358 protein-coding genes, 5 tRNA genes, 6 pseudogenes and 1 other annotated feature (1 of these 370 only partly in view) are annotated in these 413,725 nt (G+C 51.6%); of the genes and pseudogenes, 142 read left to right on the top strand and 227 right to left on the bottom strand.

Going from position 1 to position 413,725, the window contains the following annotated elements:
• The 16 genes from ETV65_RS10395 to flgB all read right to left on the bottom strand — a co-directional run.
• A partial coding sequence (locus ETV65_RS10395) for an Ig-like domain-containing protein (protein ID WP_205951574.1) occupies nt 1-5,461 on the bottom strand: 5,461 nt, incomplete at its 3' end.
• A gap of 16 nt (nt 5,462-5,477) precedes the next feature.
• The gene (locus ETV65_RS10390) at nt 5,478-6,752 is read right to left on the bottom strand and encodes an HlyD family type I secretion periplasmic adaptor subunit (protein ID WP_129952770.1); all 1,275 of its coding nucleotides are present in this window, start codon (nt 6,750-6,752) and stop codon (nt 5,478-5,480) included.
• Nucleotides 6,749-8,092 carry a TolC family protein gene (locus tag ETV65_RS10385; protein ID WP_129952769.1) on the bottom strand — a complete coding sequence of 448 codons (1,344 nt, stop codon included), beginning with the start codon at nt 8,090-8,092 and terminating at the stop codon, nt 6,749-6,751. The genes ETV65_RS10390 and ETV65_RS10385 overlap by 4 nt, the downstream gene beginning before the upstream one ends.
• Complete coding sequence (locus ETV65_RS10380) at nt 8,089-9,507, bottom strand: MotA/TolQ/ExbB proton channel family protein (protein WP_129952768.1); 1,419 nt, start codon at nt 9,505-9,507, stop codon at nt 8,089-8,091. The genes ETV65_RS10385 and ETV65_RS10380 overlap by 4 nt, the downstream gene beginning before the upstream one ends.
• A 4-nt stretch (nt 9,508-9,511) precedes the next feature.
• Entirely contained in the window at nt 9,512-10,222 is a 711-nt protein-coding gene (locus ETV65_RS10375) for a hypothetical protein (RefSeq protein WP_129952767.1), read from the bottom strand.
• Nucleotides 10,223-10,718: 496 nt separating this feature from the next.
• Nucleotides 10,719-11,681: a flagellar hook-associated protein FlgL gene (flgL, locus tag ETV65_RS10370; protein WP_129952766.1), complete on the bottom strand. Its 963-nt coding sequence runs from the start codon at nt 11,679-11,681 to the stop codon at nt 10,719-10,721.
• Between the two features lie 27 nt (nt 11,682-11,708).
• Entirely contained in the window at nt 11,709-13,361 is a 1,653-nt protein-coding gene (gene flgK, locus ETV65_RS10365) for a flagellar hook-associated protein FlgK (RefSeq protein ID WP_129952765.1), read from the bottom strand.
• 140 nt (nt 13,362-13,501) lie between these two features.
• On the bottom strand, nt 13,502-14,452 hold the full coding sequence (flgJ, locus tag ETV65_RS10360; protein ID WP_129952764.1) for a flagellar assembly peptidoglycan hydrolase FlgJ: 951 nt from the start codon (nt 14,450-14,452) through the stop codon (nt 13,502-13,504).
• Nucleotides 14,452-15,558 carry a flagellar basal body P-ring protein FlgI gene (locus ETV65_RS10355; RefSeq protein WP_129952763.1) on the bottom strand — a complete coding sequence of 369 codons (1,107 nt, stop codon included), beginning with the start codon at nt 15,556-15,558 and terminating at the stop codon, nt 14,452-14,454. The genes flgJ and ETV65_RS10355 overlap by 1 nt, the downstream gene beginning before the upstream one ends.
• A gap of 10 nt (nt 15,559-15,568) precedes the next feature.
• The gene (locus ETV65_RS10350; RefSeq protein WP_129952801.1) at nt 15,569-16,273 is read right to left on the bottom strand and encodes a flagellar basal body L-ring protein FlgH; all 705 of its coding nucleotides are present in this window, start codon (nt 16,271-16,273) and stop codon (nt 15,569-15,571) included.
• A gap of 127 nt (nt 16,274-16,400) precedes the next feature.
• Complete coding sequence (gene flgG / locus ETV65_RS10345; RefSeq protein ID WP_013575168.1) at nt 16,401-17,183, bottom strand: flagellar basal-body rod protein FlgG; 783 nt, start codon at nt 17,181-17,183, stop codon at nt 16,401-16,403.
• Between the two features lie 21 nt (nt 17,184-17,204).
• Complete coding sequence (locus tag ETV65_RS10340) at nt 17,205-17,960, bottom strand: flagellar basal body rod protein FlgF (RefSeq protein ID WP_129952762.1); 756 nt, start codon at nt 17,958-17,960, stop codon at nt 17,205-17,207.
• A 34-nt stretch (nt 17,961-17,994) separates the two neighbouring features.
• Nucleotides 17,995-19,239: a flagellar hook protein FlgE gene (gene flgE, locus ETV65_RS10335; RefSeq protein ID WP_129952761.1), complete on the bottom strand. Its 1,245-nt coding sequence runs from the start codon at nt 19,237-19,239 to the stop codon at nt 17,995-17,997.
• 77 nt (nt 19,240-19,316) lie between these two features.
• Nucleotides 19,317-20,021: a flagellar hook assembly protein FlgD gene (flgD, locus tag ETV65_RS10330; RefSeq protein WP_129952760.1), complete on the bottom strand. Its 705-nt coding sequence runs from the start codon at nt 20,019-20,021 to the stop codon at nt 19,317-19,319.
• Nucleotides 20,022-20,032: 11 nt separating this feature from the next.
• Nucleotides 20,033-20,437, bottom strand: coding sequence for a flagellar basal body rod protein FlgC (flgC, locus tag ETV65_RS10325; protein WP_013575164.1), 405 nt, complete (start codon nt 20,435-20,437; stop codon nt 20,033-20,035).
• Between the two features lie 6 nt (nt 20,438-20,443).
• Nucleotides 20,444-20,854, bottom strand: coding sequence for a flagellar basal body rod protein FlgB (gene flgB, locus ETV65_RS10320; protein ID WP_129952759.1), 411 nt, complete (start codon nt 20,852-20,854; stop codon nt 20,444-20,446).
• A 113-nt stretch (nt 20,855-20,967) separates the two neighbouring features.
• Here flgB and flgA point away from each other — a divergent pair, with 113 nt between their 5' ends.
• The 3 genes from flgA (at nt 20,968) to flgN (ending at nt 22,693) form a co-directional block, all read left to right on the top strand.
• The gene (gene flgA, locus ETV65_RS10315; RefSeq protein ID WP_129952758.1) at nt 20,968-21,744 is read left to right on the top strand and encodes a flagellar basal body P-ring formation chaperone FlgA; all 777 of its coding nucleotides are present in this window, start codon (nt 20,968-20,970) and stop codon (nt 21,742-21,744) included.
• A 159-nt stretch (nt 21,745-21,903) separates the two neighbouring features.
• On the top strand, nt 21,904-22,206 hold the full coding sequence (gene flgM / locus ETV65_RS10310; RefSeq protein ID WP_129952757.1) for a flagellar biosynthesis anti-sigma factor FlgM: 303 nt from the start codon (nt 21,904-21,906) through the stop codon (nt 22,204-22,206).
• A 49-nt stretch (nt 22,207-22,255) separates the two neighbouring features.
• Nucleotides 22,256-22,693 (top strand): flagellar export chaperone FlgN, encoded by a 438-nt coding sequence (gene flgN, locus ETV65_RS10305; RefSeq protein WP_129952756.1) that lies wholly within the window; start codon nt 22,256-22,258, stop codon nt 22,691-22,693.
• Nucleotides 22,694-23,640: 947 nt separating this feature from the next.
• Here the strand turns inward: flgN and ETV65_RS10295 are convergent.
• The 12 genes and pseudogenes from ETV65_RS10295 to ETV65_RS10240 form a co-directional block, all read right to left on the bottom strand.
• Nucleotides 23,641-24,057: a flagellar protein FlhE gene (locus ETV65_RS10295; RefSeq protein ID WP_129952755.1), complete on the bottom strand. Its 417-nt coding sequence runs from the start codon at nt 24,055-24,057 to the stop codon at nt 23,641-23,643.
• Nucleotide 24,058: 1 nt separating this feature from the next.
• Nucleotides 24,059-26,143 carry a flagellar biosynthesis protein FlhA gene (gene flhA / locus ETV65_RS10290; RefSeq protein WP_129952754.1) on the bottom strand — a complete coding sequence of 695 codons (2,085 nt, stop codon included), beginning with the start codon at nt 26,141-26,143 and terminating at the stop codon, nt 24,059-24,061.
• Complete coding sequence (gene flhB / locus ETV65_RS10285) at nt 26,136-27,290, bottom strand: flagellar biosynthesis protein FlhB (RefSeq protein WP_129952753.1); 1,155 nt, start codon at nt 27,288-27,290, stop codon at nt 26,136-26,138. The genes flhA and flhB overlap by 8 nt, the downstream gene beginning before the upstream one ends.
• A 218-nt stretch (nt 27,291-27,508) precedes the next feature.
• A complete protein-coding gene (gene cheZ, locus ETV65_RS10280) occupies nt 27,509-28,153 on the bottom strand; it encodes a protein phosphatase CheZ (RefSeq protein ID WP_129952752.1) in 645 nt (214 codons plus the stop codon).
• 10 nt (nt 28,154-28,163) lie between these two features.
• Nucleotides 28,164-28,553, bottom strand: a complete 390-nt coding sequence (cheY, locus tag ETV65_RS10275) for a chemotaxis response regulator CheY (protein ID WP_095922326.1) — start codon at nt 28,551-28,553, stop codon at nt 28,164-28,166.
• A 46-nt stretch (nt 28,554-28,599) separates the two neighbouring features.
• A complete protein-coding gene (locus tag ETV65_RS10270) occupies nt 28,600-29,649 on the bottom strand; it encodes a chemotaxis response regulator protein-glutamate methylesterase (protein ID WP_129952751.1) in 1,050 nt (349 codons plus the stop codon).
• Entirely contained in the window at nt 29,649-30,521 is an 873-nt protein-coding gene (cheR, locus tag ETV65_RS10265; protein ID WP_129952750.1) for a protein-glutamate O-methyltransferase CheR, read from the bottom strand. Before cheR ends, ETV65_RS10270 begins: the two co-directional genes overlap by 1 nt.
• A 62-nt stretch (nt 30,522-30,583) precedes the next feature.
• Nucleotides 30,584-32,251, bottom strand: coding sequence for a methyl-accepting chemotaxis protein (locus ETV65_RS10260; protein WP_129952749.1), 1,668 nt, complete (start codon nt 32,249-32,251; stop codon nt 30,584-30,586).
• Nucleotides 32,252-32,513: 262 nt separating this feature from the next.
• Nucleotides 32,514-34,067 (bottom strand): annotated as a pseudogene (locus tag ETV65_RS10255) (methyl-accepting chemotaxis protein); the annotation flags it as partial.
• Between the two features lie 100 nt (nt 34,068-34,167).
• Nucleotides 34,168-34,761, bottom strand: coding sequence for a hypothetical protein (locus ETV65_RS10250; RefSeq protein ID WP_129952747.1), 594 nt, complete (start codon nt 34,759-34,761; stop codon nt 34,168-34,170).
• 8 nt (nt 34,762-34,769) lie between these two features.
• The gene (locus ETV65_RS10245) at nt 34,770-35,066 is read right to left on the bottom strand and encodes a hypothetical protein (RefSeq protein WP_037034842.1); all 297 of its coding nucleotides are present in this window, start codon (nt 35,064-35,066) and stop codon (nt 34,770-34,772) included.
• 198 nt (nt 35,067-35,264) lie between these two features.
• Nucleotides 35,265-36,740 (bottom strand): MFS transporter, encoded by a 1,476-nt coding sequence (locus ETV65_RS10240; protein ID WP_129952746.1) that lies wholly within the window; start codon nt 36,738-36,740, stop codon nt 35,265-35,267.
• A 114-nt stretch (nt 36,741-36,854) separates the two neighbouring features.
• Between ETV65_RS10240 and ETV65_RS10235 the strand changes: the two genes are divergently transcribed.
• Nucleotides 36,855-37,868: a helix-turn-helix domain-containing protein gene (locus ETV65_RS10235; protein ID WP_129952745.1), complete on the top strand. Its 1,014-nt coding sequence runs from the start codon at nt 36,855-36,857 to the stop codon at nt 37,866-37,868.
• Nucleotides 37,869-37,909: 41 nt separating this feature from the next.
• Here ETV65_RS10235 and cas6f read toward each other — a convergent pair whose 3' ends face one another.
• From cas6f to cas1f, 6 genes are all read right to left on the bottom strand, one after another.
• Nucleotides 37,910-38,464 carry a type I-F CRISPR-associated endoribonuclease Cas6/Csy4 gene (cas6f, locus tag ETV65_RS10230; protein ID WP_129952744.1) on the bottom strand — a complete coding sequence of 185 codons (555 nt, stop codon included), beginning with the start codon at nt 38,462-38,464 and terminating at the stop codon, nt 37,910-37,912.
• An 8-nt stretch (nt 38,465-38,472) separates the two neighbouring features.
• Complete coding sequence (csy3, locus tag ETV65_RS10225) at nt 38,473-39,492, bottom strand: type I-F CRISPR-associated protein Csy3 (protein WP_129952743.1); 1,020 nt, start codon at nt 39,490-39,492, stop codon at nt 38,473-38,475.
• Between the two features lie 22 nt (nt 39,493-39,514).
• Complete coding sequence (gene csy2, locus ETV65_RS10220) at nt 39,515-40,468, bottom strand: type I-F CRISPR-associated protein Csy2 (protein ID WP_129952742.1); 954 nt, start codon at nt 40,466-40,468, stop codon at nt 39,515-39,517.
• Complete coding sequence (gene csy1, locus ETV65_RS10215) at nt 40,465-41,802, bottom strand: type I-F CRISPR-associated protein Csy1 (RefSeq protein WP_129952741.1); 1,338 nt, start codon at nt 41,800-41,802, stop codon at nt 40,465-40,467. The genes csy2 and csy1 overlap by 4 nt, the downstream gene beginning before the upstream one ends.
• A gap of 541 nt (nt 41,803-42,343) precedes the next feature.
• Nucleotides 42,344-45,592 carry a type I-F CRISPR-associated helicase Cas3f gene (gene cas3f / locus ETV65_RS10210; RefSeq protein ID WP_129952740.1) on the bottom strand — a complete coding sequence of 1,083 codons (3,249 nt, stop codon included), beginning with the start codon at nt 45,590-45,592 and terminating at the stop codon, nt 42,344-42,346.
• Nucleotides 45,592-46,566, bottom strand: a complete 975-nt coding sequence (gene cas1f / locus ETV65_RS10205) for a type I-F CRISPR-associated endonuclease Cas1f (protein WP_129952739.1) — start codon at nt 46,564-46,566, stop codon at nt 45,592-45,594. The genes cas3f and cas1f overlap by 1 nt, the downstream gene beginning before the upstream one ends.
• A gap of 844 nt (nt 46,567-47,410) precedes the next feature.
• Here cas1f and ETV65_RS10200 point away from each other — a divergent pair.
• The 3 genes and pseudogenes from ETV65_RS10200 to ETV65_RS10190 all read left to right on the top strand — a co-directional run bounded on the left by ETV65_RS10200 (nt 47,411) and on the right by ETV65_RS10190 (nt 49,552).
• Complete coding sequence (locus ETV65_RS10200; protein WP_129952738.1) at nt 47,411-47,638, top strand: DinI-like family protein; 228 nt, start codon at nt 47,411-47,413, stop codon at nt 47,636-47,638.
• 9 nt (nt 47,639-47,647) lie between these two features.
• Nucleotides 47,648-47,876, top strand: a pseudogene (locus ETV65_RS10195) (DinI-like family protein).
• 671 nt (nt 47,877-48,547) lie between these two features.
• Nucleotides 48,548-49,552: a serine protease gene (locus ETV65_RS10190; RefSeq protein WP_129952737.1), complete on the top strand. Its 1,005-nt coding sequence runs from the start codon at nt 48,548-48,550 to the stop codon at nt 49,550-49,552.
• 769 nt (nt 49,553-50,321) lie between these two features.
• Here the strand turns inward: ETV65_RS10190 and ETV65_RS10185 are convergent.
• The 39 genes from ETV65_RS10185 to ETV65_RS09995 all read right to left on the bottom strand — a co-directional run bounded on the left by ETV65_RS10185 (nt 50,322) and on the right by ETV65_RS09995 (nt 81,653).
• A complete protein-coding gene (locus ETV65_RS10185; RefSeq protein WP_240782820.1) occupies nt 50,322-51,836 on the bottom strand; it encodes a pyocin knob domain-containing S74 family peptidase in 1,515 nt (504 codons plus the stop codon).
• Nucleotides 51,837-51,893: 57 nt separating this feature from the next.
• The gene (locus ETV65_RS10180; protein WP_129952736.1) at nt 51,894-52,181 is read right to left on the bottom strand and encodes a TonB family protein; all 288 of its coding nucleotides are present in this window, start codon (nt 52,179-52,181) and stop codon (nt 51,894-51,896) included.
• Between the two features lie 82 nt (nt 52,182-52,263).
• Entirely contained in the window at nt 52,264-52,911 is a 648-nt protein-coding gene (locus ETV65_RS10175) for a hypothetical protein (RefSeq protein WP_129952735.1), read from the bottom strand.
• A gap of 316 nt (nt 52,912-53,227) precedes the next feature.
• Entirely contained in the window at nt 53,228-56,410 is a 3,183-nt protein-coding gene (locus ETV65_RS10170) for a host specificity protein J (RefSeq protein ID WP_129952734.1), read from the bottom strand.
• A 53-nt stretch (nt 56,411-56,463) separates the two neighbouring features.
• Entirely contained in the window at nt 56,464-57,102 is a 639-nt protein-coding gene (locus ETV65_RS10165; protein ID WP_129952733.1) for a tail assembly protein, read from the bottom strand.
• Nucleotides 57,095-57,814 (bottom strand): C40 family peptidase, encoded by a 720-nt coding sequence (locus ETV65_RS10160; protein WP_129952732.1) that lies wholly within the window; start codon nt 57,812-57,814, stop codon nt 57,095-57,097. The genes ETV65_RS10165 and ETV65_RS10160 overlap by 8 nt, the downstream gene beginning before the upstream one ends.
• A 2-nt stretch (nt 57,815-57,816) precedes the next feature.
• Nucleotides 57,817-58,554, bottom strand: coding sequence for a phage minor tail protein L (locus tag ETV65_RS10155; RefSeq protein ID WP_129952731.1), 738 nt, complete (start codon nt 58,552-58,554; stop codon nt 57,817-57,819).
• Between the two features lie 57 nt (nt 58,555-58,611).
• A complete protein-coding gene (locus tag ETV65_RS10150; RefSeq protein ID WP_129952730.1) occupies nt 58,612-58,953 on the bottom strand; it encodes a phage tail protein in 342 nt (113 codons plus the stop codon).
• A gap of 35 nt (nt 58,954-58,988) precedes the next feature.
• Nucleotides 58,989-61,322, bottom strand: coding sequence for a phage tail tape measure protein (locus ETV65_RS10145; protein ID WP_129952729.1), 2,334 nt, complete (start codon nt 61,320-61,322; stop codon nt 58,989-58,991).
• Nucleotides 61,303-61,617, bottom strand: coding sequence for a phage tail assembly protein T (locus ETV65_RS10140; RefSeq protein WP_129952728.1), 315 nt, complete (start codon nt 61,615-61,617; stop codon nt 61,303-61,305). Before ETV65_RS10140 ends, ETV65_RS10145 begins: the two co-directional genes overlap by 20 nt.
• Nucleotides 61,618-61,637: 20 nt before the next feature.
• Entirely contained in the window at nt 61,638-62,045 is a 408-nt protein-coding gene (locus ETV65_RS10135; RefSeq protein WP_129952727.1) for a phage minor tail protein G, read from the bottom strand.
• A 10-nt stretch (nt 62,046-62,055) separates the two neighbouring features.
• Nucleotides 62,056-62,793 carry a phage tail protein gene (locus ETV65_RS10130; RefSeq protein ID WP_129952726.1) on the bottom strand — a complete coding sequence of 246 codons (738 nt, stop codon included), beginning with the start codon at nt 62,791-62,793 and terminating at the stop codon, nt 62,056-62,058.
• A 7-nt stretch (nt 62,794-62,800) separates the two neighbouring features.
• A complete protein-coding gene (locus tag ETV65_RS10125) occupies nt 62,801-63,205 on the bottom strand; it encodes a phage minor tail U family protein (protein WP_129952725.1) in 405 nt (134 codons plus the stop codon).
• On the bottom strand, nt 63,202-63,756 hold the full coding sequence (locus ETV65_RS10120; RefSeq protein ID WP_129952724.1) for a phage tail protein: 555 nt from the start codon (nt 63,754-63,756) through the stop codon (nt 63,202-63,204). The genes ETV65_RS10125 and ETV65_RS10120 overlap by 4 nt, the downstream gene beginning before the upstream one ends.
• Nucleotides 63,757-63,767: 11 nt before the next feature.
• On the bottom strand, nt 63,768-64,043 hold the full coding sequence (locus ETV65_RS10115) for a DNA breaking-rejoining protein (RefSeq protein WP_129952723.1): 276 nt from the start codon (nt 64,041-64,043) through the stop codon (nt 63,768-63,770).
• Complete coding sequence (locus tag ETV65_RS10110) at nt 64,036-64,362, bottom strand: capsid cement protein (protein ID WP_129952722.1); 327 nt, start codon at nt 64,360-64,362, stop codon at nt 64,036-64,038. Before ETV65_RS10110 ends, ETV65_RS10115 begins: the two co-directional genes overlap by 8 nt.
• Before the next feature lie 85 nt (nt 64,363-64,447).
• Nucleotides 64,448-66,448, bottom strand: a complete 2,001-nt coding sequence (locus tag ETV65_RS10105) for a ClpP-like prohead protease/major capsid protein fusion protein (protein ID WP_205951581.1) — start codon at nt 66,446-66,448, stop codon at nt 64,448-64,450.
• Nucleotides 66,449-66,455: 7 nt separating this feature from the next.
• On the bottom strand, nt 66,456-67,934 hold the full coding sequence (locus tag ETV65_RS10100; RefSeq protein WP_129952721.1) for a phage portal protein: 1,479 nt from the start codon (nt 67,932-67,934) through the stop codon (nt 66,456-66,458).
• The gene (locus ETV65_RS10095) at nt 67,931-68,149 is read right to left on the bottom strand and encodes a hypothetical protein (RefSeq protein ID WP_129952720.1); all 219 of its coding nucleotides are present in this window, start codon (nt 68,147-68,149) and stop codon (nt 67,931-67,933) included. Before ETV65_RS10095 ends, ETV65_RS10100 begins: the two co-directional genes overlap by 4 nt.
• Nucleotides 68,146-70,248, bottom strand: a complete 2,103-nt coding sequence (locus ETV65_RS10090; protein ID WP_129952719.1) for a phage terminase large subunit family protein — start codon at nt 70,246-70,248, stop codon at nt 68,146-68,148. The genes ETV65_RS10095 and ETV65_RS10090 overlap by 4 nt, the downstream gene beginning before the upstream one ends.
• The gene (locus ETV65_RS10085; RefSeq protein WP_013577788.1) at nt 70,248-70,736 is read right to left on the bottom strand and encodes a DUF1441 family protein; all 489 of its coding nucleotides are present in this window, start codon (nt 70,734-70,736) and stop codon (nt 70,248-70,250) included. The genes ETV65_RS10090 and ETV65_RS10085 overlap by 1 nt, the downstream gene beginning before the upstream one ends.
• A gap of 383 nt (nt 70,737-71,119) precedes the next feature.
• A complete protein-coding gene (locus ETV65_RS10080; protein WP_119822328.1) occupies nt 71,120-71,542 on the bottom strand; it encodes a hypothetical protein in 423 nt (140 codons plus the stop codon).
• A 338-nt stretch (nt 71,543-71,880) separates the two neighbouring features.
• Nucleotides 71,881-72,432, bottom strand: coding sequence for a hypothetical protein (locus ETV65_RS10075; RefSeq protein ID WP_129952718.1), 552 nt, complete (start codon nt 72,430-72,432; stop codon nt 71,881-71,883).
• Between the two features lie 99 nt (nt 72,433-72,531).
• The gene (locus ETV65_RS10070) at nt 72,532-73,071 is read right to left on the bottom strand and encodes a lysozyme (RefSeq protein WP_129952799.1); all 540 of its coding nucleotides are present in this window, start codon (nt 73,069-73,071) and stop codon (nt 72,532-72,534) included.
• Nucleotides 73,071-73,274: a class II holin family protein gene (locus tag ETV65_RS10065; protein ID WP_013577792.1), complete on the bottom strand. Its 204-nt coding sequence runs from the start codon at nt 73,272-73,274 to the stop codon at nt 73,071-73,073. Before ETV65_RS10065 ends, ETV65_RS10070 begins: the two co-directional genes overlap by 1 nt.
• 1,035 nt (nt 73,275-74,309) lie before the next feature.
• Complete coding sequence (locus tag ETV65_RS10055; RefSeq protein WP_129952716.1) at nt 74,310-74,744, bottom strand: hypothetical protein; 435 nt, start codon at nt 74,742-74,744, stop codon at nt 74,310-74,312.
• A gap of 273 nt (nt 74,745-75,017) precedes the next feature.
• Complete coding sequence (locus ETV65_RS25365) at nt 75,018-75,179, bottom strand: transmembrane anchored protein (RefSeq protein ID WP_071882958.1); 162 nt, start codon at nt 75,177-75,179, stop codon at nt 75,018-75,020.
• Between the two features lie 133 nt (nt 75,180-75,312).
• Nucleotides 75,313-75,510, bottom strand: coding sequence for a type II toxin-antitoxin system HicA family toxin (locus ETV65_RS10045; protein WP_129952715.1), 198 nt, complete (start codon nt 75,508-75,510; stop codon nt 75,313-75,315).
• 3 nt (nt 75,511-75,513) lie between these two features.
• A complete protein-coding gene (locus ETV65_RS10040) occupies nt 75,514-75,738 on the bottom strand; it encodes a DUF1902 domain-containing protein (protein WP_129952714.1) in 225 nt (74 codons plus the stop codon).
• 214 nt (nt 75,739-75,952) lie between these two features.
• Nucleotides 75,953-76,774: an antitermination protein gene (locus ETV65_RS10035; protein ID WP_129952713.1), complete on the bottom strand. Its 822-nt coding sequence runs from the start codon at nt 76,772-76,774 to the stop codon at nt 75,953-75,955.
• A gap of 13 nt (nt 76,775-76,787) precedes the next feature.
• Entirely contained in the window at nt 76,788-77,801 is a 1,014-nt protein-coding gene (locus ETV65_RS10030; protein WP_129952712.1) for a DUF968 domain-containing protein, read from the bottom strand.
• Nucleotides 77,798-77,956, bottom strand: a complete 159-nt coding sequence (locus tag ETV65_RS24910; RefSeq protein ID WP_165383716.1) for a hypothetical protein — start codon at nt 77,954-77,956, stop codon at nt 77,798-77,800. The genes ETV65_RS10030 and ETV65_RS24910 overlap by 4 nt, the downstream gene beginning before the upstream one ends.
• Entirely contained in the window at nt 77,953-78,708 is a 756-nt protein-coding gene (locus tag ETV65_RS10025; RefSeq protein ID WP_129952711.1) for an MT-A70 family methyltransferase, read from the bottom strand. Before ETV65_RS10025 ends, ETV65_RS24910 begins: the two co-directional genes overlap by 4 nt.
• A complete protein-coding gene (locus ETV65_RS25145; protein WP_238483517.1) occupies nt 78,705-79,211 on the bottom strand; it encodes a hypothetical protein in 507 nt (168 codons plus the stop codon). Before ETV65_RS25145 ends, ETV65_RS10025 begins: the two co-directional genes overlap by 4 nt.
• Nucleotides 79,204-79,551 carry a hypothetical protein gene (locus ETV65_RS10015; RefSeq protein WP_129952710.1) on the bottom strand — a complete coding sequence of 116 codons (348 nt, stop codon included), beginning with the start codon at nt 79,549-79,551 and terminating at the stop codon, nt 79,204-79,206. Before ETV65_RS10015 ends, ETV65_RS25145 begins: the two co-directional genes overlap by 8 nt.
• Nucleotides 79,548-80,555, bottom strand: coding sequence for a conserved phage C-terminal domain-containing protein (locus ETV65_RS10010; RefSeq protein WP_129952709.1), 1,008 nt, complete (start codon nt 80,553-80,555; stop codon nt 79,548-79,550). The genes ETV65_RS10015 and ETV65_RS10010 overlap by 4 nt, the downstream gene beginning before the upstream one ends.
• The gene (locus ETV65_RS10005; RefSeq protein ID WP_129952797.1) at nt 80,552-80,728 is read right to left on the bottom strand and encodes a DUF4222 domain-containing protein; all 177 of its coding nucleotides are present in this window, start codon (nt 80,726-80,728) and stop codon (nt 80,552-80,554) included. The genes ETV65_RS10010 and ETV65_RS10005 overlap by 4 nt, the downstream gene beginning before the upstream one ends.
• 183 nt (nt 80,729-80,911) lie before the next feature.
• On the bottom strand, nt 80,912-81,418 hold the full coding sequence (locus ETV65_RS10000) for a YmfL family putative regulatory protein (protein ID WP_129952708.1): 507 nt from the start codon (nt 81,416-81,418) through the stop codon (nt 80,912-80,914).
• A gap of 19 nt (nt 81,419-81,437) precedes the next feature.
• The gene (locus ETV65_RS09995) at nt 81,438-81,653 is read right to left on the bottom strand and encodes a Cro/CI family transcriptional regulator (protein ID WP_129952707.1); all 216 of its coding nucleotides are present in this window, start codon (nt 81,651-81,653) and stop codon (nt 81,438-81,440) included.
• 97 nt (nt 81,654-81,750) lie between these two features.
• Between ETV65_RS09995 and ETV65_RS09990 the strand changes: the two genes are divergently transcribed.
• Nucleotides 81,751-82,395 (top strand): S24 family peptidase, encoded by a 645-nt coding sequence (locus tag ETV65_RS09990; RefSeq protein ID WP_129952706.1) that lies wholly within the window; start codon nt 81,751-81,753, stop codon nt 82,393-82,395.
• Nucleotides 82,396-82,689: 294 nt separating this feature from the next.
• Here ETV65_RS09990 and ETV65_RS09985 read toward each other — a convergent pair whose 3' ends face one another.
• Complete coding sequence (locus ETV65_RS09985; protein ID WP_129952705.1) at nt 82,690-82,983, bottom strand: hypothetical protein; 294 nt, start codon at nt 82,981-82,983, stop codon at nt 82,690-82,692.
• 838 nt (nt 82,984-83,821) lie between these two features.
• On the opposite strand from ETV65_RS09985, the gene ETV65_RS09980 reads away from it, so the two are divergent.
• From ETV65_RS09980 to ETV65_RS09965, 4 genes are all read left to right on the top strand, one after another.
• On the top strand, nt 83,822-84,193 hold the full coding sequence (locus tag ETV65_RS09980; protein WP_129952704.1) for a hypothetical protein: 372 nt from the start codon (nt 83,822-83,824) through the stop codon (nt 84,191-84,193).
• A 34-nt stretch (nt 84,194-84,227) separates the two neighbouring features.
• Nucleotides 84,228-85,055, top strand: coding sequence for a DUF2303 family protein (locus ETV65_RS09975; RefSeq protein ID WP_129952703.1), 828 nt, complete (start codon nt 84,228-84,230; stop codon nt 85,053-85,055).
• A gap of 390 nt (nt 85,056-85,445) precedes the next feature.
• Entirely contained in the window at nt 85,446-85,703 is a 258-nt protein-coding gene (locus ETV65_RS09970; RefSeq protein ID WP_129952702.1) for an excisionase, read from the top strand.
• Nucleotides 85,684-86,829 (top strand): phage integrase Arm DNA-binding domain-containing protein, encoded by a 1,146-nt coding sequence (locus ETV65_RS09965; RefSeq protein WP_129952701.1) that lies wholly within the window; start codon nt 85,684-85,686, stop codon nt 86,827-86,829. The genes ETV65_RS09970 and ETV65_RS09965 overlap by 20 nt, the downstream gene beginning before the upstream one ends.
• Before the next feature lie 417 nt (nt 86,830-87,246).
• On the opposite strand, the gene ETV65_RS09960 is transcribed toward ETV65_RS09965, so the two are convergent.
• From ETV65_RS09960 to ETV65_RS09920, 9 genes are all read right to left on the bottom strand, one after another.
• On the bottom strand, nt 87,247-87,465 hold the full coding sequence (locus ETV65_RS09960) for a helix-turn-helix transcriptional regulator (RefSeq protein WP_129952700.1): 219 nt from the start codon (nt 87,463-87,465) through the stop codon (nt 87,247-87,249).
• The gene (locus ETV65_RS09955; protein ID WP_129952699.1) at nt 87,462-87,851 is read right to left on the bottom strand and encodes a hypothetical protein; all 390 of its coding nucleotides are present in this window, start codon (nt 87,849-87,851) and stop codon (nt 87,462-87,464) included. Before ETV65_RS09955 ends, ETV65_RS09960 begins: the two co-directional genes overlap by 4 nt.
• Nucleotides 87,852-88,560: 709 nt before the next feature.
• Nucleotides 88,561-89,058 carry a chemotaxis protein CheW gene (gene cheW / locus ETV65_RS09950; protein ID WP_129952698.1) on the bottom strand — a complete coding sequence of 166 codons (498 nt, stop codon included), beginning with the start codon at nt 89,056-89,058 and terminating at the stop codon, nt 88,561-88,563.
• Between the two features lie 83 nt (nt 89,059-89,141).
• A complete protein-coding gene (gene cheA / locus ETV65_RS09945; protein WP_129952697.1) occupies nt 89,142-91,175 on the bottom strand; it encodes a chemotaxis protein CheA in 2,034 nt (677 codons plus the stop codon).
• Between the two features lie 30 nt (nt 91,176-91,205).
• Nucleotides 91,206-92,309 carry a flagellar motor protein MotB gene (gene motB / locus ETV65_RS09940; RefSeq protein WP_129952696.1) on the bottom strand — a complete coding sequence of 368 codons (1,104 nt, stop codon included), beginning with the start codon at nt 92,307-92,309 and terminating at the stop codon, nt 91,206-91,208.
• A complete protein-coding gene (motA, locus tag ETV65_RS09935; RefSeq protein WP_047609299.1) occupies nt 92,306-93,196 on the bottom strand; it encodes a flagellar motor stator protein MotA in 891 nt (296 codons plus the stop codon). Before motA ends, motB begins: the two co-directional genes overlap by 4 nt.
• Nucleotides 93,197-93,371: 175 nt before the next feature.
• A complete protein-coding gene (flhC, locus tag ETV65_RS09930) occupies nt 93,372-93,980 on the bottom strand; it encodes a flagellar transcriptional regulator FlhC (protein WP_101078668.1) in 609 nt (202 codons plus the stop codon).
• A gap of 2 nt (nt 93,981-93,982) precedes the next feature.
• On the bottom strand, nt 93,983-94,327 hold the full coding sequence (flhD, locus tag ETV65_RS09925; protein ID WP_129952695.1) for a flagellar transcriptional regulator FlhD: 345 nt from the start codon (nt 94,325-94,327) through the stop codon (nt 93,983-93,985).
• Nucleotides 94,328-95,590: 1,263 nt separating this feature from the next.
• Entirely contained in the window at nt 95,591-96,415 is an 825-nt protein-coding gene (locus tag ETV65_RS09920) for an SDR family oxidoreductase (RefSeq protein ID WP_129952694.1), read from the bottom strand.
• A gap of 329 nt (nt 96,416-96,744) precedes the next feature.
• Nucleotides 96,745-96,866: a sequence feature (His leader region), on the top strand.
• Between the two features lie 73 nt (nt 96,867-96,939).
• Here ETV65_RS09920 and hisG point away from each other — a divergent pair.
• Genes hisG through hisIE form a run of 8 tightly spaced genes read left to right on the top strand, consistent with a single transcriptional unit; the run spans nt 96,940 to nt 104,093 of the window.
• A complete protein-coding gene (gene hisG / locus ETV65_RS09915; protein WP_129952693.1) occupies nt 96,940-97,839 on the top strand; it encodes an ATP phosphoribosyltransferase in 900 nt (299 codons plus the stop codon).
• A gap of 3 nt (nt 97,840-97,842) precedes the next feature.
• Nucleotides 97,843-99,165, top strand: a complete 1,323-nt coding sequence (gene hisD / locus ETV65_RS09910) for a histidinol dehydrogenase (protein WP_129952692.1) — start codon at nt 97,843-97,845, stop codon at nt 99,163-99,165.
• On the top strand, nt 99,155-100,288 hold the full coding sequence (gene hisC, locus ETV65_RS09905; RefSeq protein ID WP_129952691.1) for a histidinol-phosphate transaminase: 1,134 nt from the start codon (nt 99,155-99,157) through the stop codon (nt 100,286-100,288). Before hisD ends, hisC begins: the two co-directional genes overlap by 11 nt.
• Nucleotides 100,285-101,367 carry a bifunctional histidinol-phosphatase/imidazoleglycerol-phosphate dehydratase HisB gene (gene hisB, locus ETV65_RS09900; RefSeq protein ID WP_129952690.1) on the top strand — a complete coding sequence of 361 codons (1,083 nt, stop codon included), beginning with the start codon at nt 100,285-100,287 and terminating at the stop codon, nt 101,365-101,367. Before hisC ends, hisB begins: the two co-directional genes overlap by 4 nt.
• A complete protein-coding gene (gene hisH, locus ETV65_RS09895) occupies nt 101,367-101,957 on the top strand; it encodes an imidazole glycerol phosphate synthase subunit HisH (RefSeq protein ID WP_129952689.1) in 591 nt (196 codons plus the stop codon). The genes hisB and hisH overlap by 1 nt, the downstream gene beginning before the upstream one ends.
• Before the next feature lie 5 nt (nt 101,958-101,962).
• Entirely contained in the window at nt 101,963-102,700 is a 738-nt protein-coding gene (gene hisA / locus ETV65_RS09890; protein WP_129952688.1) for a 1-(5-phosphoribosyl)-5-[(5-phosphoribosylamino)methylideneamino]imidazole-4-carboxamide isomerase, read from the top strand.
• Nucleotides 102,682-103,455, top strand: coding sequence for an imidazole glycerol phosphate synthase subunit HisF (gene hisF / locus ETV65_RS09885; RefSeq protein ID WP_129952687.1), 774 nt, complete (start codon nt 102,682-102,684; stop codon nt 103,453-103,455). Before hisA ends, hisF begins: the two co-directional genes overlap by 19 nt.
• Nucleotides 103,456-103,478: 23 nt before the next feature.
• Nucleotides 103,479-104,093, top strand: coding sequence for a bifunctional phosphoribosyl-AMP cyclohydrolase/phosphoribosyl-ATP diphosphatase HisIE (gene hisIE / locus ETV65_RS09880; protein WP_129952796.1), 615 nt, complete (start codon nt 103,479-103,481; stop codon nt 104,091-104,093).
• A gap of 118 nt (nt 104,094-104,211) precedes the next feature.
• On the opposite strand, the gene gndA is transcribed toward hisIE, so the two are convergent.
• The 12 genes from gndA to galU all read right to left on the bottom strand — a co-directional run bounded on the left by gndA (nt 104,212) and on the right by galU (nt 118,552).
• Entirely contained in the window at nt 104,212-105,621 is a 1,410-nt protein-coding gene (gndA, locus tag ETV65_RS09875) for an NADP-dependent phosphogluconate dehydrogenase (RefSeq protein WP_129952686.1), read from the bottom strand.
• 263 nt (nt 105,622-105,884) lie between these two features.
• Nucleotides 105,885-107,129, bottom strand: coding sequence for a polysaccharide pyruvyl transferase family protein (locus tag ETV65_RS09870; RefSeq protein ID WP_129952685.1), 1,245 nt, complete (start codon nt 107,127-107,129; stop codon nt 105,885-105,887).
• A gap of 19 nt (nt 107,130-107,148) precedes the next feature.
• Entirely contained in the window at nt 107,149-108,291 is a 1,143-nt protein-coding gene (locus ETV65_RS09865) for a glycosyltransferase family 4 protein (protein WP_129952684.1), read from the bottom strand.
• A gap of 13 nt (nt 108,292-108,304) precedes the next feature.
• On the bottom strand, nt 108,305-109,198 hold the full coding sequence (locus ETV65_RS09860) for a glycosyltransferase (RefSeq protein WP_129952683.1): 894 nt from the start codon (nt 109,196-109,198) through the stop codon (nt 108,305-108,307).
• Nucleotides 109,195-110,349: a UDP-galactopyranose mutase gene (glf, locus tag ETV65_RS09855; RefSeq protein WP_129952682.1), complete on the bottom strand. Its 1,155-nt coding sequence runs from the start codon at nt 110,347-110,349 to the stop codon at nt 109,195-109,197. Before glf ends, ETV65_RS09860 begins: the two co-directional genes overlap by 4 nt.
• Before the next feature lie 13 nt (nt 110,350-110,362).
• Complete coding sequence (locus tag ETV65_RS09850; RefSeq protein ID WP_129952681.1) at nt 110,363-112,255, bottom strand: DUF4422 domain-containing protein; 1,893 nt, start codon at nt 112,253-112,255, stop codon at nt 110,363-110,365.
• A 34-nt stretch (nt 112,256-112,289) separates the two neighbouring features.
• Entirely contained in the window at nt 112,290-113,030 is a 741-nt protein-coding gene (locus ETV65_RS09845; protein ID WP_129952680.1) for an ABC transporter ATP-binding protein, read from the bottom strand.
• Complete coding sequence (locus ETV65_RS09840) at nt 113,030-113,797, bottom strand: ABC transporter permease (RefSeq protein WP_129952679.1); 768 nt, start codon at nt 113,795-113,797, stop codon at nt 113,030-113,032. Before ETV65_RS09840 ends, ETV65_RS09845 begins: the two co-directional genes overlap by 1 nt.
• 105 nt (nt 113,798-113,902) lie before the next feature.
• Nucleotides 113,903-114,829, bottom strand: a complete 927-nt coding sequence (locus ETV65_RS09835; RefSeq protein WP_129952678.1) for an NAD-dependent epimerase/dehydratase family protein — start codon at nt 114,827-114,829, stop codon at nt 113,903-113,905.
• 405 nt (nt 114,830-115,234) lie between these two features.
• Nucleotides 115,235-116,104, bottom strand: coding sequence for a glucose-1-phosphate thymidylyltransferase RfbA (rfbA, locus tag ETV65_RS09830; protein WP_129952677.1), 870 nt, complete (start codon nt 116,102-116,104; stop codon nt 115,235-115,237).
• Nucleotides 116,105-116,124: 20 nt separating this feature from the next.
• A complete protein-coding gene (gene rfbB, locus ETV65_RS09825) occupies nt 116,125-117,192 on the bottom strand; it encodes a dTDP-glucose 4,6-dehydratase (RefSeq protein ID WP_129952795.1) in 1,068 nt (355 codons plus the stop codon).
• 472 nt (nt 117,193-117,664) lie between these two features.
• Entirely contained in the window at nt 117,665-118,552 is an 888-nt protein-coding gene (gene galU / locus ETV65_RS09820) for a UTP--glucose-1-phosphate uridylyltransferase GalU (RefSeq protein WP_129952676.1), read from the bottom strand.
• A 461-nt stretch (nt 118,553-119,013) separates the two neighbouring features.
• Here galU and ETV65_RS09815 point away from each other — a divergent pair, with 461 nt between their 5' ends.
• The gene (locus tag ETV65_RS09815; RefSeq protein ID WP_129952675.1) at nt 119,014-120,603 is read left to right on the top strand and encodes a TerC family protein; all 1,590 of its coding nucleotides are present in this window, start codon (nt 119,014-119,016) and stop codon (nt 120,601-120,603) included.
• Between the two features lie 78 nt (nt 120,604-120,681).
• Here the strand turns inward: ETV65_RS09815 and asmA are convergent, their stop codons facing one another.
• The 4 genes from asmA to apbC form a co-directional block, all read right to left on the bottom strand.
• Entirely contained in the window at nt 120,682-122,532 is a 1,851-nt protein-coding gene (asmA, locus tag ETV65_RS09810; protein WP_129952674.1) for an outer membrane assembly protein AsmA, read from the bottom strand.
• A gap of 43 nt (nt 122,533-122,575) precedes the next feature.
• On the bottom strand, nt 122,576-123,157 hold the full coding sequence (gene dcd / locus ETV65_RS09805; protein ID WP_120133513.1) for a dCTP deaminase: 582 nt from the start codon (nt 123,155-123,157) through the stop codon (nt 122,576-122,578).
• Nucleotides 123,158-123,194: 37 nt separating this feature from the next.
• Complete coding sequence (udk, locus tag ETV65_RS09800; RefSeq protein ID WP_013575064.1) at nt 123,195-123,836, bottom strand: uridine kinase; 642 nt, start codon at nt 123,834-123,836, stop codon at nt 123,195-123,197.
• Nucleotides 123,837-123,982: 146 nt separating this feature from the next.
• Nucleotides 123,983-125,095, bottom strand: coding sequence for an iron-sulfur cluster carrier protein ApbC (gene apbC / locus ETV65_RS09795; RefSeq protein ID WP_129952673.1), 1,113 nt, complete (start codon nt 125,093-125,095; stop codon nt 123,983-123,985).
• Between the two features lie 109 nt (nt 125,096-125,204).
• Here apbC and metG point away from each other — a divergent pair, with 109 nt between their 5' ends.
• Nucleotides 125,205-127,277, top strand: a complete 2,073-nt coding sequence (gene metG, locus ETV65_RS09790) for a methionine--tRNA ligase (protein WP_255466766.1) — start codon at nt 125,205-125,207, stop codon at nt 127,275-127,277.
• 41 nt (nt 127,278-127,318) lie between these two features.
• Here metG and ETV65_RS09785 read toward each other — a convergent pair whose 3' ends face one another.
• Nucleotides 127,319-127,591 (bottom strand): DUF1127 domain-containing protein, encoded by a 273-nt coding sequence (locus ETV65_RS09785; protein ID WP_129952671.1) that lies wholly within the window; start codon nt 127,589-127,591, stop codon nt 127,319-127,321.
• A gap of 168 nt (nt 127,592-127,759) precedes the next feature.
• Between ETV65_RS09785 and ETV65_RS09780 the strand changes: the two genes are divergently transcribed.
• Together ETV65_RS09780 and ETV65_RS09775 are read left to right on the top strand one after the other, a co-directional pair.
• Entirely contained in the window at nt 127,760-129,178 is a 1,419-nt protein-coding gene (locus ETV65_RS09780) for a PLP-dependent aminotransferase family protein (protein WP_129952670.1), read from the top strand.
• A 24-nt stretch (nt 129,179-129,202) separates the two neighbouring features.
• Nucleotides 129,203-130,093: a LysR substrate-binding domain-containing protein gene (locus ETV65_RS09775; protein WP_129952669.1), complete on the top strand. Its 891-nt coding sequence runs from the start codon at nt 129,203-129,205 to the stop codon at nt 130,091-130,093.
• A gap of 60 nt (nt 130,094-130,153) precedes the next feature.
• Here ETV65_RS09775 and ETV65_RS09770 read toward each other — a convergent pair whose 3' ends face one another.
• On the bottom strand, nt 130,154-130,429 hold the full coding sequence (locus ETV65_RS09770) for a hypothetical protein (protein ID WP_015696885.1): 276 nt from the start codon (nt 130,427-130,429) through the stop codon (nt 130,154-130,156).
• A gap of 217 nt (nt 130,430-130,646) precedes the next feature.
• On the opposite strand from ETV65_RS09770, the gene ETV65_RS09765 reads away from it, so the two are divergent.
• The 5 genes from ETV65_RS09765 to ETV65_RS09745 are packed head-to-tail and all read left to right on the top strand — an operon-like array spanning nt 130,647 to nt 137,680.
• Nucleotides 130,647-132,230 (top strand): ABC transporter substrate-binding protein, encoded by a 1,584-nt coding sequence (locus ETV65_RS09765; RefSeq protein ID WP_129952668.1) that lies wholly within the window; start codon nt 130,647-130,649, stop codon nt 132,228-132,230.
• Nucleotides 132,230-133,177: an ABC transporter permease gene (locus ETV65_RS09760; RefSeq protein ID WP_129952794.1), complete on the top strand. Its 948-nt coding sequence runs from the start codon at nt 132,230-132,232 to the stop codon at nt 133,175-133,177. The genes ETV65_RS09765 and ETV65_RS09760 overlap by 1 nt, the downstream gene beginning before the upstream one ends.
• Before the next feature lie 11 nt (nt 133,178-133,188).
• Entirely contained in the window at nt 133,189-134,016 is an 828-nt protein-coding gene (locus tag ETV65_RS09755) for an ABC transporter permease (RefSeq protein WP_129952667.1), read from the top strand.
• Nucleotides 134,013-135,656 carry an ABC transporter ATP-binding protein gene (locus ETV65_RS09750; protein WP_129952666.1) on the top strand — a complete coding sequence of 548 codons (1,644 nt, stop codon included), beginning with the start codon at nt 134,013-134,015 and terminating at the stop codon, nt 135,654-135,656. The genes ETV65_RS09755 and ETV65_RS09750 overlap by 4 nt, the downstream gene beginning before the upstream one ends.
• Nucleotides 135,653-137,680, top strand: a complete 2,028-nt coding sequence (locus tag ETV65_RS09745) for a CocE/NonD family hydrolase (RefSeq protein ID WP_129952665.1) — start codon at nt 135,653-135,655, stop codon at nt 137,678-137,680. The genes ETV65_RS09750 and ETV65_RS09745 overlap by 4 nt, the downstream gene beginning before the upstream one ends.
• 102 nt (nt 137,681-137,782) lie before the next feature.
• Here ETV65_RS09745 and ETV65_RS09740 read toward each other — a convergent pair whose 3' ends face one another.
• Entirely contained in the window at nt 137,783-138,229 is a 447-nt protein-coding gene (locus ETV65_RS09740; RefSeq protein WP_129952664.1) for a helix-turn-helix domain-containing protein, read from the bottom strand.
• A 112-nt stretch (nt 138,230-138,341) separates the two neighbouring features.
• On the opposite strand from ETV65_RS09740, the gene ETV65_RS09735 reads away from it, so the two are divergent.
• On the top strand, nt 138,342-139,136 hold the full coding sequence (locus ETV65_RS09735) for an SDR family oxidoreductase (protein ID WP_129952663.1): 795 nt from the start codon (nt 138,342-138,344) through the stop codon (nt 139,134-139,136).
• Between the two features lie 92 nt (nt 139,137-139,228).
• Entirely contained in the window at nt 139,229-139,918 is a 690-nt protein-coding gene (locus ETV65_RS09730; RefSeq protein WP_129952662.1) for a fumarylacetoacetate hydrolase family protein, read from the top strand.
• A gap of 20 nt (nt 139,919-139,938) precedes the next feature.
• Here the strand turns inward: ETV65_RS09730 and ETV65_RS09725 are convergent, their stop codons facing one another.
• From ETV65_RS09725 to ETV65_RS09690, 8 genes are all read right to left on the bottom strand, one after another.
• Nucleotides 139,939-140,745 (bottom strand): hypothetical protein, encoded by an 807-nt coding sequence (locus ETV65_RS09725; RefSeq protein WP_129952661.1) that lies wholly within the window; start codon nt 140,743-140,745, stop codon nt 139,939-139,941.
• A complete protein-coding gene (locus ETV65_RS09720; protein WP_129952660.1) occupies nt 140,745-140,942 on the bottom strand; it encodes a hypothetical protein in 198 nt (65 codons plus the stop codon). The genes ETV65_RS09725 and ETV65_RS09720 overlap by 1 nt, the downstream gene beginning before the upstream one ends.
• 136 nt (nt 140,943-141,078) lie before the next feature.
• Nucleotides 141,079-142,560 (bottom strand): L-asparagine permease, encoded by a 1,482-nt coding sequence (gene ansP, locus ETV65_RS09715; RefSeq protein ID WP_129952659.1) that lies wholly within the window; start codon nt 142,558-142,560, stop codon nt 141,079-141,081.
• A gap of 239 nt (nt 142,561-142,799) precedes the next feature.
• The gene (gene bglG, locus ETV65_RS09710) at nt 142,800-143,639 is read right to left on the bottom strand and encodes a transcriptional antiterminator BglG (protein ID WP_129952658.1); all 840 of its coding nucleotides are present in this window, start codon (nt 143,637-143,639) and stop codon (nt 142,800-142,802) included.
• Between the two features lie 124 nt (nt 143,640-143,763).
• Nucleotides 143,764-144,999, bottom strand: coding sequence for a carbohydrate porin (locus ETV65_RS09705; protein WP_235174257.1), 1,236 nt, complete (start codon nt 144,997-144,999; stop codon nt 143,764-143,766).
• Nucleotides 145,000-145,292: 293 nt separating this feature from the next.
• Nucleotides 145,293-146,690: a 6-phospho-beta-glucosidase gene (gene ascB / locus ETV65_RS09700; protein ID WP_129952657.1), complete on the bottom strand. Its 1,398-nt coding sequence runs from the start codon at nt 146,688-146,690 to the stop codon at nt 145,293-145,295.
• 22 nt (nt 146,691-146,712) lie between these two features.
• A complete protein-coding gene (gene bglF, locus ETV65_RS09695) occupies nt 146,713-148,587 on the bottom strand; it encodes a PTS beta-glucoside transporter subunit IIABC (protein ID WP_129952656.1) in 1,875 nt (624 codons plus the stop codon).
• 305 nt (nt 148,588-148,892) lie between these two features.
• Nucleotides 148,893-149,666, bottom strand: a complete 774-nt coding sequence (locus ETV65_RS09690; RefSeq protein WP_129952655.1) for a glucose 1-dehydrogenase — start codon at nt 149,664-149,666, stop codon at nt 148,893-148,895.
• Nucleotides 149,667-149,784: 118 nt separating this feature from the next.
• Here ETV65_RS09690 and ETV65_RS09685 point away from each other — a divergent pair, with 118 nt between their 5' ends.
• The 3 genes from ETV65_RS09685 to ETV65_RS09675 all read left to right on the top strand — a co-directional run bounded on the left by ETV65_RS09685 (nt 149,785) and on the right by ETV65_RS09675 (nt 154,782).
• Nucleotides 149,785-150,687, top strand: a complete 903-nt coding sequence (locus ETV65_RS09685; RefSeq protein ID WP_129952654.1) for a LysR family transcriptional regulator — start codon at nt 149,785-149,787, stop codon at nt 150,685-150,687.
• 307 nt (nt 150,688-150,994) lie between these two features.
• Nucleotides 150,995-152,407 (top strand): MFS transporter, encoded by a 1,413-nt coding sequence (locus ETV65_RS09680; RefSeq protein WP_129952653.1) that lies wholly within the window; start codon nt 150,995-150,997, stop codon nt 152,405-152,407.
• Complete coding sequence (locus ETV65_RS09675) at nt 152,404-154,782, top strand: glycoside hydrolase family 3 N-terminal domain-containing protein (protein ID WP_129952652.1); 2,379 nt, start codon at nt 152,404-152,406, stop codon at nt 154,780-154,782. Before ETV65_RS09680 ends, ETV65_RS09675 begins: the two co-directional genes overlap by 4 nt.
• Nucleotides 154,783-154,846: 64 nt before the next feature.
• Here the strand turns inward: ETV65_RS09675 and ruvB are convergent, their stop codons facing one another.
• The 6 genes from ruvB to aspS all read right to left on the bottom strand — a co-directional run bounded on the left by ruvB (nt 154,847) and on the right by aspS (nt 160,206).
• Nucleotides 154,847-155,854 carry a Holliday junction branch migration DNA helicase RuvB gene (ruvB, locus tag ETV65_RS09670; RefSeq protein WP_129952651.1) on the bottom strand — a complete coding sequence of 336 codons (1,008 nt, stop codon included), beginning with the start codon at nt 155,852-155,854 and terminating at the stop codon, nt 154,847-154,849.
• Nucleotides 155,855-155,862: 8 nt separating this feature from the next.
• Entirely contained in the window at nt 155,863-156,477 is a 615-nt protein-coding gene (gene ruvA, locus ETV65_RS09665) for a Holliday junction branch migration protein RuvA (RefSeq protein WP_129952650.1), read from the bottom strand.
• 87 nt (nt 156,478-156,564) lie between these two features.
• Nucleotides 156,565-157,086, bottom strand: coding sequence for a crossover junction endodeoxyribonuclease RuvC (gene ruvC, locus ETV65_RS09660; RefSeq protein WP_120133488.1), 522 nt, complete (start codon nt 157,084-157,086; stop codon nt 156,565-156,567).
• A gap of 108 nt (nt 157,087-157,194) precedes the next feature.
• Nucleotides 157,195-157,938: a YebC/PmpR family DNA-binding transcriptional regulator gene (locus tag ETV65_RS09655; protein ID WP_013575035.1), complete on the bottom strand. Its 744-nt coding sequence runs from the start codon at nt 157,936-157,938 to the stop codon at nt 157,195-157,197.
• Nucleotides 157,939-157,963: 25 nt separating this feature from the next.
• Nucleotides 157,964-158,410, bottom strand: a complete 447-nt coding sequence (gene nudB / locus ETV65_RS09650; protein WP_129952649.1) for a dihydroneopterin triphosphate diphosphatase — start codon at nt 158,408-158,410, stop codon at nt 157,964-157,966.
• Nucleotides 158,410-160,206, bottom strand: coding sequence for an aspartate--tRNA ligase (aspS, locus tag ETV65_RS09645; protein ID WP_129952648.1), 1,797 nt, complete (start codon nt 160,204-160,206; stop codon nt 158,410-158,412). The genes nudB and aspS overlap by 1 nt, the downstream gene beginning before the upstream one ends.
• Before the next feature lie 335 nt (nt 160,207-160,541).
• Between aspS and ETV65_RS09640 the strand changes: the two genes are divergently transcribed.
• The 6 genes from ETV65_RS09640 (at nt 160,542) to ETV65_RS09615 (ending at nt 164,749) form a co-directional block, all read left to right on the top strand.
• Nucleotides 160,542-161,117 carry a hydrolase gene (locus ETV65_RS09640; RefSeq protein WP_129952647.1) on the top strand — a complete coding sequence of 192 codons (576 nt, stop codon included), beginning with the start codon at nt 160,542-160,544 and terminating at the stop codon, nt 161,115-161,117.
• An 84-nt stretch (nt 161,118-161,201) separates the two neighbouring features.
• Complete coding sequence (locus ETV65_RS09635) at nt 161,202-162,020, top strand: DUF72 domain-containing protein (RefSeq protein ID WP_129952646.1); 819 nt, start codon at nt 161,202-161,204, stop codon at nt 162,018-162,020.
• Between the two features lie 111 nt (nt 162,021-162,131).
• Nucleotides 162,132-162,527: an MAPEG family protein gene (locus ETV65_RS09630; protein ID WP_095922388.1), complete on the top strand. Its 396-nt coding sequence runs from the start codon at nt 162,132-162,134 to the stop codon at nt 162,525-162,527.
• A gap of 136 nt (nt 162,528-162,663) precedes the next feature.
• Nucleotides 162,664-163,407, top strand: a complete 744-nt coding sequence (gene cmoA / locus ETV65_RS09625) for a carboxy-S-adenosyl-L-methionine synthase CmoA (RefSeq protein WP_129952645.1) — start codon at nt 162,664-162,666, stop codon at nt 163,405-163,407.
• The gene (gene cmoB / locus ETV65_RS09620; protein ID WP_129952644.1) at nt 163,404-164,375 is read left to right on the top strand and encodes a tRNA 5-methoxyuridine(34)/uridine 5-oxyacetic acid(34) synthase CmoB; all 972 of its coding nucleotides are present in this window, start codon (nt 163,404-163,406) and stop codon (nt 164,373-164,375) included. Before cmoA ends, cmoB begins: the two co-directional genes overlap by 4 nt.
• Before the next feature lie 170 nt (nt 164,376-164,545).
• The gene (locus ETV65_RS09615; RefSeq protein ID WP_129952643.1) at nt 164,546-164,749 is read left to right on the top strand and encodes a hypothetical protein; all 204 of its coding nucleotides are present in this window, start codon (nt 164,546-164,548) and stop codon (nt 164,747-164,749) included.
• Between the two features lie 388 nt (nt 164,750-165,137).
• Here the strand turns inward: ETV65_RS09615 and cutC are convergent, their stop codons facing one another.
• Nucleotides 165,138-165,896 (bottom strand): copper homeostasis protein CutC, encoded by a 759-nt coding sequence (cutC, locus tag ETV65_RS09610; RefSeq protein WP_129952642.1) that lies wholly within the window; start codon nt 165,894-165,896, stop codon nt 165,138-165,140.
• 113 nt (nt 165,897-166,009) lie between these two features.
• Between cutC and ETV65_RS09605 the strand changes: the two genes are divergently transcribed.
• The gene (locus ETV65_RS09605) at nt 166,010-167,158 is read left to right on the top strand and encodes a PatB family C-S lyase (RefSeq protein ID WP_129952641.1); all 1,149 of its coding nucleotides are present in this window, start codon (nt 166,010-166,012) and stop codon (nt 167,156-167,158) included.
• Here the strand turns inward: ETV65_RS09605 and ETV65_RS09600 are convergent.
• Entirely contained in the window at nt 167,155-167,724 is a 570-nt protein-coding gene (locus tag ETV65_RS09600) for a VOC family protein (RefSeq protein ID WP_165383724.1), read from the bottom strand. The genes ETV65_RS09605 and ETV65_RS09600 overlap by 4 nt on opposite strands.
• A 217-nt stretch (nt 167,725-167,941) precedes the next feature.
• Here ETV65_RS09600 and argS point away from each other — a divergent pair, with 217 nt between their 5' ends.
• On the top strand, nt 167,942-169,675 hold the full coding sequence (gene argS / locus ETV65_RS09595; RefSeq protein WP_129952640.1) for an arginine--tRNA ligase: 1,734 nt from the start codon (nt 167,942-167,944) through the stop codon (nt 169,673-169,675).
• 66 nt (nt 169,676-169,741) lie between these two features.
• On the opposite strand, the gene murJ is transcribed toward argS, so the two are convergent.
• The 4 genes from murJ to rimJ all read right to left on the bottom strand — a co-directional run bounded on the left by murJ (nt 169,742) and on the right by rimJ (nt 173,661).
• Complete coding sequence (gene murJ / locus ETV65_RS09590) at nt 169,742-171,277, bottom strand: murein biosynthesis integral membrane protein MurJ (RefSeq protein ID WP_129952639.1); 1,536 nt, start codon at nt 171,275-171,277, stop codon at nt 169,742-169,744.
• A 204-nt stretch (nt 171,278-171,481) separates the two neighbouring features.
• Nucleotides 171,482-172,393: a Gfo/Idh/MocA family oxidoreductase gene (locus ETV65_RS09585; RefSeq protein WP_129952638.1), complete on the bottom strand. Its 912-nt coding sequence runs from the start codon at nt 172,391-172,393 to the stop codon at nt 171,482-171,484.
• Between the two features lie 16 nt (nt 172,394-172,409).
• Nucleotides 172,410-173,063 (bottom strand): YceH family protein, encoded by a 654-nt coding sequence (locus ETV65_RS09580; protein ID WP_129952637.1) that lies wholly within the window; start codon nt 173,061-173,063, stop codon nt 172,410-172,412.
• 10 nt (nt 173,064-173,073) lie between these two features.
• Nucleotides 173,074-173,661 (bottom strand): ribosomal protein S5-alanine N-acetyltransferase, encoded by a 588-nt coding sequence (rimJ, locus tag ETV65_RS09575; RefSeq protein WP_129952636.1) that lies wholly within the window; start codon nt 173,659-173,661, stop codon nt 173,074-173,076.
• Between the two features lie 212 nt (nt 173,662-173,873).
• Between rimJ and mdtH the strand changes: the two genes are divergently transcribed.
• The 3 genes from mdtH (at nt 173,874) to ETV65_RS09560 (ending at nt 176,599) form a co-directional block, all read left to right on the top strand.
• Nucleotides 173,874-175,079, top strand: coding sequence for a multidrug efflux MFS transporter MdtH (mdtH, locus tag ETV65_RS09570; protein WP_129952635.1), 1,206 nt, complete (start codon nt 173,874-173,876; stop codon nt 175,077-175,079).
• A gap of 165 nt (nt 175,080-175,244) precedes the next feature.
• Nucleotides 175,245-175,892 (top strand): glutaredoxin 2, encoded by a 648-nt coding sequence (gene grxB, locus ETV65_RS09565; RefSeq protein ID WP_129952634.1) that lies wholly within the window; start codon nt 175,245-175,247, stop codon nt 175,890-175,892.
• Nucleotides 175,893-176,035: 143 nt separating this feature from the next.
• A complete protein-coding gene (locus tag ETV65_RS09560; RefSeq protein WP_129952633.1) occupies nt 176,036-176,599 on the top strand; it encodes a lipoprotein in 564 nt (187 codons plus the stop codon).
• 75 nt (nt 176,600-176,674) lie between these two features.
• On the opposite strand, the gene ETV65_RS09555 is transcribed toward ETV65_RS09560, so the two are convergent.
• The 4 genes from ETV65_RS09555 to ETV65_RS09540 all read right to left on the bottom strand — a co-directional run bounded on the left by ETV65_RS09555 (nt 176,675) and on the right by ETV65_RS09540 (nt 180,678).
• Nucleotides 176,675-177,259, bottom strand: coding sequence for a molecular chaperone (locus tag ETV65_RS09555; RefSeq protein WP_129952632.1), 585 nt, complete (start codon nt 177,257-177,259; stop codon nt 176,675-176,677).
• Nucleotides 177,260-177,319: 60 nt separating this feature from the next.
• Nucleotides 177,320-178,060, bottom strand: coding sequence for a phosphatase (locus tag ETV65_RS09550; protein ID WP_129952631.1), 741 nt, complete (start codon nt 178,058-178,060; stop codon nt 177,320-177,322).
• A gap of 69 nt (nt 178,061-178,129) precedes the next feature.
• On the bottom strand, nt 178,130-179,071 hold the full coding sequence (gene ghrA, locus ETV65_RS09545) for a glyoxylate/hydroxypyruvate reductase GhrA (RefSeq protein WP_129952630.1): 942 nt from the start codon (nt 179,069-179,071) through the stop codon (nt 178,130-178,132).
• Nucleotides 179,072-179,196: 125 nt separating this feature from the next.
• A complete protein-coding gene (locus ETV65_RS09540; RefSeq protein ID WP_129952629.1) occupies nt 179,197-180,678 on the bottom strand; it encodes an oligopeptide:H+ symporter in 1,482 nt (493 codons plus the stop codon).
• Between the two features lie 396 nt (nt 180,679-181,074).
• Between ETV65_RS09540 and ETV65_RS09535 the strand changes: the two genes are divergently transcribed.
• Nucleotides 181,075-181,164 (top strand) — tRNA-Ser (locus tag ETV65_RS09535).
• A gap of 195 nt (nt 181,165-181,359) precedes the next feature.
• Nucleotides 181,360-181,449: transfer RNA gene (locus ETV65_RS09530), tRNA-Ser, on the top strand.
• A 294-nt stretch (nt 181,450-181,743) separates the two neighbouring features.
• Here ETV65_RS09530 and astE read toward each other — a convergent pair.
• From astE to ETV65_RS09505, 5 genes are read right to left on the bottom strand one after another with little or no spacing between them, the layout of a single operon-like run.
• Nucleotides 181,744-182,724 carry a succinylglutamate desuccinylase gene (gene astE / locus ETV65_RS09525; protein ID WP_129952628.1) on the bottom strand — a complete coding sequence of 327 codons (981 nt, stop codon included), beginning with the start codon at nt 182,722-182,724 and terminating at the stop codon, nt 181,744-181,746.
• Nucleotides 182,725-182,744: 20 nt separating this feature from the next.
• Entirely contained in the window at nt 182,745-184,088 is a 1,344-nt protein-coding gene (gene astB / locus ETV65_RS09520; RefSeq protein WP_129952627.1) for an N-succinylarginine dihydrolase, read from the bottom strand.
• Nucleotides 184,089-184,098: 10 nt separating this feature from the next.
• Complete coding sequence (gene astD / locus ETV65_RS09515; RefSeq protein ID WP_129952626.1) at nt 184,099-185,577, bottom strand: succinylglutamate-semialdehyde dehydrogenase; 1,479 nt, start codon at nt 185,575-185,577, stop codon at nt 184,099-184,101.
• On the bottom strand, nt 185,574-186,647 hold the full coding sequence (astA, locus tag ETV65_RS09510) for an arginine N-succinyltransferase (protein WP_129952625.1): 1,074 nt from the start codon (nt 186,645-186,647) through the stop codon (nt 185,574-185,576). The genes astD and astA overlap by 4 nt, the downstream gene beginning before the upstream one ends.
• A 28-nt stretch (nt 186,648-186,675) precedes the next feature.
• Nucleotides 186,676-187,896: an aspartate aminotransferase family protein gene (locus ETV65_RS09505; protein ID WP_129952624.1), complete on the bottom strand. Its 1,221-nt coding sequence runs from the start codon at nt 187,894-187,896 to the stop codon at nt 186,676-186,678.
• Between the two features lie 818 nt (nt 187,897-188,714).
• Between ETV65_RS09505 and ETV65_RS09500 the strand changes: the two genes are divergently transcribed.
• From ETV65_RS09500 to ETV65_RS09475, 6 genes are all read left to right on the top strand, one after another.
• A complete protein-coding gene (locus ETV65_RS09500) occupies nt 188,715-189,701 on the top strand; it encodes an autoinducer 2 ABC transporter substrate-binding protein (protein WP_129952623.1) in 987 nt (328 codons plus the stop codon).
• A gap of 266 nt (nt 189,702-189,967) precedes the next feature.
• Nucleotides 189,968-191,488, top strand: coding sequence for a sugar ABC transporter ATP-binding protein (locus ETV65_RS09495; RefSeq protein WP_129952622.1), 1,521 nt, complete (start codon nt 189,968-189,970; stop codon nt 191,486-191,488).
• Nucleotides 191,481-192,470: an ABC transporter permease gene (locus tag ETV65_RS09490; RefSeq protein WP_129952621.1), complete on the top strand. Its 990-nt coding sequence runs from the start codon at nt 191,481-191,483 to the stop codon at nt 192,468-192,470. The genes ETV65_RS09495 and ETV65_RS09490 overlap by 8 nt, the downstream gene beginning before the upstream one ends.
• Nucleotide 192,471: 1 nt before the next feature.
• Nucleotides 192,472-193,425, top strand: a complete 954-nt coding sequence (locus ETV65_RS09485; RefSeq protein ID WP_129952620.1) for an ABC transporter permease — start codon at nt 192,472-192,474, stop codon at nt 193,423-193,425.
• Nucleotides 193,426-193,454: 29 nt separating this feature from the next.
• Nucleotides 193,455-195,095 carry an FGGY-family carbohydrate kinase gene (locus tag ETV65_RS09480; RefSeq protein ID WP_129952619.1) on the top strand — a complete coding sequence of 547 codons (1,641 nt, stop codon included), beginning with the start codon at nt 193,455-193,457 and terminating at the stop codon, nt 195,093-195,095.
• Nucleotides 195,092-195,700 (top strand): SIS domain-containing protein, encoded by a 609-nt coding sequence (locus ETV65_RS09475; RefSeq protein WP_129952618.1) that lies wholly within the window; start codon nt 195,092-195,094, stop codon nt 195,698-195,700. The genes ETV65_RS09480 and ETV65_RS09475 overlap by 4 nt, the downstream gene beginning before the upstream one ends.
• 8 nt (nt 195,701-195,708) lie before the next feature.
• Here the strand turns inward: ETV65_RS09475 and ETV65_RS09470 are convergent, their stop codons facing one another.
• Nucleotides 195,709-197,142, bottom strand: a complete 1,434-nt coding sequence (locus ETV65_RS09470) for a PLP-dependent aminotransferase family protein (RefSeq protein ID WP_129952617.1) — start codon at nt 197,140-197,142, stop codon at nt 195,709-195,711.
• A gap of 368 nt (nt 197,143-197,510) precedes the next feature.
• Here ETV65_RS09470 and spy point away from each other — a divergent pair, with 368 nt between their 5' ends.
• The 3 genes from spy to ETV65_RS09455 all read left to right on the top strand — a co-directional run bounded on the left by spy (nt 197,511) and on the right by ETV65_RS09455 (nt 200,674).
• Nucleotides 197,511-198,020: an ATP-independent periplasmic protein-refolding chaperone Spy gene (gene spy / locus ETV65_RS09465; protein WP_129952616.1), complete on the top strand. Its 510-nt coding sequence runs from the start codon at nt 197,511-197,513 to the stop codon at nt 198,018-198,020.
• A 289-nt stretch (nt 198,021-198,309) separates the two neighbouring features.
• Nucleotides 198,310-200,376, top strand: coding sequence for a carbon starvation CstA family protein (locus ETV65_RS09460; protein ID WP_129952615.1), 2,067 nt, complete (start codon nt 198,310-198,312; stop codon nt 200,374-200,376).
• A complete protein-coding gene (locus tag ETV65_RS09455; protein WP_129952614.1) occupies nt 200,369-200,674 on the top strand; it encodes a CstA-like transporter-associated (seleno)protein in 306 nt (101 codons plus the stop codon). Before ETV65_RS09460 ends, ETV65_RS09455 begins: the two co-directional genes overlap by 8 nt.
• A gap of 113 nt (nt 200,675-200,787) precedes the next feature.
• Here ETV65_RS09455 and nac read toward each other — a convergent pair whose 3' ends face one another.
• The 3 genes and pseudogenes from nac to ETV65_RS09440 form a co-directional block, all read right to left on the bottom strand.
• The gene (nac, locus tag ETV65_RS09450; protein ID WP_129952613.1) at nt 200,788-201,714 is read right to left on the bottom strand and encodes a nitrogen assimilation transcriptional regulator NAC; all 927 of its coding nucleotides are present in this window, start codon (nt 201,712-201,714) and stop codon (nt 200,788-200,790) included.
• A 336-nt stretch (nt 201,715-202,050) separates the two neighbouring features.
• A pseudogene (locus ETV65_RS09445) lies at nt 202,051-202,161 on the bottom strand (SDR family oxidoreductase); the annotation flags it as partial.
• A 47-nt stretch (nt 202,162-202,208) separates the two neighbouring features.
• Entirely contained in the window at nt 202,209-203,108 is a 900-nt protein-coding gene (locus ETV65_RS09440; protein ID WP_129952612.1) for a GntR family transcriptional regulator, read from the bottom strand.
• 192 nt (nt 203,109-203,300) lie between these two features.
• Between ETV65_RS09440 and ETV65_RS09435 the strand changes: the two genes are divergently transcribed.
• From ETV65_RS09435 to ETV65_RS09405, 7 genes are all read left to right on the top strand, one after another.
• Nucleotides 203,301-204,119 (top strand): ABC transporter substrate-binding protein, encoded by an 819-nt coding sequence (locus ETV65_RS09435; RefSeq protein WP_129952611.1) that lies wholly within the window; start codon nt 203,301-203,303, stop codon nt 204,117-204,119.
• 46 nt (nt 204,120-204,165) lie between these two features.
• Nucleotides 204,166-204,879, top strand: coding sequence for an amino acid ABC transporter permease (locus ETV65_RS09430; RefSeq protein WP_129952610.1), 714 nt, complete (start codon nt 204,166-204,168; stop codon nt 204,877-204,879).
• A gap of 10 nt (nt 204,880-204,889) precedes the next feature.
• Nucleotides 204,890-205,633, top strand: a complete 744-nt coding sequence (locus ETV65_RS09425) for an amino acid ABC transporter ATP-binding protein (RefSeq protein WP_129952609.1) — start codon at nt 204,890-204,892, stop codon at nt 205,631-205,633.
• An 84-nt stretch (nt 205,634-205,717) separates the two neighbouring features.
• Nucleotides 205,718-206,881: a M20 family metallopeptidase gene (locus ETV65_RS09420; protein WP_129952608.1), complete on the top strand. Its 1,164-nt coding sequence runs from the start codon at nt 205,718-205,720 to the stop codon at nt 206,879-206,881.
• A 10-nt stretch (nt 206,882-206,891) separates the two neighbouring features.
• The gene (locus ETV65_RS09415) at nt 206,892-207,989 is read left to right on the top strand and encodes a mandelate racemase/muconate lactonizing enzyme family protein (protein ID WP_129952607.1); all 1,098 of its coding nucleotides are present in this window, start codon (nt 206,892-206,894) and stop codon (nt 207,987-207,989) included.
• Nucleotides 207,986-209,170, top strand: coding sequence for a Xaa-Pro peptidase family protein (locus tag ETV65_RS09410; RefSeq protein ID WP_129952606.1), 1,185 nt, complete (start codon nt 207,986-207,988; stop codon nt 209,168-209,170). The genes ETV65_RS09415 and ETV65_RS09410 overlap by 4 nt, the downstream gene beginning before the upstream one ends.
• 34 nt (nt 209,171-209,204) lie before the next feature.
• A complete protein-coding gene (locus ETV65_RS09405; RefSeq protein WP_129952605.1) occupies nt 209,205-210,125 on the top strand; it encodes a dihydrodipicolinate synthase family protein in 921 nt (306 codons plus the stop codon).
• A gap of 59 nt (nt 210,126-210,184) precedes the next feature.
• On the opposite strand, the gene ETV65_RS09400 is transcribed toward ETV65_RS09405, so the two are convergent.
• Nucleotides 210,185-211,387, bottom strand: a complete 1,203-nt coding sequence (locus tag ETV65_RS09400; RefSeq protein WP_129952604.1) for a gamma-glutamyl-gamma-aminobutyrate hydrolase family protein — start codon at nt 211,385-211,387, stop codon at nt 210,185-210,187.
• A 204-nt stretch (nt 211,388-211,591) separates the two neighbouring features.
• Between ETV65_RS09400 and ETV65_RS09395 the strand changes: the two genes are divergently transcribed.
• Nucleotides 211,592-212,800: a pyridoxal phosphate-dependent aminotransferase gene (locus ETV65_RS09395; RefSeq protein ID WP_129952603.1), complete on the top strand. Its 1,209-nt coding sequence runs from the start codon at nt 211,592-211,594 to the stop codon at nt 212,798-212,800.
• Nucleotides 212,801-212,951: 151 nt separating this feature from the next.
• Nucleotides 212,952-213,027, top strand: a tRNA-Asn gene (locus ETV65_RS09390).
• A gap of 392 nt (nt 213,028-213,419) precedes the next feature.
• Here ETV65_RS09390 and ETV65_RS09385 read toward each other — a convergent pair.
• On the bottom strand, nt 213,420-213,770 hold the full coding sequence (locus ETV65_RS09385) for a hypothetical protein (RefSeq protein WP_129952602.1): 351 nt from the start codon (nt 213,768-213,770) through the stop codon (nt 213,420-213,422).
• Between the two features lie 755 nt (nt 213,771-214,525).
• On the opposite strand from ETV65_RS09385, the gene ETV65_RS09380 reads away from it, so the two are divergent.
• The 3 genes and pseudogenes from ETV65_RS09380 to ETV65_RS09370 all read left to right on the top strand — a co-directional run bounded on the left by ETV65_RS09380 (nt 214,526) and on the right by ETV65_RS09370 (nt 218,237).
• A complete protein-coding gene (locus tag ETV65_RS09380; protein WP_129952601.1) occupies nt 214,526-215,800 on the top strand; it encodes an HlyD family secretion protein in 1,275 nt (424 codons plus the stop codon).
• Nucleotides 215,793-217,231: pseudogene (locus tag ETV65_RS09375) on the top strand (ABC transporter transmembrane domain-containing protein). Before ETV65_RS09380 ends, ETV65_RS09375 begins: the two are co-directional and overlap by 8 nt.
• Nucleotides 217,232-217,568: 337 nt before the next feature.
• The gene (locus ETV65_RS09370) at nt 217,569-218,237 is read left to right on the top strand and encodes an ATP-dependent Clp protease proteolytic subunit (protein ID WP_129952600.1); all 669 of its coding nucleotides are present in this window, start codon (nt 217,569-217,571) and stop codon (nt 218,235-218,237) included.
• 75 nt (nt 218,238-218,312) lie between these two features.
• On the opposite strand, the pseudogene ETV65_RS09365 reads toward ETV65_RS09370, so the two are convergent.
• Both ETV65_RS09365 and ETV65_RS09360 read right to left on the bottom strand, forming a co-directional pair.
• Nucleotides 218,313-219,481, bottom strand: a pseudogene (locus tag ETV65_RS09365) (IS3 family transposase).
• Nucleotides 219,482-219,620: 139 nt separating this feature from the next.
• Entirely contained in the window at nt 219,621-220,022 is a 402-nt protein-coding gene (locus ETV65_RS09360) for a helix-turn-helix domain-containing protein (protein WP_129952599.1), read from the bottom strand.
• A gap of 85 nt (nt 220,023-220,107) precedes the next feature.
• On the opposite strand from ETV65_RS09360, the gene ETV65_RS09355 reads away from it, so the two are divergent.
• Nucleotides 220,108-221,043 carry an aromatic alcohol reductase gene (locus ETV65_RS09355; RefSeq protein WP_129952598.1) on the top strand — a complete coding sequence of 312 codons (936 nt, stop codon included), beginning with the start codon at nt 220,108-220,110 and terminating at the stop codon, nt 221,041-221,043.
• 330 nt (nt 221,044-221,373) lie between these two features.
• Here ETV65_RS09355 and ETV65_RS09350 read toward each other — a convergent pair whose 3' ends face one another.
• Nucleotides 221,374-222,333 (bottom strand): zinc-binding alcohol dehydrogenase family protein, encoded by a 960-nt coding sequence (locus ETV65_RS09350; protein WP_129952597.1) that lies wholly within the window; start codon nt 222,331-222,333, stop codon nt 221,374-221,376.
• A gap of 149 nt (nt 222,334-222,482) precedes the next feature.
• Nucleotides 222,483-222,872, bottom strand: a complete 390-nt coding sequence (locus tag ETV65_RS09345; protein WP_015697037.1) for a RidA family protein — start codon at nt 222,870-222,872, stop codon at nt 222,483-222,485.
• A 141-nt stretch (nt 222,873-223,013) separates the two neighbouring features.
• Here ETV65_RS09345 and ETV65_RS09340 point away from each other — a divergent pair, with 141 nt between their 5' ends.
• Nucleotides 223,014-223,934: a LysR family transcriptional regulator gene (locus tag ETV65_RS09340; protein WP_129952596.1), complete on the top strand. Its 921-nt coding sequence runs from the start codon at nt 223,014-223,016 to the stop codon at nt 223,932-223,934.
• Between the two features lie 281 nt (nt 223,935-224,215).
• On the opposite strand, the pseudogene ETV65_RS25140 reads toward ETV65_RS09340, so the two are convergent.
• The 9 genes and pseudogenes from ETV65_RS25140 to ETV65_RS09295 form a co-directional block, all read right to left on the bottom strand.
• Nucleotides 224,216-224,317: pseudogene (locus ETV65_RS25140) on the bottom strand (type VI secretion system tube protein Hcp); the annotation flags it as partial.
• Nucleotides 224,318-224,481: 164 nt separating this feature from the next.
• The gene (locus ETV65_RS09330; RefSeq protein ID WP_165383714.1) at nt 224,482-225,795 is read right to left on the bottom strand and encodes an MFS transporter; all 1,314 of its coding nucleotides are present in this window, start codon (nt 225,793-225,795) and stop codon (nt 224,482-224,484) included.
• 15 nt (nt 225,796-225,810) lie between these two features.
• Entirely contained in the window at nt 225,811-226,308 is a 498-nt protein-coding gene (locus ETV65_RS09325) for a YhcH/YjgK/YiaL family protein (RefSeq protein ID WP_129952595.1), read from the bottom strand.
• 170 nt (nt 226,309-226,478) lie between these two features.
• Nucleotides 226,479-227,408 carry a dihydrodipicolinate synthase family protein gene (locus ETV65_RS09320; protein WP_129952594.1) on the bottom strand — a complete coding sequence of 310 codons (930 nt, stop codon included), beginning with the start codon at nt 227,406-227,408 and terminating at the stop codon, nt 226,479-226,481.
• A 94-nt stretch (nt 227,409-227,502) separates the two neighbouring features.
• On the bottom strand, nt 227,503-228,717 hold the full coding sequence (gene rbsK / locus ETV65_RS09315; protein WP_129952593.1) for a ribokinase: 1,215 nt from the start codon (nt 228,715-228,717) through the stop codon (nt 227,503-227,505).
• Nucleotides 228,718-229,198: 481 nt separating this feature from the next.
• A complete protein-coding gene (locus ETV65_RS09310; RefSeq protein ID WP_129952592.1) occupies nt 229,199-230,221 on the bottom strand; it encodes an NADP-dependent oxidoreductase in 1,023 nt (340 codons plus the stop codon).
• Between the two features lie 99 nt (nt 230,222-230,320).
• The gene (locus ETV65_RS09305; RefSeq protein ID WP_129952591.1) at nt 230,321-231,139 is read right to left on the bottom strand and encodes an oxidoreductase; all 819 of its coding nucleotides are present in this window, start codon (nt 231,137-231,139) and stop codon (nt 230,321-230,323) included.
• 132 nt (nt 231,140-231,271) lie between these two features.
• Complete coding sequence (locus ETV65_RS09300) at nt 231,272-232,054, bottom strand: SDR family oxidoreductase (protein WP_129952590.1); 783 nt, start codon at nt 232,052-232,054, stop codon at nt 231,272-231,274.
• A gap of 60 nt (nt 232,055-232,114) precedes the next feature.
• Nucleotides 232,115-233,206: an alkene reductase gene (locus ETV65_RS09295; RefSeq protein WP_129952589.1), complete on the bottom strand. Its 1,092-nt coding sequence runs from the start codon at nt 233,204-233,206 to the stop codon at nt 232,115-232,117.
• 133 nt (nt 233,207-233,339) lie between these two features.
• Between ETV65_RS09295 and ETV65_RS09290 the strand changes: the two genes are divergently transcribed.
• Nucleotides 233,340-233,888: a TetR/AcrR family transcriptional regulator gene (locus ETV65_RS09290; RefSeq protein ID WP_129952588.1), complete on the top strand. Its 549-nt coding sequence runs from the start codon at nt 233,340-233,342 to the stop codon at nt 233,886-233,888.
• A gap of 248 nt (nt 233,889-234,136) precedes the next feature.
• Here the strand turns inward: ETV65_RS09290 and ETV65_RS09285 are convergent, their stop codons facing one another.
• Nucleotides 234,137-235,882 (bottom strand): ROK family transcriptional regulator, encoded by a 1,746-nt coding sequence (locus ETV65_RS09285; protein ID WP_129952587.1) that lies wholly within the window; start codon nt 235,880-235,882, stop codon nt 234,137-234,139.
• Between ETV65_RS09285 and ETV65_RS09280 the strand changes: the two genes are divergently transcribed.
• The 5 genes from ETV65_RS09280 (at nt 235,874) to shiA (ending at nt 242,070) form a co-directional block, all read left to right on the top strand.
• Nucleotides 235,874-237,262 carry a hypothetical protein gene (locus ETV65_RS09280; protein WP_129952586.1) on the top strand — a complete coding sequence of 463 codons (1,389 nt, stop codon included), beginning with the start codon at nt 235,874-235,876 and terminating at the stop codon, nt 237,260-237,262. The genes ETV65_RS09285 and ETV65_RS09280 overlap by 9 nt on opposite strands.
• Nucleotides 237,259-238,194 (top strand): BadF/BadG/BcrA/BcrD ATPase family protein, encoded by a 936-nt coding sequence (locus tag ETV65_RS09275; RefSeq protein ID WP_129952585.1) that lies wholly within the window; start codon nt 237,259-237,261, stop codon nt 238,192-238,194. The genes ETV65_RS09280 and ETV65_RS09275 overlap by 4 nt, the downstream gene beginning before the upstream one ends.
• Nucleotides 238,191-239,702 carry a YfcC family protein gene (locus tag ETV65_RS09270; RefSeq protein ID WP_238483564.1) on the top strand — a complete coding sequence of 504 codons (1,512 nt, stop codon included), beginning with the start codon at nt 238,191-238,193 and terminating at the stop codon, nt 239,700-239,702. The genes ETV65_RS09275 and ETV65_RS09270 overlap by 4 nt, the downstream gene beginning before the upstream one ends.
• A gap of 130 nt (nt 239,703-239,832) precedes the next feature.
• Nucleotides 239,833-240,531: an RluA family pseudouridine synthase gene (locus ETV65_RS09265; protein ID WP_129952584.1), complete on the top strand. Its 699-nt coding sequence runs from the start codon at nt 239,833-239,835 to the stop codon at nt 240,529-240,531.
• A 219-nt stretch (nt 240,532-240,750) separates the two neighbouring features.
• Nucleotides 240,751-242,070 (top strand): shikimate transporter, encoded by a 1,320-nt coding sequence (shiA, locus tag ETV65_RS09260; protein WP_129952583.1) that lies wholly within the window; start codon nt 240,751-240,753, stop codon nt 242,068-242,070.
• 65 nt (nt 242,071-242,135) lie between these two features.
• Here shiA and ETV65_RS09255 read toward each other — a convergent pair whose 3' ends face one another.
• The gene (locus tag ETV65_RS09255) at nt 242,136-242,777 is read right to left on the bottom strand and encodes a glutathione S-transferase family protein (RefSeq protein ID WP_129952582.1); all 642 of its coding nucleotides are present in this window, start codon (nt 242,775-242,777) and stop codon (nt 242,136-242,138) included.
• 127 nt (nt 242,778-242,904) lie between these two features.
• Here ETV65_RS09255 and ETV65_RS09250 point away from each other — a divergent pair, with 127 nt between their 5' ends.
• Entirely contained in the window at nt 242,905-244,353 is a 1,449-nt protein-coding gene (locus ETV65_RS09250; RefSeq protein ID WP_129952581.1) for an AMP nucleosidase, read from the top strand.
• Nucleotides 244,354-244,583: 230 nt separating this feature from the next.
• Nucleotides 244,584-246,014 (top strand): EmmdR/YeeO family multidrug/toxin efflux MATE transporter, encoded by a 1,431-nt coding sequence (locus tag ETV65_RS09245; RefSeq protein ID WP_129952580.1) that lies wholly within the window; start codon nt 244,584-244,586, stop codon nt 246,012-246,014.
• Nucleotides 246,015-246,024: 10 nt separating this feature from the next.
• Here the strand turns inward: ETV65_RS09245 and ETV65_RS09240 are convergent, their stop codons facing one another.
• Together ETV65_RS09240 and ETV65_RS09235 are read right to left on the bottom strand one after the other, a co-directional pair.
• A complete protein-coding gene (locus ETV65_RS09240; RefSeq protein WP_165383722.1) occupies nt 246,025-246,711 on the bottom strand; it encodes a response regulator in 687 nt (228 codons plus the stop codon).
• The gene (locus ETV65_RS09235; RefSeq protein WP_129952578.1) at nt 246,711-248,369 is read right to left on the bottom strand and encodes a sensor histidine kinase; all 1,659 of its coding nucleotides are present in this window, start codon (nt 248,367-248,369) and stop codon (nt 246,711-246,713) included. Before ETV65_RS09235 ends, ETV65_RS09240 begins: the two co-directional genes overlap by 1 nt.
• 370 nt (nt 248,370-248,739) lie before the next feature.
• Here ETV65_RS09235 and ETV65_RS09230 point away from each other — a divergent pair, with 370 nt between their 5' ends.
• The 9 genes from ETV65_RS09230 (at nt 248,740) to ETV65_RS09190 (ending at nt 256,846) form a co-directional block, all read left to right on the top strand.
• Complete coding sequence (locus ETV65_RS09230) at nt 248,740-250,104, top strand: 2-hydroxycarboxylate transporter family protein (RefSeq protein ID WP_129952577.1); 1,365 nt, start codon at nt 248,740-248,742, stop codon at nt 250,102-250,104.
• A gap of 36 nt (nt 250,105-250,140) precedes the next feature.
• Complete coding sequence (locus tag ETV65_RS09225; protein WP_129952576.1) at nt 250,141-251,028, top strand: fumarylacetoacetate hydrolase family protein; 888 nt, start codon at nt 250,141-250,143, stop codon at nt 251,026-251,028.
• Nucleotides 251,029-251,114: 86 nt separating this feature from the next.
• Nucleotides 251,115-252,209: a [citrate (pro-3S)-lyase] ligase gene (citC, locus tag ETV65_RS09220; protein WP_129952575.1), complete on the top strand. Its 1,095-nt coding sequence runs from the start codon at nt 251,115-251,117 to the stop codon at nt 252,207-252,209.
• Between the two features lie 15 nt (nt 252,210-252,224).
• On the top strand, nt 252,225-252,515 hold the full coding sequence (gene citD, locus ETV65_RS09215; protein ID WP_129952574.1) for a citrate lyase acyl carrier protein: 291 nt from the start codon (nt 252,225-252,227) through the stop codon (nt 252,513-252,515).
• On the top strand, nt 252,512-253,387 hold the full coding sequence (citE, locus tag ETV65_RS09210) for a citrate (pro-3S)-lyase subunit beta (RefSeq protein ID WP_129952573.1): 876 nt from the start codon (nt 252,512-252,514) through the stop codon (nt 253,385-253,387). Before citD ends, citE begins: the two co-directional genes overlap by 4 nt.
• Nucleotides 253,388-253,417: 30 nt before the next feature.
• Entirely contained in the window at nt 253,418-254,944 is a 1,527-nt protein-coding gene (citF, locus tag ETV65_RS09205; protein ID WP_129952572.1) for a citrate lyase subunit alpha, read from the top strand.
• Nucleotides 254,945-255,484 (top strand): citrate lyase holo-[acyl-carrier protein] synthase, encoded by a 540-nt coding sequence (gene citX, locus ETV65_RS09200; RefSeq protein WP_129952571.1) that lies wholly within the window; start codon nt 254,945-254,947, stop codon nt 255,482-255,484.
• Nucleotides 255,462-256,301 carry a triphosphoribosyl-dephospho-CoA synthase CitG gene (citG, locus tag ETV65_RS09195; RefSeq protein WP_129952570.1) on the top strand — a complete coding sequence of 280 codons (840 nt, stop codon included), beginning with the start codon at nt 255,462-255,464 and terminating at the stop codon, nt 256,299-256,301. Before citX ends, citG begins: the two co-directional genes overlap by 23 nt.
• Complete coding sequence (locus tag ETV65_RS09190; protein WP_129952569.1) at nt 256,298-256,846, top strand: alpha/beta hydrolase; 549 nt, start codon at nt 256,298-256,300, stop codon at nt 256,844-256,846. The genes citG and ETV65_RS09190 overlap by 4 nt, the downstream gene beginning before the upstream one ends.
• 27 nt (nt 256,847-256,873) lie before the next feature.
• On the opposite strand, the gene ETV65_RS09185 is transcribed toward ETV65_RS09190, so the two are convergent.
• On the bottom strand, nt 256,874-257,350 hold the full coding sequence (locus tag ETV65_RS09185) for a DUF805 domain-containing protein (RefSeq protein WP_129952568.1): 477 nt from the start codon (nt 257,348-257,350) through the stop codon (nt 256,874-256,876).
• Between the two features lie 74 nt (nt 257,351-257,424).
• Nucleotides 257,425-258,495, bottom strand: coding sequence for a LacI family DNA-binding transcriptional regulator (locus tag ETV65_RS09180; RefSeq protein ID WP_129952567.1), 1,071 nt, complete (start codon nt 258,493-258,495; stop codon nt 257,425-257,427).
• 277 nt (nt 258,496-258,772) lie between these two features.
• On the opposite strand from ETV65_RS09180, the gene ETV65_RS09175 reads away from it, so the two are divergent.
• Entirely contained in the window at nt 258,773-260,029 is a 1,257-nt protein-coding gene (locus ETV65_RS09175; RefSeq protein WP_129952566.1) for a maltoporin, read from the top strand.
• Nucleotides 260,030-260,345: 316 nt separating this feature from the next.
• Here the strand turns inward: ETV65_RS09175 and ETV65_RS09170 are convergent, their stop codons facing one another.
• From ETV65_RS09170 to ETV65_RS09145, 6 genes are all read right to left on the bottom strand, one after another.
• On the bottom strand, nt 260,346-260,663 hold the full coding sequence (locus ETV65_RS09170; protein WP_129952565.1) for a glucose PTS transporter subunit EIIB: 318 nt from the start codon (nt 260,661-260,663) through the stop codon (nt 260,346-260,348).
• A gap of 79 nt (nt 260,664-260,742) precedes the next feature.
• On the bottom strand, nt 260,743-262,812 hold the full coding sequence (locus ETV65_RS09165; RefSeq protein ID WP_129952564.1) for a beta-galactosidase: 2,070 nt from the start codon (nt 262,810-262,812) through the stop codon (nt 260,743-260,745).
• Between the two features lie 65 nt (nt 262,813-262,877).
• Complete coding sequence (locus ETV65_RS09160; RefSeq protein WP_238483162.1) at nt 262,878-264,029, bottom strand: arabinogalactan endo-beta-1,4-galactanase; 1,152 nt, start codon at nt 264,027-264,029, stop codon at nt 262,878-262,880.
• 64 nt (nt 264,030-264,093) lie between these two features.
• Nucleotides 264,094-264,945 carry a sugar ABC transporter permease gene (locus ETV65_RS09155; RefSeq protein ID WP_129952562.1) on the bottom strand — a complete coding sequence of 284 codons (852 nt, stop codon included), beginning with the start codon at nt 264,943-264,945 and terminating at the stop codon, nt 264,094-264,096.
• Between the two features lie 14 nt (nt 264,946-264,959).
• Entirely contained in the window at nt 264,960-266,261 is a 1,302-nt protein-coding gene (locus tag ETV65_RS09150; RefSeq protein WP_129952789.1) for a sugar ABC transporter permease, read from the bottom strand.
• 85 nt (nt 266,262-266,346) lie between these two features.
• A complete protein-coding gene (locus ETV65_RS09145; RefSeq protein WP_129952561.1) occupies nt 266,347-267,573 on the bottom strand; it encodes an extracellular solute-binding protein in 1,227 nt (408 codons plus the stop codon).
• 276 nt (nt 267,574-267,849) lie between these two features.
• Between ETV65_RS09145 and ugpC the strand changes: the two genes are divergently transcribed.
• Nucleotides 267,850-268,953, top strand: a complete 1,104-nt coding sequence (ugpC, locus tag ETV65_RS09140; protein WP_129952560.1) for a sn-glycerol-3-phosphate ABC transporter ATP-binding protein UgpC — start codon at nt 267,850-267,852, stop codon at nt 268,951-268,953.
• 93 nt (nt 268,954-269,046) lie between these two features.
• Nucleotides 269,047-270,006, top strand: coding sequence for a D-2-hydroxyacid dehydrogenase family protein (locus tag ETV65_RS09135; protein WP_129952559.1), 960 nt, complete (start codon nt 269,047-269,049; stop codon nt 270,004-270,006).
• Between the two features lie 56 nt (nt 270,007-270,062).
• Here the strand turns inward: ETV65_RS09135 and ETV65_RS09130 are convergent, their stop codons facing one another.
• On the bottom strand, nt 270,063-270,395 hold the full coding sequence (locus ETV65_RS09130; protein WP_013574907.1) for a DUF496 family protein: 333 nt from the start codon (nt 270,393-270,395) through the stop codon (nt 270,063-270,065).
• Nucleotides 270,396-270,562: 167 nt separating this feature from the next.
• On the bottom strand, nt 270,563-271,660 hold the full coding sequence (locus ETV65_RS09125; RefSeq protein WP_129952558.1) for an FUSC family protein: 1,098 nt from the start codon (nt 271,658-271,660) through the stop codon (nt 270,563-270,565).
• Between the two features lie 684 nt (nt 271,661-272,344).
• Here ETV65_RS09125 and ETV65_RS09120 point away from each other — a divergent pair.
• The 4 genes from ETV65_RS09120 (at nt 272,345) to sbcB (ending at nt 277,611) form a co-directional block, all read left to right on the top strand.
• The gene (locus tag ETV65_RS09120; protein ID WP_129952788.1) at nt 272,345-272,683 is read left to right on the top strand and encodes a GtrA family protein; all 339 of its coding nucleotides are present in this window, start codon (nt 272,345-272,347) and stop codon (nt 272,681-272,683) included.
• Nucleotides 272,680-273,672 carry a glycosyltransferase family 2 protein gene (locus ETV65_RS09115; RefSeq protein WP_129952557.1) on the top strand — a complete coding sequence of 331 codons (993 nt, stop codon included), beginning with the start codon at nt 272,680-272,682 and terminating at the stop codon, nt 273,670-273,672. Before ETV65_RS09120 ends, ETV65_RS09115 begins: the two co-directional genes overlap by 4 nt.
• On the top strand, nt 273,653-275,683 hold the full coding sequence (locus ETV65_RS09110; RefSeq protein WP_129952556.1) for a hypothetical protein: 2,031 nt from the start codon (nt 273,653-273,655) through the stop codon (nt 275,681-275,683). Before ETV65_RS09115 ends, ETV65_RS09110 begins: the two co-directional genes overlap by 20 nt.
• 500 nt (nt 275,684-276,183) lie before the next feature.
• Nucleotides 276,184-277,611, top strand: coding sequence for an exodeoxyribonuclease I (gene sbcB / locus ETV65_RS09105; protein ID WP_129952555.1), 1,428 nt, complete (start codon nt 276,184-276,186; stop codon nt 277,609-277,611).
• Nucleotides 277,612-278,349: 738 nt separating this feature from the next.
• Here sbcB and ETV65_RS09100 read toward each other — a convergent pair.
• Both ETV65_RS09100 and ETV65_RS09090 read right to left on the bottom strand, forming a co-directional pair.
• Nucleotides 278,350-279,726: an APC family permease gene (locus ETV65_RS09100; RefSeq protein WP_129952554.1), complete on the bottom strand. Its 1,377-nt coding sequence runs from the start codon at nt 279,724-279,726 to the stop codon at nt 278,350-278,352.
• 516 nt (nt 279,727-280,242) lie between these two features.
• Complete coding sequence (locus ETV65_RS09090) at nt 280,243-281,667, bottom strand: glutamine synthetase family protein (RefSeq protein ID WP_129952787.1); 1,425 nt, start codon at nt 281,665-281,667, stop codon at nt 280,243-280,245.
• Between the two features lie 359 nt (nt 281,668-282,026).
• Between ETV65_RS09090 and puuD the strand changes: the two genes are divergently transcribed.
• The 3 genes from puuD to ETV65_RS09075 are packed head-to-tail and all read left to right on the top strand — an operon-like array spanning nt 282,027 to nt 284,756.
• On the top strand, nt 282,027-282,830 hold the full coding sequence (gene puuD, locus ETV65_RS09085; protein ID WP_129952552.1) for a gamma-glutamyl-gamma-aminobutyrate hydrolase: 804 nt from the start codon (nt 282,027-282,029) through the stop codon (nt 282,828-282,830).
• 4 nt (nt 282,831-282,834) lie between these two features.
• Nucleotides 282,835-283,392 carry an HTH-type transcriptional regulator PuuR gene (puuR, locus tag ETV65_RS09080; RefSeq protein WP_129952551.1) on the top strand — a complete coding sequence of 186 codons (558 nt, stop codon included), beginning with the start codon at nt 282,835-282,837 and terminating at the stop codon, nt 283,390-283,392.
• A 50-nt stretch (nt 283,393-283,442) separates the two neighbouring features.
• The gene (locus ETV65_RS09075; RefSeq protein WP_129952550.1) at nt 283,443-284,756 is read left to right on the top strand and encodes an FAD-binding oxidoreductase; all 1,314 of its coding nucleotides are present in this window, start codon (nt 283,443-283,445) and stop codon (nt 284,754-284,756) included.
• A 62-nt stretch (nt 284,757-284,818) separates the two neighbouring features.
• Here the strand turns inward: ETV65_RS09075 and ETV65_RS09070 are convergent, their stop codons facing one another.
• On the bottom strand, nt 284,819-285,013 hold the full coding sequence (locus ETV65_RS09070; RefSeq protein WP_165383713.1) for a hypothetical protein: 195 nt from the start codon (nt 285,011-285,013) through the stop codon (nt 284,819-284,821).
• A gap of 193 nt (nt 285,014-285,206) precedes the next feature.
• Here ETV65_RS09070 and ETV65_RS09065 point away from each other — a divergent pair, with 193 nt between their 5' ends.
• A complete protein-coding gene (locus ETV65_RS09065) occupies nt 285,207-286,934 on the top strand; it encodes a potassium/proton antiporter (protein ID WP_129952548.1) in 1,728 nt (575 codons plus the stop codon).
• Nucleotides 286,935-287,002: 68 nt separating this feature from the next.
• On the opposite strand, the gene ETV65_RS09060 is transcribed toward ETV65_RS09065, so the two are convergent.
• Nucleotides 287,003-287,494 (bottom strand): hypothetical protein, encoded by a 492-nt coding sequence (locus ETV65_RS09060; RefSeq protein ID WP_129952547.1) that lies wholly within the window; start codon nt 287,492-287,494, stop codon nt 287,003-287,005.
• Nucleotides 287,495-287,507: 13 nt separating this feature from the next.
• The gene (locus ETV65_RS09055) at nt 287,508-288,179 is read right to left on the bottom strand and encodes a PTS transporter subunit EIIC (protein ID WP_129952546.1); all 672 of its coding nucleotides are present in this window, start codon (nt 288,177-288,179) and stop codon (nt 287,508-287,510) included.
• A 270-nt stretch (nt 288,180-288,449) separates the two neighbouring features.
• On the opposite strand from ETV65_RS09055, the gene ETV65_RS09050 reads away from it, so the two are divergent.
• Complete coding sequence (locus ETV65_RS09050; RefSeq protein ID WP_129952545.1) at nt 288,450-288,902, top strand: hypothetical protein; 453 nt, start codon at nt 288,450-288,452, stop codon at nt 288,900-288,902.
• 54 nt (nt 288,903-288,956) lie between these two features.
• On the opposite strand, the gene osmE is transcribed toward ETV65_RS09050, so the two are convergent.
• Complete coding sequence (gene osmE, locus ETV65_RS09045; protein WP_129952544.1) at nt 288,957-289,289, bottom strand: osmotically-inducible lipoprotein OsmE; 333 nt, start codon at nt 289,287-289,289, stop codon at nt 288,957-288,959.
• Between the two features lie 241 nt (nt 289,290-289,530).
• On the opposite strand from osmE, the gene ETV65_RS09040 reads away from it, so the two are divergent.
• Nucleotides 289,531-290,130 (top strand): cupin, encoded by a 600-nt coding sequence (locus tag ETV65_RS09040; protein ID WP_129952543.1) that lies wholly within the window; start codon nt 289,531-289,533, stop codon nt 290,128-290,130.
• Nucleotides 290,131-290,137: 7 nt separating this feature from the next.
• Here ETV65_RS09040 and ETV65_RS09035 read toward each other — a convergent pair whose 3' ends face one another.
• The 5 genes from ETV65_RS09035 to ETV65_RS09015 all read right to left on the bottom strand — a co-directional run bounded on the left by ETV65_RS09035 (nt 290,138) and on the right by ETV65_RS09015 (nt 297,075).
• Entirely contained in the window at nt 290,138-291,763 is a 1,626-nt protein-coding gene (locus ETV65_RS09035) for a methyl-accepting chemotaxis protein (protein WP_129952542.1), read from the bottom strand.
• A 212-nt stretch (nt 291,764-291,975) separates the two neighbouring features.
• Nucleotides 291,976-293,043: an ABC transporter ATP-binding protein gene (locus ETV65_RS09030; RefSeq protein WP_129952541.1), complete on the bottom strand. Its 1,068-nt coding sequence runs from the start codon at nt 293,041-293,043 to the stop codon at nt 291,976-291,978.
• Nucleotides 293,036-294,805, bottom strand: a complete 1,770-nt coding sequence (locus ETV65_RS09025) for an iron ABC transporter permease (protein ID WP_129952540.1) — start codon at nt 294,803-294,805, stop codon at nt 293,036-293,038. The genes ETV65_RS09030 and ETV65_RS09025 overlap by 8 nt, the downstream gene beginning before the upstream one ends.
• An 87-nt stretch (nt 294,806-294,892) precedes the next feature.
• Entirely contained in the window at nt 294,893-295,981 is a 1,089-nt protein-coding gene (locus ETV65_RS09020) for an ABC transporter substrate-binding protein (RefSeq protein WP_129952539.1), read from the bottom strand.
• 197 nt (nt 295,982-296,178) lie between these two features.
• On the bottom strand, nt 296,179-297,075 hold the full coding sequence (locus ETV65_RS09015; protein WP_129952538.1) for an SDR family oxidoreductase: 897 nt from the start codon (nt 297,073-297,075) through the stop codon (nt 296,179-296,181).
• Between the two features lie 136 nt (nt 297,076-297,211).
• Between ETV65_RS09015 and ETV65_RS09010 the strand changes: the two genes are divergently transcribed.
• Complete coding sequence (locus ETV65_RS09010) at nt 297,212-298,129, top strand: AraC family transcriptional regulator (RefSeq protein WP_129952537.1); 918 nt, start codon at nt 297,212-297,214, stop codon at nt 298,127-298,129.
• An 83-nt stretch (nt 298,130-298,212) separates the two neighbouring features.
• On the opposite strand, the gene ETV65_RS09005 is transcribed toward ETV65_RS09010, so the two are convergent.
• Nucleotides 298,213-298,300, bottom strand: a tRNA-Ser gene (locus ETV65_RS09005).
• Nucleotides 298,301-298,499: 199 nt separating this feature from the next.
• Nucleotides 298,500-298,587 (bottom strand) — tRNA-Ser (locus ETV65_RS09000).
• Nucleotides 298,588-298,856: 269 nt separating this feature from the next.
• Here ETV65_RS09000 and yccA point away from each other — a divergent pair.
• Nucleotides 298,857-299,519: an FtsH protease modulator YccA gene (gene yccA, locus ETV65_RS08995; RefSeq protein ID WP_129952786.1), complete on the top strand. Its 663-nt coding sequence runs from the start codon at nt 298,857-298,859 to the stop codon at nt 299,517-299,519.
• 105 nt (nt 299,520-299,624) lie between these two features.
• A complete protein-coding gene (gene tusE / locus ETV65_RS08990; protein ID WP_129952536.1) occupies nt 299,625-299,954 on the top strand; it encodes a sulfurtransferase TusE in 330 nt (109 codons plus the stop codon).
• A 6-nt stretch (nt 299,955-299,960) separates the two neighbouring features.
• On the opposite strand, the gene yccX is transcribed toward tusE, so the two are convergent.
• Nucleotides 299,961-300,239, bottom strand: a complete 279-nt coding sequence (yccX, locus tag ETV65_RS08985) for an acylphosphatase (protein ID WP_129952535.1) — start codon at nt 300,237-300,239, stop codon at nt 299,961-299,963.
• Between the two features lie 98 nt (nt 300,240-300,337).
• Here yccX and rlmI point away from each other — a divergent pair, with 98 nt between their 5' ends.
• Nucleotides 300,338-301,531, top strand: a complete 1,194-nt coding sequence (gene rlmI, locus ETV65_RS08980) for a 23S rRNA (cytosine(1962)-C(5))-methyltransferase RlmI (RefSeq protein WP_129952534.1) — start codon at nt 300,338-300,340, stop codon at nt 301,529-301,531.
• A 126-nt stretch (nt 301,532-301,657) separates the two neighbouring features.
• The gene (gene hspQ, locus ETV65_RS08975; RefSeq protein WP_129952533.1) at nt 301,658-301,975 is read left to right on the top strand and encodes a heat shock protein HspQ; all 318 of its coding nucleotides are present in this window, start codon (nt 301,658-301,660) and stop codon (nt 301,973-301,975) included.
• A gap of 82 nt (nt 301,976-302,057) precedes the next feature.
• On the opposite strand, the gene ETV65_RS08970 is transcribed toward hspQ, so the two are convergent.
• Nucleotides 302,058-302,471 carry a CoA-binding protein gene (locus tag ETV65_RS08970; RefSeq protein WP_129952532.1) on the bottom strand — a complete coding sequence of 138 codons (414 nt, stop codon included), beginning with the start codon at nt 302,469-302,471 and terminating at the stop codon, nt 302,058-302,060.
• A gap of 189 nt (nt 302,472-302,660) precedes the next feature.
• Between ETV65_RS08970 and ETV65_RS08965 the strand changes: the two genes are divergently transcribed.
• A complete protein-coding gene (locus ETV65_RS08965; RefSeq protein WP_129952531.1) occupies nt 302,661-303,320 on the top strand; it encodes a DUF2057 family protein in 660 nt (219 codons plus the stop codon).
• A 119-nt stretch (nt 303,321-303,439) separates the two neighbouring features.
• Nucleotides 303,440-303,901, top strand: a complete 462-nt coding sequence (locus ETV65_RS08960; protein ID WP_129952530.1) for a methylglyoxal synthase — start codon at nt 303,440-303,442, stop codon at nt 303,899-303,901.
• Nucleotides 303,902-303,966: 65 nt separating this feature from the next.
• Here the strand turns inward: ETV65_RS08960 and helD are convergent, their stop codons facing one another.
• Nucleotides 303,967-306,021 (bottom strand): DNA helicase IV, encoded by a 2,055-nt coding sequence (gene helD, locus ETV65_RS08955; RefSeq protein WP_129952529.1) that lies wholly within the window; start codon nt 306,019-306,021, stop codon nt 303,967-303,969.
• Nucleotides 306,022-306,198: 177 nt separating this feature from the next.
• On the opposite strand from helD, the gene ETV65_RS08950 reads away from it, so the two are divergent.
• Both ETV65_RS08950 and yccS read left to right on the top strand, forming a co-directional pair.
• A complete protein-coding gene (locus ETV65_RS08950; RefSeq protein ID WP_129952528.1) occupies nt 306,199-306,660 on the top strand; it encodes a YccF domain-containing protein in 462 nt (153 codons plus the stop codon).
• Between the two features lie 44 nt (nt 306,661-306,704).
• Complete coding sequence (gene yccS / locus ETV65_RS08945) at nt 306,705-308,846, top strand: YccS family putative transporter (protein WP_129952527.1); 2,142 nt, start codon at nt 306,705-306,707, stop codon at nt 308,844-308,846.
• 21 nt (nt 308,847-308,867) lie between these two features.
• Here the strand turns inward: yccS and ETV65_RS08940 are convergent, their stop codons facing one another.
• Nucleotides 308,868-309,500, bottom strand: coding sequence for a TfoX/Sxy family protein (locus tag ETV65_RS08940; RefSeq protein ID WP_129952526.1), 633 nt, complete (start codon nt 309,498-309,500; stop codon nt 308,868-308,870).
• A gap of 216 nt (nt 309,501-309,716) precedes the next feature.
• Between ETV65_RS08940 and sulA the strand changes: the two genes are divergently transcribed.
• Together sulA and ompA are read left to right on the top strand one after the other, a co-directional pair.
• Nucleotides 309,717-310,223, top strand: a complete 507-nt coding sequence (gene sulA / locus ETV65_RS08935) for an SOS-induced cell division inhibitor SulA (RefSeq protein ID WP_129952525.1) — start codon at nt 309,717-309,719, stop codon at nt 310,221-310,223.
• Nucleotides 310,224-310,580: 357 nt separating this feature from the next.
• On the top strand, nt 310,581-311,657 hold the full coding sequence (ompA, locus tag ETV65_RS08930) for a porin OmpA (RefSeq protein ID WP_129952524.1): 1,077 nt from the start codon (nt 310,581-310,583) through the stop codon (nt 311,655-311,657).
• Between the two features lie 107 nt (nt 311,658-311,764).
• On the opposite strand, the gene matP is transcribed toward ompA, so the two are convergent.
• Complete coding sequence (gene matP, locus ETV65_RS08925) at nt 311,765-312,226, bottom strand: macrodomain Ter protein MatP (RefSeq protein ID WP_129952523.1); 462 nt, start codon at nt 312,224-312,226, stop codon at nt 311,765-311,767.
• A gap of 210 nt (nt 312,227-312,436) precedes the next feature.
• Between matP and ETV65_RS08920 the strand changes: the two genes are divergently transcribed.
• Nucleotides 312,437-314,203, top strand: coding sequence for a Lon protease family protein (locus ETV65_RS08920; protein ID WP_129952522.1), 1,767 nt, complete (start codon nt 312,437-312,439; stop codon nt 314,201-314,203).
• 68 nt (nt 314,204-314,271) lie between these two features.
• Nucleotides 314,272-314,790: a bifunctional 3-hydroxydecanoyl-ACP dehydratase/trans-2-decenoyl-ACP isomerase gene (gene fabA / locus ETV65_RS08915; RefSeq protein ID WP_013574872.1), complete on the top strand. Its 519-nt coding sequence runs from the start codon at nt 314,272-314,274 to the stop codon at nt 314,788-314,790.
• A 149-nt stretch (nt 314,791-314,939) separates the two neighbouring features.
• Here fabA and rmf read toward each other — a convergent pair whose 3' ends face one another.
• From rmf to rlmKL, 6 genes are all read right to left on the bottom strand, one after another.
• On the bottom strand, nt 314,940-315,107 hold the full coding sequence (rmf, locus tag ETV65_RS08910) for a ribosome modulation factor (protein ID WP_013574871.1): 168 nt from the start codon (nt 315,105-315,107) through the stop codon (nt 314,940-314,942).
• 275 nt (nt 315,108-315,382) lie between these two features.
• Nucleotides 315,383-315,949, bottom strand: coding sequence for a membrane integrity-associated transporter subunit PqiC (gene pqiC, locus ETV65_RS08900; RefSeq protein WP_129952521.1), 567 nt, complete (start codon nt 315,947-315,949; stop codon nt 315,383-315,385).
• A complete protein-coding gene (pqiB, locus tag ETV65_RS08895) occupies nt 315,949-317,586 on the bottom strand; it encodes an intermembrane transport protein PqiB (RefSeq protein ID WP_165383721.1) in 1,638 nt (545 codons plus the stop codon). The genes pqiC and pqiB overlap by 1 nt, the downstream gene beginning before the upstream one ends.
• A 1-nt stretch (nt 317,587) precedes the next feature.
• Nucleotides 317,588-318,859: a membrane integrity-associated transporter subunit PqiA gene (gene pqiA, locus ETV65_RS08890; RefSeq protein WP_129952519.1), complete on the bottom strand. Its 1,272-nt coding sequence runs from the start codon at nt 318,857-318,859 to the stop codon at nt 317,588-317,590.
• Between the two features lie 81 nt (nt 318,860-318,940).
• Complete coding sequence (locus tag ETV65_RS08885; RefSeq protein WP_129952518.1) at nt 318,941-320,845, bottom strand: ABC transporter ATP-binding protein; 1,905 nt, start codon at nt 320,843-320,845, stop codon at nt 318,941-318,943.
• A gap of 5 nt (nt 320,846-320,850) precedes the next feature.
• A complete protein-coding gene (rlmKL, locus tag ETV65_RS08880; RefSeq protein ID WP_129952517.1) occupies nt 320,851-322,971 on the bottom strand; it encodes a bifunctional 23S rRNA (guanine(2069)-N(7))-methyltransferase RlmK/23S rRNA (guanine(2445)-N(2))-methyltransferase RlmL in 2,121 nt (706 codons plus the stop codon).
• 110 nt (nt 322,972-323,081) lie between these two features.
• Between rlmKL and ETV65_RS08875 the strand changes: the two genes are divergently transcribed.
• Nucleotides 323,082-324,185 (top strand): YcbX family protein, encoded by a 1,104-nt coding sequence (locus ETV65_RS08875; RefSeq protein WP_129952516.1) that lies wholly within the window; start codon nt 323,082-323,084, stop codon nt 324,183-324,185.
• Nucleotides 324,186-324,324: 139 nt separating this feature from the next.
• Here ETV65_RS08875 and ETV65_RS08870 read toward each other — a convergent pair whose 3' ends face one another.
• Both ETV65_RS08870 and pyrD read right to left on the bottom strand, forming a co-directional pair.
• Entirely contained in the window at nt 324,325-324,870 is a 546-nt protein-coding gene (locus tag ETV65_RS08870; protein ID WP_129952515.1) for a cell division protein ZapC, read from the bottom strand.
• Between the two features lie 184 nt (nt 324,871-325,054).
• Nucleotides 325,055-326,065 carry a quinone-dependent dihydroorotate dehydrogenase gene (gene pyrD / locus ETV65_RS08865; RefSeq protein ID WP_129952514.1) on the bottom strand — a complete coding sequence of 337 codons (1,011 nt, stop codon included), beginning with the start codon at nt 326,063-326,065 and terminating at the stop codon, nt 325,055-325,057.
• Between the two features lie 315 nt (nt 326,066-326,380).
• Between pyrD and ssuE the strand changes: the two genes are divergently transcribed.
• Genes ssuE through ssuB form a run of 5 tightly spaced genes read left to right on the top strand, consistent with a single transcriptional unit; the run spans nt 326,381 to nt 330,751 of the window.
• A complete protein-coding gene (gene ssuE / locus ETV65_RS08860; protein WP_129952513.1) occupies nt 326,381-326,962 on the top strand; it encodes an NADPH-dependent FMN reductase in 582 nt (193 codons plus the stop codon).
• A gap of 18 nt (nt 326,963-326,980) precedes the next feature.
• A complete protein-coding gene (locus ETV65_RS08855; RefSeq protein WP_129952512.1) occupies nt 326,981-327,955 on the top strand; it encodes a sulfonate ABC transporter substrate-binding protein in 975 nt (324 codons plus the stop codon).
• Between the two features lie 59 nt (nt 327,956-328,014).
• On the top strand, nt 328,015-329,169 hold the full coding sequence (gene ssuD, locus ETV65_RS08850) for an FMNH2-dependent alkanesulfonate monooxygenase (RefSeq protein ID WP_129952511.1): 1,155 nt from the start codon (nt 328,015-328,017) through the stop codon (nt 329,167-329,169).
• A gap of 11 nt (nt 329,170-329,180) precedes the next feature.
• Entirely contained in the window at nt 329,181-329,972 is a 792-nt protein-coding gene (gene ssuC / locus ETV65_RS08845; protein WP_129952510.1) for an aliphatic sulfonate ABC transporter permease SsuC, read from the top strand.
• Nucleotides 329,969-330,751, top strand: a complete 783-nt coding sequence (gene ssuB / locus ETV65_RS08840) for an aliphatic sulfonates ABC transporter ATP-binding protein (RefSeq protein ID WP_129952509.1) — start codon at nt 329,969-329,971, stop codon at nt 330,749-330,751. The genes ssuC and ssuB overlap by 4 nt, the downstream gene beginning before the upstream one ends.
• Before the next feature lie 99 nt (nt 330,752-330,850).
• Here ssuB and pepN read toward each other — a convergent pair whose 3' ends face one another.
• A complete protein-coding gene (pepN, locus tag ETV65_RS08835; protein WP_129952508.1) occupies nt 330,851-333,466 on the bottom strand; it encodes an aminopeptidase N in 2,616 nt (871 codons plus the stop codon).
• A 696-nt stretch (nt 333,467-334,162) separates the two neighbouring features.
• On the opposite strand from pepN, the gene pncB reads away from it, so the two are divergent.
• From pncB to ETV65_RS08815, 4 genes are all read left to right on the top strand, one after another.
• Nucleotides 334,163-335,368 (top strand): nicotinate phosphoribosyltransferase, encoded by a 1,206-nt coding sequence (pncB, locus tag ETV65_RS08830; protein ID WP_129952507.1) that lies wholly within the window; start codon nt 334,163-334,165, stop codon nt 335,366-335,368.
• A gap of 257 nt (nt 335,369-335,625) precedes the next feature.
• The gene (asnS, locus tag ETV65_RS08825; RefSeq protein ID WP_129952506.1) at nt 335,626-337,026 is read left to right on the top strand and encodes an asparagine--tRNA ligase; all 1,401 of its coding nucleotides are present in this window, start codon (nt 335,626-335,628) and stop codon (nt 337,024-337,026) included.
• Between the two features lie 300 nt (nt 337,027-337,326).
• The gene (gene ompC / locus ETV65_RS08820; protein WP_269154561.1) at nt 337,327-338,475 is read left to right on the top strand and encodes a porin OmpC; all 1,149 of its coding nucleotides are present in this window, start codon (nt 337,327-337,329) and stop codon (nt 338,473-338,475) included.
• A gap of 242 nt (nt 338,476-338,717) precedes the next feature.
• Nucleotides 338,718-339,908: an amino acid aminotransferase gene (locus ETV65_RS08815; protein ID WP_129952505.1), complete on the top strand. Its 1,191-nt coding sequence runs from the start codon at nt 338,718-338,720 to the stop codon at nt 339,906-339,908.
• An 84-nt stretch (nt 339,909-339,992) separates the two neighbouring features.
• Here the strand turns inward: ETV65_RS08815 and ETV65_RS08810 are convergent, their stop codons facing one another.
• From ETV65_RS08810 to cmoM, 7 genes are all read right to left on the bottom strand, one after another.
• Nucleotides 339,993-340,640: an MBL fold metallo-hydrolase gene (locus ETV65_RS08810; RefSeq protein WP_129952504.1), complete on the bottom strand. Its 648-nt coding sequence runs from the start codon at nt 340,638-340,640 to the stop codon at nt 339,993-339,995.
• Between the two features lie 51 nt (nt 340,641-340,691).
• Nucleotides 340,692-341,243 carry a YcbK family protein gene (locus ETV65_RS08805; RefSeq protein ID WP_129952503.1) on the bottom strand — a complete coding sequence of 184 codons (552 nt, stop codon included), beginning with the start codon at nt 341,241-341,243 and terminating at the stop codon, nt 340,692-340,694.
• A gap of 179 nt (nt 341,244-341,422) precedes the next feature.
• A complete protein-coding gene (gene ldtD, locus ETV65_RS08800; protein ID WP_129952502.1) occupies nt 341,423-343,273 on the bottom strand; it encodes a L,D-transpeptidase in 1,851 nt (616 codons plus the stop codon).
• A 362-nt stretch (nt 343,274-343,635) separates the two neighbouring features.
• Complete coding sequence (mukB, locus tag ETV65_RS08795; RefSeq protein ID WP_129952501.1) at nt 343,636-348,084, bottom strand: chromosome partition protein MukB; 4,449 nt, start codon at nt 348,082-348,084, stop codon at nt 343,636-343,638.
• Nucleotides 348,081-348,812, bottom strand: coding sequence for a chromosome partition protein MukE (gene mukE / locus ETV65_RS08790; RefSeq protein WP_129952500.1), 732 nt, complete (start codon nt 348,810-348,812; stop codon nt 348,081-348,083). The genes mukB and mukE overlap by 4 nt, the downstream gene beginning before the upstream one ends.
• Entirely contained in the window at nt 348,793-350,115 is a 1,323-nt protein-coding gene (gene mukF, locus ETV65_RS08785; RefSeq protein ID WP_129952499.1) for a chromosome partition protein MukF, read from the bottom strand. Before mukF ends, mukE begins: the two co-directional genes overlap by 20 nt.
• Entirely contained in the window at nt 350,112-350,897 is a 786-nt protein-coding gene (gene cmoM, locus ETV65_RS08780; RefSeq protein ID WP_129952498.1) for a tRNA uridine 5-oxyacetic acid(34) methyltransferase CmoM, read from the bottom strand. Before cmoM ends, mukF begins: the two co-directional genes overlap by 4 nt.
• Nucleotides 350,898-351,053: 156 nt before the next feature.
• Between cmoM and elyC the strand changes: the two genes are divergently transcribed.
• Nucleotides 351,054-351,842 carry an envelope biogenesis factor ElyC gene (gene elyC / locus ETV65_RS08775; RefSeq protein ID WP_129952497.1) on the top strand — a complete coding sequence of 263 codons (789 nt, stop codon included), beginning with the start codon at nt 351,054-351,056 and terminating at the stop codon, nt 351,840-351,842.
• Here the strand turns inward: elyC and ETV65_RS08770 are convergent.
• From ETV65_RS08770 to serC, 14 genes are all read right to left on the bottom strand, one after another.
• Nucleotides 351,835-352,728, bottom strand: coding sequence for a YcbJ family phosphotransferase (locus tag ETV65_RS08770; RefSeq protein ID WP_129952496.1), 894 nt, complete (start codon nt 352,726-352,728; stop codon nt 351,835-351,837). The two genes, elyC and ETV65_RS08770, sit on opposite strands and share 8 nt — an antisense overlap.
• 195 nt (nt 352,729-352,923) lie before the next feature.
• Complete coding sequence (kdsB, locus tag ETV65_RS08765; protein WP_129952495.1) at nt 352,924-353,682, bottom strand: 3-deoxy-manno-octulosonate cytidylyltransferase; 759 nt, start codon at nt 353,680-353,682, stop codon at nt 352,924-352,926.
• Nucleotides 353,679-353,861 carry a Trm112 family protein gene (locus tag ETV65_RS08760; RefSeq protein ID WP_013574842.1) on the bottom strand — a complete coding sequence of 61 codons (183 nt, stop codon included), beginning with the start codon at nt 353,859-353,861 and terminating at the stop codon, nt 353,679-353,681. The genes kdsB and ETV65_RS08760 overlap by 4 nt, the downstream gene beginning before the upstream one ends.
• Before the next feature lie 378 nt (nt 353,862-354,239).
• Complete coding sequence (locus ETV65_RS08755; RefSeq protein ID WP_129952494.1) at nt 354,240-355,463, bottom strand: winged helix-turn-helix domain-containing protein; 1,224 nt, start codon at nt 355,461-355,463, stop codon at nt 354,240-354,242.
• A gap of 95 nt (nt 355,464-355,558) precedes the next feature.
• Nucleotides 355,559-355,771, bottom strand: coding sequence for a cold-shock protein (locus ETV65_RS08750; RefSeq protein ID WP_095922608.1), 213 nt, complete (start codon nt 355,769-355,771; stop codon nt 355,559-355,561).
• Nucleotides 355,772-356,032: 261 nt separating this feature from the next.
• Nucleotides 356,033-356,242, bottom strand: a complete 210-nt coding sequence (locus tag ETV65_RS08745; RefSeq protein ID WP_129952493.1) for a cold shock domain-containing protein — start codon at nt 356,240-356,242, stop codon at nt 356,033-356,035.
• A gap of 351 nt (nt 356,243-356,593) precedes the next feature.
• Nucleotides 356,594-357,583, bottom strand: coding sequence for a tetraacyldisaccharide 4'-kinase (gene lpxK, locus ETV65_RS08740; protein ID WP_129952492.1), 990 nt, complete (start codon nt 357,581-357,583; stop codon nt 356,594-356,596).
• The gene (gene msbA, locus ETV65_RS08735; protein ID WP_129952491.1) at nt 357,580-359,328 is read right to left on the bottom strand and encodes a lipid A ABC transporter ATP-binding protein/permease MsbA; all 1,749 of its coding nucleotides are present in this window, start codon (nt 359,326-359,328) and stop codon (nt 357,580-357,582) included. Before msbA ends, lpxK begins: the two co-directional genes overlap by 4 nt.
• 38 nt (nt 359,329-359,366) lie before the next feature.
• Nucleotides 359,367-361,646 (bottom strand): ComEC family protein, encoded by a 2,280-nt coding sequence (locus ETV65_RS08730; protein ID WP_276320335.1) that lies wholly within the window; start codon nt 361,644-361,646, stop codon nt 359,367-359,369.
• 239 nt (nt 361,647-361,885) lie between these two features.
• A complete protein-coding gene (gene ihfB, locus ETV65_RS08725; RefSeq protein ID WP_013574835.1) occupies nt 361,886-362,170 on the bottom strand; it encodes an integration host factor subunit beta in 285 nt (94 codons plus the stop codon).
• A gap of 60 nt (nt 362,171-362,230) precedes the next feature.
• Complete coding sequence (gene rpsA / locus ETV65_RS08720; protein WP_095925166.1) at nt 362,231-363,904, bottom strand: 30S ribosomal protein S1; 1,674 nt, start codon at nt 363,902-363,904, stop codon at nt 362,231-362,233.
• A 156-nt stretch (nt 363,905-364,060) separates the two neighbouring features.
• Complete coding sequence (gene cmk, locus ETV65_RS08715; protein WP_129952489.1) at nt 364,061-364,759, bottom strand: (d)CMP kinase; 699 nt, start codon at nt 364,757-364,759, stop codon at nt 364,061-364,063.
• 197 nt (nt 364,760-364,956) lie between these two features.
• Nucleotides 364,957-366,240, bottom strand: coding sequence for a 3-phosphoshikimate 1-carboxyvinyltransferase (gene aroA, locus ETV65_RS08710; RefSeq protein WP_129952784.1), 1,284 nt, complete (start codon nt 366,238-366,240; stop codon nt 364,957-364,959).
• A 104-nt stretch (nt 366,241-366,344) separates the two neighbouring features.
• Nucleotides 366,345-367,430 (bottom strand): 3-phosphoserine/phosphohydroxythreonine transaminase, encoded by a 1,086-nt coding sequence (serC, locus tag ETV65_RS08705; protein WP_129952488.1) that lies wholly within the window; start codon nt 367,428-367,430, stop codon nt 366,345-366,347.
• A gap of 498 nt (nt 367,431-367,928) precedes the next feature.
• Between serC and ycaO the strand changes: the two genes are divergently transcribed.
• The 4 genes from ycaO to pflA all read left to right on the top strand — a co-directional run bounded on the left by ycaO (nt 367,929) and on the right by pflA (nt 374,418).
• Nucleotides 367,929-369,692: a 30S ribosomal protein S12 methylthiotransferase accessory factor YcaO gene (gene ycaO / locus ETV65_RS08695; protein WP_129952487.1), complete on the top strand. Its 1,764-nt coding sequence runs from the start codon at nt 367,929-367,931 to the stop codon at nt 369,690-369,692.
• A 498-nt stretch (nt 369,693-370,190) separates the two neighbouring features.
• Complete coding sequence (focA, locus tag ETV65_RS08690) at nt 370,191-371,048, top strand: formate transporter FocA (RefSeq protein ID WP_129952486.1); 858 nt, start codon at nt 370,191-370,193, stop codon at nt 371,046-371,048.
• 75 nt (nt 371,049-371,123) lie between these two features.
• Entirely contained in the window at nt 371,124-373,406 is a 2,283-nt protein-coding gene (pflB, locus tag ETV65_RS08685; protein WP_129952485.1) for a formate C-acetyltransferase, read from the top strand.
• A gap of 271 nt (nt 373,407-373,677) precedes the next feature.
• Nucleotides 373,678-374,418: a pyruvate formate lyase 1-activating protein gene (pflA, locus tag ETV65_RS08680; RefSeq protein ID WP_015689580.1), complete on the top strand. Its 741-nt coding sequence runs from the start codon at nt 373,678-373,680 to the stop codon at nt 374,416-374,418.
• A gap of 202 nt (nt 374,419-374,620) precedes the next feature.
• Here pflA and ETV65_RS08675 read toward each other — a convergent pair whose 3' ends face one another.
• The 12 genes from ETV65_RS08675 to lrp all read right to left on the bottom strand — a co-directional run bounded on the left by ETV65_RS08675 (nt 374,621) and on the right by lrp (nt 391,466).
• Nucleotides 374,621-375,766: an MFS transporter gene (locus tag ETV65_RS08675; protein ID WP_129952484.1), complete on the bottom strand. Its 1,146-nt coding sequence runs from the start codon at nt 375,764-375,766 to the stop codon at nt 374,621-374,623.
• Nucleotides 375,767-375,899: 133 nt separating this feature from the next.
• Complete coding sequence (gene napF, locus ETV65_RS08670; RefSeq protein ID WP_129952483.1) at nt 375,900-376,472, bottom strand: ferredoxin-type protein NapF; 573 nt, start codon at nt 376,470-376,472, stop codon at nt 375,900-375,902.
• Nucleotides 376,472-377,080: a Tat proofreading chaperone DmsD gene (gene dmsD / locus ETV65_RS08665; RefSeq protein ID WP_129952482.1), complete on the bottom strand. Its 609-nt coding sequence runs from the start codon at nt 377,078-377,080 to the stop codon at nt 376,472-376,474. The genes napF and dmsD overlap by 1 nt, the downstream gene beginning before the upstream one ends.
• 70 nt (nt 377,081-377,150) lie before the next feature.
• Entirely contained in the window at nt 377,151-378,008 is an 858-nt protein-coding gene (locus tag ETV65_RS08660) for a dimethyl sulfoxide reductase anchor subunit family protein (RefSeq protein ID WP_129952481.1), read from the bottom strand.
• 1 nt (nt 378,009) lies between these two features.
• Nucleotides 378,010-378,627, bottom strand: a complete 618-nt coding sequence (locus ETV65_RS08655; protein WP_129952480.1) for a DMSO/selenate family reductase complex B subunit — start codon at nt 378,625-378,627, stop codon at nt 378,010-378,012.
• Nucleotides 378,628-378,638: 11 nt separating this feature from the next.
• Nucleotides 378,639-381,086 carry a dimethylsulfoxide reductase subunit A gene (gene dmsA, locus ETV65_RS08650; protein ID WP_129952479.1) on the bottom strand — a complete coding sequence of 816 codons (2,448 nt, stop codon included), beginning with the start codon at nt 381,084-381,086 and terminating at the stop codon, nt 378,639-378,641.
• Between the two features lie 82 nt (nt 381,087-381,168).
• Complete coding sequence (ynfE, locus tag ETV65_RS08645; RefSeq protein WP_129952478.1) at nt 381,169-383,616, bottom strand: selenate/tellurate reductase subunit YnfE; 2,448 nt, start codon at nt 383,614-383,616, stop codon at nt 381,169-381,171.
• Between the two features lie 199 nt (nt 383,617-383,815).
• Nucleotides 383,816-385,108 (bottom strand): serine--tRNA ligase, encoded by a 1,293-nt coding sequence (gene serS / locus ETV65_RS08640; protein ID WP_015696611.1) that lies wholly within the window; start codon nt 385,106-385,108, stop codon nt 383,816-383,818.
• Between the two features lie 107 nt (nt 385,109-385,215).
• Entirely contained in the window at nt 385,216-386,559 is a 1,344-nt protein-coding gene (locus ETV65_RS08635; protein ID WP_129952477.1) for a replication-associated recombination protein A, read from the bottom strand.
• Between the two features lie 7 nt (nt 386,560-386,566).
• A complete protein-coding gene (lolA, locus tag ETV65_RS08630; RefSeq protein ID WP_129952476.1) occupies nt 386,567-387,178 on the bottom strand; it encodes an outer membrane lipoprotein chaperone LolA in 612 nt (203 codons plus the stop codon).
• Between the two features lie 196 nt (nt 387,179-387,374).
• Nucleotides 387,375-390,851 (bottom strand): DNA translocase FtsK 4TM domain-containing protein, encoded by a 3,477-nt coding sequence (locus ETV65_RS08625; RefSeq protein ID WP_129952475.1) that lies wholly within the window; start codon nt 390,849-390,851, stop codon nt 387,375-387,377.
• A gap of 120 nt (nt 390,852-390,971) precedes the next feature.
• The gene (gene lrp / locus ETV65_RS08620) at nt 390,972-391,466 is read right to left on the bottom strand and encodes a leucine-responsive transcriptional regulator Lrp (protein ID WP_013574775.1); all 495 of its coding nucleotides are present in this window, start codon (nt 391,464-391,466) and stop codon (nt 390,972-390,974) included.
• A gap of 733 nt (nt 391,467-392,199) precedes the next feature.
• Here lrp and trxB point away from each other — a divergent pair.
• The 5 genes from trxB to infA all read left to right on the top strand — a co-directional run bounded on the left by trxB (nt 392,200) and on the right by infA (nt 397,904).
• Nucleotides 392,200-393,168 carry a thioredoxin-disulfide reductase gene (trxB, locus tag ETV65_RS08615; protein WP_120161190.1) on the top strand — a complete coding sequence of 323 codons (969 nt, stop codon included), beginning with the start codon at nt 392,200-392,202 and terminating at the stop codon, nt 393,166-393,168.
• 148 nt (nt 393,169-393,316) lie between these two features.
• Nucleotides 393,317-395,083, top strand: coding sequence for a cysteine/glutathione ABC transporter permease/ATP-binding protein CydD (gene cydD / locus ETV65_RS08610; protein WP_129952474.1), 1,767 nt, complete (start codon nt 393,317-393,319; stop codon nt 395,081-395,083).
• Between the two features lie 2 nt (nt 395,084-395,085).
• On the top strand, nt 395,086-396,807 hold the full coding sequence (gene cydC, locus ETV65_RS08605) for a cysteine/glutathione ABC transporter ATP-binding protein/permease CydC (protein WP_129952473.1): 1,722 nt from the start codon (nt 395,086-395,088) through the stop codon (nt 396,805-396,807).
• Between the two features lie 50 nt (nt 396,808-396,857).
• Nucleotides 396,858-397,592: a leucyl/phenylalanyl-tRNA--protein transferase gene (gene aat / locus ETV65_RS08600; RefSeq protein WP_129952472.1), complete on the top strand. Its 735-nt coding sequence runs from the start codon at nt 396,858-396,860 to the stop codon at nt 397,590-397,592.
• Nucleotides 397,593-397,685: 93 nt separating this feature from the next.
• Nucleotides 397,686-397,904, top strand: coding sequence for a translation initiation factor IF-1 (gene infA, locus ETV65_RS08595; RefSeq protein ID WP_002211347.1), 219 nt, complete (start codon nt 397,686-397,688; stop codon nt 397,902-397,904).
• Between the two features lie 221 nt (nt 397,905-398,125).
• Here infA and clpA read toward each other — a convergent pair whose 3' ends face one another.
• A complete protein-coding gene (gene clpA, locus ETV65_RS08590; RefSeq protein WP_120506948.1) occupies nt 398,126-400,408 on the bottom strand; it encodes an ATP-dependent Clp protease ATP-binding subunit ClpA in 2,283 nt (760 codons plus the stop codon).
• A 27-nt stretch (nt 400,409-400,435) separates the two neighbouring features.
• Entirely contained in the window at nt 400,436-400,756 is a 321-nt protein-coding gene (clpS, locus tag ETV65_RS08585; RefSeq protein ID WP_013574769.1) for an ATP-dependent Clp protease adapter ClpS, read from the bottom strand.
• Nucleotides 400,757-401,149: 393 nt separating this feature from the next.
• Between clpS and cspD the strand changes: the two genes are divergently transcribed.
• Together cspD and ETV65_RS08575 are read left to right on the top strand one after the other, a co-directional pair.
• Nucleotides 401,150-401,371, top strand: coding sequence for a cold shock-like protein CspD (gene cspD, locus ETV65_RS08580; protein ID WP_015696601.1), 222 nt, complete (start codon nt 401,150-401,152; stop codon nt 401,369-401,371).
• Between the two features lie 292 nt (nt 401,372-401,663).
• Complete coding sequence (locus ETV65_RS08575; protein WP_129952471.1) at nt 401,664-402,653, top strand: VirK/YbjX family protein; 990 nt, start codon at nt 401,664-401,666, stop codon at nt 402,651-402,653.
• Here the strand turns inward: ETV65_RS08575 and ETV65_RS08570 are convergent.
• Complete coding sequence (locus ETV65_RS08570) at nt 402,650-404,383, bottom strand: ATP-dependent endonuclease (protein WP_129952470.1); 1,734 nt, start codon at nt 404,381-404,383, stop codon at nt 402,650-402,652. The two genes, ETV65_RS08575 and ETV65_RS08570, sit on opposite strands and share 4 nt — an antisense overlap.
• Before the next feature lie 189 nt (nt 404,384-404,572).
• Here ETV65_RS08570 and ETV65_RS08565 point away from each other — a divergent pair, with 189 nt between their 5' ends.
• From ETV65_RS08565 to ETV65_RS08535, 7 genes are all read left to right on the top strand, one after another.
• The gene (locus ETV65_RS08565; protein ID WP_129952469.1) at nt 404,573-405,472 is read left to right on the top strand and encodes a lysine exporter LysO family protein; all 900 of its coding nucleotides are present in this window, start codon (nt 404,573-404,575) and stop codon (nt 405,470-405,472) included.
• A 165-nt stretch (nt 405,473-405,637) separates the two neighbouring features.
• Complete coding sequence (gene hcp, locus ETV65_RS08560) at nt 405,638-407,290, top strand: hydroxylamine reductase (protein ID WP_129952468.1); 1,653 nt, start codon at nt 405,638-405,640, stop codon at nt 407,288-407,290.
• A 6-nt stretch (nt 407,291-407,296) separates the two neighbouring features.
• A complete protein-coding gene (gene hcr, locus ETV65_RS08555; RefSeq protein WP_129952467.1) occupies nt 407,297-408,310 on the top strand; it encodes an NADH oxidoreductase in 1,014 nt (337 codons plus the stop codon).
• A gap of 179 nt (nt 408,311-408,489) precedes the next feature.
• Nucleotides 408,490-410,211, top strand: coding sequence for a ubiquinone-dependent pyruvate dehydrogenase (gene poxB / locus ETV65_RS08550; RefSeq protein WP_129952466.1), 1,722 nt, complete (start codon nt 408,490-408,492; stop codon nt 410,209-410,211).
• A gap of 75 nt (nt 410,212-410,286) precedes the next feature.
• On the top strand, nt 410,287-411,300 hold the full coding sequence (ltaE, locus tag ETV65_RS08545) for a low-specificity L-threonine aldolase (RefSeq protein ID WP_129952465.1): 1,014 nt from the start codon (nt 410,287-410,289) through the stop codon (nt 411,298-411,300).
• A gap of 84 nt (nt 411,301-411,384) precedes the next feature.
• Nucleotides 411,385-412,839, top strand: a complete 1,455-nt coding sequence (locus tag ETV65_RS08540) for a DUF2867 domain-containing protein (RefSeq protein ID WP_129952783.1) — start codon at nt 411,385-411,387, stop codon at nt 412,837-412,839.
• 157 nt (nt 412,840-412,996) lie between these two features.
• On the top strand, nt 412,997-413,725 hold the 5' portion of the coding sequence (locus ETV65_RS08535) for an NAD(P)-dependent oxidoreductase (RefSeq protein WP_129952464.1). The gene runs 306 nt beyond the window's last position; 729 of the gene's 1,035 nt are visible here — the first part of the coding sequence; the start codon lies at nt 412,997-412,999; its stop codon lies off the right edge, out of view.

The raw sequence follows: 413,725 nt of genomic DNA, 5'->3' as shown, positions 1-413,725 counted from the left end.
TGCTCGCACCGGTATCTGAACCGTCGGTCAGATCGATAACCGGCACGCTCAGCGTGGTGTCCACGGTAAAGGCGAATGCCTCCCCGGACGTGCTGTTACCGGCAGTATCCGTGACCGTCACCACCAGGTTATGTTCGCCGTCAGCGAGGGCCGACGGTACAGTAAAGTGCCACTGCCCGGCCGCGTCCTGTACCGCCGCCTGCGCTGCGCCGCCGTCAATGCTGACCAGCACCGTCACCACATCACTGTCGGTCGCGATCGCAAAGCCCGGCGTGGTGTCATTGGTCTGGTTGTCGCCCGCCACGCCGGTGTCGTCGCTCAGGGTGACTACTGGCGCAGAAATCGCGGTATCCACCGTCATGTTAAGCGCCCCGGAAATGGCCACGTTGCCCGCGTCGTCGGTGACCCGCACCTGCACGCTGTAGTCACCGTCCGTCAGTTCCGGCGCGGTAAAGCCCCAGATCCCGCCGGTCTGCGTGGCCGGATACACGGTGCCGTTGATCAGCACCTCGACCCTCACCGCGTCGGCGTCAACGTTGCTCAGGGTAAAGGCCGGGGTGGCGTTATTGGTGATGTTATCGGTCATATCCGCGCCGCTGTCGGACGCATCGGTCAGGTCGATAACCGGCAGGCTCAGCGTGGTGTCCACGGTAAAGGCGAATGCCTCGCCGGACGTGCTGTTACCGGCAGTATCCGTCACCGTCACCACCAGGTTATGTTCGCCGTCAGCGAGGGCCGACGGTACAGTAAAGTGCCACTGTCCGGCGCTGTCCTGTACCGCCGCCTGCGCCGCGCCGCCGTCCACGCTGACCGTGACCGTCACCACATCACTGTCGGTCGCGATCGCAAAGCCCGGCGTGGTGTCATTGGTCTGGTTGTCGCCCGCCACGCCGGTGTCGTCGCTCAGGGTGACTCCCGGCGCAGAAATCGCGGTATCCACCGTCATGTTAAGCGCCCCGGAAATGGCCACGTTGCCCGCGTCGTCGGTCACCCGCACCTGCACGCTGTAGTCACCGTCGGCGAGTTCCGGGGCGGTAAAGCTCCAGATCCCGCCGGTCTGCGTGGCCGGATACACGGTGCCGTTGATCAGCACCTCGACCGTCACCGCGTCCGCGTCAATCTGGCTCAGCGCAAAGGCCGGAGTAGTGTTATTGGTGATGTTGTCGGTCATATCCGCGCCGCTGTCGGACGCATCGGTCAGGTCGATAACCGGCACGCTCAGCGTGGTGTCCACGGTAAAGGCGAATGCCTCCCCGGAAATGCTGTTACCGGCTGTATCCGTGACCGTCACCACCAGGTTGTGTTCGCCGTCAGCGAGGGCGGCAGGCACCGCAAAGTGCCACTGCCCGGCCACGTCCTGCACCGCCGCCATGTCCGCGCCGCCGTCCACGCTGACCGTGACCGTCACCACGTCACTGTCGGTCACGATCGCAAAGCCCGGCGTGGTGTCGTTGGTCTGGTTGTCGCCCGCCACGCCGGTGTCGTCGCTCAGGGTGACTACTGGCGCGGATATGGCGGTGTCCACCGTCACGTCAAGCGCCCCGGAAGTGGCCACGTTGCCCGCGTCGTCGGTGACCCGCACCTGCACGCTGTAGTCACCGTCCGTCAGTTCCGGCGCGGTAAAGCTCCAGACGTCACCCTCTTTTGTCGCCGGGTAGGCGGTGCCGTTGATCAGTACCTCGACCGTCACCGCGTCGGCGTCAATCTGGCTCAGCGCAAAGGCTGGAGTAATGTTGTTGGTAATGTTGTCCGTGGCGAGTGCACCGGTATCTGAACCGTCGGTCAGATCGATAACCGGCAGGCTCAGCGTGGTGTCCACGGTAAAGGCGAAGGCCTCGCCGGAAATGCTGTTACCGGCAGTATCCGTCACCGTCACCACCAGATTGTGTTCGCCGTCAGCGAGGGCCGACGGTACAGTAAAGTGCCACTGCCCTTCGCTGTCCCGCACCGCCGCCTGCGCTGCGCCGCCGTCCACGCTGACCGTGACCGTCACCACATCACTGTCGGTCGCGATCGCAAAGCCCGGCGTGGTGTCGTTGGTCTGGTTATCGCCCGCCACGCCGGTGTCGTCGCTCAGGGTGACTACTGGCGCAGAAATCGCGGTGTCCACCGTCACGTCCAGCGTGCCCGAGGTCGCACTATTACCCGCAAGATCGGTAACAGTGGCAGTAATGGTATGAATGCCATCCGCAAGCTCAACAGGGCAAACGAGTGACCAGACGCCATTATTCAGACTTGCCGGGTAGTCAGTGCCATCAATGTTAATCAGAACATGTGTGACATCACTATCAACACTATTGAGTACGAAAATAGGACTTTTAGTATTCGTAATATTATCTGTGGCTGAAGCTCCGGAATCGGATTCATTCAGCAGGTCTACAGAAGGTATATTCAGGGATGTATCGATAGTGACATGGATTCTTTCGGAGGTAGCAATATTGCCTGCAACATCAACGACACTCACATGAAAGGCATAGCTGCCTTCCGGCAGAGATTGTGGATAGGTAAATTGCCATTGGCCTTTTGCATCAGCACTGGCTTTACCCGCTATGTTGCCGTCGCAGTATAATGTGATACTGGCAAAAGGTTCCGCCGTACCCGCGAATGACGGTAAATTAACGCTGGTAATATGGTCATCCGGATTGTCACCACTGTCACTTAATAAATCGATAGTAGGAATATCAGTATGTAAGTCGATAATAAGCGGGATAGAAACCGAGTTCGCGCTATTACCTGCAATATCGACTGCCGTAACCATGACGTTATATTCGCCTTCGGCTAAGGTTTTATCTGCCGGGATACGGAAACTCCAGTTACCATTTTTATCCGCAATAGCACTGCCATAATAGGTGCCATTTATCATCAGGCTGATTTCAGCTCCGGCTTCCGCTACACCTTTGAATAATGGCTGCGGGTCTTTAGTAATCCCATCTGTATGTGTAATACCGGTATCAGAATCAGCATCCAGCATGATAGTGGGTGTTGAAGTGACGGTATCAATAATAAGTTCATACGTTGAACTGGAAATATTGCCGACTTCATCCATGGCGATGATCTCAACACTATAATTATCATCGGCCAGGCCAGGGTTGGGATTTATTTCGAAAGACCAGTGCCCCTCTTCATCAGCGGTCGTTTTCCCCATTTCCTTGCCATCAAGCATGAGGGTAATTGTGACGTATTTTTCAGCGACCCCTGTTACCAGTAAATTATCATTATGGTTGGTAATCCAGTCATTTTGGCTGGATCCTGTATCATCATCGGTATCCAATGCAGCAACAGGCTTTTGAGTCATGGTATCGACAGAGAATATGTATTCCTCTGAAGGAAGCGAGACGTTACCCGCGATATCCTGAGCCTCCACCACTATTTTGTGTTCACCCTCTTTCAACCCCGGGGCGACATCAACTGACCACGTTCCTTCAGCAGTGACCGCCACAGTGGCGTATTTTTTGCCATCAATATAAACGCTGACATGACTCCCCGCCTCGCCAGTTCCCACTAAAAGAGGTGTCGTATCATTTGTCAGGGTGGCACCAGATTGTGAGATAACATAATCGTCAAGGGCAATAGTTGGCGTTACAGGTGCGATGGTATCTATCGTGTAGCTAAAATCATAATCCTGCGCATTACCCGCAAGATCCACAACGGTGATAATAAGCTGATTTACCCCTTCTGCGGATTCGCCAGAGAATCTGAAGGTATAATTTCCGCTTTGAGAAGCGTCGGTTTCAAGGGTTTCCCCCGTGGTCGTATTGGTAATGCTGATATGGCTGAATGAGTCTGTTTTACCCGTAAATATCGGGCTGGCAACATTCGTATAATTATCGGCAGCATTGCCACTGTCACTGCCCGCTTCGATCTGAATAGAAAATGCATCGATATTGGTGTCAATTTCAATATCAATCGCATTCGATGCTGTATTCCCGGCACGGTCCGAGGCAATGACCTGAACGTTATAGGTGCCGTCCATAAAAATAACGTTACTGTCGAGGGTATAACTCCAGTCACCTTTGCTATCAGCGGTAACATCAGCGATTTTATATCCGTTAACATACAACTCTACAATAGAGTCCGGTCCGGCTTTACCGCGAAAACCAGGCGTGACATCATTTGTTATTTTGTCATCAGAATAGAGGCCGGTATCACTGTTTTCATCAAGAATAATGGTGGGCGTTTCAGGGGGAATGGTATCAAGCGTAATAATACCTGTTGTACTGGCACTATTATCCGCTTTATCAGTCGCCACTACCGTAATATCATTAATGCCTTCCTGAAGTTCATTTCCGCTAAACTGATATGACCAGTTACCTTCAGCGTCCGTTTTTACGGTCGTCAGTAAAATATCATTGATATAAATATCAATGTTCACACCGGCTTCAGCAGTACCTATAATTTTGGCATTGGTAAAGCGCGTTAAGTTTTCATCAGGGATCTGATCTTCTACTGGAATAGAATATTGTGAACTCAGTTCAAAGGTAGGAATTTCTGTCACGGTATCGATGGTAACCAGAATTTTAGCACTACCGCTTCCACCCTGACCATCCTCAACATCGGCCTGGATCGTATGCTGACCATCCGGGAGTTCTGAGGCAACATCAGCAACAAAATTCCCCATGTTGTCTGATTGCACAACCGCCACAACAATCCCGTCAATTTTTAAGATAATGTTTGCATTAGGCGCGGTCGAACCGATAAATGAAGGGGATGCGATATTGGTGATATTGTCATTTTTTGTACCGCTGTCGCTTTTGTCATCAAGCTTTAAAGAAATATCAACCGGCTTAACAATAACTTCATCGCCCGTCTTTTCAGACGTTTTGCTACTTGAAGAAGAAGATGAGGAATTATTATCTTCCAGTTTAAGCCGCTCTGACTCTGCAACGCCTTCTTCATCATATTTTTTCTTTTTGAAGGATGCGGCCTCCTGTTCTTCGCCGGATTCATTAGAAACGCCGCTGCCATTGGTGGAAACTTTATTTTTAGCTTTATTATCCAGGAATTCCTGCAATTGTTGTTCAACTTCATTGGCCGCTTTTCGGGCTTCTTCCGCTTCTGCGCGTAAACCTTCTGCTTCTTTCCTGAGTTTATCCGCCTCTTTGTTCACCTCTTCGAGACGGTTTGCCTCATCTTCTGTTTTCGTATCGGCATTTTCTTTGATGACGCGCGCCTGCCGGTCTTCCGATAATGATGAATCAAGTCGTTCCAGCTCTAAATTACTCAGATCAATGGATTTAAGGAGATTTTGCCCGGAAATATCACCATCAGTAAAAGAAAACACCACTTTACTGTGTTCAAGACTCGAATATAAAGCACCGTTGACAATATTTACGGTTGTACCATCGGAAAAAATAAACTTTAAATCGGTACCGCTAATGATGAAATGCGCCTGTTCTTTATTGCCAAACTGTTTTAAATCGACAACTGAGCTGTCATTGATGAATATTGTTTTGTTAGCCATTTTGTAATCCTTTCAATTATAATTCAGGCGCATTACGTTGTGCAGGGGATAAAGGTTCAGAAAACATTTGTCTCATCCCTTTAGTCAGTGGTGACATGAGATATTTCATAATGCTGTGCCGGCCGGTAATAATATTTGCGTCCACCGTCATACCGGGCATTATTTTAATTAAGTCCTGAGGGGGTATTTCAAATTTTACAATGACTTTGTAGTATCGGATCATAGAACCGTTGACAGACTCCTCATAGGAATCAGGACTGATCTGTTCAATAGTCCCTTTATAGGGTTTGGTGCCCGACATCATGAAGGACAGGACATTGATATTGACCTTGCCCCCGATGAACACCTGATCACGATCTTTAGGCATCACTTTGACTTCTGCCTGCATCAGGGTTGAAAAAGGTTTTATTTCGAACAAAGAATCCGCCGGCTGTATGACGCCGCCTTTCGTAGATGCGCTTTTATTGATCTGATAGATGACGCCATCAATCGGAGATTTAACATTCGTCTCCTGTAACTGACGTGATAATATTTTAATCGTCGACTCACACATCGCCAGTTCTTTCTGAGCTTCGGCAAGATCTTTCGAAAGTGAATTACGCAGTTCATAGTCTGCGTTATTCATTTCACTGTTAATGAAATCAACTTCATCTTTTTTTGATGAAATCTGGTTATCCAGGTCAATCAGCTCAGAATTCAGCCGCACTGCGGACTGTTTTTTATCTAAAAGGTTGGTGTAGGAGCTGATGCCTTTTTTGACCAGAGGAGACAGAATATTAATTTCTTCCTGCAGCAACCCCAGTTCACTCTTCTTACTGATTTTTGACACATTCAGTCCATTGATATCTGAAGACAGTCCGGTAATTTTGACTTCCTTAGTTCTGATCTGGCTCTTCACCATCTGAATATTACTGATAATGTCTTTATTGATCAGATCACTTACGTTAAGCGCAGTGATTTTATTTTCACTGGATAAAACGCTGGTGAGTTCTTCAATACTTTTTTTCAAATATTCAGATTGGGTAAAGTAGCGGTCATATTCTTTCTGCACATCCAGGTTTGAGACCCTGGCGAGAATCTGGCCTTTTTTAATGACATCACGTTCGGAGACAAAAATCTCTTCTATTGTCCCACCTTTAGAAAGGGAAACGATTTGAGTATTATCTTTCGTGGCAATAATACCCTGCCCATGTACAACGGAGTTTACTTTTACCAAACTGAAAAGAATAATGATCAGGAACGTCATGATCATTATGACCATCATCAGATGGTCACTTTGTTTTCTGTTCATCGCAAAAGAGACCTTGATCCCGGTTTTATGACATCATCTTGCAGTTGCAATACTTTGAGCAAAGTCGAAATCTGCGACATCTGTTCAAGCTTGGACTGGTAGATACCGTACGTCGATTCAATCATGGATATGTGAGCCTGGAAAAGTTCATTGCGACTGGAAATAACATCCAGCAATGATTTTTGCCCAAGGTTGAATTCTTCTTTGTATAACTCCGTCATTTTACCGGCGTTATCATAGGAGCGCTTTGCAATATCAAGGGCTTCCAGATTGGATCGATATTTCGACAATGACACATCAATACTATTACGACTTTTTAAAATAAAATCATCTGATTCCAGTTTTGACTGACCATAGCGAGCAGCAAACTTGCTTTCTTCTGACTGATTTTTGAAACCATTGAAGATATTGAATCCTATTTTCACGCCAACTCTAACTTCATCTCGATAATCTTCCGGCTCAGCATCTCCGGAAGGATTATTGTCGGTATAGTTGATGTTCGCATCTATAGTCGGATAGTTGGCAGCTTTAGCTGCTTTAATATCAGAATATGCCGCATCAGTATTTTTTTGCAGAGACTTCCAGGTCGGATTATCCCGCATTACCTGTTTAATCACGCTTTTACTGTCAGTATCAAATTTGTAACTGTCAAAAACATCAGGTAAACGGGAAATATTTTCCAACGTGACTGCATCACCTGTCATATTACGGATTTTAGCCAGTTCGGTGTCTGCCTGCGAACGATACGTTAATTCCTGCGTGCTTAACGCATCGATGGATGCCTGGACTTTACGTAAGTCTGACTGCATCGCCACCCCTGAATTGATGAGTTCAGAAAAATCATTCAACATTTTTTTGTAGAAAATCTTTTCTTCATCAATACTTGCCAGGATATTTTTTAGTTTTTCAATATTGAGAAAAGCATCTGTCGTTTCTTTCGCAGTCGTGTTCATGCTTTGCAAGAAATCACTGGCACTGCTTTCTTCAATACTTTCAGATTTCTCAATATTGTTACTCCTCACACCAAAATCGGCGATCCGATAGGCAAGACTGATTTTATTTTCGATATTATTCTCGTCTCCGTCGCTTTTATTTTTTTGCGAAGTTTCCGATGTTGCATCTAATGTCGGATAAAGGGAAGATTTGCTCATATTCGTTTCCTGATGCCGACGTTCGATATCAAGAAAAGAAATAGCCACAGAAGGCTGAGCTTCCAGCGCGTGTTTTACCAGGACCGTAAGAGGATAGGCTCCGCTGTCCTGAACCGCGCGCTGTGAAGCGAAAGCCGGCACAGACAATACGGAAATACCGATCATTAATGAGATTATCGAGATTTTCACGGGTTTTTCTTATCCTTCAATACCAGCACATCTTTTTGCAAAGAACATTGCATATCGGCAATTTGGGAGAACAGAGGTGCGAACGTTTTCAGATGTCCCTGGATATGGCTCTGAGTTTCACTGTGCAGGTCGGTATTTTTCAATTCATGAAGAACAATGTGTTCATCCATTTTGTTCAGCTGCAGATGATTCTTTTCATGAATGATTTGTGTGGTGGCATGCAGGTCGGTGAGCGAGTTTTGTAAACTGCTTGTCTCTTGCAAAAGCGTTTCCTGACTGCGCCCGATGTCTTGCTGAGAAAGGTTTAACGCTTTTAGCTGACCTTCCTGAGCATCAAGCTGTTCATGCTGACTGACCAGAAGAGCATGCTGACCGGAAACCTGCTGCTGTGTGGCAGTGATGGCTGTGTGCTGATCGGTTAATTGCAGATTTGCTTTCATGACACCCTGATGGATTTCATTTAACTGGCCCGCGCCCCTTTCGCAGACGGTCAATAATGACGTTTCAAATTGTGCGCGCTGTGCATGGCTGATGTTGTCCTGCTCGACCATGCTGTGCAGGGTATTATTCGAGTCTGCGCACATATTCAGTAAACGATCCTGGAAGCTGAGCAGCGTATCTTTAATGTCACTGACCATTTCATCCAGCGATGAAACAATGCGCAGAGTGCGGGTCTTTGCGGGTTGATGTTTGCGCTTCATTTCACGAATGAATTCGAGCTTAGTATCGCGCAGCGTCACGTTGAGACGGACGAACGCATTGCGAACCAGCGAGCTCATGACGTTCAGAAGAATGGCGCTGACCACACCATAAATTGAAGAAACAAACGCCGTATTCATACCCCGGAGAGGTTCAGACAAAGAAGAGACAACGTTCACGATGATCTTCAGAGTATCCGCATCATTCCCTCCCCCTATTTGTGATTTATCAAGCAAGGAGATAACCGACGCAATGGTCAGCGAGAGACCCGCAAACGTGCCCAGCAGACCGATCATGGTGGAAATATTGGCGCAACTTAAAATCGCAGACATGCGTTGGTTGTGTTTACGGTTCACACTTTCATCAATGTTTTCATACACTGACAGTAATGTGTCATCGTCAAGACCGTGCTCTTTTTTAAAGACAATTTTATTCGCATCCCCTAACAGGTGAGCTGTTTTTTTATCGTCTTTTGTTTTTAATACAGTGTCGCATCTGTTTATTTCAATAAATGATGATAATACGATCACACAACCGATGGCATACACAATGATGACGACAGTATTATAAAATGCTGCGACGGCATAAGTGCCGATAATATAACTTCGGACACCAGGAACGATCATGAGTATCAAAGGGATTAAGGCAATAAATAAAGCCCCCAAAAAACCCATTTTATTCTTCAGGAAAATACCACTTTGTTTAATGTAATTCATTATGTTACTCAGTTTTTGTAATGACAGCGCTGTTATTCATAACAGCAGCATCGTTGATCACTGAAATAGCGACGTCCTGATTAGCTTCCGTCTCTTTCACAATTTTTAAAAGAATAATTCCCCGCTGATAAGCAAGTCGCATAGCATCGGAGACGGAAATAGATTTTTCGACATTGGTATATACCTTGACAGAAGCAGCTTTATTATCAGCCTTTAACCATTCATTCAATTTATCTATAATTTCAGGGGAATAACCCTGCTCCATTTTTTTAAAATGAATAATAAATTGATTACCTTTTATCTCATATGCCGGATTTTCTTTTTGCACATCAAACTTGCCATTAGCGCTTTGCACCGGCGTGCCTCCTTGTTGTGCCAGCGTTATGACTGTCTGGTTTTCCTTTTGCTCTTCAGTTTGAGCCGGAGATTGTTTTCCCCCGGTTGCTGCTACGTCGGTGGAATTATTTTCCGGGACATTTTCAGCAGATTGACTCATATTTTTTTGCGACTCTACGGGCTTGGGTAATGCCGTTTGTTCAGGTAATCCTTTTGCGGTATATGTCGCCGAGGGGGTTTCAGGAACATAATGTTTTTTAGCGCTTTCATACATCGTCAACATGCTGTTGAGAACAAATACCAACATCAGAAAAATAAATATGCATAAAACCGTTGAGAAGGCGTCCACAAAAGTGGGCCAGGGGTTACTTTCTTCCATATATCATCCAGACAGTGAAACGATTAAATAATCTATTCAGAAATTGTATATTTCCCAGGCCAGGATATCCTCTTACTTAAGTATTAAGCATTGCTAAATATCTTGTATCCTGTTGAAAATATAGAATTATCCGTCCCATCACCGGATGATATTTCAGTAAACCGAAAGCGTAAGTGACAGGGGTTATAAACCAAAACACATATCGAAAGTTGTAGATTACGGATGGCTGACACGTCAGCTTCCGCTCAGCTATTGATCTGATGATTTAAAGACAATAAGCCTGTGGGAAAATATATTTTCAGAGGGAATATTTGGAAGAAAATAGGATCAGAGGGAGTGAAAAAGAGTATGTCGCCAAACCTTAGAAAGACGACATACAAAGCTGAAAGTACCCGGTTTAAGTACAGTCAGAAAAATGTCTGCATACCTGCGGTAAAGGCAGGCAGCGATAATGAAGAGTGAAGGTTTGGCGCGTAAATTTACGCGCCGGAGAGTATTACGAATTCATCTGGAACAGGGACATCCCCTGCATGGCGCTGTATGTCTTATACGATGCCTGAAGCGCGACCTGCTGCAATGTATAGGTTGAAATGGCGGAGGTCCACTCTGTATCTACCAGGTTACTGAGTTTGGTGGAGTTCGCCACGTCACGGTTGTCGCCCAGCGTATCGAGATTGTCCAGTTCATCCATCTGCGTACCCAGCTCTGAACGCACGGAAAGTACGTTATTGAGTGAGTTACTCAGGCCACGGTTGGCTTTATCAATGGCATCGGTGTATTGCGTATCGGTGGTGTAATCAGCCGAAGGCGTTTTCAGCGCGGTCAGTGCACCGTCGATGGTTTTGAACACATCTGTCTCGCTCGGCGAGCCGTCCGGTTCGGCTTTCGCATCACCGGTTAATGAATCAAAAATCTGGTTACCGGTATGGTTGATGGTCATCGTCCGGCTGGCATCAACCTGCTGCGTAATGGACGTCGTGCCCCCGGAATAGGTCACCGCACCCGTTGTGGCGTCCTGCGTATACGGCGCGGTATCACTTTTGTAGCCGGCGAAAATGAAACGGCCGTTACCGTCAGTGCTGTTCGCGAGGTTCAGTAACTGCGATTTCAGGCTTTCCAGTTTGGTCGCCAGAGAAGAACGGTCATCATCGCTCAAAGAACCGTTACCGGCCTGAACGATCAGCGTATGCGCATCCTGAATGGTCGAGGTCACGCTGCTTAAAATCGACTCTTCCTGACTCATGCTCTGGTTAGCAAAGGTACGGGCTACGGAAAACTGACTGTTCTCCGATTGCGCCTGACGCACCAGCACCGCCTGCGACGCCGCCAGCGGATCATCCGAAGGTTTGCTTACTTTGCTGCCGGTGGACAGCTGTAAACCTGTCGCCTGAAAGCGGTTCTGACCATCCAGCACCGCATTCATGTTTTGGTCGTAAATCATATTGGTACTAAGGCGCATGGCATCAGTTCCTTATCAGTTCTGGGATCAGCGAATGTTTATGATCGCATCGAATATTGTCGAAGCCGTCTGCACGACCTGCGCGTTCGCCAGGTAATATTGCTGGTAACGTTGCAGATCGCCGTATTCTTCATCGAGGTTGACCCCGGAGATAGACTGCTGCTGGCTGGTGAGCTGCGTGACAATATTGGCCTGCGAAGTACTGGTAGTTGTCAGGGTGGCAACCTGGTTGCCCACGTTACTTACCATGCTGGCGTAAGCGCCTGACAGGGTGGATTTACCTTCTACCAGTTTTGCCGTTTGCAGATTCAGCAATTTCTGCGCGTTGGTGTTGTCACTCACACCGCTGTTTGCCGCGCCCGCAGCGGCGATCAATGAAGAATCACTGATGGCCACATTCATGCTGCCTGCCACGTTACTGACCGTTTTGATGGTCACGCTGTCATTGGTGTCCGGCGTACCGCTGACGGAAACCGACAACCCGTCGAAATTCATCGTCGGATTACCGCTGCTGTCGGTGCCTGCTGTCGGGGTGATTTTTGCTCCGTCGGAGACGCGTGTCACATCCCAACTGCTGCCATTGTAAGCCATGGTGTAATCGCTGGCCTTCACTGCTGCCGTGTCGGTATACGCCACGCTCACTTGTGCACTGCCGGTGTTTTTGGTGTTGCCTACGGTAGTGGCACCGGTGAATGAGAAGAAGTTCGTTCCCGCATCACCGTTGAGATCAAAACCGGCTTTGTTGGTGGTGTTGAAGCTGTCAGACAATGCCAGCGCCAGTTGCCCGAGCTGGTTGATGGCCGGGGCCAGGTTGTCTTTTCGGAAAGCCAGCGTACCGCCAAGCGTACCGGTGGTCAGACGGCTTTCCTGAATTTCAGAAACGGAACCGTCCGGCTGGGTCATACCGACCGTCAGTTTAGAAGGATCCGCACTCGAAGCCATGGCAACAACCGTTTTAGCATTGCCGCCACTCACCAGCGGCGTGCCATTGGCGAAGGAAATATTGTAGGTGTCGCCGTCCTGCTGCGTCACGGTTACACCGGTGATGTTGTTCAGCTGACTGACCAGTTGGTCACGCTGATCAAGCAAGGCGTTAGGTTCCTGTCCGGTACTGCCACGCGTTGCAGTGATCTGATTATTCAGTTTGGCAATCTGCGTCGCAAAAGTGTTGATCTGGTCAACATTCTGCGAGACCTGCTGGTTCACGGCGGTATTCATGTCGTTCAGGTATTTAGCTGAACTGTTGAACTGCGCGGTTAAACCCTGCGCTTCCCCCAGCACTGCCTGACGTGCCGAACTGTCACTGGCATTGCTGGTGAGCGTTTGCAGGCCTTTAAAGAAAGTCGACATGGTGGCATCGATACCGGTGGAGCTGTCGCCAAGCAGGTCATCAATAGAACTGGCCTGATCAAGCTGCGTTGACAGTGCGCTGCCGGTTGCGCTGGCACCCAGAAGCTGCTTGACCACAAAAGAGTTGTACTCACGATTCACACCCGTCACCGTCACACCGTTACCGATATAACCGGCAGGCGTCGAGGTACCATTACTTTGCGTAATAATGGCGGTCTGGCGGTTATAACCGGCCACACTGACGTTAGCGATGTTGTTCCCGGTGGTACTGAGCGCCGCCTGCGCTGCATTCAGTCCGCTCATTGCGGTATTAATTAAGCTACTGGACATGAGTGACCTTTTGGCTGCCGGTGACTTTTACCACCGTGTAATTAAGGGAACTGAAACGGGGGTTATCCCCTTTTCCCATTCTGATCGTATTATCGGCCTGCACCGCTAAAACTTGAGAAAAAAAACGAGGATTTGCAGGACTAGAAGATATCTTTTAAATCATGGCCATAGGCCTTCACGGCCTGCTCGCCCGCGCCTTTAATTTTCTGGATCACACTCACCAGTTTGTCGGCGTAATTCGGGTCAGTTGCATAACCGGCACGTTGCAGCGCATGTGCGGCTTGTTCAGGGGTGTTAGCTGAGGCCACCTGCGCGTAACGCGGATTATTGGTCAGTAATTTGATGTAGTCACTGATGGCTTCCACATAAGAGCCGTACACACGGAAACTGGCCTGCACTTTTTTCGCCACACCGTTGGTGTATTCCGTGGTGGTAATATTCGTGGTCGGACCGTCCCAGTTGCTGCCCGCTTTGATACCAAACAGATTGAAGCTGCGTTTACCATCTGCGGTCGGGATTTCACGCTGGCCCCATCCGGATTCCAGTGCAGCCTGCGCCATGATCAGCTGATGCGAAATCCCGCTGTCTTTACTGGCGACCTGTGCCGGAATGGTCAGGCTTGACACGAACTGGCCGCTGTCGGCTGGCAACGGTGCGCCGCCGGTGGTGCGGTCCGGCGCAGTCGGAATAGCTTTACGCAGATACTGCTCCATCGCCTGAACCGGCAGAGTTTTCAGCACTTCACCGTCCAGCGCCATCGGCACCGTTCCCGCCAGTTCGGACGGTTGCTTGCTGCCACCGGTCAGTTGTTCAACCATCATATCGGCCATGCCCAACCCCTTGTCGGACATGTCCTGGGCAATTTGCTGATCGTACATCGATGTATAAAGTTTGGTGGATTCGTTATCCAGAATGCCACCCTGCGGCAGAGCCTGACGCATGCTTTTCAGCATCATCTGCACAAACACGCCTTCAAACTGCTTCGCCACTTCTTTGATATGCGCCTGAGGATCCTGCGCCACATCCCGCTTCAGTTTGTTAAGGGACTGCGTGTCATACGCCGCCCCTGACATCGACATCAGATCGCTCATCAGATAATTTCCAAATCAGCACGCAGGCATCCGGCGGTTTTCATCGCCTGCAGAATGGACATCAGATCGATAGGCGTTGCGCCTAACGCGTTCAGGGTGCGGACAACATTGTTCAGGCTGGCACTGGAGCGTACCTGCTGAATCGACCCGCCGGACTGGCGGACGGAAATATTAGTGTTCGGCGTGACTACCGTCTGACCGCCGCCAAACGGCGTGTTCGGCTGGCTGACATCGTTCTGGCGATCGACCACCACGGACAGATTGCCCTGGGCAACCGCACAGTTATCCAGCGTCACATCGCGGTTCATGACCACGGAACCGGTACGGGAGTTGATGATCACTTTCGCGTCCATCGGCCCGACATTCACTTCGATATTTTGGATCTGCGCCAGAATGCGCACCTGAGACGTGTTGCCACGCGGTACGACCACCTGAATATTGCGGGAATCCAGGGCAGAGGCCATGCCCATCCCCTGACGGTTGATCGCGTCGCTGATCTGCTGCGCCAGGTTAAAATCTTCATCATTGAGTTGCAGATTGATCACGCCTTCGGTACCGAAAGTGCTCGGTAATTCACGCTCAATCGTCGCCCCGCCGGTGATACGCCCGCCCGAAACCTGGTTAACCGTCACGCTGCTGCCACCGGCAGACGCGCCCGCTCCGCCGACCAGCACGTTACCCTGCGCCAGTGCGTAAACCTGATTATCCACCCCTTTCATCGGCGTCATCAGCAAAGTACCGCCGCGAATACTTTTGGCGTTACCCATAGAAGAAACCACGACGTCAATCGCCTGTCCGGCGCGGGAAAACGGGGGCATTTTTGCCGTGACCATGACGGCGGCGACGTTTTTCAACTGCATGTTGGTGCCCGCCGGTACGGTAATACCCAACTGGGACAACATATTGGTCAGCGTCTGGGTGGTAAAAGGCGTTTGTGTGGTCTGGTCACCGGTGCCGTCAAGGCCCACCACCAGACCATAGCCGATCAGGGCGTTATCACGCACACCTTGTACCGTCGTCAGATCACGAATACGGTCGGCGGATGCGGGCAGTACCACCAGGGCGGACATCGCCAGACAGATAATACCGGAAAGTAGTTTTCGCATGATTGCCTCGTTATAACGGCGATAAGTTTAAGAAGAACCGCTGCAACCAGCCCATGTTCTGCGCTTCATTGATGTAGCCATTCCCGACGTACTCGATGCGTGCATCAGCCACCTGGGTGGAGATCACGGCGTTCGCACCGCTGATGGTGCGCGGGTTGACCACACCGGAGAACCGGATGAACTCAGTTCCCTGATTAATTTCAATTTGTTTCTCACCGACAACTTTCAGGTTGCCGTTGGCCAGCACTTCCGACACCGTCACGGTCAGGGTGCCGCTGAAGGTGTTATTGGCCGCTGCGCCGCCTTTACCGGCAAAGGTATTGGCACCGGACATATCCAGATCGGCACGGGCATTGCCGAACAGGCCTTCCAGATAACGTGGCGCTGTCGCAGCACCAAAGGTGGTTGCGCCGTTACGACTGGCGTTCGCCGAGGAGCTTTTGCTCGCACTGACATTCTCCTGCAAGACAATGGTCAGCGTGTCACCCACGTTACGTGGACGGCGGTCTTCAAACAGAGGCTGATAACCGTAGTTCATCGGCTGAACTGACTGGAAAATCGAACCGTTAGGAACCGGCGGTGCCGCTGGCGCAGGGTTCGCTGTGGTTGCTCCGGGTACCAGCGGGGTATGCGGCATATACGCGCAACCATTCGCCAGTAACGTGATTAACAGCGGCAGTACCAGCTTGCCTGGTCGGTCTTTAGAAAAAGTCATTACCGACGTTATTTTTTTGGTCACCACAGTTATCGCCTTTAAAAAATCGACCTGGTAGGGATCTGAACCGGTTCAGGACAGAAGCGTTTCCGCCCCTGTCCTCTTGTTTTCAATCAACCGCTAAACGTTACAGCTGGGAAAGTTTCTGTAGCATTTCGTCCGACGTGGACACGGCTTTACTGTTAATTTCGTAAGCACGCTGGGTCTGGATCATGTTGACCAGCTCTTCCGCCACGTTGACGTTAGACGTTTCCACATAACCCTGATACAGCAGACCCGCGCCGTTCAGGCCCGGAGTGCTTTCGGTTGGCGCACCGGAGCTCTGGGTTTCCTGATACAGGTTTTCACCCAACGATTCCAGACCGCTGTTGTTGATGAAGGTGCTCAGCGTCAGCTGCCCCACCTGCTGGGCGGCAGTCTGACCTTGTGTGGTCACACTGACGATACCGTCACGCCCGACGGTCATGCTCAGGGCATTGGCCGGGACAGTGATAGCAGGAATCACCTGATAACCGCTTGAGGTCACCAGCTGACCGTTCTGGTCAACCTGGAAAGAACCATCACGGGTATAGGCCGTCGTGCCATCCGGCAACTGAACCTGGAAGAAACCTTCCCCTTTAACGGCGATATCTTTGCTGTTGCTGGTCTGCGACAGGTTGCCCTGCGAGAATAAACGTTCCGTAGAAACCGGACGCACACCGGTACCAATCTGTAAACCGGATGGCAGATTGGTTTGCTCAGAAGACTGCGCACCAGGCTGACGGACTGTCTGATAAAGCAGGTCTTCAAATACTGCACGCTGGCGTTTAAAGCCGTTGGTGCTGACGTTCGCCAAGTTGTTGGCGATTACATCCATATTGGTCTGCTGGGCATCCAGACCGGTTTTCGCAATATACAGCGATGGGATCATGTCATTACTCCTCTGCCATCATCAGCTCATTGACAGCAGATTGTTGGCACTCTGTTCATTTTCATCGACACTGTGGATGACTTTCATCTGCATCTCAAAGCGGCGGGCGTTAGCTATCATGTCAACCATGGTGGAGACCGGATCCGCGTTACTGCCCTCAAGCGTTCCGGGCATAACGTGAATGGTCGGGTCAGCCTGTAAAGCAGCACCCCGCGCCTGAACGGTCGCCGGCGTTGGCCGGAACATACCGTCATCGCCACGGGTGACTTCATTGTTGGCCGCTTTCACCAGCTTGAGCTTACCGAGCTGACCCATCGTGTTAGGATCAGCACCGGCTTCAAGCACGGCAATCGTCCCGTCCGCAGAGACCGTAAGCTGAGAGTTCGGCGGAACTTCTATCGGGCCGTTATCCCCCATAACCGGATGACCCTGAACGGTCAGTTGGTTAGTCGGTGACACTTGCATGTCACCGTTACGGGTATACGCTTCAGAGCCGTCAGGCATCTGCACCGCAAGGAAACCGTCCTGCTGTAAAGCCACATCCAGCGGACGCCCGGTGTAGTTCAGTTTTCCCTGCGTCATATCTGCGCCCGGCGTGGACGCCGTGACCAGCGTGCGGGTTTGCAGGCTTTCACCGTCCACCGGCACTGCGCGCATCGCTAAAAGCTGCGAACGGAATCCCGGTGTATTGGCGTTAGCCAGGTTACTCGACGTCACCGACTGCTGAACCAGCGTCTGGCTGGCTGCGCCGCCTGCGGTGTAGATAGCGTGATCCATAATGCTGCCCTGTTTTCAGGTGATAGAACGCGTATTAACGCAGGTTAACCAGCGTGTTCAGGATGGAGTCCTGAGTTTTGATGGTCTGCGCATTCGACTGGTAGTTACGCTGCGCAACAATCATGTTGACCAGTTCCGCACTCAGATCGACGTTGGAAGATTCCAGCGCACCGCTGGTCATTGACGCTAAACCGCCCTGACCTGCAATGCCGGTCACAGCCTGACCGGAAGAAGACGTCGCCGTCCACACGTTGTCACCTTCAGATTTCAGGCCTTCCGGGTTAGAGAAGTTACTCAGCACAATCTGACCCAGCAGTTGGGTTTTGTTGTTGGAGTAAGTGCCGGCAATCGTGCCGTCGTCATTGATGGTATAACCGGTCATCTGACCCGCTGCATAACCATCCTGATTCTGGGAACCGATGCTGTCACTGCCGGTGCTCTGCTGGATACTGCCGGTGAAATCAAGAGACACCGTTTGCGGCGTTACGGTACCGTTAGTGGCGGTGTTCATTGGCAACGTCAGTGCCAGACCGGCATTGGCCGTGCCTGCCGCATTGGTTGTGCCGACCAGCGCACCACTGGTATCAAACTGCATAGCCCCAATTTTGGCGGCCGCTGAACCGGCCACGCTGCCGTCCTGTGCATAAACATCCCAGTTGTTGGCAGAAGTTTTCACGAAGTAGACGTTGTTATCGTGGGCATTACCCTGTGAGTCATAGGTGGTGATGCTGTTGACGTAGTTGTAGCTGGTGTCATCACTGCTGCTGAACGTTTTGGTGGCCGGAATAGCCTTGTCCGTTGAGTTCAGGTTAGCCACCATCGTGGCAGAAGTAGACGCTTTCGCGCTCATCATGGTGGTCGGGATGTTCAGGGCAACCGGCTGCGCACCCGCCGCAATAGTTGGCGGCGTACCTGTCGCCGGATAACCGGTGACGCTCAAACCTTGCATGTTCACCAGGTTACGGTTGGCATCCAGTGAAAACTGACCGTTACGTGAGTAATAAATGGCACCGCTGCTGTCGGACAACCGGAAGAATCCGTTGCCGCTCAGCGCGACATCCAGACCGCGGGAGGTGTTGGTGGTGGTACCGTCATTGAAGTTCTGAGTAACAGCGGCGACTTTAACGCCCATACCGGTTTGGGAACCGGCGAACATATCGGCAAAAGAGGCGGTCGCTGTTTTAAAACCGACGGTCGCGGAGTTGGCAATGTTGTTACCAATCACATCGAGGTTAGTCGATGCCGCGCTCAGGCCGCTGACTGCTTGGGAAAAGCTCATATTAGCTCCATTTTACTGTGGGTAGTGTTTACAGCTCCTCCCCCTTCGCAGGGGAGGGAGCGGTCTGAGTTGCTCGCTTACAAAATCTGGCGTACAGAATCAACTTTCGCGGTTCCACGCACGCCCAGATCCAACGCGGTATTCCCGGATGAATCTGTCGTCACACCATTGACCAGCGCATAATTCAGCGGTGTTGCCACCATTTGCTGATTATTTTTCAGGGCATTGATGCTAAAGCTGTAACTGCCATTCGGTGCTTTGGTGCCATCGTCCTGTGTACCGTCCCAGGTATAGCTGTGCACGCCGGCAGTCTGTGCACCCAGCGTAATGGTTTTCACCACTTTACCGGTGGAATCACTGACCGTGGCGGTGGTGGTATCAGAGGCCGTTTCCAGCTCAAATCCGAATGGCGTGGTGCTGACCGTGCCGTCAGTGTCGCTGCCGACCAGAATTGCGCTGCCGGACACCATCACGCCGTGGCCGATCAACGAACTGGCCTGAACCGATGAACCACTGGTGATTTGCCCGGAAATGCTGCCCAGCGTGGTATTGAGTTTTTCAATCCCGCTGACCGTGCTGATTTGTGCCAGCTGACTGGTCAGCTGACTGTTATCCATCGGATTGGTGGGATCCTGGTTTTTCAGCTGGGCGACCAGCAGGGTCAGGAAACTGCTGGACAGATCATCCGCTGAACTGGTTCCCTTCGTAGACGAGCCGCCGGAGCTGGTACTGCTGATCGTCGTGTTATCAGTGGTGTCATTAATTGACGTGGTAATTGCCATGATTCGCTCCGCTATTGCCCCAGAGTCAGGGTTTTCATCATTAACGACTTAGTGGTGTTAAGCACTTCGACGTTAGCCTGATAACTGCGGGAAGCGGAGATGGTGTTCACCATTTCGCTGACCACATCTACGTTTGGCATCTGCACATAGCCTTTTGCATCCGCCATCGGATTACCCGGCTCATACACCATGCGCATCGGTGCCGGGTCATCCACCACCTGCGCCACTTTCACGCCGCCGGTTTCCTGACCCGGTGCAGCATCCACCTGGAAAACAACTTGCTTTGCTTTATATGGCTTACCATCCGGGCCGGTGACACTGTCGGCGTTGGCCATGTTACTGGCACTGACGTTCAGACGCTGAGACTGCGCGGCCAGCGCAGAACCGGCGATATCAAAAATACCAAGCATTGACATGGGCTATTATCCTTGCAGCACCGACATCATCCCTTTGATCTGGCCGCCGAGAACGGTCAAATCGGTCTGATAGCGCACGCTGTTATCCGCAAAATTGGTACGTTCACGATCCATATCGACCGTGTTGCCATCTGCCGATGGCTGGTCCGGGATCCGGTACATCAGATCCATATCAGCAGGTTGAACGTTGGACGCCGCGATATGGCGGTCAGACGTCAGAGACAAAGAAATGCCGCTGCCACTCGCACGCCCCTGCTCCATCACCTTTTGTAACTGACTGGCAAAATCGATATCGCGAGCCTGATACCCCGGGGTATCGGCGTTTGCGATATTGGCTGAAAGAATTTCTTGCCGCTGGGCGCGCAGGTTGAGCGCTTCCTGTTGGAACTGTAGTGCGGCGTTCAGTTTGTCGAGCATGCGCCCTCCGCAAAGTGAGATTTTGGAGTCGACAGCATAAATGCGAGTGTCAACTGGCTATCGTCTGAATAAGCATGAAATCGGGCGCTATTTGTCCCTTTAGGAATATCAAAGTGAGCGTAGACTTGTCGGCAGTAGTAGGCTGGCACAAAGGTAAAACGCGAATGAATATGCTGAAAATCCGTCGTTCAGACATTACGCTGGGTTGCATCCTGATAGGTGTAATGTCTGGTGCGATGAGCTATGCCCAGCCTTTGCCCGTCAAAAGCGTGCCGGCCTCATCCAATAGCGATACACTGTTGTCCTCGCAAATTCAGCAGTTCTTCCGGCAGCAATATGCCGACAGCGGGATGCAGGTGACCGTTGTCGTAAACACCCCGGCTGCGCGCCAGCCACAATGTTTATCACCACAATTTATGCTTTCACCGAACAGTCGCACCTGGGGCAATGTCTCCGTGGCGGTGAACTGCAACGGTCAGAAAAGTTACGTACAAACTAAAGTGCAGGTCAGCGGCACTTACTGGATCGCGGCAAAGAACGTACCGGCAGGCTCTCACCTGGCACAAACAGATATGCAACAAAAAACCGGGCGACTGGATCTGTTGCCGCCGAAGGTCATTCTCGACAGTCAGCAGGCTGTGAATGGCATCACGCTGCGCAATATCAGCATCGGGCAACCGTTGACGTTATCGATGTTGCGCCGGCCGTGGATGGTTCACGCGGGGCAGGAAGTTCAGGTTCAGGCCACAGGCAGTGGTTTTAATGTGTCAAGCGCCGGTAAGGCGATGAACAATGCTGCAGCGAATGAATCAGTGCGGATCAGAATGCCGTCAGGTGCAATTGTGAACGGGACGGTAGGCTCAGATGGGTCTGTGACAGTGACGATATAATCCTAAATGCAGCCGTAGCTCTACAAAAAGCTGCAATAAAGGTTAAAGTTATTGCGCCACATGTCGATAACAAACGTATCAGAGTCGTCCCGTGACGGCATTTTTAGGGTTTTCATGAGATTTTCTAAACCCTGAGTCCTCATACTGGAGAAGAAATTTATGGCTATCGATCGTACTCAAGGTGTCTCACCTTTAACCCCGATCCAGCAGCGCGAGCCGTCTGAAGCGTCAGTACAGAACGCGCGTAAAGAACAGTCTGTTTCTGGCACCACCACCAGCGGTACGGCGGTGACACTGAGTTCAGCGCAAGCGTCTCTGACGCAGTCAAGTGCACAGGACATCAACACGGCACGTGTCGACGAACTGAAACAAGCTATCCGCGACGGTAAACTGACGATGGATACCGGCAAAATTGCTGATGCTTTGTTACAGGACACGCAGGATTATCTCAAAGGTCTTTAAGCTGAAAATATCAGTGTAAAGACAAAAAGTTGGAAGGTAATAAGGCCCGATGAAGAATTTTATCAAGACCATGACTACCTTGGTTGAAACGTTGCAAGCGCTGGATCAGGTGATTAATCACGAACAGACGATACTGTGCTCAGGACGCGTGAATGGTGCAGCCTTGCAGCATATAACCGAGCAGAAAAGTTCATTGTTAGCCACGGTAGACTATCTTGATAAACAGCGTCGTCAGCATGACGAGCGCCTCAGGCAAACAGCCCCCTATTCCCGACAGCCGGAAATCTCCGCGATGTGGAAAGATGTGGTGCAACTGACCACTAAACTGAGTCAGATTAACCGTCACAACGGCATGTTACTGGGCAAGCAGATTGCCTATAACACCGAAGCGCTGGCGATCCTTAACGCCAGTCAGACGCAGAAATTCTACGGGCCGAACGGGCAGGAAACCGTTTCGGGGCAAACCGTACGCAAGATCTCGGTTTAAACCGAAACGGGGGCGGTTTTCAAACCTTGCCATGTTTGATGCTGGCTATGTTTCAGATGCCACCGTGAAAGGCGCGGAATCTTGCCGCTCCGCGGTTCCCTCATTTCGGTGTTCGAGCCTTACGTCTCGAAACTCTCACTCGGCAAGCTTTCTGAAAGCGCCCGCAGCATCTTGAACCCCTACTGCCAATGCGTTGCAAATCCCGGTTGTGGATTTTGCCGCAGCGGGGAAATATCAACTGTGTATCCATACCGATAAAATGAGCAAACATTGAGAATGGGAGACGGCTTCCGGAAGGTTTTTAGGGGTTGCATTAAAAAACCGCACATGGCGGTTTGTTATTATCTGAGGTTTTATCTCTGTATTTCAAATGTCACCTGATCTACACCACTCGCCATATTTGTGAATCGCCCGCTGTAATTAACTGTTACGCGATTTTTATCATCAATATGAATATCATTTCATAGTCCCATGGGCCACCATTTCTAACCTTTTGATAAAACCAATAATACGTCCAGGCTGTCGCCATATTGCGAGACATTCCATGTTGTCGGGCTTCCCTCATATGATCACTGACAATATTGGAACCCGGGTTTGATAGTGGTACAGACGCCATAAAGTCAATCTCCCTGTTAAGCATTTTTCTCTTCCTGCAAACAGGGAAATATTTTACACGTTTACCGGCTCCCTTTTGTTAACTCCGTAACGCTGCCGGAAAATATCAGCACTATAGAAATATGCAGATGTGTCTTTAAAAATGCCCACTGGCATGCTCAAAAATGGCACCAAATCAAGGGTGCGAGACCCGAGGCTCGCAGGCTGAAATTCGGGAATCGCGGAGCGATGACATTTTACGCCACCCATAGCGGTAACAGAGCATGTCCGTCGAACCGGCGACAGCGCGGAGTAGAATAGCGTGGGGGATGCAAGGGAGGAAAACCGGCGATTTAGCGATAGTTCACGATCACCTGATTACTCATCACCCGCAGCGGCGTATTCATCGCGCCACCGCCGGGAACAAAGTAAACAAACCTTAATGGCGAAGTGGCGGTCTGGCCGTAAAATGATTTTGTCACCCCGCCTTCGGCTTCCAGACTCACGCAGTGATTCAGGGTGTTGCAGAGTTTTACCTGCAGACCGGCGGGTCTTGCGCCAAGCACTTCGTATTTCCAGCTTAGCGTTGTGATGGTGGCGGAGCCTGAACTGCGCACGGGCGCGGAGGCCGGCGGGGCTAATGCACCCGATGACATCATCACGCCACGGTTTTGCAATACCACACCGCGCTGCGTATCTGACCATGTGCCGGACGCGGCAAGCGCTGGCAGGCTCAGTGCGGTCAGTAACCACAGTGCGGCGCGGTACATCTTATTCACCGCCGATGGTGGCCGTCATGCGAATCTGGCGGCTGTCGGTCATTTCCAGATTCGACATCACGACGATATTTGGCAGTGAACGGCGCAGGAAACGGGACAGCAGCGGACGCAGCGCGTGATTCACCAGCAGAACCGGCGGCGCGCTGAGCATATCCTGACGCTGTAATGCGGCCTCGGACTGGGTCAGCAGGCGGTCAGCCAGACCGGGTTCCAGACCACCACCGCTTTGCAGCGCCTGTAATAACAGGCGTTCCAGGGAGGTATCCAGCCCGATAACCTGCACTTCGCCATTGCCCGGGAACCATTGCTGCGTGATAGCCCTGCCGAGCGCAACACGCACCACGGAGGTCAGTTCGTTAGGATCCGGCTGGTTCGGCGCGTATTCCGCCAGTGTTTCAACGATGGTGCGCATATCGCGGATCGAAACGCGTTCAGATAACAGGTTCTGCAACACTTTGTGCATGTTGGTCAGCGAAATGATGCCCGGAATGAAATCATCCGTCAGCTTCGGCATTTCTTTGGTGACGCGCTCCATCAGCTCCTGCGTTTCCTGACGGCCAAACAGTTCTTTGGCGTGCAAACTGATCAGGTGGTTCAGGTGTGTGGCGACGACGGTACTGGCTTCCACCACGGTATAGCCCTGAATTTGTGCCTGCTCGCGCATAGCCGGTTCAATCCAGAACGCCGCCAGCCCGAATGCCGGATCAACCGTCGGTTCGCCCGGCAGTTCGCCTATCGCGCTGCCCGGGTTGATCGCCATCCAGCGGCCGGGATGCGCCGTACCGGTGCCGATTTCCACACCTTTCATCAGAATACGGTAGCCCGCCGGCGGCAGTTCAAGGTTATCGCGGATATGAATTACCGGCGGCAGATAGCCCATCTCCTGCGCGAATTTTTTGCGGATGCTGCGGATACGCCCCAGCAGCTCGCCGTTTTGGGCAAAGTCCACCATCGGGATCAGACGGTAGCCCACTTCCATACCCAGCGGATCTTCAAGCTGAACGTCCTGCCAGCTGGCTTCTACCATTTGTTTACCGCTGTCTGCCACGGCCGGTGCGGCCTCTGCAGTGGATGGTTTTTTCTGCTCCTGACCGCGAGTCCACCATGCCAGCGCCAACAACCCGGCTGTGAACATCAGGAAAACGAAGTTTGGCATGCCGGGCACCATACCGAGCAAACCCAGAACACCGGCACTCAGCATCATGACGCGCGGATTGCGGAACAGCTGGGTAACCATCTGCTCGCCCACGTCTTCGTTGGTGCCGACGCGGGTGACGATAACACCGGCCGCCGTGGAGATAACCAGCGCGGGGATCTGCGCGACCAGGCCGTCACCGATGGTCAGCAGGGTATAACTTTCAGCCGCATGGCCAAGATCCATCCCGTGTTGCAATACACCGACCAGCAGGCCGCCGACGACGTTGATGATCATGATCATCAGACCGGCAACCGCGTCACCTCGCACAAATTTACTCGCACCGTCCATTGAACCGTAGAAGTCGGCTTCCTGCGTCACTTCGCTGCGGCGTTTTTTCGCTTCATCTTCGCCAATCAGACCGGCGTTCAGATCCGCGTCAATCGCCATCTGTTTACCGGGCATACCGTCGAGCACGAAACGCGCACCGACTTCAGCAATACGCCCGGCACCTTTGGTAATAACCATAAAGTTGATCAGCACCAGGATGATAAACACCACAATACCGATGGCGAAGTTACCGCCGACCAGGAAGTGGCCGAAGGCTTCAATCACCCGGCCCGCTGCCGCGCCGCCGGTGTGCCCTTCCAGCAGGATCACACGGGTTGAGGCAACGTTCAGCGACAGACGTAATAACGTTGAAAACAGCAAAATGGTGGGAAATGCCGCGAAATCCAGCGTGCGCTGGGTAAACATCGCCACCAGCAACACCATGATGGACAGCGCAATGTTAAAGGTGAACAGCAGATCAAGGATGAATGGCGGCAACGGCAGCACCATCATCGACAGGATGATCAGGATAAGAATGGGTCCTGCCAGTACCTGCCATTGTCCGGACTTAAAGTTGGCGGGTAAACGCAGTATCTCGGCCAGATTAGCCATGGGTATCACTCTCTCCTGCTGCAAAATCCAGCCCCTCAGGGACCGGCAAATGTTGAGGTTTTTTCGGGATCAGTCCGCCTTCACGCTTCCAGCGTTTCAGCTGATACACCCAGGCCAGAACTTCAGCCACGGCGGCATAGAGCGTCGCCGGAATTTGCTGACCAATTTCACTGTGCCGGTAAAGCGCACGCGCCAGAGGCGGTGCCTCCAGCATCGGAATTTTATGTTCGGCACCGAGTTCCCTGATGCGCAGTGCCACTTCCCCTGCGCCTTTCGCCAGGACTTTCGGTGCACTCATTTTATTTTCACTGTATTGCAGTGCCACAGCGTAATGTGTCGGGTTGGTGACGATGACATCCGCTTTTGGCACATCGGCCATCATACGACGCTTGGCCATCGCACGTTGCTGCTGGCGGATACGTCCTTTGACATGCGGGTCACCTTCCTGACTTTTATGCTCGTCGCGGATATCCTGCTTGCTCATGCGCAGCTTTTTCAGGTTGCTCCAGATCTGCCAGAACACGTCAAAACCGACCATCGGCGTTAATCCAAGCACCACCATCAGGCCGCAAAACACCACCATATTCAGCGCTTCACCGAGTGCCGGAATGGTCGGTTGTGCCATCAGCCTCATCATGTCCGGCCATTTATGCCACAGATAAATCCCGGCGACGGTACCGACCAGCAACGCCTTCAGGATAGCTTTCAGCAACTCCGCCAGTACCTGAGCGGAAAATAAACGCTTAAATCCGGCAATCGGATCCATACGGCTGAACTTGGGCGCAAAAGATTTGCCGCTGAACATCAGGCCGCCGAGTAACAGCGGCGCAGCGAGTGCGATCAAAATCAGGCCGCCGATCACCGGCAGTAACGCCCAGACCGCGCGCCCCAGCAGCGTCGCCATCTGCTGTAACACCTGCCGGTCATCGCTGACCATGCCGTGATCAAACTTGAGACCTTGCGAAATCATCACGCCAAGTTGCCGTGCCATAGACTCACCGGACATCCACAACAGCGTTAAGCCGCCCCCCAGCATCAAAATGGAGGTCAGTTCGCGCGAGCGCGGTATCTGCCCTTCTTCACGCGCTTTTTCAAGCCGGTGCGATGTGGGAGCTTCTGTTTTTTCGAGATCGCTTTCTTCAGCCACCGGCGGTTCCTGTCAGGGTTTACCCGGCATGTAAAACACCACGGGCACAGATTCAATGACGCAGGGATAGCATGACAAAAGCGGCGCAGTCTGATGGGTGAATTAGAGAGGAAAAATGGCGGCTATTCAGCAGATGAATTTATGTAAAAAAATTCCAGATAAGGAAAACACCCCTCAGTGCGATACGGAAGGGTGTTTATGGCGGACTGGCAGACACATTAAAAACCTAATGAGTCCAGCAGATCGTCTACCTGTTCTTGTGAGGCCACCACACCGACACCGTTGGAATCAAGTTGCGGGCCGTTCAGCAGGCTATCGTTTTCACGTTTCGCTTTAACCTGTTGTTCAGGAATATTTTCCATCAGCACCATTAACAGCTGATTTTCGATTTCCTGTACCACGGTCATCATACGTTTGATCACCTGACCGGTCAGATCCTGGAAGTCCTGCGCCATCATGATTTCCATCAGCTGAGCATTGGTGAAACTGGTGTGCTCAGGGATTTCTTTCAGATAGCTGCGGGTGTCAGTGACCAGCTCGCGGGCATCCGAGAGTTCAATCGGATTTTCAAACCATTCATCCCAACGCTTATCGAGTTTCTTCGCGGCAGATTCAAGTTTATTCTGGCGCGGCTGCGCGGCCTCCACACAGTTCAGGGCACGTTCAGCCGCCTGAGCGGTCATGGTGACCACATAATCGAGACGATCGCGGGCATCCGGGATCGCTTCGGCTGCCTGAGCAATGGCCTGATCCAGGCCAAGTTCACGCATGCTGTCACGCAACATACGGGTCAGTTGCCCAATGCGGGCGATAATATCGCCCGCGGTTGCTGCATCATTTGCAGGCATTGGTATCTCTGCCATATACGGACTCCTACATGCCCAGTTTTTCGAAGATTTTGCCCAGTTTTTCTTCCAGCGTGGCGGCGGTAAAGGGTTTAACCACATAACCACTGGCCCCGGCCTGTGCGGCGGCAACGATGTTTTCTTTCTTCGCTTCTGCGGTCACCATCAGCACCGGCAGTTTGGACAGCGCACCGTCAGCACGGATGGTTTTCAGCAAATCCAGACCGTCCATGTTGGGCATGTTCCAGTCGGATACCACAAAGTCAAAACCCCCGGCGCGCAGTTTGTTCAGTGCATCAACACCGTCTTCCGCTTCTTCAACATTGTTGAAGCCCAGCTCTTTTAGCAGGTTGCGCACGATACGACGCATGGTAGAGAAATCGTCTACTACCAGAAATCTCAGATTTGGATCGGCCATGTTTTATCTACTCCTAAGGTTTGCTACCCAGCACAAGGCTGAAAAATTAAATACGTAATGCCTGACCGGCTGATATTTGCGCCAGCATCCGCTGGCTGATTTGGCTCAGATCCACCACTTCGTTTACGCCACCCGTGGCGATAGCCTCACGAGGCATACCAAATACCACACAACTGGCTTCGTTTTGTGCAAGGGTGTAAGCCCCGGCGCGGTGCATCTCAAGCATGCCGGCGGCGCCGTCATTGCCCATTCCCGTCAGGATCACCCCGACGGCATTGCGTCCGGCAAACTGCGCCACCGAACGGAATAAAACGTCGACCGACGGACGATGGCGGTTCACCGCCGGACCGTCGTTCAACTTAACCTGATAGTTAGCGCCACTGCGCGCCAGTTCCATGTGTCTGTCACCGGGTGCGATATAGGCATGGCCCGGCAGAACACGTTCACCGTCTTCGGCTTCTTTCACCGTAATCTGACATAACTTGTTCAGACGATCGGCGAAAGAACGGGTGAAACCCGGTGGCATATGCTGAGTGATCATCAGCGCCGGACAGGTCGGCGGCAGCGGCTGCAGCACGTGACGGATAGCTTCTGTACCGCCCGTCGATGAGCCGATGGCAATCAGCTTTTCACTGCTCAGCAGCGGTGTATGGCTGAGAATGCGCGGCTGATCAAGATTGACGCTTTTGTTCAGACGCGCTTTGGAGGCGGTACGGATTTTATCGGCAATCATCTCGCTGTAGGCCAGCATGCCTTCGCGGATCCCCAGTTGCGGTTTGGTCACAAAGTCAATCGCGCCAAGTTCCAGTGCACGCAAGGTAATTTCCGAGCCTTTACCGGTCAGTGAAGACACCATCACCACCGGCATCGGGCGCAGACGCATCAGCTTTTCCAGGAAATCCAGGCCGTCCATGCGCGGCATTTCAACATCCAGCGTCAGCACGTCCGGGTTGAATTTTTTAATGAGATCACGCGCCACCAGCGGATCGGGGGCGGTCGCCACCATTTCCATATCCGGATGGCTGTTGATGATTTCAGTCATCAGCTGACGCATTAACGCCGAGTCATCGACGCTCAACACTCTGATTTTATTCATTACCTCTCCTTGGCGAGGCCATAGACAGTCTGACCGCGCAAATAAAATTCCCGGCTGATTTGGCTGAAGTTTTCGGAGTGTCCGGCAAACATCAGGCCCCCCGGTTTAAGTAACGGAACAAATCGGCGTAAAATTTTCTCCTGCGTTTCTTTATCGAAATAAATCATCACATTGCGGCAGAAAATTGCATCAAACGGACCGTTAAGCTGCCACTGGTTTGCCAGCAGATTCAGCTGCTGGAAAGCCACCATCTGCGCCAGTTCAGGGCGCACACGCACCAGGCCGCTGTGCGGGCCTGTGCCTTTGAGGAAAAATTTCTGTAACTGCTGCGGGCTGAGGGTTCGCAGCTCTTCGAGGCGGTAAACCCCGGCGGTGGCTTTTTCCAGCACCTGCGTGTCAATATCACTGGCCTGAATACGGCAGCTTGCCATTTTCGGCCCCAGCGCTTCACTCAGCGTCATGGCGATGGAATACGGTTCTTCGCCCGTTGAGGCCGCCGTACTCCAGACGCTGTAATTATTCGGACGCGAACGGGCATGTTCCGCCAGGATCGGGAAGTGATGCGCTTCGCGGAAAAATGCCGTCAGATTGGTGGTCAGTGCGTTGATAAACGCCTGCCATTCCGGGCTGTTGCTGTCGTTTTCCAGCAGTGCCATATAGCTGGTGAAATCATTCAGCCCGAGTATCCGCAACCGCCGTACCAGGCGGTTGTAGACCATTTCGCGTTTGTGATCCGCCAGCACAATACCCGCGCGCTGATAAATCAGCTCGCTGATCCGGCGGAAATGGGTATCAGACAGCGGTAAACGCTGGATCATCTGTGCCATGATCGAGGTGTTATCAGCACTCATTGGCGAGCCTGGTTGATTCATGGTGCAGCTCCATTAAATGGACAGGTGGTGTAACGGGTACCCAATTCACTCTTCATCCGATGTCAGAAGGTTTCCCAGTTATCTGCCGATGCCGCACGTGCGGTGGCCGGAAGTAACGCAGGCTGTGCCACCTGGCGGGGCGTAAAGCCCTGAGCCTGTCCGCTGCGGCGTAAGGCACTGTCCGCGGAGGAAAGTCGGAATACTGATACCGCATGGGTCAGATTTTCAGACTCGATTTCCAGCGCATGTGTGGAAGAAGCGGCCTGCTGAACCAGTGTGGCGTTTTGCTGTGTCACCTGATCCATTTGAGTTACGGCAATCGATACCTGTTCGATACCGCGACTTTGTTCATCAGACGCCGAAGCGATTTCACCCATAATGTCGGTGACGCGGGTAACAGCCCGAACAATGTCATCCATGGTATTTCCGGCAGATTCCACCAGTTGGGAACCCTGACTGACGCGGCTGACAGATTCATCTATCAGCGCTTTAATTTCTTTCGCCGCCTGTGCGCTGCGCTGTGCCAGACTCCGCACCTCGCCGGCCACGACCGCAAACCCACGCCCCTGTTCACCGGCACGTGCCGCTTCGACTGCGGCGTTCAGGGCCAGTATGTTGGTCTGGAATGCAATGCCATCAATGACGCTGGTGATCGCACTGATTTTCTTCGAACTGCCCGCGATGTCATTCATGGTTTTCACCACATTGCTGGTCAGTTCACCGCCCTTTTCAGCCGTATTCGACGCATCACGCGCCAGTTGCGTGGCCTGCCGGGCATTTTCGGCATTCTGTTTCACGGTGGCGGTCAGCTGTTCCATGCTCGCTGCGGTTTCTTCCAGCGCCGACGCCTGCTGTTCAGTGCGTGAAGACAAATCGGTGTTGCCCGCCGCAATCCCTTTCAGGCCGGAGAACATGGTGTCCGCGCCATGACGCACGGTACGCACGGTTTCTGCCAGCGACGTTTGCATCTGTTGCAGGCTTTCCAGCATGACTTTAATTTCGTAACGCCCTTGCGCAATGATGGGGGATGAAATATCACCGGCTCCGATGCGGTCGAAATGTCCGCGCATAATGGTCAGCGGTGTAAACAGAATGCGGCGGGTCACAACCAGCGCCAGTGCCGTCAGGGCAATCAGCAGCACCAGTACGACGGAGGTGTTGATCATGACATTCTGGTAAGACGCCGCCGTTTGCATTTGCGCTTCACGGAAGCGGGCGCCGACGTAATCGGTGTAATCACCCACATCTTTCTGGAACTGATCCTGGTACTTTTGCGCCGGACCGTTCAGAAAACCATTCATGTCGCCGGCGGACAGCAGATCAGTCAGTGTCTGCAACATATCGTGCAGTTGCTGATAGCTCGCTTTGTTCACGGCGGTCAGCGCAACGGCTTTTTCTGTTCTGCGTGGCAGAGCCAGAAACGCAGCGTAAGCCTCTTCTGCTTTTTTCAGGCTGGCTTTGGCATCTGACATCAGCTGAGTGATATTTTCCTGGGGCTGTTTCAGCGCCAGACGCGTTGCCGCGCGGTTAAGGGTATTACGGGTCTGCAACAGATATGACCAGGACTGGCTGAGCGCATCACGCTGTTCAGCGGTGTTGGATATCTGCTCAAAATTCAATTTATCCGTGTGGGCGGCGTGCAGCGATAACCCGCTGTTAACCAGTTGCATAACAAAGAACACTATCAATAACAGAAACATGCAGGTGGACACACGGATGTGCTTAAACATGGATAACCTCATTAGGTGCCAGCCCAGACCGGCACCTTTATTCTTATACCCTGCATACTCAGGTCTGCATTTGCGTTAACGGCAAACCTGATTATTTCGGGTTGCGATGTCATATACGTACTTAGAAAGTTTCCCAGTTTTCGGTTAAATCTGCCCCCTGCGCTCCACCGTTACCGGCCTTAGAACCTGACAGGTTCGGAGTCAACAGAGGCAGTCTGCCCGAAGAAGCCGGGTTCTGGCGCACGTTGTTATTTGTGGTCTGACTCAGCGTAAACACGGCCACTGATTGCGTCAGCAGGCTCGCCTGCTCTTCCAGCGCCGCCGAAGCGGACGCGGACTCTTCAACCAGTGAAGCGTTCTGCTGCGTCACCCGATCCATTTCAGTGATAGCCTGTGCGACCTGCTCAATCCCGCGGCTTTGTTCATCGGATGCCGAGGTGATTTCGCCCATAATGTCAGTCACACGGGTGACGGCATTCACCATGTCATGCATGGTTTCGCCGGCACTTTCCGCCAGCACTGAACCGGTATTAATGCGGCTGACAGAATCATCAATCAGCCCTTTAATTTCTTTTGCTGCCTGCGCGCTGCGCTGCGCCAGGGTACGGACTTCACCGGCCACAACCGCAAATCCGCGGCCCTGCTCGCCCGCACGCGCCGCTTCAACGGCGGCGTTTAACGCCAGAATGTTGGTCTGGAAAGCAATCCCGTCGATCACACCGGTAATGTCAGTGATCTTTTTCGAGCTGCTGGCGATGTCATTCATGGTATCGACCACGTTTGCCACCACTTTCCCGCCCTTCTGTGCGGTTTCGGACGCGCTCAGTGCCAGCTGGCTGGCCTGACGGGCGTTTTCCGCGTTCTGTTTCACGGTCGCGGTCAGTTGTTCCATGCTGGCAGCGGTTTCTTCCAGCGCAGACGCCTGCTGTTCCGTACGTGACGATAAATCGCTGTTGCCTGCGGAGATTTCGCTTGCGCCGCTGTAAATGGCATCAGCGCCGTGACGTACGCCTGAGACCGTGCGGATCAGTTCGTCCTGCATGTACTTGAGACTATCGGCAAGCTGGCCGATTTCATTACGGCTTTTCACGACTATTTCGTGCGTCAGATCACCGGTTGCAATTTTACGTATGGTATCGACGATATTTTTCAGCGGATGGATCAGGATGCGTTGCACGCCCGTCCAGGCCAGCAGAATGAAAATTGCCAGCACAATCAACACAGAACCCAGCATCCACATAGCATGCGTGAAGGAGTTCTCACTGACCTTCACCGCATCGTTATACAAACGGTCGTTCTGATCGATATAGGTGACGAACGCTTTTTCGAAGTTATCCTGATACTGCTGCGTCGGTTGTTCGAAGAAGTCATTAATACGCCCCAGACCAATCAGCTCAATCAGTTCCGAAAGCGCATCATGCAGCACCTGATATTGCTTTTTGGCATCGGCGGCAAATTGCGGATTCTGGCTGGCATCGACCGGGATTTTTTGATAACTGGCAAAGTGCTGATCGGCGATTTGCAGATCTTTGGTTGCGGTATCAATCAGTTCTTTGACCGTTGCACCGCTGCCCATCTGGTTTGCGTCGAGCATAAAGCGGATACCCGCGCGGTTGAGGGTGTTACGGGTTTGCAGAAGATAAATCCAGCTGGCATTAAACTCTGCCTGCTGTAAACGGATTTGCTGAGAAGTGGTGAAATTATCTTTGTCAGTCTTTAACGATTTAAAGAACAGGCCGCCGGATACCAACTGTAAAGCACCGAAGACCACCAGTAAGATCACGATGCCCGTGACCACTTTCATACGGTTAAACATGTTGTTCCTTTTCAAATGAGAATTATCTGGAACAGTTATCGGCAGGGGAAACAGGAACTTTATGTGATCGGGATCGGATTTTTTCGGGGGGGGAAGGATATCAGGCGACGGTGGCGACAAAACTCTTTAACACTGCGATGCGTTGGGCATCCGGATTTATCAGAAGGTCGTGATGAATCATCAGCACCACACCTTTAAGTAATTCTGTGGTGTTATCGATTTGGGAAAGGGTTTTGAGCTTTTCAATATCATTACCGATTTCCCGCCCTTTCAGGGAAAGGCGCTTATTAGCCAGACCGGTCGCCAGCTCTGACGTCAGCAAGGTCACCAGATGCAGGGCGGCTTCCGGGTTTGATGCCAGTTGATGAATGTAATACTTCAGCAGTAAAGGCACAAAATCAGGGGTTGCCCCCAACTCTGCACTCGCCATATTTAACAGATCAATCATGTGCGCAGGCACACGGGTTTCCACGGCTTTGCGTTGTCTCTGCAACTGCTTTTTGATGGCAGGCACAGACTGATAAGGGATCACCGCAACGCTGTCACAGGTTTTACACACTCCCGCGATGATATTTTTCACCATACCGCTGCCGTCATCAAACGGCACATCGCGCAGCTGATAGCTGACAATGCGAAAAGCCTCACACACGCCACACATCGCCTTTTTCTCGTCCCCGACTTTATAAATAATCATATTCTTCCTTAATGATGAACGCTGATAAAAACACTGGTGGGCTCTGTAAAATACCACTTGATGTACCAGGGTACTCCGGCACTACTGACGGTGATGATGTGGACATCAATACTGCTGTCAAAATGGTAGGGGCGAACCTGATAATTATCTCCGGATGCCCTGCCGATTAAGGCAGCCACTTCAAAGGGCGAGATGTCACCCGTACTTAACAAATTCTTAAGCTGAATCCCGCGTCTTGCCTCAAATTCAATATTTCCATTCTTCAAACATTCAATCACCTTCCATTTGATCTCTCTGAAACTCATGAGGCCTCAATGTACGCCAGATGTCGTACTTAATCAAATTATCATTTTGCATCACGACTCTTTCCGTGAAGCCCCGTCCCGCAGTGCTATCACGCCATATTCAGTCAGAAGACGCACAGAGAAAGTGGTTATTTTTCAGGCAAATGGAAGGCATCACGCAAAAATGCGCTGCATGATATGCAACGCTGATTTGTAAACTCAGGACGGCTCGCAAGTCACTGTTTTACGCCGCCCCTTGTCGTTAAAAAGCCAATAACTGAGGAGCGCCAGTACCCAGACGCCAGCCGCGCCATAGATCAGAATACCGGCGAATCCTTGCGTCAGCGCCTGTGCAACCTGCCCGCTTTGCAGGGTTTCAATGACTGATCCACCTGCGATACGCTCTGCCAGCAAAGAGAGATCCCTTTCAGCAGGCATTAATTCTTTCAGGCTGGCGGTAATTCCCGTCACAAGCAGGATTCCCATCAGCGCAATGTTAATCGTCAGCGTAATCAGCCGGGCACTGATATCAATGCCCGAGGCCATTCCCGCACGGTTTGGCGCAACGGAGCCGGTTGTGGTATTGGTGACAGGCGTATTGGTCAGCCCCAGCGCGATACCTGCCAGCAACGCGCCCGGCAATAAGCTCAGGTGATGAAGGACCGCGATTTGCATCAGCATAAACCCTGCGCCCAGGGTGAATAATCCCAGCGGGATCACGCGTGACGCGCCAAAACGTGCCGTCAGTTTTTCACCGAGCGGCGGCATCAGCAACGTGGGTAACGTATAAGCCAGCAATGCGGTGCCGGTGGCGACACTGCCATAACCCAGCGCGCCCTGATAATACACGGGCAGGTAAATCATCAACGGCCAGAAGCTGAAATTCATCCCGACCGATCCCATCAGCGCACCAGAAAATGCCCGGACGCGGAAGACCGAAAAATCAAACATCGGATGTGGATGGTATTTTTCAATCCGGATGAACATGACCGCGCTGACGGCAGTTGCCAGCAAAACAACACCGGCTGTGACGCTGCTCCAGCCCAGGCTGCCGCCCTGAGTAATGAGAAAGGTCGCACCCATAACTGTCACCGAAAGGGTTATCAGACCGCCAAGATCCAGTTTTTTAGCCTGTTCATCACGGGATTCCATCACGTTTTTCAGCGCCAGTATCAGGGTCAGGACGGCGATAAACACGTGAACCAGAAACACCCATCGCCAGCTCAGCCAGGCGACCAGCGAGCCGCCGATGATCGGGCCGAAGCCTAATCCGAAACCAAACGTAATTCCCCAGGCGGCAAACGCCTGACTGCGCGCTTTCCCTTGCGGAAACTGCGTTGAAAGAATGGCAATCAGACAGGTCAGCATGGCACCGCCGCTCAGTCCCTGAAGAAAACGGCCTGCGATAAGCCATTGTGCGCTTCCCGCGAGACCACACATCAGCGAGGTCAGTCCGAACGCAGCAATACTGATGATAAAAACACGCTTACGACCATACCGGTCTGCCAGCGTACCGATCGCCATCAGTACCGTGGTGCAGGCGAGCGTATAAGCGTTCATGATCCACTGAAGCTCGCGGAAGCTGGTATGCAGTTCCCGTTCGAGTACCGGTGATAAGACGGGGACACTGGAAATTTCCAGCCCCGACATCAGGGCGGCCAGACAAACGGCCATCAGGGCGAGTGTGTTTTTCATGCTTAAATCCTGCGGGGATAAGAGAGGCTTAGCATGGAAGATTGGCGGCAGAGTAGAAATCTGCCTGTGTGCCATGTATCGTCAAGATTATGCCAACCTGATGGTTATCCTGTTATGCAAAAAGTTGATCTGCCACTGATGTGTTCTCCGCGTTATCCCGCTGCGCCCAACCGGCGACTGGTATTGCTGGCTTATGAGTGTCTGTGCACTTTCGAGTTCGGGATTGCCGTCGAAGCCTTTGGACGTGCCGATGAACTTACAGGCGAACCGTTGTACGCGTTATCCGTCGCATCGGTCGAAGAAGGAACTTTCGGCGCACAAGGCGGCGTGCGGCTGATGGTGGACGGCGGGCTGGAACTGCTGGAAGACGCCGGCACAATTGTCATTCCCGGCTGGCGAAGCATACATGAACCGGCTTCTGACCGGCTGATGGCTGCACTGCAAAAGGCTCACCATAACGGGACACGAATTGTGTCGATCTGCGCAGGAAGTTTCGTGCTGGCCGCTGCGGGTTTGCTGGACGGTAAACGGGCGACGGCGCACTGGAACAGCACCGATGCACTGGCGAAGAAATTCCCTGACGTGCAGGTGGAGCATGGCATGATTTATGTCGATGAAGGCAACATCATTACTTCTGCCGGAGGTGCGGCGGGGGTCGACGTGTGTCTGCATCTGATCCGTCGTGATTATGGTATTGAAGTCGCTAACCGTACGGCGCGCCGCATGGTAACTCCGCCCCTGCGCGAAGGCAATCAGGCTCAGTTGATCCGCCAACCGGTACCGCGGCAACAGACAAAAACGCTCGCCCCGTTGCTCGATGACTTACGCGGCCACCTTAATACGCCGCTGGTGATTGATCAGCTCGCCGCGCAAGCCGGAATGAGCCGCCGCACCTTTCTGCGCCGTTTCCATGATGCGACCGGCACCACACCGGGCGAATGGATGCTGAACGTGCGGCTGGAAAAAGCCTGCGCGCTGCTGGAAAACGGCACATTAAGCATTGACCGCGTCGCCGAACAGGCCGGTTTTGGATCACCCGAAACCCTGCGCCATCACTTCCGCCAGCGGCTTGGGATGACACCGACAATGTGGCGCAAGGAATCAGCCGAAAGAAGTCTGCCGGGATGAACGGGGGGCCCGCAACGTTGGGCCTGCCCCTGGCCATAGCCTCAAAACCACGGCACTGTTGCCACTGCACTCAGCCCGTATGCCCCAAATTCCCCTTGAACAGGTTCAGGCTGCAATACCCCACGCCGGATAAACAGTCTGAACACTTCACCGGTCGAGAGGCTTTTTACCTGAATAAAAGGCAGTGCCGTGACCTGCGCTTTGCTGTCGGGGATGCGTTGAAGCGCTTCCTCTTCACTCAGCCAGCCTTTTTTAACCGACCGACGGCGCAGCCTTTCCGGATTGCTTTTAACCTGTACACGGCTGAAACAGCAGTATTGCGTACCGGACGGGACGTCGCGGATTTCACTGACATCGACCTGATCACGCAGCCCCTTCAGCCACTGAGTCTGACCGAACGCTGTCAGCGTACCGGCATTGCTGTGCAGGCGGATGATATCCCCGGGTTTCTGACCGTAATGCGGAAAACTGATGCCTATTTTCCCGGCGGCATATTGCCCCAGCGCGCGATGCAATTTGGCAAACAGCGCAGCCATCAGCAGTTCGGTGCCAAATTCCGGGTCGGGCAGAACGCGAATTTCCTGATAACTTTCCATGCTGGCCTTTACTCCCCTTTCTCACCGAAAACGCCGCCGCGTATCAGCGTGGCGATAACGTAATGCTGTTGCTCCGTGTCCGGCTTTTTATCTTTCGTCACCCAGTTATCCAGCAGCGTGTAGAAGTCCATTTTCTGTTTTGGCTGGCGATAAGCTTTACCCTTGCTGGTCACGGATCCGTAAGGCTCGACGGCGATCGGACCGAGTTCTTCCACTTCGGCATCCGGATACCAGTCATCAATCGTGCGCAGCGCATTGCCGATTTTTTGTGAATGCAATGCCGCAATGCCCCCTGCCTGATAAAGGATTTTACTTTTTTTAGTGTCACGGCTTGAGTCCAGGACCAGTTCCTGAGAAGGGAAAACTTCCTGGCCTGCGCCCAGACGGGCAAAGGCCTCCACGGTCAGCAGCACAGCCTCCTTACCACTCAGCCCCTCCTCAATGACAGCCGCCAGTTCAGCCAGATCACCGGTTGGCTGGCTGAACTGACGCAGGTTGAATTCGTCCGCCTCAAATTCCCAGCACTGCGTATTATGCGTAACATGAACGGCAATGCCTTGCGCGCCAATCCGGTTACGCCAGAGGAAACGCCCGTTAGCCAGGTTTTCCGCATAACGGGCCGCCAGCGTGCCAAAGCCATGTTCAGTGCGATAACCATCAATCACTGCCGCGAGAGCGGCCTGATAATCCTGATCATTACACACTGACGGGGAAGAAAGGTTGCCGAGTACGCGCAGGGTAAAGCGGAGCTTCAGGGTATCCGTATCAAACGGCAGCGCCGCAACGTCTACACGTTGCAGGTTGGGTTTCTGAATCTCAGCATCGAGTTTTGTCGGATCGGTGGAAGCGGCATTTTTCATGCGGTTGGAAATGGTGCCGCGTACGGCTTTTTCCTGGATTTCGACCGGCTGCCATGTCTGCGTATCTTTACAGTCCTGCCAGTTACCGGCGAACATCTGTGCGTCCGAGTTTGCCAGTTTGCGTTCAAAAGCCAGGACAGACGCGGTTTTTACGGTGGTTTTGGTCATTGTGCTTTCCTTGTTTCAATGATTAAAAATCGGAATGTTCTTGTTCAGTTAAGTCGGCTTCCTGCAGCGGTTTAGCATGGCTGCAGAGGTAGTTTTCGCTGCTTACGGGGTATCGCCAGAGAAGCTGATGAATATCAGTGATGCGATGCGGGCTGCGCCATTCGCCGACGCCATAGGCCGCTTCGACAAAACGGAACGGCGTTGACGTATCCCGGGTTTTTGCCACATCGCCGGGGGCATATAACGGTGAAATCGGGGTGAACCCCACCATCAGCGGCACCAGATAACCTTTCGCAGGTTTCGGCTGATATTCCCATTCAGCGGAGCCATCATCGTGCGGTCCGGCACGGTAAGTGATACTGGCGAAATCCAGCCAGGCGTCGATCATTTCCGCCTGCGGATCCTGCGCCTGTCGTCCGGCAAAGTGTTGCGCCAGCAGTTCAGAACGGTCAACCAGTGCGAAACCCGGCAATGCGCGGTACATTTCGCGGCGGGTGATATGTTGCAATTCATCGCCGTTTTGCGGCAGCGCCATCACCCGTACCGGTTTCATTGAGATCACCGTGCCGCCCGCCAGCCGCTGAGTAACACAAAGCCATTGCAGATGTTGTTCCAGTTCCCTGGCCCCGGCATCGCCATGGGCAATGCTGCCTTCACATTCTATAAAAAGCGTGACGGTCATGTGCATCCGCCCTTCTTCATTGAAAGGTGCAGTTTTCGCTTCTTTTGTCAGCGGGATACGCGTCAGCGCAAAATAATGGTCGCCCCGTTCGCTGGCCTGATAAGCCTGAATCTGTTGCCGGTGGCACACGACACCGCAGCCGGTAAATTGCAGCCCGTGGCTCTGCTGAACCTGGCGTGAAAGCGCATGGGTAAACCCCAGAAAATGGGTGATCGCCGGAAAACCGTAGGTCAGGCCGGAAATGGCATTGGCATTTTCGACCTGTACATGAGGCAGAACAATCAGATAACTCATTGCCAGTTCTCCTGCTGAGCCACCTCAAATTCCCGCAGACGGCTACGCATTAACCTCGCCCATTCGCGGAATTCGACCGCACCCATATTCAGTTTTTCGTCCTTATTCAGTCGGGTATTCAGCCAGTGGGCAAAATCCTCAGCAATCTCGGTGACCCATTCGCCGCCTTCGCGCCGCAGTTTAAAATCAGGATCAGTATGCTGACGCAACGGATCAAGCCAGAGCTGGTGCGCCGCTTTCAGAATGCAGTCTTCTTGTTGGCTCCAGCCCTGAAGGTCTGTCAGTGACTGAATTTCGGCGGCATAGCTGAAGATCATACCGATCAGTTCATCCACGTATTCAGCACGCTGCTGGCGGATTTCCATATTGTTGTCGCGCTCAGAAATACTGTGCAGATAACGACGCAGGTCAGAGACGACACGCGTGATTTTGGGAGAAACCGCCGCCAGAAAAGTTTTATGCGAGACAGGCGGCTTAAGGGATTGCTGCCACTGCGGCGGCGCACAACGCAGAAGGTGATTTTTACCGCCACGCGCACTGTTCAGATAGGAGATATTTTGTGGCTTGGTGCCTCCCATATTTTGTACCGCGAGATCAGGAAAATACTGAACGGCTTCAGGATGCCAGTGCCCTTCGCGGCGTGCTTTACGGGCGGCTACGGATCCATCACTGTAACGGGAATAGCTGATGCGCTGGTATAAGGCATGCGCCAGTGAAGATGAATAAAGCGGGCTGAGCAGATGGTAATCGCCTTTATCAGAAACCGGGAAATAAAGCTGTTTAGCGAGCTGGTGCGTCGAGAGCGTTTTATCCGACAGCGCCTGCATAAAACCGCTGATCCATTGCTCTGACTGGGCCTCATTTTCCGCTAATGCCCTCAGCGCCGAGAAATCACCGCGTTTGAGGCAAGCCAGTAATGAATCGCCTTCATGCACGGTTTGCAGCAATTTTGCCACGTCCAGCGCAGCGGAGTTGCCGACGGCATCAACGGCAGGTGAATACAACGTCGCCGTGGACAGATAAGCCGTTTCAGTGCCTGTCACCGTGCTGTACACACTGCTGCCTTTAGCATCACCATGAAAATATTTTACCGCATGTGTCACCAGACTGATTTGCCCCGCACGCGCGGCCGCATCGGTCAGCCAGGTGCGGACGTCATATTTCTTTTCCAGTTCGCGGCGTTGTTCAAAAAGCTGCTGCTCAAGCCCGGCTTGCTCTTCCGCGCTGGCAGCGGACAATTGTTTGTCGGCGGCTTTGTTGAATGCATCCAGCTTGAGCTGATAGCGGTCGTGAATGTAAGAAACAATGAACTTACATAAGTTATTTCCTTCCATTTTTCTTCCCTTTAAATTTAATTAACAACCGGCAAAAGCATTGCTTACGAATATATTAGTTATTTATCTAAGTCATTTTTTTAAATACGTAGATTCAATTCTCTCCTGTCTGGACGTCTGAGTATTACCCGAAAAAAACAAAAGCATAAAACCTATCAATATATAAATGACAACCCTATACCTTTGCATATGTTATCCTATTGTTTTAATGAGTCTTTATCAGACAAGAAGACAATAATAACATCATACAATATAAAAAAATGTTCAAGATCACATTTTACCGAAGTTGTATCACCTCCTTTGCAATACAATTTAGAGTATCACCTTAATCCGCGACCACCCCATCCCTGCTGACTATCTGCCGCGTACCAGGAATTAAATTTCAATTAATAATTTTAAAGAGAACGCATTTCACCCATGGATATTTTTTATTAGACAGACTAGTATTCATCAGACTGGCGTTCAGGCAGCTTAGAATTTTGCAATACGCTTTAGGTACTCAATTTCCATCACATCAACTGCCGTACAGGCAGCAGTGCACTCAGCCGAGTGCACCAAACACCCCTAATGCTTCATGCCAGTGCCACCGTTGGTTTTCGCTGTCGGCTAAACAGATTTCTCCAAACGTTTTACTGATGCGGTCCAGCTCCCAGCCGGTGCTGTCTGCCAGATCCTGATAGAGGATTTCACAGTTCATCTCCATCCACGGACTGACGCCTTCGGCATATTCCTGTTCAATGGCCTTAAATCCGCTGCTGTCTTTCCAGCCTTCGACTCCCTCATCAGGCTGACGGAAACGTGGCTCATCGCCCTCTTCCTCCAGCCACAGATAATATTGCTGATCGCATGCCGATTGCCTGAAAGGCGTCCGCTGTTGTAATTCACCGCACCAGTCTGCATCTTCGCGCCACCAGCGCGCGGCATAGTTTTCCCCGCATGGCTTTCGGCCCAGTAATTCTGGCCATAAACGCCCGTGCTCCATATCGGTCAGGCTCATCAGGGGATCCGGCGTATCACGTTCCTGTATACGGGGAATAGCGTTGAGAATTTCGTATTCTTCCCGGCGCAGTAAATCGTGTAAATCATGGCTGGAAAACTCATGCGTACTGCTTTCAAAACCCGGTTTGCAATACGCAGGTATCACCTTTTTCAGCGCTTTAACGTTTTTATGCAGGATATGAATATTGGGACATTGCGGGGCTGAGCGCCGGTGGCGCTGAACGCGTCCGGCAAGCTGGATAAGCGATCGCATTGAACTGGGTTCAGCAATGGCCCAGTCATAATCATGATCACGGCCGATTTCCGCGACAGAGGTGGCAAGGACCACAAAGATATGCTGTTCTCCCGGATGCGCAGCGAAAGCCTGGCAGACTTCATTTACCCGCCGGATCGCCTCTTCGTCATGGCGGGTCAGCATAGCATCAAGACGATTTTCGATACGGGCCCGCATCGCCAGCGGATACTGGCTGTGATAGACGCAATAATGTAATTGTATGCCTGCCGGAGACGGCGTTGACATCAGGCGTTTTGCCACCGCGACCAGCGGATCGATATTTGCCATACGGGCAATACCGACGGTCAGATTTTTGCCACGGTGATGCGCATTGTGCAGCGCAAGTAACGACTGATGAACGCGCGCTGATACCGCATTTAAGACATCCTGCTCACGGGCACTTTCCGGCGACACCGTGATCAGGGTGGCCTGCCGCAGCGGGCTGGCCTGTTGTAATAACGGCACCCGTTTTGCTACAAATTCGCGATGTTTTTCGCCAAAAGACTTTCCGCTTATATGCTGGCTTTCCGCTACATGAAATTCGTCAAACCATGCACAGCATACATTCACCGGCAACCCGGGCTGCCCGCAGGCTTGCTGGTAATCTTTCCTTCCCGCGACATACGCACTGAATAATGCCTGCACCAGCGCCGGTGCCAGCGTCGCTGAAGAAAGTAAAACCCGCGAACCCAGCATTCCCGCCCAGTTCACCAGACGGCACAACGCAGGCAGGTCGGCCATATCAAAATCATCAGGCTCGTCAAGAACCAGGTCAGCCGTCAGCAGCCTGAGCATCGGGGCGATCTGATGACCGCCGCGCAGGCTTTCACAGGCAGGCATAAGATGGTCTATCGTCGTCACCAGAACCGGGGCACTGATGAGTTTCAGGAGAGTGTCTTTGCCTTTGAGCCACTGCCCCAACCGGCCGGTATCAAGCGACCCTTCGTAACGCACATACTGATGTTCCGCGAAAAGTTCGTCCGCAGACTGGCTGCCGTTACGGTTCACGCCACCGGTATCATGATTAAGCTGATGCAGTTTCTGCACCGCCTGCGAACCGATCAGCACCGCCAGATCTTCTTTATCAAGATGCAGTTTTTCGCCAAGCGCATCGCCGGTCTGTAAGGTCAGGGTTCGCAGGCCAAGGGCGACAGAGAAGCGACATCCGCGCGTTTCATCAGCCAGCCCGTACATAATCCGCGCATTCGCCAGCGTTTTCCCGCAACCGGTCGATGCCATATTGATGCCAAAAAAGCCGTACTGACATGCACTTTCACGCAGCCCGCAGGTTAAGTCGAATGCCTTATCCTGCCAGCGAAATCTTTCCTGCTGAGCGCGTTTTTTAAAACCTTTATGCCGGGTGATCGCCGGTAAGGTCTCCCGCAAATAGGGCAGTCCACGCGCCAGCAACCATGCATTCTGGCTGACACCAATATTATGCTCATCAAGTTGCTGTTTGGCTCTGCCGCTCTTTCTGTCGGTGTTGGCAATCGCCGGAAACGCCGGATCCTGCCAGCCCGCTGTTGCATCCAGCGAAGAGTACAAATGATCGGCGAGCATCAGTACCAGCCGGGCAAGATGGCGGGTCAGACGGCATTCAGGCGCGATATGTGGCGAGGTAAACAACGGCAGTTGCAGCGCGCGTGCGGCAAATTTTTGCGCTTTCCTGCGCCATGTTGCACTTTGCACCGGCGTGCCGTGCGGGAACTGCCAGACGGCACGTTGTTCTTTAGCTGTCCATGGCGCATCCATATTGGTGGAGTTCCAGCACGGCGCAAACTGCTTATCCTGCCAGTGCTGAATATCAGCAAGTTGCGGCGGGTTGATGTAGTTGTCGTTTCGACGCGGATAAACCGGCAGGCGATGATGAGAAACAATCAGCCAGGCGACATGACGCGCTACCGGCGGCAGACCTTCAAGCGGACTGTTATAACTGTGGCTGACATTATTGCGGGCCAGATTTTGTATCATGGCATTTTCGTGTTCAGCACTGACATGCTGCAAACGGGTCAGCCATTGCTCATCGGTCTGCTGGCCGACAAACGCCTGGAATAAACGCACCGACACCCACTCGTGCCTGAATGGCTCGAAGCCTTTCCCCTGTCCGTTGAGTTTATTCTGAAACAGCAGACTGGCTTTGCCAAAATCATGGAAAAGCCCGGCGATAGCGGCCAGAAGTCCGATGGTCTGCACACTGTGAAAAGCATTTTCGCTGTCAGACTTTATAATATCCCGTTGTGTGGTATTGGTCGGCACTGTCCCTTTGTCATTAAACTTGCGAATATTTCCGACTATCCAAAGCACTTCAGTCTGATTATTTGATTTAATCCAATGACAGGCAACGGCTGTATTTCTGCGTGCGGTTTTTTTGAGTATCTGACGTAATGTATTCAGCCCTTCCAGGGTAATTGCCGTTTGCCATGTCCGTTCTCCTTTGCGTTCAGCAAACTGATCAATGATTCTCCGCGTTTCAGTCAGTGCTTTTTTATTACATTCCGACACCAGTAATATATTCATTATCGCTGACTTATTTCTTGCGCGACGTTCTGCACGGTTTCAATCATAATATCGAGCGCATCCGCACGCTGAAAATGATTCAGGCAACGCTGACGAAATTCCTGTTCATCTTCGCCGTTCATGGCGGCAATAAAAGCCTGGGGCAGGATCAGTGCATCTTTAATGAGATCGGCGACGTCAAATACCAGACCGCCGCGCCGTGTTTTGCCATGCATAACCGCCAGACCGTGTGGCAGACCTATTACCCACACCGCCGTAGCAGCCAGTCCGTACGCCAGATAGTTGCCGTGATCGAGATAACGGTTAGCCACGTCCACACCCCCGCCACGTTTCGCACGAGTAAAATCGCCATAACACGCTGCCGTAGCGGCCAGCTTGTATAATGCTTTTGTCATGACGGCCTCCTGTGCCATCAGTTCACCGATGTTTTGACACTTTGGCAGGCTTTGTTCAAAACGTTGCAACAGAGATTCTGTCCGGGAAGTATCCAGCTGGAAAGCGGTTTCACGGGCCAGCGTTGCACTTAACCAGTGTTTACGAATTTGCTCACTGCGCACCTTCTGGAACGCCACCGCTGCCGCCAGCCGTTTCTGTTCATCGAACCAGAAGCTGACCCATTGCTGAAGATATTCCGTCGGACGATATTCACTTTGAGACGTCAGCCATGAGACATTCACCTCGACTTCATTCGCCGAGTAAAGCGGGGTTCCGCCCCCGCCACAAAACCCGATCAGCACGCCCGCACGGGCAAATTCACGCATCGCCGCCTGTGTCACTGACGTGCCGGTTCCCAGCATCACTACCGTGGTATTGGCGATAGGGATATTCCAGTACAACGACTGCCTGCCTTCTTCCGTCACATATTCAACCCGCCCGCCATTCACTAATACACGGCAATATTGCAGGTAATAAATATTTGACCGTTTAGAATGCAGAATCGTTTTTAACTCGCCAGGCATCAATGCGTTAGCCATCTGGTTATCATTCCCTGATTTAATCAAAATTCATGTATAAAAATAACGCCACCAGGGTAAATATCAATAATGGAATTACCGCTTTCAGGCATTGTTGATTTGATGTTGCAATATAACGGGAGTAGTTTCATAAAAACATAACATCTGTTTTTATCTTTTCAGCTTAATAAAACACCTAAAACAGGGTGCCATATTTAAACCTCTCACTGATGTGATATATATCCCATTCATTAAGTTGCTGAGCAATTTATTAATTGCAACGTATTGTGTCATTACCAGAACGGCAGTGAACTGGAATGTACAAGCCATCCCGGGTGACTACGCTTTCTAAGCTGCCTGTACGGCAGCAATGCGAAAACTAAACTTAAACCTTAAAAATCATATATATAAATCACATTTCCACTTCAAAACGCATGCTTTTAAACGTTAAATAAATTCCTTTTATTTCATATAGTTGAAAATGGTTTTGGGGAGGTTTTTTTGGATGTAGTGGAGCCTGCATAATGGATTTTAAATCCTGCGTAGTTTTTAGATGATCCATATAGTTATGCCAAAACTTCATAATATAAATAGGTATTTATACCTATTTATCTCAGTAGGTTACAAATCGTGAAAGACCGAAATTATGAAGTTTTCCCAACTTCTAAACCGGTAAAATAGTCGTTACGCATAGAATTCTGGCTTAGCTGAGGCTCAATACGTCTATTATGGGAAGGTGTATCGGGAAATCTCCCCTCAGTCGCTCCACGATAAATTTGCATCGCTTAAAGTGATGTCATCGGTTGATCGGTTGAAAATTTAATTATATTGCACATACAACCAGTATAATGAAATGGGGTTGTTTATGTTTGTTGAGCTGATTTACGACAAAAGAAATATTGCGGGTGTGCCGAACGCCAATGCTCTGATCCTGGCTGAACTGACCAAGCGGGTTCATGGCGCCTTCCCTGATGCTGACGTGAAGGTTAAGCCAATGGTGAACACGGACGCCAGCAAAGCACAGAAGGCGGTTCTGGCGGGAATAGTTGAAGAGATGTTTGACGATGCCGGTAACTGGCTCGGTGTGGAATAAGGGGGATTTATGCGTGTAGAAGTGACTATCGATAAAACCAAGCAATTGCCCGCCGGTGCGGTAGAAGCATTTAGAGAGGAGTTTCAGAAGAGGCTTGAACGGAGTTACCCAGATGCAACGTTCAGCGTTCGTCGAGCTGGTAGTGATGGGTGGGACCACTCATGACAAAGAAGTGATTGATGTGATGCTGCAGGACACGTGGGAAAGTGCGGATGACTGGTTTCAGCCTGACCAGTGAATTGCAATGTCATGCTTGACACCAGAAACAGCCAAAAATATATTTTTCCTGTCATGACGGCAACCGGTCAGAGGCCTCGTGGTTGAATGCGCTGGCCGGTTTGCCCACTTCTGATTTCACTCGTTAAATCCCCAGTATTTGTGTTCCAAAACTTTCAGTCTAATATGGCCTCAGAACAATTTTAAGCACTAACATATCTGCATGGGTCATTGACGGCACCTCTACAGACCTGTCGACGTCAAAACTTTACTGAGAAACTTTGATGAACCTTAAATTTATTCCCCCAGTTATCGTGCTACTCGGTGCGGTTGGATTCATGGTGTGGTTCTTTGCTAGCGGTGCTGCAATGCCTGGCGGGTAGTTACTAAGGAAGGGTAATGTCTGTTTACTCAATAATTGGCTTAGTTCTAATGATTTGGGCATTACCTACCCTAGTTTTTGCTATCTATAGAAAAGACCGAGATCAGATAATCCGGGCCAGCAGCGTTGTATGCATAGCAGTTCTCATCATAGCTATTGGATATGTTGGGCACTGACTGAAAGCCAGGGTGGCGAGGTCGCAGAGATGTGGGATGAGGTTTTTGAAGTAATTGCCGATAAATTAGATCACACAGCGCCACACCAACAAAGATTGGATGGTTTTCCTTTTCAGGGAATTATAAGGAAGAAAAATGTATCAAGATAGAGTGAGCTTGTATCAACAGCTCGAGAAAGAGAGAAACTCCAAAGTAATCACATACGTTACTGGTGATCGGCCAGGAATGGAAACCAAGATTCATTCGGAAGTTTATGATTTGTTTGTGAATCACTTGGATGAGATTGGCGTTACTACTAAGATCTCATTAATTCTTTATACTAAGGGTGGAGAGACATTAACTGCATGGAGTTTGGTAAACTTACTCAGGCAATTCTGTGATGAGCTTGAGATCATTGTTCCTTCTAAGTGTTTGAGCTCTGGAACAATAATGGCTTTAGGTGCAGATAAAATTTTAATGACGAAACAAGCCACTTTAGGTCCTATCGACCCAAGTCTAACAACACCTCTAAATCCAATAGTAAATATAAACGGCCAAGAGAACATTTCACCTGTAAGTGTCGAAGATATAAAGGCTTATTTGTCACTTGCAAAGGATGAATTAGGGATTAAAAATCCGGAAGATGCATTAAACATCCTTCTTAAATTGAGCGATAAAGTTCACCCGTTAGTTCTTGGTAGTGTATACAGAGCTCAGACTCAAATCCAAATGTTAGCAAGGCGATTGCTGAACTTTCAAATTTCAGATGCCGCAACTGTTGACAAAATAGTTAATTTTTTATGTTCAGACTCAGGCAGCCACGACTACACTATAAGTAGAAGAGAGGCTACCAATGAGTTAGGATTGAACATCGAAAAGCCATCTGCAGCACTTTATGACTTGATTAAAAGAATTTATTACGATATTAAGTCCGAACTTGAACTATCCAAGCCTTTTAATGTCAACACTACACTCGGTGCTTCACAACAGGTTCAATATTCTGTTACTCGAGGACTAGTGGAGGCTACAAATACCTGTTCATACCAGATGAAAACTCAAGGGTTGTTGCAAAAAATCGTCATCCCAGGCGCTCCATTGCAACAGTTTATGATCAACAATACAATTAGTTATGAAGGATGGAAACGTCATGATGAACCTTAACAGTAATAGTGCAGTTACTGGTAATGGAAGTAGAAACCTCAACAGCTCGTCTTCACCTAAAGTGTCAGACTCATCTTCAATTGTAACGAGTATGCGATTGATAAATAATTCGAACAAGTTTGCCGCATTCTCAAAGAGTCCATCCTCAAGCGCTTCATAATATCAACCCGGCCGCTGCGCCGGGTTTTTTGTGCCTGTAATCTGGCAAAATCATCACCTTGCGCTATTCTCATATCAGCTGACACAAGATCAGCAAGCCTGCCAAGGCCATGAGTAACTACCTACTGATAGCCCGCCGTTAACGCGGGCTCTTTTTCAGATGCACGGTGTATCATCAAACACCTGGTTACCAGCATCATTGATAAGGCGGTGCTCAATGTAATCACTCGCCGGGCTTGGAAAGCCCATACTCCCCTCCTCACATCACATAGCCCATGTTCATCATGAAATAACTCTTATCGTCGCCGTGATGATCTGTGTAATCACGAAAGCATGTTTGATAGCGCACTATCCAGTCGTTCGCCTCCTGCCTTGACCAGAAGTGATTAAGCTTCGCTAACTCTGAAACGAATCGAGCCGTTGTCACAACCTGGCCGCGCTTATGATCTCGCGTGATGCTCCTGACGAATGCCTCTCTGATGTCTGAATTCTTTGGCATAGATTCCCTTAAAAAATACTGTTCATGCATACAGTATAATCACGATAATTTTAAATTGTGAAGTTTAAAAACCGGGGAAATCTCAGGTGCCTGATCAACAACAAAAGAAACTTAAGAGGCTTGCTCTTCTCCTGGCACCACAAGATCGGTATCAGTGAAGTCTGTATCATCTGGCATTTCATCCATGGTTTTTCCGCCGAAGATTTTTTCCTCTGCAGTCAGCGGAACTGGTGGAACAATCGCAGCTTTGTATTCTGCAATTTTAGAACGCGCAGCATCGGGATCATTCAGCGCCAAATCCAATAATTCGAAGAGACTTGTGATGGCATTACCATGTGCGGCAGCGGCGAAACCGGCAGTATTTAGCGCTTTGAAGTCATCTATGGACTTGCCGTTACTGAATTCTTTCCTGCCCACGTTCACTACTGCATGACCGGCGAATCTTTCAACGTCTTGCGCAATGACACCTATTTCTCGCCCGCCATCTTGCTTATCGTACGTGACATGCCTACAGCTCAACGTAGTAACAAGGCCGTTGGTAACGTCTGTAATGTTACCTTTAAAGCGTTCATCCGACCCACCGACCCACGACCCATCACAAATGCCGTTACCGTTATCATAGAAACCGAACACGTGAAACGAGCCATTCCATGTAACAATCCTGCTTATTACGTTTGAACCGTTATTGATTAAATCGATCTGCATGTACTGCGTACTATTAAAATAAATATTTGCAAAGTTATTGATTTGCCCGCTGACCCCGGACGCAAGCTTTACAAAACCAACTCCGGTGGTGGAACTATTAATATTACCGGCCATAGTTCCGCCAGTAGTAGCCAATGCCCCGATATTACCCGGAGTTATCCCGAGCGCACTACGTGCTGCTGCTGCTGTAGTTGCACCGGTGCCACCATTTGCGAGTGGAATAGTACTTTTACCTGTGAAAATCGGCGTCCAGTCTGACCAGTTCGGCGCAGCTGAATTGAAATTACCCGTGAGTCCACGAACAAAAGCCTCCCCCTGAAAAGTGATATACATCTGCTGGCAACCATACGCTGACTTGGTTACGAACAATGTCCCGGCTTTCCCTATTGGATAGCCGTTTGCAATTAACGCGTTGGCATTTGCGGTCTGATAATAAATATTGAAGTCGGCAGCATTTCCCAGAGAGTTCGGGGTGACGATTGCATTGAGAAGGCCGCCGTCATTGTAGGCTTTTGTTAAAGTCGCAGTAATGTCATTCCAGGCAGGGCCTGTATAAGTAGAACCATCAGGAAGGGTCACGGTGATATTCCCCGTACCGCTGAACACTTGCTGCCAGTTGGCCTTATCCAGATTTAAACCCCGGATAGCCTTTGCAACATCGGCGGCAACCTGAGCAGTAATACCAACCAGCGTTGCATTCGGTACAACGGTCCAAGCGTTACCTGTCGCTGTAGGTCCGTTGTAGGGAGTGATTAACGTTAATGCTGTTGCGGATGTTGTCGCTTTAACCCCCAACGTGTAGGTCACACCGCCGACGATTACGACAATGAAGTCACCCGCTTTTAAATCAGTGGTGAAGGCGGTACCGGTACCGGTCACGTTTGCTGAATTATTGGTTAATGCGATTGTGCCTGCTGACATGCTTTTCTCCGGGCATAAAAAAACCCGCCGAAGCGGGTTTTTATGAATTTGTTGTTTTTAATCAATCCGATATGAAACGTCTAACCGAACATCTTTGCGAGGATTATCCTTTGCAAAATGCCATTTTGATACATCCTGCTTAACTGATCTTTCAAAATAATTTTTTGGTTCAGCGTTCAAAACCCTAATATTTGTTGTTCTGCCTTCTTCGCTGATGTCATAGAGCACGCTGACATTTCCAGAAACGCGAAGGTCACCAGCACGGGTCGGATATGTAACTTTATTAGGTCCTACGCTACATCCAGTGAGTATTAACGCGAACAATAATGCCATTGAAGTTTTCATTTAATTTCCTTTTTTCTTATATAAAACCAAAGAAGGAAATAATTCAAATCGTAAATGTGATCTTTTCGACAATGTTAATTTATTAAAGATTAAGGATTGTGGCATAAGGTATCCGCAGGCCGTAATTTTTCATAGTGCCTGCCCAAGTGTTTTGGTTTTGCCGGGGCCAGAATGCGTTCAGAACCCCACCCGAAAAATAGAACATGAGGCCAGAGTACCCTGAAACACCCCCATCCCCTCCAAGATTTGAAGGAGTTGCACTCGCAAGGATAAATGTCCCTGAACCGATGTTTTGAGAATACGCTGAGTTATCCAGATCGTAACCAGCTGGTATGTCGAAGAACCCAAGTATTCTCGGGATTTTTGCGGCGGTAACAGCAGACCAAACTAATACGCCTGCTGCATTAAACACATCGAGATAACCGCTTGTAGTGGGCACATCTACCCCAGTTCTAGCCATTGTCCCAGCATTCACAGTGCCATACGGTTGCCCACCATTGAACATCATCTTCGCGCCGTTATTAAACTTAAACCACAATAGGTTACCATCTGCAGGATACGGGTTGCTCACATATCCCATGTCAGTCCCGTTTCCAATCGGGGTATTGATACTGTAATACCCTGCATCAGTTATTGCAGAGTAGGCTTTGCTATCACGCAGATAAGTACCGGTGTAATCAGAACTTACAACTAAAGCGCCAGCAGTATTATACGTTTCAAATCCACTCATAAAAATCCATACAGATATACAGTAAGAGTGACGGAGACCGATAATGACGTCGTAAGGAGATAGGTATTAAACCCCCCGTTTATCGCCCTGCATGCATACAGGTTCGAAGGATATGCGGGGTTTGAAGTAGCCACGATAACGGCAAAGCTACCTGCAGCTGTCATTCCTGAAAACGATGTTGTAATGACTGGGTTTGAAGCTACGGGTGAGGTAATATTCACCGTACCTAAAAGTCGGCAATTATAGTCGCCGATATCAGCCACTATGTTACCTGCCGCGTCCCAACATTGAATCCCTTGAGCCATTAATTCACTCCTTACCAAAGGCCCATACGAACACGAAGAGTGTTATTTGCATCAAAAATCTGAATAATATTATTGGTTATGACCATCCTTCCGGTTCCAGATGAACCATTAATATAAAAGGTGCCTGATTTATTCAACTGCCACCCAGCTGAATTCGCTACATAGTTATTAGACTGGATGTAATCGCCGATCATCGCGTTGGTGATCCAGCCATTTCCGATAAACCCTTGGGAAATAAATACCTGACCGTTTTGCACCGTGAAAGGAGAGTAAATGTTATTGCCACTGCCGCTGGCAATCACAAATTTATCTGCGTTGATGGCGACACGGGTATCAACCGTTGAGCCATTGATAGTGACCGCCACAGACAGGCCAGCGTCATAATTAACACCACCATATTTAAGACCTGTTTTCAGCGTGTAAATAGCTGAGCCGCCTGAGGCATCCGCGTATGCGGTAAACTTCTCCTGAAGTGCCGCTTCTGTTTCGGCAAACTGAGCCACCACAGCCGTCTCAAGCTGAGCCACAGAACTTTCGGCATCGGCGGCCACTTTTTGCGCCTGGATGACCCCCGCCTTATTGTCTCCGTACTGAGCCCATTGCTGGTTTACCGTGTCGTAAGTTGCCAGGACATCTTGCAAAATGGCTTCCGGGCTGGTTTGCAAGGGCGCTAGAAGCGCCTTTCCGTCTTCCGAATTCATGAAGTCTTCAATAATATCGCCGAGAATATCATCGGCGTCGGCATTACTCGCACCTTCAACAAAAGCAGTCCAGTCACCGGTATTGCCGATGCGGTCAACAAGGCGTGCCCGGTACCAGCGTCTCACCCCTGCCGGCATTGGCCCGTGCTGGTAGCTCACCCCTGGATACGGAACGTAGGCGAGAAATTGCGGGTTAAGTCCGTCCGCAGTGGTGGTCACCTCAAGTTCTGTATAAGCCGTATCTCCGGAACCGGCCGGGAATCCCCAGGTGATATCGATATTCCACACGACATCTTTGGTCGCCAGCAGATTAGTTGGCGTTCCCGGTTTGCCTACCTTCCCATTCAGGGTGGTTGAATCTGCATATCCCCATGGTGATGACACATCGACCGCATTAATCGCACGGACGCGGACGTCGTAAACACCGGCGTATATACCCTGAATGGTGAAACCCTGAGCACTGGTCTTGCCGATGTTTACCCAGTCGCCGTTGTCTTTACGCCATTGCGCAGTGTAATTTATCGCACCCTCCACTTTATCCCAGGATGACTGAAGCGATGCCACCGTGAGCCCCTGAGCAATATGGTCAACTTCGGTGATCAGGATATTGGCCGGGACTTTCATCACGTTGGTTGGCGTTACGGTGATCGGCGCTGAATCTACTTTCACGCCGTCATCAATGTAACGGTACTTATTCGGGTCGTGCTGTACACCAGCCACCGTAAAGGTACCGTCATCATTAGAGGAAATTGAGGTGATGCGATAATACTGAATAGCCAGATTATCGCTGTCGATGGCCCACACTGCGCCAGCGACCGGTGCCATGCGATATGCCGTGGCCACGGTGTATGTTTTCTTATCGGCGCTGACGGCACTGATGGTTCGAGTCTGCGCGGTGCCATCCGGCAAATTCACCACAAGACGGTCGCCGATACCGTAATCTGCGACACGGTCAAGGGTGACATTTCTGCCGTTCACCGCACTGATGCGCCCGCCGTTGGCTTTCCCCGCCCTGAAAGGGTCAGCAATGCCAATGATCTCCGCTGGCATCGGAATATAACCATCGAGACCAACACCAAACGAAACTGTACCGTCTTTGGCATTGGACAGGATAACCCAACGCCCGCGGCGGTGTGCCTCACTTTGAGAGGTGCAACCAATTGCCGTAAGCTGGGTTTCATTCCAGCTATATCGCTCAACCAGATCAGGCTCATAAACGCTTTCAATGGTATCTGAATAATGGTTTATCGGATCTGACCAACTTACCTGACAGGAGGAAAACCGGTTTTTATAGGAGCCCCCGGCATAGGTGAAAAGACCGTCGACCACGTTAGCACTGTGGTAGGTAAAATCTACGTCGTCCTGCGGGACATCGGCCCGCACGAATATCTGATCATTGCCCCAGAAAGTAATGCCACGAAAGACAGCGGCCAGATCCCGCAGCACCGTATAAGCATCCTGCTGGCTCTGGATGAAAACGTTACAGGTAAAACGTGGTTCGGTACCCCCGGCCCCATTGGAAACCGGTTCGTCGCAATACTGCGCAATGCTGTAAAGTTCCCATTTATCGATCATGGTCGCGTCAACCCGGCTGCCCATGCCATAAATCTCATCAAGCACCAGGTCGTAGAAAATCCACGCGGGGTTGTTGCTGTAGGCAATTTTGAAATCACCCGCCCACGTCCCGCTGTAGGTTCTGGTTTCCGGGTTATAGGTTGTGGGTACCCGGATCAGTTTGCCCTTTGGCTTGCAGGTGGTTTTCGGCACGCTCCCGTTAAACTGGCTGGAGTCGAGCTCAATATAAAGCAGTGCGGTATTCGGATAGCGCAGTTTGCTGTCGATCACCTCAGCAAAGGAAAACACCTTGAAGGCGTTAATCAGTTTGGTGGAGGTTGAATCAGGGGTGATGCGCCGGACGCGAATAGTCCAACCGGTGGTAGCGGAAGGCAGATCGATACGGTGATCACGCTGATACTCGGAGGTTGTTTTACCGCCAAACGAGCCATTCACCACGGTTTGATACGCTGCCCCGTCGGTAGAGAGGTCAATCGCATACTGAGTGACTGTCCCCACCATGTCACCGTTGTCTTTGTACTGATACTGAATCGGCAGGCTGAGTTTAATGCGGATGGCATCGAGCGTCAGGTTAGAGAACTGGCGGGTCCACGGTGAGGCCACCTTGACTTCAATTCCCACGGTCGACTCATTATCAATCTCCGGCATGCCCTGAAGGTAGCTCTGATCCTGTGTGCCTTTGCGGTAATCCCATTTCACACCGGTGAAATTATAGGTGCCGTCGTCATTAGCCAGTTGGGTATCGTTGAGGAAGATTTGCTGAGCAACCAGATCACCCTCAATTTCACCTTCTGAAAGGGCAATGACCATTTTTAACTTTGCTTCGGATAACAGATCATCTGCCTGCTCAACCGGCGTATGGGCACTGCTCCCACCACCCTTTGCACCTCTGATAATTTCACCGTCAAGAAGTCGCATATTTCACCCATAAAAAAACCCGCCGAAGCGGGTTGTTTAATAATTTCTTGTGGTTACTGCTGGTCGCTGGAGAAAATTCCCGCGCTGATAATCGCTCCGCCTATTTCACGTTCGCCGTAAAGCAGCGGTACCGGATAGCCCATTGCAACCGTGTTAACCGGTGATCCAAATGCATAATTGGCCTTATTATCAGTGCTTGATGAAGAGCCAACATTGAAACCTGGCTGCGGCGTCAGCATTTGCACTACGCCCCCGAGCATCATGCTTAACCCAACCCCTGTTAACATGGTCGCCGCCACCATCGAGGCAGTGGCCGTACCTGCTGCAGTTGCTGTTGCGGCTGCTCCCCATGCGGCCATTGAGGCTCCCGCAGTGAAAAATGCGGCAACCAATGCCACTGCGCCTATAACAATCTGTAAAGTACCTGCGCGCTTTGCCCCTTCAATCACCGGCACCATCGTATATTCGGTGGCCGCCGCCGACATATCAAACTCTTCAAGCGAGATATTGTTTTTGCCACTGTAAAAAGCGAACTTCACGCCATTAAGGTGAGCATTGGACACGTACTTTTTGAACCCTTTAACCTGGGAGCACATAGCCCGGAGAAATTCGTTAATGTCGGCCACATGAAACTGGTGAGTTTTACCGAACTTCTTCGCAAGGGGGCCTTTTAACGTCATGGTCTTAAGCATCAACCAACTCCTTACGGCGGACGACGCGAACCGTCCTGTCCCGGTAATATTTGCCGTACGGAACCCGGGCAGAAAGGTTACCAAACATGTGGTGAATCATGATGTTGTCACCAAGGTAAATGGCCGCATGATTGGTTACAGGTGCCTGAACGCACAACATGATCATGTCACCCGCCCGCATGCCGCTGGCGTCAATCTCAACGAAACCTTCCGCTTGCCAGTTATCGTCATAGAGGTTTTCTTTCCCATCGACCCACCATTCACGGTCAACCGAATAATTTTTGACGACAATGCCGTGCTCCATCCGGTAGTAGTCCATGATGAGAGACCAGCAGTCAGCATGCCCAAGCACCCACCGCCGTCCCGCCAGTTCACGATCACCGCGAGGCGACAGCGTGCAGAAGTCGCCATCTGGCCATGACATAATTCCCCACTCGACGCCGGAGTGATCGCACTGGATACGGTCCATTTCCGATGGCACCAACTGAACCACATCAGGATGTGAGTGGATCACCATAATAATCTCACCCAGTTCAGAAGCTGCCAGGTAGTCGTCCGGAGAAAGCGTGAAGGTGTCAGCAGGTTTTTCGGCAATATTACGGCAAGGTATGAAACGTTGTCCGGTGCCGGTTTCAACGATCAGCCCGCAGGCTTCGTTTGGGTACGAGACAGACACATGAGCACGGATTTGATTCATCAGTTTTTCACGCATTATTATTTACCCTGTAGGTTGGCTGCCGGAAAACCGCCAAACGGCAAGGGATTTTCAGCACCGAAACGCAGCTTGCAATCAGAGATGCGACCGCCGCAAACATCGAGCGCAGGGTTGTTTGTGGGCGTACCGTCTTTCAGGAAATAATTTGAGCCAGCGTAATCACAGCAAGTGCCGGTACGGTACCACCCGCGCATGCACCAGGTGCAAACAGGTGTGATTTGTCTCGTAGGCAATTGAAGGCTTTGAACGTCGAACGGAGAGCACAGCTCGAAATCGACTTGAACGCGTGTCTCGGCTTTTTTGGCATTGATGTAAAAAAGCTGAACGCGTTCTTCCGTCGGGCTCGCTGAAGGGTTTCCCGCAGTCCAGTTCGCTGCATCAAGATATTTAGCCATCGTCGTGTGGATTTTGACTTTCGCCCTCACCATGTCGTCATACTGCAGGCATAGTGCTGTGACGTAATTGCCCACGTTGCCCACTGACAGCGTCGGCATGGGCTGCGAACCGGTACTGGTCAATTCCAGCCCGGTTAGCTCATAGGGATGGGGATCATATTCATTACCCTGCCAGATAATGGAGGGGAGGTTTTCAGCAGCAAATGACTTCCAGCCTGCAGAGTCGATATTATGCGCATGAAATCTAAGGATGGTATCAAAACCAAATTGAGTACCATCAATCTCAACGAGCTGGATCAGTTGCCCCGGCTCAAGCGCCTGTACATCCTGCGTAAAACTCATGGTTTCTCCATATAAAAAAAGGCCGCCCGAAGGCAGCCATTCAGGACTGTGATGATATTAAGGCGCAAAGGCACGCTCAAAAGTAAAACTCAGCGTGGCTTTGTTTCCGGCGGGAAAATTAACCGAGACAGAGTCAGATTTGACCCGCCAAAGGTATTTTTCCCCCCAGGGATTTGTCCACCAGAACGAAGCAATAAAATGACTGAGTAAAAATTGACGGATCGTGGCCGCATCGGTTTTATTTCCGGTCCAACTCAGACTCCACGTCTCAGCATTGGCGTTTATACCGTTTGCAGCCACCTGCTTATATCCATCGCCAAACTGCGCCTGCAGCGTCCTGACCGTATCGGTTCCCTGGGCGCTTTTTTGCGTACGCCAGATAAAAGTTTCAGTCGCCATCTTTTCTCCGGGAGATATAAATTCAACCTGTAGAGTTATTTCTTGTACAGCAGGCCGCCGGGAGATATTTCCTTCCTGAGCCTGTCGGACACAACCTGCTGAACAATGCCCTGCAGCTGTTTGGCGGTGTTTGCCGTATCACTGCTGCTGGTTTCCCCCGATGCGGACTGCCGGTCGATGGTTACGGGGGCATAAACGCTGATATCAGTAGCCCCAAACCGTGAAGCCATTCCTCCCTGTGTGCCCACATACCCACCTGAAGCATAACCTTTCATCAAACGATAAAGATTTCCGACACCGAGACGGCTGGTCGCTTCCTTGGTGAAAACAAACTCCCCACCATGAACAATGCCTTTGGGTTCATACTTTCCGCCGTGCCCGGTATAGCCTCCCGCGTCATATTCGCGGATGTAACCACCGTTATAAGCAAGCTGCAGATTGCTATAGTTGCCGCCGGTGATTGCCGTTCCTGCATTACCGCTGCCAGCAGAAACGCTTCCCGTTACCCATCCCATAGCTGACTGAATTGCGTAGGCCACCAGCAGACGATTGATAACATTAACAATCATTTTCAGAATGGATGAGGTGAAATCTTTGAAACTTGCCTTCCCTGTAGTGACCAGACTATTCAACTGGTCAGTAAGCCCGTTAAATCCAGACTGAGCCACCTGCTGCACGGAAGTGAAGACATCTGTTGCGGATTCCGCGTATTCCGCCCAGCCCTGTTTCGCGCCCGCGACCCAATTTGACCGCAGGGCGTCTTCTGCATCATACGTTTTTTGTTGCTCCTGCAGGACTCGCTGCTGGGCGGAGGGATTAAACGCATAGGTTTCCTGCAGACGCTGCAAGGAGGCAGCGCGCTCCGCCTGTCGCGAGGACACACCTTCCGACTGAGCGTCCAGAGCGGCGCGTTTTGCCGACTGCTGCTGGGCAAATTTATCCGCCTGGTCAGAAAGCGCATTAAGTCTTTGCTGGGCAACGACCTTATCGCCCAGAGCGGCCAGTTGCCGCTTGTACTCCAGCGTTTCATCCTTATGCGCCAGCAGGGATTTTTCCTGTGCAGATAACTGCCGGCTGCTGGCTGCCTGTTCAAGGACGGCGTACTGATTCTCGGTTTGCCACAGATCCTTGCGCTGCTGGCTGATAACATCGTTGACGCTGGTATGCTGCTGCAGCACTTTAAGCTGTGCCTGCAGACTCAGTAAGTCCCCCTGCGCGCTGTCTTCTGCCCGGTCTCCCGCAGACGTGGTGACCCGCTGTTTTTTAGGTTCCTGCCGTTTCTTTGCCTGCTCGACTTCTTTCTCACGCAGGGCAATGAGTTTTTGCGCATTCGCGATAGCGATCGCATCCCCCGAAAAGGCTATTTTCCGTGACTGTTCCCGCGCCTCTTTAAGTTTAGCTTCAGCCCCTGCAACAGCATCCGTGGCCAGATATTCCTTATTTATCCACTCCACGGATTTCTGTGTTGCCAGGTTCCCGTCTGTCGTGGCTTTTGTGAGGTCCCCCCTTAACTGCTTCGCCTGCTCAAGAACGCCAACGATGGGATCAATAGCTCCCCCCAATGCCGCGCTTTGCTTGCCTAAATTCACACCCGAATAATAATTTCTGACGGCCTCTTCCGCGTCCGTCCAGGCATCCGGAATACCGAGCACCTTAAGCCGGTGCGCTTCGATCTGGGTGTTGAGGTTGGTAAAATCAGATGAGCCTTTATATTCACTGACCTTGGCTTTGGCATCCAGATAGCTGAAGCCGACCGCAATCATTTTCTGCGTGGCTTCGTCAGCGCCATCTTTTGTGGTGATGAAGAGATCGGCAACGCTTTTAATCGACGCGCCAGAAGAATCGGCAATAGCCCGGATATTTTGCGCCAGCTTTTCCGCTGCGCCACCACTTAAACCCAAGGACTCCTGAATAATTTTGCTGGCTTCGGCAATCTCCTGCTGACTTTTATAAACCGCCAGGCCAAGGCTGCCAAAAACAGCAGCAGCGACGCCGATAGCCGCATTGAGCGGGGTGATATATGTCAGCAGTATTTTGGCAACGTTCCCGACCCCGCCAAACGAATCTTTAATCTGACCGCCCTGCTGAAGGAGGATCAGCCAGGGGCTTTGCCCACCTGCCAACTGGGTGGCAATATCGGTGAACTGAGCAGGCAACATCCGCATTGCCGCTTTATATTGCCCGATGGAAATACCCGCACGCTGTGCAGCAAGCTCCTGTTTAGAGAATGCCTGCTGAACCTGCGTCCCGGCTTTCGTCGAGTCCGCCCCTAAGCCGGTAAATTGCTTGCGGACATAACTGACCTGTTCATTAAATTTTGCGGCATCAACATCGAGGCTGACGACCAAATCACCCACTGGCTGGGCCATAGCGGACTCCTCCTGACAGACCTTCTGCGATAGCCATTAACTGTTCATCATCGGGATCCGGCTGCTCTTCCACGTCGTGAGGTTTTAGCAGACTGAAATGACCCACGTTAAGATCGTTTTCCCCGCATACCAGCGACAAAATATTGAGGTTCAGCGCGGCGAAATGTGCATCAAGCAGCGCATCTTCGAAGTAATGGGACGCATAAAATCGGTGCCATTCCTCCAGATCGCTGGAGGACATATCAGAAAGCATGGCGCGCCAGTCAGGCCGCCTGAACTCACGCGCCAGCTTCATGACAAAATCCTTTTCACGGGTTAGCGCTTTTCCGCTGTTTCCCCTTGGCTGTCGGTGTCTTCAGACTCAGGAACTTCCTGTTCGGTTGTCTGCAAATTTGCCATCATGCCCGACAGCACTTTGACCTGGGTATCCGCTTTCCCGATGGCCTCGACCGGCCAAGTGCTCATCACCTGTTGCTGAAGGTCGTGAATATCAGGCTTCGGCGACTCGCTGTGCCACAGGGACATGGCGACCACCATCGCACCCGCCCGGATATTCAGTTCAACCAGTGCGGCTGACAGAATTTGTTCGTCGGGCTCATCGTTGGGCAACGCTTTTTCCTGCGCGGCCAGATAATGCAACAGTTCGACGCGCTGCAGCGCCGACAGCTCGTACAGCGTGGCGTTTGCCCCGTTGAACTCAAACAGTTCTGATTTTAAAAACATGCTCGCTCCGTTATGCCGCCGTGACGGTCAGTGTGCAGATAGCCACTTTCTGGCCGTCATTGGTCATCACGATGAGTTGTGTCGTACCCGCTTTAAGGCCCTTCGCCGTGACGGTATTACCCGATACCGTCAGCGTGGCGACGGTCGGATCGGCAGCCGCAACATTAAACGAGCCGTTTGTCGCTCCGTCCGGAAGCACCGCCACAGTGATCACCGCATTTTGTCCGACCACCACACTGGTGGTTGACGGCGTGACGGTCACGCCGGTCACGGGTACTGCAGCGGTCTGATTGCTCTCGGCCAGCGCAGGCTTGCCCGTATTGGTGATTTTCACCGTCCTGGTGATCACCTCTTTTACCGGCACCGCTTTCCCCAGGCTGCTGATCCAGCCACGGAAGACATCAACAGCGGTGTTGGGATAACGAATTTTGTACCCGCGCACAGCGCCATCGTAAAACCAGTTAACCAGATCCTGCTGCCCGCTCTCGCCAGGCTTCCAGGCCAGTGTAAACGACGTGTCCCCGGAAGATTTGGCCCCCTGCGCCGTGCCGTTCCAGTCGGCGTCGGCATCATCGAGGTACGTGTCGTCGTAGGATTCAGCCGTCATTTCTCCCGGCGTCAGCTCCTTGATTTTCGCCAGCCGGGTCCAGTCCTGATCCGATAACGGATTGGCGTAGGGATCGCCGCTGCCGGTGTAAATCCAGAGTGTGGTGCCCGCGCCTTTGGTCGGTTCGAGTTGTGTGGTCATAAATTCCTCACATTAAGTAAGTCAGGGTGTAACGCAGGTCAGCGGAGCCCCACGTCGACATTTCATCATCGCGCTGATAGTCATAGCCTTCGGGCATGATGTTTTCGATAAGGTCCGAAAGCGCCGGAATGTCACCCACAACGGGGTAAATGTTTTGTTCCATCCACAGGTCGAGATCGGTGTCAGGACTCACCGCCTTGAGAAATACCTCCACATGAAGCGTCGCCCGCCACTCATCTTCATCAAGGGTTTCCCCTGTGGGTTCAGCACCGGACAGGTAGACGGCAACGGCGGGCAGGTCTTCAGCGGTCAGAAAACTCGGGCGGCCGTCATACCAGGTGACGGAAGGATCGGTCACCGAAAGTTTCAGCGCATCCAGCACGGCTTTACGGATTTTTGGGTGCTTTATCATCGTTTAATGATCAGCCTCAGTTGATTTTTCAGGGCGGAAGCCATTTCCTTCGGCATGTCGCTTTGCATCAGACGGTGGGTTTCTGCGGTATAGGCTTCCGTAAGTGGGGTGGTTAACGGTATCTTCACAACCTCAATCGGGTACCGGCTTTTCCCGGAACGCTGGAGCACATGCCACCGGCCGTTAGCCAGTTGCTGAATAAACGCATTCCGAAAGGTAAAGCGGCCTATTTTGAGTACGCTGCCCCGCCCGCGTAGGTTGCCCTGACGGCGTGAAACACGCATTTGCGCCGCGCCAAGCTTGATGGCTGGCAAATTACCCCGGTTGATTTTTAACGTGGCAACCGGCCGGTTTATCGTGGCCTTTTTCAGTTTTGCACGCTGCATGACCAGCTTTCTCGGCACCTTGGTTTCCTTCGACACCGTGCTGCTGCTGCGACTGATGGCCCGCCCTGCCACCCGGTTAACCGCCTGCGCCGAGGCGCGCGGAACGGCCGTCGAACTGATACTGTTCATATTGGCGATGGCCTGCTCCAGCCCTTTGATGGTCATATTCCCTCCCCTTACTCCAGCCAGATTTGTGGCTTCCCGTTAAACATTTGATGACGGGTGACGATGTAACTTTCTCCCTGATAAACCACATGATCGTTACGGTGCGGCTGGTAATCGGGAGAAAAAACCACCACAGACAGGCCATCGCCGCTCACCGGCCCCATCTCGGGCAGAAAATGGCTTTCAACACCGGTGAACACGGTGCCATTAATCACCACCTCCCGCCCAAACCGCGCGGTCGTTACCGCATCCATCCGCGCAGCCAACGCATCAAAGGCGTTAGCCATTGATTTTCACTTCAACGACGGTGCTGCCCGGGGCGGCAGCTTCCCAGGCAATGCCGGCGGCCACGGCATCCGCAGACGCCAGCTGGATTTCTCCGTCCGCGATATACACTTTTGTGCCAGCGGGGATCGCATCGGCGGAGACTTTCGGCAGCAGGAATACCCCTTCAGCCAGGCCCGTGCCGGTTTCATTCGGGGCAATATCCACCAGAGAGACAACCAGCAGGGAACCCAGTACTACGGGGTCGCCGCTCTCGATCACGGCAGCGCCGGTGTTAGTAATGGAAATCGTCTGACCTTCCTGTACAAAATTCTTAGCCATTGGAAAACTCCAGACGCCCCGGAAGGGGGCGAATTTTAGGTATAAAAAAAGCCCTTACGGGCATTCGGGTGACGCGGGAGGAGGATTACTGGCCGGAGGATTTCACCAGACCGCGGTAATCGAGCGGCGCAACACCGGCATCAATGCGCACTTTCGTCGCAATACCGTCAGAACTGAACCCCTCCTGCTGATCGATGTAAGGCAGCTCGACACCGTTGAGATAAGCCACCTCGATGGTATCCATACCCTGTGCAGCGGCCAGGTACCAGGACTTGGTACTGTTATCGTCCAGACGCGGTTCGCCGATCACCGTCGCAAAGTTCTGGATCGGGTTGATGATACCGGCGTTAACGTCGGCGCCTTTCACGCTGGCAGATTTGATAGTCTGGTTTGCCACGGTTTCGAGGGCGGTTGGCACCAGCAGGAACGCCGGGCGGATATTCAGGGTGCGGCCTGTGGTTGGCTCTTTCTGAACGCGCATCAGCTGGCGGCCCGCATCCAGATTCGTGACGTCAATGGCACCGGTGGCCAGGTTTTTGTGATCGCTGCTGAACAACGCCTTGCCGTCTGACAATTTCGGGTTACCGGTCAGTACGGCATACACCAGATCGCCGATGGTGGCTTTCGCGGCGCGGCCAATTTTCATCGGCACGTCGGTCAGTTGGTTCAGATCGTCGTTGATGATGGCCTGACGGGTAATAGAGAAAATTTCACCGTAGGTGGCCAGCGCAATGGTCTCGCTGTTATCGGTGGTCGTGACGTATTTGTATTCCGCCCCTTCGCGTACCTTACGCAGCGACGGGAAGCCGCCCAGCCCGACACGGTGCGCCGTTTTAAAGTCAGAGAGCTGCCCTTTCTTCGTCCAGGCTTCAAAGGTCTCCTGTGACTCTTCCCAGCCTTGCAGCAGTGATTTGTTCGCCACATCCAGCAGAATATTGCCAAAATCAGAGGTGGTGTGCGTCATCGCCAGCCCCACCATCTGCATCGGGTTATAAGCCGCAACGCCGACGCCGCGCTCGGTCAGTGACATGCGCGCATATTCGCGCAGGGTCATGCCGTTATACACGTTGTCATTCTGCCGGTCTTCGTAGCCTGCGCGCGCCATCAGCGCCTGGCGGATACCGTCGCCGGTGAAATTCCCATTGCCGGCGTGAATGTGTGCATTGTTGCCGTTTTTATTGGACGGGCTGGCGTCTTTGCCCAGCATCACCAGCAGCTTGTCCTTGGCCTGATCGACCGTGCAGTCGATATCTTCAATGCATGACGCCTGTAATTCCTGATGGCGGCCGCCAAACATCGCGAACAGGTCTTTGATCCCCGTGACGCGCTGTTTCTGGGCGGCAATGACCTGATTGCGGATGGCGTTTTCATCCAGCGCTGCGGGGCCAGGAACAACAGGCGCAACAGGTGGATTCTGCGGTTCCGGCTGATTCTGAGTCGTCGCTTTCGGCTTGGTGATCATGTTTTTCAGTGCGTTTGGCATAGCGTCGAATTCCTCGATACGTTTTGAATTAATGCGGGCCATCGCCTGCACCGCGGTAGAAATCTGGTCAGCAAAACCGTGCTCAAGGCATTCCTGAGCGGTCATCCACGTTTCCTCACCCAGCATCAGGGCAAGTTCGTCAGGGGTTTTGCCGGTTTTTTTGGCATAGGATGGGATCAGCACGGCCTCGACCTTGTCCAGCAGGTCGGCATAGTCGCGCATGTCGTTGGCATCGCCGCCGGTGATCCCCCAGGGCTTGTGTACCATCATCATGGCGTTTTCAGGCATGATGATGGGATTGCCCACCATGGCAATCACCGAGGCCATTGAGGCGGCAAGACCGTCGATATACACGGTTTTGCTCGCCGAATGGCTGTTAAGCAGGTTGTAAATGGCAATGCCGTCAAAGACATCGCCGCCCGGCGAGTGGATATGCAGATTGATATGGTCCAGATCGCCCAGCGCTTTCATGCTGCTGGCGAACTGACGGGCGGTCACGCCCCAGTAACCAATCTCGTCATAAATATAAATATCAGCAGTCTTGTCGCCGCTGGCCTTCATGCGGAACCAGCTTTTGTCCCCCGCAGAGGCTTTGGGTGACATACCCAGTTTATTTCTTCGATTCTTTCGCACTGGCTTCCCCTTTATCGTTTGCCGGGTCCGTGTCGAAGACCAGACCTAACGTTTTATTTTCGTCGACTTCCGCCTTGCGGCGGCGTTTTACATCGCCCGGATTCGCGCCGCGCGCCCTGACCCAGTCCCCTTCCGTTGCCGCACCGCCGCGTAACAGCACGCGCCAGGAGTTGGCCTCTTTCATCGGGTCAATCCACGGCATCACCGGCCCGCTGTAGACCGCATTAAACAACGTCGCCATGTCCACATCGGGCGGTACGTCGATCACGCCCGCCGTGATCGCCATCTGCAACCAGCTGCGGTACATCGGTCGGGTCACGGCCGCAATAAACGCATCCTGAAGAATGCCGTAGCCTTCAAATGACTCCACCAGTTCCTGACGCTGAGAACTGTAAGTGCCGTTGTAGTTACGGGAGATACTGGAAAAGCTGCTGCGGCTGCCGGCGGCCACCGCCCTGAGCTGCCCGTTGCGGAACGTCTCAAGGTTAGGATTCGGCCGATCCGATTTAATCATTCCGATTTCTTCGCCGGGCTCGAGGTCATCAAAGAGCATCCCGGGCTCGATGTTGAGTTCGCGGGAGTCTTTGTCATTACCACCGGCATCGCTGTAGGATTGCCCGTCGCCTTTTTTCACGTACATACCCAGCGCAGCGGCAATTCGGGCGGCCGTCAGTTCAGAATCTTCATACTCTTTCAACGCACTCAGGCGGATCAGGATGCCGGACAGCAGGCTGTTTCCCCGGACCTGATGAAGACGGCGCATGAATTTGAGGTGCATCATGCCGTCTGCAGCAATTTCCTTGGTATTGCCCAGCGCAACGCCTGATGTCACCAGATTTTTGTAGACGACATACTTTGTCGGGCATCCCCAGTCGTTGAGATAGATCCCCTGACAAATCCCCTTCCCGGTATCGTTCATCTCCAGCGGAATGTAGTCCGGCTCCAGCGCCTCGACCCAGAAAGGGATGTTCGCCGTCGGGGTGAGTCCGGGGGCTGAGCCCCGTACCATCTGGCCGAAAACCTCACCGTCGCGCAGCCAGGTTCTTGCCATCAGCCGCTCAAGAACGGGGCGGGTAAACTGCCCTGTCACATCGGGGGAAACAGACCACTCCGCCCATGCTGCCCGGATCTGTTTAGAGAGTTCATCGGCCACCAGCCCCGTTTTCAGGATGGGCTGGGGATCAACCACAATTCCGCGCGCGCCGACAATGCGCTCTTCGAGTTTGTCCAGCAAACCAATCACCAGATCGTGATTATTGTCCAGCCAGCGCGCCTGCTCCCTGATTGAACGGCCAGCAAACTGCGTGAGCTGGTTTGCGTTGCGGTTTTCCCGCTTCGCCCGGTGCGTGCGCGTCGGTAATGCCGCCTCGTAGGCATTGATTGCCACACGGGACCGCAACCGTGAGGCTTTCCAGCCCGGTGAAATCAGGCCAATGGCATCATCAATCAGGCTCATCGTATGAACCTCGCCAGCCGGTACTGCGGTCGCCCGCGCTGCGCCGCCAGCAACGTGCTTAACCGGCGCTCCCAGGTTTTCCGCCCTTTCTGGATTTCACTGAGGTTCTCCATCGTCATGGACTGCCCGTTAAAGGTGATGGATTTCCCCTGCAGGACGGCGCGTTCAGCGGTCATATACTGCTGGATCATGTCTTCAATATCGGCCTGATTCATACCCAGCCTCCTGATGTCGATGGCGCCCAGGCAGAAGGTTTATCCTCTGTCTTGGCGCGGGTTGTTTTCGGTTTTTTGTGATTACTGCTGGCTGGCATGGCTTGGGGATCTGAATGCGTGCTGGGTGTGGATTGCTCAAAGGGCTGTGCCCATGAAGGCGGTTTTTCCCAGTTTATCCGCTCGTACCCGCGCAAAATCACCAGCGCATGGGCGTATACCATCAGGTCAAAGGCTTCGTTCGCCCCCTTCCCTGGCTTCGTCCATTTGCCGTCAGTGCCCCTTTCTTCATAGGTCAGTTCGTCATAGAACCACTCCCCCAGCCAGTCAGGAAAGTGAACGTAGTTAGCCCCCGGCGTATCGCGCTGAAGCGCGTTACTGATCCGGTCTTTGAGCATATTGGTCTGTAGCAGGTAGAGCGGGACGTCGCCGCGGGCTTCCGCCCGGCGGTTAGGACGGTCGGTATTGTCCGGCAATGACTTGGTGATCAGCTTGCTGCGCGTGGTGCTGTCTCCTTTGAAGAGATAAACACGTTTGTGTACGCCATCGCGGCGGCATTGGCGCCAGAACTCATAGGCATTACCGGTCACGCCGTCTTCACCGCCGGAGTCCACGGCCATCGCCAGCACGGGCATTGATATGCTTGGATTGCTGTTGAGTGGCCATGTCTTATCCAGCACGTCCGTGCGCAGCAAGTCCCAATCTTCCAGGTATCCAGCAGGATCAATAGGCAGGCTTTCACCATTAGGCCCCGTACGCATCGACTGTTTGATGTTGTACCGGTCGACAATCCACCGCTCGCCGTGCGAACCATAACCAATCACCTGCACCACAAAGCGCCGGTTGCGCCCGCCCTGCACGTCAACGGTCGCCACCAGAAAACGCACGCCGTCGGGCACCGTACGCTTGGTCACCACGGTGGCGCGGGCCATAAGCGTTTCGGATTTCCGCTGCTCGACGCTCGACTGTGGAAAATAAGGCAGACCCCAGTCAGTGTTGATCACCGCTTTCAGGGTTTCTTCACTGCCGTTGGCCTCATAATCCTGCTGGGCTGAAAGCAGCTTATAGACCAGTTGAGACAGGGTCTGATATGCCGCTGCGGGGCCTTCCATCCAGAAGGAAGCAATGCGGGAACGTCTCGCGGTACCCGTAATGACACCATGACGGTCAATCTGTTCACCGTCGCGCAGCCAGACGCCTTTCTGATTGAGCGCGCGCTTCTGGTCTGCTGTGATTTTTCCGCGGCAATGTGGGCATTCAATGAATGCCGCCTCACTGGCAACCACCGGATCGACAATATTCTGATAGCCCTGCACCACATCTTTCGCCGGTTGGAGGTGTTCGCCACAGTGCGGACAAGGCCAGTACCAACGGCGGCGCTCGCCGCGGTTATATAATGAAAGAATGCCGGTGGTCGGCGGGGCTTCATGAAGTGAACTGCGCCGCCACTTGGTATCTTGGATATCACGGCCCGGTGAACTCTCCACCAGCGTCATACCGGATGACATAAATGTCGTGGTACGTTTTGAGGCCAGTGTGAAGCCGTCACCTTCTCCGTCGATATCCTCGGGAAAGCGGTCATAATCCGTCAGCGCCACGCACTTATAATCGGATGACGACATGATGTTAATAGAGGGCCAACCGATTTTAAGGTAGTTACCGGCGCGAAATGTTCGGTCGTAGACGTTGTTGTCATTACGCCGGGGGCTCAGGCGCTTGGCTACTTCAGGGCTGCTGCGGAAAGTACGATCGAGACGCTTTTTACTGTGTTCGCGCGCTTTCTCTTCTGTCATCTGGATAAGCAGCATATCGGAGGGATCGCAGACAACGTTGTAGACTATCCAGCCATCAATCAGGCCGATGGTTTTACCCGTCCGGGACGGCCCGACGAAAATCACGGCATCATATTCACGCGATGCCAGACAATTCATAGGCTCAATGATATACGGAGCCAGATTCGGATCCCAGGGAACGGAGTTGCCGGCCCCCATCGGTACACGCATATATTGGCTGACCGCATCGGCAACCAGCATACGCCGCGGGGCGCGAAGTATTCCTGGTACATCTCTCCGGATGCCACGCGCTGAAGCCCGCTTTGCCATCAGTCCTCCTCAGACGTCTCCTCCTCCGGTTCTGCGTCAATGACCTTCTGCGCAATCTGGTCACGCAGATCATCAATAATATTTTGTACCCGCATCACGGCAGACGGCGGCAGAGCACAATCTCGCTCGAGCACGTCCGGCAACGTTTCCAGCACCTGAACGACGGCTTTCGCCATAACCGAAAATTCTCTTGCCACATCTTCCGCGGGGATTAGCTGCCCCATGCTCTGCTCAAAACTCAGCCGCTCATTCTCGGCCTTCCAGTGCGCCAGCCGGTCGGATGGCGTCATTTCAGCGACGTCACCTGAAACCGTGGGGATCATCAATTCAGTCAACACATCAGTCACGGAAAATAATTTAAGTTTCGCGTTACTGCCCGGCGCGGGATCGACATTCTTCAGGCGCGCCGCGACGGTCTGCCGGTGCACACCCGTGATCCCTGCAAGTTGATTGATGTTGAGTTTGAGTGAGGCGATTTCTTGGTCCATGATGGTGAACACTTTTTAGACGAATCGACATCTTTGCAATTTGGGTATTAATAAAATCAATAACCTGCACAGATGATGATGATGACCCTAGATCGCGAAAACTAGCCGTTTTCCGCGAGTCCGCCGCCCCGTGGCAAGGCCCCCTGTCGGGAGTACCTTTCATTGCTAATCATTTCATTTGAAACTATATTTAATTGATTAGTTGCTTTCCCATCGATTTTTTTTGATATTGATTCTCATTACACATGAGACCATAGAAGCCTTAGTCATCGACGCATGGAATTGTAAGCAGGCGCATAAGGGACACCATCGATAGTGACCTGCATATTAGCTCCAATAAAAAAGCCCGCCGAAGCGAGCCTTGGATAAAACTAAATATATATTTAACTTATGCGCTTAGACTTTTTCTTTCCATTAAACGCATCCTCAGTTACATAAAAGATGTGAATCCACATAGAGAAGACAAATACTGCAGCAGCACTAATCCATGCAATTGCAGGAAGTCTTGCGTCCATAAATCCACCATAAGGAATTACGGACCAACAAAGACTGACATATGTATAGCATATGAAAAGAGGTATAAGGTTCAGTCTACTCAGAAGCAATAAGACAGCAGAGACCCCATAAACTAGCGCGAAAGTTAACCCAAAAGACACCTTTGCATGCTCAACTGTCATGAACACAAGGCACAGGTTGAATACAATAACTTCGGCAACTATAAGCCAAAGATTCCCAATAGATGGACCACCATAAGCAATCCGGTGTAAACTTTTTTTGATTTCCTTCAAATCATCTTCTGTACTCATTTATATACCCTTCTTAAAAAGCGAACAACGTTCGCAACGGCAAATAAGCCTAAGGTGAACACCCTGACTGTGTTCAGGTATATTGATTTTCCTTTTTCATAATGTCTTTTTTACATCTTACTAATTCAGGAAAGCTGGTTCAATATAATTATACAAAGTGTAGCTTGAGGAGTTCAAAGTTGGAAAAAATCTAAAATAAAGCGCCATTTTTGCATGAGTCTTGTTCAGGATTACGCAGCGCTTTACAGCGTGGCTAACCGTTTAAGTATGCGTTGCACCGTGATAATCGCCATCTTTCAACGTGTAAAGTCGGTTAAAGCTCAAATAGATTTTGTTGGTCATTTAGCTGCACCTAATAAGTTTTCATGTCTTTCATCATCAATCTGGCGTATTCCGGCCAATTGGTTGTTAGCCTGCTCTATCAGGGTGAGTAGCGGGTCAATCCACAACACAGCCTGACAATAAGTTATTCGCTTGGTGGTAGTGGCACTAACAGCGGCTTTAACAGGCTGGCTGGTATCGGCGTACATTGCGCTGGAACGTAAACGGTTCGCGTAGTCGTACAGGCCGTTAGCAACATCAGCAGGGATAGGCAGAGTGCAGCTCGGCTCAGTTTTGAGTATTGTCCGGTATTCAATTTCTTTCTCCTGGCTGTCACCGATGATTTTGACGGCGTACTTTTGGGCAGCGCCAGCAATTTCATTTGAGCGCTGGAAGGTAAATGCCTGTGTCGATATTGTCAGTGCTTGCAGGTTATTATCACTTTGCAGCTGATCGGCTTTACCTTCGGACTTCACTGCGTTTGCGTGAAAATGAAAAGCCAGCGCCAGCAGAACGGCAATCACACTAGTAATCACCAACCCGCCAACTACAGCTGCTTTGCTATTCATGAGAGAAGCACCCCGATAAATAAGCACCAACCCCAGCCGGGGGCACGAAATAGCGCCAGCACGAAACCGAAGAAGAACATCATTCCCGCTGCTGAGTGCCTATCCATCCAACCCCCAGCACGTCAGTTCGCTTTCCTGATCACGTCGTTGCACCTGACCGAAGCAATTATTCGCACGTATATTGCAATCCTTGCCACCATCCCTCACCCAGCGTTTTATCTCCGAGCAGGCACCGCGTTTATCACCAATATTAAGTTTGCGGTAGAACGTCGAAGTAAAGCATTTCACCGGACCGATGTTGTAAGGGCAAAATGAAGCGATTCCGGCAATTTGTGGCTGCGTCAGCGGGACGGTGACGTTTCCCTTTACCCAGGCAATCGCCTTATCTGACTCCAGCTTATTTACCTGGGCGCATTTCGCTGCTGTGAGCTTCATTCCCTTGTAAACAAGACGGCCATCAACACGGGTTGCGCCGCGGCAAATAGTCCAGCCCCCCACGCCATCTTGATAAGCAGTCAGGCGATTACCTTCCTTTTCATCAAGAAACTGGCCGAGGATAGCTGAAGCACCGGCACCAGAAATAATCAGAGCAATTACAGCTTTGCTGAGTTTGCTTTTGATACCAGGCTGAGTTGCCATCATTCACCTCTGAGTGCTTTGCGGCGGTCTTCTTTAATTTTGAAATAAAGGTTTGTCAGGTATGTGAGGAGCGCAACAGCTATACCTGCCAGCACACCTATAGCGTTCCACTGATCCGGACTAAATGCATTCAACAGGCCGTTCAGGACGCTACCGGCAGAGGCTCCGTACGCAATGCCTGTAGTCAATTTGTCCATTCTCATAGTCTCCCCCTCCGGTTGTCCGGTTGGGTGCGTAGTAGTGAGGGGTTTAGCGGCTCAGTCCGTTTGCGAAAGGATGCGTGGTTAGCTGATTGACTGGCCGCCAAAACGAGAGAAGGCCACCAAATTGGCAGCCTCAAAAACGCAAAAACCCGCACATTGGCGGGTTCAAATAATTTCTGTAATTAAAGATGTAGTCTCTGCCCCACCCGGCGCTTATCTCCGGCACTCTTAATGGCTTAGCTCTTGAAGGGGCCAGATTATAATCTCAGATTAATCCCGATGACATTTAACAATTTTTGCGAAATTAACCATTTTCAGACCAACAAAGTACAACATTGTGATCCAGACCCATTAATCAGCGATCATTGCAGCACCGATGAAACAGACAAGGCAGCCGTTGGAATAATAGATTTCTCTAACTAAAAATGCCAAACAGCTTTGCCCATTCTTCTATCTGGGATCTATATATAAACTGAATAGACGGCGGGGAGTAAGGGCCTTCGCCTTCTACAACTTGTGCAAGGCAAGGAAATTCTTTGGGCGCCCGCCTCAGCATTTCTCTTTCAAGCTCGTCCGCGTCGAAAAGCGAAGGAAATTCCTCATCCAAGTGAAGGTAGCCGTTTAGCATCCATTCGCGATACTCAAATTCGTTAGTTAGTAACTTCATGCCGATGGTCTCATATGATGTTTTATATAAGATAGCAGGCATTTAGCAAACTGAGGATGATGCAGGTCCACACTCTCACAGTGGACGCGCCCATGCCCTTGGGTGTTCTGCCGCTCCTCGCCGCTAATAACCGGTGTGCGTATGGCTGGAGCGCTGCTTTACCGGTGTGCCTTTTTCTTTACGCAACCCTAACCAACTCATATTGTAGTTCGGACCTGCATCTGGCCCCCTGGGACTCGGGGCAGCATCATTACTGATGCGTCGGCTGACGCCTTTCCTTTTGCTGGTGCATCTTTTAATGCTGCTGATACACAAAAACCCGCACAAGGCGGGTTCATTTGATGCAGAGAAATAATAAATTTGTAAAATTAGTTTATCGCTTCTTTAACGTTAATGTCTTTAATATCAGACACCCTACCGTCTACGATAGTGATTAATTTACCTGGGCACGGAATTGGGGACTTCTCGCAACGATATTCTACAGATCGGCTGAGCAAAAGTTTTTTCGTGTTACTTGAGAATTGATACTTTGACGGGTTAAAACCATACGCAGCATAAGCTAAACACTCCTTATCTCCAACTCTAACATCATGTCGTTTTGCTCTACTGGCTTCATCTTGCGTAAGTAGTCCTAAAGGAACGAGACGGTCAACGTTTTCGTTGAAATAAAAACCGGGAGCCCATGAAGATAATGCACATTCATGAAACACTTCTCCTGAGATTTTCCCGTTCCAACCACTCTCATAAGCTGAACTAGTGCATCCACTGAGCATAAAAAATACTGGTATGAAGATTTTTTTCATTACTACATCCCAAAATATGATTAGTAAAATGCACATCGACCATACCGAGGATTTCTTTATATTAAAATTACAAAGTAGCATCAGAAAGCAAAAAACCCCGCCAAAGCGGGGTTTCTTTTGATTCTTCTTAGCGCTCATCTACTTAAACGCCCATGATTTGATTAAATTACGCCAAGTTCGGACAAAATGCAAGAGTTGAGGCTGAAATGGCGTAAATAGAACAAATCTTAGTTTAAGAAGGCGTTATTCATATTTCTATGTTTGGGCTGCTTATCAGCGGACACCTTTGCCACCAGGGCGAGAGTCCTCTGATCTTCCACCGCATCGTGAACCATCTGATGCAGTATCGTTATCATGCTGACAGCTGCCAGCAAAAGCCTGAACGGAAGTACCGAGAGAAAGGGTTACCAGAAGCATTGCGAATATTTTTTTCATGTAATACCTGTGTGTAGTTAAGGCCACAAATGTGGCTCATCAAAAGTATTCTCTTAAGTTAAATTTTACTAGTGAATAATCAGATTAAGCTGGATGTCACAGACACAAAAAAGCCCGCATTTGGATTGCGGGCTTAAATCTTCTCTTCTAACCCTGCCTGTTTCAGTATCCCATTGGCTGTATTTCTTGAAACCACTGTGACCGGCACGGAAAAGGTTTTGTTCGTAATGGGGCTATACCAAATTTCATGACTTCCTTTTCCCTGCCTGACAAATTTGCATTTGTGTCGATGGAGGATTAAGGCTATGTCCGTATAGAACCCTCTGCCCATATGTTAGAGCATCATAGGTAAGGTTTGTTCATGTACAAAGTCCAGACGCATTTCATCCGGATGAACATCACAGTTTAGTTGACATAATTCAGGTGCGATATCACGGACACGCAAAGTTAACTGCTCAAACGATTTGGCCTCAGTTACCAAACCCAGCTCATCGCAGATCCCCGTCCACATGCGATCTTCGTGTGTAACGTTGATAGTGAATAGTTGGCTTTTGCTCATGATGAAACCCCTTACTGCTGACTAAATCGGCGATACCTTAGTGGTAACATTACGCAAGATTGGACAATTTGCAAACAAAAAAGTTTTCTCAGAGAATAATATCTAGGCGCTGGGATCCCGGCGCTTGAGCAGTTTACTGAATTTTCGTAGCCTGCTGGATGTAAGCTATCTAACTGAGAAAATTTTCATTAGTTATGTGGGGCTTACAAAATGCTCATTTGCTGGTGATTCTTTGGAATACAGCATCAGCGTGATTCTCTTCCTGCTCACATTTCGTCACAAGCGACTCATACAGTGGCCGCCAGTTACGATTCCATGTTCTTTCATGCAGGTCAGGCAGCAACGCCGTAATAGCTTTGTAGGCGGTTGTGCCGGGTGTCCGTTTGAATCCCCTGCCCGCGCACCGATCACAAGTCTTATCGACTGGAACGCCGAAAAGGTTTGATTTCTCCAGGTCACGCACGCGGCCGGTGCCATTACAGCGGCAACGATTTGAGATGGTCCCCTTCCCTTTGCACAGTTGGCAAATGACATCAACTATCTCTTCACCTTCCGTTTTGGACTTCATTTCATTGCGGTAAAGCAGGCCTAAATTGCCCGGTAGCGAATCAAGATATTCCCGGCGGTCGATTGCCAACTGATTTTTGAAGGTTCTCTTCTCTCTCAAAAAGCCGGTGCCAGAGCAGCACGTACAATCAGAAGTGGCCGCCGCCGACCGAGCATAATCTTCAAACGCCATTTTTGCCAGAATGTGTAGGCATTCAGCCATGCGCCTCCCCGCGACTTTGCTGATATGCTTCGGTGCGTGCTGTTTGGCGTACTGCGTCAGCATGCCGACCGCTATCGTTCTATCCTGCTGGCTGATACCGGCTTTTGCCAGGAACAGGCGCAGGCCGAATTCCTCGTCACTTTGTGTCATCCCCAGCGCCGCCATAATATCGGTGATGTTAAGTGCGTCGCTGGCCGTCGCGCGGGAAGTGTCGCTGATGGATAACCCTTTCGGGTAAAAATGCTTCAAAATTGTTTCAAGGTTCATGCTGTCTCCACACTTATTTTTGCTTGCCGGTAGCGATAACACCCATAGCTAGGGCTTTGTCTAATGTCTTCAGCACCCAAAATTCCTGTGTACCGTGTTCTTCTTCCCAGCTCTCGGTATCTTCATGAAGTGAGTCGTGACAACGTCTGCACAGCGGGATCACAAACAGGTCATGCGCTTTTGTTGCCATACCACCAAAGCCGTTGCCGGTGATATGGTGCGGATCATCGGACCCGTTACCACAGGCACAGCACAGCTGGCGCTTTACCCATTGGGTGTATTTCGTGTTCTCGTACCGGCGGCGCTTCGGGCGCAGCAAGAATGACTCCGGCGTCTCCGGATCGATTGCCAGCGCCAGCACCGGTTTGATGTTACTCACGAGCGCGTCACACGGTTCTTTCTCATACGGGTTGGTGTCGGATTCTTTCATTTGGGTGCCAGGCGCACGGTATTTCACCCCCAGAGCCTCGCAAATGATTTCCTCCGGTAACTGTGCCGCCAGCCCCTTACTCGTTGCCCACCAGCACAATTCCGGTAAGGTCAGGCGGTGGCCGTCTGGCAGCCGAGACCGCGCACGAATAGCTTCAGTCACGAATTCAGTGACGTTCGCCAGAGCAGCAGCGTCCAGTTTGGCTGATTCTTTGTCGCGGTATTCATTGTCGTGAGACCAGCACAGGGACACCATGCCGCGCGCCCGGCGCACCTGCACCAGCTCATGATGATGATATTGGCCGCCGAAGTCGGTGCACTGACAGCCGCTGTTACGCTTAACCCACTGCGCCAGCGCATCCCAGCCACCAGCAAGACCAATCACGCGCTCTGACGAAAGAAAGGCCGCGAGACGCGGATCACGCGATAACGGCTGAGCCTCTACCGGTACCAGACCGTCCGCCGCGCCGCGCAGGTCTGCAGGCTCATCGGTGATCAGCAGACGTTTCCCGCTGAAATGTTGCAGCATGTCGCCCGGCGGCCGCAACAGCACGATCCCCAAATCCCTCTGTGGATATGGCTTTAAGAGCGCTCTCATTCAGCTCTCTCCCCGGCTTTAACCAGGCTGCTCAGTACAGCATCGGCATGTTCCCGCGCAGCGGTGTAATCAGTGGGATGTAGCTCCCCCGAAGGGGAGACCGCTGTCAACCAGCCGTTGTAAGCAGAGAGCCAGATTTTCTGAAATTCATTCACGCAGCAACCTCCTGCAGGTAAACGACGCCAGCGGAGATCTGGGGTTTAGAAGCTGATAGTAGTGTCAGTGCCTGATAATGACCTGCCAACACTTTTACGCGAGAGTTCCGCACAGGAGGAATAGTAGTGAAGCTCGCCGGTACCAACTCGATATCGTTGAATGGGTTTTCATTTCCCCAGTGATGCCAGCCTGGAGCTTCTCCACGGCTAAAAAGCTCGATGCGTGAAACTTGCCCGTAAAGCTCTTCGAGGCGAAAACGCACCTCTGCTGGCTTTTCGCTGTGCTCACCGCGGCAACTATAAACAACCTGCTTAATGCTGGCGTTCAGGCGCTCGAGACCGGACCCGCGAACGGCGATCAACACATCTTCTGTGTTGCCGCGCGTGTAGTTTCCGCCATTCATCACCGTTTCCACGTTCAAAGTATCCATAAAATCTTCGAAATCAATCATGGCCTGTTCTGCCAGCGCACGCTCTATACGGCTACGTGCCTGCTCATAGAGTTTTACCCACGTAAATCCCTTCATGGTCTTCACCTTGAAGCCCCATGCATGCGCCAGCTCCACTGCTTCTGAAGCAAAGTTGCCGGTGTACCACATCGCCAGAACTGCGTTTTCATCTGCAATAGACCAGACCGGAAGACGCTTCATTTCCTCAACCGCCATAGTGCTGTAGTGGTCACCCGCCGCGCCGTTACTTATCTTGTTGGAATACTGCCAGGCAGGATCCGCATAAATCAGTTGATAACTCATAGCGCCTCCGATTTAGGGGCGATACGGAAGTTTTGATCAAAGTTTTTGGTTTGAAAGCATGACCAGCGCCCCGTATGTAGGGCATAGCCACATACTTTGTTTTTGTCCCGGTAAACAACATTGAACTCCTTATAGAAACGTGGTCTCAATTCAAGGTAGAGGCCTAGTTCTTCAGGAATTACTGATAAATTGCTTTTTTCGCCATGGTTCACTGGTGGTGTCGTGTAGACAGGAACAATTACGCCGCCGTGGGCGTTTTTGCATTTGATGGCATCAACTTCTTCCAAATACACATCAAGTTTAAAAGTAGAACTATTTCCGTCTGTGAACGGTCGACTAATGACGTAATAATCAGGCTTGGCCTGCTTTACTGCTAATGCTATACGTAAAAGTGGAATGATTTCTTGAACATCAAACAAAGCATTTCCGTATGAAATTGCTTTAGCCATTGAAAGCAACTCTTCCAACCGCCCTTCGCTGAACTGCCCCAAATCGTTATTCATAACGCCCCCAGCCCAGATGTACTGCCCATAGGTTGCATTCAAACTCAGCACTGATTTCAGCCGGTGTTTTCACAAGAGCTATATTGGATTTTTCGGCTGCTGGTTCTGCGACTTGTTTTGGCGCTTCGCCCAGTGAATAGGTTTTCTTCACGGCACAATGCCCAGTGACAATGTTGAACCGAGGCTTTTTGCTGATCGTATTAATCTTAGATGACATCGAATGCCCTGAAGGAATAAAGCAGGCATGTTCGATTAACGATGCTTCAGTATTCGAGCAGGTGCGCGCAGTGCAATCCCGCATGGGCTCTTCTATGACTAATTCCTGATGGTTTTTTTTCATGCAGGTTTCCCCCCCTGCCGGCGCTGGGCACATTCTTTCCAGATGCGATTCCAGGTGCTGATCGCGAAATCACTGCGCATGCCGCGCACGCTGGCTTTGCTTGCCTCAGTACAGACCAGTTTTTCCAAATCACTTGGGGCTTTGCTCGCCGCAACACCGCTGATAAACCGGCGATAAGCTGAATCACGTTCAGAGGTATCAACGGCCACTTCGCCGCGGTCCCACTTCCCGTTTTTGCGGGCTGGGCGGCCAGCACGATTCCAAGCATTGGCACCTTCGAGATAACCCGGGAACTTGGAAGGCTGGAACAACGTGGACGGGCGCAGATACTCGGCCATTTCCAGATCGCCGCCCCATTTGGCATGCATGTAATCAACGGTCAGTTGCTGTTCTTCAGGGGTGAAGCCTTCACGCAGTCTGGCGCGGATGTTATCCAGTGAGGATTTGCTGACCTGATAACGTGAGCCGGTGGTCTGGTTCAGGTAGTTCAGAACCTGTTTAGCCTGATCAGTAATTTCAACCCCTTTGTCGGTCTGCGCAGCAGGCTGACAAAGGGGTTTTATATCTGATGAATCTTGTTTTGAATTTACTAACGGATCCCCCCCAGATTCTGACGGGTGAAAACCGGTATTCGTGTTGGATTTTGATGCGTCGGATTTTGACCGGTCAGAATTTGAGGTGTCAGATTTTGATGCGTCAGAATCTGACGGTTCCGCAGCAGCACGAAGCTTGGCAATGTTCAGCTGGTACATGTTCGACGTGTTGCGGTTTCCCTTACGGCGCTGAGTGCTGGTGATCCAGCCGTCAGCCTCAAGTTTGCCCAGCGTAGTGCGCACCGTGCTTTCACCAGCACCCAACTGGCGGGCAATCGTAGTGATAGACGGCCAGCACAGGCCCTCGTCAGAACTGAAGTCAGCGAGGCGCGCCATAATGGCCACCGCCGATATTTTCAAACCGGCAGCAGCGCAACCATCCCAGACGTATGCGGATAACTTAACGCTCATAAGACCCTCTTAAACTTTCGCCGGAATTGTTCAGTAGGCTGGGCGCACTCATGCGGGTAACCGGCACGCATGAAGATGACGCGATCCCCTGCTCTGTCGAAGCCCACGACGTGTACCACAACGCCCCGCCAATCCTTGTAACGCCTGTCCAGCTTTTCGATTTCTTCAGACATGCCGTCACCTTCTGGCTGCTCTGGCGCACGTAACCTACCCACCACGCCGCGAACTGGTAGTTGCACGGTACCCAGTGGCCCGATACCATCACTTCGTACGACAAAGCCTGTTTGCTTCCGCCAGTCGCATTGCAGCGCATTTGCGGGACGCCAGCTTTTATGAGTAAACTGTTCATGCGTTAATTACTCCACACACGTTTTTAATGCGCCGACGCCTCGGGACTGCACTCCTGAGGCGTCAACCCTTTCATGCAAAGCCACAACTGACTTCACATACTCATCGCGCGCAGATAAATGCTTGAAATGCAGCGCCATAATCTCGGCCTTCTCGTTCTGATCAATCACGCCGTCATCTGCAATAGACGTGTTGATTTGCTGATCCACCTTCCCGCTCTTTGCCGCCACCTTTACGCCCTTAATAAACAGGTCAACGTGGTCCAGCTCATCGCGATTTGGGATTTCAACGAAAAAGCCACCGCGCCGCTGGGCGAAGTAATCCGCCAGGTGATTAGTGCCGCTGATGTCTTCCATCGCTTCCAGCTCGGCAATTTCGAAGAACCGGCAGCCGTTCTTTTCGTACAAATTGTTGTTGAACTGCGTTTCAGTCATGCCCAGAGCGCCAGCCATTGCAGATCGACCACCGGGATAGGCTTTGCACATCGCTTTAACTACTGATTTCAGGTCTACCATGATGTTTTTCCTTTGGTAGTTATGGCTTTTCACCAGTGGTGATAGCCTTTTTGTAAAGTGTTGGCTCGTATTTCAGTTCACCTTTGGTTCTATATGCAGCCTCGGCAGCTCGACCTTTTGGGATCAGTTGGCCAGGACGCTTTCTCCACAAATAAAATGCTTCAGGGGATATCCCAAAAAACTCAGCGACTTTACCGGGTTCGCCAAAGTATTTTTCAAGGTCACTAGTCGTCATAACACCTCCGATTTCTAAATTAATTTAGATATTAGTATTTAATTTTATTTTGATCAATAAAAACTAAAATAACTTAGGTTCAATAAGAGGATGGAAAATGCTTACCCAAGGGCAGCGGATAAAAAACCTTCGTAAAGACAGGAAGCTGACTCAAGCTCAGGTCGCAAAGGCGTTAGGTGTTAGTGATGTGACTATTGGCTACTGGGAACGTGACCTGAATGAACCTGGTGGGAAATCTTTGAGTAATTTGGCGGCTTTTTTCGGAGTTTCTGAGGCTTTCATTCTTTACGGTAAAGAAGAAATTTCTAACATCATTCCCGCATCATTTGGGACACGTAAGATCCCCATTATTAGTTACGTTCAGGCTGGTATTTGGACATCCGCGTCGGACGCAAGCAATCTTGAAGGTAATATTGACTACATCCTAACTGACATAGGACTATCACCCCGTTCTTTTGCCTTAAAAATCAAAGGGAAGTCAATGGAACCAGAGTTTACTGAAGGTGATCTAATTATCGTTGATCCGGACATAGGTCCGCTGCCTGGTGATTACGTTGTAGCGAAGAATGGCGAACATGAAGCAACATTCAAAAAATACAGAGCACGCGGCAGAGATGCCGGGGGTAATGAGATTTTTTCCCTTGTGCCTCTAAATCAAGATTTCCCAACAAAACATTCTGACCAAGAACCCATATCAATAATTGGCGTAATGGTAGAGCACCGAAAATTTAGACGGCGTTGATCTCCCCTTCCTATTAGCCCTACTTCATTCAAAACACCTTCTAGCTAAAAATCTAAATATTTTTAGTTTTATCTATTGCATTAAAAACTAAATTATTTTAGATTTAGATCATCAACAGTGCTCACCGTGGATGCCCGCGCAGTACCTGCCGACGGCACATGAAGCATTGGATGATTCGCTGAAAACGGTACAGCAACTTAATGAGGTATCAGGATGGTTCAGACTGGGGGTGGATTGAAAGTTGAAGTAAAAAAAGATAATCGAGGGGTGAGCTTTTTCATCACCCCAGTCACTTTAACTTTTGCCAATCAAATGCTCGTAAGCCTTGGCATTAGCAAATGCCATGCGGCCTTCGGAGTCGACTGTTTTTCCGTTAGCAAGGCACCAGGAGAGAAATTCGGATGGCTCCGCATAAGCCTTGATAACAGTTGCCCCAGAGTTCTGATAGCGCTTAACAATTTTCTCAGCGTCCCTGAGCCAGTCAGAATAACTGACTGACAAAACTTCAGAGTCCGTGAATATCTTTCTGAATTGATGGTATTGGTCTGCATCCTTAAACCACATGATGCCAAGTGATTGAACTTGCATGATTTATCCCTTCTTGGTTGTGTGAGAACTCCCAAGATACCACCGCCGCCTGAGGTGGAGAAGTGACCAGGCATACAACGGCAAAAACACTGGGGGTTGAGGAACTCATCAACCGAAGTCACTCATGACCACAGTTGAAAAGTGTTCTTGCCGATGTTTAGGGATTAGTGGATCGGTAAATCAGGGACGAGCGTCAGATATGGAATTTCGCGGAAGGTTACAACTTCATAAACGTTAACTGGATGCTTACACACTGCACATACGATGGAGGAGATAGTCTCAGAGAATACGACATCAGAAGTGATATTGAATCTCTCAGAATTACATTTTTCGCAGATAAGTTTTATATCGGGCATTTTTAACTCATGGATAAGTGATGATCCTAACCAGATTATTAAGAATTTTCTTATTCCAATGACAAGTATAGCAGACGCTTAGATTCTTGAATGAATGCATAACGTAAAGAGCACTGACGGTGAGCAAGCTGGCAAAGCTTTCAATGTCCTACAGTCCCGATAGTGCTCTCTCCGTTGTGGCCAGCATCAGGTGATGGTCGGGTTCCCTACCCGATTGTGGGTTCGACTCCCGCCGCACAATCAGATCGACGTGGAACCTCGATAATTGCTGCGTGTAGTTGCTTCGGCGGTGGCATGACTCTTCAACCTACCCAAGGGGGGAGCGAAGATAATGTTCTGATCATGACCACCGCCACTTTTTTCGCAGGCATAGACAAGGGTCGCTGGCACCCACCCAGCACGCCCTGTGCATTACCGGCCGCCCTTGTCTATGTGTGTGAGTAATTTCCCGCGGTGTGCGCCGCGATAATGAGGGCATGAAAATGGCTGAAAGTCGTATGACCAACGTCCCGGAGTTTCTCTCCGAACTGGACGCCGGTATTTTCGAAAACAAAATCGCCGCCGCGCTGAATACCGCCGCTCTGGGTGTTCTGAATAACGGTGGTAAAGGCAAAGTGACCATCGAGATTGATGTTTCCCGGATCAGTAATTCGATGGAAGAAAAACGCGTGATGCTGGCTCACAAATTGAAGTTCTCAGCACCTACGCCTCGCGGGAAAACCTCCGAGGAAGACACCACCGAAACCCCAATGTACGTGGGCAAAGGCGGCAAACTGACCATCATGCAGGAAGATCAGGGCCAGTTGTTCACCATCGGCGGCGATCCAGACGGCAAACTCCGTGACGCTCGATAAGCATCGTTTAACCATCCGATAAAAGGAAATTATTATGTCTCAAGTTTTAGACGCATCAGCAATCAAAGAAGTCCGGGATATGTCCCTCTCCGCCTTAGTGGAAGAACGCCTGTCATCAGCTGACTGCCCTGCTGTTGCTTTGCCAGAATCGGTCCGCATTCATTCGCTGGAAAACCTGCAAGATGGCCGGTTCCGGTTCCGCGGGAAAATGGAAACCGCCAGCATTCAGGATTTCTCACGCTACTGCAAAGATTACGCAGGCGAAGGCGTCCGCAGTTTCATCAATGCTGACAACATGGCGGCGGTTACCGTGTTTAACCTCGGCACGCTGGCTGCACCAGGCCATGCTGATAATATCGCGGTTCTTAAGCTGAAACGCACCGCACCATTCCAGGCTTTACTGAACATCAACGGCGATAAAAACTCCCAGAAAGATCTGGCCGAGTGGCTGGAAGACTGGTCTGAATTCCTCATGGCTTTCACCGCAGACGGCGAAGTGCTGGACATCAAGAAAGCGATCGGCGGCGTCCGTAAAATTACCATCGAAGCATCCAGTTCTGCGGATCATGAAGACAGTGATTTCGGCGCCAAGCGCTCAGTGATGGAAAGTGTAGAGGCAAAAAGCAAAGAAGCTATGCCTGCGGCTTTCGAATTTAAGTGCGTGCCATATGAAGGCCTTGGCGAACGCCGATTCCGTCTGCGCTACAGCGTGCTGACCGGCGGCAATGCTCCGGTGCTGGTTCTGCGGATCGTGCAGTTGGAAACAGCTGAAGAGCTGATGGCCACCGAGTTCCGTGAACTACTGGAAGCCAACTTCACCGACGTTGAAGTCGAAACATTTATCGGTGAGTTCAAAGCCTGATAGCGCGGCCTTAAATGCCCTGGTCCACTGGGGCATTTAGTGAATCGTTATTACTGAAATTTGATTGCCAATTCTGGCAAGGGATTCACACACGCTGAAATCTGGGAGAAATTATTTCATGAAACTGGATATCGCATTTTTCTCAGCGTGGTAATGGGAATTACTTCTTTAGGAATGCAGCCATGATTGAAACAACCCGTTCGCATTTCGTCCGACGTGTCTTTGTGAAACGAATGCTGAACCTGTGGTTTGTTCCAGTTGAGTTTGCGCCAGCAATGCCGCCTGGGGAGAAAATGCCCTGGTGGCGAGCTGGGAAATATTACGGCCGATTTCGGGTCAGTCAGTAAACCGGTGTGCAGCCGGCTATAACTAAACGTGTGGAGTAAAAGTATGGGCCAATTAGTTTCTTTAGCGGAATGGGCAGCAGGACCAAATGGCTTCAAAGAACCTCCCTGCAAAGCCACCCTTCATCGTATTGCGAAAACCCGGCAGACTTATCCGCCGGCCGTTAAGCAGGGTCGTAGATGGGTTGTTGATGAGGAAGCCAAATTTATTGGTATGGTTGATCGGGTCGAAATATCGAGCCATCTTCCGGCCAGCGCCCGAAGTTTAGTGGAGAAAGCACTTAATGGCAGCAAGACCCCGTAAATACAACATTTCAACACCGAACCTGTATTGCAAGTTAGATAAGCGAAACAACAAAACATACTGGCAATATCGACACCCGATTACGGGAGAGTTCATCGGTTTTGGTACAGATGCAGATGCCGCGCACGCTGCGGCTCTTGAAATGAATCGCATAACTTCAGAGCAATTATCTTCTCAGTCTTTCGCCCTGATAGATATTGCGAAGCAAAAAGCCGACCCCAATGCTCAGAACATGCGATTAAAACAATGGGTAAAAGAATACAAAGCCATCCTTGACCGACGTGTGCAACGAAAAGAGTTGGCATCATCAACCGCCAGGGGGCGTAAGGCATGCGCAGAGATTCTTTCGGCGCGTTCACAGAACATTTTGCTTAAAGAGGTTGGCGCACGTGAGATGGCTGCTTTGATAAACGAATACGTTGATGCAAATAAAACAAGAATGGCGCAAGTCATGCGGGCGGCGTGGATCGATATGTTTAAAGAAGCACAGTTTGCCGGAGAGGTTCCCCCAGGCTTCAACCCGGCGCTGGCCACCCGTAAACCGCTGGATGAAGTTTCAAGACAGCGCCTCACACTCGATGACTGGTGGGCGATTTATCACGAGGCAGAACGCAGATCACCATACATCTGCAATGCCATGCTGCTCGCTGTAGTTACCGGACAACGGCGCGGAGACATTGTAAAAATGAAATTCTCTGATATTTGGGATGACATGCTTCATGTTGTCCAGGGAAAGGGTAAAGGCAAAATCCGGATAGCGATCCCCCTCTCGTTGCGATGTGACGCCATCAACATGAGTGTTCGGGATGTGATTAACAAATGTCGCGACCGCGTGCTGAGTAAACATCTTGTCCATAATTCAACACTCTCCGGCGGTTCAACGCTGGGTTCACCAGTGGCTGAAGGATCATTAACACAACGATTCGCCGAAGCCCGGGATTGCGTAAATATAAAAATTGAAAAAGGTAAAACCGCGCCGACATTTCACGAACAACGTTCTCTTTCTGAACGCTTGTATAAAGCTCAGGGGATCAACACTCAGGAATTGCTGGGGCACAGTTCAGCGAAGATGACTGAGCTCTATCATGACGAGCGCAAAGAAAAGTGGGTTGTCATCGCCGTTTAATTATTGCTCGGTTTTGGGGAAGAGTTTTGGAGGGGTTTTGGAGAGGAGATTTATTTAAAGATAAAACAGTGAGTTATTGCATTCGTGAACTGCCTGTACGGCAGTGAACCCATACAGCTATCGCCTCCCGTTTTTCTTTCATTTCTAAGCTGCCTGTACGGCAGTGAACTTGATTTGCGTTTCTATGATTTCAATCGCCAGTTTCTAAGCTGCCTGTACGGCAGTGAACTGTTGCGTTTTCAGGTTTATCCTTTGAACTGCAAAAGATTATGCCTGTTTGGGCAAAAATACCCTCTTTTTTTGATGATCTGAGTGATTAAGTAAAATCAATGGGTTAGCGAAAGTGCAAAAAAGAGGGTTAGTTCGCAGATGCCATTAATACCCCAACCCTCCCCTTCGCAGGGGAGGGAGCTGATCTCAGTTGTATTTGATTTCGGTGTAGCGGCTCGGCCAGATGGTTTCGGCTTTTACGCCGATGGCTTCGGCGATCAGCCTTTCACCTTTCGGCCATTTGCGGGTCAGCGCATTTGAGAGCGTTGAGGAACACAACCCCGCACGGCGTGAAACTGCCGCCATCGTGGTGCCCTTCTTTTTAATGGCCGCAATAATATCGGCCTGATGCCAGTCTTTGTTCATGCGGCTTCCTCCGTGGAGGCATACAGTGAGCAGCGCAGCATTTCGAAACGTTCCCACAGGATAAACGCGATAATTTCTTTTATCTTTCTGTCTTGCAGCGTCATCAGTGTGAAGTTCAGCGCCATGCACTGATCGCAAAGTTCATCGGGCTCAAGCTCGGCGTAATCAAATAAGCCGTCGTCCAGCGGTATGCCTAAATCTTTCCGGTGCTCCGGGATGGGTTGCGATAAGGACGCCTCAAGGCATTCGAGCTGGTTGTGCAGCATCATACAAAGCCTGTCCTGCGCACCTTTGTTTTGCGGATTCACCAGCGCATTTGCCAGTAACCGGCAGCGATCGGTGAGTGTCCATGAATCGGGGGGTGTGTTGTTGGTCTGAGTGGTCATTTCAATGGCTCCAGTTAAGGCGTTACGTTACCACCGGAGTTCCTAAGCTCATGGGTGGTAACTCAGACGAGGTTAGGAATCGGAAAACTGGAAACCGACCAGCCCTAAGGCTGCCCCGCCTGAGCCACCAATTGATATATTACATAAGTGATAAAAAATCCACTTTTCAATCAGTAAAGCGAAGCGACAACGCATTTTCTATGAGCGTTTACAGTTTACCGGGTTCCTAAGCCCGACTGCGGATTGTGCCGCAGCGAGGAGACAATAACGGGATATCCACACATTAAAAATGGGCAAATCGCGGGAATGGGATACTGCTTCCAGGGAGTTTTTAGAATTTGCAGTGAGTTGCAGAGATGCCATTAATACCCCATCCCGGCCTTCCCCTTCGCAGGGGAAGGAGCAAGACAACACCCTTCCGCATTTGATTTTGCGAGAGAATCAGAACGGGGTTTTTATTCGGTCGGGACTGGCGTGCTCAAAAATCTTGCTGAACGGAGCGGCCTGAAGACCGGGGGCTTCAGGACCGAGAGAAGGCATCGCAACGCGACAAGATTTTGCGCCACACACAGAAGCCGCGAAACATGTCCGTCGTACCTGCGACAGCGCGCAGTGAAAAAACGCAGGATTGTTAAGGGGCGCGTTTACGCCCCTTAACCCGGTGTGGGCCGGCGCCCACGACCTTGACTTTGACGTTAACAAACGAAAATCAAATTTTCGTCACACTATCAACGAGTGCCATTTCTTCACTGCTCAGCAGTTTCTCGATATCCACCAGGATCAGCATACGGTCCCCGAGCGAACCCAACCCGGTCAGGTACTCAGTCGACATGGTCACGGCGAATTCCGGTGCCGGGCGGATCTGCTCCTGGCTCAGCGACAGGACATCTGACACGCCGTCAACCACGATCCCGACAACGCGGTTTTCGAAGTTCAGTACGATCACCACGGTGTTTTCATTATAAATCACGTCTTCCTGAGCGAATTTGACGCGCAGGTCGAGGATCGGCACGATAACACCGCGCAGGTTAGTGACACCTTTAATAAAGGCCGGGGTGTTAGCAATACGGGTTACCTGATCGTATCCGCGGATTTCCTGCACTTTGAGGATATCGATGCCATATTCTTCATCGCCTAAAGTAAAGATCAGAAATTCCTGACCTACTGTTTCGCCCGCAATTTTCGCCACGGTTGCAAGTCCTGCCATGTTGTTCACCTTTGCTTTTATCTTTAAATCGGCCTGAGTTTTTCACAACCGGCGGCGTTGATAGTCGCCGGGAGCTTTGCTTGTTATGCGGCGGTGGCGCCTGTTGCTAACTTATCGCGGTTCAGCGACTGCAATGCCGACACGTCCACGATCAGTGCCACACTGCCGTCACCCAAAATGGTGGCGGCGGAAATACCCGGTACTTTGCGATAGTTGCTTTCCAGGTTTTTTACCACAACCTGATGCTGACCAATCAGTTGATCCACCAGCAATGCATAGCGACGTCCCGCACTCTGCAAAATCACCACAATGCCCTGTGTTGCCTCGGTTTTTGCCTCTTCAACATCAAAGACATTGTACAACTCAACCAGCGGCAGATATTCACCACGCACCTGCAGAACACGTTCACCACCGGCCAGCGGATGCAGATCTTCTGACAGCGGTTGCAGCGATTCCATCACCGCGTTCAGTGGCAGAATGAAGACTTCTTTACCGACTTTTACTGACATGCCGTCAAGGATCGCCAGCGTCAGTGGCAACAGGATACGGATGGTGGTGCCTTTGCCCTGCTGAGAATGGATTTCAACGTGGCCCCCCATTTCCTGAATGTTTCGTTTCACCACGTCCATGCCCACGCCACGGCCCGAAACGTCAGTCACTTTTTCTGCGGTCGAGAAACCGGCGGCAAAAATCAGCATGCCGACTTCTTCATCGCTCATGTTGTCGCTGACGTTCATACCCTGCGATGCCGCTTTGGCCAGAATACGTTCACGGTTCAGACCGGCACCATCGTCGATCACTTCGATGCAGATATTACCGCCCTGGTGTTCAGCAGACAGAGTCAGGTTACCGGTGGGTTCTTTACCGTTGGCAAGACGCACTTCCGGTGTTTCCACACCGTGATCGAGACTGTTGCGCACCAGATGCGTCAACGGATCGATGATACGTTCGATCAGGCTCTTATCCAGTTCGGTCGAGCTGCCGAGCAGGGTCAGTTCAATTTGCTTATTCAGTTTGCTGGCGAGGTCACGTACCAGACGCGGGAAGCGGCTGAACACGAATTCCATCGGCATCATACGAATCGACATCACCGATTCCTGCAAATCACGGGCGTTACGTTCGAGCTGACCCATGCTGTTGAGCAGGTCGCTGTGCACCACCGGATCCAATAAATCTGAACGCTGCGCCAGCATGGACTGGGTGATCACCAGTTCGCCCACCAGGTTGATCAGCTGGTCCACTTTTTCAACAGCAACACGGATGCTGGTGGATTCCGGAGCTTTAGGTGCACGGGCTTTAGCCGGTTCACTGTTCGGCACAGCCACCAGTACCGGAGCCTGACGGGCAACAACCGCCGGTGCGGCGGCAACTTCCGCTACAGCAGGCGCAGAAGCGGCTACCGCGACAGCAGGTGCAGACGCCGGCGCGTGTGTGAAACTGATTTGTTCCGGTTCCAGCACAAAACACAGCACCGCAACAATGTCGTCTTCGGTCACTGTAGTAATCAGGGTGGCTTCCACACTGTCATCAGTCTGAACCGGATCTTTGATCTCCCCGAGATTGCCGAGTTCTTCCAGCATCACAGGAATTTCCTGAGTTTTCAGGCCGGAAAGGCGGACGCGTAAATCGCCCTTGCCCGCCGCGGCTACCGGCGCTGGCGCGGCAGTTTCTGCTGCTGCCAGTGCTTCAACCACGTGAAGATCTGGCGCAGGTTCACGCGCCTGTTGCGCTTCGAGGGCCAGTTGTCTCAGGGCCGCACAGATATATTCAAAACTTTCTGCGTCAGGATCCCGGGAAGATTTATAGGCGTCGAGTTGCTCCTGCATAATGTCTTTTGTTTCCAGAAACAGGTTGATGATGTCAGTGCTCAGGCTCATTTCAGCGCGACGAGCACCGTCGAGCAGGTTTTCCAGTAAGTGAGTCGTTTCCTGTAAAACCGTAAATCCAAACGTCGCTGCACCGCCTTTGATTGAGTGCGCTGCGCGGAAAATCGCATTCAGTTGCTCAATGTCAGGCGCTTGCGGATCAAGCAACAACAGATGTTGTTCCATGTCCGCCAGCAACTCGTCTGCTTCATCAAAAAATGTCTGATAAAAATCAGTAATATCCATGCTCACGTGATCACCTCTGCTGTGAATCGCGGCTTGTTAATGTGTCGCAGGTGCCGTGCCCGCCGCGGCAGCTGGAGCTGCCGTCGCAGGTTGAGCGCCTGCCGATGGTGTCACTGGCGTCTGCGTCTCAATCCCGGGTATTGATGGTGCTTTCTCTGGTGTTGCCGGTGCCGGGCTTGCCTGTGGCGCTAACGCCGGGGCTGCCGGTGCCGGACTCATTTGTGGTGCTAATGCCGGCACTGTTCGTGTGCCTTGTACTTGTCTTTGCAGCTCGCCAGCGTCACTGATCGTGATCGCCTCGCCCTCACTGTTTTCCCGTTCAATCGCCTCTTCAGCATGTTTGTTCAGGACCAAAATGCTGATACGACGGTTGATAGCATCACCTGCCGGATGGTTTTTCAGCTGCATGGAAGACCCCATGCCCATCACCCGCAGGACTTTTCCTTCACTGAGGCCGCCTGTTACCATCTCGCGACGTGAAGCATTGGCGCGATCAGTCGACAGTTCCCAGTTGCTGTAGCCGCGTTCGCCCGTGGCATACGGCATATCATCGGTATGGCCCGCCAGGCTAATTTTATTCGGAAAATCATCCAGCACCGGTGCAATCGCCCTGAGGATATCGCGCATGTACGGCTCAACAATCGCGCTGCCAAGCTGGAACATCGGGCGGTTTTTGCTATCAATAATCTGAATACGCAAGCCCTGCTCGGTCAGATTAATCATCAGGTGTGGACGTAAATCTTTTAGCCGCGGATCCGACGCCAGCATATCTTCCAGCTTTTGCTGCAACCGCTGTAAATCATCCGATTCACGCTTACTTTCACCCTGCGACTGATCCATTTTATGCACTTCACCGTCCTGCACGGTCGGGTCTTCGCCGCCGCCCGGGATCGGGCTGGTTGCGTCGCTGCTGCGTGGCCCGCCGGTGATCGCCACCGCAAGGGGTGTACGGAAGTATTCGGCAATTTGCACCAGTTCTTTAGGGCTGGAGATGGAAATCAGCCACATCACCAGGAAGAAAGCCATCATCGCTGTCATAAAGTCAGCGTAAGCAATCTTCCACGAACCGCCGTGATGCCCTCCGCCGTGCTTATTCTTTTTCTTACGTACAACAACGATTGGATGGCTTTGATGCTTCATACTTTTTCTTCTTCAGTTTGTTTCTGACCCGGCGACTTGACCTGGCGAACGTGCTCCTCCAGTTCAATAAAGGAAGGTCGCTCTGAGGTGTACAACGTTTTACGGCCAAATTCGACGGCAATTTGCGGCGCATAACCGTTAATGCTCGACAGTAATGTCACCTTAATGCACTGCATCATTTTGGCGTTTTCAGCACTCTTCTGGCGTAACACGCTGGCCAGCGGAGAAATAAAACCGTACGCCAGCAGGATACCGAGGAAGGTCCCGACCATGGCATGGGCAATCAGCGCCCCGAGTTCCGCAGCCGGACGGTCTGCCGCCGCCAGGGTATGTACGATCCCCATGACCGCAGCGACGATACCGAATGCCGGAAGTGAGTCACCGACCAGCGCCAGGCTGTTCGCCGGCACTTCACTCTCGTGCTCGTAAGTTTCGATTTCCTCGTCCATCAGCGCTTCGATTTCAAAGGCGTTCATGTTGCCACTGACCATAAGTCGCAGATAGTCAGTCAGATATTCGACTAAATGTTTATCGGCAAGGATGCGCGGATAATTAGCAAAAATGTCACTTTCGGCCGGATTGTCGATGTCATTTTCCAGCGACAGCATCCCCTGTTGACGTGATTTGGCTAATACCCGGTAAAGCAGCGCCATCAAATCCATATACAACGCTTTGTTGTATTTCGATGCGCGGAACAGCTGAGGCAGCGCACGCATTGTGGATTTGATCGCTTTACCGTTATTACCGACGAAGAAGGCACCGATACCGGCACCGCCAATGATGAGCAATTCTGCGGGTTGGTATAACGCGCCCAGTTCACCGCCGACGAGCATGAAACCGCCGAACACTGAGCCCAACACCACGATGTAACCTATTATCACTAGCACGATGAATCCTTAATTCGATGTGGTTTTAGGGCGAGGTAAAGCGCGCGCCATGTGTCTGGCCCATTTTTGCCACAGAACTTGCAAAAAAGAGGTCAAAGAATGACTGAGATGTCAGGGGGGAATTGATGAGCGGTGGTAGCCACCGCTCAGAACGACTTACTGCTACCCAACTCTCTCAAACTGCGCGCTTGACCTGTTCGTCCAGCTCTTGAGATGTTATATCGGCAACCTGCGGGGAAAGTTTACGTTTTTTTACTGCTCGGGACGGGGGCTGGCAAAGACTGCAAACAAACCCGTGGCGGGGCTGGTGTGCATGGGTAATAAATGAGCCTTCACAGCAGTTACACGCTGAAAGCTGCAACATACCGCTGTCGACAAAACGTACTAATGTCCAGGCACGTGTCAGCGCGAGGATCGGCGCTTCACCAGGCTGCTCAGGACACTGTTCCAGATATAAACGGTAAGCCTTGATCACGGCTTCCACGCCATTACAGTGGCCGCTCTTTAGCAGGAAAGAGTAAGCGTTGTAAAACATGGAAGAATGGATATTTTGTTCCCAGGTCATGAACCAGTCAGTAGAGAACGGCAGCATGCCTTTCGGGGGAGGACTTCCTCGTAATTCTTTGTACAGTTTTATCAGCCGGCCGCGACTTAATTGCGTTTCGCTTTCCAGCATCTGCAATCTGGCACCCAGCGTAATCAGTTCCATCGCCAGCTGAATGTCCCGCGCTTCCTGAACAATGCTTTTTTCTGCCGGTTTGGTTGACGCATCTTTACCAGACATAGCTACGCCCTTTTCTTCATCGCGCCGCTGTCTTTCGCAGCCAGACCTTTCAGCAGGTGGCTGGACAACAAGATACCGGTATGAATTTGTTGTAAGTCATCCACACGCGAATCCTGGGTCAAGCGTTCAATTGTCTTACTGTCATCAAAGCGGAACTGACATAAAAGCTGGTTCGTTTCAGCTAACTTCACCATCTGAGGCAGCGTCAGCTGTCTCAGGGTGTCTGCCATTACGTCGTCGATCCCCAGGCGAAACATCGCTGAGGCCTTTTCGTCGTTAATCAAACGCTGTGCCAACAGTAAATATGACAGGTTGATATCATATATGTGCTTAAGCAATTCGGACATTCTGTTCTACCCCGTAACCGATGCCGTTTTTTTAAGACGGCGGATTGATAGACATATTCCATGCAGCAAGAGTTTTACCCGGCGTGACAGGAGTATTTTTTACTATCAAAACAATTGGATCATTGGCTGATTAATAAATCTCACGATGACAATTAGATTTACCCCGCGGTATTTACTTCACCGCCAATACAATGTTGTTCCTGATGTAAACTAAATTAATTGTGACAATTGGGCTGCTAAGTAATCGAAAAACACTTTAGTTTTGGTGTACTGGCAGAGTCCGTTGCTGTGATGGCGCCTCATTCTGTGAAACGCTTTTACATACATTATTAGGAATAATCTTACTACGACGCAACTCTAACCCCGTTTCCTTTATACATACAATCTTACCGTGGACGAATTTTGAATAAAGTGTGATGTAGATCACACTTTTAAAATTTATTTTGTTCCTGAAAGTGCAATTTATCGTAAAAATTTGCGCAGTTTTAAGCCAAAAGTAAAAAAGCGTCTAAAAAGCTGTCTTCAAACTGTCTTTTTTAGCCTTTTTTAGATCAATTTGTACAAAGGCCATACAAAGCCAAATCATCAGCACAGACAGGGGGAATTAACAGTTCATGCAGATATTTATGCTGCGAATTTCAAATAGCATGATCATTGTGCTTAAGGTGCCCAACCCAGGCAGTGCAAGGCTTTACGGGGAGTTGTCCTAAAGGATTGTGAAGGAAATACGCGTTAACTGTTCTTAAATCGTGAGCAACCATGCAGCTTTAAAAATAAAAAGACAAGGATTGTAAGAATTTATGATCGGGCATGCGGAAACATCCGGCAACGGGAGCGGATTGATAAGAAGAAGTGATGAAACGGCCATGCTTTGCCGTACTTACCTATCGGCAAATGTTCAGGAAAACTTTAATGATTGTGCTTAAAAAAGTGATTTATACCGCGCAATGGCAAACAAAAAGTTCATGAATAGGAATTTTATTACTAAATCAGCATCTGCCGCCAGTTTTACTGCCCGGGGGATGATTTAAACGCATTTTTAACAGGGAGGTCAGCGGAGATAAGACAACCGGCTTCAAAAATCATCTGCGATTAAACCGGCTAATTAAGCAGAGAGATTAAAATAGGCGAGCCCATGATGAATAATAGTCTCTTTCACAATGAGAAAGCTGTTTTCTGAACGTAAATGCAGCGGATACTTTAAAAACCTGCCGAAATTTCCGACAGGTCATAACGTTGTATTATTTAAATCGCGTCTGATGATTAAAAAGGCATGATTCGCGGATCAGGATGCTGATATTCAAATCCCAGTTCTTTGCAGATCCGTTCGCCATCGACGATTTTGCCCTTCTCTGCTGAAGCAGGTTCAGCAAATGTTGGCGGCTCCAGCCCCATCTGTCTGGCAAGCGCCGGATAAAACTCAGCTTTGGCCGGATGCACAGGCGCGCACAGGTTAAATGTATGGCCCCCTTTGGGCAGGCTGAGTAGCAATGTAATTGCCGAAATGACATCATCCTGATGTACCAGGTTAACACCCTGCTGGCCGCCTTTGACCTGCGTCTTTCCGGCCATGAAACGACCGGGATGACGATCGCCACCCACCAGACCGGCCAGACGCAGCACATCAACCGATGTGTTAGGCAAACCATGGAGCCAGTTTTCAAGTTCTTTAAGCACCTTTCCGCTGGCCGTGACCGGCTCAAGCGCAGATCCCTCGCGCACCACACCGTCTCCTTCACCGTATACAGACGTCGAGCTGGTGAAAATAATGCGTTTCACGTTATGCGCCAGCGCGCTGTCAGTTAACAGCTGTACCGCCTGGAAGTACAGTTCGCTGCCCTCCATTGTCCGGCGTGCAGGCAAGGTGATGATCAGCGCATCGACATTCAGCAACTGATCGAGATCTTCCGCTGCACATTCCATCTGCGGCGTAAACACCAGCGGGAAACATTCGATCCCCACCGCTCTTGCGGCATCTACTCCATCCGGCGTGGTTTTACTGCCCACGACTTCATAGCCTTTAGAAGCCAGTGCCATCGCCAGTGGCATTCCCAGCCAGCCCAGTCCGATAATCGAAACCTTCTTCATACTTTGCTCCATTGTTTCATTGGCATCGGGCCTCACAACACCCTTTGCTGATACCGCTTCCTTTATATTAGCAAACATCGCCTTTTCTCCGTTCAGCCAGCGTAAGGTTTTCTCTGTGTCTGTTAACGAATTATTCATTTATCCGATGAAACACCCGACGTGGATAAGAAAAACTCATCATCGGAAAAAAAGGTTGCGCTGTTGCCGCCCGATCGTTTAGTTTTATTGGCAGCGAATGCAGTCTGTGTTGCGAATGTTTCAAATCTGAATCACGCCGCACAGCAATGAACATACTGAGAGACTGACATGATAAACGTTCTGATTAACCACCATCATCACCATCACCCTGACTAGTCTTTCAGGCGATTGGTGCTGGGAGACTGTTTAGATCTTCCAGTGGCGCAGAACGCAGAGATAGCCCCCGGAAGATTTCTTCCGGGGGCTTTTTTTTGGCCTGACGGATTGAAGTTAACGCCTTTAAACAAATGATTTTTACGATAAATAATTAAGAAACTGAGGTCATCATGCTGGATAAAACACGTTTACGGATAGCAATGCAAAAGTCAGGTCGCCTGAGCGATGAATCACGCGAACTGCTGGCCCGCTGCGGGATCAAAATCAACCTGCAGGAACAGCGTCTGATCGCCTTCGCAGAAAACATGCCGATCGACATTTTGCGTGTACGTGATGACGATATCCCGGGGCTGGTGATGGATGGCGTGGTGGATCTGGGCATTATTGGTGAAAACGTACTGGAAGAAGAGTTGCTGAGCCGCCGCGCTCAGGGCGAAGACCCGCGCTATTTCACCTTGCGTCGTCTGGATTTTGGCGGTTGCCGTCTTTCCCTGGCCACCCCGCTGGACACGGATTACACCGGTCCGCAAAGCCTGCAAAACGCCCGTATCGCCACTTCTTATCCGCACCTGCTTAAACAATACCTCGACAAGAAAGGCGTTGATTTCAAATCCTGTCTGCTGAACGGCTCTGTAGAAGTTGCGCCACGCGCTGGTTTGTCAGATGCGATTTGTGACCTGGTATCCACAGGTGCGACGCTCGAAGCTAACGGCCTGCGTGAAGTGGAAGTGATTTACCGCTCCAAAGCCTGTCTTATCCAGCGCGACGGCGACATGCCACAAGAAAAACAGCTGCTGATCGACAAAATGATGACCCGTATTCAGGGCGTTATTCAGGCCCGCGAATCCAAATACATTATGTTGCACGCGCCAAGTGAGCGTCTGGACGAAATCGTTGCATTGTTACCGGGTGCTGAACGTCCGACTATTCTGCCACTGGCAGGCGACCAGCAACGCGTGGCCATGCACATGGTCAGCAGCGAAACGCTGTTCTGGGAAACGATGGAAAAACTGAAAGCGCTGGGCGCCAGTTCCATTCTGGTTCTGCCAATCGAAAAAATGATGGAGTAAGCCATGAAGCCTGACGCGTTTACTACCCCGATTGACTGGCAGCAATGCGACGAGCTACAGCGTCGCGAGCTGCTGACACGCCCGGCAATGTCGGCGTCTGACCGTATTACCGAATCTGTCAGCGAAATCCTGCGCCGCGTGCGCAGTGAAGGTGACAGTGCGCTGCGCGAGTTTTGCGCCCGCTTTGATAAAACTGAAGTCCAGGAATTGCGTGTCACCGCACAGCAAATCGAGGCAGCCGCAACGCGTTTAGACGATGATGTAAAACAGGCGATGGCGCATGCCGTGCGTAACATTGACACGTTCCATCAGGCGCAAAAGCTGGCCGTTGTGGATATCGAAACACAGCCGGGGGTGCGCTGTCAGCAACTGACGCGCCCTATTCAGTCTGTCGGGCTGTATATCCCCGGCGGGTCTGCGCCGCTGGTATCGACCGTATTAATGTTAGCGACACCGGCGCGGATTGCCGGATGCCAGAAAGTGGTTCTGTGTTCTCCGCCGCCGATTGCCGATGAAATTTTATATGCCGCGCAGCTTTGCGGCGTGGAAGAGGTGTATCAGCTGGGCGGTGCGCAGGCCATTGCCGCGCTGGCGTTCGGTACCGAAACCGTGCCGCGTGTGGCGAAAATCTTCGGGCCGGGCAATGCCTACGTCACCGAAGCCAAGCGTCAGGTTAGTCAGAGCCTGGACGGCGCGGCAATCGATATGCCAGCCGGGCCTTCAGAAGTGCTGGTGATTGCCGACAGTGGCGCAACACCTGATTTTGTCGCCTCTGATTTACTTTCCCAGGCAGAACACGGCCCGGACTCACAGGTAATTTTGCTGACGCCGGATTTGAAAATGGCGCAGGCGGTCGGCGAAGCCGTTGAACGTCAGTTGCAGACATTATCCCGCAGCGAGATTGCCCGTCAGGCACTGGCAAGCAGCCGGCTGATTGTGGCGAAAGACATCGCGCAGTGTATTGAAATCAGTAATGCATACGGTCCGGAGCACTTGATTTTGCAAACCCGTGAGCCGGAGCAACTGGTCGACAGTATCACCAGCGCCGGTTCAGTATTCCTCGGTGACTGGTCACCGGAATCAGCGGGCGATTATGCCTCCGGCACCAACCACGTCTTGCCGACTTACGGTTACACGGCCACCTGTTCCAGCCTCGGTCTGGCAGATTTCCAGAAACGCATGACCGTTCAGCAGTTAACGCCTGAAGGTTTGCTGGGACTGGCGAATACCATTGAAACCCTGGCGCAGGCTGAACAGCTTACCGCACATAAAAATGCCGTGACTTTGCGTGTGAAGGCTTTGAAGGAGCAACGCGATGAGCAATGAAAATAACCTCAGCGTTCAGGCGCTGGCACGAAAAAATGTCCGGGAACTGACACCGTATCAGTCTGCCCGCCGTCTGGGCGGCAACGGAGATGTCTGGCTTAACGCTAACGAATACGCCATCGCGCCACAGTTCGAACTGACGCAGCAAACCCTTAACCGTTATCCGGAATGTCAGCCTGCGGTGGTCATCAATCGCTACGCCGCTTACGCCGGTGTGGATCCGGAACAGGTGCTGGTCAGTCGCGGCGCAGATGAAGGCATCGAACTGTTGATCCGTGCATTCTGTGAGCCGGGTAAAGACGCTATTCTTTATTGCCCGCCGACTTACGGGATGTACAGCGTCAGTGCCGAGACAATAGGCGTGGAAGGCCGGACCGTGGCCGCAAAAGCCGACTGGTCTTTGGATCTTCCGGCGATTGAAGCCGCACTGGAGGGCGTGAAACTGGTTTACGTGTGCAGCCCGAATAACCCGACCGGCAATATCATCGACCCGGATGAGATCCGGGCCGTGCTGGACATGACCCGCGGGCGCGCCATTGTGGCGGTCGATGAGGCGTATATCGAATTCTGCCCGCAGGCGACAGTTTCCGGCTGGTTACAGGAATATCCGCATCTGGCCATTTTGCGCACGCTGTCCAAAGCGTTTGCCCTTGCCGGTCTGCGCTGCGGCTTTACACTCGCCAACAGCGACCTGATTGGCTTATTAATGAAAGTGATCGCGCCATATCCTTTATCTACGCCGGTGGCCGATATTGCCGCACAGGCCCTGAGCCCGGAAGGACTGGCGTTAATGCGCCAGCGTGTCACTGAAATAACAGAAAACCGTACATGGTTGCTGGAAGAACTGAAAAAATGTGTCTGTGTAGAAGAGGTTTTTGCCAGTGACACTAACTACGTGCTTACACGCTTCTCCGCTTCAAGCGCCGTATTTAAAAACCTCTGGGATCAGGGCATTATCCTGCGTGACCAGAACAAGCAACCGGGACTTTCCGGCTGTCTGCGTATTACTATCGGTACACGGACAGAGCTGCAACGCGTGATTACTGCCCTGCAACTGTTACCGGCGGCCACCGCCACGACCTTCAATAAAAATCAAAATAGCCCCCGCAAGGAGCACATGTGAGCCAGAGTCCGTTATTGCAAAAAACACTGTTTATCGACCGCGACGGTACCCTGATTTCCGAACCACCTGAAGATTTTCAGGTCGACCGTCTGGACAAACTGGCCCTCGAACCGGGTGTCATTCCGGCGTTATTAGCGCTGCAAAATGCCGGCTTTAAGCTGGTGATGATCACCAATCAGGACGGTCTGGGCACGGCCAGTTTCCCGCAGGAAACGTTCGACCCGCCACACAACCTGATGATGCAGATACTGACTTCTCAGGGCATCGTTTTCGATGACGTGTTGATTTGTCCGCATCTGCCCGCCGATCACTGTGATTGCCGTAAACCGAAAACTAAACTGGTGGCGGGTTATCTGGAAAGCGGTGTACTGGACACGGCAAACAGCTATGTGATTGGTGATCGTGACACGGATATCCAGCTGGCCGCCAATATGGGCATCACCGGGCTGCGTTATCAGCGTGATACGCTGAACTGGGCCAGTATTACCGAACAGCTGACCAAACGTGACCGTCATGCAAAAGTAAACCGCGTGACCCGCGAAACGGCAATTGAAGTGGATGTCTGGCTCGATCGCGAAGGCGAAAGCAAAATCCGCACCGGTGTCGGCTTCTTTGACCATATGCTGGATCAGATTGCCACCCACGGCGGTTTTCGCATGAACATCGAAGTGAAAGGTGATTTGTATATCGACGATCACCACACGGTGGAAGACACCGCGCTGGCGCTGGGCGAAGCCCTGAACAAAGCGCTGGGCGATAAACGCGGTATCGGCCGTTTTGGGTTTGTGCTGCCGATGGATGAATGTCTGGCCCGCTGTGCACTGGATATCTCCGGGCGTCCGCACCTTGAATACAAAGCTGAATTTAACTATCAGCGCGTCGGTGACCTGAGCACGGAAATGGTCGAACACTTCTTCCGTTCACTGTCTTATGCGATGGCCTGTACCCTGCACCTGCGAACCAAAGGTAAGAACGATCACCACCGTGTTGAGAGCCTGTTTAAAGCCTTTGGCCGCACACTGCGCCAGGCAATTCGTGTCGATGGCAACACCCTGCCGAGTTCGAAAGGAGTGCTGTGATGAATGTCGTTATCCTTGATACCGGCTGCGCCAATCTCTCCTCCGTGAAATATGCGGTTCAGCGCCTGGGCTATGAGCCTGTGGTGAGTCGCTCCCCGGAGATTGTGTTGCAGGCTGACAAATTATTTTTACCGGGCGTTGGCACGGCACAGGCCGCCATGGAACAGCTCGAACAACGTGAGCTGATCGGGCTTATCAAAGCCTGCACTCAACCGGTACTGGGTATTTGCCTGGGCATGCAACTGCTGGCCTCTTCCAGTGAAGAGAATGGCGGTATTGATACGCTGGGTATTATCGACACCCCCGTGCAACGCATGCCTGATTTCGGTTTGCCGCTGCCGCATATGGGCTGGAATCAGGTCACAGCCAATGCCGACAGCCATTTATTCCGCGGCATTGATGAAAATGCCTACTTCTATTTCGTCCACGGATTTGCGATGCCGGTATGCGAAAATACGGTTGCCCAGACACTTTACGGTGCGCCCTTCAGTGCTGCTGTACAAAAAGATAATTTCTTTGGCGTGCAGTTTCATCCCGAGCGTTCCGGTGCCGCAGGCGCACGGTTGCTGAAAAACTTTCTGGAGATGTAAACAGCATGATTATTCCCGCTTTGGATTTGATCGAAGGCAGTGTGGTGCGTTTGCATCAGGGCGATTACGGGCAGCAACGTGACTACGGTAATGATCCGTTACTGCGCTTACAGGATTATCAGCAGCAAGGCGCACAGGTTCTGCATCTGGTCGATTTAACCGGCGCAAAAGATCCGGCAGCACGTCAGATCCCTTTGCTGACTCAATTACTGGCTGGCGTTTGTGTACCGGTGCAGGTGGGAGGGGGTATCCGTAACGCGCAGGATGTCGAAGCCCTGCTCAAAGCTGGCGCCACCCGCGTGGTGGTAGGTTCAACTGCGGTTAAAGATCCGGCGACCGTACAGGGTTGGTTCAGCCGTTTCGGCGCGGATGCGCTGGTGCTGGCACTGGATGTCCGCATTGATGCCGAAGGCACCAAAAATGTGGCCATCAGCGGCTGGCAGGAAAATTCTAATATCACGCTGGAACAGGTCGTCGGGCAATACCTGCCGTTCGGCCTGAAACATGTGCTGTGCACCGATATTTCCCGTGACGGCACGCTGGCGGGTTCCAATGTAGAACTTTATCGTGAAGTGACCGCACGTTATCCGCAGGTAGCGTTTCAGGCTTCCGGCGGCATCGGTTCGCTGGATGATATCGCAGCATTGCGTGACAGCGGCGTGGAAGGCGTGATTGTCGGGCGTGCATTGCTCGACGGTAAATTTAATGTGACGGAGGCAATTTCATGCTGGCAAAACGGATAATCCCCTGCCTCGACGTTAAAGACGGTCAGGTCGTCAAAGGCGTACAGTTCCGCAACCACGAAATCATCGGCGATATTGTGCCACTCGCGCAACGCTATGCGCAGGAAGGTGCGGACGAACTGGTATTCTACGACATCACCGCCTCAAGCGATGGTCGTGTTGTGGATAAAAGCTGGGTATCGCGCGTGGCGGAAGTCATCGACATCCCCTTCTGTGTGGCGGGCGGTATTAAGAGCCTGGAAGATGCCAGCCAGATTTTGCAGTTCGGCGCGGATAAAATTTCCATAAACTCCCCTGCACTGGCGGATCCGACGCTGATCACCCGCCTTGCCGACAGGTATGGTGTACAGTGTATCGTTGTCGGTATCGATACGTGGCATGATGCAGAGACGGGAACTTATCAGGTTCATCAGTTTACCGGCGATGAAGCACGCACCAAAATCACCACATGGCAGACCATCGACTGGGTGAAGGAAGTGCAGGAACGTGGTGCTGGTGAAATCGTTCTGAATATGATGAATCAGGATGGCGTGCGTAACGGTTATGATCTTGAGCAACTGAAGATGATCCGCGAAGTATGCCATGTTCCACTGATCGCTTCAGGCGGCGCGGGCACCATGCCGCACTTCCTCGACGCCTTCCGGGAAGCACAGGTCGACGGTGCACTGGCCGCCTCCGTGTTCCACAAACAAATTATTAATATCGGCGAGCTAAAAAGCTACTTAGCCGAAAATGGCGTGGAGATCCGCTTGTGAGTAATCAGGATGTAAAAACCGGTCTGCTGACCGGCGAACAGATTAACCAGCTCGACTGGGAAAAAGTGGATAACCTGATGCCAGCCATCATCCAGCACGCGGTATCGGGCGAAGTGCTGATGCTCGGGTATATGAATCAGGAGGCGCTGAATGTCACGCAGTCTTCCGGCAAAGTGACATTTTATTCACGCACCAAAGCGCGTCTGTGGACCAAAGGCGAAACGTCAGAAAACTATCTGAATGTTGTCAGTATCACGCCGGATTGCGATAACGACACGCTGCTGGTGCTGGTCAATCCGGTTGGCCCGACCTGCCATAAAGGCAATAACAGCTGCTTCCACCCTGCTGAAACCGACTGGGCGTTTTTATATCAGCTGGAAGAACTGCTGGCCTCGCGCAAAACGGCCGACCCGGAAAGTTCGTATACTGCCAAACTCTACGCCAGCGGCACCAAACGCATCGCACAAAAAGTGGGTGAAGAAGGTGTGGAAACCGCGCTGGCCGCCACCGTCAACGACCGCTTTGAACTGAAAAACGAAGCCTCAGATCTCATCTATCACCTGCTGGTCTTACTGCAGGATCAGGATCTGAACCTGAGCGCAATCATTGATAATCTGCGTCAGCGTCATAAGAAATAACGGCGCCGTTCAAACGTAAATATTCAGACGTAAAAAAGCCGCCTTTGCTGATGCATCGGCGGCTTTTTTGTCACGGTCAACAACCCTGCGGCGCGCTTAACACGCGCCGGTCAGGCAATTAATCCAACCATTCGGTGTGGAATACGCCGTCTTTATCGGTACGTTTGTAAGTATGCGCACCGAAGTAGTCACGCTGTGCCTGGATCAGGTTAGCAGGCAGTACCGCTGAACGGTAGCTGTCGTAGTAGTTGATCGCAGCAGAGAATGTAGGCGTCGGGATACCGTTCTGAACAGCATAAGAGACGACATCTCGCAGCGCTTGCTGATATTCATCAGCGATATTTTTGAAGTACGGTGCCAGCAACAGGTTAGCGATAGATGCATTTTCAGCATACGCATCGGTAATTTTCTGCAGGAACTGTGCGCGGATGATACAACCAGCACGGAAGATCTTGGCGATCTCACCGTAGTTCAGATCCCAGTTGTTCTCGTCTGACGCAGCTTTGAGCTGTGAGAAACCTTGCGCATAAGAAACAAGCTTGCCCAGATACAGAGCGCGACGCACTTTCTCGATAAATTCAGCTTTATCACCGGAGAAGGCTTTCACCGCCGGGCCGGACAATACTTTAGAAGCCGCAACACGCTGGTCTTTCAGGGAAGACAGGTAACGGGCAAACACGGACTCCGTGATCAGGGTCAGTGGCTCGCCCAGATCCAGTGAACTCTGGCTGGTCCATTTACCGGTACCTTTGTTTGCTGCTTCGTCCAGAATCACATCAACCAGATATTTACCGTCTTCGTCTTTCTTGGTGAAGATATCTTTGGTGATGTCGATCAGGTAGCTGCTCAGCTCGCCTTTGTTCCAGTCAGCGAAGGTGGTAGCCAGCTCTTCATTGCTCAGATTCAGCGACTGTTTCAAAAGGGAATAGGCTTCAGCGATCAACTGCATGTCACCATATTCGATACCGTTATGAACCATCTTGACGTAGTGACCCGCACCGTCTGCACCGATGTAAGCTACGCAGGCATCGCCATCTTCAGCACGCGCTGCAATTTTCTCAAGAATCGGTGCCACCAGCGCGTACGCCTCTTTCTGGCCGCCAGGCATAATGGACGGGCCTTTCAGTGCGCCCTCTTCACCGCCGGAAACACCGGTACCGATGAAGTTGAAACCTTGCTCGGACAGTTCGCGGTTACGACGAATCGTGTCTTTATAATAGGTGTTGCCGCCATCGATCAGGATGTCGCCTTTATCCAGGTGCGGAGTCAGGGATGCGATGGTTTTGTCAGTTGCTTCACCGGCTTTCACCATCAGCAAGATACGACGAGGTTTTTCCAGTGAGTCAACAAACTCTTCGACGGTGTAGTGCGGAACAAGGTTTTTACCCGGATTTTCAGCGATAACTTCATCAGTCTTGTCGCCGGAACGGTTAAAAATGGAAACGGAATAACCACGGCTTTCGATGTTAAGCGCGAGGTTACGGCCCATTACCGCCATACCGACTACGCCGATCTGTTGTTTGGACATTAGCAACTCCTGTCTGAAATAGTTGATCGCCCGGTTTTTAGTCTAAACCCCTGTAAACAGTGAGTTTACCTGCACCGGACCATACAAATGAACACAAGCATTGTACATGAGAAAGGCGATGGGTGAACCTATCGCAGCCATAACAATATTCTGATCGCACATGCCTGCCCTTGTCTGCTTCGCCTTCTCAGAGGCCGGGTTTACTTTACCGGTAACATCTCAGGAATGCAGGTAAAAAAGAGCTTTTACAGGCAATCAAGAGCTCAGATGCTTATCGCCGCTGAGTCCTGCTCATCAGAGGATGCATACAGCCTGTCCGCCAGCATTTTTTTCTCACGATTAACGCGTCCGAAATCAATCAGGAACGCAGGACCGTGATTTTCAAAAAAAGAGTCAAGATTTAACGATTCTTCCCCCAGCTTTAAAAAAGACCAGTCAGTCACATACTTCAGACTATCGAATTTATTTTTATAATATTCTGACCAATAAAAGGACGTGCCTGACAATCCAACACTGGAAACGATAAGTTGAAAATGGAACCGGGTAGACAGGAAGAAATCTTTCATGGAAAACTGCAAGCCATGTTTCCAAATCGTTTCAAAAAAGACCATTTCTATGCTGGGGAACTTTTGTTTAAGTCTCTTATAGAAATAGCCATCGGAGCCAGGTCTGAACTCATAAAAACGTATCAATGAATCTGGAAACTTTTGAATAAAAGCACCTATTGCCGCTTCAACCTGCTCCATAAAACGTATTTCATTTTCGTCACCTTCAGAAAATTCATTATGAAGGCATAACCGGAGTACAGGATTGTCTCTTTCGACTAAACTCACAACGTCAGAGAATGGAAAACAAAAATAATCATCACCAATAAATGAGATTTTGCCTGGAAGGTATTTTTCTAAAACGTGATAACTGGCATGGTCTCTGACATCAAAGCAGAAATAATCTTTAATAAATTGAGAAAGATAGGCAGCTTTCTCATCCGACAGCGGCTGCAAACCCAGACCTGTTGCATAGGTTAAGGCATTATGCTTTTTACCAAAATATGAGACCAGTTCGATCAACCGAAGATTAGCCGCCCACAATTCATTAATATATCCTCCGCCCAATAAATGAATGCTGTCAGTCTCTTCAAAAATTTCACTCATTAAGCGTTCACGCATTGGCAGAAGAAAAGTATCAGAAAATTTGGTTTCGATACTCCCCTCTTCTCCAAGCGCCTGAGCCAGTTGCCATAAATAATTGACGCATTTAACGTCCTGATACAATGTTGCGGCCACTAAGGGATCCACGGCATCGAGATAGATTGTTGCCTGAGGGTATCGCAGTTTAATGTGATTAATCCACCCCCGGGTGAGCATATCATCACCATAATTAGGCATACCCGATGCGGAAATAAGATAGAATGTTTTTGGCGGAAGTAGGTTATGAACGGGTGTAGTTATTGGCAGAGGTTCAATAGCATCTACTTTTTTATTTTTGGAAAACAGACCAAAAGAAATCATATTAAAATCCTTGTGCATATCATTCAGCTTTATTCTTCAATAAATAACCATAAAGATTAACGGTATCTTTTGTAATTATTGTAGAACAAAATTTCCCTTCTATCAGTTTTCGCCCATTCTCCCCCATTCTGCCTCTCACATCCGCATTTATGACTAAATGCTTTAAACACCCGGCCAGAGCGTTAATATCGCCTTTGTCAATAATAAATCCGTTTACATCGTTTTCAATCAGACTGCTGCAACCACCGACATTATATGAAATTATAGCGCGTCCGACAGAACTTGCCTCCAAAAGAATACGCGGTATTCCTTCAGGATAAACAGAGGGAAGTGCAACAATATTAGCGTCTTTAATCAACTCTTTCATATCGTCACATTTCCCAAGCCAGTTTATCTCTCCTTTGTTATGCGCCTCTTCAAGAAAACCAAGGGGGATAGCATCAGGATCATTGGGCGTGGGTATTCCGGCAACATTGAGAGTGAATTCAACGCCCTCGAGATGGAGGCTATTTTTTACATTAATAAGGTCAGTAAGTCCTTTGCTCCATAATAATCTGCTTGCAAATAAAACCACCGGAATTTCCCTTAAAGGTTCCTTTGAGTAGGGAAAGTCAATGATATTTATACCTGCACCATCTATAACTACCGTTCTGTCTTCATCTACTTTCAATGAATGTAGAATACAACGCCTGTCACTTTGATGCTCAAAGGTCAGCAAAGATTTTTTATTCGAAAAGATAAAATTATAAAGAGGTATGATGAGCCGTTTCAGGAGAGAAAATTTAAGCTTCTTCTCTGTAAATACCCGGCCAAGCCCGACAAAGCTTATGACAATATTTTTCGAAAAAATCTTTGCATACAACCCGCCAATCAAACATGGCTTAATAGTTATGCAATGTAAAACATCAGCATTGATGGATTTTATCAATTTTGTTGTATTTACTAATTCACAAGCAAATTTTAATGGGTTAACGGACTGAGCAGAAATTGATGAGTTATGACAAATAAACCCCATCTTAGTAAGTTTAGTCACTAATGACTGATCGACAAAATTAGTTATAATATGAATTTGATAGCCAACTTCTTGTGCATATGAAGCTCGCTCAAGCCAGTGCAAATCGAAATACCAATCAGAATTTATAAAGTAACATATTTTTCTCATCTCTCATTTACCATCAATGGCGCTTACCAGACCTAAAGAAGACACCATCAATTACGCCTCTTATGATATATTTAAGATAAAGATATTTATTATCTTGTTTAGATACATTTAAAAAAGCTTTTATAATTCGCAACACTATTCCGACTACCGAATATGGCCCGTTGGATTTGAAAAATTTTTTAGCAAGGATAAGGTTACGAATAAGATAATAAACCTTCCAAACAGGGGTGATTGAGTCCCCGGTAATACTAATATCATGTGTGAAGATTAATTTTGGTACATAGAGAAACTTATGGCCATTAAGAACCAGATGATGAGAAAAATAAACATCATCATAATACAAGAAAAGATCATCGTGTATATATTGCGATGCAGAACTCAAAACATCAGCACGAATTACCGTACCTACAAAAGAAAGAGTTACACATGGCTCAACTCTCTCATTATCAGGGATATAGTCTTTTGCATTGAGAAAATATTTAATATTGTCTAACAACGTTTTTGGTAATTTGACAAACGGCATATTCATTTTGCAATTAATGCCATGAGTATCAATGACCCGACAACTTAGCGCCGATGTGTCATCAAGCATGATCTCGCCAAAATTATGAAGCAAATCAGGAGCCGGATAGGCATCGTCGTCATACATAAACACCCATTCGGTGTTTATATGAGCACCAATATACTCAGCCCCTGCTCTAAAACCACCGGCACCGCCGGTGTTTTTAGTCAAAGATAAAACGGTCAACCGGGGTTCTTCAATACTTGCAAGCCAGGAAGCCGTGTCATCCGTTGAACAGTTATTGACTATAACAATATTGTCGAAAGGCAGCATCGAAGTGGATAGCCAACATTTTTTCAACTTATCAAGCCGATTAAAAGTGACAATTAATGCTGTCGTATTCATCTAACATCAACCGTGAATACAGGCATAGCATCTGATTCATTGATACATTTCAGATATACTTCGGCAGTTTTCAGGGCTTCCGCAATCGTAACATCCATATCCAGATATCGATAAGTCCCTAAGCGACCAACAAAAGTAATATTTTTTTCCGCTTTAGCAAGGGTTAAATATTTGTCCAGCAGAGCCATTTCACCAACCTGGCGGATTGGATAATAAGGGATATCCTCTGGCTCACAACTGCGACTGTATTCCTTATAACAAACCGATCCTTCATGCGACTCCCAAGGGGAGAAATATTTATGCTCGGTTATGCGGGTATAAGGAACATTTTGTTCACAGTAGTTCATCACCGCACATCCTTGATAATCGCCGTTAAAGGTGAATTTCTCAAAATCTAATGTGCGATAACCTAACCGGCCAAATTGATATTGATAGAATGCGTCTAAAGGACCACTATAAAAAACATGATCATAACTGGCCCTTTCATCGAAATTAAATTCGGTTCCTAGCTCCACAGTTATGTTCGGATGCTCAGCCATATTCTTAACCATCTCGGTATACCCGTCTTTGGGCATTCCCTGGTATTTATGGTTAAAATAATTATCATCGTAATTAAATCGTATCGGTAATCTTTTTAAGATCGATGCCGGAAGCTCTGCCGGAGACATTCCCCATTGTTTAATGGTATAGCCTTTGAAAAAAGCTTCATACAACTCTTTCCCAACGAACCTTAATGCCTGTTCTTCGAAGGTTTGAGGATCTGTTATAGAGCTATCTCCCTTTTCCTCAATCAATGCGCGCGCTTCGTTTGGAGAACATGTTTTGCCAAAAAACTGGTTTATGGTATGGAGATTGATAGGTAATGAATACACCTTACCATTATATGTTGCTTTAACCCGGTTGACATAGGGCATCATCACGGAATATTTCTGAATAAATTCCCATACGGATTGGTTATCTGTATGAAATATATGAGGTCCGTAGGTATGCACCATGACCTGAGTATCCTCATCACGAGCATCAAAGCAATTTCCTGCAATATGAGGTCTTTTATCAATAATTCGAACTTTATGACCTTGTTCAGCAAGTTGTCGCCCGATAACGACGCCAGAAAAACCAGCACCTACAATGAGAATATTTTTCTTAGTCATAATTTATACCTTATTAACCTATAACGACACGACGAAATTTATAATAACATTTTGCAATCACAGATCTTCGCTTTGAACCCGCAGGGGCAAAGCGATTAACGTACGGCATTAATTTATTTTTAATTCTTGTTTGTAATAACACCGGTTGCAACGCGATGGCCGTCGACTGGCCAGGATTTTCAGCTTCAATCAGGCGGTCATAGACTTCTTTTTCCCAAGGCGTACCTTGAATATTTTTTATGAAATTGTCATAAAAGTCGACTTTATCTGTATTCCAGGGTTTATTTTCACCCGCAAAGTGAATCATTTTAGGATTACGTCGTGCGCTAAGAAATCTCATATACGTAGAGAACTTCAGGTTAGGATAAAATACGTCTGTATGACCATTACCATGGTAAACATTCCATTCCATGGGCAAGAAGTGAACACGGCCATAAAAGACTTTGTTCATTATATCCTGGTCAAGGAACCAGTAGCTTTGCCCTTTCATGGCTGCCATCAATTTTTCGAAAATACTCTCTTTGTTCATTTGATCGATATTGAAGACAATGATTCCTCCCTGGAAATAATTATCAGTATCGGCCATTCCCAGTCTGGTTTTAAGATATTCCTCTGCCGTCTGGACACCCGCGTCTGAACGCGCAATATTACCAAATTTAACAAACCCCTCCATGACAATATCTTGTACGGCAGCAACCAGATTATCACCTAACGGTGTTTCGATGAGTTCAGCGAGATCACTCTCAACTACTGTGTCGGTATCAATGAAAAGTACTTTTTCAAAGTCTGTAAACAGTTTTGGGATGAAAAGCCTGGAATAAGTAGCAGCCGTAAAAGGTGGTCTGATATAAGCATCTTTAATTTCCTTAAATGCATTTATATCGAAATAGCGGACGTTCATATTAGCAGTATGCGTCACCAGATTTTTGACACGTTCTTTATTACGCTGGCTGAGTCCATTATCAAGTATGACAATGTCATAGTTATGATTTGAACTTGAATTCTGAACAATGGAATTAACTAGCGCACCAAGACTCATCGCATAGTTATCATCTGAGCAAATAACTATAGGGATATTTCTCTCACTATAATATGGGCCCAACTTGCCATTAAATGTTTCATTCTTAATAAATGTTCTTTGTACTTCTTTAATACGAAGATTTTCACTTTCTAATTTGAAAATTATAAAGATATTGAACAAACGCTCAGAAATATGTCCGATGACTCTTTTTTCTTGGGCAGAGTAATTTTCGAATGCGATTTCATCTTCAAGTTCATCTAATATACCAAAAAGCCAGGCTGAATACTCGTCGAACAATGGCTTCTTCATGACATACATATTAGTATAATAACCATCAACTGCTGTATTAAAGTGTTTAACAGCTGAAGAATACTCAGGGTGTTGTCTTAGAAGGACATCAATGGCTGTCTGATAATCTTTTATATGTAAGTGTTCTGAAACTTTATAATGGTGATAATTATTATTGCTACCCGCTGATTTTACTGACCATTTGCATGGAACGATGAGGTCTGTGTTTTCTAATAATTTTAATATCTGTTTCTCATTTAAACCAAACTCATCTTGATACCCGGCATTGATTTCATCACAATTCACCATTCCCCAGTTATCTTCTGGCTTTTGTTGATCATCAGAAAAATTAAAATGTCTGCGATAATGCATAAAACCAACATAATCTGTAGGTATTGCATTTTTCCATACCCAATAATGGGCTGTAAGTTCACAGTAGAACGGGTTTTTATATGATATATTATCGCCAGTATCATCACCGTCGCAACAAATAACATTAAGTGAATTGGCTTTTCCTACATGTATAGGCTTTATCACCGATGAATCGAGAAACGCACTCGGTTTATGGTGACAAGTATAGATTGATACAGTTTTCATCCTTTATTCCATCACAATAATTAAATATATAATATCAGGCCATTACTGCCTGATAAGCAGCAATGACATCAGCAGAGTTACCCATTTGCCTAAGCTTATGATCTTCAATCCATATAACGCGATCACATACCTTGGATACATCTGCCAGGTTGTGACTAACAAAAAGAATGGTTACACCTTTAGCTTTAAAGTCATTAATCGTTGCCAGGCATTTTCTTTGGAATGAAATATCCCCCACAGCGAGAACTTCATCGATTATGAGTATATCAGGATCAACTTGCGTGATTACTGAAAAACCTAATTTTGCCAGCATACCGCTTGAGTAAACACGAATAGGTTCATCGATAAAATCGCCTAATTCTGAGAACTCAATAATTTTGTCCATTCGCTGCTTAAGCTCTTTTCGACGCAATCCAAGCAGTGTTGCATTCAGGCGGATATTTTCACGTCCGGTTAATTCAGGATGAAAACCACCGCCTAATTCTAACATTGAGGCGACTCTGCCCGTGACACTGACCGTCCCGGATGAGGGTTTCATCACACCTGCAACCAGTCCCAGTGAGGTACTCTTACCTGCGCCATTACGGCCAATCAGTGCAACTGATTCGCCTTTCTCAATGACAAAATTAATATCTTCGATGGCCAGATAACTTCTGCCACTAAGCAGACTTAGCGCTCTGCGAGGATTAAATATTAATTCTTTTATACCTGAGCCTATATGATGATAAAGGGGGTATCTTTTAGTTACATTCTTGAACTCAATGACAACGCTCATTATAGAATCTCTGCAAAACGATATTTTAATTTATTAAAAATACTACTGCCGATTATAAGCATCACTATTCCATAGCCGTACAGAGTGGCTATATCAGTATAATTAACCGTATTATTCATAAATAAATCACGCCAACTGATAATCATATTAGCCAAAGGATTGTAGTCAATAAGCCAGCGGTATTTTTGGGGTATCATATCTGAAGAGTATAATATTGGCGTGCAATAAAAGAGTAACATAATACCAAGCGTTATGAAACGTTCCAGATCACGGAAAAACAAATTGAGTGTAGATAAAGTTAGCGCCACACCCAGCATAAGAATAATCTGCGCGAAACCGATCAGCGGAATTCCCCAGATCCAATCCCAGGACGGGCGCATATCATAAACGTAAAGAAAAATAATAATAACAGGAATGGTACAAATGAAATGTAAGCATTCCATTAGTACATTACTCATGGGGATTACAGAACGCGGAAAAACAGTCTTCTTTATTATCTGTGCATTAGCCAAAAAAGAAAATAATGAATTAGACGTTGAACTTGCAAACCATTGCCATGGGAAAAGCCCGGTAATAATAAAAACGGTATAGTTGGGTATTTGAACTCTCATTATTAACTTAAAGATAAAGTAATATATCATGGCAAACAACAGGGGATTAGCAATCGACCATAAGTAGCCAAAGAAACTACTTTTGTATCTTACCTTTAGCTCTTTTTCAGTAATTACTGTCGCTAAATCAAACAAATAACCTAAACTGTACTTCATACACTTCTCTATATAGATTAATTCTTATTGAAAACCATTTCACTTACAACAAATTTCATTTTCTTGATAGTGAAATTCCAATGGTAATTTCGACTTTTAATCGAATTAAGCTTTTTCTTTATCTGTGACGGAGAGAACATATTTATACATATCATGCATCCCGGCCTCAACAGATATAAAACTCGACTTATTGATGGCTTTTTTTAATTTATTTATATCTAAAATATTGTAAGGAACATCCCCTGACTTTCTCTCGTGATAATTTATTTCAATTTTATTTTTTGCTATTATCTGAGCATATTTCAGAATATCTTCAATACTTGTTCCTATACCGGAACCTACATTATAAATTTCATTCCAGTTTTGACAGTGCATCAACTTATCGACTACTTCGCAAAAATCATCTATATGGATATAATCTTTACACGTGCTGGTGTTCCCATAGATATCCATAGATTGACCAATAATGGCATTTCTTAATGCAACACCAATAATTCTCTCAATTTTCTGATATTTACCGTAAACATTTGCCGGGCGTAAGATAAGGAATTTAAATTCCGGATCCAGTCTTGAAGCGAACTCCAGGTAATGCTCACATGATTCTTTCATCCAGCCGTAGAAACTGACAGGGGATATATCATGCGTTTCTTTAATCGGGGCATCGGCTACGCCATAAATAGAACCACCCGAGGATATATAGATAAGTTTTTTAACAGCGTGCGTTTTCATAACGCTTATCAGGTCAATAAATGCAGAGAGATTAGTGGCTAATACCTCTTGTGATGATCCTAATTTGTCCATTGCTGTAAAACTTGTTAATGAATGTACAACCATATCTATTTTATAATCAGTAAATATTTCATTTAATATGGTTGTATTTTTGCAGTCACCACATATATTAATCAGATTTGGATGACTGATCTGTGATGGAGAACGGCTAAAGTTAATAACTTTAAAATCTCTCTCACAAAAGTATTCGCTCAAATTAGTACCAATAAAACCTGAGCCGCCTACAATTAAAATTGTTTTCATATATTACTCGTTTGAAATTTAGTTACTCAACTAATCAAATTTTATTGCTTATCAATTATCGCCTAATCATGCTTCGATCTAAAAAATATTCATATCTGCGAGTATGGTGATAAAAATGTCATCGTAGTTTCAGGGTAAAAATTTATACCCTTTACGCACGCTACCGCCCTTGGCTCAACAGCTACCAATGCACTGGACAATATTTTTTATTTTAACATTTACCTAAAAAATCATTCATTATGGTTTCTTATGTAAATGTTAAGCGACACTGCGGACTATATAAACAGCGTGGAGTGAAACTCTGTCTCAACTTGAATTTCAGTCCAAATTACTGGCAGTCTTTTTAAACAAAGAGTTAGGAGTTACGCTTAAATTGAGAATAACTCCTAATAAAAAACTGACGACTCAGTCCTCGATTAAAAGATTAGCAAGGTACTGACCATACGGGGTTTTACTCATGGATTTTGCTTGCGATTCAACCTGGTCTCGTGTTATCCATCCTTTCCGGTAGGCAATTTCTTCCAGACACGCAACTTTCAATCCCTGACGTTTTTCGATGGTATGGATGAACTGAGAAGCTTCGATCAGGCTATCGTGAGTCCCGGTATCTAACCATGCAAAGCCGCGACCGAGTAATTCCACTTTTAGTTTGCCGTTCTTCAGATACATCTCATTTAATGTGGTAATTTCCAGTTCGCCGCGTTCTGAAGGTTTGACCTGTTTAGCCATTTCAACGATATCGTTATCATAAAAATAAAGCCCGGTTACCGCCCATTGTGATTTAGGTTTAGCTGGTTTTTCTTCGATAGATAACGCGTTGAAATCCTTATCAAATTGAACAACACCGAAACGCTCTGGATCTAAAACCTGATAACCAAAAACAGTTGCACCGCTTTCTCTTGCAGCAACATCTTCTAATTTCTTGCCGAAACCCTGTCCGAAATAGATATTATCACCTAATACCAATGCGCACCTTTCACCATCAATGAAATCCTCACCGATAATGAATGCCTGCGCCAAGCCGTCTGGTGAGGGCTGTTCTGCATATTCTAACTTGATGCCAAACTGAGAACCATCACCCAGTAATCGCTTAAATGAAGGCAGATCTTCCGGTGTGGAGATGAGCAAAATTTCATTAATGCCTGCCAGCATCAGTACGGATAACGGATAATAAATCATCGGCTTATCATAAACAGGCAGTAACTGTTTAGATACCCCTAGAGTGATTGGGTGAAGCCTTGTACCTGAACCACCAGCCAGAACAATACCTTTCATTAACTCACAACCTCTTCTATTTAGTCTTTCAAACCTAACCGCTCACCTGCATAAGATCCATCCTGAACACGTTTCCACCACGTTTCGTTTTCAAGATACCATTTCACTGTTTTCAAAATTCCACTTTCGAAAGTCTCAACAGGTTTCCAGCCAAGTTCACGTTCAATTTTACTGGCATCGATAGCATAACGCATGTCATGACCCGGGCGGTCTTTGACAAAGGTGATCAACTGCTTGAAATGAGTTATCCCTGCAGGCTTATTAGGTAACAATTGGTCAAGGATCTCGCAAATGGTCGTGACGACATCGATATTTTTGCGTTCATTGTGCCCGCCAATGTTATACGTCTCTCCAATAACACCTTGCGTAACAACCCGATAAAGCGCCCGTGCATGATCTTCGACATATAACCAGTCACGGATTTGAGCACCGTCACCGTAAACAGGAAGAGGTTTACCCGCGAGTGCATTAAGAATAACGAGCGGGATCAGTTTCTCAGGAAAATGAAATGGTCCGTAGTTATTTGAGCAATTTGTTACCAGGGTCGGGAGACCATAGGTGCGGTTCCATGCACGGACAAGATGATCACTTGCTGCTTTTGATGCTGAGTACGGGCTGCTTGGCGCATAGGCCGTGGTCTCTGTGAAAAGCTCATCCGTTCCATGCAGATCACCATAAACTTCATCGGTAGAAATATGATGAAACCGGAACAGACTTTTCTTCTCATCATCTAATCCCGCCCAATAGTGTCGGGAGGCTTCTAAGAGAGTGTAAGTACCGATGATATTGGTATCAATGAAAGCTGAAGGCCCGTCAATTGAGCGATCGACATGGCTTTCTGCAGCCAGATGCATAACAGCATCTGGCTTAAACTCAGCAAAGATGTCATCAAGAGAAGAACGATCACAAATGTTCGTAAGAGAAAAACGGTAGCGAGGGTCATTTTCGACGAGCTTCAGGGACTCTAAATTGCCTGCATACGTCAGACTATCAACCACGAGCACATTGTCGTTTGTTTCAGAAATGATGTGACGTACTACCGCAGAACCGATGAAACCCGCGCCGCCAGTTATCAGTATATTCATTATAAAAGGTCTCACGTGATTAATTTTACACTTGCACCAGCAATTTTTGCATGACCAATCTGAAGGTCTTCGTGCTTTCACAATAAAATGTTAAATTTTATGGAAATCGTAATAAAGGCCAGGCTTCCACTAAACATTTAATACTGTGTAAATAGCCATAAGAGCCGACATTCAACTCCCTATAATATCATACGCTTTAGGGTATAAACCTCTAAGTTTAGCCTTCCGCCTGACTTACCCGAGCAATGACTCATTTTTTAATCAAAATTAATACCGCCCGTGATCTAAAAATCACCGTAAGGGCGACTTTATCTTTTGAAAATCCAACGTAACTTTGGTAATCAATTAATATAAGGGGTCAGATATGAGGACTACAGCGGATTAGTCTCACTTTCGTGCACTGAGACAGGTCTGGTAGCTTTCTCTTAACAAAAAAAAAGCACCGAATTAATCGGTGCTTTTATAAGCCTGTTAACTATTTTTCGGTAAACTCTTTCAACCATGTGTTGAACGCTTCGCCCTGCGTGTTGTGGCGAATACCGTACTCAACAAACGCCTTCATATAACCGAGTTTATCACCACAGTCATGTGAACGGCCGGTCATTGAGAAGGCTTCAACAGTATGTTTTTTCATCAGCATGGCGATAGCATCCGTCAGCTGGATTTCATTACCTGCACCGTACGGGGTAACTGCCAGCAGTGGCCAGATAGCTTCCGACAGCACATAGCGCCCCACCACCGCGAGGTTTGATGGCGCGTCTTTCAGATCAGGTTTTTCAACGATGGCCGTCATCGGCGCACTTTCGCCCGGCTCTACTTCTACGCCATTGCAGTTGACAATACCGTACTTGGAAACGTCTTTTTCCGGGACTTCTTCAACCATGACCTGGCTGTTACCTGTTTCCTGGAAACGGCGAAGCATCGCAGCAAGGTTGTCTTTACGCAGATCACTGGTGGAATCATCCATCAGCACGTCCGGCAGAATAACCGCGAAAGGAGAATTACCAATCAGAGGTTTTGCACACAAAACCGCATGTCCGAGGCCTTTTGATTGCCCCTGACGTACGTTCATGATTGTCACGCCTTTAGGGCAGATAGACTGCACTTCTTCCAGAAGCTGACGTTTTACACGAGATTCAAGCATGCTTTCCAGTTCGAAAGAGGTATCGAAGTGGTTTTCGATCGCGTTTTTCGAAGAGTGCGTGACCAGAATGATTTCTTTGATGCCCGCCGCAGCACATTCATTAACGATGTACTGGATCAAAGGCTTATCGACGATAGGCAGCATTTCTTTTGGGATAGCTTTCGTCGCTGGCAACATACGTGTGCCCAGACCGGCAACAGGGATAACAGCTTTTAACATTGTAAAGGATACTCCTTGAAACCTAAGGTATGTAAATTCAGTCAGTCAGCATCCAAACGCGTCAGGGATTTCTCTGAACTGAAATAGTTAAATTGATTTAAATTTCCAATCCGTTAATTCTTTCACAAGTATAGTCTCTGTTATTTGGTTTAGGGAGACCATACTCATGATTTTAGGACTCAAACACGATTATGTTAATTCGATTACAATACCAGTAAGCCGCACCAAACGGTAAGCTAAACACTTATTTTTAGGAATGTTGTACCTGTTCGGCGATTTAGTAATCATATCTTGCTGCTTTCCAAAACAGTCCTGCCGACTTTTTTCTCACCTCTTATTCTTCATCCCTCCTGATCCTTACAGACTGGCCTAGCTCCCTGTTTTAAATTTGAAATTTATGGCACTGACGCCCATTATTCAACGTGCGACAGCCGTCGTGTAACCAAAGGTGAAAACGCAATATGGAATGGATCGCCGATCCCTCGATTTGGGCCGGGCTTGCAACCCTGGTAGTTCTCGAAATTGTCCTGGGGATAGACAATCTCATTTTCATTGCCATCCTGGCCGATAAACTTCCGCGTCATCAACGTGATAAAGCTCGCATTACGGGCCTTTTACTGGCGCTCATCATGCGGCTTCTGCTGCTGGCTTCAATATCCTGGTTATCTACACTGACCCGCCCTCTTCTCAGCGTGCTCGGACATCCTTTCAGCGCCCGCGATATGATTATGCTCGCGGGGGGTATATTCCTGTTGTTCAAGGCAACAATGGAGCTTAATGAGCGGCTCGAAGGCAAAGATGAGGAACAAAGCCATCAGCAACGTGGCGCTAAATTCTGGCCGGTCGTGGCTCAAATTGTGGTACTGGATGCGGTTTTTTCACTCGACTCGGTGATTACCGCCGTCGGAATGGTTGAACATCTGGCGGTCATGATGGCGGCGGTGTGTATTGCTATTGGCCTGATGCTGTTAGCCAGTAAGCCACTGACACGTTTCGTCAATGCGCACCCGACTATCGTCATCTTATGTCTCAGCTTCCTGCTGATGATCGGCTTCAGCCTGGTTGCCGAAGGTTTTGGCTATGTTATTCCGAAAGGCTATTTGTATGCCGCGATCGGTTTCTCCGTGATCATTGAAGGGCTGAACCAGCTCGCACAGTTTAACCGCAAACGCTTTTTATCCTCACGGCGCTCGCTGCGTGAACGTACCGCAGAAACCGTACTGCGCGTCTTGCGTGGTAAACATGAAGAAGCTGAACTTGATACACACTCTTCGAACATGATTGCTGACAGCGCTGATGATGAGGATGCGATTTTTAACCAGCAGGAACGTCACATGATTGAACGTGTGCTGGGGCTGGGTCAGCGCACCGTCAGCAGCGTGATGACCTCTCGTCATGATGTTGATAATCTTGAACTTAATGACCCGGTTGACGTGCTGACACTGCAAATCGCTGCTAACCAGCACACCCGTATGCTGGTTACCGAAGACAGTTCGACCGATGAACCGCTGGGCGTTGTACACGTGGTTGATCTGCTCAGGCAACAGTTACTGCAAAATGAACTGGATCTTAAGGCACTGATCCGCCAGCCCCTGATCTTCCCGGAGCAACTTTCTCTGCTGATGGCCCTCGAACAATTCCGCAAGGCAAAAACACATTTTGCTTTCGTCGTCGATGAATTCGGTTCTGTCGAAGGGATCGTGACCCTGACGGATGTGATGGAAACTATTGCCGGTAACCTGCCTGAGTCTGACGAAACGCCTGATGCACGACATGATATCCGGCAGCAGCAGGACGGAAGCTGGATAGCCAACGGCTACATGTCGCTTGACGATCTGGTGATGTATATCTCCCTGCCGGTGGATGAAAAAAGGGAATATCACACGCTGGCTGGCTTGCTGATGGAATATACCCAAAGCATCCCGCAGGTGGGCGCACAGATACACATTAATGGCTATCTGTTTGAACCTTTAGAAGTCAGTAGTCACCGCATTCTAAAAGTAAAGATTACGCCGCCTGAAACCGCCTCGGAAGACGATTATGAAGTCTGAAACCCCTACCCTATAAAAACGGGGTGCCGGCACAGGCACCCCGTTTTTTTATACTCAGAATACGCTTAGAGGAAGAGATTATTTGTTTAATAATTTCTCAACATCGCCTTTTTCTTTACTGTCCTTGCGTTTATCGGCCCAGTTTTGAATGGCGCTGCGAGCGCTTTGTTCAAGCGTACGCCTCAGTATCTGATCCACCTGTAACTGATATCCCATCTGAGCCCAGGGTCCGTAAACCCGCAACGGGATATCTGTCGTTTTCAGGGTATTGATCAAATTGCTGTCACCTTTCCAGCCACCGGTAACACGAATCAGCAAGTTCATATCCACCTTTTGATTCGACATATCGATTGTTCCGTCACCTTTCCCGGACACCATGGGCGACTGGCCTTCAAGGTTACTCAGGGTCAGTGTCCCTCCGGCCAGATGTCCCTGTGCTTTCAGCGTATCGATCTGGCTATAGTGTTCATACTTTTCCAGCCCCTGAACATTACTGGTATTACGGCTGACTGCCTGTTGGATAAGCTGCTGAATATTAAGGCCATTCAGACGCGCATTATCCATTGAAAGTTGCCCGTCGCCTTGCCAGCGGCGTGCGAAATCGGCGGCCGATAGCCCCTCTCCGCTCACATCGCCCTGCATCGAGAAGCTGCCGGTCAGGACTTTCGGTAACCCGTAAGCCGCCAGAAAATCGCCCAGTTCAATGCTATTCACATCCGGTGTCAGATGAACATGAATTTTATTCCCTGTGACATCCACAGTGCCAGGCAGAGAAAAGTGCCCGGCCCCCATGTTGCCGCTTAATGCCGGCAAAGAAATCTTGCCCTGCTGATTGACCGCATTCAGTGCAAGGTTCTGGATTTTCATCCCGCGATAGGTGAGATCCGCCACCTTCAGCGCCAGCGTGGCATTGAAGGTTTGCAAATTATTCAGTCCGTTGGGTTGTTCATCCACATCACGGGCAATAACGGGGGCGGAGGTAACAGACTGCGCCGTTTGCGATGCGGGCTCATCAGTCTTAGGCTGCCAGCCTGTCAGTGCATCAAGATCAAGTTTATTGGCGTTTAAATTCAGTTGGTAATCCGCCCGTTCACCCAGCTTCGCGGTGGCCGTACCGGAAATCTGATTATCATTGGCGGTCAGCGCCAGCTGATTCAGCGTCACCAAATTATTATCCCGCTGGTAGCTGGCCTGCATCGAGCCGTTTCCCTGAAGACCTTTCACCGGAATATCGGCACCGCTGAGCTGATAAGTGAATTTGCTGATGTTGGCAGAGACAGCCTGCGGATAGTGCTGCATATCCAGTTCAGCCTTCATCGTGAAAGACAGATCGCGCTGATCGCGGTTTATGCGGCTTGAAAGCTGGATGGTAGCCTGACGGTTGTCATTCTTTTCCATTTCCAGATTGATATCGCGCACGTTGATCTGCTCGTCATCACCACGCTGCCAGATGAGTAAACTGTCAGCCACACTGATTTTATCGAGATCAAATTTCCAGCCTGCTTCCAGTTCAGAGGCCGCTGGGGCAACAGGCGTTGGCGTAGAAGGTGCCACCGGCGCATCAGGCTGATTTTCTTCCGTTTCCGGTGTTAAACGAATAACAGCGTTTTTCAGCAGAACCTGCTTCACCGCAAGCTGATGAGAAAGAAGAGGCCAGAGTTTGACATCCAGCCGCATATTTTCCGCACTGACCACCGGGACTTTAGCACCCGGTGCGGTCACTGATGTCTGACCGGCAATGATGCTAAGCTGCGGCCAGACATGCCACCGCAGTGAACCGTTGATGGCCAGCTGATAGCCGCTTTTCATCTCGACCCTTTCCACCATGTACTGGCGGAAATCGTTCGGGTTAATCAGGAATACCAGCGAAGTCATGCCGGCAATGATAACCACCAGTAAGATCACCAGTGTTGTCAGTAGTCTTCTCATGCCTTCCTCACGTTTTTATCCGTAAAACGGATGAAAAACAGAATCAGTCTTTATCAATACGACTGGCAATAGCGCTTTGCTGGTCGCGGTATTTCGCGTCCTGACGACTATTGTACGGCCTTGCAGCAGAACCCGATAACGGCTCAAAACTCAGCGCGCCAATCAACATTCCCGGGCGAAGCGCCAGCGGGAGCTTACCTGAATTATAGAACTCCAGAACGATACGTCCCTTCCAGCCCGGATCAATACGGTGTGCGGTTACGTGCACCATCAGCCCGAGACGCGCCAGTGAGGAGCGTCCGTCCAGCCAGCCCACCAGATCGTCAGGAATAGTGACCGACTCATAGGTCACTGCCAGCGCCAGTTCGCCAGGGTGCAGGAAGAATGCTTCACCTTCCGGCAAAACAATCTCATCACTCATCACTTTATCGAGCGCAGCACTGACTTCGTCTTTCGGGCCACTCAGATCGATATAACCCGCGTTATGGCCGAGGAAAACGCGAAATCCGTTTCCCAGACGCACATCTACCGTTGCACCGTTAATCCGTTCAACCGGCGGACGGGGTGAAATGCCTAATTTGCCGCTGTCCAGCCAGGCTTCTATATCTCGGTCGCAAAGTCTCATCGTATCTCCGGTGTGGTGTTAACGGATTGTTCCGCGATTAATTGAAGAACTGGCTGATTTTAGCCTTGAGGATATCAATCGCAATCCGGTTTTTGCCGCCGCGCGGCACAATGATGTCTGCGTATTGTTTTGAAGGCTCGATAAATTGCAGGAACATTGGACGTACCGTTTTCTGATACTGCGCCATCACGGAATCCATTGAACGACCACGTTCGTTGACGTCACGTTTCATGCGGCGCATCAGGCATATATCCAGCGGGGTATCGACGAAGATGGAGAAATTCATTTCGTCACGTAAACGCGCGTCGGTCAGGAGCAGGATCCCTTCCAGAATAATCACTTTCTTCGGTTTAAGAGTGACGGTCTCTGGCAGACGGGTATGCTCAATGAAGCTGTAGCTCGGTAATTCAATTGCCTGACCAGACTTCATAGCCTGTAAATGCTGGAACAGTAAATTGTGGTCCATCGCACTTGGATGGTCGTAGTTGGTTTTGACCCGCTCTTCCATGGTCATGTGACTCTGGTCTTTATAGTAGCAATCTTCCGGGATGACCCCGATATGCTCATCACCGACCTGATCACGAAGTTCACGGTATAACGTACTGGCGATGAGGCTTTTTCCCGAAGCAGATGCGCCAGCGATACCCACGATGACACACTGATGGAATTTGTCAGACATAAAATTAAAGACCTGATTTGGAAGTTGGAAGGCAAGCACAGACATATGCTTTGAACGCGCCAATTATAAGTACAACACACTGCCCGATGCCAGCGTTAAGGCGGTGTAATCGCTGACATCAGGCAATAATTCGCAGAGTTGGGGGATTAAACGGCTCTGAAGGCAATTTCTGTCGGGATGGCGTCGCCTTTCCAGAACAGTTGTGACGCAATTTTTGCCGCCAGTTCGCGGTAAATCACTGTGAATTCGCTTTCCGGATTAGAAACCACTGTCGGCTCGCCACGATCTAAATCCTCACGCAGTGAAATATGCAGCGGCAATTGCGCCAGCAATTCGCAGCGGTATTTCTCGGCCAGACGTTGCGCGCCACCGGTACCGAAAATCGGTTCGTGGTGCCCGCAGTTGCTGCACACATGCATGCTCATGTTCTCAACAATGCCCAGCACCGGCACATGGACTTTCTCAAACATCACGATGCCCTTCATCGCATCAAGCAGCGCAATATCCTGCGGCGTCGTGACCACTAAGGCGGCGGTCACCGGAATATTTTGCGACAGCGTAAGCTGAATATCACCGGTACCCGGTGGCAGGTCGATGACCAGATAATCCAGATCTGGCCACAGCGTATCCTGCAGCATCTGCATCAGCGCTTTGCTGGCCATCGGCCCGCGCCACACCATGGCGTTTTCATCTGTCACCAGATAGCCAATCGAGTTGGTCGCCAGGCCGTGCGCCATAATCGGCGACATGTGCACGCCATCCGGCGAGGTCGGGCGTTCTTCTTCAGTACCCAGCATATTCGGGACAGAAGGCCCATAAATATCCGCATCCAGAATACCAACTTTGGCACCTTCCGCCGCCAGCGCCAGCGCCAGGTTAACCGCCGTGGTAGACTTCCCTACCCCACCTTTGCCTGAACTGACTGCCAGAATATTGCGAACACCCTTGATACCCGGCTGTTCGTTTGCCCGTTTAATGGTGGCAATGTCGTGGCGCAGATTCCACTGAATCGCAGATGCCCCCGTCACCCGCAACAATTCGCTGCTGGTTTCTTCCTTTAACGCATCAAAACCGCTGTTCCAGGCGAACGGCAGGGTCAGATCAATATGTAAAACTTCATCCATTAACACGCAGTGATGCAACGCTTTCATCGCGGGCAAATCTTTTTGCAGTGTGGAATGGCGGAAGGTGGCCAGTACGCCGGTCACGAGTGCGCGCAGCCCTGCGGGTGTGGTCTGCTGTGGGGATTGAGATGTCATCCCGGCTCCTTGAAAGGGGTTATCAGACGAGGTATCTGCCTTAAGCATAACAGAACACACGCAAGGAGATCCCCCCGTTTGTTTACGCGGGGCGGCGCTTTCGGTTAACATCAATGCCCCTGATTTCAACTACAGAAAGCAAGCTCTTACTATGGCTCAAGTCGCGAAAAAAATTTTGGTAACCTGTGCACTTCCGTACGCCAACGGATCCATCCATCTCGGTCACATGCTCGAGCACATCCAGGCTGACGTCTGGGTTCGTTACCAGCGAATGCGCGGCAATGAAGTGCATTTCATCTGTGCGGACGATGCACACGGCACTCCGATCATGCTGAAAGCACAGCAACTCGGGATCAGGCCGGAAGAGATGATTGCCGAAATGAGCCAGGAGCATCAGAAAGATTTCGCCGGCTTCGGCATCAGTTACGACAACTATCACTCCACCCACAGTGATGAAAACCGTGTGCTGTCAGAGCTGATTTACGGTCGTCTGAAAGAAAACGGTTTTATCAAGAATCGCACTATTTCTCAGTTGTACGATCCGGAGAAAGGCATGTTCCTGCCTGACCGTTTCGTTAAAGGTACCTGCCCGAAATGTAAATCGCCTGACCAGTATGGCGATAACTGCGAAGTATGTGGCGCCACCTACAGCCCGACTGAACTGATCGAGCCGAAATCTGTGGTGTCGGGCGCGACGCCGGTGCTGCGTGATTCCGAACATTATTTCTTTGATTTGCCTGAGTTCAGCGCGATGTTGCAAGCCTGGACCCGTTCCGGCGCACTGCAGGAACAAGTGGCGAACAAAATGCAGGAATGGTTTGAACATGGTTTGCAGCAATGGGACATCTCCCGCGATGCCCCGTATTTCGGTTTTGAAATTCCGGATGCCCCGGGCAAATATTTCTACGTCTGGCTGGACGCGCCCATCGGCTATATGGGCTCATTCAAAAACCTGTGTGACCGCCGCAGCGATCTGAATTTCGACGAGTTCTGGAAAAAAGACTCCACGACTGAACTGTACCATTTCATCGGTAAAGACATCGTTTACTTCCACAGCCTGTTCTGGCCGGCAATGCTGGAAGGCAGCGGTTTCCGCAAGCCGACTAATCTGTTCGTGCACGGCTATGTCACCGTCAACGGTGCGAAAATGTCCAAGTCCCGTGGCACGTTCATCAAAGCCAGCACGTATCTTAACCATCTGGATGCAGACTGCCTGCGTTACTACTACGCGGCAAAACTGTCTTCACGCATCGACGATATTGACCTGAATCTGGAAGATTTCGTGCAGCGTGTTAACGCCGATATCGTCAATAAAGTCGTCAATCTGGCGTCACGTAATGCCGGTTTTATTGCCAAACGTTTTGACGGCAAACTGGCTGATAAGCTGGCCGATGAAGCGTTGTACAAAACCTTCACCGACGCCGCGGAAAGCATCGCTCAGGCTTATGACAGCCGTGAGTCAGGTCGCGCCATCCGTGAAATCATGGCACTTGCTGATCTGGCCAACCGTTATGTCGACGAACAGGCTCCGTGGGTGGTGGCGAAACAGGAAGGCCGTGATGCCGACCTGCAGGCCATCTGCTCAATGGGAATTAACCTGTTCCGTGTACTGATGACCTATCTGAAGCCGGTTCTGCCTGCATTGTCAGAGCGCACAGAAGCTTTCCTGAATACCCGGCTTGACTGGGACGCGATTGCCCAGCCGCTGCTGTCGCATCAGGTGAATCCGTTCAAAGCGCTGTTCAGCCGTATCGAAATGGATAAAGTGACCGCGATGGTTGATGCCTCAAAAGAGGATATCGCTGCAGCCAAAACTCCGGCAACCGGACCGCTGGCCGATGACCCGATTCAGGAAACCATCACGTTTGATGATTTTGCCAAAGTGGATATGCGTATCGCGCTGATCGTAAGCGCTGATTTCGTCGAAGGTTCAGACAAACTGCTGCGTCTGAAGCTGGATCTGGGCGGCGAAACGCGTCAGATTTTCTCCGGTATCCGTTCTGCCTATCCTGATCCGAAAGCACTGGAAGGTCGTCTGACCATCATGGTCGCGAACCTCGCACCGCGTAAAATGCGCTTCGGTATCTCTGAAGGGATGGTGATGGCGGCGGGCCCTGGCGGAAAAGACATCTTCTTGCTCAGCCCGGATTCCGGCGCACAGCCGGGTATGCAGGTGAAGTAAAACTCATGACCGCTCCTCCCCTTCGCAGGGGAGGAGCAAAATTACTTCGGCCAGTTCGGCCAGATGGCTTTAGGATATTCTTTGTCAATATCCGATTTCGCCAGACCAATATCCTTCAGCTGATCCGCGTTCAGTGAATGCAAAATCTTGCGGCTGACGCGCCGCTCATTCCAGTCGTGCACGACGGCAAATAACTGTTTTACCCATCCGGCTTTTTTCTGCGGCATCTGTACTGCCCGCTCAGGTGTTGCGATCTCTGCACAGACACGCGTGTCACATCCGGCAAACTGCCGATCTTCAATGATTTTTTTCATATTCTGCTCCCGTTGACGACCTGACATCAGGATCTAACAAACGGTGAAAACATTACAGATTCAGTTTTTTTGTATTTCGACCATACAGATCTGGATCTGATGACAGATTAAGCGTTAGATTGTGTCCATCTGTACTGCTTTCTTTGCGCAGGCGTTGAGGAAAAGAAAATGAACCGTTACGAAAATCTGGCAAATGTCTTGAGTGACCGCATTGAACAGGGCCTGTATCCGGCGGGGATCCGCCTGCCTTCGGTGCGGGTGTTAAGCAGTGAACATGGCGTCAGCGTCAGTACGGTTCAGCAGGCCTACCGGGTGCTGGAAGAAAAACAGCTGGTGGAAGCGCGGCCCAAATCCGGCTACTTCGTGAAAGATGCGCGTCTGCAGGCAGCATTGCCGGCGGTTTGCCGCCCGACACAACGTCCTGTGGATATTTCCCAGTGGGATCAGGTACTTGAATTGATCACTTCGCCGCATCGTCCCGGTGTGGTTCAACTCGGGCGGGGCTCGCCGGACGTCACGGCAGCCACGCTCAGGCCACTCAGCCGTCTGATGGGCCGGGCCGGACAGCATCAGAATCTCAATGCATTTCATTACGACAGCATTTACGGCTCGGAAGAATTGCGCGAACAAATCGCCCGCCTGATGATTGACAGCGGCAGCCACATGGATGCCAGCAATATTCTGATCACCACCGGTTGCCATGAAGCCCTGTCTATCGCTATCCGTTCGGTCTGCGAACAAGGTGATATTGTGGCGGTGGATTCGCCGAGTTTTCACGGAGCCATGCAAACCCTGAAAGGTTTCGGCATGAAAGCGCTGGAAATCCCGACAGACCCGGTGACTGGCATCAGCCTCGAAGCGCTGGAAATGGCACTCGAGCAGTGGCCGGTCAAGGCCATACAACTGACGCCAAACTGCAATAATCCGCTCGGTTACAACATGCCGGATGACCGGAAAAAAAGTCTGCTGCGACTGGCACAACGCTACGATATCGCCATTATCGAAGACGATGTTTATGGTGAACTGGCGTATCAGTATCCGCGCCCTGCTACCATCACTTCTTTCGATGAAGATGGCCGCGTATTGCTGTGCAGCTCGTTTTCAAAAACGCTGGCGCCCGGTTTACGGGTCGGCTGGATCGCGCCGGGTCGCTACCATGACCGCGCATTGCACATGAAATACATCACTACCGGCGCGTCGGCGACGCTGCCACAAATCGCAATCGCCGATTTCATCAGACAGGGACATTACCTGCAGCATATGCGCCGGATGCGTAATCAGTACCAGCGCAATCTGTGCATCATGACCGACTGGGTGATGAAGTATTTTCCGTGTGGTACGCGTGTCAGCCGTCCGCAGGGCGGTTTTTTGTTGTGGATTGAACTCGATGAACGCGTGGATACACAGCGCCTGAACCGGCTGCTCGAAGAACATCTCGTGCAAATTGCCATCGGTTCGATATTCTCTGCTTCAGGCAAATACCGTAATTGCCTGCGCATCAACTATGCCCAGCCCCTGACTGCAAAAACTGAACGCGCCATCCAGCAGGTCGGTCTGACGATTTCGCTGATGCTGGAAAACAGCTAAACGCCCATGCGGGGAGACTTTACCGTGCAGATAGAACCGTTACCGCCACTGAACACGCTGGTGGCTTTTGAATGCGTGGCGCGTTATTGCAGTTTTTCCCGGGCAGCCGATGAGCTGAATCTTACTCAAAGTGCCATCAGCCGCCAGATCATCCAGCTGGAGGAAATGCTCGGGTGTAAGCTTTTCCAGCGCGCTCAGCGTAAAACGACCCTGACGCCACGCGGTGAAACCTATGCGCATCAGGTGCGTAAATTACTGGGCGATATTTCGCAATCCACGGCTGAAGTCATGGGCTGGAATGGTTTGCCGCAGGTCACACTGGCCTGTACCAGCGCCATGAGCGGCCTGTGGTTGTCGTCCCGCCTGTCGTTATTGCGCCAGCTTTTGCCCGATTTGCAAATCCGCATGAAAATTTCCGACAGCTTTTCAGACCTTAAGTCATCAGAATTTGATCTGGCTATCTTCTATCTGCGTGAGCCGCCGCCCGGATACCACGTTCAGGCGTTGTTTGACGAAGTATGTTATCCGATGTGCTCACCGCAATTTCTGGCTCGTCTTCCGCCGGAGGCCAGCGCCGCCGATCTTCTGGAACAAACCCTGCTGATTCAGGATGATCCACAGCGTGAATGGACAGGCTGGCGCGACTGGTTTGCCTCACAGGGTGTCAGCTTCGTGACGCCGCGCAGAACGTGGCGCGCCAATAATTATCCGTTCCTGGTGCAATCGGCAGTGCTGGGCGACGGGATATTGCTCGGCTGGGAAGGACTGGTGCAGGATTATATCAATAACGGCCAGCTTGTCGCCGCGCATCCCGGCAAACTGGCGGCGGCAGGAAAATGCTACATGCTGACGCCGCAGGATCGGTTCCTCAAACCCATGGTACACAAAGTTATTAACTGGCTGAAACAGCCTTAAATAGTTTGCTTCCTCCCCTGCGAAGGGGAGATGGAGATTAATAAGAATCTTATATGTTAATTATATATCCGTCGGCGGGATTTTATTCCTTTCAAGGTATCTGCGTTTTCTCGCCGAATTCATACCAATTAATGTAAATAATAGCCAGCATGACTGTGAAATACAGGATGCAAGGTTAAAATCATGACTTAATGAATACAGACCAAACACACCGCCGATTATATTAAGATAGGCGTAACTGTTAGCATCAACCGCTAGCCTGCGCATTTGAACCAGCGCATAAGCCAGAAGATAGCAAAACACGCCAATTAAGCCGACAACCGTATGCAGTTCCACCGGTCACTTCCCTTTCCAGACGTTGGTAGATCAGAAAAATAAAGCTTTTCAGGGTGTTCTGCCGCGCATTTTTCGCATACCCTCATGATAAATTCTCATGCAAGTTCAACAGGGGGTTTTGATATAAATCATCAAGGCAAACCATTGCGCCCATTGATCCACCCGGGATATTTCACCTGCACCTAAAAAATTCCAGCACGTACTATGGAGAAAATTAATGAAAGATAATAATTCCCCTTTGACGAAATTAATGCAGGATGCACAACTTAGCCGTCGCGGCTTTATTACCAGCGCTTCCGCTGTGGGTATTACGAGTGCCATGGGCTTTTCACCGTTCTCTGCTTTTGCTGCTGAACCGAAAAAAGGCGGCATATTAAAACTGGGTATGTCAGGGGGAAATACCAGTGATACGCTGGACCCGACATTATTTAGCGACTGGGTCCCGCTAAATCAGGCATATATGCTGATGAACGGCCTGATTGAAATTGACGAAAATAACAAAGCCACACCTGAATTATTCTCCGCGTGGGAGGCCAAACCCGGTGCTGCTGAATGGGTGTTTACCCTGCGCGAGGGCGTGACTTTCCATAACGGTAAGACGCTGGATGCCGATGACATTCTTTACTCCATCAACCTGCATCGCGGCGACAAATCCAAAAGCGCGATCAAGTCCCAGCTGGCCCCGATCACCGGTCTGACTAAACAGGGCGATAAGCAGATCCTGATCACGCTTGAAAGCGGCAACGCCGACCTGCCCTATCTGCTGGCGGATTACCATCTGGTGGTGGTACCGGCAGGCTTCACCGACTGGTCTCACCCGATTGGTACCGGTGGTTTTATCTTTGATCAGTACGAACCGGGTGTACGATCGCTGTTTAAACGCAACCCGAATTACTGGAAACCGGATCGCGCCTTTGTCGATGCCGTGGAAGTGCTGGTCATCAACGACCCGACCGCCCGCACCAACGCCCTGATTTCCGGTCAGGTTCACGCCATTAACCGCGTTGATTTCAAAACCGTCGACTTCCTTAAACGCAGCCCGGCACTGAACATTATTCGTTCTTCCGGCGGCCAGCATTTCACCTTCCTGATGGACTGCAGCGTTGCGCCGTATAACAACAACGATGTGCGCATGGCAATTAAACACGGCATAGACCGTCAGAAAATCCTCGACACCGTGCTGCGTGGCTACGGCTCGCTGGGCAATGACCACCCGATCCCTAAGACCGATCGCTTCTTCAATCACAGTCTGGAACAGCGCGTTTACGATCCGGACAAATCGAAGTTCTATCTGAAAAAAGCCGGTCTGACGGATCTTAAAATCGAACTGTCCTCCTCTGACGCCGCTTTTGCCGGTGCGCTCGACGCCGCCGCTTTGTTCCAGGGGCAGGCACAGAAAGGCGGTATTCAGGTCAACATTAAACGCCAGCCCGCCGACAGCTACTGGGACGATGTATGGATGAAAGCACCGTTCAGCATGGGTTACTGGGGCGGGCGTCCGACCGCTGACCAGATGTTCTCCACCGCCTATCAGTCGACGGCGAAATGGAATGACACCCACTGGAAAGATGAGAAGTTTGACGCCTTGCTGTTGCAGGCCCGTTCACTGCTCGATGAGGGCAAACGGGCCGAAATTTATGGCGAGCTGCAAAGTATCGTGCGCGATAACGGTGGCGCGATGATCCCGCTGTTCGGCGATTATCTTGATGCGGCCAGCAAAAAAGTCGGCGGTATCAAACCCCACCCGATGTTCAACTTCATGGGTGGTCGTCTGGCCGAGCGCGTCTGGCTGGAGGCATGATGAAGAAAAGGATTTTACAGCGGATCCTGTCAGGCATTGTCACGCTGTGGCTGGTTTCTGTGCTGATTTTTATCGGCACGGAAATGCTGCCCGGCGACGTCGCGACGGCCATTTTAGGCCAGAGTGCCACGCCTGAAACCGTGGCCGCGTTGCGTCTGCAACTCGGGCTGGATGAGCCGTCAGTGCTACGTTATCTGCACTGGCTGGCGGGCATTATGCATGGTGACTTAGGACAGTCGCTGGCGAACGGGCGTGCCATCAGCGATGAATTACTGCCACGTCTGGCAAACACCCTGTTCCTTGCCGGATATGCGGCGGTGATCGCGATACCGCTTGCCGTCGGTTTAGGCATCGCATCCGCCATCTGGCGCGGTTCCGTTTTTGACCGGCTGGCGAATACCCTGACGCTAATCAGTATTTCGGTGCCGGAATTTTTTGTCGGCTACATTCTGGTCATCGCTTTCGCTATCCGGCTGACATGGTTCCCGAGTCTGGCAATGGTGGACAGCAGTTCCTCGTTCATCGACCGTCTTTACGTCTGTACGCTGCCGATGGTTACCCTGACGCTGGTCGTGCTGGCGCATATGCTGCGCATGACGCGTGCATCAGTCACCGCAGTGATGGCCAGCCCGTACATTGAAAGCGCGGTGCTGAAAGGCATTCCGCGATGGCGGATTGTGGTATCTCACGCCCTGCCCAACGCCCTTGCGCCGATCATTAATGTCGTCGCGTTCAATCTGGCGTATCTGGTGGTGGGTGTCATCCTGGTGGAAGTGGTGTTTGTCTATCCGGGCATCGGGCAATACATGGTGGATGCGGTCACCAAACGCGACCTGCCGGTGGTTCAGGCCTGCGGCCTGCTGTTTGGCGGCACCTATATTTTTCTCAACACCACCGCCGATTTACTGGCGATCTGGTGCAATCCACGCCTGCGCCATGCGCGCTGAAGAGGGAACGCATGAACCGATATTTCATTAACATCCCGCTGTCGGCCTGGATTGGTATTGTGATCATTGCGGTGAACCTGCTGGCCGCTATTTTTGCGCCGTGGCTCGCGCCGCACAGCGAAACTGAACAGGTCGGTGACATTTGGTTGCTGCCCTCCGCCGCCACGCCATTTGGCACCGACAGTCTCGGTCGCGACATGCTGTCACGCATCCTGTTTGGTGCCCGCACCACCATTGCTATCGCGCTGACTATCACCTTCAGTTCTTTCATCATCGGCATCGTCACCGGCTTTACGGCGGCGATTTACGGTAAATGGGTGGATATGGTGCTGTCGCGCATCGTCGATACCGTGATGTCGATTCCGGTGCTGATTTTTGCGCTGATCGTATTGTCCGTGATGGGCACCTCTGTTCCCGTGCTGGTGCTGACCATCGCCCTGCTTGATGCCACCCGTGTGTTTCGTCTGGCACGGCTGGTAGCGCAGGCAATTGTCTGTCAGGAATATGTTGAAGCGGCGCGTTTGCGTGGCGAGGGGCTGCGCTGGGTGCTGTTCCGGGAAATCCTGCCTAACGCACTGCCGCCGCTGCTGGCGGAGTTTGGCATGCGCTTCTGCTTTACCTTCCTGTTTATCGCGGGCTTAAGCTTCTTAGGGCTGGGCATTCAGCCGCCGTATGCCGACTGGGGCAGCATGGTGCGTGACAATGCTCAGGCGATTAACTTTGGTCAGTTCGCCCCGCTATATCCGGCAGCAGCGATTGCCTTGCTGACGATTGGCGTCAATCTGGTGGTCGACTGGCTGCTGGCACGTAACAGCCTGCCGCATGGAGACGAAGCATGACACGCACGATTTTAGAAATGCGCGGCCTGCGCATCGAGACCCTCGACGGTTCGCCGCTGGTGCAGGATATCTGCCTGAAACTGGCAGCCGGCGAAGTGCTCGGCCTGATTGGCGAATCCGGCGCAGGGAAATCGACCATCGGACTGGCGGCGCTCGGCTATGCACGTCAGGGTTGCCGGATTGCCGGTGGCGAAGTCTTGCTGGACGGCACGGATATCGTTTCTCAGCCTTCGCATATCAAACGTCAATGGCGCGGCAAGCGCGTGGCGTATGTGGCGCAAAGCGCAGCAGCCTCGTTTAATCCGGCGCTGACCATCGAAAAACAGGTCTGCGAAGGCCCGATCCGCCACGGTCTGATGAGCCAGGAAGAGAGCCGCCAGTGGGCGATTTCGCTGTTCCGCTCGCTGGATTTACCGGACCCTGAAAACATTGGCAAACGTTACCCGCATCAGTTGTCCGGTGGCCAGCTTCAGCGTGCAATGGCCGCCATGGCCATGTCCTGTAAGCCTGATTTACTGATTATGGACGAGCCGACTACCGCACTGGACGTCACCACGCAGATTGAAGTGTTGGTGATGCTGCGCAAACTGGTGCGCGAGTTCAACACGGCGGCGCTGTATATCACGCACGACCTGGCCGTTGTCGCCCAGCTTGCTGACCGGATTATGGTGCTGCGGCACGGCAAAGAAGTGGAAACTGGCAGCACGCAGACCATTCTGGAAAATCCGCAGCAGGAATATACCCGCAGACTGGTGGCGGAACGCGAACACGCCCTGACACCACTGACCGGCGGCCATGAAACCGCCGGTCAGCCGTTGCTGACGATGCGCAAACTGAGCACCGGCTACAACGGTAAGCAGGTAGTGCATGACGTCAGCCTGCAACTGCCGCGCGGCAAAACGCTGGCGATTATCGGCGAATCCGGCAGCGGAAAAAGTACGCTGGCACGGGCGCTGGTGGGTTTACTGACGGATACCGAAGGCTCGGTGGATTTCGACGGCATTTCGCTTTCACATCATTTCCATCAGCGCGATAAAGAAACGCTGCGCCGCATGCAGATGATTTATCAGTTGCCTGACGTGGCGCTGAATCCGCGCCAGACACTGCTGGATATCATCGGCCGCCCGCTGACATTCTATTTCGGCATGAACAAAAAGCAGGTGCGTGAGCGTGTGGAAGAATTACTGCGACTCACCGAACTGCCGGTCAAACTGATCGACCGTCGCCCCGGCGAGCTTTCCGGCGGGCAGAAACAGCGCGTCTGCATCGCCCGTGCGTTGGCTGCGCAGCCGGAACTGATTATCTGTGATGAGGCGACGTCAGCGCTCGATCCGCTGGTGGCGGAAGAAGTACTGAATCTGTTGCGCCGCTTACAGGAACAACTCGGGCTGTCGTACCTGTTTATCACCCACGATTTAGGTACGGTGAAACGTATCGCCCATCAGGTGGCCGTGATGTATCAGGGTCAGGTGGTCGCCAGCGGCGATACTGACGTGGTCTTCAGCGCGCCAATGCACAGCTATACCGAAAAACTGCTGACCTCCGTACCGGAAATGCGCACCAGCTGGCTGGATGACGTTCTCGTCCAGCGTGGCACGGCGCTACCTGCGGCAGCGATTTCCCCGACAGGAGTCTTATGAACACCAAACGCATCGTGACTGAATTCCCGCACGCCGTCACCGTGACTGAACATCTGTGGATCCCGCTCCGTGATGGCACGCGTCTCGCTGCGCGCCTGTGGCTGCCGGACGACGCTGAACAGCAGCCGGTTCCTGCGATCCTCGAATACATCCCTTACCGCAAACGCGACGGGACCCGCACCCGCGACGAACCGATGCACGGTTTCTTCGCCGGCAACGGCTACGCAGTCGTACGTGTGGATATGCGCGGCAGCGGCGAATCCGACGGATTGCTGGCCGATGAATACCTGCTTCAGGAGCAGGACGACGCACTGGAAGTCATTGAGTGGATCGCTGCACAACGCTGGTGCAGCGGCAATGTGGGCATGATGGGCAAATCCTGGGGGGGCTTTAACGGTCTGCAGGTCGCTGCCCGCCGCCCTGCCGCCCTGAAAGCCATCATCACTGTCTGCTCCACCGACGACCGTTACCGCGACGATATTCACTACAAAGGCGGCTGTCTGCTCAACGACAATCTCTGGTGGGGCGGCATTATGCTGGCGTATCAGAGCCGCCCGTCGGATCCGGCGCTGGTCGGTGAAAGCTGGTACAAAGACTGGCTGAACCGTCTGGAAAATATGCCGTTCTTCCCGGCATTATGGATGGAACATCCGCTGCGCGATGAATACTGGCAGCACGGTTCCGTATGCGAAGACTGGCCGGCGATCCAGTGTCCGGTCATGGCCATCGGCGGCTGGGCCGACGCCTACAGTAACGCCGTGTTCCGCCTGATGGATAATCTGAAAGTGCCACGCCGCGCCATTCTCGGCCCGTGGGCACATATTTATCCGCAGGACGGCACACCGGAGCCGGCAATTGGTTTCTTACAGGAAGCCGTGCGCTGGTGGGATCACTGGCTGAAAGGTGAAGACAATGGCGCGATGGAAGGCCCGATGATCCAAACCTGGTTGCAGGACAGTCAGCCGCCATCGGCGATGCGTCCGGTCAGCCGTGGCGAATGGGTGGGATTTGATCGCGGCACCGCCAGCAATATCAGTCACAGCCCGCGATGGCTGACACGCGGCCAGCTCAATACCCAACCGGACGTTGATGCCGGGGTGCTCAATATCTGTTCGCCGCAAAACCATGGCCTGATGGCCGGTGAATGGATGGGCGCAGGCGTGCCCGGCGAAATGCCGCCGGATCAGCGTGTCGATGACGGTATGGCGGAAATCTTTGACGGCGAACCGCTGGCTGAGCCGCTGACCATTTTCGGCTTCCCGGAATTTACCGTCGAACTGAGCAGCGATAAACCGGCCGCCATGTTGTATGTCCGGCTTTCTGACGTCGCGCCGGACGGTTCGGTAAACCGTGTCACGCACGGGTGGCTGAATTTGTCGCATCTGCACGGCCATGACCAATCTGTGCCCCTTATTCCCGGCCAGAAAGTCAAAGTGCCTGTACAACTGGACGGTATCGCACACCGTTTTGCCACCGGCCACCGGATGCGGCTCTCGCTGGCCACCACCTTCTGGCCGATGATCTGGCCGATGCCTGAAGCCGCGACGCTGACGTTAGATTTGCACAGCGCGCAACTCAGCCTGCCGGTGTGCGGGCAACCGGTGTCGGTTGATGGCCCGATCAGGGAACCACAAAGCGCACCGCTGACGCCGCAAACTGTGCTGTCCCCCGGCCGCGTTGACCGTAACATCACTTACGATTTCCTCACGGACAGCTGGACCAGCGTCACGCATGGCGTGGGGGGCGTATTCGGCGAAGGCGTTTACCGCTTTGATGATATCGACACCACCGTCGACCACAGTCTGCGTCGTGAACTGACGGTCAGTAACAGCGATCCGCTTTCCGCCCGTTATCTGCTCACACAGACCATGAAAATGGGACGTGAAGGCTGGTGGATGGAGGCGGAAATTACGCTTGAACTGCGCAGCGACCTGACGCATTTCATCGTCAGCGGTGATATGGTCGTCAGCCTCAATGGTGAGGAAGAGTTTACGAAATACTGGCATGAGAGGATTGCGCGGTAAACTTGCTCCTCCCTTTCTCAGGCGCGGGAGCCGATCGCGTCATTGCGGGTTTCGCTTTTAGCTCCTCCCCTTCACAGGGGAGGAGCTGATCGAATTCAAATTTTAAATCTCAGGAATAATCGCCGTAATATCCCGGCTCTCAAGTACCCGCCCGTCCTGCGCGTGGATTTCCAGCTTACGCAGCGGCTGGCGGTTTTCGATATCCACCAGTTGCGTACAGGCTTCGCCTTCTTCAAACAAATATTCACTTCCCCACTGCCCCAGCGCGACCAGCACCGGTTGCAGCGCCCGCCCTTTTTCGGTCAGTACGTAATCCTGATACGCCGAGCCGTCGGCAGCGGGTTCAATCTTTAAAATGCCTTCTGCCACCAGCGCCTTAAGCCGGGTGCTGAGAATGTTTTTCGCCGCCCCCAGACTGCGCTGGAATTCGCTGAATCGCGAGATGCCGTACATCGCGTCGCGGACAATCAGCAATGTCCACCAGTCGCCGATTAAATCCAGCGCACGGCCAGCCGGACAAGGCGTGTTTTCCAGACGGGTTCGTTTCATGGCACTTCCTGCTTAATGCGTTTAAGAAAATCTGGTTGCATTATAAAACCACCGGTGCTAAAAATCATCTGGTTTTATTATTAAACCAATTACTCAACACCGAGGTTATACCATGTCAGATACAACTCGCTCTCAGTCCCTGGCCTTAATCACCGGCGCATCCACCGGCATTGGCGCAACCTATGCCGATCGCCTGGCGAAACGTGGTTACGATTTAATCCTCGTTGCCCGTGACGTTCAACGCCTGAACGCGCTGTCGGACCGCCTGCAACAGGAAACCGGCGTCAGCGTCACTGTGCTGCCTGCCGATTTAACCCGCAGCGAAGATTTAACCCGCGTTGAGGAATTTATCCGCGCTACACCGCAGATTTCCCTGCTGGTGAATAATGCCGGCGCTTCGCTGAAAGCCGGTTTTGAAAACAGCGACGCCAATGCCATCGAAAATCTGATCGCCCTGAACGTTACCTCCGTCGCACGTCTTTCCCGCGTGGCCTTCGACGGCCTGATCAGCCACAAAGACGGGGCAATTATCAATATTGCATCTGTCATGGCGCTGGCACCGGAATTGCAGTCTGCGGTGTATTCCGCCACCAAAGCCTTTGTACTGACCTTCAGCCAGACGCTGCAATTTGAAATGGCCGGACGCGGTCTGTACGTTCAGGCGGTGCTGCCTGCCGCAACGCGTACAGAAATCTGGGAACGTTCTGGCAAAAATATCGATGAAGTCCCGGGCGTGATGGAAGTGGGTGAACTGGTGGATGCCGCCTTACTGGGCTTTGACCGCAAAGAAAAAATCACCATTCCACCACTACAGGACGAAAAACAGTGGAACGATTTTGATGCACTGCGCGGTGCGATGGTGCCAAACTTCCTGCAGGCTCATGCCGCACCGCGTTACAAAGCCTGACAGTGAGACATTGACCAGTAACATAAATTTACTGGTCAATGTGGATTCGCTTTGCAAATATGTTAATTCGATAACTTTGTGAAGTGAATGCGATGACTGAATATGTAATTGCTGCACCTGAAGTTCCGTCTCTCGCCGTCGAAGGCCAGAGCGCCCGGTTCCCGTTGCGCCGCGTGTATTGCGTTGGGCGCAACTATTCCGAGCACGCCCGCGAAATGGGCCATGATCCTGATCGCGAACCCCCTTTCTTCTTTGGCAAACCGGCTGATGCCGTGGTTCCCGCCAGCGGCAATGTGCCCTATCCGACCCTGACCGAAGACCTGCACTATGAAGTGGAGCTGGTCGTCGCGATGGCAAAAGGCGGTAAAAATATTGCCGCTGAAGACGCACTGTCACACGTCTGGGGTTACACCGTGGGTGTGGATTTGACCCGTCGCGATATTCAGGCACAGGCCAAGAAACTGGGACGTCCGTGGGATTTCGCCAAAGGGTTTGATGCTTCCGCACCGGCGAATCCGCTGCTGCCGGTGAGTGAGACAGGTCATCCGGCGGCCGGTAAAATCTGGCTCGACGTGAACGGTGAGAAACGTCAGCGCGGTGATTTGAGCGACCAGATCTGGCAGGTGGCGGACGTTATCAGCTATCTGTCTCAGGCGGTGGAACTCAAACCTGGTGATCTGATCTATACCGGTACACCAGCCGGTGTGGGACCGGTCGTGCGCGGTGACGTGATCACCGGCGGCATCGAAGGTCTGAGTGATTTCAGCTTCACTATCGTGTAATACCTGCGGGACGCCTTATTTCAGGCGTCCTTCTCGCCAATTTTCCGGGCCATTTCTTCCTCAATCAGCGGAATAAGTTTCTTAAACGCGCAGGCGCTTGAGGGATCAAACAGCGACAGGGTTTCTATCTGGCTCAGTAAAATCACCTTTCGAAATTTCAATACACTCACCGGTTCTGACACAGGTGTGATGCCATGTTCCTGATAATAGCGGGCATAATTGTGCTCGACGCGCAGCTCCAGCGTATCTTTATCGCGATAGCCGCTGACCATCGGGATCACCACAACGTTGTCTGATGAACTCGTTTCACATTTTGCGGTATGTACCATGCCGATATATACGCGCCGCGACTGTAACGTGATAAACACCATATCGCCCTCTTCCATACACTGGTACAACAGCCCTTCCACGCCGTTGGCGCGGGTGAGTTGTTTGTACAGTTGTTTGCGTCCGGCAGTATTGAGGCGTAAGCCCGGCGACCAGGTGGTGCGCACCAGGCACAGCATCACGGAAACGGCAAGCATAATCACCACCGGTGCCTGAATGCCCAAAAAGCTCCAGTTGATGAAATCACGATGGTAGTGCACATCCTGTTGCTGATGCGCCAAAGCGGGCAGCCAGTTGATGACGTCAGAAATCCCCCACAGCACCAGATACACCAGCGCGATGACCAGCACCCCCTGCAGGACAAAAATACAGCCATACAGAGCCACCAAAAAATAGACGTCCCAGCCGAAGGTGCGTTTAAGTTTGAAACGCGATGAAATGTCGCGGGTGGTGTACCAGTAGCCGCAGACCATTAAGACCATGAAAACCGCTGTCGCCATTACAGTACGCTCATACGTTTGACGTGACGGGCAAAGTCTTTCTGCATCTCCTGATTAGCCAGGTTGACTGACGCCGTACCGTTTTCATCAATCAGAATACGCTCACCTTCTTCCAGCGTGTTATCCCTGTCTGCGGTACTTAGCAGCCCGAGGAATTTTTCCGGGCTGGAGAATATGTGTAAAAAAATCTTCAACATTTGCTCCCTCTCATCATAAAAGAATAAGCCTAGTCAAAGGAGAGAGGCACTATGGCTGTTTCAGATTTTTTTACCGGGCACGAATGAAAAAGGGCCACCTTCACGGCAGCCCTTTGCTGAAAATCTGCGAAACGAATTATTTCGCGTTAAGACTTGCCTGATGCGCTTCTTCCTGCTCAGCCTGTTCGGCATGCACTTCAGCCGCACGTTTGCGCAGACCAATCCAGCCCAGGACCAGCAGGAGGATCAGCACCGGGATGGTCGCCACCGTGTAGGTGCCGTTCGGGTAGTCAAAGGCCATCAGGATCAGCACGCCCGCCAGGAACGCCAGCGTCAGCCATGAGGTTACCGGTGCCCACGGCATCTTGAAAGACACGTCTTTTGCACGGCCTTCTTTGATGGCAGTACGCAGTTTCATCTGACAGACAATAATGAAAGCCCATGAACTGAGGATGCCGAGTGAGGCGACGTTCAGGACGATCTCAAACACCTGTGAAGGCACGTAGTAGTTGAGAATAACACCAACAATGTAGATGCCGACAGTCACCAGAATACCGGCGTACGGCACCTGCTGCGCACTCATCTTAGACATGAATTTCGGTGCTGAGCCGCCCATCGACAGGGAACGCAGAATACGACCGGTGGAATACAGTCCGGAATTCAGGCTCGAAAGCGCCGCCGTCAGCACCACGATATTCATGATAGTACCGATGTAAGGCACGCCCAGCTTACTAAAGAAGGTAACAAACGGACTTTGCCCCGCCTGATACGCATTCCATGGCAGCAGCAGAACCAGCAGCACCACGGAGCCGACGTAGAACAAGGCAATACGCCAGATAACGCTGTTAATGGCTTTCGGCAGCACTTTCTCAGGATCTTTAGTTTCGCCCGCTGCGGTACCGACCAGTTCGATGGCTGCGAATGCAAAGACCACGCCCTGCACCAGAACCAGCGCCGGCAACAGCCCGTGCGGGAAAATACCGCCGTTGTCGGTGATCAGATGCAGGCCGGTGGCGTTACCGTCCAGTTGTTTGCCGGTGCCGAGGAACACCACACCAACCACCAGGAAGATAGCGATCGCGGCCACTTTGATCAGCGCAAACCAGAATTCCATCTCAGCAAACCATTTCACGCCAATCATGTTCATGGTGGCGACAATCGCCAGTGCGCCCAACGCAAACATCCATTGCGGAACATCACCGAAGGTTCCCCAGTAGTGCATGTACAGAGCCACTGCGGTGATGTCGACAATGCCGGTCATCGCCCAGTTCAGGAAGTACATCCAGCCTGCTACATAAGAAGCTTTTTCACCCAGAAACTCACGGGCATAGGATACGAAGCTGCCGCTGGTCGGACGGTGTAAAACCAGTTCGCCCAGTGCACGCAAGATAAAGAATGAAAAAATACCACACACCGCATACACGATAGCGAGTGCCGGGCCTGCCATCTGTAAACGCGCCCCCGCGCCGAGAAACAGACCGGTACCGATAGAACCACCAATGGCAATCATCTGAACCTGACGGTTGCCCATACTCTTGTGATAACCGTGATCGTGGGAATCCAGCCAGCGCCGTTTAGCCGCGTGCTTCGCCTCTGCCGTTTTCTTATGAGACTTCATTATGAGTTGTTCTCCAAAATAACCTTCACCTGACGCCGGGTGCTGCAAGCAAACGATTGCAAGCCTCGCCGTTTATGGGGTTTACCCACTGTAGTTTTTTTAGCCGGAACTGTTTTGGTGCAATAACGGCGAAGGATGCTACCTGTTCTCACTAACCGTGGCAAAAAAAACCGTCATAAAAAATTGTGAACAGTCATATTTCGCGATGCAAATTTTGCGTCTGCGTGCGGTCAGGACGATTATTTCGGCAGACTCTCTTTTCTCACCCGTTCGATATTAATGGAGAGATACATAATTTCTTCCGTGGTCAGTTCGCGCTGATATTGCGCGGCCAGGTAATCGGCGATTTTTTCCGCGCACAACCACGCCTGCGGATAATTCTCTTTCACCGCCACATGCAGGGTCATGTCGTCGTCGGCCACCACCGTGCGGCTGAGCATACGCTGGGCGAAGAATTTAAGATGGGTGACGAAACGCTGGTAGCTCAGCGCTTCTTCGTCATATTCGATACGCAGCTGGTATTTCACCAGATTGAGGATTTCCTGCATCACACGGGTGATCTGCGCCACTTCCGGCATTTCACCGTTAAGTTGTGCGTTGACCAGATGCAGGGCAATAAAGCCCGCTTCATCTACTGGCAGCCGTACGCCGAGACGGGTGTCGATGATCTCCAGCGCTTCCAGCCCGAGGGCATATTCTTTCGGGTAGAGACGGCGGGTTTCCCATAATAAGGCATTACTGATAGGCACTCCCTTCTTCTGCCGTTCAATGGCAAAATTGCAATGGTCGGTGAGTGCGATATACAGGTTTTCCTGGAGTTTCCCCAGCCGCCCGCGAGCCAGTGAAATAATCTGATCGCAGGTCGTCATCACTTCCATCGGAATATGCGACAACAGCTCCGTCAGATGTGCGACCAGTTCGTCATTCTGCAGGGCGAAGACTTTCTCGATTTTGCTGTCATCCAGTTCATCCCCGGCTTTCTTCATAAACGCCAGCCCGCGTCCCATAACGACCTGTTCGCGCTGCTGTTCGTTGACGACAACCACCACATTATTATTGAGTATTTTGGCGATTTTCATTGTGACTCCCTGAAAAGAAAAACCCAATCGTCCGTACGGATGATCAGGTTTTGTCTGCCGCAGTCTGCGGATCTGCCTGTTAATTTTACCAGATCCGATCCGCAGTCAGGCGTAAATTTTGTACTCAGAACGTGACGATGGCCTTAAGTCCGGTCACCCAGGCATCCTGCGTTTCCTTCACCCCGCCCGGCCGGTACCAGTATTGCAAATCCGGTTGCAAAATCAGCCATGAACGCACTTTGATCTGATAATACAGATCGGCGTTGACGGAATGGCCTGACAGCGGCGTATACAGCGGATTGCCGTAATCATCGACCTGATAAAGAGTATTCAGGTTTTCCTGATTCTGACGGTAATGGTTACTCATCTGAATATGTGTCACACCCAGGCCCAGCCAGTCTTCCGGACGCGCATCAAACAGCCCGCGATAGCGCAGGGAAGCCGCCTGCGTGTAATGAATGGTATTACTGCGCTGGTCGCCTACTCCCAGGCTGTATGACACGCTCATGCCACGGTTCGGATCATCACCGCGCTGTGTGATCTGCTGGTTGAAGCCGGTATACATAAACCAGGTGCTGCTGTGTTTGCGGTAACCTTGCGGATCCGTTGCACCGACACTTTGCGTTTTCCCCTGCGACAAATCGGTTTGCGGCGAATTGGTATACAGCAGGCCGAAGTTATAAATACCCGGCAAACCATTCACCTTGGTTTTCAGTTCCGCTTCCATCGGCAGCAGGATACCGCGGGCGCCTTTCAGGGAGCCGCTCCAGGCGTATTTACGATCCGACGCGTCCGGGTTCTGTTCCATGATGCCGGTTTTCAGCGTCAGTTCCGATGTCAGTTTGTACTGAACCGTGGTGCCCCAGTAATGTTTATTCCAGTTGTACCAGGTCATCGAGTTGGCGGATTTACCGCCGCACTGGCTCAGCAACTGAAAATCACAGGGGATTATCTGGTCGAAGTCCTGATTTTTGTTCATCATGCCGATGCGCCAGTGCAGTTTGCGATCATCGAAACTACGGCCAAAGGTCAGCCAGCCCAGACGGGTTATGGACTGTCCGCCCCAGCTCTCCTGCGCAAGGTCGTTAAATCCGACACGCGGATCCTGTGTACGTTCTGTGGTCAGATTATCGTTGTGGTTACGGTTAACAATGTTCCCTTCGATGGCCGCGTCGGGAATGCCGGTGTACATTTCCAGATCCTGCGTAAAAGTCAGCGAGAACTGATCGATATACGCCAGATGTTTATCATGGTTGTAACCGCCACCAGCGTTGTAAGAGGATTCACTCAGATAACCGAGCTGATAATGGAAACCGTGGTCTTCGATGATCGGACGGATACCCAGCATATCGCCGAACATGCCCTCGCCCGGCGCTTCAAAACCAAGCACGGTACCGTTCCAGTTACTGGCGGCCTGGGCAGCATGATTATGTAGTGCAGAGAAAAACAATACCCAAAATCCATATTTCAGCAGGTGCTTTATTTTATTATTTTCTTTATATTGAGGTGTCGAAGAAGTCAGAGAAAGTGTCATCATTATATTTCCGTCTGATTATTTTAAATGATCATTTTTGTTATTTTTAATACAGAGCGAACAGGCGGCTTATAATTTATAAGCCGCAGGGTTATCTATTATTAATGGCAAAAGTCAGATCAGGATTTTAAAGATGCGCCGTTTGAACTAATCACTTCCTGATACCAGAAGAAGCTTTTCTTACGGCGGCGCTCCAGCGTGCCATTACCCTGATCATCACGGTCAACATAGATATAACCGTAGCGTTTGGAGAATTCCGCTTTCGAGGCACTGACCAGATCAATCGGCCCCCAGCTGGTATAGCCCATGACTTCCACGCCATCTTCAATGGCTTCACGCACCTGAACCAGGTGGTCATTGATGTACTGAATGCGGTAATCATCATGAATGCTGCCGTCAGCTTCAACTTTATCGCGCGCGCCCAAACCGTTCTCGACAATAAATAACGGTTTCTGATAACGGTCATAAAGCTCGTTCATTAAGAAGCGCAAACCCTCCGGGTCAATCTGCCATCCCCATTCGGAACTTTGCAGATGCGGGTTCGGCACCATATTTAATATATTGGCACGCGCTTTAATATTTTGCTCTTCATCCGTGGTGACACAACCGGTCATGTAATAACTGAATGAGATAAAATCAACGGTTTCTTTTAACGCCGCTTTATCTTCCGCCGTAATAGTAATGTCCATGCCACGATCTTTAAAGAAACGCTGCATATAAGCCGGATAGGCACCCCGTACCTGAACATCGCCGAAGAATAACCAGTCGCGGTTTTGCTGCAACGTTTCCATCATATCGGCCGGTTTGCAGGTCAGCGGATACAGCATGCCCCCGAGCAACATATTACCGATTTTACCGTCAGGAATAATCTCATGACAGGCTTTAACCGCTTTGGCACTGGCAACCAGCTGATGGTGGATGGCCTGATAAACTTCCTGCTTGCTGCTGTCTTCCGGCAGTCCCACGCCGGTGAATGGCGCATGCAGCGACATATTGATCTCGTTAAAGGTCAGCCAGTGCTTCACTTTATCTTTATAGCGGGTGAACACGGTACGGGCGTAATTTTCAAAGAAACCGATGGTGTCGCGACTGCCCCAGCCACCGTGTTTCTTCACGAGGCCGTACGGCATTTCGTAGTGAGAAAGCGTCACCAGCGGTGTAATACCGTATTTTGCCATTTCATCAAACAGGCGGTCGTAGAATGCCAGACCCGCTTCATTCGGCTGTGATTCATCACCCTGCGGGAAGATACGCGTCCAGGCGATTGAGGTACGCAGCACGGTAAAGCCCATTTCGGCGAACAATTTCATGTCCTGCGGATAACGGTGATAGAAGTCGATGGCGACATCTTTCACGCCGAAATCCCCTTCCGTACGTTCCTGCACCGGGCCGAAAACTCCCTGCGGTTGTAGATCTGATGTGGATAAGCCTTTACCGTCTGTCAGGTATGACCCCTCCACCTGATTGGCTGCGACGGCTCCGCCCCATAAGAATCCGTTTGGGAATTGTTTGTTCATATGAACCTCCAGGCTCTGTTCGTTAGCGTAATAAAGTCAGTAAAGGGGTCTGTTCGCGGGCATCCTGCCCGACACCGGCCGGAATGACGTCAAGATAATCATCGCTGTTGGTGACAATCACTGGGGTAGTCAGGTCATAACCCGCATCCGTAATGCCCTGCAAATCGAATTCCAGAAGCAGATCACCCTGTTTCACCACCGCATCGACAGCAACGTGTGGCGTAAAGAATTTGCCGTCGAGTTTCACGGTGTCGATGCCGACGTGGATCAAAATTTCTGCGCCGCTTTCCGATTCAATTCCGATGGCGTGATGGGTTTTGAACAGTGAAACCACCGTGCCATCCACCGGTGACACGACTCTTCCGCTGACAGGCACAATGGCCACACCTTTACCCAGCAACCCGCTGGCAAATGTCGGATCTTTCACAGTATCGAGCGCGATACACGGACCGCTCATCGGGCTGGCGACCAGCGTTTTGCCACGCGGTGCCTGGATGGCTTCCGCTTTGGCCTTTTCGCTGACTGCCGGTGCGACCGCTTCTTCTTTCATCCCGAAGAAATAAGTCGCCAGTGCGGCAAACAGTATGGCAATCAGGGTGCCGGCAATCGCCGCCGTCACCGTGTTATTAAACCCTGCCGGCGGAATAATTTGGGTGAAGGTGAAAATACTGGGGAAACCGAAGGAGTAGGCAGTCGTCTGGAAATAGCCGAGGATCGCCGCGCCCAGCGCCCCGCCGATGCAGCCGAAAATGAACGGACGGCGATGCGGCAAGGTGATGCCATAGACCGCCGGTTCAGTAATACCGAAAATCCCGGCGCTGATCGCCGACCCTGCCAGCGCTTTGGTACGGGCATCTTTGGTGCGCAGCATCACACCAGCGACCGCACCGACCTGCCCCATCACCGCAGGCAGTAACAGCGGAAGCATGGTGTCATGGCCGAGCACGCTGAAGTTGTTGATCATCAGCGGCACCAGCCCCCAGTGCAGACCGAAGATCACACACACCTGCCACAGCGCACCCATAAAGGCACCCGCGACCATCGGGCTGACGTGATAAACAAACTGGTAGCCATTGGCCAGTTGCTGACTGGCCCAGGTCGCCACCGGACCGATAACCAGGAATGTCAGCGGCACAATCACCATCAGGCAGATCAATGGTGTAATAAAGTTACGCAGCGCGCCGGGCAAAATTTTCATTGCCCGCTTTTCCAGCCAGCTTGATGCCCACGCGGCCAGGATCACCGGGATAACCGAAGAGGTATAATTGATAAAGACCAGCGGGATGCCGAAGAAATGCTCACCCTGTGCGCCAGGCTGCTGTGCATTAAAGGCGGCAATCATCAGCGGATGCACCATCGCGCCGCCAATCATCATGGTCACAAACGGGTTACCGCCGAATTTTTTACCGGCGGTATAACCGATCACCAGCGGGAAGAAATAGAACATAGCGTCGCTGGCGGCGAACCAGACTTTATAGGTCCCGCTTTCCGGCACCATCCAGCCGCAGGCCAGCGCCAGTGCCAGAAAACCTTTCAGGATCCCTGATGCGGCCATAATGCCAATAAACGGCGTGAAGATGCCTGAGATGACATCGATGGCTCTTGCAAACAAACTGTCTTTTTCGCCGGTGTCGTCGTCACCGCTGTCGGAAAGCGCGCTGCCTTTCACCAGCGCGTCATACACTGCACCGACGTGGTTGCCGATCACCACCTGAAACTGACCGCCGCTCTCGACCACCATGATTACGCCCGGATTTTCTTTCAGCCCGGCTGCATCGGCTTTACGGGTGTCTTTGAGTTTAAAACGTAAGCGGGTGGCGCAATGCACCACACTGTTAACGTTGTCCTTTCCGCCCACTCCGCGGAGAATTTCATCGGCTAATGTTCTGTATTCCATAGTGTCATCTCATCAGAGTAATGGCGTCGTGCACGACATTGCCGTTGTGTTTCAAAGGGGCGGCCGGCCCCTGAATTCAGGCCAAAAAAAAACCTAAATTTCCCGATTCTTTGCGATACACAAAGAAATGAGAAATTTAGGTTTTGCCTGTCAGACAGTAACAATCCTGCTTTCTGAACCGGATTCTCTGGCGAATCGTAAACAGAAACAAGTCGTAATATCTGCCGGATGATGAAATTGTGATCGGCTTCAGATTTTATGCAGACAGACGCCCGTCCCTGAGCCTCCGTCTCTTTTCGTCTTATCTAGCGCAACCCCGCCACCGTGAATCCACCATCCACCAGCAGATTCTGACCGGTCACAAACCTCGCTTCATCGCTGCACAGCCACGCCACCACGTCGCCGACATCTGCCGGTTGGCCCACGCGCCCCGCCGGGGTCAGCCGCACAAAAGGGATCAGCGTTTCTTCATTGGCTCCCAGCCGCCGCGCCATGGGGGTATCGATAATGCCGGGATTAACGTTATTGATGCGGATATTCTGCGCACCGGTTTCCAGTGCTATAGCGCGGATCATCGCGTCAAGTCCGCCTTTGCTGGCGGAATACGCCGCAGAGCCAATACTTGCTCCGTGCGCCAGCCAGGAAGAGGTATTCACAATCGCGCCGCCACGCCCAGCGGCGGTCATGGCTTCCAGCTGATATTTCACTGACAGCCAGACGCCTTTCAGATTAGTGGCAATCACCCGGTCAAATTCTGCTTCTGTCATGTCACTGACCGGCGCAAAGCCTTCCACACCCGCGTTATTAAACGCGGCGTCCAGCCGCCCGTACTGTGCCAGCGTCGCGGCAATAAGATGCCGGACCTGTGCGCTGTCTGACACATCGGTCGGCACCGCCAGAGCATCACCGCCGCGTTCGCGGATCATCATCACCGTTTCCTGCAGTTCTGTTTCCCGTCTGCCTGCCACCACGACGTTCGCCCCATCGCGTGAAAATGCCAGTGCGGCCGCCCGCCCGATGCCTGAACCGCCGCCGGTGACCAGCGCAACCCGACCCTGTAACCGTAATATCTGAGACATGTTTTCTCCCGTGGATGAATGTTCCGTACCGAGACCTGACTATAAGTGGATTGATTGATGTAAATAAGCCATGCTATATCGCATGCTTTACTGGCTCACATTCATCAACAGGAAACTCATGCGCCCCTGCGAATTTGGAGAACTGACCGCTTTTGTCGCCATAGCGGAAGAGAAGAGTTTCCGCAAAGCTGCGGCGCGGCTGAATTTAACGGCTTCAACGCTGAGTCATTCCTTACGGTCCCTGGAAGAGCGTCTGGGTGTACGGTTGCTGAACCGCACCACGCGGCAGGTGTCGCCAACCGAAGCGGGTATCGCCCTGCTGGCGGACATCGCTCCGGCATTGTTGGCCATCTCCGGCGCGGTGGAAAATGTCAATGCTTTCAGGGAAATACCGAAAGGCACGGTGCGTATTAATACGCCGCGCATCGCCGCCGAAATGGTTTTCCTGCCACAGTTGCGTGAATTTTGTCAGCAGTTTCCGGATATCACGCTCGAACTTGCCACCAATGACGGTTTTGTGGACATCATCAGTGAGGGTTTTGATGCGGGAGTGCGCATCCGGGGCGATGTTCAGCAAGACATGAATGCTGTACGCCTGACTGCCGATTTTCACTCTGCGGTGTACGGTTCGCCGGATTATTTCGCACGACATCCGCAACCCCGAACGCCTGCCGATTTGAAAAATCATGCCTGCATTGGTCGTCGGGAAATTGCCAGCGGTTCGCTCTATCGCTGGGAGTTTGAAAAAGACGGGCGACAGGTGGCTGTGCCCGTCAGGGGGCCACTGGTGGTCGACAGCGTCAGCATGATGACCCGCATTGCACTCGACGGCGCCGGGCTGGTTTACAGCGCACAGAGTGCAGAACATGATGCGCTGGTGGCAGAAAGTAAGCTGATCCGGGTACTTGAAGACTGGTCGGTCACTTTTCCCGGATTCTTTCTCTACTACCCCGGCCACCGCCAGTTATCCGCCGCATTAAAAGCGGTAACCGGTTATTTCCGCTGGCGGGAAGCTTTATAAAACCATCGTCTCAGCCCGTTCACCGGCGATAATCTCCGGCACAATCATGTCCTGCGGCGGTTTTGTCAGACATATACCGCCTTTCATGTCTCCGGTGGCAATGATCAGTTTGATCCCGTTCACAAATAAAAAACAAAATCAAAAAACGTAATTTATATATTCGTTTCCTCAATTGTTTACCTTGGTTCTATTCACAATACTTTTGGCATCAATTGACTTCCTCAGGTTATTTATCTTTCTTTCGTTAAAGACATTAATAATTATTTTCCGTCGGTTATCTCTCCTTACAGAAAGCAGGTAACAAATAATGATGATCACTCCGGTTCTTTCAGTGAAAGATAAGATTGGCTACGGACTCGGCGATATGGCCAGTGCGCTGGTCTGGCAAACAGCGACCTTGTTTCTCGCTTATTTCTATACGGATGTTTTTGGTTTACCCGCCGCGATTATGGGCACGCTATTTTTAGTGGTTCGTGCCGTGGACGCCTGTGTCGATCCCTGCATCGGCGCGCTGGTTGACCGCACCACGACGCGCTACGGGAAATTCCGCCCGTGGCTGCTGTGGTTTGCGATCCCGTTTGGTGTCTGTTGCCTGATCACATTTTATGTGCCTGATATATCGCCAACCGGTAAAATTATTTATGCAGCAGTGACTTATACTTTACTAAGCCTGGTATATTCCGCCATCAATGTGCCGTATTGTGCGATGCCGGGGGCGTTAACGCTCGATCCACGCGAACGCCATTCACTGCAATCGTGGCGCTTCGGGTTGTCATTTATCGGCGGCCTGGTGGTCACGGTGATCGCCCTGCCACTGGTGGAAAAACTCGGTGCCGGTAATCCGCAGAAAGGCTACTTCTATGCCATGAGCCTGATGGGACTGCTAGGTATCGTATTATTTTTCTGTTGTTTCGGGCTGACGCGGGAGCGTTATCAGCCACGTAATGATACGTCCGGTTCAATGCTGAGCGACCTGAAATTGCTGTGGAATAATTCACAATGGCGCATTGTTTTTATTTTTAATATTTTGCTGCTGTGCGCCGTGGTTATCCGGGGTTCCGCCACGCTGTATTACGTGAAATATGTGCTGGCCCGTCCGGATCTGGTATTTAATTTTATTGTTTTCGGTATGATCGCCTCATTATTGGGTGCCTTACTGTCTGAGAAATTATTAGGTAAATTCGACCGGATTAAATCCTATCAATGGACAATCCTGACCTTTGTGATCTGCAACGCAGCTATTTTCTTTGTTCCTTCGCCGTCCATTGGCCTTATTTTCGCCCTCAATCTGGTGTTCAGTTTTATCCAAAACCTTACCACGCCGTTGCAATGGACAATGTTCTCAGACGTCGTAGATCATGAAGAATCCCGCACCGGCCGGCGGCTTGACGGGCTGGTATTCTCCACGGCGCTGTTTGCCATTAAATTCGGACTGGCACTGGGTGGAGCTATTGTCGGCTGGGTGCTCGGTATGGTCGATTACCTGCCGAACGGTGCCACGCAAAGTGCGCCGGTAATGTTAACCATTAATTCACTGTTCACACTGGTGCCGTGTGCGCTATTCCTGCTGATGGCCGCCCTGCTTTTCATCTACAAACTCAACAACCGCACAATGCAAACTATCGCCTCCTCCCTCGCAACGCGACGTTCTTTCGCAGGCGCAGAGGAACCCGTGCTCAGCGGTTCCCGGCCTTTGATTAATCAAGGAGATGCAAGATGACTTATCTTTATCAGGATGCTTCCCAACCCGTATCCAGCCGCGTCGCCGATCTTCTGGCCCGTATGACGCCGGAGGAAAAATTCGCCCAGATGCATGCGTTCTGGCTGATCCTCGACAGCCACGGCAATCACAAAGAACGTACCGACCTGAGCGATGACTTTGCCGGGCATAAACAGAGTCAGGGACTGGAACAGCAACTGGCACTGGGTGCCGGGCAAATTACCCGCCCGCTTGGCACCCACGTGGTGAGCCCGGCTGAAGGCAGACAAGCGCTGAACCGGCTGCAAAAAACTCTGGTGGAAGAAACGAGGCTGGGCATCCCGGCGATGTTCCACGAGGAATGTCTGGTGGGTCTGCTGTGTAAAGATGCCACGTTGTTTCCCTCATCCCTGTGCTATGCCTCAACCTGGGATCCGCAATTAATGGAGCAGATTGCCGCCGCTATCCGTGAGGAAGCGCAAAGCGTAGGTTGTCATCAGGGGCTGGCGCCGGTGCTGGATGTGTCACGCGATGTGCGCTGGGGACGTACCGAAGAAACCTTTGGTGAAGACCCGTATCTGGTCGGCGTGATGGCAACGGCTTATGTACGCGGCTTACAGGGTGAAAAGCGTGACCTGCTGGCAACACTGAAACATTACGTCGGGCACTCTTTCAGCGAAGGCGCGCGTAACCATGCGCCTGTACATCTGGGGTTTCGCGAACTGAATGACACGTTTCTGCTGCCCTTTGAGATGGCGGTGAAACTGGCAAATGCCGGTTCCGTCATGCCGGCTTATCACGATATTGATGGACAGCCGTGCCACAGCGATCATTTCCTGCTGACCGAAATTTTACGTGAACAATGGGGATTCGACGGCCTGATTGTTGCCGATTACGGCGGCGTCAGTCTGCTGCATCAGCATCACGGCGTCAGCCATGACGATGCCGAGTCTGCCGCTTTATCGTTTAATGCGGGTCTGGATATTGAATTACCGAAAGGTGACTGCGCGCAGCATCTGGCAGATGCCGTTTCACGTGGCCTGATTGATATGGTGAAGATTGACGAAATTGTTGCCCGCATACTGACCGAAAAATTCCGTCTCGGGCTGTTTGAACAACCTTATGTCAGCGAACTTCAGCCGCAACTGCAGCAACCTGCCACACGGGCACTGGCCCGGAAAGCGGCTGTGCGATCCATCACCTTACTGGAAAATAATGGCATCCTGCCGCTGAAACCGACATCTGGCCAGAAAATTGCGGTAATAGGCCCGACGGCAGATGATCCGCTGGCCTTACTCAGCGGTTACAGCTTCCCGGTGCATCTGATCATCAGCGAAATGCAAGCGCAGACAGAACAGGTCATTACGCCGTTACAGGCTTTGCGCGACGCTTACGGTGAACAAAATATCCGTTATGCCAAAGGATGCCATATTCTCGAAAAACGCACCGCCGGTGCGCCGGTATTCCCCGGCGATGCAGGAACCCCGATGCAAAACTCACCGGTCTCACAAAGCACCATACTTATTCCGCAGGCGGTTAAACTGGCGCAGGAGAGTGACGTCGCACTGGTATTTGTCGGCGATCTGGCCGGATTGTTCCAGAGCGGCACAGTAGGAGAAGGTTCTGATACTGACAGCCTGAAATTGCCTGGCGTTCAGCAACAGTTGCTGGAAGAGGTCATCGCCACCGGCAAACCGACCGTTGTGGTGATGACCGGCGGGCGGCCGTATTCGCTCGGCGGACTGGAAGAAAAAGTCGCAGGATATCTTATGGCGTTTGCCCCCGGTCAGGAAGGTGGATGCGCCATCAGCGACATCCTCAGCGGCAAAGAGGCTCCGTCCGGAAGGCTGGTGCTTTCCGTGCCGAAAAGCGCCGGTGCAATGCCCTATTATTACAATCACAAGCTGAAAAGTGGCGGCACGCCGGTTGCATTCCACTTTGGTGCAAAATATCCGTTTGGTTACGGACTGAGCGGCACCACGTTCCGTTATCATGATTTTCAGCTCAGTCAGCATCCTGTCGCCATCGAAAATGGCGACATTGAGGTGCAGATACAAGTGACCAATACCGGTAAGCAAGCGGGCAGCGAAGTGGTGCAGGTTTATCTGCGCGACTGCGTGGCATCACTGGTGCGTCCGGTGCAGGAACTGAAAGCTTTCGAACGCGTTGAACTGGACGCCGGGCAAACGGCAACGCTCAGTTTCAGCATCCCCACCGATATGCTCAATTTCACCAGTAACGCCGGTAAGCGTATCGTCGAACCGGGTTTTGTCGAGGTACAGGTAGGGTCGTCGAGCAGGGATATTCATGCGCGTGGCAAAATCACGCTGGCCGGCGAAGTGCGGGAATTGCCCCGCGACTGGCGGATGGTCAGCCGGTGCGACGTCAATCAGTAACCACGGATGATGAAAAGCGAAACGGACGCCCTGAGCGTCCGTTTTTCATGCATACAAAGCGTTGTTACTCAGTCTCTCTGACGATACCAAAATGCTTATAGGCATGATTGGTCGCCATGCGTCCGCGCGGTGTGCGCTGAATAAACCCCTGCTGGATCAGGAAAGGTTCGATCACGTCTTCAATCGTCTCGCGTTCTTCACCGATCGCCGCCGCTAAGTTATCCAGCCCGACCGGTCCGCCGGTGAACTTGTCGATAATCGCCAGCAGCAGTTTGCGGTCCATGTAATCGAAACCTTCCGCGTCGACATCCAGCATATCCAGCGCGTCGTTGGCCACATCACCGTTGATGGTGCCGTCGCCTTTAACTTCGGCAAAGTCACGCACACGGCGCAACAGACGGTTGGCGATACGCGGCGTTCCGCGTGAACGGCGGGCAATCTGATGCGCGCCCTCTTCCGACAACTCCAGCCCAAGGCATAACGCACTGCGCCCGACAATGTGCTGTAAATCCGCCACCTGATAAAACTCGAGACGCTGCACAATCCCGAAACGGTCACGTAACGGTGACGTCAGTGAACCGGCGCGGGTCGTCGCACCAATCAGGGTAAACGGCGGTAAATCAAGTTTGATGGAACGTGCCGCAGGCCCTTCACCAATCATGATATCCAGCTGATAGTCCTCCATCGCCGGATACAGAATTTCTTCGACGACCGGTGAGAGACGGTGGATTTCATCAATGAAAAGCACATCGTGTGGCTCGAGGTTGGTCAGCATCGCGGCCAGGTCACCGGCTTTTTCCAGCACCGGCCCTGAAGTGGTCCGTAAATTCACGCCCATTTCATTCGCCACGATATTAGCCAGCGTGGTTTTACCCAGTCCCGGCGGTCCGAAAATCAACAGGTGATCGAGCGCGTCTTTGCGTTGCTTGGCCGCCTGAATAAAGATTTCCATTTGCGAACGCACGTGAGGCTGACCGACGTATTCGTTGAGCAGCTTCGGGCGGATTGCACGGTCGATGACTTCTTCTTCACTGAAGACTTCAGAAGATATCAGGCGGTCAGCTTCAATCATCGTTTACCTCACAGCGCCGCGCGCAGCGCTTCTCTAATTAGCGTTTCAGATTCGGCGCCCGGTTTGGCAACTTTGCTGATCATACGGCTGGCTTCTGGGGGTTTGTATCCGAGGGAAATCAGTGCTGCAACGGCTTCGCCTTCGGCGTCAGATTCCTGAGCTTTCGACGACGATGCAGGTAACGTGATATCAGTATGACTGTTAAATAGATCACCGTTTAATCCTTTAAACCGGTCTTTCATTTCGACAACCAGACGTTCTGCCGTTTTCTTACCGACGCCCGGTAACTTAATTAATGCGGTGATTTCTTCCTTTTCTACCGCACTGACAAATTGCTGAGCCGACATACCTGACAAGATCGCCAGCGCCAGCTTGGGTCCGACTCCGTTCACTTTGATCAGTTCACGGAACAGCGCGCGCTCTTGTTTATCGTTAAATCCATAGAGCAGCTGGGCATCTTCACGGACGATAAATTGCGTGAATATGATAGCTTCCTGGCCCAGTTCCGGCAATTCATAAAAACAGGTCATCGGCATATGCACTTCATAGCCAACGCCTTGGGTTTCAAGCAGCACCAATGGGGGCTGTTTTTCCAGAATAATGCCTCGTAGTCTGCCTATCACGTTCATTTTCCTTATCAGGTCAAAAGCAGCGATGTTTATATCATAAAAAAGGCTGGATGAATATCCAGCCCAACGAACGCACCGCCGCTATCGCATACGTCCGCGCGCCATTTGTAATTTGTCACTGCTGAGCCGGATAGCATTCTGGCTCATATGACAATGTGTTATCGCAATTGCCAGCGCATCGGCGGCATCTGCCTGCGGATTCGCCGGTAATTTCAGGATTGAACGCACCATATGCTGAACCTGCGTTTTTTCTGCGGCACCGGTACCGACGACGGTCTGTTTGACCTGCCTCGCGGCATACTCAAAGACCGGCAGGTCCTGATTAACGGCGGCCACAATGGCGGCACCGCGCGCCTGGCCAAGTTTTAACGCAGAATCGGCATTCTTCGCCATAAACACCGATTCGATGGCAAAAAAATCAGGCTGAAATTGCGTAATAATTTCCGACACACCGGCGTAAATCAGTTTCAGACGCCCCGGCATATCGTCCACGACAGTACGGATACAGCCGCTGCCGAGATAACTGAGCTGACGTCCTGTCTGGCGGATAATGCCATAGCCGGTAATACGCGAACCGGGGTCAATCCCCAGAATAATAGCCATAGCCAGTTAACGCCTTGTGTTGTCGTTTTTTACAAAGTTGGGGAGAGTATAAACTGCTGAGGGGCAACAGGATAGCCAGCCGGTGGTAGCCACCGGCTGGCAGAGAGATTACAGCGTTTCTGCGATCTCGTCGGAGATTTCACCGTTGTGGTAAACCTCCTGCACATCGTCACAATCTTCCAGCATATCAATCAGGCGCAACAGTTTTGGTGCAGTTTCTGCATCCATGTCGGCCTTGGTCGATGGGATCATCGTGACTTCGGCGGAATCAGCTTTGTAACCGGCAGCTTCCAGCGCGTCTTTCACTTCGCCCAGATTCTCCCAGGCAGTGAACACATCGATAGCGCCGTCATCATAAGAAATGATGTCTTCTGCGCCTGCTTCCAGCGCGGCTTCCATCAGCACGTCTTCATCCAGACCCGGTGCGAAAGTGATCACGCCTTTTTTGGAGAACAGATACGCCACGGAACCGTCGGTACCCAGATTGCCCCCGGTTTTGGTGAACGCATGACGCACTTCTGCCACGGTACGGTTACGGTTGTCACTCAGACATTCCACCATGATGGCTGAACCACCAGGGCCGTAACCTTCATAAATGATGGTTTCCATGTTGGTGTCTTCGTCACCGCCCACACCGCGTGCGATAGCACGGTTCAGGGTATCGCGGGTCATGTTGTTGGACAGCGCTTTATCGATAGCCGCACGCAGACGTGGGTTTGAACCCGCATCACCGCCGCCCAGACGCGCAGCCGTGACCAGCTCACGAATGATTTTGGTGAAAATTTTGCCGCGTTTAGAATCTTGCGCCGCTTTGCGGTGCTTGGTGTTGGCCCACTTACTGTGACCTGCCATAAATATCTCCAAAAAGTCTAAAGTCTTAACAGACCGAATAGTTTACAAATTCTTCAATCGCCTGCTGGTTGCTCGGTGAGACCGTCAGCGCTGCCGCTGCCGGTTTATCGAGCCACCGGTACGCATGATGTTCAGTCAGAACCACATCACGCTCGTCGGGTAACGCCAGACAGAACCAATGTTCTTTGTTACGGGTCACGCCGGGAGCATAGCGATGGCGCAAATGCGCAAATATTTCAAAATCCTCGCAGCGGTTACAGTCCTGAAGCGGCAGGTTTTCACCTGCAATGTCGATACCGACTTCTTCCATGACTTCCCGCTGCACGGTTTGATTCGGGGATTCCCCGTCTTCCAGACTGCCGGTCACCGACTGCCAGAAATCCGGGTCATCCTTACGTTGAAGCATCAGCACCCTGCCGGTGTTTCTGGCGTAGATGACGCACAGTATCGACTCAGGACGCTTATAGCTCATTAGTTATTCTCTGTATTTGTGTCGGGTGTCACTTCTTTTTTAGCCACAACCGCAATGCCCAGTTCCAGCAGTGACGCCGGGTTGGCAAAACTTGGTGCTTCGGTCATCAGACACGCCGCTGCGGTCGTTTTCGGGAAAGCGATTACGTCACGGATGTTATCCGTTCCGGTCAGCAACATCACCAGACGATCCAGACCAAATGCCAGGCCTGCGTGCGGAGGCGTACCGTATTTCAGTGCATCGAGCAGGAAGCCGAATTTCTCGCGCTGTTCGTGCTCGTTAATGCCCAGAATACTGAACACCGTCTGCTGCATTTCGCTGCGGTGAATACGCACAGAACCGCCGCCCACTTCGTAACCGTTGATGACCATGTCGTAGGCGTTAGCAATAGCAGAAACCGGGTTCGCAGCCAGCTCTTCAGCCGTCATGTCTTTCGGCGCAGTGAACGGGTGGTGCATAGCGCTCAGACCGCCTTCATCGGTGTCTTCAAACATCGGGAAGTCGATCACCCACAGCGGAGCCCACATGTCTTCTTTGGTGATTTTCAGGTCACGACCGACTTTAAGGCGCAGTGCACCCATGGCGTCAGTCACAATCTTAGCGCTGGCTGCGCCGAAGAAGATCATGTCGCCATCTTGTGCACCGGTACGTTCAATCAGGGCAGACAGCAATTCTTCATTCAGGAATTTAGCCACCGGGCTCTGAATGCCTTCCAGGCCTTTCGCGACCTCATTCACTTTGATGTAAGCCAGGCCTTTGGCACCGTAGATTTCGATGAATTTTGCGTATTCGTCGATTTGTTTACGGCTCAGGGAGGCACCGCCAGGGACACGTAATGCTGCCACGCGGCCTTTCGGATCGTTGGCCGGATCGGCAAACACTTTGAACTCGATGTTTTTCATCAGGTCCGCAACGTCAACCATTTCCATCGGGTTGCGCAGGTCCGGCTTATCAGAACCGTAACGACGCATCGCTTCTGCAAAAGTCATGACCGGGAAATCGCCCAGATCCACGCCTTTCACTTCCTGCCACAGTTCGCGGGCCAGTTTCTCCATCACTTCACGCACTTGTTCTGCGCTCATGAAAGAAGTTTCCACATCGATCTGGGTGAATTCAGGCTGACGGTCAGCACGTAAATCTTCATCACGGAAGCATTTTACGATCTGATAATAACGGTCAAAACCGGACATCATCAGCAGCTGTTTGAACAGCTGAGGAGACTGCGGCAAGGCATAGAACTTGCCTTTGTGCACACGGCTTGGCACCAGATAGTCACGCGCACCTTCCGGCGTGGCTTTGGTCAGCATCGGAGTTTCGATATCCAGGAAGTCATGGCTGTCCATGAAACGGCGCACAAAACTGGTGATTTTTGCGCGTGCTTTCAGTCGGTTAGCCATTTCAGGACGACGCAAATCAAGATAGCGGTATTTCAGACGCGCTTCTTCAGTGTTGACGTGGTTGGAGTCCAGCGGCAGCGATTCTGAACGGTTAATGATGTTCAGATTGCTGGCGAAGACTTCCACTTCACCGGTCGCCATGTCTTTGTTGAACTGGCTTTCCGGGCGTGCACGCACAATACCGGTTAGCTGGATGCAGAACTCGTTACGCAGTTCAGACGCCAGCTTGTAGGCTTCAGCCTGATCGGGGTCGAAGAAAACCTGGACGATGCCTTCGCGGTCACGCATATCGATGAAAATTAAACCACCCAAATCGCGGCGGCGGTTAACCCAGCCACACAATGTTACTTTCTGGCCCACATTGGACGCATTCAGTTTTCCACAATATACAGTACGCATAACGGTATCCTTTTGATCCCACTACCCGGCCTCATGGCTCACAGGCACAGAAACGGTTATTGACTCTGGTCGCCCGCCGCAAAACTCAGCAGCGCGCGGAATGGGTTTTATTCAGGTCGAAAAAAGGCGGCTATTATAAAGGAATTTCCGGCGAAGGATAAGTACGAACATGTCAACGCTGGCGCGGAAATTTATGCCTGTTGCTAGCTACACATAATTTAACAAAATTATATCTTTTTGCCCCCCGCGTTAGCATAAACTCGCGCCATCCCCTTTGTACACGCAGTAAATCACTCCTTTCTCTTATTACCTATTTTGAAAACCAGGAGCTAAGCATGAAACTTGATCCAAAAACGACCGCGCTGGTACTGATCGACTTACAGAAAGGGATTTTACCGTTCGCGGGCGGCCCGCACACCGCACAGCAGGTGCTGGACAACGCGACTGAACTGGCCAACCGTTTCCGTCAACTCGGTGCGCCAGTGGTGATGGTACGCGTAGGCTGGTCTGACTCCTTTGACGAAGCGCTGAAGCAACCGGTGGATGTGCCTTCTGTCGCACCGGAAGGCGGTTTACCGGCAAGCTGGTGGGAATTCCCGGAACAGCTGAACGTTACCGACAGCGATTTGCTGGTGATCAAACGTCAATGGGGCGCGTTTTACGGCACCGACCTGGATTTACAACTGCGTCGCCGTGGCATTAAAAGCATCGTACTGGCCGGTATTTCCACCAATATCGGCGTGGAATCAACGGCCCGTAATGCCTGGGAACATGGCTATGAACTGGTGATCGCAGAAGATGCGTGCAGCGCGCACAATAATGATCATCATCAGTCGAGTATGCAGTTTATTTTCCCGCGTATCAGCCGTGTCCGTTCCACCGCCGAAGTGCTTGCCGCGTTGCCATCGTAACGTTACCCTGATTTCCATGCCTGAACGCCGCCCGCTGAGGCGGCGTTTTACCTGGGATCCGGCCCGGAAAAAAGGAGCACCGATATGTATATTGGTTTACCGCAATGGCACCACAGCGCCTGGGCGAAGATGGGTTTGCGTGATCTGGCCGATTACGCGCGGTACTTCAATTGTGTCGAAGGCAATACGACATTTTACGCCCTGCCCAAACAGGAAGTGGTGATGCGCTGGCGTGATATGACGCCTGAATCTTTCCGCTTTTGTTTCAAATTTCCTTCCGACATCAGCCATAAAGCGGCACTGACGAATTGTCAGGAAGACGTCAGTATGTTTTACCGCACGCTTGAACCGCTTGGCGGACGCACCGGGCAACTCTGGCTGCAACTTCCGGCAGCGTTCGCGCCTGTCCATCTTGACCGCTTATGGCAGTTCCTGGATGCCCTGCCCGCCGGTTTCGATTATGGCGTCGAAGTTCGTCATCCGGATTTCTTCAAAAAAGGCGAGGCGGAACGTGCACTGAATCAGGGGTTACATCAGCGCGGCATTAACCGTGCGATCCTCGACAGCCGCCCGGTTCATAGCTCTACATCCGAAACACACGCGGTGCTTGAAGCCAAACGTAAAAAACCCGTTTTGCCGCTGCATGCACTGGCGACATCCACCCGGCCAATTGTCCGCTTTATCGGTGGCGACAGTCTCGAAGCGAACCGCCCGCTGTTCGGTCAGTGGATCACCAAACTCAGCGACTGGCAATCACAAGGATTGTCGCCGTACCTGTTCATTCATACGCCTGATTGTTCCGACGCTCCCCAGCAGGCGCGCAGCCTGTGGCAGGATCTGCGCCAGCATATTCCTTCGGTTCAGCCCGCACCGGACTGGCCGGAACAGGACACGTTGTTCTGAGAATATTCATGTTTTTCTGACGACAGTTTTACGTCATCCCGTTATCATAGTGACGCAGCGGAAAATCAGTGCCGTTCCGCCGGAAAACAGGGAATAACCAAGGAAGTCATCATGATTAGCGCGTTATATGTCGTGCTTGCCGCCATACTTTTAATCAAACTCTCTTTCGATGTTGTCCGTTTGCGGATGCAATACCGTATCGCCACCGGTGACGGCGGATCCTATGAATTACAAACGGCCATCCGCGTACACGGCAACGCCGTAGAATATCTGCCGATCGGCTGTTTACTGTTGCTGTATATGGAAATGAACGGCGCGGCAATCTGGACAGTACATGCCTGCGGCCTGTTACTGATCCTCGGCCGGTTATTTCATTATTACGGGCTCAAAAACCGCGAATTTGCCTGGCGCCGTAATGGCATGGCTGCCACTTATATTTCGCTGGTCCTGATGGTCGTGGTCAATATTATTTATCTGCCATGGTCACAGTTTTTGAACTTTGACTGATTACTGTGCCATTACCCGATAAATTTGATGTCCTTTTGAAACAACTCCAAGGCGCGCAGGTATCTGCCTGCGCCAGTATCTGCTAAAATCTGCCCTCAACTTTTTACCCACATTCTTTTTGGCCTGACTCACCGCTATGGCAAACCACGATAGATTGTTTTCTGCACCAATAGATAAGCTTGGCGACTGGACGTTCGATGAACGCGTCGCGGAAGTTTTCCCCGACATGATCCAACGCTCTGTCCCGGGCTATTCCAACATTATTTCGATGATTGGCATGCTCGCGGAGCGCTTTGTTCAGCCCGACTCCAATGTCTATGATCTGGGTTGTTCACTGGGTGCTGCCACGCTGTCGATGCGTCGTAACATTAAGGTGCCGGGCTGCCAAATTATTGCTGTCGATAACTCCCCCGCCATGGTGGAACGCTGCCGCCGCCACATTGACGCTTTCCGTGCAGATACGCCGGTGAGCGTGATTGAATCCGATATTCTGGATATCGGGCTGGAAAACGCCTCCATGGTGGTGCTCAACTTTACCCTGCAATTCCTCGAACCGGCAGACCGTCAGCGTCTGCTCAATCAGGTGTATCAGGGAATGCGACCGGGTGCGGCGCTGGTGCTGTCAGAAAAATTCAGCTTTGAAGACAAAGACGTCGGCGAACTGTTGTTCAATATGCATCACGACTTCAAGCGTGCAAACGGCTACAGCGAGCTGGAAATCAGCCAGAAACGCAGCATGCTCGAAAACGTTATGCTGACGGATTCCGTTGAAACCCATAAAGCCCGTTTGCATCAGGCCGGTTTCCAGCACACGGAAGTCTGGTTCCAGTGTTTTAATTTCGGCTCACTGATTGCACTGAAAGCCGGAGATGCAGAATGATTGATTTTGGTGATTTTTATCGCGTCATCGCTAAAGGGCCGCTGAGTCCGTGGCTCAATACCCTGCCCTCACAGCTAACCGCGTGGCAGAAAGAATCCCTGCACGGCAAATTTAAACTGTGGTTTAACTCCGTAGACCGCCTGCCGTTGCTGCAACCCGAGCGTCTGGATTTACTGCACGGCGTCAGCGCAGGTATGGAAATACCGTTGCCTGCAGGCCAGCGCGAAGGCATTGAAAACCTGCTGCGCAACATGATGCCATGGCGTAAAGGTCCGTTTTCACTGTACGACGTTGAAATCAATACCGAATGGCGTTCAGACTGGAAATGGGATCGGGTTCTGCCGCATATTTCATCCCTTGTCGGGCGGACGATTTTAGATGTCGGCTGCGGCAGCGGTTATCATATGTGGCGCATGATTGGCGCAGGCGCCCATCTTGCCGTGGGTATCGACCCGATGCAGCTTTTCCTGTGTCAGTTCGAGGCGGTGCGTAAATTACTGGGCGGCGATCAGCGCGCGCATTTACTGCCGCTGGGCATCGAACAATTACCCGAGCTGAATGCGTTTGACACCGTTTTCTCTATGGGCGTGCTGTATCATCGTCGTTCACCCTTAGATCATCTTCTGCAACTGAAAAATCAGCTGGTCAGTGAAGGGGAACTGGTGCTGGAAACACTGGTTGTCGAAGGGGATAGTGAACAGGTTCTGGTACCGGGTGACCGTTACGCACAGATGGGGAATATCTATTTTATCCCTTCCGCACCAGCCCTGAAAAACTGGCTGATTAAATGCGGCTTTGTCGATGTGCGTATTGCAGATGTCAGCGTCACGACATGTGAAGAACAACGCCGTACCGACTGGATGACCAGCGAATCTCTGGCTGAATTCCTCGATCCGCAGGATCCGACCAAAACCATTGAAGGCTATCCGGCACCGCGCCGCGCCTTGCTCATCGCCCGCAAGCCGTAATTTCCTCTCACCTCCGTCAGTCAGTCCCCTGTCTGCCGGAGGTTATTGCCCGCACTTAACCCACACTTTCAGTCGCGTTACGCTGTACATCCTGCAGTAAAAAGGTCTAACCTTTCAGAAGGCTATCGGTTGTGATGACAAAGATCGTCTTTCGCGTTACGGGAGGAAGTATGAAGTTCCCAAAAGGCAGCATCGTTAAACACGTATCAGGTGATATCAAAGGCACCGTGATGAATACCTTTGAATCAGAGCACAACATCGTGTCGTATTACGTTTCCTGGGAAGATGGCAGCAGCAGCCTGCACCAGGAAAACGAATTACACTGGGCAAATATTGACGTCGCGATAAAAATAAAAAACTTTTACGAGAAGTAGTCTCCCCCTGTCTGCCACAGCCCTTTGTAAAGCTTCGCATTTTAACGCTTTATCATTGGATTGATCCCTGGCATCTCGTGTATAAGTTCGTCCAGATCAATTTATCAGTACGCGAGTATTTCGTGGAGAAATCAATGCGCAGAAGAATTCGATTCCTCATGGACCGCGCCGTTATTGTTTTAGGTCTTTTTGTGATGTGCCTGGTGGTGAAAGCAGGAATGTTCGGTGTGGCGCTGCTGACCTGGGGCTGAAGTGTTTTGCCCGTCAGAAAAAGCGCCTCTGCAAGTGCTTTTAAGAGCATAAAAAAAGCCCCGCCAATATGACGGGGCCTGGTACTTGCGCAGGGCGACGCAATAAGGGTCGTGTGACCCGGTTAAATTTTTATTTATCACGCCGTGCGGGATATTTCATCGTCAAACTGCAATGTACTTTTCATTGCGGCAACAATATCGCCGTCCACGCAATAACGACTGAATTCATCAAAGTCCGTGTCAGAGCTCATCGTGACACCGGCTTTACGGTAGCGCATGGCGGATTTAACCTGACGTCCTGCTGAGCTGTGTAACTCGCTCAGCCCGATATCAACGAACTTCTGCAAATTCGTCAGGCGCACACCCGCGCCAGCCATAATGATTGGACCACGCGTTAGCTGATTCAGTTCCCGTAGCATCGGTAAACCGACTTCGGCATTTTGTTGTTGTCCGGAAGTCAGAATGCGCGCCACCCCTAACTGAGTCAATTGCTCCAGTGCAATCTTCGGATTCAGACACATGTCGAATGCACGATGGAATGTCACGGCCATATCACCGCACAGCGCCATCACTTCCCACATTCTCGCCATATCTATGTGCCCTTCCGCGTCCAGCATGCCGACAACCAGCCCCGGATAACCAAGATCGCGAATACAGGCAATATCACTTTTCAACACCTCAAATTCACTTCGGCTGTAGCAAAAGTCACCCCCCCTTGGACGGACAATCGGGTGTACAGGGATGGTCACTTTTTCCCTCGCCAGAAGGAGAGTGCCGTAACTCGGCGTAATGCCGCCGTCAGCCTGACTGGCGCACAATTCAACACGATCGGCCCCGGCCTGTTCTGCTGTCAACGCACAATCAACGCTGTAACAACACACTTCTAATTTAGTCATGTGATCTCTCCTGTTTACGGCATTATGCTACAACACTTGTCTGTAACCGGCCATGTCGCGTAGGCTTTGAGATGAGCATCCCCGCCCAACCTGCTTGCTTAGGAAAGCTAACTATGACACTCAATTTTGATTTATGGGTAGACCGCAGTCACAGTGATAGCGTTAAGTGGAATAAATACAATAATCAGGATGTGATCCCGCTCTGGGTGGCCGATACCGACTTTACTTCTCCACCACAGGTTATCAAAGAGTTGCAGCAACGCGTTGCAGAAGGCGTCTTCGGATATGGTTTTACACCGCCGGAACTGGTTGATTTAGTGGTAAAACGTCTGGCGGATCGCTACGAATGGACAATTAAGCCCGAATGGATTGTCTGGCTACCGGGTCTGGTGTGCGGATTAAACGTCGCCGTTCGCGCCACCGTGGCACAGCAAAATTCCAGTCTGATGCCAATGCCCATTTATCCGCCATTTATGCAGGCGGCTCAGTCTGAAGGCCGTCAGTTTAAATACATTAATGTAACTGAACAGCAACAGCGCTGGGTGGCCGATTTTTCCAGTGCCGAAAACGTACTCGATGGCAGCGAAAAGCTGCTGATGCTCTGCAACCCCTATAACCCCGGTGGCACAGTGTATCGTCGCGAGGAATTACTCGAACAACTGGCCTTCGCCCAACGTCACGATCTGGTGGTATGTTCGGATGAAATTCATTGTGATCTGATCCTCGAGCCGGGCCTGAAACATATCCCGTTTGCTTCCCTCAATGCCGATGCTGAGCAGCGTTCGATCACGCTCATGTCGCCGTCCAAAACTTTCAACCTGGCCGGTCTGGGCGCGTCGATGGCGATTATCCCTGACCCGGAACTGCGCCGGAAATTCCTTGAAGCCAGTAAAGGCATTATGCCGCACGTCAACATTCTGGCGTATGTTGCGGCAACCGCAGCTTATCGCGATGGCGAAGAATGGCTTAACGCGCAGCTCAGTTATCTGCGGGGTAACCGCGAACTGGCGACGACCAGAATCAACGCGATGCCGGGCTTACGCATGCTGGCACCGGAAGGCACCTACCTTGGCTGGATTGATGCCAGCGCACTGCCGGTGCAGGATCCTTACCGTTTCTTTGTCGAAGCCGGTGTTGGTTTCTCAGGCGGAGCCGATTTTGGCGCACCGGCTTACGTACGTATCAATCTGGGCTGCCAGCGCGCATTACTGGAAAAAGCGCTGGATCGCATGGATGCCGCCTTACTGGCGCTGCACCGTTAAGCCTCATCCCTTTCGCTGGCGACAATCGCCCGCAGGCTGTGCGGGTGAAATTTGATGGTCACAGATCCGTCGGTGACTGCCAGCGTCGGATTAGGCAAACGCTCGTTTTCCCCTTTTGGCGCACTTTGTTTCAGCTTAACACCGGGCGTCATCAACGCTTCATCGGCAATCAGCGCCAGCGCCCGTGTATATAATTCGTCTTCAGCCCCCGGCAGGACAATTTCAATATGTTCCCAACCTTCGTGCGGATAACGTTTATCGCCGGGATAAGGCAACTCGATCAGATCAATACTCAGCGGCCCGACCTGCACAGGTTCGTTCAGTGAGAACAGACAAATTGGCCGTCCGTTAATCAGGGTTTCATTCAGCAGGCTGCCACACTGTTCCAGCCCGGCTTTCCAGCGTTCCGCCGTGGTGTTCTGATGACAACGCACTGAAATATGATCCGCGTGAAACTCGCTCAGATTGATACGTAACTTTGCGGCGAACGCCGTCAGTACGCCGACAAAGCGCGGTAAATCATCAGCTAAATCCTGTAACTCCGGCACATGGTTCATGGCGGCCATCCTATCTTGTTTCAGTTTACGAATCTTCAGGGTCGGGTAATTTACACAGCCTTTCATCCGGTTGCCAGAGACAGGCCGCACAATCGCGCTTTCCTCAGCCCGGACGCGCGGTGATACTGACGTCGCAGGGCGAATATGATATAAACACGCATTATTTTAGGTTCGTCCGCATTGGGATGAACAGCAAACAACCACATTCCTAAATAAAGGTACTTCGGTGAATATTCAGTCACTTCTTTCAGATAAAGTCAGCCAGGCGCTGATCGCTGCAGGCGCCTCAGCCGACAGCGAAGCGCAAGTCCGTCAGTCCGCTAAAGCTCAGTTTGGCGACTATCAGGCTAATGGTGTTATGTCCGTGGCAAAAAAACTCGGCATGCCACCGCGACAACTGGCAGAGAAAGTCGTTGAACTGTTAGATCTGAGCGGGATTGCCAACAAAGTTGAAATTGCCGGACCGGGTTTTATCAATATCTTCCTGGATCCTGCTTTTGTTGCCGCGCAGGTAGACCACGCGCTGAGCGATGAAAAACTGGGCATCGCACCGGTAGAACCCCAAACTATCGTTATCGACTATTCCGCGCCAAACGTAGCGAAAGAAATGCACGTTGGCCATATCCGCTCCACCATTATCGGTGACGCTGCCGTACGCACCAATGAATTCCTTGGCCATAAAGTGATCCGCGCTAACCACGTTGGCGACTGGGGCACACAGTTCGGCATGCTGATTGCCTACCTGGAAAAAGTGCAAAACGAAAATGCCGGTGATATGAATCTGGCAGATCTGGAAGAATTTTACCGCGCGGCCAAGAAAAATTACGATGAAGACCCAGCCTTCGCTGAGCGCGCACGTGGCTATGTAGTGAAGCTGCAAGGCGGCGATGAATACTGTTTGCAGATGTGGCGCAAACTGGTTGACGTAACCATGAAGCAAAACCAGCTCACCTACAATCGCCTGAACGTCACCCTGACCGAAGACGATGTGATGGGTGAAAGCCTGTACAACAGCATGCTGCCGGGCATCGTTTCTGACCTGCAGGCCAAAGGTCTGGCCGTCGACAGCGAAGGGGCTGTTGTTGTTTATCTGGATGAATATAAAAATAAAGAAGGCGATCCGATGGGCGTCATCATCCGTAAAAAAGATGGCGGCTACCTCTACACCACTACCGATATCGCCTGCGCGAAATACCGCTACGAAACTCTCGGTGCTGATCGCGTGTTGTATTACATCGACTCCCGTCAACATCAGCACCTGATGCAGGCGTGGACCATCGCCCGTAAAGCGGGTTATGTGCCGGATTCCGTGGCACTCGAACACCACATGTTCGGCATGATGCTGGGTAAAGACGGTAAGCCGTTCAAAACCCGTTCAGGCGGCACGGTGAAGCTGTCCGATTTGCTGGATGAAGCCATTGATCGCGCACGTAAGCTGATCACGGAAAAGAATCCGGAAATGAAAGACACCGCTGAACTGGAAAAACTGGTGAATGCCGTCGGTATCGGCGCCATCAAATATGCTGACCTGTCAAAAAGCCGTACCACTGATTACATCTTCGACTGGGATAACATGCTGGCGTTTGAAGGCAACACGGCACCTTACATGCAATATGCTTATACCCGTGTGGCGTCTGTCTTTAAACGTGCCGATATTGACGTAAACAGCCTGACCCGGCCGGTTGTGCTAAGCGAAGAACGCGAAGCGGCGCTGGCAACCCGTTTGTTGCAGTTCGAAGAAGTGCTGACGGTTGTTGCCCGTGAAGGCACACCGCACACCATGTGTGCCTATCTGTACGATGTGGCAGGCCTGTTCTCCAGCTTCTACGAACATTGCCCGATCCTGAATGCAGAAGATGAAACCAGTCGCAACAGCCGTCTGAAACTGGCGCTGCTGACACAACGCACACTGAAAACCGGTCTGGATACGCTGGGTATCGAAACCGTAGAACGGATGTAACTCACGGCTGTGGATATTAAAAAAGGGCGCTCAGGCGCCCTTTTGTGTTTCTGAAATCTGCGTTAATCAGTCCAGCTTGCGGGCAAACTCTTTCACCCTAAAGCCCAGCAGGCCAAGCACCGCAAAGTATGCCACCACCCCGACAGCGACCACTGCCGCCAGACGTGCCAGACGATACGCCATTCCGCCCACATCCCATGCAGGCATCAGCCACATCATGCCGAGCAATGCGGCTGACATCGCAACCACTGCCACGATCAGCTTGATCAGGAACACTCTCCAGCCAGGCTGCGGCTGAAAGATATCCTGCTTACGCAGTTGCCAGTAAAGCAGGGAGGCATTCAGACAGGCGGCCAGCCCGATCGACAGGGAAAGCCCCGCGTGTTTGAGTGGCCCGATAAAGGCCAGGTTCATGACCTGCGTCATCAGTAACGTAATGATGGCAATTTTCACCGGTGTTTTGATGTCCTGACGCGAATAAAAGCCCGGTGCCAGCACTTTCACCACGATCAGTCCCATCAGTCCGACGGAATAGGCCACCAGCGCACGTTGCGTCATCGAAGCATCAAATGCGCTGAATTTGCCATACTGGAATAATGCCACCGTAAGCGGTTTAGCCAGAATACCCAGCGCGACAGAACTTGGCAGCGCCAGCAGGAAACACAGACGCAAGCCCCAGTCCATCAGGCGATTATATTCACCATGATTACCGCTGGAGAAACTTCGCGCCAGTGAAGGCAGCAGAATAGTGCCGAGCGCCACGCCCAGTACACCGGAAGGAAACTCCATCAGACGGTCAGCGTAATACATCCATGACACAGAACCGGAGACCAGAAACGATGCGAAGATGGTATTGATAATCAGTGAAATCTGGCTGACAGAGACACCTAAGATAGCAGGCCCCATCTGACGCATCACACGCCACACACCGGCATCTTTCAGATTCAGACGAGGCAATACCAGCATGCCGATTTTCTTCAAATGCGGAAGCTGATAACCCAGTTGCAGCACTCCCCCGGCCACCACAGCCCAGGCCAGTGCCAGCACCGGCGGGTGGAAATACGGCGCAGCAAACAATGCAAAACCGATCATGCTGACGTTCAGGAAGGTCGGCGCAAAAGCCGGGATCGAAAATCGGTTCCAGGTGTTCAGTATCGCCCCGACCAGGGATGCCAGGGAAATCAGCAGGATATACGGGAAGGTGATCCGCAGCAGCGAACTGGTGAGGGCAAATTTGTCAGGAGAATCCACAAAGCCCGGGGCAGTAATATAAATTACCCAAGGGGCTGCGATCATGCCCAAGACGGTGACAATCGCCAGAACCAGCGTCAGTAATCCCGAGACATATGCAATAAAGGTGCGGGTGGCCTCTTCGCCCTGCTGAGTTTTGTACTCAGCCAGAATCGGCACAAAGGCCTGTGAGAATGCACCTTCTGCAAAAATACGGCGCAATAAATTCGGGAGTTTAAACGCCACAAAAAAGGCGTCGGTGACCATTCCGGCGCCAAATACACGAGCCACAATGGCATCGCGGGCAAAACCTAATACACGTGAAAACATCGTCATAGAACTGACGGCTGCCAAAGATTTAAGTAGATTCATGTCGCTTTCTTGTTTACCGGTTTACATGTATATCAAATAGTTAAACCATCACGGCTGCATCAGCAACGTGAAAGAGGAACCCGCATGGCTCAAAGATGCGCTTAGTCTACGCATCCGCCATACAATAGCCACCGGCAGTTGTTTTATGTTGTTATAGAGTGTTAACCGTGCCATCCCGCGCGGTTTTCCTGTTAAGAATTCAGGTTAAGAATCCAGAATTTTGCCGATCATTGCCTGCGCATAAATTGCCTGCTCGCCGCTGGTTTCCGGCGTCGTCTGGTTACTCACGCAGGACACGAAGTGTTCAATAGCACCGACAAATCCGCGCTGCGCCAGCGTACTTTGCCAGCCCGGTACCGGCAGTTGTGTGAGAGTATCCTGCTGTTCTTCCCGCCAGATTTGCATATTATCCAGCTGATAGACTGCGCCGTCAGCCACTGCCTGCACGCTCTCACGGAAAGTCCCTGCCCGGCGGTGCATTGATGTCGTCACCAGCGTCTCGCCACAGAGGAAATGATGTTCGCCGTACAACATCTGATTGGCTTCGTTAATCTGAATCAGACCGCTTTCCAGGCTGGCATTGCCCCCGGCCAGCCACAGCGCGGTATCCACCACGTGCAGATAATCGTCCAGCAAGGTGAAACGCAGGTCATTTGGCCCGACGCTGTCGGTCCGGTGTTTGTCCATGCGCACGGACGCCGGATTTTGCATCTGTTGTTTTAACTGGCGGTACAGCGGCGCAAAGCGGCGGTTGAAGCCGACCATCAGCGTTTTGCCCACTTTGTCAGCCTGTTCAACCAACTGCTCGGCCTGCTTAAGTTCAGCGGCCAGCGGTTTATCCACGTACACATGCACACCCTGCGCCAGCAGTTGACTGACCACCTCAAAGTGGCTGGCGGTACTGCTGTGCACAAAAACGGCATCACACTGCCCCGCCAGTTCATCCATGCGCGAAAAATTCGCCATGCGGTAACTGTCGCAAACGGCCTGTGCTTTTTGCTGATTGGGCGAAAAACCGCCCACCAGCGTCCAGTTTTGGGCATGACTGAGCACCGGCAGATATGCTTTTTGCGCGATACCGCCCAGCCCGATCACTCCGATACGTAATTTACTCACCGCACGCTCCTTTTCATTAATCGGCCAGATGCTGCAACAAATTTTCCAGACGCTGTTTCAGCTCCGCAACGTCGGCTTCCAGCGTTTCCACGCGCGCGGCGAGATCAGCGCTTTCCGGCGCAGCGCTGAACGGCGGTTCTTCGGCGCTGCTGGCCACGTTGCTGACTTCTCCGCTGAACAGATGCATATAACGGCTTTCACGCTTACCCGGTTCACGCGCCAGACGCACGCAGAACGGGCCGTCTTCACGGTTTGTCAGTTCAGTCAGCGTTTGCTCAACTTCAGCGACGTCTGAGAAATCATGCAGACGGTTAGTGCGGGTTCGCAGCTCGCCCGGTGTCTGCGCGCCACGCAATAACAGCGTGGTGACAACCGCCACTTCCTGCGGAGAAAATTTAAGATTACCGAATTCGGAATTACAAAAGCGGTGCTCATACTTCATGGTACGTGAGCCGCTCAGGGTACGGATGATGTGTTTACGCAGCAGTAAATCCAGCGTTTGCTGAACGTCACTTTCACTCAGTTCCATTACCGGCTCGCGGTTGGTTTTCTGATTGCAGGCCGTCGTCAGGCCGTTAAGTGTCATCGGATACTGTTCTGGCGTAGTGAGTTGTTTTTCCAGCAAACAGCCCACGACACGGGCCTCGCGGGCGCTGAGTTCGTGTTTCATCGTGCTCTCCTTATCGGGACGGGGGTGTCCATTCGTGCCAGGTTAATGCTGTCAGCACGTGATCCTGCCATTTGCCGTCAATCAGCAGATAGTCTTTGGCATAACCTTCGCGTTCAAAACCGAGACGTTCGAGCAGCTGACCACTGCGTTTATTGTGCGGCATGTAATTGGCCATGATGCGGTGCATTTTTTGCTGGCGTTGCATATAGCGGATCAGGGACTGCAACGCTTCCTGCATCAGGCCTTTGCCTTGCCATTCCTGTCCAAGAGAATACCCGAGGAAACAGGCATGGAAAGAACCGCGCAGCACGTTGCTGAAGTTCGCCACTCCCATAACGCGATTTTCATCAGGGTCGAGCAAAATAAAATAATATGCACTGCCCTGTTTTTGCATCTCGGTAATCAGCCCCAGACGCGCCTGCCAGCCTGAGGGATAACAATGGCTTTCATCCCTGACCGGTTCCCACGGTTTCAGAAACGCGCGGTTCTCAGCGTAGTATTCAGCCAGCCGGTGTGCATCACGATCATGAACCAGGCGCAGGACCATCCGGTCAGTGGTAAGCCGTACCTTTGGCACGGCAGATTTGTAGCCAAACATCCCTTCCCTCCACATTCCGCATGGGTCGATAAATAGAATTTATAGGAAACGACAGATCATCGCTAATTCTGCCAGTCAGAACGCGGCTTGACGATAAAAAAATATTATCAATAGCGCCCTATCTAAATGCCTGTTTCCGGTTCAGACTGGAACGGTCTTTTCTCCTTTCTGTATCTGCCGGACAGGATACATATAATCGCTCATGGTGAAGCATGTCTCTGGTATCACAAGCTCGGAGCTTGGGTAAGTATTTTCTGTTATTAGACAACGCGCTGGTGATTTTAGGCTTTTTCGTGGTTTTTCCGTTGATCTCGATCCGATTTGTCGATCAGCTTGGCTGGGCAGCAATGGCCGTTGGTCTGGCGCTCGGCGTTCGTCAGCTTACGCAACAGGGATTAGGCATTTTTGGCGGGGCGATTGCTGACCGGTTCGGGGCGAAACCCATGATTATCAGCGGCATGTTATTGCGTGCTGCAGGATTTGCCGCGATGGCGATGGCCGATCAACCGTGGATCCTGGTTTGTTCGTGTATTCTCTCCGGCCTTGGCGGCACGTTATTTGATCCGCCGCGCACCGCGCTGGTGATCAAACTGACCCGTCCGCATGAACGCAGCCGTTTCTTTTCTCTGATGATGATGCAGGACAGCGCAGGCGCCGTTATTGGCGCCCTGATCGGCAGCTGGCTGCTGCAATATGATTTCCATTACGTTTGCTGGACCGGAGCCGCAATCTTCTGTCTGGCCGCTGCCTGCAACGCCTGGCTGTTACCGGCTTACCGCATTTCCACCCTGCGTACGCCGATGCGCGAAGGCATGATGCGCGTATTGCGTGACCGCCGTTTTCTGGCCTACGTCCTCACGCTCACCGGTTATTACATGCTGACTGTTCAGGTGATGCTGATGCTGCCGATTGCGGTCAATGATGTCGCAGGCAGTCCGTCAGCGGTGAAATGGATGTACGCCATCGAAGCCGTGCTGTCGCTGACGCTGTTATATCCGATTGCCCGCTGGAGTGAAAAACGTTTCCGTCTTGAGCAGCGCCTGATGTTCGGTCTGCTGATCATGGCACTGAGCCTGCTGCCGGTCGGGCTGGTCACCTCAATCAACCCGCTATTGTTGCTGATTGGCTTTTTCTACATCGGCTCCATCATTGCTGAACCGGCCCGTGAAACCCTCGGTGCCTCTCTGGCCGATGCCCGCGCGCGTGGCAGCTACATGGGCTTCAGCCGTCTCGGGCTGGCTCTCGGCGGCGTCATCGGTTATACCGGTGGCGGCTGGATGTACGACACCGGCCGTGCGCTCGAATTGCCCGAATTACCGTGGTTATTACTCGGTGTTGTCGGCTTTATCACCCTCACCGGTTTGTACTGGCAGTTCAACCTGCGCCGCATCGAACCCGCCATGCTCAGCGGCAACTGATCCCTGTCATTCACACCGCGCTTTCGCCAGCGCGGTTTGATCTCACTGACATCTGTAACCATACTGGCTTTACTATATCGGGAAATCGGGAAGAATCTGAACCTACATCCGGCAGTTTTCATGCACCCTACAGGTCACCGCCGGCGATAACAGGAGCTAAGTACTATGAGACTTTACATTTACGAACATTGCCCTTTCTGCGTGAAAGCCCGCATGATTTTCGGTTTGAAGAACATCCCCGTTGAGATCAAGGTGCTGCTCAATGATGATGAAAAAACACCCGTATCAATGGTCGGTAAAAAAATGGTGCCCATCCTGCAAAAAGAGGATGGCGGCTTCATGCCTGAGAGTATGGACATCGTGCACTACATCGACAAAAGTGACGGTAAACCCCTGCTGACCGGGCCGCTGAATGCGTCAATTGCCGCCTGGCTGCGGCAGGTGTCCGACTATACCGGACGTCTGCTACTGCCACGCTTTGCCGCCGCGCCGCTGGAAGAATTCTCCACGCCGGCAGCACGTAAATATTTCTCCGATAAAAAGCAGGCCGCCAGCGGCAGTTTTGAGGAGCATCTGCAGCATTCTGAGGGGCTGGTGAAAAAAATCAGTCAGGATCTGCGCGCACTCGACAAACTGATCGTTGAGCCTAACGCCGTGAACGGTGAGCTTTCCGAGGATGATATTAATCTGTGGCCGTTACTGCGTTCACTGTCGATCGTTCAGGGTATTGACTGGCCTTCGCGGGTTCAGGCCTATCGCGATAATATGGCCAAGCAGACCCAGGTTAACTTATTAACACGCTTAGCAAGTTAAGCCTTTGCAGCCGGAAGTGCGCTTCCGGCTATTTTTCCTTTTCTTCCCCTCGTTCAGCACTTAGGCTAATCAGCGTTGTCTGATTGGCGCGATACCGCATTGCGGTCATGCTGAGAAAATAGTTTTTACGTAATGAGGGAAGAATGACAAAGCGATTTATAGGAGCCGCCGCACTGATTTGCGCCAGCCTGCTGGCAGGCTGTAATCAGCTGACGCAGTACACCATCAGTGAGCAGCAGGTGAATGATTACCTGCAAAAAAACAACAAATTTGAAAAACAGTTGGGTGTTCCTGGCCTGGTGGATGCCAAACTGGTGCTGACCAATCTCAGCAGCCAGATCGGCCGCGCTGAACCCGGCGTCGTGACGCTGACCGGGGATGCACATGTCGATATCTCCTCACTGTTCGGGCCGCAAAAAGCCGATATGCACCTGACCCTGAAAGCGAATCCTTCTTATGACCGCGAAAAAGGCGCTATTTTCCTGCGGGATATGCAGGTGACGGATTACACCATCAAGCCTGAAAAAATGGATAACGTGATGAAAGGTCTGATGCCATACCTGAACAATTCACTGAACACCTATTTCAACCAGCGTCCGGCTTATGTGCTTAATGGCGATCACAGTAAAGGCGAGGCGATGGCGAAGAAACTGGCGAAAGGGATAGAAGTGAAACCGGGGCAACTCGTCATCCCCTTCACTGATTAATTTCAGCTAAAGAGCCACCATGAAAAACCCGGCGTGATGACCCACCGCCGGGTTTTTTATGTTCTTCGCCAGGGGTTACTGATCGTCTTCTTCAGCGTCATCCAGATCGGGTGGCAACTGTTCCTGCAATTCATCACGCATGACCTGCAAGGCTTCGCGGCTGATTTCAGACAAGGTACGATAAAAACCGCTGGTCGCATGCGCTTCCACTTTACCGAGGAATTTACCGCACCACGGGAAAAGCAATTCATCGAACAGCGCGATTTGCGCACCCACTTCATCCTCCTGCGACTGATCTTCCAGCCAGGACGCGGCCAGTAACATGCCACCAAAATGATCGGCAGGTGTTTCACCTAAAGGCATTCCGCGCTGTTGCAGGAATGTGCGCACATCCATTTCATTTGCGCCCTCAACGTAATCACTGCGGAATGGCGAAACTGCGCATTCTGAACCGACAAACAGACGGTTAAATTCAGCGGCCAGTGCTTCCGGACTGGCACTTTCCTGTAAGCGGATCAGCAACGCATCCTGTTCCAGCGGCCAGTGTTCACGCAGCTTCCCATCCTGAATCAGACCAAACAGCGGAACCAGTAACGGATCCTGCGGCTGGCGATAAAATAAGGTGCCCAGCACGCGGCAGACAATCGAAAATTCATTCATAACAGTAACCTGATCAGACAATGAAAAGGGTTTATCACCCGCACGTTGGCCGCGACAATGTCACAGTTCGCTTAATTCAGCAATGGGCGCACGGCCACGGGCCTCAAGAAAATCGAGGAAACGACGCGGGCTGACGTTAAGAATACGGTCTTGCGGAAAATCAATTTCGCGCAGAATACGTTCACAATGTTCAAAGCCACCGAGCGAATAGGCGATATGCGAATCCGACCCCAGCGCCAGCCAGCCACCGGCTTCTTTTACGGCCAGCGCAATGGCGCGACAATTGGGTTCACTGCCCACACGCGAATGGATGAACGACGAATTATTCAGCTCCAGGGCCACATTATATTTTGCGGCAGCGGCTGCCACCGCCGGAATATCAATCGGGTATTTCGGGTTGCCCGGATGCGAAATAATATGCACTTCACCTCCCGCCATTGCCGCAATCACCGCCGCGGTATGGGTTTCTTTATCGACAGGCTGCATCACCGGCTCATGGAAACCGGCGATAATCACGTCAATTTCTTTGAGCATCGGGCCGGTGCAATCGATATCGCCATGAATATTCTTAATGTTCGATTCAATACCGCGCAGAATGCCGATGCCATTCACCAGACGCGGCCACACCCGCATATTCATAAAATGCCAGTAGTGCGGCGCATCAGCCATATCAGGGCCATGATCGGTGATGGCAAACAGCCTGATGCCCTTTTGTACTGCTTCATCGATGTAATCATGCAATGTACTGTAGGCGTGTGTGCTGGCAACCGTGTGCATGTGTAAGTCAACCGGGTACGGCATGTGCTCTCCTTGAAAATCTTCCGCTGCGGCAAAAATAACCGCAGCATTTATCATGTTAGCAGATGAATATCAGTAACCCCGACCGGGATCGACGCGGCCTGTCGGCTCGCGCCCCGCTTCTATCGCCAGAATATTACTCACGATGCTGTCCATCGCCTGCTCCGGCAAGGTGTCAGCACCGACGTGTGGCGTAATGCTGACACGCGGATGCGACCAGAACGGGTGCATGGCCGGTAACGGCTCTTCGATGAAGACATCCAGCGTGGCAGCCGCAATCTGGCCGCTGTCGAGGGCGCGTAACACATCACCTTCCACCAGATGTCCGCCACGGCCAAGGTTAATCAGGTACGCATTATGCGAAAGATTTGTGAACAGTTGATGATTGAGAACACCGGCGGTATGCGGGGTATTGGGCAACAGATTGATCAGCACTTTGCAGCCGCGGGCAAACCCCGCCAGTTGATCGTCCCCATAGAAACTCGCCACACCTTCCAGTGACTTGGCGCTGCGGCTCCAGCTGCGTACCGTAAACTGCATGTCCACGAGTGCCTTCGCCACGCTGCTGCCGAGCACGCCGGCACCGAGAACACCAATGGTGAATTCACTGCGTGAATGCGGGGCAAGCGGGTGCCACTGCTTTTGTTGCTGGAACAACTGATATTCATCCATCCGGCGAAAATAACGTAATACCGTCGCCAGCGCATATTCCTGCATCTGCAAAGACATGCCGGTATCTTCAAGGCGCAGCAATGGCACACCGGCTGGCAGTGTGCCCGGATGGCGCTGTTCCTGCGTTAGGATAGCGTCAACGCCAGCCCCCAGTGCGAAAATGCCTTTCAGCATAGTGCGGGACGCAAGCATAGCGCTCGGCGGCCGCCAGACCAGCGCGTAATCCGCCGGGTCATGATCATCAGCATTCCACACGCGGATACTGGCCTGCGGTAATCTTTTTGTTATGCCGTCAATCCAGGGTTTTGCATCAGATGTAGGGTGGTAAAAAATAATGTTCATCGGGGAAGCCTCCTGTGAGCAGATAGATTTCCCTGAATATCATCGTGATGCAACCCTGTGACGTAAAAAAGAACAAGCCCCGGAATTCGGGGCTTGTGAAGCGACTGTCGGATACTGCGAATAAATCAGGCGCCCGCCGGCTCGCGGTGGATCATCCGGCGCAGCAGCGGGATAAGTACCAGCAGTACCACACCTGTGATAACAGACCCCCAACCCAGCACGTTAAACACCTGGCTGTAGCCCGGATTGGTCAGTACCGGTGTACTGCCTGCGTTTTGCGGCATCAGCCCGGAAATGTAACTCGCCAGCACCGACGCCACACCGGTCACCATCATCCAGCAACCCATCATGACGCCCTGATAACGCGGCGGAGCCAGTTTGCCAATCATTGCGTAACCGATCGGGGAAATCAGTAACTCACCGATACTTTGCAGCAGATAGCTGATCGCAATCCATTTAAACGCCACCAGACCGTCGCCGCCCGCCAGATGGATCCCCAGCGGTAACACCAGCATCCCAAGTCCCATGCAAAATAATGAGGCAGAGAATTGCGCAGGAATATCAATGTTCCAGCCGCGCTGACGCAGGCGGTTGAACCACAGTGCCATCAGCGGACCGCCGATCACGATAACCACAGTATTAATGTTCTGGATCCACTGCGGTGCCACGCGGATACCGTACACATTGAGGTTAATATTATTTTCAGAGAACAGCATCAGCCCCATCGGAGCCAGCTGATACAAGGTCCAGAAAACCAGCGAACCGAGTGCCAGCAGCAGATATGCCTTCATGCGGCGGCGTTCACCGGCATCACGATGGCGGAATGTCACCAGCGTCATCAGCGCGAAAATCACCATACCCAGTGCGACCACAAAATAACTGCTGAATTCTGCGTGCGTCAGCAACATGCGGATAACCGGAACCAGCACAATCAGAATGGCTATACCGATCGCCATCCGGCGCAACAACTGGCTGCGGCTGGCTTCTTTCAGCGGCGTGCTGATGTCGGCCAGAATCGACCAGCGGGAGAGTGTCACCACAACTGCCGCGACATTACCTAACGTGGCGAACAAAAACAGTGCGCGGTAATTTTCGCTGAGCTGGAAATAACCGGCGACCGCAAAACCAATAAAGAAGCCGAGGTTCATCCCGGCATAATTCCACAGGAAGGCCGATTCACGGCGGTCATCGTCCGGCGCAAACCGCTGGGTCAGCATCATGTTCAGGCAGGTCACATTCAGTCCGCTGCCGGTCAGGAACATGGCTAATCCCCAGTACAACCCGGTCACGCCTTCCAGCGCAATCAGCGCACAGCCAAAGACCTGCAACACCATGCCGAGTACGAAAAGATTGCGGTTACTAAGATAACGTCCGCCGAGGTAGCCACCGAACATATGCAGCCCGTAGTTGAAGGCACCGAACACGCCCATGATGGCGTTGGCATTATCTTCACTGAAGCCGAGTTTTTTGGTGGCATAAAGTACCAGTGTGGAATACAGCACAGCAAAGCCGAGCGTTGCGAACGTCTGAACAAAAAATAATGTGCCCGCACCGGCAGGTATGGCGGTCCGGTGCTGCGATCCGACCGTGTTATTTGGCTGACTCAAGAATGCCCCCTGTCTTTATGTGATAAATAAACGCTGCTTCAAATGGTGACCTGTACAGTTTTTATGCGAAGCATTTTTTCAGAGTGCATTGTTATACCGCTACCGGAGATGATTACCACAACATATCTTGCTATTTAGCGGTAACAAAAAGTGTTTGCGGGATAATTGTGCTTCTATGCAGAAGCGCTACTTATTTATGCATTTTGATAAGTCATTTTAATCACCGTGCGTCATCAGATCCCGGCTGTACATCCTTAAGGCATTTTTTGTTCTTTAAATCATCAGATTGTTCTAAGTTTGTTTAAATGGCATCGAACCGGTAAAAGAGAGTTGACGGTGAGACTACTTTTCCCTACATTAGCGCCGGTCAGCAGCACTGCGGTGCAGCTGGCGACTGGAGAGGTGTCTGAGTGGCTGAAGGAGCACGCCTGGAAAGTGTGTATATGAGCAATCGTATCGAGGGTTCGAACCCCTCTCTCTCCACCACATTAAACAAAAAAGGTTCTGATGAAAATCAGAGCCTTTTTTGTTTCGGGCGCTTCAAAAACCCGGCGACCACGGCATTATTTCCGCTGAACAGACTCTGAGCACCTGACACAAAACGCTGAAAATTTTCTTGACCCTTCGCGGCTGTCTCCCTATAGTAGCGCCCCGTTGCAACGCTCGCGCTGTAACGAACACGGTGAGGTGTCTGAGTGGCTGAAGGAGCACGCCTGGAAAGTGTGTATACGAGAAATCGTATCGAGGGTTCGAACCCCTCTCTCACCGCCAAATTAAAGAAAAAGGGTTCTGATGAAAATCAGAACCCTTTTTCTTTTGGGGTGGTGCATGCCGGGGCGGTTTTGCTGGCAGGCAACATCATTCCCTGCACACACCTCAGCTTCTCGTGCCGCTATGAATACCCCCTTCGCAGGGGAAGGAGCAAGAAAACCCACCCGAGATTTAGCATGGGACAAGCAAGAAAACCTGTTCCATTTCTTCGCAGCTGGAAAAAAACTCGAGCGGCTCCCTACCCTGCGAAGGGGTGGGGTGGGGTTTTAATGGCAACTACATTGCTTTTACTCATCACATTTTCACCAGCATCAGCCCTGCCCTTAACCCCAGCGCAACGTTCGGGTTCGGGAACAGCACGACTTCTTCCTCTGCTTCCACCTTGTAAGTTTTGCCGCTTTCTTTTGCGATCACAAAACCCTGCCTGAACGCCGTAAAATTCAACGCATCAGCCGGTATAAACAGCTGAAAATCGTCCTGTGAGCGGATCACATCCTGCACCACGCGGTAATGCACCAGCGGCGCGGCAGCTTCGCGTGCGGGCAACGGTTGGCCGCTGACCAGCGCTTCCAGCGCACGGCGGATACCGGTGAACTGCGTGTGGTCGTTACTGCCAAACGGCAGCGCTTTGCCCAGTTCCAGCGTGCAACTGTCGGCCTGAAAAACCTCGCTGCTAAAGTGCGTGAATGTCCCTCCGGGCGAACGATGATGCACCAGCGCATCCAGCCCGGCGGCGTCGAGCCACGCAAGCATCGCTGCGCTTTTCGCTCGCGTCTGTAACGGCAATAACCCGAAACGCACATGCTTTGAACCACGGATCGCCGTGTGCAAATCATAGTGGAATCGCTCAGTTGTCCCTGCGGCGGTGGCGCTGCGATAAAACAATGCCATCACCTGTTCAAGTTCCTGCGCCCGGCGGGTTTCATTATCAGGTGTATAACGCGCGTGACGTCCGCCAAACATACGGTTCATATCGGCGCCGGTAAACCGCTTATTGATACGCATTGACGGCGGATTGCCCAGTAATACCAGCAACCGGACCCGCAACAACCTTTCACCTGACAGCAGTTCGCTGACCAGTTGATTAAGCAGTTCAACAGGCGCAGTTTCATTACCGTGAATACCGGCAGAAATCACCACCGCCGCCTGACAGGGCTGACGCGGTGAAAGCTCAAGAATGCCTTCGCCGCGCCATTGCCAGTCCAGCGTTTCGGTTTGTCCTGCAGGTTCAGTCACCGCGTCGCCGGACAGCGTCGTCGCCAGTAAATCAAACATACCTTCACTCCTGTGATGGCTCAGCGCTGGAACGGATAAATCGCACCCAGCCCGAGAATAGTCGTCAGCTCGTCGAGCGCAGTGCGCACTTCGGTCAGAAGCTGCGGATCAGCCAGATCTTTGGCCTGCATCCGGTCACGATAATGCGTATCCACCCAGGTATTAAGCCGCGTGAACTGGTTGTCGTTCATCAGCGAAGCCACATTGATGGCATTAAGTTCGTTGCGGTTGAGCGCCACACGCAGACGCAGACACGCCGGACCACCGCCGTTGCGCATGCTTTCGCGCAGATCAAACACTTCAAGCTGATCGACCGGACCACCGCTGTCTTTCAGTGCAGAAAGATACGCCCAGACGCCGATGTGCTGGCGGGATTCTTCCGGCACCACCAGCAGCATTTTGCCGTCGGATTTGGTCAGTAACTGGCTGTTAAACAGATAGGTCGCGACCGCATCGTCGAGAGATACTTTCGACTGCGGCACTTCAACCGGGCAGAAATCCAGCTCAAGCGCCGCCATTTTGCGGCGGATTTCCTCCAGCGCTTTGCCTGAATTGACAAACGCCTGCTCGTGATGGAAAAGCACGTTACCGTTACTGACAGAAATGACGTCATTATGGAAAACGCCGCTGTCAATGGCTTGCGGATTTTGCTGAATAAACACCGTGCGTTTTTCATCAAGCTGATGTAAACGCGCCACGGCGTCACTGGCTAAACGGGTCTGGCGTGCCGGATAACGCACCGGTTCGTTCCCGCCGGTCGCCAGCCCGTCACGTCCGTAAACAAACACCTGCACCCCGGGTTTATCGTACGCACCACATAACCGGTTGTGATTCGCCGCGCCCTCATCCCCCAGCGCAGCCACCTGCGGCAGCGCATCATGATGAGCAAAATATTTATCGGCATGAAAGGTCGCGCGCAAAATGGCAGACGTGGTTTCTGCCTCAATGGCCCGGTGGAATTTATTGTTCAGGTTGGCGACCGTGAAATGCACACGCCCGTCCGCGCTGTCGGCTGAAGGCGACACCGTGGCCGCATTGGCTACCCACATGGAAGACGCCGAACTCAGTGACGACAGCAAACGCGGCGAATAAGCCTGCGCTTTGGCCAGCACCTCCCGATCGCTGCCACCAAAGCCCATTTTTCGCAACGTGCTCAGATGCGGACGTTCGTGGGGTGGCAAAATGCCCTGCGCAAAACCCAGGTCAGCCAGCGCTTTCATTTTCAGCAAGCCCTGTTTTGCCGCCAGACGCGGATTCGCCACCGTATCCTGGTTTTTAGTCGAGGCTTCATTGCCAAACGACAACCCGGCGTAATGGTGCGTCGGGCCAACTAATCCGTCAAAATTTGCTTCACATCCAGACATTCCTGTCTCCTCAGATTGTACGGAAATCAATACCTGGCGACAGCGTCGCAGGGAGTTCCAGTTTGTCCGTTTCCAGCGAGGCCATCGGCCAGGCACAATAATCCGCCGCATAATACGCGCTGGGACGATGGTTACCCGAAGCGCCGATCCCCCCAAAAGGCGCATTGCTTGATGCACCGGTCAGCGGTTTATTCCAGTTCACAATGCCCGCCCTGGCTTCCAACAGTAGCTGCTCAAACTGATCACGATCAGCTGAGATAAGCCCGGTGGCGAGCCCGAAACGCGTCCGGTTGGCGAGGGCGATGGCATTATCAAAATCGCTGTAACGGTAAATGCTCAGCAACGGGCCGAAATATTCTTCATCAGGAATACCGGCCACGCCGGTCAGATCGATAATGCCCGGCGTCAGGACCGTATTCAGCGGGTCCGGGCGTGTCAGCAACAGCAGCGGCTTTCCGCCCAGCGCCAGCAGCCCGTCCTGCGCTTTCAGCATATTGCGTGCTGCAACGTCAGAAATCACCCCCCCCATAAACGGCTGCGGCGTGTCATCCCATCCCCCGACCCGCAGTTGCATGGTGACATCAAGCAAACGCGCAATAAATGCATCACCCGCCGCTCCCTCTTTCACCAGCAGACGGCGGGCACAGGTACAACGCTGTCCGGCAGAAATAAATGCTGACTGAATAGTCAGATTAACCGCTGCATCAATATCCTCTACCGGCTCGACAATCAGCGCATTATTGCCGCCCATTTCCAGTGCCAGAATTTTTTCAGGCTGACCGGCGAGCTGACGGTGTAACTGATAGCCGGTACCTGCGCTGCCGGTAAACAGCAGGCCGTCGATATTATCGCAGGCTGCCAGCGCCTCACCGGTGCTGCGACCGCCTTGTACCAGATTCAGAACGCCTTCCGGCAATCCGGCTTGCTCCCACAATTTCACCGTTTCTTCGGCGGTTTTGGGCGTCAGTTCGCTCGGTTTAAACACCAGCGTATTACCCGCCAGCAAAGCCGGAACGATATGGCCGTTCGGCAGATGGCCGGGGAAATTGTACGGACCAAAAACGGCCAGCACGCCATGGGGACGGTGGCGCAGCACGGCTTCACCGTCGGGCATTGCGGTGTGTTTTTCGCCAGTGCGTTGCTGACAGGCTTCCAGTGAAATGGCGACCTTGCCGATCATGGCCTGAATCTCTGTCAGCGTTTCCCAGCGCGGTTTGCTGGTTTCCTGACTGATGATTTCCGCCAGCCGGGTTTTGTGTTCCGTCAGTAAATCCGCGAAACGCTTAATCACCTCAGCACGTTGGGTCACGGTTTTACGTGCCCATGCAGGGAATGCCGTGCGTGCGGCTGTACAGGCGGCCCCGACATCTTCAGCACTGGCGCTCAGCGCCGACCACAGCAATGTATTATCGGCCGGATTAGTTTTGTTCAGTTGCGCGCCTTGTCCGCTGCGCCACTGGCCCTGAATAAAAAGTGCAGGTTGCATCATGCGAGACTTTCCTTTTTGAGAAACTGGGTTGCAGAAGCCGGGGTATCACCCGGGAAAAGCGCCACGGCACGCAGGGTATCGCCCTCGCGCAGACTGAGCAGGTCAGCTTCGCGGCCATTAAGCGTCAGAGAATGCGGCGAGTCGCCGCCCGGCACCAGTAAGGCACGGAAATTCTGATATTGCTCATTGGCGACCAGATACAGCGGCTCGTCCCGCCCGCTGCGATGTTCCGCCAGCCGGACAGGCAGCAGACAACTTTCTTTTACCGCGCGTAACTGATCGATTTCACCTTCGAGCGTCGGGCCGGCATCAAAAATATCCACATACCCTTCGTAACGAAGCCCTTCACCTTCAAGCACAGCACGCGCCGGGGCGGTTTGCGGATGCACTTCGCCGATCACCTCACGCGCCTCGTGACTGAGCAACTCGGTATATAAAGGATGCTTTGGCATCAGTTCGGCAATAAAGGATTTTTGTCCCATACCGGTCAGACGGTCGGCTTCAGCGAATTCCATACCAAAAAAATGCCGTCCGACGCTGTCCCAGAACGGTGAATGACCGTTGTCGTCAGACATACCGCGCATCTCCGCAATCACCTTGCGGGAGAAGTGCTCACGAAATGCCGCCAGGAACAGAAAACGGACTTTCGATAACAATTGTCCGTTTTTGCCGTGGCGGTAGTCCGGGTCGAGAAACAACGTACAAAGTTCGGTATAACCGGTGTGATCATTACTGAGAAAAAGCGTCGGCACCGGTTTATAAATGTTCAGGCTTTTGGAGGCATGCACCAGCGTGCCAAGGCGAAAGTTGTACCACGGTTCACTGAGCCCGACCGCCACTTCGATGGCACTGACGCCCACCACTTTTTTCTGTTCAGTGTCTTCGAGTACGAACAGATAACCTTGCTCGGCTTTATCCAGGCGACCTTCCCAGGTCGCCACTGAGCGCTCAATGCGCCCGCGTAAATGCGCTTCATCCTTGGGCAAAGACGTTAAACCGATGCCGGTTTTGCCTGACAACTGCAGGATGTCGGCGAGATCGCCGGGCCGCACAGGTCGAATCAACATCATGATGCTTTACCTCATTTATCCCAAACAATCACACGCACAGGCGCGCAACGGCACGCTCAAGCCGGTTCAGCCCTTCTTCAATATCCGCACCCGGAATAATCAGTGATGGCGCAAAACGCAGTACGTTAGGCCCGGCAATCAGGGCGATCAGTCCTTCTTCGGCCGCCAGCGTATTGAGCTGTTTGGCCTGATCTTTATACCGTTCGCTCATCACTGCACCTAACAGCAGCCCCTGCCCGCGCACCTCACTGAACACCCGATAACGATCGTTGATGCGCTTAAGGCCATCGGCAAACCACTGATGACGCTTTTGCACACCTGACAACACCTCCGGCGTGTTAATCAGCGCTAAGACTTTTCCCGCCACCGCCGTTGCCAGCGGGTTACCGCCGTAAGTGGTGCCGTGCGTACCCGGCTGGAATAACGCGGCATAACGATCAGTGGTCAGCATCGCACCAATCGGGAAACCGCCACCCAGCGCTTTGGCACTGGTCAGAATATCCGGCACGACACCATAATGCTGATAGGCATACAATTCGCCGGTGCGCCCGACGCCGGTCTGCACTTCATCGAAAATCAGCACTGCCTGATGTTTGTCACACAACTCACGCAGGCCTTGCAGAAATTCCGCCTCTGCCGGCACCACGCCACCTTCCCCCTGGATCGGTTCAACGATCACCGCACAGGTGCGGGAAGAGATCTGGCTGGCCACCGCTGCCAGATCGTTAAACGGCAGATGGGTAATGGCCTCTGGCAAGGGGGCAAAATCTTCAGAATATTTCGGCTGACCGCCGGTGGTGACGGTAAAGAGCGTGCGGCCATGGAATGCGTTTTTGAAGGCGATAATTTCGTTTTTTTCACCGCCGGTTTTATTGCCGTAAAGCCTGGCCAGTTTCAGCGCCGCTTCGTTGGCTTCTGCGCCGGAGTTACAGAAAAATACTTTGTCTGCAAAAGTGGCGTCGATCAGTTGCTTTGCCAGCCGCAGCACCGGTTCATTGGTGTAACCGTTGCCCAGGTGCCAGACTTTATCCGCCTGCTCATGCAGGGTTTTACGAATTTCAGGGTGCGCATGTCCGAGTGCATTCACCGCAATGCCGCCGGCGAAATCGACATAATCTTTGCCCGCCTGATCCCACAGCCAGGATCCTTCGCCGCGCACAGGAATAAATGCCGCCGGCGCATAAACCGGTACCATCCAGTCATCAAAGTTCTGGCGGCTGACGTTTTGCGGCTGCTGTTGGTGTTCCATATAAACCTCTTATAAGCTGATTTCAGGGTGCACGCGCCCGTCCCCCATACAGACGGGAAATGCACCGGGTTCCGATGTTTTTGCACATTTAGCGGGCAATCACGCTGGCGAGAAATGACAGTTATTAATTTGTTATTTAAAAGTTAATAAATAATCTCACTCAGTCTCATCATAGATTGCACTCTTCATGCCAGCAAAGGAAAAAAGTGAATAAAAAAAGTGAGAGCTAGAAAAAACAACCACTTAATACCTGCCATTATTCACTTTTATTGCATAAAAAATGAATAAAAGAAAAAATCCCCTTGTGCAGCAATGCGGTCAGAAGAATGAGTATGCAGGGAAATATTTTTATTTCCGGCGGGATGTTTTATACAGAATTGTGATCCGGCGCGTGAAGCCCGCGCTCAGGCGCAGCGCCATGCCTGATCAAGGTGCAACGACGCACAATGTTGGGGCATGAAAACCCCGTGACCCTCTTCACACTCTGCGCAAATAAAAAAAATCCCACGGTTTTTCTTGCTGATATACCCCCGATTTCTGCCGCGAGTTGTATTCATTTTGTTAAATTTTAGACCTAATTTTGTTAAATTGTTATCGGTAACACTCCCCCGCTTTCTCTGTGGTGTGAACTTGATGGTTTTTATTAACTTTAATTTAACATTAAAAGTCATTAAATTTAACTTTTTAGGGCGCTGATCACATTCTGTTTACGGCTGCGCGAAAAAAGCTTTCCCCTTAAGTTAATCTCTGAATGTGGAATAAATAACCACCAGCCGTTCCCTACACCAGAACAGAACATCATAAGAAAAGGTACAGACATGAAATTTAACCTCGCATTAGTCAGTGCATGTGTGGTTTCAGCATGCATGTTATTCACAACACCGTCATTTGCCGCCAAACCTTACGACATAGCCGTCGTTGCCAAAGTCACCGGTATTCCATGGTTCACACGTATGGAAGTCGGCGTAAAAGAAGCCGCACAAAAACTGGATGTTAATGCCTATCAGGTGGGCGCATCCACGCCGGATCCCGCTCAGCAGGTCAAAGTGATTGAAGATTTGATCGCCAAAAAAGTCGACGCCATTATCGTGGTGCCGAACGACGCCAAAGTGCTGGAACCGGTGCTTAAGAAAGCCCGTGATCAGGGCATTGTGGTGTTAACGCACGAATCGCCGGATCAGCAGATTGGTCAGTGGGATATCGAAACCATCGACAGCCAGAAATACGCCGAAGCCAATATGGACGAGCTGGCGAAAGACATGGGCGGCAAAGGCGGTTATGCGATTTATGTCGGCTCGCTGACCGTGCCATTGCATAACGCATGGGCCGATGCCGCGATTAAATATCAGAAAGAAAAATACCCGGATATGCATGAAGTCACGTCACGCCTGCCGGTCGCGGAAAATATTGATAAGTCTTACTCCACAACGCTCGATTTAATGAAAACCTACCCTGATCTGAAAGGGATTATTGGTTTCGGTTCACTCGGCCCGATTGGTGCCGGTCAGGCCGTTCAGCAAAAACGTGCAAAAAATAAAATCGCCGTTGTGGGTATTGCCATGCCAGCTCAGGCTGCGCCATACCTGATGCGCGGTGATATTAAGAAAGTGCTGCTGTGGGATCCGAAAGATGCCGGTTACGCGTTAGTGACGGTCGCCGACCAGATGTTGCAGGGTAAAGAAGTGAATAAAGATCTGAGCATCGACGGGTTAGGCAAAGCTGATGTGGATATGGATAAGCACGTGATCCGCTTTAATAAAATCCTGGAAGTCACACCAGAAAATGCGAAATCACTCGGATTCTGATTTAGCTTTTTAATACTTTTATTTACCGGAGATAATTTATCTCCAGCGCCACACCAGGCAAATAGAAACAGATACGGCGTTGTATGTTGTGCCGTATCTGAATTTCTAATCAGACATTGAAAACTTATACCCTAAATAATTCGCGTTGTGAGAAGGCGGCAAATGAGTAAACCCCGATGAGCTTACATAAGTAAGTGATTCGGGTGAGCAAGTGAAGCCAACGCACCCGCAGCGTGAAGTATGAAGGGCATGTTGTAAGGATTGCGATGAATACTCTCAGCACGTCCCCTGCCCCTGCTGAGGCCTTTATCAGCCTCGAAAAAATCAGTAAAAAATTCCCCGGCGTATTAGCGCTGGATAATGTCAGCCTGACGCTTAATAAAGGTGAAGTGCATTGTCTCGCCGGTCAGAATGGCTGCGGCAAGAGTACCATCATTAAAGTTATTTCCGGTGTCTACCAGCCGGAGAAAGGCGCAGCCATTACGCTTGACGGAAAACTTTTTCACGCCCTGACGCCACAGCTTTCGTCTTATTATGGCATTCAGGTTATTTATCAGGACTTGTCTTTATTCCCCAATTTATCGGTGGCTGAAAATATTGCTATCCACCGTTATTTACCGGGCGGCGATTTCTGGGTACATCGTGAGGCAATGCGCAAAAAAGCCATCGCGGCGATGCAACGGGTTGGCGTCTCACTGGATCCGGATCGTAAAGTCGAAAAGCTGTCGATTGCTGACCGCCAGTTAGTGGCAATATGCCGGGCAATCGCGGCTGACGCCAGTCTGGTTATTATGGATGAACCCACCGCGTCGCTGACCCGCACCGAAGTGAACGGTTTGCTGCGGGTGGTGAATGAGCTCAAAGCTGCCGGTATTTGCGTGGTATTTGTCAGCCATCGCCTCGATGAAGTCATGGAAGTCGCTGACCGTATCAGTGTGATGCGCGATGGCAAACTGGTCGGTACCTATCCGGCCAGTGAACTTGACAGTAATGAACTGGCCTTCCTGATGACCGGACAGCGTTTTACCTACAGCCATCTGCCGCAACGCGCGCCGGTCAACGTCACGCCGCTGCTGGAAGTCAGCCATCTGAGCCGCAAAGGTCAGTATCAGGATATTTCGCTGTCGCTGCGTCAGGGTGAAATCACCTCGATTATCGGCCTGCTCGGTTCAGGACGTACCGAGCTCTGCCTGAGCCTGTTTGGCATGAGTCAACCGGACAGCGGGGAAATCCGTGTCAACGGTAAGGCGGTGAAACTCCACAGCAACCGCGACGCTATCCGTCACGGCATTGCGTATGTGTCGGAAGATCGCCTGACGCAGGGGCTGATCATGGAACAATCCATTTATGACAACACGCTGGTGTCAATTTTTGACAAGTTGCGCACCGGCACCGGGCTGATGGATCACCGCAAAGCCGCCTCCGTGGTGAAAGACCTGATCCGTGATCTGAACATTAAAGTGTCGGACAGCAGCCTGCCGGTGAAAACCCTTTCCGGCGGTAATGCACAACGCATCGCCATCGCCAAATGGGTGGCGACGCAGCCACATATCCTGATCCTCGATTCGCCGACAGTCGGTGTCGATATCGCCAATAAAGAAGGGATTTACCGCATCGCGCGCGATCTGGCGGAATCCGGCATGGCAGTGCTGATGATTTGCGATGAAATCCCGGAAGCGTATTACAACAGCCACCGCGTGCTGGTGATGCGTAAAGGCCAGCTGGTGGCGGAATTTGCGCCGCATCAGAGCAGCGAAGCGCAGATTGCGGAGGCGATCAATGAATAACAAATCTCTTACGAAACTGTTTTCCCTGCACGAATTCTGGCTGGGATTACTGGTACTGCTGCTGGTGATTGGCCTGAGTATCAGTACCCGTGAATTTATGACGCTCGGCAACCTGACCGATGTTGCCACCAGCTACGCCATTCTCGGTATTCTGGCCTGCGGCCTGTTTGTGGTACTGATTGCCGGTGGTATCGACATTTCTTTCCCGGCAGTGACCTCTATCGGTCAGTACGTGATGGCGAGTTACATCATTCATCATGGCGGCAGCTTTCCTCTGGCGTTTGCCATGTCGATGGGCATCGGTTTACTGCTCGGGCTGGTCAACGGCTTCCTGGTCTACTGGCTGCGCGTGCCGGCCATTATTATCACGATTGCCACATTAAACCTTTTCTACGGTTTGCTGGTGTATCTGACCAATGGCACCTGGCTTTACGGCTTCCCCGACTGGTTCATGAACGGCATCAACTGGTTCTCCTTTACTGCCGCCGACGGTTACGACTATGGCCTGACGCTGCCGCTGCTCAGCCTGCTGGGCGTCATTATTGCCACCGGCGTGCTGATGAACCGCACCCGTGTGGGCCGGCAGATTTACGCCATGGGCAGCAACCGTGATGCCGCGTCGCGCCTGGGTCTGAACATCCTGCGTCTGCATTTTTATGTGTATGGCTTTATGGGATTGCTGGCAGGTATCGCCGCCGTGGTACAGGCGCAGATCACTCAGTCCGTGGCACCCAACTCGTTACTCGGTTATGAACTGACCGTACTGGCGGCGGTGGTCTTAGGCGGTACCAGTATGACCGGTGGTCGCGGCTCGCTGACCGGCACCGTCCTCGGTGTCATGTTGCTGGCCTTTTTGCAAAACGGCCTGACGCTGCTGAGCATTTCATCTTACTGGCATCAGGTATTTAGCGGCGTGATCATTCTGGTCAGCATCAGCAGCACCGCGTGGAATGAAAAACGCAAACTGGCAAAGGGGATGTGACATGACGACTTTAACCCGATTCTTCCCCGGCGACCGCATCATCCGCTTGCAGTTGCTGATTATCGTTGTTGTTGCCGTATTGTTCTCATTTACGCTGGGCGGCAGTTTTTACAGCATCGGCAATTTCCAGTCGATCTCCTCGCAATTGCCGATTCTGGGCATGCTGGCTCTGGGGATGGGCATCACCATGCTCACCGGTGGTATCAACCTCTCGGTGATTGCCGGGGCAAATGCCTGTTCGCTGGCAATGGCAGCCATTCTGGTGGCGCATCCGGGTCAGCCGGAATATTTCGCGCTGGCGATGCTCGCCGGTCTGGCCGTTGCGGTGGTGACTGGCGTACTCAATGGCGCGCTGATTGCGTATATCGGAGTTTCACCGATTCTGGCAACGCTCGGCACCATGACGCTGATTGCCGGGCTGAATATTCTGCTGACCAACGGCGCGGTGATTTCCGGCTTCCCGGCGGCAATCCAGTATCTCAGCAACGGCAGTCTTTTGGGCATTCCGGTCGCACTGCTGTTATTCCTGCTGGTGGCGCTGTTGTTATGGGTATTACTCGAACACACCACACTTGGCCGCAGCTTATATCTGATGGGTTCCAACGAACAGGCCACGCGGTTCAGCGGCGTCAATACCCATAAAGTTACTATCGCGGTGTATGTGCTTTCCGCCCTGCTCGGCTGGGGTGCGGCATTGCTGATGATGTCCAAATTTAACTCGGCAAAAGCAGGTTACGGCGACTCCTATTTGCTGGTGACCATTCTGGCCTCCGTACTCGGCGGGATTAATCCCGACGGCGGTTTCGGCCGGGTCATCGGGCTGGTACTGGCACTGATCGTCCTGCAAATGCTGGAAAGTGGCCTGAACCTGATGGGGGTAAGCAGTTATCTGACAATGGCTCTGTGGGGCGGCGTTCTGATCCTGTTTATCGCTCTGCAAAACAGAAAATCTTAAGCGAAAGCTTTTTACCGAAGGGAAAGAACATGGCGAGTTATTTTATTGGAGTCGACGTAGGTACCGGCAGCGCCCGCGCGGGTGTCTTCGACATGACCGGCCGCATGGTTGGCCAGGCCAGCCGTGAGATTACGTTATACCGCCCGAAAGCCGATTACGTCGAGCAATCGTCCGATGAGATCTGGCAATCTGTCTGTAACGCCGTGAAAGATGCGGTTAATCAGGCTGACATCAACCCGATCCAGGTGAAAGGTATCGGCTTCGACGCCACCTGTTCGCTGGTGGTGCTGGATAAAGAAGGTAAGCCGCTGACCGTCAGCCCGTCCGGGCGCAGCGAGCAAAACATTATTGTCTGGATGGATCACCGTGCCATTACCCAGGCCGAGCGCATCAATGCCACCGGTCACCGCGTGCTGGAATTCGTTGGCGGGATTATTTCACCGGAAATGCAAACGCCGAAATTGCTCTGGCTGAAACAGCATATGCCGACCACCTGGAACAACGTCGGTCACCTGTTCGACCTGCCGGATTTTCTGACCTGGCGCGCCACACAGGACACCACGCGCTCGCTGTGTTCCACCGTCTGTAAATGGACGTATATCGGCCATGAAGACCGCTGGGATCCAAGCTATTTTCGCCAGATCGGGCTGGAAGATTTGCTGGAAAACAACGCGGCGAAAATCGGCAGTGAAGTAAAAACCATGGGCGAGCCGCTCGGGCATGGTCTGACACAGCGCGCCGCCGCAGAGATGGGGCTGATGGCAGGCACCGCCGTCAGCGTTTCTATCATTGATGCCCATGCAGGCAGCCTCGGCATTCTCGGTGCCAGCGGCGCATCCGGTGAATCGGCCGACTTCGATAACCGCATCGCGCTGATTGGCGGCACTTCCACGGCGCACATGGCGATGTCCCGCAGCGCACGTTATATCGGCGGCATCTGGGGGCCTTACTACTCGGCTATTTTGCCAGATTACTGGCTGAACGAAGGTGGGCAATCCACCACCGGCGCACTGATTGACCATATGATTCAGTCGCATCCGTGTTATCACGATTTACTGAAACAGGGTAAAGACAGCGGCAAAACTATTTACGAAGTACTCAACAATATTTTGCGAAAAATGGCCGGTGAACCGGAGAATATCGCCTTCCTGACCAAAGATATTCATATGCTGCCCTACTTCCACGGCAACCGTTCACCGCGCGCCAACCCGACGCTGACCGGTACGCTGACCGGTCTGAAACTCTCGCGTACGCCGGAAGACATGGCACTGCATTATCTGGCCACCATTCAGGCGCTGGCGCTGGGCACCCGCCATATCATCGAGACCATGAACCAGAGTGGATATCGCATTGATACCATGATGGCAAGCGGTGGTGGCACCAAAAATCCGGTGTTTGTACAGGAGCACTCCAACGCCACAGGCTGTGCAATGTTGTTACCGGAAGAAAGCGAAGCGATGTTACTCGGCAGTGCCATGATGGGCACCGTTGCGGCCGGCGCATACGACTCGTTGCCGGAAGCGATGGCGGCCATGAGCCGAATCGGCAAAACGGTCACACCGCAAACCAATAAAATCAAAGAGTATTACGATCGCAAATACCGTGTGTTTCATGAGATGTACCACGACAGCATGAAATACCGCCGCCTGATGCAGGGGGAAACCCAATGAATGCGGAGGATGAATTTGCCCTGGCGTGCCAGGGCTGGCAAACCTACAGCCAGGAATTGCTGGCATTACGGCACAATCTCGATGCCGATATCTGGCAGCAGTTACTGACCCTGATCACCGGCTGTAAGGGCAAAATTGCCGTCAGCGGCGTCGGGACGTCGGGCATTGCGGCGCGGAAAATCGCCCATATGCTGGCATGCGTCGAACAACCGGCGGTATATCTCAGCGCCACCGATGCCGCCCATGGTGATTTAGGCTTTATGCGCAGCGATGACCTGATGATTTTAATTTCCCGGGGCGGAAACTCTGAAGAACTGACGCGTTTGTTACCGGCGCTGAAAGCCAGGGGCGTGGCGATCATCAGTGTAACGGAGAATACGGATTCGGCGATCGCCCGTGCCGCCACGCTGGTGGTGAAAACACATATTGAGCAAGAAATCGACCCGCTCAATATGCTGGCTACCACGTCCATCATACTGGTGCTGGCGGTGTTCGATGCGTTGTGTGGCAATATCATGCTGCGCAACGGCTTTGATCAGCAGCGGCTGCTGAAAGTCCATCCGGGCGGAAATGTCGGTAAAATCCTGCGCGAACAGGATGTGTGAAACCATTCTCACCTTTTAATTTCTTCCGCCACCAGCGCTGCCAGAATGGAGACGGCACGCGCGGTGTGCGGTCCCCATTCGAAAGAGGTATTAATGCGCATACAATGGCTGAAACGCGCGTCGGCGGAGAACATGGTGCCGGGCGCGACGCTGACGCCTTTTGCCAGAGCGCGCTGATAGACCCGTGCCGCGTCCACGTTATCGCCTAAATCCAGCCATAAAAAATACCCGCCGGCGGGTTGCGTCACTGTCACCTGCGCCGGAAACTCAGCCAGGATAGCGTGACGCATCGCCATCTGGCGTTGTTCAAGCACACGTCGCAACCGCCGCAGATGGGTATCGTAGCCGCCCTGCTGCGCACCTTTTTGCATATAATCGGCTAATGCCAGCTGAACCGGCACACTGGCCGATAATGTACTCATCAGTTGCAGGCGTTGAATACGTTCGGCATAAGCCCCCGCCGCCACCCAGCCTACGCGAAAGCCCGGCGCGAGAGATTTCGAAAAAGACGAACAATGCAGAATTTCGCTGCGGTATGACGAGGCTTTCAGCGGCACCGTCCGTTCACTGTCAAAGTACAGTTCGCTGTAGACATCGTCCTCTATCAGCGCCACTTTATGCGCCTGAAGAATACTCACCAGCCGTGTTTTTCTCTCCGGCGGCAAACTGCATCCGAGCGGGTTCTGAAAGCTGGACATCAGCCAGCAGGCTTTGATGGGATAAATTTCCAGCGCCTGTTCCAGTGCCTCGGGATCCATGCCGCTACGTACGTCAGTCGGAATGGCGACGGCTTTTAATTTACGCCGCTCAATCGCCTGCAATACCCCGTAAAAAGCCGGCGATTCGATAGCCACCCAATCCCCCGGCTCGGTCACAACCTGCAAACTTAACCCGAGCGACTCCATCGCACCTGACGTAATGACAATTTCATCGGGTGCCACTTCAATGCCGTTTTGCGCATACCGCTGCGCAATGCTGCGACGCAGTTCTTCATTACCCGGCGGCAGATTTGCAGTGGCGCTGTGTGGCGACATCCGGCGGACGGCGCTCGCCAGGGAGCGAGCCAGACGTGGTTGCGGGAAAAGTGTCGGATCAGGAAACGCGGAACCAAGCGGCACCACGGCGGGATCTTGCCCGGCTTTAAGAATATCGAAAATAGCGTCATTGACGTCCACCTGCTCTGCGGCATGTAAACGCCCGTCGGGAGAAGGACGCACCGGTCTCTGACCCCCCGCCGCCACGAAATAGCCGGACTGCGGACGTGCGACAATCACACCCTGACTTTCCAGCAGCTGATAGGCCTGCAGCACAGTCATCAGACTCAGGCCAGACTGTTTACAGGTATCACGCAATGAAGGCAGCCGTTCGCCCGGTAACCAGACCTGCGTATCAATTTGTCTGCGCAAGGTACGCGCCAGCGTTTCATAACGGGATTGAGTCATTATCCATCAGCACTGTTATAGAAAGTGTTAATCAAAAGATAACTATTATACCTGATTTTGCGCTTTCCCTCTGACGTAAACTGCTCATCAACAGCGACGAACATTTAACAGAGAGTTATGGCGGCGAAACATTCACCATGATAATGTGTGAATTCACCGCATTACTCAGATTTATCTGAGCTTCCTTTCACACCTGTTCGCGCAACCTTACGCTTTCTAAACACTTTCTCCACGATCGCTGGAAAAGTAACACTCCGCCTTTCACTCTTTTACATCCACACCGCATTACTATTCATTGGATTGAGTAGACTTGTTTTCGTCGAAACAAAACGGGCGAATTGCCTGAATCTCCAATGAGGAATTTAATTATGCGTAAACTTACCGCAATGATTGTGGCTTCAACTCTGGCTCTGAGCTCCGCTTCTTTCGCATTTGCTGCTGAAACCACCGCGACACCGGCCACTGACGCCACGACCGCCACGCAAGGCAAAATGCTGCATCATAAAGGACCGCAGCATATGAATCCGTTTGCGGGCCTGAACCTGACTGAACAGCAGAAAACACAGATGAAAGAAATCATGAAAGACAGCGGGGCGCGCCCTGACCGTGCAGCCATGAAAGCCCAGATGGATCAGATGCACAACCTGGTGGCGACCGACAGCTTCGATGAAGCTAAGGTAAAAGCGCAAATTGATACCATCACTAAAGCGCAGTCTGACCGCATGCTTGACCGTGCCCGTGCTGAGAACAAAATGTATAACCTGCTGACACCAGAGCAGAAAAAACAGTTCAATGAAAACTATCAGCAACGCGCCGCCAAAATGGAGCACATGCGTGACCACAAACCAGGCCAGGAAAAGTCAGCAACCGCTGAATAATCCTTAACCTGACAGAATAACCGGCCCATCGTGGCCGGTTTTTTTTTGCTTTTTTACTTCCCCGCCACAACTTTGCTGTTATCCGCCCCGTCTGGTTTGCGCAAAGCGTCAGCCGCATCACATTTTCATCTTTAACTTCATACTTTTCTGTTTAAAAACATTATTTTTGAACAATAATTTAACAAGGTCGCAACCAAATATAACCAGGCGACCCCTACCTCTGCACATCACACTCTCGACATAAAAAGTGGCGGGCTCTCACCGGACCCCTCATAAGGAGTTGTACATCATGAAAAGCGTCAAGTCCGGGATAACCTGGCTGGTGGTGGCGTTAATCGGGGCTTTTGCCTTTGGGATGCTGGCCCTCAGCCGTGGCGAACATGTTAATGCTCTCTGGCTGGTGGTCGCCGCTATTGCCTGTTACAGCATTGCTTACCGCTTCTACAGCCTGTTTATTGCTGAAAAAGTTTTTGAACTCAACGACAAACGCATGACTCCGGCCGAGCGTCACAATGACGGGCTGGATTACGTACCGACCAATAAATGGGTCTTGTTCGGCCACCATTTCGCGGCCATCGCCGGAGCCGGTCCGCTGGTCGGCCCGATCCTCGCCGCACAAATGGGTTTTCTGCCGGGCACGATCTGGATCCTGGTCGGCGTGATGCTGGCCGGTGCGGTACAAGACTTCCTGATACTGTTCATTTCTACCCGCCGCGATGGCCGCTCTCTGGGGGAAATGGCCAAACAGGAACTGGGGAACTTCGCGGGCGTTATCACTATGCTCGGCGCGCTGGGCGTGATGATCATCATCCTTTCCGCGCTGGCGTTAGTGGTGGTCAAAGCACTGGCCGACAGTCCGTGGGGACTGTTTACCATCGCCGCAACCATTCCGATTGCCCTGTTCATGGGCATCTACATGCGTTTTCTGCGTCCGGGAAAAATCGCTGAAGTGTCGGTGATTGGTTTTGTGCTGATGATGCTCGCCATCATTTACGGCGGCAATGTTGCCGCAGATCCGTTCTGGGGACCGTTCTTTACCCTGCACGGCACCACCCTGACCTGGGTGCTGGTGATCTATGGATTTATCGCCTCGGTATTGCCGGTCTGGCTGCTGCTGGCACCGCGCGATTACCTCTCCACGTTCCTGAAAATCGGGGTTATTGCCGGGCTGGCCGTAGGCATTGTTTTTGCCATGCCGGAGATGAAAATGCCTGCAGTATCGCGCTTTATCGACGGCAGCGGTCCGGTGTTTTCCGGCAGCCTGTTCCCGTTCCTGTTTATCACTATCGCCTGCGGTTCGATTTCAGGTTTCCATGCGCTGGTCTCCAGCGGCACCACACCGAAACTGATTGAGCGCGAAAGTCATATCCGCTTTATCGGCTACGGTGCGATGCTGATGGAATCCTTCGTGGCGATCATGGCGCTGATTTGTGCATCCGTTATCGACCCGGGTGTGTATTTTGCCATGAACTCTCCGGCGGCCCTGATCGGGACCACGGTAGAAAGCGCCTCGCAGGTGATTAACGGCTGGGGCTTTGTGATCACGCCGGAAATTTTGACGCAAATCGCCAGAGATGTCGGCGAGCAGTCAATCCTTTCCCGCGCAGGTGGCGCGCCTACCTTCGCCGTCGGGATGGCTCACATCATCACCGATGTGTTCAACAGTCGTGCGATGATGGCCTTCTGGTATCACTTCGCTATCCTGTTCGAAGCCTTATTTATTCTTACCGCCGTGGATGCCGGTACCCGCGCCTGCCGCTTTATGGTGCAGGATCTGGTGGGTGTCGCGGTGCCTTCTTTAGCCAATAACCGCTCGTGGATTGGTACTTTCGCCGGAACTACCGTCGCGGTTGCAGGCTGGGGCTTCTTCGTTTATCAGGGCGTCGTCGACCCGCTAGGCGGCATTAATACCTTGTGGCCATTGTTTGGTATCGGCAACCAGATGCTGGCTTCGATGGCGTTGATTCTGGGCACGGTGGTGTTGTTTAAAATGAAGAAGCAGCGCTATGCATGGGTCACCATTTTGCCCACTATCTGGCTGTTTATCACCTCGATGACCGCAGGCTGGCAGAAGATTTTCCACGAAAAACCATCGATTGGTTTCCTGGCGCAGGCCAAGAAATTCGGTGCCGGTATCGACAGCGGCGAAATCATTAAACCCGCCAAAACGCTGGCGGACATGCACACCATCGTACTGAACAATCAGATCAATGCCCTTCTGTGTGGATTCTTCATGCTGGTAGCGGTCACCATGTTGATTTCAGCCTGCTTCGTGATCCGCCGTGCGCTGCAATCAGACACGCCGACAGTGCATGAAACCGCTGTTGTACAACGTCGTGAGGCCCGCCATGTCTGATTCAAGAGCATTATTCAAAACACCGCGGCCTGCGGTGTTACAGGTTATCCGCTGTCAGCCGTTATTCACGGTGCAGCCAAAACCACACAATGTGGCCGGCTGGCTGAGGCTGGCGATAAAACGTACCGCACAGAGTTTTCGCCTGATGGTCGGCGTGCAGGATTATCAGAATTATGTCCGCCACATGGCCGTCAGACATCCGGAAATGACACCGATGACTGAACGTGAATTCCACCGGCGATGTCTGGAGGCGCGGTTCCCGAGCGAAGGGGGGAAGATGGGTAAATGCCCGTGCTGATAGTGAGTTGAACGCCTCAGCTTAAATGGCGATTTTCTTTCTCAGGAGCAGACGTCCGGATGTGGTTTTCTGGCTTTACGCCTCCCCTTTTCAGGGGAGGTCGTCTTAAACTATCAGCTCGCCACTAACATCGGTTCCATCACCGGCGCGGTCTGCTCAAAGACCAGTGACAACAGGATTTTTTTCACCGCCATGGCTTCCTGCGATAATGCCAGCGTTTCACAAACGCAGAGCGACAGCGGAACCTGAATTGCCGGGCCGCTGATACATGACATCCAGACTTTGGCCGGGCCGGTCATGGCACGGGCCGCAGATTCAGGCAAAATAGTGGCACCCAGTCCGCTGGCGACGGCGGCGGTCAGTGTGGCTGAAGATTCAATTTCACCAATGATATTGGCACTTAAACGGCGTACCGCCATCGCATCATCCACCAGACGGCGGGTAATATTATGTGAGCGCGGCATAAACAGGTTTAGCTTTGCCACATCACTCAGTTCGACATATTTCCCCGGATTCGGCACGGAGTGTGCCCCGACGAGATACAAATCTTCTTTCATCAGTGGCTGACTGCTCAGCCCGGAAGCGATGCCGGAACCGTAAAAAACCGCCATATCCATACGCCCGTTAATCACCAGGTCCCCCAGGGCAGTGCCGAAATTCTCGTTGAGATACAACAGAATCCCCGGATGTTGTTTGCGAACTGCCTGCAACAGCGGCAGCGCCAGCCCGGAGGCAGCAGTGCCCGGCGCAAGACCGACGGAAACCTGTCCGCTAAGCGATTGTCCGGCGTTGTTTACGGCACTGTGGATTTGATCACACTGACGCAAAATGGCCTGCGCATGCGAATAAAGAATATTACCGGCTTCGGTGGGAGTGACGCCGCGCTTAGTGCGAATCAGCAATTGTTGCTGCAATTCCCCTTCCAGCGTCGCCAGTTGCTGGCTTAATGCCGGTTGGGCGATGTGCAGAACATCAGCAGCCTGCGTCAGGCTGCCAATATCGACGATTTTCACAAAGTACTTCAGACGTCTGAGATTCATCTCTGTCTCCATCTTACGCGAAAGGGATAACCCTGGGCGGTCGTTGTTGATGTGAATAATAAGTGTGACTAATAAAAGCAAGATTTACGCCAATCTCCGGCACGTGAATTAAAAATCCCCATTACTGGTGCTAATCCACGAAAATATAAGAGAAAACTATTACACGGGAAAAATAGGCGACAGAGGGCGGGGATAAAACGGAGGATCATGACATACGGCTGCAAAAGAGACCTGCACCAATATCATGCAGACTTATAGGTTATCTTTAAAAATTAGCAGGTTTAATAACAGCGATGCCACGAAACAGATTCGCAGCATCACTTCCTGACGTAGTGTTTATATTGACGGGATCATGCCGCCATCGACGCGGATCACCGAACCGGTCATATATGACGTCTGCTGACTGGCAAGAAACGCCGCCACAGCGCCATGCGGCCCTGGATACCCAAGTCCATCACTTTTTCCTCTTGTTTATGTAAGACAAAAACAGCGGATCACCCCACTTTACCGACTTTGTTAAGCACCATCTGATAAGCCGATTGCAGGTGGCTGCGCATCATGTCCGCCGCCGCTTCCATCCGCCCTTCCAGCACGGCGTCGATGATCGCGACATGCTCCTCGCACCATTCGCGCACACGCTGTTTATTGGTGTAGCTGCCGAACTCCAGCAGGCGGCGCAGCCGGTTTTGCTGCTGAATTGCCTGTAAAACAAAAATATTGCCGCTGAACTCCGCCAGCATTTCATGGAAGGTGGCGTCCGTTTCGAAAATCTGACGGCCATCAACGGCCAGAATATCCGGATGAGTAATCAGATAAATATGCTGCATCCGCAAGCGGCGCAGCGCGCTTTTATCGGCGTGATAACCTGCCGCCATTAGCGCGCCTGGCTCAATCATCAGACGGAATCCGTAGCCGTTACTCAGCGCTACATCGGTATTCAGGGTCGGTAAGAATGACCAGCCATGCCCCTTGTTGCGGGCGATCAACCCGTCTTCCGCCAGACGCAGCAACGTGCGCGCCAGCACACCACGATCAACGTCATAGCGCTGGGCGATTTCCGTCTGCGTCAGGGAATCCGGCAACTTTCCGGCGATACGGTCTTTGACCAGTTGCTCGTATAAATCCTGATCATTACTGGCAGGGATATCAATGCTGATGCGCTGAAGTTCGTCGAAGGCTTTCAGCAGGAAAAAACCCTGATTGCGTCGCGCTTCGATAATTCCTAACTCACACAGTAATTTCAGGGCAGTACGCACCGGCGTACGTGAAACACCGAGCATATCAGCCAGTTGTTGCTCCCTGAGATGATGACCTGGCTCAAATTTTGCTTCACGTATCAGGTCAAGGATTTGGTTTGCCAGACGCCTTCCGCTGGCTGTCGTAGATTGGGTCATGGAATAGCAACACCTGAAAGTATTTGTTGTTTAGGTTTGTACAATATCACAAGCCTTGAGGATGGTGAAGTCTGGTTATAAATCCCCCAAATCGTGCAATTAATGCACCAAAAAAGAGCCTTGACTCACAAATTTAATTGTATTTAATGAGACACAAAGAGCAATCCTGCTCATGGGAAACTGGAGTCTGTCATGTCAAAAAAAGCTTCTTTGCGTCGATATGCCGCCGTCTCTCTGGCCGCTATTTGCCTGAGTGCTCCGTTGTTCAGCCAGGCTGCTGCGCCGGCGCTGGTCAGTAAAGGTCATCTGACGTATGGCACCGCCGCCACGTTCATGCCGTTTGAATTTACGAAAGACGGCAAGCTGAGCGGTTTTGATATCGATCTCATTACCGCCCTGTCGGAAAAACTGGCGCTGACACCGGAACCGATGTCGATGGAGTTCAAAGGACTGATCCCCGCGTTGCAGGGTAAACGTCTCGATATCATCAACTCAGCGATGTACATCAACCCGACCCGTTCTGAGCAGGTGGATTTTGTGCCGTACCTGAAAATCGGCAGCCGCGTCATTGTGGCGAAAGGCAATCCGGAAAAAATCACCGGTCGTGATTTGTCCCTGTGCGGCAAAAACATCGCCGTGACGCTGGGCGGCATTGAAGAAAGTCAGGCGCGTGCAGACAACCAGAAATGTCTGGATGCTAAAAAACCAGCGCTGACCGTGCTGACCTTCCCGGCTGCCACGGATTCTGCCGTCGCAGTGGCACAAAAACGTGCTGATGCAGAATTCCTGTCAACGCCGGGTGCTGTGGCACTGCTGAGCGAAAAAGGCGATACCTTCGAAGCCGTCGGTGCTGAGTTTGAAGCAGACACGCACATCGGTTTTGCCGTGCGTAAAGGCGATACCGAAATGAAATCGCTGCTGGAAAAAGGCCTTCAGGACGTGGTGAAAGACGGAACTTATCAAAAAATCATCAGCAAATGGCAGTTCCCGGCTTCGGTGTCCATTTTCTGAAACCGTAATGTTAAGTAAAGCGTTGCCCTGACATTGAGGAAAGTTCATGTCACTTGATCTTGTTTGGCAATACCTGTTCTCACCGGCGTTCTTTCAGGGCGCATTAATGACCTTGTTATTAACGGTGTGCTCGCTGTTCTTTGGCATTATTGCGGGGCTGGTGCTGGCCCTGCTGCAGGAATCCCGCTTCAGGGCGGGATCCGTTCTGGCCTTCTTCTATCTCTGGTTGTTTCGCGGCACACCGGTGCTGTTCCAGATTATTTTCGTTTACAACGTTCTGCCAACCTTCGGCCTGCGCTTCTCCGCTTTCACCTGTGCGGTGATGGCGCTGTCCTTAAATGAAGGGGCGTATATGGCGGAGATTTTACGCTCCGGCTTACAGGCCGTGCGCAGCGGGCAGCGAACGGCGGGGATGGCGCTCGGCATGACTCAGGGCCAGATCATGCGCAAGATTGTGTTGCCACAGGCCGCGCGCATCGTGCTGCCGCCGATGGGCAATCAGATGATCAGCATGCTGAAGTCGAGCGCACTGGTGTCGGTGATTGCCGTACAGGAACTGCTGCTCATCGCCAATCAGACCGCCAGCGCCAGCTTCCGATATTTCGAAGCACTCTGCGCCGCAGGTATTTACTACCTGGTGCTGACTTCCGTTTTCATGGTCGGACAGGCCTGGCTGGAGCGTTCGCTTGATCCGAAAAAACGCAAAAAACCCGCGCTGTCACTGACTGAACGCCTGCTGCGCAGCAGCACGCCAAACTGAGGAGAAGTCCGTGAGTCAATCCAAACCGGTTCTGGAAATCATCGGCGTCGATAAACATTTTGGCGCACAACACGTTCTTAAAAACTGTTCCCTGAATGTGGTTCAGGGCGAAACCGTGGTGCTGATTGGTCCGTCAGGTTCAGGCAAATCTACCCTGCTACGCTGCATCAATTTGCTGGAGCCGATCCAGGGGGGTTCGATTTTCTTTCGCAATCAGGACATCACCCACGCCAGTATCGAGCCGCATAAATTACGCCGTGACATCGGCATGGTGTTCCAGAACTACGAACTGTTTTCCCATCTGACGGCGGCCGAAAACATCATGCTCGCGCCGATGACCGTGCTGGGCGTCAGCCGCAGTGAAGCCGGGGCACAGGCCCTGGAACTGCTCGGCAAAGTACGAATTCCTGATAAAGCCGATTCGTTCCCTGATGAACTTTCCGGCGGCCAGCAGCAACGTGTTGCCATTGCCCGTGCACTGGCAATGAAACCCAAACTGATGCTGTTTGATGAACCCACCTCTGCGCTTGACCCGGAAATGATCCGCGAAGTGCTCGACGTGATGGCCGATCTCAGCGCCGAAGGCATGACCAGCATTGTGGTCACGCATGAAATGGGCTTCGCGAAACGTGCAGCCAATCACATCGTCTTTATGGAAAACGGCGAAATCATCGAAAACGCGACCGGCGAAAAATTCTTCGGCGGCGATGTCAGCCTGCGGGCACAACGTTTCTTAGATCAAATCTTGCATTGATCCTTTTCAGCACCCCCAAAACATTTATGGCGCCCTCACCAGGGACCTGACTTTTGCCACAAAACTGTTTTTCAGGAGACACCGATGAGTCTTTCATCGCCCGATATCAGCAGAATGAAACGCGACCTTGCCGCACTGGTGGCGATCAATACCGAAAACCCGCCGGGACGTGAACGCGAGGCAGCAGAGCTTATCAGCGCCATGCTGAGCGACATCGGCTTCGACATGACGCTCAGCGAGTACGCACCGGGACGCACCAACGTGATCGGCAGGCTGGCAAACGGCAACGGCCCGTGCTTTGCCTTTAACACCCACCTCGACGTCGTACCGGCCGGTGAAGGCTGGCATCAGGATCCGTTTACCCTCACCGAACGCGACGGGCGGTTGTATGGCCGCGGAGCCTGCGACGCTAAAGGCCCGCTGATCGCCATGATCGAAGCCATGCGATGGCTCGCGGCCAACCGCAATGACTGGAGCGGCACACTGATGGCGATTTTTGTCGCCGACGAAGAAGTCGCCAGCGAAGGCGCGAAGTTTTATGTGCGTGAAGCTCCGGCGCATATCGATTACGTGGTGATCGGCGAACCGACCTCCAACACCACATACTCGGCGCACAAAGGCAGTTTACGTCCGCTGGTTCGCGTTCATGGCGTCACCGCGCATTCCGGCACACCGGAGCTGGGGGAGAACGCTATTTTCCGTACCGCGCAACTGCTCGGTCTGGTGGAAGAAACGCATGAACATACCGTGCGTTGTCGCTGTCATCCGCTGGTCGGTAACGCCAGCCTGACGGTCACGCGCATTAGCGGCGGACATGCCGATAACGTGCTGCCGGGCGCCTGCGAATTATTGCTCGACCGACGGATGGTGCCGGGCGAAGACGAGAACGCCGTGAAACAGGAAATTCAGGATTTACTGCAACTGGCGCAGGAAAAATTCGGTGTGCGCAGCGAAATACTCACCTACAAACCGACCACCGGCGGTGCGACCGAAACCGATTCTGACGATCCGATTGTGCGGGCGGGCGTTGAAGCCTGCGCCGCGCAGGGCAATCCTGAACCCGGACCGTTCGGTTTTCAGGGGGGATGCGATCTGGTGCATTTTCGCAGTCTGGGCACTAAAGGCATCATCATCGGCCCCGGTTCGCTGGCCGTCGCGCATAAACCTGATGAATTTATCCCCATCGATGAATTCGTGGCAGGCAGCAAAATTTACTGCGATGTCGCCTTAAAAATGCTCAAACGCTGAGGGGAAAACAGTGAAAGCGACCTTATATCGCGCCGACCTGCGGTATCCGCATCTGCAACTTTATACCGCCTCGTCGGGCCGTGTGCCGGGGCTGGACACCTTGTATCTGCTGCTTGAAGACAAAAACTTCAACGGGCTGGGCGAAGTGCGCATCAACATGGCTTATCTCAATGGTTACAGCGCCGAACGGGTGTTGAGTGATGCGATCCGCGCGTTGCAGCAACTGGATCTCAGTCAGCCTGCCAGCACAATTTTGCTCAATCTGCCGCAACGGCTGACGGGCTTTCTGGCACCGACACGCATGTTGCTGGATATCGCGCTGCATGATCTGATCGCGCGTCAGGAAGGCATCAGCGTGGCGCAACTGGCCGGCGCAGATAATAGCGAAACAGTGAGTTATCACACCAACCAGACGCTGTTCTGGACGCCGATGGCGCAGATGCTGCAACAGGCGACGGCGTATGTGGATCGCGGTTTTACACAGCTTAAACTGCGCGTCGGCGTGGCTTCGTTCGAAGAAGATGAAACACGGCTCAGTGCGCTGCGCCGACGTTTCGGGCACGAAATCAGTTTGTCCGCAGATGCCAACGGCCAATGGCAGCCGGAAGCGGCCCGCAGCCATTTAATCTCGCTGGCGAAGTTTGAAATGAGTTATCTCGAACAGCCGGTTTCTGACGCGAATGCGCACTATTATCCGGCGCTGGCCGAAGCCAGCCCGGTGCCACTGATGCTCGATGAAAGCATGAGCAGCGAGGCAGATTTAGAACGCATTTTGCGGCTGAACGGTAAGATTATGGCACATCTCAAACTGGTCAAAATGGGTGGCATTGCGCCGACAATGGCTGCCGCACGACGTCTTACGGCAGCGGGCGTGCCATTCATGATTGGTCAGATGAACGAAGGCGGTGCCGCTACCGCCGCCGCACTGCACGTCGCCCGAGCCTGCCAGCCTGCTTACGCCGAACTTTACGGTGCCGACGGACTGGGCAACGACCCGGTTCACGGCCTTTCCTATCATCAGGGATTACTCAGCAGCCCGCCGGGCGCGGGGCTGGGTATCCACTTCACCCCTTCCCGTACAGAATTCATTCAGGAGTTTGAACAATGACAGCAACATCATTACCCGATACGGGCCGCATCGTACCAGGCGCAGAATCTGCGTTTCACGAAGAAGAATATCGGCAGCGCATGGCGAAGGCGCGTCAGTTACTGGTGAAAGCCGGTCTGGACGTGATGGTGATCACCGGGCCGGAAAACATCTTTTACCTGACAGGCCAGCAAACACCGGGCTATTACACTTTCCAGATGCTGGTACTGCCGGTGGAAGGCGAACCGGTTTTCGTTATCCGCCAGCTGGAGTATTTCAACTTCATCTCCAACACCTTTATCCGCGATGCGGCGATTTATACCGATGGCGATAATCCGGTGAATTTCCTGCTCGATGTGCTGAAAGCGCGTGGCTGGATGAAGAGCCGGATCGGTATCGATAAACGCGGCTGGTTCCTGCCGATCGCAATATACGAAGCCTTACAGGCTGCAATCGGCACGATCCACGATGCGGCTGGTGTTATCGAACAACTGCGTGCCGTGAAATCAGCCGCAGAACTGGAAAAAATGGCGCACGCCGCCCGTTACGTTGACGCCGGCATGCTGGCAGGCCGCGCGGCGATTGCCGCAGGTGCGACAGAAAACGATCTGGTTTCCGCCATGATGGGCGCGGCGATTGCCGCCGGTTCCGAATATATGGGCATGGAACCGCTGGTCTCCAGTGGCCCGCGCACCGGTGTGCCGCACGGTACATGGCGTCGTCGTAAAATCGTCGAGGGTGACCCGATTTTCCTTGAAATGGCTGCCGCTCACGACCGTTATCACGCGGCCCTGATGCGCTCCGCCTGGCTCGGCAAACCGCCAGCCGTGGCGCTGGAAATGGAAAAAGTGTGTCAGGAAGCGTTGCAGGCTGCACTCGATGCCATCCGCCCGGGCGCGACATGCGAAGCGCCGCATCTGGCCTGTCAGGCCGTTATCGACCGCGCTGGCTACACAGATAACTTCAAAAAACGCACCGGTTATTCGATTGGTATTTCGTTCGCACCGGACTGGGGCGAAGGCGCGATCCTCAGCCTTTACAGCGGCATCACCACCGAATTACAGCCAGGCATGACCTTCCACATTCCGCCCGCATTGCGCATTTACGGCGAATTCACCGTTGGCGTTAGCGAAACCATTGTTGTGACTGAAACCGGCTATCGCGCCCTCGGCACAGTGGATCGTCCGCTGATCTTACTTTGATTTTGCTTTTAACCAGATGATGGGAATTGAATAAATGAAAGACATCAGTGAAAGTCAGGCGCGCCTGAAAGGTATTTTTAATATTACCGTGACGCCTTTTACGGCAGGCGGTGAGTTTGATTTCGCCGGGTTATCCCGCAACATTGAGCGGGTAATCGGCCTCGGTTATGACGGCATTTTGATTGGCGGCACGTACGGGGAATTCCCGGCGATGACCGCAGACGAACGCGCCACGCTATTCCGCCATGTGATGGAAGTGGTGGGTGACCGCGTGCCGGTGATGTTGTGCAGCGCAGGTTCAGATGCCCGCGTCGTGCGCGATTTAACACAACTGGCAGGCAATCTGGGTGGCCTGCCGATGGTCACGCCACCGTTTGTTTCTGAAGTGACTGACGCGCAAATTATCAGCTTCTTTAAACAGATGGCACCGTTATCACGCACCGGAATTCTGGTGTATAACGCGCCGGGCATCGGCATTACGTTGCCGCCGGTAGTGCTGGAGCAACTGGCAGACATCAACGGCGTGGTGGGTATCAAACAAGGTGACCTGAACCCGACGGCCATCGATCAGATTGCCAGCCGTCTTGGCGGGCGTCTGCGCCTGTTCTGCGCCTCCGATCTGGCATTTTTAGGGCCGATGATGTGTGGTTTTGACGGCATCAGCACCACGAACAGCGGCGCACTGCCGGAAATTATTCTGGCAACCTATCGTGCGCTGGAAAGCGGCGATGCCAGCACAGCCCGCGAACTGCACCGTCTGTGGTATCCGTACCGGGCGCTGGCCCGCCGTTTCGGTCAGCCTCAACTGGTGAAAGCGGCCATGAATCTGCGCGGTTTTGATGGCCACCATGTCCGCGCCCCGCTGAGTGATCTGCAAGCTGATGTGATCGGGCTGGTGGAGCAGGAACTGCGCCGTCTGGCCGCCGATCCGCGTTCCGGCGTCACACTGAAGTAGTCCACTTTAAGCAAAAATCCCCGTCTTTGAAGGCGGGGATTACTCATGGTGCCGTTAATTTATCCGTGCTGTGCTGACGCCGCTTGCAGAAAAGCTATCAGCAACGGGTGAGGTTTCACGGGCAGTGATGACAACTCCGGGTGGCCCTGTACGCCGAGGTAAAACGGATGGCGTGTGAATTCGATTCCGTCAGCAATCTTGCCGGTGGCATCGGTCCCGCTGATCAGTAATCCGTGATTTTCCAGATCCGGTTTCAGTTCAGGTGCAAGGTGAAAACGGTGGTTGTAGCGTACGATAAATTCATCGCCAAGAATATCATGCAACCGGCTGCCGGGGCGGGAATGCATCCGATGATCCCCGAGGCGGTGCACCGGAAATGCTGGCATATCCGTCAGCGGCACAAAAGTTTTAATATCAGCATCAGGATCCGCTTCCGCCAGACTGGCTTTCGCAGAACCCATCATGTTCTGCACGATGGCCGTCGTCATGGTTTGCATGCCCAGGCACAGCCCGAGAACAGGAATATTGCGATTGAGGGCATAATGCGCGGCACAAATCTGTCCGGCCACATTACACATCGCGGAGCCGCCCGGCAGTAAAATGCCATCGACGTTTTCCATCACCTCATGCAGATGAGCTTCCAGCACCTGGGGCGCGGCATATACAATATCAAGCGACACAGATAAAGCATCCGCGGCATCACCCAGCGCAGCGAGCGTGGCCGGATAGGTCGTGCACTGCTCGGACTGCACGCCGACCAGCGCGATACGCAGCGAAGTGGTGGTTTGTGACGGCGTATCGTGGTTTATCCAGCGCCCATAACGATCACGCCACCAGTATCCGGCGGCTTCATCCGTCAGTCCGTGCCGTCTGAACACATACCCCTGATTTTCGCGCTCAACCGTAATCAATTCATAGTCAAACGCGTTTTCGCGAACCTGCCGTGCAATTTGAGTGAACTGAATGATCTGCGTTGGCCCGAGGGGGATCACCATATCCCCGGTGCCATACGTCTTCAGCAATTCCTCCAGCTTCATCACCTTACCGGCACTTTGCAAAATCAGCCGTTCTGCCCAAAGCAACCCGCTGGTGACCAGTTGCCCTTCACCCACGACGTGCTGACAGGCATCAGGATAGTGTGCGGTATCCCAGCTCACCGGCAGATGTGCCAGCGGTAAATCTTTTTGTGCCGCCAGTATTGCCGCCATCGCGCCGTACAGCGATGGCTCAGGTGTGTCATGTGCAACAAAAATAAAAGCCATAAGACAACCTTGAAATATAAATGAAAAGTTCAGACAGCCCGCAGGCTCATCGCCAGCAATACCCCGCAGCCCTGCCGTTTTCGTCAGTAAAATACAGCTCAGTACGCAGAAATCATGAGCAAAGCAAAAAGAAGAATGGTAAGTTTAAATTGGTTTTAATGATTCACATAATACAATTTTGTTATTATTCATACAGGGGAAACAATGTCTGCTGAATTTCTTGCACCTCGTTTGCGTCGTGTGCGCCCTTCGCCGACAGCGGTGATTTCCGACCAGGTTCGTGCGCTCAGCGCGGCGGGTACTGATGTCATCAACCTGGGCGAAGGTGAGCTGGATTTCGATACTCCCGCACATATTAAGCAAGCTGGCATCGACGCGATTGTACAAGGTGACACAAAATACACTGCCGTTGCCGGTACCGCCGCGCTTAAACAAGCCATCATGGCTAAGTTTAAGCGTGAAAATAGGATCAGTTACCGCCCGGACGAAGTCATCGCGGGAAGTGGCGCCAAGCAACTCATTTTTAACGCACTTTTGGCCACCGTTTCGTCTGGCGATCAGGTGATTATTCCTGCCCCTTACTGGGTGTCTTATCCGGATATGGTGGCACTGTCGGAAGGTGAACTGCGGATTGTTCATTGTCTGGAAAGTGATGGCTGGAAATTGCAGCCGGAAGTTTTAGCCGCCGCAATCACCCCGAAAACACGTTGGGTAATCCTCAACTCCCCGAACAATCCGACCGGTGCAGTCTATTCAGCTGCCGAACTCCACGCACTGGCCGCCGTTCTGCTGGAGCACCCGCAGGTGCTGGTGATGGCAGACGACATCTACGAACAAATTTGTTTTGTGCCCGGTATTTTCGCCACACTCGCCGAAGTCGAGCCTCGTCTGAAAGAACGTATCCTGACCGTAAACGGTGTTTCTAAAGGTTATTCAATGACCGGCTGGCGTTTGGGTTATGCAGGCGGCCCCGCGTGGCTGATTTCTGCCATGCAAATTTTGCAGTCGCAAAGCACTTCCAACCCCAGCTCCATTTCTCAGGCCGCGACTGTTGCCGCTCTGGAACAGGGCAATGAATTCATCGCAGAATGGATCGACATCCTGACGCACCGCCGCGCCTTGATCATGAACTGCGTGAATGCCATTGACGGCCTCAGTGCCGAAGCGCCGCCGGGCGCATTTTACGTTTTCGCTAATTGTCAGGGGATGTCAGGTAAAACGACACCTTTAGGTGATATTCTCAAGACAGATGAAGATTTTGCCGCTTATTTGCTGCAATCAGGCCACGTTGCCACGCTTCAGGGTTCTGCTTTTGGAGCGCCGGGTTATCTGCGTATTGCTTATGCCATTGATGACAACCGGTTGCAGGAAGCCTGCGAGCGGATCACCCGCGCTTGTCGCGCATTGCGTTAAGACCGAAAAAGACCTGACTTAATATGAAAGCGGGCCTTTTTGACTCTATTCTCAACAAGTTGGCTAAAGTACCAGCAAACGCACGCATTTATACAGTTTCCCCTTTGACATGCCACGGGGCAGTCGTTATTATTCGCCCCGTTCCAACGATTCCTCTGTAGTTCAGTCGGTAGAACGGCGGACTGTTAATCCGTATGTCACTGGTTCGAGTCCAGTCAGAGGAGCCAAATTTAGAGAAGCCCGCTTAAGGAAACTTAAGCGGGCTTTTTGTTTTTTGGCGTTTTTGACCGGCGGTTATGAGCGAGGAGCGGACATTGCCGCATAATAGTCTGTACAAGGGGTTTGGGCTTCGGGCAGTTTGGAGAACGGATATTCTTGTACTTTGAGCGTATTTTTTAACCAATCGAAGAGCGTAAGGAATTGATCTGGCATCAATGGCTATCGCTTTTAAGTTCTTAAGGCTGGTTGAGTCCTTTTATGTACGACGCGCTGACATGTGGCCAACGTTTTCGGACTTTGAACGTCGTGGATGATTTTAACAGCCAGGTTTTGTCTATCGAAAATGACCAGAACTACCCTAAAGTCGTTATTACTTCAGGGTAGTTTTTATGTAAACTATTTACCAATGGCACTGACCATTGACACTGTTGGCATTAGAGTTGCCGCCAAACGCTCCACCATTATTATTCGAGCCTCTGTCCCTGCAGCCAATATAACCTCCAATGGCTCCTGATATACCGCCATAAACAGCACCTTCTCCGGCCCCTGATATTGCACCAGCTGCTACACCAACGGGACCGCCAGCCAATCCTGCTACTCCACCTCTTATTCCATTCGCGACTGCTCCGCCAGCGGCACCAGCGATCCCACCTTTTACTGCTGCTCCACCGCAATGTCCACCTTCATAATTGGAATTAGCATTTCCTCCGGAAACAATGCTAATTTCCTTTTGTGTAAGCTCTCTTAACATTTTATTTATCCTTAATTGGTATTATTTTAGAAGTGATAAAATTAGATATAATTACAGCTACAGCTACAGTCAAAAAAATCACTAATATTGGATGCGAAATATAAAAAACAGTTCCAGAAAGGCAATATATTACCAATGATGTTATTGAAGCACACAAAATAAGCCTCAATAAGCTATTCTTAATAAGAAGAATCATCTACCAGCCTCATCATCATTAAGTAAAAATCCCAACAGTATGTTGGTGATTATTTCTCAGCTACTCGTTTACTTCTCCGTGAAAGCTCCCAAATAGTTATACGCTCAAAAGTAAGCTCTTTGTCAGTTTTGTTTTATTTTGTTACATTTAATCTCATTTTCTTAATATTTAATTGATAAGCGTTATTTTTCTCGTTTCTCTTTGCCCTTCATGCTACGAGAACAGTAGGTTTTTTAAGATACTGTAATTTATAACTAAAATCTCTTTATTCACCCGATATTTTTTGAAACTGTTAATCTTTTTTTTGAAGTATGTTTGTTGAGTAAAGTTATCTAACAAAACAGGAGTACAATCCTTCACTGGAAACAGCCTGCATCAACCTAAGCTCGATGGTTGGCCTTCTTATATTGTCACGTGTGATAATTCATTAATCTTTCGATGAAAATAGAGGGTTAGAAGATCAAAAGGACTGATGAACAAACGCTTGCCGGAGCAATATAATGTCATGGCATAATAAACGTGACGCATCACATACCAACTCGCTAAGGAAGGGCAAACCGTGTTTCGCCAGGAAGCGATTGATAGTCAGAAAATGAAATGGCGTGGTAGAGCGCTACTCCTCCCCGGAATTCCCTTTTGGGTCACAGCATCCTTATGTCTTTTATTTATTACAGTCTTCCTGACCTGTGTCATCACCGTAAACTATACCCGCAGAGTCAACGTCACCGGAGAGATTAGTACCTATCCGCGCGTGGCAAACGTCTATTCCGGAGTTCAGGGAGTGATTGTTAAAGAATTTGTTACTGAAGGGCAGGTAATCAAAACGGGCACGCCTATTTACCAGATTGATGTGAGTAAAAGTACGCGCCGCGGCGTGGTCAGCGACAACCAACGCCGTGATATCGATAACCAGCTTGAGCGCATTACACAAATCATCAGCCGACTGGACAGCAGCAAAAAAGACACAGTCGAGATGCTGGAGAAACAAAAGGCACAATATACCGTTGCTTTCCAGCGCTCCACCGACATACTGCGGCGCGCCGAGGAAGGACTCCGTATTATGAAAGAGAATATGCAGAACTATCGGCAATATCAGACCAAGGGGCTTATCAATAAGGATCAACTCACCAATCAGGTGGCGTTGTATTACCAGCAGCAAAACAATCTATTGGGTCTCACCGGCCAAAACGAGCAAAACTCTCTGCAGATCACCGCTTTGGAAAGTCAAATCCACACACAGGCCTCAGAATTTGATAACCAGATTTATCAAATGGAACTACAACGCTACGAACTGCAAAAAGAGCTGCTGAATATCGATGCCGGCGGAACCATCATCGTCCGTGCCCTGGTTGACGGTCGCGTCGACTCCCTTAGCGTCACGGTAGGGCAAATGGTTAACGTCGGCGACAGTTTGCTGCAGGTTATCCCACCCTGCATTGATCATTACTCTCTGGTACTTTGGGTACCTAATGATGCTATTCCCTATATATCCCCAGGGGACCGAGTCAACATTCGCTATGAGGCCTTCCCTTCTCAGAAATTTGGGCAGTTCGCCGGCACGGTGTCAGTGATTTCCAAAGCACCGGCGTCACCGCAGGAAATGCTGACCTATCAGGGCGCCCCCAAACCCGCGCTGACCTCTGCAGTCCCTTACTACAAGGTGATTGTCAGACCAAAAAAGCAGACCATTATGTATAACGGTAAACGCCTGAACCTTGAAAACGGTATGAAAGCGGAGAGCACACTATTTTTGGAAAAAAGAAAGATATATCAATGGATGCTATCACCGTTCTACGACATGAAACACAGCGCGTCGGGACCGGTCAATGAGTAGGCTCTCTGTCAAAAAACTGCTCGGCCAGCTCGACATCCGGCTGCGACAACGCGTCCCGCTAGTTCATCAAACTGAATCCTCTGAATGTGGTCTCGCTTGTCTGGCGATGATCTGCGGCCATTATGGCAAGAACGTCGATCTGATTGCGCTACGCCAGCAGTTCAACCTCTCGGCGCGTGGCACCACGTTGTCCGGATTAACCGGTATCGCCGAACAACTCGGTTTGTCCTCACGCCCCCTGTCACTGGATATTGAAGATCTCAGTGCGCTAAAAGTGCCGTGCATACTGCACTGGGAGTTTAACCATTTTGTCGTTCTGGTGAGCGTCAGGCGTAATCACGTGGTCATACATGACCCGGCCAGAGGCCGAAGGACCATCAACATGGCGGAGGTGTCGCACAGTTTCACCGGCGTGGCACTCGAAGCCTGGCCAGGCGCTGCATTCAAAGCAGACACTGTGCAAAACCGGCTCAGTCTTAGCACGCTGATGGGAAGCGTACACGGCCTCAAAGGGACGCTAGGCAAGATTTTTTGTCTGTCAGTGGTGATTGAAACCATTAACCTTGTGATGCCGGTTGGTACACAACTGGTGATGGATCATGCGATCCCTGCCGGCGATCGCGGACTGCTGACCTTAATCTGCGCGGGGTTGTTGTTCTTTATTCTGCTGCGGGCGGCAGTCAGCATGGTGCGTTCCTGGTCCTCATTGGTCATGGCGACACTCATCAACGTCCAGTGGCAATCCGGGTTGTTCAATCATTTGTTGCGACTGCCCCTGGGGTATTTTGAACGCCGTAAACTGGGGGATATCCAGTCGCGCTTCAGCTCGCTGGATACATTGCGCAGCACCTTCACGGCCAGTATTGTCGGTGCCATTATGGACATTATCATGGTGGTCGGCGTGTTCGTGATGATGATTTTGTACGGGGGCTGGTTAACCTGGATAGTTATGACCTTCACAGCCCTATATGTACTCCTCAGGCTACTGACCTACGGTTATTACAGGCAACTGTCAGAGGAGTCTTTAGTAAGAAATGCCCGCGCCGGTTCCTATTTTATGGAAACCCTGTACGGGATCGCCACAGTCAAAATGCAGGGGATAGCAGAAAGACGCAGTGCCCACTGGCTCAACCTCGAAATCGATACCATCAATACCGGGATCCGGGTGACTAAGATGGACATGCTATTTGGCGGCATCAACACCCTTGTCTCAGCCTGTGACCAGGTGGTCAAAAACAACGACTGTTCCTTGCTCGGGCGATTTACAAGAAACCTGCAGTCTTGTTCTTAGATGAGGCTACCAGCGCCCTGGACAAAGAAAGTGAGACTATGGTGAATCTCGCGATCAAAACTTTAGACATCACAAAGGTAATCATTGCTCATCGAGAGACGACGATAGCTTCGGCAGACCGGGTAATTTATCTGGAATGAGGATTTCAGCGTTGCGCTCACACGCAAAATAGCGTTAAAAATCTTCGTTTCATGTAGTATCTTTGCTTTTAACTTTTCAAAAACACACACGCGTACGCAGGAACCGGCAATGGAAGTGGGCAGTCATTACCTAAACATTTTTCCCTTTGCCTTTTATGATCATCAGTCCTGCTATGCGTTGAGTATTTTGTTTATCTTTGCCGTGTGCAGCAAACTGATCGCGTTTTTAACAAATAGCCCAGTGAAGAGTTTTATAAAGATAGTTAGGTATAATTTATTGGTTTTCATCCTAGCGGTTATCCGTTGTGAATACCCATTTAACTAAGAAACTTAAAAAATGAGAAAAATATTAATAGCATTTATTGCAGCTATTGCCTCTACAGGTGTGAATGCAAATGTCGTTTCTATCCGGGGTGATACGGTAACAAACGGTGAGGTTAACGAAGTCGGGGTTTACTTTAACGGCTTAGTAAATAATCAAACAGTGACCTGGTTGATATCCTCGCTTGCGGATGTCCAATCAAACTATCGCAACGTAAAGAACATTGACCTTTACCTTAACAGCGACGGTGGAGATATGGATGCAGGATACGTAGCATACGAGGCTCTTCGAAAAACTCCTCAAAAGCTGAGTATTATTAACGCTTCTATGACAGGGTCAGCAGCCACGATGATTTACTGCGCATCGAGTGACCGCTACACCATGCCCATGGCGAGATTCATGTTGCATCCCGCTGCATCGGGTTATGAAAAAGTAGACTATATGAAACCTGATCAGGCACAAAGGATCTTGGAGGAAGATGACAGTTACAACGCATTGTTGCGAAAGGTCTACACATCTTGCACAAAGCTTACTCCTGCTGAATTGGAGAAAATAACAGCTTCCGAGTCCGGACGCGTTATTTATAGCGCAGAGCAGGCAGAGAAAAATGGTTTAGCCAATAAAGGAGTAAAGGATAGCCACAGTTACCCGTTGACATATTTCATTACGGACTTTCAGAGTTAATTATTCACTACCTGAGCCGTGTCTTTATAACGGTTTATAGCTAATTCTAGCTAATGGGAAACTGTATTGAAGTGGTCAACAAAAACTGGCCACCGCGTTAGAGTTTTTCCAGTATCGATTTTCTGATTCGTTTGGTGGCAACCCACCGTTATATTCGTGCGGCCTGAGTGCGCTGTAATATTCAACGATATAGTCCGTTATGGCGTGAGTCGCATCGCTGAAGCTTACGTAACCTGTCACTGGCACCCGTTCGTTTTTCAGACTCCGGAAGAAGCGTTCCATTGGGCTATTATCCCAACAGTTTCCACGCCGGCTCATACTCTGTCTGATCCGGTAGCGCCACAGTAACTACCGGAACTGCCTGCTCGTATAATGACTGCCCTGACCGCTGTGGAACATCACTCCTGCGGGCTTACCCCGAGTTTCTCATGCCATTTCCAGTGCTTTCATGGTGAGTCTACTGTCCGGCGAGAACGACATTGCCCAGCCCACTGGCTTTCTTGCAAACAGATCGAGAACAACAGCGAGGTATGCCCAGCGTTTGCCTGTCCAGATATAGGTCACATCACCGCACCACACCAGGTTTGGCTCTGTTACGGCGAACTGTAGCTCAAGGTGATTCGGGATAGCAACGTGTTCATGACCACCACGCTTATACCGGTGAGTCGCCTGCTGGCAACTGACCAGCCCCAGTTCTTTCATGAGCCTGCCAGCAAGCCAGCGCCCCATCGGGTAGTCTCTCTGCGTTGCCATTGTGGCGATGCTTCTTGCTCCGGCCGAACCGTGGCTGATGCCATGCAGCTCAAGTACCTGACTTCGTAACACAGCCCGTCTGCCGTCTGGTTTTTCAGGACGGTTTTTCCAGTATTTATAGCTGCTGCGATGAACCCCAAACACATGGCAGAGAGTGGCCACAGGATAACGCGCTCTGAGTTTCCCGATTATCGAGAACTGTTAAGGGAGTCTGACATCAAGAGCGCGGTATCCTTTTTCAAAATTTCGTTTTACATTTCAATACGTTGTATCTTTTTCTTCAGTTCGCGTATTTCGATTTTTTCCGGTGTTATCGGAGAGGATTTTGGTGTTTTGCCCTGACGCTCTTCACGCAGTTGCTTGACCCATTTTGTCATCGTGGAAAGACCGACATCCATAGCCTTAGCGGCATCAGAGACGGTGTCGTTTTGACCGACAACCAACTGAGCGGATTCGCGTTTGAATTCAGGACTAAAATTTCTTCTTTTCATTGGAGCACCTGTGTTTAGCGATTAGCAGCCATAACCGCATTTTTTCAGGAAGACAATATGGTGAACAGCCTGCTTTGATTAGAGTTTCAACATTCATAAAGTCCTCTAGCCTCTTTCTGCCAGTCTGTCACCTCAACATTCAATCACCGTCGTACTGTGCTCTTGCTACCCGGAAATAGCTGGCGGATGTGATAATCCAGGACCATAAAGGTAACATCCGCAGAAGCATTTCTTTTCCCATATCTGTAATCGCATAAACCACCCGGGGCAATTTTTCCTCGTAATCATAGCGGGATATAAGCCCGTCCCGCTCCAGATGGCGCAGTGTTCGCGTCAGCATTCTTTGAGTGACATCCGTAAGGTAGCGGCGTACCTCTCCATAGCGAAGAGGTCCGTTGGTACCGAGAATATGCAGCACGCCCAGCGACCAGCGATTACCTGCATGCGCCAGGATCTCACGTTTTAGGCCCTCATCATCGTTGCTTAATTCCTCACAGAATTCCTTTGAAAATTGCAACAGCGCTTCCCGTTCAGATTTCATATCACCTCCAGTATCATGTGTGTGCCTAATTGAACCAGGCCATGTCAGGTGTCAGGATGACGTTTTAATACAACAGGAAGCAAGAATGAATTCCGAAAAAAAACCGATACATACTGTTCTTGTACTCGGAGCAGGAGAGCTTGGTATTCAGGTATTGAGAGCGATGAGTAATAAAGCGCATGAACATACCCATGTAAAAATTAGCGTGTTACTCAGAAGTGAAGCCGCTCATGCCGTTTCTGGTTCACGCAGGGCACGGCTGGATGAACTGATGAAGCTTGGAATCGCTGTGGTCGAGGGCGACCTGCAGGAAAACAGTATTGATGAGCTGAGTGAGCTATTTGGTTCTTTCGACGCCGTCATCAACTGCAGTGGTTTTGTCGGCGGGCCGGGAACGCAGATAAAGATTACGCAGGCGGTATTGAAAGCGGCTGTAGTCCGCTATTTCCCATGGCAGTTTGGCGTTGATTATGACGTTGTCGGTAAAGGCAGCGGACAACAAGTCTGGGATGAACAGTTTGAAGTTCGCCACCTTCTACGCCAGCAGAACGCGACAGGGTGGGTCATTGTATCTACAGGTATTTTTACCAGCTATCTGTTCGAGCCCGGCTTTGGTGTGATTGACGCACAAAGTAAAACTGTCTGTGCTCTGGGAGACTGGCAACATGCGGTAACGCTGACCACACCTGAAGACATCGGCCAGTTGACTGCAGACATTTTCTTCCATCAGCCCACTTTCCGAAACGAGATTGTCTATATTGCAGGTGATACCCTGACTTATAGTGAACTTGCTGATTTAATGCGTGCCTACTGGGGCACTGAAGTAAACAGAACATTACTGGACGGGAAAAAGCTTCAGGATGATGTCCAGCACAATCCTCAAGATGTCGGGGCAAATTACCGACTTGCTTTCGCGCGGCCTGACGGAGTGGCCTGGAATAAGAGCAATACTTACAATCAACGTAAGGGAATTGCAACTACAACGGCCAGTCAATGGCTTGCAAAACAGCATGGCATGTAGCACTTCGGTACTGTTAAAAGCACAACCTTAAGCGGTGCATACCAAAATCAGATGCCGACGTTGTTAATATATTGCTCTTTGTTTTCAGCGCAAAAAACATCTGGCAGTTTTGCTGACAAGGCGATTTGCCCACATATCCCAAAAAGGCCAGAACTTAAAGTGTTAGCCCTAACATACTTAGGGCGTGCCTTTGCCTTGGTTCAACGTTTCAATGTCTGCTTTTGGCACAGAGCGGAAATTTCAGCTTTGCCCTCCCCCTGACATCTGAACTTAGCCTTGATACCAGAACTCAGTAATTAGCCCAGCGCACCCATACTGGTCAAACGCGCCTCATGGCTTCATAACGATGCGGCCAAGCGGTTTCGCTGTCTCGGCGAATTCGTGGGCCGCGGCAGCGTTGGCCAGGGGGAAGATGCGGTCAATGACAACCCTGATGCGCCCTGCGGCTACAGCCTGCAACATGTCGTCCACACTTGCCCAAACTCCGGGTCTTTCAAAAAGGGGTCCCATGAATACCCCCATGAGTGTCTGGTTAGACTGCATTGGCGGCCACAAGTCGACAGTCAGGCTGCCACCGCCCGCATTACCGACGAAGACGAGACGTCCTTCCGGAGCGAGTGCAGCAAGCGAAGCAGGCAACGTCGTCCCCACCGGATCGATGACGAGGTCAACACCAGTTTCATGGGTGTACTGTCGGACACTGTCCACAACGTTATTCTCTGCACGATCCACGACATGATCGGCACCAAGTTCAAGCAACCGGCTTCTTCGCTGCGTTCCGCTTGCCACGGCGATGACCGTCGCGCCTGCTTGTGAGGCAAGCTGAACGGCTGCGAGCCCCACGCCACCCGCTGCTGCCTGAATAAGGACGGTTTCTCCGTGCCGGAGCATGCCTCGTGTGAAAAGGCAATGATGCGCGGTTCCAAAAGAAATCGGTAACACCGCCGCTTCTGCCGTATCTACCCCATCGGGTCTAAGCCAGGTTCGTTCCGCAGGCACAGCCCAACGTTCCGCATGTGATCCCTGCATGTTAAAAGCGGCGACTCTGTCCCCAACCTTACGGCTACTGACTTTCGATCCGACTGCAATAACTGTGCCCGCGGCCGCGTAGCCGACGATCCATGAAGGATGAGGCGGCGGAGTTGAACGGCGGTTGATCAGATCCCCACCTTCAATCGAGATAGCCTCGATAGAAATCAGGATGTCGTCAGGCCCTGTGACCGGATCTGAGATATCGACATATTTCAGGACGCCGGGAGCGCCTTCCACATCATAAACCGCTGCTTTCATAAATTTTCCTCTGTCTTATCAGTAAATGCGGCCCCGTCTGGCAAACCATCCCGATCCGGCCTATAGCACGTCAGAAATCTCTCTGTTGCCTCTACAGGCAGCGCGGGCTGCCCTGTTGAATTTTCGACGGACGGAAAGACCCATAACGCTTAGGGCAGCCTGGCAATCACCTTAATCTCAAACTTGAATCCGTAAAGCCACGTCACGCCGATCCCGGTCAACGTAGGGTAAGGCGCTTCCCCCCAATATTCTGGCAGGATACTCCAGATAGCGTCGAGGTTTGACTCGGGATCGACGACAAAGAGGGTAACGTCAACCACGTCACCGAACGTACAGCCCGCAGCCGTGAGAACAGCATTAAGGTTATCGAATGCCAGCCTGATCTGCTCTTTAAGATCCTGTTCAGGCGAACCATCCTCCCGGCTACCAACCTGCCCCGAAACAAACAAGAAGCCGTTAGATTTGATGGCCGGTGAATACCGATTGCGCTCATAGAGCGCCTGTCGCCCGAAGGGAAAAACTGCTTCACGTGTTGTCATGTTTGTACCTTTGCAATGGGGCGAAATCTGCCCAATGAATATAAAGACACTTTACAGGTGCCAGATCGGGTGGATAAACAAGCGACTTTGTTCATCATTGTTTGTAAAATCCAAACAATCGGTAAAAAGAGAGGGTAAGGAATGGATCGTTTCGATGCGATGCGCGCCTTTGCTCGTGTGGTGGAGGCAGGTAGCTTCACAAAGGCTGCCCAAACACTTCATATGAGCAAAACCACGGTGACACAACTCATTCAGCAGTTGGAAGCGCGGCTGCGCGTCAGGTTACTCCATCGCACCACCCGCAAGCTTGGTGTCACTCCTGATGGAGCGGCTTACTACGAGCGCGTCATCCGCCTGCTGGCGGACATGGATGATGCTGAAAACAGCCTGTCAAGTACGGCGATTACGCCCAGAGGACGGCTACGGGTGGATGTGCCCAGTCCGTTGGCCCGCCTTGTGCTGGTGCCGGCGCTACCGGCTTTCCACGCGCGCTACCCTGATATCCAGTTCGACATGGGCGTGAGTGACCGGGTGGTGGATCTGATCGGCGACAATGTGGATTGCGTCCTGCGCGGTGGCGAAATCAACGACCAGTCCCTGATCGCACGCCATGTCGGCGATTTGCAATTCGGCGTCTACGTCGCCCCCCGTTATGTGGAACGCCTTGGCGCCCCTGCGCACCCGCGAGAGCTGGAAAACACTGACCATCGCATAGTGGGATTCTTGTCCTCACGCACCGGCAAGATTGATTCTCTGGTACTGCACTGTGAGAGTGAACATATTGAAATCAAGAGCAGCTATGTGCTTGCAGTGGATGATGGCAATGCTTACCTCGAAGCTGGGCTAGCTGGGTTAGGCGTGATTGCGCTGCCAGTCTATATGGCGGCAGCACATCAGGCTTGTGGCTCCTTGATTCCGCTATTTGAACATTGGCGTATTAATCCAATGCCCCTGTACCTGGCATTTCCGCCGAACCGCCATGTCAACGCCAAACTGCGAGTTTTTATTGATTGGATCGTTGAATTGATACAGCAGCATGTCCCCAATTCCAACAATAAGTAACGACGTCCCAGCCCCCCTGATTCGCTCATCAGCGTCGATTGGTGGTCATTTTGGTGGTCTTGACAGAGTAAGAATTAAGGTTTAGCTTACTTATTAGCCAGTTACTGGCTAAGGCGATCCCAGTCAGAGGAGCCAAATTAGAGAAGCCCGCTTAAGGAAACTTAAGCGGGCTTTTTGATTTTCATAAAACTGAACAAACCTTTGTATAATTTAAATTCAACGAGTTAGCGTGAAAAGTCTTCCCGATGCATTTTAATTCCCCCTCCGCATCGGTATTGTCTAATGCCGGTGACCTTCACATTTCCCATCAGAATATTGAAATACTCGGTTTCAACCCCCGCGTCTAATATGCGATACATTTTAATTTCAGCAGATTTAAGGGTGAGTTCGCGCGCTGTTTATTGTTTGGCAATCGCGCCATGCCGCGATTACGTCAGACGTCCCCCCGCTCAGATTGGTATGTCCACTTCTGAACGGAGAAATATCAGAAAACAGCACTCATTAAACGCCCCGATAGCAAGGCGTTTAATGCAGCTTACGGTTGTCATTATCTCGACATTGTCACCAGAATCGGCTTTTTCACGAACAGTCCGTAGCTAAGCGCACCCAGCATCAGTAAACCGGCACCGAGGAAGAAGACGTTGGTGAACTGTCCGGTTGCATCAAGGATAATTCCGGTGACGATCGGCGCACAGGCTGCCCCCAGGAAGCCACCAAAGTTCTGAATTGCCCCCATTGATGCCACCTGCTCTTTCGGCGCAATGTCTGAAGCCAGCGTCCAGATCACACCCTGCGGCAGCTGCGAGAAGAAGTAGCCAATCGACAACAGTGCGATACTCAATGTTGTGCTGTGCACGAACGGTATTGGCGCAACAAAGCAGGCCGCCAGCGCAGCACCGGCAACAATCGGCACCTTACGCGCGGTAATGGTTTTCACACCGCGACGGATAAGACGGTCAGAAATGGCCCCGCCACACAGCACGCCCAAAATCCCCGCCAGGAACGGAATGGCCGCCAGCCAGCCGGTTTGTTTCAGGCTAAAGCCCAGCGATTTCTCCAGATAACCCGGCAGCCAGGTCAGGTAAACCCAGATGGTAAACATGATAGAAAAGTTACCGATCACCATAAACCAGGTGGTTTTATGTCTGAACAGCGCCCCCCAGCTCGCCTTGTTATTGCCGTTAACGTCGGTCACCGACTTCTGCACCCACTGAGAATTGGCGTGGATCACCTTTTCTTCGCGCTCGGTCGGATTGCGGTAAAATTTCAGCCAGACCAGCAGCAGCGGAATCCCCGCCAGGCCAATGGCAATAAACATGCCGCGCCAGCCGAGCGTTAACAGCAGCACGGTCAGGATTGGCGGCGCAATGGCATTGGCAATCTGCGAGCCGGTATTGATGATGGAGGTCGGCAGCGCGCGCTCTTTGTCAGAGAACCAGCGGTGAGTGATCTTGATGCCGGAGGTAAAGAACGGTGATTCGGATATGCCCAGCAGCATGCGCAGGGCATAGAACATGGAATAACCATTAACGAAACCTGCCATCACCGTGAAGGTGGACCACAGGCCCACGCCCCATGAGAACATTTTTTTAGGCCCAAAACGGTCAACCAGCCAGCCCGCCGGCAGGTTTGCCAGCGCGTAAGGCCACAGGAATGCCGACAGCAGCAGACCCATTTCCGTCTGGCTGAAACCAAACTCTTTAGCAATAGTCGTATTGGCGATACTTAAATTGGCACGGTCGAGGTAATTAATCACTGCCGCCATTAACAAAATAAAAATAATGCCCCAGCGCAAGCGTGAAACAACAGGAGCGGCCGTTTTAACCAGAGGTGCATCGAGAGAAGAGGTAGCATCTTTCATAATTTCAATCATCCACTATGGGTTATTCATAAATAAGGCATCACTGAACAGGCTCAGATGAATTTTAATCACAGCTTTACGAATAAAAGACTCGCTTTGGGTATTACAACAAGGACGATGTAAATCTTGCGGAAAGAAAACGGCAAACATGCCGGGTTCCAGATGAATCAGCGATTCATTATTCGTTTCCTGGTAAAACACGATGTCGTGCTTCTCCGCCCGGTCTTCTGCCACCTCATGCTCCGCCGCACCACGCGCCACACCGATGGTTTCTTCTCCCTGCAAGAGAAATTGAATATCGACAAACTTGAAATGTGACTCAGCGCGCATTTCATGAGCAGGAACGGTATTCATTTCCTGAAAAAGACAAAACATCTTGCCCGGAATAATATCGAACTTCCCTGGTGTTAGTGTTGAGAAATCAGTTTGAGTAATATACTCAATACCTTTATTAATAATCGGATGGAAAGCGAATTTTTCACGTTCCCAGTCTCTCAGGCAACATACGATCATGTTGAATAATCCTTTTATATTTATTTATATCAAGGGTCGGATTACGGCTAAAAATGTTATAAATTAAAACTTACTGCCCGGAAGCGTAATCATTTGCAAGAATATTCGACCAGGCGATTAATCAGCGGATAAGACGGCTGCTCATCCGCATCACTCACCGCTATCGTCTCTTATACGGCAGCGATTTTTTTCTGCCACAGCGCAGTGCCGCTGTGGATTTGATCCAGCAATACCGTCAGTCCCCAGAACTTTTCCAGCACATTGTCTTTATTCACCCGGCAGAACTCGCTGTCGAAAGTGCCCAGACGCTGATGATAAATCTTGGCATTCTTCGGATACCCTAATGTTTCCGTCACCGCGCCCAGCGACAGGAAAATGGCTAACTCATCGGCGAGTTGCGGCTGGGTTGCCGCCTTGTGATACAGCCAGCTGTAAAGCTCGGGATGAAAATTGGTGAACACGCCGCTGAATCCTTTAGACCCCGCCTGCATCGCCGGATAAGCGATCGCGGCGTTAGCATTAATGATGTTCAACGGCGTATTCGCCACCAGCTTCACACGGCGGGTAACGGTTGCCAGGTCACAGCTCACGTCTTTCAGTACAACGAAGCGGCCGGTGTTAGCGCAGTAAGTGAGCTCTTCGTCGGTCAGCAGGCGGCGATACGGTGCAGGACACTCATACAGTCCCAGCGGCATAGATTCAGGCAAAACACTCAGCAACTTATCCAGCGTGGCGAAGAAGGTCTCACTGCCCTGATTTTTCGGGTCAAGATGATTAGTGACCAGTACCAGTGCGTCGGCTCCGGTTTTCGCCATCGCCTTCAGCTCACTGATTTGGTCATTAATATCATCACTGATGTGGCCAGAGGCAATCACCGGCACGCGCCCAGCGACGTGTTTCACCACAAACTCCGCCAGCTCAACGCGCTCTTGCAGAGTCAGAAATTGCATCTCGCTCGACTGACACACGGCAAACAGCGCATCGACACCTTTCTCAAGATACCAGTCGATCAAACGGGTCAGGCCAGGGTAGTCAATCTGGTTGTCTGCGGTGAAAGGGGTCAACATCACCGGCACGATACCTTCAATACTTTTAGTCATTACTGCTCCTTAAGACGGAATCGATTACGTGGCCGCCAGACTCAATGCATCAAAGCAGCGACCGTTACAGGAAATTAAAGAGTGAACGCAGCATTTACCGCTGCGCCAGACGTGCCAAAACCTGGGGGTTATCAGGCATGTTTGATGCGCCTTCGCGTTCGACTGCCAGCGAGGCAAATGCCGAGGCATAGGTCGCCGCCTGCACCAGACTTTGCCCATTGGCGATACCTGAGGCCAGCGCGCCGTTGAAGGCGTCTCCTGCACCGGTGGTATCAACGCTCAGCGCCGGGAAAGCCGGAATGTGCTGGAACTGATTGCCGTCAAGCAGCAGCGCGCCGCGCGATCCCATCGTAATAATGACCCGCCTGGCACCCTGACTGACGATACGCTGTGCAGCCTCTTTGGCACTGGCTACATCTTTCACGTCAATGCCGGACAGCTGCGATGCCTCAGTTTCATTAGGGGTAATAACGTCAACATATTCAAGACACTCAAGCGCGTGGTTCGAGAAAGGAGCCGGGTTGAGTATCACTTTCACTCCCAGCGCTTTAGCCAGCTTCATCGCACTCAAGGTAGCGGCAAAGTTGTTTTCGAGCTGCACCAGCAGCACGTCCGAATCTTCAAGTTCGGGCGCGATTGCCGCCACTTCGTCTTCGCTGATGGTTTTATTGGCGCCGGAATAAATGGCAATCATGTTCTCGCCGTTTTCCTGCGAGACATAAATAATGGCGTTGCCGGTTGGTTCGGTTTCTGACTGATAAAGGGTAAAGGAGTGAATCTCCGAGGAGGTCAGGTGATCATAAGCAAACTGGCTGAACTGGTCCTTACCCACCTTGGAAACGAAATGCACCTTGGCACCTGCACGACTGACAGCCGTGGCCTGGTTGGCCCCTTTGCCGCCGGGGCCGAGTGTGCTGCCCAGCGCCAGCAGAGATTCCCCGCCTTTTGGAAAACGTTCAACTTTTGCCACAATATCGACGTTAAATGAACCCAGAATACACACCTTACCTTTCATGTTCTTTCCTTTACCCTGTTGCACAATCTGCTTTCTTTTCTGACTCTGCAGCCGTTGTAGCAACACTTCAAAGTTACCGCCGGTGTCAGTAATCAGCTTTGACTGCAAACTTCGCCGGATTACCATTGCCCCGCCGTGACAGCGCTGAACCAATTTTTCAGCCGCCAGGGCATTCAGATCATTGCGAATGGTTTCTCGGGTCACCGCAAACAGGGATGCCAAAACATCCACTTTTACCCGCTCATTTTTATCCAGATATTCCAGGATTTGCTGCCGACGCTCTTCAAGAAACATAGCCACCCACCTTCTCTGTATTCAGAATAAATGTATAAAACAGGTTAAATAGTGATGATGCTCATAGCTTAAATAGCAAAACGGAAGTAAACAAAAATGGGAACTTATGTTTTTTGTGACGTAATAAGCGGGGAATTCTGTCGGACAAAGCAAACAAATGCTCATTTTGAGAAAGGAAGGTGTAAGCCGGATGGTTTCATGAGAGAAGCCCGTTTAAGGAGATTTAAGCGGGCTTTTATTTTTTGTCATTAATCTTCCGCCATGCTGGAAAATGTCCGTCACGGGAGATATTAGTGATGGAGGTTTATCGCCATGAGATGTTGAAGATCACAAAGTGAGATATATTTCATTTCAACAGATGACATAAAAAGAGCCCGAGGTAAGCGAACAATTTTAACTATCGCAATGGCCAGGATATCCCGTCAAAAGAGCAGAGACTGATCCTGTCGATTTTCGTTTAAACAGATTCAAATCTTACCTGTTATGACTCCTGCATCTTAACGACCACTTTCCCCTTCGCGTGTCCCTGCCCCAGATAGGCAAGAGCTTCCTTTGTTTGTGCAAAAGGGAATACCTTGTCGATCACGGGCCTGATTTGTTCAGCCTCTATGAGTTTACCGATTTGAGTAAGCTGATCGCCATCAGGACGGACAAAGAGAAATGAATAGGTCAGCCCTCGTTTTTTCGCAAGACGCATCATCTTGCGGCTCATCAGCCCGAAGACAAAACGCAGAAAGAAATTTAATCCCCGGGTCCGCGCGAACGCAGCATCTAACGGGCCGGTGAGAGAAACAATCTTTCCACCCGGCCTGAGAATTTGGGTAGATTTTTCAATTGAATCGCCTCTGACAGTGCCGAGAACCATATCGTAGCCACTCAGCACATTTTCGAATTTTTGTTTTTTATAATCAACCACTTCGTCTGCGCCAATCTGACGCACCCATTCGACATTGCCCGTACTGGTTGTTGTCCCCACCTTGGCGCCAAGATGCTTCGCCAGCTGGATGGCAAAACTGCCAATTCCCCCTGAACCTGCCGGAATAAAAACCTTCTGGCCCGGATGCAGCCCGGCTCGCTCTGTCAGTGCCTGCCAGGATGTGAGGCTCACCATCGGGAGCGAAGCTGCCTGCACAAAATCCAGACTGGCGGGTTTCATGGCCGCCGCGCTTTCAGGCACCAAAGCAAATTCGGCAAGGGAACCCGTTCCCTTGTCAAAAATGCTGGCGAAGACTTCGTCGCCTGGCGAGAAACGCGTCACACGACTCCCCACGGCAATGACCACTCCGGACAAGTCGCTGCCCAATGTGGCGGGGAGCTTAAAATGCAAAACCGGCTTAAATATTCCGGTTGGGATAATGTTATCAATCGGGTTCAGACCCACCGCATAAACTTTAACCAGGATTTCATCAGCATCAGGGGCAGGATAATCTACGTTATCAAATCCCCGCTCTGGGGATTTACCATAGCGTTTAAACGTAAACGCTTTCATCGTCTTAGTTTTCATTTGTTGTTTGCCCTGTCGCGTTTGCCAATGAAATTTCCTTAGCGGCCCTGTTGCCGCGCAAAAAATCCCCGGTAATAACCCATCGTAAAAACGTCTTTTTTATGCTTTCGCATCAAGCTGAAGACTTTTGCGCACCACCTTATCCAGGAATGAAGCAGGGGCGAATCTGAGAATAAAATTCAACTGACCGGCCAGCTTGCCTGCCGTGTAACGCATCTTCGGGCGTAACGTCTGAGCCGCTTTAACCACCACGTCAGCCACGACCTCCGGACTTTCCGCCTCAGCCATCGCCTTGCTCACCACTTTCGCCAGCTTAGCCCGGATCAGGTCATACTCTTCCAGCCTGGCATCCGGCTCGATATTATTGGCTTCAAACTGTGTTTTTATGTAGGCAGGTTCAATGACAGAAACTCTGATGCCCTGTGTGCGCAGTTCGTGATCCAGTGCACCCGAATAACCTTCAACCGCATGCTTACTGGCAGCATAAAGTGCCACATAAGGTAACGGAACGATCCCGAGTATCGAACCGATGTTAATGATGCGCCCGCTGCCCTGACGGCGCATATAAGGGATCACTGCCCGGCTCAACCTGACGATGCCCAAAAAGTTGGTGTCGAAAATGTGTTTGGCCTGATCGACAGAACTTTCTTCCGCCGCCGCCGGCGCGACCCCGAAACCCGCATTGTTCACCAGAACATCGATCCGCCCCTCCAGGCGCAGCAACTCATCAATGGCGGCCCCGACAGAAGCGTCGTCTGTCACATCCAGCGTCAGTAACGGAAACGGAGGCTTTCCCGCCTGAGGACCACGCCGGCTCGTGCCATATACCCTATACCCCGCCGCTAAAAGTTTAAGAGCAGATGCTTCGCCGATACCTGAGGACGCGCCGGTAACCAGTGCTACACGTTTTTTTGTCATGCTGAATAAGGCCTTCATGATGAGTTTGTGGTTTCTCATCGCTGATGAGAGGACAGGCTGTAAGAGATGTATGTCGGATTCACCGCTGTGCAGAACCGCCGGAAGACCGTTCTGCACAGTTCACCTCATTGACTAAAGTGCATTATATCGTTCAGCGACTTCATCTTGTTTAATGTCTGAGAGCAGAGCCTGACGCGAAGCATCAAGGGTGTCCCAGCGGGCAGCATTATGTAAAGGCGGGATGGTGACCTGTTCACGGCGATCAAAGCCCACCAGTGCGGCATCCACTAACTCGCCCACTTCCATGAATTTTGCCGCGTTACTGATGTCGATACCCGCACGGTCCCAGATTTCCGTGTAAGTGCCGGCAGGGAGTACCGCCTGGACATAAATGCCCTTAGATGACAGCTCGACATTCAGTCCCTGAGACAGGAAAAGAACAAAGGCTTTAGTTGCACCGTAAACCGTCATGGCAAATTCCGGGGCCAGGCCTACGACAGAACTGATGTTGACGATCGATCCTTCCCCCGCTTGCACAAAGCGAGGTGCCACGGCGCTGGCCAGTCTGGTCAGGGCGGTGACGTTAAGCGCGATAAGGCTTTCTATCGAATCAGGCGTCTGCCCGGTAAAACTGCCGGACTGCGCGATACCCGCGTTATTGATAAGGATGCCAATCCGTGAGTCTTCACGCAGACGGGCTTCGACCGCGGCTAAATCACGCGTTTGCGTGAGGTCGGCAGGCAGAACGTCGACAGAAATGCCATTTTCCTGTCGCAGACGCGCGGCCAGTGTTTCTAACTTCGCGTTGTCGCGCGCGACCAGAACCAGGTCGTGGCCCCGGCGGGCAAACCGTTCCGCGTAAACAGCACCGATACCCGTGGATGCGCCTGTGATGAGAACTGAAGCTTTAGTCATAAGTTGATCTTCTTCATTAATGTGTAAACAGAATCCGCCATGTGCGATGTATGTAGGGCTTTACTTGCTGGTCTCAGTCAGCGACGGGTAATCGGTATATCCCGCTGCGTCACCGCCATAAAGCGTTTCAGGATTGAGTGAGGCCAGAGGCGCGCCCGTCTTCAGCCTGCCGACCAGATCCGGGTTGGCGATGAACGGGCGACCAAACGCGAACAGATCGGCTTTGCCTTGCGCAAGCTGAGCGGACGCCAGTTCCAGGTCATAGCCATTGTTGCCGATGTAGGTGTTTTTAAAACGCCGGCGCAGGGAGTCGTAATCGAACGGCGATATATCACGCGGGCCGCCCGTCGCGCCTTCAACCACATGGAGGTATACGATGCCCAATGCATCGAGTTGTTCAGCGAGGTAATCATATTGTGGCTGCGGATCACTGCATGAAATCGCATTAGCAGGTGAAACCGGTGAAATACGTACGCCAGTGCGGTCTGCGCCGATCTCATCTTTTACGGCCGCCGTGACTTCTAACAGCAGGCGCGCACGATTTTCCACAGAGCCGCCGTATTCATCAGTACGCTGGTTTGCGCCGTCTTTAAGGAACTGTTCCAGCAGATAACCATTGGCACCGTGGATCTCTACGCCGTCAAATCCGGCCGCAATGGCATTGGCCGATGCCTTCCTGAAATCATCGATAATCCCCGGTATTTCCTGCAATTCAAGCGCACGTGGCTCAGAGACGTCAGTAAAACTATTGTTCACAAAGGTCTTGGTCCCGGCACGGATAGCGGACGGTGCGACCGGCGCAGCGCCACCAGGCTGCAAATCAACATGCGAAATTCGTCCTACATGCCAAAGCTGTACAAATATGCGCCCGCCTTTGGCATGCACGGCGTCAGTCACTTTGCGCCAGCCATCGATTTGAGCTTGTGTGTAGATCCCCGGCGTATCCTGATAACCCTGCGCCTGTGCGGAGATCTGCGTCGCTTCGGTAATCAGCAACCCTGCTGTGGCACGCTGGGCGTAGTAGGTCGCCGCCAGTTCGCCCGGCACCAGGCCCGTTGCGGCCCGGTTACGTGTCAGCGGTGCCATCACGATGCGGTTGGCCAGTGTGATTGCGCCAAGATCATAGGGCTGAAATAAGCGTTGATTTGTCATGTTTATTTACCTGCTAAGGGGTGGGTCAACGTGTCAGCATAATGATGATGATCATAATCTATAAAGTCAACCGGTTTGATTATGACCATCATCAATGTATACTTAACCCCTATTTTTGAGAGGGCAGGAAAGCATGAAAGTGTCAAAAGAGCAGGTTCGGGAAAACCGGATGCGCATTGTTGAAACGGCCTCAGAACTTTTTCGTGAACGCGGTTACGATGGCGTGGGCGTTGCGGAACTGATGTCTGCTGCAGGCTTAACCCACGGCGGGTTTTACAAGCACTTTGGTTCCAAGGCTGATCTGATGGCGGAGGCAATGAGTTGCGGTTTTACGCGTTCTGCAGAAAGCACGGCAGGTGTGGACCGGGAAAAATTTATTGAATACTACCTCTCCCGACAACATCGCGATGATATGGGAAAAGGGTGTGTGATGTCGGCACTGGGCACCGATACAGCCCGTCAGTCTGCGTCAATCAAGGCGACATTTGCCGCCGGAATTGAACGCCAGCTGGCAATTTTAGGAACTGAAAATGGCACGCGCGCTGACCTGATAGATACCATCGCCCATCTTGTCGGTGCCCTGGTGTTGTCCCGTGCCTGCCCGGATAATTCCGCTCTGGCTGATGAAATTCTGGATGTCTGCCGCACTCAACTGCTAAGTCAGGACGCGCGTAAAGATTGAAAGTAGAAGATCCGGAAATACGGCCCGGCGGGGCCGACGATGCGCAGGCGAAGGCACGCGTCTCGGCCTTCACCGGCAGGTCCGCAACATATCCGATGGGACCGGACCCGATCCCATATAAAGCAAATGATTTGTTTAACTGACGGTGCTGTTGGGACGGTCGTCCCTGCTCATCCGGTCCGGTTAACGCTAACGTTTCGCGATTCCGTTCGGACATCGCATCAATTTCTGTCCCTGTCCGCGTCAAATCAGACCGCGTCGCCCTGGCGCGGCCGCACCGCTTTGCCCAGCAGTTTACGCTGCGCGGCCTCAAGCGCCAGCTGAGCAGCACCTTCCGCCGTCGCCAGATGACCAAACTGCGAGGCGGCGACGGTGGTATAGGGGGATATGGCGGCAACTGTCCGCCGCGCCGCAGCGACAATCAGCCGGTTCGAGCCGACGCTGCCGCCGAGAATGATCATGGCCGGATCCAGTATCGCCACCAAACCTAACGCCAGAAAACCGATCTGCTCGCCGTAGTGTTGCGCCGCCTGCTGGGCGACAGGTTCGCCGCGCGCCGCGCGCTCCAGCAGCGCCTCAAGCGAGCGTACCGCCGGAGCGCCCGGCGGCCGTTGTGCGTTGAAGCTATCCAGAAATCCGCGCTGCGCCAGATGCTGCTCAAGCAGTAACTCGCCCGGTTTCTCCCGCTCGCTCCAGGGAAACGGCAGGTCGGCGATTTCACCGGCGCAGCCACGCGCACCGTGAATCAGCGCGCCCCCGGCTATAATGCCGCAGCCGATGCGTTCGCCTATCTGCAGGAAGGCGACATCCTGCAGCCCCCGGCCGATGCCGTGGTTAACTTCGGCCACCACCGCACAGTTGACGTTATTCTCCACCAACGGATGCACGCCGTCGGGTAGCGGCAGCCGTGCCAGAATGGCATCCGGCGAGAGTCCGGCCTGCGACGGACCGTCGCGTCCGGAAAGCGGCACATCCGGGCGCACCGGTTTGGGCAAAGCGACCGTCACCGCCAGCAGCGGACCAAAGGCGGACAGTTCCTGACGCAGTGCGGCGATGGCGTCGGCTGCCGCAATGATAAGCTGCGCGGACGCGCCATTGGTGAACTGACGCAGCGCCAGCTGCCGGCCATCCAGACTACGGGCGATAAACAGCGCCTGACTGTTGCCGATATCCGCACCCAGCACCCACCCTGCCTGACGCGCCAGCTGATACACACTGGCACCGCGCCCTCTGGCACCGGCCGTGGCGACGATCGAGCTGTGACGTTGTAGCTCTTGCAGACCGGTGGACACCGTGCTTTTGGCCATGCCGAGCCTTGCCGTCAGCTCGGACTGAGTCGCACCGCCCAGCGCGATGAGTTCGATCGCCAGCAATTTCGCCGTAACGCTGAGCGCCGGAGACGGCCCCGTCCCCTCCCCGTCCGGCAGAGTCGTCTCTCCGGTGCGCTGGCGTAAAAACGCCGTCACCTCCGCCACAGCCGCCTGCTGATTCAGCGTATGAGCACGCTGCGCCAGACCAGACAACAGCTCACGGCGTTCCGCCTCCTGCCGGCGCCACCAGCTATAGAGCAGCCCGCTGTCGCGGCCGGCCACCGGCTGGCTGAAAAACCACAACAAACTACGCGTGGGCGAACTGAGCCATAGCGAACCGTGCAGCGGCGTGTCGTCAGGCTGGCGCGCCGCGCCACTCTGAGGACGCAGCGTTATCCCCGGCAGGACAACCGGCCGCCGCCGCGAATGACAGAGTTCGATGACGCCACCCGCGGCCGGATCGGCACGCATTGCACTCGCCCCGCACACCACAGCCTCCGGAAAGAAATAGTCGACGATTTGCCACAGATAACGTCTGACGATGATGTCGGCAGGGGTGTCAATGTCACCGCTGTAGATGCCACGTGCCAGACGTTGCAGCCGCCGCCGCTTCAGCGCCCGGCTAATCACTGCCGCGTCGTGATCGCGGGCCAGCACCAGCACCGGCCATGATGAATGGGTCATTCTCTCTCCTTTACGCGGTTAACCGCACGGTGTGCACCGGGGGACGGAGTCGCCCGAAACGGGCGGCGCGCCATCATAGGGAATACTTATTTACCTTGCCACTCCGCCGCTGCTTCAGACTATTTCGGTCAATGTTATGGCAATAAGGTCAAGTTTTATGCGCGAGATGATGCCTCACGGTCAAGTTATCACGCAGAAAATTGTCAGCACCGGCTGAAACGGCACGAGGAAAATGCAACGAAAAACCATCAGTTTACTGATTTTTATCGATTTATTACGTCATTTCCCGCACTGCACAAACTGTGCGAAGTTGTTTGTGACATAAAAGTTTCATCCTTAACACTACAGGGAAATGATGACATGACCGGCACAGAAATTTTAATCCCTTTCGCCCAGGGCGTCGCCCGGCAGGCCGCCGCGCTGGAGTCGACCTGCGAACGCGCACAGGCGTGGCTGGACACGCTGGATATCACCGCACTGCGCGGCGGCACGCTGCTGTTCGCCGGTATCGGCGCATCTTATGCGGTGCTCGCCGCGCCGGTACATGAACTGCGAGCGGCCGGTTTGCGGGCGCTACGCAGCAATGGTGACGATATGCCTGATGGCACGCCGCCGCTGGCAGACTGGTATCTGGGCGTCTCTCAGAGCGGACGCAGCCCGGAAGTTGTGAGAGTGCTGGAACAGCAGCGCCCCGGGCGGCGGCTGGCACTGGTTAATCAGGCAGACTCGCCGCTGGCGGCGGTCAGCGCCGACACGCTCTGGCTCGGCACGCTGATCGATTCCGGCATGTCCTCCGTGGCGCTGCTGGCCACCAGTGTCTGCCTGGGCCTGCTGACGGATGCGCTGATCGGACGCGACTGCAACGCAGGCTGGCGTCAGTTACCCGCGCAACTGGACGCAGTGAGGCATACCGCCCGGGCGGCCGTGGATCGGTTCGCACAGCAGGCCGGTCACACCGGCTGTATCGATTTCGTTGGTGGCGGCACCAGCCTCAGCGCCGCTGAACAGGGCGCCCTGTTGCTGCGCGAAGGGCCGAAAATGGCAGCGATGGGCATGGGGACGCGCCACTATCTGCACGGCATGACCGATGCCGTGGGTCACGGCACCGCACACGTGCTGATCGGCGGCGAGCGGGAAATCTTGCTGGCGAAGCAGCTTGTACTCTTCGGCGTACCGATATTGCTTGTGACAGATCAGGCCGTGTCGCTGCCCGGCACAGAGACCGTGCAACTGCCGGTCCTGCCGCCGCTGCAGCGCCTGGCGCTGGAAATACTGGTCATGGATCTGCTGGCGATCGCGCTGGGCCGGGTTGTGGATCGCGATATTGATGCCGGCGTTGTCGCACGGCTGGATACCAAAATCAGCGGGGTGGTGTCATGACACAAAGCTGGCTGGGAATGGATGTGGGCGGCAGCAAAATTCATATCCGCATCGAAGACAGCGCCGGACAGGCGCGGATGGACGCGCAGTGGCCGACCGGACGCTGGGGCGGCGAAAGCTATGCCTTCAAGGCCGCGCGCATGGCTGAGCTGATTGCCCTCGCCGCCGGACAGGCCGGACTCGCCGCCCCGCCCCGGGCGATAGGCATCGGCGCACACGGCTGCGATACGCCCGACGAATGCGCACGCATGACGGCACTGATGGCGGGTCACTTTCCCGACAGCGCGTGTCAGGTGGTCAACGACGCGGCACTGGTCGCGCTGTGCGCCAGCCAGCCACACGCGGCCGGGCTGATTGCCGGTACGGGTTCGGTGGCGGCGGCGCTGGGGCCGGAAGACCACTGGCTGCTGGCTGGCGGCTGGGGCTGGCTGGTGGGCGACGAAGGCGGTGCCAGCGGTCTGGTGCGTGAAGGGATCCGCGCGGTGCTAACGGACTGGGATCGGGGGCGCAGCGACGATCCGCTCGCCATCGCGCTGACACGCGCCTTCGGGGCAGACCACCTGCTGGATCTGCCGTCGCAATTGCTGCGTCAGCCTGTCAGCGTCTGGAGTCGCCACGCGTCCGTTATTTTCGAATGCCTGCAGGCCGGTTCGCCCCTGGCAGCGGGCGTGGTCGATGCTGCGGCCGAATCGCTGGCGGAACTTATCGCCCGGCTGTGCCGGCGCGGTGCCCGAATCGACTGTGTAGTGGCGGCTGGCGGCGTAATCCGCCATCAGCCGCCGCTGTTCGACCGGCTGGCCGCACGTCTGCGCAAACACGATCCCCGGCTGTCGCTGCTGTTGTTAGCATGTCCGCCGGTCATGGGCGGGGTTGCGCTGGCGCGCCGCCTGGTCGCCCCTTCATTAGTCCGTTCCGTTTCACGAGGTGCATGATGTCTGAATATGAAAACGCCGCCGCCCCGGCGACCCGTAAAGCCTGGCGCTTTCCCAACACTTACACTGTTCTGCTGGCCATCACCGCCGTCGTCTGGCTGCTGACGTTCATCATTCCGTCCGGACAATACCATATGGCGGACGGTCGCCCGGTGGCGGGCAGCTTTCAGGTCACCGCCAGTCCGCTGACCACCGTGCAGCGGATCAAAGAACTGTTTCTGGCACCGGTAAACGGGCTTTACGGCGTGGAGAATGCCGCTGGCCATGTCGGTCCCTACGAGAGCGGTAACCTGTTCGGCGCCATCGGCGTATTTTTCTACGTGCTGTCGCTGGGCGCCTTTATCGTCACAACGACCAAAACCGGCGCGATCGACGCATGTCTCGGACACGTGGCACAACGCTTCAGACAGCGCGGCGGGCTGCTTATCGTCATGGTGATGCTGCTTATCGCCATCGGCGGCTCCACTTACGGCATGGGCGAAGAGACACTGGGCTTCTATGCGCTGCTGGTGCCGCTGCTGCTGGGCCTGGGCTTCGATCGCATGACAGCGGTGGGCGTGATTCTGGTGGGATCGGTGGTGGGCAACATGAACTCCACGGTCAATCCGTTCATGACCGGCGCCGCCTCGGCGGGCGCTGGCGTGCCGATGGGCAGCGGCATCGGTCTGCGCTTCGCGATGTTTATCGTGCTGACGGCCGTCGCCATTCTGTATGTGGTGCGCTATGCCCGCCGTGTGCAGCGCAACGCCGCACATTCGGTAGTGGGCTTTTCCGCTGAGGACCGGGAACTGGCGCAGGCCAGATTACAGTTGCCACCGCCGATGAACCGCCGCCAGAAAGGCGTGATGCTGACTTTCGCCGTCACGTTCGTCTTCATGATTTTCGCCATCATTCCCTGGGCGCAGGTGATCGCCGGACCGAACGCCACCTCATGGTCCTGGCAGCTGGACTGGTACTTCCCCGAGCTGACCGCGCTGTTTTTTGTTATGTCGATAGTGACCGGCCTGTTGGGCGGCCTGCGCGGCAACGGGCTCTACAACGCGATGCTGGCAGGCATCTCCGACTTTATGGGAGCCGCGCTGGTTATCGTGCTGGCGCGTGGCATCACGGTAATTATGCACAACGCGCAGATCACCGACACGGTACTGCACTCTATGGAAAGTCTGGCGAACGGCGCGCCTTCCGGCACCTTCACCGTCATGATGTATCTGCTGATCATGCCGCTGTCGTTCCTGGTGCCCAGTTCATCCGGGCTGGCGACACTGGCGATGCCGGTGCTGGCACCCATGGCAGATTTTACCGACGTCGGCCGCGAAATGGTGGTGACGGCATTTCAGTGCGCAGTCGGTACAATAGCGATGATTTCGCCCACCTCAGCCATCGTGATGAGCGGACTGGCGCTGGCCAAAGTCAGCTATACCCGCTATCTGTTGTGGGTGCTGCCACTGCTCGGCCTGCTGGTTGTGCTCAACTGCCTGTTTCTGGTGCTCGGCGCGGCGCTGAAATAAGCGTTAACCTCTCCCCGCTTCGGCGGGGGTTTTCTGTTACTATCCCTTGCTCTGTCAGGTGAACCGCAAGATTCGCCACCCGGTTTAAAATTCGCTATTATCCGCTTCCACTCCTCATCCGGGTAACCCGATGTCTGCGATTATCGATACTTTTATTGCCCCGCCTTGTTATGACCCCATCGAAACGCTCTATCAGGATGAACATCTGGTGCTTATCAATAAACCTGCCGGACTGCTCAGCCTGTCGGGGAAAAATCCGCAAAACCTTGATTCCGTACATCACCGGCTGGTCAAGATATTTCCCGGCTGTACACTGGTCCACCGTCTGGATTTCGGGACTTCCGGTCTGATGGTGATTGCGCGTAATAAAGCTATCAATGCCGCACTCTGTCAGCAATTCAGCCAGCGCACAGTGACCAAACAGTACAGCGCCCTGCTCTGCGGACATCTCGAACATAACGACGGGGTGGCAGACGCACCGATTGCCAAAGACCCGGCGCTGTTTCCGCTGATGTCGATTTGCGCCATCCATGGCAAGCCCGCCCGCTCCGGCTACCGGGTCGTTGAGCGCTTTTATCATGAGCAGGAAAATGGCGCGTTACTGCCACTGACCCGGGTACAACTGACCCCGGAAACCGGACGCACTCATCAGCTTCGCATTCACTGTCAGCAGTTGGGCCACCCTATTTTGGGCTGTGACCTGTATGGCGGACGCCTGCTGCCGGGCACTGAACAGGCTCCGCGACTGATGTTGCACGCCAGTGAACTGCATTTTGTTCATCCCGTCAGCGGAGAACGGATCGAAGCCCGCAATGCCAGCCCGTTCTGAAAACGAAACGCTCTGTCACGCCCCGCCCGTCCGATTGTCTGCGTGACTTTGCCCTTTTGTTTTGAAAAGCGTTTTTAACCGGGAGGTTGACGCTGTAGTCTCAGTAGCGGTTTTTCTTTTGTTGCATGTAAGCCAGGTGAATACTTTTACCGATTTTAATAAAGAATACCGATTTTAATAACGAAAATTTTAGAATACTGACGAACAGACAGGACAATTATGGACTCCATGCTCACTGCCTCCCGCCCCGATGAGGAGATACCTTCATATCACCGTGCCCGCCGTGCTGCCTGGGGCAGCTTCGTTGGCGCGGTCGTAGACTGGTTCGATTTTTTGCTCTACGGCATTACCGCAGCATTAGTGTTTAACAGTGAATTTTTTCCGCAAATCGACCCGGCAATGGGTACGCTCGCCGCCTTTGCCACCTTCGGTGTCGGCTTTCTCTTTCGTCCGCTCGGCGGCATTGTTTTCGGTCATTTCGGCGATCGTCTGGGCCGCAAACGCATGCTGATGATGACTGTCTGGATCATGGGCATTGCCACCGCCTGTATCGGCATTCTTCCCGCTTTCTCCACGATCGGTTGGTGGGCTCCGGCTCTGCTGGTCATCCTGCGCGCCATTCAGGGATTTGCCGTGGGCGGTGAATGGGGTGGCGCGACACTGCTGGCGGTTGAAAGTGCGCCTTCCGGCAAAAAAGCGTTCTACAGCAGCGGGATCCAGATGGGATATGGTGTCGGCCTGCTGCTCGCTACCGGTCTGGTGTCGCTGATAAGCAGCCTGACCACCGACGCGCAGTTCCTGAGCTGGGGCTGGCGTTTGCCGTTTCTGTTCAGCGTTGTGCTGGTGATCGGCGCGCTGTGGGTGCGTAAGGGCATGGAAGAGTCCGCCGAGTTCGAACGTGCTCAGGTCGGGCAACCCAAAGCGGCCACAAAGCGACTGCCGGTATTTGAAGCGCTGTTTCGCCATCCCGGGGCTTTTTTGAAAATCATCCTTCTGCGCCTGTGCGAACTGCTGACGATGTATATAGTCACTGCGTTCGCCCTTAACTACTCGACGCATAATCTGGGGCTGTCGCGTGAGCTGTTTCTGAATATCGGGCTGCTGGTCGGCGGTATCAGTTGCCTGACAATTCCCCTGTTCGCCTGGCTGGCGGATCGTTACGGTCGCCGCCGCATCTACATCACCGGCGCTGTAGTCGGCGCGCTGAGCGCTTTCCCATTCTTTATGGCACTCGAAGCACGTTCAATTGCCGGCGTGGTGATTTTCTCGCTGTTGCTGGCAAATATCGCTCACGATATGGTGGTCTGCGTGCAGCAGCCCATGTTTACGGAAATGTTCGGTGCGGGTTATCGCTACAGCGGTGCAGGCGTAGGTTATCAGGTTGCCAGCGTAGTGGGCGGTGGGTTTACGCCGTTTATTGCGGCCGCATTGCTGAATTTCTCCGGCGGTGAATGGCATTCCGTCGCCATTTATCTGATGGCGGGCTGTTTGCTTTCCGCCCTTACGGCGATTTTTATGAAGACACCCGTGCACCGCTGAAACACAGGCCATTTAAAAAAGCCCGCTTAAAAATATAAGCGGGCTTTTTAGCATTTGAAGCAGATTTACACCACCCGCAATTCCTCGTAAGACACCATCACATGTTCCGCAAATGCCGGACGCTGGGTGAGTTTTTCGTAATACTGCTCGATAGCCGGGAAGGACGGTCGTGCAATGGCAATATCGAAGTAGCGATACAAATTGTGGCCAAACTGAATATCGGCCAGGGTGAATTCACTTCCGGCAAGGTAACCATGCCGGGCAATCTGCGCTTCGGCAATCGCCAGCTTCTTATTAAGATTCTGCAATGATTTTTCTAACGCCTGATGATCCTGATCTTTAGCCGCCGTTCTTACTACCATCCAGAATACCGGCACAGTGAAGTTCATCGCGACACCGATTTTTGCCCACTCCGTCCATTTATCTGTTTCGGCACGCCGTTCAGGGTCCTGCGGCCAGAATTCATCAGTGCCGTATTTCCCGGCCAGATAACGCAGGATGGCACCGGTTTCCCACAGCGGCTGGCCTTCACCCTCGCGGATCACAGGAACCGTGCCGTTGGGGTTCATCGCCAGAAATTCCGGGGTGTCATTACCACCGTATTTATGGCCGATATCGGTCCTTTCATACTCAAGCCCTAATTCCCCGATACACCACATCAGCGCCTGCACATTTGACGATGTTTTTCTGCCCCATACCCGGATCATTCACTTCCCCCTGTTCGTTCATAAAAGCACCATCTGGCTCCCGTACCCTAATAAAACATTGGCGGCACCGTGCAGACAAGCCATATTTAGAATGAATGATGATAAATGAAGCACAAAGGAAAAGCGTATGGATAACAAGTCCCTCACTCCTTCACAGGCGATTGAGAAGCTCGAAGAAATGTACAACGATTCTGTCGCCGCACTGCGGAATGCGATTAAAGATTTCATCGTTGAGGGTGCGCTGCCTGATATCACGGCGCGTGCTGCCGGGTTGTTTGTTTATCCGGAACTGCGTGTCAGCTGGGATGGCGTGACGCCAGCCAAAAACCCGACCCGCGCTTATGGCCGTTTTTCGCATCCAGGCCGTTATGCCAATACCATCACGCACCCTGAGCTGTTCCGTCACTATCTGCTGGAACAGCTTTCCCTGCTGGGCGAGGAATATGACGCGGTTATCGAAGTGGTGCCGTCACAACAGGAAATTCCTTATTCATATGTGATTGACGGCTCTGATCTGATGCTTGACCGATCGATGAGTGCCGGGCTGGCGAAACATTTCCCGACCACCGAACTGTCGCAGATTGGCGATGAAACCGCTGACGGCCTGCATTATCCCGGCGACACCTTTCCGCTGTCCCATTTCAATGCGCTGCGCGCCGATTTTTCGCTGGCACGCCTGCGTCATTACACCGGCACGCTTATCGAACACTTTCAGCCGTACGTGTTGTTCACCAACTACACCCGGTATGTCGATGAGTTTGTCAGCTGGGCGTGTGCGCAGATTGCTGATCCGCAAAGTCCTTATGAAGCACTGGCCTGCGCAGGCAGCGTATTTATTACAGCCGAAACGCAAAACCCTGAACAGGCAGTTTCCGATCTGGCCTGGAAAAAACACCAGATGCCCGCCTATCATCTGATTGCCCGCGACGGTGCGGGAATTACGCTGGTCAATATCGGCGTCGGTCCGGCCAATGCCAAAACCATTTGCGATCATCTGGCGGTTCTGCGCCCGCATGTCTGGCTGATGATTGGTCACTGCGGCGGATTACGGGAAACACAGTCGATCGGTGATTATGTTCTGGCTCACGCTTATTTGCGTGACGACCATGTGCTGGATGCCGTACTGCCGCCGGATATCCCGATCCCAAGCATTGCTGAAGTGCAACGTGCCTTGTATGACGCAACCAAAATGATGAGCGGCATGCCGGGTGAGCAAGTCAAGCAACGCCTGCGTACCGGCACGGTCGTGACCACCGACGACCGTAACTGGGAATTGCGTTATGCCGCGTCAGCGCTGCGCTTTAATCTCAGTCGTGCCGTTGCCGTCGATATGGAAAGCGCCACCATCGCCGCACAGGGATACCGCTTCCGGGTGCCTTACGGCACGTTGTTGTGCGTTTCTGATAAACCGCTGCACGGAGAAATCAAACTGCCCGGCCAGGCAAACAAATTCTACGAAGGTGCCATTTCAGAACATCTGCAAATTGGTATCTGCGCCATTGACCTGTTGCGCGCCGAGGGCGATCACCTGCATTCACGTAAACTGCGGACATTTAACGAACCCCCTTTCCGCTGATCACCACGCTGACTTCCCCTAAACAGTTCGTGTTGCCGGCAGCAAATTTGATAATCCCGATGAGCTTACCTTCAGTAAGTGATTCGGGTCATTAAACGCAGCCGACGCATCTGCGGCACGAAATATGACGGGGAATTAAGGATTTCCTAAAAAAAGACTTTGCATAATGCAGAGTCTTTTACCATCATAATTTAAAACGCTGTTCTACTTTCTGTCACACTGGAACTCTCTTGCAAAACGTCATCGTCTCTTTGCGCAAAGCCATCGAGCGCACGCCCTGGTATCCGAAACGGCGTTCTTACCGTACGTTGTTCTGGCGTGAAATCACGCCCCTCGCTGTTCCTATTTTCTTCGAAAATGCCTGCGTTCTGCTAATGGGCGTACTGAGTACGTTTCTGGTCAGCTGGCTGGGCAAGGAAGCGATGGCCGGAGTGGGCCTGGCCGACAGTTTCAACATGGTGGTGATTTCATTCTTCGCCGCCGTCGATCTGGGTACGACCGTCGTGGTTGCGTTCAGCCTGGGTAAACTCGACCATGAGCGCGCCCGTGCGGCAGCCCGTCAGTCACTGGCGATCATGACCGTTTTTGCCGTCCTGCTGGCGATACTTCTGCAATTTTCCGGGCATGTGATTATTGACATGATCGCCGGTAATGCCGAGCCGGAGGTAAAAGAACTGGCGCTGTCTTACCTGCAAATGAGCAGCTGGAGCTATCCGGCTGCGGCTATCGCACTGATCGGTTCCGGTGCCTTGCGCGGTGCGGGTAATACCAAAATCCCGATGCTACTTAACGGCGGGATGAACATCCTTAATCTGGTGATCAGCAGCGTACTGATCTATGGCTGTTTCGGCTGGCACGGTTTGGGCTTTATCGGTGCCGGCCTGGGGCTGACCATTGCCCGCTATATCGGTGCGATTGCGGTTATTTTTGTGCTGATGGTCGGTTTTAATCCTTCACTGAAAATCTCCCTGAAAAGCTATTTACTGCCGCTCAATACCAACATTTTGCGTGAAGTGCTGGGGATCGGTATTCCGGCCAGTATCGAATCGGTGCTGTTTAACGGCGGTAAATTACTGACGCAGGTTTTTGTCGCAGGCATGGGCACCAATGTGATTGCCGGTAACTTTATTGCGTTTTCAATTGCCGCACTGATCAACCTGCCGGGGAATGCGCTGGGGTCAGCCTCAACCATTATCGTCGGGACACGTCTGGGCAAAGGACAGATTGCCCAATCCGAGCGTCAGCTGCGCCATATTTTCTGGCTTTCTACCTTCGGGCTGTGTGTGCTGGCCTTACTTTCGGTGCCATTTGCCGGTTTGCTGGCGCGGTTTTACACCAATGAGCAAGACGTTATCGACGTGGTAAAAATCCTGATCTGGCTGAATGCTGCTTTTATGCCTTTCTGGGCGGCCTCGTGGGTGCTGCCTGCTGGCCTGAAGGGGGCGCGTGATGCCCGCTTTACCATGTATGTTTCTATGCTCGGGATGTGGGGCTGTCGTATTGTGGTGGGCTATTTCCTCGGTATCGTACTGGGTTTCGGCGTAGTCGGCATCTGGTTGGGGATGTTCCTCGACTGGATCGTGCGCGGCCTGTTTTTCTACTGGCGTATGGCCAGCGGCCGCTGGTTGTGGAAATACCCGAAGGCCAAAAGGACAGAATGACTCGCCGGGATTATGCCCGCCGGTACATCCGGCGGGGATGGCCGATTTTCCCGTACAGCATTTCGACTTTTAAATCCCCTTTTTGCACACAGTGTTCGAGATAGCGGCGGGCGGTGGTTTTACTCAACCTCGTTTCGCTGACCACCTCATCGACTGAGTAACAGCGTCCGGCATTCTGCATAAAGATGCCTTCCACCAGGTTCAGCGTATTTTCCTCGATACCTTTATTGCCCGCTCTCGGCGTAAAATCCTTCGCCTGTAGCTGATAAAGACTGTCTACGTTTTGCTGATCCACCACTTTCCATGTCCGCTGGGTCTGGCTGAACTGGATAAAGCGATCCAGCGATTGTTGCAGCCGGTTCCACGAAACAGGTTTGAGGATATAATCAAACGCACCACAGCGGATAGCCTGACTGCAGGTAGTCATATCGCTGGCGGCAGTGATAAAAATTACCGAACAGTGCGTTTTCTTCAGCAGGTCATCCTCTATCAATGAAATTCCCTGTCCGTCAGGCAAATAGTTATCCAGCAACAGCAATTGCGGATGCTTTTCCTCGATAAGCACTTTTGCTTCATGCAGCGTGGTGGCCCTGCCTACCAGCCGCAACCAGCGATGATTATCAATCAGCTCGGCATACAGTTGTGCCAGCTGGCTTTCATCTTCAACAATCATTACGTCAATCATTTCAGCTTGCATCATTTGCTCTCTTCCAGTGCTTCTGGACGGGGATTTACCGGCATAAAGCCACTTTGTTCTTCAGGGCGGTGGTGTGGAATAAAAACCGAAAAAACAGCGCCAGTTGGCGGATTGTCAGATACTTCAATAGTGCCACCAGCATGGCTGACATAGCTGGCAACCAGATGCAGGCCCAGACCGTGATCGCCTTGTGTTTTGGATGTCACCCCCAGCGAAAAAATCTGCCCGCGCCGCTCCGGCGCTATCCCGATGCCATGGTCAGCGACTTCAATCACCAGATCATCTGCGCCGGAAACGACATACACGTCTACCGGCCCGGCTTCATTGCCGCGCAGTAATGTGGCTTCGATGGCGTTATCCAGCAGATTGCCAATGATCGACATCAGTTCGGTTTCACTGAGCGCGGCAGGCAGATGCGTTAACTCACAGGCGGGATCAAATTTTAGCTCAACGCCTTTTTCCCGTGCACGGGCATATTTTCCGAGTAACAGACCGCATAATTTTGGTGAGCAGAATCGCGCCGAAACGAAATCCAGCAATTCCTGCGCACTTTCAGACTGAGCTTCGATATAGCGGATCGCCTCGTCGTAACGTCCCATATGCAGGAGCCCGGCGAGTGTTGCCGTCCAGTTGAGCTGTTCGTGGCGTATCACCCGCAGGTTATCGGCATAACGCTGCACCTGGCTCAGCTGGATGCTGAGCCGGTCGATATCGCTGCAATCCCGAAAAGTGATCACCCACCCCTGGAGCTGGTCTTCCAGCATGATCCGTACCCGGCTGGCGATCACTGTCAGGTTGTTGAACAGGCAGATTTCATCGTGAATATCTTTTTCCAGCATAACCTGCGGATCAAAGAAACTGACCGGCGCAATCACCTGCCCGAGCGGCTGACCTCGCAGTTCACGGGACGGCACGTCAAGACTGAGCAATTTTTTGGCCGCCTGGTTGATGACCGCGACCCGCAACTGCGCATCAATAGCGATCACACCTTCGTAAATCGATTCCATCAGCGCCTTTTGCTGACGCACCAGCAGACCGATTTCACGGGGCTCCAGCGAAAACATCTGCCGTTTAATCGAACGTGAAAAAAACCATGAGAAGGTAAACAACGCCAGCAGCAAGGTGGCGGCGGCCAGCAAAATACGGATGACTTTTTCGATAGTCAGGTTATTGATGTGGCTGGTGAGATACCCCACAGAAACGATACCGACCACGTTGCCTTGCCCGTTGATGATCGGTGCCTTACTGCGCAACGATAAGCCGATACCTCCCAGCCGGATGGTGGTGGTGCTTCTGCCCGCCAGCACATCCCCGTTGTCTCCCCCGACCAACATTTTCCCCACACGGTCAGCATAAATCGAATGAAACAGATGTATTGCTTTACCATCGCCTATCACCATGTAACTGGCATCACTACGTGCAGAAATACTCATCATTAAATGGTTAATAGCCGGAACATCCTTATTTTCAACGGCGGTAATTAATGAAGGAATAAGTGCAATTTCCTCTGCCTGAACTTTTGCACGAGTACCCATATCTTCATATAACTGACGTTCTATATCATAATAGTAATAAATACCCGCTATCGAAAAAAGTGTCATAAATAGCATGACAAGATAAATGAATAGCTTTATCTGAAAAGAAGGCCGAAACCGCATCGGGAAACCTATAACCAGACAGTGATATTAATAGAAAGTGCGAAGATATTATCACGCCCCGGTATTTGCGTCAGCGTGAAGGATTAAAGTTGCGAGGCATGCCGCATAACATCATCAGGCGCGTCAGGGCCTGGGAGGCTAACTCCATAATTCACAACAGCTATTTCACCATAAATTAACAGTAATATTATAATTGCAAATAACACCATAAAAACCACGAAAAATAATAGCGACCTGAGTTTTTAAATTAATTAAAACCATAAAAACCTTTCACTCCTTTAAAACACCTTTTCTAATTTGCGGCACCTCACATATTACCGGTCAGCATTACTCTTATACTCCCTGCACAAATTGACACAGGGGATTCATAATGAGTACAACTGACGACACCTATTCTGTTACTGCGGGATATTCCTGCGTTAAACAGCTCTCATTAAAAGAAAAATGGTGGCACATTCTCGATACCTGGAAAATCGGCATTATTCCGTTACCGCTGTTCGCCATGGCGGGGCTACTTATCGCAATAGATTGTCTTGACGGCAAACTGCCGAGCGACATCGTGGTGATGGTCGCCACGTTAGCGTTCTTTGGGTTTGCCTGTGGCGAGTTCGGCAAGCGTCTGCCTTTTATCGGCAAGATGGGCGCTGCGGCGATTTGCGCCACGTTCATTCCTTCCGCGCTGGTCTATTACGGCCTGCTGCCGGATGTCGTGGTGGAGTCCACCACCAAGTTCTACAAAAGCACCAATATTCTGTATCTCTACATCTGCTGCATTATCGTGGGCAGCATCATGAGCATGGATCGCAAAGTGCTGATCCAGGGGTTCATGCGTATTTTCTTCCCAATGTTGTGCGGCGAAGTGGTTGGCATGCTGGTCGGGATGGGGGTCGGTCTGGCGCTGGGCATGGAACCTTTTCAGATTTTCTTCTTCCTGATCTTACCGATCATGGCCGGTGGCGTGGGTGAAGGTGCCATCCCGCTGTCCATTGGTTACGCAGCCTTATTACACATGGACCAGGGTGTGGCGCTGGGTCGCATCCTGCCTATCGTGATGCTGGGCAGCCTGACGGCTATCGTTATCTCCGGTTCTCTCAATCAGCTAGGTAAACGCTATCCACACCTCACCGGCGAAGGTCAGCTGATGCCGTCTGCTAAAAATGCCACAACGGAAAGCAACACGCCGACAGTGGCTGGCGGTAAAACCGATGTCACGACCATTGCCTCAGGTGCATTACTGGCCGTTCTGCTTTATATGGTGGGCATGCTGTTACACAAGCTGATTGGTCTTCCTGCACCGGTCGGGATGCTGTTTGCGGCTGTTGGCCTGAAACTGGCGCACGGCGTTTCTCCCCGCCTGCTCGAAGGTTCTCAGGTGGTGTACAAATTCTTCCAGACTTCCGTCACCTACCCGATTTTGTTCGCCGTCGGTGTCGCCATCACACCGTGGAATGAACTGGTTGCCGCATTCACGATTTCTAATCTGCTGGTCATTGTCAGCACTGTTGCAGCGCTGGTCACCACCGGCTTTTTCGTCGGCAAGAAAATTGGCATGCACCCGATTGATGTCGCCATCGTTTCCTGCTGCCAGAGTGGCCAGGGCGGTACCGGTGATGTCGCCATTCTGACTGCCGGTAACCGCATGCAACTGATGCCATTTGCCCAAATAGCCACACGTATTGGCGGGGCCATTAATGTCTCGGTTGCCCTGCTGGTGCTCGGCAACTTCCTCGTCTGATGCCGCGCTAACTCTTTTTTAATTCAGGATATTTTCATGAAACTGGCAAGTTATCTTTATCAGGGGCGCAAGTCCTACGGCATCGCAACCGGGCACGGCATGATCGACCTTGGTCGCCATCTCGGTCAGCGTTATCCGGACCTCAAAGCTCTGCTGGCAGGCAATGCACTGGCACAGGCTCAGGCGCTGGCGACCCTGCCCGCAGATGTGGATATCGACGATCTGACTTTTCTGCCGGTCATCCAGAATCCGGAAAAAATTCTCTGTGTTGGTATGAACTACGCCGAAAAACGCAAAGAATTTGACCAGCATAATCCGGCACCGACATTGTTCGTCCGCTTTGCTGATTCACAAACCGGCCACGCTTCTCCCGTCATCAAACCGAGCCGTTCTGTCGAATTTGATTACGAAGGTGAACTGGCAGTGATTATCGGTTCTGCCGGGGAAAATATTTCCCGCGAAAACGCCCTGGCGCACGTCGCCGGCTACAGCTGCTATATGGACGGTTCCGCCCGCGACTGGCAGCACACCTGGTTTACCGCCGGTAAAAACTGGCCGCAGACCGGTGCGTTCGGGCCGTGGATGACCACGGCCGATGAGATCCCAGACCCGCACACACTGGCAATCCGCACCTGGCTGAACGGTCACATGGTGCAGGACGACAACACCCGCAGCATGATCCACAACGTTGCCGAACTGATTGAGTACATCAGCACCTTTACCTCACTGAGTGCCGGTGACGTGATCATTACCGGTTCGCCAGGTGGGGTAGGTAAAAAGCGCGTACCGCCGCTGTTTATGAAACCCGGCGATCGCATCGAAGTAGAAATTGAAAAGATTGGTCATCTCAGCAATGTGATTGTTGCGGCAGAAACCAAGGTTGCCGCCGGCCGTCAGGTGAGCCATGCCCGGGCGGCTCACTAACCTCTTAAAACCAACTGACCTGGCCGGGCATTCAGCCCGGCGTTTTAAACATTGCGTCGACTTACACCAGACATCAGGAATGCATTATGTTCAGCCGTGACGAACCCGACTTTTATGTCATCTCTGTCAGCCAGCCACCGAAAGGCATGCTGGAGGATATCCGCGCCTTGTTGCAACAAAGCCAGTTAGGTATGGATGACGACATAGAGCAGTTCGTGGTGGCCTGCTCGGGCCGCCGGCTGGTCGGATGCGCAGGTCTGGTCAGCAACATTATCAAATGCGTTGCCGTGGCTGCCGACTGGCGCGGCGAAAACCTCAGCGCCAGATTGCTGGGTGAAGTGGAAAATCTGGCGGTATCTGGCGGAAAATTCCATTTATTTCTGTACACCCGGCCGTCAAATCGGGAGCGCTTTCGTGGCTGCGGCTTTTACCCGCTGGTCCAGTGGGACGACGTCGCCGTGCTGATGGAAAACACACCCGTGGGCATCAGTCAGTACTGCTGCGGTTTACAGCGCCATTATCATCATGGCCAGCGCATCGGTGCGGTGGTGATGAACGCCAACCCGTTCACTCTCGGGCATCGCTTTCTCACCGAACAGGCGGCAGCAACCTGCGACTGGCTGCATGTCTTTGTGGTAAGCGAAGACGTGTCGTATTTCCCGTTTCAGGAACGTCTTGAAATGGTCCGTATGGGGGTCGCGGACCTGCCCAACGTGACGGTGCATGTCGGTTCTGAATACCTAATCTCCCGCGCAACCTTTCCCGGCTATTTCCTCAAGGATGCGGGGCTGGTGAATCAGGCGTGGAGCGTGATGGATTTGCTGATTTTCCGCCAGTACATCGCCCCGGCATTAGGGATTACGCATCGTTTTGTGGGCAGCGAACCTTTCTGTCAGGTGACTCATCAGTACAACTGCGACATGCATGACTGGCTGGAAGCACCTGCCCGCCTGGCGTCGCAACCGCTGAAGGTGACTGAGTTGCCCCGCAAACGTCACGCCAGCGGCAGGGCAATTTCGGCATCTGAAGTGCGTGCGCTGCTCCGGACGCATCAGTTACCGCGTATCCGCGACATTGTTCCGCCCAGTACTTACGCCCACCTTGAGCAACATTATTCCGCCACTGCGCCCGCGGATCCGGTGCATGGCGATGTTCTTATTATTTCACCCTCACTTTGTTAACAGCAGGAAAAACCCATGAAAATTGTGAAGGAGGCGCTGGCAGGAACGGTTGAATCCAGCGATTTACTGGTAAAAATCGCCCCGGCCAGTGAGCTGAATGTGGTGATCAGCAGTGAAGTCGCCAAACAGTTTGGCGACCAGATCCGCCGTGTCGTGAATGACACCCTGCATACACTCGGTGTTATCGCGGGTCTGGTGATTATTGAAGACAAAGGTGCACTGGATTGCGTCATTCGTGCCCGGGTACAAAGTGCAGTACTGCGTGCGGCACAGGCTGAAGAGATTAACTGGGAGATGTTACGATGAAAAAACTCCGCCGCAGCATGCTGTTCCTGCCGGGGGCCAGTGCCGCCATGTTATCCACGGCATTCATTTATCGCCCTGACTCCATCATGTTTGATCTCGAAGATGCCGTTTCACTGCGTGAGAAAGACACGGCACGCATTTTAGTTTTCCATGCGCTTTCACACCCGATGTATCGCGATATCGAAACCGTAGTGCGTATCAACCCGCTCAGTACACCGTTTGGCCTTAAAGATTTGGAGGCCGTGGTACGGGCGGGTGCGGATGTGGTGCGCTTACCCAAAACCGATACGCCGGACGATATTTTTGAGCTGGAAGCGCATATCGAACGCATCGAGAAGGCCTGCGGGCGCGAAGTCGGTTCCACCAAAGTGATGGCCGCCATCGAATCAGCTATTGGTGTAATCAATGCCGTGGCGATCGCCCGCTGTTCGCCGCGTCTGATCGGCATTGCGCTGGCGGCTTTCGATTATGTGATGGATATGCAAACCGAGCGCGGCGACGGCACCGAACTGTTTTATGCCCGCTGCGCCGTGCTACACGCGGCACGTGCCGCCGGAATTGACGCCTTCGACGTGGTGTATTCCGACATTAATGATGAGGCCGGTTTCCTGCGTGAAGTGGAGCTGATCCGCAAAATGGGCTTTAACGGCAAATCCCTGATCAATCCGCGACAGATTGAGCTGTTACACAACGCTTACGCGCCGACGCAGGAAGATGTGGACTATGCGCACCGGGTGATTGCCGCCGCAGAAGAAGGCGAGCGCAACGGGCTGGGCGTGATTTCGCTCAACGGCAAGATGATCGATGGCCCGATCATCAACCATGCGCAGGTGGTACTTGAACGCGCCAGCGCATCCGGTATCCGTCGCTAGCCTTTAATTTTGTACAGGAATATCAAGACAATGAGTCATTTAACTGAAACTTTGCACAGTCTTTATCCGCAGCTCAGACATCTGGTTGCCTTTGACGGTGCGCACCGTAATACGCCATATCTTTCCGATCCTGATGCCCGTCTGCATCGTAAATTATGCGATTCGCTGGAACAGGCGATTGCGCGCAGCGGCCTGAAAGATGGCATGACCATTTCCTTCCATCATGCTTTCCGTGAAGGTGATCAGGTTATTAATAATGTCGTCGCCACGCTGGCAAAACTCGGCTTTAAAAACCTCACGCTGGCATCCAGTTCACTGATGACCTGTAATGATGCGCTGATCGAACATATCCGCCACGGTGTCATCACCCAAATCTATACTTCGGGGATGCGTGGCAAACTGGCCGATGCCATTTCTCACGGGCTGATGGACCAACCGGTACAAATCCACTCGCACGGTGGTCGGGTTAAATTATTGCAGGACGGCGAACTGAACATTGATGTCGCATTCCTTGGCGTGCCGTGCAGCGATGAATTCGGCAATGCCAATGGTACACAGGGTAAATCCTGCTGTGGTTCGCTGGGCTACGCCATGGTGGATGCGCAATTCGCCAGAACCGTGGTGCTGCTGGCCGAAGAACTGGTGCCCTTCCCTAATATGCCCGCCAGCCTGGTGCAGGATCAGGTGGATTACATCGTTAAAGTCGATCAGGTCGGTGATCCGGCGAAAATCAGCGTCGGCGCTGCCCGTGTCACCAGTAATCCGCGTGAACTGATGATCGCCCGTACGGCGGCTGAAGTCATTGAATACTCGGGCTATTTCAAACCGGGATTTTCGATGCAAACCGGTTCCGGCGCGGCGGCCACGGCCTGCACCCGTTTCATGGAAGAGAAAATGGAACGCCACCAGATCACCGCCCGTTTTGCCCTCGGAGGCATCACCGGCAGTCTGGTGGATTTGCATGAAAAAGGTCTGATTCAAACGCTGCTGGATACGCAATGTTTCGACGGTCAGGCGGCGGCGTCACTTAGCCGTAACCCGCAGCACATCGAGATATCCACCAACGTTTATGCTAATCCGGGTGCAAAGGCCGCGAGCTGCGACCAGCTGGATATCGTCATTCTGAGCGCGCTGGAAATCGATACCGGTTTTAACGTTAATGTCATCACCGGTTCCGACGGTGTCATGCGTGGCGCGTCCGGCGGTCATTGCGATGTTGCCAGTGCGGCCAATCTGACCATTGTCGTCGCGCCTTTATTGCGCAGCCGAATTCCGACGGTGGTGCGCCGCGTCACCACCCGTGTAACGCCGGGGGAAAGCATCGATGTGCTGGTGACTGATCATGGCATCGCTGTCAACCCGGCACGTCCGGAAATCCGGCAGCGACTGGAGGAGGCGGGTCTGAAAATCATGGACATCGAGGCGTTGTATCAGCGGGCGATTTCCCTGACCGGCGAACCGAAACCGATTGAATTCACTGACCGCATCGTGGGTGTTATCCGCTATCGCGACGGCAGTGTCATTGACGTGGTTCATCAGGTAAAAGAGGACGCATAAATGACCATCATGACGCCTGCTGATGCAGGCGTCAGCCTCGAGGATTTGCTGGCAGCAAAGGAACTGCGGGCCAAACGGCAAACCCACTGGCTGACTCAATTCTCGCAACCGCTGATTTCACTCACGCTGGTAACGCCGGGGCCGGTGAAAGACTCTGTCGTGTATCGTCAGGTTATGCGTGAGGCATTGCAACGTGCCGAAGTCATGTTGCTGCAACATGGCTGGCCGGTACTGAAACAACAGGTCTTCTGGCTGCCCACCGGTGCGGAAGCGTTCTGGTGCGTGAAGCATCCTGCGCCGGAAGTGAAAGCGGCTACGGTTGAACTGGAACAATCACATATCCTCGGGCGTTTATGGGATTTCGATGTGATCTGCCCGCAGGCGGGCATTGTGGGCCGCCGTTCGCTCGACAATGCCAGCCGCCGCTGTCTGATTTGCGATGGCCCCGCCCATGCCTGTGCCCGTTCGCGCCAGCACCCGCTACCGGAAGTTATCGCCAAAGTGGAGGCACTGATTGATGGCTGGCACCGTATGCTCTGAACATCCTGTCTCTACTGACATTGCCGCACTGGCAGCCGAAGCGTTGCGCCGTGAAGTCTGGCTGACCCCCAAACCGGGGCTGGTGGACAGTGCCAACAACGGCTCGCACAGCGACATGGATTTGCCCCTGTTTCTGCGCAGCATTGATGCCATCACGCCCTGGCTCCATCAGTTTTTTACTCTTGGTCAGCAGGATTTTCTGCAACCCTCACAGGGGATGCTGATGCGCATCCGTCCGACCGGACTGGCCTGTGAGCAGGCGATGTTCGGCGCAACACAGGGGATTAACACCCACAAAGGCGGCATCTTCTCGCTCGGGTTATTGTGCACCGCCGCAGGCAGACTGATCGGACAACGCCGGTTGCTGACCCGCAATCGCTTATGTGCTGAAGTGGCCGCCATGACGCAAGGGTTGGTTGAGCGCGAATTACAACACTGCTGCCAGCCGGTGTCGGCGGGTGAACGGCTGTTTGTGGCACACGGGATGACCGGTGCCCGGGGCGAGGTACAGAGCGGATTCCTCACTTTGCGTCGCCACGTTTTTCCATACTGGTATCAGGAAAGCCATTCTGAACGCCGCAGCCTTAATGCTTTGCTGCGCCTGATGGCCTATAACCCCGACACCAATCTGGTGGCACGCGGCGGCCTCAGCGGATTACATTTCGTACAGGATTATGCCCGCCGGTTACTGAACACAGGCTGGCAGACGGAGGATTTACAGCAGATGGACAACGCCCTGATAGCCCGTCATCTCAGCCCCGGAGGCAGTGCGGATTTGCTGGCAATTGCCATCGTGCTGATGGCTTTCCCACAATGAGCCCGGTGCCTGAAATAACCCGCATGCTGGTTCCCGGATTGCGTGACAGCGAAGCCGGGCACTGGCAAAGCCGCTGGCATGAACAATATCCCCACTGGCTGCGCATAAAGCAGCGCAACTGGGCGCAGGTTGATCTTGAAGGCTGGATTACTGCCATTGACCGTGAGCAGAAAAAGGCCCCTTCCCCGCTGCTGCTGATCGGCCACAGTTTTGGCGCGCTCGCAAGCCTGGTGTGGGCGAACCGTCATCCGCAACTCACGGCGGGTGTGATGCTGGTCGCTCCTGCCGAGCCCATGCGGTTCGGGCTCAATGATGACATTCTTCCTGTACCGCTGGCCGTACCGGGGCTGCTGGTCGCCAGCCATACCGATCCGTTGCTGACCTTTACCCGGGCCGAATTTTGGGCGCAGACGTGGCGCTGCGAACTGGCAGATATCGGGGAGGCCGGACATATCAATGTGGAATCAGGGTTCGGCGACTGGCCGTGGGGGCTGACGAAACTGGAGGTATTTGCCGCGCAACTGGCGGCAAACTTATCGGACTAAATGCGCGACAGGGTGTTCAGTAGTGCATTACTCAACAATGCGGGATTGTGTTTGCGGCGCAGGCCTGGATTTCTGACAGCACAGGAAAATCATGACCAGCAGCGGGATCCAGCCCAGTACAATACCCAACGTGATTTTCATCCACACATAGGTTTCCGGCGAGGCGTACTGCATCAGGATGGTATTCAGCAGGCGCGAAACAATACCTGCCAGATAAACACCGCCAAACCACCAGCCGGAGCGGTTGATGTCGTGCATACGCCGGATCCCGACCGCGAGAAGCGGTAATGCCGTCGCCAGGGCAAACAAAGTATAAGCAACCCCGGCGTAAAAAATGCTGTAAGGATTCCCCGCCAGCGCGAACAGGAATGAAACGCCCATGGTCAGCAAAATAATAATCAGCAAATTACCCAGCGCAAATGTCCAGAACTCCTTGCGGGTCGCGCAGCCACGGAAATCTACATACTTTTTCCAGCCCTGCAAATAACACTGCCATAACGTCATTTCATCACATCCTTTTGCCTGTTCATCTGATATTTCAATGGGTTTTTTAATAGGTAAAGAATTAAAGCGTTTTCTTACTGCCCCCGCAACTGCTGCGCCAGAATATTGAGCTGATCGGCTATCAGGTTGAGATCTTTCTCCTGCTGCCCCGGCGCACGGGTGGAATTACGCACCACCAGCTTCGCAGGCAGAATTTTCGATGACATCGTCTCAGGGTTTTCGGCCAGCAAATGTTCAACCGCCTCTTTGCTCTGCAAATCGAGATCCAGTGAGACGGTGGTCAGTGCCGGATGAAAGAAAGCGCTGTCGTAGGTGTCATCGTATCCGATGATCGACACGTGCTGCGGGATGGCCACATTGTGCTGATGAAGCGCACTGATGACGCCAAGCGCCATCTGGTCATTTCCCACCAGCATGGCGGTGAATTGCGGAGTTTCACGCAAAATCTGCAACGCGCTGTAATAACCGCTTTTCGCACTCCAGTCGCCGTGAATAACCGTCACCGGCTGGATGCCCTTCTCTGCCAGCGTTTCCTGCCAGCTTTCCAGACGTAAACGGGAAGAGACAGAATCCTCCGGTCCCGCCAGCAAGGCAAATTCACGGTGCCCTAAATCATGCAGATATTCCACGCTGGCGCGTGAACCGTCAGCCGGATTAAAGCAGACATTAAACACCGGGCTGGTGGGATCGACGTCAAGAAAAAGACACAGGATGTCGCGGTTATTTTCATAAATCCGTCCCGCCTCGGCGCTTTCCAGCGGAATGTTGATGATGACACGCTCAACACGTTGTGATTTCAGTTCATTAATCGAGTCCTGAATGCTCTGGTTGACGTCTCCGTCAATCATTGAAATCAGTACCTGATACCCGGCCTGATGTGCATATTTCTTCACTGACGCGGCAATTTGCGAAGGCGCGTGTAGCGCCAGTGACGTCGTGACAAGTCCGATGGTAAAACTCTGCTTCCCCACCAGTTGCTGTGCCAGCCGGTTCGGCACATAGCGCAAAACTTCAATGGCCTGTTCAACTTTCAGACGCGTGGCATCTGAGACATTGGCCGATTTGTTTAACACCCGCGAAACCGTCTGATACGAAACACCGGCATAGCGGGCAACATCCTCTAATGTCGAACTTTTTGATTTCATTCTTTCCCCAGACCGCAACCCGTGATTTTGCTCAATCCTATGATAATCGAGCCAACGTACGGGATCTCATTTAAAAGTTCAATCCGGGTGACCGGCAATGCATAAGTTATACGTTAACATTGAATATATTCGTGATTTATATCACTCACGATTTATCAATAATCCATAACTTGTAGACATATATCACATTTCACAATATGTAAAATTGATCATTATTGTTTCTGGGTATCTTATAGATTCCGTAAATGTGAACGTCATACAATCATAAGGAAAAAAAATGAAACACAACTTACGCACTCTGGCTGTGGCGGTTTCCCTCGCCATCACAGCGGGCCCTGCCGTGGCAAATGATATTGATTTTCATGGATATCTGCGTTCGGGCGTGGGGGTTTCTGGCGGTGGCAGTCTGGAACAATTCCAGAAAAACAAAGTCGGGCGTCTGGGCAACGAAGATGACACCTACGGCGAAATTGAACTGGGCAGCGAAGTTTACAAGAAAGATGACGTGAGTTTTTACGTCGACTCCATGGTCAGTATGGTGTCTGACGGCTCTAATGATGATGAAAACACCTTAAATGACGATGCACAGTTCGGCCTGCGCCAGTTGAATCTGCAAATCAAAGGGCTGGTCCCCTGGGATAAAGATGCCGTGATCTGGGGCGGTAAACGTTATTACCAGCGTCACGATTTACACATCATCGATACCAAATACTGGAACATTTCCGGTGCCGGTGCCGGTATTGAAAATCTTAAAATGGGTGAAGGCGCGCTTTCTCTGGCGTGGATCCGTGGCGATGCCAATGACGTAGATTACCGCGTGGACGGTAATAATGATGTGAACATCAACTACATCGACGTACGTTATGCCGGAATTAAACCCTGGAGCGGTGCGTGGATGGAAATCGGTGCCGACTACGCCATGCCAAATCTGTCGCATGACCAGAAAGAGTACGGCGGCCTGTATGATGCGGATAACGGCGTGATGCTGACCGGTGAAATCAGCCAGGACATGTGGGGCGGCTATAACAAACTGGTATTGCAGTACGCGAATAAAGGTCTGGCGCAGAACATGATTTCACAGGGCGGCGGCTGGTACGATATGTGGAACTATACCAATGATGCCACCGGTTATCGCGGCATCATCACCGGTCTTATCCCGATCACCAGTAAGTTCAGCCTTAACCATGTGCTGACCTACGGCCACGCAGAAAACATCACTGATTACACCGATACGACTGAACTGGTTTCTCTGGTGGGACGTGCGCAATATCAGTGGACTGATTATGTACGCACCATCGGTGAAGTCGGTACGTTCTACCAGAAAGATGATTACAAGACCGGGGCGAGTTACAAACAAGGCGGTCAAAAATATACGCTGGCGATGGGGCTGGCAGCCGGGCCGGAGTTTATGTCACGTCCTGAACTGCGTGTGTTCGCGTCTTATCTGAATGATTCGGAGCATGGCGATACGTTTGATGATCATACCAAAGCGGATACGTGGAACTTTGGTGTTCAGGTCGAAGCCTGGTGGTGATTTTTTTCTTCCTTGAAGCTGCAACTGCGTTAGCTACGTTTGCTCACCCGAATCACTGACATAAGTCAGCTCATCGGGACTCGCTCACTTGCTGCCTTGCTGCAACTCCAATGGATTTGAAAAAACAGGTGTTAATTATTAAAAAAATATCCTCATTGTAATAAAGCGACAGACGAAACTTAATTTCTCTTGTAGGGGATCGTTACGTTTTTTCTCCGCACAGCAGCATCATTATTATCATTTATAGAAAGCAGAAATAATAAAGGCAGCCTTGTGTCGGGCTGCCTTTATTTTTAGTGCGTTTACGTAAGAGAGATTAATTACTTTTTAAACCAAACTTCTCAGTCATTAATTTCTTCAGGCTGTCGGACTGCTTACCAAATATGGCATGCACTTCCTGACCGATGATTACCACGCCAATCGCGCCGGTCTGCTGGATAGCGCCGGAGTTCACCCGCCTGAGTTCTTTTACCGTCACCCGCAAACGGGTAATGCAGGCATCAACGTTAATAATATTATCGCGCCCGCCGAGTGCATCAATTAATAACGCCACATCAGTCGGTGGCGGGATCTCATTTTCAGGGCTTTTATTCTTCGCAGAGAATACATGCATAAAGTCTTTAATATTTACCATGATGAACACTCTCTTTCAGGAATGAAAAAAACGTGCAACCGGAAAAACCTGATTGCACGTGGTTGTTAAAAATAAGAGTTTAAGAAATGGCAGATAAACGGCGCGACAGGATCTGACAACCGAATGCCGGCAGCGTCAGTTTGCGGGGTAATACACCGCCATGCACCATGTCGCGGTAATCATCCGGCAACGTCACCGTCTGACTGTCTGCGGCGTAGTTTTGCAGGAAGATAAATTCATTTTCGCCGTCTGTGCGACGTGCTGCGGTGACCCCCCCCGGTAAATCCGTTTCTATCGCCCGCGGCAACTGCATTTCTTTCGCCAGCGCGGTATAAAAATCAGCATGGAATTGCTGATCGTTGCGTGAAGCCAGGTAATATGCCTGGCCTTTGCCAAACAGATTCACGGTCACCGCCGGGGTTCCCGCGTAGAAATCCTCGCCATACGTTGCCAGTGCTGCCGCGCCTTCAAGATGAATCACTTCACACAATTTGCTGGCACGGTACGGACCGTTTAAGCCCAGCGCGTTGCCTTCGGTACCGCTGACACTGTTGTGCTGGTCATCAGTCAGGCTGTCGATTTCTTCCGCCCAGATCCCCAGCACCGGACGCAACGGCCCCGGGAACCCGCTAAGGAAACACAAATCTGTTTCGTTAACGATACCACTCCAGTAAGTTGCGACAAACCGGCCACCGGCCTGCACGAACGCGGTGATCCGCTCACCGACGCCTGCCCGCACCATATACAGCATCGGCGCAATCACCAGGTCGTAACCGGTTAAATCGCAGTCGGCGTTGATCACATCGACCGCAATGCCCTGCGACCACAGTGCGCGGTAATGTCCGGCGACGGTATTTTCATACTCCAGCCCTTCATTACGCGGCCCGAGGGAATCGTCCATCGCCCAGCGGCTTTCCCAGTCGAAGATAATCGCCACTCTGGCTTCTACGCGGCTGCCTGCCACCGGCGCCAGTGCGGATAAAATCCTGCCCAGTTCAGACACTTCGCGTCCGACGCGGGTATCAATATGCCCGACGTGATCAACCACCGCGCCGTGGAATTTCTCCGAAGAACCACGGCTTTTACGCCACTGGAAATATTGCACCGAATCCGAACCGTGCGCGACTGCCTGCAGGGAGGACAAAATGTGCATCCCCGGCTTTTTCAGTTTGCTAACCGGCTGCCAGTTGGTGAAACTCGGCGTCGATTCCATCAGCACAAAGGGTTTGCCCTGTTTCAGGGTACGCATCAGGTCGTGATACATCGCGGTATACGCCGCCAGACCAATATCGTCTTTGCGGGTGTGCCACATCGGATAACTGTCCCACGAGATAAAATCCAGCACACTGGCCAGTTTCCAGTAATCGTAATCGTAGAAATATTCCATGAAATTGGTGGTCGCCGGTAACGCCGGGTTCTCCGCTTTCAGCGGACGGATTTCCTCACTGTAAAAACGGGTCACCTGATCGGTATTAAAACGACGCCAGTCGAGATTCAGCCCATGAACGCCACTTTCGCCCTGTGGTGATGGTGATTCAATCTGCGCCCAGTCGGTATAAGTGTGGCTCCAGAAGGTGCTCCACCAGGCCTTATTCAGCGCATCCAGTGTGACATAACGGGCTTTCAGCCAGTCGCGGAAACGGGTCTGGCAAAAATCACAATGGCACTCGCCACCGTATTCGTTGGAAATATGCCAGCCGATGACGGCCGGATGATGTGCGTAGCGCTTCGCCAGCGCGCTGTTCATCACCTGAACTTTTTCGGCATACACCGGCGAACTCATGCAGTGATTATGACGTCCGCCATGCAGCGCTTTTACACGGTCGCGCCCCACACGCAGGACTTCCGGGTACTTTTGCGACATCCACGCAGGACGCGCCCCGCTTGGTGTGGCGAGAAATACCGAAATGCCGTTTTCGTGCAAACGATCCAGCACCTGATCCATCCAGCCAAACGTGAAATGGCCTTCTTCGGGTTCCAGCGCTGACCAGCTGAAAATTCCGACTGACATGACATTACAGCACGCCTCTTTCATCATTTCGACATCACGAATCAGGACATCGGGGCTCTCCAGCCACTGTTCCGGATTGTAATCCGCGCCATGTAACAGGCCGGAAATCTTACTGCTCAGAGGAGGAAATTTCGTCATGCTTGGGTCCTTAGGAACTTTAAGAAATATTCACACCCCGGCCAATCCGGCCGGGGAAAAAGGGATTAATTGAAGACTTTGATGGAAGGAAGAACCTGGCCGTCACAGCTGAACAACGCCTGATTTTCGCGGGCGTTGCCCTCTTTCCAGTGATCATTGATGTAGGTCATACCGGCAGGTGTCGCCCAGCCGGCGCCGTCAACAGCGATCCAGGTCGGTTCCCAGTAGAAAAGGCCCTTGCCGCGATGATCCGGCACGGCCACCAGGCTTTTGATCAGATCGCTGAGGAAATCGGCCTGGCCCTGCACCGTGCCCGGATAGCCGCCGTCTTTGGCTTCTTTTTCCGTGAAACTGTTTTCAGCTGCATCACAGTTTTTGGTGGTATAGCCGTAAGCCACTTCCACGACGATCACGTCTTTGTTGTAGCGTTTGCTGATGTCATCCATATTGGTCTGCAACGCTGAAATCGGGCCATTCCAGTAAGTATAAAAAGACAGGCCAATCACGTCATAAGGCACGTTGCGACGGTTGATTTCATCGAACCACCAGCGGAAGGTATCGTTCTTGGTGCCTTCAGCCAGATGCAACATAATTTTGATATCTGACGGATTTTTTTCGTCCGCGCGGACACCGGTAATCGCCGCATTCAGCAACCCGGCCAGACGGTCAAACTCGCCGCCGCCCGCGCCCCAGCTTTTGCCTTCCGGCCACAAAATGCCGCCGTTCATTTCGTTACCGACCTGCACCATATCCGGTACGGTGCCCTGTGCGCGGAATTTGGCGATCACGTCACGGCTATAATCATGAATGGCAGTTTTCAACTGCGGATAATCCATTTTCTCCCAGCTTTTTGGCTTGAACTGTTTGCCGGGATCGGTCCAGAAATCGCTGTAATGAAAATCAAGCAGGATTTTAAAACCCAGGGCTTTAGCACGTTTCGCCAGTTCCAGCGTGGTGGCCAGATCGTTATTTCCGCCGCCGTACGGATGGCCCTGTGCATCTTTAGGATCCACCCATAAGCGTAAACGGACGTAGTTAAAACCGTTCTGCCTGAGGATCACCATCGCATCGGTCTGTTTGTGGTTCTGGTCAAAGAACTTGCCGCCGTGTTTCTCCACATCTATCAGCGTCGAGATATCGGCACCCTTGATGAAATCTGCGGGCACGTTAGCGACTTTTTTGATCACCACATCCTGTGCCACACCGGAGAACGACATGGCCAGCAGTACGCAGGCCATTGCGCTTTTATTGAAAATCTTCTTAGAAAATAAAGACATCGGATTATCCTTTTGTACTGCCAGCCGTCAGGCCGGAAACGAAGTATTTTTGTAAGGCGAGATAGAAAATGGCGACCGGTACGGCGATCAGTACCGCCCCTGCGGCGTACATGGTGTAATTAGCCCCCATTTTTTGCGCCACCAGGTTGTACAGGCCAATCGGCAAGGTGTACTTATCCGGTGTACGCAAAATGGTGCTCGAAAGAATGAAATCCCCCAGCGGGCCGGTGAAGGAAAACAGCGCTATCACCGCCAGGATCGGCTTCGACAGCGGCATGATGATTTCGATGAAAATGCGGAAATTACCGGCGCCGTCCATCCGCGCTGATTCATCCAGATCTTTCGGAATGGCATCGAGATAGCCTTTCATCAGATAGGTGTTCATTGGGATCATGCCGCCGACGTAAATCAGTACCAGCGCCAGATGGCTGTTGATAAGCCCCAGTAATTGCGCCAGCACGAAAATGGCGATCAGCGCCGAAAACTGCGGGATCATCTGCAATAAAAGGAACAGCATCAGCCCGTCTTTCCGGCCTTTAAAACGAAAGCGCGAGAAGGAATAAGCGGTAAAACTCACGCAAATCAGGGTCAGGATCATGGTCAGGAAACTGATTTTCATCGAGTTCCAGTACCAGCCGACATAATTCACTTCACCGTTAAATAAGTCTTTGTAATGCTGGAACGAGACATTCTCCGGAATAATCGACGTACTGAGCAGGCTGTTACCGGCATTGAGTGACGCACCGACTGTCCAGATAAGCGGATAAATAATAATTACCCCCACCATCAGCAACAGTAAATAACTCAGCGCAAGGCGGATAAACCGGTTTCTTTTAATACTGGTGTGTTTACTCATATTCCTTCTCCCGGTTACGCCATATCATCTTGTTTAAATGAATTCGTTGACCGGAATTGCCACAATGCAATACCGACTACAAATATCGACAGCAGAATTGTAATGGTCGCCGCAATAGCATATTGCGAAGATGACATGGTGAGTTTATATATCCACGACACCAGAATATCCGTTCCGCCCGCATTCGAACCGGCCACCGCCGGGCCACCGTTATTAAACAGATAGATGATATTGAAATTATTAAAATTGAAGGTGTATTGCGTAATAATAATTGGCGCAATGGAATATAAGACCAGCGGCAACGTAATGGTTTTGAGTTTCTTCCAGGTACTGGCACCATCCATCGTCGCGGCTTCATATAAATCGTTCGGGATAGCCTGCAATACGCCGGTAGTCATGGCAAACACAAACGGGAAGCCCAACCAGGTCTGCATCATGATCAGCGCTGTTTTGGTCCAGAACGGATCGGTCAGCCAGGCTTTAGGCTCAATACCTAAGGCCGCCAGAATGCCGTTATTAATGACGCCAAATGAATCATTGAACATACCCGCAAATACCAGAATGGTAACGAAACCCGGCACCGCCCACGGCAATATCAGCACGGTGCGGATCAGCGCCTTGAAGCGCAAATCTTTCTGATTCACCAGAATCGCCAGCATGACACCCACCGTACATTGCAGCGTGGTCGCCAGCACCGTCCAGACCACCGTCCATTGCAATACATCCAGCAATGTGGAGCGCCAGATATTGAGCGTGAAAATATTAATAAAGTTTTTGAACCCCACCCAGTCGACTAATTTCGCCGGTGGCGTGTGATATAAATTGTAATTAGTAAACGCGATTGAGAAGCCGAATATAATCGGAAAAACCACCACAAACACCAGTAAAATAAAACCCGGTGTGATCATTAGATAGGGAAAACCTTCACGCAGCAGCAAATGATATTGCTTACGCACGCTGGGTAATTCCATGCCCTGGTCACGGCGTTTACCGTTTGCCCATGCATCGCGCAGGCTCCAGTAATAAAAAGCCGCACCGAATGCGCCAATCAGCAGACTGATAATGCCTTTGGCGAGCAGAAATATCGAATTATCACGCGGTACTTCTTCACCCAGCGTATATAAACCCCATAATCCCTGACGCAGGAAATCATAGAACACGCCGGCGAAACAAATAAGGATGATAAAAAACAGTATTCCCTTGGCCCATTGCCGGTTATAAAACTGCCCAAAACCGGGGATCAGCGCCACCGCCAGCGCCACCGGTGCATGGTGGCTGGCGGAAAGTGGCGCCGGGTTTTCCTCATGAAGACGCATAGACACAAAGATGTTCCTTTCACTGGTGAGGGAGTGAAATCACTCCCTCCTGTCAGACATACGGGGTTTCAGCAAGCGTTACCGGTTACTCGTTGCTGGCTTTCGCCGCTTCGATTTGCATCTGAATATTTTTCACCGCATCGTTGAGCGCGGCATCAACCGGTTGTTTGCCGGTCACACCCAGCTGAATACCGTTATTCGCCGGACCCCAGACTTCCTGCATTTCCGGTACACCCGGCATGGCCGTCGCGCGGGTAGACTGCTCTGCCACCGCGTTGGCTTTTTCATCGTTTTTAATCATTGGATCGTTAACCAGCGCCGTCAGAGCAGGGATTTCCTTGGTCACTTCGTAGCGCACTTTGGCGTACTTCGGCTGGTTGATGAAGGTGATGAATTTCTCCGCCAGCGGTTTTTGCTTGCTGTAAGTTGAAACCGCATAACCTTTCACGCCGAGGAATGAACTCATCGGTTTGCCGTTTGGCAGCAGCGGTAACGCTTTAACACCATAGTGAATACCCGCCGCTTCATATGGCTGGAAGGCCCACGGGCCGGTGATCACCGCAGCCGCTTTCTTCTCAGTAAACAGCGAGTCGATAGCGTTCAGCCCGTTATCACCGACAATCCCTGCCGGGAATAACCCGTCGGCATAGAATTTCTTCAGATAAGTAATGGCTTCAATGCTGCCCGGTTTGTTCAGGCCGATATCTTCAACGTTGATTTCACCCTTCGCATCTTTACCGAAAATGTAGCCCCCCATGGAAGCCATCGCGCCATAGGCGTAATACACTTCGTCAAACTTGGCTAACAGGCCGTATTTGCCTTTCGCCCTTTCGGCTTTGGAGAAGGTGTAATACTCGTCGAGGGTCGCCGGTGCCTGCGGCAGTAAATCTTTGTTGTAAATCAGCACCAGCGTTTCGACTGCTTTCGGCACACCGTAGGTTTGTCCTTTAAGCTGGAAGGCGTTTAACGCCGGCGGTGTGAAGCTGGCAAGAAACGTTTTGTCGAGATTCAGCGGTGCCAGTAACCCCTGTACCACGGCCGTGCCCAGCTGATCATTAGGGATCACGACGACGTCAGGGCCGATGCCTGCCGGACCATCCAGACGTAATTTCTCCGTTTGTTGTGCATAAGGCGTTTCCTGCACAACGACTTTGACATTGTTCTCTTTTTCAAAATCTTTCACCGCGTCGGAAATACCGGAAGATTTCTTAATATCCTCCCAGATAAGCAGTTGCCCCCCGGCTGCCCGGACGGCCTGGCTACTCAGACTTAACGACATCAGTACCAAGGCAGTAAGGTGTGTAATTTTCATTGTTGCTCCTGGATGTGAAGGTATAACATTTTTGTAGGGTTTATAACGACACTCAATCTAAAATCTTTGTATCAAACCCCATAAAAGCTGATTTAATACTGATTAATGTCGCCTTAAAAACTATGTTATACGTTAAACTTACAAGCTATAAATCACTACAAAAAGATGCGCATTGTGTGATCTTCTCTCCAAAATTCGAACCCGCTTGTGCAAACGCTTACACAAGGTGGTTATAGTCCGAAACATCAGCGGTATGAATTCTTTATGAGGTCTCACATGTCCAGCATCAGACTTAAAAATGTGGTCAAGCGTTTTGATAAAACAGTGACATTACATGGCATCAATATTGATATTGAAGACGGCGAATTCACCGTTTTCGTCGGGCCATCAGGATGCGGTAAGTCCACCCTGCTGCGCATGATTGCCGGGCTGGAAGAGATTACGGAAGGAGACGTTTACATCGGCGAGCAGCGGGTGAATGACGTCGATCCTTCCCGGCGTGGTGTGGCGATGGTGTTTCAGTCTTACGCGCTGTATCCGCACATGACCATTGCAGAAAACATGGGTTACGGGCTGAAAGTCAACGGCGTGCCGAAAGAAGAAATTCGTCATCAGGTGGAGATGGTCGCCAAAACGTTGCAGCTTTCTCATCTGCTGGACAGAAAACCGAAACAGCTTTCCGGCGGACAGCGCCAGCGAACCGCCATCGGGCGTGCGATTGTGCGTAATCCGCAGGTATTTATGTTCGATGAGCCCCTGTCTAACCTTGATGCAGAGCTGCGTGTGGATATGCGGTTACACATTTCCAAGCTGCACCAGGAACTGAAAACCACCATGGTGTATGTGACACACGATCAGACTGAAGCCATGACACTGGCCGATAAAATCGTGGTGATGAATTACGGCAAAGTCGAGCAAATGGGCGCACCGATGGATCTTTACTACAATCCGGTGAATCAGTTTGTCGCGGGGTTTATCGGATCACCCAAAATGAATTTCCTGCCTGCTGAAGTGATCCGCTGGCAGCCGGAACAGCTCGAAGTACGCCTGACGCCGGAGAAGACCCTGACACTGGCACTGAGCACCTCTGAACTGTCGGCGGGTGATAAAGTCACGCTTGGGATCCGCCCTGAACATTTGCTGTCGCAGGAAACCGAAAACGTGCTGGAATTTAACTGCGAAGTGGTAGAGCGGCTGGGCAACAGCACGTATCTGTTTGGTCAGTGTTATGGCATTGATGGCTTTAAAATGCTGCTACCGGGCGACATGGCTTTCAACCCTTATCAGAGCCTGACCACCTGGTTTGATGCCAAACGTTGTATGGTGTTCAGCGAAGACGGCCTGCGCATCAGCGCGCCCAGCCTTTCTCATCTGCATTAATTAATCTTTTCAGGCCGCGTAGCCGGGAGACTTCACCTCCCGGCTGTTTCAGTGTTATATCTCTTTATCATGATTTTCAGATGAGAGATTTCCATGCCACTTCACTGCCGGATTCTTGATGATTACCAGAATGTTTCCCTGTCGCTGGCTGACTGGCAGTCACTTGCACCACAGGTGGAATGCCGTGCGCTGACAGAACATATTGCCGACGAAAATGCCCTCGCTGAAACGCTGAAAGATGCCGACATTGTGGTGATTATGCGCGAACGTACGCCATTCACCGCTGCGCTGTTTGCCCGCCTGCCCAATCTGAAACTGCTGATCACTTCCGGCATGCGTAATGCGTCGGTTGATCTTGTCGCTGCGAAAAAACATGGCGTGACGGTCTGTGGCACCGGCAGCGGACAGGCCGCGCCGGTTGAGCTGACGTGGGCCCTGATCCTCGGGCTGGCACGGCATCTGGTCACGGAAAATAATGCGCTACGTCACAACGGCCCGTGGCAAAGCACGCTGGGCGTCGGCCTGAGCGGTAAACAGCTTGGTCTGCTGGGGCTGGGGAAAATTGGCCAGAAGGTGGCCCATATCGCGCAGGCCTTTGGCATGGAGGTGTGCGCGTGGAGTCATAATCTGACCGCAGAACACGCCGCAGCACATGGCGTAAAATTCTGCACATCAAAAGAAGCGTTACTGCAAACCAGCGACGTGGTTTCCATTCATCTGGTGCTCGGCGAGCGCACACGCGGCTTACTGGGTGCGAAAGAACTGGCACAGATGAAACCCTCTGCCCTGCTGATCAATACGTCGCGCGCTGCCATTGTCGATCAACCCGCCCTGCTCAGCGCGCTGCAAAACAGTCAGTTAGCCGGTGCCGGACTTGATGTCTTTGATGCCGAGCCATTGCCGGCCGATCATCCTTTCAGAACGCAACCGAACGTGCTGGCGACACCCCATCTGGGTTATGTCGCCGACAGTAATTATCAGGTGTACTTCACCGAAGCGGTCGAGAATATCCGGTCATTTCTGGCGGGTAAGCCGCTGCGTGTGCTGGATTAGTGCAAACGTAAAAAAACCGGGTATCCACCCGGTTTTTGCTTTCAGCGGCGACGAAATTACTTGGTTTCGTTGGCTTTGATTTCGCCCATTGCTTTCAGTTTCTTGGACATTTCACGACGTTCTTTCGACAGGTCTGCATTGCGGATGATGTAGTCATCAACGCGATCTTCATAGTCGCCGCGCATGCTGGCAATGATCGCCTGAATTTCGTCGATGCTCATGCCTGGTTTGATGTAATCACTCAGGTTATCGAGCAGCAGAACGCGTTTCTGGTTGTCACGGATTTTCTTTTCGTTGTCAGCAATTTCACGTTGTAATTTATTTTTACGACGGAAAATGCGCACAAACTCCAGAACGTCCTGGAAACTCGGCTTGTTGATATTGTCCATTTTAACACCTTCGATTAAGTTACACAGATTCAGTGACTGACTTGTCGCAACCGCTTGGTCTGCCTTACCGGCAGTTAGCAGGAAGACTAGCAAAGATCGGGCGGTGCGCTCAGATAATCGTCCAATAAGACCATCTTACCCGTTTTAGACCGCAGACAAAAATCCCTTCATGCTTTTGGCGTTTTAACGCTGCTTATTTGAGCGTCTTCTTTTTGCATCGTCATGGTGATCAGGTCTCCCATCGCCCGCAGTTGTTCCGCGACCTGCGAACTCAGCCACACATAGCCGTACACCTGCGCTTCCAGATGGTGTGCGGCATTCATTTCCGCCATCAGCGCTTTCAGTTCTTCTGCAGATTCATTCAGCTGATGATTGATCGTCAGTTCATCACCTTTGGTACCGTTCATCAGCATCAGACTGAGTTTTTCCAGCGTATCGAGCATCAGCCGTTGCGCGCTGCGCAGCGTGCGGGCATTGAGCATCAGGAAATGGCTTTCGCGCGAACTCCAGTAGGCATCGGCCAGCAGTTCAAGAGTACACAACAGATTACGGCTCAGAGTCTGGATAGCATCAAACACTTCACGCGGAATATGCGATTCCTTACTGGCGGGAGCAAACAGAGAACGCATTTTGACCATCTGCCCCATCGTGGTTTTCATTTTACCGTGCAACTGCGGGCGTTCAAGCATGTTCGGCGACAGCCAGGCGCTGTAAAGTTTATTCAGCGACATCAGGTAATCGGCCATCTGCATGCGCCAGTGAATAAACGCGCGCTGGGGGTAAATACTGGCGAAAAGCAGTGCCAGCAGGGAGCCGAAAATCACATCACCGGAACGCCACAGTGCAGTATTCATATCGCCAGGTCCCGCGCCACACACGACCGCCAGCGTAATCCCAATCAGCAGCGCCATATACGGACGCTTGCCGAGAGTCAGATAACCGCTGACGAACATCACAATCCCGCACCACATCAACATCAGCGGAAAGGAATAGAGTTCAAGCCATAAGGCTATCAACCCTGAGAGTGAACCGAATACGGTGCCGGTGATGCGCTCCAGCACCCGCTGAACCACATTCCCCCAAAAGGAAATCGGCCCCATCACCACCACCATTGTGATCAGCGGCCAGGTGCCTTCAGGGATTTTTGTCAGCCGGACAATCAGGAATGTCAGAATAAACGCCACCGCAATACGCAGGGCGTGAGTAACTCTGTAATTACGGTAAATGATGTTATCCAGCTGAGAAATTTTCTTGTCGAGACGCACGTTGAGCCTGCCGTAAGGCATAAATACAAAGAAGGCGCTAGTTTAGCCGAGTTACCAGAGGGGATCACCCTGGTTTTATCAGGGATTGGGTACGGTGAGACGGAAAAGCGGACCTCCGGGATTTATTTAACAACCGGCCCTGGATTGTGCCAGTATTTTGGAATGGGGTTAAAGGAAGCTTCGGAAGGAAAATACTCTCTTCTCAGTGACAATATCCTTCGGTGCATTTACTGCTTATCAGACGGGGTTTGTGCTTATCTTCTAAGTCTGGTCGCAAAATTAAGAAAATTTATTAACAATAACAAGTCAATATTTTTGAGTGACAGAGTAAATTCCATAGATCGTTATATCTCGTTGAAAATATATGTATTGCAGCACTATCAATTTGTTGACGTAATTTTCACCAAATACTGTAATTGAGCGACACGGATAAGAGTACAGATACAGCAATGCCGGAAGCCTCGGTTTGCCTGTGAAGTATGAGGACATTGAGAGGTCTCTTGGCGACAGGTTGCTGTAGTGTTGAGTAAAATCCAGTCTGACACACCTAGGTAGCCATAACATAATCACATTCATTATGTTAACGCTTGTTAAGTTAACATTTTTAACTACCATTACCTATCAACTTACGGTACGTGTTTTAAGCAGGTTAGAGTGTCCACAAATAAATTACTCGCTAAATATATGGTTGTTGGGCTTTTCAATACAGGGTTAACAGGTATCGTTATATTTTCCCTGATGTATGCCAATGTGAACATTTATTTGGCCAATGCTATTGGCTACGTAGTTGGTATAATATTCAGTTTTATCCTAAATACGCTCTTTACATTTAATTCGACCCCAAACTTCAGCAGATTGATAAAATTTCTGGTGACTTGCGGAATTGCTTATCTTGTTAACCTTGTTCCAATTAAATGCATATTATTCTTCTTCCCGGATTACACTTTTTTCTCGCAAATCATAGGGATGATTTTTTATACCATAACAGGCTTCCTACTTAATAGATTTTGGGTGATGAAATGAACGATTTTGATATACCGCAGGAATGCGATAATACCCCTCCTAGAATGGAAATTGTGGTTCCATGCTATAATGAAAAAGAAGCATTCCCACACTGCCTAAAAGTATTAGGCGAGGTATTATGCAATTTAATTTCAACGCAAAAAATCGGCGCAGGCAGCAAGATAATTTTTGTTGATGACGGTAGCAAAGACGACACATGGGATCAGATTAAAGAAGCGTGCCAGAAAAACACTTTTGTCTCTGGGATTAAACTTTCTAAAAACCGAGGCCATCAGAATGCACTGATAGCAGGCTTAGCGAATACAACTGCAGATGTTGTGGTAAGTATAGACGCCGATCTTCAGGATGATGTTCGGTGCATAGAAACGATGGTTGAAAAATATCAAGAAGGTAATGATATTGTCTATGGTGTGAGGGATGATCGCTCCACCGACAGTGCATTCAAGAGAATAAGTGCCAATCTGTTCTACTCACTGATGGAAAAGATGGGAGTAAATCAGGTTTCTAATCACGCTGATTACAGACTGATGAGTCGAAAGGCTGTCGATTGTTTGCTTACGTTTAAAGAACAGAATATGTATATTCGCGGAATTGTTCCATTATTAGGATTTAATTCAGCAAGGGTTTATTATTCGAGAGATGACCGGGTAGCCGGAGAATCCAAATATCCATTAAAGAAGATGCTTTCATTAGCTGTAGAAGGCATTACATCGCTGACTATAACCCCACTCAGGATGATATCTGCACTGGGCTTTATTACCTGTCTTATTTCAATAATAACAGCAGCTTATGCGATTTTTGAAAAAATCACAGGTAGCACTGTTGAGGGCTGGACCTCAGTAATGATTTCAATCATTTTCCTGGGGGGTGTGCAACTGCTCTGCCTGGGTGTGATTGGTGAGTATGTTGGAAAGATTTACATCGAAACTAAAGGGAGGCCTCGTTTTTTTGTTGAGGAAAAGCGTGGTGATGACAATGAATTTAAGTAAAAAATTCAGGGGTACTATATTTTTTACAGTGGTACTTTTATTTGTGACTTACCTTACAATGCATTATGTAGGGAAAGAACATAATATATATTATTGGGATTCCAATGGGTACTGGAGATTGTGGCAACAATTCAGTTTGGGTTTTTCTATTGATCCTGTTGGGACACTGTCGAGACTTGCTTCGTCGATAAAAAATGATGATTATAATCTCCTCCCCGTTGCTTTCACCTCCCTGTTTTACGCTTTTGGTGGAGAGGGTAGGCTCACCTATATATTATCGCTGTCCATTGTTTATTTGCTCCCCGTATCACTTCTGTTTTCAGTCCTATTAAAACAATTTTCTGAGAAGCAGTCTGTCTGCTGGACAATTATTTCTCTGGTCCTGCCTGCAACTTTTGTGGCTTTTTGGGCTCCTACGCTCAGAGGTTATCCTGATATTTGCGGTCTCATCTTTGTTATATCAGCGATTATCTATACATGTAAAACAGATCTGTCTGGTAAACTGAATATCAAAAGAGCGATCATCCTTGGTGCTATTTTATGGTCGCCATTTTTACTCAGAAGATGGTATGCCTATACTGTCATTTCAATGTATCTCTCTTTACCTGTGCTGAATTATTTTATTTATAACGTAGAAGGACATAGTTTCAAAAAAATCTTTAGGATTTGCACCTTCTTTTTTATATCTGGAATTGTATCAATATTATTATCGATAGCATTGCAGTGGAACTTGCTTGTCAGAGTGGCAACAACTGATTACTCGTTTATCTATTCTGCTTATCAGTCCAGTGTCGCATCATCTCTTTATAACGTTTTGCATGATATTGGGTTGTACATATTTCCATTTTTTATAATATCAGTAGTCATATCAATTTTTACTAAGAAAACGAAAGAGAAATATTTAGTCATTTTTTCTTTATTTAATTTAGTTTTTAGTTTTTTCATCTTTACAAAAACTCAATCACCGGGTTTGCATCACTGCCTGCCTTTTGCATTATGGGTACTTATCGCTTCAGCCATTTCAATAAAATGGTTCCTTTTCAAACTGAACTCTACCGTCTCTAAAGCCATTGTTGTCTCATTAACAATAATCATCTGTCTTATCATTAATAAGCAGTCCTTATTTAATACAAACATCAATGACTTCTCAAAATATTTGCCTACTAAATATACACCAATGCGTGTTGATAACTATGGCAACTATGTCAGGTTATCTTCTGATATTCAGAGCATGCTACATAGTACTGAAAAACTGACTGTTTTATCATCCAGTGATGTTCTTAACGATAATATGCTCGACACACTTTCAAATCTGAAATTGAGTAAGTATTTGACTGGAATGTCCCAGGTTGATCTCAGAGACGGGCTGAGCATTCCGGCACTAATGTCCAGGTTCATCATCGTTGTTGATCCCGTACAAACACATTTAACGCCATCAGGCCAGCAAGTTATTACAATTCCTGCAAAAGAGTTGCTAAATAATGAGGGGATAGGAAAAGCTTTTAAAAGGGTTGGAAATGGCTATCCACTCGAAAAGGGGGCTACCGCCTATGTTTATGAAAGAACGAGGCCGTTTACCTATGATGAAATGATGGATTTCATCTCAAAATATTATGTCAGCTACCCGCAATGGAAAGGGATTTACGACACCAGTCTGTTCATTCCTTATTCAACGGGATCGATTTCTTTAGGTGATGTGTGGGGAAAATTAGACATTGAAGATGATGGAACTCTCTATGGACATCCGGGTGAAAGCCGTCCGACCACAATAACCTGGACGTTAAATGGCATTAATGAACTCCTCATTTCATCAGTCCGGAATACGTGTTCAACAGCTGATGGTGTGGATGTCACCATTTCCGACATGTCTGGAAGACATATATCAAGCCATATCGAGAACAACGGTTCTTCATCTCTTGATGTAAGGAAATTTAATAAGATGCTTACGACCCTAACGATAGATAAACATGGTAACCCTTCATGTGACTCTATTATGATCGTTAAAAAATAAACATACTGAGCCTTTGCTAAAACAGCAAAGGCTTTTTTCAACGAAAATCACGCTGATGTTAAAATTTTCCGCATTCCCCTCCCCCCTATATTTATGAGCAATCATAATCCTGCCACCTGTAAATATAATTCTGAACGGGATAATGTGCTCGTCTTAATATATATGCTGTTACTATCCAGAATAATTTCACCATTTATGGCCGGATCCTTACTAAGCAAATATTTTGAGACAGGTTTTTCCCTGTGGAAAAAATGTATCACAAGCTTATTACCATGTTAAAAATTTGTTTACTTACCATTCAATACCTTAAAATTCACAGAGTTCATTTGTCACCGGGAGCCATGATAATGTTATGTAAACAGACAAGCCATTTTTCTCCGAGCATTGTTGGCAAACCGGACTCAGCAGACTCTATCTGATAGAATACTGAGTGGCGATACGCCTGGTTGACGCACTGGTTTGGACAGTAAAATACATACGAATTTAGGCACAATAAAATTATGTCAGATAAGCCGCAAAAAACGTTCTACTTCCACGATTATGAAACCTTTGGTAAAAACCCGGCGCTGGATCGTCCGGCGCAGTTTGCCGGGGTAAGAACTGACGAAGATTTCAATATCATCGAAGAACCGTTGGTGATTTATTGCCGCCCTTCTGATGATTATCTGCCTGAACCTGAAGCAGTGATGATTACCGGCATCACGCCACAAATTGCCCTGGAGCGCGGTGTGATTGAAGCCGAGTTTACCGCGCAAATTCACCAGGCATTCAGCGTGCCGGGCACCTGCATTGTTGGTTATAACAATATCCGTTTTGACGATGAAGTCAGCCGGAATATCCTTTATCGTAACTTTTACGACCCGTATGCCTACAGCTGGCAAAACGGCAATTCCCGCTGGGATTTACTGGATGTAATGCGCGCCTGTTATGCGCTGCGTCCGGAAGGTATCAACTGGCCGGAAAATGATGATGGCTTCCCGAGTTTCCGTCTTGAACATCTGACCAAAGCCAATGGTATTGAACATGAAAATGCCCATGATGCGATGGCCGACGTTTACGCGACTATCGCCATGGCGAAACTGGTGAAGCAGGCGCAGCCGCGTTTGTTTAACTTTCTGCTCGAGCATCGCAGCAAACATAAACTTAATACCCTGATTGATATTCCTGCCATGGCCCCGCTGGTGCATGTTTCCGGTATGTTCGGCGCTGCACGGGGTAATACCGCATGGGTAGCACCACTGGCGTGGCATCCTGAGAATAAGAATGCGGTGATCATGTGTGACCTCGCCGGTGATATGTCGACGTTGTTAGATCTCAGTCCTGATGAAATGCGTGAGCGCCTGTACAGCCGCCGCGATGCTTTGCAGGCCGGACAATCTCCGCTGCCGATCAAACTGGTGCATATCAATAAATGTCCGGTGCTGGCTCCGGCCAAGACATTGTTACCGGAAAATGCCGAACGCCTGGGGATCGACCGTCAGCGCTGCCTGGAAAATCTGCAATTGCTACGTCAAAATCCGCAGGTGCGCGAGAAAGTGGTCGCGATGTTTGCTGAAGCTGAACCCTTTACCCCGTCCGATGACGTGGACGCCCGCCTTTATGACGGTTTCTTCAGCGATGCCGATCGCGCGGCCATGCGCATCATTCTGGAAACCCGTCCGGAGAACCTTCCCGCGCTGGATCTGACTTTTAACGACGCGCGCATTGAGCCGCTGTTGTTCCGTTTCCGTGCACGCAACTACCCCGCCACGCTTACCGATGCCGAGCAAAAGCGCTGGATGTTGCACCGGCAGGAGAAACTGACGGACGAACGTGTGCAGGCGTACATTTTAGAGCTTGAATCGCTCTATAACTTGCATGAGGGGGATGCTGAGAAGATAGCGCTTCTCAAGGCGCTGTTTGAATATGGGAAGAAACTGGTGGGTTAATTTTTGGGGATTCCCCAACGACCCCTTCTGGAATAGTGAAAATTTCGGTTTCTCAAAATCAGTGAGTTACCGACGTTAAAAACTGACCGAGTAAATTTCGGTTTCTCACGTACAATGATCACTTAACTCGTTGCGCCGAAACCGCCCAAAGGAGGGGAGTGCTTCCCCTCCTTTGGATTCCTCCGCGCTTTTTTACTGCGCGCTATCGCAAGTACGACGGACATGTTCTGTCACTTAAGCGAGTGGCGCAAAATGTCATCGCTGCGCGATTCCCGAATTTCAGGTTTCGAGCCATAGGTCTCGAACCGTTCATTCGGTGCCATTTTTGAGCACGCCAATCCACTTTTCTAAAAGATAAACATCAGTTTGATGTTGAATTTAAGATCGTGCGGGCGATTCAGAAATCTTGCTGAACGGAGCGGCTTCGAGACCTATGGCTCGAAGACCGAGAGAAGGTACCGCACAGCGGCAAGATTTCCAGCCTGTCGCAATAGCACCTGAAACATTGTAACAAGCGAAGCGCGCAGTGAAAAAAGCGAGGAGAGTCGAGAGAGGAAAAGCACTTTCCTCTCTCGTCGGTTTCGGCACGAAAAGCCGTATGATAACTGTTGTTGAAAAACCGAAACTTTCACTAAGCTACTTTAAAAGCCTCTTTTGCAGAGGCTTGCTGCAAATTAGAGCCGCCATTGCAGCGGCCATCTGCAAAGAAAGTTTCCTGCCCTTTTCAAAGGGCAAAAATCACGCTTCCGGTGCTATTTCCCCGCTCATCTGCGGCGGCTGCTTGCGAAACGCTTTGGTGATAAACGCCAGATACCCCAGACCAATCGCTCCCCAGACTAAGCCCAGTGTCATCGAGCTCGATTCCAGATTCAGCCACAACGCACCGACGGTCAGTGCACCAATCACCGGCAGGATCAGGTAATTGACGTGATCTTTGAATGTACGGTTACGTTTTTCACGAATGTAGAATTGTGAAATCACCGACAGGTTCACGAAGGTGAACGCCACCAGCGCGCCGAAGTTGATCAGCGCCGTCGCCGTAACCAGATCAAAGGTCACCGCAGACATCGCCACAACGCCAACCAGCAAGACGTTGAATGTCGGGGTGCGCCATTTCGGATGCACATAACCGAACAGTTTTTCCGGGAATACACCATCGCGACCCATCACATATAACAGTCGGGAAACCCCGGCGTGGGCAGCCATGCCAGATGCCAGAACGGTTACACAGCTGAAACACAGAATGACGGACTGGAAGAACTTGCCTGCCACATACAGCATGATTTCAGGCTGAGACGCGTCCGGATCTTTAAAGCGCGAGATGTCCGGGAAGTACAGTTGCAGGAAGTAAGACACCACCACGAAGATGATGCCCCCGATCAGCGCGGTCAGGAAAATCGCTTTCGGGATCACTTTGCCCGCGTTCGGGGTTTCTTCAGACAACGAACTGATGCCGTCAAAGCCCAGGAACGAGAAGCACAGGATAGTCGCTCCGGTAATCATTGGCACCACATGCGCATTCTCACTGAAGAATGGCTTAGTCGTTGCCAGTGTGCCCATGCCCTCGCCCATGTAGACGCCACGAACTAACAGGCCCAGGAAGACCACCATGATCGCCACCTGCACGACAACAATGATGCTGTTGAGGTTTGCGACGATTTTGATGCCACGCAGGTTGAACGCGGTCATCATGCCGACCAGGGCTACGACAAAGATCCACGACGGCACGCCCGGGAAGATGGCTTCCAGGTAGATTTTCGCCAGCAGAATGTTGATCATCGGCATGAACAGATAGTCCAGCAATGATGACCAGCCGACCATGAAGCCGACGTGCGGGCTGATAGCTTTTTGCGCGTAAGTGTAAGCAGAACCGGCAGACGGGAATCGCTGCACCAGCTTGCCGTAACTGACGGCGGTAAACAGGACGGCAATCAACGCGAAGATATACGCCGTCGCAACGTGGCCATCGGTCAGGCCGGAAACGATACCGAAGGTATCAAAAATGGTCATCGGCTGCAGATAGGCGAGGCCCATCATCACAACCTGAACCAATGTCAGGGTTTTACGCAGTTGTACACGCTGAGTGGCCGGAGCGGCAGTAGCATTAGCAGACATGGTTCAGCCCTCCCTGGATTGCAAACACCGGGCGCTTAAACGCCTCTGAAAGCAACGTACAGGGAAAACTTCGGGAGTTATTACCAGTAAACGGGGGAGTGATCTTCACCTCGCTGAACGCAGAGATGAAGGCTGTGCGAATGTGGCCGCAGCTGAAAGTAGCACCGGCGGGTACCGGTACAGGTTTGAAGTATTGCCCCATGTTACATTTCCTCATAGTGGCGACCGGTTTTAATTTGGGATCGCACACGAACCTTGTTATCTATCCGGATCTGGGTCCGGCCTCTGTTGAATTAGTTGGGTACTGCATATACAAAAAAAATAACCGGCGCCTTTAAGCGTCGGTTATCTGCAGTGCGGCGTATTTTGCACAAATCACGCATAAATGACAACATTCACAGGCGTTGCGTTACAAATTCTTTTCGCGTTCAAAACATTCACGCACAGATCCCCCCTGTATGGGCGTGGCAACACTTAAGGTTTAACCTTTTACACAGTGCCAGGCACGCCCCGGAATCAGGCATTTTTCAGCATCCAGTCGATTTCCGTTTCCGTTACTCTTCTCTCAAATTGCAGAAGTTCATCGGATTTACAGGTGTGATAGACCTGCGAGAAACGCTCCCCGAGGATCTTTTTCAGCGCCGGTTGTTCATCAAAATCATACAATGCATCGCTCTGGCGGATAGGCAGCGGAATACCCTCCTGTTCCAGACCGTTACCGGTAACCGGTTCAGGTAATGGCAAATCATTATCCAGTCCATACAGCATGCCTGCCAGCACCGTGGCAACCACTAAATACGGGTTAGCATCAGCACCCGCGACGCGGTATTCCACACGGTGGTCTGCTGTTCCGCTGCAAGGCACACGAAGTGCAACGGTACGGTTATTGTGTCCCCATGAGGCCTGGGTCGGCACATACATGCCCGGCTGGAAGCGGCGGAAAGCATTCACGTTCGGCGCCAGTAATGCCATGGATGCAGGCATCAGCGCAATCATTCCGGCAAGGGAGCGTTTCATCAGTTCAGAATCGTCGCCACCGTCACCGGCAAACAGGTTTTTACCGTTGTCATCGAGCACGCTGAGATGGATATGCATCCCGCTGCCCGCGTATTCGTCGTAGGGTTTCGCCATAAAAGTGGCGTCCATATCATGATTCTCTGCCACCAGACGCACCAGACGTTTGAGCATCAGGGCGTGATCACAGGCGCGCAGAATATTTTCGCTGTGGTGCAAATTGATTTCGAATTGTCCCGGTGAGGACTCTGCTACCGCCCCGTCCGCCGGTAAACCCTGAATGTGAGCCAGGCGATCAATGTCACTGAGCACATCGGCAAAGTGATCAAGATTATCTACGGAGTAAACCTGAGTATGCATACTGCGTTCCTGCGTCCCCGGCGTACAAGGTGGCTGAATATAGCCTTCGGCATCGCGCTGCCTGTCGAGCAGATAGAACTCCAGCTCTACCGCTACCACCGGAAACAGACCCCGCTGGCGCAATGTTTGCCAGATATGATTAAGCACATTGCGTGGTTCAACGTTAAAGGGAGTGCCATCTTCGTCAAGCATGGTCAGAAGCAGCTGACCGGTATGTTCAGGATCGGAGGCGGAGGGCGTTAAGGTACCGGGAACCGGCACACAGACATGGTCGGGTTCGCCCAGTTCCTGGCCTAATCCGGCTTCTTCCACGACATTACCGAGAATGTCCATGGCGAAGACCGATGCCGGGAAGTAACAACCTTTTTCGAGTTTTCGAAGTGCTGAGACGGGAATGCGTTTGCCGCGGAAGGAGCCATTGAGATCGGTGAGCAGGACGTCGACGTGAAGAGTTTGTGGATGACGCTCCAGGTATTCAGACACTTCATCCTGGAACGCGCTACTTCGCTCTTCAACGTGCTTAGCGAGGGGTTCAGTCCCGCTAATCTCTTTCTTGATTTCTTTCATCAGTTCAGTCGCTTGCATAGGTTTTCCGCCATTTGCTGGTTTCCGGCATATCAGGCCCCACCATGGTGCCAGCCGGCTATCTTTACCGGGTCATCACTGTGTTCAACGCTGTGCTCTCATGGAGTCGGGATCCTCTCAGTTATGCTCAAAAAAACGCTTTTTTTGCTCAAAATAACAGCCATATTATTAACCCTAGCCTCAACATTAATTTTTTGCAACATCTACATTCCCGTAACATATCCGTTTGAAAAGCGAGCAGAGCGCTGCTAAATTGGTCAATGAAAGGTCAATATTCTGAACAGAGACGTGCGGGGAGGCGCGTGCTGTCAGTCAATTCATCTACTCAACGAGGCGGTATTATGGGCAATATATTTTCCACGGCATCTGCGGGAAAAGAGACGCGCTACAGACCGGTCATTGGGGTAGTCATGTGCGAAAACACGGTTGATGAAAACCCTGCCCTCACTGTCCATGAAAAGTATCTGGACGCTATTTTCAACGCCGATGCCCTTCCGGTTTGTTTGCCGCATGAACTGGCGGCTCGCGAAGGCGCGATAGATCAGATTCTGCGCGGTCTGGACGGCATCTTCCTCACCGGCAGCCCCAGCAATATTGAACCTCATCAGTACGGTGAAGAAGGTGTCGAGGAGCTGGCCGATCCCGGCCGCGACCGCCTGAGTTTACAACTCATACGCGCAACGCTGGATAAGAAGATCCCGCTCTTTGCCGCCTGCCGCGGTTTGCAGGAGCTGGTGGTGGCCACCGGCGGCAGTCTGCACCGCAAAGTACAGGAGGTGCCGGGCTATATGGATCACCGCGAAGATACCAGCCTGCCACATGACAATCAGTATGATCTCGTGCATCCGGTGCATATCGAACCGGGGGGCTTACTTTCAGAATTACTACCCGATTATCAGCAATTTCAGGTGAATTCTCTCCATGGTCAGGGGGCTAACCGTCTGGGTGAAGCACTGACCGTGGAAGCGCGCGCACCGGACAATCTGGTGGAAGCCGTGAGTGTCCGCAATCATCCGTTTGCCCTTGGTGTGCAATGGCATCCGGAATGGCACAGTCTGACTGACCCGGTGTCGCGTCAGCTGTTTAACGCTTTTATCGCTGCCTGTCGCAAGGGCCATCAGGCCCGGAGCGTACGAGAGGAATAAACGGATGAGCGAAGTCAGTCTGGCGCCTGGTCGCCGGCTTTCTGAAATTCGCCAGCAACTCGGGATGTCACAACGCAAAGCCGCCGAGTTGTCTGGCCTGACACACAGCGCCATCAGCACCATCGAACAGGATAAAGTCAGCCCCGCCGTGAGTACGTTGCAGAAGTTATTGCGGGTTTACGGGCTGTCACTTTCGGAGTTTTTCGCCGAAGAGCATAAAAGTAACGCGCCGCAAATCGTGATTAATGCGGCGGATTTAATCGAAATCGGCAGTCGTGGCGTCTCCATGCGAATGGTGCACAACGGCACGCTAAACCACAGTGTCGCCATGCTGCTGGAGACCTATCAGCCCGGCAGCACCACGGGCGACAAAATCAAACATCAGGGCGAGGAAGTCGGCACCCTGTTAGAAGGAGAAATCATCTTAACCGTCAATGGTCAACGTTACCCGCTGCGTGCGGGACAAAGTTATGCCATTAACACGGCTGACCCTCACAGTTTCAGTAATATTTCGTCGCGGATTTGCAGGATTGTCAGCGCACATACGCCTAATACCTTCTAGTTGTCACCGGCTCAGTACGTGGCAACGGGAACCTCAGGAAGGATGTCATCATGAGTGCCCAAACAGGAAGTCCCCGCGTGGCCGGGGTGCCACATACCGACAGCTACTACGCCAGTTCCGTCAACAAACACGCGCCGTGGCCGGAACTGACAGACAATATTGAGTGCGATGTTTGTATTGTCGGTGCAGGCTATACCGGCATTTCGTCTGCTTTATATTTGTGTGAGGCCGGTTACGACGTGGTGGTGCTTGAAGCCGCGCGCGTGGGCTGGGGGGCCAGCGGGCGCAATGGCGGCCAGGTAGTCAATTCTTATAGCCGCGATATTGATGTGATCGAAGACCGCTACGGACGTCAGACCGCGGATATGCTCGGCAGTATGATGTTTGAAGGCGCGAACATTATTCGCCAGCGTATCGACCAGTATGCCATCGACTGCGATTATCGCCCCGGCTGTATTTTTGCCGCGCTGAGTACCCGTCAGTTGTCGAAGCTGCGCGAACAGCAAAAGTTATGGAACCGTTACGGCCACACTCACCTGACACTGCTGGATGAAACCGCCGTGCGTCGCGAAATCGCCACCGATCGCTACGTGGGCGGGCTGCTGGATAAAAATGGCGGTCATCTTCATCCGCTGAATCTGGTGTTGGGTGAAGCCGAAGCGGTGCGCCGTCATGGCGGACGTATATATGAGGGCTCCGCTGTCACGCGCATTGATCACGGGGAACCGGCATTAGTGCACACAGCCCGAGGTCAGGTGAAAGCCAAATATGTGATTCTGGCGGGTAATGCCTATCTCAGTCAGCAACTGGCGCCCCGCCTCACACGTCTGAGCATGCCGTGTGGCTCGCAGATCATCGCAACCGAACCCTTGTCCGATGACATGGCGCTGTCATTGTTGCCCAACAATTATTGCGTAGAAGACTGTAATTATCTGCTCGATTATTTCCGCCTTACCGCTGATAAGCGAATGCTGTATGGTGGCGGCGTGACATACGGCGGCAAAAATCCGCCCAATATCGATTCAGTGATCCTGCCCAAACTCAACCGTACTTTCCCGCAGCTTAAGGGCGTGAAGATCGATTATCGCTGGGGCGGCAATTTCCTGCTGACGTTATCACGCCTGCCGCAGTTTGGCCGGCTGGAAAATAACATTTATTACATGCAGGGTGACAGCGGGCATGGCGTTACGCTAACGCATCTGGCCGGAAAGCTCATCACCGAAATGTTGCGTGGCGATGCTGAACGCTTCGATGCGTTTGCGCGTTTGCCGCACATGCCTTTCTTCGGCGGCCGCAATTTTCAGGTCCCGTTTACCATGCTGGGCGCAGCCTATTATTCTCTGCGCGATCGCTTAGGCGTCTGATCCTTTTATCCTGTTGAAATCCTGAAAAAACCCCGCTGTTTCGCAGCGGGGAGCTCTGTTCCTCAGGCTTTGCCCGCGACCGGGAATTCACTGTCAGTCTCAACTTCGGGCAACTCATTCAGATCTGGCTCGATCCCTTGCGAAATATAATCTTTTGCTGCAACTGACTGTTCATTGCCTTGCGCATCGCGGATAAGAACATGTTTTATCGCGCCATCTTTCATCACCTCGCGGTGTACACCGGTAAATTCACTCATTGTGGTTTCCTTTTGTATGCACTGCATATAAACCTCACTCCTCTTTAAGCATAGTTTTTTATTTTTAAGTGCAACTAATAAAAATCCTAAATGACCTCAGCAACGCGATCATTTTCCTGATAAATTAAAGGCATTGTCACTGATGACGATACCGCACACCCCGCTCCATTCATGCCTTACAAGGAGAACGCTCTTGGACGCCAGCACGATTAATACTCTTTTCTTTATTGGCGCCCTGTTAGTCGCAGCGAGCATTTTGCTCAGTTCGTTCTCTTCTAAGCTTGGCATCCCTATTTTGGTCATTTTCCTGGCGATCGGCATGCTGGCGGGCGTCGACGGAATTGGCGGTATTGCCTTCGATAATTACCCCGCCGCCTATCTGATCAGTAACCTGGCGCTGGCGGTAATTTTGCTGGACGGCGGGATGCGTACGCGGGCCTCTTCCTTTCGTGTTGCCCTGTGGCCTGCCCTGTCTCTGGCGACAATCGGTGTCCTGATTACCGCCGGGTTGACCGGGCTGGCCGCCGCATGGTTGTTCAATATCAACCTGATGCAGGGTTTACTGATTGGCGCAATTATCGGTTCAACCGATGCGGCAGCCGTCTTCTCGCTGATAGGGGGTAAAGGTCTGAACGAACGTGTCAGCGCCACGCTGGAAATTGAATCCGGCAGCAACGACCCGATGGCGGTATTTCTGACCATCACCCTGATCGACATGATATCTAAAGGTGAACAGGGCCTTAGCCTGATGTTTGTTGTTGATGTGGTGCGCCAGTTTGGCCTCGGCATCGTGTTTGGTGTGGGCGGCGGCTGGCTGCTGCACAAGCTGATTAATAAGATTACGCTGGCGACCGGGCTGTATCCGCTGCTGGCATTCAGCGGGGGTTTGCTGGTGTACGCGGCAACCATGTCACTGGAAGGCAGCGGCATTCTGGCGGTGTATCTGTGCGGCCTGATGCTCGGCAATATGCCCATCCGCAACCGTCACGGTATTTTACAAACCTTTGACGGGCTGGCCTGGCTCAGCCAGATTGGTATGTTCCTGGTGCTGGGTTTGTTGCTGACGCCAAGCGATCTGTTGCCCATTGCTGTCGCAGCGCTGGCACTGTCATTGTGGATGATTCTGCTGGCACGCCCGCTGTCGGTGTTTGTCAGTCTGATCCCGTTCAAAAACTTTACCTTGCGTGAGCGCTTCTTTATTTCCTGGGTCGGGCTGCGTGGCGCAGTGCCGATCATTCTGGCAGTGTTCCCGATGATGGCCGGACTGCCTAACGCCACACTGTATTTTAATGTCGCCTTCTTTATCGTGCTGGTTTCCTTGCTGCTTCAGGGCACATCCTTAGGCTTTGCGGCCAAAAAAGCCAAAGTGCTGGTGCCGCCGCAACCAACGCCGATTTCACGCGTCGGGCTGGATATCGATGTTTATAACGACTGGGAACAATTTGTCTATCAGCTCGGTTCCGACAAATGGTGCGTCGGTGCCGCACTGCGTGATCTGCAAATGCCCCAGGCGACACGCATTGCGGCGCTGTTCCGTGGCAAAGAAATGCTGCATCCGACCGGCAGTACGCGTCTGAAGGAAGGCGATATTCTTTGTGTGATCGGCCAGGAAAAAGACTTACCGGAGCTCGGCAAGTTGTTCAGTGACAGCAATAAAGTGGTGCTTGATGACCGTTTCTTTGGTGATTTCATTTTGCAGGCTGATGCGCCGCTGGATGCGATTTCCCAGCTGTATGGTCTGAATCTGGAAGAGACGGTCGATCAGTCGCAAACCCTGGGGCATTTCGTGATCAATCTGCTCGGTGGCGAACCGGTTATCGGTGACCATATCGAATGGGACGGGCTGACGTGGACAATTGCGGAAATGGAGGGGAACCGGGTAAGTAAAGTCGGTGTCAGGATTGTAACGCAGAAGGCCTGAAAAGTAGTTTTATCGAAAGTTTCCGCCAGATAATACAAATCCCGGTCTCACACCGGGATTTGTTCAGATTAGCGGTTAATCGATCTCGCCATGCGGGTATACGTATGGCGTACACCGCGGATCGCAATACTGTAAGCCATGATATTCTCGGGCAGTGCGATCCCCATATAACCTGTATCGCCAATGTGATGCAAATCAGCCCCGGCCATTTTGCTCATCAGCGCAATTTGCCGCACCGTACTGACATCAGCGCCTTCCTGGGACGTCCCGATGGTTGTCATCGCCAGCGCCCCGTGCGCATGTGCACAGGCAATCAGCGACGTGACTTTTTCCTGACTCATCCCCGGAACAGTCCCCGGAGCAGGGATTAGAACAACATCTGCACCCTGTGACGCGGCGAGCTCCGCATTGCTGACATTGTTCAGTAAAGGCTGAGTGATGGCGATCGTTTCACTGACTAACACGCGACCTTCGCTGGCACGGATAGCATAGAGAAGCGTCTCGCGGTCCATGTTAACGACATCCGAAGCACAACAATCCAGTAATCGTTTCTTTGTCATGAGAGAGATGTCCTTATTGATTTAATAATTCACGAATTTCACTGGCAATAATTTCCGCCTGCGTACCGATGATGACCTGCAGGCCTGAATCTCCACGCTTTATCACTCCCATCGCACCCAGTTTTTTTAACGCTGGCTCCTGAATCATATCCCTGTCGACAATTTCAAGGCGCAAGCGGGTTATGCAGGCATCAACCCGTATCAGATTTTTCTTTCCGCCCAAAGCATCGAGATAGGCAGCGGCAAGCCGTGAGGAGTTAATGAAGGGACTGGCAGATTCATTCTCTTCCCCCCTGCCCGGCGTCGCAAGATTGAAACGGTGAATATCACCCGTGACCGCCGCACCCTGCTCAGGAGTAAAGGTGCCAAACACAAACCAGACCAGCGAATTAACAATATGGTGCAAGCCAACTACACGGAAAATCACATTCAGGACGCCGTAAACAAATGGCCCCACCGGCCCCGACGCAACCAGCCAGTTTCCCAGAGTGTTTACGCCGTGTTGAACCGGTGCCCACGCCCACGCCAGCACCATACCCAGCAGCAGGCAGCTCAGCCCTGTCGCAATCGGGATAAACCGTTTGCCGCCAAAGAAAGCCAGATATTCGGGTAAACGGATATTCTGATAGCGATTATATAAGACTCCCGCCAGAACCCCGGTAAGAATACCCGACAATACGCCCATGTTGAGTTCCGGGTTAGACGTTCGCCCTTTCAAAAGAACAGATTAATACCCGGTTGAATAACTCTGGTAAACCCTTCGCGGGAGTAATGTGTGGCTCAGGCATGAAATACGGCGGAGGGGCACAATGAGCAGGAAAAGAATGCGGACGTTATCTCAAAAGATAATGACATCAAAGCCTTTGTGGTGAGAACACTGCAAACCGAACAACTTTCTGATTCTCTACAACGCTTCGTAAACGGTGCCAGCAAAAGCCGTGAGGCACCGCAGACAATGAATGAATTCATCAGTGCCATAAGTAATCCGAACACCTATGTTCATCAAGCTTATGACTTACTCTTCAACGATGCTTCAACCTTCAGTAACATCCGCCAGGTTGAACAACTGATGAACCAGAATCCCTTGTTGCGGGCTACGCGTAAGTATCTGAAGCTGGTTTTCCAGGCGCTGAGTGTGAAGAACGCAAACGATAGCCTTTCAGTTTCATTCCAGCAGGGGGCACCCCATACATTTGCCAATGTAAAAGAACTGAACCACACCTTACAAAATCCCTCAAGCCTGGCACAACTTATTGGACTAAAATCTCCCGGACAAGCCTCTGAGATGCCACTGCTCCAGGAGGTCCGGCAATATTTTTCAGTACTGGCCAACGGCGGTTCACCCTCAACGGGTGCGGAGGCTAAACTAAAAGAAGAATTTGGGGAATTTATGGTGACGAGCTTTTAACGCGACTTTTTCACGACGGGAGTCTGTGCCGCACGGGGCGGCACAGAGGTTGTGTTACTGACCAGCCTGCGGGTCTTTGTCGTAGTCAGAACAAGACTGATAGCCTTTGTTCATCACATGACCGGTGTCGTTAAAGCTGACGAAATAAGTCTGGGCTTTACCATCACGCGGCGCGACCGCATAAGTCTGACATGTCCCTTTCGCATGAATCAGCGTCGCTTCCGTTGACGGTGGCCCTGCAATAGCACGAACCTGAGATTTGGTCATCCCGACTTTCACGTCGCTGACGACCGGCTCTTTCACATAACTCGCTGCACGGTCATAAGTCTGACACCCTGCCAGTACCGAAACTGCTGTAGCAACCACCAGTAACATTTTCTTGTTCATAACTTCTCCTCCTGAGTATTTTTGTCTTGTTAATCATAGAAGACGTAAGGGATTTCGCCAGCGGATATGACTTCTGTTTGTTGATTACACCCTGTTTTAAGTTTTTTCTGATAACGGCAAATGGCTGTTTTGGCGCAGCCGGATGGACATTTTTTCTCAGTACAAAAGAGGATATTCAGGGTTTTTTGATCTATACATGAAACAGATAAGCCATTGAATGCGCGACAAGGAGCCATTCCTGATGCATTTGGATCGACGCAGGTTCGTTACTTTGCTGGGTGTTATTGCCCTGATGCCGATAGCCCAAACGGGTTTCGCGACTCCCCGGGAGGTTGCCATGGATACTCTGCTGCTCGACAAACCCGACGGCGGTGTGCCGAATAACAGGTTACCGGTGCTGATTTATCATCGCGTCATTCCGCCTGATATCCCCGATAATGCCGAATATCTTGAACACCTCTTCCGTGCCAACGGCTGGCCGCCCCAGTGGCGTTATCCCGTGTATACCTTTACGCATTTTCATTCCAATACACCTGAAGTATTGGGTGTTTATGCCGGTACGGCAAAACTGCAACTGGGCGGTGAGCACGGTAATATTATTGAGGTGAATGTCGGTGATGTGTTATTGCTCCCTGCAGGTATCGGTCATAAACAAATTTCCGCCGATGAAAACTTTATGCTGGTCGGCGCGTATCCGCCGGGTATCAAAGCCGATTTATGCCACGACGAACTGCCGCAACTGGCGGCGCGCACCAAAGCGGTGAACGCCGTCCCGCTGCCCGCGACAGATCCGGTAACCGGACACAGCGAAGGCAGCATGCTGGTCTGGCATCAGAAATGACCGCACATCACGCAGCAGTCAGGGCGAAACGTGCCACGGCTTTTTCCAGCCGCTGCGATTGTTCAAGTAACTGCAGGGAAGTTGCTGCTGCATGATCCGCCAGTTTGCCGTTTTGCAGCGTCACCTGGTTAAGCACGGTGATACGCTCCGAGACCTCATGAACATTTTGCCCCTGAGATTGCGTCGCGTCTGAAATCTCATTCACTAATGTGCTGAGGCTATTGAAGATATTAATGATCTCTTCCAGATTCTGGCTCAGCACTGTGACCGATGCAGAACCCCGGCCGATTTGCTGCACGGAATCGTCAATCAGCTGATGGATACCGCGCGTCGAATGGCTGCTCTTCTGCGCCAGCACACCGATTTCTTTCGCCACCACGGCAAATCCGCGCCCGTGCTGCCCGGCATGCGCCGCTTCAATGGCCGCATTCAGCGCCAGAATGTTAGTCTGAAACGCCACACTGTCGATAATCGACACAATATTGCTCATGTCTGAAGACTGGCTGACAATTTCGTTCATCGCTGTATCCACCTGCCCCATCACTTCACCGCCGCGCATCGCCACGCCTCTTGCCTGCTCAGCACGCTGACGGGCCTGCTGCACATGGATGGCGTTTTCTTTCACACGTTCATTGAGATGGGAGATATGTTCAGTGGCAGCTCTGAGCTCTTCGTTCTGAATGGCAGCCTGCGACGACAGCTCTTCGTTACCTTTCGCCATCTGATTGATATTGAGCATGATATGCGACGAGGCATCGCGCACTTCACTGACCAGTTTTTGCAAACCACGCTGCATATTTCGCAGGCTGACGCCCAGTTCGCACATTTCAGTCACCCGCGCCGGGTCAGCCGGGACATCCCGCGATAAATCCCCGGCTGCCAGAACGCTGATATGACCAATCATCCGTTGCAGCGGACGGATAATCCACGCCGAGACGCCGCGCCAGACCAGCACCGCAATTACTGCCAGAATGACCAGTGCCGCCATAAACAGCGTTTTCGCCTGCGTCAGCGCGTTGAGTAAACGGTCACTCAGTGACACCGCAATGTGCTCATTAACTGCCAGATACGCATAATATTTCTGACTGAAATCATCCTGAAAGGCCTGGACAGGCACTTCAAAGAATACGTCGATATTGCTATTTTTTTGCAGACCATCAGCCTGTTCCCGTAAGCCATCGTAGAACATCTGATAGCTGGCTTTCAGCCCGGTGGCGGCCGTATCGGCGTTTTTCGTCATGCTTTCGAATTGTGCAAACGCTTTTTGTGACGCGGCAAGCGAACCCAGCGACTCTTCCAGCAGGCTGTTCCAGCTGCCGACCGAGCCGGTTTCTTTATCCTGCATGTAATAAATGCCGGCGCGGTTCAGCTTGTCACTGGCCATCAGCAATTCCATTCGGGCTTTATCCATTACGCCTTGCTGCTGACGCAGACTTTCGGTGGCAATAACGTTGTTACGTGCATCCCGCAGGATTTTGGTGAGCACTACGGTGGAGAAGATTTGTAAAGCAGAAAACAGCGTGATAACGCAAATGACCCCGAAAAGAATTCCCCGGGGGCGTTTGATGAAATCGAATCGAAACAACTTGTTGAATCGCATTTTACCAGTAAGTAAACGAGACGTTAAAATCATGATTATTCTGCATTATTTAGAGAAGAAGCAGGATTTTACGCGCGGAAAATGACAATAATATTTCAATGAACTGACCTGACTTCGCATAGTAACCTACATAATTAAAGCGGCAGGAAGGCGACGGGTCAGGAGATCCCGATGAACGTACATAAGTCTGTGTTTCGGGTCCCAGAACGCCGCCAGCGCACCTGCCGCCTGGCATATGACGGATATTATTTCGGGAAAATCCAGACATATTGCTCGGGTAACTTCAAATGACAATGCTGCGGATCGCGCACATCTGTACCGTAAGCACGGATCACAAAATCATCGCCAGATGTGCGGAACAGATATTCCCAGCGGTCACCCAGATACATGCTGGTCAGAAGGGGGAGCTCCAGCTGATTCTCGCCCGGCCCGTCTGCCAGCACCACGCGTTCAACACGGATCACCGCTGTCCCCTCCTGCCCTGCCTGCACTCCCTCACCCGCCAGCCCCCACAACACCCAGTCGCTGCCTTCGATACGCGCTTTACCCTCACGCACTTCGGTGATTTTGCCGTGCAGGCGATTGTTGCTGCCCATAAATTCGGCGGTAAACAGCGTTTTTGGCGAACCGTACATTTCCTGCGGCGTACCCTGCTGCTCTATTTTGCCGTTATTGAGCAAAAGAATGCGGTCTGAAATCGCCATCGCTTCGTTCTGATCATGCGTCACCATCAGTGCCGACAGCCCGAGTTTAATGATCAGTTCGCGCAGGAATACCCGCGCCTCCTCACGCAGTTTGGCATCGAGGTTCGACAACGGCTCATCAAGCAAAATCACCGGCGGGTTGTAGACCAGCGCCCGGCCAATTGCCACGCGTTGTTGTTGACCGCCGGAAAGCTGATGCGGATGACGCTTGCCCAGATGCCCGAGACCCAGCTGATTCAACACATCCTGTACGCGCCGGGTGATTTCATCCGCCGAAACCTTACGTAATTTCAGCGGATAGGCCACGTTCTCAAACACGGTTTTGTGAGGCCACAGTGCGTACGACTGAAACACTAACCCGAGGTTGCGCTCTTCGGCCGGAATTTCGCTGCGCGGTGTGCCGTCGTACACTTTGTTTTTGCCAATGACGATGGTGCCTTTCACCGGCTTTTCCAGCCCGGCGACTGCACGCAGTAATGTCGTTTTGCCACTGCCTGAAGGCCCGAGCAACGATACCACTTCACCGCGTTTGAGCTCCATGGAAACGCCCTTCAGCACCGGATTGTCACCATAAGTTAAGTGCAGGTTGTCGACCGATAATTCAATCATGTAATTTCACTCCGAAACGAAGGGCAATACCCAGACCTAATACCACCAGCAGGATGTTAATAAAGGAAAGCGCGGCAACGATATCAATAGCCCCCGCCGCCCACAGAGAAACCAGCATCGAGCCGATGGTTTCCGTACCCGGCGAAAGCAGATACACCCCGGTGGAATATTCGCGTTCGAAAATCAGGAACATCAACAGCCAGGAACCAATCAGGCCATAACGTGACAGCGGAATGGTGACATGGCGGGTGATCTGCCCGCGGGTTGCACCGGTACTGCGCGCGGCCTCTTCCAGCTCCGGCCCGACCTGCAACAGTGTTGAGGAAATCAACCGCAGCCCGTACGCCATCCACACCACGGTATAGGCCAGCCAGACGCTGAAAATGGTACTGCGCAACGATCGCAGCCAGACCACCAGGTTATCGCGCAACCATTGCGACCACGGCATGCCGGAAAGCCAGCCGGATTTGAGCGCGTTATCCAGCCACATCGGCAGGAACAGAAACACCCATAAGAATGCCAGACCGGCCAGCAGCCCCGGCACCGCACGCGGCACCAGCACGCTGTAATCGAGGAAACGGGTGATGCCGTCCGGTTTACGGTGCATTGCAATACCGATAAACAAATAACAGGCTACTGCCAGCGCGCCGCCGATGACGCCGATGGCCATCGAGTTGACGATGGCGCGCAGCAGGTTCGGCTGTTCCCAGATCGTACGGAACGTATTGAGCGACAGTTCATCCCAGAGGGAAACCCCGACGCCCCAGTTGGAGATAAACGCCCGCAGTATTACACCTATCAGCGGAACGCCGATGGTTACGGTCAGCCAGAACGCCACCACGGCACCGGCCACCCAGCGCCATTTGCCGAGCGGCAGGGCACGCGCCTGCGAGGCTTTACCTTTCACCGTGACGAACCGGTTCGCGGTACGCATCAGACGGCGCTGTAACATCACCAGCGGAATAGTGATACATATCAGCACCACCGCCACGGCGGCCATCAGATGATAAGACGGCGTACCAAGTTTATTAGTCAGCTGATAAAGATAGGTTGCCAGCACCATGTTGCCTTCCGGATCGCCCAGCACCAGCATCAGGCCAAAAACTTCCAGCCCGAGGAAGAACAGCAAAACGGTGGCGTAAAGGATCGACGGACGAACCATCGGCAGGCTGACAGCGGTCATCACCTGTAGCGGCGAGGCACCTGCGGTTCGCGCCGCTTCCTCAACATCCGACCCGACGCTGCGCAGTGCCGAGGAGATGTACAGATAGGCGTGCGGAACGTGCGTCAGTCCGGCAATCACCACGATGCTCGACATGTCGTAGATATTCCATGGCACAAACCCGAGCACCGACTGGGCCCACAGCGAGAAAAACCCGACCGGTCCGGCGGCCACCACGTAACCGAAGCCTAATACCATCGGTGACACAAAAATCGGCACCAGGATCAGCGGCTCAATCACGCGTCGGCCCGGTAAATCCGTACGCACCATCAGGAACGCCAGAATACCGCCGAGCGGGATTGCGATAACGACCAGCCCGAAAGCCAGAATAAAGCCACTTTTCAGCGCCTTGTAAAAGTCCGGATCGGTAAATATGAATCCAAAGGATTCGAGGCTCCATTCTTTTGACGGTGAAAAGAACGGCGCGGAGAGGAAACTCTGTATCACGATAAACGACAACGGAATGTAGATAACCAGCGCCGTTATCAACACCACAATGCCGCGCGGCAGGCTTTGCCACTTTCTGCGCAATGCATTCATGTTACTTCCCTTCGGTTAGAAACAAGGAGAGCGAAATCAGGCAGGGAAAAGGAAGCGCGACGGAAAAGGCCGCGCTTCGATATGTCACTACTTGGCAGCAGCGGTACGCCATTGTTTGATGTAATCGAGGCGTTTTTTCTGTTGCAAATATTCCAGCAGAGTCTCATCCACCGGGATAGGCTTGAGCGCATTGCCCAGCATTTTGGTCATACCGTCAATATCGTTTTTGCCTTCGATATCGTTACGGATGGACGGGATATCAGCCTGATTAGCCAGAATGCTTTGCCCTTTCTCAGACAGCACATAATCCAGCCACAGTTTGGCCGCGTTGCTGTTTTTCGATTCCTGACTGATGAAGGAAACGCGGGAAAGTACCAGGGTGTAATCCTTCGGATAGGAAATCCCCAATGACGGGTCGGTTTTAGCACGGGCTTCGGCGTAGGAACCCAAAATATTAAAGCCGATGAGGTTTTCGCCGGAAGAGACGCGCTCCATCATGGTGCCGGTAGAGGACTGCACCGCTAAGCCGCCTTTGGCCACATCAGCCAGCGTTTTGAAATAATTCGGATCAGCTTTGAAATCCTGCACGGACAACATAAAACCGAGGCCGGATTTCTCAATGTCGTAAGTAGTCACTTTTTTGTTGAATTTTTCGGTCTGGCTGGCGATGAGTTTTGCCAGTGCCGCATGGGAATCGGGAACATCACCGGCCGGGATCAGACGTTTGTTATAGATAAATACCACAGGCTCATATGTCGTGCCGTAGGCTTTGTCTTTCCACACCGCCCATTTTGGCAGCTGGCCCTGTTCGGGGGATTTATACTCCTGCGCGTAGTCGGTCGCCAGTTTCAATGCGGTGTCCATTGAAGAACTCCACACCACGTCGCCGCTGGTGCCGCCCGCTGCCTGTTCGCTGATGTAACGGTTGTACAGTTCGGTACTGTTCATGTCGTTATATTCAACTTTGATACCCGGATATGTCGCCTCGAAACCCTGAATCAGCGGACCGGCCGCTTTGGTATCTGTGGTGGAATAAACCACCACTTTGCCTTCTTTGGTCGCCGCATCGACGATTTTCTGATAGTCGGCCGGATAGCCCTGAGGTAATGCAGACATTGCAGAGGAAGACATCATCACAGCCGCAGCAATCAGAGAGAATCGTAATTTGTTGGTCATTATTGTTAACCTCTAGTTACATTTGGGAAACTAAAAATCAACATAGCGCATAACATCTGACAGGCAATGGGGTAATTTTTTTATCTTCCCGATTTGTGAGTCGGGGCGTTTTTTAGGTAATTAACACCATAAAAACCACAGCTAAAACGCAAAACAGGCCACCCGAATGACCTGTTTTAGCTGTCTCTAAACGACGTTTATTTAAAATATCCGGCGGTATCGATATCCGTGAGTAAATCCTGATGTTCAGGCTTCCAGCCCAGAACATCGCGGGTGATCTGACTGGAAGTCGGATTGTTAAGCGAGGCAAAATGGGTAAACCAGCCAAAATGTGCAGCGGCCTCTTGCGCATTTTTACTGACTACCGGCAGATTCAGATGTTTGCCAATCATTGTGGCGATCTCACGAAATGGCACGCCTTCTTCTGCGCTGGCGTGATAAATGGCATTCTGTGCACCTTTCTCCAGCGCCAGTACAAATACCCGTGCAGCATCAAAACGGTGAACCGCAGGCCAGCAGTTTTCGCCATCACCGGGATACGCCGATTCCCCCTTTTCCCTCGCCATCGCAATAATCAGCGGTACAAAGCCATGATCACCCTCGCCATGCACCGACGGCGGGAGACGTACCAGAGACACCCGCACGCCCTGCTCAGCCAGCTTAGCGACAGCAAGATCGGACGCCACACGGAAATTTTGCCCGTGTGGATCCGCTAAATCGTTTTCAGTCACCAGACGTCCTGTGTTCACCCGCGCGGTCGCGGTGCCGGAGGTGACGATCAACGGTTTATTTGTTCCCTTCAGCGCAGCACCTAAGACGCCAATCGCCTGCCGGTCTTTTTCGCAGTTCTCCTCAAACCTGGAGAAATCATGGATAAACGCCATATGGATCACGCCATCGGCCTGCTCCGCGCCGGATGTAAGACTTTCCGGATCTTCAATACTGCCGCGATGCACACCCGCCCCCACGTCGGTCAGCGCCTGTGCCGCCGCATCCGAGCGGGCCAGTCCCAGCACCTGATGACCGGCGCGCAGCAATTCCTGGACCACCGCAGAACCGACAAAACCTGTTGCACCTGTCACGAATACACGCATTTCGAATTCCCCTGTTATTGGCCATTCAGTTGTGGCTGAAAATAAGCATGTTTTACGTGACAAAATATAGGCGCTGGAGAAAAGACGATCTATGCGCTAATGTCCGCATTATCTTTGCAATCGTCCGGAGTGGTTGGTGGATCCTCTTTCTGATGTGTTAGCGCTGCTGAAGCCACGCAGTTATATGTCCAAAGGTTTTGAAGCCGGAGGGGCCTGGTCGGTGCAATTCCCCGAGCATTATCAGTCGATTAAATGTAACGCGATCATTACCGGCGAGTGCTGGCTGGCAGTCGATTCGGTGCCCGGTGCGGTGCATCTCAGAGCCGGTGACTGCTTTGTCTTACCCAGCGGCCGCCCGTTCCGGCTGGCCAGCGATCTGAACATTCAGCCGGTCGATGCCGGGCATATTTTCCAACAGTCACAGGATGGCGGGACCGTTTCCTGCAACGGCGGCCACGATTTCTTCCTCACCGGCAGCCGGTTTGCGGTCAGTGGCCCTGACGCCACCACGTTGCTGGCGATGTTACCGCCGGTAGTGCATATCTCGAAAGAATCCGACAAAGAAAGTTTGCGCTGGGCGGTTGAACGGATGATGCAGGAATTGCGTGACCCGCGGCCGGGCGGGTTGCTTATCGCTCAGCATATGGCACATATGATGCTGGTGCAGGCGTTGCGGATGTACGTGGATAATGCAGCGGAAGGTGAAGGCAGCGGTTGGTTTGCCGCCCTGGCCGATAAGAAGTTATCCAGGGCGCTGAATGCCATGCATGAAAACCCGGCGCAGCGCTGGACGGTGCAGACGCTGGCGGAACGTGCAGGTATGTCGCGTTCGGTGTTCTCACAGAAATTTAAACTGGCCGTAGGCAGCGCGCCGCTGGAATACCTTACGCGCTGGCGGATGTTACTGGCCGGAGACCTGCTGGCGAACAGTAAAGAACCGGTGTCCGCTGTGGCGCTGTCGCTCGGTTACCAATCTGAAAGCGCCTTCAGCACCGCGTTTAAGCGTACGCTGGGATGCTCACCCCGGCAGTACAGCCAGCGGGAAACGGGCTGACTGAAAACAGAAATATTGAAAAGGCATGAATTTCAGGCACAAAAAAAGCTGCTAATGGCTTAGCAGCTTTATCGTGTTGTTTATGGCGGAGGAGGAGAGATTCGAACTCTCGAATGGTTTCCCATCGCCGGTTTTCAAGACCGGTGCCTTCAGCCGCTCGGCCACCCCTCCGTAAACAACAAGTACTTTACGACTTCAGTCGTTCAGTACGGGGCATAGTATACAAGACCGGAAAAAAGATGCAAACATTATTTTCAGTCTAGTTTGTTGATTTTATGAGCATTTAAACCGCATACACAAAGTCGTGCAGACATAAATGACAGACACAAAAAAAGCCGCTAATGACTTAGCAGCTTTCTTGTGTTGTTTATGGCGGAGGAGGAGAGATTCGAACTCTCGAATGGTTTCCCATCGCCGGTTTTCAAGACCGGTGCCTTCAGCCGCTCGGCCACCCCTCCGCAACGAAGCGAACTATAAACAGTGCCGATCCGCTTGTAAAGCCTGATGCTGTCCGATTGCCTGAAAAACAGGCATTCGGTTCGCAAACGGCGATTTAAGCATCGTTTCGGTGACTTTGACGTCCGGATGCCGCACCCTGCCCGCGCTGAACAGGTAAAGAAGGGTAAAACGTCTTTCATCACGTACGACAACGACTTACACTCCAATCTGTTTGTATTTTCACCGACTCCAACTTTTTGTTAAGAGTGAGAATTCTATTATGGACCGTATGAATCGTATCGTTGCCTCTACGTCATCACGCGCTGGCTCGTTGCTAAGTACGCACCGGGTGCTGCGTAATACTTATTTTCTGTTAGCACTGACCCTCGGCGTTTCAGCGATTACAGCGACGGCGAGTACGGTTCTGAGATTGCCGTCTCCCGGTTTTCTGCTGACCATCGTTGGCTTCTATGGCCTGATGTTCCTGACCTACCGCACGGCTAACAGTCCTGCGGGGATTTTGTCTGCCTTCGCACTGACCGGCTTTATGGGTTACACGCTGGGGCCGTTACTGAGCTCGCTGCTTTCAGCCGGTGCCGGTGACATTATTATGCTGGCCCTGGGCGGCACTGCCCTGGTGTTCTTCTGCTGTTCAGCCTACGTGCTGACCACGCGCAAAGACATGTCGTTCCTGTCCGGTATGATGATGGCGGGTTTTGTGGTGCTGCTGGTGGCGGTAATCGCTAACCTGTTCCTGCAAATTCCGGCGCTGTCGCTGGCGATCAGCTGCCTGTTTATTTTGTTCTCCGCAGGGGCAATTTTATGGGAAACCAGCAATATTATTCAGGGTGGCGAAACCAACTATATTCGTGCGACCGTCAGCCTGTATGTCTCGCTGTACAACATATTTGTCAGCCTGTTAAGCATTCTGGGCATGTCATCGCGTAACTGATAATGCCTGTTGTGAAGGGAAGCCCCGCCGAGTGCGGGGCTTTTTATTTTGTCTGACCGGTGTTTTTGTTAAACTGACCGCCGCATTTTTACAGGCTGAGGTTATATGCTGGAGTTTGAAGGTCAGGTTATTGAAACCGACGCTCAGGGTTACCTGAAAAACAGTCATGAGTGGCAGGAAGGTATGGCGCCACTGCTGGCGGAAGAAGAGGGGATAGTTCTGACTGATGCTCACTGGGAAGTGGTGCGGTTTGTGCGCGAATTTTACCTCGAATTCAACACGTCTCCTGCCGTGCGCATGCTGGTAAAAGCAATGGCGCAAAAATACGGCGAAGAAAAAGGCAACAGCCGCTATCTGTTCCGACTGTTCCCTAAAGGTCCGGCCAAACAGGCCACGAAAATTGCGGGCCTGCCAAAACCGGTGAAGTGCCTGTGAAAAATTTCAGTATTTGATTTTAAAATCGCTGTAATTGCCAGGCGCGATCGGCTCGCTAAGCACGCGATCAACGCGTGCATGTTTCGGTCCGCCCTGCTTCAGCCAGGCTAAAAGCTGATCCACTTTCTCCTGTTCCCCGCATGCCACCACTTCGACGCTGCCATCCTCAAGATTTTTTGCGTAACCGGTAAGACCTAAACCCGTGGCCTGGTGTTGAGTCGCAAAACGAAAACCGACGCCCTGCACCATGCCGTATACATAGGCGGCTATACTGACTGTTGCCATAATATTCTCTCCGTTAGCGGTATGGTTCGTTGCAATTTGACCTGCATGACCGGACAATGTCGCTCTTTTTTGTCTCCGAACTGACAGAACCTAATTTTATGACTGCACGTTTAATGCTGGCCAAAGGCCGTGAAAAATCACTTCTTCGTCGCCACCCGTGGGTGTTTTCCGGCGCTGTTTCGCGCATCGAAGGTAAAGCCCATTCCGGCGAGACTATAGATATTGTAGACAGTCAGGGAAAATGGCTGGCGCGTGGCGCCTATTCGCCGTCCTCGCAGATCCGTGCGCGCGTCTGGACATTCAAACAAGATGAAGACATTGATATTGAGTTCTTCATCCACCGTTTACAGCAGGCACAGCGCTGGCGCGATTATATTGCACAACGTGACGGACTGGACGGATACCGCCTGATTGCCGGCGAATCCGATGGCCTGCCCGGCATCACTATCGACCGTTTCCAGAATTTTCTTGTGCTGCAATTGCTGTCAGCCGGTGCAGAATATCAGCGTGCCCCGCTGATTGCTGCACTGCAACATTGCTATCCGCAATGCGCTATCTGGGATCGTTCCGACGTCGCCGTGCGTAAAAAAGAAGGTCTGGAACTGGCTCAGGGACATGTATTGGGCGAAGAGCCTCCTGCCCTGCTGCCGATTCAGGAGCACGGTATGAGCCTGCTGGTGGATATTAAAGAAGGCCACAAAACAGGCTTCTATCTTGACCAGCGTGACAGCCGTCTTGCCGCACGCAATTATGCCGCCGGTCGTAACGTTCTGAACTGCTTCTCTTACACCGGCGCTTTTGCGGTATCTGCGCTGATGGGCGGCTGTACCAAAGTCACCAATGTGGATACCTCTCAGGCGGCGCTCGATGTGGCCCGTCAGAACGTTGAACTGAACAAACTGGATCTGTCGAAAGCAGAGTTCGTGCGCGAAGATGTGTTCCAGTTGCTGCGCAAATACCGCACCGAAGGCCAGCAGTTCGACATGATCGTGATGGATCCGCCAAAATTCGTTGAGAACAAAAACCAGCTGGCCAGCGCCTGTCGCGGTTACAAAGATATTAATATGCTGGCGCTGCAACTGCTGCGTCCGGGCGGTATTCTGCTGAGTTTCTCCTGTTCAGGTTTATTGCCAACAGATTTATTCCAGAAAATTCTGGCTGATGCTGCGCTGGACGCTGGTCGTGAGATCCAGTTCGTCGAGCAGTTCCGTCAGGCAGCCGACCATCCGGTTACTGGCGCTTACCCTGAAGGGCTATATCTGAAAGGGTTCGCCTGTCTGGTAATAAACTGACAAAATAAGCGCGGTGTGCTGTTGTGACGGCATGCCAGCGAATTTTAAGCAGATTACGTGGTCAAAACTTGAAATAGCCCGTTTTATCTCCATATAGGGATTAATGAATTATTTTGGGAGGTCACTATGATTGCCAGTAAATACGGTATCGGACAACAGGTCCGGCACAGGCTGTTAGGTTATCTGGGCGTGGTCATTGATGTTGATGCCGAATATTCGCTCGATAAGCCTGAAGTTGATGAGGTTGCTGCTAATGAATCAATGCGTACCGCTCCCTGGTACCATGTTGTGATGGAAGATGAAGAAGGCCAGCCGGTTCATACCTATCTGGCTGAAATTCAGATCGATCATGAAATAGCCCGCTCCCATCCGGAACAAGCCTCGCTGGATGAGCTGGCGGCGTCAATCCGCCACCAGTTACAGGCCCCGCGTCTGCGTAACTAAAACGTTGGCCTTCTCCTGACGAAATGAAAAATAAAAACCGGCGCCAGTAGCCGGTTTTTTTACAGGCAGGATCCACAGAAGGTCACTTTTCCATGCCCAGACGCGGGAGCTCAATTTTAGGACAACGATCCATGACCACTTTCAGCCCGGCTTCTTTTGCCAGCACAGCGGCCTGTTCATTAATGACGCCCAGCTGCAACCACAACACTTTCGCTTTAATCGCGATCGCTTCCTGCGCGACGCCATAAGCAGCATCAGCATTACGGAACACATCCACCATATCTACCGGATGAGGGATTTCTGCCAGCGAACCATAAGCTTTCTGACCCAGCAGCGCCTGCCCTGCCAGTTTCGGGCTGACCGGTATCACCTCAAAGCCCTGAGAAAGCAAATATGCCATGACGCCGTAGCTTGGACGTCCGGGATTATCACTGGCACCCACGAGCGCGATGGTTTTCACTTCTTCAAGAATCTTGCGAATATCGTTGTCTTGCATGGGTTTATCTCCTTTGGCCTGTCTGCATTAAGTGTAACGCAGCCTGACCATTCCGACAGCCCCGGCGAGAAAAAGAAACGCGAGCAGGATCATCTCAGAGGGAAATTAAAACATTTTGTAAAACTTTGACACACAATCGTCATTCCTGAATAATAGAGAGTGAACAACGTTGTGTCTGAGGAGAGAAGAATGAAAATCTGTCATGCGCTGGTCGCATTAGCGAGTCTCAGCCTGATGGTGTCAGCTTCGGCGACCTCCCTTAAATTATCCCCTGATGTCGATGTTCTGGTGATTGATGGCAAACAGATGTCAGGCGCAATCCTTAAAGGCGCGGACAGCCTGGAACTGGATGGCGGTCAGCATCAGATTCTGTTTCAGGTCAGCAAAAATGTCAGTTCCGTCGCTCAACAGGTGCCGGTAACCTACCATTCGCCTGCGCTTATCGTCACTTTCAATGCTAAACGTAATCGTTCCGTTTCTTTCGTGTTGCCAAAACTGAGCAACGACAGTGAAACGGCACAATTTAGCCAGCAGATGAATTATCAGCTCGTTGATGAACAAGGCCGTCAGATACCCACGCAACGTGACATCCTCAATAGGTTTAATCCCGGACATTCCGCAGACGCTGAAAAATTGATGATAACCTACAATTTGTCGGGCGCACGTGCAGCAGTTCCCTCATTCGCCAAAGGTATTACAGAGAAAAAAACGGCGTTATCCACCGACGCAACGTCTCAAATTTCTCTCGTTTATCTTCATCCGTTGTGGACACGTCTGGCCGCGAATGCAGGCTTTGAGCGGTTGTTATTCTGGTTAAGACTACCGGATAATCAGGAACGGGCGTCATAACGTAATCTGCATCACGCATTCCCTCTTCTTCACGCCGAATTATCCCGCCTGAGCTATGCAGTAAAACGGAGTTTCAGTATTCTGTGATCCACTTTTACTTTCGCGTTGAAGGGAATTAGATGGAATACACAACCCGCACGATTGCAAAACAAAAACATATTGCTCTGGTGGCGCATGACCACTGCAAAAGCACCCTGCTGAAATGGGTTGATAAAAACGTTGCGGAACTTTCGCAGCATATTCTCTATGCCACCGGCACGACCGGCAATCTGGTTCAGCGTAATACGGGGATTGATGTCAAAAGCATGCTGAGCGGCCCGATGGGCGGCGATCAACAAGTAGGTGCGCTGATTGCCGAAGGCAAAATTGATATGCTGATTTTCCTCTGGGATCCACTCAATGCTGTTCCGCATGATCCGGATGTGAAAGCCCTGCTGCGCCTGGCGACCGTGTGGAATATTCCGGTGGCAACCAATCTGTCCACGGCTGACTTCCTGATCCAGTCCCCGCTGTTCCGGTCTGAAGTTGATATCACTATTCCAGATTATCAGCGTTATCTGTGGTCACGCCTGAAAGAATAACGCTTCAAATGGCTGATTTTTTTCGTTAAAAAACCCGGCAATGGCCGGGTTTTTCTGTATATGAATTACGGTTTTCGCTGGACCGGCACGCCGATATCTTCGAGCTGTTCGACAAAAACAGAAGGACGTTCTTTATCCTGCAGTAACCAGACCTGATGCTTAGCACGCGTCATCGCCACATACAATAAACGCCGCTCCTCTGCATCCGGGAAATTTTCAGGTTCAGGCAATAATACCTCTTCCAGTAAAGATTCTCGTGCGGGCGCGGGGAAACCGTCATTGCCTTCGTGCAATCCGACGATAATGACGTATTCAGCCTGTTGTCCTTTACTGGCGTGAATCGTCATAAAATCAAGATTAAGCTTTGGCCAGCGGGTCGCGGCTTTCTCCAGAATTTGCGGGCGAAGATGATGATAACGCGCCAGCACCAGAATCTGTTCATCGGCGGTGACATAACCGCTGAGTTTATCCAGCAATTTCTCCATCTGATCCTCAGGCAGGATCACGACATTCTTCTTGTTGCCTTTGGTCAGACTGTTCAGCGGCTTCTTCAGCTGATTAGGGTTTTGCTGCACAAACTTATTGGCGATTTCACCGATGCGATCATTGAACCGGTAAGTGGTGTCCAGCGCACATTGCGCTCCTTCACCAAAATTGTCCGCAAACGCCGTGGTCAGCGTCAGTTCAGCACCGCTGAAACGGTAAATCGCCTGCCAGTCGTCCCCCACGGCAAACAAACTGGTACGCTTGTTAAGTTTACGCAAGGCAGAGAGCAGCAGAGCACGTTGAGGAGATATGTCCTGGAATTCATCAACCAGAATATGCTTCCACGGACTGACAAAACGCCCTTTATCCAGAATATTGACCGCCTGATGGATAAGCCCCGAAAAATCCACTGCGCCCTCTTCTTTCAGCGCGGTTTTCCAGGCTTTCATCAGCGGCGCCATCAGGCGAATGCGCCTGGTGAACAGGTCTTTGACTTCCTCTGGTGCGCTTTCGATCATTTCAGCCTGACTGCCACCGTGCATACGCATCAGGCTCAGCCAGCGCTCAAGGCGACTTGCGAGACGCTCCGCCAGAGATTTATTTTTCCAGTAATCACCGTCAGGAACCGTCCACTGCAGTTCATCGGTCATCCATTGCCGCCAGCCGCTGGCCTGCACTTTTTTCTCTGCGCACTGCTGTTGCCATGTCTTAATCAGTAAGCTACGCCGGGCTTTCGGGTCGGTTTCAAGTTTACTGATTTTGGGCGTTTTCTTACTTCCTTCCTGGATAATCTGCAAAGCAAGCGCATGGAACGTCTTCGCCTTGATGCCTTCAGTATGCAGACGCTCTTTAATACGCCCGTTCATTTCATCCGCCGCCTGACGACCGAAAGCCAACAATAAAATTTGTTCAGGCTGCGCTTCCTGACGGCGCAACAACCAGCCAGCACGCGCTACCAGCACCGACGTTTTACCACTGCCCGCCCCGGCCAGTACCAGCACCGCATCTTCACCGTTCACCACTGCGCGGCACTGGCTGTCATTGAGCGGCGACACTTCAACGGTATCAAAAAAGTCACGGTTATCAGCAATCACTCTGTCCGTCCATGCCAGATTACGCTGGTCGACACTGCGTTTACCCTGCTCAAGCCAGCGCAGACAGATCTGATAGTCTTCCCGACAGTTATCAAATTCAGTAAGACGTTCAACCGGCACCGGAATGGCAGAAAATGCTTCAGCAATGTCTTTTTGCACATCAGCCAGGTCAACACGTTTGAACCATTTGTCTTGCTGTTCAATCTGCGTAATTTTTTTAACCTGCTCGTGCAATACCCCGGCGCTGACCTCGCTCATCTCGAGGCTCCAGGTTTGCCATATATTGAGAAGGTAATGATAAAACCGCTGTGTTTCCTGCCATTCAGTGCCGTGTAACCGGACCACTTTCTGCTCCGGTAATTCAAATTCGAGCTCTCCCCAGACGATGCCGCGTTTGCAACGGATGCGGATAAGCTGGTTAAAAGGGATCAGGTAATGATGCTTATCGCCGCTGACTTCCACGCCTGCATTAAGCAGTCGCACCCGGTTATAAGGATGCTGTGCCAGATGTTTCCCGAATGAGGTCGATTTCAATTCCATATCATCACACCGTGTTCTCTCTTTAATTCCTGATATCTTACATGCAAGCGCATTTAAGAGTTTACCTTTGATAAGCGCAGGCGATCCATACTGCAAAACAGAGTAGAATAAGAGGTGTGTTTACATTAAGTGAACATGAAATTTATCAGTTTTTTAATTTCTGCGGGAAGAGTTGCCATGCGTACTGTGCTCAATATTCTTAACTTTTTTTTAGGTGGTTTTTTCACCACGCTTTCATGGCTGCTTGCTACGCTGGTCAGTATTGTGCTGATTTTTACCCTGCCACTGACCCGATCTTGCTGGGAAATCACCCGTCTTTCATTGCTGCCCTTTGGCAATGAAGCCGTGCATGTCGATGAACTGTATCCGGAAAAACGTAACGTGTTGCTGTCCGGCGGGGGTACCCTGTTGAATATCTTCTGGTTTATATTTTTCGGCTGGTGGTTATGCGTGTCGCATATTGTTGTCGGTATTGCGCAATGTATCAGCATAATTGGTATTCCGGTGGGCATTGCAAACTTTAAAATCGCTGCCATTGCACTCTGGCCGGTAGGACGCCGGGTCGTTTCCGTCGAACTGGCAAAACAGGTTCGTGAAGCGAATGCAAGCCGTCTGAGAGAAAACGGACGCATCCGCTGATTGTGATGTTTCATCATTTTTGAATTTTAAGGTGGGGTTTTTTCGTGCTTTCTATTGCACCGGGTTTACGGCGTTATGCCTATAACAGCAATGTTCTTTATCACATCAGGATTTTCATTGCGTTGACTGGCGCTGCAGCATTGCCGTGGTGGTTGGGTCAGATCACGCTGACAATTCCCCTGACACTCGGCGTGGTTGCAGCGGCTCTTGCGGACCTTGATGATCGTCTCGCCGGCCGTCTGCGCAATTTGCTGATTACCCTTATCTGTTTTTTCATTGCCTCAGCATCAATAGAATTACTTTTCCCTTATCCATGGCTTTTTGCACCAGGGTTGATGATTTCAACCTGTGGATTCATCCTGCTGGGCGCACTGGGTCAGCGGTATGCCACCATTGCCTTCGGCGCGTTACTGATCGCCATTTATACGATGCTCGGTACCAGCATGTATCATATTTGGTATCAGCAACCGCTGATCCTGCTTGCAGGTGCCATCTGGTATAACCTGCTGACGCTGGCTGGCCATATTATTTTCCCCATCCGCCCGTTACAGGATCAGATTTCGCGTTGTTTCACGCAACTGGCGGCTTATCTTGAAGCCAAAGCCACTCTGTTTGATCCCGATCAGGAAGATAACAACCAGCAACTTGTTGAGCTGGCTATGGCCAACGGTCAGCTGGTCTCCACACTAAATCAAACGAAAAATACGCTACAGACCCGGCTGAAGGGTGATCGCGGGCAGAAAGGAACGCGCCGGACATTACATTATTATTTCGTGGTTCAGGATATTCATGAGCGTGCCAGTTCGTCTCACGTGCAATACCTCAAGCTCAGTGAACAATTCCACCACAGTGATATTCTGTTCCGCTTTCAGCGCCTGATGAGCATGCAGGCACGGGCCTGTTTACAACTGTCGCAATGTATTCTTTATCGCCAGCAATATACCCATAACAGCCAGTTTGAACGGGCGTTTTCACGGCTGGAAGAAGCACTCAAACGTCTGGAGTCTCACAACGAACACCGTGAGACGTTGCAGGCGCTGCGCCATCTTTTACGTAATCTGCATGCAATTGACGCGCAACTGGCAAATATCGAGTCGGAGCAGTCTCTGCCTGAAAACCAGACCGGTAAAAGCCCGTTTGCGGAAGACCGTCTGACGGGCCTTGACGATATCTGGCTACGCATTTCCCGCCATTTCACACCGCAGTCAGTGTTATTCCGCCATGCAATCCGTATGTCTGTGGTGCTCTTTGTGGGATATGTTTTCATTCAGGTCAGCGGCTTAAATCACGGCTATTGGATTTTGCTCACCAGCCTTTTTGTCTGTCAGCCAAACTACAGTGCGACCCGCCGGAGATTAGCGCTGAGAATAATCGGCACGCTGGCCGGCATTGCACTCGGGATCCCTATCCTCTATTTCGTTCCCTCCGTTGACGGGCAAATGATTCTGATCGTCATCAGCGGATTATTGTTCTTTGCGTTCCGCACAGTGCAGTACGCGCAGGCCACGATGTTCATCACCCTTTTGGTGTTGTTATGCTTTAATTTGCTGGGCGAAGGATTTGAAATCGCTATCCCGCGAATTATCGATACATTGATTGGTTGCGGTATCGCCTGGGCGGCAGTGACCTTTATATGGCCCGACTGGAAATTCAGACAACTGGATAAGGTGGTCAGCAAAACGTTCGATGCTAACTGCCGTTACCTTGATGCCATTCTGGTGCAATACCATCAGGGGAAAGACAACAGTCTCGACTACCGTCTGGCTCGTCGTGATGCGCATAATTGCGATGCCGAACTGGCATCTGTTGTCTCGAATATGAGTTCTGAGAGGAATAACGATCCGGCGACCCTCGAAGCGGCGTTTCGCCTGTTATGTCTTAATCATACGATGCTAAGTTACATTTCAGCGCTAGGGGCCCATCGCGAGAAACTCAATGATGCGGAAACCCTGAGGTTGCTGGATGATGCAGTATGCTGTGTTGACGGGGCCTTGCATCATCTGCCTTCTGAAGCAGAACGCATTCAAAATGCGCTCGGACAACTGACTGCACGTATTCAGTTACGAACCACTGATATCGACAGTAAAGAGCAACTCGTGCTTCAGCAAATTGGATTACTGGTGGCTCATTTGCCTGAACTCACCAGTCTTAATACTAAAATCCTGCCGGTACAGAATCAGCTCTAGCTGCAGACAACGTAAGCAAATTTAGTGAATCGCCCTTGATAGCTGCTCTTGGTGATGGTTAAACCAGTGAGTTAATAACTCCCTGGATGCCATCGGCAAGGCGGCTTCATGAAAGCCCAAAATTGCCCCTTCCAATGCCATCAGTAAGTTAATCCCGAGATTCTTTTTTTTAATGGCACACAGTTTGAGATAGGTATGGCAGGCCCCCTGTAACCGTAAATCCCCCGAGTTTTCAATGCCGACTTGCCAGAGCATCCTTTCCAGCGCCAGCGAGAGATTGGGTAAATCTTTCAGGCGGGCGGCTTCGCTGTTTTTTTTCAACTCGATATCCCGCAGCATGCCTTGCAACGATAATCTGCCCAGCTCGCATAGCGCCTGAGGGTCACTCCATTGCCGGGCATTCACTTTGAAGTAACGCAGCTGCACATCCATGCCCCGCTTGCGGTAGATCAGCCTCTCCATCTTCTTGCGGCAAAAATGCACTTCAGTTTCGCCGGTCGCTCGCAGATAGAGTTCACCATCAGAGACAAGGGCGAACATGACGCGGTCAGCGGACAAGCTCATCCCTCCAAACTGGGTGCGGGAACGAATATTGCCCAATGGGGCAAAAATTTCCAGACACTCAATCACTCTTTTTTTTGATTTGTTTATCATTGCGTTATCCTTTTCACGTTAATTCCTTGCTTCCATTTTGAGTTACCAAAACAGCTAAAAGCAAAATACGCAATCTTATGTACCGCAACAAACATAAAATGTCGTTACAGCCCGTTGCCTTCAAAATTTGCGAGATATCTTGGAAAAATTGGGTTGATCTTTGCTCACCGCCAGAGTACTGTACATGCATACAGTAACTCACTGGGACACATCCTTATGCGAACTCAACACCGTACAAATCATCATTTTAGTCAGCTTGCTTTGCCCGTCACTCCGTCACAGGTAAATACGTCTGCATCTCTGAATAATGGTCTGATCACTGAGTTCGTCTATAGTGCGAGCCAACCAGCTTTTGCACAGTTACTGCTGCCCTTACTGCAACACTTAGGTATGCAGTCCCGCTGGTTGTTATGGCTCACACCTCAGCAAAAACTGAGCCGCCATTGGTTAACGCAGTCTGGCCTGCCGGTGGATAAAATGGTGCAAGTCAATCAAATTACGGCAATGTCGACGGTAGATGCGATGGAGAAAGCATTGCAGACGGGAAACTACAGTGTCGTGTTGGGATGGCTTCCGGATTTGAATGATGCTGAGAGGGAAAGGTTGCAAATTGCAGCCCGTCAGGGAGGGGCTTATGGCTTCATAATGAAACCCACAAATGAGCAGAATTCACCTTGTGGACATCATTCGACAGTAAAAATTCACTCTTCCGTATACCATTAGTTCAAAATAGGAATCTTCCTATGAAAATAATGCGGAACTTAGTGATTTGTGCTGAATAATGGCGGCAAGCCAGTAAAAACGGGCTTCCAGAATGCAGATAATTGCCAGAATTTGTCAGTAAATTGCCAAAGCCGTTAAGAAATATGTCCGTTTTTCCCTTTTTTTCCACGGTGTTAACACATCAAGCTTGTAAGTTTCGCGCCACGTTGTAGACTTTACAACGCCAAGGTTGCTCGATAATGCCAACGTAAAGTGGCAAGTTCTGAAATGAAGCAATAATCTTGGCGTAAGGATTTTAACCAAGGGCTTAAAAAGCTTAAAGCTCAATTGCCTATTTGGATGATAACGAGGCGCAAAATGAAAAAGACAGCTATCGCATTAGCAGTGGCACTGGCAGGTTTCGCTACCGTAGCGCAAGCCGCCCCTAAAGATAACACCTGGTATACCGGTGGTAAATTGGGCTGGTCCCAATACCATGACACTGGTTTCGCAAATGCTTACAACGGTATCGGCAACGGCCCTACCCACGATAGCCAACTGGGTGCAGGTGCGTTCTTGGGTTACCAAGCAAACCAATACCTGGGCTTTGAAATGGGATATGACTGGCTTGGCCGTATGCCTTACAAAGGCAGCGTAAATAACGGCGCGTTCAAAGCACAAGGCGTTCAGCTGGCTGCTAAACTGAGCTACCCGCTGACTGACGATCTGGACCTGTACACCCGTCTGGGTGGTATGGTTTGGCGTGCAGACGCTAATGGTAACTTCAACAACGGTGCTAATGGTCGCGTAAGTGATCATGACACAGGTGTTTCTCCATTGGCAGCCGTAGGCCTTGAATACGCAGTAACCAAAAACTGGGCTACCCGTCTGGATTACCAGTGGGTTAACAACATTGGTGACGCGGCTACCGTTGGTGCACGTCCTGATAACGCAATGCTGTCTGTTGGTGTTTCTTACCGTTTCGGTCAAGATGAAGCAGCTGCTCCAGTTGTTGCTCCAGCACCAGCTCCGGCTCCAGTTGTAGAGACTAAGAAATTCACTCTGAAATCTGACGTTCTCTTCAACTTCAACAAAGCGACTCTGAAACCAGAAGGCCAACAGGCTCTGGATCAGCTGTACAGCCAGTTGAGCTCCATCGATCCTAAAGACGGTTCTGTTATCGTTCTGGGTTACACCGACCGTATCGGTTCAGAACAATACAACCAGAAACTGTCTGAGCAACGTGCTCAGAGCGTAGTAGATTACCTGGTATCTAAAGGTATCCCTGCTAACAAGATCTCTGCACAAGGCCAGGGTAAATCTAACCCGGTTACTGGTTCTACCTGTGACACCGTTAAAGGCCGTGCTGCTCTGATCGACTGCCTGGCACCAGACCGTCGTGTAGAAATCGAAGTTAAAGGCTACAAAGATACTGTTACTCAGCCACAGGCTTAATAACACTCTTTAGCTTTACTACAGATACTGAAAACCCCGCTTTGGCGGGGTTTTTTTATGTCTTCAGTCAGGCAAAACAGATGACTCACTGAGGCAAGAAACCAAATTTATCCGAAATCTTTCTTGCCAAGGATTTGTTCTAAATCTTCTTTCAGTGAAGACATCTGATTCGCATATTTCTCTTTACGCTCAGCATCTTCAAGAAGCTGAATGATGGTGTCAGAAAGTGTTGCACCACGGCGTTGCGCCAGTCCTGCTAAACGCTGCCAGACGAGAAATTCTAAATCGATGGATTTTTTACGCGTGTGCTGATGCTCGGCATTGAAATGCCGCTTACGGCGGGCACGGATAGTTTGCTTAAGACGGTTTTCCAAAGCCGGGTGCATATTATTCACAATCCAGTCGGATACTTTGACCGGCTCGTTTTCCAGGCTGAGAAGTTGATTCACGGATTCCTGGGCAGCGCTGTTTTCCAAATGGCGGGTGATCCGCTCACCTTCGCGGTGTTTTTTCACCAGGTACTTCCATTTCCAACCGCTTTCGAGATTTTCCAGTTGCTGATATTTCATCGTGAACTCTTCGGTGACCACGTAACTTTACTAAGCATAACAGCTTTAATTCAATTTTCACCCCAAATAAAGACGCTTATTTTGATTGTTTTTTGCCCACCCGTACAGCAATGTGCACTAAGACCAATTCCGCTACGACTCTCATTGTATGCAGCCGGACTTATTCTTGTATAATCGCACTTTCCCTTTTTATAGAAAACAGCTAACACATTGACCAATAACCGACTTGACTGGCAGCTTTTACTGCCCGACTCCGCGCCTTACGAGGCAATCTTTGCAACGGCTGCCCAGTTAGCCCCTGTAGATTTCGCAGGAACTCAGCCTCGGCTGGAAAATGGTTTAACACTGTTTTGTCACCCCCGCTCACGCCCGCGTTTTATGACGCTCAAGGCGCAGGAAAATCGCGAATACTTGTCACGTATTGCGCAGGTAGTCAGCGACTTAATGCCTGAAACGGCTGAAGTCACGGGTAACCGTTATCATATTGAAGGCAATAAGGTCACGCTGCTGGCAGCGAAATCTGCTGAAGATGCATTCGCAGCGAAATCGACCTGCCTGTATCGTGAATGGATCGAGCCTGAACAGCTGTTCGGGTGCGTACGTATTTATAAAGACCAGATCCAGCTCGAGCCGGGATTAGTACATCAGGTCAATGGCGGTGTGCTGGTGCTTTCCATCCGTACCCTCATTGCACAACCTCTGATGTGGTTACGTCTGAAACAGATGATCACCGAAGGTCAATATCATTGGGTCTCACCGGATGAGACCACGCCTTTGCCTGTTACAGTTCCTCCGATGCCGTTGGATATCCGCCTGATTCTGGTTGGTGACCGTTTGTCGCTTGGCGATCTCAGTGAGATGGAGCCTGAGTTGGTGGATTCTGCTATTTATGGTGAATTCGAAGCCGACCTGCCGCTGACGGAAGAAAGCGATATGGAAACCTGGTGTGGTTATATCAATACACTGGCCGATGAGCTTGAGATCCCACGTCTGGCCGCCGATGCATGGCCCGAATTTCTGAAGATGGCTATTCGCCACAGCACCGATCAGGGCAGTCTGACCCTCGATCCGGTATGGCTGAATGCGCAGCTGAGCGAAGCGGCACTCTATAATGAAGATGAGTTGCTGAGCGTCAAGTCTCTTGAAGCGGCGTCCAATGCCCGTGCATGGCGTGAGAGTTATCTGCAGGAACGTATGCAGGATGAAATCGAGCTTGGACAAATTCGCATTGAAACAGAAGGTGAAGTTGTCGGACAGATTAACGGTCTGTCAGTGCTGGAATATCCTGGGCATCCACGTGCGCTGGGTGAACCTTCCCGAATTAGTTGTGTCGTACACACCGGCGACGGTGAATTTACCGACGTTGAACGTAAAGCCGAGTTAGGCGGTAATTTGCATGCTAAAGGCATGATGATTATGCAGGCCTTTCTGATTTCCGAGTTAGAACTCGACCAGCCTCTGCCCTTCTCCGCATCAATTGTCTTTGAACAATCCTACGGAGAAGTGGACGGCGACAGCGCTTCCCTTGCTGAACTGTGCGCACTCATCAGTGCGTTGTCGATGCAGCCGATCAGCCAGCAAATTGCGGTCACGGGCTCAGTCGATCAGTTTGGGAATGTGCAACCTATTGGTGGCGTAAACGAGAAGATCGAAGGTTTCTTCGAAGTTTGTCAGCGTCGCGGTTTGACCGGCAAGCAAGGGGTCATTCTGCCAACCAGCAACGTGCGCAACCTTTGTCTGCATCCGCAGGTTCTGGACGCCGTTCGCGAAGGCCAGTTTCACTTATGGGCAGTTGATAACGCAGCCGAAGCGCTGCCTATCCTGACCGGATTGATTTACACAAACGAAGAAGAAGCTGAAGAAGAGCGTCCGAGTCTGCTGGGATTAATTCAGCAGCGTATTGCGCTGGTAACATCGCAAGGCAGCCCGCGTTATCCGTGGCCTCTTCGCTGGTTGAACTGGTTCAACCGCAGCTGATCGGAGTTGTTCAGCTTACAGCTGTTCGCTAAACTTCGCCCTTCATCAAAATAAGGCTTACAGAGAACATGGTAGATAAACGCGATTCCTATACGAAAGAAGACCTCGTAGCTTCTGGCCGCAGTGAACTGTTCGGTGCTGGCGGCCCTCCATTACCATCAGGCAATATGCTGATGATGGATCGTATCGTAAAGATGCAAGAAGACGGCGGCACCCATGGCAAAGGCTATGTTGAAGCTGAATTAGATATCAACCCTGATCTGTGGTTCTTTGGTTGTCACTTTATCGGCGACCCGGTAATGCCGGGTTGTCTGGGCCTGGACGCCATGTGGCAGTTGGTCGGATTCTATCTGGGCTGGCTCGGTGGTGAAGGCAAAGGCCGCGCATTGGGTGTGGGTGAAGTTAAATTCACGGGTCAGGTTCTGCCAACGGCAAAACTGGTCACCTACCGCCTCAATTTCAAACGTGTTATCAACCGTAAACTGATCATGGGCGTCGCTGATGGTGAAGTGCTGGTTGACGGCGTTGTGATTTATACCGCAACTGACCTCAAAGTGGGTTTGTTCAAAGACGCTGCGGCTTTCTAAAAAGTCCGATACAACGTCTGAAGAAAGGGTGAGCCTCAGGGCTCGCCTTTTTTACGTCTGTGGCAAAGATGAAAAACCTTTATTTTTCGCAGAAACAAAAACCTCCGCGCGCAGCGGAGGTTATTCCTTATTCTGACAGGGGGAGCCGCTTAAGCGGTAACAGCCCTGTCCTCCATGGCTTGTCGCCAACCCCCGAGCCAATGTGATCGGGCATCTAACGATTGGTACGGACAAATCTCTTTTGAGCGCCCGCCAATACCTGCTTGATATCCACGTGATTGTGCCCGTTCCAGGCGATCGCGTTTTTGTCTCTTCATGCCTTGTATCCCTCATTATTCAGGTCAGGTGGAAAGAAAACAGTGGTCCGCTTCTGCGTCCACATCTAACAAATAGCTGCATTATGTAGGGAGGTCAATGCGCAAAATTCACGCCAATGTCACATTGGTGAGCTATATTATTGGATTGCGCGCGAGCTAATCGTGCCGGTCGGTTTCCCATCTGGCTGATCACCATAAAAAAATCCCGGCCTCTGTTAAATCAGAAACCGGGATTTTTTACGTTTAGCTTAAAAAATATTAAGTTTAAAAAAACGTCATCTTATTTGCGCGGCGATCTGGCCCGCTTCTTGCTGCCACCCCGCTGCCAGCGTTCTGACCAGTGCATCATATCCATCTTCGGTTTGCCTGAGATTCAGGGCGAAATCACGCTGAATGACCTGGCCGTCTCGTGTCAGGCTCCAGCTGCCGCTGACCACGACAATCCCATCGTAACGACCATGGAAACCGGTCACATTAACATTCAGTACATCCTGATCATCGGTATTGGCCGCCTGTGAGGAAACCAGCGAGCCCGGCAAGTCACGGCGTAAATAGGTAACCAGCGCCTGGTGAAGCTGTTGATCCAGCGGACTGGCCCAGAGATTATTCTGGGTCAGTGTGTACTGCACATCATTGGTCTGATACACCAGCCCGGAACCTGCAAGATAATCAGCAACACTCACCCGCTCAACCCACAGGTGCCGTTGTACGGCGCCCGTTGACATCGCGCTGCCGGTTGTCGCAGTGCTGTTTAGCACGGGCAACTGGTAGTAAGTTTTCTGATCACTGCTGCTACAGGCAGTCAGGAATAATGCTAAGACGACAGGTATCCATTTCATCATTATTTGGCCTTCTTCGGCTGAGGATCATCTTGCCCTGGGGCGGCGAAAATCAGTGCATTACTTTTCTGGTTCAGCGTTTTCAATACCGGTTGCAGCTCACGCAGAGTTTTATCCAGGCTCTGCATATCACCGACCAGATTGCCGTACGCCGGTGAACCTGGCTGGAAGCCTTTCAGGCTGCGGTTCAGCTGGATAAGTGTCTGCTGCATATCCTGTGGCAGATTTTTCATTTCTTTACTGCTGACAATCGCGTTCAGAGATTCAATCGTTTTTTGCGTTGCCTTCATTGTTCTCTGACTTTCCGCCAGCGTACTTGTCGCTTCACGCATCATCGGTTCGATTGGCAGATTATTGATCTTATCGAGCGTGGTCATCAGCTTCTGCTGAATCTGCGCAAAGCCTCCGCTCACGGTCGGCAATAATTTATTCCCGGCGATTTCCAGCGGCCCTTTCCACGGTTTCTCATTCGGATAGAAATCCAGATCGATATACATCGCCCCCGTTAACAGGTTGGCGGATTTCATTGAGCCACGCAGGCCATGCGCAATACCGTCACGGATATGATCTTCAATATTGAAATTACTGCCCAACAGTTGAGCAAAGCGATCTGGCTCAATGCGGATCAGCACCGGAATACGGTAATCATCCGACATCTGCTGGTTAAGAACATTCATCGGATAAGGCACTTCGGCCACCGTCCCCAGACGAATACCGCGGAATTCAACCGGTGCACCGGGTTGCAGACCACGAACAGAATCCGAGAAGAACATCACGTAATCCATGTGACGGGTATACAGTGATTCCTGAATGCTTTTTTGATCATCGAAGAGCTTATAATTGTCGCCATCTTTGGCTTCATTGCCCTGCGTCCAGCCATTTGGAATATCAAAGCTGACGCCGCCGCTGAATAAGGTCGTCAGGGAGCCCATTTCGACACGCATGCCGGCGGCAGACATGTCAAAGTTTACGCCGCTGTCTTTCCAGAAACGGACATTGTCAGTCACCAGTGTGTCGTAAGGCGCACGGATGAAAAGCTGGTATTTAATGTTACGTGCTTTCGGATCAAAATGGCTGGTTTCCACTGTACCGACCTGGAACCCCCGGAACAGCACCGGGTCACCGGGATTCAGTTGGCCTGAACGTTCGCTTTCCAGGATCACGCGGATCCCTTTCGCATCGGGCGAAGCCAGCGGCGGTGAATCATCCAGTTTATATTCTGTTTTTTCTCCACCTTTGTTACCTGGCTGCAACTGGATATAAGCGCCGGATAATAACGTGCCCAGTCCGGAAATGCCTTCGCGCCCTATCTGCGGTTTCACTACCCAGAAGACAGAGTCTTCACGCAGCATTTTTTCCATACCGGTATTCAGCCGCGCTTTAATGATGACTTGTTGTAAATCATCGCTCAGCGTTACCGATTCTACTTTACCGACATCAACGTTACGGCTTTTGATGGTAGTTTTGCCACCTTCGATGCCTTCAGCGGTGGTGGTGATCAGTGTGACTTCCGGGCCCTGATGGCTGTAATGATAAAACAGGATCCACGCACCAATCAGCGCAGTGACGATCGGTACGATCCACACCGGCGACCAGCGTTTAATTTTTTCTACCTTGGCAGTTCCGTCGTGCTCTGCCATGTTATTTCCTGCCATCTTGTGGCTCCTTTGTAGACTTCATTCCAGCACGATCCCAAATGAGCCTTGGGTCAAATGTCGTTGCGGCAAACATGGTGAGAATAACTACACTGGCGAAAAGCAGCGCGCCAATATCGGGGTAAATACTCATCAGTTGCCCCATTCTCACCAGCGCCGCCAGTACCGCAATAACAAACACGTCGATCATTGACCAGCGGCCAACGAACTCCACCACCTCGTAAATGACATGCAATCGTTCCCTGTCGATCTCTTTATTACTGTTCGCATCCCAGCATAGCCAGGCAATAGCGATCATTTTGAGCGTGGGCACCATAATACTGGCGATCAAAATCACCAGCGCCACGGGATAGGAACCATCACTCCATAAGAGCACCACACCGGCCATAATCGTAGACGGCATCGGATTACCCAGTACCTGAGTGATCATGATAGGCAGCAGATTTGCCGGAATATAGAGCAAAACAGAGGTCACCAGCAGTGCCATTGTCCACTGCAGACTGTTTTTACGCCGTGCATATCCACGGGTTTTACAGCGATCACATTCTTTCTGATCAACCGGTAAAATCGCCATACAACAATGACAGGATCGCAGCCCCTGACGCAGCCCGCTTTCGCCAACGCGCACTGGCTGAATGACCGCCGGGGCTGGTTCGATATGCTGCCACATCCACAGGCGATCGGTGCACTGAAAGGCACGTAATTGCAGAAGGCAAAACAGGACGTAAGGATAAAAGCTGGTGCCCACGCCGACGTCGCCATAAGCCATGAGTTTCACAAAACTGACCAGCACGCCGGCAAGGAAAATTTCCACCATGCACCAGCTTTTCAGCCGGAACAATGTACGGGCAATACTGACTTTCCAATGAACCGGAATATTAATGCCCTGACAAAGCACGATAATTGACAGCATGCAGATCGCCGGGAGCAGTTGCACCACGATCATGAATAACGAGGCCATACTGGCGTAGTCTTCTGAAACCAGAACCTGGGGGATTTGCACCAGAGTGACTTCACTGCTCAGCCCGGCGACATTCATATTGACGAAAGGAAAGAGGTTGGCCAGCAAAAGCATGAATAATGCACTGATGGCGTAACCGACCGGACGTCTGCGGGGCTCATTCCAGCGGGATGTCAGCGTAGTGTGGCAACGGGGACACACCGCTTTTTGCCCGATGTTCAGGCCAGGTATTGCCACCAGCATGTCGCATTGGGGGCATAAAATGTGCGGGCCATGGGCATGGGCGTCAGAACACACTATCAGCTCCTCAACAGCGAAAAGACAACGAATATCGGCAGCCGGTCTTCCCTTTGTCCGGCTGCCCATCATGATGCAGTATTAAGCGTTCTTCTGTGCTTCCAGCGCTTCCCAACGTTCAAACGCCTGCTCTAACTCCTGCTCTGCGGCAGCTAAAGCGGTGATAACCTGCTGAGTTTCTTCATGAGGAAGGGTGAAGAAATTCGCATCACTCATTTTCTGTTGCAGCGCTTCAATTCTTTCTTCCAGCGTGCTGATTTGCGCAGGCAATTGTTCAAGCTCGCGTTGTTGATTATAGCTGAGCTTATTCGCAACACGTTTGGCCTGTTCTGCCTTAGGTTGTGCCGCGGGTTTATTTTCCGTAGCAACCGCCTGACGGATTGGCTTCTGGTGACGGCGCTGATGCTGCGCATCATGGTAACCGCCCACATAGCTGTTGATCACGCCGTCGCCTTCATAAATCCAGCATTCTGTTGCCGAGTTATCCACGAATTCACGGTCATGGCTCACCAGCATGACCGTGCCCTGATAGCTGTCGATCATCTCTTCCAGGAGCTCGAGGGTTTCCACATCCAGGTCGTTGGTCGGTTCATCGAGGATCAACAGGTTACTTGGGCGCAGGAATAATTTTGCCAGCAGCAGACGGTTACGTTCACCGCCTGACAGCGCTTTCACCGGTGTCATGGCGCGTTTCGGGTGGAACAGGAAGTCCTGCAAGTAGCCCAGCACGTGGCGTGCACGGCCATTCACCATCACTTCCTGCTTACCTTCAGCCAGGTTATCCATCACGGTCCGTTCAGGATCAAGTTCAGCACGATGCTGATCGAAATACGCCACTTCCAGTTTCGTGCCACAGTGAACACGGCCGCTGTCTGCCTGAATCTTACTTAACATCAGTTTCAGCAATGTGGTTTTACCACAGCCGTTCGGGCCAATCAGCGCAATTTTATCACCGCGCATGACCTGCGCAGAGAAGTTGCTCACCAGTTGTTTGCCAGCGACACTGTAATAAACGTCTTCCATTTCAAAGACAATCTTGCCGGAACTTGCGGCTTCGACCACCTGCATTTTCGCTGTGCCCATCACTTCGCGGCGTTCTGAACGCTCACGGCGCAGGGCTTTCAATGCACGGACACGGCCTTCGTTGCGGGTACGACGGGCTTTGATCCCCTGACGGATCCACACTTCTTCCTGCGCCAGTTTTTTATCAAACTCAGCATTCTGTAGCTCTTCAACGCGTAACGCTTCTTCTTTGGCCAGCAGATAGGCTTCATAATTGCCTGGATAAGACACCAGTTTGCCACGATCGAGATCGACAATGCGCGTGGCCATATTGCGGATAAAGGAACGGTCATGGGAAATGAAGATAATGCTGCCCTGGAATTCTTTCAGGAAATCTTCCAGCCACGCAATGCTTTCGATATCCAGGTGGTTCGTGGGTTCGTCGAGCAACAAAATATGCGGCGCACTGACCAGCGCACGGCCAAGCGCTGCTTTACGCAGCCAGCCGCCTGAGAGCGATTTCAGCTCAGTATCCGCATCCAGACCCAGTTTCAACAGCACTTCGTTGATACGGCTGTCCAGTTGCCACAGACCCTGGTGATCAAGGATCTCCATGACCTGGGCCAGTTTATTCATATTCTTTTCGCTCGGGTCGGTTTCGACCAGATGCGAAATGGCGTGATACGCCTTCAGATGTTCAGCCTGCTCGAATACGCCTTCTGAGACGAAATCAAACACGGTGCCTTCTACATTGCGTGGCGGATCTTGTTGCAGACGCGCCACAATCAAATCCTGCTCGTACACGATACGCCCGTCATCAAGCGGTACTTCGCGGTTCAGAATTTTCATCAGCGTCGATTTACCGGCGCCGTTACGGCCGACCAGACAGACACGCTCATTCGGCTCGATGTGTAATTCGGTGTTATCCAACAGCGGCGAGTCACTGAATGACAGCCAGGCACCTGACATACTAATTAACGACATAAACTTTATTTTTCCTCGCCGGCATGGGAGAGCAGCCAGCAGTTATGAATTTGACGATTACGGGCAAAATCCTGTGACAGGGTTTGGCTGGTGATTTCTTTCGCGCTCAGCCCCAGTTTACTCAGTCCTTCGAGATCCATCTGGAAACCGCGCTTGTTGTTGGAGAACATAATAGTGCCGTTGCGACGTAAAATGCGTTTCAGATCTTTCATCAGAGCCAGATGATCACGCTGTACGTCAAAACTGTCGGCCATACGTTTCGAGTTAGAGAAGGTCGGTGGATCGATAAAGATCACATCGAACTGTTCGTCACACATGCCCAGATAAGAGAGGCAATCCGCCTGGATCAGACGATGCTGACGGCCAGTCAGACCGTTAGCACGCAGATTCTTTTCTGCCCATTCCAGATAAGTGCGGGACATATCTACCGTGGTTGTGCTGCGCGCGCCACCCAAACCAGCATGAACACTCGCTGTGCCGGTATAAGCAAACAGATTAAGGAAATCTTTACCTTTGCTCATTTCACCCAACATTTTACGTGCGATGCGGTGATCAAGGAATAAACCCGTATCGAGGTAATCCGTGAGGTTAACCCACAGTTTAGCGTTGAATTCTTCGACCAGCAGGAACTCGCCCTTTTGCGCGAGTTTTTCATACTGACTGGTGCCTTTCTGGCGCTCACGGGTTTTCAGGATCAACTGGCTGGATGAAATATCCAGCACAGAAAGGGTGGCGTTTATCACATCGAACAAGCGCTGACGGGCTTTTTGCGCGTCGACGGTTTTTGGTGGCGCGTACTCCTGCACCACAACTTTGCTGCCGTAACGGTCAACCGCGACGTTGTAATCTGGCAAATCAGCGTCATACAGGCGATAACATTCAATCCCCTGCTGTTTGGCCCATTTTTCCAGTTTTTTGACGTTCTTACGCAGGCGGTTAGCGTAATCTTCCGCCATTTGCGTACCGGCCGCACCCGTCGGGTTTTCTGCCAGCTGATAGTTTTTCTGCACACATTCCAGCGGGCCATTTTTAGCTTTGAACTGGCGTTCAGCACGCAGTTGCAAACAGCTCAGCAATTCCGGTGACGCACTGAACAGCGACAGCTGCCAGCCACCGAACTGAGTCTTCATAATGCGGCCAAGCATATTATGCAGCGCAATCAAGGCAGGTTCGCTTTCCAGACGCTCGCCGTATGGCGGATTACTGATTACAGTACCTGCCGGGCCTTCCGGCAGCGGATTCACCAGTTTCCCGACTTCTGCCGCTTCGAAGCTAATCAGCTCGGCAACACCGGCACGGCGGGCGTTGGCACGCGCCATTTCGATTACACGACGGTCGATATCAGAACCGAAGAAACGGGATGTCGTTTCCTGCACGGCACGGCGGGTACGCACCTGCGCTTCCGCCGTCAGTTCGCGCCACAATTCTGCGTCAAATTTGTTCCAGCCGGTAAACCCCCAGTGCTGGCGATGCAAACCCGGCGCGCGATCGGCAGCGATCATTGCCGCTTCGATCAGTAACGTACCGGAACCGCACATCGGATCGACCATCGGCGTACCTGCCTGCCAGCCGGAACGCATAACAATAGCCGCCGCCAGGTTTTCTTTCAGCGGTGCCTGGCCGGTCAGGTCACGGTAGCCACGCTGATGCAGGCCTTCGCCGCTGAGATCCAGTGCGACGCTGGCAGTATCACGTTGCAGGAAGACGTTTACGCGGATATCCGGTTGCTGTTTCGCCACATTCGGCCGTTCATCCATTTTGCGGGTAAAGCTGTCGACGATGGCGTCTTTCACTTTCAATGCGCCGTACTGGCTGTTACGGATTTCGTCATTCAGACCGCTGAAATGCACGGCGAAGGTTTTTTCCACGCCAAAGACGGACGGCCAGTCAATCGCCATCACGCCGAGATACAGATCCAGATCGCTGTGAACCTTAAATTCGTTCAGCGGTAACAGGATGCGCGAAGCCAGACGGCTCCAAAGTAAGCTGCGGTATAGCAGGCGATCGTCACCTTCAAAATGCACCCCTCCCTGCACAACTTTGCAGGCTTGCGCACCCAGCGTTTCCAGTTCGCTTTTTAACAGTTCTTCCAGTCCACGCGCCGTGCTGGCAAACAAAGAGTTCATATCGACATATCACCAAAAATAAAATTGTTGCGCATTATAGCTAATCCCCGCCTCTTGTCATAAAGTCTCTGGTTGTTCATAAGACTTTACATGCTGAGAGGCAGTCTTCAGTGCCCATTCTTTCACGTTTATTTGTTCATCCGGTCAAGTCAATGCGTGGCCTGCAGGTTTCACACTCGCTGGTTACGGCAACCGGTCTGGCGTTTGATCGCCAGTTCATGATTACCGATCCGCAAGGCATGTTCATTACAGCCCGCCAGTATCCGAATCTGGTCCTGTTCACGCCGGTTTTATTACCCGATGGTCTGATGATTTCAGCCCCGGAAGGCGAAAGTATCACCGTCAAATTTCGAGATTTCGCAGGCGTTAGTTCGCCGACAGAAGTCTGGGGCAATCAGTTTACCTCACTCATCGCGCCGGAACCTGTAAATCGCTGGTTAACGGGTTATTTAAATCATGACGTACAGTTGCGCTGGGTTGGCGAAGAACCCACACGCCGGGTGAAAAAACATCCGGAAGTGCCGCTGTCGTTCGCTGACGGATTCCCGTATTTGCTCATCAATGAAGCCTCGATGCAGGATTTACAGCACCGCTGCCCGGGCGGGGTCAGGATTGAACAGTTCCGCCCAAACATCGTGGTCAGCGACGCGCCAGCCTATGCCGAAGACACCTGGCAGACGATACGCATCGGGGACGTTGTTTTTGATCTGGTGAAACCATGCAGCCGTTGTATCCTGACCACTGTCAGCATCGAAAAAGGTCGCAAACATCCGCGTGGCGAACCCCTGAGAACCTTGCAGGGCTACCGTACAGCCAGCGACGGCGATGTGGATTTTGGTCAAAACATGATCGCCCGCAACGGTGGCGTGATACGCACAGGCGACAGTGTTCAGGTGCTGGCAACCAAGCCGCCACGTCCGTATAGCGCAGGCGACGTTATTGAAAATGTGCAAGCACCAAAAACCACCGCGCAGAACATCAGTATTGATTATCAGGGAACGCAGTTTACCGGCAATAATCAGCAGATTTTGCTCGAACAGCTGGAATTACAAGGATTACGTATCCCCTATTCCTGTCGTGCCGGAATTTGTGGCGCATGCAGAATGACATTGAAAGCAGGGAAAGTCTCGCCGCTGAAAGAGAGTGCGGTGGGAAAAGACGGAACGATATTGTCGTGCAGCTGTATTCCGGCCTCGGATATCGTGCTCGGCTAAAAATATTCCGCAATTACCCAAAACAGGTCGGGTGACAGGAAAACGGCAAGAGAAGGAATCCCGATGAGCTTACACAGGTAAGTGATTCGGGTGACTGTGCGCAGCCAACGCATCTGCAACTTGAAATATGAAGGGTAATTTATACTGCCTGATCGTAGACATCACTGTCGACCCGGAATGCCGCTGGCATTAACCGGTCATGCATCACTTTGATTGCGTCACCCAGCACCATGCCACGCCCTGCCACCGTCAGTCGCTCCTGCGCCAGCAGGCACAGACTGGCATTATCACCCGATTCCACTACCAGCAACGTGGCCTGTTCACCGCTTTCCATCACCTGCACCTGAGCAAGTTGACCGTTAGCGGGCTGGAAAGGACGCATCTGCTGACTAAAATGCCAGCTCTTTGGCATCAGCGGTTTTAAAAAACGGTAAGCGACTAAAGCATTCAACACTAATTCAGCACGTTGTTCAGCCGCGAGACGAATATGTTTGCACTGTTCTTCAAAATCAAAATAGAGCGCCGCATCATCGACACAAAATGACATATTTCCAAAGGCATCAGGGGTTAGCATTTTAGCGGGGAAACGGGAACGGAAAATCATACCATTGGCGAGATCTAGCATAAGCCGGTCATGTTGCGTATCAAAATACCAACGCCAATTATCATCGGGTTTAATCTTCATTTCGTCATCCTGTTTGCCCTCGTGCCTTCTGTCTGGGTTCATTACCGCCTAATCTGTAAGAATAGATTTTTCAGTACTGAAACGATATCAGACAAATCCTGAGCCTGAATTACGGTCAGTGGACAAAATATAGACGAGCCGGGTTAATAAATAAACCCCTGACTCGTCTTCAGGATAAAAAATATTAGAGATGGGTAACAATATCTTTGATCAGGCCCGGGCCTTTAAAGATAAAGCCGGAATAGATTTGAATTAAGGAAGCGCCTGCCGCCATTTTTTCACGCGCCGCAGTTAATGAATCAATACCGCCAACACCAATAACAGGCAGGCGTCCTTGTAATTCATTAGAGAGCATGCGGATGATTTCTGTACTGCGAAGTTGTACCGGGCGCCCGCTCAGGCCACCGACCTGGTCGCAATGATTCAGCCCCTGAATGAGTTTACGATCGAGTGTGGTATTCGTCGCAATGACGCCATCCATATTATGACGGACTAAACTGTCAGCTATTTGGATCAGTTCTTCCTCAGAAAGATCCGGCGCGATCTTTACGGCAACAGGCACATATTTTTGGTGGCGTTGCTGTAGCTCAAGCTGTTTATTCTTAATCGCTGCCAGCAAATCATCCAGCGCTTCACCGTATTGCAGTGAGCGTAATCCGGGGGTGTTAGGTGATGAAATATTCACCGCAATATAACCTGCGTACGGATATACCTTTTCCATACAGGTCAGATAATCCTCTTTACCCTGCTCGACCGGTGTATCTTTATTCTTGCCAATATTAATCCCCAGGACGCCGCCAAAGTGTGATTTTTTGACGTTATTCACCAGATTATCCACGCCATGATTATTGAAACCCATGCGATTAATCAGGCCTTCAGCTTCAACAATACGGAATAAACGTGGCTTATCATTTCCGGCCTGCGCACGCGGAGTCACGGTACCGACTTCAATAAATCCAAAGCCCATTGCCCCGAGCGCGTCAATACATTCGCCGTCTTTATCCAGGCCAGCAGCCAGCCCCAGAGGGTTCTTAAAGGATAATCCCATGCAGGTCACGGGCCTGGCCGGCACTGACTGGCGGATTAAAAATTCAAAGGGGGTGCCGGAAATACGGCTCAGCTGACGAAAGGTTAACTCGTGGGCTCGCTCTGGATCGAGCTGAAACAGTGCTTTCCTGACAAGAGGATAATACATGGAGACTCCTGGATTCCCGGTGGCTAGACGGGGCGGTATTATTGACTAAGCGCCGGACAATTGGAAATGATAACCGGCATATTGGCTAAATAATTGCTCCGTTAAGCAAACGATTACTTTTTAGTTACCTTTACTTCACTTTTCTTCTCTTTCCCGCCATCGCTGCGCAGCGCACTTAACACGCGCTTTATCTGATTTAAAACTTTCCATAGCCAAAATTGAGATTTCCGCTCCGCCGCCTCTGCCTGCTAGGTTTACCTCACTTCGTTAATAAAAATGATAGTTCTATAACAGATTGTTATAAGGAATAAGCAAATGCGTGTAGTCACCCTGGCAGGTAGCCCGCGACAACCCTCCCGCTCCTCTTCGCTGCTGGCGCTCAGCCACCAGTGGCTGGCGAGTCGTGGTGTTGAAGTCTTCACCTATAATATTCAGGATTTCTCAGCTGACGATCTGCTGTTCGCTAATTTTGGCAGCCCGCAGCTGAAGCAGTTGAATGCGGAACTGGCACAAGCAGATGGCCTGATCGTCGCCACACCGGTATATAAAGCTTCTTTTTCCGGAGCACTGAAAACTCTGCTCGATTTACTGCCTGAACGCGCACTTGATCATAAGGTAGTGCTGCCGCTGGCCACCGCCGGATCCATCGGCCATATGCTGGCCGTCGATTACGCATTGAAACCGGTTCTTGCCTCTCTGAAAGCACAGGAAGTTTTGCAGGGCGTTTTCGCCGATGACAGCCTGATTACTGACTATCAGACATTCCCCGCCACGCTGGCCCCCGCACTGGAAGAGCGTCTGATTGAATCTCTGGAAAATTTCTATCTGGCGCTGAGCCGCCGGCGTCCGCAGCAACCCTCTGTTGCATCACTTTCTGCGCAAGCCCTGCGTGTCTGAGTTAAAAAGGACTTAATCATGCCTGCTTCTGTCTCTTTATTACGCCGCTTCCCTGTTGTGATCAGCCTGCTGGCCAGCCTTTTGCTCAGCGGTACCGCCACGGCTCAGGAAAAGGATCCGGCGCAATTGCGTATTGCCTACCAGAAAGGATCTGTCGGACTGGTGCTGGCGAAATCTCATCAGTTGCTGGAAAAACGTTTCCCGGACACCAAAATCAGCTGGGTAGAATTTCCTGCCGGCCCCCAAATCCTTGAAGCCCTGAACGTCGGGAGTATTGATCTGGGCGGTACCGGTGATTTGCCGCCGTTGTTCGCGCAGGCCGCGGGCGCGGATTTGCTGTATATCGGCTCTGAACCGCCGAAACCGAAAGCGGAAGTCATTCTGGTCGACAGCAACAGTCCGATCAAAACCGTGGCAGATCTTAAAGGTCATAAAGTCGCTTTCCAGAAAGGTTCCAGCTCTCACAACCTTTTGCTGCGCGCCCTGCAACAGGCAGGCCTGAAATTCAGCGATATCCAGCCGGTGTATCTGACGCCTGCTGATGCGCGCGCGGCCTTCCAGCAACATGACGTGGATGCCTGGGCCATCTGGGATCCGTACTATTCGGCTGCCCTTGTTGAGGGTGATGTCCGTGTTCTGACCGACGGCTCGACACTGCATCAGACCGGCTCCTTCTATCTCGCACCGAAAAAATATACCGAAGCCAATCCTCAGTTTATCAGCCAGGTTCTGGAGGTGTTGACGCAGGCGAATGCGCTGACCAAAACCGACCGTGAGCAAAGTATCAAACTGCTTTCCCTGTCAATGGGACTGCCGGAAAAGGTGGTGGCGTCCTATTTGGATCATCTGCCGGATATGCCTATCACGCCGGTCAGCAACGAAACAGAGAAACGCCAGCAACAAACCGCCGATTTGTTCTATCAGAACCACATTTTACCTAAGCCGGTTGAGATTAAAGATCGCATCTGGAAACCGGCCGTACAAGCTAACTGAATAGCTATTTAGCCGCCGCTGAGCGGTAACGAATCGCAAACTTTGAGAGGAACATAAAGATGAGTCTGAACGTATTCTGGTTTTTACCTACCCATGGCGATGGCCGCTATTTAGGCACTGAAGAAGGAGCCCGCGTCGTCGACCACGGTTATCTTCAACAGATCGCGCAAGCGGCTGATCGCTTAGGTTTCGGCGGTGTGCTGCTACCGACCGGCCGTTCATGCGAAGATTCATGGCTGGTAGCTGCCTCGCTGATCTCCGTCACGCAGCGGCTGAAATTTCTGGTCGCACTGCGCCCGGGCATTATTTCCCCTACCCTGGCAGCCCGTCAGGCCGCGACGCTCGACCGGCTTTCAGGGGGACGCGCCCTGTTTAATCTGGTGACGGGTGGTGATCCGGCTGAACTGGCCGCAGAAGGTTTACACCTCAACCATAAGGAACGTTATGAAGCGTCAGCGGAATTTACCCGTATCTGGCGTCGTGTTCTGGAAGGCGAAACCGTCGATTACGAAGGCAAACACATTCAGGTAAAGGGCGCGAGTCTGATGCATCCACCGGTCCAATACCCTCGTCCGCCACTGTATTTCGGCGGGTCTTCTGACGAAGCGCAGGATCTGGCTGCCGAGCAGGTTGAACTGTATCTGACCTGGGGCGAGCCTCCGGCGCTGGTGAAAGAAAAAATTGAGCAGGTCCGCGCCAAAGCGGCTGCAAAAGGCCGCACCGTGCGTTTCGGTATTCGACTGCACGTAATTGTACGTGAAACTACCGAAGAAGCCTGGCGTGCTGCCGACAAACTGATCGCCAACGTGGATGACGAAACTATTCAACGCGCCCAGGCAGCTTTCGCTAAAACCGATTCCGTCGGCCAGCACCGGATGGCAGCATTGCACGGCGGCGACCGCAACAAACTGGAAATCAGCCCGAATCTCTGGGCCGGCATCGGTCTGGTCCGTACCGGAGCAGGAACGGCGCTGGTAGGTGATGGGCCGACAGTCGCCGCACGTATGCAGGAATATGCAGATCTGGGTATCGATACCTTTATTTTCTCCGGTTATCCGCATCTGGAAGAAGCGTATCGCGTCAGTGAATTGCTTTTCCCGCATCTGGATCTGGCAAAACCTGAAGACGACAGTACCGTGAAGAAAGCCATCTTGCCGCGTGGCGAACTGGTTGCTCATGACTTTGCGACCAAGCGCACTGCCAGCCAGCACTGAGGAGAGCAGAAATGACAACGACACAACGCTGGCTGAACCGTGCAGCGCCGTGGGTGGTGCCGGTGGTTTTGATCGGTGGCTGGCAGCTGGCTGTCGAAGCAGGCTGGTTATCCAACCGCATCCTGCCCGCACCGAGCGCAGTGGTGGAAGCTTTCTGGACGCTGGCCAAAAGCGGTGACCTTTGGCAGAACCTGAAAATCAGTACCTTTCGCGCACTGACTGGTTTCGCCATCGGTGGCAGCCTCGGGTTGCTGCTCGGCTTTATTACCGGGCTTTCCCGCTGGGGTGAGCGCCTGCTCGACAGCTCTTTGCAAATGCTGCGAAACATTCCACATCTGGCGCTGATCCCGTTGGTGATCCTGTGGTTCGGCATTGACGAGTCCGCGAAGATTTTCCTGGTGGCGCTGGGGACGCTGTTCCCGATTTATCTCAATACCTACCACGGCATCCGCAATATTGACCGTGGTCTGCTTGAGATGTCGCGCAGCTACGGGCTTTCCGGTTTCCCATTGTTTATTCAGGTGGTATTACCGGGCGCGTTACCGTCAATTATGGTTGGCGTACGATTTGCGCTGGGGTTTATGTGGCTGACGCTGATTGTGGCTGAAACCATTTCCGCGAACTCCGGGATTGGTTATCTGGCGATGAATGCCCGCGAGTTTTTACAAACTGACGTCGTGGTTGTCGCCATCGTGCTTTACGCCATTCTTGGCAAACTGGCCGATGTCCTTGCCCGCCTGCTGGAAAGTGTCTGGCTGCGCTGGCACCCTGCTTATCAGAAGAAACAAGGAGATGCCGCATGAATGCCCCCGCTCGTATCCCGCAAGGCACGCCGGTGACACTGTCCGGCATCACAAAAAAATACGGCAACCGCGCCGTGCTGAACGATATCAATCTGCGCATACCACCCGGCCAGTTTGTCGCCGTCGTCGGGCGCAGCGGCTGTGGCAAAAGCACCCTGTTGCGGTTGCTGGCCGGACTGGAGAAAACCACACAAGGCGAACTGCTCAGTGCCAGCGCACCGCTGAGTCAGGTGCGAGAAGATACGCGTCTGATGTTTCAGGATGACCGCCTGCTGCCCTGGAAGAAGGTGATTGATAACGTAGGATTAGGCCTGAAAGGCCCGTGGCGTGAAGCCGCACAGGCTGCGCTGGAAGAAGTCGGGCTGGCAGATCGCGCCAACGACTGGCCGTCAGCATTATCCGGCGGACAGAAACAACGTGTGGCACTGGCACGTGCACTTATCCATCGTCCCCGGCTGTTATTGCTGGATGAACCGCTGGGTGCACTGGATGCGCTAACGCGCATCGAAATGCAAAGCCTGATTGAACGCTTATGGCAGCAACATGATTTCACCGTGCTGCTGGTGACGCACGATGTCAGCGAAGCCGTGACCGTTGCTGACCGCGTGATCCTTATCGATCAGGGGCAGATTGGCATGGATTTAACGGTTGATTTACCGCGTCCGCGCCGTAAAGGTTCTGCACGACTGGCAGAACTGGAGGCCGAAGTGCTGGAACGCGTACTGACGCCACAGACTGCGCAAAATATGGCTCAGGAAGCGAAACGCGCGCAGAACTGATTTCAGCTTTCAGTGGATCTAAAACGAAAAAAGGGCGATGTTTCCATCGCCCTTTTGCTTTGCTGCTGTTTATTCTGACAGGCTTGCCATAACAGGCAATTACGCCTCTAGCGCTTTGGTGATTTTTTCGAATAAATCACCGGACAGATTTTCCAGCCCTTTCAGTTGTTCAAGTGCCTGACGCATCAGCGCCTGACGGTGCTGATCGTAACGCTTCAGACGGATCAACGGCTCAATCATACGCGCCGCCACCTGCGGGTTACGGGTATTAAGATCGGTGAGCATTTCAGTCAGGAACTGATAGCCACTGCCGTCTGTGGCGTGAAATGCACGAGGATTCGCCGAGGCAAACGCACCGATTAATGAACGAACCCGGTTCGGATTGCCCATGCTGAATGAACGGTGGTTAAGCAGTGAACGGACTTTCTCCAGTACATCGGCTGCCGGGCTGGTCGCCTGCTGGATAAACCATTTATCCATGACCAGACCGTCGTGATGCCAGCGCTCATCGTAAGCCGCCATCAGTGATTCACGGCAAGGCAACTGTGCGGAAACTGCCGCAGACATCGCCGCCAGCGAATCTGTCATGTTATCAGCCTGCTCAAACTGAGTTTTAATCAGTTGGTCAGCCAGTGCCACATCGGCAAAGGCCAGATAATGCAGACAGGTATTGCGCAGCGAACGCTTACCGATATCTTCATGCACCACGCGGTACGCAGGCAGACGGTTAGCGTTGTAAACCGCCAGGAATTCATCCGCCATTTCGGTGGCCAGACAACGGGTGATGGCATCGTGAACGGCGCTGATCGCTTGCGGATCGATAATGTCGAACAGTTCAGCGATTTCATTTTCAGACGGCAGGGTCAGGATCTGCGCCGCCAGCGCCGGATCGATATTCTCATCCAGCAATACCGCACGGAACGCATCCGCGACATGCAGCGGCAGAGACAATGGCTGCTTCTGCTGGTGACGCGCCACGTTCAATTTGATGTAGGTTGCCAGCAGGCTTTGTGCAGCGTCCCATCGCGCAAAATCGTTACGCGCATATTTCATCAGGAAAGTCAGCTGATGATCGCCCCATTTGTAATCAAGCTTCACCGGCGCAGAGAATTCACGCAGTAAAGAAGGCACCGGCGGGTATGCCACGTCGTCAAAGATGAACGTTTGCTCCGCTTCAGTGACATTCAGCACGTTACTGACCGTCTGACCGTTTTGCTTGAGCGCAATGACGTTGCCCTGCGGGTCATACAATTCAATATCCAGCGGAATATGCAGAGGCAGTTTTTCACTCTGATCAGGCGTTGCCGGGGTGTTCTGGCTGACTGTCAGGGTGTACTGCTGTTTTTCCACGTCATAATCGTCACGCACGGTCAGTACGGGTGTACCGGACTGGCTGTACCAGCGGCGGAACAGAGAAAGATCAACGTTTGAGGCATCTTCCATCGCCTGCACAAAATCGTCACAGGTTGCCGCGCTGCCATCATGACGCTCAAAATACAGCTGCATCCCGGCCTGGAATTTCTCTTCGCCCAGCAGGGTGTGAAGCATACGGATAACTTCTGAACCTTTCTCATACACCGTCAGGGTGTAGAAGTTGTTCATTTCGATAACTTTTTCCGGACGAATCGGGTGAGCCATCGGGCTGGCATCTTCGGAGAATTGTGCGCCACGCATTACGCGGACGTTGTCAATACGGTTAACCGAGCGCGATCCCAGGTCGGAACTGAATTCCTGATCACGGAATACGGTCAGGCCTTCTTTCAGGCTCAGCTGGAACCAGTCGCGGCAGGTGACGCGGTTGCCGGTCCAGTTATGGAAATATTCGTGGCCGATCACTGCTTCGATACCGAGGTAATCTTTGTCGGTCGCGGTTTCCGCTTTCGCCAGCACGTATTTGGAGTTAAAGACGTTCAGTCCTTTGTTTTCCATCGCGCCCATGTTGAAGAAATCAACGGCGACAATCATAAAGATGTCGAGATCGTATTCGAGATTGAAACGGGTTTCGTCCCATTTCATGGATTGCTTGAGGGATTCCATGGCCCAGTCCGCACGATCCAGATTACCGCGATCGACAAACAGTTCCAGTGCCACATCGCGGCCGGAGCGGGTTTTGAAGGAATCGCGCAAAACATCAAAATCACCGGCTACCAGCGCGAACAGGTAACAAGGTTTCGGGAACGGATCCTGCCATTTGATCCAGTGTTTACCGCCTTCCAGCTCCCCCTGTTCAATACGGTTGCCGTTGGACAACAGATACGGATAACGGGCTTTATCCGCCACAATGCGGGTGGTAAAACGCGCGAGAACATCCGGGCGATCCAGATAATAAGTAATGTGGCGGAAACCTTCGGCTTCACATTGCGTACAAAGTGCTTCGCCGGAAAGATACAATCCTTCGAGTGCGGTGTTTTTCGCCGGATGAATTTCGTTAACAATCGCCAGTTCAAAGGCTTCCGGCAGGCCGGTGATTTCCAGCGCGCCTTCTTTGAGCTGATATTTCGGCCAGTCCTGACCGTTAATTTTCAGGCTGACAAGCGTCAGATCTTCGCCGTTGAGCACCAGCGGAGCCCCTTCTGCGCCCTGTCGTTTAATCTGACTGATGGCGGTCACAAGGGTCTTCTGTGCATCAAGCTCGAAATTAAGGTTAATGTCCGTGATGGTATAGTCCGGTGCACGATAATCGTGGCGGAATTTGGCTTGTGGCAGTTGAGTCATAAAAAACCTTTTGACGTTTCTGTTGTTAAGAGTGATGACGATATAAGTTGATGAAGCAGGTTCTGTCAGCCAGCAAATGGCTGCACAGCGCACCGGACGACCTTCATACTTTTTTATCTTTAAACTCTAACACAGGCATCGGGAAATCCCAGATTGTTGCCAGTTTGTGAGTGCGTATGCGCACCTTTCAACCAAAACACAGAAATTTCTCTAAAACTGTGGTTTTGGCACATCCCGCAGAGACACAACTGTCATGCACATTTTTCGTATAGCTTCATTATATTCAGCATGCCGATCGTCATGCTGATCCCCGGTATTTTCTGGTCTAAAACCCGCGATACCCATCCGGAAAACCTCCGGCCGTTTACTATCGTGAACAAACGTAGCAAAAAACTCATAAGAAAAACGGGGTTTAATCGCCCCGGTTTTTTCTTTCTTAATGTCAGGTTGATTAAATTTCTGTAATCAATTTGTGCTTTTTTTAAGCCGGGGAATCGCCAGATTGCCCATATTACCTATGGTTAAGCACATTTAGGCCTCGACCAGTCCCTGACAATTATGATGTGATGAGGGTTCTTTGACGGGATAATACGGTATACTTCACAGACTTTGCTGTTTTATCCCGAACGTTTTTTTTACGGAACGGTTGTTTGTGTTCAAACACTCAGTTTCTGACGAGGATGCTGTAAACGCGCTATGACTTCATACGCCTCCCCGATTTTGACTTCGCTGTTAGATACCGATGCCTACAAGCTTCATATGCAGCAAGCAGTCTACCATCGCTACCGCAACATCAGCGTCGTGGCCGAGTTCCGTTGTCGTGGTGATGAACTGCTGGGCGAATACGCCAGCGAGATCCGCCAGCAAATTCAGATGATGAGTCAGCTGGCGCTGACGGACGACGAGTTCACCTACCTTTCAGGTCTGCCTTTCTTCACGCAGGATTACCTGAACTGGCTGAAAATCTTCCGCTACAATCCTGAACATGTCATGGTTTCCGATCGCAACGGACATTTACATGTGCGCATCGAGGGCCCGTGGCATGAAGTGATCATGTGGGAAGTGCCGCTGCTCGCGGTCATCAGTGAAGTTGTCCATCGCCAGCGCTCACCACACGTAACAGCGCAAATGGCGGTGGATCAGTTGCGTAAAAACCTCGCCAGTTTTAAACAACAGGCTGCCGATATTGATCTCCGCGCGTTCCGTCTGATGGATTTTGGCACGCGTCGACGTTTTTCCGGTGACGTTCAGGAAGCCATCGTCAGCACGCTGAAAAATGAATTCCCTTATCTGGTCGGCACCAGTAACTACGATTTAGCACATAAATTGCAGCTGACACCGGTCGGCACACAAGCCCATGAATGGTTCCAGGCGCATCAGCAAATCAGCCCGGTGCTGGCTAACAGCCAGCGTGCGGCGTTGCAGGCCTGGCTGGATGAATATCCGGATCAACTGGGAGTTGCCCTCACCGACTGCATAACGATGGATGCTTTCCTGCGTGATTTCGGCAGCAAATTCGCTCATGCCTACCAGGGGCTGCGCCATGATTCCGGGGATCCGTTTGAATGGGGCGAAAAAGCGATAGCGCATTATCAGTCTCTGGATATCGACCCGATGACCAAAACGCTGGTGTTCTCCGACAATCTTGATCTGGACAAAGCGTTACATCTGTATCGCCATTTCCATCAACGGGTGAATCTGATATTCGGAATTGGTACGCGCCTGACATGTAATATTCCGGACGTGAAGCCGCTGAATATTGTCATTAAGCTGGTGCAGTGCAATGGCAAACCTGTCGCGAAACTTTCGGACAGCCCGGGCAAAACAATGTGTCAGGATAAAGCTTTTGTTCAGGCCCTGCGTAAAGCTTTCGATCTGCCGCTGGTGAAAAAAGCTTCCTGACTCTCCCTAAAGTGCCGGAAATGCATCCGGCGCTTTATTCGGATTTCTTTCCTTTATATAGTTGCGATCTAATTCTGCTCGGCTTTTATTCACCCTCTCAATATTTGCCCCCGTTCCCTGCATTTGCGCCACAATTCTTGGCCGCTGACGACGATTTCTGCTTGTGTCCTGAGAAAGCCTAAGTAACATAGCAAAATCCCTATTTACAGGGTGTCCAATATTTCTTAGCCAACATATATAAAGAAAGAGAGAAATCTATGAGCGTTGTGCCTGTAGTCGACGTACTGCAAGGCCGTGCTGCGGTTGACAGTGAAGTCACCGTACGCGGTTGGGTACGTACCCGGAGAGATTCTAAAGCTGGTATCTCATTCGTCGCCGTTTATGACGGCTCCTGCTTTAATCCTTTACAGGCCGTCATCAATAATTCTCTGCCCAATTATCAGGAAGATGTATTACGTCTGACGACGGGTTGTTCAGTAGAAGTGACCGGTACTGTTGTCGCCTCACCTGGCGAAGGCCAGAGTTTTGAGCTGCAGGCAACTGCCGTCAAAGTTGTTGGCTGGGTGGATGACCCTGATACATATCCGATGGCGGCAAAACGCCACAGCATCGAATACCTGCGTGAAGTGGCTCACCTTCGCCCGCGCACCAACCTGATCGGTGCTGTTGCCCGTGTGCGCAACACCCTCTCCCAGGCCATTCACCGTTTCTATCATGAAAACGGTTATTTCTGGGTATCCACACCGCTGATCACAGCCTCCGATACCGAAGGTGCAGGTGAGATGTTCCGCGTATCCACCCTGGACTTGCAAAACCTGCCGCGTACCGACAAAGGCGAAATTGACTTCAGCGAAGATTTCTTCGGCAAAGAAGCATTCCTGACGGTGTCCGGCCAGCTGAACGGCGAAACTTATGCCTGTGCGCTGTCAAAAGTTTATACCTTCGGTCCGACTTTCCGTGCAGAAAACTCTAACACCAGCCGTCACCTTGCGGAATTCTGGATGGTAGAACCGGAAGTCGCATTTGCCACGTTGGATGACATCGCAGCACTGGCCGAAAATATGCTTAAATATGTTTTCAAAGCCGTTTTAGACGAACGTGCAGATGATATGGCCTTTTTCGCTGACCGTGTAGACAAAGATGCTGTTGCGCGCCTGGAGCGATTTGTAACATCCGATTTCGCCCAGGTGGACTATACCGACGCAGTAGAAATATTAATGAATTGTGGTCAGAAATTCGAAAACCCGGTTTCATGGGGCGTCGATCTTTCTTCTGAGCATGAACGTTATCTTGCAGAACAGCATTTCAAAGCGCCGGTAGTGGTTAAAAACTATCCGAAAGATATTAAAGCTTTTTATATGCGTATGAATGAAGATGGTAAAACCGTCGCAGCAATGGATGTTCTGGCTCCGGGCATCGGCGAGATTATTGGTGGCTCTCAGCGTGAAGAACGTCTGGATGTTCTGGACGCCCGTATGGCTGAAATGGGACTGAATAAAGAAGATTACTGGTGGTATCGCGATCTTCGTCGCTACGGTACTGTTCCGCATTCAGGTTTCGGCCTCGGCTTTGAACGTTTAGTCGCCTATGTGACCGGTGTTCAAAACGTGCGTGACGTGATCCCGTTCCCGCGTACCCCACGTAATGCAACCTTCTAATTAATTAAAATATTTTTAATTAACAGAATAGTTACAAAACTAAGGCCAGCTTTGCTGGCCTTAGTCATTTTCAAAGATAGATCCCTGTCACAAAGTTCCGTAAAATACACATTTTGAAATACATTTTTTCCAACTGAAACATATTTAGTAATTTAGTAGCATTTTCGCTATGGATTAAGCTCACCACGGATGGAATAGTGCGTTCAGACACAGGAGACACCAAACTTTCGCGAATAGTTCCGTAAAGAATTATTTAAGGCAGTGGCAGGTGTCCAAATAAAACCAATGAGGGTAATAATAATGATGAAGCGCAATATTCTTGCAGTGGTAATCCCTGCTCTGTTAGTTGCTGGTGCAGCTAATGCAGCTGAGATCTATAACAAAGACGGCAACAAACTGGATCTGTACGGTAAAGTTGACGCCCGTCACACCTTCTCTGACAATGCTGGCGACGATGGCGACCAGACCTATGTCCGTTTCGGCTTCAAAGGCGAAACTCAAATTACTGACCAACTGACCGGTTACGGCCAGTGGGAATACAACGTTCAGGCTAACCACGCAGAAAGCGCTGGCGACGAAGGTAACAAAACGCGTCTGGGCTTCGCAGGTCTGAAATTCGGTGATGCAGGTTCTTTCGACTACGGTCGTAACTACGGCGTAATCTACGACGTAATGTCCTACACCGACCAATTGCCAATCTATGGCGATGACACTATGTACCAGAACAACGACAACTTCATGATTGGTCGTGGTAATGGCATGGCAACTTACCGTAACAGCAACTTCTTCGGTCTGGTTGACGGCCTGAGCTTCGCAGTACAGTACCAGGGCAAAAACCAAAACGATCGTGATGGCCATGACTTTGCTGCTGATGGTACCGACTTGGGTGTTCCAGGAAGTGCAACTAAAGACCAGAATGGTGACGGTTGGGGTTCTTCGGTAGCTTATGCTATCGGCAACTCTGGCGTTAGCGTAAGTGGTGCTTACTTCTCATCTAACCGTACTAACTCTCAGAAACTTGATGGTAACGGTGACAAAGCTTCCGCATATGCATTGGGCGCGAAATATGACGCTAACAACCTGTACCTGGCAGCATTCTACGGTGAATCCGAGAACACCACCATCTATGGCGGAGACTTCAACCAAGTTGCTAACAAAACTCAAAACTTTGAAGTTGTAGCGCAATACCAGTTTGATTTCGGCCTGCGTCCTTCCATTGCTTACCTGCAGTCCAAAGGTAAAGATCTTAATGCGTTGGGTACTGGCTTTGCAGGCGGTGATGCTGACTTGGTTAAATACGTAGAAGTTGGTACTTACTACTACTTCAACAAAAACATGTCTACCTATGTTGACTACAAAATCAACCTGTTGGACGACAACAGCTATACCCGTACCGCTGGTGTTTCTACCGATGATGTTGTGGGTGTTGGTCTGCAATACCAGTTCTAATATCGCTTAACGATGCGCTTACGGGCGTAGCAAAGTGGATATCAAGGCAGAGCTTCGGCTCTGCCTTTTGCATTTGTGTATGTTTGAAAATATCGTTTTTCCACCCTCGCCCATAAATTATTTTAATCTCCCACGCCTTCTCACAACTCTGCTTTCTTTTTGCCGCAAACGGTTGGCAAACGGGGGCGCTGGCGTTACCCTGAAGCCCTCTTTCGTCATATCAGGCTATGGAATTTTCCGACATGTTTGAAAAAATCACTGCAGCACCTGCTGATCCTATTCTGGGTCTTACCGATCTTTTCCGCGCTGACGATCGCTCAGATAAAATAAATCTGGGGATTGGTGTTTATAAAGACGAAACAGGTAAAACGCCGGTTCTGGCCAGCGTGAAGAAAGCCGAACAATTTCTGTTGGAAAATGAATCTACTAAAACCTATCTGAGTATTGACGGGTTGCCTGATTTTGCACATTGCACACAGGAACTGCTGTTTGGCCAGGACAGCGCGATTATTGCTGATAAACGGGCACGTACCGCACAGACTCCGGGCGGCACTGGCGCTCTGCGTATCGCAGCAGATTTCATCGCTACGCAAACCAGCGCCAGGCGCGTGTGGGTAAGCAATCCAAGCTGGCCGAACCATAAAGGCGTGTTCTCTGCTTCAGGTCTGGAAGTCATGGAATACCACTACTATGATGCCGTCAATCACAGCCTTGATTTCGATGGCATGCTGAAAAGTCTGAGCGAAGCTAAAGCAGGCGACGTGGTACTGTTCCACGGTTGCTGCCACAACCCAACCGGTATCGATCCTACTCAGGAACAATGGGCACAACTGGCAGAATTGTCTGTGAGCAACGGCTGGTTACCGTTGTTCGATTTCGCTTATCAGGGTTTTGCAAAAGGCCTGGAAGAGGATGCGGCCGGTCTGCGTCTGTTCGTGGAAACACACAAGGAATTACTGGTCGCCAGCTCTTATTCGAAAAACTTCGGGTTATACAATGAACGCGTGGGTGCTTGTACATTAGTTGCGGCCGATGAAGAAACCGCCGATCGCGCCTTCAGTCAAATGAAATCGGTTATCCGTGCTAACTACTCCAACCCACCGTCACACGGTGCTGCGGTGGTAGCCACGATTTTGGGTAACGAAGCTTTGCGCACACTGTGGGAGCAGGAGCTGAGCGATATGCGTCTGCGTATTCATCGTATGCGTCAGCTGTTCGTCAGTACCTTGCAGGAAAAAGGCGCTCAGCAAGATTTCAGCTTTATTATCAATCAGAACGGGATGTTCTCTTTCAGCGGCCTGACCAAAGAGCAGGTATTGCGGTTACGCGATGAGTTCGGCGTGTATGCAGTCAACTCTGGCCGTATTAACGTTGCTGGCATTACACTCGAAAACATGGCACCGCTGTGTGAAGCCATCGTCGCGGTACTCTAAAAGATAAGTGGTGTTGCTCAATTAAAAAAGCCCGTCAGGTGGACTGACGGGCTTTTTGTTTTTGCTGATAAACAGCAAACGTCATCACCAGACCGGCATTTCATCCTGCAGGAACGGATTGGTTCTACGCTCATAACCAAAATCCGACATCGGGCCATGGCCGGGAATAAATACCATGTCATCGCCGAGCGGCAATAATTTCGTTTTGATGGAATGAATAAGCGCCTGATGGTCACCACGCGGGAAATCACTGCGGCCTACGCCACCTTTAAATATCACATCACCGGAAACGGCAATTCGCGCTTTATCATTGATGAAGACAATATGCCCCGGCGTATGGCCCGGGCAATGGAGTACGGATAAGATTTCCTCGCCGACATTCACTGAATCCCCTTCTTCCAGCCAGGTATCTGGCGTCAACGGATCACAATGGTCGAGGCCAAACATCTGGCTTTGGGTGGGCAGCGCATCCAGCAGGAATTGATCTTCTTTCTGAGGACCGATAACCGGTACCTGATAGTGAGCAGCAAGCTCTGCCGCTGCTCCTACGTGATCAAGATGACCGTGAGTCAGCAAAATTTGCGTAACCAATACACCTTTGGCAGAAACTTCCTGGATGATCCTTGCGGCTTCACCGCCCGGATCGACAATAGCAGCCTGATTGGTTTTAACACACCAAATCAGTGAACAGTTTTGGCTGAACGCCGTGACGGTAATTAAATGGATTTTCATAGAGCTCCACAAAATGGCCTGCACATTCCGGCAGGCCATTAATGACACACATCACCAGGTCCGCGCAGGGCCGGTATCGATGTGCACAAAGTTACTTCGTGGATAATATCCTACACCACCCATCCGCATTTTTAATGCGGCTTTGCGGATATTGCTCAGTTCGATGCCCTGGATGTGGAAATCCATTGCCTGCCCGAGGGTGTGATAACTGTGCTTCGCTACCCCGCTTCCTGGCTCACGCATGCTGTTGTTTGTCGCCAGTGAGCGGTAACCCGAAATCAGCTGGACCGGTTTATTGGTTCCGCCGAGCATCACCTGCAAACGATAGAGATGATCGAACAACGCGGGATCGATCGATTTTACCTTTTCCGCACGATAGTCTCTGAACAGATGATTCAACCGGGCCAACTCATCCTTGTTGTAACGCTTTCCATCAAAAAACTCGGTTTTGAGGGTTTCGCCGGTATTTATATTGTTAACCACTAAAATACGCGGACGAGGTGTGGAAAGAGTGGCGAATGCACGACCTGGAAGTAATGCAATCCCCATAGCGGCACTGCCTAATGCCAGCCATTTACGGCGATGTGTGTCGATTTCATTCATGAACAGTTTACTATCCGGTAAGAGAGTCAAAAAAAAGCTCTGATCTGAGCCGTTTTGAACCTTAACTGCCAATTTTCTGCGAGTCAAGGGGACCCATATAAGCAAAACGAGCGTGCCAGTGGCTCACGCTCGTCCGATGGCCAAATACTCTGACCCTTATCAGATTAGATTTACTGCATTTATTGAAGCAAAATTTCTGCCTGAGGCAGGATTTGTGCGCCGGATCTCACCGTTGAATCATAATTGTAAATATCTGTTCTGAACTGAGGCTTACCGTCATCTGCGACCCACGCCGTCAGATAAAACAGTTTTACCGGTATGTGATGGCGTATCGCTACATACGTGGTATTACCACCCTGCAATGTTGAAGAGATCCGCGTGTCATTCCAGCCCGCATCCTGCAATAACATATTGGCTAATTCAGACGCCTTATTCACCCTCACACAACCTGAACTCAGCGCACGAATATCTTTGCTGAACAGATTATGATTTGGCGTGTCATGCAGATAAATAGCATCAGAACTCGGCATATTAAATTTATACCGACCGAGGGAATTGCTCACGCCTGGTGCCTGACGGATGCGATATGGGAAATGGTTAGGCGATACCATTGCCCAGTCAATCATTGCAGGATCAATCACTTCCGCATCATTACTCCAGCCGGACAGCACCTGATAGCCATGTTGCTGGAAGTAACCGGGATTATTCATGGCTTTAGGCACGATATCTTCACGTATTAACGTAGTAGGCACATTCCATGGCGGATTGACTACCACATTATTCAGCGCACTGCTCATTAATGGCGTTTTACGACTTGGACGCCCGACAATCACCCGTGACGACAACACTTCATTACCATTGAGATAATAGGTGAGCTGATAGTTTGGAATATTCACCATGATGCCGGTGTTCACATTGCCAGGGAGAATGCGCAGGCGCTGAATATTCAGCGCCAGTAAGGTCGCACGCAATTGCGGAGAGGCATTCAGCCACTGACGGGTACGTCCGCCAATAATACCGTCAGCTTCCAGTCCCTGCCATTTTTGAAAACGTTTAACGGCCTCCACTAAATCCGGCGTGTACTGATTGTGAGCAACAGCAACCGGCGGGTGAGTTGCTGGCACTTCTGTCGACTGAACCGTTGGCAGGACATCTTGTACTGATGTTGCAGAAGGGCTGACGGCTGGCGTCGATTGCTGGGCCTTATCGGCGGTTTCATCAACAGACAGATCGTCATTTGCCGCGCTTCCCGGCGTGTCCGGAGCGATGGTTTCATCTGTCGGTTTAGGCACCTTGTTCTCTTCAGGCGATGCGACCATCATACCGGTGCGGGTCAGGATCTCCCGCAAAGCCGGGACATCGTCACTGATCTGATCCGGCCGCAAACTGGCTGATCCTGTCATGACCGGCCAGGGGCGATTATCCGCCAGCATGGTCTTCAACGCATCATGCATCTTGGTGTAATAAGGATGCTGTGGCGCGAGAGTCGACAAATAGTGTGACGTATTGCCCTGACGCACAGCCAGCTGCCATTGATTAATCACCGTCAGTGATGGCGTCGTCATTTTGTAAGGCGTGGAACTGTATAACCACTTATCCCCGTTGGCTTCCACGCTGCTCGTAAACTGTAAATAACCCAGCATCGCATCTGATAACACCACATCACGGGCCATGCCGGTGACTTGCGGATCCGTCAGCCATTTCACCCATTGCGTGAACTGAGGCTGGATACCAGATATGGCCAGTTCGGCCAGTTGCTGCTGGAATATCTGAACGGTTTGGCGATCGTTCCACATGGGCTGCATATGATTTGCAGCATAAAGCGAAGACAGAGAAGACAGATACAACGGCCGGATGCCTCTGGGCAATAATTCTGCCTGCAACTGACTCATGCTCTGCACACTTGACAGTGTCGTTTTTCCTAATGGCAGTGTGGGCACGGTAGCCCATGCAGCCAACCACGGCGACAGACCGCCCGCCAGCAAGCAGCTGGCGACTAAAAACCTGAGAGACCTTTGATTCATTAACATCTTCCCTTGCCTCCCGATAAGGTGCCCAATTTCATCCCCAAAACTGAGCCTGCAGCTCTTGGATTAAGTATATAAAGAGAATTCTTTTTTTGCGTAGGAACTCAATGAAATAGAGCCCGCATGTCACGTAAAGACTCTAAGTCAGCTGTCAGTTTAAATAAAGCCTTCCGTTACGTGTTTATGAGTTGTTTTTAAGCATTCGCCTATAAATTACACAACACTTTAGCTTTGCCTTGCGCGGTATTTAGAGCATCACTGTTTTTTAAACAAATATAAGTGAAATGGGGGTAATTCTAATAAAAAGCCCCGGCGATCATAGGCCGGGGCTTTTAAAATCAATCAGCTGTTTTATCTGAAAATAATCAGGAAACGTCAGCTTCCGTATTGACCAGAGCAGGCTGTTCAGCGGCAAATCCACGCAAACCAACGACGTGTACATGCTCATTATTGCCAAAGACTTTACGCACCAGTTTATACGTCGTCCCTTTTTCCGGGCTGATGTTTTCCGGTGCTGCGATAATCAGTTGCATTTCCAGACGGTCGCAAAGCTCAAACAGTGTGGCAATAGATTTCGCATCCAGACGCGCGGCTTCATCGAGGAACAGCAGACGACAAGGCGAAATATCCTTTCCTCGCATACGGCTCGACTCATCTTCCCAGCTCTGAACAACCATTACCAGAATCGACATACCGGTACCGATCGCTTCACCTGTTGACAGCGCCCCGCTTTCTGCGCGCAGCCAGCCATCCGAACCCCGGTTTACTTCCACTTCCATTTCGAGATAGTTGCGGTAATCCAGAAGTTCTTCGCCAATAGTTTGCGGTGTGCGCTGACCCATATCAATTTGCGGGTTCAGACGCTGATAGAGTTTCGCCAGCGCCTCCGAGAAAGTCAGACGGTTACTGCTGAACAAGTCCTGATGCTGTTCCTGCTGTTCAGAAAGCACATCCAGCAGTCCCGCATGCGCTTCACGCACGTTCACATTCAGACGGACGCTTTTCACCTGACCAAACGCCACTGCCTGCAGCCCCTGGTTAAGCTGACGAATACGATTTTGTTCGCGCTGAATGGTTTTGCGGATGATATTTGCCACGCTGCGGGAACTGATCGCCAGTTGTTGCTCACGGGCTGTCAGCTCTTCGGTCAGACGTCCCAGCTCGATTTCCATCTGTTCAATCGCTTCAACCGGATCATCGGTACGAATAATATCCTGGCGGATACGTTCGCGCAGATGCTGATAGACGGCAATATAGAACTGGATTTTACGCTCAGGGCGTTTCGGATCTTCGGACAGACGCAGCACATCGCGCAGATGTTCGTTATCAGACACCGCCAGACGCAGCGCACCCAGGGATTTATCTGACATGGAACGCAGTTCGTCGCCATCCATATAAGCCAGCTCACGGCGGTGCAGACGGCGTTCAACACCATTGTCTTTCACCAAACGCATCACCGCACACCAGCCCGCTTTTGCGGTCACAACCTGTTCGCGGCTCTGATGATAATCACGCTCAAGTTTGCGCAGTTTCTTCTGCAGGTTATCCATTTCTGCTTCGCAGAAGGTGATTTGCTTTTCGAGCTGATTACAGCGCGCACGGTTAGTACTGAGCGCGCTGTGCAGTTCGTCACGGCGGGTTTTGGCGCGTGCTTCCGCATTGGCATCCGCCTGAACGCCGATATCCTGTAATTCCTGACTCAGTTCCTTGAGCATATCGCGTTTGGCATCGAACGAACTTTTCAGCGAGGCCAGAACCTGACTGTACTGCGTCAGTTGCGTCTGATGCTGACGCATTTGTTCACGGGCGCGTGTACGTTCTGCTTCCGCATGTTCCAGACGCTGACGCAGTTTATCATTCAGGTCGCTGTTTTCATTGAGCATACCGGCAGAGTCGGTATAACTGAAGTGAGCACGGCGCTGAACCACTTCGGTCAGGGCAAATGCCTGCTGCTTCGCCAGTCGCTGTACATGCTGCGCCTGGGCGTAATCTTCTTTCAGTTGCTCATGCTGTTCCGGGTCGCTTTGCAGCACCGATACCAGCGGTTCCAGCTTGCTCAGTGAAACACCGTGCTGCTGAATGAAGCGGGCGCAATCCTGCGCCTCTTCCATCTCTTCACGAATTTCTTCGACCCGATCAATCAACGTCTCATCGCATAGCAAACCGACACGCGGCTGCAATTTATTGAGCATGCCGATAGCATCTTTCGCCAGCTCGTATTGCTGGCGCTGTTGCTGATTTTGGCCTTCATGCGCATTAATGGCGCGTTCCAGCTCACCGCGGCGTCCGCTCAGGGTACGGATTTCAGCTTCAGGATCGGCATCGAACGCCACGGCTAAATGGCTGCCGATAAAGCGGCTGAACGCCTGATGTGCGCGCTGAATTTTCTGCACATCAAACGACAATGTCGCATAACGTTCTGACAGGCTTTCGCGTTCTTTATGCAGGGTTTCCAGACGGTTCTCACGCGCCGCACGGCCAAACAACGGCACTTGCGGGAAGTGAGAATAACGCCACTGACGATCACCCGTTTTAACCAGTACCGCACCCTGCATTTCTTCCACTTCGAACACGTTGTCATCAAATGACTGCGGATCCCCTTCGATGAGATAGAGATCTTCCGGGCAATCATCCAGACCGTCAAGTTGGTCGCGGATCAGAGATAAATCAGGTACCACAATTGCGTGACGGGACGGACCATACAATGCGGAGAAGTAAGGCGCATCGTCGATGGTGACATCGTCGTAAATTTCCGACAACAATACGCCACCGAAACGTTCTGCCAGCGCGATCATGCGGGAATCTTCCGCACCACTCGGCTGGCTGAGGCGGGTAATTTGCCCTTCAATGCGACGTTTGCGGGCAGCCACTTCGTCACGCTCAACTGTCGTTTCGCGTTCCGTTTCCAGAAGTTGCTGCATGTATTCGGTCACCTGCTGACTGCTTTCCAGCGGTTCCTTACTTTGCTCGCTTAACTGACTGAGTGCTTCCTGCGCGGCCAGCCAGACGGGGGCACGGGCGGTCAGTTCACGAATGCGCGACTGAACACGTTCAAGCTCCTGGCGCATTTCCATGCGACGTTCACCTGCCTGCGACACCACACCCTGTAATTCTTCAATCTGAACTTCCAGCTCACGCTGCATTTCGTCCAGATCTTCAGGGTGCACATCCTGCCCCGTACGTTTGCAGAACTCCTGCAGCTGACGCTCAGCATCCTGCTGCTCACGCAGGCGGCCTTCAAGTTCGGACAACCGCATGCGCAGCGGTTCGACACGCTCAGCCTGATGCTGCCGGGAAGACCAGTCACGCAGTAATTCACGTGCCGTCTGCCAGGCTTCACTGCGGCTCACTTCACCGGCGATTTTCACCACCAACTGATAAGCTGTTTCAAACTGATTATGGGCGGCAGAAGCAACACTCATCTTCTGTTCCAGCATCAACAGGATTTCAGTGGCTTCCTGTTCTTTGCCCTGGAACGTTTCCAGCCATGTTTCACTGTTCTGAATGCTCAGATCGGGGATCTGACACAAGTCGCGCGCACGTTCAATCGCCTGTAACGCCTGCTGATACTGGATCGCACGGGTCTGCTGAACATCCAGCGCCTGCTGGTAATCGGCCAGCTGGCTTTTCAGCTCATCCACTTCCTGTTCAGCGGCCTCAGCGCGTGCTTCATATTCGGCGTGCTGCTCGCTGGCTTCGGCCACCACTTCGTTCTGCTCTTCCAGACGATACGTCAGCTCTTCGAGGTCACTTTCATAACGCTCGATTTTTTCCTGCTGACGCATCGCCGTCTGAACCAGACTCAGATGATCGCTGGCGGCCTGATAATCGGTTTCCAAATCGCTTTGCGAACCACTTTGTTCGGCCAGCTCACGCGCCATTTCGACATGACGATATTGTTCGCCGGATAACTGCTTGCGGCTGCTAAACAAATCATTACGCAGCACAAGCGCACCATCGAGATGAATGCGGCGCTCATTGGCATGACGCATATAGTCTGCGGCTACGTAAGACGTTGCTTCAGAAATCAGATGCTTAAACAGATCGCGGTCAGATTGCGTCACGCGGATCGCTTCCAGCGTCATGCGGTTTTCACGCAGCGCCGCTTCCATATCCTGGAAAGCTTTACGCACACCACTGTTTTCCGGCAACAAATAGTCGCGCAGGGAACGAGTGATGGCACTGGAAATACCGCCGTAAAGTGAGGCTTCAATCAGACGATAAAATTTACTGCGGTCGGATGCTGAACGTAAACGACGCGGAATCACACCCAGATCAAACATCAGGGCATGATAATCAGTAATGGAGTTGAACTGCTTGAACTGTACGCCTTCCATTGCCTCAACGCGATCTTTCAGCTCCTGCAAAGGCAGCACGCGGGCCTGACGTTCACCGACCGTCTCGGTCAGCATTTCTGTCGGATTCACCGCAACCGGCAAACCCTGAATGGTGAAAGGTTTGATATCGACTTTACGGTCACGGCCGGCGACCTGCTGCAGGCGAACCCCCACAACAATGCGCTGGTGACGCGAGTTCACCACATCCAGAACCGAGTAACAGACACCCGCACGTAATTTACCGTGCAGACCTTTATCACGTGAACCGGAGGTGGCGCCCGCTTCCGTTGTGTTACGGAAATGCAGTAACGTCAGATCGGGGATCAGGGCGGTGACGAAAGCCGCCATTGTGGTGGATTTACCCGCCCCGTTGCCGCCGGAAAGCGTGGTGACCAGTGAATCAAGGTCAAACGTACGGGCGAAGAACCCGTTCCAGTTAACCAGCGTCAGTGAGCGAAATTTACCGCGTTCAATCATTCCTGTTCATCCTCTGCGCTCTCATGCCCTTGCTGCCCTGCCAGCGGTTCGCCGTCCTCACTTTCGTCATTCAGTGACAGCGCGCTGTCGACAGGCATCGCTTCACCGTCGCGGATCATCCGCAACTGTGCTTCGCGCGCGTCATCGCCGCTGCGGACATCCGCACCAAAACGGAATACCGCTTCGGTGATACGGAACTTGCTGCTGTCAACACCCATGAAATACACCATACCCAGACGGCGCAGGCGATTGAGCGACGTACGAACTTTGTCCTGCAACTTTTGGCGATCCAAATCTGAGCCGGTTGAGCGCTGATTGACGTATTTGAGTAATTTACTTTCATCCGCCAGGCTCAGTAATTCGTCGTACAGTTCCTGCTGAGTAAAAATTCCCTCATGCGCCAGACGTTCCGGGCTCAGATACAAATAGCAGAGAATTTTCCCCACCATCATATCCAGTTCAGATAACACTGAACGCGGGATAAGCGTGGTCGAGCGCGGACGCAGATAGAAAAAACCTTCCGGTGCCCGGATTAATTCCACATTGTAGCGGCTGTAAAAGAGTTCCATTTCTTCCTGATAATCCATCAGAAAAGCATGGTTATCCAGTTCATCAATGCCAATATGACGGCCAGAACGCAGCTGACTGTCGAGAGCAGGAAACACTGAGTTTGCCAGTGCCTGCGCCAGCTTAGCTGGCATTATGTGTTCAATATTTGTCGATGACATGGGCCTGCACCTTGGCTCCGTAATCATTGATTGCCTGCCATTCAGCATGCAATCCTGAAAAATCTGCTTCAGCCACACCAAGGCGCACGGCCTGGTCGACCACAATTCGCGCGACATCAAAATGTCGGGCACGCGGATACTGTTTAAGGTATTCGCGCATTACCATGCCCAGATTGAGCGGCGTTTTTTGTTGCTGATAAACCTGTAAGGCCTGTTCAATCAATGCCGCAAGTTGTTCGCGGATTTCGTTAAACTCTTCAAACTCAAGATCTGGCGGAAGTTCGCCGGTCACTTCTTCGCTACGCAGGGCCAGTTCTTCATCACGCATATCCAGCAGACGATCGGCATTGGCGAACGTCAGCGTCCACGGCTGATCAAAGTAGTTCTGCACCGACTGGCGCAGACGTTGCGCAAACACCCGGTTTTTATCCATATCGATGGCGGTACGGATAAATTTATGCACATGGCGGTCATAGCCAATCCACAGGTCAATTGCCTGCTGCCCCCAGCTGGTAATACGGTCGAGTTTGTTCTGCAAGTCGAAAACCAGTTTGTCGACAAAGCTCAAATCGAGTTCGACCATCGTGGCATCCTGAATACGCATAAGATGCGCCTGTAACAGGTTACCGGCGGCTTCTAACGTATCCTGCAATTCACGCAGCGTGCCCGAGGTTTCTGACAGGAGGATTTCACAACTGGAAATTGCCGCGCGCCAGTCTTTATTCAGCAACGCGGCAATGTCATCTTTCACGCCCTGCTGCTGTTCGTCCATGACCCTTTGCGTCATATCGATGCTGTCAAAAATTTCAGCAACGGAGTATTTCAGTGGCGCGTAAACATTGCGATGCCAGTGGAAATCATCGCCACCCTCTTCGGCTGCATCCGCCGCACGCTTGAGTTCCTGCGCCACAATCGACAATTGCATAGACAACCGCAACGTAGAGAATTCACGCTGGCGGATGTAATAATCTGAAATGCCGATCGCCAAAGGCGTCAGGCGATAGATAGCATTACCGTCAGCCAGTTCACTGACGAAACGGTTGAGCAAACGCTGACGCACCATGTCATTGATGGCATTATTGGCACGTACGGTGATGGTTTCGTTTGTCTGCTCAAATCCCTTGCTGACGTGACGAAATGCATCGACCAGTTCACCCTCACTCATTTCCCCATCAAGGCGCTCGCTGTTTAATGTGGCAATCGCCAGAAGAAAAGCCAGCCGCTCCGTTGGCAGCGAAATTGAGAAATCATTTTTTCGTGCCCAGGCGACCAGTTCGGGTACAGTCTGGGAAAATTCGCTCATAATTCGTCCTTCAGAATGGGTTTGTGCGCCATCACGTGGATGTAACGTCCCAAACTAACAAAAGGTTCCTGGCGGCAATAACGCTGCTCCAGCGCCAGAAGCTCGTCAAAATCCTGTTTATGTTGTTGTCTGTTTCGCAAATAATCATGGAACACTCTAACACCGGTCTTGCCGCTGATCTGCATTCCAAGTTCTTCCAGCCACTGATAAACCTGAGCCGGTTCCAGTGGGTGATCGGGTAGCAGGGAGCTTTTTTTGATTTTTGGCACACCGGCTTCAACATGACCGAAATTGCCGAGGATCATATGCCGCATGACCAGACCGTGGATATTGTAAAACATCAGCGATAATGCCCCGCCCGGTGCCAGGCAATCTACCAGCGCAGCCATTGCCTGCTGTGGCTCTGCCAGCCATTCGATGACCGCATGGAACAATATCAGATCAACCGGTTGTTCCAAATGTTCGGCGATATTCTGAGCCGGACATTGTACAAATTGCATGTTGTTGCTCACACCTTTTTCCAGCGCAGCAGCCTCAGCGCGCCGGATCATCTCACCGGAAAGATCACACAACAAGACCTTATGTCCTAAAGCTGCCAGTTCGCAGGCCATTTGTCCTTCCCCGCCGCCCGCATCAAGGATACGCAATGGCCGCTGAGGCAAAGTCTGTAATAAATCATGCAAATCCTGACCCAGCACAGCCTGACGGATACGTCCCTTTGTTGTGCCGTAGATATTGCGCGAGAATTTCTCGGCCATATCGTCGAAATTACGATCCTGCATGAAATGAACCCTGCTTCTGAAAACAATTTGGTGAATGATGGCTGTGCGGCAATGCCGGGTGAAGTGCTATTTTGGCACAGGCTGGCATAGAATAAATCATCCTGACGCGGATTCACGCCCGGATGTCGTTTTTTCACCCAAAAGGATCGGTTTCTGATGTTATTTACTCTAAAAAAGACGCTGGGAGGCCTGCTATTACCTCTGCCATTTATTCTGCTTCTCATGGCGATAGCACTGGTATTGCTGTGGATAACCCGGTGGCAAAAAACCGGAAAAGTGTTTTTTTCACTGAGTTGGCTGCTTCTGTTGCTGCTCAGCCTGCAACCTGTGGCGGATAACCTGCTCCGCCCCATTGAATCGGTCTACCCGACTTATCAGGCTGACGGCCATGCGCCGGTAAAATATGTCGTCGTACTGGGTGGGGGTTATACCTATAATCCGGCGTGGGCACCGAGTTCTAATCTCATCAGTAACAGTCTTCCTCGCGTGGCCGAAGGGATCCGCATTTACCGGGCAAACCCCGGTTCGAAAATGATCTTCACCGGTGCGCGGGCCATGACCAATCCGGTGAGCAGCGCTGCGGTTGCCGGAAAAGTGGCGGAGAGTTTAGGTGTGCCGCAAAGCGATATTATTTTACTCGACAGGCCACGGGATACACATCAGGAAGCTTTACAGGTGAAAGAAATGCTGGGAGAGCAGCCCTTTGTGCTGGTGACATCGGCTAATCATCTGCCGCGGGCGATTATTTTTTTCCGGCAACTGGGACTGAATCCGATTCCGGCGCCGGCAAATCAACTTGCGATAGATTCCCCGCTCAATCCGTGGGAAAAAGCATTACCACAGGCACTGTTCCTGTCTCACAGTGAGCGGGCATGGTATGAAACGCTGGGGCGCATATGGCAATGGATAACACTGCCGGCACCCGCTGCGAAGCCGCTCAGTTAAGCCACGGCAACAGTTGTTGTCGTGCATAATCGAACTGACGGCGATCGAGCTTGCCGGTATGGATCAGATGTGCGACAGATTCCCACACCAGATACAACCAGCGACGGGCAAGGAACGTTTCCGAAACGGGTGCTTTGTGGAGATAACCAAACAGCAGTTGCTCGCTCATTCCTTTTTCCCACAATCTGAAGAGATCAAACTCGCGCGGCGCCCATAACACGGTGCCGGGATTAATCATCGCCAGTAACTGATCGCTGCGCGGATCTTTGAGCATGCTGCGTAGCGAAAGATTACCGTGAACCAATACCGGTGTATCGTCAAATCCTTCAAACAACGCAGGGATACAGGCACGGGAACGGAAAAGCAGCGTACGATCTTCAGGGGTGAGTTCAGGGGCCTGTAAATGGGATAACGTTGCCCACAATACTTCGATCCTCTGCGGGTACCAATTTTCCCAGCGATTTTCCTGAGTGCTGTCTACCGAACCGACACAACCGTGACTGTCAATCCGGTGCCACGCCAGCATCGCCTCGACAATTTGCTCCTGCAGTATTTGCCAGCGCTCAGGAGTACGTGTTGGTGCTTCCGCCGATACGCCGCGCAGACGCTCAATGAGCAAGATTTCCTGATACGGTTTCTGATGCGTGGTGACCATGCCATAAACCGCCGGCACCCGTACCACGCCCTCCCGTGCCAGCATGGATAATTTATAAGCCTCCTGCCCGGCGATTCCCTGACAGACAAAACTCTTCGCCATCAATGGCATCGCATAACCCTGCTCATCATAGAGAGAGAAAAGATGCGCATAAGGCTGCTCACTGACACATTCGAGACGGGATAAACGCTCGCCCAGCACAATACTCAATTCGGCTTTTAGCTGTTCCATAACGTGTTCGCAGTGACAAATAAATTAACGTTTATGATGAAAGCTTCAGGAAAGGATTACCCCGTGTCAGATCAAATAAAAACCGGATAGTCAGGACAGAAACAGGAAGGCAGTACGCAAAACGAAAAGAGAACAGAAATGACAAAACGGAATGCCGGAACATTCCGCTTTTATGAGCACTTATACCTTGTCGGATCAGGAATTTTTATGGCCCAAAATCACGCGCACACGTTCCAGATCCTCAGCGGTATCAACACCCACAGAAGGAATGGCCTTCGCTACATCAACGTGGATTTTTTCACCGTACCACAGTACCCGGAGTTGTTCGAGTAATTCAATGTGCTCCAGTTTAGTCGGTTCCCATTTCACATACTGGCGAATGAAACCGGCACGGTAAGCATAAATACCGATATGACGGAGGAAGACATCACCGACTGTTTCTTTCGACACGGCAAAACGTTCACGTTCCCACGGAATGGCAGCACGGGAAAAATACATGGCATAGCCTTTGGCATCCCGAACCACTTTTACCGCATTCGGGTTAAACGCTTCTTCCGCTGTTTCAATCGGCACAGCCAGTGTCGCCATTCCTGCTTCACTGTTTGCCAGATTATCCGCCACCTGACGGATAATAACAGGCGGGATCAGCGGCTCATCACCCTGCACATTGACGATGATTTCATCATCAGCAAAGTGACATACCTCGATCACTTCAGCCAGACGTTCGGTGCCTGACTGATGGTCAGCTCGTGTAAGGCAAACTTCACCGCCAGCAGCTTCAACCGCCGCCACAACGTCAGGATGATCTGTCGCAACAATTACACGTTTAGCCCCGGACTCCAGCGCACGCTCCATCACATGCACAACCATAGGTTTACCGTTGATATCGGCCAACGGCTTACCCGGTAAACGGCTTGACCCGAAGCGGGCCGGGATGATGGCAACAAAACTCATGGGTGTGTCTCATCAACAGAAAGCGGTCGGGCCTCGTTTTCTAATAATACGGGAATCCCCTCACGCACTGGATAAGCCAGGCTGTCTGCCTTACACACTAATTCCTGCGACTCTTTATTAAAGTAAAGCTTCCCGTTACAGACGGGGCACGCAACGATTTCAAGCAAACGGTGGTCCATAAATTCCTCCCGGAGGCGAATACACCGCATTTTCAGCAAGGTGCAACGCAAAAAAGCATTGGAAACACAACATAGCGGTTCAAGAGAATAGCATAACGCCGCACCGCACGTTAATTCTCACTGATCCTCAAATACGGCCTCAAAAAGTTACGTTTTTGTAAAAAAATATCTTCGTGGGAGGATTGCGTTGCCCAATTTGTGGGAGTAGAATTTTTTCTGTGATGCAAGTCACACTATCAACCCTAAACATGAGCTCTAAAAATGAAAACCATTAACAAAATCATCGCTATGTTCGCTAACTTCAGCCACTAAGCTGAATGTCACCTGCAATCATCGTGAAATAACGGCTGCCTGATGCAGCCGTTTCATTTTATAACCTCAAATCTGCCAGTCTTTTCCCCAAAGCGCCGTTAGCGTTTCAGGTACATTCACGATTTTGACTTTTTCAGCTCCCTGCCACTGTGCAAAACGGCTGATTGCTCCGTGTATATCTTTTGCCCTTCGTGAAGCCATCGTGACATCCGGCTCAAGATGCAGGCTTTTCACTTCCAGTATTTTTTCTTTGCGATGCATTTTTGCATCCACCCTGCCAATCAGCTCACCGCGCTGCAATAAGGGAAGTGTGAAATATCCATACTGGCGTTTTGCTTGTGGGGTATAACATTCGATCCGGTATTCGAAATTAAATAACGTCGACACACGTTTACGATCCCATACCACCGGATCAAACGGTGAAAGCAGCGTGGTGACGGTTGAACCGATCCGTGATTTGACGGCTTGTTGCAGGAGGGGAAACTGTTTGCGATGAACATAATAAGTACCTTCGAGCCCGGTCACTTCGATCGGTGTAATCTCCTCATCTGCCAGCAATTGTGCAATCACAGCCTTGGTATTCACGCGCCTGAGGCGGTAGTAGTCCGCCAGCCATTCAGGTTTGAAGATGCCGAGATATTGCGCCGAACGCCGCAGCATCTGTTGTTCCGCCACGGCCTGTTCAAGCGTTTGGCTCGCATCGTCCCAGCCTGGCATCACCCGTTCAGCAAGGTCGTAAACCCGATGAAAATTACGCCGCTCTGACACCATCAGTTTCCCGGTGGTAAACAACGTTTCCAGATGCTTTTTATGCGGCTTCCAGTCCCACCAGCCACTGGCAGACTTCTTGTCTGCACTGAAGTCTGCCGAACGTACAGGCCCCTTGTCGGCAATATGGCTCAACAGCGCCGCAATATCCGTCTGATGTTCATCAAACCAGGCTTGCGAAAATTTCCACCCCATTCCCTGAGGATTCAGCATCCGGTGGCGCAGGAGTCCGTAATCTTCGCTGGGAATAAAACAAGCCTCATGTGCCCAATATTCGAATATTTTTCCTGCTGAGAGTGCCTGTTCCAGCCACTGAGGATCGTAATTACCTAAGCGGCTAAACAGCACAAGATAAGGACTACGCGCAACGACACTTATGGTATCGATTTGCAGTAAGCCCATATCACGGATCGTGTCCACGACATCCGCTGCAACAGGCTTTCGGGTGACAGGCTCAAGAAGATTTTGCGCAGATAAATGCAGGGCGCGGGCTGAAGCAAGAGATATAACCGGGTGAGACATATCGGTATCCGTGGCAGCAATTTAACTGCGGATACCGATAGCATATTTTTACCGGAGCGTAAAATTCAACTCAACGGTGAACAACAAAACCGGACTCAGAATGCAATAACATCAGCCGCGGAAGGGCCGTGTGCTACGCTGCGGTAAGTGGTGAACTCAACCTTCTGACCGGCACTCAGAGATTTATTACCCGTATTTGCGATGGAAGTACGCTGAACATAAATTTCAGAAGAACCATCGAGCGGACAAATAAAACCGTAGCCTTTAGCCTGGTTGTACCATTTAACTAAACCCATTTTTAACATCATAATTTCTATCCTTTCTTTTGGGCATCCATGAACACACTTTTTTATTATTGTTCGGATGCGTTTGCCCATTGCTAAGTTATTTTTTTATAAAAAACCTCTAATGAGCGAATTTGTTTTAACGATTATTTTTATAACTTTCGCGACATCATATACACGTCGCATTGACCTTTTCAGGTATGAAAAACCCGCCATCCGGCGGGTTTTGCGCTGCTAATATGATGAACGATTAACGTTGTTTCATATCATTACGCTCGTCTCTTTTCAGAGCGCAATAACGTTAGCAGCAGCAGGACCGCGCGGGCTATCCTGAATGGTGTATTCTACACGCTGGCCTTCTGCCAACGTCTTGAAACCCTCGGTTGCGATTGCGGAGAAATGTACGAATACATCCTTACCGCCATCAGCTTGCTCAATAAAACCAAAACCTTTGCTTTCATTGAACCACTTAACCTGACCATTTTTCTTAGACATATTTAAAACCTTTTTACGAAATATAAAATCCTGCCATTCGGCAATGTGAGCCAATAGTTCAGACAATTACTTATGGGGAGGACTTAGAAGGTTCGTCTTGGAAGCGGAATCATGGGGGAACAGATAACGTCTGGGAGGAACTGCTTTACTCTACACTCATACATAAATAGCGCTGCAACACAGGCTGCATGCATTTACTCATAAGTTCACAGCAATAGCAACCCCCGCTGCGTAATTATTCTGAACTCTAACGCCATAATAAAATATAAGTCTTTAAAATCAGAGGGGACGGGGATTTTAATCAGCTTAATTTTTTTATACAAGGTGCAGCTTTAAGGTCATTCAGCGCACTTAAGGCCTTTTTTCTAAAATCAGATCTGATATTTTTTGCAGTAATTTCTCGGCTTTCCTCCCTGTAATCTTTGCTTCAACCGGCAAATACCACCAGTCAGGTTGCGCAAAAGCCCGGCATTTCACCGCATCTTTTTCAGTCATAAGGAGAGTCTGGCCAGGTTGTATTACGGCAGAAAGGAGTGTGGCGGAATAAGTCCGATGATCAGAAAAAGCGATTTCCTTTTGCAGGACAACCCCTAGCTGTCTAAGCGTGGCAAAAAAACGAGGCGGATGTCCAATCCCCGCCATAGCAACCACATTTTTTAAGCTACCGGCATCACGCTGCTCTCCCGTAGCCAAATTTACCGCCTTACCTGGCTCAAGGATCATGGCCAGTTCACCAGCCTGTGCGGTACCACCATTTGTAATCACTGCATCGACTGAACGCAGACGCGATTCGCGTTCACGCATCGGGCCTGCAGGTAACCAGTGACCATTACCAAAACGGCGGACACCGTCGACGACGACAATTTCGATATCACGCTGCAGTGCATAATGCTGCAGCCCGTCGTCGGTAATCACGATGTCAAGCTCATGCTCCGCAAGCAATGCCTTCACGGCATCAGAGCGAACAGGAGACACCGCAACCGGTGCCCCTGTTCTTTGAAAGATCAGGACAGGTTCGTCACCCGCTTGCGCAGTTGACGTATTCTCGTTCAGGAGAAGCGGATAGCGTTCCGCTTTCCCACCGTAACCGCGAGAAACAACGCCAACACGAAAACCATGCTGTTGCAATGTTTCAACCAGCCAGATAACCACCGGTGTTTTACCGTTTCCTCCGGCGGTCAGGTTACCGACCACCACAACGGGCACCGGGGCCCGCCAGCTTTTTTTCAGCCCGGCTTTATAGCTATAACGGATCAGATTCGCGATCAGACCGTAAAGCCATGCCAGAGGCAGGAGTACAAGATATAGCGGTGATTTGCCTGACCAGATACGATCAATCATTGCCCAAATTGCATCCGGTAGAGTTGTGAGTAAACACCACGCTCTTCTAGCAGGCTCGCATGAGAACCACGTTCCACCACGCAACCATCTTCGATTACCAGAATCTCATCGGCCTTTTCGATAGTAGATAAACGGTGTGCGATCACCAGTGATGTGCGGTTTTTCTGCAGCTCATCCAACGCAGCCTGAATAGCACGCTCAGATTCGGTATCAAGGGCCGATGTCGCTTCATCAAGTATCAAAACCGGTGAGTCACGCAATAAAGCACGAGCAATAGCAATACGCTGACGCTGACCACCAGAGAGCAGAACGCCATTTTCACCAATGACCGTATCCAGCCCTTTATCCATTTTGCTGATAAAGTCCATTGCGTAAGCCATCGTCGCCGCTTTTTCGATTTCTTCGCGGGAGTACATATCCGTACGGGCGTAAGCGATATTATTGGCAATGGTGTCATTAAACAGATGAACGTTCTGAGAAACGAGGGCCACCTGATCACGTAATGACGACAGCGTATATTCCCGAAGATCATGACCATCCATCAGGATTTCACCTTCCTGAATGTCATAGAAACGGGTCAGCAAATTCGCGATTGTCGATTTTCCTGAACCTGAGCGACCAACCAGTGCAACGGTTTTGCCTTCCGGCAGGCTGAAGGAAATATTACGCAAAGCAGGAATATCACGCCCCGGATAAGTGAAGGTCACGTTTTTAAACTCGACATCACCTTTTACGCGTTTGACTTCCAGTTTGCCCTCATCTTTTTCCTGTTCCATATCCAGAATGGAGAACAGCGTCTGACAAGCTGCCATACCGCGCTGGAACTGGGAGTTCACGTTAGTCAGTGACTTCAAGGGGCGCATCAGGGCAATCATAGAAGAGAATACAACGGTGATAGTACCCGCACTAAGCGTTTCCATCACCGACGGGAAGCTTGCCGCATACAACACAAATGCCAGTGCCAGAGAAGCGATCAACTGAATAATCGGGTCTGAAATTGAAGAGGCGGAAACCATGCGCATACCTTGCTGGCGCATACGGTTACTCACTTTATCAAAACGCGCGGTTTCAACTTTCTGACCACCGAAGATCAATACTTCTTTATGCCCTTTCAGCATCTGTTCTGCACTGGTCGTCACCTGCCCCATGGTGTTTTGCATTGTCTTACTGATATTACGGAATCGTTTAGACACCACGCGGATAACAACAGAAACAATCGGCGCAATCACTAACAGGATTACAGAAAGCTGCCAGCTGTAATAGAACATCATCACAAACAGACCAATGATTGACGCCCCCTCTCGTACAACAGTCACCAGCGCACTGGAAGACGAAGACGCGACCTGCTCGGAATCATAAGTAATACGGGAAAGTAAGGTACCCGTGGATTGCTGGTCAAAGAATGCCACGGGCATTCTCATCATGTGACCAAACAGACGGCGACGCATATGCATCACGACTTTGCCCGAAACCCATGAAATGCAGTAACTCGAAATATAGCCACTGATACCGCGTACAATCATCAGACCGATAACGACCAGGGGCATCCAAAGTAGTATGGAGCGGTCAGCTTTACCAAAACCGTCATCAAGTAGCGGCTTCAGCAAAGACAGCATGAAAGTATCACTGGCGGCGTTTGCGACCAGCGCAATAGCCGCAGCGATCAGCCCGGCTTTAAAAGGTGTGATCATCGGCCACAGACGACGGAATGTCTGCCATGTGGAGAGATCTTTATCGTTCATCATGCAATATCAACCAGCATCGAAAGAAATAGCGGTCTATTCTACTCATTATCTGCAGATACTCCAAACTGGCGGTGGTACCAACGGGGGATTAATTGCTCGCGTAAGCCTTTAATTGTCCAATAATCATCAAAAATGAAGAGGCTGAGTTGACCCGATACAGATGTTGAATGCCAGTCATAACGCGCTTTGTTGTATCTGCTAACAACTTTATGTGCCGGCAGATGCCATTTATTAAAACGGGAGGCTGATGCCAGTACGATAACCGGCTTGACTGCCCGTAGAAAAGGGGGTATCGATGAAGTATTGCTGCCATGATGAGGGACCTGAAGTGCCGTGGCTCGTAATGTGTTTCGCAACTTCCTGACCAGCGCTTTTTCCGTTTCAGCTTCAATATCGCCGGTCAGCAGCAAACTGAATGAACCATCATCAATGCGGATAACACAGCTGTCGTTATTCCGGGCATCGCCGGACATTTTCTCTGGCCACAACACTTCAAAATCCAACCCCTGCCACCGCCATTGCTCGCCCGCGATACATTTCAGATGATGCTGATCAGAAAGGGTACTTTCACGTACGCTGGCAGCAGGGTATCGGTTTTGCAATACGGTTAACCCACCCCGGTGATCTTTGTCATCATGACTGATAATTATCTGTTCCAGCTGGATATTCTTCCAGTTTAAAAACGGAATAATATTTTGTTCAGCGGCTGATCCGCCTTCCCACCTGTTGCCGGTATCATAAAGAACACCTTTGCCATTTTTGCTGATAAGAACAGACAAGCCGTGCCCGACATCAAGCATATCAATCCGCCAGCGCTCTGGTGGATTTCTGTTCATCCAGACGAAAGAAATCGCGAAAAGAGACAGCAAAAGTGAAAAACAATATCTCAACGGGCAAATCCGCCAGCACAATAGCACCAGCCATCCCATCAGGCTCACGACCAGAAAGGATTCACTCAATGGGGTCCAGCCGTCAGGTAATGCTTTAACCCCCCACAGGGCCAGCCTCAGGGTAACGTCAGCCAGTTGCCAGAGCACAGCCTGGACGTAACCTCCTAATGTATAGGGCACGGCGCTCATCAACAAGGCCAGTAATACCAGCGGGACGGTGAACAGCGAAACAACCGGCACGGCCCACATATTGGCCGGAAACGAAAAGAGGTTCATGCCATGGAAAATCCAGACCTGCAGGGGCCAGAGTAGAAGCGTCATCCCCACCTGCAAATGTCCCCAACGGCAAAATGCCCAATACCATGCCTGCTGAAACATTGCCGGCAAAGGTGCCCACTGAAACCAGAAAACCAGTGCCCCCACGGCAAAGCATGACAACCAGAAACTGTCAGATAATAAATTCATAGGATCGGCCAGCAAAAGCATGGCAACCACCCAAAGCCATATCTGCCACGGATGACAGCGGACACGGAACAGACGCAGCAGGATCCACATCGATACCGCTAACGCTGCACGAACTGCAGGTGCGTTGCCTCCGGAAAGCCAGGTGTAGGTCAGCAGAAAAGCGACGCTCACCAATAACGGAAAGCGATAGTCAATCATCTTTACCGGCATCAAAAACTGTATGCCACGTGCCAGCCACCATCCGAATAATGCCGCCACGGAGATATGTAAACCTGATATCGCCACCAGATGGGCGATGCCCGTCTGTTGCAACAGCAGCTTATCTGCCCCCTCTATTAATCCTTTTTCGCCAAAGGCCAGTGCGATCAACACAGGCGTATTTTCCATCAGCGGCATCTTCTGCTGCACCCGCTGAATAAACTGCTGACGAAGCGAACTTTTCGCGTCAACTGGCTGACTGTGGCGGACCGTTGCTGTCAGTGGCGCATGCTGAGCCAGCGCCCAGCGCTGGGCATCAAATCCGCCTTCATTGAGCATGCTATGGACGGGACGCAAGCTGACGGTCATATCCCAGCGCTGACCCGCAAAAAGTTCTTGCCCTCCCTCATCCCAGTTAGTGCGGAACATGATCGGTGGAAAGAGGATTTTATCTTCAACTTTTTCAATCTTGAAGAGTACAGAGGATGTGCTGGTGTTCCCGAGATTAATACTTTCTACCGCTGCGATAACATGCCGTTTTGTGCCCTGAAGCGCTGAAATCTGATGAAGTTGAATATCGCCCTGAAATGAGGCCCAACTGAGACTCAGCAGACCGATCGCTATCAGGCTGAATATTCTGTGATGTAGTCTGAAACAACAGAATGCACAAAGACACAGCATAACCCGTTGAATAACGGTGGGGAGTTCAGAAAAAATGAGCAGCGGCATCATGCCGGCAATAACCGCTAAAGCAGCCTCGTCCAGTGAGATTTTGATGTTTTACTTCCTTCACGTTGTTCAGACATATTTTCGTGCCGGAGTATGGTTTTCACGCGAAGAAGAGACAAGCAGGAGACCGAAACGCTGGGAGACGTTACGCAAATATTTTGTGATCAGAATTGAAAGAGAGATCAATTCATTAGTCGTAAGGCAAAAAAAACGGCACCTGGAAAGGTACCGTTTTACGTTCGCTATAGGCAGACATTTACGTCCAGGCGCAAGCCTTAGCCGTAAATATTCGCGCGGTCGCGCAACTCTTTACCTGGTTTAAAGTGAGGAACATACTTGCCGTCCAGCTCGACTTTATCGCCAGTTTTAGGGTTGCGCCCAACACGCGGAGCACGGTAGTGAAGAGAAAAACTGCCAAACCCACGGATTTCGATGCGTTCACCATCAGCCAAGGTTGCAGCCATATGCTCAAGCATCTCTTTCACTGCATCCTCAACAGCTTTCGCCGGGATATGAGAGTGCTGGCCAGCAAGTCTTTCAATAAGTTCAGACTTGGTCATATTACCTCCAAGCTTTGCAGCTAAACTACCGTTTCGGGGCGACTGAGCCGCCCCCCGTCATTACTCGCCTTTTGCCGCTTTGAACGCTTCAGCCATAGCGTTAGAGAAGTTGCTTTCGTCTGGTTTGTTGTTAACAACAGCGATTGCATCTTTCTCGTCTGCTTCGTCCTTAGCACGAACGGACAGGCTTACTACGCGGTTCTTACGATCAACACCGGTGAATTTAGCTTCAACTTCATCACCAACGCTCAGAACCAGAGTTGCGTCTTCAATACGGTCGCGAGAAGCTTCTGAAGCGCGCAGGTAACCTTCTACGCCGCCAGCTAATTCAACTGTAGCACCTTTGGCGTCAACTGCTGTGACTTTACCAGTAACAATAGTACCTTTCTTGTTAACAGACAGGTAGTTATTGAATGGATCTTCAGCCAGTTGCTTCACGCCCAGGGAGATACGTTCACGTTCTGCATCAACTTGCAGAACCACAGCTGCGATTTCGTCGCCTTTTTTGTATTCACGTACTGCTTCTTCGCCTGCAACGTTCCAGGAGATGTCAGACAGGTGAACCAGGCCGTCGATGCCGCCATCCAGACCAATGAAGATACCGAAGTCAGTGATTGACTTGATTTTACCTTCAACACGGTCGTTCTTGTTGTGGGTCTCTGCGAATTGCTGCCATGGGTTGTTTTTGCATTGTTTCAGGCCCAGGGAGATACGACGACGTTCTTCGTCGATATCCAGAACCATAACTTCAACAACATCGCCCACGTTAACCACTTTAGATGGGTGGATATTTTTGTTAGTCCAGTCCATTTCAGAAACGTGAACCAGACCTTCAACGCCTTCTTCGATTTCTACGAAGCAGCCGTAATCAGTCAGGTTAGTCACGCGACCCGTCAGTTTAGTACCTTCTGGGTAACGTTTAGCGATAGCGACCCAAGGATCTTCGCCCAGTTGTTTCAGACCCAGTGATACACGGGTACGTTCACGGTCAAATTTAAGAACTTTAACAGTGATTTCATCGCCAACATTAACAATTTCGCTTGGGTGTTTAACACGTTTCCAAGCCATGTCAGTGATGTGCAGCAGGCCATCAACGCCGCCCAGATCAACGAATGCACCGTAGTCAGTGAGGTTCTTAACGATACCTTTAACTTCCATGCCTTCCTGCAGGTTTTCCAGCAGTTGATCGCGCTCTGCGCTGTTCTCAGACTCAATTACTGCACGACGGGAAACAACAACGTTGTTGCGTTTCTGGTCCAGTTTGATGACTTTGAACTCAAGATCTTTGCCTTCGAGATGCAGCGTGTCGCGAACAGGACGAACGTCTACCAGTGAACCTGGCAGGAACGCACGGATACCGTTCAGCTCAACAGTGAAACCGCCTTTAACTTTACCGTTGATAACACCGGTAACAGTTGCAGATTCTTCGTAAGCTTTTTCCAGCGTGATCCAAGCTTCATGACGTTTAGCTTTTTCACGGGACAGCAGAGTTTCACCGAAGCCGTCTTCAACAGCGTCCAGCGCAACATCAACTTCGTCGCCAACCTGGATTTCCAGTTCGCCCTGTGCGTTTTTGAATTGTTCTGCCGGGATTGCAGACTCAGATTTCAGACCGGCGTCAACCAGTACGATATCTTTGTCGATAGACACAACAACACCACGAACGATGGAACCAGGACGGGTTTCGATTGTTTTTAAGGATTCTTCAAAGAGTTGAGCAAAAGATTCAGTCATGTTGATAATCTTTAGGTTCTTAAGTTTAACGTCCATCTGGCGTCCTGCTGGATGGGGTTGTTTCAAATGCCCCGCTACAGATCCTTGCGGCGAGGTTAAAAAAAACTATAGCCAAAACTGGCACTGAATATTCTTCAGCACCAGATTAAGGCCAGATTACCGGGTTTGTTTTTGCGGTAATCCTAGAATTTCTGTGGCATAAGCCAGTGCTTTTTCGATGACTTCGTCGATAGACATACTGGTTGAATCCAGCAACAGTGCATCGGAAGCAGCCACTAAAGGCGCGATAGGCCTGTTACGATCACGGTCATCGCGTTCTTTGATCTCGGCTAAAAGCCGTTCAAAGTTAACACTAAAGCCTTTTTCCTGCAACTGTAGCATTCTTCTGTTTGCACGTTCTTCCGAACTGGCATCCAGAAATATCTTCACCGGTGCATCAGGGAAAACCACCGTACCCATATCGCGGCCATCAGCAATCAGACCCGGCGCATCGCGAAATGCGCGCTGCCTGCGCAATAATGCCTCACGAACACGGGGGAATGCCGCCGCCTGAGACGCAGTATTGCCTACCGTTTCGGTGCGGATTTCATTGGTAACATCCTCACCTTCTAAAATAACGTGCAATTGCCCGTCCTGAGCCACAAAACGAACGTCGAGATGTGCGGCAAGCGGAACTAACGCCTCTTCTGAGACAATATCAACCTGATGATGCAAAGCTGCCAGCGCCAAAACGCGGTAAATCGCGCCGGAATCCAGCAGATGCCAGTTAAAGGCCTCGGCAAGCGCTTTACACAACGTACCTTTGCCTGCACCACTTGGCCCATCAACGGTGATTACCGGGGCTAAAGCCGTCATTTTTGTCTCCTTTCGGTGGGGGATACCCGCTTCATTAGTCTCACAGGACTAATTCAGGAGCGGCATTATACGCTGCCTTTGCTGCAACTGTTACCCCACATTTTTCAGTTGCCTAAAAAGCGGACGGTTCTGAGCCTGAAAAATAAAAAAACGGACATCCTGGATGTCCGTTTATACAAGGGCAACCTCGTGAAAAGTTATGCCAGTGTGCTGATTGCTGCCAGACGTTCAAAATAGTCAGGGAACGTTTTCGCGGTACACTTCGGATCAAGAATGGTCACCGGCGTATCGGATAAGGCCACCAGCGAAAAACACATCGCCATCCGGTGATCATTATAGGTGCCAATGTCGGCAGACCTCAGCGAATGAGGCGGATCAATGCGAATGTAATCTTCGCCCTCTTCCACTGTTGCTCCGACCTTACGCAACTCAGTCGCCATCGCCGTCAGTCGATCAGTCTCTTTAACACGCCAGTTATAAATATTACGTAGCGTCGTCGGACCTTCGGCAAACAACGCCGCAGTAGCAATGGTCATTGCTGCATCCGGAATATGGTTCATATCCATATCAATGCCTTTAAGTTCACCGCGGGTACATTCGATATAATCCTCAGCCCAGTGGATAGTCGCACCCATTTTTTCCAGTACATCTGCAAAACGAATATCGCCCTGCATACTGTTTTTGCCGATTCCGGTCACGCGAACCGTACCGCCCTTAATCGCCGCAGCGGCCAGAAAATAGGACGCAGAAGACGCATCGCCTTCGACCAGATAGGAACCCGGAGACACATACTGCTGACGGCCTTTGATGCTGAATTTCTGGTACCCGTGATTTTCGACGTCAATACCAAAGGTTTTCATCAGGTTCAGCGTGATATCGATATAAGGTTTGGAAACCAGTTCACCTTTAATCTGAATAGTAGTGTCGTTACCTGCCAGCGGGGCTGTCATCAACAGCGCCGTCAGGAACTGGCTTGAAACGCTGCCGTCGACACTGACGTCACCACCACTAAAGCCACCGCGCAGGCGAAGAGGCGGATAGTTTTCCTGCTCAAGGTAATCAATCTGTGCACCGCCCTGACGAAGCGCATCGACCAGATGCCCGATCGGACGCTCTTTCATGCGCGGCTCACCGGTCAGCACCACATCCTGCTCACCCAGGCACAACGCCGCAGCCAGCGGACGCATAGCGGTACCGGCATTCCCCAGAAACAGCTCCAGACCTTTAGCATTGGAAAAAGCCGTGCCCAGACCTTCGATTTCACACTCTGTCCTGGACGCAGATAAATGATGCGTGACGCCCAACTGAGTCAGTGCTGTCAGCATATGGCGCACATCGTCGCTGTCGAGCAGGTTAGTCAGGCGGGTAGTGCCCTGTGCAAAAGCAGCCAGCAAAAGTGCGCGATTAGAAACACTTTTTGAGCCCGGTAAATTGATGCTGCCGTTAACCAGCGCAACAGGTTGTAATGTCAGGGATTCCACGCTTTCTCCAATTCTTTTTTTCATAAAATGACCCCGGACATTGAGCCGGGGTCATTTTTAAGGCTTCTTACTCAAGCATTCTGCGGGCCCGGAAGCCAGCACACTTAACCGTGACGTTTTTCGAATTCAGCCATAAAGTCGGTCAGTGCTTTTACGCCTTCAACAGGCATCGCATTATAAATAGATGCGCGCATACCACCAGCCACACGATGGCCTTTTAATGCATGCAGACCCGCTTCCTGCGCCTGATCAAGGAACAGTTTATCCAGAGAGGCGTCCGCCATCTGGAAAGGAACGTTCATCCACGAACGGTTCGCATCGGCGACAGGGTTGCGATAGAAACCGGTATGGTCAATGGCGCCATACAACAGTTCGGCTTTTGCGCGGTTGCGTTTTTCCATCTCACGCAGGCCACCCTGTTCTTTCAACCATTTGAACACCATGCCTGACAAATACCACGCGAACGTTGGCGGAGTATTGAACATAGAATCGTTCTCAGCCAGAACGGTATAATCGAGGATAGAAGGCAATTCTGTGCGCGCTTTACCCAACAGATCTTCGCGGACGATAACCAAGGTCAGCCCCGCAGGACCGATATTTTTCTGCGCACCGGCATAAATTACCCCAAAGCGGCTGACATCAATCGGGCGGGAGAGGATGCAGGATGAATAATCGGCTACCACGATTTTGTCACCAAAATCAGGCATTTCATCGATAGCGATACCATCAATGGTTTCATTCGGACAGTAATGAACGTAGGCAGAATCTGCACTCAGTTTCCATTCGCTCATTGGCAAAATACCACGTTTGCCATCGATCGTGGCGTTAACGTCAATCACGTTAGGCGTGCAATATTTTTGCGCTTCTTTGACTGCGCTGTGTGCCCAGTAACCACCGTCGATATAGTCAGCGGAGGATTTATCGCCCAAAAGGTTCATAGGTACTGCGGCAAATTGCGCACGTGCGCCACCATGACAGAACAGCACTTTATAGTTCGAGGGAATATTCAGCAGGTCACGGATATCCTTTTCGGATTCTTCAGCCACCTGGATAAATTCTTTGCTGCGGTGACTGATTTCCATCACCGAGGTACCCAGTCCGTGCCAGTTACAAAGTTCCTGTTCTGCACGACGCAACACTTCAGCCGGGATCATTGCCGGGCCTGCACTAAAATTATAAACCTGAGTCATTTCCCCTCACCACTTCTCTGAGACAGCCACATAGTAATCATTAATTTAACGGTTTTATCATCCGGGACAAGCAGTCTGCAACGGTTATTGATCATGAACTGATAAACAGCGATGAGAAGTTGGTCACAAGGTTCATTCCTCCCTGGAAAGCTGATTTTACAGGATTATCTGTTCACACCCGCACCGTGCTCAGCGCCCTCACCCAGGTGATATTCTGGCACCTTGAATAAGCAGCTTTTACACCGACTTTGAAGGATTTAATCAGGCTACACCGATGACAGGCATCGTGAGCATAAGCGTCCTCTAACCATTATACCTGCCGACCTCCCCGGTCCGACATCTTCATGCTGTCTGAAGCAGAGATCCGCCAGTGGTTACCAGATTCGCCGATAAGCTAAGCGCGTTACAACGCGATTACATTCTTAACACGAATACATGGAGCTCATGCGCAAAACCCCGTATCATTGCGCGTTTTTAGCACGCTCAAAAGTGAACTCAATGACCCAAACTTTTATTCCTGGTAAAGACGCGGCGCTGGAAGACTCCATTTCCCGCTTCCAACAAAAACTCACCGATCTTGGCTTTAATATCGAAGAAGCTTCGTGGCTGAATCCGGTTCCCCACGTCTGGTCAGTGCACATTCGCGATCGCGACTGTCCGCTGTGTTTCACCAACGGTAAAGGTGCCAGCAAGAAAGCCGCACTGGCTTCTGCTTTGGGTGAATACTTTGAGCGTCTGTCGACTAACTATTTCTTCGCGGATTTCTATCTGGGCAAAGAAATCGCTAAGGGTGATTTCGTTCATTATCCGAACGAGAAGTGGTTCCCGCTTCCGGAAGACGACAGCCTGCCGGTGGGTATTCTGGATGAGCGCCTGCATGCATTTTATGATGCCGATAAAGAACTGGTGGCCAGTGATCTGATCGACCTGCAATCCGGCAATCCTGACCGTGGTATTTGTGCCCTGCCGTTTACCCGTCAGTCAGATCTGCAAACTGTTTATATTCCAATGAATATCATCGGTAATCTCTACGTTTCCAACGGCATGTCAGCAGGCAACACTGCCAATGAAGCTCGGGTACAGGGGCTGTCAGAAGTCTTCGAGCGTTATGTGAAAAACCATATTATTGCTGAATCAATTAGTCTGCCTGAAATCCCTTCGGAGGTTCTGGCGCGCTATCCTGGTGTGGTTGAAGCCATCGCAAAACTGGAAGAAGAAGGTTTCCCTATCCTTTCTTATGACGCCTCGCTGGGCGGCAACTATCCGGTCATTTGTGTGGTTCTGTTCAATCCGGCTAACGGCACCTGTTTCGCCTCCTTTGGCGCACACCCTGATTTTGGCGTAGCACTGGAACGTACGGTGACTGAGCTGCTGCAGGGCCGCAGCCTGAAAGATCTAGATGTGTTCACCGCACCGACTTTCGACGATGAAGAAGTTGCCGAACATGCCAACCTTGAAACCCATTTCATCGATTCAAGCGGTCTGATTTCGTGGGATATGTTCAAGCAGGACGCCGACTATCCGTTTGCTGACTGGAGCTTCAGCGGTACCACTGAAGAAGAATTTGCGACCCTCATGGCTATCTTCGATAAAGAAGATGCTGAAGTGTATATCGCCGATTACGAGCATCTGGATGTTTATGCCTGCCGTATTATCGTTCCGGGCATGTCTGACATTTATCCTGCTGAAGATTTACTGCTGGCAAATAACAGCATGGGTGCGCATCTGCGTGATCAACTGCTGGCGTTACCAGACAGTGATCTGCCAAAAGAAACCTATCTTGAGATGATCACACAGCTTGATGATGAAGGTCTGGATGATTTTACCCGTGTTCGTGAGCTGCTGGGTATCGCCAGCGGCAAAGACAACGGCTGGTACACCTTACGTGTCGGTGAGCTGAAATCTATGTTGGCACTGGCCGGTGGTGATTTGGATCAGGCGCTGACGTGGGCTGAATGGTCGCATGAGTTCAACTCTTCTGTTTACAGCGATGAGCGCAACAATTATTACCGCTGCCTGCAAACCCTGCTGCAACTCTCTCTGGAAGCAGAACGCGAGCCGGCTCAGTACTATAACGCTTTCGTGAAAATGTATGGTCAGAAAGCGGTTGAGGATGCTTCAGCGGCTATCAGTGGAGAAGTCCGTTTCCACAGTTTGTTTGCTGTCGACCCTGAGCTGAAAGCATTACCTGCCCATCAGGCGCTGCTTGGCGCATATGAAAAGCTGCAAGTCGCCAAACGTCGCCACTGGTCGAAAGCCTGATCCACTGACACGATGAATCCTTTAAAACCGGCAGGATTTACTGCCGGTTTTTTATTTATAGAGCCAGTATCCGTTCACTAAAAACCCTAAACTTTTACTGTTCTATTTATGCACAAAAGTTTGACTCGGCCACTAAAATGACGTGTAATTCTGCGCAAAATAATACCCGCCTGTCTTTTTCACGGTAAAAATAGGACACTTATTTTTATAAGTTAAAGGAAAGTAAAATTTATAAAATAAAAATAATGATATTTATTAACACTGAATTCATTATATTAACTCAAAATTGAAAATAAATTCTGGCCGCATCAACTTTATTTGCAAAAATTAAAATCTTTTTACCGATTATTTTTCAAAAGGTTACCTCTTAAACTACCCCTTTAGTCGTTCATTACAAACCACCAAAAACCCCCTCGTATGATCCACATCAATTTTTACGTTATACTGCTTTGCTAGTATCTCGTTGCGCAGTGCATAGCCCTGAATAAGAGAGTTAATGTGAAAGCTGACAACCCCTTCGATCTCATTTTACCCGCCGCTACAGCGAAAGTTGCTGAAGATGCTGGCGTTTATAAAGCCACCAAACAGCCGTTAAAAACATTCTTTTTAGCCATTACTGCTGGCGTCTTTATTTCTATAGCCTTTGCTTTTTATATCACCGCCACAACTGGCACCGGTACCGTTCCTTATGGTCTTGCAAAACTGGTCGGGGGCATCTGCTTCTCTCTGGGTTTGATGCTGGTGGTCGTATGCGGCGCGGACCTGTTCACGTCCACTGTACTTATCGTCATAGCGAAAGCCAGCGGTCGTATCACCTGGGGGCAATTGGCGCGTAACTGGGTCAACGTCTATGTGGGTAACCTGGTCGGCTGCTTATTCTTTGTCGCGCTGATTTGGTTCTCCGGCGAATACATGGTTGATAACGGTTTGTGGGGACTGAACGTTCTGCAAACTGCTGATCATAAAATGCATCACACATTTATCGAAGCCGTATGTCTGGGGATCCTTGCTAACCTGATGGTTTGCCTGGCGGTATGGATGAGTTACTCCGGCCGCAGTCTGATGGATAAAATGTTCGCAATGATTTTACCGGTCGGCATGTTCGTCGCCAGCGGTTTTGAACATAGCATTGCTAACATGTTCATGATCCCTTTAGGCATTGTAGTGAAAAATTTTGCGACACCAGAATTCTGGCAGGCTGTCGGGACCACACCGGCACAATTTGCAGAACTGAATATCACTAACTTTATCATCGACAACCTCATCCCTGTGACTATCGGTAACATCCTCGGAGGGGGTTTGCTGGTAGGGTTAACGTACTGGGTCATATATCTTCGCGATGAGAAACACCACTGAACCAATGTGGCAGTCTTGTTACGACAGTTTTACACGTGATTTTTAAAAAAATCCAAATTAGAAGGTAGGTGCAAAATGTCCAAGCTCAATGAAAAATTGACCAACGCATGGCAGGGTTTTAGTGCTGGTGAATGGCAGAATGGCGTAAATGTCCGTGACTTCATTCAGAAGAACTACACACCGTATGAAGGTGATGAGTCCTTCCTGGCTGGCGCTACCCAAGCGACAACCACCCTGTGGGATAAAGTAATGGATGGCATCAAACTGGAGAACCGCACTAAAGCTCCAGTAGATTTCGATACCGACGTTGCCTCTACCATCACTTCTCACGATGCCGGCTACATCAACAAATCATTGGAAACAATCGTTGGCCTGCAAACTGACGCGCCATTGAAACGTGCCCTGATCCCATTCGGCGGCATCAAAATGGTGGAAGGTTCATGTAAAGTTTATGGTCGTGAACTGGATCCAGCACTGAAAAAAGTCTTCACTGATTACCGCAAAACCCACAACCAGGGCGTTTTCGATGTTTACACTAAAGACATCCTGAACTGCCGCAAATCAGGTGTTCTGACCGGTCTGCCAGATGCCTACGGTCGTGGCCGTATCATCGGTGACTACCGTCGTGTTGCATTGTACGGTATCGACTTCCTGATGGCCGACAAATATGCACAGTTCCAGTCTCTGCAAAGTGATCTGGAAAATGGCGTAAACCTGGAAATGACCATCCAGCTGCGTGAAGAAATCTCTGAACAACACCGTGCTCTGGGCCAGATTAAAGAAATGGCTGCTAAATACGGTTGTGACATTTCTGGTCCTGCGACCAACGCACAAGAAGCTGTACAGTGGACTTACTTCGGCTACCTGGCTGCAGTTAAATCTCAGAATGGCGCTGCAATGTCCTTTGGCCGCGTATCTACTTTCCTTGACGTGTTCATCGAACGTGATATCAAAGCAGGCAAACTGACTGAAGAACAAGCTCAGGAACTGATTGACCATCTGGTAATGAAACTGCGTATGGTTCGTTTCCTGCGTACCCCTGAGTATGATGAACTGTTCTCCGGTGACCCAATCTGGGCAACTGAATCTCTGGCAGGTATGGGCGTTGACGGCCGTACTCTGGTGACCAAAAGCAGCTTCCGCTTCCTGAATACCCTGTACACTATGGGGCCTTCACCAGAGCCGAACATGACCATTCTGTGGTCTGAAAAACTGCCAATGAACTTCAAAAAGTACGCAGCGAAAGTGTCTATCGATACCTCATCTGTACAGTATGAGAACGATGACCTGATGCGTCCTGACTTCAACAACGATGACTATGCCATCGCTTGTTGTGTGAGCCCGATGGTTGTGGGTAAACAAATGCAGTTCTTCGGCGCTCGTGCAAACCTGGCGAAAACCATGTTGTACGCAATCAACGGCGGCGTTGATGAAAAAATGAAAATCCAGGTGGGTCCTAAAGAAGCACCAATGATGGATGAAGTCCTGACCTTCGATAAAGTCATGGACCGCATGGATCACTTCATGGACTGGTTGGCTAAACAGTACGTGACTGCGCTGAACATCATTCACTACATGCATGACAAATACAGCTACGAAGCATCGCTGATGGCTCTGCATGACCGTGACGTTTATCGCACCATGGCGTGTGGTATCGCAGGTCTGTCAGTTGCTGCTGACTCCCTGTCCGCTATCAAATACGCAAAAGTTAGCACTATCCGTGATGAAGACGGCCTGGCGATAGACTTCAAGATTGAAGGCGAATACCCGCAGTTCGGTAATAACGATTCTCGCGTAGATGACATCGCCTGCGACCTGGTAGAACGTTTCATGAAGAAAATTCAGAAACTGCGTACCTACCGTGGCGCTGTAGCCACTCAGTCCGTTCTGACCATCACCTCTAACGTGGTTTATGGTAAGAAAACAGGTAACACTCCGGACGGTCGTCGTGCTGGTGCTCCATTCGGCCCTGGCGCTAACCCAATGCACGGTCGTGACCAGAAAGGTGCGGTTGCCTCTCTGACTTCCGTTGCTAAACTGCCGTTTGCTTACGCGAAAGATGGTATTTCTTATACCTTCTCTATCGTTCCAAACGCGCTGGGTAAAGACGATGATGTACGTAAAGCAAACCTCGCGGGTCTGATGGATGGTTACTTCCACCACGAAGCGTCCATTGAAGGTGGTCAACACCTGAACGTGAACGTGATGAACCGTGAAATGCTGTTAGATGCGATGGAACATCCTGAAAACTATCCTCAGTTGACCATCCGTGTTTCCGGTTATGCGGTACGTTTCAACTCACTGACTAAAGAACAGCAACAAGACGTTATTACCCGTACTTTCACCAAGTCTCTGTAATAACTCAGCCTTGTAATCTGGTCTGATAAAAAGGCTCCACTATGTGGAGCCTTTGTTTCATCTCTCCCTGCCCTGCACTGTCTGCACGACAGTCTGTTTTGCCAGAGCGCTATACGTTGTGGACTTCTGGCAAAGCAGTATCGCCATTGCTGACAATCAACCTTAATGATTGTCTGGTATCATAAACCTGTTGTTTCCAGTTTATCTCTGCCAGGCCAGCATCCGCACACGTAGACTGCTATTCATTGGTCAATATGGAGAATAACCCGCAATGTCAGTTCAAGGTCGCATCCACTCATATGAATCCTGTGGCACCGTTGACGGCCCAGGTATCCGTTTCATTGTTTTTTTCCAGGGTTGCCTGATGCGTTGCATGTATTGCCATAACCGCGATACCTGGGACACACATGGCGGGAAAGAGATCAATGTCGATGACTTGATGAAAGAAGTCGTCACATATCGTCATTTTATGAATGCTTCCGGTGGCGGCGTAACAGCCTCCGGTGGCGAGGCCATACTGCAGGCTGAATTTGTGCGTGACTGGTTCCGCGCCTGCCAGAAAGAAGGGATTAATACCTGTCTGGATACCAACGGTTTTGTTCGTCGTTATGATCCGGTGATCGACGAATTACTGGATGTGTCTGATCTTGTCATGCTTGATCTAAAACAGATGAACGACGATATTCACCAGAATCTGGTAGGTGTCTCCAATCACCGCACCCTGGACTTCGCCCGCTACCTGGCTAAACGTAATCAGCGAACCTGGATCCGTTATGTCGTCGTGCCGGGCTGGTCTGATGATGATGACTCCGCGCATAAACTGGGTGAGTTCACCAAAGATATGACCAATATCGAGAAGATTGAACTGTTGCCATATCACGAGTTGGGTAAACACAAATGGACGGCAATGGGTGAGAAATACGGTCTGGATGGCGTAAATCCGCCGACCAAAGAGATCATGGAAAGAGTGAAAAACATTCTGGCCAGCTACGGGCATAAAGTGATTTATTAAACACCGATATCCTGCCCATTAAAAAGACGCCATCTGGCGTCTTTTTCGCTTTATGAGACTAAGATTCTCAATGAAACCATACCCAAAATAATTGGAGTTGCAACAAGGCGACGAGTGACGAGATCCCGATGAGTTGACATAAGTCAGTGATTCGGGTCCCGGAGCGTAGCTAATGCAGTTGTAGCTTCAAGTATGAAGGGTATCAGGCGGCAGCAACCGGGTTATGCGTATGATCCGCTTTGCGCATCAGCATCGCCAGATAGACCAGCGAGACCACCGCAATCATCACGAACAGCAGGCGGTCTGAATAACTTTGCATCAGTATCGCAGTCATCGTTGGTCCTGCCAGGCTGCCGATGGTGTAGCTCATCAGTAATGCCTGATTCATCGCCACCAGTTCCTCTGCATTTACTTTTTCACAAGCCCAGGACATGGCAACCGGATACAACGTAAAACCAGCACATCCCAGAATGAATAGCGTCGGTGCCATCGCATAACCACTGAGCATCGCAATGCTACCGAAAATAACGGCGAAGATTTGAATACGCAGTACCATAAGGCGTCCGTAGCGATCGGCCAGTCGTCCCACCGGCCACTGCCCGACAATTCCGGCACTGACCAGCAATGCCATCCAGTAACCCACATCCGCATCACTCATTCCCTGATGCGTCAGGAACAGCGGCATCAGGCCGTAGAGAGAGCCCAGAACGATGCCGGAAATAATACAACCGTTAATTCCCAGGCGGGCATTTCTGCGTCTGAACATCGGCATTACGGCATAACGCGGTTGCTCACTGTCCTGGTTTTCAATATGCGTCAACAGCAACGGCAGCATCGCAATGACAATCAGCGCCGTCACCCAAGGCAACACGCTTAAAATTGCTGTGGGCACTGTGCCCACCAGGAGCTGCCCAACCACTGTGCCGATGTAATACATGATCATATACGCCGCCAGCAACTGGCCGCGATTTTTGACAGTTCCGCTGCGTAGCAACGCACTTTCCACCACAACCCAGATCAACGCACAACCGATCCCTGCAACAAAACGCGCCGTTATCCAGCTCCAGAAACTCATTGAGAGCGCCAGACCAGCCGTCGCAACAGCAAACAAAATGCAGGAGAGGTAATAACTGCGGTTAAAACCCATACGTTTAATCAGCCCGCCCGCGAGCAAAGTACCCAACAGGTTACCGGTAAAATAAGATGAACTAACCAGCCCGACCTGCCAGGTCGGAAGTTGCTCATGACTGAGCCACAAGGGGACCAGCGTGTTTAAAACAGCGATAGAAATCGTCAACAGCAGGAGTCCGCACAGGAGCAGAGAAACAGGACGGGAATAGGCGGACATAGGATGGTGATGACCACAAAGAGGAAGAAATTGCGCGCATCATGCCACCGGCGGTTTAAAAGTCAATCCGGCAAAAACCAGCCTGAGCACAAACGGAAGAGTGATGATTGAAATCGTTAATCAAGTCCCGGGATTAAGAATCATGATGCTTTAATGACAATGCAATATCACCATGATAACAAACGAGTTTACATTTACCACACCCGTTACATTTCTTGTCATCAACCACAGGTTGATTTTGTTGATTAAAAAATATTGCCGTGCGGGGACACGCAATTTCGCACATCCTGCACATATCATCTAACCGCCCCAGGCACTGAGCCGAAATTACCGGACGCAGACCGATATCCATCGGGACACGTTCATCCAGCGCGCCGCTTTCGCAAGCCTGCGTGCAGGCCCCGCAAAAATCACATTCGGCATAATCGATAGCCAGCGAGGCCACCCTTTCCTGAACGCTTATAATGCCGACCGGACATGCCTGTACGCAGTGCCCGCATCCATCACATTGCTGCAGAAACGCCGGTTCGGCAACGGCCTGAGGCGGACGGGCAACTGTGCGCACCGGCAACTTTGCTGAAGGGGGTTGTGCTTGTTTAATGGCCTGCTTACCCGTTGACAGCAGGCCGCGAAATAATCCACGGCGGCTGACAGTTCTGCTGCTCATCCAGGCCCGGTAAAAGCCAGCATCACGTGGATCGCTCATCAGAAATACAAATCCGCGGCTTTTACTTCCAGACCCTGCAGCTGTTTCCAGCCACAGAGCGTGGATTCAGCCAGTATGGCCACACCCACGTAAAACGGATGTTCGGCTTTCTGCCGCAACAATTCCAGATAACGACCTGCCCAAGGCAGCAAATGCATTGTTAAAAATTCATTCAACAATGCCGGAGAGTTTTCAGCCAGCCAGGCAGACATCATCAATAGCAAACCAATGTGATCCTCTGGTTCTGCCTGGGTCAGGTGCGGTTCGATGCCGTTTTCGCGCATCCACTGCCGAAGCACCAGTGTGGAATCGCCAAACACGACGGATTCTTTGTCCAGATAGACCGAGCCCCACGGCGGCGCAGGGAGCGCGTAAGGGCCTACAAACAGGCGCTGATAGGCGTCCCCGAGACTTTCCTTCGCCAGATCAATCTGGCTGAAATATTCAGTGACCTGCGCTTTGGCATCTTCACTGGCACAGTGCCACAAGGGTGCCCATTCGCTGTTTTCCAGTAATGCAATTAAAGGCTGAACTTCTCGGGAATCTGGCGGATAAAATAAGACGGCGCCTAAAATTTTACCGGTTAAACTGATTGATTCTGCTGACATAATTCACTCTGATTAGAGAGAACACGCCACCACAAGCGACGCGTTCTCTGATAAATCGGACTACTGATCATTAGCCGCTGACGGCCATTCCCACGGTCATATGCAAACCATAGAAAATGGCGCGACCAATCAGCTCACCGGCAAATACCAGCACGAACGCCAGAATCATTGATGCCAGTGCCGGACGCTTGCGCATAATCAGCGGGCAGAACCAACAGCCGAGACCGAGAATTACCAGCACCAGCCGCCAGACTGACAGCGAACCGTATTGCGGGATCAGGGCAGAAGCAGCCTGAACAGAACTGCTGATGCCTGCCAGACTTGCGCTTTGCAGCATGACAACTGCCATACTCACGACCAGCGCAGCAAGACTGATAACCGGCAACAGGCGCAGCCCGCAACCATTGATATTCGCACCACGAAGCAGCAGAGAACCCAGAACCGGACCACCGATCAGCACCGTCAGCCCGAAATGGAAGAAGGTATACGCATTATCCCAGGTCGGCACGGTCTCAATTTCATAAACGCGGCACATCGCGTAAACAAAACCGATACCCGCCAGCATGGTGACGATCAACCAGATTTTACCCAGTGCGCGCGGCATCTTGTTGAGCATCGCCAGCAGCCAGTAAATCCCGCCTAAGGCAAAGAAGAATGATCCGCTACCGATTTCATTGCTCAGCGGCGACGCACCCAGCCGGTTCAGCGAGTTAAATGCACGCAGGGGTGACCCCAGATGCAGAACCGAAGCGATAAAAGCGATCGCCATCAGCGCCCACAGGAAGAACATTGAAAGATGTATCCGACGGGTCTCTTCTTTACTGCGTTGAGTGAGAAGCGCAATAGCCAGCACGATAAACGCACCAACCACACATTGCCCCAGGACCGTAAAGACCATTAAAGGCCATTCATGCCATCCGTTTCCCATCTCAAACCTCCTTCGGGTTAGCCAGATAACCCGTTGTATCGCCTACAGGACGGCAATTCGCATTGGGTTTGATGACGATATTTGGGTGAGTGAAATGTGAAGCCGGCAAGGGGGCCACTTCAGCCAGATCACCGTATTTCGCACGCAGTTCTTCAATTGGCGCCATATCCAGCGCACGCAGCGGGCAGGACTCCACACAAATCGGTTTCTTGCCTTCCGCAATGCGCTCATAGCAGCCGTCGCATTTGGTCATGTGACCTTTGGCTTCGTTGTACTGTGGCGCACCGTAGGGACATGCCATGTGACAGTAACGGCAACCGATGCAAACGTCTTCGTTCACCACCACAAACCCATCTTCACGCTTATGCATCGCGCCACTCGGACACACTTTGGTACAGGCAGGATCCGCACAGTGGTTGCAGGAAATCGACAGATAATACGCAAAGACATTCTGATGCCAGCCGTCGCCGTCCTTCTGCCAGTCGCCACCGGCATATTCATAAACGCGGCGGAAGCTGACGTCCGGCGTTAAGTTTTTGAAATCTTTACAGGCCAGTTCGCAGGTTTTGCATCCTGTGCAGCGGCTTGAGTCAATATAAAAGCCATATTGAGTTGTCATGTTTTACTCCGTTAAACCTTAGCCACTTGCACAAGGTTGGTATGAGAGGGGTTACCTTTCGCCAGCGGTGAAGGTCTTTGAGAAGTCAGTACGTTGATGCTGCCCGCACGGTCAATTTTTTTGCTGTCAGGGGAATACCACGCTCCTTCACCGAGCGCCACAACGCCTGGCATCATGCGCGGGGTCACTTTGGCGGCGATCTGCACTTCACCACGGTCGTTGAAAATACGGATCATGTCGCCGTTGGTGATGCCACGCTGCGCAGCATCCATCGGGTTGATCCACATTTCCTGCCGGCAGGCCGCTTTAAGCACGTCGACGTTACCGTAGGTGGAATGCGCACGCCCTTTGAAATGGAAGCCTGTCAGTTGCAACGGGAAGCGGCTCGCAATCGGGTCATCGTAATTTTCAAATCCGGCGGCATAAACAGGCAACGGATCAATGACATCATCTTTTTCCAGTTGCCATTTCGCGGCGATCTCAGCCAGTGGGGCGGAATAGATCTCAATTTTTCCCGAAGCTGTTTCCAGAGGATTAGCCTCAGGATCCTCACGGAATGCCTTATAGGCAACATGATGTCCTTCCGGGTCACGCTTTTTGAAAATTCCCTGCTGGCGGAAAGTGTCAAAATCGGGAAGTTCAGGAATAGCCTTCACAGATTGTTGATACAAATGGCGCATCCATTCTTCCTGATTGCGCCCTTCAGTAAACTTCTGTTCAACCCCCATGCGTTTAGCCAGTTCTGTAGTCATCTCATAGATGGTTTTGCATTCAAAGCGCGGTTTAATAGCCTGGTCGGCGAAAATTACATAAGCCATGTTGCCGCACTCAGCATCCAGGCAGAAATCCATCTGTTCGGAAGCCGTACAATCAGGCAGGAGGATATCGGCATATTTTGCCGAAGAGGTCATATGGTTATCTATGACGACAATCATCTCGCACTGCTTATCATCCTGAAGAATGTCATGAGTGCGATTGATTTGAGAGTGCTGATTGATCAAGCTATTACCGGCATAATTCCAGATAAACTTGATAGGAACATCCAGCTTATCCTTACCCCGAATACCGTCTCGCACCGCCGTCAGTTCGGGTCCACGCTTGATCGCATCCGTCCAAAGGAAAAACGGAATGCTTGTAGTCACCGGATTATCGAACGTCGGCATACGTACAAATGGCAGACTGTAAGAACCCGAATTTGCGCCTGAGTTACCGCCGTTAATGCCCACATTTCCTGAAAGGAGCGCTAACATAGCAATCGCACGGGTTGCAATTTCGCCGTTTGAGTGGCGTTGAGGCCCCCAGCCCTGCGCAATAAATGCTGGTTTTGCCTGCCCTATTTCGCGGGCAAGTTTGATAATTTTATCCACAGCAATGCCGGTGATTTTTGACGCCCATGCAGGCGTTTTGGCGACACCGTCCTCGCTACCGCCCAGAATGTACGCTTTGTAATGCCCATTGGCGGGTGCGCCTGCGGGCAAAGTTTTCTCGTCGTAACCAACGCAATATTTGTCCAGGAACGGCTGATCGACCAGATTTTCAGTAATCATCACATACGCTAACGCCGCGGCGAGTGCGCCGTCAGTCCCCGGACGAATCGGTATCCATTCATCTTCACGACCGGCCCCAGTGTCGGTATAACGGGGATCAATAATGATCATGCGCGCATTAGATTTCAGTCGCGCCTGCTCAAGATAGTACGTCACCCCTCCGCCGCTAAGACGGGTCTCACCAGGGTTATTACCGAAGAAAACCACCAGCTTGCTGTTTTCGATATCTGACGGGCTGTTACCATCCGCCCAGCCACCGTAGGTATAGTTGAGACCCGCAGCAATCTGTGCAGAACTATAATCACCATAATGATTGAGATAACCACCGCAGCAGTTCATGAGGCGGGCAATCAACGTTTTTCCCGGTGGCCATGAACGGGTCATCGTGCCGCCTAATGTACCGGTACCGTAGTTAAGATAAACCGCTTCATTGCCAAAGCGTTGAATAACATCTTTCAGGCTACCCGAAATCATGTCTAAGGCTTCATCCCAGCTGATACGCTTAAATTTACCTTCGCCGCGCTTACCTACACGTTTCATTGGGTACTTGAGACGATCAGGATTGTAGACCCGCCGCCGCATAGAGCGGCCGCGCAGACAAGCCCTGACCTGGTGCAATCCTTCGTAATTGTCATCACCCGTGTTATCCGTTTCGACATAACGGATCACCCCATCGACAACATGCATTCTCAGCGGGCAACGGCTCTCACAATTGACGGTGCATGCACTCCAGACAATTTTCTCATCTGCGGTTTTAACCGAATCCTGACGTGTTTCAGCACGTATTGATTTAAATGGCAGTGATATGCCCCCGACGGCAGCTGCCATACCGGCGAGCGTAGTTCCCTTAACCAGATCACGGCGGCTGATCCCTCCGCCTGAACCCGTTTTCTTGCTGTTTGAATCCGACATTGCTTACTCCGTTGCGCCCTTATCTTAAGGACGAAAATTTAACAACCATGTCACTGAACCTGGCTCCTGGGCCGTGGCTTCTTTAGACTTTTTCTATCTGAATCAAATTCGTATGCTGAGGATTACCTTTCGCCAGCGGGGACGGGCGCTGGGTCGTCAGCGTGTTCATGCAGGCACCATGGTCAATACGGTCACCACTCATATTGGCCTGATGCCATGCGCCCTGCCCCATAGCAACAACGCCGGGCATGATCCGCGGCGTAACTTTGGCTGCCACACGCACTTCGCCACGGTCATTAAACACTTTCACTTTGTCACCGTTCTCAATACCACGGGTTTTGGCATCCAGCGGGTTGATCCACACTTCCTGACGGCAGGCCGCCTGCAGCACGTCGATATTGCCGTAAGTGGAATGGGTGCGGGCTTTGTAGTGGAAACCGAACATCTGTAGAGGGAACTGGCTGCGTTTCGGGTCATCCCAACCTTCAAAGGTTGAGGCATAGACCGGCAGCGGACTGATTGTTTCGTCTTTTTGCAGCTCCCATTCGCTGGCAATTTTCGCCAGTGCCGAGGAATAAATTTCGATCTTTCCTGAGGGTGTTTTCAGCGGATTAGCGACAGGATCCTGACGGAATTTTTTATAGGCCACAAAATGCCCTGCCGGATCTTTACGTTTATAAATTCCCATTTCGCGCAATTCTTCATACGCAGGTAACGCCGGGTCTTTCGCCAGCATTTTGGTGTACAGATACTGCAACCATTCCCGCTGGGTGCGGCCTTCGGTGAATTTGTTGTAAACATCCGGACCAAGACGACGCGCCACTTCGCTCATCATCTCGTAAATTCCTTTGCGCTCGAATTTGGCAGAGGTCGCGGGCTGGATGAAAATCAGGTATCCCATATTGCCGGCGTAATCGTTGGGAATAATGTCTTCCTGTTCGACGGTCATGAGATCCGGCAACAGGATATCGGCGTATTTCGCCGATGACGTCATGAAGTTTTCCAGTACCACGATCATTTCGCACTGCGAGTCATCCTGCAGAATATCGTGGGTTTTATTGATATCGGAATGCTGGTTGGTGATGGTGTTACCGGCATAGTTCCAGATGAATTTGATCGGCACATCCAGCTTGTCTTTACCGCGCACGCCATCTGCTTTGGCAGTCATTTTAGGTCCGCGCGCAATGGCATCGGTCCAGCTAAAACAGGAAATCTGTGTTTTCACCGGATTTTCCAGCACCGGCATTCTTTCGATAGTAATGGTATAGGTTGACTCACGCGCCCCGCTGTTACCACCATTGATACCGACATTGCCGGTCAGAATCGGCAGCATAGCGATAGCCCGGGACGTCAGTTCACCATTGGCCTGACGCTGCGGGCCCCAGCCCTGAGAAATATAAGCAGGTTTGGCTTGTCCGATTTCCCGGGCCAGTTTAACGATGCGATCCACAGGAATGCCGGTAATACGGGATGCCCATTCAGGCGTCTTCGCCGTCGCATCTTCGCCCTGACCGAGAATATAGGCTTTGTAGTGACTGTTAGCCGGTGCCTCCGCAGGCAAGGTTTTTTCGTCGTAGCCCACGCAATACGAATCAAGGAAGTCTTGATCGACCCTGTCCTCAGTGATCAGCACATGTGCAAGGCCTGCCACCAGTGCGGCATCCGTTCCCGGCCGGATAGGGATCCATTCGTCCTCCCGGCCTGCGGCGGTATCGGTATAACGCGGGTCGATCACGATCATCCGGGCATTGGAACGCTGGCGCGCCTGTTCGAGATAGTACGTAATCCCGCCGCCGCTCATGCGCGTTTCCGCCGGATTATTACCGAAAAGGACGACCAGTTTACTGTTTTCAATATCTGACGTACTGTTGCCGTCGTTGCTACCATAGGTATATGGCATAGCGCAGGCGATTTGCGCGGTACTGTAGGTGCCGTAATGACTGAGAAAACCACCATAGCAATTCATCAGACGCGCCACCAGCGAGGCGTAAGGAGAAGAACGGGTAATGTTGCCGCCTACCACGCCGGAGGTATAATTGATATACACGGCTTCATTGCCATATTTCGCAACAATACGCTGCAAATTACCGGCAATTTCATCAAAGGCTTCTTCCCAGCTGATGCGTTTGAACTTACCTTCACCGCGCTTACCGACGCGCTTCATTGGGTAATTCAGACGCTCAGGATGGTTTATCCTGCGACGGATAGAACGCCCGCGCAGGCAGGCGCGTACCTGATGATCGCCATAAATATCCTGCCCGGTATTATCCGTTTCAACCTGGTAAACTTCATCATCGCGCACGTGCAAACGTAGTGCACAGCGGCTGCCACAATTGACCGAGCAGGCGCCCCACACCACTTTATCTTCATGCTTTGGCTTCTCTGTCGCTTGCGCCAGTGCTTTACGGCTAAAAGGCAACGATACGCCACCCGCAGCAATGACCAGCCCGGCCAGTGTTGATGTCTTCATCAACCTCCGCCGGCTGATACCACTCTTTACCGTGGTAATTTCTGATTTGGTTTCTGACATATTCCACTCCGGTAACGAGGCAATACCCACTCTGACTGCATGGATACTACTCAGCAGGAGGTATGAAACCTTGTCTGCTATCAAAAAAGCCGGGGTTGGATCAGGTGAAATGAGGATTTCTTAGCGTAGCGCACGTTTTTATGCATAAAAAAAGCGCCCTTAGGCGCTTTTTCGCTATATTAATGCATATATCACGGGCTTAACCGATATATTCTAAACCGCCCATGTATGGACGTAATACTTCCGGCACTTCAATACGGCCATCAGCTTGTTGATAGTTTTCCAACACCGCAACCAGTGTACGCCCCACAGCCAGACCAGAACCGTTCAGTGTATGAACCAGACGTGGTTTTTTGTCAGTTTTGTTGCGGCAACGCGCCTGCATACGGCGGGCCTGGAAATCGCCCATGTTTGAACATGAGGAAATTTCACGATAAGTGTCCTGCGCTGGCAGCCAAACTTCCAGGTCGTAGGTTTTGCAAGAGCCAAAGCCCATATCGCCGGTACACAGGAGAACTTTGCGGTATGGCAAATTCAGCAGCTGTAGCACTTTTTCCGCATGACCGGTCAGTTCTTCCAGTGCATCCATTGAATCTTCAGGACGCACAATTTGCACCATTTCAACTTTGTCGAACTGGTGCATACGGATCAACCCGCGGGTATCACGGCCATAAGAGCCGGCTTCTGAACGGAAACAAGGGGTATGCGCCGTCATCTTCAGTGGCAGAGATTCTTCTTCAAGAATTTCATCACGAGTCAGGTTAGTCAGCGGCACTTCTGCCGTTGGGATCAGCGCATAATTGCTGCTGCCCGCTTCTTCACTCAGTGGTTTGGTATGGAACAGATCTTCGCCAAATTTTGGCAGCTGACCGGTACCAAAAAGCGTTTCCTGATTGACCAGATACGGAACATACGTTTCCAGATAACCATGTTGTTCTGTGTGCAAGTCCAGCATGAACTGCGACAGCGCGCGATGCATACGGGCGATTTGCCCTTTCATCACCACAAAACGCGCACCCGTCAGTTTTACGGCCGCGGCAAAATCCAGACCGCCTGCCATTTCGCCCAACGATACGTGATCACGCACGGCGAAATCATACTGACGCGGCGTACCCCAGCGGCTGACTTCCTGGTTATCGTTCTCATCTTTACCGGCGGGCACAGAGTCATCAGGCATGTTTGGAATAGCAGAAGCGATATCGCGGATATCATTTTGCAATGCATCCAGTTCCGCTTTCGCGGCATCCAGCTTCTCACCCAGCGTATTCACTTCCAGACGCAGGGGTTCGATGTCTTCGCCACGGGCTTTTGCCTGACCGATAGATTTCGATCGGGAGTTACGTTCAGCCTGTAGAGTTTCCGTTTCTACCTGCAAGACTTTGCGGCGTTCTTCCTGAGAACGCAGCGTTTCCACATCGAGTTTAAAACCTCTGCGAGCGAGTTTTTCTGCAACTGCGTCTAGCTCATTACGCAGCAGATTGGGATCCAGCATGCTAATCCTGTACGTGTCGTTATTGAATGTTAATTTGACGATGCACACTGACTGAAACGACAGCGTGTCAAAGAGTTATCACGGATAACCTTACCGCAACGATAAAATTAGCGGTAGCGTTTTGTCGGGCTATTTTGATCTTGTTCGGCAAGCCATGCCAGCTTTTCGCCGATCTTGCCTTCAAGGCCGCGTGATGTCGGGTAATAATACTGCGTACGGGCCATTTGAGGCGGGAAATAATCTTCGCCCGCAGCATAGGCATTCGGTTCGTCGTGCGCATAACGATACTCGGCACCCAGCCCCATTTCTTTCATCAGCTTCGTCGGTGCATTACGTAAGTGTTCCGGTACATCGAAATCTGCCATTTCCCGGGCATCACGCATGGCTGATTTGAACGCCGTATAAACCGCATTACTTTTCGGAGCACAGGCCAGATATACGATAGCCTGCGCAATTGCACGCTCACCTTCAGCCGGACCCACACGAGTAAAACAATCCCAGGCAGCGAGAGCCACCTGCATGCCACGCGGATCCGCATTACCCACATCTTCTGACGCAATCGCCAGCAAACGTCGCGCCACGTACAACGGGTCACCACCGGCAGTGATGATGCGGGCGTACCAGTAAAGCGCCGCATCAGGCGAAGAACCCCGTACTGATTTATGCAAAGCAGAGATTAAATCGTAAAAACGATCGCCTTTATTATCAAAGCGCGCACTGCGTTCACCGGCAATCTCAGTAAGCAATTCCGGCGTAAGTGTCCGGTAACCTTTGGCGTCGATTTCCGCCATATCGGCCATCATTTCAATGCTGTTCAGCGCACGGCGTGCATCGCCATTCACCAGCTCCGAAAGCATACGACGGGTTTCCGGCGGGACGCGGATTTTCTCGTTGGCGTAACCGCGCTCCGCATTCGTCAATGCCTGATCAATCACTTTCTCGATATCTTCAGAGGTCAGTGATTTCAGCAAATACACACGGGCACGAGACAGCAATGCGGAATTGAGTTCGAAAGAGGGGTTTTCGGTGGTCGCACCAATAAACGTGATGGTGCCATCTTCAATGTGCGGCAGGAATGCATCCTGCTGACTTTTGTTAAAGCGATGAACTTCGTCAACAAACAAAATGGTACGGCGTCCGGCATCGCGATTCTGCCGGGCACGTTCAATCGCTTCACGAATATCTTTGACGCCGGAGGTCACCGCCGATATCCGTTCGACGTCGGCGTCTGCATAGCGGCCAATCAGTTCTGCCAGCGTTGTTTTCCCGGTGCCCGGCGGACCCCATAGAATCATAGAATGCAATTGCCCTGCTTCAATCGCCCGTGGCAAAGGTTTGCCTGGCGCTAACAGATGCTGCTGTCCGATATATTCTGCAAGGGTAACTGGCCGCATCCTGGCGGCCAGTGGCTGGAATTCGTTTTGGGAAAAATCGAGTGACAGATTACTCAAACTAACCTCACTGACGCTGGTCGTCCACCGTCACACCCTGCGGCGGAGTAAATTTAAACTTGGCATCATCAACAGACGCATTTTGCTCGCCTTTCAATGTATAAGCACTTTTCTGCCCGTCCTGCTCAACGGCAGTGAAGCTTTTGATAGTGCCTGAAGGGGTCACGTTGATCGCGAATTGTTTCAGATTACCGGTCGCCGTTTTCGGCGTTAATTCGAAATCATCGCCTTTCTGCTTCACGTTGTATTTTGCCCAGTCACTGCTGTCATTACGCGTGATCAGCATAAACGGCGTGTTGCCTGTGGCATTTTTCAGCCAGGTCGCCGTGACCTGCTCAACGAACGGGTTGTAGAACCACAGGGTTTTACCATCGGAAACTAAAATGCTTTCATCTGGCGTGGTCATATGCCAGTTAAACAGGTTTGGACGTTTCACCCACAACTGACCTTCACCCTGCTGAACAGCTGCACCATCATCGCTGGTGACCGTCTGTGTAAAACTGGCATGGAAAGTATTAAGTTTACCCAGACGGGATTTAAGGTCACTGCTGGCATCCGCTAATACGGAAGCGGAGGTAAATGCGGTCAGTAAACACCCTACCATTAACAATTTTTTCATTCTTATTCTTACCTCAGAAATCCATAAACTTCAGACGATGCCTTTTACACAGGCAAAAGACGTATGGTGCGAACTCTATCCGAGGCGACGCCCAGAAGGTAGCTCAATCATCTGAAAAAACGTTGTTTTACGCTTCTTTGCACAAGGGTCGCATTCGCGACCCTTCTTAACAAAATACAGGCAGATCGGTACAGTTTTATTCGTGTGACGGCGGTGCCAGGACTTCACGGTTACCGTTATGGCCCGGCGTACTGACAATGCCCTGCGCTTCCATTTGCTCAACAATTCGCGCCGCACGGTTATAACCGATACGGAACTGACGCTGAACGCCGGAAATTGACGCACGACGTTTATCGACAACGAATGCAACAGCCTGATCAAACAGAGCATCAAGCTCTTCATCACCGTCCAGACCTAAACCGCCCCCTTCACCATCATCGCCACCGGAAACAATGCTTTCGATGTATTTTGGACGACCGCGCGCCTTCCAGTCCTGCACGACCGCGTGCACTTCCTGGTCACGGACAAAAGCCCCGTGAACACGAACCGGAATCGAGGAGTTGGGTGCCATATACAGCATATCACCCATCCCCAACAGGGATTCTGCGCCGCCCTGATCCAGGATAGTGCGAGAGTCAATTTTACTCGACACCGTAAAAGCAATACGGGTCGGAATATTGGCTTTAATCAGACCGGTAATGACGTCAACGGAAGGACGTTGCGTCGCCAGAACCAGGTGAATACCTGCCGCACGGGCTTTCTGAGCAAGACGCGCAATCAGCTCTTCCACTTTTTTACCGACGGTCATCATCAGGTCGGCAAACTCATCGACCATCACCACGATAAACGGTTCTTTCTGCAGATACGGCGGCTCCGCAGCCATTCCGTCGCCGGGCTTCCAGAATGGATCAGGAATCGGACGCCCCATTGCTTCCGCTTCCAGTACCCGCTCGTTGTAACCGGCAAGGTTACGCACACCCAGCGCCGACATCAGTTTATAGCGACGCTCCATTTCACCGACACACCAGCGCAGCGCATTGGCGGCATCTTTCATATCGGTCACGACTTCGGTCAGCAGATGCGGAATACCTTCATACACTGACAATTCGAGCATTTTCGGATCGATCATGATGAAGCGCACATCTTCCGGTTTGGACTTGTACAACATACTCAGGATCATGGCATTAACGCCGACGGACTTACCGGAACCGGTCGTACCGGCAACCAGCAAGTGAGGCATTTTCGCCAGATCGGCGATAACAGGTTCACCGGAAATATCTTTACCCAGGACAATCGTCAGGGGTGATGTACTTTCTTTAAATTTCGCACAGTCCAGCACTTCACGCAGATAGACGGTCTGGCGCTTTTTATTGGGTAACTCCAGGCCGACATACGGTTTGCCTGGGATCACTTCCACAACACGCACCGCGACTGCTGACAATGAGCGGGCAAGGTCACGCGAAAGGTTGGAAATACGTGCGGCTTTAACACCCGGTGCCAGATCCAGTTCAAAACGGGTGATCACCGGCCCGGGTAATTTCCCGACGACATCGGCTTTAATCCGGTAATCATTCAGGCGTGCTTCGATCAGATTGCCCATCTGTTCCAGCGCGAACTCATCCACCGGCTCCGCTTCAGCCGGAGGCGAAGTGAGCAAATCCAGCGATGGGAGCGGCGTGGTCGGTTTAATCAGCGGCTGCTCATTACGCATCAGGAACGGGTGGATCAAACTGTCCATATCCGGCTGTACCGATGGCGCAGACTGACGAGGAGCCTCATATTCCTGGGCATGCTGCACGGGCTCAGAGGCCGCAGCGCGCTGATAAGGTTGCTGCGCAAAAGCAGGTTGCGGTTCTTCTTCCGCTTGTGCCGGCAAGGTAAACAGCGGCTCAGAAGGCGTATCGTCAATCAGATCAGCCATTGGCGAGAAACTGAAGGCATCATGCTGGCTGAGCTTCATGGCCGCAGCGGCAAAATCATCCGCTGCAACAGCGGGTGATACAGCCTGGTGACTTTGTGAATGATGATGCTGAAGCACACCACTTTGCGGTTCGACATCCTGCTCATAACGGGCCTGCTCACGCGCCGCAAACGCATTGCGTAATTCGGCCTCCTGCAAGGCGGCGGCATCCGGTTCATCAGCAGGCTCTGCATCGCCATAACGCGCTTGCTGCTGAGCCGCAAAGGCTTGCTGCAATGCTGCTTCCTGCATGGCTTCCTCGTCAGCCTGCGCCAGAGAGTCGTTATGCCATACGCTTTGTTCGGCATCCCGTTGCGTCGTCGCTGACTGCGCCTGTTCCTGCTGCTCTGCCATACGCTGGGAAGGAAGTTTAATGCCATATGAGGCCAGCTCACGGCGCGTAGGTATACGCACCGGATTAGGACGTGGTAACTCAGGGCCAAAGCCTTTTTTCACCTGCGGATTTTCATCGCTCACCGCACTGAAAGCCGGCATAAAGGTGTTACCCACAGAAGATGCCGCTGACTGTCCTGCCTGCGCAAGACCAGTCGCCAGTGCTGCGGTGGCCGCCACGCTGGCTGCCTGACCGGCATCAGGCACCGCTGAACTGAAATCAAACGGAGAACGGGAATGTTCCACTGCCGTTTGCCAGTTGCCCAGGCTCGGCCCATCGTCCTCTCTGCGCTCAACGGGCGCGGGTGAAGGGGATTGCTGAACGGGTTGCGGATGGCGCGGTACCGGTGTTTCTTCCGGGATCTCGAAATTGTATAACGGCGGAGTAGCTGCAGCCGGTGCCGGCGGCGGTGCAATATTAGCAACCGGCGGTTCAGCGGCATAAGGATCGGCTGCCGGTGCCGGGCTCACAACCGCTGCAGGTTCAGCTTCCGCTGGGCTGGCTACCGAAGACACCTGAGCAGCAGGCTCATTCACGGAAGGTGCAGAAAACAGCACATCATCTTCATCGGCTTCAGCAGCAACTGCCGATGCTGTGACAACGCTTGCCGCAGCGACGGCAGGCGCAACTTTAGCGACAGGTTTTGCGTCGTCTTCCAGTAGCGGATCGTCATGCTCGTCGTAATCATAATCTTCATCGCGACGGGAGCGGTTGGTCACGATATTCGTCACGCCCAGCACTGCGCCGCCGATCTTTTCAGCGATGGTCAGCCAGGACCAGCCGGTAAATAAAGTCAGACCGGCAGCCCAGACGCACAGCAGAACCAGGGTCGCCCCCACGTTATTGAAGTACGGGGTCATCGCGGTACTGAGCAAACTGCCGATTACACCGCCGGAAGCGAAGTAATACAGGTCATCAATATTGACGGCCGCAAGACCACAAGACGTGACAATGAGCGCCAGCGTGCCAATAAGGCGCAGCGAAAGGGCAAAATAATCGACGAAATCCTGTCTATCCCGCTGACGGAAAGCCGCCCAACAGAGACACAGAATAATAGGGGGTATCGCGTAGCCAAATACGCCAAAGATGAAGAACAGCGTGTCGGCCATCCATGCACCTACACCTCCACCCCAGTTATGAATTGGCCCATGCCAGGCGGTCTGAGACCAACTGGGATCAGAGGGGTTAAAACTCACCAATGCTGCCATTAAATAAGCAGCAAAAATCGCCACCACAACCAGCAAAGCCTCCAGCAGACGGCGGCCATTGCTCAGTTTTTTTAGGGTAACTTCTTTATCTTCTGTATATTCCTGGCTCAAGAAAGGCTCTCCAGGTTCCTGTGAACTGAGAAAAAGCAACAGCGCCGAGACTCCCCGGCGCCATAGCTGTATAGATACACAGGAGTGTAGCTAAAATGACAAGGTTTTGCACCAGAACAATTACCGGGTCTTAATGACCAGGCGATTTGTCTGCTTCACTTCTTCCATCACCACGTAGGTGCGGGTGTCGTTAACACCAGGCAGACGAAGTAAAGTCTCACCTAAGAGCTTACGGTAAGCAGACATATCAGGTACGCGGGTTTTCAACAAATAGTCGAAATCCCCTGAAACCAGATGACACTCCTGAATATCTTCGAGTTTTTGCACTGCCGCATTGAACTGCTCAAACACATCCGGCGCGCCGCGATTGAGGGTAATTTCAACAAATACCAGCAACGAGGCATCCAGATAATGCGGGTTGAGCAATGCAGTATAACCATTGATGAAGCCCTGACGTTCCAGACGACGAACGCGCTCCAGACATGGAGTTGGAGATAATCCCACACGTTTGGAAAGCTCGACGTTTGAAATCCGGCCATCCTTCTGCAATTCATTGAGGATGTTACGGTCAATACGGTCGAGATCTTTTCCCGGACGCTTTTTATTGTCTACCATTATTATTGTCTCTCTGCTGTCCTTCCCTGCACCTGCCATACCCCAGCCAACTTCAATGTCTAAGGGTTGTCCCAAGCGAAGACCCGATGATTAAGGTTTACGCATCCAAAAGCCGCGTTGATCCCCTGTCAAAAGGAACACGGCCGTAAAGCGGATACTCAAAAGAAATAACCCTGCGAAATTAATAGGTTGTCAACAAACAACCTGATTCACTCATCCCTGCTGCAACCGAAAAGCCAAAAAACAAGACCGGAACAGGTCCGGTAGCAGCCAATGGCATAAATTCAAGTCACAGACAGGCAGTTAATTTCTCCTTCCCCTGATGTTTTCGCAAATGCACAGCGGATTGTCAAAGTAAAAGAAGCAAAATCAGAAGAACGTGCCAGATTGAAAAGCTGGCACCCCCTTTTTAGCTATCTTTTCTCTTTGAACAATAACAACGCATCTCACGCGTTATTTCTGCAAAATCCCTACAAAGCGTCCTGAATTATGCCCGAATTAACACGTTTTGATGAGCAACGTTCATCACATATGGTCGTCAGAATGGTTGTTTTTCATCCTATCCATCAAACAGTTACCTGCTTCATCGATATTGACGAAACTCTTTTTACGCGGGTTGCACAATAAAAACTATCAGACAAATCGTTAACAACATCTGAGTTTGCTTTTTTTACTGCGCCGTTTTCCCTACAATCGGTTTATCGCTTGTCGCCATCGCGGAGATGAATTACGCATGAGTACGGTTAAACACAGTAAATTATTGATTTTGGGCTCCGGTCCGGCGGGTTATACCGCAGCGGTTTATGCCGCGCGTGCAAACCTCAATCCGGTATTAATTACCGGGGTGGAAAAAGGTGGGCAGTTGACTACCACCACCGAAGTGGAAAACTGGCCGGGTGATCCGGAAGGTCTGACCGGTCCGGGCTTAATGGAACGTATGCACGAGCATGCCACCAAATTTAATACTGAGATCATTTTCGACCACATCAATAAAGTCGATTTGCAGAATCGTCCGTTCCGTCTGACCGGTGACAGTGGCGAATACACCTGTGACGCGCTGATTATCGCTACCGGCGCTTCGGCACGTTATATCGGCCTGCCTTCCGAAGAAGCGTTCAAAGGTCGCGGCGTCTCAGCCTGTGCAACCTGTGACGGGTTTTTCTACCGCAACCAGAAAGTCGCGGTTGTCGGCGGCGGCAATACCGCTGTCGAAGAAGCCCTTTATCTGGCAAACATTGCCTCTGAAGTGCATCTGATTCACCGTCGTGACAGCTTCCGTGCAGAAAAAATTCTGGTAGACCGCCTCAATGACAAAGTGGCCAGCGGTAATATCGTTCTGCATACCCACAAGACCCTCAATGAAGTGGTTGGCGATCAGATGGGTGTAACGGGCGCGAGCCTGCTTGATGTACGCACTGACGAGAAATCGCAAGTGGATGTGGCAGGCGTGTTCATCGCTATCGGCCACAGCCCGAATACCGGTATTTTTGAAGGCCAGCTGGAACTGAAAGATGGCTACATCAAAGTGCAGTCCGGCTCGCATGGCAATGCCACCCAGACCAGCATTCCGGGCGTCTTCGCCGCGGGTGACGTGATGGACCACATCTATCGCCAGGCGATCACTTCCGCCGGAACCGGTTGTATGGCCGCACTGGATGCAGAACGCTATCTGGACGGTTTATCCCAGGCACCAGATTTATAATTACGCCTGCGGCGAGTTATCGGACGAAGAGTCCACACAAAGAGTAACGAATAAGGCGGCTTAATTGCCGCCTTATTGTTTTCAGTGTTGAGCCAAGCATGTAACATGAGCGCCCTCCCATCCGGATTGCTGCACAGACTGATGCCTGATGAATAAAACACGACAACAAGAACTTATCCGCTGGTTAAAACAACAAAGCTCACGCGCCAAAGGCTGGATACGTCTGTCTATGATGCTGGGTTTACTTTCCGGTTTGCTGATCCTCGCGCAGGCGTGGCTGATGGCCGGATTACTGCACAGCCTGATCATTGAGCACACCCCGCGAGATGCCTTGCTGCAAAGTTTCCTGTTAATGGCGCTGACGTTTGTTCTGCGCGCTGTCGTCACCTGGCTGCGTGAACAGGTGGGTTTTATTTGCGGACGGGTGATACGTCAGGAAATGCGCAAGCGGGTACTCGACCGTCTGGAAAAACTCGGTCCTGCCTGGATCCATGGAAAACCGGCGGGCAGCTGGGCCAGCATCATTCTTGAGCAAATCGAAGATATGCAGGATTACTATTCCCGCTACCTGCCGCAGATTGCCCTGGCAGGTATCATCCCTCTGCTTATTTTGGTCAGCGTCTTCCCGGTTAACTGGGCTGCCGGGCTGATACTGCTGGTGACCGCCCCGCTTATTCCGCTGTTTATGGCACTGGTCGGGATGGGTGCAGCGGAGGCGAACCGACGTAACTTTGTGGCGCTGGCACGTCTGAGCGGGAATTTTTTAGACAGCCTGCGCGGCCTCGATACGCTTCGTCTTTTCCATCGCGGCACAGCGGAAATCGATCAGATCAAACGTTCAACTGAAAACTTTCGTGCCCGCACGATGGACGTCCTGCGCCTGGCCTTTTTATCCTCCGCAGTGCTGGAATTCTTCGCGTCTATTTCCATCGCAGTTGTCGCGGTTTACTTCGGTTTCTCCTATCTCGGTGAGCTCAATTTCGGCAGCTACGGTACCCCTGTTACCCTGTTCGCCGGTTTCCTGGTGCTGATACTCGCCCCTGAATTTTTCCAGCCTCTGCGTGATCTGGGCGCGTTTTATCACGCCAAAGCGCAGGCGGTGGGGGCTGCCGAAAGTCTCGTCACCTTCCTCAGCGCAGAAAGTGCTGATATGGGGGACGGCGAGCAACACTGGCCAGCCGGACAGGCAGTGTCACTGGAAGCCCGCGACGTTATTATTCAGTCGCCGCAAGGTAAAACGCTGGCCGGCCCGTTAACATTTAATGTTCAGACCGGGCAGCGTATCGCGATCGTCGGCCTGAGCGGTGCAGGTAAAAGTTCGTTGCTCAACGCCTTGCTGGGCTTCCTGCCCTATCAGGGTTCCGTTACCGTCAGCGGCATTGAATTGCAATCATTACGTAAAGAAGAATGGCGTAAACAGCTAAGCTGGGTCGGCCAGAATCCGCACCTGCCGGAACTTACCCTGCGCGCCAATATCCTCCTCAGTCAGCCGGATGTCAGCCACGAGCAGCTTCAGTCCGCCATCGACCGTGCCTATGTGAACGAATTCCTGCCGCTCTTACCACAGGGGCTGGAAACCGAACTGGGCGACAGCGCGGCGCGGTTATCCATCGGCCAGGCTCAGCGTGTCGCCGTTGCCCGCGCCCTGCTCTGTCCGTGCCGTTTGCTGCTGCTCGATGAACCCACGGCCAGTCTTGACGCGCACAGCGAAAAGCGTGTGATGAATGCGCTGAACGACGCGTCAAAAGCACAAACCTCCCTGCTGGTCACACATCAACTGGAAGATACGCGTGACTACGATGAAATCTGGGTGATGGATAAAGGCCTGATCGCTGAGCGCGGCACCTTCGCGCAACTGGTGGCTCAGAACGGTTTATTCGCCCGTCTGCTTTCCCGGCGGAATAAGGAGCTGTAATCATGAAAACTCTTCTGCCTTATCTCGCCCTGTACCGCCGCCACGGGTTCCGTTTGTCACTGGGCGTCATTCTGGCTATCGTCACCTTACTGGCGAGCATCGGCCTGCTGACGCTTTCCGGCTGGTTCCTGGCGGCCTCTGCGGTGGCCGGTATCGCCGGTTTATACAGCTTCAACTACATGCTTCCCGCCGCCGGTGTTCGGGGTGCCGCCATATTTCGTACCGCAGGTCGCTACGCCGAACGTCTGGTCAGTCACGACGCGACCTTCCGCGTGCTGGCGCATTTGCGGGTGTTCACTTTCACAAAAATAATGCCGCTGTCGCCAGGTGGCATTGCGCGCTTCCGTCAGGCAGATCTGCTCAACCGCCTGGTTGCAGACGTCGATACGCTTGATCACTTATACCTTCGGGTAATATCTCCGCTGGTAAGTGCACTGGTTGTCATCATCCTTGTGACAGCGGGCCTGAGTTTCCTTGACCTGAAGCTGGCGCTGACGCTGGGTGGGATTATGCTGGTGCTGATGCTGATCCTGCCGGTGATTTTCTATCGTGCAGGAAAACCCGCAGGCCGCGAACTGACGGCGCTGCGCAGTGACTACCGGATGCAACTGGCTTCGTGGTTACAGGGGCAGTCTGAACTGGTGGTTTTCGGCGCTCAGCCACGTTTCCGCCAGCAACTCAATGATATCGAACAGCGATGGATGTTGCGCCAGCAACAGCAGGCAAAACTTACCGGTTTATCGCAGGCTATGGTGATTGCGGCGGCCGGTCTGACTGTCACACTGATGCTGTGGCTGGCGGCAGGAGGCATCAGTGAATTTCCGCAACCGGGCGCGCTGATTGCACTGTTTGTCTTCACCCCGCTGGCAGCATTCGAAGCGCTGGGACCTGTAGCCGCCGCATTCCAGCATCTTGGGCAGGTCATCGCCTCCGCCCAGCGCGTCAGCCAGATCATTGATCAACCCGCCGATGTGACCTTCCCGTCACAAGGCCCGCTGGCTGGTGAACAGATCAGCCTGTCGCTGAAAAAGGTGAATTTCACTTATCCTGGCCAGCCTTTGCCGGTTCTCCAAAATATTACGCTGGATATCCGCGCCGGTGAGCATATCGCCCTGCTCGGCCAGACCGGTTGTGGTAAATCCACCCTGCTGCAATTGCTGACACGCGGCTGGGATATCAGCAGCGGGTCACTGGAAATCAACGGTCATGCCATTGAGGGCTACGACGAAGCCACGCTGCGCACAATGATTACGGTGGTCAGCCAGCGTGCGCATGTATTTAATAACACGCTGCGTGAAAACCTGCGCCTGGCGGCACCGCAAAGCACCGATGAACAAATTGCAGAAGCGTTGAGACAGGTTGATTTACATAAACTTTTAGAAAACGAAGGTCTGAATGCCTGGCTCGGTGAAGGCGGACGTCAGCTTTCCGGCGGCGAACAGCGCCGGATCGGACTGGCCCGTGCGTTATTGCATAATGCACCCCTCTGGTTGCTGGATGAACCGACGGAAGGGCTGGATGCAGAAACAGAACAGCATATTTTGGCTCTGCTGCATAAACATTGTCAGAATAAGACGCTACTCTTAGTGACGCACCGTTTGCACGGTCTGGAAGCCCTCGACAGGATATGCGTCATGGAAGAGGGGCAGATTGTTGAACAAGGTGATCACCAGACGTTAGCCGCGGCACAAAGTCGTTATGCCAGGTTCCTCGCCCGCGCCTGAGGTGGTTGTTTATGGTTTACGGCGGACCTGTCCGCCGGATAAGGAGATCTATGCGGTTAGTTAAGCTTGAGGCCAATTCAGTGAATTTCCCGGCGCCTGAAACTGCATTGCAGGAGCCGAATGGCCTGCTGGCTATCGGAGGCGATCTCACCGCCCCCCGTCTGCTTTCCGCTTATCAGCATGGCATTTTTCCCTGGTTCGAGCCCGGAGAGATGATCCTCTGGTGGTCGCCTGACCCGCGCGCGATTTTGGTTCCCGGAGAACGCCATGCCAGCCGCAGCCTGAAACGTTTTATGCGCAAGATGCCGTTCCGTTTCACCCTCAATCAGCAGTTTGAGCGGGTGATTCATGCCTGCGCCATGCAGCGTGAAGATGGCACCTGGATCGGGCCGCTGGTACAGCGCGGGTATCAGGAATTGCATGAAGCCGGGCGCGCGCACTCGGTAGAAGTCTGGGAAGGTGATGAGCTGGTTGGCGGTTTATATGGCGTTTCTGTTGGCAAATTATTTTGCGGCGAGTCGATGTTCAGCCGCCGGGAAAATGCCTCCAAATGCGCGCTTATGCTTTTTTGCCAACATTTTTCCCGCAATGGTGGAGAACTGATTGACTGTCAGGTGCTCAACCCTCACACTGCGTCGCTGGGTGCGAGAGAGATCCCCCGCCGCCAATTTTTGCAGCAGTTATCCGAACTTTCACAACATGCGTTAGCGCCGGATTGCTGGTTGCCACAAGACTTATCCCCACATGATGAAGACCTGCCGGTGTTCCCGAAGGATAGGGAATAGGTGCGGTCATGGACCATACTTCTTTACATAATGTGGGTTTTTCGGCATTATCTTGCCGGTTAAAAACTATGGTAGTTAGACCTAGAGGATTCGATGGCCAAAGAAGACAACATTGAAATGCAAGGCACCGTACTTGATACGCTGCCAAACACTATGTTCCGCGTAGAATTAGAAAACGGACACGTAGTTACCGCTCACATCTCCGGTAAAATGCGTAAGAACTACATCCGCATCCTGACGGGCGACAAAGTCACTGTAGAGCTGACCCCGTACGACCTGAGCAAAGGCCGCATTGTCTTCCGTAGCCGTTAATAAGCGGCTCACTCATCGCTGATTTTCCGGCGATACCTGAGGATACCCTCTTCGCCCTTCCTGCTGTTGCAAGGGCGTTTTGTGGTATCCGCAATCCGGCATTTTGTTCCATTATCCTTTCTGAAATCCCTCACTAATTACTGCAATTAAACACAGAGTTTCAGAAAGAAAAAAGGCGATGTTTTCACATCGCCTTTTGTTTTTTCATGCTTTATGAAAAATTAATGCACCGCACCTTCCGGTTTTTTCTTCTGCGCACTCATGAAGTGATAAGTGAGCTTGTCAGCAGCCTTATCCAGTGCAACCGAGACGGAACCCCCGTCTACCAGTGAGCCAAACAGCAGCTCGTTGGCGAGTGGTTTTTTCAGGTTTTCCTGAACGGTACGGGTCATCGGACGTGCACCCATCGCACGGTCGTAGCCTTTCACTGTCAGCCAGTCGCGAGCCTCGTCACTGACTTCCAGAGAAACGCCTTTCGCATCCAGCTGCGCCTGCAGTTCGACGATAAATTTGTCGACAACCTGCTGGATAACTTCCGTAGACAGATGGTTGAACCAGATCACATTGTCCAGACGGTTACGGAATTCCGGCGTAAAGGTCCGTTTGATCTCTTCCATCGCATCCGGGCTGTTATCCTGATGCACCAGACCAATCGATTTACGTTCCGTTTCGCGAACACCGGCGTTAGTGGTCATCACCAGGATCACGTTACGGAAATCTGCTTTACGGCCGTTGTTATCGGTCAGCGTACCGTTGTCCATGACCTGCAGCAGCAGGTTGAAGACATCCGGGTGTGCCTTCTCGATTTCATCGAGCAGCACGACGGCGTGAGGATGTTTAATCACCGCATCCGTGAGCAAACCGCCCTGATCAAAACCAACATAGCCCGGAGGTGCACCGATCAAACGGCTGACCGTATGACGTTCCATGTATTCAGACATATCAAAACGCAACAGTTCGATATCCAGCGCTTTCGCCAGCTGAACGGTCACTTCGGTTTTCCCTACACCCGTCGGACCGGCGAAAAGGAATGAACCGACAGGCTTATGATCCTGACCCAGACCGGCACGACTCATCTTGATGGCTTCAGTCAATGCTTCGATGGCCGGATCCTGTCCGAAGACCAGCATTTTCAGACGGTCGCCCAGGTTTTTCAGCACATCACGGTCGGTTGCAGACACCGTTTTTTCAGGGATACGGGCAATACGTGCCACGACGCTTTCAATATCGCTGACATTGACGGTTTTCTTGCGCTTGCTGACCGGCATTAACCGGCTGCGTGCGCCTGCTTCGTCAATCACGTCGATGGCTTTGTCCGGCAGGTGGCGGTCATTAATGTATTTAACCGACAGCTCAACCGCCGCACGCACCGCTTTCGCGGTATAACGCACATCGTGATGCGCTTCGTATTTGGTTTTCAGGCCGTTAATGATCTGGACGGTTTCTTCAACGCTTGGCTCAGTAATATCAATTTTCTGGAAACGACGTGCCAGGGCACGGTCCTTTTCAAAAATATTGCTGAACTCCTGATAAGTTGTCGAACCGATCACCCGGATTTTACCGCTCGACAGCAACGGTTTAATGAGGTTTGCCGCATCCACCTGACCACCGGACGCCGCACCGGCACCAATAATCGTGTGGATTTCATCAATAAACAGAATGCTGTTCTTATCCTGCTCCAGCTGTTTGAGCAGAGATTTGAAACGTTTTTCGAAATCGCCGCGGTATTTCGTTCCCGCCAGCAACGAACCAATATCCAGAGAATACAGGGTACAATCGGCCATGACTTCAGGCACATCGCCCTGCTCGATTCGCCATGCCAGCCCTTCAGCAATGGCTGTTTTGCCAACGCCGGATTCACCCACCAGCAGCGGGTTATTTTTACGACGACGGCAGAGCACCTGAATGGCGCGCTCCAGTTCTTTATCACGGCCAATCAGCGGATCGATACCACCTACACGCGCTAACTGGTTAAGATTAGTGGTGAAGTTCTCCATACGATCTTCCCCTGCCGACTGTTCTTCGTTAACTGGGTTTTCCGCATTGTTTTGCGCCTGGCTGCCCGATTCATCTTTACGGGTACCGTGCGAGATAAAGTTCACCACATCAAGGCGGCTGACATCATGTTTGCGCAGTAAGTAGGCTGCCTGAGATTCCTGCTCGCTGAAAATTGCGACCAGAACGTTGGCGCCGGACACTTCACTGCGGCCAGAAGATTGCACGTGGAATACCGCACGTTGCAGAACGCGCTGGAAACTCAGCGTAGGCTGGGTGTCACGTTCTTCTTCACTGGCAGGTAAGGTAGGTGTGGTTTGCTCGATGAAGGCTTCCAGTTCCTGGCGCAGGGCCACTAAATCCACTGTACAAGCTTCAAGCGCTTCACGGGCAGCAGGGTTGCTGAGCAGTGCCAGCAACAGGTGCTCCACGGTCATAAACTCATGCCGGTGCTCACGGGCTCTTGCGAAAGCCATGTTGAGACTGAGTTCAAGTTCTTGATTGAGCATAGGCACCTCCCAAATAGATTGCCTTAATCAGGCTTTTTCCAGCGTACACAGCAACGGATGCTCATTCTCCTTGGCGTACTCATTTACGTGTGCGACCTTAGTTTCCGCGACTTCGGCGGTATAAACGCCGCATATCGCTTTACCTCTGTAGTGCACCTGGAGCATCAGTTGCGTTGCACGTTCAATATCATAAGAAAAGAACTTTTGCAGAACGTCAATCACAAATTCCATTGGAGTGTAATCGTCGTTGTTTAATATAACTTTATACATAGATGGCGGTTTTACCTCATCCTTTTGCTTATCGGCCGCCAAATGTTCGAAATTTAACCAGTCTTGATTGTTACCCATTGCCTGTTCATCACCTGTGAAGATCGTATTGGAAGCCAAATACATAAACGGGAAGGCCTTCTGCAGAGCCTCACGCTGTTATTCCTGTATTTTACCATCTCTGGCCTCACCTTGCCGCTGCACAAAATGTCTGCGTGCATCAGATAACGCTGGTCGAAAATTAACAAAATATGTCAATAGCGTTACCTGCTTCAAACTTTGGTTATCTGCTCCCCCGCCACAAATGCCGTTTCCTTGACGTCTAACTCTATTCCACTAGAGTGTAAATTCGTGAGCTGAACGGAGTTTAAGCCGGCCTGAACAGACGCTTATCCGCTGTGTTCCGGCCTTCGTGCTCACTCAACTGGCTTTATCTATTTACTACCAGACTAGTCATGAGAGGGATGTAGAAGCATGCAGACGGGTACTGTTAAATGGTTCAATAATGCTAAAGGCTTTGGCTTCATTTGCCCGCAAAATGGCGGTGAAGACATCTTCGCTCACTACTCCACTATCCAGATGGAGGGATACCGGACACTGAAGGCCGGCCAGCAGGTCAATTTCGACGTTCATGAAGGCCCAAAGGGGAATCATGCCAGTCTCATTATCCCGGTGGAAAGTGAAGCGGTCGCCTGACCGGTTCAGCATCACGCATCAGATAACGCTTCAACTGCAAATGCCGGTCAATCACTGACTGGCATTTTCATTTATGGGGGAGAATGCTTCAGGCTTCAAGCCCTCAGCGTGAAAAAAAGTACATTTTTTAGACACCAATTGCTAAGACATGACATATAACGAAGTAAGTCTAAACATAATCTCAACAAATCACGTTCTATTTCTCCCTAATTCGCGCCGTTGTACACCCGTTTATTCTTGGCCTGATGAAATAGCCACTACAAAACTCTGGCTTATAACAACAGGTATTTCCATGACTACTTTCGGCTACCCTTCCGTAGAAAAGGCGCCACTTTCCGGCCTTCAGTTAATGAAAGCATTGCTCTCCCGTCAGATAACGCCCGGGCCGTCATGGGAATTACCGCGCTATCGCTTAAAATTCCTTTTCCGCACGCTGATCAATCCGTACAGAACGTTCGGATTACTCAGTTACCTGGCACAACACCCGCAGCGCGACGAGATCCTGACCGCGATGCCAGGCCTGCCGTGTAAATTACACCGGGTATATCAGGCAGCAAATATCACGCAGGAACAGGCAATGAAACGTATCACCGATCATTACGATATGATTGGCCACTGTCTGCCTGAAGCGATTAATCATGGCTATCTGAATAAAAAAACGATGGCCATTGCCACGGTGACCGGCAAAGAAGGACAGCATTTTTCTGTCACTTTTAATGCCATCAGCCGTTTGGATAAAGAAGGGGAAGCCACGCTGACCTTTAATAATCCTCAGGGTGAACCGATTGCGATTGTGACGTTCTCGTTTATCAACTATCAGGACCGTCCGACGCTGTTCATCGGTGCATTGCAGGGACCCCGCGCGCATGTCGATCATCAGGAAATTCAGACTGCGACCAAAGCCTGCCACGGCTTATTCCCTAAACGCCTGGTGATTGAAGCACTGACCACCCTTGCGGATGTGACTGGCATGAAGCAAATCATCGCGGTGGGTAATCACACCCATATCTATGAAAATCCGCGTTACAAAAAACGCAAAGGAATGGTGTTTGCCGATTACGACAGTTTCTGGGAAACCCTGGACGCCAAACCGGGCGATGATGGCTACTTCCACTTACCGTCGCAAATTGCCCACCGCCCGCTGGAAGAAATTGCCAGTAAACGACGCTCGGAATACCGTCGCCGTTACCAGCTGTTAGACGATCTGGAAACGCAGATCCGTCAAACTTTCTCCGGCGGTCATGGTCATCCGGTGCTGACTGAAAACAGCCAGGCTGCTTAATCTGCCCTGCCGCGTGCCAGCCATGCCACGCGGGAAAACATTTGCCGCAACAGCGCAGGGATCGACGAGGTTCCCCTCAGTGACGCCGCAAGTGCCACATCAATCGCCAGATCCGGTTTCGAACTGCGGTGAATCGCTTTATCGATAATTCTTCTCGGCGACATCGGCACATTGGCCGGTATCGCCGCATTTTTGCGATAAACGTCTTCGAAACCGTCACGATACAGGAAATGTTCGATGTCCTGAGTGGGTAACGCTGTCAGACGGTAACGCAGCGTATCGTCGTGGTTTTCGACATTAGCAATCACAGTTGCCGCATATTTGCGCCCTGCCTCGTCACCGTCGACCAGCGCATGCCATTCAATACCCATGTGCCGGGCAAAGCGTAGCAAAGGCTTCAGGCCGCACTGCGCAAACTCGATAACCTTGATCCCTTCCGATTCAAAATGATAGCCGCACTGGCGCGCCAGCTGATTCAGCAGCCAGACTTCGGTTTCGCCTTCCACCAGCAACCAGCACCGGGCGAATAACGACGAGGGGCGGTTAAAGCGGATATGGAAAGCGATGCGGCGGCTGTCTTCCATGCTTAACCCTTCCGGCCCGATGGCGTAAGCCGCGACGCGACCGGACTCACGCACCAGCCGGCATATTTGCTCAACCGGCACCAGCGACAGCAAATCACCGGAATTGGTCGTGGTAATGCGTTGCAATGGCAACTGATCCAGTAATCCCCAGGCCACTGACAACATGATCGGATGTAAACGGGTTTCGGGGTCTTCAATGAGTAACAGCGGCCGTGCATCCGGGTGCAGTACCACCGAGCCTTTGGCCTGTAATAATGTCGAGAACATGCCAAGCAGCATCACCCGCATACTGCGGCTGTTGGGTTCGGCAATCATACGATTGATGTTATCCAGTGAACGCCAGGCACGGCGGCTCTCCGCGCGGCCATGACGCTTTTGCTGCCACGGCGCGCTGCTGGAAGTGCCCTGCTCGGCAAAATAATGCTCCAGCAACTGTCGCATCGCCGAAAGGCCGCTGCGCAGCTCGCTGTTTTTCAGGGTCTGCGGACTGTGAACCAACTCGCGCGTCAGTTCATCCAGCTGTTTTGCCAGTTCTTCATTATTGGCTGCCAGCCTTGGTGCCAGTGTTTCACTGCGCAGGCGACGTATAAAGCGGGCATCGCGTAAACGTAATACCGGATTCAGACGGATCAGCGCCTGCGCCAGCGGATCTATTGTCACCAGGTTTAAAGGCTGACCATTCGACGACAGGAAACTGCGCAGCGTCATCACACTGCCATCATCGTCCAGTTCACCTTCCAGCCGGTAATAAATACGGTTCAGTTTGTCAGCACATTTAACCCAGAGCGGTGACAGCGGATTAAAACGGGGCGACATGTGATGCCCGGCCTGATTCTCACAAAAGGTAAACACTACGTGCAGATACTGTGATTTAGATTCTTCTTCGCCCGCCGGGAAATAAAAATCCTCCTCCTTAAAGCAATACAGTTTGGGTTCGGGAGAAAGCAGCAAAGTTAACGCATCGAGCAGGCTGGATTTCCCCCAGGCATTCTCGCCGATTAACACCGTGTTGGTCAGAAAGGATTCGGCCTGCCCCTGATGAGAAGAACCGGTGATCGATGCGCCACGTTGCGCGGGCTGCGTCAGCGTCAAAGACAGGCGGTTAATCCCGCGAAAACCGACAATATCAATACGTTCCAGATACATCAGACGCCTCCTGTGCGCTCAAAGCTTTCCTGAGCATGGCGTTAAAAATTGGTTCAGGTCAAGCTCACAACGATATCTCTGTGTGCCAAAGCTGCTTTACAGTCAGATAACTTTTCGTTAGCGTGGCGGGCGGTATTTTCTGTACTGCGCTCTACTCACGGAACCTCACTTTTCAGGGACTTTTGCATCATGTACTCCGGGTTGTTAATTATTCTCCTGCCGCTGATTGCTGGCTATCTCATTCCGCTAAAAAACCGTGCCCTGTTGCACCTTGTAAACCAGTTACTGAGCTGGATGGTGTACGTCATCCTGTTCATTATGGGCGTCAGTCTGGCTTTCCTCGATAACCTCAGCGCGAATTTGGTACTGATTTTCAAATATGCCGCCGTCAGTTTCCTGTGCATCTTCGTGATGAACTATGCCGCGCTGTGGCTGCTGGAACGCCGCAGGCCCTGGAAAACACAGTATAAACAGGAAAAATTACCGTCCCGCATTCATATGGCGCTGGAATCACTGAAACTGTGCGGCGTGGTGGTCGGCGGTTTTGCCCTGGGTCTGACACAATGGCACTGGCTGACTTTCGCGTCGCAGGCCAGTGAAATTGCGCTGTTATTCCTGCTGGCACTGGTCGGTCTGCAACTGCGTAACAGCAGTATGACCCTGCGTCAGATTATCCTGAACCGGCGCGGCATGATGGTGGCGATAGTGGTGGCCCTCAGCGCACTGGCTGGCGGCGCTCTTGCCGCTCTGCTGTTGGGTTTACCACTGAAAACCGGGCTGGCCATCGCCTCCGGTTATGGCTGGTATTCGCTTTCCGGCATCGTGCTGACGGATTCTTTCGGACCGGTGATTGGCAGCGCGGCCTTCTTTAATGATCTGGCCCGCGAACTCTGCGCCATTATGCTGATCCCGACACTGGTGCGCCGCAGCCGTTCGACGGCACTTGGCTTGTGCGGCGCCACATCCATGGACTTTACCCTGCCGGTATTACAGCGCAGTGGCGGGCTGGATATGGTGCCTCCGGCCGTGGTACACGGATTTATCCTCAGCCTGATTGCCCCGGTCTTAATGGCCTTTTTCTCTGCCTGACCCCTGCCCGTCCCGTTGCCGTTGTGCAGCGGGAAACTCCCTCAAAAATTGCGATAAATCAACTCCGCATCACTTTGTCTTAAAAATCCCTTCAATTCTGTCTCAGCCGGTTCTAGGCTTGCATTAAAACAAGCATTTCAAATGCAACTTTAAAAGGACCTCCTTATGTTTTGTGTGCAATGTGAACAAACAGTCCGTACCCCGGCGGGCAATGGTTGCGCGTATGCGCAGGGTATGTGTGGCAAAACGGCAGAAACCTCTGATTTACAAGATTTACTGGTTGCGGTGTTAGAAGGGTTATCCGCCTGGGCACTGACCGCACGAGGCTATGGCATCATCGATGAAGAGATCGACAGCTTCGCGCCCCGCGCTTTTTTCTCCACACTGACCAATGTAAACTTCGATTCTGAGCGTATCGTCGGGTATGCCCGGGAAGCCATTCTTTACCGCGAATCGCTGGCTGTCCGCTGCCGTCTGACGGATCCGCAAGTCACCGTCAGTCACCCCCTCGCCTCACTGGAACTGGTCAGCAATAACCTCAGCGAGCTGCAACAACAGGCCGGGCAATTTGCGCTCAACGGTGACAAAGCGCAGATAGGCGATGACATTCACGGCCTGCGTATGCTGTGTCTGTATGGTCTGAAAGGTGCGGCCGCGTATATGGAACACGCGCATGTTCTGGGTCAGTCTGATACCGCCCTTTACGCCGAATATCATCGTCTGATGGCCTGGCTGGGCACACAACCGTCGGACATGGGCGAACTGCTCGCAAACGCGATGGCTATCGGCAAAATGAACTTTGGCGTGATGGCCATTCTGGATAAAGGCGAAACCGACGCTTACGGACATCCGCAACCAACGGCAGTCAACGTCCGTCCGCTGGCAGGCAAAGCAATTCTGATTTCCGGTCACGACCTGAAAGATTTGCAGATGCTGCTTGAGCAAACTGCCGGCACCGGCATCAACATTTACACTCACGGCGAAATGTTGCCGGCGCACGGTTATCCCGAACTGAAAAAATTCCCGCATCTGGCCGGTAACTATGGCAGCGGCTGGCAAAATCAGCAGGTGGAATTTGCTAAATTCCCCGGTCCTGTCGTCATGACCTCAAACTGTATCATTGACCCGAACGTCGGCAATTATGGCGACCGGATCTGGACCCGCAGCATCGTCGGCTGGCCGGGCGTACAACATCTGGAAGGTGAAGACTTTGCACCGGTGATTGCGCAGGCGTTGCAGCTTGCGGGCTTCCGTTACAGCGAAATTGAGCAGGAAATTACCGTCGGCTTTGGCCGCCAGACATTACTCAGCGCGGCAGACACCGTGATTGATTTGGTTGCCGCCAAAAAACTGCGCCACATCTTCCTGATCGGCGGCTGTGACGGCAGCCGCGGTGAACGCAGCTACTTCACCGATCTGGCACGCAGCGTCCCCCGGGACTGCCTGATCATGACGCTGGCCTGTGGCAAATACCGCTTCAACAAACTGGATTTCGGTACACTTGAAGGCCTGCCTCGCCTGCTGGACGTCGGGCAGTGTAATGATGCTTATTCCGCCATTATTCTGGCCGTGAACCTGGCCGAGAAATTAGGCTGCGGCGTGAACGATTTGCCCCTGAGCCTGGTGCTGTCGTGGTTTGAACAAAAAGCGATCGTGATCCTGCTGACCCTCCTGTCACTGGGCGTAAAAAATATTGCCACCGGCCCGACAGCACCGGCCTTCCTTACCGAAAACCTGCTGACGATCCTGAATGAAAAATTTGGCCTGCGTGCAATTACCTCGGTTGAGCAGGATCTGAAAACCATGTTGCCGGAGTAAGCTGAAATGAATTTTCCCTTATTTCCCGATCAGCCGACCGCATTGTGCCAGAACCGTATGCAGGTATATTCCGTCACGCAGGAAACGCCGGATGTCCGCACGCTGTCGCTGATTAATCACGATGTGTATCCCTATCGTCCCGGCCAGTTTGCACTGGTGAATATTGGTCAGAGTGGCGACATACAGCGTGCCTACACGCTGTCCTCCACGCCGGGCAAGAGCCGTTTTATTCAACTGACGGTACGAAGCATTGAAGGCGGCGAAGGTTCGCAATGGCTGACACAGCAGATAAAAGCCGGTGATTATCTCTGGCTGAGCGATGCGCAGGGGGAATTTACCTGTGACACGGAACAGCCTTTATTACTGCTGGCGGCTGGCTGTGGCGTGACGCCGGTCATGTCGATTACACGCGATATTCTGGCGCATCATCCGGCACAAAGCGTAAAAGTTTTTTACAGCGTGCGCCGTCCGCAGGACATTATCTTTGCCGAAGAGTGGCAGCAACTGGCGGCTAAATATTCACAGCTCAACCTGACTATCCTGGCGGAACATGATGCCGCACCGGGGCACATCGCCGGGCGTCTGAGCAAGGACTTGCTGCACAGTCAGGTGCCGGATATCAGTGAACGCCGGGTAATGATTTGTGGCCCTGCGCCTTATATGCAACTGGCCGGAGAATGGGCAAAAGCACTGGGCACCACGTCAGAAAATATCATTAAGGAACAGTTTCAGGCTGCGGAAACTGAAATATCGGCTGATCAGCAACTGACGCTGACCTGCCTGAAACCCTTACAGAATTACCGCGTACCGGTGGGCTCTGCTTTACTGGCTGCCATGGAACAGCATCATTTACCGGTGACCGCGGCCTGTCGTGCAGGTGTATGCGGCAGTTGTAAAACTCGCATACTTTCCGGTGATTATCAGACGACCAGCCGCATGACGCTGACCGATGAGGAAGTCGCTCAGGGTTATGTGCTGGCCTGTAGCTGTCAGCTTCAGGGGGACGTCACCCTCGCCTGATCCCCGCACCTGCCGTCTGCCCGCACATGGCTTTTTACAGTCTGCTCGGGCAGATTTACAAATCTTCACCTCCCTCCTCTGTGTATTTTTGTATGGTTTAAGACTGAACATTCAAGGATGTAATCAGTGGACTATGCTTAATCCAGTCTTTTTTATGAAATTCACCGAGGGATATAAAGATGAAGCAGAGCGTAGCGTCATATCTGGCAAAAACTCTTGAAGCCGCAGGCGTAAAAAGGATCTGGGGCGTAACCGGCGATTCCCTGAACGGGCTAAGCGACAGTCTGAACCGCATGGGCACCATCGAATGGCTGGGCACGCGCCATGAAGAAGTGGCCGCCTTTGCCGCCGGTGCCGAAGCGCAAATTACCGGCGAACTGGCGGTTTGCGCCGGTTCCTGCGGGCCCGGTAACCTGCATCTGATCAACGGCCTGTTCGATTGCCATCGCAATCACGTCCCGGTGGTCGCCATTGCCGCACATATCCCGTCGAGTGAAATCGGCAGCGGTTACTTTCAGGAAACCCATCCCACCGAGTTATTCCGTGAATGCAGTCATTACTGCGAACTGATCAGTAATCCCGAGCAACTTCCTCAGGTACTGGCAATCGCCATGCGCAAAGCCATTCTTAACCGTGGTGTCTCAGTCATCGTATTACCGGGGGACGTGGCGCTCAGGCCTGCGCCGGAAGATGCCAAAGTCAGCTGGTATCCGCCCGTCTTGCCAAAAGTGACCCCGCAGCCGGCAGAACTGGAAAAGCTGGCCGGACTGCTGAACGGCGCAACCAACATTACGATGATGTGTGGCAGCGGCTGCGCAGGTGCGCACGACGAAGTGATTAAACTGGCGGAAACCCTGAAAGCGCCGGTGGTGCATGCCCTGCGCGGCAAAGAGCATATCGAGTGGGATAACCCGTACAGTGTTGGTATGACCGGGCTGATAGGTTTTTCTTCCGGTTATCATGCCATGCTTAATGCCGACACATTGATCCTGCTCGGCACGCAGTTCCCGTATCGGGCGTTTTATCCGACCGATGCCAAAATCATCCAGATTGATATTAATCCGGGCAGTATCGGCGCACATTGCCATGTGGATATGGCGCTGGTCGGCGACATCAAATCGACCCTCACCGCACTGCTGCCGCAGTTACAGGTGAAAAATGAGCGCAAGTTCCTCGACAAGGCGCTCAGGCATTACGAAGAAGCCCGCAAAGACCTCGACGGGCTGGCGACGCCAAACGACAAGCAGCCGATCCACCCGCAATATCTTGCGCAGCAAATCAGTCGCTTCGCCGCTTCGGACGCGATTTTCACCTGCGACGTCGGCACGCCAACCGTCTGGGCCTGCCGTTACCTGCAAATGAACGGCCAGCGCCGCCTGCTCGGTTCGTTTAACCACGGCTCGATGGCCAATGCCATGCCGCAGGCGATTGGCGCACAGGCCATCGACCGTTCACGGCAAGTGGTTGCGCTGTGCGGTGACGGCGGCTTTGCGATGCTGATGGGCGATTTCCTGACGCTGGCACAGCAGAAACTGCCAGTGAAAATCATCATTTTCAACAACAGCGTACTGGGCTTTGTGGCAATGGAAATGAAATCCGGCGGTTACCTGACGGACGGCACCGAGCTGAAAAATCCGGATTTCGCCGCCATTGCCGAAGCCGCAGGCATCAAAGGCATTCGTGTCGAAAAAGCCTCAGACATCGACACCGCCCTACAGGATGCGTTCGCTTACGAAGGACCGGTGCTGATTGATGTGATCACCGCCACTGAGGAACTGGCGATGCCACCGCAGATCAAATTTGAGCAGGCCAAAGGCTTCAGCCTGTACATGCTGCGCGCGGTGATCAGCGGTCGCGGCGACGAAGTGATTGAACTGGCAAAAACCAACTGGCTGCGATAACCCCGACAGGGCTATAGTGCATGATTAAATAATCATACCTGCCCCTTAAGGGGCAATTACCAGAAGGAAGCCACGTTGATCGATTTACGCAGTGATACCGTAACCCGCCCCAGTGAAGCGATGCGTCAGGCTATGGCCCGCGCTGAAGTCGGCGATGATGTCTACGGCGATGACCCGACGGTCAACGCTTTGCAGGACATGGCAGCAAAACGGTGCGGTAAAGAAGCCGCGCTGTTTTTACCGACCGGTACGCAGGCAAATCTGGTGGCGTTACTGACGCATTGCCAGCGCGGTGAAGAATATATTGTGGGTCAGAAAGCCCACAACTATATGTACGAAGCGGGTGGCGCTGCGGTGCTTGGCAGCATTCAGCCGCAGCCTCTGGACATGGATGCTGACGGTTCTATCCCGCTGGATAAAGTCGCTGCCGCTATCAAACCGGATGATATCCATTTTGCCCGCACCCGCCTGCTCAGCCTGGAAAACACTCACAGCGGCAAAGTGCTTCCGCTGGATTACCTGCAAAAAGCATTCGCTTTCACCCGCGAAAAAGGGCTGGCACTGCATATCGACGGTGCGCGCATCATGAATGCGGCAGTGGCGCTGAACGTAGAATTGCGTGAGATAACCCAGTATTGCGACACCCTGACCATCTGCCTGTCGAAAGGTCTGGGTGCGCCGATTGGTTCCCTGCTGGTCGGCAGCAAAGAGTACATCGGGCGTGCGAACCGCTGGCGCAAAATGACCGGCGGCGGTATGCGCCAGTCCGGTATTCTGGCCGCAGCGGCGATTTACGCGCTGGAAAATAACGTTGCGCGTCTGAAAGATGACCACGACAATGCACAGTGGCTGGCACAGGAACTGCGTAAAATCGGCGTTGAAATCGCTGAGCCCGGTGCGCAAACCAATGTGTTATATATTAAACAAAGCGCGGAACTGGCAGCCCGAATGGGGCCATGGATGCAGGAACGCGGTGTGATCATCAGTGCGGGACCGGTCACACGGGTGCTGACGCATATCAATATCAGCCGTGAAGATCTGCAAAAAGTCGTGGCGCTGTGGCAGGAATTCCTGCATCAGCACGCCTGACAGTCTGACCGGTTGGCGGCGATGCCTGCCCGGTATCGCCGTACTTTCTGCTTTATCTCCCTTACACTGACCGAGCAAATGGAAATGCCAATCACCACACACACTGGCCGGATCGTTGTTCTCGGTGCCAGCGGGTATATCGGACAACATCTGACGGCACATCTGAGCCGGCAAGGTTTTCAGGTCACAGCAGCCGCGCGTCGTATCGAATGGCTGCAACAGCAAAAATGGCCAAACGTGCGCTGCTGCTTCGCGGATGTCTATCAGAGTAAAACGCTGGCTGCCGCCTTCGAAGGCGCTGACGTACTGGTGTATCTGGTGCATGCCATGGCAGAAGATGATGATTTACTCGAAAAAGAACGGCAGGCGGCACAGCACACCCTTCTTGCACTGAAAGATTCCTCCATTAAGCACATTGTTTATCTCGGCTCGATGCAGCCCGAAGGTAACCATTCTGCGCACTTGCAGGCGAGAAAGCTGACGGGTGATTTACTGCGCATGAGCACGATCCCGGTGACAGAACTGCGTACCGGCATTGTGATTGGTGCGGGTTCTGCTGCCTTTGAAGTCATGCGTGACATGGTATACAACCTGCCGGTGCTGACACCGCCGCGCTGGGTTCGCTCGAAGTCCTCGCCTATCGCACTGGAAAATCTGCTTAATTACCTACAGGGGCTGGTGGCGCAGCCTGCCACAGAGAATCAGATTCTGGAGGCTGCAGGACCGGAATACCTCAGTTATCAGGCGCTGTTTAAACGCTTCATTGCGATGAGCGGTAAACGCCGCTGGCTGATCCCCGTTCCCCTGCCGACATCTTTTGTTTCGGTATATTTTCTCAGCCTGATCACCTCCGTTCCCACGTCGCTGGCAAAAGCGCTGATCCAGGGGCTGAACCACGATCTGCCCGCCGACAGTGAGAAACTGCAAAGGCTGATACCGCAGACTCTGATCCCCATTGATGAGGCGATCCGCAGTACGCTGGAAAAAGAACAGCAACAAATCATGGATTCGCCGGACTGGGGATACGATCCTGACGCGCGCGCGCGCTGGCGGCCTGGCTACGGTTATTATCCGAAACAGGCGGGATTCACCCTGGAAACGTCGGCGTCAAAAGCTGCATTATGGAAAGTTATTCAGCAAACTGGGGGCGCTGAAGGGTATTTCTATGCCAACGGCTTGTGGAAAACGCGGGCACGGATCGACGATTTACTGGGCGGTGGCGTGACATATGGCCGCCCTGAACGGGATTTCCTGAAACCCGGCGATAAAATTGATGGCTGGAAAGTCATCGGGCTGAAACCGCAGCGGGAACTGGCGTTGTTATTTGGCATGAAGGCACCGGGACTCGGTCGTTTAACCTTCACGATTACCGACAACGGTGAAAGCCGCAGCCTGGATGTGCGTGCATGGTGGCATCCGGCGGGGTTCAGCGGACTGCTTTACTGGTTCAGTATGATGCCCGCTCATCAGTTTATTTTTCGTGGCATGGCAAAACGCATCGCCAGCCTTGCCCGGCAGAAAGACCGTTGCGGACGCTAAAGAGGGTCATTTAATCTGCTTTCAGACACAGCTTTCCCCCTTTCCCATTGCAACCCGCACAATTTCACGAAAGAATGGCACCCTTATTGCTCAGGGGTGCCAGAGCCCCTGACGCTGAAAACTATTTTTCTCTATTTTTGAAGGCATTGGCCTGTATATGAAGGTTTTGGTTACCGGTGCAAGTGGCGGTCTTGGACGAAATGCCGTTGAGTTTCTGCGAAATAAAGGCATCAAAGTCAGGGCGACGGGCCGTAATGCCGCCATGGGCTCGCTTTTGCAGAAAATGGGCGCAGAATTCATTCACGCCGATCTCACCACGCTGGTGTCTGCTCAGGCCAAAGCCCTGCTGGCAGACATCGATACCGTCTGGCACTGCTCAGGGCTGACGTCACCGTGGGGCAGTGAACAGGAATTCGAGCTGGCGAACGTGCGCGCCACACGACGTCTGGGCGAATGGTCCACCGCGTATGGCGTGGAAAACTTCGTGCATATTTCGTCACCGGCCATCTACTTCGATTTTCACCATCACCGCGATATCCAGGAAGACTTTCGCCCGCACCGTTTCGCCAACTCCTTTGCCCGCAGTAAAGCCGCCGGAGAACAGGTGATCCACACGCTGGCGTTGTCTAATCCACACACGCATTTTACGATTCTGCGCCCGCAGGGTATTTTCGGCCCGCATGACAACGTGATGTTGCCGCGTTTACTGCAAATGCTGAAATATGGCGGAACGCTGATGTTGCCTCGCGGCGGTGAAGCGCTGGTGGACATGACCTATGTCGGGAACGCGGTGCATGCCATGTGGCTGGCGACGCAATCACAGGCGACAGAATCTGGCCGCGCATTCAATATCACCAATCAGCAACCGCGTCCGCTGCGTACGCTG

Source organism: Rahnella sp. RFA10(1/100), from assembly GCF_004195115.1.
Lineage (GTDB): Bacteria > Pseudomonadota > Gammaproteobacteria > Enterobacterales > Enterobacteriaceae > Rahnella > Rahnella perminowiae.
Note: the sequence above shows the minus strand (reverse complement) of the source record. Positions and strands in the feature narration are given on the sequence as shown.

Excerpts from the sequence above, each read along its gene's own strand:
- ETV65_RS09235 (WP_129952578.1), bottom strand. The coding sequence starts at position 248,369 with ATGCGGTTTCGGCCTTCTTTTCAGATAAAGCTATTCATTTATCTTGTC.
- asnS (WP_129952506.1), top strand. The coding sequence starts at position 335,626 with ATGAGCGTTGTGCCTGTAGTCGACGTACTGCAAGGCCGTGCTGCGGTT.
- ETV65_RS09865 (WP_129952684.1), bottom strand. The coding sequence starts at position 108,291 with ATGAGAAAAATATGTTACTTTATAAATTCTGATTGGTATTTCGATTTG.
- dcd (WP_120133513.1), bottom strand. The coding sequence starts at position 123,157 with ATGAGACTTTGCGACCGAGATATAGAAGCCTGGCTGGACAGCGGCAAA.
- ETV65_RS09030 (WP_129952541.1), bottom strand. The coding sequence starts at position 293,043 with ATGATTGAATTATCGGTCGACAACCTGCACTTAACTTATGGTGACAAT.
- flhC (WP_101078668.1), bottom strand. The coding sequence starts at position 93,980 with ATGTCTGGTAAAGATGCGTCAACCAAACCGGCAGAAAAAAGCATTGTT.
- ETV65_RS09330 (WP_165383714.1), bottom strand. The coding sequence starts at position 225,795 with ATGAAAGATGCTACCTCTTCTCTCGATGCACCTCTGGTTAAAACGGCC.
- ETV65_RS09230 (WP_129952577.1), top strand. The coding sequence starts at position 248,740 with ATGAGTACAACTGACGACACCTATTCTGTTACTGCGGGATATTCCTGC.
- ETV65_RS10130 (WP_129952726.1), bottom strand. The coding sequence starts at position 62,793 with ATGACCACACAACTCGAACCGACCAAAGGCGCGGGCACCACACTCTGG.
- ETV65_RS08965 (WP_129952531.1), top strand. The coding sequence starts at position 302,661 with ATGAAAATCTGTCATGCGCTGGTCGCATTAGCGAGTCTCAGCCTGATG.
- ETV65_RS09250 (WP_129952581.1), top strand. The coding sequence starts at position 242,905 with ATGGATAACAAGTCCCTCACTCCTTCACAGGCGATTGAGAAGCTCGAA.
- ETV65_RS10240 (WP_129952746.1), bottom strand. The coding sequence starts at position 36,740 with ATGAAAAACACACTCGCCCTGATGGCCGTTTGTCTGGCCGCCCTGATG.
- ETV65_RS10340 (WP_129952762.1), bottom strand. The coding sequence starts at position 17,960 with ATGGATCACGCTATCTACACCGCAGGCGGCGCAGCCAGCCAGACGCTG.
- ETV65_RS10295 (WP_129952755.1), bottom strand. The coding sequence starts at position 24,057 with ATGTACCGCGCCGCACTGTGGTTACTGACCGCACTGAGCCTGCCAGCG.
- ETV65_RS09300 (WP_129952590.1), bottom strand. The coding sequence starts at position 232,054 with ATGACTAAAGCTTCAGTTCTCATCACAGGCGCATCCACGGGTATCGGT.
- ETV65_RS09560 (WP_129952633.1), top strand. The coding sequence starts at position 176,036 with ATGACAAAGCGATTTATAGGAGCCGCCGCACTGATTTGCGCCAGCCTG.
- ETV65_RS09840 (WP_129952679.1), bottom strand. The coding sequence starts at position 113,797 with ATGAAGTACAGTTTAGGTTATTTGTTTGATTTAGCGACAGTAATTACT.
- flgJ (WP_129952764.1), bottom strand. The coding sequence starts at position 14,452 with ATGAGCGATCTGATGTCGATGTCAGGGGCGGCGTATGACACGCAGTCC.
- ETV65_RS08655 (WP_129952480.1), bottom strand. The coding sequence starts at position 378,627 with ATGACAACTCAATATGGCTTTTATATTGACTCAAGCCGCTGCACAGGA.
- ETV65_RS09075 (WP_129952550.1), top strand. The coding sequence starts at position 283,443 with ATGAGTGCCCAAACAGGAAGTCCCCGCGTGGCCGGGGTGCCACATACC.
- helD (WP_129952529.1), bottom strand. The coding sequence starts at position 306,021 with ATGGAATTGAAATCGACCTCATTCGGGAAACATCTGGCACAGCATCCT.
- ETV65_RS09785 (WP_129952671.1), bottom strand. The coding sequence starts at position 127,591 with ATGAAAAAAATCATTGAAGATCGGCAGTTTGCCGGATGTGACACGCGT.
- pqiB (WP_165383721.1), bottom strand. The coding sequence starts at position 317,586 with ATGGCAGAGCACGACGGAACTGCCAAGGTAGAAAAAATTAAACGCTGG.
- ETV65_RS10010 (WP_129952709.1), bottom strand. The coding sequence starts at position 80,555 with ATGAGCGTTAAGTTATCCGCATACGTCTGGGATGGTTGCGCTGCTGCC.
- cmk (WP_129952489.1), bottom strand. The coding sequence starts at position 364,759 with ATGACGGCTTTAGCCCCGGTAATCACCGTTGATGGGCCAAGTGGTGCA.
- cheY (WP_095922326.1), bottom strand. The coding sequence starts at position 28,553 with ATGGCCGATCCAAATCTGAGATTTCTGGTAGTAGACGATTTCTCTACC.
- ETV65_RS08815 (WP_129952505.1), top strand. The coding sequence starts at position 338,718 with ATGTTTGAAAAAATCACTGCAGCACCTGCTGATCCTATTCTGGGTCTT.
- ETV65_RS10070 (WP_129952799.1), bottom strand. The coding sequence starts at position 73,071 with ATGGCAACTCAGCCTGGTATCAAAAGCAAACTCAGCAAAGCTGTAATT.
- lpxK (WP_129952492.1), bottom strand. The coding sequence starts at position 357,583 with ATGATTGATCGTATCTGGTCAGGCAAATCACCGCTATATCTTGTACTC.
- ldtD (WP_129952502.1), bottom strand. The coding sequence starts at position 343,273 with ATGTTAATGAATCAAAGGTCTCTCAGGTTTTTAGTCGCCAGCTGCTTG.
- motB (WP_129952696.1), bottom strand. The coding sequence starts at position 92,309 with ATGAAGCATCAAAGCCATCCAATCGTTGTTGTACGTAAGAAAAAGAAT.
- bglF (WP_129952656.1), bottom strand. The coding sequence starts at position 148,587 with ATGGAATACAGAACATTAGCCGATGAAATTCTCCGCGGAGTGGGCGGA.
- poxB (WP_129952466.1), top strand. The coding sequence starts at position 408,490 with ATGAAGCAGAGCGTAGCGTCATATCTGGCAAAAACTCTTGAAGCCGCA.
- ETV65_RS09470 (WP_129952617.1), bottom strand. The coding sequence starts at position 197,142 with ATGACTCAATCCCGTTATGAAACGCTGGCGCGTACCTTGCGCAGACAA.
- ssuD (WP_129952511.1), top strand. The coding sequence starts at position 328,015 with ATGAGTCTGAACGTATTCTGGTTTTTACCTACCCATGGCGATGGCCGC.
- ETV65_RS08575 (WP_129952471.1), top strand. The coding sequence starts at position 401,664 with ATGACTACTTTCGGCTACCCTTCCGTAGAAAAGGCGCCACTTTCCGGC.
- citG (WP_129952570.1), top strand. The coding sequence starts at position 255,462 with ATGGCTGGCACCGTATGCTCTGAACATCCTGTCTCTACTGACATTGCC.
- ETV65_RS10040 (WP_129952714.1), bottom strand. The coding sequence starts at position 75,738 with ATGAGCAAAAGCCAACTATTCACTATCAACGTTACACACGAAGATCGC.
- ETV65_RS10005 (WP_129952797.1), bottom strand. The coding sequence starts at position 80,728 with ATGTCTGAAGAAATCGAAAAGCTGGACAGGCGTTACAAGGATTGGCGG.
- pflA (WP_015689580.1), top strand. The coding sequence starts at position 373,678 with ATGTCAGTTCAAGGTCGCATCCACTCATATGAATCCTGTGGCACCGTT.
- lolA (WP_129952476.1), bottom strand. The coding sequence starts at position 387,178 with ATGAAAAAATTGTTAATGGTAGGGTGTTTACTGACCGCATTTACCTCC.
- ETV65_RS09325 (WP_129952595.1), bottom strand. The coding sequence starts at position 226,308 with ATGATCGTATGTTGCCTGAGAGACTGGGAACGTGAAAAATTCGCTTTC.
- ETV65_RS09780 (WP_129952670.1), top strand. The coding sequence starts at position 127,760 with ATGAACCGTTACGAAAATCTGGCAAATGTCTTGAGTGACCGCATTGAA.
- ssuE (WP_129952513.1), top strand. The coding sequence starts at position 326,381 with ATGCGTGTAGTCACCCTGGCAGGTAGCCCGCGACAACCCTCCCGCTCC.
- ETV65_RS10245 (WP_037034842.1), bottom strand. The coding sequence starts at position 35,066 with ATGAGTTTCAGAGAGATCAAATGGAAGGTGATTGAATGTTTGAAGAAT.
- ETV65_RS10190 (WP_129952737.1), top strand. The coding sequence starts at position 48,548 with ATGTATCAAGATAGAGTGAGCTTGTATCAACAGCTCGAGAAAGAGAGA.
- mdtH (WP_129952635.1), top strand. The coding sequence starts at position 173,874 with ATGTCTCTGGTATCACAAGCTCGGAGCTTGGGTAAGTATTTTCTGTTA.
- fabA (WP_013574872.1), top strand. The coding sequence starts at position 314,272 with ATGGTAGATAAACGCGATTCCTATACGAAAGAAGACCTCGTAGCTTCT.
- ETV65_RS08745 (WP_129952493.1), bottom strand. The coding sequence starts at position 356,242 with ATGTCTAAGAAAAATGGTCAGGTTAAGTGGTTCAATGAAAGCAAAGGT.
- ETV65_RS09340 (WP_129952596.1), top strand. The coding sequence starts at position 223,014 with ATGGATCGTTTCGATGCGATGCGCGCCTTTGCTCGTGTGGTGGAGGCA.
- ETV65_RS08755 (WP_129952494.1), bottom strand. The coding sequence starts at position 355,463 with ATGTCTCACCCGGTTATATCTCTTGCTTCAGCCCGCGCCCTGCATTTA.
- flgB (WP_129952759.1), bottom strand. The coding sequence starts at position 20,854 with ATGCTCGACAAACTGAACGCCGCACTACAGTTCCAACAGGAAGCGCTC.
- cmoB (WP_129952644.1), top strand. The coding sequence starts at position 163,404 with ATGATTGATTTTGGTGATTTTTATCGCGTCATCGCTAAAGGGCCGCTG.
- ompA (WP_129952524.1), top strand. The coding sequence starts at position 310,581 with ATGAAAAAGACAGCTATCGCATTAGCAGTGGCACTGGCAGGTTTCGCT.
- ETV65_RS10390 (WP_129952770.1), bottom strand. The coding sequence starts at position 6,752 with ATGAACAGAAAACAAAGTGACCATCTGATGATGGTCATAATGATCATG.
- flgG (WP_013575168.1), bottom strand. The coding sequence starts at position 17,183 with ATGATCCCATCGCTGTATATTGCGAAAACCGGTCTGGATGCCCAGCAG.
- galU (WP_129952676.1), bottom strand. The coding sequence starts at position 118,552 with ATGTTAAAAGCTGTTATCCCTGTTGCCGGTCTGGGCACACGTATGTTG.
- ssuC (WP_129952510.1), top strand. The coding sequence starts at position 329,181 with ATGACAACGACACAACGCTGGCTGAACCGTGCAGCGCCGTGGGTGGTG.
- bglG (WP_129952658.1), bottom strand. The coding sequence starts at position 143,639 with ATGAAAATCGCCAAAATACTCAATAATAATGTGGTGGTTGTCGTCAAC.
- ETV65_RS08940 (WP_129952526.1), bottom strand. The coding sequence starts at position 309,500 with ATGATAAACAAATCAAAAAAAAGAGTGATTGAGTGTCTGGAAATTTTT.
- flgD (WP_129952760.1), bottom strand. The coding sequence starts at position 20,021 with ATGGCAATTACCACGTCAATTAATGACACCACTGATAACACGACGATC.
- ETV65_RS09435 (WP_129952611.1), top strand. The coding sequence starts at position 203,301 with ATGTCAAAAAAAGCTTCTTTGCGTCGATATGCCGCCGTCTCTCTGGCC.
- hisD (WP_129952692.1), top strand. The coding sequence starts at position 97,843 with ATGAAGCCTGACGCGTTTACTACCCCGATTGACTGGCAGCAATGCGAC.
- ETV65_RS09990 (WP_129952706.1), top strand. The coding sequence starts at position 81,751 with ATGCTTACCCAAGGGCAGCGGATAAAAAACCTTCGTAAAGACAGGAAG.
- ETV65_RS10135 (WP_129952727.1), bottom strand. The coding sequence starts at position 62,045 with ATGTTTTTAAAATCAGAACTGTTTGAGTTCAACGGGGCAAACGCCACG.
- hspQ (WP_129952533.1), top strand. The coding sequence starts at position 301,658 with ATGATTGCCAGTAAATACGGTATCGGACAACAGGTCCGGCACAGGCTG.
- ETV65_RS10170 (WP_129952734.1), bottom strand. The coding sequence starts at position 56,410 with ATGCGACTTCTTGACGGTGAAATTATCAGAGGTGCAAAGGGTGGTGGG.
- ETV65_RS09500 (WP_129952623.1), top strand. The coding sequence starts at position 188,715 with ATGAAATTTAACCTCGCATTAGTCAGTGCATGTGTGGTTTCAGCATGC.
- ETV65_RS10075 (WP_129952718.1), bottom strand. The coding sequence starts at position 72,432 with ATGAATAGCAAAGCAGCTGTAGTTGGCGGGTTGGTGATTACTAGTGTG.
- ETV65_RS09400 (WP_129952604.1), bottom strand. The coding sequence starts at position 211,387 with ATGGCTTTTATTTTTGTTGCACATGACACACCTGAGCCATCGCTGTAC.
- ETV65_RS08660 (WP_129952481.1), bottom strand. The coding sequence starts at position 378,008 with ATGGGAAACGGATGGCATGAATGGCCTTTAATGGTCTTTACGGTCCTG.
- ETV65_RS09225 (WP_129952576.1), top strand. The coding sequence starts at position 250,141 with ATGAAACTGGCAAGTTATCTTTATCAGGGGCGCAAGTCCTACGGCATC.
- kdsB (WP_129952495.1), bottom strand. The coding sequence starts at position 353,682 with ATGAGTTTTGTTGCCATCATCCCGGCCCGCTTCGGGTCAAGCCGTTTA.
- ETV65_RS09550 (WP_129952631.1), bottom strand. The coding sequence starts at position 178,060 with ATGCCGTACCCGGTTGACTTACACATGCACACGGTTGCCAGCACACAC.
- ETV65_RS08810 (WP_129952504.1), bottom strand. The coding sequence starts at position 340,640 with ATGAAAATCCATTTAATTACCGTCACGGCGTTCAGCCAAAACTGTTCA.
- pyrD (WP_129952514.1), bottom strand. The coding sequence starts at position 326,065 with ATGTATTATCCTCTTGTCAGGAAAGCACTGTTTCAGCTCGATCCAGAG.
- ETV65_RS08960 (WP_129952530.1), top strand. The coding sequence starts at position 303,440 with ATGGAATACACAACCCGCACGATTGCAAAACAAAAACATATTGCTCTG.
- rfbA (WP_129952677.1), bottom strand. The coding sequence starts at position 116,104 with ATGAAAGGTATTGTTCTGGCTGGTGGTTCAGGTACAAGGCTTCACCCA.
- trxB (WP_120161190.1), top strand. The coding sequence starts at position 392,200 with ATGAGTACGGTTAAACACAGTAAATTATTGATTTTGGGCTCCGGTCCG.
- ETV65_RS08540 (WP_129952783.1), top strand. The coding sequence starts at position 411,385 with ATGCCAATCACCACACACACTGGCCGGATCGTTGTTCTCGGTGCCAGC.
- ETV65_RS09955 (WP_129952699.1), bottom strand. The coding sequence starts at position 87,851 with ATGACCACTCAGACCAACAACACACCCCCCGATTCATGGACACTCACC.
- ETV65_RS09485 (WP_129952620.1), top strand. The coding sequence starts at position 192,472 with ATGACGACTTTAACCCGATTCTTCCCCGGCGACCGCATCATCCGCTTG.
- cydD (WP_129952474.1), top strand. The coding sequence starts at position 393,317 with ATGAATAAAACACGACAACAAGAACTTATCCGCTGGTTAAAACAACAA.
- ETV65_RS09675 (WP_129952652.1), top strand. The coding sequence starts at position 152,404 with ATGACTTATCTTTATCAGGATGCTTCCCAACCCGTATCCAGCCGCGTC.
- citX (WP_129952571.1), top strand. The coding sequence starts at position 254,945 with ATGACCATCATGACGCCTGCTGATGCAGGCGTCAGCCTCGAGGATTTG.
- ETV65_RS10095 (WP_129952720.1), bottom strand. The coding sequence starts at position 68,149 with ATGAATCAGGCCGATATTGAAGACATGATCCAGCAGTATATGACCGCT.
- cas6f (WP_129952744.1), bottom strand. The coding sequence starts at position 38,464 with ATGGAAAGTTATCAGGAAATTCGCGTTCTGCCCGACCCGGAATTTGGC.
- ETV65_RS09185 (WP_129952568.1), bottom strand. The coding sequence starts at position 257,350 with ATGACGTTATGGCAGTGTTATTTGCAGGGCTGGAAAAAGTATGTAGAT.
- cheZ (WP_129952752.1), bottom strand. The coding sequence starts at position 28,153 with ATGGCAGAGATACCAATGCCTGCAAATGATGCAGCAACCGCGGGCGAT.
- ETV65_RS09060 (WP_129952547.1), bottom strand. The coding sequence starts at position 287,494 with ATGACAAAGAAACGATTACTGGATTGTTGTGCTTCGGATGTCGTTAAC.
- ETV65_RS09310 (WP_129952592.1), bottom strand. The coding sequence starts at position 230,221 with ATGAAAACTAAGACGATGAAAGCGTTTACGTTTAAACGCTATGGTAAA.
- ruvC (WP_120133488.1), bottom strand. The coding sequence starts at position 157,086 with ATGGCTATTATTCTGGGGATTGACCCCGGTTCGCGTATTACCGGCTAT.
- ETV65_RS10260 (WP_129952749.1), bottom strand. The coding sequence starts at position 32,251 with ATGTTTAAGCACATCCGTGTGTCCACCTGCATGTTTCTGTTATTGATA.
- mukB (WP_129952501.1), bottom strand. The coding sequence starts at position 348,084 with ATGATTGAACGCGGTAAATTTCGCTCACTGACGCTGGTTAACTGGAAC.
- ETV65_RS09850 (WP_129952681.1), bottom strand. The coding sequence starts at position 112,255 with ATGAAAACTGTATCAATCTATACTTGTCACCATAAACCGAGTGCGTTT.
- ETV65_RS09640 (WP_129952647.1), top strand. The coding sequence starts at position 160,542 with ATGAAACTTGATCCAAAAACGACCGCGCTGGTACTGATCGACTTACAG.
- ETV65_RS08565 (WP_129952469.1), top strand. The coding sequence starts at position 404,573 with ATGTACTCCGGGTTGTTAATTATTCTCCTGCCGCTGATTGCTGGCTAT.
- serC (WP_129952488.1), bottom strand. The coding sequence starts at position 367,430 with ATGACTCAGGTTTATAATTTTAGTGCAGGCCCGGCAATGATCCCGGCT.
- gndA (WP_129952686.1), bottom strand. The coding sequence starts at position 105,621 with ATGTCCAAACAACAGATCGGCGTAGTCGGTATGGCGGTAATGGGCCGT.
- ETV65_RS09180 (WP_129952567.1), bottom strand. The coding sequence starts at position 258,495 with ATGAAATCAAAAAGTTCGACATTAGAGGATGTTGCCCGCTATGCCGGT.
- puuR (WP_129952551.1), top strand. The coding sequence starts at position 282,835 with ATGAGCGAAGTCAGTCTGGCGCCTGGTCGCCGGCTTTCTGAAATTCGC.
- ETV65_RS09720 (WP_129952660.1), bottom strand. The coding sequence starts at position 140,942 with ATGTTGAAGATTTTTTTACACATATTCTCCAGCCCGGAAAAATTCCTC.
- aspS (WP_129952648.1), bottom strand. The coding sequence starts at position 160,206 with ATGCGTACTGTATATTGTGGAAAACTGAATGCGTCCAATGTGGGCCAG.
- astA (WP_129952625.1), bottom strand. The coding sequence starts at position 186,647 with ATGATGTTGATTCGACCTGTGCGGCCCGGCGATCTCGCCGACATCCTG.
- flhA (WP_129952754.1), bottom strand. The coding sequence starts at position 26,143 with ATGGCTAATCTGGCCGAGATACTGCGTTTACCCGCCAACTTTAAGTCC.
- ETV65_RS09035 (WP_129952542.1), bottom strand. The coding sequence starts at position 291,763 with ATGATTTTAACGTCTCGTTTACTTACTGGTAAAATGCGATTCAACAAG.
- ETV65_RS09165 (WP_129952564.1), bottom strand. The coding sequence starts at position 262,812 with ATGACGAAATTTCCTCCTCTGAGCAGTAAGATTTCCGGCCTGTTACAT.
- ETV65_RS09155 (WP_129952562.1), bottom strand. The coding sequence starts at position 264,945 with ATGAGTAAACACACCAGTATTAAAAGAAACCGGTTTATCCGCCTTGCG.
- flgM (WP_129952757.1), top strand. The coding sequence starts at position 21,904 with ATGGCTATCGATCGTACTCAAGGTGTCTCACCTTTAACCCCGATCCAG.
- ETV65_RS09730 (WP_129952662.1), top strand. The coding sequence starts at position 139,229 with ATGACTGAATATGTAATTGCTGCACCTGAAGTTCCGTCTCTCGCCGTC.
- flgC (WP_013575164.1), bottom strand. The coding sequence starts at position 20,437 with ATGTCAATGCTTGGTATTTTTGATATCGCCGGTTCTGCGCTGGCCGCG.
- ETV65_RS09995 (WP_129952707.1), bottom strand. The coding sequence starts at position 81,653 with ATGACGACTAGTGACCTTGAAAAATACTTTGGCGAACCCGGTAAAGTC.
- rlmKL (WP_129952517.1), bottom strand. The coding sequence starts at position 322,971 with ATGAACTCTTTGTTTGCCAGCACGGCGCGTGGACTGGAAGAACTGTTA.
- puuD (WP_129952552.1), top strand. The coding sequence starts at position 282,027 with ATGGGCAATATATTTTCCACGGCATCTGCGGGAAAAGAGACGCGCTAC.
- ETV65_RS10100 (WP_129952721.1), bottom strand. The coding sequence starts at position 67,934 with ATGAGCCTGATTGATGATGCCATTGGCCTGATTTCACCGGGCTGGAAA.
- ETV65_RS09370 (WP_129952600.1), top strand. The coding sequence starts at position 217,569 with ATGAGAAAAATATTAATAGCATTTATTGCAGCTATTGCCTCTACAGGT.
- ETV65_RS10150 (WP_129952730.1), bottom strand. The coding sequence starts at position 58,953 with ATGGCGACTGAAACTTTTATCTGGCGTACGCAAAAAAGCGCCCAGGGA.
- ETV65_RS09345 (WP_015697037.1), bottom strand. The coding sequence starts at position 222,872 with ATGACAACACGTGAAGCAGTTTTTCCCTTCGGGCGACAGGCGCTCTAT.
- ruvB (WP_129952651.1), bottom strand. The coding sequence starts at position 155,854 with ATGATTGAAGCTGACCGCCTGATATCTTCTGAAGTCTTCAGTGAAGAA.
- ETV65_RS09130 (WP_013574907.1), bottom strand. The coding sequence starts at position 270,395 with ATGGACAATATCAACAAGCCGAGTTTCCAGGACGTTCTGGAGTTTGTG.
- ETV65_RS09110 (WP_129952556.1), top strand. The coding sequence starts at position 273,653 with ATGACAATGAATTTAAGTAAAAAATTCAGGGGTACTATATTTTTTACA.
- dmsD (WP_129952482.1), bottom strand. The coding sequence starts at position 377,080 with ATGTCAGCAGAATCAATCAGTTTAACCGGTAAAATTTTAGGCGCCGTC.
- ETV65_RS10180 (WP_129952736.1), bottom strand. The coding sequence starts at position 52,181 with ATGAAAACTTCAATGGCATTATTGTTCGCGTTAATACTCACTGGATGT.
- ETV65_RS09270 (WP_238483564.1), top strand. The coding sequence starts at position 238,191 with ATGATGTCTGAATATGAAAACGCCGCCGCCCCGGCGACCCGTAAAGCC.
- ETV65_RS09240 (WP_165383722.1), bottom strand. The coding sequence starts at position 246,711 with ATGCAAGCTGAAATGATTGACGTAATGATTGTTGAAGATGAAAGCCAG.
- ETV65_RS09505 (WP_129952624.1), bottom strand. The coding sequence starts at position 187,896 with ATGGAACACCAACAGCAGCCGCAAAACGTCAGCCGCCAGAACTTTGAT.
- ETV65_RS08950 (WP_129952528.1), top strand. The coding sequence starts at position 306,199 with ATGCGTACTGTGCTCAATATTCTTAACTTTTTTTTAGGTGGTTTTTTC.
- ETV65_RS09285 (WP_129952587.1), bottom strand. The coding sequence starts at position 235,882 with ATGACCCATTCATCATGGCCGGTGCTGGTGCTGGCCCGCGATCACGAC.
- ETV65_RS09175 (WP_129952566.1), top strand. The coding sequence starts at position 258,773 with ATGAAACACAACTTACGCACTCTGGCTGTGGCGGTTTCCCTCGCCATC.
- spy (WP_129952616.1), top strand. The coding sequence starts at position 197,511 with ATGCGTAAACTTACCGCAATGATTGTGGCTTCAACTCTGGCTCTGAGC.
- ETV65_RS09360 (WP_129952599.1), bottom strand. The coding sequence starts at position 220,022 with ATGAAATCTGAACGGGAAGCGCTGTTGCAATTTTCAAAGGAATTCTGT.
- ETV65_RS10090 (WP_129952719.1), bottom strand. The coding sequence starts at position 70,248 with ATGGCAAAGCGGGCTTCAGCGCGTGGCATCCGGAGAGATGTACCAGGA.
- hcp (WP_129952468.1), top strand. The coding sequence starts at position 405,638 with ATGTTTTGTGTGCAATGTGAACAAACAGTCCGTACCCCGGCGGGCAAT.
- hisC (WP_129952691.1), top strand. The coding sequence starts at position 99,155 with ATGAGCAATGAAAATAACCTCAGCGTTCAGGCGCTGGCACGAAAAAAT.
- ETV65_RS10185 (WP_240782820.1), bottom strand. The coding sequence starts at position 51,836 with ATGTCAGCAGGCACAATCGCATTAACCAATAATTCAGCAAACGTGACC.
- ETV65_RS09135 (WP_129952559.1), top strand. The coding sequence starts at position 269,047 with ATGCCACTTCACTGCCGGATTCTTGATGATTACCAGAATGTTTCCCTG.
- ETV65_RS10065 (WP_013577792.1), bottom strand. The coding sequence starts at position 73,274 with ATGAGAATGGACAAATTGACTACAGGCATTGCGTACGGAGCCTCTGCC.
- ETV65_RS10120 (WP_129952724.1), bottom strand. The coding sequence starts at position 63,756 with ATGACCATCAAAGGGCTGGAGCAGGCCATCGCCAATATGAACAGTATC.
- ETV65_RS09100 (WP_129952554.1), bottom strand. The coding sequence starts at position 279,726 with ATGTCTGCTAATGCTACTGCCGCTCCGGCCACTCAGCGTGTACAACTG.
- apbC (WP_129952673.1), bottom strand. The coding sequence starts at position 125,095 with ATGACATCTCAATCCCCACAGCAGACCACACCCGCAGGGCTGCGCGCA.
- ETV65_RS09555 (WP_129952632.1), bottom strand. The coding sequence starts at position 177,259 with ATGAATGAATTTTCGATTGTCTGCCGCGTGCTGGGCACCTTATTTTAT.
- ETV65_RS09750 (WP_129952666.1), top strand. The coding sequence starts at position 134,013 with ATGACACGCACGATTTTAGAAATGCGCGGCCTGCGCATCGAGACCCTC.
- ETV65_RS09255 (WP_129952582.1), bottom strand. The coding sequence starts at position 242,777 with ATGATCCGGGTATGGGGCAGAAAAACATCGTCAAATGTGCAGGCGCTG.
- ETV65_RS10200 (WP_129952738.1), top strand. The coding sequence starts at position 47,411 with ATGTTTGTTGAGCTGATTTACGACAAAAGAAATATTGCGGGTGTGCCG.
- ETV65_RS10165 (WP_129952733.1), bottom strand. The coding sequence starts at position 57,102 with ATGCTTAAGACCATGACGTTAAAAGGCCCCCTTGCGAAGAAGTTCGGT.
- ETV65_RS09355 (WP_129952598.1), top strand. The coding sequence starts at position 220,108 with ATGAATTCCGAAAAAAAACCGATACATACTGTTCTTGTACTCGGAGCA.
- ETV65_RS08870 (WP_129952515.1), bottom strand. The coding sequence starts at position 324,870 with ATGAAGATTAAACCCGATGATAATTGGCGTTGGTATTTTGATACGCAA.
- ETV65_RS09050 (WP_129952545.1), top strand. The coding sequence starts at position 288,450 with ATGAATGAATTCATCAGTGCCATAAGTAATCCGAACACCTATGTTCAT.
- ETV65_RS10030 (WP_129952712.1), bottom strand. The coding sequence starts at position 77,801 with ATGAGAGCGCTCTTAAAGCCATATCCACAGAGGGATTTGGGGATCGTG.
- ETV65_RS10000 (WP_129952708.1), bottom strand. The coding sequence starts at position 81,418 with ATGGTAGACCTGAAATCAGTAGTTAAAGCGATGTGCAAAGCCTATCCC.
- rbsK (WP_129952593.1), bottom strand. The coding sequence starts at position 228,717 with ATGTTTCTTGAAGAGCGTCGGCAGCAAATCCTGGAATATCTGGATAAA.
- elyC (WP_129952497.1), top strand. The coding sequence starts at position 351,054 with ATGTTATTTACTCTAAAAAAGACGCTGGGAGGCCTGCTATTACCTCTG.
- cspD (WP_015696601.1), top strand. The coding sequence starts at position 401,150 with ATGCAGACGGGTACTGTTAAATGGTTCAATAATGCTAAAGGCTTTGGC.
- ETV65_RS09985 (WP_129952705.1), bottom strand. The coding sequence starts at position 82,983 with ATGCAAGTTCAATCACTTGGCATCATGTGGTTTAAGGATGCAGACCAA.
- cas3f (WP_129952740.1), bottom strand. The coding sequence starts at position 45,592 with ATGAATATATTACTGGTGTCGGAATGTAATAAAAAAGCACTGACTGAA.
- dmsA (WP_129952479.1), bottom strand. The coding sequence starts at position 381,086 with ATGTCGGATTCAAACAGCAAGAAAACGGGTTCAGGCGGAGGGATCAGC.
- ETV65_RS10160 (WP_129952732.1), bottom strand. The coding sequence starts at position 57,814 with ATGCGTGAAAAACTGATGAATCAAATCCGTGCTCATGTGTCTGTCTCG.
- ETV65_RS08770 (WP_129952496.1), bottom strand. The coding sequence starts at position 352,728 with ATGGAACAGCTAAAAGCCGAATTGAGTATTGTGCTGGGCGAGCGTTTA.
- ompC (WP_269154561.1), top strand. The coding sequence starts at position 337,327 with ATGATGAAGCGCAATATTCTTGCAGTGGTAATCCCTGCTCTGTTAGTT.
- ETV65_RS09960 (WP_129952700.1), bottom strand. The coding sequence starts at position 87,465 with ATGAACAAAGACTGGCATCAGGCCGATATTATTGCGGCCATTAAAAAG.
- ETV65_RS08855 (WP_129952512.1), top strand. The coding sequence starts at position 326,981 with ATGCCTGCTTCTGTCTCTTTATTACGCCGCTTCCCTGTTGTGATCAGC.
- ETV65_RS10175 (WP_129952735.1), bottom strand. The coding sequence starts at position 52,911 with ATGAGTGGATTTGAAACGTATAATACTGCTGGCGCTTTAGTTGTAAGT.
- ETV65_RS09965 (WP_129952701.1), top strand. The coding sequence starts at position 85,684 with ATGGCAGCAAGACCCCGTAAATACAACATTTCAACACCGAACCTGTAT.
- ETV65_RS10025 (WP_129952711.1), bottom strand. The coding sequence starts at position 78,708 with ATGAGTTATCAACTGATTTATGCGGATCCTGCCTGGCAGTATTCCAAC.
- pncB (WP_129952507.1), top strand. The coding sequence starts at position 334,163 with ATGACTTCATACGCCTCCCCGATTTTGACTTCGCTGTTAGATACCGAT.
- msbA (WP_129952491.1), bottom strand. The coding sequence starts at position 359,328 with ATGATGAACGATAAAGATCTCTCCACATGGCAGACATTCCGTCGTCTG.
- ETV65_RS10055 (WP_129952716.1), bottom strand. The coding sequence starts at position 74,744 with ATGAAAAAAATCTTCATACCAGTATTTTTTATGCTCAGTGGATGCACT.
- ETV65_RS25145 (WP_238483517.1), bottom strand. The coding sequence starts at position 79,211 with ATGAATAACGATTTGGGGCAGTTCAGCGAAGGGCGGTTGGAAGAGTTG.
- cmoA (WP_129952645.1), top strand. The coding sequence starts at position 162,664 with ATGGCAAACCACGATAGATTGTTTTCTGCACCAATAGATAAGCTTGGC.
- rlmI (WP_129952534.1), top strand. The coding sequence starts at position 300,338 with ATGACTGCACGTTTAATGCTGGCCAAAGGCCGTGAAAAATCACTTCTT.
- ETV65_RS09655 (WP_013575035.1), bottom strand. The coding sequence starts at position 157,938 with ATGGCAGGTCACAGTAAGTGGGCCAACACCAAGCACCGCAAAGCGGCG.
- ETV65_RS09860 (WP_129952683.1), bottom strand. The coding sequence starts at position 109,198 with ATGAATACGACAGCATTAATTGTCACTTTTAATCGGCTTGATAAGTTG.
- ETV65_RS09685 (WP_129952654.1), top strand. The coding sequence starts at position 149,785 with ATGCGCCCCTGCGAATTTGGAGAACTGACCGCTTTTGTCGCCATAGCG.
- citD (WP_129952574.1), top strand. The coding sequence starts at position 252,225 with ATGAAAATTGTGAAGGAGGCGCTGGCAGGAACGGTTGAATCCAGCGAT.
- flgN (WP_129952756.1), top strand. The coding sequence starts at position 22,256 with ATGAAGAATTTTATCAAGACCATGACTACCTTGGTTGAAACGTTGCAA.
- ETV65_RS09740 (WP_129952664.1), bottom strand. The coding sequence starts at position 138,229 with ATGAAACGAACCCGTCTGGAAAACACGCCTTGTCCGGCTGGCCGTGCG.
- ETV65_RS08805 (WP_129952503.1), bottom strand. The coding sequence starts at position 341,243 with ATGAATGAAATCGACACACATCGCCGTAAATGGCTGGCATTAGGCAGT.
- ETV65_RS09025 (WP_129952540.1), bottom strand. The coding sequence starts at position 294,805 with ATGAATGCATTGCGCAGAAAGTGGCAAAGCCTGCCGCGCGGCATTGTG.
- ETV65_RS10355 (WP_129952763.1), bottom strand. The coding sequence starts at position 15,558 with ATGCGAAAACTACTTTCCGGTATTATCTGTCTGGCGATGTCCGCCCTG.
- mukF (WP_129952499.1), bottom strand. The coding sequence starts at position 350,115 with ATGAGCGAATTTTCCCAGACTGTACCCGAACTGGTCGCCTGGGCACGA.
- ETV65_RS09120 (WP_129952788.1), top strand. The coding sequence starts at position 272,345 with ATGGTTGTTGGGCTTTTCAATACAGGGTTAACAGGTATCGTTATATTT.
- ihfB (WP_013574835.1), bottom strand. The coding sequence starts at position 362,170 with ATGACCAAGTCTGAACTTATTGAAAGACTTGCTGGCCAGCACTCTCAT.
- ETV65_RS10045 (WP_129952715.1), bottom strand. The coding sequence starts at position 75,510 with ATGGGCAGAGGGTTCTATACGGACATAGCCTTAATCCTCCATCGACAC.
- ETV65_RS09265 (WP_129952584.1), top strand. The coding sequence starts at position 239,833 with ATGTCTGCGATTATCGATACTTTTATTGCCCCGCCTTGTTATGACCCC.
- glf (WP_129952682.1), bottom strand. The coding sequence starts at position 110,349 with ATGACTAAGAAAAATATTCTCATTGTAGGTGCTGGTTTTTCTGGCGTC.
- pepN (WP_129952508.1), bottom strand. The coding sequence starts at position 333,466 with ATGACTCAACTGCCACAAGCCAAATTCCGCCACGATTATCGTGCACCG.
- ETV65_RS10035 (WP_129952713.1), bottom strand. The coding sequence starts at position 76,774 with ATGAACCTTGAAACAATTTTGAAGCATTTTTACCCGAAAGGGTTATCC.
- ETV65_RS09115 (WP_129952557.1), top strand. The coding sequence starts at position 272,680 with ATGAACGATTTTGATATACCGCAGGAATGCGATAATACCCCTCCTAGA.
- ETV65_RS08970 (WP_129952532.1), bottom strand. The coding sequence starts at position 302,471 with ATGCAAGACAACGATATTCGCAAGATTCTTGAAGAAGTGAAAACCATC.
- grxB (WP_129952634.1), top strand. The coding sequence starts at position 175,245 with ATGAGACTTTACATTTACGAACATTGCCCTTTCTGCGTGAAAGCCCGC.
- ETV65_RS09040 (WP_129952543.1), top strand. The coding sequence starts at position 289,531 with ATGCATTTGGATCGACGCAGGTTCGTTACTTTGCTGGGTGTTATTGCC.
- ETV65_RS09490 (WP_129952621.1), top strand. The coding sequence starts at position 191,481 with ATGAATAACAAATCTCTTACGAAACTGTTTTCCCTGCACGAATTCTGG.
- citF (WP_129952572.1), top strand. The coding sequence starts at position 253,418 with ATGAGTCATTTAACTGAAACTTTGCACAGTCTTTATCCGCAGCTCAGA.
- rimJ (WP_129952636.1), bottom strand. The coding sequence starts at position 173,661 with ATGTTTGGCTACAAATCTGCCGTGCCAAAGGTACGGCTTACCACTGAC.
- ETV65_RS09405 (WP_129952605.1), top strand. The coding sequence starts at position 209,205 with ATGAAAGACATCAGTGAAAGTCAGGCGCGCCTGAAAGGTATTTTTAAT.
- ETV65_RS09290 (WP_129952588.1), top strand. The coding sequence starts at position 233,340 with ATGAAAGTGTCAAAAGAGCAGGTTCGGGAAAACCGGATGCGCATTGTT.
- ETV65_RS09725 (WP_129952661.1), bottom strand. The coding sequence starts at position 140,745 with ATGGCGACAGCGGTTTTCATGGTCTTAATGGTCTGCGGCTACTGGTAC.
- astB (WP_129952627.1), bottom strand. The coding sequence starts at position 184,088 with ATGTCTGGATGTGAAGCAAATTTTGACGGATTAGTTGGCCCGACGCAC.
- ETV65_RS10015 (WP_129952710.1), bottom strand. The coding sequence starts at position 79,551 with ATGAAAAAAAACCATCAGGAATTAGTCATAGAAGAGCCCATGCGGGAT.
- ETV65_RS09690 (WP_129952655.1), bottom strand. The coding sequence starts at position 149,666 with ATGTCTCAGATATTACGGTTACAGGGTCGGGTTGCGCTGGTCACCGGC.
- ETV65_RS09020 (WP_129952539.1), bottom strand. The coding sequence starts at position 295,981 with ATGACCAACAAATTACGATTCTCTCTGATTGCTGCGGCTGTGATGATG.
- ETV65_RS10350 (WP_129952801.1), bottom strand. The coding sequence starts at position 16,273 with ATGACTTTTTCTAAAGACCGACCAGGCAAGCTGGTACTGCCGCTGTTA.
- ycaO (WP_129952487.1), top strand. The coding sequence starts at position 367,929 with ATGACCCAAACTTTTATTCCTGGTAAAGACGCGGCGCTGGAAGACTCC.
- ETV65_RS09705 (WP_235174257.1), bottom strand. The coding sequence starts at position 144,999 with ATGTTCGGCGATATGCTGGGTATCCGTCCGATCATCGAAGACCACGGT.
- csy1 (WP_129952741.1), bottom strand. The coding sequence starts at position 41,802 with ATGGAAGGAAATAACTTATGTAAGTTCATTGTTTCTTACATTCACGAC.
- ascB (WP_129952657.1), bottom strand. The coding sequence starts at position 146,690 with ATGAACAAACAATTCCCAAACGGATTCTTATGGGGCGGAGCCGTCGCA.
- nac (WP_129952613.1), bottom strand. The coding sequence starts at position 201,714 with ATGAATCTCAGACGTCTGAAGTACTTTGTGAAAATCGTCGATATTGGC.
- ssuB (WP_129952509.1), top strand. The coding sequence starts at position 329,969 with ATGAATGCCCCCGCTCGTATCCCGCAAGGCACGCCGGTGACACTGTCC.
- nudB (WP_129952649.1), bottom strand. The coding sequence starts at position 158,410 with ATGAGCTATAAGCGTCCTGAGTCGATACTGTGCGTCATCTACGCCAGA.
- rmf (WP_013574871.1), bottom strand. The coding sequence starts at position 315,107 with ATGAAGAGACAAAAACGCGATCGCCTGGAACGGGCACAATCACGTGGA.
- csy2 (WP_129952742.1), bottom strand. The coding sequence starts at position 40,468 with ATGAGTTATCTGATTGTTCTGCCTCATGTACAGGTCGAAAATGCCAAT.
- ETV65_RS09430 (WP_129952610.1), top strand. The coding sequence starts at position 204,166 with ATGTCACTTGATCTTGTTTGGCAATACCTGTTCTCACCGGCGTTCTTT.
- ETV65_RS09680 (WP_129952653.1), top strand. The coding sequence starts at position 150,995 with ATGATGATCACTCCGGTTCTTTCAGTGAAAGATAAGATTGGCTACGGA.
- flgL (WP_129952766.1), bottom strand. The coding sequence starts at position 11,681 with ATGCGCCTTAGTACCAATATGATTTACGACCAAAACATGAATGCGGTG.
- ETV65_RS09090 (WP_129952787.1), bottom strand. The coding sequence starts at position 281,667 with ATGAAAGAAATCAAGAAAGAGATTAGCGGGACTGAACCCCTCGCTAAG.
- ETV65_RS10125 (WP_129952725.1), bottom strand. The coding sequence starts at position 63,205 with ATGATAAAGCACCCAAAAATCCGTAAAGCCGTGCTGGATGCGCTGAAA.
- ETV65_RS09605 (WP_129952641.1), top strand. The coding sequence starts at position 166,010 with ATGACACTCAATTTTGATTTATGGGTAGACCGCAGTCACAGTGATAGC.
- ETV65_RS09835 (WP_129952678.1), bottom strand. The coding sequence starts at position 114,829 with ATGAAAACAATTTTAATTGTAGGCGGCTCAGGTTTTATTGGTACTAAT.
- ETV65_RS09420 (WP_129952608.1), top strand. The coding sequence starts at position 205,718 with ATGAGTCTTTCATCGCCCGATATCAGCAGAATGAAACGCGACCTTGCC.
- ETV65_RS08570 (WP_129952470.1), bottom strand. The coding sequence starts at position 404,383 with ATGTATCTGGAACGTATTGATATTGTCGGTTTTCGCGGGATTAACCGC.
- tusE (WP_129952536.1), top strand. The coding sequence starts at position 299,625 with ATGCTGGAGTTTGAAGGTCAGGTTATTGAAACCGACGCTCAGGGTTAC.
- ETV65_RS09055 (WP_129952546.1), bottom strand. The coding sequence starts at position 288,179 with ATGGGCGTATTGTCGGGTATTCTTACCGGGGTTCTGGCGGGAGTCTTA.
- ETV65_RS10115 (WP_129952723.1), bottom strand. The coding sequence starts at position 64,043 with ATGGCTAACGCCTTTGATGCGTTGGCTGCGCGGATGGATGCGGTAACG.
- ETV65_RS09280 (WP_129952586.1), top strand. The coding sequence starts at position 235,874 with ATGGGTCATTCTCTCTCCTTTACGCGGTTAACCGCACGGTGTGCACCG.
- ETV65_RS09190 (WP_129952569.1), top strand. The coding sequence starts at position 256,298 with ATGAGCCCGGTGCCTGAAATAACCCGCATGCTGGTTCCCGGATTGCGT.
- ynfE (WP_129952478.1), bottom strand. The coding sequence starts at position 383,616 with ATGTCAGAAACCAAATCAGAAATTACCACGGTAAAGAGTGGTATCAGC.
- rpsA (WP_095925166.1), bottom strand. The coding sequence starts at position 363,904 with ATGACTGAATCTTTTGCTCAACTCTTTGAAGAATCCTTAAAAACAATC.
- flgK (WP_129952765.1), bottom strand. The coding sequence starts at position 13,361 with ATGTCCAGTAGCTTAATTAATACCGCAATGAGCGGACTGAATGCAGCG.
- ETV65_RS09070 (WP_165383713.1), bottom strand. The coding sequence starts at position 285,013 with ATGAGTGAATTTACCGGTGTACACCGCGAGGTGATGAAAGATGGCGCG.
- flgE (WP_129952761.1), bottom strand. The coding sequence starts at position 19,239 with ATGAGCTTTTCCCAAGCAGTCAGCGGCCTGAGCGCGGCATCGACTAAC.
- cmoM (WP_129952498.1), bottom strand. The coding sequence starts at position 350,897 with ATGCAGGATCGTAATTTCGACGATATGGCCGAGAAATTCTCGCGCAAT.
- ETV65_RS09385 (WP_129952602.1), bottom strand. The coding sequence starts at position 213,770 with ATGTTAAGAGAGCTTACACAAAAGGAAATTAGCATTGTTTCCGGAGGA.
- ETV65_RS09735 (WP_129952663.1), top strand. The coding sequence starts at position 138,342 with ATGTCAGATACAACTCGCTCTCAGTCCCTGGCCTTAATCACCGGCGCA.
- ETV65_RS10145 (WP_129952729.1), bottom strand. The coding sequence starts at position 61,322 with ATGGCCCAGCCAGTGGGTGATTTGGTCGTCAGCCTCGATGTTGATGCC.
- ETV65_RS09845 (WP_129952680.1), bottom strand. The coding sequence starts at position 113,030 with ATGAGCGTTGTCATTGAGTTCAAGAATGTAACTAAAAGATACCCCCTT.
- ETV65_RS09160 (WP_238483162.1), bottom strand. The coding sequence starts at position 264,029 with ATGTCGTTCTCCGGTGTGGCACAGGATGTGGTGATCAAAAAAGTCGCT.
- ETV65_RS10085 (WP_013577788.1), bottom strand. The coding sequence starts at position 70,736 with ATGGACCAAGAAATCGCCTCACTCAAACTCAACATCAATCAACTTGCA.
- ETV65_RS10080 (WP_119822328.1), bottom strand. The coding sequence starts at position 71,542 with ATGAGTACAGAAGATGATTTGAAGGAAATCAAAAAAAGTTTACACCGG.
- ETV65_RS09350 (WP_129952597.1), bottom strand. The coding sequence starts at position 222,333 with ATGAAAGCAGCGGTTTATGATGTGGAAGGCGCTCCCGGCGTCCTGAAA.
- ETV65_RS10105 (WP_205951581.1), bottom strand. The coding sequence starts at position 66,448 with ATGTCACCCAAAGCCTCTGCGGGGGACAAAAGCTGGTTCCGCATGAAG.
- citC (WP_129952575.1), top strand. The coding sequence starts at position 251,115 with ATGTTCAGCCGTGACGAACCCGACTTTTATGTCATCTCTGTCAGCCAG.
- napF (WP_129952483.1), bottom strand. The coding sequence starts at position 376,472 with ATGAGCGATCCACGTGATGCTGGCTTTTACCGGGCCTGGATGAGCAGC.
- astD (WP_129952626.1), bottom strand. The coding sequence starts at position 185,577 with ATGATGCAACCTGCACTTTTTATTCAGGGCCAGTGGCGCAGCGGACAA.
- ETV65_RS09765 (WP_129952668.1), top strand. The coding sequence starts at position 130,647 with ATGAAAGATAATAATTCCCCTTTGACGAAATTAATGCAGGATGCACAA.
- aat (WP_129952472.1), top strand. The coding sequence starts at position 396,858 with ATGCGGTTAGTTAAGCTTGAGGCCAATTCAGTGAATTTCCCGGCGCCT.
- infA (WP_002211347.1), top strand. The coding sequence starts at position 397,686 with ATGGCCAAAGAAGACAACATTGAAATGCAAGGCACCGTACTTGATACG.
- ETV65_RS10140 (WP_129952728.1), bottom strand. The coding sequence starts at position 61,617 with ATGAAGCTGGCGCGTGAGTTCAGGCGGCCTGACTGGCGCGCCATGCTT.
- ETV65_RS09870 (WP_129952685.1), bottom strand. The coding sequence starts at position 107,129 with ATGATTTCTTTTGGTCTGTTTTCCAAAAATAAAAAAGTAGATGCTATT.
- ETV65_RS09295 (WP_129952589.1), bottom strand. The coding sequence starts at position 233,206 with ATGACAAATCAACGCTTATTTCAGCCCTATGATCTTGGCGCAATCACA.
- ETV65_RS09815 (WP_129952675.1), top strand. The coding sequence starts at position 119,014 with ATGGAATGGATCGCCGATCCCTCGATTTGGGCCGGGCTTGCAACCCTG.
- pflB (WP_129952485.1), top strand. The coding sequence starts at position 371,124 with ATGTCCAAGCTCAATGAAAAATTGACCAACGCATGGCAGGGTTTTAGT.
- asmA (WP_129952674.1), bottom strand. The coding sequence starts at position 122,532 with ATGAGAAGACTACTGACAACACTGGTGATCTTACTGGTGGTTATCATT.
- ETV65_RS09460 (WP_129952615.1), top strand. The coding sequence starts at position 198,310 with ATGAAAAGCGTCAAGTCCGGGATAACCTGGCTGGTGGTGGCGTTAATC.
- ETV65_RS09170 (WP_129952565.1), bottom strand. The coding sequence starts at position 260,663 with ATGGTAAATATTAAAGACTTTATGCATGTATTCTCTGCGAAGAATAAA.
- ETV65_RS08885 (WP_129952518.1), bottom strand. The coding sequence starts at position 320,845 with ATGTCGTTAATTAGTATGTCAGGTGCCTGGCTGTCATTCAGTGACTCG.
- mukE (WP_129952500.1), bottom strand. The coding sequence starts at position 348,812 with ATGTCATCGACAAATATTGAACACATAATGCCAGCTAAGCTGGCGCAG.
- ETV65_RS09145 (WP_129952561.1), bottom strand. The coding sequence starts at position 267,573 with ATGAAAATTACACACCTTACTGCCTTGGTACTGATGTCGTTAAGTCTG.
- ETV65_RS09410 (WP_129952606.1), top strand. The coding sequence starts at position 207,986 with ATGACAGCAACATCATTACCCGATACGGGCCGCATCGTACCAGGCGCA.
- sbcB (WP_129952555.1), top strand. The coding sequence starts at position 276,184 with ATGTCAGATAAGCCGCAAAAAACGTTCTACTTCCACGATTATGAAACC.
- ETV65_RS09760 (WP_129952794.1), top strand. The coding sequence starts at position 132,230 with ATGAAGAAAAGGATTTTACAGCGGATCCTGTCAGGCATTGTCACGCTG.
- cas1f (WP_129952739.1), bottom strand. The coding sequence starts at position 46,566 with ATGGCTAACGCATTGATGCCTGGCGAGTTAAAAACGATTCTGCATTCT.
- astE (WP_129952628.1), bottom strand. The coding sequence starts at position 182,724 with ATGTTTGATTTACTGGCGACGACGCTGTCCGGCGACGCGGTGACTGAA.
- matP (WP_129952523.1), bottom strand. The coding sequence starts at position 312,226 with ATGAAATATCAGCAACTGGAAAATCTCGAAAGCGGTTGGAAATGGAAG.
- hisF (WP_129952687.1), top strand. The coding sequence starts at position 102,682 with ATGCTGGCAAAACGGATAATCCCCTGCCTCGACGTTAAAGACGGTCAG.
- hisG (WP_129952693.1), top strand. The coding sequence starts at position 96,940 with ATGCTGGATAAAACACGTTTACGGATAGCAATGCAAAAGTCAGGTCGC.
- ETV65_RS09755 (WP_129952667.1), top strand. The coding sequence starts at position 133,189 with ATGAACCGATATTTCATTAACATCCCGCTGTCGGCCTGGATTGGTATT.
- ETV65_RS09150 (WP_129952789.1), bottom strand. The coding sequence starts at position 266,261 with ATGCGTCTTCATGAGGAAAACCCGGCGCCACTTTCCGCCAGCCACCAT.
- ETV65_RS09580 (WP_129952637.1), bottom strand. The coding sequence starts at position 173,063 with ATGAAACACGAACTCAGCGCCCGCGAGGCCCGTGTCGTGGGCTGTTTG.
- ugpC (WP_129952560.1), top strand. The coding sequence starts at position 267,850 with ATGTCCAGCATCAGACTTAAAAATGTGGTCAAGCGTTTTGATAAAACA.
- ghrA (WP_129952630.1), bottom strand. The coding sequence starts at position 179,071 with ATGAACATTATTTTTTACCACCCTACATCTGATGCAAAACCCTGGATT.
- ETV65_RS09275 (WP_129952585.1), top strand. The coding sequence starts at position 237,259 with ATGACACAAAGCTGGCTGGGAATGGATGTGGGCGGCAGCAAAATTCAT.
- ETV65_RS09495 (WP_129952622.1), top strand. The coding sequence starts at position 189,968 with ATGAATACTCTCAGCACGTCCCCTGCCCCTGCTGAGGCCTTTATCAGC.
- ETV65_RS09305 (WP_129952591.1), bottom strand. The coding sequence starts at position 231,139 with ATGACAAAAAAACGTGTAGCACTGGTTACCGGCGCGTCCTCAGGTATC.
- csy3 (WP_129952743.1), bottom strand. The coding sequence starts at position 39,492 with ATGACCAAAACCACCGTAAAAACCGCGTCTGTCCTGGCTTTTGAACGC.
- ETV65_RS10375 (WP_129952767.1), bottom strand. The coding sequence starts at position 10,222 with ATGGAAGAAAGTAACCCCTGGCCCACTTTTGTGGACGCCTTCTCAACG.
- ETV65_RS10270 (WP_129952751.1), bottom strand. The coding sequence starts at position 29,649 with ATGAATAAAATCAGAGTGTTGAGCGTCGATGACTCGGCGTTAATGCGT.
- ETV65_RS10155 (WP_129952731.1), bottom strand. The coding sequence starts at position 58,554 with ATGAGTTTTACGCAGGATGTACAGGCGCTTGAGCCGGGGCAACTGATC.
- ETV65_RS09630 (WP_095922388.1), top strand. The coding sequence starts at position 162,132 with ATGATTAGCGCGTTATATGTCGTGCTTGCCGCCATACTTTTAATCAAA.
- ETV65_RS09970 (WP_129952702.1), top strand. The coding sequence starts at position 85,446 with ATGGGCCAATTAGTTTCTTTAGCGGAATGGGCAGCAGGACCAAATGGC.
- citE (WP_129952573.1), top strand. The coding sequence starts at position 252,512 with ATGAAAAAACTCCGCCGCAGCATGCTGTTCCTGCCGGGGGCCAGTGCC.
- ETV65_RS09455 (WP_129952614.1), top strand. The coding sequence starts at position 200,369 with ATGTCTGATTCAAGAGCATTATTCAAAACACCGCGGCCTGCGGTGTTA.
- cydC (WP_129952473.1), top strand. The coding sequence starts at position 395,086 with ATGAAAACTCTTCTGCCTTATCTCGCCCTGTACCGCCGCCACGGGTTC.
- ETV65_RS09980 (WP_129952704.1), top strand. The coding sequence starts at position 83,822 with ATGGCTGAAAGTCGTATGACCAACGTCCCGGAGTTTCTCTCCGAACTG.
- ETV65_RS09920 (WP_129952694.1), bottom strand. The coding sequence starts at position 96,415 with ATGAAGAAGGTTTCGATTATCGGACTGGGCTGGCTGGGAATGCCACTG.
- shiA (WP_129952583.1), top strand. The coding sequence starts at position 240,751 with ATGGACTCCATGCTCACTGCCTCCCGCCCCGATGAGGAGATACCTTCA.
- ETV65_RS10380 (WP_129952768.1), bottom strand. The coding sequence starts at position 9,507 with ATGAATTACATTAAACAAAGTGGTATTTTCCTGAAGAATAAAATGGGT.
- osmE (WP_129952544.1), bottom strand. The coding sequence starts at position 289,289 with ATGAACAAGAAAATGTTACTGGTGGTTGCTACAGCAGTTTCGGTACTG.
- lrp (WP_013574775.1), bottom strand. The coding sequence starts at position 391,466 with ATGGTAGACAATAAAAAGCGTCCGGGAAAAGATCTCGACCGTATTGAC.
- ETV65_RS09745 (WP_129952665.1), top strand. The coding sequence starts at position 135,653 with ATGAACACCAAACGCATCGTGACTGAATTCCCGCACGCCGTCACCGTG.
- hisH (WP_129952689.1), top strand. The coding sequence starts at position 101,367 with ATGAATGTCGTTATCCTTGATACCGGCTGCGCCAATCTCTCCTCCGTG.
- ETV65_RS08760 (WP_013574842.1), bottom strand. The coding sequence starts at position 353,861 with ATGGACCACCGTTTGCTTGAAATCGTTGCGTGCCCCGTCTGTAACGGG.
- ETV65_RS10235 (WP_129952745.1), top strand. The coding sequence starts at position 36,855 with ATGCAAAAAGTTGATCTGCCACTGATGTGTTCTCCGCGTTATCCCGCT.
- serS (WP_015696611.1), bottom strand. The coding sequence starts at position 385,108 with ATGCTGGATCCCAATCTGCTGCGTAATGAGCTAGACGCAGTTGCAGAA.
- ETV65_RS09395 (WP_129952603.1), top strand. The coding sequence starts at position 211,592 with ATGTCTGCTGAATTTCTTGCACCTCGTTTGCGTCGTGTGCGCCCTTCG.
- ETV65_RS09615 (WP_129952643.1), top strand. The coding sequence starts at position 164,546 with ATGAAGTTCCCAAAAGGCAGCATCGTTAAACACGTATCAGGTGATATC.
- ETV65_RS10250 (WP_129952747.1), bottom strand. The coding sequence starts at position 34,761 with ATGATTATTTATAAAGTCGGGGACGAGAAAAAGGCGATGTGTGGCGTG.
- ETV65_RS09475 (WP_129952618.1), top strand. The coding sequence starts at position 195,092 with ATGAATGCGGAGGATGAATTTGCCCTGGCGTGCCAGGGCTGGCAAACC.
- clpA (WP_120506948.1), bottom strand. The coding sequence starts at position 400,408 with ATGCTCAATCAAGAACTTGAACTCAGTCTCAACATGGCTTTCGCAAGA.
- ETV65_RS09320 (WP_129952594.1), bottom strand. The coding sequence starts at position 227,408 with ATGACTAAAAGTATTGAAGGTATCGTGCCGGTGATGTTGACCCCTTTC.
- ETV65_RS09975 (WP_129952703.1), top strand. The coding sequence starts at position 84,228 with ATGTCTCAAGTTTTAGACGCATCAGCAATCAAAGAAGTCCGGGATATG.
- hcr (WP_129952467.1), top strand. The coding sequence starts at position 407,297 with ATGAATTTTCCCTTATTTCCCGATCAGCCGACCGCATTGTGCCAGAAC.
- ETV65_RS08750 (WP_095922608.1), bottom strand. The coding sequence starts at position 355,771 with ATGATGTTAAAAATGGGTTTAGTTAAATGGTACAACCAGGCTAAAGGC.
- ETV65_RS09600 (WP_165383724.1), bottom strand. The coding sequence starts at position 167,724 with ATGGCCGCCATGAACCATGTGCCGGAGTTACAGGATTTAGCTGATGAT.
- ansP (WP_129952659.1), bottom strand. The coding sequence starts at position 142,560 with ATGAAGTCTCATAAGAAAACGGCAGAGGCGAAGCACGCGGCTAAACGG.
- ETV65_RS10110 (WP_129952722.1), bottom strand. The coding sequence starts at position 64,362 with ATGGCTAAGAATTTTGTACAGGAAGGTCAGACGATTTCCATTACTAAC.
- sulA (WP_129952525.1), top strand. The coding sequence starts at position 309,717 with ATGCGAACTCAACACCGTACAAATCATCATTTTAGTCAGCTTGCTTTG.
- udk (WP_013575064.1), bottom strand. The coding sequence starts at position 123,836 with ATGTCTGACAAATTCCATCAGTGTGTCATCGTGGGTATCGCTGGCGCA.
- ETV65_RS09440 (WP_129952612.1), bottom strand. The coding sequence starts at position 203,108 with ATGACCCAATCTACGACAGCCAGCGGAAGGCGTCTGGCAAACCAAATC.
- pqiC (WP_129952521.1), bottom strand. The coding sequence starts at position 315,949 with ATGATGAAATGGATACCTGTCGTCTTAGCATTATTCCTGACTGCCTGT.
- ETV65_RS08675 (WP_129952484.1), bottom strand. The coding sequence starts at position 375,766 with ATGTCCGCCTATTCCCGTCCTGTTTCTCTGCTCCTGTGCGGACTCCTG.
- cheW (WP_129952698.1), bottom strand. The coding sequence starts at position 89,058 with ATGGCAGGACTTGCAACCGTGGCGAAAATTGCGGGCGAAACAGTAGGT.
- yccA (WP_129952786.1), top strand. The coding sequence starts at position 298,857 with ATGAATCGTATCGTTGCCTCTACGTCATCACGCGCTGGCTCGTTGCTA.
- murJ (WP_129952639.1), bottom strand. The coding sequence starts at position 171,277 with ATGAATCTACTTAAATCTTTGGCAGCCGTCAGTTCTATGACGATGTTT.
- cheR (WP_129952750.1), bottom strand. The coding sequence starts at position 30,521 with ATGAATCAACCAGGCTCGCCAATGAGTGCTGATAACACCTCGATCATG.
- flhD (WP_129952695.1), bottom strand. The coding sequence starts at position 94,327 with ATGTCCGAATTGCTTAAGCACATATATGATATCAACCTGTCATATTTA.
- ETV65_RS09015 (WP_129952538.1), bottom strand. The coding sequence starts at position 297,075 with ATGCGTGTATTCGTGACAGGTGCAACAGGTTTTGTCGGTTCTGCGGTG.
- hisA (WP_129952688.1), top strand. The coding sequence starts at position 101,963 with ATGATTATTCCCGCTTTGGATTTGATCGAAGGCAGTGTGGTGCGTTTG.
- cutC (WP_129952642.1), bottom strand. The coding sequence starts at position 165,896 with ATGACTAAATTAGAAGTGTGTTGTTACAGCGTTGATTGTGCGTTGACA.
- ETV65_RS25365 (WP_071882958.1), bottom strand. The coding sequence starts at position 75,179 with ATGAAAAAAATATTCGCAATGCTTCTGGTAACCCTTTCTCTCGGTACT.
- ETV65_RS09480 (WP_129952619.1), top strand. The coding sequence starts at position 193,455 with ATGGCGAGTTATTTTATTGGAGTCGACGTAGGTACCGGCAGCGCCCGC.
- yccX (WP_129952535.1), bottom strand. The coding sequence starts at position 300,239 with ATGGCAACAGTCAGTATAGCCGCCTATGTATACGGCATGGTGCAGGGC.
- clpS (WP_013574769.1), bottom strand. The coding sequence starts at position 400,756 with ATGGGTAACAATCAAGACTGGTTAAATTTCGAACATTTGGCGGCCGAT.
- ETV65_RS09635 (WP_129952646.1), top strand. The coding sequence starts at position 161,202 with ATGTATATTGGTTTACCGCAATGGCACCACAGCGCCTGGGCGAAGATG.